The sequence below is a fragment of the Lysinibacillus sp. FSL M8-0355 genome (genome assembly GCF_038008985.1).
GTDB classification, from domain to species: domain Bacteria; phylum Bacillota; class Bacilli; order Bacillales_A; family Planococcaceae; genus Lysinibacillus; species Lysinibacillus fusiformis_D.
Window position 1 is genome coordinate 2,249,188 of sequence record NZ_JBBPAI010000001.1, and the last position, 461,373, is coordinate 2,710,560.

Annotated in this window: 428 protein-coding genes, 20 pseudogenes, 9 riboswitches and 4 other annotated features (2 of these 461 cut by a window edge); of the genes and pseudogenes, 248 read left to right on the forward strand and 200 right to left on the reverse strand. The window is 36.8% G+C overall.

The window, feature by feature from the left end; translation table 11 throughout:
* The 5 genes from MKY46_RS11020 to tnpA all read left to right on the forward strand — a co-directional run.
* Window positions 1-484 carry the 3' portion of a GDSL-type esterase/lipase family protein gene (locus MKY46_RS11020; protein WP_230593921.1) on the forward strand. Its footprint begins 446 nt before the window's first position, so only the last 484 of its 930 coding nucleotides appear in the window; its start codon lies beyond the left edge, outside the window; the stop codon is at window positions 482-484.
* A 4-nt stretch (window positions 485-488) separates the two neighbouring features.
* Entirely contained in the window at window positions 489-1,070 is a 582-nt protein-coding gene (locus MKY46_RS11025) for a YpmS family protein (RefSeq protein WP_036126152.1), read from the forward strand.
* A 12-nt stretch (window positions 1,071-1,082) separates the two neighbouring features.
* On the forward strand, window positions 1,083-1,616 hold the full coding sequence (gene msrA, locus MKY46_RS11030) for a peptide-methionine (S)-S-oxide reductase MsrA (protein ID WP_058843200.1): 534 nt from the start codon (window positions 1,083-1,085) through the stop codon (window positions 1,614-1,616).
* Window positions 1,609-2,037: a peptide-methionine (R)-S-oxide reductase MsrB gene (gene msrB / locus MKY46_RS11035; protein WP_340834182.1), complete on the forward strand. Its 429-nt coding sequence runs from the start codon at window positions 1,609-1,611 to the stop codon at window positions 2,035-2,037. The genes msrA (MKY46_RS11030) and msrB overlap by 8 nt, the downstream gene beginning before the upstream one ends.
* A gap of 168 nt (window positions 2,038-2,205) precedes the next feature.
* A complete protein-coding gene (gene tnpA, locus MKY46_RS11040) occupies window positions 2,206-2,679 on the forward strand; it encodes an IS200/IS605 family transposase (protein WP_036129052.1) in 474 nt (157 codons plus the stop codon).
* Between the two features lie 699 nt (window positions 2,680-3,378).
* Here the strand turns inward: tnpA and MKY46_RS11045 are convergent.
* The gene (locus tag MKY46_RS11045; RefSeq protein ID WP_036126144.1) at window positions 3,379-5,220 is read right to left on the reverse strand and encodes a methyl-accepting chemotaxis protein; all 1,842 of its coding nucleotides are present in this window, start codon (window positions 5,218-5,220) and stop codon (window positions 3,379-3,381) included.
* Between the two features lie 251 nt (window positions 5,221-5,471).
* On the opposite strand from MKY46_RS11045, the gene MKY46_RS11050 reads away from it, so the two are divergent.
* The gene (locus MKY46_RS11050) at window positions 5,472-5,684 is read left to right on the forward strand and encodes a YozE family protein (RefSeq protein ID WP_036126142.1); all 213 of its coding nucleotides are present in this window, start codon (window positions 5,472-5,474) and stop codon (window positions 5,682-5,684) included.
* Window positions 5,685-5,897: 213 nt separating this feature from the next.
* Window positions 5,898-6,605, forward strand: a complete 708-nt coding sequence (deoD, locus tag MKY46_RS11055; RefSeq protein ID WP_036126140.1) for a purine-nucleoside phosphorylase — start codon at window positions 5,898-5,900, stop codon at window positions 6,603-6,605.
* Window positions 6,606-7,026: 421 nt separating this feature from the next.
* On the opposite strand, the gene MKY46_RS11060 is transcribed toward deoD, so the two are convergent.
* The 3 genes and pseudogenes from MKY46_RS11060 to MKY46_RS11070 form a co-directional block, all read right to left on the reverse strand.
* Window positions 7,027-7,266 (reverse strand): hypothetical protein, encoded by a 240-nt coding sequence (locus MKY46_RS11060; RefSeq protein ID WP_036126137.1) that lies wholly within the window; start codon window positions 7,264-7,266, stop codon window positions 7,027-7,029.
* A 311-nt stretch (window positions 7,267-7,577) separates the two neighbouring features.
* Window positions 7,578-7,805, reverse strand: coding sequence for a hypothetical protein (locus tag MKY46_RS11065; protein WP_036126135.1), 228 nt, complete (start codon window positions 7,803-7,805; stop codon window positions 7,578-7,580).
* Window positions 7,806-8,234: 429 nt separating this feature from the next.
* Window positions 8,235-9,194, reverse strand: a pseudogene (locus tag MKY46_RS11070) (beta-propeller fold lactonase family protein); the annotation flags it as partial.
* 476 nt (window positions 9,195-9,670) lie between these two features.
* Between MKY46_RS11070 and MKY46_RS11075 the strand changes: the two are divergent.
* The 5 genes from MKY46_RS11075 to MKY46_RS11095 all read left to right on the forward strand — a co-directional run bounded on the left by MKY46_RS11075 (window position 9,671) and on the right by MKY46_RS11095 (window position 15,313).
* Window positions 9,671-11,269 (forward strand): AraC family transcriptional regulator, encoded by a 1,599-nt coding sequence (locus MKY46_RS11075; RefSeq protein ID WP_036126134.1) that lies wholly within the window; start codon window positions 9,671-9,673, stop codon window positions 11,267-11,269.
* A gap of 118 nt (window positions 11,270-11,387) precedes the next feature.
* The gene (locus MKY46_RS11080; protein WP_340834186.1) at window positions 11,388-12,356 is read left to right on the forward strand and encodes an ABC transporter substrate-binding protein; all 969 of its coding nucleotides are present in this window, start codon (window positions 11,388-11,390) and stop codon (window positions 12,354-12,356) included.
* 545 nt (window positions 12,357-12,901) lie between these two features.
* On the forward strand, window positions 12,902-13,324 hold the full coding sequence (locus tag MKY46_RS11085; protein WP_036126132.1) for a GNAT family N-acetyltransferase: 423 nt from the start codon (window positions 12,902-12,904) through the stop codon (window positions 13,322-13,324).
* 65 nt (window positions 13,325-13,389) lie between these two features.
* A complete protein-coding gene (locus tag MKY46_RS11090; protein ID WP_036126129.1) occupies window positions 13,390-14,043 on the forward strand; it encodes a DUF2306 domain-containing protein in 654 nt (217 codons plus the stop codon).
* Between the two features lie 232 nt (window positions 14,044-14,275).
* Window positions 14,276-15,313: a serine hydrolase domain-containing protein gene (locus tag MKY46_RS11095; protein WP_036126125.1), complete on the forward strand. Its 1,038-nt coding sequence runs from the start codon at window positions 14,276-14,278 to the stop codon at window positions 15,311-15,313.
* 436 nt (window positions 15,314-15,749) lie between these two features.
* Here the strand turns inward: MKY46_RS11095 and MKY46_RS11100 are convergent, their stop codons facing one another.
* The gene (locus MKY46_RS11100) at window positions 15,750-16,055 is read right to left on the reverse strand and encodes a hypothetical protein (protein ID WP_036126124.1); all 306 of its coding nucleotides are present in this window, start codon (window positions 16,053-16,055) and stop codon (window positions 15,750-15,752) included.
* 212 nt (window positions 16,056-16,267) lie between these two features.
* Here MKY46_RS11100 and MKY46_RS11105 point away from each other — a divergent pair, with 212 nt between their 5' ends.
* Window positions 16,268-16,792: a GNAT family N-acetyltransferase gene (locus MKY46_RS11105; protein ID WP_340834193.1), complete on the forward strand. Its 525-nt coding sequence runs from the start codon at window positions 16,268-16,270 to the stop codon at window positions 16,790-16,792.
* Window positions 16,793-16,820: 28 nt separating this feature from the next.
* Here MKY46_RS11105 and MKY46_RS11110 read toward each other — a convergent pair whose 3' ends face one another.
* Window positions 16,821-17,990, reverse strand: coding sequence for a Ger(x)C family spore germination protein (locus MKY46_RS11110; RefSeq protein WP_340834195.1), 1,170 nt, complete (start codon window positions 17,988-17,990; stop codon window positions 16,821-16,823).
* Window positions 17,991-18,135: 145 nt separating this feature from the next.
* Here MKY46_RS11110 and MKY46_RS11115 point away from each other — a divergent pair, with 145 nt between their 5' ends.
* The gene (locus MKY46_RS11115; RefSeq protein WP_036126117.1) at window positions 18,136-18,930 is read left to right on the forward strand and encodes a PhzF family phenazine biosynthesis protein; all 795 of its coding nucleotides are present in this window, start codon (window positions 18,136-18,138) and stop codon (window positions 18,928-18,930) included.
* A gap of 326 nt (window positions 18,931-19,256) precedes the next feature.
* On the opposite strand, the gene MKY46_RS11120 is transcribed toward MKY46_RS11115, so the two are convergent.
* A complete protein-coding gene (locus tag MKY46_RS11120) occupies window positions 19,257-20,633 on the reverse strand; it encodes an MATE family efflux transporter (protein WP_340834197.1) in 1,377 nt (458 codons plus the stop codon).
* A gap of 20 nt (window positions 20,634-20,653) precedes the next feature.
* Complete coding sequence (locus MKY46_RS11125) at window positions 20,654-21,133, reverse strand: DUF6530 family protein (RefSeq protein WP_036126112.1); 480 nt, start codon at window positions 21,131-21,133, stop codon at window positions 20,654-20,656.
* 289 nt (window positions 21,134-21,422) lie between these two features.
* On the opposite strand from MKY46_RS11125, the gene MKY46_RS11130 reads away from it, so the two are divergent.
* The 4 genes from MKY46_RS11130 (at window position 21,423) to MKY46_RS11145 (ending at window position 24,333) form a co-directional block, all read left to right on the forward strand.
* Window positions 21,423-21,725, forward strand: a complete 303-nt coding sequence (locus MKY46_RS11130) for a hypothetical protein (RefSeq protein WP_139149525.1) — start codon at window positions 21,423-21,425, stop codon at window positions 21,723-21,725.
* A gap of 933 nt (window positions 21,726-22,658) precedes the next feature.
* A complete protein-coding gene (locus tag MKY46_RS11135) occupies window positions 22,659-23,096 on the forward strand; it encodes a hypothetical protein (RefSeq protein ID WP_036126107.1) in 438 nt (145 codons plus the stop codon).
* A gap of 88 nt (window positions 23,097-23,184) precedes the next feature.
* Window positions 23,185-23,700 carry a matrixin family metalloprotease gene (locus tag MKY46_RS11140; RefSeq protein ID WP_340834201.1) on the forward strand — a complete coding sequence of 172 codons (516 nt, stop codon included), beginning with the start codon at window positions 23,185-23,187 and terminating at the stop codon, window positions 23,698-23,700.
* A gap of 51 nt (window positions 23,701-23,751) precedes the next feature.
* Complete coding sequence (locus tag MKY46_RS11145; RefSeq protein WP_271913336.1) at window positions 23,752-24,333, forward strand: hypothetical protein; 582 nt, start codon at window positions 23,752-23,754, stop codon at window positions 24,331-24,333.
* A 100-nt stretch (window positions 24,334-24,433) separates the two neighbouring features.
* Here MKY46_RS11145 and MKY46_RS11150 read toward each other — a convergent pair.
* A pseudogene (locus MKY46_RS11150) lies at window positions 24,434-25,781 on the reverse strand (IS3 family transposase).
* Window positions 25,782-26,125: 344 nt separating this feature from the next.
* On the opposite strand from MKY46_RS11150, the gene MKY46_RS11155 reads away from it, so the two are divergent.
* Complete coding sequence (locus tag MKY46_RS11155) at window positions 26,126-29,209, forward strand: hybrid sensor histidine kinase/response regulator (RefSeq protein ID WP_340834204.1); 3,084 nt, start codon at window positions 26,126-26,128, stop codon at window positions 29,207-29,209.
* A gap of 27 nt (window positions 29,210-29,236) precedes the next feature.
* Here MKY46_RS11155 and MKY46_RS11160 read toward each other — a convergent pair whose 3' ends face one another.
* Complete coding sequence (locus MKY46_RS11160) at window positions 29,237-30,118, reverse strand: DMT family transporter (RefSeq protein ID WP_419185192.1); 882 nt, start codon at window positions 30,116-30,118, stop codon at window positions 29,237-29,239.
* A 204-nt stretch (window positions 30,119-30,322) separates the two neighbouring features.
* Between MKY46_RS11160 and MKY46_RS11165 the strand changes: the two genes are divergently transcribed.
* Window positions 30,323-30,817 (forward strand): Lrp/AsnC family transcriptional regulator, encoded by a 495-nt coding sequence (locus tag MKY46_RS11165; RefSeq protein ID WP_036126093.1) that lies wholly within the window; start codon window positions 30,323-30,325, stop codon window positions 30,815-30,817.
* Between the two features lie 134 nt (window positions 30,818-30,951).
* Here MKY46_RS11165 and MKY46_RS11170 read toward each other — a convergent pair whose 3' ends face one another.
* Together MKY46_RS11170 and MKY46_RS11175 are read right to left on the reverse strand one after the other, a co-directional pair.
* The gene (locus MKY46_RS11170; RefSeq protein WP_170829867.1) at window positions 30,952-31,125 is read right to left on the reverse strand and encodes a hypothetical protein; all 174 of its coding nucleotides are present in this window, start codon (window positions 31,123-31,125) and stop codon (window positions 30,952-30,954) included.
* Between the two features lie 84 nt (window positions 31,126-31,209).
* Window positions 31,210-32,052, reverse strand: a complete 843-nt coding sequence (locus tag MKY46_RS11175) for a copper amine oxidase N-terminal domain-containing protein (RefSeq protein ID WP_340834206.1) — start codon at window positions 32,050-32,052, stop codon at window positions 31,210-31,212.
* A 134-nt stretch (window positions 32,053-32,186) separates the two neighbouring features.
* On the opposite strand from MKY46_RS11175, the gene MKY46_RS11180 reads away from it, so the two are divergent.
* From MKY46_RS11180 to MKY46_RS11190, 3 genes and pseudogenes are all read left to right on the forward strand, one after another.
* Entirely contained in the window at window positions 32,187-32,351 is a 165-nt protein-coding gene (locus MKY46_RS11180; protein WP_170829866.1) for a hypothetical protein, read from the forward strand.
* A gap of 183 nt (window positions 32,352-32,534) precedes the next feature.
* Window positions 32,535-32,765, forward strand: a pseudogene (locus MKY46_RS11185) (GNAT family N-acetyltransferase); the annotation flags it as partial.
* 5 nt (window positions 32,766-32,770) lie between these two features.
* Entirely contained in the window at window positions 32,771-33,709 is a 939-nt protein-coding gene (locus MKY46_RS11190; protein ID WP_036126083.1) for a DUF2268 domain-containing putative Zn-dependent protease, read from the forward strand.
* A 23-nt stretch (window positions 33,710-33,732) separates the two neighbouring features.
* Here the strand turns inward: MKY46_RS11190 and MKY46_RS11195 are convergent, their stop codons facing one another.
* Together MKY46_RS11195 and MKY46_RS11200 are read right to left on the reverse strand one after the other, a co-directional pair.
* Complete coding sequence (locus MKY46_RS11195; RefSeq protein ID WP_036126081.1) at window positions 33,733-34,212, reverse strand: DinB family protein; 480 nt, start codon at window positions 34,210-34,212, stop codon at window positions 33,733-33,735.
* An 89-nt stretch (window positions 34,213-34,301) separates the two neighbouring features.
* Window positions 34,302-34,919, reverse strand: a complete 618-nt coding sequence (locus MKY46_RS11200) for a LysE family translocator (RefSeq protein ID WP_340834209.1) — start codon at window positions 34,917-34,919, stop codon at window positions 34,302-34,304.
* A 148-nt stretch (window positions 34,920-35,067) separates the two neighbouring features.
* Here MKY46_RS11200 and MKY46_RS11205 point away from each other — a divergent pair, with 148 nt between their 5' ends.
* The 3 genes from MKY46_RS11205 to MKY46_RS11215 all read left to right on the forward strand — a co-directional run bounded on the left by MKY46_RS11205 (window position 35,068) and on the right by MKY46_RS11215 (window position 36,937).
* Window positions 35,068-35,307 carry a DUF3953 domain-containing protein gene (locus MKY46_RS11205; RefSeq protein ID WP_036126077.1) on the forward strand — a complete coding sequence of 80 codons (240 nt, stop codon included), beginning with the start codon at window positions 35,068-35,070 and terminating at the stop codon, window positions 35,305-35,307.
* Between the two features lie 72 nt (window positions 35,308-35,379).
* Window positions 35,380-35,805, forward strand: a complete 426-nt coding sequence (fabZ, locus tag MKY46_RS11210) for a 3-hydroxyacyl-ACP dehydratase FabZ (protein ID WP_036126075.1) — start codon at window positions 35,380-35,382, stop codon at window positions 35,803-35,805.
* A 388-nt stretch (window positions 35,806-36,193) separates the two neighbouring features.
* Window positions 36,194-36,937: a polysaccharide deacetylase family protein gene (locus tag MKY46_RS11215; protein ID WP_036126074.1), complete on the forward strand. Its 744-nt coding sequence runs from the start codon at window positions 36,194-36,196 to the stop codon at window positions 36,935-36,937.
* A gap of 42 nt (window positions 36,938-36,979) precedes the next feature.
* Here the strand turns inward: MKY46_RS11215 and MKY46_RS11220 are convergent, their stop codons facing one another.
* Complete coding sequence (locus tag MKY46_RS11220; RefSeq protein WP_036126072.1) at window positions 36,980-37,246, reverse strand: hypothetical protein; 267 nt, start codon at window positions 37,244-37,246, stop codon at window positions 36,980-36,982.
* A gap of 669 nt (window positions 37,247-37,915) precedes the next feature.
* On the opposite strand from MKY46_RS11220, the gene MKY46_RS11225 reads away from it, so the two are divergent.
* The 7 genes from MKY46_RS11225 to MKY46_RS11255 all read left to right on the forward strand — a co-directional run bounded on the left by MKY46_RS11225 (window position 37,916) and on the right by MKY46_RS11255 (window position 48,381).
* Entirely contained in the window at window positions 37,916-39,430 is a 1,515-nt protein-coding gene (locus MKY46_RS11225; protein WP_036126069.1) for a lmo1851 family serine protease, read from the forward strand.
* Window positions 39,431-39,498: 68 nt separating this feature from the next.
* Window positions 39,499-40,401: a CobW family GTP-binding protein gene (locus MKY46_RS11230; RefSeq protein WP_058844442.1), complete on the forward strand. Its 903-nt coding sequence runs from the start codon at window positions 39,499-39,501 to the stop codon at window positions 40,399-40,401.
* Between the two features lie 444 nt (window positions 40,402-40,845).
* Entirely contained in the window at window positions 40,846-41,532 is a 687-nt protein-coding gene (locus MKY46_RS11235; protein WP_036126066.1) for a CAP domain-containing protein, read from the forward strand.
* A gap of 251 nt (window positions 41,533-41,783) precedes the next feature.
* The gene (locus MKY46_RS11240) at window positions 41,784-44,738 is read left to right on the forward strand and encodes an EAL domain-containing protein (protein WP_340834212.1); all 2,955 of its coding nucleotides are present in this window, start codon (window positions 41,784-41,786) and stop codon (window positions 44,736-44,738) included.
* 118 nt (window positions 44,739-44,856) lie between these two features.
* Window positions 44,857-46,290, forward strand: coding sequence for a spore germination protein (locus tag MKY46_RS11245; RefSeq protein WP_340834215.1), 1,434 nt, complete (start codon window positions 44,857-44,859; stop codon window positions 46,288-46,290).
* A complete protein-coding gene (locus MKY46_RS11250; protein WP_340834217.1) occupies window positions 46,287-47,315 on the forward strand; it encodes a GerAB/ArcD/ProY family transporter in 1,029 nt (342 codons plus the stop codon). Before MKY46_RS11245 ends, MKY46_RS11250 begins: the two co-directional genes overlap by 4 nt.
* The gene (locus tag MKY46_RS11255) at window positions 47,305-48,381 is read left to right on the forward strand and encodes a Ger(x)C family spore germination protein (protein WP_036126053.1); all 1,077 of its coding nucleotides are present in this window, start codon (window positions 47,305-47,307) and stop codon (window positions 48,379-48,381) included. The genes MKY46_RS11250 and MKY46_RS11255 overlap by 11 nt, the downstream gene beginning before the upstream one ends.
* A gap of 42 nt (window positions 48,382-48,423) precedes the next feature.
* On the opposite strand, the gene MKY46_RS11260 is transcribed toward MKY46_RS11255, so the two are convergent.
* The gene (locus MKY46_RS11260) at window positions 48,424-49,770 is read right to left on the reverse strand and encodes an MATE family efflux transporter (RefSeq protein WP_036126051.1); all 1,347 of its coding nucleotides are present in this window, start codon (window positions 49,768-49,770) and stop codon (window positions 48,424-48,426) included.
* Window positions 49,771-49,942: 172 nt separating this feature from the next.
* Here MKY46_RS11260 and MKY46_RS11265 point away from each other — a divergent pair, with 172 nt between their 5' ends.
* Window positions 49,943-51,019, forward strand: coding sequence for an undecaprenyldiphospho-muramoylpentapeptide beta-N-acetylglucosaminyltransferase (locus tag MKY46_RS11265; RefSeq protein ID WP_036126049.1), 1,077 nt, complete (start codon window positions 49,943-49,945; stop codon window positions 51,017-51,019).
* An 81-nt stretch (window positions 51,020-51,100) separates the two neighbouring features.
* On the opposite strand, the gene MKY46_RS11270 is transcribed toward MKY46_RS11265, so the two are convergent.
* The gene (locus MKY46_RS11270) at window positions 51,101-51,649 is read right to left on the reverse strand and encodes a GNAT family N-acetyltransferase (protein ID WP_036126046.1); all 549 of its coding nucleotides are present in this window, start codon (window positions 51,647-51,649) and stop codon (window positions 51,101-51,103) included.
* A 541-nt stretch (window positions 51,650-52,190) separates the two neighbouring features.
* Here MKY46_RS11270 and MKY46_RS11275 point away from each other — a divergent pair.
* The 9 genes from MKY46_RS11275 to MKY46_RS11315 all read left to right on the forward strand — a co-directional run bounded on the left by MKY46_RS11275 (window position 52,191) and on the right by MKY46_RS11315 (window position 64,407).
* A complete protein-coding gene (locus MKY46_RS11275; RefSeq protein WP_036126045.1) occupies window positions 52,191-54,218 on the forward strand; it encodes a diguanylate cyclase domain-containing protein in 2,028 nt (675 codons plus the stop codon).
* A gap of 113 nt (window positions 54,219-54,331) precedes the next feature.
* Entirely contained in the window at window positions 54,332-55,006 is a 675-nt protein-coding gene (locus tag MKY46_RS11280) for a response regulator transcription factor (protein ID WP_058844437.1), read from the forward strand.
* Complete coding sequence (locus MKY46_RS11285; protein WP_036126039.1) at window positions 55,003-56,388, forward strand: HAMP domain-containing sensor histidine kinase; 1,386 nt, start codon at window positions 55,003-55,005, stop codon at window positions 56,386-56,388. Before MKY46_RS11280 ends, MKY46_RS11285 begins: the two co-directional genes overlap by 4 nt.
* A 232-nt stretch (window positions 56,389-56,620) precedes the next feature.
* Window positions 56,621-59,446 (forward strand): 2-oxoglutarate dehydrogenase E1 component, encoded by a 2,826-nt coding sequence (locus MKY46_RS11290; RefSeq protein WP_271913357.1) that lies wholly within the window; start codon window positions 56,621-56,623, stop codon window positions 59,444-59,446.
* Window positions 59,447-59,540: 94 nt separating this feature from the next.
* The gene (odhB, locus tag MKY46_RS11295) at window positions 59,541-60,800 is read left to right on the forward strand and encodes a 2-oxoglutarate dehydrogenase complex dihydrolipoyllysine-residue succinyltransferase (RefSeq protein ID WP_249645685.1); all 1,260 of its coding nucleotides are present in this window, start codon (window positions 59,541-59,543) and stop codon (window positions 60,798-60,800) included.
* Window positions 60,801-61,142: 342 nt separating this feature from the next.
* Window positions 61,143-61,329, forward strand: a riboswitch (Lysine riboswitch).
* Window positions 61,330-61,447: 118 nt separating this feature from the next.
* The gene (locus MKY46_RS11300; RefSeq protein WP_036126033.1) at window positions 61,448-62,305 is read left to right on the forward strand and encodes a transporter substrate-binding domain-containing protein; all 858 of its coding nucleotides are present in this window, start codon (window positions 61,448-61,450) and stop codon (window positions 62,303-62,305) included.
* 170 nt (window positions 62,306-62,475) lie between these two features.
* Window positions 62,476-63,201 carry an amino acid ABC transporter permease gene (locus MKY46_RS11305; RefSeq protein WP_036126030.1) on the forward strand — a complete coding sequence of 242 codons (726 nt, stop codon included), beginning with the start codon at window positions 62,476-62,478 and terminating at the stop codon, window positions 63,199-63,201.
* A 12-nt stretch (window positions 63,202-63,213) separates the two neighbouring features.
* A complete protein-coding gene (locus MKY46_RS11310; protein ID WP_036126028.1) occupies window positions 63,214-63,945 on the forward strand; it encodes an amino acid ABC transporter ATP-binding protein in 732 nt (243 codons plus the stop codon).
* Between the two features lie 264 nt (window positions 63,946-64,209).
* Window positions 64,210-64,407 (forward strand): DUF6501 family protein, encoded by a 198-nt coding sequence (locus MKY46_RS11315; protein ID WP_036126026.1) that lies wholly within the window; start codon window positions 64,210-64,212, stop codon window positions 64,405-64,407.
* 47 nt (window positions 64,408-64,454) lie between these two features.
* On the opposite strand, the gene MKY46_RS11320 is transcribed toward MKY46_RS11315, so the two are convergent.
* The gene (locus MKY46_RS11320; RefSeq protein WP_058844434.1) at window positions 64,455-65,522 is read right to left on the reverse strand and encodes a toxic anion resistance protein; all 1,068 of its coding nucleotides are present in this window, start codon (window positions 65,520-65,522) and stop codon (window positions 64,455-64,457) included.
* Window positions 65,519-66,169, reverse strand: a complete 651-nt coding sequence (locus MKY46_RS11325) for a 5-bromo-4-chloroindolyl phosphate hydrolysis family protein (protein WP_036126015.1) — start codon at window positions 66,167-66,169, stop codon at window positions 65,519-65,521. Before MKY46_RS11325 ends, MKY46_RS11320 begins: the two co-directional genes overlap by 4 nt.
* 407 nt (window positions 66,170-66,576) lie before the next feature.
* Here MKY46_RS11325 and MKY46_RS11330 point away from each other — a divergent pair, with 407 nt between their 5' ends.
* Together MKY46_RS11330 and MKY46_RS11335 are read left to right on the forward strand one after the other, a co-directional pair.
* Entirely contained in the window at window positions 66,577-66,723 is a 147-nt protein-coding gene (locus tag MKY46_RS11330; RefSeq protein WP_231745069.1) for a hypothetical protein, read from the forward strand.
* A gap of 170 nt (window positions 66,724-66,893) precedes the next feature.
* Window positions 66,894-67,415 carry a hypothetical protein gene (locus MKY46_RS11335; protein ID WP_058844433.1) on the forward strand — a complete coding sequence of 174 codons (522 nt, stop codon included), beginning with the start codon at window positions 66,894-66,896 and terminating at the stop codon, window positions 67,413-67,415.
* Window positions 67,416-67,567: 152 nt separating this feature from the next.
* Here the strand turns inward: MKY46_RS11335 and MKY46_RS11340 are convergent, their stop codons facing one another.
* Together MKY46_RS11340 and MKY46_RS11345 are read right to left on the reverse strand one after the other, a co-directional pair.
* Complete coding sequence (locus MKY46_RS11340; RefSeq protein ID WP_036126007.1) at window positions 67,568-67,849, reverse strand: acylphosphatase; 282 nt, start codon at window positions 67,847-67,849, stop codon at window positions 67,568-67,570.
* A 45-nt stretch (window positions 67,850-67,894) separates the two neighbouring features.
* Window positions 67,895-69,622: a methyl-accepting chemotaxis protein gene (locus MKY46_RS11345; protein WP_036126005.1), complete on the reverse strand. Its 1,728-nt coding sequence runs from the start codon at window positions 69,620-69,622 to the stop codon at window positions 67,895-67,897.
* 88 nt (window positions 69,623-69,710) lie between these two features.
* On the opposite strand from MKY46_RS11345, the gene MKY46_RS11350 reads away from it, so the two are divergent.
* From MKY46_RS11350 to MKY46_RS11360, 3 genes are all read left to right on the forward strand, one after another.
* Window positions 69,711-70,031, forward strand: coding sequence for a DUF1033 family protein (locus MKY46_RS11350; RefSeq protein ID WP_230593917.1), 321 nt, complete (start codon window positions 69,711-69,713; stop codon window positions 70,029-70,031).
* Window positions 70,032-70,252: 221 nt separating this feature from the next.
* Window positions 70,253-70,453, forward strand: a complete 201-nt coding sequence (locus MKY46_RS11355; RefSeq protein WP_004230088.1) for a cold-shock protein — start codon at window positions 70,253-70,255, stop codon at window positions 70,451-70,453.
* Between the two features lie 712 nt (window positions 70,454-71,165).
* Complete coding sequence (locus MKY46_RS11360) at window positions 71,166-71,657, forward strand: YkvA family protein (protein ID WP_271913390.1); 492 nt, start codon at window positions 71,166-71,168, stop codon at window positions 71,655-71,657.
* Between the two features lie 52 nt (window positions 71,658-71,709).
* Here the strand turns inward: MKY46_RS11360 and MKY46_RS11365 are convergent, their stop codons facing one another.
* Both MKY46_RS11365 and MKY46_RS11370 read right to left on the reverse strand, forming a co-directional pair.
* Window positions 71,710-72,534: a S1 family peptidase gene (locus MKY46_RS11365; RefSeq protein ID WP_089933597.1), complete on the reverse strand. Its 825-nt coding sequence runs from the start codon at window positions 72,532-72,534 to the stop codon at window positions 71,710-71,712.
* 58 nt (window positions 72,535-72,592) lie between these two features.
* Entirely contained in the window at window positions 72,593-73,219 is a 627-nt protein-coding gene (locus MKY46_RS11370) for a hypothetical protein (protein WP_089933593.1), read from the reverse strand.
* A gap of 169 nt (window positions 73,220-73,388) precedes the next feature.
* Between MKY46_RS11370 and MKY46_RS11375 the strand changes: the two genes are divergently transcribed.
* The 3 genes from MKY46_RS11375 to fabF all read left to right on the forward strand — a co-directional run bounded on the left by MKY46_RS11375 (window position 73,389) and on the right by fabF (window position 75,761).
* The gene (locus tag MKY46_RS11375; RefSeq protein ID WP_036125994.1) at window positions 73,389-73,859 is read left to right on the forward strand and encodes a DinB family protein; all 471 of its coding nucleotides are present in this window, start codon (window positions 73,389-73,391) and stop codon (window positions 73,857-73,859) included.
* An 81-nt stretch (window positions 73,860-73,940) separates the two neighbouring features.
* The gene (locus MKY46_RS11380) at window positions 73,941-74,498 is read left to right on the forward strand and encodes a TetR/AcrR family transcriptional regulator (protein ID WP_036125992.1); all 558 of its coding nucleotides are present in this window, start codon (window positions 73,941-73,943) and stop codon (window positions 74,496-74,498) included.
* A 27-nt stretch (window positions 74,499-74,525) separates the two neighbouring features.
* Complete coding sequence (fabF, locus tag MKY46_RS11385; protein WP_036125990.1) at window positions 74,526-75,761, forward strand: beta-ketoacyl-ACP synthase II; 1,236 nt, start codon at window positions 74,526-74,528, stop codon at window positions 75,759-75,761.
* A gap of 456 nt (window positions 75,762-76,217) precedes the next feature.
* Here the strand turns inward: fabF and MKY46_RS11390 are convergent, their stop codons facing one another.
* Complete coding sequence (locus tag MKY46_RS11390; protein ID WP_036125988.1) at window positions 76,218-77,822, reverse strand: ABC-F family ATP-binding cassette domain-containing protein; 1,605 nt, start codon at window positions 77,820-77,822, stop codon at window positions 76,218-76,220.
* 261 nt (window positions 77,823-78,083) lie between these two features.
* On the opposite strand from MKY46_RS11390, the gene MKY46_RS11395 reads away from it, so the two are divergent.
* Both MKY46_RS11395 and MKY46_RS11400 read left to right on the forward strand, forming a co-directional pair.
* A complete protein-coding gene (locus MKY46_RS11395; protein WP_340834225.1) occupies window positions 78,084-79,079 on the forward strand; it encodes a tyrosine-type recombinase/integrase in 996 nt (331 codons plus the stop codon).
* A gap of 214 nt (window positions 79,080-79,293) precedes the next feature.
* Window positions 79,294-80,424: an AlbA family DNA-binding domain-containing protein gene (locus MKY46_RS11400; protein ID WP_340834227.1), complete on the forward strand. Its 1,131-nt coding sequence runs from the start codon at window positions 79,294-79,296 to the stop codon at window positions 80,422-80,424.
* Between the two features lie 565 nt (window positions 80,425-80,989).
* On the opposite strand, the gene MKY46_RS11405 is transcribed toward MKY46_RS11400, so the two are convergent.
* Entirely contained in the window at window positions 80,990-81,346 is a 357-nt protein-coding gene (locus tag MKY46_RS11405; RefSeq protein WP_340834229.1) for a helix-turn-helix domain-containing protein, read from the reverse strand.
* 331 nt (window positions 81,347-81,677) lie between these two features.
* Here MKY46_RS11405 and MKY46_RS11410 point away from each other — a divergent pair, with 331 nt between their 5' ends.
* The 47 genes from MKY46_RS11410 to MKY46_RS11640 all read left to right on the forward strand — a co-directional run bounded on the left by MKY46_RS11410 (window position 81,678) and on the right by MKY46_RS11640 (window position 117,459).
* Window positions 81,678-82,568, forward strand: coding sequence for a hypothetical protein (locus tag MKY46_RS11410; protein WP_340834231.1), 891 nt, complete (start codon window positions 81,678-81,680; stop codon window positions 82,566-82,568).
* The gene (locus tag MKY46_RS11415) at window positions 82,565-82,702 is read left to right on the forward strand and encodes a hypothetical protein (RefSeq protein WP_340834235.1); all 138 of its coding nucleotides are present in this window, start codon (window positions 82,565-82,567) and stop codon (window positions 82,700-82,702) included. Before MKY46_RS11410 ends, MKY46_RS11415 begins: the two co-directional genes overlap by 4 nt.
* A gap of 478 nt (window positions 82,703-83,180) precedes the next feature.
* Window positions 83,181-84,656: a DEAD/DEAH box helicase family protein gene (locus MKY46_RS11420; protein WP_340834237.1), complete on the forward strand. Its 1,476-nt coding sequence runs from the start codon at window positions 83,181-83,183 to the stop codon at window positions 84,654-84,656.
* A gap of 263 nt (window positions 84,657-84,919) precedes the next feature.
* Window positions 84,920-85,054, forward strand: coding sequence for a hypothetical protein (locus tag MKY46_RS11425; protein ID WP_340834240.1), 135 nt, complete (start codon window positions 84,920-84,922; stop codon window positions 85,052-85,054).
* A 19-nt stretch (window positions 85,055-85,073) separates the two neighbouring features.
* A complete protein-coding gene (locus MKY46_RS11430) occupies window positions 85,074-85,673 on the forward strand; it encodes a hypothetical protein (protein ID WP_340834241.1) in 600 nt (199 codons plus the stop codon).
* A 39-nt stretch (window positions 85,674-85,712) separates the two neighbouring features.
* Window positions 85,713-88,592, forward strand: coding sequence for a hypothetical protein (locus tag MKY46_RS11435; protein ID WP_340834245.1), 2,880 nt, complete (start codon window positions 85,713-85,715; stop codon window positions 88,590-88,592).
* Between the two features lie 423 nt (window positions 88,593-89,015).
* Window positions 89,016-89,201 carry a hypothetical protein gene (locus MKY46_RS11440; protein WP_340834247.1) on the forward strand — a complete coding sequence of 62 codons (186 nt, stop codon included), beginning with the start codon at window positions 89,016-89,018 and terminating at the stop codon, window positions 89,199-89,201.
* Window positions 89,202-89,203: 2 nt separating this feature from the next.
* Entirely contained in the window at window positions 89,204-89,713 is a 510-nt protein-coding gene (locus MKY46_RS11445; RefSeq protein WP_340834248.1) for a hypothetical protein, read from the forward strand.
* A gap of 61 nt (window positions 89,714-89,774) precedes the next feature.
* Window positions 89,775-90,740, forward strand: coding sequence for a hypothetical protein (locus MKY46_RS11450; protein WP_340834250.1), 966 nt, complete (start codon window positions 89,775-89,777; stop codon window positions 90,738-90,740).
* Window positions 90,741-90,787: 47 nt separating this feature from the next.
* Window positions 90,788-91,045, forward strand: coding sequence for a hypothetical protein (locus MKY46_RS11455; RefSeq protein WP_340834252.1), 258 nt, complete (start codon window positions 90,788-90,790; stop codon window positions 91,043-91,045).
* Entirely contained in the window at window positions 91,045-91,269 is a 225-nt protein-coding gene (locus MKY46_RS11460) for a hypothetical protein (protein ID WP_340834254.1), read from the forward strand. Before MKY46_RS11455 ends, MKY46_RS11460 begins: the two co-directional genes overlap by 1 nt.
* On the forward strand, window positions 91,259-91,546 hold the full coding sequence (locus MKY46_RS11465) for a hypothetical protein (protein ID WP_340834256.1): 288 nt from the start codon (window positions 91,259-91,261) through the stop codon (window positions 91,544-91,546). Before MKY46_RS11460 ends, MKY46_RS11465 begins: the two co-directional genes overlap by 11 nt.
* Before the next feature lie 34 nt (window positions 91,547-91,580).
* Complete coding sequence (locus MKY46_RS11470; protein ID WP_340834258.1) at window positions 91,581-91,850, forward strand: hypothetical protein; 270 nt, start codon at window positions 91,581-91,583, stop codon at window positions 91,848-91,850.
* Window positions 91,843-92,115, forward strand: a complete 273-nt coding sequence (locus tag MKY46_RS11475) for a hypothetical protein (protein WP_340834261.1) — start codon at window positions 91,843-91,845, stop codon at window positions 92,113-92,115. Before MKY46_RS11470 ends, MKY46_RS11475 begins: the two co-directional genes overlap by 8 nt.
* Window positions 92,116-92,211: 96 nt before the next feature.
* A complete protein-coding gene (locus MKY46_RS11480; protein WP_340834263.1) occupies window positions 92,212-92,691 on the forward strand; it encodes a hypothetical protein in 480 nt (159 codons plus the stop codon).
* A 63-nt stretch (window positions 92,692-92,754) separates the two neighbouring features.
* Window positions 92,755-92,940 carry a hypothetical protein gene (locus MKY46_RS11485; protein ID WP_340834266.1) on the forward strand — a complete coding sequence of 62 codons (186 nt, stop codon included), beginning with the start codon at window positions 92,755-92,757 and terminating at the stop codon, window positions 92,938-92,940.
* Window positions 92,941-92,999: 59 nt separating this feature from the next.
* Window positions 93,000-93,263 (forward strand): hypothetical protein, encoded by a 264-nt coding sequence (locus tag MKY46_RS11490; protein WP_340834270.1) that lies wholly within the window; start codon window positions 93,000-93,002, stop codon window positions 93,261-93,263.
* 5 nt (window positions 93,264-93,268) lie between these two features.
* Window positions 93,269-93,502, forward strand: coding sequence for a hypothetical protein (locus MKY46_RS11495; protein WP_340834271.1), 234 nt, complete (start codon window positions 93,269-93,271; stop codon window positions 93,500-93,502).
* The gene (locus tag MKY46_RS11500) at window positions 93,499-93,717 is read left to right on the forward strand and encodes a hypothetical protein (protein ID WP_340834273.1); all 219 of its coding nucleotides are present in this window, start codon (window positions 93,499-93,501) and stop codon (window positions 93,715-93,717) included. Before MKY46_RS11495 ends, MKY46_RS11500 begins: the two co-directional genes overlap by 4 nt.
* A gap of 16 nt (window positions 93,718-93,733) precedes the next feature.
* Window positions 93,734-93,868 (forward strand): hypothetical protein, encoded by a 135-nt coding sequence (locus tag MKY46_RS11505; protein WP_340834274.1) that lies wholly within the window; start codon window positions 93,734-93,736, stop codon window positions 93,866-93,868.
* Window positions 93,869-94,023: 155 nt separating this feature from the next.
* Entirely contained in the window at window positions 94,024-94,503 is a 480-nt protein-coding gene (locus MKY46_RS11510; protein ID WP_340834276.1) for a terminase small subunit, read from the forward strand.
* Between the two features lie 132 nt (window positions 94,504-94,635).
* Window positions 94,636-95,535: a tyrosine-type recombinase/integrase gene (locus MKY46_RS11515; protein WP_340834277.1), complete on the forward strand. Its 900-nt coding sequence runs from the start codon at window positions 94,636-94,638 to the stop codon at window positions 95,533-95,535.
* Between the two features lie 111 nt (window positions 95,536-95,646).
* Window positions 95,647-97,143, forward strand: coding sequence for a phage terminase large subunit (terL, locus tag MKY46_RS11520; RefSeq protein ID WP_340834278.1), 1,497 nt, complete (start codon window positions 95,647-95,649; stop codon window positions 97,141-97,143).
* 11 nt (window positions 97,144-97,154) lie between these two features.
* Window positions 97,155-98,615: a phage portal protein gene (locus MKY46_RS11525; RefSeq protein WP_340834279.1), complete on the forward strand. Its 1,461-nt coding sequence runs from the start codon at window positions 97,155-97,157 to the stop codon at window positions 98,613-98,615.
* Window positions 98,602-99,519, forward strand: coding sequence for a phage head morphogenesis protein (locus MKY46_RS11530; RefSeq protein ID WP_340834281.1), 918 nt, complete (start codon window positions 98,602-98,604; stop codon window positions 99,517-99,519). Before MKY46_RS11525 ends, MKY46_RS11530 begins: the two co-directional genes overlap by 14 nt.
* A 64-nt stretch (window positions 99,520-99,583) precedes the next feature.
* Complete coding sequence (locus MKY46_RS11535) at window positions 99,584-100,186, forward strand: capsid assembly scaffolding protein Gp46 family protein (RefSeq protein ID WP_340834282.1); 603 nt, start codon at window positions 99,584-99,586, stop codon at window positions 100,184-100,186.
* A 119-nt stretch (window positions 100,187-100,305) separates the two neighbouring features.
* Window positions 100,306-101,115: a N4-gp56 family major capsid protein gene (locus tag MKY46_RS11540; RefSeq protein ID WP_340834283.1), complete on the forward strand. Its 810-nt coding sequence runs from the start codon at window positions 100,306-100,308 to the stop codon at window positions 101,113-101,115.
* A 98-nt stretch (window positions 101,116-101,213) separates the two neighbouring features.
* Window positions 101,214-101,348, forward strand: coding sequence for a hypothetical protein (locus MKY46_RS11545; protein WP_340834284.1), 135 nt, complete (start codon window positions 101,214-101,216; stop codon window positions 101,346-101,348).
* A complete protein-coding gene (locus MKY46_RS11550) occupies window positions 101,345-101,701 on the forward strand; it encodes a phage head-tail connector protein (RefSeq protein ID WP_340834285.1) in 357 nt (118 codons plus the stop codon). Before MKY46_RS11545 ends, MKY46_RS11550 begins: the two co-directional genes overlap by 4 nt.
* A gap of 6 nt (window positions 101,702-101,707) precedes the next feature.
* On the forward strand, window positions 101,708-102,031 hold the full coding sequence (locus MKY46_RS11555; RefSeq protein ID WP_340834288.1) for a hypothetical protein: 324 nt from the start codon (window positions 101,708-101,710) through the stop codon (window positions 102,029-102,031).
* An 11-nt stretch (window positions 102,032-102,042) separates the two neighbouring features.
* The gene (locus MKY46_RS11560) at window positions 102,043-102,468 is read left to right on the forward strand and encodes a hypothetical protein (RefSeq protein ID WP_340834289.1); all 426 of its coding nucleotides are present in this window, start codon (window positions 102,043-102,045) and stop codon (window positions 102,466-102,468) included.
* A complete protein-coding gene (locus MKY46_RS11565; protein WP_340834291.1) occupies window positions 102,465-102,806 on the forward strand; it encodes an HK97-gp10 family putative phage morphogenesis protein in 342 nt (113 codons plus the stop codon). The genes MKY46_RS11560 and MKY46_RS11565 overlap by 4 nt, the downstream gene beginning before the upstream one ends.
* Window positions 102,807-102,810: 4 nt before the next feature.
* Window positions 102,811-103,194, forward strand: a complete 384-nt coding sequence (locus MKY46_RS11570; protein WP_340834293.1) for a hypothetical protein — start codon at window positions 102,811-102,813, stop codon at window positions 103,192-103,194.
* 20 nt (window positions 103,195-103,214) lie between these two features.
* A complete protein-coding gene (locus tag MKY46_RS11575) occupies window positions 103,215-103,832 on the forward strand; it encodes a hypothetical protein (protein WP_340834294.1) in 618 nt (205 codons plus the stop codon).
* Window positions 103,833-103,903: 71 nt separating this feature from the next.
* Complete coding sequence (locus MKY46_RS11580; RefSeq protein ID WP_340834296.1) at window positions 103,904-104,242, forward strand: hypothetical protein; 339 nt, start codon at window positions 103,904-103,906, stop codon at window positions 104,240-104,242.
* Window positions 104,243-104,271: 29 nt separating this feature from the next.
* Window positions 104,272-104,613 carry a hypothetical protein gene (locus MKY46_RS11585; protein ID WP_340834298.1) on the forward strand — a complete coding sequence of 114 codons (342 nt, stop codon included), beginning with the start codon at window positions 104,272-104,274 and terminating at the stop codon, window positions 104,611-104,613.
* A 9-nt stretch (window positions 104,614-104,622) separates the two neighbouring features.
* Window positions 104,623-107,370 (forward strand): phage tail tape measure protein, encoded by a 2,748-nt coding sequence (locus tag MKY46_RS11590; protein WP_340835661.1) that lies wholly within the window; start codon window positions 104,623-104,625, stop codon window positions 107,368-107,370.
* 14 nt (window positions 107,371-107,384) lie between these two features.
* Entirely contained in the window at window positions 107,385-108,242 is an 858-nt protein-coding gene (locus tag MKY46_RS11595; protein WP_340834299.1) for a phage tail domain-containing protein, read from the forward strand.
* 65 nt (window positions 108,243-108,307) lie between these two features.
* Entirely contained in the window at window positions 108,308-109,282 is a 975-nt protein-coding gene (locus tag MKY46_RS11600) for a hypothetical protein (protein WP_340834301.1), read from the forward strand.
* A gap of 1 nt (window position 109,283) precedes the next feature.
* Window positions 109,284-110,867 (forward strand): DUF6273 domain-containing protein, encoded by a 1,584-nt coding sequence (locus tag MKY46_RS11605; RefSeq protein ID WP_340834303.1) that lies wholly within the window; start codon window positions 109,284-109,286, stop codon window positions 110,865-110,867.
* Window positions 110,868-110,878: 11 nt separating this feature from the next.
* Window positions 110,879-111,655 (forward strand): hypothetical protein, encoded by a 777-nt coding sequence (locus tag MKY46_RS11610; RefSeq protein ID WP_340834304.1) that lies wholly within the window; start codon window positions 110,879-110,881, stop codon window positions 111,653-111,655.
* 1 nt (window position 111,656) lies between these two features.
* The gene (locus MKY46_RS11615; RefSeq protein WP_340834305.1) at window positions 111,657-112,757 is read left to right on the forward strand and encodes a siphovirus ReqiPepy6 Gp37-like family protein; all 1,101 of its coding nucleotides are present in this window, start codon (window positions 111,657-111,659) and stop codon (window positions 112,755-112,757) included.
* A 73-nt stretch (window positions 112,758-112,830) separates the two neighbouring features.
* Complete coding sequence (locus MKY46_RS11620) at window positions 112,831-113,061, forward strand: hypothetical protein (protein WP_340834307.1); 231 nt, start codon at window positions 112,831-112,833, stop codon at window positions 113,059-113,061.
* Window positions 113,062-113,075: 14 nt separating this feature from the next.
* A complete protein-coding gene (locus MKY46_RS11625) occupies window positions 113,076-113,468 on the forward strand; it encodes a hypothetical protein (RefSeq protein ID WP_340834310.1) in 393 nt (130 codons plus the stop codon).
* 36 nt (window positions 113,469-113,504) lie between these two features.
* On the forward strand, window positions 113,505-113,669 hold the full coding sequence (locus MKY46_RS11630) for a hypothetical protein (RefSeq protein ID WP_340834312.1): 165 nt from the start codon (window positions 113,505-113,507) through the stop codon (window positions 113,667-113,669).
* Window positions 113,670-113,816: 147 nt separating this feature from the next.
* Window positions 113,817-114,653, forward strand: coding sequence for a copper amine oxidase N-terminal domain-containing protein (locus tag MKY46_RS11635; protein WP_340834315.1), 837 nt, complete (start codon window positions 113,817-113,819; stop codon window positions 114,651-114,653).
* Between the two features lie 919 nt (window positions 114,654-115,572).
* Complete coding sequence (locus MKY46_RS11640) at window positions 115,573-117,459, forward strand: FAD-dependent oxidoreductase (protein WP_036125984.1); 1,887 nt, start codon at window positions 115,573-115,575, stop codon at window positions 117,457-117,459.
* Window positions 117,460-117,625: 166 nt separating this feature from the next.
* Here the strand turns inward: MKY46_RS11640 and MKY46_RS11645 are convergent, their stop codons facing one another.
* A complete protein-coding gene (locus MKY46_RS11645; RefSeq protein WP_036126019.1) occupies window positions 117,626-118,816 on the reverse strand; it encodes an MFS transporter in 1,191 nt (396 codons plus the stop codon).
* A 138-nt stretch (window positions 118,817-118,954) separates the two neighbouring features.
* Window positions 118,955-119,254, reverse strand: a complete 300-nt coding sequence (locus MKY46_RS11650) for an ArsR/SmtB family transcription factor (RefSeq protein ID WP_036125983.1) — start codon at window positions 119,252-119,254, stop codon at window positions 118,955-118,957.
* A gap of 113 nt (window positions 119,255-119,367) precedes the next feature.
* Window positions 119,368-119,586: a binding site (T-box leader), on the forward strand.
* A 44-nt stretch (window positions 119,587-119,630) separates the two neighbouring features.
* Between MKY46_RS11650 and argS the strand changes: the two genes are divergently transcribed.
* From argS to recQ, 4 genes are all read left to right on the forward strand, one after another.
* Entirely contained in the window at window positions 119,631-121,304 is a 1,674-nt protein-coding gene (gene argS / locus MKY46_RS11655) for an arginine--tRNA ligase (protein ID WP_089933581.1), read from the forward strand.
* Window positions 121,305-121,455: 151 nt separating this feature from the next.
* The gene (locus MKY46_RS11660; RefSeq protein ID WP_340834317.1) at window positions 121,456-122,649 is read left to right on the forward strand and encodes an MFS transporter; all 1,194 of its coding nucleotides are present in this window, start codon (window positions 121,456-121,458) and stop codon (window positions 122,647-122,649) included.
* Window positions 122,650-122,886: 237 nt separating this feature from the next.
* The gene (locus MKY46_RS11665; RefSeq protein WP_036125975.1) at window positions 122,887-123,990 is read left to right on the forward strand and encodes a hypothetical protein; all 1,104 of its coding nucleotides are present in this window, start codon (window positions 122,887-122,889) and stop codon (window positions 123,988-123,990) included.
* A 7-nt stretch (window positions 123,991-123,997) separates the two neighbouring features.
* Window positions 123,998-125,770 carry a DNA helicase RecQ gene (recQ, locus tag MKY46_RS11670; RefSeq protein WP_036125973.1) on the forward strand — a complete coding sequence of 591 codons (1,773 nt, stop codon included), beginning with the start codon at window positions 123,998-124,000 and terminating at the stop codon, window positions 125,768-125,770.
* 54 nt (window positions 125,771-125,824) lie between these two features.
* Here recQ and msrA (MKY46_RS11675) read toward each other — a convergent pair whose 3' ends face one another.
* On the reverse strand, window positions 125,825-126,346 hold the full coding sequence (gene msrA / locus MKY46_RS11675) for a peptide-methionine (S)-S-oxide reductase MsrA (protein ID WP_082673741.1): 522 nt from the start codon (window positions 126,344-126,346) through the stop codon (window positions 125,825-125,827).
* A gap of 174 nt (window positions 126,347-126,520) precedes the next feature.
* On the opposite strand from msrA (MKY46_RS11675), the gene MKY46_RS11680 reads away from it, so the two are divergent.
* The 3 genes from MKY46_RS11680 (at window position 126,521) to MKY46_RS11690 (ending at window position 129,192) form a co-directional block, all read left to right on the forward strand.
* A complete protein-coding gene (locus MKY46_RS11680) occupies window positions 126,521-127,471 on the forward strand; it encodes an LCP family protein (RefSeq protein WP_036126458.1) in 951 nt (316 codons plus the stop codon).
* 64 nt (window positions 127,472-127,535) lie between these two features.
* Entirely contained in the window at window positions 127,536-128,735 is a 1,200-nt protein-coding gene (locus MKY46_RS11685) for an AI-2E family transporter (RefSeq protein ID WP_141904389.1), read from the forward strand.
* Between the two features lie 91 nt (window positions 128,736-128,826).
* The gene (locus MKY46_RS11690) at window positions 128,827-129,192 is read left to right on the forward strand and encodes a cupin domain-containing protein (RefSeq protein ID WP_036126449.1); all 366 of its coding nucleotides are present in this window, start codon (window positions 128,827-128,829) and stop codon (window positions 129,190-129,192) included.
* A 71-nt stretch (window positions 129,193-129,263) separates the two neighbouring features.
* Here the strand turns inward: MKY46_RS11690 and MKY46_RS11695 are convergent, their stop codons facing one another.
* Window positions 129,264-130,439 carry an aminotransferase class I/II-fold pyridoxal phosphate-dependent enzyme gene (locus tag MKY46_RS11695; protein ID WP_340834320.1) on the reverse strand — a complete coding sequence of 392 codons (1,176 nt, stop codon included), beginning with the start codon at window positions 130,437-130,439 and terminating at the stop codon, window positions 129,264-129,266.
* Between the two features lie 824 nt (window positions 130,440-131,263).
* Between MKY46_RS11695 and MKY46_RS11700 the strand changes: the two genes are divergently transcribed.
* The gene (locus tag MKY46_RS11700; protein ID WP_340834323.1) at window positions 131,264-132,079 is read left to right on the forward strand and encodes an ATP-binding protein; all 816 of its coding nucleotides are present in this window, start codon (window positions 131,264-131,266) and stop codon (window positions 132,077-132,079) included.
* Window positions 132,080-132,123: 44 nt separating this feature from the next.
* Here MKY46_RS11700 and MKY46_RS11705 read toward each other — a convergent pair whose 3' ends face one another.
* Complete coding sequence (locus MKY46_RS11705; protein WP_340834325.1) at window positions 132,124-132,918, reverse strand: enoyl-CoA hydratase/isomerase family protein; 795 nt, start codon at window positions 132,916-132,918, stop codon at window positions 132,124-132,126.
* 365 nt (window positions 132,919-133,283) lie between these two features.
* Here MKY46_RS11705 and MKY46_RS11710 point away from each other — a divergent pair, with 365 nt between their 5' ends.
* Window positions 133,284-134,159 (forward strand): tyrosine-type recombinase/integrase, encoded by an 876-nt coding sequence (locus MKY46_RS11710; RefSeq protein ID WP_036126431.1) that lies wholly within the window; start codon window positions 133,284-133,286, stop codon window positions 134,157-134,159.
* 43 nt (window positions 134,160-134,202) lie between these two features.
* Here the strand turns inward: MKY46_RS11710 and MKY46_RS11715 are convergent, their stop codons facing one another.
* The 3 genes from MKY46_RS11715 to MKY46_RS11725 all read right to left on the reverse strand — a co-directional run bounded on the left by MKY46_RS11715 (window position 134,203) and on the right by MKY46_RS11725 (window position 137,528).
* Window positions 134,203-135,057 carry a transglutaminase family protein gene (locus MKY46_RS11715; protein ID WP_036126429.1) on the reverse strand — a complete coding sequence of 285 codons (855 nt, stop codon included), beginning with the start codon at window positions 135,055-135,057 and terminating at the stop codon, window positions 134,203-134,205.
* A gap of 61 nt (window positions 135,058-135,118) precedes the next feature.
* Entirely contained in the window at window positions 135,119-136,084 is a 966-nt protein-coding gene (locus MKY46_RS11720) for an alpha-E domain-containing protein (RefSeq protein WP_340834327.1), read from the reverse strand.
* The gene (locus tag MKY46_RS11725) at window positions 136,038-137,528 is read right to left on the reverse strand and encodes a circularly permuted type 2 ATP-grasp protein (RefSeq protein ID WP_271913415.1); all 1,491 of its coding nucleotides are present in this window, start codon (window positions 137,526-137,528) and stop codon (window positions 136,038-136,040) included. The genes MKY46_RS11720 and MKY46_RS11725 overlap by 47 nt, the downstream gene beginning before the upstream one ends.
* Before the next feature lie 76 nt (window positions 137,529-137,604).
* Here MKY46_RS11725 and MKY46_RS11730 point away from each other — a divergent pair, with 76 nt between their 5' ends.
* The 7 genes from MKY46_RS11730 to proS all read left to right on the forward strand — a co-directional run bounded on the left by MKY46_RS11730 (window position 137,605) and on the right by proS (window position 144,692).
* A complete protein-coding gene (locus MKY46_RS11730) occupies window positions 137,605-138,018 on the forward strand; it encodes a hypothetical protein (RefSeq protein ID WP_340808994.1) in 414 nt (137 codons plus the stop codon).
* Between the two features lie 487 nt (window positions 138,019-138,505).
* Window positions 138,506-139,468, forward strand: a complete 963-nt coding sequence (locus tag MKY46_RS11735; RefSeq protein WP_036126422.1) for a tyrosine recombinase XerC — start codon at window positions 138,506-138,508, stop codon at window positions 139,466-139,468.
* 54 nt (window positions 139,469-139,522) lie between these two features.
* Entirely contained in the window at window positions 139,523-140,020 is a 498-nt protein-coding gene (locus MKY46_RS11740) for a DinB family protein (protein WP_374703116.1), read from the forward strand.
* Window positions 140,021-140,195: 175 nt separating this feature from the next.
* Entirely contained in the window at window positions 140,196-140,345 is a 150-nt protein-coding gene (locus MKY46_RS11745; RefSeq protein WP_036126419.1) for a hypothetical protein, read from the forward strand.
* A 217-nt stretch (window positions 140,346-140,562) separates the two neighbouring features.
* Window positions 140,563-140,733, forward strand: a complete 171-nt coding sequence (locus MKY46_RS11750; RefSeq protein WP_036126417.1) for a hypothetical protein — start codon at window positions 140,563-140,565, stop codon at window positions 140,731-140,733.
* A gap of 391 nt (window positions 140,734-141,124) precedes the next feature.
* On the forward strand, window positions 141,125-142,831 hold the full coding sequence (locus MKY46_RS11755; RefSeq protein WP_271913421.1) for a putative bifunctional diguanylate cyclase/phosphodiesterase: 1,707 nt from the start codon (window positions 141,125-141,127) through the stop codon (window positions 142,829-142,831).
* A gap of 69 nt (window positions 142,832-142,900) precedes the next feature.
* Window positions 142,901-143,120 (forward strand) — a binding site (T-box leader).
* A gap of 135 nt (window positions 143,121-143,255) precedes the next feature.
* Window positions 143,256-144,692 (forward strand): proline--tRNA ligase, encoded by a 1,437-nt coding sequence (proS, locus tag MKY46_RS11760; protein ID WP_058844416.1) that lies wholly within the window; start codon window positions 143,256-143,258, stop codon window positions 144,690-144,692.
* Between the two features lie 27 nt (window positions 144,693-144,719).
* Here proS and MKY46_RS11765 read toward each other — a convergent pair whose 3' ends face one another.
* Window positions 144,720-145,148 (reverse strand): NUDIX hydrolase, encoded by a 429-nt coding sequence (locus MKY46_RS11765; protein WP_340834329.1) that lies wholly within the window; start codon window positions 145,146-145,148, stop codon window positions 144,720-144,722.
* Between the two features lie 176 nt (window positions 145,149-145,324).
* On the opposite strand from MKY46_RS11765, the gene MKY46_RS11770 reads away from it, so the two are divergent.
* The 5 genes from MKY46_RS11770 (at window position 145,325) to MKY46_RS11790 (ending at window position 151,709) form a co-directional block, all read left to right on the forward strand.
* Complete coding sequence (locus MKY46_RS11770) at window positions 145,325-146,011, forward strand: Dph6-related ATP pyrophosphatase (protein ID WP_036126409.1); 687 nt, start codon at window positions 145,325-145,327, stop codon at window positions 146,009-146,011.
* Between the two features lie 575 nt (window positions 146,012-146,586).
* On the forward strand, window positions 146,587-146,913 hold the full coding sequence (locus tag MKY46_RS11775; protein ID WP_080717129.1) for an ArsR/SmtB family transcription factor: 327 nt from the start codon (window positions 146,587-146,589) through the stop codon (window positions 146,911-146,913).
* Complete coding sequence (locus MKY46_RS11780; protein ID WP_036126406.1) at window positions 146,910-147,320, forward strand: SRPBCC family protein; 411 nt, start codon at window positions 146,910-146,912, stop codon at window positions 147,318-147,320. Before MKY46_RS11775 ends, MKY46_RS11780 begins: the two co-directional genes overlap by 4 nt.
* Before the next feature lie 104 nt (window positions 147,321-147,424).
* The gene (locus tag MKY46_RS11785; RefSeq protein ID WP_101966648.1) at window positions 147,425-150,592 is read left to right on the forward strand and encodes an ATP-binding cassette domain-containing protein; all 3,168 of its coding nucleotides are present in this window, start codon (window positions 147,425-147,427) and stop codon (window positions 150,590-150,592) included.
* 163 nt (window positions 150,593-150,755) lie between these two features.
* Window positions 150,756-151,709 carry a nucleoside hydrolase gene (locus tag MKY46_RS11790; protein ID WP_058844414.1) on the forward strand — a complete coding sequence of 318 codons (954 nt, stop codon included), beginning with the start codon at window positions 150,756-150,758 and terminating at the stop codon, window positions 151,707-151,709.
* A 1-nt stretch (window position 151,710) separates the two neighbouring features.
* Here MKY46_RS11790 and MKY46_RS11795 read toward each other — a convergent pair whose 3' ends face one another.
* The 3 genes from MKY46_RS11795 to MKY46_RS11805 are packed head-to-tail and all read right to left on the reverse strand — an operon-like array spanning window position 151,711 to window position 155,480.
* On the reverse strand, window positions 151,711-152,835 hold the full coding sequence (locus MKY46_RS11795; protein ID WP_036126396.1) for a Ger(x)C family spore germination protein: 1,125 nt from the start codon (window positions 152,833-152,835) through the stop codon (window positions 151,711-151,713).
* A complete protein-coding gene (locus tag MKY46_RS11800) occupies window positions 152,822-153,943 on the reverse strand; it encodes a GerAB/ArcD/ProY family transporter (RefSeq protein WP_340834331.1) in 1,122 nt (373 codons plus the stop codon). The genes MKY46_RS11795 and MKY46_RS11800 overlap by 14 nt, the downstream gene beginning before the upstream one ends.
* Before the next feature lie 16 nt (window positions 153,944-153,959).
* On the reverse strand, window positions 153,960-155,480 hold the full coding sequence (locus MKY46_RS11805; RefSeq protein ID WP_058844413.1) for a spore germination protein: 1,521 nt from the start codon (window positions 155,478-155,480) through the stop codon (window positions 153,960-153,962).
* A gap of 463 nt (window positions 155,481-155,943) precedes the next feature.
* Here MKY46_RS11805 and MKY46_RS11810 point away from each other — a divergent pair, with 463 nt between their 5' ends.
* From MKY46_RS11810 to MKY46_RS11825, 5 genes and pseudogenes are all read left to right on the forward strand, one after another.
* On the forward strand, window positions 155,944-156,828 hold the full coding sequence (locus tag MKY46_RS11810) for a GNAT family N-acetyltransferase (protein ID WP_340834332.1): 885 nt from the start codon (window positions 155,944-155,946) through the stop codon (window positions 156,826-156,828).
* Between the two features lie 174 nt (window positions 156,829-157,002).
* Complete coding sequence (locus MKY46_RS11815) at window positions 157,003-157,545, forward strand: glycoside hydrolase family 73 protein (RefSeq protein ID WP_058844411.1); 543 nt, start codon at window positions 157,003-157,005, stop codon at window positions 157,543-157,545.
* A 12-nt stretch (window positions 157,546-157,557) separates the two neighbouring features.
* Window positions 157,558-157,903 (forward strand): annotated as a pseudogene (locus tag MKY46_RS23800) (response regulator transcription factor); the annotation flags it as partial.
* A gap of 80 nt (window positions 157,904-157,983) precedes the next feature.
* Window positions 157,984-158,196, forward strand: a pseudogene (locus MKY46_RS23805) (winged helix-turn-helix domain-containing protein); the annotation flags it as partial.
* Entirely contained in the window at window positions 158,193-159,533 is a 1,341-nt protein-coding gene (locus MKY46_RS11825) for a sensor histidine kinase (protein ID WP_058844410.1), read from the forward strand. The pseudogene MKY46_RS23805 and the gene MKY46_RS11825, both read left to right, overlap by 4 nt.
* Window positions 159,534-159,951: 418 nt before the next feature.
* On the opposite strand, the gene MKY46_RS11830 is transcribed toward MKY46_RS11825, so the two are convergent.
* Complete coding sequence (locus MKY46_RS11830) at window positions 159,952-161,154, reverse strand: MFS transporter (protein WP_340834335.1); 1,203 nt, start codon at window positions 161,152-161,154, stop codon at window positions 159,952-159,954.
* A gap of 142 nt (window positions 161,155-161,296) precedes the next feature.
* Between MKY46_RS11830 and MKY46_RS11835 the strand changes: the two genes are divergently transcribed.
* Complete coding sequence (locus tag MKY46_RS11835) at window positions 161,297-161,851, forward strand: helix-turn-helix domain-containing protein (protein WP_036126370.1); 555 nt, start codon at window positions 161,297-161,299, stop codon at window positions 161,849-161,851.
* 556 nt (window positions 161,852-162,407) lie between these two features.
* Window positions 162,408-163,937 (forward strand): DHA2 family efflux MFS transporter permease subunit, encoded by a 1,530-nt coding sequence (locus MKY46_RS11840; RefSeq protein ID WP_036126369.1) that lies wholly within the window; start codon window positions 162,408-162,410, stop codon window positions 163,935-163,937.
* Window positions 163,938-164,453: 516 nt separating this feature from the next.
* On the opposite strand, the gene MKY46_RS11845 is transcribed toward MKY46_RS11840, so the two are convergent.
* Window positions 164,454-165,368 carry a C40 family peptidase gene (locus MKY46_RS11845; protein WP_340834337.1) on the reverse strand — a complete coding sequence of 305 codons (915 nt, stop codon included), beginning with the start codon at window positions 165,366-165,368 and terminating at the stop codon, window positions 164,454-164,456.
* Between the two features lie 581 nt (window positions 165,369-165,949).
* Here MKY46_RS11845 and MKY46_RS11850 point away from each other — a divergent pair.
* Window positions 165,950-166,117, forward strand: coding sequence for a hypothetical protein (locus MKY46_RS11850; RefSeq protein WP_340834339.1), 168 nt, complete (start codon window positions 165,950-165,952; stop codon window positions 166,115-166,117).
* 5 nt (window positions 166,118-166,122) lie between these two features.
* The gene (locus tag MKY46_RS11855; protein WP_340834340.1) at window positions 166,123-166,341 is read left to right on the forward strand and encodes a hypothetical protein; all 219 of its coding nucleotides are present in this window, start codon (window positions 166,123-166,125) and stop codon (window positions 166,339-166,341) included.
* A gap of 66 nt (window positions 166,342-166,407) precedes the next feature.
* Here MKY46_RS11855 and MKY46_RS11860 read toward each other — a convergent pair whose 3' ends face one another.
* Window positions 166,408-167,025: a YczE/YyaS/YitT family protein gene (locus MKY46_RS11860; RefSeq protein WP_036126364.1), complete on the reverse strand. Its 618-nt coding sequence runs from the start codon at window positions 167,023-167,025 to the stop codon at window positions 166,408-166,410.
* 124 nt (window positions 167,026-167,149) lie between these two features.
* Between MKY46_RS11860 and MKY46_RS11865 the strand changes: the two genes are divergently transcribed.
* Window positions 167,150-167,668, forward strand: coding sequence for a GNAT family N-acetyltransferase (locus tag MKY46_RS11865; protein WP_036126362.1), 519 nt, complete (start codon window positions 167,150-167,152; stop codon window positions 167,666-167,668).
* Between the two features lie 48 nt (window positions 167,669-167,716).
* Here MKY46_RS11865 and MKY46_RS11870 read toward each other — a convergent pair whose 3' ends face one another.
* Window positions 167,717-168,334, reverse strand: coding sequence for an FMN-binding negative transcriptional regulator (locus MKY46_RS11870; RefSeq protein WP_101966656.1), 618 nt, complete (start codon window positions 168,332-168,334; stop codon window positions 167,717-167,719).
* 168 nt (window positions 168,335-168,502) lie between these two features.
* On the opposite strand from MKY46_RS11870, the gene pdxR (MKY46_RS11875) reads away from it, so the two are divergent.
* Window positions 168,503-169,918 carry a MocR-like pyridoxine biosynthesis transcription factor PdxR gene (gene pdxR / locus MKY46_RS11875; RefSeq protein ID WP_340834341.1) on the forward strand — a complete coding sequence of 472 codons (1,416 nt, stop codon included), beginning with the start codon at window positions 168,503-168,505 and terminating at the stop codon, window positions 169,916-169,918.
* A gap of 60 nt (window positions 169,919-169,978) precedes the next feature.
* Window positions 169,979-170,068 (forward strand): annotated as a pseudogene (locus tag MKY46_RS23810) (DUF2935 domain-containing protein); the annotation flags it as partial.
* 83 nt (window positions 170,069-170,151) lie between these two features.
* Here the strand turns inward: MKY46_RS23810 and MKY46_RS11880 are convergent.
* The 3 genes from MKY46_RS11880 to MKY46_RS11890 all read right to left on the reverse strand — a co-directional run bounded on the left by MKY46_RS11880 (window position 170,152) and on the right by MKY46_RS11890 (window position 173,128).
* On the reverse strand, window positions 170,152-170,517 hold the full coding sequence (locus MKY46_RS11880) for a hypothetical protein (protein ID WP_036126354.1): 366 nt from the start codon (window positions 170,515-170,517) through the stop codon (window positions 170,152-170,154).
* A 229-nt stretch (window positions 170,518-170,746) separates the two neighbouring features.
* On the reverse strand, window positions 170,747-171,484 hold the full coding sequence (locus MKY46_RS11885) for a DUF3888 domain-containing protein (protein ID WP_089933568.1): 738 nt from the start codon (window positions 171,482-171,484) through the stop codon (window positions 170,747-170,749).
* Between the two features lie 162 nt (window positions 171,485-171,646).
* Complete coding sequence (locus tag MKY46_RS11890; protein WP_330493312.1) at window positions 171,647-173,128, reverse strand: Lsa family ABC-F type ribosomal protection protein; 1,482 nt, start codon at window positions 173,126-173,128, stop codon at window positions 171,647-171,649.
* 555 nt (window positions 173,129-173,683) lie between these two features.
* A riboswitch (cobalamin riboswitch) is annotated at window positions 173,684-173,862 on the forward strand.
* Window positions 173,863-174,041: 179 nt separating this feature from the next.
* On the opposite strand from MKY46_RS11890, the gene metE reads away from it, so the two are divergent.
* The 9 genes from metE to MKY46_RS11935 all read left to right on the forward strand — a co-directional run bounded on the left by metE (window position 174,042) and on the right by MKY46_RS11935 (window position 183,492).
* A complete protein-coding gene (gene metE, locus MKY46_RS11895; RefSeq protein ID WP_330493311.1) occupies window positions 174,042-176,339 on the forward strand; it encodes a 5-methyltetrahydropteroyltriglutamate--homocysteine S-methyltransferase in 2,298 nt (765 codons plus the stop codon).
* A gap of 170 nt (window positions 176,340-176,509) precedes the next feature.
* A riboswitch (cobalamin riboswitch) is annotated at window positions 176,510-176,702 on the forward strand.
* A gap of 389 nt (window positions 176,703-177,091) precedes the next feature.
* Window positions 177,092-178,705 carry a nickel ABC transporter substrate-binding protein gene (nikA, locus tag MKY46_RS11900; protein WP_330493310.1) on the forward strand — a complete coding sequence of 538 codons (1,614 nt, stop codon included), beginning with the start codon at window positions 177,092-177,094 and terminating at the stop codon, window positions 178,703-178,705.
* Between the two features lie 70 nt (window positions 178,706-178,775).
* Window positions 178,776-179,729: a nickel ABC transporter permease gene (nikB, locus tag MKY46_RS11905; RefSeq protein WP_330493309.1), complete on the forward strand. Its 954-nt coding sequence runs from the start codon at window positions 178,776-178,778 to the stop codon at window positions 179,727-179,729.
* Window position 179,730: 1 nt separating this feature from the next.
* Complete coding sequence (locus tag MKY46_RS11910) at window positions 179,731-180,543, forward strand: ABC transporter permease subunit (RefSeq protein WP_036126340.1); 813 nt, start codon at window positions 179,731-179,733, stop codon at window positions 180,541-180,543.
* A gap of 11 nt (window positions 180,544-180,554) precedes the next feature.
* Window positions 180,555-181,328 carry an ABC transporter ATP-binding protein gene (locus MKY46_RS11915; protein WP_036126337.1) on the forward strand — a complete coding sequence of 258 codons (774 nt, stop codon included), beginning with the start codon at window positions 180,555-180,557 and terminating at the stop codon, window positions 181,326-181,328.
* A 10-nt stretch (window positions 181,329-181,338) separates the two neighbouring features.
* Complete coding sequence (locus tag MKY46_RS11920) at window positions 181,339-182,139, forward strand: ABC transporter ATP-binding protein (protein WP_340834343.1); 801 nt, start codon at window positions 181,339-181,341, stop codon at window positions 182,137-182,139.
* A gap of 272 nt (window positions 182,140-182,411) precedes the next feature.
* The gene (locus MKY46_RS11925; RefSeq protein ID WP_141904351.1) at window positions 182,412-182,777 is read left to right on the forward strand and encodes a DUF2089 domain-containing protein; all 366 of its coding nucleotides are present in this window, start codon (window positions 182,412-182,414) and stop codon (window positions 182,775-182,777) included.
* Between the two features lie 13 nt (window positions 182,778-182,790).
* Window positions 182,791-183,177, forward strand: a complete 387-nt coding sequence (locus tag MKY46_RS11930) for an SHOCT-like domain-containing protein (RefSeq protein WP_036126329.1) — start codon at window positions 182,791-182,793, stop codon at window positions 183,175-183,177.
* A gap of 9 nt (window positions 183,178-183,186) precedes the next feature.
* Window positions 183,187-183,492, forward strand: coding sequence for a hypothetical protein (locus MKY46_RS11935; protein WP_340834344.1), 306 nt, complete (start codon window positions 183,187-183,189; stop codon window positions 183,490-183,492).
* A gap of 55 nt (window positions 183,493-183,547) precedes the next feature.
* Here MKY46_RS11935 and MKY46_RS11940 read toward each other — a convergent pair.
* Window positions 183,548-184,033: pseudogene (locus MKY46_RS11940) on the reverse strand (NUDIX hydrolase).
* Between the two features lie 247 nt (window positions 184,034-184,280).
* A riboswitch (cobalamin riboswitch) is annotated at window positions 184,281-184,475 on the forward strand.
* A 193-nt stretch (window positions 184,476-184,668) separates the two neighbouring features.
* On the opposite strand from MKY46_RS11940, the gene mmgD reads away from it, so the two are divergent.
* The 22 genes from mmgD (at window position 184,669) to MKY46_RS12050 (ending at window position 208,896) form a co-directional block, all read left to right on the forward strand.
* Entirely contained in the window at window positions 184,669-185,790 is a 1,122-nt protein-coding gene (gene mmgD, locus MKY46_RS11945; RefSeq protein WP_036126326.1) for a citrate synthase, read from the forward strand.
* Between the two features lie 98 nt (window positions 185,791-185,888).
* Window positions 185,889-187,322 carry a 2-methylcitrate dehydratase gene (gene prpD, locus MKY46_RS11950; protein WP_036126323.1) on the forward strand — a complete coding sequence of 478 codons (1,434 nt, stop codon included), beginning with the start codon at window positions 185,889-185,891 and terminating at the stop codon, window positions 187,320-187,322.
* A 174-nt stretch (window positions 187,323-187,496) separates the two neighbouring features.
* Complete coding sequence (gene prpB, locus MKY46_RS11955) at window positions 187,497-188,411, forward strand: methylisocitrate lyase (RefSeq protein WP_036126321.1); 915 nt, start codon at window positions 187,497-187,499, stop codon at window positions 188,409-188,411.
* Window positions 188,412-188,455: 44 nt separating this feature from the next.
* A complete protein-coding gene (locus MKY46_RS11960; protein ID WP_036126319.1) occupies window positions 188,456-190,123 on the forward strand; it encodes an acyl-CoA dehydrogenase family protein in 1,668 nt (555 codons plus the stop codon).
* A gap of 16 nt (window positions 190,124-190,139) precedes the next feature.
* Window positions 190,140-190,925 (forward strand): enoyl-CoA hydratase-related protein, encoded by a 786-nt coding sequence (locus MKY46_RS11965; RefSeq protein WP_036126315.1) that lies wholly within the window; start codon window positions 190,140-190,142, stop codon window positions 190,923-190,925.
* 14 nt (window positions 190,926-190,939) lie between these two features.
* On the forward strand, window positions 190,940-192,004 hold the full coding sequence (locus MKY46_RS11970; protein WP_036126313.1) for an enoyl-CoA hydratase/isomerase family protein: 1,065 nt from the start codon (window positions 190,940-190,942) through the stop codon (window positions 192,002-192,004).
* A gap of 135 nt (window positions 192,005-192,139) precedes the next feature.
* Window positions 192,140-192,327, forward strand: a riboswitch (cobalamin riboswitch).
* A gap of 200 nt (window positions 192,328-192,527) precedes the next feature.
* Entirely contained in the window at window positions 192,528-192,728 is a 201-nt protein-coding gene (locus tag MKY46_RS11975) for a hypothetical protein (protein WP_036126310.1), read from the forward strand.
* 75 nt (window positions 192,729-192,803) lie between these two features.
* Window positions 192,804-193,424: a hypothetical protein gene (locus MKY46_RS11980; RefSeq protein ID WP_139149524.1), complete on the forward strand. Its 621-nt coding sequence runs from the start codon at window positions 192,804-192,806 to the stop codon at window positions 193,422-193,424.
* 283 nt (window positions 193,425-193,707) lie between these two features.
* A riboswitch (cobalamin riboswitch) is annotated at window positions 193,708-193,885 on the forward strand.
* Window positions 193,886-193,999: 114 nt separating this feature from the next.
* The gene (locus MKY46_RS11985) at window positions 194,000-194,224 is read left to right on the forward strand and encodes a glutaredoxin family protein (protein WP_036126306.1); all 225 of its coding nucleotides are present in this window, start codon (window positions 194,000-194,002) and stop codon (window positions 194,222-194,224) included.
* Complete coding sequence (gene nrdI / locus MKY46_RS11990; RefSeq protein WP_036126304.1) at window positions 194,221-194,580, forward strand: class Ib ribonucleoside-diphosphate reductase assembly flavoprotein NrdI; 360 nt, start codon at window positions 194,221-194,223, stop codon at window positions 194,578-194,580. The genes MKY46_RS11985 and nrdI overlap by 4 nt, the downstream gene beginning before the upstream one ends.
* Window positions 194,577-196,670 carry a class 1b ribonucleoside-diphosphate reductase subunit alpha gene (gene nrdE / locus MKY46_RS11995; RefSeq protein WP_058844404.1) on the forward strand — a complete coding sequence of 698 codons (2,094 nt, stop codon included), beginning with the start codon at window positions 194,577-194,579 and terminating at the stop codon, window positions 196,668-196,670. Before nrdI ends, nrdE begins: the two co-directional genes overlap by 4 nt.
* Complete coding sequence (gene nrdF, locus MKY46_RS12000) at window positions 196,658-197,626, forward strand: class 1b ribonucleoside-diphosphate reductase subunit beta (protein WP_036126298.1); 969 nt, start codon at window positions 196,658-196,660, stop codon at window positions 197,624-197,626. The genes nrdE and nrdF overlap by 13 nt, the downstream gene beginning before the upstream one ends.
* 11 nt (window positions 197,627-197,637) lie before the next feature.
* Window positions 197,638-198,075, forward strand: a complete 438-nt coding sequence (gene dut / locus MKY46_RS12005; RefSeq protein ID WP_330493306.1) for a dUTP diphosphatase — start codon at window positions 197,638-197,640, stop codon at window positions 198,073-198,075.
* Between the two features lie 380 nt (window positions 198,076-198,455).
* Entirely contained in the window at window positions 198,456-199,913 is a 1,458-nt protein-coding gene (locus MKY46_RS12010; protein ID WP_058844403.1) for a M1 family metallopeptidase, read from the forward strand.
* A gap of 202 nt (window positions 199,914-200,115) precedes the next feature.
* Complete coding sequence (locus tag MKY46_RS12015) at window positions 200,116-200,790, forward strand: copper amine oxidase N-terminal domain-containing protein (RefSeq protein WP_330493305.1); 675 nt, start codon at window positions 200,116-200,118, stop codon at window positions 200,788-200,790.
* 524 nt (window positions 200,791-201,314) lie between these two features.
* Window positions 201,315-202,439 (forward strand): ABC transporter, encoded by a 1,125-nt coding sequence (locus MKY46_RS12020; protein ID WP_271913474.1) that lies wholly within the window; start codon window positions 201,315-201,317, stop codon window positions 202,437-202,439.
* Window positions 202,440-202,455: 16 nt separating this feature from the next.
* Entirely contained in the window at window positions 202,456-203,667 is a 1,212-nt protein-coding gene (locus tag MKY46_RS12025) for an ABC transporter permease (protein WP_330493304.1), read from the forward strand.
* 11 nt (window positions 203,668-203,678) lie between these two features.
* Window positions 203,679-204,605, forward strand: a complete 927-nt coding sequence (locus MKY46_RS12030; RefSeq protein ID WP_058844400.1) for an ABC transporter ATP-binding protein — start codon at window positions 203,679-203,681, stop codon at window positions 204,603-204,605.
* 258 nt (window positions 204,606-204,863) lie between these two features.
* Window positions 204,864-205,370 (forward strand): MepB family protein, encoded by a 507-nt coding sequence (locus tag MKY46_RS12035; RefSeq protein WP_340834345.1) that lies wholly within the window; start codon window positions 204,864-204,866, stop codon window positions 205,368-205,370.
* Between the two features lie 262 nt (window positions 205,371-205,632).
* On the forward strand, window positions 205,633-206,229 hold the full coding sequence (locus MKY46_RS12040) for a hypothetical protein (protein ID WP_340834347.1): 597 nt from the start codon (window positions 205,633-205,635) through the stop codon (window positions 206,227-206,229).
* A gap of 193 nt (window positions 206,230-206,422) precedes the next feature.
* Window positions 206,423-207,034 carry a hypothetical protein gene (locus tag MKY46_RS12045; protein ID WP_089933555.1) on the forward strand — a complete coding sequence of 204 codons (612 nt, stop codon included), beginning with the start codon at window positions 206,423-206,425 and terminating at the stop codon, window positions 207,032-207,034.
* Between the two features lie 401 nt (window positions 207,035-207,435).
* The gene (locus MKY46_RS12050) at window positions 207,436-208,896 is read left to right on the forward strand and encodes a serine hydrolase domain-containing protein (protein ID WP_340834348.1); all 1,461 of its coding nucleotides are present in this window, start codon (window positions 207,436-207,438) and stop codon (window positions 208,894-208,896) included.
* 158 nt (window positions 208,897-209,054) lie between these two features.
* On the opposite strand, the pseudogene MKY46_RS12055 reads toward MKY46_RS12050, so the two are convergent.
* The 3 pseudogenes from MKY46_RS12055 to MKY46_RS12065 form a co-directional block, all read right to left on the reverse strand.
* Window positions 209,055-209,294, reverse strand: a pseudogene (locus tag MKY46_RS12055) (DUF6262 family protein); the annotation flags it as partial.
* A gap of 1 nt (window position 209,295) precedes the next feature.
* Window positions 209,296-209,589, reverse strand: a pseudogene (locus MKY46_RS12060) (site-specific integrase); the annotation flags it as partial.
* 728 nt (window positions 209,590-210,317) lie between these two features.
* Window positions 210,318-211,579: pseudogene (locus tag MKY46_RS12065) on the reverse strand (IS1182 family transposase); the annotation flags it as partial.
* A gap of 599 nt (window positions 211,580-212,178) precedes the next feature.
* Between MKY46_RS12065 and MKY46_RS12070 the strand changes: the two are divergent.
* The 3 genes and pseudogenes from MKY46_RS12070 (at window position 212,179) to MKY46_RS12080 (ending at window position 214,516) form a co-directional block, all read left to right on the forward strand.
* A pseudogene (locus MKY46_RS12070) lies at window positions 212,179-212,716 on the forward strand (FadR/GntR family transcriptional regulator).
* A 21-nt stretch (window positions 212,717-212,737) separates the two neighbouring features.
* Window positions 212,738-213,586 (forward strand): acetyl-CoA carboxylase, carboxyltransferase subunit beta, encoded by an 849-nt coding sequence (gene accD / locus MKY46_RS12075; RefSeq protein ID WP_340834350.1) that lies wholly within the window; start codon window positions 212,738-212,740, stop codon window positions 213,584-213,586.
* Window positions 213,579-214,516: pseudogene (locus tag MKY46_RS12080) on the forward strand (acetyl-CoA carboxylase carboxyltransferase subunit alpha). The gene accD and the pseudogene MKY46_RS12080 overlap by 8 nt, the downstream one beginning before the upstream one ends.
* 1,076 nt (window positions 214,517-215,592) lie before the next feature.
* Here MKY46_RS12080 and MKY46_RS12085 read toward each other — a convergent pair.
* From MKY46_RS12085 to MKY46_RS12110, 6 genes are all read right to left on the reverse strand, one after another.
* Window positions 215,593-215,838 (reverse strand): hypothetical protein, encoded by a 246-nt coding sequence (locus MKY46_RS12085; protein ID WP_051891720.1) that lies wholly within the window; start codon window positions 215,836-215,838, stop codon window positions 215,593-215,595.
* A gap of 182 nt (window positions 215,839-216,020) precedes the next feature.
* Window positions 216,021-216,422, reverse strand: coding sequence for an iron-sulfur cluster assembly scaffold protein (locus MKY46_RS12090; protein ID WP_051891719.1), 402 nt, complete (start codon window positions 216,420-216,422; stop codon window positions 216,021-216,023).
* Window positions 216,423-216,431: 9 nt separating this feature from the next.
* Window positions 216,432-217,226 (reverse strand): class I SAM-dependent methyltransferase, encoded by a 795-nt coding sequence (locus MKY46_RS12095; protein ID WP_036126264.1) that lies wholly within the window; start codon window positions 217,224-217,226, stop codon window positions 216,432-216,434.
* A complete protein-coding gene (locus MKY46_RS12100; protein ID WP_080717125.1) occupies window positions 217,192-218,427 on the reverse strand; it encodes an MFS transporter in 1,236 nt (411 codons plus the stop codon). The genes MKY46_RS12095 and MKY46_RS12100 overlap by 35 nt, the downstream gene beginning before the upstream one ends.
* A 33-nt stretch (window positions 218,428-218,460) precedes the next feature.
* On the reverse strand, window positions 218,461-219,753 hold the full coding sequence (locus MKY46_RS12105; protein WP_036126259.1) for a hypothetical protein: 1,293 nt from the start codon (window positions 219,751-219,753) through the stop codon (window positions 218,461-218,463).
* Between the two features lie 83 nt (window positions 219,754-219,836).
* Window positions 219,837-220,025 carry a hypothetical protein gene (locus tag MKY46_RS12110; RefSeq protein WP_036126258.1) on the reverse strand — a complete coding sequence of 63 codons (189 nt, stop codon included), beginning with the start codon at window positions 220,023-220,025 and terminating at the stop codon, window positions 219,837-219,839.
* A 320-nt stretch (window positions 220,026-220,345) separates the two neighbouring features.
* Here MKY46_RS12110 and MKY46_RS12115 point away from each other — a divergent pair, with 320 nt between their 5' ends.
* Both MKY46_RS12115 and MKY46_RS12120 read left to right on the forward strand, forming a co-directional pair.
* Window positions 220,346-220,549: a helix-turn-helix domain-containing protein gene (locus MKY46_RS12115; RefSeq protein WP_051891718.1), complete on the forward strand. Its 204-nt coding sequence runs from the start codon at window positions 220,346-220,348 to the stop codon at window positions 220,547-220,549.
* Window positions 220,550-220,551: 2 nt separating this feature from the next.
* Window positions 220,552-221,217, forward strand: coding sequence for an Rgg family transcriptional regulator (locus MKY46_RS12120; protein ID WP_036126255.1), 666 nt, complete (start codon window positions 220,552-220,554; stop codon window positions 221,215-221,217).
* Window positions 221,218-222,780: 1,563 nt separating this feature from the next.
* Here the strand turns inward: MKY46_RS12120 and MKY46_RS12125 are convergent.
* Window positions 222,781-223,313: pseudogene (locus tag MKY46_RS12125) on the reverse strand (flavoprotein); the annotation flags it as partial.
* A gap of 310 nt (window positions 223,314-223,623) precedes the next feature.
* Here MKY46_RS12125 and MKY46_RS12130 point away from each other — a divergent pair.
* A complete protein-coding gene (locus tag MKY46_RS12130) occupies window positions 223,624-223,770 on the forward strand; it encodes a YrzI family small protein (RefSeq protein WP_340834354.1) in 147 nt (48 codons plus the stop codon).
* 593 nt (window positions 223,771-224,363) lie between these two features.
* Complete coding sequence (locus MKY46_RS12135; RefSeq protein ID WP_036126241.1) at window positions 224,364-224,792, forward strand: HEAT repeat domain-containing protein; 429 nt, start codon at window positions 224,364-224,366, stop codon at window positions 224,790-224,792.
* Window positions 224,793-225,484: 692 nt separating this feature from the next.
* On the opposite strand, the gene MKY46_RS12140 is transcribed toward MKY46_RS12135, so the two are convergent.
* Entirely contained in the window at window positions 225,485-226,846 is a 1,362-nt protein-coding gene (locus MKY46_RS12140; RefSeq protein ID WP_036126239.1) for an amino acid permease, read from the reverse strand.
* 78 nt (window positions 226,847-226,924) lie between these two features.
* Window positions 226,925-227,176, reverse strand: a binding site (T-box leader).
* A gap of 211 nt (window positions 227,177-227,387) precedes the next feature.
* On the opposite strand from MKY46_RS12140, the gene MKY46_RS12145 reads away from it, so the two are divergent.
* Window positions 227,388-227,663 (forward strand): YqhV family protein, encoded by a 276-nt coding sequence (locus tag MKY46_RS12145; RefSeq protein WP_340834355.1) that lies wholly within the window; start codon window positions 227,388-227,390, stop codon window positions 227,661-227,663.
* 1,246 nt (window positions 227,664-228,909) lie between these two features.
* Complete coding sequence (locus MKY46_RS12150) at window positions 228,910-229,788, forward strand: epsilon-toxin family protein (protein ID WP_036126233.1); 879 nt, start codon at window positions 228,910-228,912, stop codon at window positions 229,786-229,788.
* A gap of 100 nt (window positions 229,789-229,888) precedes the next feature.
* Here the strand turns inward: MKY46_RS12150 and MKY46_RS12155 are convergent, their stop codons facing one another.
* From MKY46_RS12155 to MKY46_RS12165, 3 genes are all read right to left on the reverse strand, one after another.
* The gene (locus MKY46_RS12155) at window positions 229,889-230,887 is read right to left on the reverse strand and encodes an HAAS signaling domain-containing protein (protein WP_340812696.1); all 999 of its coding nucleotides are present in this window, start codon (window positions 230,885-230,887) and stop codon (window positions 229,889-229,891) included.
* Window positions 230,874-231,224, reverse strand: coding sequence for a PadR family transcriptional regulator (locus tag MKY46_RS12160; RefSeq protein WP_036126229.1), 351 nt, complete (start codon window positions 231,222-231,224; stop codon window positions 230,874-230,876). The genes MKY46_RS12155 and MKY46_RS12160 overlap by 14 nt, the downstream gene beginning before the upstream one ends.
* 385 nt (window positions 231,225-231,609) lie before the next feature.
* Entirely contained in the window at window positions 231,610-233,691 is a 2,082-nt protein-coding gene (locus MKY46_RS12165; RefSeq protein WP_340834357.1) for a serine hydrolase domain-containing protein, read from the reverse strand.
* A 574-nt stretch (window positions 233,692-234,265) separates the two neighbouring features.
* Here MKY46_RS12165 and MKY46_RS12170 point away from each other — a divergent pair.
* Together MKY46_RS12170 and MKY46_RS12175 are read left to right on the forward strand one after the other, a co-directional pair.
* Window positions 234,266-234,787: a YwhD family protein gene (locus tag MKY46_RS12170; protein ID WP_271913491.1), complete on the forward strand. Its 522-nt coding sequence runs from the start codon at window positions 234,266-234,268 to the stop codon at window positions 234,785-234,787.
* Entirely contained in the window at window positions 234,787-235,023 is a 237-nt protein-coding gene (locus MKY46_RS12175) for a DUF362 domain-containing protein (protein ID WP_036126223.1), read from the forward strand. Before MKY46_RS12170 ends, MKY46_RS12175 begins: the two co-directional genes overlap by 1 nt.
* A 251-nt stretch (window positions 235,024-235,274) precedes the next feature.
* On the opposite strand, the gene MKY46_RS12180 is transcribed toward MKY46_RS12175, so the two are convergent.
* The 4 genes from MKY46_RS12180 to MKY46_RS12195 all read right to left on the reverse strand — a co-directional run bounded on the left by MKY46_RS12180 (window position 235,275) and on the right by MKY46_RS12195 (window position 238,080).
* Window positions 235,275-236,093: an SPL family radical SAM protein gene (locus MKY46_RS12180; RefSeq protein ID WP_271913493.1), complete on the reverse strand. Its 819-nt coding sequence runs from the start codon at window positions 236,091-236,093 to the stop codon at window positions 235,275-235,277.
* 29 nt (window positions 236,094-236,122) lie between these two features.
* On the reverse strand, window positions 236,123-236,656 hold the full coding sequence (gene adaB, locus MKY46_RS12185; protein WP_271913495.1) for a methylated-DNA--[protein]-cysteine S-methyltransferase: 534 nt from the start codon (window positions 236,654-236,656) through the stop codon (window positions 236,123-236,125).
* Complete coding sequence (locus MKY46_RS12190) at window positions 236,640-237,278, reverse strand: bifunctional transcriptional activator/DNA repair enzyme AdaA (protein ID WP_271913498.1); 639 nt, start codon at window positions 237,276-237,278, stop codon at window positions 236,640-236,642. Before MKY46_RS12190 ends, adaB begins: the two co-directional genes overlap by 17 nt.
* 88 nt (window positions 237,279-237,366) lie before the next feature.
* Window positions 237,367-238,080 carry a 2OG-Fe(II) oxygenase gene (locus MKY46_RS12195; RefSeq protein WP_271913499.1) on the reverse strand — a complete coding sequence of 238 codons (714 nt, stop codon included), beginning with the start codon at window positions 238,078-238,080 and terminating at the stop codon, window positions 237,367-237,369.
* Window positions 238,081-238,174: 94 nt separating this feature from the next.
* Here MKY46_RS12195 and MKY46_RS12200 point away from each other — a divergent pair.
* The 4 genes and pseudogenes from MKY46_RS12200 to MKY46_RS12215 form a co-directional block, all read left to right on the forward strand.
* Window positions 238,175-238,276: pseudogene (locus MKY46_RS12200) on the forward strand (hypothetical protein); the annotation flags it as partial.
* Between the two features lie 177 nt (window positions 238,277-238,453).
* Window positions 238,454-239,119: a hypothetical protein gene (locus MKY46_RS12205; RefSeq protein ID WP_036126212.1), complete on the forward strand. Its 666-nt coding sequence runs from the start codon at window positions 238,454-238,456 to the stop codon at window positions 239,117-239,119.
* 31 nt (window positions 239,120-239,150) lie between these two features.
* A complete protein-coding gene (locus MKY46_RS12210) occupies window positions 239,151-239,684 on the forward strand; it encodes a hypothetical protein (RefSeq protein WP_036126209.1) in 534 nt (177 codons plus the stop codon).
* Between the two features lie 543 nt (window positions 239,685-240,227).
* Window positions 240,228-241,139, forward strand: coding sequence for a DNA glycosylase (locus tag MKY46_RS12215; protein ID WP_271913500.1), 912 nt, complete (start codon window positions 240,228-240,230; stop codon window positions 241,137-241,139).
* Window positions 241,140-241,296: 157 nt separating this feature from the next.
* Here the strand turns inward: MKY46_RS12215 and MKY46_RS12220 are convergent, their stop codons facing one another.
* Genes MKY46_RS12220 through MKY46_RS12235 form a run of 4 tightly spaced genes read right to left on the reverse strand, consistent with a single transcriptional unit; the run spans window position 241,297 to window position 245,532 of the window.
* On the reverse strand, window positions 241,297-242,784 hold the full coding sequence (locus tag MKY46_RS12220; RefSeq protein ID WP_036126203.1) for a sodium:solute symporter family protein: 1,488 nt from the start codon (window positions 242,782-242,784) through the stop codon (window positions 241,297-241,299).
* Window position 242,785: 1 nt separating this feature from the next.
* A complete protein-coding gene (locus MKY46_RS12225) occupies window positions 242,786-242,992 on the reverse strand; it encodes a DUF3311 domain-containing protein (protein ID WP_036126201.1) in 207 nt (68 codons plus the stop codon).
* A gap of 30 nt (window positions 242,993-243,022) precedes the next feature.
* Window positions 243,023-244,312: an amidohydrolase gene (locus MKY46_RS12230; RefSeq protein WP_051891715.1), complete on the reverse strand. Its 1,290-nt coding sequence runs from the start codon at window positions 244,310-244,312 to the stop codon at window positions 243,023-243,025.
* Window positions 244,313-244,341: 29 nt separating this feature from the next.
* Complete coding sequence (locus MKY46_RS12235; RefSeq protein ID WP_036126200.1) at window positions 244,342-245,532, reverse strand: MalY/PatB family protein; 1,191 nt, start codon at window positions 245,530-245,532, stop codon at window positions 244,342-244,344.
* A 256-nt stretch (window positions 245,533-245,788) separates the two neighbouring features.
* Between MKY46_RS12235 and MKY46_RS12240 the strand changes: the two genes are divergently transcribed.
* Entirely contained in the window at window positions 245,789-246,256 is a 468-nt protein-coding gene (locus tag MKY46_RS12240) for a MarR family transcriptional regulator (RefSeq protein WP_036126198.1), read from the forward strand.
* Between the two features lie 111 nt (window positions 246,257-246,367).
* Here MKY46_RS12240 and MKY46_RS12245 read toward each other — a convergent pair.
* From MKY46_RS12245 to MKY46_RS12270, 6 genes and pseudogenes are all read right to left on the reverse strand, one after another.
* Window positions 246,368-246,830: pseudogene (locus tag MKY46_RS12245) on the reverse strand (Type 1 glutamine amidotransferase-like domain-containing protein); the annotation flags it as partial.
* A gap of 750 nt (window positions 246,831-247,580) precedes the next feature.
* Window positions 247,581-247,790, reverse strand: coding sequence for a hypothetical protein (locus MKY46_RS12250; RefSeq protein WP_230593923.1), 210 nt, complete (start codon window positions 247,788-247,790; stop codon window positions 247,581-247,583).
* A 187-nt stretch (window positions 247,791-247,977) separates the two neighbouring features.
* Window positions 247,978-249,417, reverse strand: coding sequence for a MocR-like pyridoxine biosynthesis transcription factor PdxR (pdxR, locus tag MKY46_RS12255; protein ID WP_036126195.1), 1,440 nt, complete (start codon window positions 249,415-249,417; stop codon window positions 247,978-247,980).
* Window positions 249,418-249,550: 133 nt separating this feature from the next.
* On the reverse strand, window positions 249,551-250,843 hold the full coding sequence (hemL, locus tag MKY46_RS12260; protein WP_340835668.1) for a glutamate-1-semialdehyde 2,1-aminomutase: 1,293 nt from the start codon (window positions 250,841-250,843) through the stop codon (window positions 249,551-249,553).
* Window positions 250,844-251,025: 182 nt separating this feature from the next.
* Entirely contained in the window at window positions 251,026-251,568 is a 543-nt protein-coding gene (locus MKY46_RS12265) for a pyridoxamine 5'-phosphate oxidase family protein (protein WP_340834359.1), read from the reverse strand.
* 395 nt (window positions 251,569-251,963) lie between these two features.
* Window positions 251,964-255,077, reverse strand: coding sequence for an MMPL family transporter (locus MKY46_RS12270; protein WP_340834361.1), 3,114 nt, complete (start codon window positions 255,075-255,077; stop codon window positions 251,964-251,966).
* A gap of 227 nt (window positions 255,078-255,304) precedes the next feature.
* Between MKY46_RS12270 and MKY46_RS12275 the strand changes: the two genes are divergently transcribed.
* Window positions 255,305-255,886 (forward strand): TetR/AcrR family transcriptional regulator, encoded by a 582-nt coding sequence (locus MKY46_RS12275; protein WP_036126188.1) that lies wholly within the window; start codon window positions 255,305-255,307, stop codon window positions 255,884-255,886.
* A 378-nt stretch (window positions 255,887-256,264) separates the two neighbouring features.
* Here the strand turns inward: MKY46_RS12275 and MKY46_RS12280 are convergent, their stop codons facing one another.
* The 3 genes from MKY46_RS12280 to MKY46_RS12290 all read right to left on the reverse strand — a co-directional run bounded on the left by MKY46_RS12280 (window position 256,265) and on the right by MKY46_RS12290 (window position 258,409).
* Window positions 256,265-257,263: an NADP-dependent oxidoreductase gene (locus tag MKY46_RS12280; RefSeq protein ID WP_340834362.1), complete on the reverse strand. Its 999-nt coding sequence runs from the start codon at window positions 257,261-257,263 to the stop codon at window positions 256,265-256,267.
* A 31-nt stretch (window positions 257,264-257,294) separates the two neighbouring features.
* Window positions 257,295-257,639, reverse strand: a complete 345-nt coding sequence (locus tag MKY46_RS12285; protein ID WP_036126183.1) for an ArsR/SmtB family transcription factor — start codon at window positions 257,637-257,639, stop codon at window positions 257,295-257,297.
* Window positions 257,640-257,812: 173 nt separating this feature from the next.
* Window positions 257,813-258,409 carry an SCO family protein gene (locus MKY46_RS12290; RefSeq protein WP_036126181.1) on the reverse strand — a complete coding sequence of 199 codons (597 nt, stop codon included), beginning with the start codon at window positions 258,407-258,409 and terminating at the stop codon, window positions 257,813-257,815.
* A 584-nt stretch (window positions 258,410-258,993) separates the two neighbouring features.
* Here MKY46_RS12290 and MKY46_RS12295 point away from each other — a divergent pair.
* The 5 genes from MKY46_RS12295 (at window position 258,994) to MKY46_RS12315 (ending at window position 263,529) form a co-directional block, all read left to right on the forward strand.
* Window positions 258,994-259,329, forward strand: a complete 336-nt coding sequence (locus MKY46_RS12295) for a DUF485 domain-containing protein (RefSeq protein ID WP_058843543.1) — start codon at window positions 258,994-258,996, stop codon at window positions 259,327-259,329.
* Complete coding sequence (locus MKY46_RS12300) at window positions 259,330-260,883, forward strand: solute symporter family protein (RefSeq protein WP_101966697.1); 1,554 nt, start codon at window positions 259,330-259,332, stop codon at window positions 260,881-260,883. It abuts the gene before it with no gap.
* 481 nt (window positions 260,884-261,364) lie between these two features.
* Entirely contained in the window at window positions 261,365-261,703 is a 339-nt protein-coding gene (locus tag MKY46_RS12305) for a DUF485 domain-containing protein (RefSeq protein WP_036125957.1), read from the forward strand.
* 8 nt (window positions 261,704-261,711) lie between these two features.
* Window positions 261,712-263,256 carry a solute symporter family protein gene (locus MKY46_RS12310; RefSeq protein ID WP_058843561.1) on the forward strand — a complete coding sequence of 515 codons (1,545 nt, stop codon included), beginning with the start codon at window positions 261,712-261,714 and terminating at the stop codon, window positions 263,254-263,256.
* A 96-nt stretch (window positions 263,257-263,352) separates the two neighbouring features.
* On the forward strand, window positions 263,353-263,529 hold the full coding sequence (locus MKY46_RS12315) for a hypothetical protein (RefSeq protein ID WP_170829828.1): 177 nt from the start codon (window positions 263,353-263,355) through the stop codon (window positions 263,527-263,529).
* A 23-nt stretch (window positions 263,530-263,552) separates the two neighbouring features.
* Here MKY46_RS12315 and MKY46_RS12320 read toward each other — a convergent pair whose 3' ends face one another.
* The 7 genes from MKY46_RS12320 to parE form a co-directional block, all read right to left on the reverse strand.
* Window positions 263,553-264,302, reverse strand: a complete 750-nt coding sequence (locus tag MKY46_RS12320; RefSeq protein WP_141905741.1) for a TatD family hydrolase — start codon at window positions 264,300-264,302, stop codon at window positions 263,553-263,555.
* Window positions 264,292-265,041, reverse strand: coding sequence for an ABC transporter ATP-binding protein (locus MKY46_RS12325; protein ID WP_340834363.1), 750 nt, complete (start codon window positions 265,039-265,041; stop codon window positions 264,292-264,294). Before MKY46_RS12325 ends, MKY46_RS12320 begins: the two co-directional genes overlap by 11 nt.
* On the reverse strand, window positions 265,016-265,789 hold the full coding sequence (locus tag MKY46_RS12330; protein ID WP_271909947.1) for an ABC transporter permease: 774 nt from the start codon (window positions 265,787-265,789) through the stop codon (window positions 265,016-265,018). Before MKY46_RS12330 ends, MKY46_RS12325 begins: the two co-directional genes overlap by 26 nt.
* Window positions 265,789-266,079, reverse strand: a complete 291-nt coding sequence (locus tag MKY46_RS12335) for a thiamine-binding protein (RefSeq protein WP_036125941.1) — start codon at window positions 266,077-266,079, stop codon at window positions 265,789-265,791. The genes MKY46_RS12330 and MKY46_RS12335 overlap by 1 nt, the downstream gene beginning before the upstream one ends.
* A gap of 1 nt (window position 266,080) precedes the next feature.
* Window positions 266,081-267,076, reverse strand: coding sequence for an ABC transporter substrate-binding protein (locus tag MKY46_RS12340; RefSeq protein WP_340834365.1), 996 nt, complete (start codon window positions 267,074-267,076; stop codon window positions 266,081-266,083).
* Between the two features lie 153 nt (window positions 267,077-267,229).
* Window positions 267,230-267,340: riboswitch (TPP riboswitch) on the reverse strand.
* A 119-nt stretch (window positions 267,341-267,459) separates the two neighbouring features.
* Window positions 267,460-269,898, reverse strand: coding sequence for a DNA topoisomerase IV subunit A (gene parC, locus MKY46_RS12345; protein ID WP_340834367.1), 2,439 nt, complete (start codon window positions 269,896-269,898; stop codon window positions 267,460-267,462).
* A complete protein-coding gene (gene parE, locus MKY46_RS12350) occupies window positions 269,895-271,871 on the reverse strand; it encodes a DNA topoisomerase IV subunit B (RefSeq protein WP_036117619.1) in 1,977 nt (658 codons plus the stop codon). Before parE ends, parC begins: the two co-directional genes overlap by 4 nt.
* Before the next feature lie 559 nt (window positions 271,872-272,430).
* Here parE and plsY point away from each other — a divergent pair.
* From plsY to MKY46_RS12380, 6 genes are all read left to right on the forward strand, one after another.
* Window positions 272,431-273,033, forward strand: coding sequence for a glycerol-3-phosphate 1-O-acyltransferase PlsY (plsY, locus tag MKY46_RS12355; RefSeq protein ID WP_036117616.1), 603 nt, complete (start codon window positions 272,431-272,433; stop codon window positions 273,031-273,033).
* 19 nt (window positions 273,034-273,052) lie between these two features.
* Window positions 273,053-273,343, forward strand: a complete 291-nt coding sequence (locus tag MKY46_RS12360; protein ID WP_036117611.1) for a HesB/YadR/YfhF family protein — start codon at window positions 273,053-273,055, stop codon at window positions 273,341-273,343.
* A gap of 152 nt (window positions 273,344-273,495) precedes the next feature.
* Window positions 273,496-275,037 (forward strand): spore germination protein, encoded by a 1,542-nt coding sequence (locus tag MKY46_RS12365; protein ID WP_036117608.1) that lies wholly within the window; start codon window positions 273,496-273,498, stop codon window positions 275,035-275,037.
* Window positions 275,038-275,062: 25 nt separating this feature from the next.
* Window positions 275,063-276,262, forward strand: a complete 1,200-nt coding sequence (locus MKY46_RS12370) for a Ger(x)C family spore germination protein (protein ID WP_340834368.1) — start codon at window positions 275,063-275,065, stop codon at window positions 276,260-276,262.
* A 4-nt stretch (window positions 276,263-276,266) separates the two neighbouring features.
* A complete protein-coding gene (locus MKY46_RS12375; protein WP_036117602.1) occupies window positions 276,267-276,500 on the forward strand; it encodes a hypothetical protein in 234 nt (77 codons plus the stop codon).
* Between the two features lie 30 nt (window positions 276,501-276,530).
* A complete protein-coding gene (locus tag MKY46_RS12380; protein WP_089932808.1) occupies window positions 276,531-277,679 on the forward strand; it encodes a GerAB/ArcD/ProY family transporter in 1,149 nt (382 codons plus the stop codon).
* 40 nt (window positions 277,680-277,719) lie between these two features.
* Here MKY46_RS12380 and metA read toward each other — a convergent pair whose 3' ends face one another.
* The gene (gene metA / locus MKY46_RS12385; RefSeq protein WP_036117598.1) at window positions 277,720-278,655 is read right to left on the reverse strand and encodes a homoserine O-acetyltransferase MetA; all 936 of its coding nucleotides are present in this window, start codon (window positions 278,653-278,655) and stop codon (window positions 277,720-277,722) included.
* Between the two features lie 109 nt (window positions 278,656-278,764).
* Window positions 278,765-278,875, reverse strand: a riboswitch (SAM riboswitch).
* 149 nt (window positions 278,876-279,024) lie between these two features.
* Here metA and MKY46_RS12390 point away from each other — a divergent pair.
* Window positions 279,025-279,450 carry a nucleotide excision repair endonuclease gene (locus MKY46_RS12390; RefSeq protein ID WP_170829836.1) on the forward strand — a complete coding sequence of 142 codons (426 nt, stop codon included), beginning with the start codon at window positions 279,025-279,027 and terminating at the stop codon, window positions 279,448-279,450.
* Between the two features lie 52 nt (window positions 279,451-279,502).
* Here the strand turns inward: MKY46_RS12390 and MKY46_RS12395 are convergent, their stop codons facing one another.
* Together MKY46_RS12395 and MKY46_RS12400 are read right to left on the reverse strand one after the other, a co-directional pair.
* On the reverse strand, window positions 279,503-279,889 hold the full coding sequence (locus MKY46_RS12395) for a hypothetical protein (protein WP_330493291.1): 387 nt from the start codon (window positions 279,887-279,889) through the stop codon (window positions 279,503-279,505).
* A 21-nt stretch (window positions 279,890-279,910) separates the two neighbouring features.
* A complete protein-coding gene (locus tag MKY46_RS12400; protein WP_089932801.1) occupies window positions 279,911-280,693 on the reverse strand; it encodes a TrmB family transcriptional regulator in 783 nt (260 codons plus the stop codon).
* A 126-nt stretch (window positions 280,694-280,819) separates the two neighbouring features.
* On the opposite strand from MKY46_RS12400, the gene MKY46_RS12405 reads away from it, so the two are divergent.
* Complete coding sequence (locus tag MKY46_RS12405; RefSeq protein WP_089932798.1) at window positions 280,820-281,590, forward strand: TSUP family transporter; 771 nt, start codon at window positions 280,820-280,822, stop codon at window positions 281,588-281,590.
* Between the two features lie 42 nt (window positions 281,591-281,632).
* On the opposite strand, the gene panF is transcribed toward MKY46_RS12405, so the two are convergent.
* The 15 genes from panF to MKY46_RS12480 all read right to left on the reverse strand — a co-directional run bounded on the left by panF (window position 281,633) and on the right by MKY46_RS12480 (window position 298,406).
* Entirely contained in the window at window positions 281,633-283,078 is a 1,446-nt protein-coding gene (gene panF, locus MKY46_RS12410; protein ID WP_141905757.1) for a sodium/pantothenate symporter, read from the reverse strand.
* Window positions 283,078-283,341 (reverse strand): YhdT family protein, encoded by a 264-nt coding sequence (locus tag MKY46_RS12415; RefSeq protein WP_330493289.1) that lies wholly within the window; start codon window positions 283,339-283,341, stop codon window positions 283,078-283,080. Before MKY46_RS12415 ends, panF begins: the two co-directional genes overlap by 1 nt.
* A 311-nt stretch (window positions 283,342-283,652) precedes the next feature.
* Window positions 283,653-284,195, reverse strand: a complete 543-nt coding sequence (locus tag MKY46_RS12420; RefSeq protein WP_330493288.1) for a short-chain dehydrogenase — start codon at window positions 284,193-284,195, stop codon at window positions 283,653-283,655.
* Window positions 284,196-284,243: 48 nt separating this feature from the next.
* Entirely contained in the window at window positions 284,244-285,716 is a 1,473-nt protein-coding gene (locus MKY46_RS12425) for a class I adenylate-forming enzyme family protein (protein WP_036117579.1), read from the reverse strand.
* A 13-nt stretch (window positions 285,717-285,729) separates the two neighbouring features.
* Complete coding sequence (fabG, locus tag MKY46_RS12430) at window positions 285,730-286,461, reverse strand: 3-oxoacyl-ACP reductase FabG (protein WP_101966704.1); 732 nt, start codon at window positions 286,459-286,461, stop codon at window positions 285,730-285,732.
* Window positions 286,445-287,356 (reverse strand): intracellular short-chain-length polyhydroxyalkanoate depolymerase, encoded by a 912-nt coding sequence (gene phaZ / locus MKY46_RS12435; protein WP_340834370.1) that lies wholly within the window; start codon window positions 287,354-287,356, stop codon window positions 286,445-286,447. Before phaZ ends, fabG begins: the two co-directional genes overlap by 17 nt.
* 12 nt (window positions 287,357-287,368) lie before the next feature.
* Window positions 287,369-288,373 (reverse strand): 3-oxoacyl-ACP synthase, encoded by a 1,005-nt coding sequence (locus tag MKY46_RS12440; protein WP_058843535.1) that lies wholly within the window; start codon window positions 288,371-288,373, stop codon window positions 287,369-287,371.
* The gene (locus tag MKY46_RS12445) at window positions 288,370-289,386 is read right to left on the reverse strand and encodes a branched-chain amino acid ABC transporter permease (protein WP_340834371.1); all 1,017 of its coding nucleotides are present in this window, start codon (window positions 289,384-289,386) and stop codon (window positions 288,370-288,372) included. Before MKY46_RS12445 ends, MKY46_RS12440 begins: the two co-directional genes overlap by 4 nt.
* Window positions 289,383-290,255: a branched-chain amino acid ABC transporter permease gene (locus tag MKY46_RS12450; protein WP_058843533.1), complete on the reverse strand. Its 873-nt coding sequence runs from the start codon at window positions 290,253-290,255 to the stop codon at window positions 289,383-289,385. Before MKY46_RS12450 ends, MKY46_RS12445 begins: the two co-directional genes overlap by 4 nt.
* 15 nt (window positions 290,256-290,270) lie before the next feature.
* Window positions 290,271-290,978 carry an ABC transporter ATP-binding protein gene (locus MKY46_RS12455; protein WP_058843532.1) on the reverse strand — a complete coding sequence of 236 codons (708 nt, stop codon included), beginning with the start codon at window positions 290,976-290,978 and terminating at the stop codon, window positions 290,271-290,273.
* Complete coding sequence (locus MKY46_RS12460; protein WP_058843531.1) at window positions 290,953-291,729, reverse strand: ABC transporter ATP-binding protein; 777 nt, start codon at window positions 291,727-291,729, stop codon at window positions 290,953-290,955. Before MKY46_RS12460 ends, MKY46_RS12455 begins: the two co-directional genes overlap by 26 nt.
* A gap of 61 nt (window positions 291,730-291,790) precedes the next feature.
* Window positions 291,791-293,029 carry a substrate-binding domain-containing protein gene (locus MKY46_RS12465; protein ID WP_036117673.1) on the reverse strand — a complete coding sequence of 413 codons (1,239 nt, stop codon included), beginning with the start codon at window positions 293,027-293,029 and terminating at the stop codon, window positions 291,791-291,793.
* Between the two features lie 297 nt (window positions 293,030-293,326).
* Window positions 293,327-293,860 carry a GNAT family N-acetyltransferase gene (locus tag MKY46_RS12470; RefSeq protein WP_340834372.1) on the reverse strand — a complete coding sequence of 178 codons (534 nt, stop codon included), beginning with the start codon at window positions 293,858-293,860 and terminating at the stop codon, window positions 293,327-293,329.
* A 217-nt stretch (window positions 293,861-294,077) separates the two neighbouring features.
* Entirely contained in the window at window positions 294,078-297,263 is a 3,186-nt protein-coding gene (locus MKY46_RS12475) for a BTAD domain-containing putative transcriptional regulator (protein ID WP_340834373.1), read from the reverse strand.
* Between the two features lie 162 nt (window positions 297,264-297,425).
* Window positions 297,426-298,406, reverse strand: a complete 981-nt coding sequence (locus MKY46_RS12480; RefSeq protein ID WP_036117665.1) for a diaminopimelate dehydrogenase — start codon at window positions 298,404-298,406, stop codon at window positions 297,426-297,428.
* Between the two features lie 283 nt (window positions 298,407-298,689).
* Between MKY46_RS12480 and MKY46_RS12485 the strand changes: the two genes are divergently transcribed.
* Window positions 298,690-299,007 carry a hypothetical protein gene (locus MKY46_RS12485; RefSeq protein WP_036117662.1) on the forward strand — a complete coding sequence of 106 codons (318 nt, stop codon included), beginning with the start codon at window positions 298,690-298,692 and terminating at the stop codon, window positions 299,005-299,007.
* A gap of 80 nt (window positions 299,008-299,087) precedes the next feature.
* Here the strand turns inward: MKY46_RS12485 and yeiL are convergent, their stop codons facing one another.
* Window positions 299,088-299,750, reverse strand: a complete 663-nt coding sequence (gene yeiL, locus MKY46_RS12490; RefSeq protein ID WP_036117659.1) for a transcriptional regulator YeiL — start codon at window positions 299,748-299,750, stop codon at window positions 299,088-299,090.
* A gap of 97 nt (window positions 299,751-299,847) precedes the next feature.
* Between yeiL and MKY46_RS12495 the strand changes: the two genes are divergently transcribed.
* From MKY46_RS12495 to MKY46_RS12510, 4 genes are all read left to right on the forward strand, one after another.
* Window positions 299,848-300,999 carry an MFS transporter gene (locus MKY46_RS12495; protein ID WP_036117657.1) on the forward strand — a complete coding sequence of 384 codons (1,152 nt, stop codon included), beginning with the start codon at window positions 299,848-299,850 and terminating at the stop codon, window positions 300,997-300,999.
* 327 nt (window positions 301,000-301,326) lie between these two features.
* Window positions 301,327-301,707, forward strand: coding sequence for a DUF7668 domain-containing protein (locus MKY46_RS12500; RefSeq protein ID WP_340834375.1), 381 nt, complete (start codon window positions 301,327-301,329; stop codon window positions 301,705-301,707).
* 24 nt (window positions 301,708-301,731) lie between these two features.
* Complete coding sequence (locus MKY46_RS12505; RefSeq protein ID WP_036117651.1) at window positions 301,732-302,040, forward strand: hypothetical protein; 309 nt, start codon at window positions 301,732-301,734, stop codon at window positions 302,038-302,040.
* A gap of 366 nt (window positions 302,041-302,406) precedes the next feature.
* Window positions 302,407-302,916, forward strand: coding sequence for a DinB family protein (locus MKY46_RS12510; protein WP_058843526.1), 510 nt, complete (start codon window positions 302,407-302,409; stop codon window positions 302,914-302,916).
* A gap of 209 nt (window positions 302,917-303,125) precedes the next feature.
* Here MKY46_RS12510 and MKY46_RS12515 read toward each other — a convergent pair whose 3' ends face one another.
* Together MKY46_RS12515 and MKY46_RS12520 are read right to left on the reverse strand one after the other, a co-directional pair.
* Entirely contained in the window at window positions 303,126-303,413 is a 288-nt protein-coding gene (locus tag MKY46_RS12515) for a hypothetical protein (RefSeq protein WP_338651254.1), read from the reverse strand.
* A gap of 156 nt (window positions 303,414-303,569) precedes the next feature.
* Entirely contained in the window at window positions 303,570-304,097 is a 528-nt protein-coding gene (locus MKY46_RS12520) for a GrpB family protein (protein ID WP_340834377.1), read from the reverse strand.
* A gap of 376 nt (window positions 304,098-304,473) precedes the next feature.
* Between MKY46_RS12520 and MKY46_RS12525 the strand changes: the two genes are divergently transcribed.
* Window positions 304,474-304,944 carry a DUF2975 domain-containing protein gene (locus tag MKY46_RS12525; protein ID WP_036117640.1) on the forward strand — a complete coding sequence of 157 codons (471 nt, stop codon included), beginning with the start codon at window positions 304,474-304,476 and terminating at the stop codon, window positions 304,942-304,944.
* A 202-nt stretch (window positions 304,945-305,146) separates the two neighbouring features.
* Here the strand turns inward: MKY46_RS12525 and MKY46_RS12530 are convergent, their stop codons facing one another.
* The gene (locus tag MKY46_RS12530) at window positions 305,147-306,331 is read right to left on the reverse strand and encodes an oxalate decarboxylase family bicupin (protein WP_340834379.1); all 1,185 of its coding nucleotides are present in this window, start codon (window positions 306,329-306,331) and stop codon (window positions 305,147-305,149) included.
* 225 nt (window positions 306,332-306,556) lie between these two features.
* The gene (locus MKY46_RS12535; RefSeq protein WP_340834381.1) at window positions 306,557-307,990 is read right to left on the reverse strand and encodes an aminotransferase-like domain-containing protein; all 1,434 of its coding nucleotides are present in this window, start codon (window positions 307,988-307,990) and stop codon (window positions 306,557-306,559) included.
* A 111-nt stretch (window positions 307,991-308,101) separates the two neighbouring features.
* Between MKY46_RS12535 and MKY46_RS12540 the strand changes: the two genes are divergently transcribed.
* A complete protein-coding gene (locus MKY46_RS12540) occupies window positions 308,102-308,704 on the forward strand; it encodes a LysE/ArgO family amino acid transporter (protein ID WP_271909964.1) in 603 nt (200 codons plus the stop codon).
* Between the two features lie 598 nt (window positions 308,705-309,302).
* On the opposite strand, the gene ileS is transcribed toward MKY46_RS12540, so the two are convergent.
* From ileS to MKY46_RS12565, 5 genes are all read right to left on the reverse strand, one after another.
* A complete protein-coding gene (gene ileS, locus MKY46_RS12545; protein WP_340834382.1) occupies window positions 309,303-312,395 on the reverse strand; it encodes an isoleucine--tRNA ligase in 3,093 nt (1,030 codons plus the stop codon).
* Between the two features lie 60 nt (window positions 312,396-312,455).
* Window positions 312,456-312,694 (reverse strand) — a binding site (T-box leader).
* Between the two features lie 249 nt (window positions 312,695-312,943).
* On the reverse strand, window positions 312,944-313,120 hold the full coding sequence (locus tag MKY46_RS12550) for a DUF2785 domain-containing protein (RefSeq protein ID WP_231744999.1): 177 nt from the start codon (window positions 313,118-313,120) through the stop codon (window positions 312,944-312,946).
* A gap of 258 nt (window positions 313,121-313,378) precedes the next feature.
* Window positions 313,379-313,519 carry a hypothetical protein gene (locus MKY46_RS12555; protein ID WP_231744998.1) on the reverse strand — a complete coding sequence of 47 codons (141 nt, stop codon included), beginning with the start codon at window positions 313,517-313,519 and terminating at the stop codon, window positions 313,379-313,381.
* A gap of 54 nt (window positions 313,520-313,573) precedes the next feature.
* Window positions 313,574-314,221: a hypothetical protein gene (locus MKY46_RS12560; RefSeq protein WP_340834384.1), complete on the reverse strand. Its 648-nt coding sequence runs from the start codon at window positions 314,219-314,221 to the stop codon at window positions 313,574-313,576.
* 698 nt (window positions 314,222-314,919) lie between these two features.
* Window positions 314,920-315,363, reverse strand: a complete 444-nt coding sequence (locus MKY46_RS12565; protein WP_036120896.1) for an Lrp/AsnC family transcriptional regulator — start codon at window positions 315,361-315,363, stop codon at window positions 314,920-314,922.
* A 141-nt stretch (window positions 315,364-315,504) separates the two neighbouring features.
* On the opposite strand from MKY46_RS12565, the gene MKY46_RS12570 reads away from it, so the two are divergent.
* Window positions 315,505-316,089, forward strand: a complete 585-nt coding sequence (locus MKY46_RS12570) for a DJ-1/PfpI family protein (RefSeq protein ID WP_036120893.1) — start codon at window positions 315,505-315,507, stop codon at window positions 316,087-316,089.
* Window positions 316,090-316,370: 281 nt separating this feature from the next.
* Here MKY46_RS12570 and MKY46_RS12575 read toward each other — a convergent pair whose 3' ends face one another.
* Window positions 316,371-317,861, reverse strand: coding sequence for an S-layer homology domain-containing protein (locus MKY46_RS12575; protein WP_340834385.1), 1,491 nt, complete (start codon window positions 317,859-317,861; stop codon window positions 316,371-316,373).
* A gap of 191 nt (window positions 317,862-318,052) precedes the next feature.
* Window positions 318,053-320,758 carry an aconitate hydratase AcnA gene (acnA, locus tag MKY46_RS12580; protein ID WP_340834388.1) on the reverse strand — a complete coding sequence of 902 codons (2,706 nt, stop codon included), beginning with the start codon at window positions 320,756-320,758 and terminating at the stop codon, window positions 318,053-318,055.
* 656 nt (window positions 320,759-321,414) lie between these two features.
* On the opposite strand from acnA, the gene MKY46_RS12585 reads away from it, so the two are divergent.
* Entirely contained in the window at window positions 321,415-321,618 is a 204-nt protein-coding gene (locus tag MKY46_RS12585) for a hypothetical protein (protein ID WP_058843690.1), read from the forward strand.
* A gap of 106 nt (window positions 321,619-321,724) precedes the next feature.
* Here MKY46_RS12585 and MKY46_RS12590 read toward each other — a convergent pair whose 3' ends face one another.
* The 7 genes from MKY46_RS12590 to MKY46_RS12620 form a co-directional block, all read right to left on the reverse strand.
* Entirely contained in the window at window positions 321,725-322,147 is a 423-nt protein-coding gene (locus MKY46_RS12590; protein WP_036116903.1) for a hypothetical protein, read from the reverse strand.
* A gap of 9 nt (window positions 322,148-322,156) precedes the next feature.
* Window positions 322,157-322,813 (reverse strand): DUF4258 domain-containing protein, encoded by a 657-nt coding sequence (locus MKY46_RS12595; RefSeq protein WP_058843689.1) that lies wholly within the window; start codon window positions 322,811-322,813, stop codon window positions 322,157-322,159.
* A gap of 400 nt (window positions 322,814-323,213) precedes the next feature.
* Window positions 323,214-323,768, reverse strand: a complete 555-nt coding sequence (locus MKY46_RS12600) for a M15 family metallopeptidase (protein WP_036116908.1) — start codon at window positions 323,766-323,768, stop codon at window positions 323,214-323,216.
* A 2-nt stretch (window positions 323,769-323,770) separates the two neighbouring features.
* On the reverse strand, window positions 323,771-324,136 hold the full coding sequence (locus MKY46_RS12605) for a phage tail tube protein (RefSeq protein ID WP_170829827.1): 366 nt from the start codon (window positions 324,134-324,136) through the stop codon (window positions 323,771-323,773).
* A gap of 253 nt (window positions 324,137-324,389) precedes the next feature.
* Window positions 324,390-325,157, reverse strand: coding sequence for a hypothetical protein (locus tag MKY46_RS12610; protein ID WP_058843688.1), 768 nt, complete (start codon window positions 325,155-325,157; stop codon window positions 324,390-324,392).
* 66 nt (window positions 325,158-325,223) lie between these two features.
* Window positions 325,224-325,460, reverse strand: coding sequence for a hypothetical protein (locus MKY46_RS12615; protein ID WP_036116996.1), 237 nt, complete (start codon window positions 325,458-325,460; stop codon window positions 325,224-325,226).
* A gap of 1,098 nt (window positions 325,461-326,558) precedes the next feature.
* Window positions 326,559-327,410: a LysR family transcriptional regulator gene (locus MKY46_RS12620; protein ID WP_036116998.1), complete on the reverse strand. Its 852-nt coding sequence runs from the start codon at window positions 327,408-327,410 to the stop codon at window positions 326,559-326,561.
* A 185-nt stretch (window positions 327,411-327,595) separates the two neighbouring features.
* Here MKY46_RS12620 and MKY46_RS12625 point away from each other — a divergent pair, with 185 nt between their 5' ends.
* The 4 genes from MKY46_RS12625 (at window position 327,596) to MKY46_RS12640 (ending at window position 329,280) form a co-directional block, all read left to right on the forward strand.
* Entirely contained in the window at window positions 327,596-328,513 is a 918-nt protein-coding gene (locus MKY46_RS12625) for a DMT family transporter (protein WP_283778197.1), read from the forward strand.
* Window positions 328,514-328,536: 23 nt separating this feature from the next.
* Window positions 328,537-328,671 (forward strand): YrzO family protein, encoded by a 135-nt coding sequence (locus MKY46_RS12630; protein WP_080717008.1) that lies wholly within the window; start codon window positions 328,537-328,539, stop codon window positions 328,669-328,671.
* Between the two features lie 230 nt (window positions 328,672-328,901).
* Entirely contained in the window at window positions 328,902-329,024 is a 123-nt protein-coding gene (locus MKY46_RS12635) for a hypothetical protein (protein WP_256375530.1), read from the forward strand.
* Window positions 329,025-329,163: 139 nt separating this feature from the next.
* Window positions 329,164-329,280, forward strand: a complete 117-nt coding sequence (locus tag MKY46_RS12640) for a YjcZ family sporulation protein (RefSeq protein WP_080717009.1) — start codon at window positions 329,164-329,166, stop codon at window positions 329,278-329,280.
* Between the two features lie 1,015 nt (window positions 329,281-330,295).
* Here MKY46_RS12640 and MKY46_RS12645 read toward each other — a convergent pair.
* From MKY46_RS12645 to MKY46_RS12665, 5 genes and pseudogenes are all read right to left on the reverse strand, one after another.
* The gene (locus MKY46_RS12645) at window positions 330,296-331,171 is read right to left on the reverse strand and encodes a cation diffusion facilitator family transporter (RefSeq protein WP_101966709.1); all 876 of its coding nucleotides are present in this window, start codon (window positions 331,169-331,171) and stop codon (window positions 330,296-330,298) included.
* A 355-nt stretch (window positions 331,172-331,526) separates the two neighbouring features.
* A pseudogene (locus tag MKY46_RS12650) lies at window positions 331,527-332,273 on the reverse strand (SDR family oxidoreductase).
* 235 nt (window positions 332,274-332,508) lie between these two features.
* A complete protein-coding gene (locus tag MKY46_RS12655; RefSeq protein WP_058843683.1) occupies window positions 332,509-333,165 on the reverse strand; it encodes a hypothetical protein in 657 nt (218 codons plus the stop codon).
* Between the two features lie 46 nt (window positions 333,166-333,211).
* Window positions 333,212-333,685 carry a GNAT family N-acetyltransferase gene (locus tag MKY46_RS12660; RefSeq protein WP_036117011.1) on the reverse strand — a complete coding sequence of 158 codons (474 nt, stop codon included), beginning with the start codon at window positions 333,683-333,685 and terminating at the stop codon, window positions 333,212-333,214.
* A gap of 330 nt (window positions 333,686-334,015) precedes the next feature.
* Window positions 334,016-335,491, reverse strand: coding sequence for a methyl-accepting chemotaxis protein (locus tag MKY46_RS12665; protein WP_036117013.1), 1,476 nt, complete (start codon window positions 335,489-335,491; stop codon window positions 334,016-334,018).
* Window positions 335,492-335,628: 137 nt separating this feature from the next.
* Here MKY46_RS12665 and MKY46_RS12670 point away from each other — a divergent pair, with 137 nt between their 5' ends.
* On the forward strand, window positions 335,629-336,591 hold the full coding sequence (locus tag MKY46_RS12670) for an MBL fold metallo-hydrolase (RefSeq protein ID WP_340834390.1): 963 nt from the start codon (window positions 335,629-335,631) through the stop codon (window positions 336,589-336,591).
* Window positions 336,592-336,827: 236 nt separating this feature from the next.
* Here MKY46_RS12670 and MKY46_RS12675 read toward each other — a convergent pair whose 3' ends face one another.
* A complete protein-coding gene (locus tag MKY46_RS12675; protein WP_058843682.1) occupies window positions 336,828-338,645 on the reverse strand; it encodes a DNA ligase D in 1,818 nt (605 codons plus the stop codon).
* 107 nt (window positions 338,646-338,752) lie between these two features.
* Between MKY46_RS12675 and ku the strand changes: the two genes are divergently transcribed.
* On the forward strand, window positions 338,753-339,574 hold the full coding sequence (gene ku / locus MKY46_RS12680; protein ID WP_058843681.1) for a non-homologous end joining protein Ku: 822 nt from the start codon (window positions 338,753-338,755) through the stop codon (window positions 339,572-339,574).
* A 30-nt stretch (window positions 339,575-339,604) separates the two neighbouring features.
* On the opposite strand, the gene MKY46_RS12685 is transcribed toward ku, so the two are convergent.
* Both MKY46_RS12685 and MKY46_RS12690 read right to left on the reverse strand, forming a co-directional pair.
* A complete protein-coding gene (locus MKY46_RS12685) occupies window positions 339,605-340,126 on the reverse strand; it encodes an AAA family ATPase (protein ID WP_058843680.1) in 522 nt (173 codons plus the stop codon).
* Between the two features lie 175 nt (window positions 340,127-340,301).
* Window positions 340,302-340,832, reverse strand: coding sequence for a dihydrofolate reductase family protein (locus tag MKY46_RS12690; RefSeq protein WP_036117023.1), 531 nt, complete (start codon window positions 340,830-340,832; stop codon window positions 340,302-340,304).
* Between the two features lie 100 nt (window positions 340,833-340,932).
* Between MKY46_RS12690 and MKY46_RS12695 the strand changes: the two are divergent.
* The 3 genes and pseudogenes from MKY46_RS12695 to MKY46_RS12705 all read left to right on the forward strand — a co-directional run bounded on the left by MKY46_RS12695 (window position 340,933) and on the right by MKY46_RS12705 (window position 344,326).
* Window positions 340,933-341,882 (forward strand): annotated as a pseudogene (locus MKY46_RS12695) (helix-turn-helix transcriptional regulator).
* Window positions 341,883-341,979: 97 nt separating this feature from the next.
* Entirely contained in the window at window positions 341,980-343,020 is a 1,041-nt protein-coding gene (locus tag MKY46_RS12700) for a DUF418 domain-containing protein (RefSeq protein ID WP_058843678.1), read from the forward strand.
* A gap of 442 nt (window positions 343,021-343,462) precedes the next feature.
* Entirely contained in the window at window positions 343,463-344,326 is an 864-nt protein-coding gene (locus MKY46_RS12705; protein WP_058843677.1) for a PhzF family phenazine biosynthesis protein, read from the forward strand.
* 161 nt (window positions 344,327-344,487) lie between these two features.
* Here the strand turns inward: MKY46_RS12705 and MKY46_RS12710 are convergent, their stop codons facing one another.
* Window positions 344,488-345,342, reverse strand: a complete 855-nt coding sequence (locus tag MKY46_RS12710) for a hypothetical protein (protein ID WP_036117030.1) — start codon at window positions 345,340-345,342, stop codon at window positions 344,488-344,490.
* Window positions 345,343-346,170: 828 nt separating this feature from the next.
* Here MKY46_RS12710 and MKY46_RS12715 point away from each other — a divergent pair.
* Together MKY46_RS12715 and MKY46_RS12720 are read left to right on the forward strand one after the other, a co-directional pair.
* Window positions 346,171-346,416 carry a hypothetical protein gene (locus tag MKY46_RS12715; RefSeq protein ID WP_036117032.1) on the forward strand — a complete coding sequence of 82 codons (246 nt, stop codon included), beginning with the start codon at window positions 346,171-346,173 and terminating at the stop codon, window positions 346,414-346,416.
* A gap of 321 nt (window positions 346,417-346,737) precedes the next feature.
* Complete coding sequence (locus tag MKY46_RS12720; RefSeq protein ID WP_330493489.1) at window positions 346,738-348,087, forward strand: IS1182-like element ISBsp5 family transposase; 1,350 nt, start codon at window positions 346,738-346,740, stop codon at window positions 348,085-348,087.
* Window positions 348,088-348,253: 166 nt separating this feature from the next.
* On the opposite strand, the gene MKY46_RS12725 is transcribed toward MKY46_RS12720, so the two are convergent.
* Together MKY46_RS12725 and MKY46_RS12730 are read right to left on the reverse strand one after the other, a co-directional pair.
* Complete coding sequence (locus tag MKY46_RS12725) at window positions 348,254-348,646, reverse strand: RidA family protein (RefSeq protein WP_340834394.1); 393 nt, start codon at window positions 348,644-348,646, stop codon at window positions 348,254-348,256.
* A 680-nt stretch (window positions 348,647-349,326) separates the two neighbouring features.
* Window positions 349,327-350,340, reverse strand: a complete 1,014-nt coding sequence (locus tag MKY46_RS12730) for an alpha/beta fold hydrolase (RefSeq protein ID WP_340834395.1) — start codon at window positions 350,338-350,340, stop codon at window positions 349,327-349,329.
* 129 nt (window positions 350,341-350,469) lie between these two features.
* On the opposite strand from MKY46_RS12730, the gene MKY46_RS12735 reads away from it, so the two are divergent.
* Window positions 350,470-351,354, forward strand: coding sequence for a LysR family transcriptional regulator (locus MKY46_RS12735; RefSeq protein ID WP_340834398.1), 885 nt, complete (start codon window positions 350,470-350,472; stop codon window positions 351,352-351,354).
* 201 nt (window positions 351,355-351,555) lie between these two features.
* Here the strand turns inward: MKY46_RS12735 and MKY46_RS12740 are convergent, their stop codons facing one another.
* The 8 genes from MKY46_RS12740 to MKY46_RS12775 form a co-directional block, all read right to left on the reverse strand.
* Window positions 351,556-352,113, reverse strand: a complete 558-nt coding sequence (locus MKY46_RS12740; protein ID WP_340835671.1) for a GNAT family N-acetyltransferase — start codon at window positions 352,111-352,113, stop codon at window positions 351,556-351,558.
* 160 nt (window positions 352,114-352,273) lie between these two features.
* Entirely contained in the window at window positions 352,274-352,555 is a 282-nt protein-coding gene (locus MKY46_RS12745) for a hypothetical protein (RefSeq protein WP_036117048.1), read from the reverse strand.
* A 238-nt stretch (window positions 352,556-352,793) separates the two neighbouring features.
* Window positions 352,794-352,979 carry a hypothetical protein gene (locus MKY46_RS12750; RefSeq protein ID WP_058843670.1) on the reverse strand — a complete coding sequence of 62 codons (186 nt, stop codon included), beginning with the start codon at window positions 352,977-352,979 and terminating at the stop codon, window positions 352,794-352,796.
* 545 nt (window positions 352,980-353,524) lie between these two features.
* The gene (locus tag MKY46_RS12755; protein WP_036117053.1) at window positions 353,525-354,730 is read right to left on the reverse strand and encodes an EAL-associated domain-containing protein; all 1,206 of its coding nucleotides are present in this window, start codon (window positions 354,728-354,730) and stop codon (window positions 353,525-353,527) included.
* A 536-nt stretch (window positions 354,731-355,266) separates the two neighbouring features.
* Window positions 355,267-356,370, reverse strand: coding sequence for a hypothetical protein (locus MKY46_RS12760; RefSeq protein WP_058843669.1), 1,104 nt, complete (start codon window positions 356,368-356,370; stop codon window positions 355,267-355,269).
* 14 nt (window positions 356,371-356,384) lie between these two features.
* The gene (locus tag MKY46_RS12765) at window positions 356,385-357,701 is read right to left on the reverse strand and encodes an SPFH domain-containing protein (RefSeq protein ID WP_340834400.1); all 1,317 of its coding nucleotides are present in this window, start codon (window positions 357,699-357,701) and stop codon (window positions 356,385-356,387) included.
* Between the two features lie 162 nt (window positions 357,702-357,863).
* Window positions 357,864-358,238: a DUF423 domain-containing protein gene (locus tag MKY46_RS12770; protein ID WP_340834402.1), complete on the reverse strand. Its 375-nt coding sequence runs from the start codon at window positions 358,236-358,238 to the stop codon at window positions 357,864-357,866.
* Between the two features lie 11 nt (window positions 358,239-358,249).
* Complete coding sequence (locus MKY46_RS12775) at window positions 358,250-358,675, reverse strand: acyl-CoA thioesterase (protein ID WP_089932714.1); 426 nt, start codon at window positions 358,673-358,675, stop codon at window positions 358,250-358,252.
* Between the two features lie 796 nt (window positions 358,676-359,471).
* Here MKY46_RS12775 and MKY46_RS12780 point away from each other — a divergent pair.
* A complete protein-coding gene (locus MKY46_RS12780) occupies window positions 359,472-359,723 on the forward strand; it encodes a hypothetical protein (protein ID WP_340834403.1) in 252 nt (83 codons plus the stop codon).
* A 520-nt stretch (window positions 359,724-360,243) separates the two neighbouring features.
* A complete protein-coding gene (locus tag MKY46_RS12785) occupies window positions 360,244-360,870 on the forward strand; it encodes a DUF4352 domain-containing protein (RefSeq protein WP_036117064.1) in 627 nt (208 codons plus the stop codon).
* An 804-nt stretch (window positions 360,871-361,674) separates the two neighbouring features.
* Here the strand turns inward: MKY46_RS12785 and MKY46_RS12790 are convergent.
* Complete coding sequence (locus MKY46_RS12790; protein ID WP_340809106.1) at window positions 361,675-361,908, reverse strand: DUF3953 domain-containing protein; 234 nt, start codon at window positions 361,906-361,908, stop codon at window positions 361,675-361,677.
* A 451-nt stretch (window positions 361,909-362,359) separates the two neighbouring features.
* Here MKY46_RS12790 and MKY46_RS12795 point away from each other — a divergent pair, with 451 nt between their 5' ends.
* Entirely contained in the window at window positions 362,360-362,875 is a 516-nt protein-coding gene (locus MKY46_RS12795) for a hypothetical protein (protein ID WP_340834404.1), read from the forward strand.
* A gap of 312 nt (window positions 362,876-363,187) precedes the next feature.
* Here the strand turns inward: MKY46_RS12795 and MKY46_RS12800 are convergent, their stop codons facing one another.
* The 4 genes from MKY46_RS12800 to MKY46_RS12810 form a co-directional block, all read right to left on the reverse strand.
* Window positions 363,188-363,532, reverse strand: coding sequence for an N-acetylmuramoyl-L-alanine amidase (locus tag MKY46_RS12800; protein WP_308302777.1), 345 nt, complete (start codon window positions 363,530-363,532; stop codon window positions 363,188-363,190).
* Between the two features lie 36 nt (window positions 363,533-363,568).
* On the reverse strand, window positions 363,569-363,772 hold the full coding sequence (locus MKY46_RS23815) for a phage holin family protein (protein WP_139149515.1): 204 nt from the start codon (window positions 363,770-363,772) through the stop codon (window positions 363,569-363,571).
* Between the two features lie 366 nt (window positions 363,773-364,138).
* A complete protein-coding gene (locus MKY46_RS12805; RefSeq protein WP_340835674.1) occupies window positions 364,139-364,672 on the reverse strand; it encodes a ClbS/DfsB family four-helix bundle protein in 534 nt (177 codons plus the stop codon).
* A 183-nt stretch (window positions 364,673-364,855) separates the two neighbouring features.
* Window positions 364,856-365,575 carry a hypothetical protein gene (locus MKY46_RS12810; RefSeq protein ID WP_340834406.1) on the reverse strand — a complete coding sequence of 240 codons (720 nt, stop codon included), beginning with the start codon at window positions 365,573-365,575 and terminating at the stop codon, window positions 364,856-364,858.
* Between the two features lie 398 nt (window positions 365,576-365,973).
* Between MKY46_RS12810 and MKY46_RS12815 the strand changes: the two genes are divergently transcribed.
* Together MKY46_RS12815 and MKY46_RS12820 are read left to right on the forward strand one after the other, a co-directional pair.
* Window positions 365,974-366,777, forward strand: coding sequence for a MerR family transcriptional regulator (locus MKY46_RS12815; protein ID WP_340834408.1), 804 nt, complete (start codon window positions 365,974-365,976; stop codon window positions 366,775-366,777).
* A 17-nt stretch (window positions 366,778-366,794) separates the two neighbouring features.
* Window positions 366,795-367,439 (forward strand): methyltransferase family protein, encoded by a 645-nt coding sequence (locus MKY46_RS12820; RefSeq protein ID WP_058843659.1) that lies wholly within the window; start codon window positions 366,795-366,797, stop codon window positions 367,437-367,439.
* Window positions 367,440-367,981: 542 nt separating this feature from the next.
* Here the strand turns inward: MKY46_RS12820 and MKY46_RS12825 are convergent.
* A complete protein-coding gene (locus tag MKY46_RS12825) occupies window positions 367,982-368,857 on the reverse strand; it encodes a phosphotransferase family protein (protein ID WP_340834410.1) in 876 nt (291 codons plus the stop codon).
* A 102-nt stretch (window positions 368,858-368,959) separates the two neighbouring features.
* Window positions 368,960-369,181, reverse strand: coding sequence for a hypothetical protein (locus tag MKY46_RS12830; protein WP_340834412.1), 222 nt, complete (start codon window positions 369,179-369,181; stop codon window positions 368,960-368,962).
* 458 nt (window positions 369,182-369,639) lie between these two features.
* Between MKY46_RS12830 and MKY46_RS12835 the strand changes: the two genes are divergently transcribed.
* A complete protein-coding gene (locus MKY46_RS12835) occupies window positions 369,640-369,975 on the forward strand; it encodes a helix-turn-helix domain-containing protein (protein ID WP_036117079.1) in 336 nt (111 codons plus the stop codon).
* A 194-nt stretch (window positions 369,976-370,169) separates the two neighbouring features.
* Here the strand turns inward: MKY46_RS12835 and MKY46_RS12840 are convergent, their stop codons facing one another.
* From MKY46_RS12840 to MKY46_RS12865, 6 genes and pseudogenes are all read right to left on the reverse strand, one after another.
* Window positions 370,170-370,790 carry a DUF998 domain-containing protein gene (locus MKY46_RS12840; protein ID WP_058843657.1) on the reverse strand — a complete coding sequence of 207 codons (621 nt, stop codon included), beginning with the start codon at window positions 370,788-370,790 and terminating at the stop codon, window positions 370,170-370,172.
* Window positions 370,791-371,217: 427 nt separating this feature from the next.
* Window positions 371,218-371,586, reverse strand: a complete 369-nt coding sequence (locus MKY46_RS12845; RefSeq protein WP_036117082.1) for a hypothetical protein — start codon at window positions 371,584-371,586, stop codon at window positions 371,218-371,220.
* Window positions 371,587-371,842: 256 nt separating this feature from the next.
* Window positions 371,843-372,322 carry a GNAT family N-acetyltransferase gene (locus MKY46_RS12850; protein ID WP_340809112.1) on the reverse strand — a complete coding sequence of 160 codons (480 nt, stop codon included), beginning with the start codon at window positions 372,320-372,322 and terminating at the stop codon, window positions 371,843-371,845.
* 580 nt (window positions 372,323-372,902) lie between these two features.
* Window positions 372,903-373,103 carry a cold-shock protein gene (locus MKY46_RS12855; RefSeq protein WP_004225195.1) on the reverse strand — a complete coding sequence of 67 codons (201 nt, stop codon included), beginning with the start codon at window positions 373,101-373,103 and terminating at the stop codon, window positions 372,903-372,905.
* Window positions 373,104-373,377: 274 nt separating this feature from the next.
* Window positions 373,378-373,491, reverse strand: a pseudogene (locus tag MKY46_RS12860) (short-chain dehydrogenase); the annotation flags it as partial.
* A gap of 40 nt (window positions 373,492-373,531) precedes the next feature.
* Window positions 373,532-374,254 (reverse strand): SDR family NAD(P)-dependent oxidoreductase, encoded by a 723-nt coding sequence (locus MKY46_RS12865; protein ID WP_058843655.1) that lies wholly within the window; start codon window positions 374,252-374,254, stop codon window positions 373,532-373,534.
* Between the two features lie 296 nt (window positions 374,255-374,550).
* On the opposite strand from MKY46_RS12865, the gene MKY46_RS12870 reads away from it, so the two are divergent.
* The 3 genes from MKY46_RS12870 (at window position 374,551) to MKY46_RS12880 (ending at window position 378,762) form a co-directional block, all read left to right on the forward strand.
* Window positions 374,551-375,972 carry a VanZ family protein gene (locus tag MKY46_RS12870; protein ID WP_340834415.1) on the forward strand — a complete coding sequence of 474 codons (1,422 nt, stop codon included), beginning with the start codon at window positions 374,551-374,553 and terminating at the stop codon, window positions 375,970-375,972.
* Window positions 375,973-376,101: 129 nt separating this feature from the next.
* A complete protein-coding gene (locus MKY46_RS12875; RefSeq protein ID WP_036117092.1) occupies window positions 376,102-376,614 on the forward strand; it encodes a hypothetical protein in 513 nt (170 codons plus the stop codon).
* Between the two features lie 984 nt (window positions 376,615-377,598).
* Window positions 377,599-378,762 (forward strand): Ger(x)C family spore germination protein, encoded by a 1,164-nt coding sequence (locus MKY46_RS12880; RefSeq protein ID WP_036117094.1) that lies wholly within the window; start codon window positions 377,599-377,601, stop codon window positions 378,760-378,762.
* Window positions 378,763-379,586: 824 nt separating this feature from the next.
* Here the strand turns inward: MKY46_RS12880 and MKY46_RS12885 are convergent.
* Window positions 379,587-379,910 (reverse strand): hypothetical protein, encoded by a 324-nt coding sequence (locus MKY46_RS12885; protein ID WP_340834418.1) that lies wholly within the window; start codon window positions 379,908-379,910, stop codon window positions 379,587-379,589.
* 662 nt (window positions 379,911-380,572) lie between these two features.
* Between MKY46_RS12885 and MKY46_RS12890 the strand changes: the two genes are divergently transcribed.
* The 4 genes from MKY46_RS12890 to MKY46_RS12905 all read left to right on the forward strand — a co-directional run bounded on the left by MKY46_RS12890 (window position 380,573) and on the right by MKY46_RS12905 (window position 384,109).
* The gene (locus tag MKY46_RS12890; protein WP_155273165.1) at window positions 380,573-381,766 is read left to right on the forward strand and encodes a Ger(x)C family spore germination protein; all 1,194 of its coding nucleotides are present in this window, start codon (window positions 380,573-380,575) and stop codon (window positions 381,764-381,766) included.
* Between the two features lie 306 nt (window positions 381,767-382,072).
* Window positions 382,073-382,939 carry an AraC family transcriptional regulator gene (locus tag MKY46_RS12895; protein WP_089932693.1) on the forward strand — a complete coding sequence of 289 codons (867 nt, stop codon included), beginning with the start codon at window positions 382,073-382,075 and terminating at the stop codon, window positions 382,937-382,939.
* Window positions 382,940-382,954: 15 nt separating this feature from the next.
* Window positions 382,955-383,536: a GNAT family N-acetyltransferase gene (locus MKY46_RS12900; protein WP_036117099.1), complete on the forward strand. Its 582-nt coding sequence runs from the start codon at window positions 382,955-382,957 to the stop codon at window positions 383,534-383,536.
* Window positions 383,537-383,677: 141 nt separating this feature from the next.
* Window positions 383,678-384,109: a hypothetical protein gene (locus MKY46_RS12905; protein ID WP_340834420.1), complete on the forward strand. Its 432-nt coding sequence runs from the start codon at window positions 383,678-383,680 to the stop codon at window positions 384,107-384,109.
* 97 nt (window positions 384,110-384,206) lie between these two features.
* On the opposite strand, the gene MKY46_RS12910 is transcribed toward MKY46_RS12905, so the two are convergent.
* Window positions 384,207-385,052 carry an alpha/beta fold hydrolase gene (locus MKY46_RS12910; protein WP_036117103.1) on the reverse strand — a complete coding sequence of 282 codons (846 nt, stop codon included), beginning with the start codon at window positions 385,050-385,052 and terminating at the stop codon, window positions 384,207-384,209.
* A gap of 152 nt (window positions 385,053-385,204) precedes the next feature.
* Here MKY46_RS12910 and MKY46_RS23820 point away from each other — a divergent pair.
* Together MKY46_RS23820 and MKY46_RS12915 are read left to right on the forward strand one after the other, a co-directional pair.
* Window positions 385,205-385,610: pseudogene (locus tag MKY46_RS23820) on the forward strand (SMI1/KNR4 family protein).
* Window positions 385,611-385,643: 33 nt separating this feature from the next.
* A complete protein-coding gene (locus MKY46_RS12915) occupies window positions 385,644-386,129 on the forward strand; it encodes a tetratricopeptide repeat protein (protein ID WP_340834422.1) in 486 nt (161 codons plus the stop codon).
* 35 nt (window positions 386,130-386,164) lie between these two features.
* Here the strand turns inward: MKY46_RS12915 and MKY46_RS12920 are convergent, their stop codons facing one another.
* The 5 genes from MKY46_RS12920 to MKY46_RS12940 form a co-directional block, all read right to left on the reverse strand.
* Entirely contained in the window at window positions 386,165-386,383 is a 219-nt protein-coding gene (locus MKY46_RS12920) for a DUF3955 domain-containing protein (protein WP_340834425.1), read from the reverse strand.
* 350 nt (window positions 386,384-386,733) lie between these two features.
* Window positions 386,734-387,777, reverse strand: a complete 1,044-nt coding sequence (locus MKY46_RS12925) for a phosphotransferase family protein (protein WP_340834428.1) — start codon at window positions 387,775-387,777, stop codon at window positions 386,734-386,736.
* Between the two features lie 12 nt (window positions 387,778-387,789).
* Complete coding sequence (locus tag MKY46_RS12930) at window positions 387,790-388,566, reverse strand: SDR family oxidoreductase (protein ID WP_036117118.1); 777 nt, start codon at window positions 388,564-388,566, stop codon at window positions 387,790-387,792.
* A complete protein-coding gene (locus tag MKY46_RS12935) occupies window positions 388,563-389,798 on the reverse strand; it encodes an acyl-CoA dehydrogenase family protein (protein WP_340834429.1) in 1,236 nt (411 codons plus the stop codon). The genes MKY46_RS12930 and MKY46_RS12935 overlap by 4 nt, the downstream gene beginning before the upstream one ends.
* A 673-nt stretch (window positions 389,799-390,471) precedes the next feature.
* On the reverse strand, window positions 390,472-391,365 hold the full coding sequence (locus MKY46_RS12940; protein ID WP_101966727.1) for a LysR family transcriptional regulator: 894 nt from the start codon (window positions 391,363-391,365) through the stop codon (window positions 390,472-390,474).
* 140 nt (window positions 391,366-391,505) lie between these two features.
* Between MKY46_RS12940 and hutG the strand changes: the two genes are divergently transcribed.
* On the forward strand, window positions 391,506-392,471 hold the full coding sequence (gene hutG / locus MKY46_RS12945; RefSeq protein ID WP_340834431.1) for a formimidoylglutamase: 966 nt from the start codon (window positions 391,506-391,508) through the stop codon (window positions 392,469-392,471).
* Window positions 392,468-393,652 (forward strand): sodium/glutamate symporter, encoded by a 1,185-nt coding sequence (gltS, locus tag MKY46_RS12950; protein WP_058843652.1) that lies wholly within the window; start codon window positions 392,468-392,470, stop codon window positions 393,650-393,652. The genes hutG and gltS overlap by 4 nt, the downstream gene beginning before the upstream one ends.
* A gap of 51 nt (window positions 393,653-393,703) precedes the next feature.
* Here the strand turns inward: gltS and MKY46_RS12955 are convergent, their stop codons facing one another.
* The 3 genes from MKY46_RS12955 to MKY46_RS12965 all read right to left on the reverse strand — a co-directional run bounded on the left by MKY46_RS12955 (window position 393,704) and on the right by MKY46_RS12965 (window position 398,488).
* The gene (locus MKY46_RS12955; RefSeq protein WP_101966729.1) at window positions 393,704-394,966 is read right to left on the reverse strand and encodes a polysaccharide deacetylase family protein; all 1,263 of its coding nucleotides are present in this window, start codon (window positions 394,964-394,966) and stop codon (window positions 393,704-393,706) included.
* Window positions 394,967-395,440: 474 nt separating this feature from the next.
* Window positions 395,441-396,277 carry a D-alanyl-D-alanine carboxypeptidase family protein gene (locus MKY46_RS12960; RefSeq protein ID WP_036117134.1) on the reverse strand — a complete coding sequence of 279 codons (837 nt, stop codon included), beginning with the start codon at window positions 396,275-396,277 and terminating at the stop codon, window positions 395,441-395,443.
* Between the two features lie 522 nt (window positions 396,278-396,799).
* Complete coding sequence (locus tag MKY46_RS12965) at window positions 396,800-398,488, reverse strand: AAA family ATPase (RefSeq protein WP_340834432.1); 1,689 nt, start codon at window positions 398,486-398,488, stop codon at window positions 396,800-396,802.
* 93 nt (window positions 398,489-398,581) lie between these two features.
* Between MKY46_RS12965 and MKY46_RS12970 the strand changes: the two genes are divergently transcribed.
* A complete protein-coding gene (locus tag MKY46_RS12970) occupies window positions 398,582-399,013 on the forward strand; it encodes a hypothetical protein (RefSeq protein ID WP_036117138.1) in 432 nt (143 codons plus the stop codon).
* 33 nt (window positions 399,014-399,046) lie between these two features.
* Here the strand turns inward: MKY46_RS12970 and MKY46_RS12975 are convergent, their stop codons facing one another.
* The 4 genes from MKY46_RS12975 to MKY46_RS12990 form a co-directional block, all read right to left on the reverse strand.
* A complete protein-coding gene (locus MKY46_RS12975) occupies window positions 399,047-399,973 on the reverse strand; it encodes a helix-turn-helix transcriptional regulator (RefSeq protein WP_082673695.1) in 927 nt (308 codons plus the stop codon).
* A 707-nt stretch (window positions 399,974-400,680) separates the two neighbouring features.
* Complete coding sequence (locus MKY46_RS12980; RefSeq protein WP_036117142.1) at window positions 400,681-400,995, reverse strand: YbjQ family protein; 315 nt, start codon at window positions 400,993-400,995, stop codon at window positions 400,681-400,683.
* A gap of 2 nt (window positions 400,996-400,997) precedes the next feature.
* The gene (locus tag MKY46_RS12985; protein WP_058843648.1) at window positions 400,998-401,486 is read right to left on the reverse strand and encodes a nucleoside 2-deoxyribosyltransferase; all 489 of its coding nucleotides are present in this window, start codon (window positions 401,484-401,486) and stop codon (window positions 400,998-401,000) included.
* Between the two features lie 12 nt (window positions 401,487-401,498).
* On the reverse strand, window positions 401,499-401,933 hold the full coding sequence (locus tag MKY46_RS12990; RefSeq protein WP_058843647.1) for a GNAT family N-acetyltransferase: 435 nt from the start codon (window positions 401,931-401,933) through the stop codon (window positions 401,499-401,501).
* 192 nt (window positions 401,934-402,125) lie between these two features.
* Between MKY46_RS12990 and MKY46_RS12995 the strand changes: the two genes are divergently transcribed.
* Entirely contained in the window at window positions 402,126-403,292 is a 1,167-nt protein-coding gene (locus tag MKY46_RS12995; protein ID WP_058843646.1) for an immunity 26/phosphotriesterase HocA family protein, read from the forward strand.
* A gap of 113 nt (window positions 403,293-403,405) precedes the next feature.
* Window positions 403,406-404,440: a YdcF family protein gene (locus tag MKY46_RS13000; protein WP_058843645.1), complete on the forward strand. Its 1,035-nt coding sequence runs from the start codon at window positions 403,406-403,408 to the stop codon at window positions 404,438-404,440.
* Between the two features lie 61 nt (window positions 404,441-404,501).
* On the opposite strand, the gene MKY46_RS13005 is transcribed toward MKY46_RS13000, so the two are convergent.
* The 8 genes from MKY46_RS13005 to MKY46_RS13040 all read right to left on the reverse strand — a co-directional run bounded on the left by MKY46_RS13005 (window position 404,502) and on the right by MKY46_RS13040 (window position 412,070).
* Window positions 404,502-404,969, reverse strand: coding sequence for a hypothetical protein (locus tag MKY46_RS13005; protein WP_036116918.1), 468 nt, complete (start codon window positions 404,967-404,969; stop codon window positions 404,502-404,504).
* 19 nt (window positions 404,970-404,988) lie between these two features.
* Window positions 404,989-405,456, reverse strand: a complete 468-nt coding sequence (locus MKY46_RS13010) for a DUF4259 domain-containing protein (RefSeq protein ID WP_036116920.1) — start codon at window positions 405,454-405,456, stop codon at window positions 404,989-404,991.
* Between the two features lie 223 nt (window positions 405,457-405,679).
* Window positions 405,680-406,480 carry a hypothetical protein gene (locus MKY46_RS13015; protein WP_036116923.1) on the reverse strand — a complete coding sequence of 267 codons (801 nt, stop codon included), beginning with the start codon at window positions 406,478-406,480 and terminating at the stop codon, window positions 405,680-405,682.
* 13 nt (window positions 406,481-406,493) lie between these two features.
* Window positions 406,494-407,198 carry a DUF4274 domain-containing protein gene (locus MKY46_RS13020; RefSeq protein WP_036116926.1) on the reverse strand — a complete coding sequence of 235 codons (705 nt, stop codon included), beginning with the start codon at window positions 407,196-407,198 and terminating at the stop codon, window positions 406,494-406,496.
* Between the two features lie 15 nt (window positions 407,199-407,213).
* Entirely contained in the window at window positions 407,214-408,875 is a 1,662-nt protein-coding gene (locus tag MKY46_RS13025; RefSeq protein WP_340834434.1) for a DUF6138 family protein, read from the reverse strand.
* Window positions 408,876-408,943: 68 nt separating this feature from the next.
* Window positions 408,944-410,005: a suppressor of fused domain protein gene (locus tag MKY46_RS13030; RefSeq protein ID WP_036116930.1), complete on the reverse strand. Its 1,062-nt coding sequence runs from the start codon at window positions 410,003-410,005 to the stop codon at window positions 408,944-408,946.
* A gap of 277 nt (window positions 410,006-410,282) precedes the next feature.
* On the reverse strand, window positions 410,283-410,831 hold the full coding sequence (locus tag MKY46_RS13035) for a hypothetical protein (RefSeq protein ID WP_036116978.1): 549 nt from the start codon (window positions 410,829-410,831) through the stop codon (window positions 410,283-410,285).
* Window positions 410,832-411,620: 789 nt separating this feature from the next.
* On the reverse strand, window positions 411,621-412,070 hold the full coding sequence (locus MKY46_RS13040) for a hypothetical protein (RefSeq protein WP_089932674.1): 450 nt from the start codon (window positions 412,068-412,070) through the stop codon (window positions 411,621-411,623).
* Window positions 412,071-412,318: 248 nt separating this feature from the next.
* Here MKY46_RS13040 and MKY46_RS13045 point away from each other — a divergent pair, with 248 nt between their 5' ends.
* Both MKY46_RS13045 and MKY46_RS13050 read left to right on the forward strand, forming a co-directional pair.
* Window positions 412,319-412,780: a MarR family transcriptional regulator gene (locus MKY46_RS13045; protein WP_340834436.1), complete on the forward strand. Its 462-nt coding sequence runs from the start codon at window positions 412,319-412,321 to the stop codon at window positions 412,778-412,780.
* A gap of 21 nt (window positions 412,781-412,801) precedes the next feature.
* Window positions 412,802-413,983: an MFS transporter gene (locus MKY46_RS13050; protein ID WP_058843642.1), complete on the forward strand. Its 1,182-nt coding sequence runs from the start codon at window positions 412,802-412,804 to the stop codon at window positions 413,981-413,983.
* 337 nt (window positions 413,984-414,320) lie between these two features.
* Here MKY46_RS13050 and MKY46_RS13055 read toward each other — a convergent pair whose 3' ends face one another.
* Complete coding sequence (locus tag MKY46_RS13055; RefSeq protein WP_036116942.1) at window positions 414,321-416,093, reverse strand: oleate hydratase; 1,773 nt, start codon at window positions 416,091-416,093, stop codon at window positions 414,321-414,323.
* A 1,147-nt stretch (window positions 416,094-417,240) separates the two neighbouring features.
* The gene (locus MKY46_RS13060) at window positions 417,241-417,714 is read right to left on the reverse strand and encodes a peptide-methionine (S)-S-oxide reductase (RefSeq protein WP_036116946.1); all 474 of its coding nucleotides are present in this window, start codon (window positions 417,712-417,714) and stop codon (window positions 417,241-417,243) included.
* A 760-nt stretch (window positions 417,715-418,474) separates the two neighbouring features.
* On the opposite strand from MKY46_RS13060, the gene MKY46_RS13065 reads away from it, so the two are divergent.
* Window positions 418,475-418,693 carry a hypothetical protein gene (locus MKY46_RS13065; protein ID WP_340834437.1) on the forward strand — a complete coding sequence of 73 codons (219 nt, stop codon included), beginning with the start codon at window positions 418,475-418,477 and terminating at the stop codon, window positions 418,691-418,693.
* Window positions 418,694-419,412: 719 nt separating this feature from the next.
* Window positions 419,413-419,889: a GNAT family N-acetyltransferase gene (locus MKY46_RS13070; protein WP_271910103.1), complete on the forward strand. Its 477-nt coding sequence runs from the start codon at window positions 419,413-419,415 to the stop codon at window positions 419,887-419,889.
* A 214-nt stretch (window positions 419,890-420,103) separates the two neighbouring features.
* Here the strand turns inward: MKY46_RS13070 and MKY46_RS13075 are convergent, their stop codons facing one another.
* Window positions 420,104-420,367 (reverse strand): hypothetical protein, encoded by a 264-nt coding sequence (locus tag MKY46_RS13075; RefSeq protein WP_170829824.1) that lies wholly within the window; start codon window positions 420,365-420,367, stop codon window positions 420,104-420,106.
* 563 nt (window positions 420,368-420,930) lie between these two features.
* On the opposite strand from MKY46_RS13075, the pseudogene MKY46_RS13080 reads away from it, so the two are divergent.
* A pseudogene (locus MKY46_RS13080) lies at window positions 420,931-421,521 on the forward strand (phosphotransferase enzyme family protein); the annotation flags it as partial.
* Between the two features lie 163 nt (window positions 421,522-421,684).
* Here MKY46_RS13080 and MKY46_RS13085 read toward each other — a convergent pair.
* The 6 genes from MKY46_RS13085 to MKY46_RS13110 all read right to left on the reverse strand — a co-directional run bounded on the left by MKY46_RS13085 (window position 421,685) and on the right by MKY46_RS13110 (window position 428,549).
* Entirely contained in the window at window positions 421,685-422,035 is a 351-nt protein-coding gene (locus MKY46_RS13085) for a hypothetical protein (protein WP_036116956.1), read from the reverse strand.
* Window positions 422,028-422,360, reverse strand: a complete 333-nt coding sequence (locus MKY46_RS13090) for a YolD-like family protein (protein WP_089932669.1) — start codon at window positions 422,358-422,360, stop codon at window positions 422,028-422,030. The genes MKY46_RS13085 and MKY46_RS13090 overlap by 8 nt, the downstream gene beginning before the upstream one ends.
* 13 nt (window positions 422,361-422,373) lie before the next feature.
* Window positions 422,374-423,633 carry a Y-family DNA polymerase gene (locus MKY46_RS13095; protein ID WP_036129128.1) on the reverse strand — a complete coding sequence of 420 codons (1,260 nt, stop codon included), beginning with the start codon at window positions 423,631-423,633 and terminating at the stop codon, window positions 422,374-422,376.
* Window positions 423,630-423,851 carry a transcriptional regulator gene (locus MKY46_RS13100; protein ID WP_036129126.1) on the reverse strand — a complete coding sequence of 74 codons (222 nt, stop codon included), beginning with the start codon at window positions 423,849-423,851 and terminating at the stop codon, window positions 423,630-423,632. The genes MKY46_RS13095 and MKY46_RS13100 overlap by 4 nt, the downstream gene beginning before the upstream one ends.
* A gap of 520 nt (window positions 423,852-424,371) precedes the next feature.
* Window positions 424,372-424,587 (reverse strand): hypothetical protein, encoded by a 216-nt coding sequence (locus MKY46_RS13105; RefSeq protein ID WP_340834441.1) that lies wholly within the window; start codon window positions 424,585-424,587, stop codon window positions 424,372-424,374.
* A gap of 32 nt (window positions 424,588-424,619) precedes the next feature.
* Entirely contained in the window at window positions 424,620-428,549 is a 3,930-nt protein-coding gene (locus tag MKY46_RS13110; protein WP_340834443.1) for a S8 family serine peptidase, read from the reverse strand.
* 1,039 nt (window positions 428,550-429,588) lie between these two features.
* Here MKY46_RS13110 and MKY46_RS13115 point away from each other — a divergent pair.
* Both MKY46_RS13115 and MKY46_RS13120 read left to right on the forward strand, forming a co-directional pair.
* On the forward strand, window positions 429,589-430,251 hold the full coding sequence (locus tag MKY46_RS13115; protein WP_271913582.1) for a cupin domain-containing protein: 663 nt from the start codon (window positions 429,589-429,591) through the stop codon (window positions 430,249-430,251).
* Window positions 430,252-430,346: 95 nt separating this feature from the next.
* Complete coding sequence (locus MKY46_RS13120) at window positions 430,347-430,823, forward strand: DUF3231 family protein (RefSeq protein ID WP_058844181.1); 477 nt, start codon at window positions 430,347-430,349, stop codon at window positions 430,821-430,823.
* 45 nt (window positions 430,824-430,868) lie between these two features.
* On the opposite strand, the gene MKY46_RS13125 is transcribed toward MKY46_RS13120, so the two are convergent.
* Together MKY46_RS13125 and MKY46_RS13130 are read right to left on the reverse strand one after the other, a co-directional pair.
* Complete coding sequence (locus tag MKY46_RS13125; protein ID WP_058844180.1) at window positions 430,869-433,475, reverse strand: cation-translocating P-type ATPase; 2,607 nt, start codon at window positions 433,473-433,475, stop codon at window positions 430,869-430,871.
* Window positions 433,476-433,706: 231 nt separating this feature from the next.
* Window positions 433,707-434,897 carry an MFS transporter gene (locus tag MKY46_RS13130; protein ID WP_271910109.1) on the reverse strand — a complete coding sequence of 397 codons (1,191 nt, stop codon included), beginning with the start codon at window positions 434,895-434,897 and terminating at the stop codon, window positions 433,707-433,709.
* A 74-nt stretch (window positions 434,898-434,971) separates the two neighbouring features.
* A riboswitch (purine riboswitch) is annotated at window positions 434,972-435,071 on the reverse strand.
* Between the two features lie 160 nt (window positions 435,072-435,231).
* Between MKY46_RS13130 and MKY46_RS13135 the strand changes: the two genes are divergently transcribed.
* A complete protein-coding gene (locus tag MKY46_RS13135; protein WP_036129108.1) occupies window positions 435,232-435,435 on the forward strand; it encodes a hypothetical protein in 204 nt (67 codons plus the stop codon).
* Window positions 435,436-435,469: 34 nt separating this feature from the next.
* On the opposite strand, the gene lepB is transcribed toward MKY46_RS13135, so the two are convergent.
* The 3 genes from lepB to MKY46_RS13150 form a co-directional block, all read right to left on the reverse strand.
* On the reverse strand, window positions 435,470-436,030 hold the full coding sequence (gene lepB / locus MKY46_RS13140; RefSeq protein WP_036129105.1) for a signal peptidase I: 561 nt from the start codon (window positions 436,028-436,030) through the stop codon (window positions 435,470-435,472).
* A 233-nt stretch (window positions 436,031-436,263) separates the two neighbouring features.
* Window positions 436,264-436,374, reverse strand: a complete 111-nt coding sequence (locus MKY46_RS13145; protein ID WP_036129103.1) for a hypothetical protein — start codon at window positions 436,372-436,374, stop codon at window positions 436,264-436,266.
* Between the two features lie 323 nt (window positions 436,375-436,697).
* A complete protein-coding gene (locus MKY46_RS13150) occupies window positions 436,698-437,639 on the reverse strand; it encodes an LCP family glycopolymer transferase (RefSeq protein WP_340811365.1) in 942 nt (313 codons plus the stop codon).
* A 296-nt stretch (window positions 437,640-437,935) separates the two neighbouring features.
* On the opposite strand from MKY46_RS13150, the gene MKY46_RS13155 reads away from it, so the two are divergent.
* Both MKY46_RS13155 and MKY46_RS13160 read left to right on the forward strand, forming a co-directional pair.
* Window positions 437,936-439,024 carry a M24 family metallopeptidase gene (locus MKY46_RS13155; protein ID WP_340811366.1) on the forward strand — a complete coding sequence of 363 codons (1,089 nt, stop codon included), beginning with the start codon at window positions 437,936-437,938 and terminating at the stop codon, window positions 439,022-439,024.
* Between the two features lie 14 nt (window positions 439,025-439,038).
* Entirely contained in the window at window positions 439,039-440,241 is a 1,203-nt protein-coding gene (locus MKY46_RS13160) for an aminotransferase class V-fold PLP-dependent enzyme (protein WP_340834448.1), read from the forward strand.
* A 23-nt stretch (window positions 440,242-440,264) separates the two neighbouring features.
* Here the strand turns inward: MKY46_RS13160 and MKY46_RS13165 are convergent, their stop codons facing one another.
* The 5 genes from MKY46_RS13165 to MKY46_RS13185 form a co-directional block, all read right to left on the reverse strand.
* Complete coding sequence (locus MKY46_RS13165) at window positions 440,265-441,038, reverse strand: IclR family transcriptional regulator (protein WP_340809139.1); 774 nt, start codon at window positions 441,036-441,038, stop codon at window positions 440,265-440,267.
* A gap of 623 nt (window positions 441,039-441,661) precedes the next feature.
* The gene (locus tag MKY46_RS13170) at window positions 441,662-442,096 is read right to left on the reverse strand and encodes a MarR family winged helix-turn-helix transcriptional regulator (RefSeq protein ID WP_036120548.1); all 435 of its coding nucleotides are present in this window, start codon (window positions 442,094-442,096) and stop codon (window positions 441,662-441,664) included.
* A gap of 25 nt (window positions 442,097-442,121) precedes the next feature.
* Window positions 442,122-442,877 carry an SDR family NAD(P)-dependent oxidoreductase gene (locus tag MKY46_RS13175; RefSeq protein WP_340834451.1) on the reverse strand — a complete coding sequence of 252 codons (756 nt, stop codon included), beginning with the start codon at window positions 442,875-442,877 and terminating at the stop codon, window positions 442,122-442,124.
* Between the two features lie 369 nt (window positions 442,878-443,246).
* Complete coding sequence (locus MKY46_RS13180; RefSeq protein ID WP_036120553.1) at window positions 443,247-444,980, reverse strand: ABC transporter ATP-binding protein; 1,734 nt, start codon at window positions 444,978-444,980, stop codon at window positions 443,247-443,249.
* Window positions 444,977-446,719 (reverse strand): ABC transporter ATP-binding protein, encoded by a 1,743-nt coding sequence (locus MKY46_RS13185; protein ID WP_036120555.1) that lies wholly within the window; start codon window positions 446,717-446,719, stop codon window positions 444,977-444,979. The genes MKY46_RS13180 and MKY46_RS13185 overlap by 4 nt, the downstream gene beginning before the upstream one ends.
* A 719-nt stretch (window positions 446,720-447,438) precedes the next feature.
* On the opposite strand from MKY46_RS13185, the gene crcB (MKY46_RS13190) reads away from it, so the two are divergent.
* From crcB (MKY46_RS13190) to MKY46_RS13200, 3 genes are read left to right on the forward strand one after another with little or no spacing between them, the layout of a single operon-like run.
* On the forward strand, window positions 447,439-447,801 hold the full coding sequence (gene crcB, locus MKY46_RS13190) for a fluoride efflux transporter CrcB (protein WP_036120558.1): 363 nt from the start codon (window positions 447,439-447,441) through the stop codon (window positions 447,799-447,801).
* Window positions 447,798-448,127, forward strand: a complete 330-nt coding sequence (gene crcB / locus MKY46_RS13195) for a fluoride efflux transporter CrcB (protein WP_036120561.1) — start codon at window positions 447,798-447,800, stop codon at window positions 448,125-448,127. The genes crcB (MKY46_RS13190) and crcB (MKY46_RS13195) overlap by 4 nt, the downstream gene beginning before the upstream one ends.
* 14 nt (window positions 448,128-448,141) lie before the next feature.
* Window positions 448,142-448,489 (forward strand): hypothetical protein, encoded by a 348-nt coding sequence (locus MKY46_RS13200; RefSeq protein ID WP_340809142.1) that lies wholly within the window; start codon window positions 448,142-448,144, stop codon window positions 448,487-448,489.
* A gap of 327 nt (window positions 448,490-448,816) precedes the next feature.
* On the opposite strand, the gene MKY46_RS13205 is transcribed toward MKY46_RS13200, so the two are convergent.
* The 7 genes in view from MKY46_RS13205 to MKY46_RS13235 are tightly spaced (at most 41 nt apart) and all read right to left on the reverse strand, a layout consistent with a single transcriptional unit that may run on beyond the window.
* On the reverse strand, window positions 448,817-449,572 hold the full coding sequence (locus MKY46_RS13205; protein ID WP_340834452.1) for a class I SAM-dependent methyltransferase: 756 nt from the start codon (window positions 449,570-449,572) through the stop codon (window positions 448,817-448,819).
* Window positions 449,573-449,586: 14 nt separating this feature from the next.
* Entirely contained in the window at window positions 449,587-450,975 is a 1,389-nt protein-coding gene (ablA, locus tag MKY46_RS13210) for a lysine 2,3-aminomutase (protein ID WP_330493258.1), read from the reverse strand.
* A complete protein-coding gene (locus MKY46_RS13215; protein WP_058844597.1) occupies window positions 450,965-451,753 on the reverse strand; it encodes a thioesterase II family protein in 789 nt (262 codons plus the stop codon). Before MKY46_RS13215 ends, ablA begins: the two co-directional genes overlap by 11 nt.
* A 2-nt stretch (window positions 451,754-451,755) precedes the next feature.
* Window positions 451,756-454,953, reverse strand: a complete 3,198-nt coding sequence (locus MKY46_RS13220; RefSeq protein ID WP_340834455.1) for an AMP-binding protein — start codon at window positions 454,951-454,953, stop codon at window positions 451,756-451,758.
* Window positions 454,954-454,975: 22 nt separating this feature from the next.
* Complete coding sequence (locus tag MKY46_RS13225) at window positions 454,976-459,832, reverse strand: amino acid adenylation domain-containing protein (RefSeq protein ID WP_340834458.1); 4,857 nt, start codon at window positions 459,830-459,832, stop codon at window positions 454,976-454,978.
* A 22-nt stretch (window positions 459,833-459,854) separates the two neighbouring features.
* A complete protein-coding gene (gene fabD, locus MKY46_RS13230; protein ID WP_340834460.1) occupies window positions 459,855-461,108 on the reverse strand; it encodes an ACP S-malonyltransferase in 1,254 nt (417 codons plus the stop codon).
* Between the two features lie 41 nt (window positions 461,109-461,149).
* Window positions 461,150-461,373, reverse strand: the 3' portion of a protein-coding gene (locus MKY46_RS13235) for a beta-ketoacyl synthase N-terminal-like domain-containing protein (protein WP_340834462.1). The gene runs 3,625 nt beyond the window's last position; 224 of the gene's 3,849 nt are visible here — the last part of the coding sequence; the start codon falls outside the window, past its right edge; it ends in the stop codon at window positions 461,150-461,152.

Sequence of the window (461,373 nt, forward strand, 5' to 3'; positions counted from 1 at the left end):
TTATGATGAAGAGTTGCAAGAAGCACAGCTTATTTCCTTAACAATGGGTGGCAATGATGTCATGAAGGTCGTCAAGCAGGATTTATTTAACTTGAAGCGGGACGCTTTTGATAAGGAGCTGCGAGCATATAAAGAACGTTACAGCAAAATCGTAGAAGGCATTCGTGCAAAAAATCCGACAGTGCCCATACTACTCATTGGTTTTTATAATCCATTTTCAATTGTAACCAATGAGGCGAATGAATTTGATACAATTATCACAGAATGGAATAATGTGATTGAAGAAGTAGCAAGCAAGGATTCCAATGCTTGCTATGTATCAGTAGAAGATTTATTTGATTCAAATGAAGAGCTCGTCTATCATACAGATTTTTTCCACCCGAACGCAAAGGGATATGAAAAAATGACAGAGCGTATATTAGCAGCAATGGAGCAGTGTGGTATGGAAAAAAAGATTAACAAGGCAATAGGCTTCGAGGAGTGACAAAATGAATAAATGGAAAGTCGCGTTTTTCGCCTTAGCAGGCACAGTGCTTTTTGCAATCCTCCTCGTCGTTTTTTTAGCAACTAGACCAGTGGATGGCGTCAACGTTGCGAAGAGTTCAGCAGGTGAAAGTGAAAGCAAAGGGAATGTACTCGTTGTGCAAACAACAACAAAGGAATTAGAATCGATATCGAAAAAGTATTTAAAGGATGCAGCGAAGGGCTCACCTTTACCGCTTGATTTTACAATTGGTAATGATATTCAATTACGAAGCACCCTAACGGCATTTTATACGGAAGTTCCGATTTCCATGAATTTTGAACCGATTGTAGATGACAAAGGCAATATTATTTTAAAGCAGACGAGAATGAATGTTGGACTACTGAAAATTCCACCAGAAACGACTATGAAAATTATGCGCGATTCGGTGGAATTTCCTTCATGGATTACGGTGCATCCGAATGAAGCGGAAATTTATATCGATTTATCCCGCATCAACATCGCTTCAGGATCACGTGTCCGTGCCAAAGAATTAGACTTACCAAATGATAAAATTCTATTGGAAATTATTGTTCCTGGTGAATAAGGAGTGAAAACAATGGCAAAGCAATACGCAACCTTTGCAGGGGGCTGTTTTTGGTGCATGGTCAAGCCCTTTGACGAAACACCTGGCATTGTCTCAGTGCTATCAGGCTATACAGGTGGACATGTTGTCAATCCTACCTATGAACAGGTATGCTCTGAAACGACAGGTCATGTAGAAGCTGTACAAATCGTTTTTGATGATGAATTATATAGCTACGAGCAATTACTAGCGATTTTTTGGACATTGATTGATCCAACTGATGCAGGGGGTCAATTTTTTGACCGTGGAGAGTCTTACACAACGGCCATTTTCTATCATGATGAGGAACAACGTGAGTTAGCAGAACGCTCGAAGGCAGATTTAGCAGCGTCTGGGAAATTTGATAAACCAATCATGGTAAAAATCCTGCCAGCCAGCACCTTTTATCCGGCTGAGGATTATCACCAGCATTATTATAAGAAAAATCCAATGCACTATGAGCGCTATTCGATTGGATCCGGTCGCAGAGCGTTCCAGGAGCATCACTGGGGGAATAAACATGAGTAAAGAACAACGTTTAAAAGAATTAACAGATATGCAATATTACGTCACACAGGAAAATGGCACTGAGCCCCCATTCCGCAATGAATACGATGATCATTTTGCAGAAGGCATCTATGTAGATATTGTTTCTGGGAAACCATTATTCAGCTCACTCGATAAATATAACTCAGGCTGTGGGTGGCCAGCTTTCACCAAGCCGATTGAAAAAGAGCAAGTAACCGAGTTTTTCGATACATCCCACGGCATGCGTCGTGTGGAGGTGCGCAGTAAAGAAGCGGATTCCCATCTAGGACATGTCTTCCCAGACGGTCCAAGTGAGCAAGGAGGCTTGCGCTACTGCATTAACTCAGCAGCGCTCCGATTCGTCCCCAAAGAAGATTTAGAAAAAGAAGGCTATGGCGAGTATCAATCGTTATTTAAATAATCCAATCCTAGCAAGGTAGCTCTTGCTAGGATTTTTTTGTGTGCTTTGAAAACCCCCTGCTATGCAGGGGGTTCCGGAAAGCTTTTAGCTATGGACAATAAAAAAACTCCAAACGTACAATAAAGTCAGGTCTAGTCAACCGACTTCGTACGAAAGGAGCCACCATAAATGGATAATAAAAGTTTAGCACATACAACGTGGAATTGTAAGTATCATATCGTCTTTGCGCCAAAGTATAGAAGGCAGATTATTTATGGTCAAATTAAAGCAGATGTTGGAAGAATATTGCGCCAATTATGTGAAAGAAAAGATGTAGAAATCATAGAGGCAACAGCCTGTCCTGACCACATTCATATGTTGGTAAGTATTCCACCGAAATTGAGTGTATCTGCGTTCATGGGTTATTTAAAAGGGAAGAGTAGTCTAATGATTTTCGACCGACATGCGAATTTAAAGTATAAATACGGTAATCGTCAATTCTGGTGTCGAGGATACTATGTGGACACAGTCGGCCGAAATAAGAAAAAGATACAAGAGTATATAAAAAATCAATTACAAGAAGATATCCTGCAAGATCAAATGACGATGAAAGAATTCATTGACCCATTCACAGGAGAAGAAATCAAGAGAAAGAAAAAATAAGTAAGCCGCTTTAGCGGTTTGTGTGAAAACGGAGTGCGGTTGGCAGACCATTCAGAATGTCTTTAGACATGGGCCAGTACCCCAGCGTTTCACGCGCAGAGCAAACCACCAGTTATACTGGTGGTTCTGATTGTTTTGTAACCTTAAGGTGATGAATTTACTGATGAGAAGGAACTTGCAAAGTGGAAGGGAGACTTTGCAGATTGAAGGATAGAACTCATAGATCGATGGATAGAAGCAGCAAAGTAGAGGATAGAACTCATAGATCGATGGATAGAAGCAATAAAGTGGAGGAAAGCCCAGCAAAATGAGAGGAGAGTCAGCAGAGTGGAGGAGAAAACGCTTAGATTGGTGGATAGAACCAGCAAAGTAGAGGATAGAACTCATAGATCGATGGATAGAGGCAATAAAGTGGAGGATAGAACTCATAGATCGATGGATAGAAGCAATAAAGTGGAGGATAGCTCAGCAAAATGAGGGGAGAGTCAGCAGAGTGAAGGATAAAACGCTCAGATTGGTGGATAGAACCAGCAAAGTAGAGGATAGAACTCATAGATCGATGGATAGAAGCAAAACGAAGGAAAGCCCACCATTTCAACAGAGAATCCTTTATTTGAATGATCGAATCTTCAAATTGAAAGGATAGCCCCTCAAAATGCAGGAGGAACCAGCAAAATGCTGGATCCTCCTTCGAGTGACTTATACTTTAAATTCGCTCACTAGGTTACGTAAGCTATCTGCTTGTTGGGCGAGCTCGGTGGCTGCTGCGTTGATTTCCTGCATGGATGCGGAGCCCTGTGTTGCGGCTGCTGCTGAGGTTACCGTGTTGGCTGCTGATTGCTCGGCATAGGCATTGACATGCACGAAGTCACTTGCTACTGCATTGCTAGAGTCAAGTGTAGTCGCAATTTTATCTACCATAGCTGCGATAATCGTCGTTGTTTCCTCTGTATGCGTTAAAATATTGGCTAAGGATTGGTTCGTTTCATTTGTTACTTCCACGCCTCGGATAACAGTTGTCACTCCTTCATGATTTTGGGCAATGATTGACGTAACTTCCTGCTGGATGGACGTCACAATCGTTGTTACTTCTTTCGCTGCGCTTTGTGATTGCTCTGCAAGCTTGCGAACTTCATCTGCTACAACTGCGAAGCCTCGTCCATGTTCGCCAGCGCGTGCCGCTTCAATGGCCGCGTTTAATGCGAGAAGATTTGTTTGCTCAGAAATGGCTGTGATGGTGCCGATAATCGATGTGATGTCGGCAGATTTACGACCTAATGCTTCGACCGTGGACGTTGTGGAAGCCATCGTTTCTTCAATGGATTGCATAACAAGCGAGGATTGTTCCACAGAGCGGCTGCCTTCATCTGCTGCTTGCTGCATAGCGACAGAGGCACGATGGACGGCACTTGCTTGTTCATTTAATTGATGCACGGCATGCTCTAAGTCGCTCATCTTTTGCTGGGCACTATTCATACTTGAAATCGTATTGTCACTATCACTGGCAATATCAGCTGTGGCATCAGCAATATCCTGAATCGTTCGTGCATTTTCATCAGCTAACGACATCAGCTCCTGGCTACTGCTTGATACATGATCCGCTAATTCACTGACACGGCGAATTAAATTAGAAATTGACTCGATTAATGTATTCGTCGAGGCCGCAATGATTGAAAATTCATCACGATTACGTACTTTTACACGTCTCGTCAAATCGCCTCCTGCCTGTGCAATATCAAGGATGGAGTCATTAATAGCCTGTGTATTTCGTTTAAGTGATTTAAAGAGCATATAACCAAAAATGATGATTGCTAAAAAGCCAACAATTGACACGATAAAGAACGTAGTAATGGAAAGATTGACCTGTTGATTAAGCTTGTCTAATTTGGTTTTATTCGACTCGTCCATGACCACATTAATAGATTCAATATTGTTATCGATATGCGTTTTCATCGTTTCCCCGGTGGCACCCATCATGAGCTTACGGGCTTGTTCAAGTCCGAGTTCGTCGCGCATCGTCATGACTTTGTCTGAATAATCTAGGTAATTTTTATAATATTGCTCAATGGCCTGCATATGACTTAGCTCTACTTGTCGTTCTTGAAATTGTTCTTTTAAGGCAGACAGCTTTTTGTTAATAGTATCAATTTTCATATGATAAGAAGTAGAATAAATACCATTCCCTGTAATTAAATAGGATTGTTCTAAATTTGTTAGTCGAGCAATTTCATACGCAAGCTGATTGACAGTTAACTGCTCTTGGACGTTTTTCTTCGTAAAGTCTTCCATTTGCTGCTGCAAATTTTGTATATTGACATAAGACAATATACCCATGATGCCGTTAATCACAATAAGCAGTGCAAACATAATAAGCACTTTGCCCCGAATTAAATGGTAAAAACGTTGTCGTTTTACTTTAATAGGAGGGGGATTGTTCCCGGGTTCTTCTTTTGTAGCAGCTTGCCTTTTCCTCAAAAAGCTAAGCATAAAGAGAGACGGGCGTTTTTTCGCTGTATTACGAGTTTTTTGAGTTTTTTTCATCGCCATCACCTTCCTATTTTTTTCAATAATCGATTTCAATTTTATCTTATTTTACTAGATATTTCTATTATTATTTCTAAAAATTTAAATTTTTCAGATAAAATATACCGTGACTAAAGTCAGTATTGTCCGAGAAAATAGTTCTAAAAGCATGAATAGGTAAAATATCTTAGTGGTGGGAATTATGACGAAAGCTATTTTTTTTGATACACTAGCGAAAAGCCATTGTTTTAAAAAGGGGAAATTGTTTCATGAAAAAAAGTTTTTATTTGTATGTATTAACATTCCGAGGAGGTGATTGGTCAGACCCTAAAGTTCGCTTTGCAGAGGAAATGTTTCAGGAGCATAATTTTCCAAAACAGAGCACAGACTTTCATGAGCTGTCCGACTATATTGAATCCTACGCTACGGAAAACTTAACAATCGAAACATTCGATACTTTATGGGCGCTTTATGAGGAATAAGCTTGCTTGTATGAAAAGATCGATGATGCTTCGGCGAATTGGCGTCCAGATTTTTCGGGCAAAAGAGTAGAAGTTAACCTAAGCGCTTTATGTTCTGAACTGCGTTGCTGAATCAAGATAAATATTTTTAGTTGCTAGACGTCTAGCATTGCGTAAATGACAGAAACACAGTATTATTTATAGTGATAACTGACAGAAAAGAGGGATTGTAGTATGAGTATTCATATTAATGCAAAAAAAGGTGAAATCGCTGACACAATTTTACTTCCAGGAGATCCATTGCGTGCAAAATACATTGCAGAAACATTTTTAGAAGATGTAATTTGCTACAATGAAGTACGTAATATGTTTGGTTATACAGGTACGTATAAAGGTAAACGTATTTCTGTACAAGGAACAGGTATGGGTGTGCCATCTATTTCTATCTATGCAACAGAATTAATGCAAGAATATGATGTGCAAAAATTAATTCGTGTAGGTACTTGTGGTGCAATTCAAAAGGATGTGAAAGTGCGTGACGTCATTTTAGCGCAAGGCGCAACATCAGACACACGTATGAACCAAATCATTTGGGGTGGTGCTATCGACTTCGCACCAATCGCTGACTTTGACTTATTATTAAAAGCTTACAACGCAGGTAAAGAGGCTGGTCTTAACTTACAAGTAGGGAATATCTTCACAGCAGATTTATTCTACTCAGACGAGCACCAAAACGAAAAACTAGCACAATATGGTGTGCTAGCTGTAGAAATGGAATCAGCAGCCCTTTACACATTAGCTGCCAAATTCGGCCGTAAAGCACTTGCAGTTCTAACAGTAAGTGATCATATTATCACAGGCGAAGTAACAACTTCTGAAGAACGTCAAACAACGTTCAATGACATGATCGTGGTAGCGTTAGACGCAGCGATTCAAGACTAAGCTTACCAAGGGTTTATTGAATTGGACTAAATTTCAAAGGATTAACCTTTAAAGACTTATATGAATGGCCTATTAGGTGACTGAGTAAATCAGAGCCTAATGGGCTTTTTAAATCGAAGTGATTTGAGGAAGCATTACATAAGGACTTGTCTGTAACGACTGCTATTTTAATTTTTGGATAGGTTGAAAGTCACTTCTGATTACACTTTCATTTTTATCGCTTTAATAATTAGTAAAATTCCTAAAATACATAAACTCCCAGATAAAGCATGAAGGATTATATTCCATCCTTCACTGACATTCTGGAAATATTTGATAGATAAAGCTACACCATATAAGCATAATAATATACCCCAAATTCCTCTAAACAATTTCATATAATTCCTTCATCCTTCTTTAATTTTTAATAATGGCTATTACTTTAATTACTCTTATTTTGATTCGTACTAAAAATACTGATAAACGATACTACGCACAGCAGGAACAGTAAAAATAATCTTAACCAATCCATGGAATGCCAAAATTCTCCACCACTAACAATAGAAGGACTTGTACCATACTCATCAACATAAATACCTAAATTCCAAAATAATTTAAGCGAAATAAGTAATGAGAAAAAACTTAGTAAAAATACAGCGATTGATAAAATCGGTTTCTTCATTTTAAATCCCCTTTTGAATAAAATTATTAACTAAATACCACCTAATTTTACCATAAATAACCGTTGTATCAATAAGCTGGTGTGCTTCTTCTTTTTCAAGTGCCACAGAACAGCATTGAGCGAATCGAGATACATTAAGATGGATAATTAGTTACGTAATTTGCTCTCTGCTGTTACATTAAAACCTTGCATTAATGGCTTTATTGGATTGACACAGCAAGCGGTTTATGGACTGATATGTGAGAGAGCCTGTGCGAGCATAACAAAAGGACTTGCCATTAGCAAGTCCTGTTTAAATAATAGAAAACTCATTATTGTAGACCAAATTCTTCTTTCATGCCTAATGTACCGTTATAAAAAATTAATTGAGCAGAACCGCCACTAACTCCTTCATACCAATAGGTCTCTGTTGTAGCATTGGGTGTAGTCATATCTCCTCCAAATTCACCTATACCTAAAATGGATTCTACTTCCTCGAGAGACATTCCCTTCACAGTTGCCTTAACTGCGTTCACGATAAGATTTTGTGCTATTTCCACCCAAAATTGATTGGCTTCATCCAGTGCAGACTCTAAATAAAACTCGGATTCAAGTTCAGCAACAGCAACTTCTTCTTTATTAACAGCCTCTATTTTTTAAAAAAACCTATCAAAGAACCCCATTAATTGCACACCCTCTAATTTTATTGATAAATGATTTTAGTCATTCTGCTTATTTGCTAAATAAACATTTTGTCTATTATAGATGGTAACATAGAGGAACATAAAATAGTATATAAATGGTAAAAACGAATGAGACTTACTACTATTTCAAAACTAGATGAGCATTCAACGTTTTAGCATTCGCTCATTACATCATGATATAGGCAACCAACTCTAGACGACCATTTGATTAAGATGGTCGTCTAGAGTCGGTTGCTTTTTCTTTAATTTGACTTGCTACTTCTTGTTCGCCAAGGGTGTCAAAAGCTAGTTGCAGATGGTGCCCGTTTTTATACCAGTAGGACCGTTAAATCCAGGGATTGTAGCAATGACCATATTGGTCGCTATATCGATAACAGATACTGTATTGTCCACTTGGTTCGTGACATAGGCAAATGTTCCATCAGGCAAAATCGTCACTTGGTCAGGAGATGATCCTACAGGAATTGTAGCAATCACCGTATTAGTAGCTATATTGATAACCGAAACCGTATTGCTACCTTTATTGACAACGTAAATAAGTGTTCCATCTGGTGTAATGGCTGTTCCTACAGGTCCTGTGCCGACAGGGATTGTAGCAACTACTGTATTGGTTACAGCATTAATGACGGATACAGTGTTGCTATTTTCATTTGTCACGTAAGCAAATTGTCCACTCAATGTGAAAACAATGGACCTTGGGCGAATGCCGACAGGGATTGTAGCGACCACCGTATTCGTAGCTGTATTGATAACAGATACTGAATTTGAATTTTCGTTTGCAATATAAGCAAACGCGCCATTTGGAGTAAAAGCAATGCCTTGAGGCTGGAGCCCTACTGGGATAGTTGCGGTTACAGTATTAGTGGCTGTATTGATGACAGATACCGTGTTAGATCCATGATTGGATACATAAGCAAGTGTTCCATTCGGTGAAATGGCGACACCTAAAGGATTAACCCCTACTGGAATGGTAGCGATTGGTGTGTTTGTGGCAGTACTAAAGACCGTAACATTATCCGAGAAGAGCGCTGGAACATAACCAAATGCTCCGTTTGGTGTAATCGCTACTTCGAGAGGAGCAGATCCTACGGGTATGTTTGCGACTATCGTATTTGTCGCCGTATCAATCACAGATACTCTATTATCAGGCAATACTAGCTGACCAGCGTCTGTCACATATACGAGATAGTTACAACTTGGTGGTATCGGTAAAAATGGTGGTTTACATTTACAACGACAACAAGGACAGCAACAACGACAATGACAATTTGGATTTGATTTTAGCTTGAATTTTTTTAAAGATTGATGTTTTTTCTCCACACGAACACCCTTCCTAACATATAGTGATACTATATGCGTACAGAATTGGGCTTATTGTACGTTCACCTAATTCAAATACTTCTGAAAAATGTGGTGGTTGTATAGGATGGTTTGATGAAAGTGATAAAGATAAACTTCCAAAATCAGCATTTTGCCTATTAGGTGAAGGGATTTCTTTCAGTATAATGGCCTTGTATTTCCTTCTAGCAGTATGCCCATCCATGGTGTCACCTTATTATTAATAACTGGTTTTGTTGAAAAATTCCAAATATCAGGAATATACCATATATAAGCAAAGCTGATTGATTTTAAAAGCCTTTTGGATTTTTTATGGTAGATTATAGTTTAGTTGTTTTAAAATAATATTCAACACTATATATGACAGGGGAGGGTCTAGGAAAATGCTAACATATGAGCTTCTGGATTTAAGACTTCTAGCGGACGAGGGAACACTGAGTCCCGCTACGCTGACAGGGTTATTTCCAATGATTATCATTCCTACACAACCGATAGTTATTCGAACAGGGCAACGTACTTGTCGTATAGGAAAAGGGCAATTCGTCTTGCTTTTGTACCCGGAGAAGGACAGCCATATCGTCCCGAGCACTAGCGAAGGATTTATGCCTGTTTACAGCATCTCGTTTAATAGTTATCGATTGGCTAAACGTGAGAAAGAAGCGTTATTATATGTGATTGATACAGCCCATTTGCCTGCGCATGGGCAGGTCATGGAATTTCCTCGATATGCGGTAGGGCTGCTGAAAAATTTGATAGGGCAGTTTTCTCAAACGCAGAAACTAAATGCTGCCCCTAAGCTCCATTTGCTTCTGCACGAGTTCCTCGATACGATTTTTGAAAGAAAGAGTATTGATAACAGTTTTGTGACGAACGATCAAGCTATTCAGCAGGCTGTTACATATATCAAACAACATTTTGAAGCACCGCTAACACGTTCTTTTATGGCCAACATGACAGGCTTTAACGAAAGCTATTTCTCCTCGCTGTTTAAGAAGGAAACAGGGTGGAGCTTTGCTGAGTATGTGAATCAAATTCGGGTTGACCAAGCGAAGCTTATGCTACTTGGAACAAATGACAAATTGCAGGATATTGCGTTGAAAACAGGATTTGCAGACGGCTCGTATTTGGGAAAAACTTTCACCAAGTATGTTCATCTTTCACCTAGTAGCTTTCGCAAGAGGAAGCAGAGCAACCGTATCGTTAGTATACAATTTCTTGGGGCATTACTCGCATTGGGAATTCAGCCTCTCGCTACAACACGAGAGCTGCTTCAATCATCCCAGCTATTGCACAGACGATTGCCGAACATAGTAGAGATAGAATCTTTTGACCAAATAGAAGTGATACATCAACTAGCCCCGGAGTTAATCGTGGCACCAACCTATTTTTATAACTACCCTGAAGTAATGAAAGCACTCGAACAAATTGCTCCTGTTCTGACGATTCCATGGGGACAGTTAGACAAGCTTGAAGAGGTGCGACTGCTTGGGACACTCCTTGGGCGAACACAAGAGGCTGAAGATTGGATTGCGCAGCTACAGCAGTCCGCCATAGAGGCAAGAAAAGTCATCACACCATTTCTTCAGTCAGGCTCAACAGCAGGTATCTTTGAATTAAGTCACGATAACTTATGGCTGATCCCTTATCTATCGGTGCGCTCCGCCTACACTTTATACCAGCTATTAGGACTACGAGCTCCTCAGACCATTCAACAGGAGGTACTTCAACCTGGTAAACATCTGAAAGTTAAAGAGCAGGATTTGCCCCTGTATGCGGCCAATCATATGTTTTTAATCGTACCTACTGATGATACAGAATCTTTCCGCACCAAACTGATGCAGCGTTCCGTGTGGCAACAGTTAGTGTATGAACAAGGCTGCCAATTACACTTACTTAAGCTTAATGAATTTTGGTTTGATGATGGTCTGTCTTTGGAGATTCAACTTGATGTAATAGTAAAATTGTTCACTAATCAAAGTTAAATCCAACAATTTTCCCTATGCAACATCCAATTTATAGGCGTTGTCCTTGTATAAGACTGCCTCTATAATGAATATATCATCGCGAATGATAATCATTATCAAACAAGGAGGTACAATCTTGTACTTACATAAGGTGTTAAAATCAATAGTATTTCTTGCTTTACTCGCTATACTGACGGCTTGTGGCAATGCCAATGACAGCGCCGATTCCAATACTAATAAGGACATTTCCAAAACAGCTGAAACAACAGAATCAGCTACAAAAATAATCAAAACACAACGTGGTGATATTGAAATACCACGTCAAGCAAAGCGGATTGTAACAGACGGCTATTTACCAGAGTTACTTGTGTTAGGTATCAAGCCAATCGGCTCTACCCAATGGGATTTGGAGAACAAAGTAATTCAAGATCAGATTGATGGCATTGAAACCACTGGGGAAAGATCATTGGAGACAATCGTTCAGCTGAAACCGGATTTAATCATCACTTGGGTGGGTGATGAAAAGATTCTTCAGCAGTATGAGAAAATCGCACCTACGCTTGCGCTCCCTTATAGCTCTTCAGGTGATATTTATGAAATAATGCGTCTTTTGGGCGATGCTTTGGACAAAAAAGATGGAGCCGAGCAATGGATTAAGCATTTAGATAAGACCGCAGAGGAAGCACGAGCACAGCTTGCGAACATTATTAAACCCGACGATACTTTTGCACTTATGGGCGTTTTTGTAGTAGATAAAGGATTTTATATTTATGGTGACGGAGGCTATAGGGGTGGTGAAGCCATCTACAAACATCTTCAATTAAAGCCACCAGCGAAACAACAGAAGGAAATGATTGGGAAAGAGTCCTATCGACAAGTTTCGTACGAAGTCATTCCTGAATATGCTGGCGATTATATTTTCATCGATCAGGGAGATTTAATCTCAGAAGTATGGGGTGAGAGTGAGGGACTTTGGAAGTCACTAGACGCCGTGAAGAATGACCGAGTGTTCAAGCTGGACCCAGATTTATTCTGGGGCAATGATCCAATATCATTAGAGCTGCAAATCAAAGAAGTAGTAAAAATGTTAACTAATAAACAATGAGAATGACATACATCATTAAAGGCCGCTCGTGATGAGTGGTCTTTATTGTTGTTAGATAAAAAATAAATATACATTTATTTGTAAAAAAAATGAAGCTTTACGGTACAATGAAAAGAGGCTTACTAATAGCAACTCTTTTGGCAGTAAGTGCAATCTTTATTTATTGTAATAAATTATTTTATCCTCCTTTGCCAATCGACTCCCTCACATCAAAGGAAGCCATACAAAAATTAAATACATTTCCCTTTGATTTAGTGGCGCTCTTCGATGATAAGAATGTAACTTGGTACATCCCAGCAAAAATAAGAATGACAAACAATAGGTCCATCATACACCTTCTTTCTATTTTTACGATCATTGTAACAGGTATTTAGTAGTTAGATGGAGGTGCTTTTAATGGAGAGAGACGGTTGGTCAGGAGCTGAATTCATTAGATAAACAACGGTTTCGTATAGATAAAATAGGTGACTATTAAAATGGTAGAACATGATAGTAATTGACACATTATTCAATGACTACTGATAGAAATAGAGAGGTAGCGTTTTATGAAACAAATTCAATCAAGCAATATCCAACCCGAAGTGAAAGTACTATTATCCTATGCCACTTCAGACAAGAAAGTAGCTAGAGAGTACCAATTATATATGGAAAGTCCAGAAAGAGAGTTATATGGCTATAGCATCGAGCAAGACATGGTGGGGTGTATCGGAATCGCAAAGAGGGATGGAAATCACTGTGAAATTAAACATCTTGCTGTATCACCAACGAATCGTGGAAAAGGGATTGGACGTGAGATGATTCGATATTTGAAAGAACACTATTCATTTTCTACGATTTATGCAGAAACGGACGAAGAAGCAGTCCATTTTTATAAAAATATTGGGTTTCACATTACAAGCTTAGGTGAAAAATACCCAGGTGTGGAGCGTTTTGCCTGCCTTTACAACTGCACTACTAATAGTCTGTAACGGCTATTTTTATGTCAGAGCGTAGTCAATTGCAATGTTAGGTTTCAAAAGAAAGGAGCTACAGAATGAGAAAAAAATGGTGGTTTATTGTAAGTGGCTTGGCGATAATGATAGCGGGCTATTCGGTCGTTCAATATATCGTATTCCATGCACAACAGGCTGGGTTTGTTCAATTAAAGCTCATGCTTAGCGCTACATTGAATTCCTTTTGGTATAGTATGCTTTACATTCATATCATTTTTGGTGTATTAGCCCTCGTAATCGGCCCTTTTACATTGTCCTCCACCTTAAGAGAGAAAAATATGAAACGTCATAAACGATTAGGTAGCATCTACATGGTTAGTATTTTGTTCGGTGGTGTGGCAGGACTTTATTTAGCATTTCACGCAACTGGGGGATGGGTAGCACAGCTAGGCTTCGCTTTATTATCTATAGGCTGGCTCATCACAATGTTTCAAGCACTAGCTAACATTAAAAAAAGAAACATCCAAGGACATCAAAAATGGATGCTAAGAAATTATGCTTTAACCTTTGCGGCAGTGACATTGCGAATCTACCTCCCCTTATTTACTGTATTATTTGGCTTTGAAAATTTCCAGTATAGTTATGCCGTCATCGCGTGGTTGTGTTGGGTGCCAAATTTATTCGTGATGGAATGGTATATTCAGCGCAAGCTTCATATTTTTATAGACAATCGACATGTAACAAAGACGACTTGATTTGCAATAGATTAAAGAGAGTGTAAAGCATAGTGAATTCAATAATCACTAGTAATAATTTCTGTGCTTGTAAAGATAGGATACCAGCAATTGACCCTTTAACCATTCCTCAGTATGCACAGCCTTCTCCTCATAATTATGCGAATATTCTCGACAAGGTAACAGTAGTAGAGTATTGTTTTAGTAAGAGAAGTTATTATTTAGTTAATTTGGATAAATAAGGGGAATGACTATGCATACAAAATTGCAAAATGTTATAGTGGACATACAACAGAATCTTGATTTTTCGGGAACAATTCTAGTGGAAAATCAAGAGAAGGCTGCCTTAGTCAATCAAAGCTTTGGCTATGCAAATCGCTCGGAGCAAATTGAAAATAACACAAAAACGCGTTTTGGTATTGCATCTGGCTGTAAACTTTTTACTGCAATTGCTATTTGTCAGCTTATCGAAAAAGGAAAGCTTTCTTTGGATAGTAAACTAAGTGACTGTTTAAACCATCATTTTAAGCATTTGGATGAGCAGATTACTATTGAACATCTGCTAACGCATACTTCAGGAATTGCAGATTATTTTGATGAGGAAGAAATGGAGAATTTTGAAGAATTATGGGTTGAAAATCCAATGTATCAACTTCGAACATTGCGTGATTTCTTACCTTTATTTCAGGATCGGCCGATGAAATATAGAGTAGGGGAGAGATTTCATTACAACAATGCCGGGTATATTTTATTAGGCTTAGTTATTGAGCATATTTCTGGTATGAACTTTTCTGACTACATTCAAAAAAATGTATTTGATCCAGCGAATATGAAGGAATCGGGCTATTTCTCGTTAGATTCTCTACCATCTAATACCGCAATAGGATACATAGATAACCCGGATGGTACATGGAAAACAAATATCTACTCCTTACCTGTAAAAGGAGGTTCGGATGGAGGAGCATTTGTAACAGCGAGGGATATGTCAAGGCTGTGGCATGCGCTGATGAACTTTGACCTTTTAAGTGAAGCTGTCACAACACAACTGCTAACGCATCATGTTGAGATGAATGAAAGTGATAGTTACGGGTATGGTGTATGGATTAAGAAAAACAGTGACCAATCTATTTTAAAATATCATGTGATGGGATATGATCCAGGTGTGTGCTTCCATTCAGCTTATTATCCTGACTGCTCAACCAAAGTAGTTGTCTGTTCAAATAAATCGAGTGGAGCTATGAACATCATGAAGGGCATAGAAGCAGCATTATTATCAGCTCAACCCTTATAAAATAAATAGAGCCTATGTGGAAACGGCTCTAATGTTTAATAGCATTGGTCGAATATCGCCCTTGTGTGTATGTGCCTTTTCTTCTCATTACCTATGAAGCTATTGACTGCTTGCGAGTGTATAACTAATACTCCAAACAATTAATATAAAGGTTATTATGACAATCCTCGATTCAGTCGTTGTCGTGTATTGTCCCTTACTGAATTTTTTGAGTAGCTTAATAAGGTAATAGCTAAACAAAAAAGCGTAGAGGGGCATTAAATAAAAATTACTAAAGAAAAAAAACATTTCCATAGCTGAACAACCTTTCTTATCCTTATTAAAAATCAAAGGATTATTGTGCAAACTGATTAAAAAGGAGCTACTTTAATAAGTAGCCCCAAATTTGTTAATATTAGTATATTATTTTGTCTCTATTCCTGCAATCGCTACATTCTTATGGAGTGCTATGTTTCTGTTTTTTGATTTTCTTTTGTTTGTAGGTAATATAAGATGTTTTCAATGAAGCGTAACTACCAATGGCTGCGTAGCCATAAAACCAGCCCATAAAAAGCCCAGCAAGAAGGTTATGACGATGGCTGATGAAAATGGAAATGAATAAGCCGACGATTAATGCAATGGTCGGAACCCAAAAAGGTTTGATATGACCCAATTTCTTAATTAGTTGCGTAACAATCATCACGACAGGGACTGCAATGACGGCATCCCAAAAATTTGTATGTATTAGCGGAAAATGCTCCATAACTCTCACCTCAAGTAGACTGACTTAGAACTTATTGTGGACATGAAGTAAGATTTTATGCAAAAGGAGATGAGGAGCGCTTGTAGGAATAGGCAAGCAAAAGAACATGATAATTAGCTTTGTCCTTTTAAGTGTCATCAAATGGAAATAGAGATTGAAATAGTTCGTCGAAAAAAATTTGTTTAACAAATCCATGATTAAAGAGGTATGCTATGTTTCCTATATTACAAACTGAACGATTAGTATTAAGAGAATTAGGGAGTCCTGATGCACAAGCTCTCCTTGATTGCTTTTCGAATCCTGAAGTTTTACGTCATTATGGACAACAACCTTTAACGAGCTTAGTACAGGTGCAACAAATCATTAAAAATTTTGCCAACAATTTTACCGAAAAACGTGGTATTAAATGGGGCATTGCATTAAAGGGACAAGAAGGGATTATTGGTACAATCGGCTTTCAAGAGTGGTCAATAGAGCATCGAAGAGCGGAAATCAGCTACGCACTTTTTCCTGACTATTGGGGAAAGGGCTATGCTCAGGAAGCTGTGAAAAGAGCCATTTCCTATGGTTTTGAAGAGATGGATTTAGTACGAATTGGTGCCATTGTTTTTAAAGAAAATGAAGCTTCTCAGCTACTATTGCAAAAAATAGGTTTCGAACAAGAAGGATTATTAAAAAAATATATGCATCAAAACAATATGCCACATGATACATATATGTATTCACTCATAAAATAAAAATTTTTTTAAGACCAGATTCCCTAAGTTAGGGCTTCCGGTCTTTTTTTATAGTTTCTGTGAATGTTTTGCGACCTGGATTAATTTTAGCTACTTCCACATGAATTTTACTGATAGAATCCTCTGTTAATGGAATTTTTCCATCCTTTTCTAACCTTTTCCATGCTTTGACGTTGTCCCGATAAAGAGACTCTGATAATCGATAGATATCAACATCTAATTTTAAGCCTTCATTGAAGGTTTCATGGATTTCCTTTTTCACCTGTGTGATTATATGTTTTTCCAGCTCTTTTTCCGTTGTTTTTCCTTTAAAGCCATTAATGGTCGCATTGATTTTTAATTCGACTTCAAATGAAACATCTTCCTTTTTGACATGTGGTTTCACAGCGACATGAATTTTTTCAATACTCACGGTTAATTCTTCCTGACCATTTGTTTTTAATTGGAAGGTAATTTCACCGCGATTTGTATAGTTATGCATCCATTGATTACCTCTTGCTGCATTGTCTTGCAAAAATCCTTTAAAGCCATCTTTTGATAGGACACCAACCCCTGAAAAATAAGTTTCTTCTGTTCGATCCTCATCTGTTTGCCAATCTTCTTTAATGGACACATATGGGATGGTCACTTCATGGCTTGGTTCATTTAAACCAATGACGATATCTCTTATATTTTTGGGTTCAACAAAGGTTTCTTGTTCAGTTGGGTTAATCGGGTTACTTAATTTTGATGAGGACAAAGAATTTCTTAAGATGGGTGTGACAAGCAGCACTTCATCTACCGGATTTTTTGTACAGTACACCCAAATCTGGTACCTTGTATCGCGAAAACGTATCAATGTATCAATGACTGGAATAAAATGTTCATTTTCCATGGCCCGCTCTGAAAAGAGAAGAAACCTCATATGACCCCAAAATATTTCCTGATCGGAGGAGCGATACAATTTGTAAATCGCTTCTTCTACTGTTTTGCCAGTGGCACGACCCACCTCCGCAGGAGCCACATCTGCACTGGGCTGAATCGATTTCGCAACATCGGCAAAATTAATCACCTGTAAATAGACAACATATTCATCGTTTTCATAGTCTACACCTACTGCATTAATATAGTACATTCTCTGTGGTTCAGTAATATCCCAGCATCCAGCGAGTAAGGTCGTCAATCCAATAATCATTAAAATTTTGAAATATGGTTTCATCGTTTCTCCACTCAAAAGCTCTACCATTGTATTTTATAATGTTAGCTTAGACAAAAGGTGGTTATTTTATAAAATGATTATTTGTTTGAGTGTGTATATTCAGCACTTGCTTGTTTGCGTTATGATGAGAGAAGAGGTGAATAAGATGACGACTATTTCCTATTCTATAATAAATACCTTTACAACAGAGCTATATAAAGGGAATCCAGCAGCAATATGTCTTGTAGATGCAGATGTTTCTGAAGAGACGATGCAAAAAATTGCACAGGAGGTACCTGTCCCGACAACAGTCTTTATTGAAAACAAACAGCTTGATTTTTCGATAAGATGGTTTACCCCAGAGACAGAAATCCCGATTTGTGGTCATGGCACCCTTGCTAGTGCTTTTTTGCTTTGGCAGCAGGGGATCGTGCCTAAGCATCAGACCATCACATTTCAATCAACAAATGGCCCTTTGCAGGCAAGATGGCAACAGGAGCGAGTGGAAATTGCCATCAAAACGTATCCAATTGATGAAATAGTGTGTCCTCCAGCATTGGAAGACTGGTTAGGAAGTAAACCGATCTATGTAGGGAGTACCGAATTGGATTATATCGTGGAACTAAGCAATGAAGACCTTATTGCACATTTCGAGCCAGATTTTTCTGCGATGGAACAATTTCCTGTTAGGGGGATATGTGTGACCAGTAAGTCGAGGGAAGAGGGCATTGATATAGTATCCCGCTTTTTTTCTCCAGCACAAGGAATTGACGAAGATCATGTTAATGGGTCTAGTCATGGCGCACTTGGGCCATACTGGTGTGAAAAACTATTGAAAAACCAGCTAGTAAGCAAGCAACTTTCCAAACGGGGCGGTATTTTATACGTAACACCCCAACGCGAAACAGTAGCGATAGCGGGTTCAGCCGTTCTCGTGTTGAATGGAAGATTAAGCATTTAAAAGCCGCTTAGATAAGAGAGATGAATGAAAGTTTACAAAAGGATTGTTATTTGCATCCTATTCATAAATACCAACGCCTTTTTGATGTTTGTCAATTTTTATCAACTGACGATGGTTTGCACTATTTGCAGGAAAGAACTAAAAAAATTTTAAATTGGTTGTAACTTTTCGCAATGCTATACGACTACTCTATTAGTAGAATACAAAAAACTAAAGCAAAATAGTAACATTCACTTTTCACAAAATGACCAGGGCTCAATTTCTGAGTGCCTGGTTATTTTGTTGGATACAAAAAGGACATGCATTTTTTGCATGTCCCGTGTCATTTATTCGCTAAGCATCGCTTTTAATGTTCGCTTTTGCCAGCCTAGCTTGAAGTAGGCATATTGCATAATGAAATGGACGCAGAAGGTAATTGGATAGGCTAACCAAACACCGTTTAATGCGAGTGACGTATGGTGGGACAAGAAGTACGCTAATGGCACTTGCACGACCCAAATTGTTATGACTAAGAAGATGGTCGGCCATAGTACGACACCAGTGGCACGCATCGTAGCGGAAACGGTTTGCGTATGTCCAAATATTAAATAGCTCCAAAAGGCGGTATATAAATAATTTTTGGCAATGAGCACAGTATCATGTGAATCGATAAAGAAAGCCAAAATTGGCTCTGCAAATAGATACATGATGAGAATGATTGCGCCACCTAAAAGATAGTTAATACGCACACCCATTTGACGAATTTTTTTAATCATTTCTGTAGAATTCGCTCCTAAAGCCTGTGCTACGAAAACGGATGTAGCAATAGCAATACTCATCGCAGGCACTTGTGCATAGCTAGCTACCTGATTGACAACGCCATAAGCAGCAGTGGCATCAGATCCATAGGCATTGACAAAACCAATAACGGCAATTTCTGCAACTGAGATGGCAACCATACTAATACTTGATGGAATCGCTAGTTTTAATAATGATGTTAAAATATCTTTCTTTAATTTAAAATGCTGTAAGATGGATTTATCAAAACGTAGTAAATGCTTTGTTTTATGCAAATAAGCTAATAATAAAATCATGGTCACTAAGTTTGATAACACAGAAGCATAGGCAGCACCATTTAAACCAAACGCGGGTAATCCGAACCAGCCGAATACCAGCGGTGGGAGGAAGGCAATATTTAACACCACACTAATCACTAAAAAGAGAAAGGGTGTTTTCGAATCACCGACGCCGCGCATAAAGGTTGTATACACTAAATACCAAAACATAATGGGTAATGTGAAAAATAAAATTTGTGCATAGCTAATACTCATGTCTAAAATATTTGCTGGTGTTTGCATAAAGCGTAAAATCCATTCAATGAAAAAGCCGCCAAAGAGCGCCACGATAATCGATAAAATCGTAGTAAAGGCAAGGGTTACCCCAACTACCTCTTTCATCTTTTCATGATGACCAGCCCCAAACGTTTGCCCAACTAAAATAGAGCTTCCCGAACCTATGCCAATTGCGAAGGCCATTAAAAAGAAGAAAAACGGGAAAAATGCGGAAATGGCAGCGAGTGCATCGACACCTAAATTGCGCCCGACGATAAACATCGCAAATACTTGGCCAACAGATTGCAGTACATTCGCTAGCATCACCGGGATTAAGAAATTAAAAAAGGCCTTTCGTAGTTTTTTATCATCCTGTAACATTTGTTCATTCATCGTTAAAATCCTCTTGAGTTTTAATAACCCATTTCTTTTAAGATTCGTGATAGTGAGCGAAGGCGTTCACCGATTAGCTCACCATCATTATTTAATGCTTGCTGAAAAAGCTGAATATCCTCTTTAATTTGTTCATTTTCTGTGCATACTTCCACAGTCATAGCATCACCTTGTAAGCCTACTCGATTAATAACAGGGTTTGCTTCATCATATAAGTGCTCGTAGCGGTATGCATCCTTAAAATAAAGTTGTGTCTCACATACTAGAATAGCGAGGTCAAGCACACGATGGAGGGGTAGTTCTTCCGACTGACGTGACCATTTGCCACCTGTATGTCGCCAAACCTTTGCAGAAATATCAACCTTTCCTCGATCATTCCATTGTGCCAACCCAAGTGAAAGCCCTTGTGTATCAGTTTGATAAGCTGTACGCCCATCGATATTGGCATAGTTTTCAGCAACGATTACAGGTTTATGTTTTAAATGTGTTGGAATTTTCATTGTTAAGCACTCCTTGTTATTTGAATTTAGTAATTTAGTAAATTACTGCTTTAGTAAATTTAGCATTCACCTAAACAGAAGTCAATCGAAATGGCAGTGTAACTTTTTCTGCTAGGCTAAGTCTAATATGTAAGATGATGGAAAGGGTGATGTGATGAAGGGCTATCTGCGGAAGTTTTTGTTTTGTATAGTATGTCTCGTAATAATACCTGTGAACACTGTCGCAACAACTTGGGTCTATCCTTTCGTAGTTTGGGATGGTTATATATATGAGGTAACGGAGGAGAAAGTGCACGCAGTTGAGAATGAAATAGGAAAGGTAACGAAGTATTCAGATATGGAGCAACATGGAGGCAATTTTTCAAATGCATATCCAAAAGGAACCAAGTACTTTGCGATAAAGGGAACCGATACAAAGGTCGCCATCGCGGTACAAGTTGACAAAGGAGCATACCTTAAAGCGGTGAATGATGGAGAATATACGTATCAACGTAAAGCAAACATTGCCTTATATCTTTATAAAGCATTAGGAATCCTCGCCCTGTTCATCGTTATTTATCTATTGTTCACGAGTTTACGCAAGAAGCGTTAAGCAGCAAATTCGTACTTTATGTAGGGATGTTGCTTCTCTATACAAGAAAACGATTATTGCTACTTTGCTTGTTTTTTGCGGTATCGTATTTTTGAAGGAGTTTAACTTTAAACGGTTCAAAGAATAACAGAAGTATGATAAACGTGAAGGGTTAATTTTTTTCAAAATTCCTTCAAAAACCTGTAACCTTTGCAAAGCTGACACGACTACTGTAATAGTAGAATACAAAAACTAAAGCAAACTAGTAAGTTTCACTTTTCACAAAAAGACCAGGACTCTGTTTTTCGAGAGTTTCTGGTCTTTTTGTGTGCTGGAAATAACACCGTTTTATAGTTTATGTTCTTAAAAAAGTTTAGGGAGGTGGTTAGTGCATTTAAACGAAATTAAACAACTTTATTATGCATTTTCAGTATCACCTAAGTGATACACCTGTAAGATAAATTTAATCCCAAATCCGTATTCTTGAAAATCTTGTCATTCTTAAGTAATCCAGCTTTGGACCGTATGTACTGATCACGATATACGACACTTAGAAAAATTCCCCTTAATCTTCTTCTATACCGAGAATGTGGCGTCTAAAATCTTTTTTCTAATTTTCGTTTACAATTCTAGTTCTAACATTATTCAGAATTGCTACCCCAACAGCTAAAACTGTAGCAGCAGTACTTAATCTACCAATAATCTTTTCATCATTTTCCTTTAGGTCATTAAAAGAATCAATAAGCCCGTTCATATCAACATTTTTCCATAGTATGAATATCCATGAAGCAGAAATAACTAAATTACCAAATCACAAACCTTATCTCGTTCAGTCGGCTCCTTGCTTCTTCATATGCATTTAAATTACAAAAAAATAATTATATGGTAAAATAAGTTGATAAACGGAATATAAGACTTTTTCTTAATTTCAGAATACTAGTTTGGAGGGTTTATATGAAAGGCATAAAGATAAGTATAATTACTTTATTTATTATCGTATTTGTGTTGATTATCATGTTACTTAATGCTGGTCCCCCTAAGCCAATTGTATTGTCAGGAAATAATAAGATAACAATAGTACAAGGTTCTTATTGTTGGAAAAAAATAACTGGCACTGAATGTGTTGATAAAATTTCACCACCAGAAATTCTTGATAATAATAAAATTGTCCCTTTTTCAGTATCCCCTCAAAGTAAAATAAAAATCAATTTTAAGAAACAACCTGAAAAAGTAGAAGTTGAGAAATGGATGAATAACGATGAAAGCGAAAAAGTAATAGTGGAAGATAATAGTATTTCTGTACCGAACGAAAAAGGCAAGTATATATATATTATCTCTGGAAGATGGGACAAAGGGAGTTCTTCTTATATCTTTAGTATAAAAGTAAAATGATACCAAATTACCCTTTGTATTGTATTTTAATGTTTATAATTTATGTGTGTAAGTTCCATAAATGTAAAAACAAAGGGGAGTTGGTAAAATGAAGTGGAAATTTAAAGGCTTTTTAATTATGCTATTACTTTGTGTTGTATCTCTACCAATTACAGCTGATGCTTATCAATTACTAGGATTTAAAAAGAAGGATAATTTAGATTTGTATTACAATATTAGTCAAGAGCTAATTGATATGGGTTATAAGCAAGATATTCTAAGAGGATTTACTGCGTGGCATTCAGCTAATAAAGTTAAGTTTACTAAAGAGGTCTCGGTTAGTGGAAATGTTAATGTTGATTATGTAAATAGTAATTATGGTGATGCATATGCTACTCATCGTAATGGTTCCTCTACTTTATCAAACATAACAATGTATAAATCATGGAAGGGATTAGATCAAACTCGTAGAAGGGAAACTGCAGTTCATGAAGTAGGGCATGCTTTAGGTCTTGATCACACTCAAACAAAGAATAATTCCATATCTGTTATGAGGACAAAGGGTTTTAATGATAAAGACTGGCCGTTACAAGACGACATTGATGGTATAAAAGCTTTGTATTAATTACATACGGCTATTACTCACACAAAAATTGTCGACAAAGGGGCAGGTAGTATGAAAAATAGAAAGTTTCAAGTGTTTAGCTTTTTTTTAGTGTGTTTTTGTTTAATATTCTTTATAAGCATTAAAGATAATAAAAAAATAGAGACTATTAATTTTGAAGGTAAAACTCTAGGTTTTGATAATTTAGAAGAGATGGAAGAAGCATCACCTGTAATTGTTCTTGGTACAAAAACAAAAGAAAATGATACTGAAGTTTTTAGATCAGACATTAATAACGATGTAATTGGTGGATATACTAAATCAAGTTTTTTAATTTCAGAAGTTTATAAAAATAACGATAATAAAGAAGATATAAAAACAAATTCTCAAATTACTGTGTCAGAAATGGCTTTTTATGATAAAGAAACAAATGCTATGTATACTGTGAATGATTATGAGAACATGGAGTTTGATAAAGAATATTTACTATTTTTGGTTCCAGTAGATGATGGTATGTATGCCCCTAGAGGTGTAACTACTGGTAAAGTGCCAATGTTTGGATCTAACTCTTCTCTTAATTCTTTAAATACTGTAGATAGTGATAATTCTGATCTAGCCATTATGAGAGATGCACAGCTTAAGTATAAAAAATAATAAAATTTCGTGGTCTACTAAAATGTAGCGTATTTATATCATTTAAAAATAAGCAGCCTATGAGTGAAGTGACCCCTAAAAGTTAGACACGGTTATTTCATTAGGCAGCGGTTAGGGCATGGGTTCGATATTGTATCGGACTCATGCCTTTTAATTTTGCCTTAATCCTTTTTGTATTGTAATACGTTATATACTTTTCTAATTCAGTTTTAAAATGGTCTACACTTTCAAATTTTTTGAAGTATAAAAACTCAGACTTCATAATCCCGAAGAAATTCTTCATTACAGAGTTGTCGTAACAGTTTTCTTTACGAGACATACTTTGGAGAATACCCCTTGATTGAAACGCATGACAATATTGCTTCATTTGATAGTGCCAGCCTTGATCTGAATACATGAGAAGCTGATGGTCTTCTGGTAGACGCTCTAAAGCTTTATCTAACATCTCTGAAACAAGTGAATAAGTTGGTCTAGAGCCAATTGTGTACGTAATAATTTCACCATTAAATAAATCTAAAACAGGTGATAAATATAATTTTTCGCCGAATAATTTAAACTCCGTAATATCGGTTACCCATTTTTCATTCGGTGGGTCCGCTGTAAATTGGCGGTCTAAATGATTAGGCGCAATTTTACCGACTGTTCCTTTATAGGATTTATATTTTTTCATACGCACAAGGCACTTTAATCCAAGTTCTTTCATGATGCGTTGGATCTTCTTGTGATTCACGTTCTTACCACGATTAGCTAGCTCATCACGAATACGACGATAGCCATAACGTCCTTCATGTTCATCGTAAATTGAATTGATTTCTACTTTTAAATCGGCATCTGGATCTATTCGGTTCATTTTCTTTACTAAATCATAATACGTGCTACGTGGAATACCAGCGAGTTTCACAAGCGCCTTCACCGAATATTTATGCCTTAACTCAAAGACTACTTTTACTTTGTCTTGTTTCATGATTTTTCCTTGTTTTGAACTAAGGCATTCAACTTTTTTTAATACTCGTTTTCCATTTCAAGTTGTTTAATACGTGCTTCTAGTGCCTCGACAGATCCTTCAGCCAGGATTGTTTCGTCGATTGTTTTTTCATCGATGGACGCCCCTTTTGTCTTGATTCAAGGGCATCTAAACCGCCAACCTCCATTTGTTTTTGCCAAGTATACACTATTGTATAACTTGAGATTTTAAAAAGAGCTGCGGTATCCATTAATGACGCACCAGATTGAACCATGTAATTTAATACGTCTAGTTTAAATGGTACAGAATAATTTGTATAGGTATTCCTAAACCCTTCATCTCCATGTAATTCATATAACTTTAACCAATATTGAAATTGTGCTCTTGTTACTCCCATCTGTTTTGCATACTCTTGTTGAGAAAAAATCTTTGAATTAAAGCCTTGAATAATCTTTAACTTTATCTCGCTCGTAAATTTAGTCATAAAAAAACTACACCTCCAATTGTTAAATGCTGTGTCTAACAATTGGGGTGCAGTTCATTCCTTATCGGAGTAGCTGCTTTTTTATGGCAAAAAGTTCTAAAAACCCGACTTTACTTACAGGCATTGGATAGAAAGGGTTGTGGAAGTATATGAAATGTTTTGGCGAAATGGCTCAACCAAATCAGAGCCCGTTGTTCGATTAGGACTATATTAAGAATTTGTTCAGAATTTGTAGAGATGTGCTTGGTAGAATTGGAAGGTTGTAAGATCATTACTCGATCAAGACCTAGGAGGTGGCGTTCGCAAAGGAGAAATACTATGTTGCCCTTTGACGAGATTCACTTATGAAAAAGAAAAAAATAGCGATCATTATTCTCTTATTTTTTATTTTGTTAACGAGCACACGCATATTGTGGTTGCATTTATTTACTCAGCCAGACCAACCCTACGCAGAAAAAGGGCAAATCGATGTACGGGATTTTGATTTTCAACAGAATGCTTTGACACTGGATGGTGAATGGACATTTTATTCTTCTCACTGGTTGATGGATAGTAATCAACCACCTTTTCCCCCCACGTACATACAGGTTCCAGATGGTTGGGACCAAATTTTTCAAGAAGGTAAGCTGACGCCATATGGCTATGGCTCCTATCATTTGAATATAAAGGTTAATCCAGAAGAAACAAAAACATTTAGCATAAGGGTGCCTAGCATTCGTAGTGCAGCAGAAATATATGTAAATGATCGTTTAGTTGCGAAGGCTGGTGAGCTAGGTGAAAATCGAGCGCAAACGATGGCCAAAAATGTTCCATTTACAGCTTCTTTTGACACAAAGGGCCAAAGTGAAATCGACATTGTTGTGCAAGTGGCTAACTTTCAAGATCCTCGTAATGGGGGAATTGTGCGGTCTATAAAATTTGGATATGAAGATGTTATCTATCGCGAAACACAATTGTCTATTACCATGCAGCTATTAGTGGCAGTCGTTTTACTTTTACATGCCCTTTACTCGATCATCCTATATTTAGTTGGAAATAAGGAAAGACCTTTACTGTTCTTTTCACTCTTAACCGTCAGTATCATGTTTTATTATCTATTAGGGAGTGACGATAAGCTTCTTTCATTTTGGTTTCCAATCAATTATGATTGGGGGTTTATATTGGTTCACCTTTCGATGATTGGCATTGGCTATTCCCTGCTACAATGTATCGATTCATGGCTACCGCGCCATTTTCACCGTTATCAGCAGGGATTTGCCCTTGTATGTGCCTGTGCAGCTGTGTTGGCTATTGTACTACCAACACGATATGTAGTGTCGATACAAAGTGTTTATATTGTCATTTTAGGCGTTCCCATTGTGATCACCATGATGATGATGCTAGGAAAGGCGCTCAAAGATATCCGTCAGCATGTTTTTCTACTTTTAGCAATCCTTGCATTTATCAATAGTATTCTTTGGGATATCTTGCTACTGATTTCAGGAATCAAGGTGATTTCATATCCCTTTGATTTGATAATGACCATTGCTTGTTTAGCGACATTGTGGTTTAAAGATTACGCAAAAGTGCATGCGGATACAAAAGACCTTGCCCAAAAATTGCAAGAGACAGATAAACTAAAGGATGAATTTCTGGCAAGCACCTCCCATGAATTACGCAATCCTCTTCATAGTATTATCAATATGTCCAAGGCTGTTTTAGAGCGTGAGTCTCATGCACTTAGTCATAAAAGCGTCCATGATTTAGAAACGGTGCTGTCTGTTGGGCAACGAATGTCGCATTTATTGAACGATTTACTTGATGTGATGAGCCTAAAGGATAATACACAAAAATTGCATCTGACCACGGTTTCCATTCATACCATCGTGGCTGGCGTCTTCGATATGCTACGTTTTATGATTGAAGGAAAGCCGGTTCAGTTTGTTCAGCAAATTCCAGCAGACTTTCAAAAAGTATTGGCAGATGAAAATCGGGTAATCCAAATTATTTTTAATTTGGTACATAATGCCATGAAATTTACTAATGAAGGTACTATTACGATTTCGGGCTATACCGAGGCTAGCATGGCGAAGATTGTGGTGGCAGATACGGGCATTGGCATAGATGAGGAAACCATGCAGCGATTATTTGAGCCATATGAGCAAGGTACTGTCAGTAAGACGATAGTAGAGGGCGGATTTGGGCTAGGGCTTAGTATTTGTAAGCGACTGGTTGAACTACAAAGGGGAACATTGGACGTACAATCAGTGGTGGGACAAGGCACCACCTTTACCTTCACATTACCACTATCTGACGAAGCGGAAGCTCAAGAGGTAACGCTTGTACAGCAGGCTCATCAAAAACAGGAAAGCCCTGAGGTACAGCAAGATGGAATGAACGATGTAGGAGATGCGTGGAATCAACCACGAATTTTAGTAGTGGATGATGAGCCCATCAATTTAAGAGTGGTGGAAACCCTCTTGGCGAATGAGCAGTATGATGTCGTCACGGTGACAAGTGGTTTGCAGGCACTTGAATATATACGGTCCCAGGAATGGGATTTAGTGATTTCAGACGTAATGATGCCGAAAATGAATGGCTATGAATTAGTACGAATCATCCGTAAGCAATTCTTCATGACGGATTTACCCGTACTATTACTAACTGCACGTAGTCAGCCACATGATATTGAAAATGGCTTTTCAGCAGGGGCCAATGATTATGTCGTCAAGCCTGTTGATGCCTTAGAGCTTCGATCTCGCGTTGAGGCATTAACAAAGGTGAAGCGATCTATTCAAGAACGACATCGTATGGAGGCAGCGTGGCTTCAGGCACAAATCGAGCCCCATTTTCTCTTTAATACATTAAATGCTATCTTAACGTTAAGTGAATTGGACAGTGAGCGGACAGCTAAATTAGTAGAGGCATTAAGTGATTTTTTAAGAGAATCCTATAATTTTCAAAACGTAGAAGCGCTTGTTCCATTAGAAAATGAACTTCGGTTAATTCAAGCCTACCTCTATATTCAGCAGGAACGTTTTGGTGAACGTATTCGCGTCGTATGGGACTTAGATACAGCGACGAATGTATGGATTCCATCGCTAACCATTCAACCGCTAGTTGAAAATGCATTAAAGCATGGTATTTTAAAGCGTGTTGAAGGGGGAACTGTTCACATTCGTATCATTAATTGTGGTACTCATATCGAAATTAGTGTCTCAGATGATGGCGTTGGTATGGACGAAGAGCAATTGGCGAAGCTACTACAGCCGAACAAACGTCCATCCAGAAGTATTGGCTTATCGAATACCCATAGACGTCTGCAACAGCATTACGGTCAAGGCTTACACATAACAAGCAAGCTGCATGAAGGAACTGCTGTTTCATTTGTTGTATTACCAAAGAAAACAACTAATCAATTAGATGCCTTCTCCCACAGCGAATACTGAGAGGGGGAAGGCATCTTGCATCTTATGTTAATGACAAACTTGATTCTGTGGCATTTTGGTTTTAAAGTGCGTAAATAAATAACAGCCCATAATAACGATCAGTCCTCCAATGCCTTGTAGCCAACTCAGCTTTTCCCCGATAAAGAAAAACGCAAGCAGGGCAGTGAAAATTGGATTGAAGTTTAGGAAAATGCCAGAGGTTGTGGCTCCTAATTGCTGTACGCCTATATTCCAAAAGACCATACAAACGACAGTAGAGATAATCCCTGTATACAGAAGAGAAAGGATGAAAGATGGATTGATATTAGAGAAGGTGAATTCCGTACTGGTGAACGGGACAAGAGTAAGAACACCGAACACTCCCGCATACAATGTGGCCATTAATGGAGAGGTTGTTTTCATAGCCCACTTACTACAAACCGAGTAAAGTCCCCAGACACAAACCGCAGCTACCATCCATAAATCCCCTGTATTCAATTGAAAATCCAGTAACTGCTGCAAATCTCCTTTCGAAAGGACGAGAACCACCCCCATGAAAGAAAGAGTCATAGCCAAAAGCTGCAAGCCATTTATTTTTTCTTTGAGAAAAGCAAATGAAAAAAGGGCTATGGACATCGTATTCATCGTTGAAATAAGCCCTGCATTCGTGGATGTTGTTCGCTCCAACGCTAAAAATTGAAAAATATTAAACAAGGCGACACCTGTAATACCCATGAACAATAACGGCACAAGAGCTGCTTTTGCAGGGACTAGCTTCTTTTCTTTCCACCAGACTAATGGGATAAGGACAATCACCGCAATGAACCATCTTGCCATCGTTAAAGTCATCGGAGAGGCATGCGCCACAAGCGTCTTGGCCACAACAAAATTGCCTCCCCAAAGTAAGCTTGTGACGAGCATTAAGCCCATATAAAATTTGACCAAGGTATGTAACCCTCCTATGATTTTATGTATATTAAGAATCATAGCATTATTGAGGTTTTGGCTGTATAATATTTTGTATAATTGTACTAATTTGAAATAATTAAAATAAATTTAATAAATTTCAGAAGAATATTCTGAAATAGAGTCTAATATGTACTTGCCGAATAACAATCAAAAGGAGAGATAACAATGGAGGAGATTAAAAATAAAGCATTAGACAGTGTGGATCTTCAAATTTTAGCGATTTTGCAGAGAGAGGTGCAACTTAGTAATGCAGAATTGGCTAGACGAGTAAACTTGTCTCCACCAGCAACTCATACAAGGGTCAAACGCCTTGAAACAGAAGGATATATCGATCAGCAAGTGGCTATTTTAAATCAAGAAAAGCTAGGATTTGATTTACTGTGCTATGTCTTTATGAGCACTAATATTCACCAAGCGAAGGAAATCGAGGAATTGGAGGACAGCTTAAAAACGATGACCGAAATCATGGAATGTCATTGTTTAACAGGTGCATATGATTATTTGTTAAAGGTTGTCATTCGAGATCGCAAAGAATTAGATCAATTCATCCGCAAATTAAATAAGCTAGGGGTTTCTAGAATTCAAACGAACTTATCCTTGAGGGAAATTAAATATTCTACTGTGTTACCTATAGAAGAAAACAGCAAGTGTGAGTTTTAGGCTCAAACTTGCTGTTTTTTTAGTTTTCAGGATGACCTATTAAAGGTTTTCTACGATACTTGTGGCATACTTTTTCAGGTTAGACAACGATAGAATTTTATAGAAGCGTGTTTGGATGCTCTCTACTTTTCTCGTTATTCATCCTTTGCTGGGAGTTGGTCATATCCCAAAGTATTCAGGTTTTCTTGTGGCTGCGCATTGACGGTTTGTTCTTTAGCTTCCGCTTCTTCGCTAGGCGGAGCTTCTTCCGCAGAACAGGCAGCTAAGAGGGAAAATAGCACGCAACTTAATAACAGTAGCTTCTGCATGAGGCAAACCTCCATATATTCGATGTTGATATGAATATTTTGTCCATTTTCATGCAGAATATGTTGAACATCGCTTACAAAAAATTATGCTACTGTATTACTAATAATGGTACTAAAGCCATTAGTGGCAGCATTGTTTATAAGCTGTTTTATAGATTGAACTGCTTGATCTGTGAAAATATACCAGCTATCTTCAAACACATCATGCAGTAGATGATGGGGATGACCTTGTAATAGTTCATCAGGGAATGCAGTATTTAATGAATAAATATCAAATTGTTTGACTGTGTTCGTATCATCGCTCATAAAACGATATTGCCCACGTTTAGAATAGGAACCAGGTATGTCTAAATTAATTTGCCATGAATATTCTTTAGGTGCCTCTACTTTGTTTCCTTTTTGCTGGAAAACTTGATAAAGCGCTTTATGATAAGCATTGCCTTTAATGTCTTGAATAACACCACCCATTGTCATTTGATATTCATAGCGGAGGGCTTTTATTTTTTTATTGTCAAGTAGTAGTGGTTCAGAAGTGATACTGACTGTACCTTGATTGTATTGGACCTGACTGCCAAATGTTTCCGCAATAAAGCGAATCGGTACATAGGTACGATTATTTTTCATGTATGGCTGTACATCCAATTGCTCTGTTTTGTCATTTTTAATGACAGTCTTGTTGTTGAGATTTAATACAATCAATGTTTTATTCATGGCAAGGGTAATTTGTGAATCCTTCCAATGCACTTGCGCACCTAGATTTTCACTGATCACACGCAATGGCACCATGATTCGATTGCTTCTTTGCTCGGGTGCTGTATCAGATTTTACTATTACGTCATCTATTTTAATTTGTGTAGTGGCAGCATCAGCCGGAAAAGCCACAAAAAACATAGATGTTAACAATAGTCCAGTGAAGACTTTTTTCATGGTAGTCAACCTCCTATATTCGAGTTTTTAGCATCTTCAATATTTTACCATAGTTATTGGCTATTGGTCGCTAATTTTTTACAGCTATATTCCGTAATTGTTCTCGAATACTAACGGTGAAGGGAGGTTTTTAAATGAAATTATTGACCTGGGGTATTGTTGGTGCAGCACTGTTTGCTGCCATGAAAGGTTATGGGAAATCAAATCAAGGACAGAAGGATAGCTCTCAACAAACGACGACGCCTGTACAATTAGTCGCCAATGCGAATCCACTGACAGCCAATACACCGAAACAGTAAAACGAAGAGAAGCTTATAGATTACTTTGATCTATAGGCTTTCTATAATTTTACATAAATATCATATCATTGGTATAATAGATTGGGAGAAAAGGGGTGTATAGATGCTTGATTTTACAAACTATCATGACGATTTAGAAGAAATTCTGCAATTATTTAACGAAACCGTACATACTTTTATGTCCATAAGGATTTTCAAAGACAGGGGATTGCAGCAGCCTTAGTAGATTTACTAGAAGCGGACGCAAAAAAGCTTGGTCTTACCCATATCTACACAGATGCTAGTCTTACAGCGAGACCCTTCTTTGAACGAAAAGGAGACCAAATCATTCAAAGACAAACTGTCGAGCGTCAAGGCATATCGTTCATGAATGTTAGCATGGGTAAATTATTTATTGATGAAAAGGACGGATGAAAAGGATGCATTATGTAAAGGGTTTTGTCGTATTAATGATGCTATGCTTCGTGTTTAGTGCCTGTGCACAAACAGAAAAGCCTTCCCATAAAAAACCAGATATTGAAAGTATCACGGTTTCATTCGAACATCCAGAAACGAAGCAACCATTTAAAATAGTTCATGCTTTTGAACTTTTTCAAAACTATACGGAAAAGGTAGAAAGTAATCCAGATCGTTCACCATTGGACATCTATCGAGAAGAGGTCATTGATCCCGTTTATAGTGCATGTTTTGAGAATGGTGAATATATAAACATGGCTGAGACGGTGTTAAATATCACGACCAAACAATTGAAAGAAAATCAATTATTAAGCGAAAAAATTGATAGGGAAGCAACAGAAAAGAGTATTAAGGAAGGTCTGTTCAAATCTTCTGAACTCCTTCCCACTAAAAATGAAATGACGGTATGTGTTTTTCCAGCCACAGATGTAAACGCGAATATGGTAACGATTGGTGCAGGTAAAATAACAGCCCTCTATAATAAATATTATACAAATGAATTTATTAGGGCTGTAATTGCCCATGAATATCATCATAGTGTTGCAACTGAAAAACGCCCGCGTAATGAGGGGACAGTGCTAGATCATCTCATATTTGAAGGAAGGGCAGTGATGTTTGAAAAATTAGTTTATCCTGATTTAAATTTTACGCGAATAGATTTGGATTACAACAAAGTTTATTGGTCTGATGTTGCAGCGGATTTGGAAAAGCATAACTTGATTCGTGCCCTAGAAATAATTAGAGGTGGAAATGGTCTACCCTTTAGTTATGGCTACAGCGAAGGCTATAAAATGGTTAAATCTTTTCTCGATTTGCATCCCAATGTATCGATAGAGGAGTGGACTGCCTTAAGTCCGAAAGAAATTTTTGAAAAAGGAAAGTATCTCGAAAATTATCAATAAACAAATAAGCAACAGACCCTGTATTAAACTCGGTCTGTTACTTCGTTTAGGCATCGATGAATGGTGACAATTGCTTGTAAATGCATACCTTCATGAAAGATGGTACGTAGGAGTACTTGTTCAATGGTCTGCATACCCATGTCGATAGGTGGGAATTTCTCAGCCAATCGATGACCGTATCGTTCCTTTATCTGTGAAGGCTGCTGAGCCAAGTACTTTTTTAACTCCTCGAATGTGGGCGTTTTTTCGTCAAAATGCTTAGGCGACGTACCAAAGCTAAACCATTTCATGAGAGCTACTAATGCTGTATCCTTTTCTTTTGTTAACGCCTCTAGCCATAAATATTGATCGAGATAAAGATGGCCCATATTCCAGCGAATATTATTATGAAAACCAGCTGGAATGATATTTGCCTTTTCTTCTGACACATGCTCTAGCAAATGGAGTAACTCGCTACGGTAATGTGCTAACTGCTGAAATAAATTTTCTTGACGTTCATTCAAGTTCACCCCTCCTTTTTAGTATGTATTGGCTAAAATTCTCCATTTTCCTGCAAAAAAAAGAAGAACACTCTTTTGTGTTCCTCTCCAGATTATCTACTTTGTGTCTGTAGTGCTAAACGGACACCGAGACCGATATAGACAAAGCCGACAGTTTTTTCAAGCCAACGTGAGCTACCACTTGTTTTCGTAAAGATTTTTTCACCAATGAAGCTTGTAATAATTGCTAGTAGTATTGTATACAAAGCACTCATCACAACAAAGGTGATGCCTAGTGTTAGCAATTGGCTTGTGACAGATTGCTCGTTGTGCTGTACAAATTGTGGTAAGAAGGCAAGGAAAAATAAAGCTGTCTTCGGATTTAAAATTTCTGCTAAAAAGCCTTGGCGGAATGATGTACTAGCAGGGCTTTGTTCCACAGTTGGTTGTTCAATTTTTTTTGGTTTTGTGAGGAGCATCTGAATACCTAAATAAACAAGGTAGGCCACCCCAATATATTTCACTACCTCAAAGGCTGTGGCTGATTTCATCAAAATAGCAGAAAGACCTAAAACAGCCGATAACGTATGAACTAAATCTCCAAGACCGATGCCTAAAGCGGTATAAATACCATTCTTTTTGCCACTTTTTAATGTTTGTGTAATCGTGATAATAACAGCAGGACCTGGGATTAAAAATAATAAAAGTACTATTGCGATAAAAGATAACATGCGAAACCTTCCTATTCTAATAAACTAATCAATCTAAGGTGAATGCATGGAATATTATATTCCAGCGACTATAGGGCTGTCGATAAAGAAATATTGAAAAAGGAATGAAAAAAAATTCAGAAAATAATTTAGTGAGGAGATGATCGGCATGAAATGGTCCTATTGTCTACAACTATTCATATTTATCCCAATTGTGGTGACGAGTATGTATGGTCTTATTACAAAAGATTTTTCGTTCTTACCAGTTACTTTCATGTTATTAGGTTGTACATTTTTACTCATTGGTATGAGAGCGTGGCAAAGAGCCAAACGATCTGCCATTAGTATTCTTTCTTTTGGTACGGCCATTTTTCTATTTGTCATTGTCAGACAGTCATTTTTTGACTAACTTCATTTTTATTACTAAGTACTAATATTTAGTGTTAGAATAAGGTTATAAAAATGCTGTGGAGGAATCAATATGTTAACAAGTCAACAATTGCAAGAAATATTACCACATCGCTATCCGTTTCTTTTAGTAGATCGTATTTTGGAATTAGAGGAGGGGAAGCGTGCAGTCGGATTGAAAAATGTGACAATCCATGAGGAGTTCTTTCAGGGACATTTTCCACATTATCCTGTCATGCCAGGTGTGCTCATTGTGGAAGCGTTAGCGCAAGTCAGTGCAGTCATTATGCTGACAAAGGCAGGGAATGAGGGGCGGTTAGGCTTGCTTGCGGGCATTGATCATTGTCGCTTTAAAAAACAAGTTAAGCCTGGTGATCAGCTACGGCTTGAGGTAGTAATCAACCGTGTGAAAGGGACAGTCGGTAAAGGAAGTGGGGTTGCCACAGTGAATGGAGAAATCGTTTGTGAAACAGACCTTGTTTTTGCTTTTGGCCAGTAAAAGGAGGTCCTTTTATAAATGATAGTTTCATGCATAGTGTTTTTGTCTTGACTTTGCTTGATGACGTACTACATACCCATCTTATCCTCATGATTCAACTGAAGACTCCCTTCTCTATAGGGGCAATGAATACTTTTTGGCGGGTGAGCGCCACGTGGTAATAATGGTGAAAGCATGTCACAGGATGTAACGATCGGCAAAAGTGAAGCGTCTGCGACAAATACACCATGGTGTGATTGAATGTTGTGGACAAGCTTCAACAAAAAAATTATAGGAGCCTGGAAAACATACGTCATGATAAATTTTAATGAAATAAAGCTAAACATAAGCATTTTTTTATGAAATCCACAAATAATAAAGTACGAAAATTATTTGGGGACGTGAAAATGTGAAAAAATTTTTACTGTTTTTACTACCACTTTGTTTGATCACGGTGTCGTTTTTTTATGTCAAAGTAAGTTCTTCTGAAAATAAAGGGAGAAAGTATTATGAAGAAGCAGGACAAATTCTTTGGGAAATCCAAACAGAGGAAAAAATCATTGCCTTAACGTTTGATGATGGTCCACATCGTACCTATACAGCGGATGTTCTTGATGTATTAGAGAAATACAATGCGAAAGCTACTTTTTTTATTGTTGGTCAAAATGCAGAAAAAAATCCTGAATTGATAGCAAGAATGTATGAAGAAGGGCATGAATTGGCCAATCATACCTTTACACACCCTTTAAAAACAAATGTACCTAATTTAATGAAGGAAATTCAACAAACAGATGAGGTAATTGCAGGAATTACGGGCTATCAGCCAACCTTATTTCGCCCCGTTGAAGGGCAATATACCGATGCCATGATAGAGGCGATTGCCAAAAAAGGCTATAAAGTCGTGATGTGGTCTTGGCATTTGGATACGCTCGATTGGAAGAATCCTGGGGTCAATCGCATCGTTAATACGGTTTTAAAAGGCGTAAAGGCTGGCAATATCGTGCTGTTTCATGATGGTGGCGGAAACCGAGCCCAAACCGTCAAAGCATTGGAGCAAATATTGCCAGAGCTTGAAAAGCAGGGCTACCAGTTTGTGACGGTTTCTGAATTGATGGAACTACAAAGGACTCATCAGAAGATAAAAAAACAGTAGTGTGGTAGGTATTTGGCTTCCACACTACTCTTTATGTAAAGGTTATTTTAACATTTTTTTGATTTGCTTTAGTTCAGCAATTAAATAATCGATTTGTTTCTGCATGTTATCGACTTTGGCTGTTTGATCACCATTATTTGTTGGAGAAGAATCGTTCTTCGCATTTTGTAGTGCCTCTAGGGCTAGACCAGCTGCGATGGTCTGAATGCCATCCCCTAAAGTTGAAATGGCTGTGCCGATATAGGCTAACTTTGCAATATAAATATCCATTGAATCATTGTTCTGGTTCTGTTTATTATTTCTTCCCATTTTCCTGCCTCCTTACAATTGTCATTACTTGCATCATATGCGACAACAATGGAAAAGGCGATTCACGAGGCATTTGAATGATTCGCTAAAATGGTAATGTTAGCTCAGCAAAATTATTGGGGGAAAATAGCATGGGCAAATGTAGAGCTTGTTGAAATGGATAGTGCGTTGCTAGAGGGAATGGGCAGGAGCGATTAGCAAACTTTCAATCTTCCTATGTAGACGTTGCGACGGAAACATTCAAATGGCTGCACGAAAGTTAGGATTGTAGCCTAAGTTGATTGAGCTTCAAGAGATACTGCTTTCCTTCCGTCGATTAACTGTTCATATGGTCTATAAAAAAGGTGAAAAAGAATGAATAGTTGCTAAGGAGCTGCAACTTTTTTCGTCACTTGTACGTTATATTCTTATAGCATTTCTATGATTCTTTGAGTTTTTGGTTGACTGCAACTAGGAAATGAGTAAAATTAAAAGGCAGTACCATTATATACCTAAACTTAACAGTATGATGAGTAAATAGGTGCTAGGATGCTAGATAGGATGAAGCATGATAGGTTAAGGTTTGTCATGAAGTTTTGGCAGTCTTTTTCTTTTCGTCTTCTGGATAACCTGTTAAGATGGTAGTAGTGTGACAACAAGTTAGTGTATATGAGAGTGGTGACAATCAAGATGGATGAACAGAAAAATGAAAGTACAGAACAGCAGCAGGAGCCGACTCCAGCAGAAGTAAAGCCGGCAGGACAATTTATACAACTGAAACCGTTTAAATTTATCATGCTAATGTTCTTTACAATCCTTATTACGGCAGGGTTAACGATTTTTGCGTTAACGTTTGGTGATAAGAAAGTAGTAGAAGTGAAAGTTCCGACTGAACGTGAGGAATTTACAAAATTATATGAAGCATTTGATTTACTGAAAAATAACTATTACCAAGATATTGATGATGAAAAAGTAGTCGATGGTGCTATTAATGGTATGTTCGATGCATTAGGCGATCCTTATTCTGACTTCATGGTAAAGGAAGAAGCAGATCAATTTAATTCTGGTTTATCTTCTAGCTTCCAAGGAATTGGAGCGGAAATCCAAGAGCGTAATGGTTATATTACAGTTGTGTCACCTATCAAAAATTCTCCTGCAGAAAAGGCAGGCTTATTACCAAAAGATATCATCTTAACGGTTGATGGGAAAAGCATTCAAGGCTTGAGTGCAACAGAAGCGGTTGCTTTAATTCGCGGTGAGAAAGGAACACCAGTGAAATTAACGGTGAAACGCGGTGAAAACACAGAGGCTATTCACATGACCATTGTTCGTGATGAAATCCCAGTAGAAACAGTTTATGGGGAAATGCTCGATGGCAATATTGCCCATATTCAAATTACATCATTTAGTGAACAAACAACGAAAGAGCTTGAAAAAATCCTTGCTGAGTATGAAGGCAAAGGAATGAAAGGCATTGTTTTAGATTTACGTCAAAATCCTGGTGGCTATTTAACGGCTGCTGTCGATATTTCTAATTTCTTTGTACCAGAAGGAAAAGCGATTGTTCAGGTACAAGAAAAAGATGCAGAGCCTCAGATTACTAATGCCATTGCAGGTAAAAAATATAACCTACCAATTACAGTACTTGTCGATAGTGGTAGTGCCTCTGCCTCTGAGATTTTAGCAGGTGCATTAAAAGAATCTGTAGGTGCCAAAGTTGTAGGTGAAACATCCTTCGGTAAAGGGACTGTCCAAAATGTAACACCATTAAAAGACGGCTCTAATCTGAAATTTACAACAGGTAAATGGTTAACACCGAATGGGAACTGGATTAACGAAAAAGGCATTGAACCTGATGTCAAAGTTGGTTATCCATCGTATGCTACTTTACCTTACTTGAATGCCTCTTTAGAAATGAAGACAGGCTTACAGTCGGACTCTGTAAAAGCAGCGGAGGAGATGCTTCAAGTGCTAGGGTATGAGCCTGGTGAAATAGATGGTATTTTCGATGACAATACTGCACGTGCTGTAGAAAAACTACAAGCAGCGAATAACCTTGAAGAAACAGGTATTTTAACAGGCAATACAACGTATGCGTTAATGGATGCTTTACGTGCAAAAATGAAAGCCGATGATCCTCAGTTATTAAAAGCGAAAGAGCTTCTTTCAGGAACAGCCGAAAAAACAGAGGACACAACAAACTAACAATGTAGCTGTCGCAACGGTCGTCTTTCACGGCATTTGCGACAGCTTTTTTTATAGGAGGAAAAATGATGAAAGATGTATACCTATTTAGTGGCTTTTTAGGGAGTGGCAAAACATCCATGCTTACAGATGTCATTCGCCAATTAAAAGAAAAGAATCTAAAGCCTGCCGTTATTATGAATGAGCTAGGAAAGCTGCCATTTGACTCACAGGCAGTGGAGAAAGATATCCCGCTGAAGGAGATGCTGGAGGGCTGTATTTGCTGTTCAGGTGCTGAAAAAACGGAGGCACAAATTCAATCTCTTCTATTAGATAGTGATTTTGATGTATTAATTATTGAAACAACGGGAGCTGCTCATCCTGTAGAAGCATTAGATGCTGTGTATTCACCACTTTTTGCAGATCAGTTAAATGTCAAAGGCATTATCACAGTGGCTGATTCCAAGCTCTGGCTGCACCGTGATACGTTAACACCGCAAGTACGCTCTTTATTTATGGAGCAAATTCGACATGCGCACTTATTATTAGCAAATAAAACAGATTTATTAACAGAGGCAGAGCAAGGACAAGTGGTCTACGAACTCCAAGGCTTAAATCCACATGCCTTTATTTTGCAAACAACGAATGGGCGAGTCCCACTTCACTTACTTGAAGGCTTAAAGGCAACGGCACAGGTTGATAAAGCTGACATTGTCAAAGCGCCAATAGCCTCCATGCAGCTTGGCTCACGCTTAGTGGAATTCACAGATAGCGAATTTACACAGGAGCAATTTGAAGATTGGATTCGTACATTACCAGAAACGATTTATCGTATGAAGGGCTATGTGCCGATTGAGGGCATTAAAAATCCGATGCTGTTTCAATATGCTTATGGAATGGTCCAATGGCTCCCTGAGTATATCAAAATGCCAGCAAAACTTGTCATTATTGGAGAAAATGTCAGTTCTTTACCTATCATTGGGGGACAATGAATAAATTTGATAATCTGCGAAATGTTGCATATGTACGTCATATGTAGCTTTACGCAGGTTATTTTATTTTTATGTAAATGAATTGTAATGCCTTTGTAACACAACTGTAATATTGAATAGCAATAAACACGCGACACTAGCTATCTCTAGGTCTATTCCATAATTGAAGGTAAGAAAATAGGCTGAGAATCTAGTGCATAAAACCATCATTTTTTATTCATTTTAGATGCGTATTTTCGAAAATAGTAACGAGTTTAAGAGGGGTGTCAACCCTCTTTCAAACGTAAGTATTTCATAGATTGGCGAAAACTAGTAAAAAATAGTGCAAAAAAAACGCGATTTTTCGCGCATTTCTTTCTTCGTTGGAGACGTTAGCAAATGTTGGTAAGATTTTTATGAAAATCATCCTTTACGATTAGTTGCAGAGAAGGAGGAATTGCAAACATGAAAAAAACACTCACTGCAATTTGTGCAACAATTCTTTTAGCAGCTCCAATTCAAATAGCTTCAGCTGCTGCTAATACAACAGAAGGGGATTCTGTACAGCAATCAACGAACTGTAAAGTTTATTATTATAAATGGTCAAACAATCATAAGTGGAATATCAAATTACCACAGGCATCTACACCATCTAAAGAGGTGCCAACAACAAATAATAATACACAACCAACGCCAAATAATAATCAATCATCACAAAACGAAAAACCAGCAACACCACCAGCTACTTCAACACCATCAACAACAACTTCAGATGTGAACGCATTTGAACAGGAAGTAGTAAAATTAACAAACGCTGAGCGTACAAAAGCTGGTTTATCACCACTTCAAACAGATGCGAAATTAATGGCTGCAGCTCGTGAAAAATCACAAGATATGCAAACAAACAAGTATTTCTCACATACAAGTCCAACATTCGGTTCACCATTTGATCGTATGAAAGCTTTAGGCATCACTTATAAAGGTGCTGGAGAAAACATTGCTCAAGGTCAACGTTCACCACAAGAAGTAGTACAAGCGTGGATGGACTCACCAGGTCACCGTGCGAACATTTTAAATGGTAAATTTACGCACATCGGTGTAGGTTACGTGAAATCAGGTAACTACTGGACACAACAATTTATTCAAAAATAATCACTGCTTACACAAAAGATACCTGATAAGTCTCTAATGGCTTATCGGGTATCTTTTTTTATTTGCAAAAGTTAAATGCTAATGGACTGTTTAATTATTGAGCAAATCACAGGCTTCATCACTCATACATCAACCTTTATCGTCCAACTTTTAAATTTTATCGTCTAACCATCAAAATGATAGTTTTTAAACTATGTTTTTGGGGAATTACTAAGTTAGTAGTAGGTAAAAAGTAGGGAAGGGTGAGGTTGATGAAAAAGCCGAATTTATTAAAGCAATTTTTTGCAAGAGAAGAAAGTACACAGGCGATAGCGCTGGCTACAGTTCAAGATCATCGTTTATTCTCATATGCCATGTCCTTTGCGAAGTATCACCCTGATATGATGATTGTCTTTGCAGCGGATGGAGAAATTATTTATGTAAATCAAGAGGCACTCTATCAACTATTACACTATCGACCAAGCCATGCAGAGGATTTTAAGCGAATTTTGACGGTCCCTGATTATAAGCGGCTAAAAAGAGCATTCAACCAAACATTGCGGGGGAAATCGGTCAAAATTGATATAGAAAGGCTACAGCATCAAGGTCAACAGCTAAGCCTTGTACTAACATTTATACCGATTAAAAATGGTGAGGATCAGGCAGAGGGGCTTTATTTAATTATTGAAGATATGTCTACCTATTCTGCGATGAAGCATCAATTATTGCTTCATGAAAAGCATTTAAATTATGCTCAGCATATTGCCGCAGTAGGGAGCTGGGAATACTTTATTCAGCACGACAAGCTGTATTGCTCCGATAATTTTTATCAAATTTTTGGCTTTAGCCGTTCAGAAAACGACGGTATTGATCGAGCTTTCCAATTCATCCATCCAGATGACCATGAAAAGACCTACGATGCATTTAACAATGCCCGAAAAGGCATCAACTTGAATAGTGAATTTCGAATATATCATGGTGAAACTCATGATTTGCGTTATGTACAAGCAGCGGCAGAAGTAACTTGGAAGGATAATAAGCCCTTTAAGATGGTTGGGGTTGTAAAGGATCAGACAGCTTTTAAACTGCTTGAGCAGGCATTAAATGATACACTCGCCAACTATCATTATATTTTTAATCATTTAGATGCGGGGATTTGGATGCGAGATTCCATTCGAGGAACAATGCTTTTTGCCTCAAAAGGGCTAGAGGGAATTTTAGGCATTCCACTAGCGAAGCTTTACGAAGACGCCGAAGTATGGATTAACATGATTCACCCTGCACATCGCGAGGAGGTACTAGCGTACACCGATTATCTTGCTATCGGCAAGAGCTACCAAGTGATTTATCGTATTTTTACAGGTGAAAACCAAACAAAATGGTTGCTTGAGCAAATTGTACCGAGACTCGATGAGAAGGGAGAAGTAAATCAAATTTTTGGCTTAGTAACGGATATTACAAAGGAGGTTGAACGAGAAAAGAAGCTCAATTATTTAGTGTACTATGATGAATTGACAGGCTTACCAAATCAATTGAGCTTGCATGATAAAGTGGACACGCTCTGTTCGGCAGGCGAGCCATTTGCCCTTCTCTATATTTCCATTAATCGTTTTCATGTGCTAAATAATGCATTAGGTTCACAAATCGGTGATGAGCTTCTTCGAGTGGTGACCCAGCATTTTGCCAAGCTTCTCGATGATACTAGTTACTTGGCACGCCTAGACCATCAGCATTTTATTTTGGTAATGAAAAAATATGTGAGTAAACAGCATATTTACGCATTGGCTAATCGTTTACTGAAAATCTTTGATACCGCTCTGACGATTAAAGACTATCAATTGCATCTCTCTGCTAGCATTGGCATTGTTTTTTATCCTGAGGAAGGTAGAAAGAGAAATATCTTATTAGAAAATGCTTACTCTGCTTTGTGCTATGCGAAGCAACAAGGGCGCAATCGCTTTCATATTTATGCCTTTACAGAAGATATTACTTCCTATAAGCAATATGTGCTAGATCGTGATATGCGTCAAGCGATGTTAAATGAAGAGTTTGAGCTATATTTTCAGCCATTGGTAGAGCCACAAAAAGGCAATATTTATGGGGCAGAGGCGTTAATTCGTTGGCATCATAAAGAATGGGGGCTTGTGTCACCTGGTGAATTTATCCCTTTAGCGGAAGAAAATCATATGATCCATATTATTACAGATTGGGTCATTAAAAAAGCATGTGCTTTCTTGCAGAAATGGAAGCAAGATGGGCATGTACTGCGTACGATTAACATCAAAATTTCACCTATTCGTTTGATGAAAAGGGGCTTTGTCCCATTTCTTCAAGAGCAATTGCAGCTCAATGAAATCCCTGCTCATTATTTACAATTAGAAATTACAGAAAGGACCATTTTAAAAAATAGTGCAAGTGTTATGACGGTATTAAAGGAGTTGCAAGAACTTGGTGTCAAAATTGCTATTGGTGATTTTGGAACAGGCTATTCATCGTTAGAATCATTGCGCACGTTTCAGCCAACAACGCTTCATATCTATGAGGCGTTTATTCGGCAAATTCGCCATGATCATCCTATTGAAAATGGGCTTATCTCAACAACGATCTATTTAGCAAAAATGCTAGGTATTCAAGTAGTGGCAAAAGGGGTCGAAAGCTATGATCAATATATTTTTTTAAAGCAGCATGAATGTCATTATCTACAAGGTAGCATCTATTCAAAAGCAGTTCCTGCGAAGGCTTTTGAAAAAATGCTAGCTAAAGGCTTCTTAGAACCGCCGAAAGCGATTGTCCATCACAAGCCAGCTGTGGAGCGTCGCAAGTATTTTCGCTTTCATTTCCCAGCCTATGTGAAGGGCTCTATGACCATTATTGAAATGAACCAGCAAAAGCTTGCTATCGGTCATACGCCAATCGTGATTGAAAATATTAGCTTAGGGGGAATGAAGATTCGCTCTACACTGAAGCTACCAATCAATCAAACGATGAAGTTTCAATTTAACTTTGTGTTGATGAACCAGTCATTTACTATAGAAGGTACATTTAGATGGACATTAGAGGAAAAGTATCAAATTTATTCATACGGAGTAGCCTTCAATCTAACGCAGGAAAATGAGGGGAAATTAGCGCCTATCATCAATCGTATGACAGCTTTGCATAATCAGCATGAAAAAATAGAGGGGACGCCCTTTATCTATGAAGATATTGAAGCTTATTTTAAAAAATAATCCATTTAAAGATGCCCCTCTGTTTTAACGGGCATCTTTTTTATGGCTATGAATCCCACTATGCAAGCGTTTGAAAATGGCGAAAAATGTTTATACTCTCCAATAGAGGGGGCGTTTTATGGATAAAGTGGAGTATATGATGAAAAGCCTACAAAAAGCATTCTACCATTCCTCGGATTTGACAGTCAGACAAGTAGATTGGCATGAAGGGGATACGGCTATTTTATGCTTTTACGCTTCTCTAGTTGATGCGAAGGAAGTACAAAAAGTACTGGATACCATTTATGCCCGTTTAGATACAGATAAACCTTTTTGGAGTGAAACGTTAATTACGACATTGCAAGATTTTTCCTTACCGCAAGCGATTGAAAGAGTCTGTCAAGGGGAAACGATCGTGATATTGCCTGAAAGGGGAGAGATGCTGACACTTAGCATCATAAATGAGGTGCGTCGAAATCTCGAAGAGCCGATCAACGAACATATTCTTCGAGGCTCGCATGAGGGCTTGATTGAGCGTGCAGACACCAATTTAGCTTTGATACGAAAGCGAGTGAATAATCCCGCACTTGTCGTAAAATCTTTTTCGATTGGCCATCAAACGAAAACAAAGGCCTATTATCTGTATATGGATGGGGTCATACAGCCTGAGACCTTACAGGAGGTTGAAAAGCGGATTGCAGCGATTCAGATCGACTATTTTTATAGTATTGGTCAATTAAGCGATGCGTTAGAGGATTCGGTGTTATCGCCCTTTCCACAATTGTTAAATACAGAGCATCCAGATCGTGTAGTAGCCAATTTAGTGGAGGGCAAGGTCGTGGTCATGACAAATATTTCACCATCTGCCTTAATTGGTCCCGTGACCTTTTTCTCTTTCTATCAAACACCCGATGATTATAATGGTCGGGTTGTTGTTGGCTCCTTTTATAAAATCGTCCGCTTACTGTCGTTTATAACCGCGTTTTTTTTACCAGCTTTTTATATTGCAGTAGTTAGCTTTCATTTTGAGGTACTGCCACTAGAACTAAGTAATCAAGTGAAAAACGATGTGAATGAAATCCCTTATCGACCACTAATCGAAGCGCTCATTCTTGAAATTATTATGGAGCTTATTCGAGAATCGAGTATACGTTTGCCGCAATCTGTAGGGCAAACAATTGGAATCGTTGGGGGGCTAGTAATAGGAGATGCCATCGTTAATGCAGGGTTAGTGTCTAATTTAATGGTCATTGTCGTTGCCTTAACGGCTATTTCAAGCTATGTCGTTCCATCCGTTGAATTGAATAGTACCATACGTATGTTACGCTTTCCGTTTATGGTCCTAGCCTCATTGTTTGGGTTTTTAGGGATTGTCATAGGGGTTGTTATTTTACTCATTCATCTAATCAGTTTAACTTCTATTAAACAGCCGTATTTTTCACCCATCGTACCTTTTCAGCCAAAAGCGGTGTATAAAATTTTTTTACGCTGGCCATTCATTAAACCGACTGTGCAAGTTACTTCCTTTGACCCACCAGAGGATGAACAGCTAAAAAATGAGGATACGCCATGAAGTTTTCGCTATCTAAGGCTCAATTTTTTTTAGTACTATTTATTATTCAAACAGGTGTCGTCTATATTGCCTTCCAAACCCCTTTAATCATTTACAGTCAACATAATGCTTGGCTCGTTTTTATTTTAGCAAGTGTCATTCATTATGGTCTGTTGCTCCTGTTTGAACGCTATTATGCCTACTTTTATTTAAATCGATTTTTTCGCTGGGTCTATCAGCTTTATTGGATTTTATTAGCGGCTGTACTGATTGCCTATATGGGATATGTTTTGGCCACATGGGTATTACCACAAACCCCTGAATGGCTCGTTGTTGTACTGATTGTCGCACTATCCTTGTATGCCAACCTAGTAAGACCAGAAACGGTCATTAACATCGGTGTCATGCTCATACCAATCATTTTCCTTTTTGTGCTTTTTTTAATGCTGGCGATTCCCGATTTAACATGGAGTAATCTATTTCCTATTGAATGGAATCATATGAGACAAATCATGGGGGGCTTGATTCATAGTACCTATGCTTTTTTTGGCATTGAAATGTACCTTCTTTATCGACCATTTCTAAAACAAGATACACAGGTGAAAGGGCGGCCTTTATTCATCTACCAACTGGTCATTTTTGTATTTTATTTGATTTCCGTGCTTTTTACGCAAATGTTCTTTGCCTTAGATGAAATCAAGTTGATCCCAGAGCCGATTATGTATATTTTAAAATCACAGGAAGTGACATTTGTTAAACGACTTGATATTTTCTTCGTCTATATTTGGCTATCATGGTCTATTGTCACGGTCATGATTTTTGGTCTGTCCTTTCGAGTGCTGTATCTTTCAAAAAAAAGGAAGCATCCGAAATGGAGTATTATTATCTACCATCTTTTACTGGCAATACTACCGCTCTTTATGATGCAATTTCAGCGCATTGAGTTTATTAAAAATTCTTTGCACTATGTATTATTCTTTTTTACTTTTCTACTACCGCTCATCATTATCTGTTGGAATAAATGGAGGGGAAAACGTGTATCGTAAAGGGAGTATAATCATCTTATCTATAGTGCTTTTAGCGGGATGTTGGGATGAACGTCTTTATAAAAATGCGTCTGTCGTAACACTCGTTGGTGTGGAAGGCTATGTTGGGGAGTACAAAGGCTATTATGCTTATCCGAATACAACAGCACAGCAAAATGAAGTGATTGAAGCGGAAGGGATTTCACCGAAAGATGTACGCAATAACGCCAATTTGAAAGTCGAGCAAACGCTTGATCTATCGGAGCTATCAACGCTCCTAATAGCGGATCAAACAGTGAGAGAGCCCATTTATGATATCTTGGATATTTATTTTCGCGATCCTCAAAATCCGATATCCATCAAAGTGGCGATAACAGAAGGGGATGTCAAACCATACGTCGACTTAACGAAGGATTTAGCTGGAAGCGCAGGCGTTTATTATGAACGCTTTATCGAAAGTACAGAGGAAAATACCTTTTTTCCGAAATTAGATTTACAAACGATTGGCTCGATGTTATTTGAACAAACAATCGATATCACGCTACCGTATATTCGGCTAGGTGAGGATAAAAAGCACGTTGTTGCGGCTGGTTTAGCTTTATTTTCAGGTCAAACCTTTACGGGCACAGTATTAACGCCAAAACAATCCCTCATCATGCTCATTTTAATGAATCAAACTAATAAGCAAGCACGTATGAGTTATATGTGGAAGCATGACGGGAAAGAAATGCCGATTACGGCAGATGTTATCCATGTGAAGCGTAAATGGATAGTGGATGAGGAACTGAGGCGAATAACGATGGATTACCAACTCGAGGTCGGAATTGAAGAATTCGCCCAAGATCATTTGTATAAAGAAACCATTTTTAAGGATGTTCAACAATTGATTCAAAAGCATTTGCAGGCGGAGTTTGAGGAGGTCTTACGTATACTTCAAAATCAAAAGTCTGATACATTAGGAATTGGTCGCTATATTCGTGCCTATCACCCGAAGATGTTTAAGGACGACTGGCATACGGAATATACATCCTTACAGCTCGTGCCGTCTGTTCAAGTGAAAATCATTCGTACAGGTGTATTACGCTAAAAAATCGCCTTTCTCAAGAGGGAGAAAAGCGATTTTTTGTCGTTAGACGGTAACTCTTTTTTGAACAATTAGCAGACGGATAAGCAGGGTGATTGCGCCCATTGTTAAACCAGCAACAAGTCCAATCCAATATCCAAATGGACCAAAATCAGTATGCGTAGCAAGGATATAGCCCACGGGCAAGCCAATGATCCAATACGAGATAATTGCCATCATAAATGTGATCATAACATCCTTATAGCCACGTAATGCCCCTTGTACGGGTGCTTGAATCGCATCCGAGAGCTGAAAAATGGCTGCATAAACTAAAAATTGTACAGCATACTCAAGTACTATAGGATCTGTTGAATACATATGAGCTACAGGCTCACGTAAAATAAATAAGATACAAGCAGAAATAAAACTAAATAAAATGGCTGTGCCGACACATAGATAACTATAAATACGAGCATCCCGCATGCGACCAGCACCAATTTCAAAGCCTACTAATATGGTAACACCCATGGAAATACTAAGCGGCACCATATAGAGCAGGGAGGTGAAATTTAAGGCAATTTGATGAGCAGCAATAATTTCTGTACTAAAATTACTCATCATCATGGTAACGGCAGAAAAAATGCTTGTTTCTGCAAATAAGGAGATGCCAATTGGCACACCAATCAGTAAAATTTCCTTCCATCGAAGCCATTCCAGCTTCGGCCAATGGTGGAACAAACGGAAACGTTCGAACGGTACTCGTTTGGCGATAATCCATACAGTAATCAAGAAAATGAGCCAGTACGTAATTGCTGTTGCGACACCTGCACCAATCCCGCCAAGCTCTGGTGCGCCGAATTTACCGAAAATAAAAATGTAGTTAAGGACGATATTAATCGGCGTTGTCAATAATGTAATAATCATTGTGACACGTGTCTGCCCAAGGGCATCAATGAAACAACGCATGACAAAAAATAAGAATAAAGGTAAAAGACCAGCACACATCGCATAGATGTAGCCTTTTGCAATGCTATGTACAGCAGATTCTAAATTCATCTTGCTAAGTATCCAATCGATGCCAAAAAAGAGCCCTGTGAAGATGATGATTGCCAGTAAAATGGCTACATAAATGCCTTGCTGAACTGCCTTTTTGGCATCCATCTCTTGTTTCGCTCCGACTAGCTGTGAGACAATCGGTGTAATGGCAAGGAGAATACCCGACAGTCCTGTATAAATCGGCATCCAAATGGAGGAGCCAATCGAGACACCTGCTAAATCGGCTGTCCCATAGCGACTGGACATTAAAATATCAAAAAATGAAATAAGATAAATGGCTACTTGTGTTACTAAGATGGGAACAATCATTTTTAAAAGTAGTGCATATTTTTCCTTAATTGTGGATGTTTGGTACATATTTGATACTTCCTTCGTGAACATAATGAACAAGTATAGCATATGTAAAGAGAGAAAAGCTTGAAATTTTCGTGCTTCATCTATATCTTTTCTTCAGCATATAGTAAAATAGAACACTGTAAACAAAAAGTAGTGCGGACTACAATGGTTTTTAAGGAATAGGAGAATTAATGTGAAACAACAAACTATCATTTTAACCGGTGGTGGGACAGCTGGCCATGTATCGTTAAATCAAGCGATACTCCCGTCTTTACTTGAACTTGGTTATGATGTCCACTATATTGGTTCAGAACAAGGTATTGAAAAAGAATTAATAGGCGAGGCTTTCCCCGATGTTCCATTTTATGGCATTGCGAGTGGTAAATTGCGTCGTTATTTCTCAATGAAAAATTTTACAGACCCATTTAAAGTGCTTGCTGGAATGATGCAGGCTTTTCGTATTATTAAAAAAGTAAAGCCACAGGTTGTCTTTTCAAAGGGTGGCTTTGTTTCAGTACCTGTTGTTATGGCAGCAAAACTGGCAGGTGTGCCTGTTGTTATACATGAATCTGATGTGACACCTGGTCTTGCCAATAAAATTGCCCTGCCTTTTGCCTCTCATGTGTTCACGATTTTTGAAGAAACACTAAAGCATTTACCACAAGAAAAGGCAACTTGCACAGGCTCCATTATTCGTCCGGAGTTGTTTGAGGGCGAACGGGCAAAAGGGTTATCATTCTGTGGCTTTTCAACATTAAAGCCTGTTTTACTAGTGATGGGCGGAAGTTTAGGCTCTGTTGTTCTAAATGAGGCATTGCGTCAAAACTTACCAGAGCTTTTAAAGCAATTTCATATTATTCATTTGTGTGGGAAAGGGAACTATGACCAAGCACTAGAGACAATGCCTGGCTACAAGCAATTTGAGTATGTGACAACAGAGTTACCTGATCTATTGCATGCAGCAGATTTTATCGTGTCACGAGCAGGCTCTAACTCCATTTTCGAATTTTTGGCACTACACAAGCCGATGCTATTAGTGCCGCTATCCGCACAAAAAAGTCGTGGGGATCAAATTTTAAATGCCAACTTGTTTAAAAAACAGGGCTATGCGGAAGTGCTGCAGGAAGAAGAATTAACAAAGGAATCTTTTATGAAGTCGGTTCATACATTAACAGAGTGTAAGGCAGAAATGGTCGAGAAGATGTCCAAAACGCAAAAACCAAAAACACCAGACGAAATGGCAACATTAATTTTGCACTACAAAAAATAAAGGCTCTTTGAAAAAAGAAAAGAAGCTATGAGGCAGGTCAAAGATGACAAAACCTTATAGCTTCTTATTATATATGACACATTACATGGCTTGCTCTTCGCCTTCTTGCATTTGATGTGCTGTTATTAAGTAGAATAAATCTTTTTGAATTTTGAATAAATTAAATTGAGCTTCACCGCTATTGACCTGTGCTAATAAAGTCGGATGACTTTCATTGGCACTCACCACATAAGGTAGCTTTAATGCGGCACGCTGTGATTTTAAATTTTCAACTCGTATACGGAGAAATACCGTATGGAAATTATAATCAAAAAATAACTCATTCAAAAATAGCATTTTTGCCTTTTGATTATAGCCTTTACCCTGGTAAGGGAGTCCAATCCACGTTCCTAAAAAGCCTGCACCGTCCTCCACATCGTGAATACTAATGGTGCCGATTGGTTGACCCCAATCATCAGTAATGGTCCTCGAGATAGCGAGTCCTCTCGCTTCCTCTTCAATCAGTTGTTTTGTCATAAACCAATACTCATCAGCGGATGTGGCTTTCTGACGGACAAAAGGGAATACAGAAGGGTGTGATAATAGCTCATAAAGCTCTGTACATTCATGCAGGTCTCGATGTTTAAGCATACGAAACGCCTCCTTTACTAGGGTAGTTAAAACAATTCCGTTGAAGCATAAAGAAGAAAACTAAAATTCGTACTGGAATTAAAACCCAAAGAACTAGACGTTATAACTATGATATTCCATAATCTCCCGCTGTCTTACTGATTTCGACCATACCGAAAAAAGGCTAGTTTTTTAAATATAATATAACACGAAAGCTGTTTGATGCAATCATTTTGCTCGAAAAAAACAAAATTTGAGTTTAGTAGTCAGTAAATTCTGACAAAAGAAGAGGTGTTGGCGAAAATATTGTTGTTTTTTAGCATTAAGTCTATCCTATCAATTTTATCTAATATTAATCATTTATACACTTCTTTAGTAGGATTTAAATGTTTCTACAATAGGTAATATATCAAAAAATATCCTAAAAAGGATATAATTTATCTTATTCTGTAAGGGTAATTTTTGATTTTTATGTTATAATAGTAGTATTATATAAAATCGAACAAAACATACATACTAGCATTTTTATCATGATTGCAATGGCTTTTCTGGAGGTGACAGCATGGAGTATCTTTTAAGCGAAGATTTTTTTAATTCATTATTTATTGGCAAAGATTTTGCTTTTCTCATGAAAAAAGTAGAGGATGATTATCAATATATTCGCTTAAACCAAGCAGCTCGTGACCTGTTATCAAATGAGGCGATTGGAAAAATGATTTCAAGCGTTACCTCAGAGCGCATTTTTTCGATCATTCAGAAAAACTACGATCAAGCGATTAGGGAGCATAATCAGGTTGACTATGTAGATTATGCGTATTTTCAGTCGGAGGTTCATAAATACGAAACGTCTGTCAGACCGTTGAAATATAATAATGAAGACTATATATTAGCCATCACAAAGGAAATCCTCTATGATCGCAATATTGAGGATAAATTTTTATTTATGCGGTCCATGTTTGACCATGCCTTTTTCTCCACGGTCATTTTATCGGCCGAAGGTATGGTATACGAAGTGAATTCTTGCTTTATGGAAGATTTCCAATTAGATAATGAAACTGTCAAGCAAAAATTGTTTGTTGATTTACCGATCATCCCGAAAGAAGAGGTTGAACACATTGAAGCTTGTTTACAAAAAGCAGCGAGAGGGGAAAACCTTGATAAAAAGCTGATCAAGCTGTTTACGTCAGAAGGTCAGGAGCGCATGTATTTAATGTCCCTATCGCCTGTAATGCAGGATGATAATTCGTTTGCTATCTTTCTAATCATGCAGGATTTTACTCAATTTACTTTACAAAAAGCAGAATTACGTTCGAAGTCTCATGGTTTAGAAGTTTTTAAGTCTGCCTTAAATTCAGCTACAGCCATTGCTGTATTGGACCATAAAGGCTATATTACGGAAGCAAGCGATATGTTTTTACAGGCTTCTGGCTACACTGCGGAGGAATTAATAGGTCAGCCCTATTCATTAATGGAGCCAAGGTTCAATGCGCAAAACTTTTTACAATTAATCGAAGGCAAGCTGGATACAATGGAGATTTGGCGAGGAGAACTGTGCTATCGCACAAAATATCATGCCGATTATTGGGTGGAGGCAACCATTGTGCCGTTAAAAAATGAGTTCGGTAAAATCGAACAAATTTTAACCATTAACTATAATATTACAGATAAGAAAAAAATGTTCACAGAATTAAAAAATATTGAACGTACTTTCCGACTCATTACGGAAAATACAAATGATTTAATCGTGATTACGAATGAAGATGGCATTATTCTTTATGCGTCTCCATCCTATGGGATTTATTTAGGGTATGAAAATGAAGAGCTACTTGGGCAGTTTTACAGTGATATTTTAGATCAAGAAAGTAAAAACGAATGGCAAACATTTTTAAACAATTTTACAGGTCAGCCAGAAACACAGTTTGAGCTTTTACTAAAGGCGAAGGACGGTACACCGATTTGGACAGAGGGCAATGTCACGGTTGTACATGACCCTGAACGTGAAAAGGTTTCACAAATTATGATGGTGTCTCGAGAAATTACTCATCGCAAAGAAAGAGAAAATGATTTGCTCTATTTAGCCTATCATGATGCGTTAACACAGCTACCTAATCGACGTTATTTACAAAAAGAGTTTCCGAAAATACTGGCAAAAGCAGCTGAAAATCAAACCTGTGTCGCCATGCTCTATCTAGATGGCGATGATTTTAAAGAAGTCAACGATCGTTTTGGTCATGACACAGGGGATGCGTTTATTCAGCGCTTTGGTAATGCCTTAAATCAAACGGTTCGCAGTCATGACATGGTCATTCGAATTGGTGGCGATGAATTTATCGTCATCCTAACAGGTTTAACAAGAGAAGCTGATAAAAGGCATGACCAAATTATGCATATTATTCGTCGAATCCGCGATGAACTAGCAGAAGGCTGGATGATTGAAGACCATCATTTTACTCCTACAGCCTCAATCGGTATTGCCTATTATCCAGATCATGCACAAACTTTGGATGAGTTAATGGATTTAGCCGACCGAGCTTTATATCGATCAAAAGAGTTGGGAAAAAATAATCTTTCCATTTCGGGAATACAATAAAAAAGTCTGTCCACAAGGTTTCCCTTGTGAGACAGACTTTTTGTTTGATGTTATGCTAGAACGTGAGAGGGATAAATATCCTATATCGTTATTTTAGAATAGAAGGTGATACAATGCCTAAGAAGATATTGTTGGTAGAAGATGAGAAGCATATTGCGCGTTTTGTTGAACTAGAATTACAGCATGAGGGCTATGAGGTGAAAACAGCCTTTGATGGACGGGATGGACTGGCTTTGGCCACTACGGAAAATTTTGATGTTCTCTTATTGGATGTGATGCTGCCAGGCATTAATGGCATTGAAATTTGCCGCCGTATCCGAACGCAGTCACAGGTGCCAATTATTTTATTAACGGCGAGAGATGCTGTAATGGACCGTGTAGCGGGCTTAGATGCAGGAGCCGATGACTATATCGTCAAGCCTTTTGCTATTGAAGAGCTGCTTGCTAGAATACGGACGATTTTACGTCGTGTCACACCAGAGCCTACTAGCAGCGAATCTTTATGTTTACGAGATATTGAAATAGATGTGGCAGCCTATGAAGTTTTTGTTCAAGGGAATAAACTTGACCTAACAAAGACAGAATATGATTTACTAAAACTATTAATCGAGCACAAAAATAGAGTGTGTACGAGGGAGCATATTTTAACGTCAGTTTGGGGCTATGATACGGATATCGAGACCAATGTAGTAGACGTTTATATCAGACATTTACGCACAAAGCTCCCTGGTGATATGAACGCTTATATAGAAACTGTTCGTGGTGTTGGGTATGTGATGCGTGAATGAATAAATTAAAAAATTATGTACGTCACCAATCTTTACAGAAAAAATGGATGCTGACATCAAGTAGTGTCATCTTTATTAGCTTTACAATTATTTGTATAGTCGTTTATCTTTCGCTTCATACATGGCTCTTAAACGATGAGGAAGGTAAGGTCAAACGTACAAGTGACGATATTATCTCCTTTTTAGAATCACAAGGTCCTAATGTTACCATTCAGCAAATACAACAAAATACAGGTTTGCTCAAATCCATTGCCGATCGCGATGAAACGGTCAGAATATTTAATAGAGATGGAGTGGATATTTTACGTATCAATGATACTTCAGCTGCTGCACCGCTACAATCGATGCAAGAAGTTCTGGAAATGACCATCGATAAGAAGGATGTACTCGTCATCAATGAACCGATACGGATCGGCTTTTTTCAAGGCTATATCCAAGTTATTCATCCTTTGACTAGCTTTCAATCCCTTATGCATTACCTTCTGACAGCGATGCTAATAGCGGGGATAGGGGCATTGATACTATCAGGCTCCATTGGCTATTATTTGGCCAATTATTTAATGAAGCCATTACATGAATTGCGTGCATCCATGAAGACGGTGGTAGACCAAGGATTTAATCAGCCTATCCAGCTAACCTATACATCACAGGATGAGATTGGTGATCTGTTAAAAATGTACAATGCGATGATGAATGAGCTGCAAATTTCCTTTACCCAGCAGCAACAATTTGTCGCAGATGCTTCCCATGAACTGCGAACACCGATTCAAGCCATTGAAGGGCATCTCTCCTTGTTAAAAAGATGGGGCAAAGATGATCCAGCCATTTTAGAAGAATCCATTGATACTTCACTAACGGAAATTGCTCGGATGCGTAAAATGATTGAGGAATTATTAGAGCTTGCACGACGTGAGGAAAAAGATGAGGCAAGTGAGGCAAATGCACTAGTAGTAATAGAAGCCGTCATGGAGGAGCTACAGCTTGTCCATCCACAAGCACGAATATCGCTGTCGAAAAATGGCGAAATCGGTCCGTTATTTATTACCGAAAATGCACTAAGTCAAATCGTTCGTAATATAATAGAGAATGCAATTCGTTATTGTGAAAAAATTCCTGAGATTGAAATTTCTCTTACAACTGCTGGAAAAATTGCATGTTTAGAAATTGCTGATAATGGTATAGGAATAGCAGAAGAGAATATGCCGTTTATCTTTGATCGATTTTATCGAGTGGATGAAGCAAGAAATCGTCAAATTGGTGGAACTGGCTTAGGACTTAGCATTTCGAAGATGTTACTTGAAAAATACAATGCGACAGTAGAAGTCAAGAGTGAGGTTAATATTGGAACCGTTTTCTCGCTAAGAATACCGCTAAAATATTAAGAAAAATTCACGCTTTATTTCATTATTCTATCCTTTGCGAAAAAAATTGCTTAATTTGCTAAAAAGAGTTGTATTTTTTGTGAAGAGTAGTAAGATTGAGATGGAAAAAACGTTCTTTAAAATATGGAAAAGTAGTGTGAAACTTTCTTTTAAAGAACGGCTAAATATTATATAATTAATTGTAATTTAATTAATGGAACTGCCGAAAGGCAAAATTTGGAGGTCATTTTTCATGTCGAACAACGTTACAACTGTAAGTTCTCCATGGTCAGCTTTCTCTGGTCCTAACCTAGGATATGTGATGGAGCAATACGACTTATTCTTACAGTCTCCTGAAGAAGTAGAACCGGAGTTAGTTTCTTTATTCCAACAATTTGGTGCACCAGTAGTAGTAGAAGGTGAAGTAGCTGTAGTTAGTCATACAGCAGCGGCTCCTGCTGGCGATTACAAAAAAGTGTTAGCCGCTGTGAAATTAGCAGACGCAATCCGTTCACACGGTCATTTAGCGGCAGATATTTATCCTCTGAAAAACCGTGAACTACAAACAGCTCAAATTGAAGAAAGCGCGTTCAACTTAAGCGCTGCGGATTTAGCTGAAATTCCTGCAGCAATCTTCTTCAAAGATGTGCCAGCAAACGTGAAAAATGGTAAGGATGCAATCGACTATCTAAAAGCTGTTTATACAGATAAAGTGGCATTTGAATACGGTCACGTAGTAGCTACAGAAGAACGTGATTGGATTCAAGCGCAAATTGAATCAGGCTTATTTAAACAAGCATTATCTTCTGAAGAGAAGAAAGCCTTATTAGATCGTTTAACTCGCGTTGAAAATTTCGAAAAATTTATTCATAAAACTTTTGTAGGGCAAAAGCGTTTCTCTGGTGAGGGCTTAGATACGCAAATCGTTCTATTTGATGAAATCGTTAAAACAGCAGAAGCCAAAAATGTAGAAAATGTACGTATTGGTATGGCACACCGTGGTCGTTTAAATGTTTTAACACACATCTTAAACAAACCTTATGACATGATGTTCTCTGACTTTGCACATGTTTCAAATGAGTTATTTATGCCTGAGCATGGCCGCCTTGAAATTACAAAAGGTTGGACAGGTGATGTGAAATACCATATGGGTGCTTCTTACAACCGTGAATCGGGTATGAATGTTAAATTGGCTTACAACCCATCTCACTTAGAAGTTGGCAATCCAGTTGTACTTGGAGCTACTCGTGCAACACAAGATGATACGTCTAAACCAGGCCAAGCGGTACACGACCGTACTAAAGGCTTAGGTATTTTAGTGCACGGTGATGCTGCATTCCCAGGTCAAGGGATTGTGACTGAGGTTTTAAACTTTGCTAAAACAGAAGGCTTTACAACAGGTGGTACAATCCACATTATCGCGAACAATATGATCGGTTTCACAACTGAGCATTATGATTCTCGTTCTTCTGTGTACTCTTCTGACCCAGCAAAAGGTTACGAGGTACCAGTAATCCATGTCAACGCAGATAGCCCAGAGGCAGTAGCGCAAGTGGGTCGTTTTGCTGCTAACTACCGTCAAAAATTCGGCAAAGATATTATTGTAGACTTAGTTGGTTACCGTCGCCATGGTCATAATGAAACAGATGACCCAACTGTGACAAACCCAGAAACATACAAATTGGTTTCTAAACATGAAACAGTGCGTGCTTTATATGGAGCACAATTAGTGGCTGAAGGTCTTCTATCTGCTGAAGATGTAGCTGCCTTAGATACAGCAATCTATGCAGAAATGCAAGCAGCCTATGACCATGTAAGAGAAATGGCAGATAAAGATGATCATCAGCATTTAGAAATGCCAGCAGAATTAAAAGTAGAGTTCCCACAAATTGATACAGCAGTTGGTGCGGAACGTTTAGAAAAAATCAATGAAGAGCTTTTAGTGTTTGAAGAAAACTTCGAGCCACAGAAAAAGCTTGGCAAAATTTTAGAAAAACGTCGTGATGCCTATGCATCAGCAAAAATTGACTGGGGCCATGCAGAAACGTTAGCATATGCGACAATTATCCAAGACGGCACACCAGTACGTTTTACAGGTCAAGATGCTCAACGTGGTACATTCTCTCAACGTCACTTAGTACTTCACGATAAAAACAATGGGAATGTCTTCACACCGCTTCATCATATTTCTGGTGCGAGTGCATCCTTCTCAGTACACAACTCTCCACTGACTGAAGCGGGAGTAGTAGGCTTTGAGTATGGTTACAACCTAGAAAATAGTCATGTTTTAACAGTGTGGGAAGCACAATTCGGTGACTTTGCGAACATGGCACAAGTGATGTTTGATAACTTTATTTCAGGGGCACGCTCTAAATGGGGCCAAAAATCTGGATTAGTGATCCTTTTACCACATGGTTATGAAGGTCAAGGTCCAGAGCACTCTTCAAGCCGTATGGAACGCTATTTACAAATGTCAGCTGAAAACAACTGGTTTGTAGCGAACTGTTCAAATGCAGGTAACTACTATCATTTATTACGCCGTCAAGCAGCGTTATTAGGTACAGAAGGGGTACGTCCACTTGTAGTCGTATCACCAAAATCACTATTACGTCACCCATTAGCGGCGGCGAATGCTGAACAATTGGCAAATGGTTCATTCCAAGAAGTGATTGAACAACCAGGTTTAGGCGCTAAACCAGAAGCTGTAGAGCGTATCGTTTTAGGAACTGGTAAAGTGATGATCGACTTAGCGGATCGCGTAAAAGACGGAGAAGGCTTCGATCATTTACACATTATTCGTGTAGAACAACTTTACCCATTCCCAAAAGAGCAAGTTGCTGGTATTATTGCTAAGTATCCAAATGTGAAAGAAATTGTTTGGGTACAAGAAGAACCTAAAAACCAAGGCTCATGGAATTATGCATTAGAAACATTATATGAACTTTCAGAAGGTAAAAAACTTCGCTATGTAGGTCGTCCTGCAATGAGCTCAACTTCTGAAGGGGATGCAGATTCTCATAAAGCAGCACAAGCAGCATTAATTGAAGCGGCAGTTGCTGAGCCAGTGAAGGTTAAATAATCACATATAAATTTTTGAAAAAACCGGGCTACTTGCCCTCAAGCAGTAGCCCTTTTATGTGCGTCATGCACGTTAATCAAAGGAGGAAATGAAAGTGGCTGAAATTAAAGTCCCTGAATTAGCAGAATCGATTACAGAAGGTAGTATCGCACAGTGGGTAAAAAAAGTGGGCGATCGCGTTGAAAAAGGTGAATTCATCGTTGAACTTGAAACAGATAAAGTAAACGCTGAAATCATTTCTGAAGAAGCAGGTGTATTAACACAAATTTTAGCTGAAGAAGGCGATACTGTACTAGTTGGTCAAGTTATCGCAGTAGTAGAAGCAGGCGAAGGCGCAGCACCTGCACCTGCAGCGGCTCCAGCTGAAGCAGCTCCGGCTCCAGCAGCGCCACAAGCAGCATCTGCACCAGTAGCAGCGGCTCCAGTTGTAGAAGAAACTTCTGGTGAGCGAGTAATCGCCTCTCCAGCAGCACGTCGTCTTGCTCGTGAAAAAGGTATCAACCTTGCAGCAGTATCTCCAGTAGATCCACAAGGACGTGTACGTGTACAAGATGTAGCAGCTCATGGTACAGCTCCAGCTGTAGCACCAGTAGCAGCACCTACATCAGTAGCAACTTCAGGTGGCCCAGTAGTATTTACACCAGCAGCTAATTCTGACCGTGTAACAGTTGAAAAAATGAGCCGTCGTCGCCAAACAATTGCTAAACGTTTATTAGAAGTGAAACAATCAACAGCAATGTTAACAACATTTAACGAAATTGACATGACAAATATCATGGCACTTCGTAAACGTAAACAAGAAGAGTTTGTAAAAGCAAATGACATCAAACTTGGTTTCATGTCATTCTTCACAAAAGCTGTTGTTGCGGCACTAAAAAAATACCCATACGTAAACGCTCAAATCTCTGGTGATGAAATTCATTTAAATAACTTCTTTGATATCGGTATTGCTGTATCAACTGAAGAAGGTTTAGTTGTACCAGTTGTACGCGATGCAAACAGCAAAAACTTTGCAGAAATCGAAAAAGATATCGCTAACTTAGCGACAAAAGCTCGTGATAAAAAATTAGGCTTAAATGACATGGCTGGTGGATCATTCACAATTACAAATGGTGGTGTATTCGGTTCATTAATGTCAACTCCTATTATGAACGGTACGCAAGCTGGTATTTTAGGTATGCACTCAATTGTTAACCGTCCAGTTGCAGTAAATGGTGAAGTTCAAATCCGTCCAATGATGTATGTAGCACTTTCTTACGATCACCGTATAATCGATGGAAAAGATTCTGTAGGATTCTTAAAAACAGTTAAAGAATTAATCGAAAATCCTGAAGATTTACTATTAAATTCATAATGCGATTCAACCCTGCGAACAATGTTCAGCAGGGTTTTTTTATGCATGACGAAAGATTTTGACCGATTCTATGTTTGAAAGAGTACTAATGTTATATCGTTTAGAGGAGCAAAAAAGACATAAACACAACTTTTCTCACATAGAGCACATACTCTATAATAAAAATTTGTTTTAATTTTCAGAAATATCGATAGAAGCTTAACGATTTAAAATGAATAGAGAACGAACAATATCCTAATATTGTCATTAGTCAGAAAAATGTTAAAACTGTCTTGACGAGTGTACTAGTTTTATAGTAGTATCTAAATATCAATTAAATAAACAAACCTCACTAACATTTACCAGTGAGGTAGAGGCGCGGTATTTATTAGTTCATTGTTGAGTTCAAGCAAGCGAAGACGCAATGAAGAAGGAAATATCGCCGAAGTATAAAAGGAGCTCGTACTTTTATGCTGGGTCTGCAGTGAATAAGTGCAGGACTGTCCTAGTAAATGGATTTCCAGATTTACTAGGTTGTGCTATCTCGGAAAATGGAAATTATAGTGAGGATTTGGGCAACTGTCATACAAGGTAAGACCTAAGTTCAATATACTTAGGTCTTTTTTATTACAGTTGTCTTATTTTTTTACAGAAAAGGGGAGTTTTTTATGAAAAGAAAATGGTTGTTAGTAATGATCTCTATCATGACAGCAATTGTGCTAGCTGCATGTGGCACTAGCGACAAAAAGGATGGCGGTTCAGGTGATGCTGGTGCTGACAAGGAAGCAAGTGGCGGTGAATTCCGAATCGGAATGGAGGCTGGCTATCCACCATTTAACTGGACACAGCAAGGTGATGCTAATGGTGCAGTGAAAATTGCTGATAATGCAGAGTATGCAGGCGGCTACGATGTCCAAATGGCAAAAAAAATTGCTGAAGGCTTAGGCAAAGAGCTAGTCATTGTCAAAATGGAATGGGACGGATTAGTACCAGCGCTACAATCTAACAAAATTGATGCGATTATCGCGGGTATGTCACCAACTGAAGAGCGTAAGAAAACGATTGATTTTACAGAAAACTACTATACTTCTGATTTCGTTATGGTTATTAAGAAAGGTAGCAAGTATGAAAATGCAAAATCGATTCAAGATTTCTCTGGTGCTAAAATTACTTCACAATTAAATACATCGAACTACAACGTTATTGATCAAATTAACGGTGTAGAAAAACAAACAGCAATGGAAAGCTTCCCCGCAATGCGTGTCGCTTTAGAGGCTGGCAAAATTGATGGCTATGTAGCAGAACGTCCAGAAGGTATTTCCGCTGCTGCTGCCAACGATAAGTTCACATATGTCGCATTTGAAGAAGGCTTTGATACGGATCTTTCCAATACTTCGATTGCTGTAGGCTTACGTAAAGACGATGCAAACCGTGAAAAAATCAACGAAATCCTAAAAGGTATTTCGGAAGACGATCGTCAAGCGATTATGGAAGAAGCGATTTCTCAACAACCAGCAGCACAATAATGACAAGGCACGGGCTAGTTGCTGGTCCGTGCATGATCATTTCATCATTATCAAAATGAGAACCTCTCTACATAATGATAATGTCCTAGCGTAACAAATCATAGAATAGTAGAAATAGCTAGGACACGAAGGAAATAAGCAAGCAACATGACATTGTTAGGAGGAACATCATGAGTCTTGAATGGATACTTTCAATTATTGAAAACAACTGGCAAATGTTTTTACGAGGTGCGTATTATACGTTACTGATTTCGATTATTAGTACAATTATTGGTGCATTCATCGGATTTTTCATTGGAATTATGCATACGATTCCAGTTCGTAAAAAAGGTTTAAAATTTTATAGCTTAAAGCTTATTAATTTTATCCTGACATGCTATGTTGAATTTTTCCGTGGTACACCAATGATTGTACAGGCTATGGTAGTCTACTACGGACTAGATATCGCATTTGGTATCGATATGCATTTTATTACAGCAGGTATTTTAGTCGTTTCCCTTAACACAGGGGCCTATATGGCAGAAATTGTTCGAGGTGGTATTGTCTCGATTGATAATGGTCAATACGAGGCAGCGTCGGCAATTGGTATGAATCACTTCCAAATCATGCTGCATGTTGTTTTACCACAAGTAGCACGCAATGTCTTGCCGGCGACAGGTAACCAATTAATTATGAATATTAAAGATACAGCCGTATTAAATGTCATTGGGGTAACGGAATTATTCTTCCAAACAAAATCAATTTCAGGTAACAACTTCCGTTATTTTGAATCATTCTTTGTTGCATGTATTCTTTATTTTATCATGACATTTACCGCATCTCGCATCCTTCTCTATGTTGAAAAACGTCTAGATGGACCTGATGCCTATCAAAAAGAACAAAAAGAAGCTGTATAGGGGGACGCACAAATGGCAGTGATTAAGATTGAACATTTAAGTAAATCATTTGGACGTAACCAAGTGTTAAAAGATGTAAATTTCCAAGTAGAAAAAGGCGAAGTCGTTTGTTTAATTGGCTCTTCTGGTTCTGGTAAATCAACATTACTTCGTTGCATCAATTTATTAGAAACGCCAAGTGGTGGTCAAATTATTTATAAAGGGGAAGACATTTTAGATGATAAGCACAATATTCAAGAATATCGTACACATCTAGGAATGGTATTCCAGCAATTCAATTTATTTAACAATCACAATGTGTTAAACAATTGCACAGTGGGCCAAATCAAAGTATTGAAGCGATCAAAGAAAGAAGCAGAAGAAACGGCGCTTAAATATTTGAATATCGTTGGTATGGATCAATATGTGAACGCCAAGCCTCGTCAGCTTTCAGGGGGGCAAAAGCAGCGTGTGGCTATCGCTCGAGCATTGTCAATGAATCCAGATGTCATGCTATTTGATGAACCGACATCGGCATTAGACCCAGAAATGGTCGGTGAGGTATTAAAGGTGATGCGACAGTTAGCCACTGAGGGGAATACAATGTTAATCGTGACACATGAGATGGAGTTTGCCAAAGAGGTGGCAGATCGTGTCGTCTTTATGGATAAAGGCATCATTGTCGAGGAAGGCCCGCCATCACAAGTATTAGTAAACCCTCAGCATGAACGGACAAAAGAATTTTTAAAGCGGACATTAAAATAAGCATAGAAAAAGTGAGTCCGATTTATTGGACTCACTTATTTTCTAGAATTCCATTCTGCATAAAGAACAAAGCAGATTGCAAATGCTACAGCAATAATAAAAAACCATTGCGGTACACCACCAAAACTCATCATAACACCTCAAATAGTCATTTTTTTTGGATAGAATAGCTATAGTCTTTCTTTTTTCTCCACAAAAGCCCAAAAATATTATAAAATAAGCAATAGACATTAGCTTCGGCTAGTAAAGAGAGGTAGAGAGAATATGTTACATTTAAAATGGAAAGATGCGCCAACACTACGAACGATAACTTGCAAACATACAAATGCATCAAAATACTTAGTGTCCAATGTATTAACAGTAGGGAAAGAATATGAAGTAAAAAATGAAACAGAAGAGTTCATTTTTATCATCGATAATACAGGTAATGTCGGTGGCTACTATAAAGATTATTTTGAATAACATAAAACAGGGTGGTTCAGATTATATGCTGAGCCACCCCTTTTTTGTTAATCGCGCTGATAGCCTCTGGCACCTGCCACATCTTGTAGCTGTTGTTTTTCTTGTTCAGTTGCTGTATGCAGGGCAAACACATCTTTAATCGCGGTTTGCAGTTCTCGCTGCGTTTCTTTAAATTTCGAAACCTGTTGTTCAAACGATGGACTAGAGAAGCGATCATGTGCCTGAGCTAATCGTTCTTCTAGCTGTGCATAGTGATGATCCATATGCATAGAAAGCATCATCGCCAGCTGATTTTTCCAAAGAGGAATCAAAGTGACAATCGAAAATTCAATTTTTTCCGCTAACGTTTGATTCGCCTGTTGAATCATGCGTATTTGAGGAGCCGTTTGCAGCGCTACTTGCTGTGATACTTGTAAATCATAAATACGTTGATCCAACCTTTCAATTTGTGCGGCAAAGTCATTGAGCTGCTGAATAGCAAGCGGTTGTTTCGTTGCTTGAACACTCGTTATTTGTGTGGGTAACTCAACCTCAATGGCTTGCTGTTTTTTCATTTGACCTGCTGCAATAGCAGTAGCCAGCTCCTCAAAAAATCCACGATTATGAGCATAAAGCGCTTCTAAGTTTTCGACATCCTTGATCAACTGAAGCTGTGCACGCTCTAGCTGAACGCCAATACGTTCCACCTGAATACTAATACGCTCAAATTCTGTTAATGTTTGCTTCACAGTCGGCTCTGTTTTTCCAAAGATTTTTTTGAAAAAGGTTTGTTTCTTTGGTTCTAAAGCCGTCGGGTCTATTCGATCTAACGTGTGCATTAAGGAATCAAGCATTTGACCGATTTTTGAGACGTCCTTTTGCTTCACTTGCGCAAGCATGCGATCAGCAAATTGAGACAGAGCTCGCTGTGAATCTTGCCCAAGGGACAGCAATGATTCAAAATCTGTCAAATCAATTTGACTAGCATAAAGTAAGGCACGACTTTGTGCAAGAGGCGATAGCGTTTCATAAGTCGCCATCGCCTCATTTTGTGGAGTTGTTTCTAAATAGGATTGGACCAGTGGAGAAAGCCCTGGTATGGTATTCAGTTGAAATGCGTGTTCATTTGCTGTCATTTATCGTCCCCTCGCCAATCCAATTGTTCTCTACGTCTAAGATTGGAACGATTTGCAAATTCAATCTCCATTTGTAGGGTATCAATATCATTAGCAAGCGCGTCCTTTAAATCAATTTGAATCGTATCATTTAAATCAGTTAGCGTTTCACGTGTTTTTGATAATGTTAATTGAATTTCTTTATCCTTCACAGGCTGCTTCGAAAGCATTGTATACTTATCCGTTAATTCCACAGCAGAAGGTAAGTGTGCATAGAAAAAGGGCTCTACATTATAAAATTTTCGTGGGTCTGTCTTCACAATTTTGACGATATTTTTAGAAATACGCGTCATTTCAAGTAATTGTTTAAACGCAGATACAGAACGTACGCGTAAATAGTTTTGACTTAATGTTTGAATATGCTTATTAGCTGCTGATAATTGTGTTTCAATATGCTTGAATTCTTCTTTTGTAATACCTGCTATTTGCATGACTTTCTTTTTTTGTCTATGTTTCAGCAACGCTGTACTCGTCGCATAGGAACCCGCAAACAGTAAACCACCAAGGAAGAATCCAGGATTTGCCGCAATTGCTGCGATAGAAACGGTCGTAAGCGAAATAAGAAAGCTGGCAGAATGTCTAGAAAAAAACTGTCCGACACTAAGCATTGTTTCATCCTCCTTGCTTTTCAATATGTCTATCTTCTTATACGAAATAATCGACATAAAGTTTCATTGAAAAATGATCCCTTACATAAATTTTACTGCTATTTGTTAACTTTCTCAATGATAATACATAGAATAAGTGAATTGTTTCTCCAAATGCGTCGATTTTGTCCTCCTAATGAACGATTGTGGCATTGGCATGAGCGATTCAACGGTCATCTCCCCATATCAGTACTAATAACCATTCAAGCGTTAACTAAAACAGTAGCATCCATTCATAAATAGGATGACCCAACCCCAAAAACATTATGAATGGGAACAAAATGATAGGTCTTAGCTCAAGGGCACGTCTTTTTTTAATTGAAACTTTACCCAAATAAATTCGTAAAATAGTTAAAGGGGGAAAGAGCATGACAAAAATTTATATGATGTCGATTACTAAAAATATAGATGAACAAGTATGGGAGCAAAAGGTGATAGAAAAGATCTTTGAGAAAAAATCAAAGCTAAAAGCGTATTTATGCAAAGAGGGATATTTGAAGGAATCCAAAAATTAATATGTGAAAATCAATGAAGCATCTATCTATGTTGCGACGATTCAAAAAATAAAAATTAAATAATCGTCAGAAGTCTGAACGTGGCTTTTTGTTGCCTTTTATAGTTCTTACAATAATGCGGTGTAGTATTAATTTAATAGAAGTAGGAAGAAAGGTATGGAGATTATTTGATGAAGAAAGATATTCAAGAGTTGCTTGATGATCACAATTTATTTGCGAGACAAATTGCTAATGTAAGGTTATCGAATTTATCATTTGATGTATATGAATTTAGAGATAACTATGTTATGCAAGTCGATTTAATATTTGCAGAAAAAAGTCAATTTGATACTATTCAAGAGGCATTTTCAGCGATCTTTAAAAAGGAATTGTTTGATGGAGAGGAGTGGGAAGTTAATGATGACCCAGACCCTTCAGATGAACAATGGATAACGGCGTTAGAAATGGGCTGGATTAATGAGTATTACCCCAAAAAATACAGTTATATGGAGTTAGTGAACAAAGATGATTTTATCAGTAGATTTAAAAATGAGTTAGCATACCTTAATGCTCAAGAGGCCATTGTAAAAGAACTTTTAACTAGATTGAATAATGTCGAAATTATTCAAATAAAAAAGGGACATACATATGATTATATATTTGGAAAATCTGATAGTCATTATTTTTTATTTGAATGGGGAATATATGATTAGTATGTTGTTGACTATTACGAACATTAAATAACGCTCAAATGAAAAGATGTTCCTAGTTTTGGGGAATGTTTCATATCAATGTATGGCGAAAAGGGAATGCTTTCTTTACTCTTTTTGACGTCCCGTATAACAGTACAAAAAAAAGAGCCAGACTAAACAATGTCTGACTCCATACGTACGTATCCTTTTAACTCATCGTACAATTCTAATGAAAATGAATTGGAATCAGCTTGAGGGCTGACGCCTTTTTGGACAAAAAGGAGGAATTCATTAAGCGCTTTTTCAGAGCCTTCTACTTCCACTTCAATTTGCTCTGCGTCATTCAATCGGCAGTAGCCTTTTAACCCTAATTCAATAGCTTTTTGTTTGATGAAAAAACGGTAGCCTGTGCCGTAAACATCACCAAAAAATTTGATACTTGCTCGTTTGTTCAAGGGAATACCTCCTAGCTAATGGGGGAGAGGGATGAGCCTCTCCGTTTATTGCATGACACGTTCTTTTTCTAAATAAGCAATTAAGTTATTAATATAATAAAGAACATGCTTAGATGCCTCATCTACTTCCTTTAAATGGACATCGGCTTGCTCGATATGGCCAGCTTTATGGGCTTCTGCAGCAAGCTTCGCTGATTCATGGACACGTAAATGATAGCCATCCAACTCATGATAGTCCTGTAAATGGCCGAAACGTTCTACTGTCCGTGGCGCTGTGTACCATTTGCCAAGTCGGCAATCTCGATGAGAAGAAACATCGCTTGGTTCCACTTTTTCTAGGCCAAGGAACATATTATAAATGCGCCATTTCCATAAAATATGATCAGCCTTCGATAATTGTAAAAGAGCAATAGATGAAAGCTGCACATTATTGTTGGCAATAATATCATTACGGAAACGGTTAATTTCTTTCCCTAATAAATGAATGTCACTGGATGTATTATGGCTATAATCACGAATATCTTCCTGCAAACTTGAAATTTCAATCATTCTCGCAGAGACTTCATCAATTGCAGCTGCTTGTTGTTGTGAAATGGCTGCTGTATTTGTAACATCTAAATTAATGCCTTCAATCGCATGCACAATGGCATTTAATAATGGTAATGAATCTTTTGCCTCGACAGTAGCTTCTTTAATGATGGCTGTCGTTTCTGTAATGGAATGAGACACATCATTGGAATAACTCTTTAAATGATGAACATTCGCAGATACTTCGCTTAGAGCAGAGACCGTGTTTTCAGCTAGCTTTCGTACTTCTTGTGCTACGACCGCAAAGCCTTTTCCATGTTCACCTGCACGTGCGGCTTCGATGGAGGCATTGAGAGCAAGTAAATTCGTCTGATCTGCAATTTGGTTGATTAACGTGACAACCTGCTCAATATCATTTACCCGCTTTTGCAATTCTGAAAATGATTCTACGATAGAAGTAAACGTTTCTTCCGTTTTAAAAATTTCTGATAAGGCATGCTCAATCGCATTTTTCCCTTGCGTTGCATGGTCAACAGATTCAGTCGTTTTCTCAGATATATGAGAAGACATACGCGCTACCTCATTAATAGAAGCGGCAATCTGTTCTGTTGCAGCAGTGGAGGATTGAATTTCCTCATTTTGTTTATCTAAGCTAAAGACCAAATCTTTCATGTACATAATTTTGGCATTAACATCCATTAAAGAGGATACTTCGCCCACTACATTTTCAATAATGCGTTCCGTCAAGACTTCCACTAATAATTCTTGATCGACATTGACAGCGGATTGGAATGATTTCATAAATTGAAATGCCTTATTCGGCTTGATACCAAAATTGTGTAAAATATATGTCGTAATATAGAATGCGAATTGATTAAATACGACAATTAGTTTACCAGGCTCATATTGATGCTTGCGAAATAGATTGAAAAATTTGACAGTTTCGTCTACATAATTATCATCACGTGTTGCTAAGAAAAATTGTGTTAAGTATTGATTGATATTTTCTTCACTAATGGTTAATTGAGAGGTAGGGGATATCTCGCTTAAATAATGATGAAAAATGGCATTCATGGAGGGGGTAATATCTTTTAGCTTTTGATAGAGTGTCCTCAAATGCTCCTCATCCTGTGAATGAAAATGGTTGAATGCCAGTGTTTGATGGAATCGGCCTGTTGCATGCAAATCCGTACCACGTTTTAGAAGTTCTTCTAACTCTGCTTTAGGTCGAATACTTGAAAACATAAAAATTCCTCCCAAAAAGTATGTATAATAAGGTAATAATAGCATAATTCAGGTGGTTTTAATAGACATTTCAGATGTGTTTGCTAAAATGAAATTATCTAATGACAGCAAGGAATGGGCAAATATGTATACAATTATTTACATGAAAGCGGACTACGAGCCTTGGTGGAAATTTGAAGGCTGGGAAGCTTTTATTCAAACACAAGATACATTTGAAACGAAGGAGCTTTTTGAAAGTGCATTACAGCAAAAATTAGCACACTTTCGTTCCTCTTATGACAATGAAATGACGAAAGAAGGGCAGTATTGGGCTTTTTGGTCTGATGACGAAAGCTTCTATTGTGAGGCTTGTGATGACGATGCACAAGTTTATCATGGCATTATTGCTTGTAAAATCGGAGAGTTGTAAAAAGATTTTGAAATAAAGTAAAAAAACAATTTCTTTATTTGACAAAATTATGAATGGCGGTTATACTTAGGTTAACAATTTAATTGCTTCACCGGAAACATGAATTCACATATTACAAAAAGTGATCGCGTTAGTTCGGTACTCTTTGTAATATGTGAATTTTTTTCATTCCTTGAAGAAATTACATATTGTTCACTTTTATTTTTTGGAGGTTTTCTTAAATGAAACAAGGTACAGTAAAATGGTTTAACTCAGAAAAAGGTTTTGGATTCATCGAAGTTGAAGGTGAAAACGACGTATTCGTACACTTCTCAGCTATCCAAGGCGAAGGTTTCAAAACACTTGACGAAGGTCAAAAAGTGGAATTCGAAGTTGTAGATGGCAACCGCGGACCACAAGCTGCTAACGTAACTAAACTTTAATTCTCAGTAATTAAAAAATACTTTCGTTAAACCCAGACATCCTATGCAAATAGGGTGTCTTTTTTTGTAGCATTTAAAAGTTTAAGGGATTACAAATCATTATTTAGGTTATATATAGAGTAGTGGATAGAATGAGCAAAGTGAAGGATAGCCCGCAAAATTGGAGAGCATCTGAGCAAAGCGGTGGATAGGATAGCAAAAGTAGCGGATAGACTGCGTAAAGCGAAGGATAGCTTTATGAAAGTAGTGGATAGAATCTGTAAAGTGAAGGATAACTCGCAAAAATGGAGAGCATCCGAGCAAAGCGGTGGATAGAATAGCAAAAGTAGCGGATAGACTGCGTAAAGCGAAGGATAGCTTTATGAAAGTAGTGGATAGAATCTTCAAAGCAAAGGATAGCTCGCAAAAATGGAGAGCATCTGAGCAAAGCGGTGGATAGAATAGCAAAAGTAGCGGATAGACTGCGTAAAGCGAAGGATAGCTTTATGAAAGTAGCGGATAGAATCTTCAAAGCAAAGGATAGCTCGCAAAAATGGAGAGCATCTGAGCAAAGCGGTGGATAGGATAGCAAAAGTAGCGGATAGACCACACAAAGCGAAGGATAGCCTGCAAAATTGAAGGGCAACCGTGCTAAGTAGAGAAAAGACTGCACTTAATAGTAGCGAATACCATGGAAAAAATTCTAGATTGTTTGTAATAATGAAGGAGGTAGATGGATTTGCAGAATGTAGAAAAATTGCCTGAGGAACAGGAGCAGCAAGATTTTTATCAGAAGTTGCGTATGAAATTAGTAGCTTTTCTTGGATCGAAGAAGGGGAAAAAGAATAAATTTACGCCTTATTTAATGTTTGTGCCTGATTTATTTCATTTATTAATTAAAACAGTAACCGATGCGGGTGTAGATAAGAAAAGTCGAGCTTTAATAGGGGCTTCTATTGCGTATTTTGTGCTGCCGATTGATCTGATGCCAGAGGGATTATTAGGCTTTGGTGGCTACTTAGATGATGTGGTGCTGGCGACTTTTGTGATCAATACGATCATTAATAAATTGGGGCCGGAAGTAGTGGAAAAGCATTGGACAGGGGACGATAAGCTGTTACATGTGCTACAAAAAGTTGCAGAAGTGAGTGATGAGGTAGTCAGTAAGATCCCTGTGAAATCACCAATCGCTCAGTTTGTGAAGCAAGAAAGTAAGGATAAATAATAATATTATGTAAACTCTATTCCCCCAAAAAATGAACCTGCTTACCACAGGTTCATTTTTTATGTTGCGCTTCTAATAAATGATGGAGCTGTTGAACGGGTACGAACAGGCCGACACGACCAATCGGCTCATGTTTCATCGTCGCAAAGATAATGCCAATGACCTTCCCCTGTTGGTCGATTACAGGGCTACCACTATTCCCCCGATAAACCGGGGCTTTCAGCATCATAACGGGCTCCTGCCAATCCTCTAATTGAATGGATTCTAGTAGTGTCCCTTCATTCGCAATACCTGTAAAGGCGAGAGGGTTACCAATAAAATAAATATGTTCATCCGCAGAAAAAGGTGGATCTTCTGCTAGTGGGAGATAGGGGAGTTGCTCGGCCTCCACTTGTACTAGAGCTAAATCTACTGCTGGATAACTTTCGATTAACGTTGCCTCCATCAATCCCTCGTCTGGAAATACAACAGATAATGAAGTGGCATCTTCTACTACGTGGGCATTGGTGACAATAAGCCCGTCAGGAGAAATGGCAAAACCAGTGCCTTTGCTAGAGCCAGTCGAGATTTCAACGACTGCCTTTTTATAGGTTTGTATATCCTCTTGTGCCGAGAGTCGGGTTGAAACTTTGATGAATTCAATCGCTGGAATGGAATAAATTTGAAAAACTAAGGCGAATGTATTGAAAAATAGGACCATTGCCATGCCCCACACCATCCAACGCACAAGAGGTTTTTGTTTTTTGGGCTTTTTTCCATGAAGCCGTTCTTCTCGTTCTCGTGCTAATGCTTTTTGTTGTTCTTCGAGTACGAGCTCAATGAATTCTTCTTCCGTCAATTCTTCTTGCTTGGATGTTGCATTATGTATGTCACTCATATAAGACCCCCTAAGCTAAAATAACAGGTGCCCAAGCTGGACGCCTGTTATCATCAAACTATTCTATTTTTTGCAAGGTGGATGTTACAACAAATGGTTCATCTTGATCTGTCTCCATCGTATCCTCTATGCGAATTAGGCCTATATCTTTCACAAAATATTTGGTCGTCGTCATTTGATCTTTAGAGCGGGTTAGCTGGATCACATCTTGATAAATGTTTGTTCCTGTATCAACAGTGGCGGTCGTTGATTGAATGGTCCAGCCTTGAAAACTTGTCCCAACTTGTAATGGCTTTTGAAGAATTGTTTCCAGTACAGGATAAGAAGCTGCCTCTGCTGCACTTGGCAAACTTGGATTGCTGTCAACTGGTTCCCGATAGACAAGATCAATATTTGTATCCGTTATGCGATAGATTTTTAAGAGAGTCACACCACCATTATCCTCTATTTGTGCAATATGCTGTGGATCGAGATAGGTTGTACGCAGTGTGAAGCTAGCAAACTCATTTCCTTCTCCTTGAAAATAGGCCGTAGACCCATCAGCTGGAAAATAGGAGAGAAGCGATGTTTGTTTCTGCTCAACAGGCTGTTTGTCCTCCGCAGTTGGCGTGGGCTCTACTTTTCCTTCTTCATTACAACCAGTGAGTAAAAATGCAAGAGAAAATACTAGGACAAAGTGTCTCATAGGCATACTCCTTCGCTATTTTCTTTCATTATACGTGAATGCGAGACGTTATACGAGTGATATGAGGTTAATATAAATAATTATATTATGTAAACTATAATCAGAAACTTGTCTCCCATGGGAAAATTAACTATGATAGAAATGAAGTTGAAGAGTGGGGGGCAAAGATATGTATAGACAAATTGATGATTTTTTACAGGAATGGTCGAATGCATCTAAAGGAACACTGCAAGTATTACAGGCTCTAACAGATGATAAGCTAAATCAAAATATTGTGGAGGGCCACAGTACACTTGGCTGGCTAGGCTGGCATTTAGTTGGGGCTGCAGGCTATTTTAGTTATCTGGCAGGCTTAAAGGTGCCAATGATTCGACAAGAAGATCCCGTACCAACGACAGCTGCTGACATTGTGACAGCCTATGAAAATATTGCCAACGGTATTAAAGAGGAAGTGGCAAAGCTTTCTAACGAAGATTTACTAGAGGTAGTCAATGGCTTTACAGCGCCAATGCCAAAAGGGGCTTTATTACGTGTATTGATCGACCATCAAACACATCATCGTGGACAAATGACGGTTCTGCTACGTCAAGCTGGTTTACCAGTACCTGGTGTGATGGGACCAACAAAAGAAATGCAATAATTATTCAAGCGGCAGATAAATCATTTATCTGCTGTATTTCTAAAAATTGACACTTACCTACTAGTAAGTTAGTATAAAACCATGACAAATAGAAAAACGCAAATTATAGAATTATCATTGAAGCATATTCAGGAAAAAGGTTTCACATCATTTAGTTATGACCATTTAGCTAAAGAGCTTGGCGTTACGAAGGCAAGTATTCATTATCATTTTGAAAAGAAAGGAGACTTAGGGGTTGCGGTTTGCGAAAGGATTCAACAAGGGCTAAAAGGGACGTATAAAACGATTCAAGATTCCGCTATACCAGTGGAGGAAAAACCTTTTGCTTTTATTTTGCAACGAGTAAAATGCCTAGAAAAAGAGGGTGTTTGTCCTATTTCAGCTTTACAGGCAGATTATCAAGAATTACCACAACGGATGCAAGACAAGCTACAACAGCTTAGTCAAATGGAAATCGATGTTTTTATAGCCCTATTGAAGGAAGCCAAACAACAGGGTGCACTCCAAGCGACGGATGATTTAGAGTCTCTAGCCATATTGCTTATTTCTAGTACAAAGGGTGCGTTACAATATAAACGCGTTTTAGGAGAAGCCTTTTTTGTAAAAATGCTGGAGCAATTAAAGGCGTTATTAAAATAATTTTCTAAATAAGAAGGAGAGATGTGCATGGTACGAAGAGTCGTTGTGACTGGATATGGTGTTGTATCTCCATTAGGGAATACAGTTTCAGCCCTATGGGAGAATATAAAAACTGGGAAATCAGGAATTCAAAAAATTCAAGGAGAGCAATTCAGCGGTATTAATACGCAAATTGCAGGGACGATTACAGATTTTGACGCAACACAGTATATGGATAAAAAAGAAATCAGTAAGTATGATTTATTTGTGCAATATGCAGTTGCCGCTTCTCAACAAGCTTTAGAGCAAGCCAATTTAAATATGGAGCAGATCGATAAGGAGCGTCTAGGTGTTTATGTTGGCTCAGGCATTGGTGGTATTGAGACGATTTTAGAGAATCATCAGGCAATGCTCGATAATGGGCCTAGAAGGGTGTCCCCATTCATGGTGCCAATGATGATTAGCAATATGGCCGCGGGAATACTAGCGATACAAACGGGCTTTAAAGGGCCAAGCTTTTCACCTGTCTCAGCCTGTGCAACAGGAAACCAAGCGATTGGAGAAGCCTTCTTAGCTATACGACATGGCTATGCGGATGGCATTTTAGCAGGTGGAGCAGAGGCGCCCATCAATCCACTTAGCTTTGCAGGTTTCTCACGAATGAAAGCAATGTCCACCAGAAATGATGAGCCAGCAAAAGCAAGCCGTCCCTTCGACAGTGAGCGAGATGGCTTTGTCATGTCAGAAGGAGCTGGCATCGTATTCTTAGAGGAATATGAACATGCCAAACAAAGGGGCGCAACGATTCTTGGTGAGATTGTAGGCTATGGTGTCACAACAGATGCTTACCACATTACAGCACCTGATTATACGGGCGCTGCCAATGCGATGAAATTAGCCTTAAAAATGGGCGATATAGATGTATCCACTGTCGATTACATTAATGCGCATGGTACTAGTACACCAGAGGGCGATAAATCCGAAACAAAGGCAATTAAAAGTGTCTTTGGTGAACATGCCTATCACTTAAAGGTGAGCTCTACAAAATCGATGACAGGGCATCTCTTTGGAGCGGCTGGGGGCATCGAAGCCATTATTACATTGAAAAGTATAATGGAAGGCATCATTCCGCCAACCATTAATTACGAAACACCAGATCCAGAGTGTGATTTAAACTATGTGCCGAACAAGGCACTGCAACAACCTGTCAATATTGCGTTATCCAATGGTTTTGGCTTTGGCGGTCATAATGCCGTACTAGCGTTTAAAAAGGTGGAGGAATAAAAATCGAGTAATCGTTGATGAAAAGAATGGTAGGAGCATCCAGCTTCTTACCATTCTTTTATTTTTGCCCCTCCTAAGAAATCGTTTCATTCAATAAGCCGTGATAATAATAAATCAATCAAAAGCTATATTATGGTAATTGGAAGAGGTAGAGAATTATCAGCAGAACAAGCAAATCTCCATGTTGTGGGGGAGTGGTTGTATCAGGGGCTTTTCAAGGTTTTGATCAAAACTAGTTATTATCACCTAAACAAAAAATTCTTTCAATCTTTCTTAATCAAATGTCCTTTACCACTGCCTCTAATGCTGTTTTATTTCCGTGGACATCCGAAATAATTGCAATTTTGCCCCTCCAAAATCATCTTTTGTATCTTAATAGCATTCTATAAATTATGACAGCATCCGCTACACAAAAAAATCCTCTACCTAATGCTGGTAGAGGATTTTTGGTGGAAATTAGCTTAAGCCTTGGCTGTCTTTCCACTCTAAGAATTCATCATATGTTAATTGTTTATCTAAAATTGAGCCGTCTTCACGGATTTCGATGACACGGTTGGCGATTGTTTGGATAAACTGATGGTCATGTGATGTGAAAATCATGGCACCTTTGAAACGAATTAAGCCTTCGTTCAGTGCTTGAATGGATTCAAGGTCAAGGTGGTTCGTTGGTTCATCAAGTAAAATCACGTTTGCTGTCGCAAGCATCATTTTTGATAACATACAACGAACTTTTTCGCCTCCTGATAGAACAGCAGGGGATTTTTTCACTTCTTCACCAGAGAATAGCATACGTCCTAAGAATCCACGTAGGAAGCTTTCTGTTTCATCGTCTGGAGAATATTGACGTAGCCATTCCACTAATGTTTTCTCAGAACCTTCAAAGTACTTGTCATGATCGTTTTCGAAGTAGCTTTGAGATGTTGTGACACCCCATTTAAATGATCCAGCATCTGCTTCTTTTTCTTCCATTAAGATATCAAGAAGGGCTGTTTTCGCCATTGGGCTACCAAGTAAAACGATTTTGTCTTCTTTGTTCATAGAGAAGCGAATGTCTTTGAATAATGTTGCGCCTTCATGACTTGCTGTCAAATCTTCTACTGTCAGTACATCATTACCGATTTCACGACCGATTTGGAAGTTGATAAATGGATATTTACGGCTTGATGGCTTAATATCATCGAGCTCAATTTTATCCAGCATTTTTTTACGAGATGTTGCTTGTTTTGATTTAGAAGCATTCGCAGAGAAGCGTGCGATAAACGCTTGTAATTCTTTAATTTTTTCTTCTTTTTTCGAATTTTGATCTTGCGCCATTTTTTGCGCTAATTGAGAAGATTCATACCAAAAATCATAGTTACCTACGTATAATTGGATTTTAGAGAAGTCCAAATCCGCAATATGTGTACATACTTTGTTTAAGAAGTGACGGTCATGGGATACTACGATGACTGTATTTTCAAAGTTAATCAGGAATTCCTCTAACCATTGAATCGCCTTTAAGTCAAGGTGGTTGGTAGGCTCATCGAGTAAAAGGACATCAGGCTGACCAAATAGTGCCTGTGCAAGTAAAACTTTGACTTTGTCAGAACCTTCAAGATCGCCCATTAGCATGTAATGAAGATCATCTGAGATACCTAAACCGTTTAATAATGTTGCAGCTTCTGATTCAGCTTCCCAACCGTTTAGCTCGGCAAATTCACCTTCTAGCTCAGCTGCACGCATGCCATCTTCATCTGAGAAGTCTTCCTTCGCATAGATAGCGTCTTTTTCTGTTTTTACGTCATAGAGGCGTTTATTCCCCATAATAACTGTGTCGAGCACTGTATGCTCATCGTATTCAAAGTGGTTTTGTTTTAGGACAGATAAACGTTCGTCCTTGCCCATGGATACGTTACCTTCTTGGGCTTCAATTTCACCAGAAAGGATTTTTAAAAATGTTGATTTACCAGCACCATTTGCCCCAATTAAACCGTAGCAATTTCCTGGTGTGAATTTTATATTTACGTCTTCAAATAGTTTACGATCGCCATAGCGAAGACCTACATTACTAACTTGAATCATGCAAGTTCCTCCTTTTTTCACAATGGCTCTAGTATAGCATGAAATATGTTCCATAGTCTATAAACATTATTAAATCAAGGTTTGGCGTATTACGGATGTATGGAATGAGTGAAATAGGTGTGGGAAATAATGTGAAATTTGATTTGTATAAATATTTCCATTTATATTTAAACGTTTCTAGGGAAAAGAACTGGGAAGTAAATAAAATAATTTTATCCCAAATTTGTTACCTTCTTTATTTTATTGAAGGGAAGAGGTTAAATGTCTAGAAAGGTAAAAGAATTAAGAATGGAAGATTTAGTTTTTAAGCCAACTTTACAACCTAAGAAATCTGAGAAAAAGAATGTAGTACAAAAATCTGACTCTTTATCTATATTCAAGGCTATTGAAATTGTAAATCGACAAATGCAATTACAAGGATTAAGGCATAAAACTTTGCTAACCTATAACCAGGCGATGCAAAAATATGTAGAATTTCTAAATATTGAGACGGTGGATGATATTAATAAAGAAGGATTCATGAATTGGTTGGAATCACTTAATCATTTAGATAAGACAACTCAAGCTAACAGATTTAGGTTTGTATCGGCAATTTTAACTAGGTTTTATGATAACGGTTGGCTAAAAGGTCAAGGGAAGTTTTGGAAGGATATTAAAATTAAAGTTGATAAAAAAGTTAAAAAAGCAGCAGATGAGAAGGAACTAGAAATATTATTATCGCTGATTGATACTACTTCATGGATTGGTTGGAGAGATGTAACTGTTTTAGTTTTACTTTATAGGACAGGTATACGTATCCATACATTAACAAGTCTAAAAGAGGAGCATATCAATTTTAATGAAAAGATGCTAGTGCTTTCAGGAGACATCATGAAGAATGGACAAGTATTGAAAATTCCCTTAGATGATGAACTGTTAATGTTGCTCGAACGTTTAATTAAACAAAATCACGAGGTGAGGAAACGTTATAAGGAAAAGAACGATTATATTTTTATCTCAAAAAGTGGAAAGCCGACTTTGAATGATTATTCACATAATAATGCTATTTCAAAACGAATAAACGCTTACTCAAAAAAATATGGGCTTTCAATATCACCGCATAAAATACGTAGATTATATGCAACTAATCTTGTACGTAAAAAAGTACCTTTAGCAATAATATCGAAGGCACTTGGTCATAGTTCATATGAAGTAACTCAACGGTATATTGAAATTGATGCAGATGAAGTTGCTGATACTTTACGTAAATATTTATGATGTTTAACAAATATGAAAAGAGATTTAACTATTTACTGTAGCTGAGTCTCTATAAAATAAAAACAAAACACTAAGGTGAGTAACTGCATATGCTACTCACCTTATGTTATAAGTTAAAGCTTAAATGCAACTTTATGAAAATCCTGAATTATTGTATGATAGATAGAATCTATATAATGTATAAAATTATAAAAAAGGTGAGGTAAAAAGAAGGATGCGCCAATTAATTCAAAAGTTAATATCACTGAAACAAGAAGGATCTTATTGGGACTTTAAAAAAGAATGGTATACCAGTGAGAAGAAATCTGACTTACTACACGATATTATTTGTATGGCAAATAATTTGGATAACAGGGACGCTTATATAATCATTGGAATAGATGAAGAAAATAAATATAAAGTAAATAGTGTTGTCAATGATGAGAATAGAAAAAACACACAAATGCTCGTAGATTTTTTAAGAGATAAAAAGTTTTCTGGAGGAATAAGACCGATTGTTTATGTTGAAACAATCTTCGTCAATGACGGTGAGATTGATGTAATTGTGATAAAAAATACTTTTAATACACCTTATTACTTAAGCGAGAAATATCAAGGGGTATTCGCAAACAATATTTACACTAGGGTAATGGATACAAATACCCCAAAAGAAAAGTCAGCAGATATTCATCACGTAGAATACTTATGGAAGAAAAGATTTCGTTTGATTTCTACTCCTTTGGAAAGAGTTAAATACTACTTGGAAAAGTCAGACGATTGGATTTATTCATCTCCTGATGTTTCTACAAAGAAATACTATAAGTACTTTCCTGAGTTCACAATCGAACATGATTATGATGACTACAGGAATGGATATGAATTCTATTTATTCAACCAAACAGATTCAAATCCTTCTTGGTGTAATATAAATCTTTATTACCATCAAACGTTATTGTTTTCTACTGGTGGAGCATCTTTAGATGGTGGAAGATATTTCACTTCTACACCTTCTACAGACGGTATTTCATTAACAGATTATCATGGATGGGATATTTCCTTTAAATATTTTATTAAAGATTCTTTAGAATACTCTATTCATCAATTTTATTATAAACCTGATGGGGATGAAGCTTCATCATCACACAGACGATTTATGGAATGCATGTTGGTTTTTGATTCTGAAGATGAAAAAGAAGAGTTCAAAAGCTACGTTGTATCAGTTTGGGAAGACCATCCTATGCATTCACATGATATATGGACACCCTATATTCCAGAAATAAAAGGACTTAGAACTGAGGTATTTAAAGAGCAGTATAGAAACGTTCAAATATTGAGAAATATATTTGAAGAATTTAAGGTATTATAGTCTGACAACGTAGAGTGAAGTACTTATTTATAACACATACTTAATATTTTATGTTTTACATGGAAAAATAAAATATTAGAATTTCAGTAGAAACTTTAAGTATGCATTGAATGAAAAAAATGATTACATAAAGTAGAGGAAAATCTAAATAATCGTTGAGTAATATTGGTTACTGCTACATCAATTGGTGACGATGATAACGGATATAGTATGGCTTCGACATTCATTATAACATTCAATAGCTATAGGTGAGTTAACAGAAAAACTTACCTAATTATAAAAGGGAATGCTTTACTTCCCTTTTTCTTATAGAATAATAGACACTCTTAATAAAACCTTGAATGTTGGTTTAGCAGCAAACAAGGGTTATTAGTATTTTTATCATCGGTTAAGTTAATCCACTGAAGATGCCACTTTCTTTAGGCTAAACATTTATGTACATGTTACGAGAACGTGTGACAAACTACCAATCGTTTGGAGTGGGGCAAAAATAGGCTAAGCAGAAGGATTTTTCCGTATACTTATAGCCCATTTTTGATTAAAAGAGAGTAAAGTGAAACTAGCATCAGTTGAACTTTTTCTTAGCCAATTGTTTTGCTAAGAGCAGCGAATTTTCTAAGGAAGCTATTAATAGTTCTTTATCTTCCTCATCTAGTTCATTTAAAATCTCCTTCAATTTTTTGTCAGCAATACTTTTATCGTTAGCCTCCAAAGTAAAATAATTTTTTTGATTACTACGTCCTAGAAGATAATCAGTCGATACATTAAAGTGATCAGCTACCCTCTCTAAGTTTTCTGCTTTAGGAGAAGAATTGTCCCAACGACGAATTTGACCATTAGAGATTCCTATTCTCCTTTCTACTTCTGCAAAATTAGTGCTTTTTTCATCACACAGATTTTTAATTCGCTCCACTAAACTCATTTATATCAACCTTTCTAGGGCTTACAAAAGACAGTGCTGACTTTTTCGCTATTAATTTGTTGACAAATAGCTTTTATGCTAGTAAACTGTGTTTATAAGCTAACTTATTTGCTAAAAATATGTATAAAAAATACGACCTAATATAATACATCTTATGTTGGAGAACGGAATAAATGCAATGTTTCTAGGCTTTTTTAAAGTCTTATTTAGCTATGTCTTTATAATAGCATTTAAGTTATTTTAGGTCAATTGATTTTAGCGAAATAGCTAATTTATCTTCTCATAAATTTTAATTATTACTATTAAATAACACACACAAAGGAGAGTATATATGAGCAGTCAATATAGCGTTTTACATTCTAATTATCGAGGAAAAAAAAAATTTAATGTTTTGGTATCAGCGCAAATTTTAGTTGAATCCGATTTTAACGAATATAAAGGAAATAAATTATTAGATCGTAATGCGTATATAAAATATGGAGATGAGTTTAATAGGTTAATGGTACAGCTAGATGGGGTTGAAAACTTATTAGATGTTAAAGAGACTACTTATTCAGTGCTAAATAAGAATTATAATATCGGAGTAATTGATGTACTACTTGCTTTTGATATTTTTGCTAATAACGAAAATGAAGCTGCTGAAAAGATGGGAAGAACCTTAGAAGGGGATATAGCAATCAGCAACTTTACATTAATTGATGCTGATACATCAAGAATGGATTTTGATTGTGAAGTCTTATCGTATCAATTTGATGAAGCATATCTAATTAAGGAGATCACTCACTATGATGAAGCACCAAAAAAATATGAACAACTTGCTTCATTAAAAGTAATTGTGAAAGGCGATATACCCGAAGTACCAGAATGTTTTGGGGAGTGGGGTGTTCCGTACAAATCGGATGACTTATCAAATGATTATATTTACAAGTTTGAAGGCTTTTATTTGACAATTAACGGTTTAAAAAATATTGATTATAGACTAATCCCAGTATCATTTAAAGTGTTAGAGAAAGGTTTAATGGAATTTACTTTTGCTTTTTATTTTAAAATTTACGGTTATAGTCCTGATCATACAAGTGACGTTTTTGAAGAGTATTTTTCCTCTGACAATATTAGAATAAGTGATTTCACATTCATGGACGATGAACATTTTATCACTACAGAATTAGAAGTTGTAAAAATAGTTGAATCGTCAGTCGAAGAGTTGGCGGTAGCATTATGAACGAAGAAATTAAAGAACTCGAAGAATACTACTCTAGTCATTTAAAAATCGAAAATAAAGAAGAATTTGAAAAGGCTATAAGCGATTTATACAGCGAGTTGCGATCACTGGATGCTTATAACCTTCTCATTTAAATTGAATTTTTCTTCCTCACCGTCGGCAAAACGAAAGAAGAATAGTCGCACATAACAATGAGGGGTTAACACCCCTCTCTAGTATAGTATCACGATCCATTACTTTATGCAAAAAAAGGTAGAGTTAAAAAAATTTTGACCTCCACTAGCTACTTACTGAAATTACTATTATTATTTGAATGAGTTTAAGTTTAACTAATCATAAAAAAAATGTTTTTAGGCTCGACTGTCACTTCTCCAACTTTTACATTATAATATTAATAAGTATCCGAAAATCGATTAAACACAAATAAACACATACAAACTACTTGTAAATGTGTCGATTTTATTCTACCTATATTTAAAATGGAGGTGTTTTTATATGTTTAGATTAAGATGTACTTAGTATAACATCAGAAATAATAGATGTAAATAGGTAACGGTGTATATTCAGAAATGCTTCTATAAATGTAATAGAAAAGGAGAGATGGGGGAAACGTTGAGAATTTCAGAGTTAATTACAGTGGAGAAAATAAATAAGTGGAAGTTAGGAGCCATTATTACTATCGATGCACAGACAGGAAAAGGTAAAAGCTATTTTGTAAAAAATATACTTTACGCAATTGCAAAGAGGGATAAAAAGAAAATCCTATTTCTTGTACATCGAAAAACGGTAGATGAACAATTTGTTAAAGAATTAAAAAGAGATAAAAAGTTAGATGTAATTGAAGTAAGGACTTATCAGCATATTGACTCTAAATACAGGGCACATCAAAAGTTTGATTTCTCTGACTATCAATATATCATTTGTGACGAATTCCATTATCATACAAGTGACTCAGCTTTCAATGAATTTACGGATTTATCGTTAAATGCCATTTTGAAGGAAAAGGATAAAACTAGAATTTTTATGTCGGCTACAGGTAGGGATGTTACTCAATACATCAATAATCATATGAAACTGGAAAGTATCAATTATCAAATACCACACGATTATTCACATATCAAAAAGTTAGAATTTTATAAAAGGAAAGAATCTGTACACGATTACATAACTAGTATTATTGCCAGTGATAAAAAAGGATTAGTCTTTGTTAGATCTGCAAAAGAAGCATATGATCTTCATCTCATGTATAAAGAATATTCAATGTTCCTGTGTGGGGAGTCTAATAAACTGTATAAACATGTAGATAAAAATAAAGTAGATTCAATGCTTGAAAATGAACGATTTGAAGATAAGCTTCTGATTACCACTCTTACATTGGAAGCAGGAGTAAATCTTAGAATGGCAGACTTAACTGAAATTGTATGTGATGTTGGATATGATGTTGGAATTTTACTTCAAGCTTTTGGTCGAAAACGAATCGAAATGAAAACGGATTATATAAACCTATACATAAAAGCTGTAACGAATAATCGGTTGGGAGGAATTAAGTCTCAACTCATAATAGAAAATCAGATTGCAATGAATTTTTGTCTTACTACTGATACTGAATTTGCAAAGGCTAATTATCGTAAGAAACTAAGTCCGATGATTTATGATGAACCAACTAAAAATGGGATAGAAAAAAGGTTAAATATGGTGAGATGGTTCAAGGTTCAAAAGGATTTAGAATTGATAGAAAAAATGCTTGAATTGAAAAATAATAATCTTGGTTACTGCCTATACGTATCCAAATTATTAGGAATTCCTTACACAATTAAAGAAGAAGGTGAAGTGTTGTCAGAGTTGGAAATTTATTTAGAATCTCTAGTTGGAAAAATGTTATTTGCTGATGAAAGATGGGATTTGATTAAAAAGATTGGATTGAAAGATAAAAATAGCAAACTCCAAAAAGGTTTAAAGACCATAAATTCATATTTAAATGAAAATAACATCAATTATCAAATAACATCTCATGTAGATAAAAGAAGAAAGTTATCTAATGGGGATATTAATGATAATAGAGATAAAACTTATTGGACTATAAATTGAATGTTGGGGTAAATTTCATACGAAAGGCTCTATATAAGCATTACACATATTTTTTACCCCAAATAAGATAAATACATATACGACAGATTAATTGTTCAATGCGAACGGATAGTGAGTATTTAATAATTAATATGGCGAAGGCAATAGTTTTTAGTTGTTAGTAGAGCAAATTTGCGAATAGCAAGTTTAGCGATACTTACTACTTAAAAGTGTTGACTATCTTTTGACCTTAGATTTTCACCAATACAGAAAGGAGAGCATATATGAATAAAAAGTTAGAAGATACTACATTGATAGAAATCAAGCGATTAGCAAGTAAACCATTCAGTAATCCTCAGAAGCAAAGGTTAGAAATAGTCGAATTAATTAATAAAGTTTTAAATATAAAAAATACATAAAAAGGGATGGTAAATATTTATGACAAATGTAATCAAATTTAAAAAACGTACTAAAACTAAGCAGGAAATTTACTCTAATGCAATGGATAGAGTGTGTGACGAGTTGAGTAAAAAAGATTTAAATAGTGGACGTAGCGAGGTACGTGACATTCTAGCAAAAGTAGCCTACTACGGTGTTATGACTGTAAATAGTTGTGATCCATACAAATTAACCTACAAAGAATTACAACGCCAATTTCAAGTTGCTGAGTTGTCTAAGAGTGCATTATCACTATTATCGTACAAAGAAATTCAACAATACTTCCCGATCGAGAAGGAGTATAACGGTGAACGATGGGAAGTTAAAGATTACTTTTACACAATAAATGAAGTAAATAAATATAATCCAGATGACCATATCTTAGACAATATTGATAATTTATTGTGGGATTACATGAATGTACATCTGTTTGAGTTTCAAGCAAATTTAATGACGATTATGAGCCAAACAATGCGAATGCAAGGGAAGAAAGGTATTGCAGAGCAAGTATTTGAGGATATGGGAATTGATACTTATACGATGAAACCGGATGGTGAATTAGTTCGGAATGAACGTAAGCCGAATTTACGATTAGTGTAAAAATAAATATAAAAAATACATAAACAAAGGAGAAATTACATGTCAAGTAAAGAAAACAAAGGTATACACATTCGCACTATACAAGCATCAAAGGCATTTGAACATTCGGAGAGAGGGGAGTATATAAAAGCTGATTACACTGGTATGATGCCTTACTCATTACTATCCATGAAATTAGATACTATGCGTGAATTTAAAAAACGTACAGTCATTCTTGAAGGAACAAAAAAGAATCCAATAAAATGGAAATATTTAAGTGACGATTTAATAAATGTTAAATTTGATAATAAATCATTAAGTTTAGAAGATACAAAGGAAAAGTTTAAAAAAGATATTGAAAGTCTTAAAAAAAGTATCGCTATATTAAAAATTAAAGAAAAGCTAGAAGATGAAGAAGTGAAATTATTAAAAAGGTTGCATTCTGTCTTAGAACGAAAAGAGAAACGTTTGGCAGAGATTAACAAAGTACCTGTCGATAACAAAGAATGGAAAGAAATGTCCACTGGTGCATTACGTACATACTTATATGAAAAAGGATTTAAATTAGATGATGTAAATTTTGTGCAGTTTGCTAGATCATCATCTAAGAGTCGTAAAGGCGAGGTACTTTTTATCAAAAAGACTTTGCTTGAAACAATTCAAAAATGGACTCGTTTAGGTTTTGAATTTGAAGAAAAAGCACCTTTAGATTTAGTTTCATTACGTGCTTACGAAAGCCTTATTTCTAGCGGTATACAGTCAACCGTCAATATTGATGTTAATAGTATTTTATTAGTTGAAGATTTGCAATCTACTTTCGAAATTGAAAATCCTATAAAAGTAATCCGTACAGGGGCAGATGGAAAACTTAAAGTTGATATTGAAAAACCAAAAGAAAAAGACACTTTTACAATTACAAATGATATTTTTGACGGTGAATCACTAATGGATTATAAAACGTTCTTTGAAGGTAAGGATTACTCCTTTATGTTATTACGGAATCACATGTTTAAGAGTGCAGGATTTAGTTTTGACATTCAACAATTCATGCGTGATAACTGTCCAGAAGGGGAAGAATTTGAAAAATGGAAAGTAAAAGACATGTACGGGAAGTCAATACTTGCAAAAGATGTCAAAATAATAACGACTCCGAATAGTTGTAAATTTTTAAAGTTTGCATATTTGATGACTGATAATAAGTCATATACAGGATTTAAAAAATTACCATCAAAGGAGCAGAAAAAAGCTGAAAAGGCTATTTATAATACTTGGAAGAAAAAAGCAGGTAAAATCTTTGGAGTATGTAAATATGAAAAAGAATCAATTCATACATTTGATAATGATTTTGAGGACTCTGTTCATCGGCTGTCATATCAAATTGTGAATACTCTTATCGCAGATGAAAATGGAATGAAGGAATTAGCGCAGGAAGAAGTAGATTATATAGCTAAATTAAATACTGACAATGAAGCGTTTATTACATATTTAGAAAGAACAAGTAATGATAATAATTCAAATAACTTATATGTTGAGTTATATAGACACAATGAAGAGTTTCAGAATACAAGTATGTTTAAAGATTTCAAATACACATCACTTAATAGCTATAAAAAGAAGATTAAACGAGGTTCAATACATATCAGTGGTGCAGATTACAGTATTATGTGTTCAAATCCATTGGAATTAGCTAAATGGTCGATAGGTCAGTTTGATATTAAAAATTCAGAACCTATTACATTAAAAGGAGATCAAGTATATACAAAATTATGTCCTTTTGGAGATGAGATTTCAGCTTTCCGTAATCCTCATTCATCAACATCATGTATTTATAACTGCACTAATACATACAACAATTTAATTTACAAATACATGGAAAATATATCTAAGAACATAATTATTGTTAATGCTATAGGGACGTTACTTCAAGAAACCACAGGAGGCAGCGACTTCGATTCTGATTCGTTGTTGATTTCTAACAATAAAGCGTTATTACAATTAACAAATGATTCTGAAGGAATGTATGCTACTGTAGTAAGTGGAATTACTCAAAAGCAAGCTAACAGTTATACTTATTCACCAGAAGATATGGCACGTGCTGATGAAAAGATTAGTATAAGTGGGCGATTAATTGGGGAAGTCGCTAATTTGGGACAATTGGCTTTTTCAATTCATCAACATTTGAAAATTAAAGGTGAAGAAAAAAAGGCTAATAAAGTTCTAGCACAAGTTGATAAAATTTGTAGCCTACAGACTTGTGTGATTGATATGGCAAAAAAAGAATTTGATGTTAAAATTCAATCTGAAATTAGTTCTGTTCGAAATGAGTTAAATAAATACATACAAGAATTAAAAAAATTCAAGCTAAATAAAAATGTTATTCATATTAAGTATATTGGAAAAATATCAACTAAATCAAAATTGAGACAAGTTATATCAATTACTAAGCCGAAATTCTTTGAATATGTTGAAGCGAAGAAAATAACAAAAGAAAGAAAATCAAAAAGAAATCGTAAAGTAAAGGTTAAGTACGATTATTTTAATACACCGATGGACTATCTACAAAAAATCATTGACGATACTAAATCAACAACTTCAACACGCACAATAGAACTCAAAAAAATAATGAATCCAGAGATTAAGCGTAGTGAAGCTAATCGAAATCAGTTACCAGAGTTAAAGGCATTAGCTAAAGAAGTTGATTCTTATTTCATTGAATTGAACCTTAAAAACATAGAAAAGGACGAATTGATGAGCAACGCAACTAAAGCTACCGCCAAATTCAAAAAGAAGCTATCCAAGCTAAAGATCAATGCCGAGACTATTTATGTACTAATTGATGACATGTACAATAATAAGAGAACGGAAAAATCCTCTAAAATGATTAATCTTTTATTATACACTCATAGAGAAGAATTTTGCAAGGTTTTTTGTAAAAAATAGGCGAAATTTTAACAGATTTTTTAAAAGTATACCCTCAAACCCTTATGCATCAACGGTTTGAGGGTTTTGTTATTCTTGACTTATAGTAGAAGAAATGAATTATTTCAATCTACTAGAACTAATTCTGAATTTTTCATACACATATGTTATTATTCTCCCTTCTCCTTTTAATTTTTAATATGTAAAAAATAAAATCATTTCTGAACGCCTTATCGCTTTTTGTAAATGATCTCCTCTTTTTTACATGTAGAGACTCTTAATAGAGTCTCTAATCCCTTTTTAATTCAATTAATTGTTTGAAGTTGCCATTAAATTTCTTCTAAACAGTTCTGATTTTTTGAGACTCCGAATCGAGTCTCTCTTTTTTCATTTAATTAATTCATTTAATAAATTTACAAAATACAATAACAGGAGATGATAAAAGTGTCACAAGATGAACGAAACGAGTTGTATCTCGAAATGAGAAAAAAAAGAATAAAAGGTAAAGTGGCTGCGAAAGCAATTGAAATATCACCATCATTATTGAGTCAATATTTTAATCACAGAGCCAACATGAATATTGAAAATGTAAATAACTTAAAAAAATATATCGAAGAATATGAGGGATAAGGATGAGTGTATATACTATTTTTAATAAAATGTACAAACATGCAATTGAAGATGAAAATTTATTGAGGTATTTATTTTATGTTCCACAACATAAAGATGATGATGTGACTTTGGTGACGGCTGAGCGAGCTAATCTAGTGGGTAATTTTGATGTCATTAATCAAATTGTTAAAATGCGTAAACGAAACGAAGACGATTTATCTATTGATGACTCTAAATGCGTTTTGTATATGTACTTAGACAATTTTGAAAATGCAACTACTGGTACTAATAATGCTATTGACCCTTACAGTTTTTTACAATCGGTTAATATTGATGTATATGTGCATCGTGATTATCAAAATACATCTTATAACTTAGCGAGAGTTGTTGATCGAGTAATAGCATTATTTAATCAAAAACACGTAGGTGGAATTGGGAACGTTACTTTTGCGGGAAGTGGGAAGTTGGATGATGTCGAAGGCTTTGAAGGAATGCAAATTAAATTCAAAAACAGATATACAACTAGATAATTTGCGTATTTCTACTACTTTATCATAACATAAAAACTAACTATAAGCAAGGGGAAATAATATGGTGAAATCATTAAGGGATATTAATGAAATTGTTTTGGAAAATATGAATGTAATAGTAATTGACGTTGAAAAAGATGACAGCGACAAGATGATTAGGAATAAGGTTATTACTGCTTTAGTTAATGCATACGCATTTTATACAGTGGGCGAAGCTGATGAAGTTGAATTTAGTTATTTCAAAAATCAATTATCGTATTATATTAAACTTTTCTTTAATGAAAATAATTCATTTGAAGATATTGTTCAAAGAAAAGAAATAAAAATACAAGGCATTTCAAATAAAATCGTTTTTACAGATAAAAGAACATCTTCATTTGATATTAGCGCAAGGGTAATCGAAATTAACGAGGATTATTGTGATTTTTCTTTACCATCTGCAAAAAGACTATTTGCTTCAAAAATTGGAAGTATGCTTTTGAGCATGACGCAACATTATAGTCGAGTTGGAGATGTGATTAAAAACTCTGGAAATAAGTATGGAATTGCAATGTACAATTTAATGTCAACTATTGTAAATAATAATATTGATAAATTGATGTTTGGGGAGCAGCGTGATAAGTACATCAGTATTTTGGATGTCGGGAACTCAAAATATAAGCTTTCTTTTGAAAATGAACTTGAAAGTGAAAGTGAAAAGGATGATGGGGATAAAGTTTATGGACGTTGTATAACGTACAATGAAAATAAATATAGCCCAGATAATAAAATCTTACTTAAAAAAGATATGTCTACAGACTTTACTTTCCAAGTATTTATTCACGAATTATTCCATGCAGTCATAAATGAAAATGAAATTGATTTCGCTGAAATTTACAGACGGTATGAAAAAACTGGAACGAATTATGATGAAATGAATACGGTCATTGAGGAAGAAGTTGTAAGTAAGATGTCTGCAACCTTGTCTTCTGTATTTTTACGAAATAAAGAGACATTCGACCTATTTTTCCCTATTATCTATATCTAGTAATGATGATAAAAGCGAAACTAAAAAGAAAGAGGATGGATAAATGAATGAAATTTGTTTGGAACGATAAATGTGAAAACAGTAAAGAAGGATTCGCTGAAGCAGTTGTAAGCAACAATAGTAATGAAGGGTTTGAAAAGTGTAGTCTTTACGTAGATAAACCATGTCGAATCATTGTGAATGGTTCTATGATTGAAGATATCACATCAAGCTTCGTTATTACTGCTGTATCATTTGGCGAGAAGATAAAAAGTATTGTAATACGTGATAGTAACGTTAATTTTAATTGGGAAGGAGTTTATTGATGTTAAAAACTTATACAGATAATTATATGAATGTATTAAAAAATACATATAAGAGTATGGACGAATTAAAAGATGAACAACTACATGCAAAAGTAGATACAGGATTTTTAAATATTAAAGAGGTTAAAACTTCGTTAGCTAATGAAATTTCAAAGCATTACGGCATAAGTAAAGCAGAAGCAGCTAAACTGCTGAAAGTAGAGGAATTAAAAAGTGAAGGGTAATGGTAGAGGGTATTGGTCAACTAATAATGATATTCTAGGTACTTGTATTGCTGATTTTAATGAGGTTATTCCATCTAAAATTCACGACCACGAATATCCGAAGTTTTATAAATTTAAACTTATATGTCAATTTAATTGTAAAATCTTGATTAACAATAAATTTGAAGTCTGGATAAGCAATAATGAATTTGAAATGGATGAAGGGGATTTACCTATTACCTCATTGAAAATTTTAAATACTGGTGGATGGTATCAAGCGTATGGAGCGTATATGTAATGCACCGTTGTAGCATTAAAAAGGGGATTCAACAATGACAAGAGGAAATCATTTAGAAAAAGCGAGTATTCTTGAACAATTAGAAGATTATGTGTGTGACAATAATCAGGATAATAGAGTCGTATCTGTTGAGATTGATAAGCATATTGAAAAAATTATTGACTCAAAATTTGTAGTTACAAATATCACAATTAGAGCAATGAAAGACGATATTGCACATACATTAGATCCCTTAAAATGGCGAGATGGAAACTTAATTGGACATCTCACAAGGGAATTAGAAAAGGTGAATACTCATGGTTAAATTGAATGTGGATGAGATAGTAAAGCGAATTAAAAAGGGTAAGTCTATTCAATTAAAATTCGGTGTACTTCATGAAGCAATTAATAAGGTGCAAATTGGTTGTGCTTTGATTGATCCTTGGGAGTACGAATGGATTTTAGATGAATATGAGAAAGATATGATATTGTTTTTCTTAGCAGGATATGAGCAAGGTTATGAAAGGGTAAGTGATTACTTTGAATACCTTGCGATAAAATGTTTTATTAATGATAAAAACATAAACTAATACTTAAACGTAAACATGTATGTGTACATATAAGTAATACCGAACATAATAAAGAATACATATAACATAGTGGATAAAAGGGGAGATTAATTTAAGATGAATAATAAAAAGGAATTAGTAAAACAATATGAGGAAGCTTCAGATTATCTGTGGACGTTTGTTAATACAGTTGATGAACATTCAGCATATATGCAACAGTATAAAAATGATTACAAATCATTAATGGACAAATTAGATGATTATTTAGATGCCATTTTAAAGTTACATTGTAAAGTGTTTAAAATTGATGACTATCAAAATATCTATACTGATAACATTTCGGTTTGTTGCAATAATTATTATGATGATCCAATTTTTCCAGTTCCTTTTGTTGAGATATTTAGTTATCTAATTAAAGAAAAGTTTGATAATGTCGATTTGAAAGATTTTTGTCTTGTGTTATTTGGAGAAGAATTTGAGCACATAACAGACGGAAAACAGAAAGAATCGATTTATATGTCAGAAGCATATCGATCAGCATTGAATAGTGCTCGTGAACAGGTAGAAAAAAGTCTTGAAGATGAAAATGCTAAATAAAAATACATGATTAGGGAGGGTTAAATTTGACCTTCCCTCTTATTTTATAAAGGAGTTACCAAATTGGGATTATTCGAATTTTTAACAATCGTATTTTTAGCATTAAAGGTAATGGGTATCATTTCATGGTCTTGGTGGATAGTATTTATTCCTGCATACATAACAACAACTGTTTATGTTATTTGGATCAGTACATCATTAGCTAAAATGTATAAAATGAATAAGGTTATTAAAAATCTGATGAAGTAAGTGATTAGGTTATGATATTGTTTGATTATTTTAACTTAATGAAAGAAGGGTAGATTAGGATGAATACTGATGAAAAATTAAATAAACGTTTTGGGAGATTTTATATTTCAAACGAGTTACTTTTTGATAATTACCAACTCGTTAATTGTATATTGAGTCTTGTAGTGGTAGTTGAGTGTACTCACCATTTTTACAGCAATCAATTTGAGTATATTGCTATTTCTCCATTATTTGATGTAGTGGAAGATGGATGCAAATACAACGAATATAAAGTATTGATAACAGATGATAAAATCAGATTTGAAAAATTAGAAGGACGTTGAAAGGGATGGAATGGGAAATGAAATACGGTATAAGTGAAGTAGTAGATTATCTTCATGATGTATTCGGTATTGAAGAGTCTGAGATTTACGATGGAATTAATAAAGCGTGTGAACATGGATTAAATAAGAATGGTGAATTACTTGATTCATTAATGGAATACAGTACATATTTTATAAAGTCTAAGTTAAGTTTCAATGAAATGATTGAAGTAATGATTACAAAGGAGGTAGTAGAATGAGTCTGAATAAAAACAGTCTAATTCTTATTGAACTTATTTCTGATTTAGCAAAGGAATATGATATTAGGAAAATGAATATAGAGAGTTACAAAAATAAACCATTACATATTGCTTTACATGAATTAATTAGTATTGAAGATGAAGAAAAGTTAATTGAAACTGGATTGATTCTATTTGGAAGTACATTTGTTGATTTAATTGTTACTGAGTTGTAGAAAGGATAATTACATAATGCAACCATTAAATTTAATGTATCGTGGTGTACTTTTGGGTACAGTTCAAAGACAAGGTGATTCAATCATTATTAAAAATTCTAAAGGTATGACAGTTTCTACAAAACTCATAGGTGAATTATTAAAACATTAAGGGTATTGCTAATGCGTTGCCTTTTTATTATGCGAAAAGGAGGGAGTATGGATATGAAATATATGGTTGATAAATATGGAAATGTAACAGTGGTTCAAGATGAACTAGTGTTAAAAAAGTAATACGTTAAATAAATGATTAGGTGGTGATATTCAATGGAAGAAAAAGAGTTGCAAAATGAGATTGCAAAGGTGAGGAATGAATTAAATTTTAAGCAACTTCGTTTTTGTGATGCCTATTTAAATAATGGAGGAAATGCAACCCAAGCATATAGGGAAGCAGGCTACAATTGTTCTAGTGATGCCAGTTATACAACCCAAGCGAGTCGGCTGTTAAAGAAGGCTTATATTCAAAAATACATAAACCTTTGTAATCAATTAAACAGTATCTATTGTTCACTTGATCGTGCTGATGTAATTAGAAAGTTAGAACATATTATTACTGTTTCTGAATTTCCGATTGGTCAACAATTAGAAGCAATGAAAATGCTCAATCAGATGAACGGTTGGAATGCTCCAGAAAAATCTGAAGTTGTCGTTAATACTGATGATAAATTAAAGCGATTATCTGAAATGACTACTGAAGAAAAAATGGAGTTGTTACATAAATTTGAAAACGATAGAATTGAACATTAATTACTCAAGTACCAAAAAACTACCTTTTAGGTATATGAGAAAGTGACTTTTCAAGTACATAAAATATTTGCTTTTTGGTACTTGAAAGTGTATTGTTAATCTAACAAGTATTTCCATTGGGAGGTTAACAATATGACTAATGTTGTACCATTAAACAAAGCGATTCATGAAAAACAAATGAATGAGATAGTTGAGCAAGCTAATTTAAAAAAGTTACAGGATTATAAAGGTGAATTTAATCTATATGTAAAATGGGCTAAGGCTTCATCTTATCCAGTGGATTCATTTGAAACTGTTGAAAAGTATTTACTTGAACAGGTGCAAGTGAAGAGGGTTAAGTTGAATACTTTTAACCGTAAACATGCAGCATTAAAATTTTACCTTGAATATCAGTACGATTTAAAACAAACAGATAAACAAACTACGAATACAAAAGCAATGAGAGCGTTATATAAGACTGGTGAATACATGAAGTTGGCAAGTGTTCAAGCTAAGACTAAAGCCGAAAATAAAGATGAAGTATTAGGCATGATTGATAAATACGATACGAAAGAAAAGAGCGATATTCGTAAACGTGCCATACTACTTGTTAATCTTATTACTGCTAACCGTCCTAGTGAAATGGTAACTATGAAGGTATCTGATTTCAATTTAGATAATAATGAAGTATTGATTTCCCTTCATAAGCAAGGAGTACCACATAAGAAACGATTAACAATTGAATGTGTAAATGCAGTTAAAAAGTATATTAAAATGTTTGATTTGAATTCAAATGATTATTTTGTAGGCAAAGCAGATAAGCATGGTAATTATTCAAGTGCTGAATTAGATGCAAATGTTTATAATAAACATGTTAAACGATGGTTAAACGGTTTAGCTCCTTATTCGTTACGTAAAACGCAAATCACAAACATGTATAAAAATGGTGCTGATATTCCTGTAATAGCAAAGCAAACAGGTCATTCAAGTAAAGAGACAATTACAAAACACTACATCGATGTATACGCTAATGATGTGGATCAATTCTTATAATTTTTGAAGTCGTGCATATCGCATGGCTTTTTTATTTTGCAATAAATTAGGACTACCAACAACAAACTATTAATTAGGGTGCTGCTGAAAGGACTATAAAGGAGTATGCTAATGAATTTAGACCATTTAACTGAAGAAGAGTTAAATATGTATTTGCTATTAAAGCGAGAAAAGATAATTGAAGATGCACAGAATGATTTTTATGAGTTCTGCAAAGTTTTATATCCTAATTTTTATAAGCCAAATCGTACCTTCTTGAAAACCATCTGTAACACTTTACAGGACTTCATAGAAGATGAGCTTATTAATCCTACAACTAATGAGCCTTATCAAAATTTAACACTCAATGTTCCTCCTCGGCACGGTAAGTCATTCACAATTAAGAACCTTGAAATGTGGCTACTAGGTAAGAATAATAAGCGACAGATTATAACCGTATCATATTCACGAGATTTAGCTGATTTATTCGCACAACAAGTACGAGATGGAATTGATGTTGAAGCCAGCGATGATCTTAATATTACATATGCAGATATATTTCCAGATACTAAATTAAAGTATGGAGATTCATCAAAAAGAAAATGGTCATTAGAAGGTAGTGAAAGACCAAATTATTATGCAACTTCTATTGGTTCTGCAATTACTGGGATGGGCGCAACTGTAGGAGTAATTGACGATCCAACAAAGGATGATTCAGAAGCCTTTAATGAAGACGCATTAGAAAAGATATTGAACTGGTATGATAACACCTTTGCTTCCCGAATAGAAAAAGGTGGTAAAACTATTTTAATTATGACTAGGTGGAGTACCAATGATTTAACAGGTCGATTACTTGAACGTGAGAGTTCTGATTGGTACGAATTAAAATTAGCAGCTTGTTTGAATGAAGAAACTGGTGAAATGTTATGCGATGAAATATTTGATTTTAAGATGTATCAAAAGCGTAAAAGAACAATGTCACCGGAAATTTTTATGAGTAATTACCAACAAGAGCCAATCAAATTGACAGGGAGACTTTACACGCATTTTAAAACGTATAAAAAGATCCCTGTCAATGAATACGATAAACCTTTATTCACCAAAATAATAGGATTTGTTGATTATGCAGATAAAGGTAAAGACTGGACTTGTTGTGTAATCAGTGGAGTATTTAATAATGAATTATACATACTCGATGTTCTCTATTCTCAAGAGTCATCGGATAAAACAGAGTATATGTTGGCTGAAATTATACATAAAAATGAAGCGAATGAGGTTACTTTTGAAGGTAATGCAGCAGGCTCAGTAATTGCTCGTAATGTTGAAAAGATATTGCGTTCCCAATTCAATAATCATTTAACAACTATTAAAACGTTTCATCAATCTAAAAATAAGGAATCACGAATATTATCTATGTCCTCGACTGTAGAGCGATTAGTGTACTTCCCTTCAAATTGGAATGAACGATGGAATAAGTTTTATTTAGCATTGATTTCATTTCAACGTATCTTTAAAAATAACAAACATGATGATGCACCAGATGCATTGACTGGAATAGTTGAATTAATTGAAAGTGGTGGTAAACCAATTAGAGCAGTTAAATCAATATTTTCATACTTCAATAAATAAGAGGTGATAAATTGAATACAAAAATACAAAATAAGATTTTACGTAAATTGAAAAAAGGAATTCCAATCAACTCAGAAATGATTGATGAATTACTACAGGATCATAAAAGTAAAATTACAGATGTCGATAGGCTTTGGAATCGATACTTAGGTGATGCGCCAATTAAAAAGAGGGAAATGCCAGAATACGCACTATCTAATGAAAAAATAACTAATGATTTCTTCTCGTTGATTGTAAATAATAAGACTGGTTTCTTTTCGGGAGTACCCATTAATTATACGATAGATAAAAATTCATATGGTGAAATTGATGGTGAAATATCTGAAATAGCATCATTGAAACATAAATCACACAGCAATGTATTAACTGAGTTTTTACTACGTAACAACATGCCAGATCTCGATGCTGAGATGACGAAAATTGTTAGTGTATGTGGTGATGGTGTTCGTAAATATTATACTGATAAACAAGGTTATACAAGAGTCGTAAATCTTAAAATGAATCAGGTAATCGTACTTCTGAACGAACATAAAGAAGTCGAATATGCTTTACGATTTTTTAAGGATTACAACGATGATGATGAGTTAGTTACATATGTGGAGTTTTATGACGAATTTGGAATTACATACTTTGTAGAGAACACAGGTAAGGATAAGGACAAAATCAAATACATTCTTGATGCAGATTATAGTGATAATCCTGTTCAGCATGTATTTGATTTTTGTCCTTTTGTTTATTTCCAAAATAATGAGGAATCAATGTCCGATGGGGAAAGAGTGTTTCCACTGATCGATGCCTATAACACAGTCTTATCAAACAATAATAATGAGTTAAATGGTTTTTCAATGTCTTTGTTACTGTTTAAAAGTAAAAATGGAATTGATGATAAAGTAGTTAAATCAATGATAGATTTAGGTGCATTAGATTTAGATCCCGAAGACGTTGTTGAATATTTAACTAAAACACTTGATGCCACGTTTAGCGATTCCTTTCTTGATCGTGTTGAACAAAATATATTCCAGTTTTCGGAGTCGGTCAATTTCAATGACGAAAAATTTAACAATCTTTCGGGCATTGCTTTGAAGCATAAACTACAGGCACTAAGCAATAAATGTATCGCCTTGGAAGCTAAATTTAAACGTTCATTAACCGAGCAGTTTAAAATCATCACAAGTGGATGGAAGAAAATTGGTATTGATATTGATTATCTTGATATTTACTTTACATTCAAACGTAACCTTCCACCCGACCTGGAATATGAGGCGAATTGGGCAAGTAAGATGCAAGAGACATTATCTCATAAATCTGTCCTTGACCTTATGACAAGCGTAGATAATTCGGAGTACGAATTACTTGAATGGGGAAAAGAACAGCAATCATCTTATGTACAACTAACTAATCCTAATACACCAGTAGAGGAATTATATAATGTTAGAAATTTAGAAGAAGGTAATGCAGATGAATCAAAGTAGATATAAAGAATTTATCAAAATGATTCGTACCATTCAAAATGAAAACGAACGTAGAATAGATAAGTTGTATCTGAATGAATTGGATGCGTTACGTCAACAAATTTCCAAAATGTATGAAGATTACGGTGAAGACGGTTCAGTTACTTTAGAAGGTGTAGAAAAGTATGGCTATTTGAAGTCATTAGAGGATTCATTTGTAGAGCGTATTAAAGTTCTTTCAAGGCAACAGGAACTGATTACGAAAGAAGCTATTACAACCTCATTTACTGAATCATATTATTATAGAGGATTTGCAATTGAATCTGTTGCAGCTATGAGTATCTTTACATTACTTTCTCCACAGGTGGCTAATTCCTTTGTCTTCAATGACTTATTAGCCGTTAAGTGGAATGAGTCGATTAATGATGATAATAATGCATTAATTAAAAGTATTAAAAGTACAATTAGAACTGCTCTAGTGCAAGGTGACGATTACAGAAAAACTATTGATAATGTGAAAGAACGTATTAATGTAGGTAAAAATAAAGCATTACAAATCATACAAGAAGAGACACATCGAGCTAGTGAAGATGCTAATTTAAAGGTAATGCAGGATGCTAAAGATAAGGGTGTCATCATGAAGAAAAGATGGATTTCTACTTTAGATAGTCGCACCAGAAAAACCCATCAACATTTGGATGGTCAGACGATTGAAGTCGATGAATATTTCATTTCAAAAGGTGGTCGTAAAGCACAAGCACCAAAGAAATTTGGTGATCCGAAAGAAGATATTAATTGTAGATGTACTACTATTGCTGTCTTTGAAGGATTAGAGCCAGAAGTGCGTAAAGCAAGAGATACACAAAATAAAGGTGAAATTATTAAGTATAAGAATTACAACGAATGGAAACAAAGATTAAAATAATATACGTATAAGTATTCCTAAATCGTTTACATATATGTGTACATAAAAAGGAGATATAATTATTGTGATTAAACCATATAAAGATTTATTAAAATTAGACTTACAATATTTCGCAGAAGAAACACAAACTACTGAAACGGGTACAGAAAGTGAGCAACAGGAAGAAACTAAAACACTCACAATGGAAGATGTGCAAAAACTAATACAATCCGAGACAGATAAAATTCGTACTGAATACAGTAAGAAGTTGAAAGATAAAGACAAAGAATTAGAAAAGTTTAAAGTCGATAAAATGTCTGAAGAAGAATTAAAGGCACATGAGATTGAGCAAATTAAATTGGAAAACGAAGCATTAAAACAAGAAAAGTTAGGCTTCTTTGTTCAATCAGAGTTAGCTAAACAATCAATCGCACTTGAAGCAGCAGAACTTATTATCGGTAACGATGAGGAAGATATTGTTAAGAAGGTATCTGTATTAAAGCAAATCATTGATAATGCAGTAACAGTTAAAGCGAGTGAATTGTACCGTGAAAAAGGTACAGAACATAAGCAAGGTACAGATAAAGTAGGTAGTATGTCAAAAGCAGAGTTCAATGCTCTTAGCTTAAAGGAACGAACAGAATTATTTGATACGAACCCAACTTTATACAATGAGTTACGTAAATAACTAACCGAATTTAAGAATAGGTCGTGAACCTGTTCTTTTTATTTTGTCTTGTTTTGGATTTTAAGACATTAAAGATAAAAATACTAAAAACAAAAAAAGAAATGGAGTGCATATTGAATATGACACAAACAAAATTAGCAAATCAAATCAATCCACAGGTGATGGCTGACATGCTTTCAGCTCAATTACCATCTAAACTGAAGTTCGCACCTTTTGCGGAAATTGATCAAACTTTAGTCGGACAAGCAGGGGATGCCATTACAATCCCTTCTTTCGTTTATATCGGTGAGGCTGAAGATGTGGCAGAGGGAGTAGCAGTTACACCTACACAATTAACTACTGCTTCAAAAGAAGTACGAGTTAAAAAGGCAGTAAAGGCTGTGGAATTAACAGATGAAGCAATGTTATCAGCACATGGGAATCCTGTTGATGAAACATACTCACAATTAGAAAAATCATTAGCAGATAAGGTGGACTCTGATTGTGTGAAGGCTCTTGAAGGAGCGACATTAGTGCATACAGCAGGTACAGCAATTTCTTACGATGCAATTGTTGATGCTATTGATAAATTCGCAGAAGAAGATGATGAGGTAAAAGTGTTATTTATTCACCCGAATCAAAAAGCGACAATCCGTAAAAGCCCAGAATACATCAAAGGTGTCGAAAAGGCATTTATGACTGGTGTTATTGGTGAAATTGCAGGAGCACAAGTTGTAGCTTCTAGTAAAGTTCCATTCGATTCTGTTGGCAATACGTACACTAACTTCATTATTAAAGAAGGTGCATTAGGTATCTACCTTAAACGTGATGCAAATGTGGAGAAGGATCGTGATGTTCTAGCAGGATTAGATGTGTTAGTAGCTAATCAACATTACGTAGCTGCTCTTAAAAATGAATCAAAAGCAGTAAAATTAATTACAACTAAATAATACTTATTAGTAAAACTTAAACATTTATGTATACATAATAATTAAATTGAAGGGGTAGAAATATCCCTTCTTTTTATTTTTAAAACGGAGGTGTAATTATGTTATTGAATAGACATCGTAAAAAGAATGTTGAAAAAGTAACAGAACAGGATTCTAAGAAACCTAAAACTGTTCCTAAGAAGAATCCAGAAGCACAAAAACAAGTTAAGAAAACTGAAGAGAGTGATAAATGATGACTGAATCATATTTTTCCTCTTTAACAGTTAAATCCTTTTTAAATATTAAAGGTAGCGAGAAAGATGAACAAATCAATATGCTTATCCCTTCAACTGTCAAATTCGTAGAAAATAAAACAGGATTACAGTTAGATTTATCAAATTTAGATGATGGATTAGCTTTCATCATCTCTAAAATTATTGAATATTTTATGACTAAGGCAGGTTTAACAAGCTACAGCTTATCAAGGGAATCAAGTTCATTTTCAGACGAAATCCCTGCATATTTATTGTCGTTACTTGAGCCTTACATTGTAGATGGTCATGGAAATAATTCCAGTAAACCAATTAGATTTATTTCGTTGAGGTGATTCATTATGAACGATTCATTTGAAATTTATCGAGCTAAAGAAACATTAATTAAGGGTAGAACTCATTATGATTACAATAAACATTGTAATGTGAGTGGAGTAATTGATTTGCTTTCTGGTGGTGTTAATTTAAAGGCAATGAAGATGGTTGAAGAATCTACACACATTTTAATCTGTGGTGTAGATGACATTCAAATAGGCGATTACGTGACTTGTAACGGTAATACAAAACGAGTATATGAAGTTACATTTGTTGATAATCCCATGAATCGAAACCATCACCTTGAGGTTGAATTGAAATTTCTACCAGATCAAGAAATAGAAGAATAGAAGGTGAAAGAATGTCAGAAGTACAAGAATTGGCATACATCGATCTTCGTCAATACATAGTGGATAATTGGAATCAAGTACGGTTACTTAATAATTTGGGAGAAGAAGTATTCGTTAAGCCCATCCCTAGTGGGACTCGAATTAGATGGACTCACACAACAACACGAACACAAGTTGTTATTGGGACGGATTTAAGTGGTAATCCCATTTTAGGATATATCAATGTACAGACTAATCCTAAGATGCAATTGCGTATTCAAGTATATGGGAGTGAATTGACTCTCCCTACTAATATTGCATCGGTTGAGTTAGTTAATCCTAATAGCCATGATACGTCAGCACGTATCAAAGAAAGCTTAGATACTGTTGCGAACTTTACTACAGCACAGGATATTTTAACTTACACATTAAACCTTGATATGGGTGATGTTTTATGAGTATCACAGTTACAGTAGAAAGCAATTTAGATGCTATTCTTGATGAACTAGATGCTAAAAAAGCAATTGTGCTTGAGGCATGGGGGCAACTCGGTCAATCTGAAGCTAAAGTACGTGCAGCAGTCGATACAGGTGACTTACGCAGATCGATTCAATATGATGTGAAACTTTCAGAGGACAAAGTGGATATAGGATGTAATAAAGAATTAGGTGAACATGCTCCGTATGTTGAATTTGGAACATCTAAAACTGAAGCACAACCATTTTTAGCGCCTTCCTTACAAGAAAACACTCGTAAATTTAAACAAATTGCAGAAGGTATTTTTGGAGGTGGATGATTAAATGGGGAGTATGACATCTAAATACGATTTCATCATGAATAAGTTATCAAACATTGCGCCTGTTTACACTGTTCAAGCATCATCAACAGCCAAGTTTCCATATATCATTGTCGATTTTACAACTCAAAATGAATTAGATTGTCTCAAAGATGAGTTGTTTCTAGATGTAGATGTATGGCATAAAGCAACCTCTAAAAATGATGTCTTTATGGAGACAGAAGATTTAGCAGATAAAGCTGAAAGCTGTCTAAAGTATCTACGTGACTCTGATTCCGAGCATGGTTATGTGATTAATCAAATTAATCGTATTCGAGTTCCAGACGAAGATAAGACAACGCAACATAGGAAATTAAAATTTTATGTTAAAGCGTACAATCGCTATTAACAAATTGGAGGAATACATAAATGACATTAAATACACGTAATTATTCAAATAAAATTGTAGATCGCATCATGTTGGATGCAGGGGCTATTTATTTGAATACAAAATTAGAAAACGGTGAATTTACAGGTACAGAGTTAGGTGCCACGCAGGGCGGTAATGAATTTTCTATTGAAACAGAAATTCGCCAAATTGGAGTTGATGGTGTAAAAGGTCGAGCAAAGGGATTAAATGTACTCGAATCAGCAAATCCAAAACTGAAAGTAAATTTACTTGAAATCACAGCTCGTAATTTAGCTATGGCAATTGCAGGAAGTAATTTAGATACAACTTCAGATGAAGCTTATGACATTCTAACAGGTAGTGACTCAATCAAATTAGAAGAATATCTAGATAACATTGCTTTCGTAGGTCGATTAGGAACTACTGGTGGAAATAAACCTGTTATCATTGTAATTGAAAACGTTCTTCAATTAGATCCAGTTTCTATCAAAACAACTGATAAAGGTGAAGTAGTATTAGCACTAAACTTTACTGGTCACTATTCAGAGCAACAGATTCTAAATGGTACTCAACCATATAAAATCTACTATCCGAAAGAAAAGGTAGTAACAACTCCACCTGAAACAGAATCACCTTGATCACCTAGCCTAGATATCCTCTAGGCTTTTTATATAGAATAAAATTAAAAAATATGAAAAGAGGAATTATTATGGCTGAAAATAAAGTAACTGTACGTGGATGGGAATTAGATGATTTCTTTGACTTACTAGAAATCTACGACAAGCTAGATATTACTTTTGATACAAATGCATTTAAAGGGATGGATAATAAAGCAATTCAGAATTATATGGTTAATCAAGCTTTACGTAAATTACCTAAAGTTCGCACAGAAGTATATACATTAATTGCTTCCCTTACTGGTTCAACAGTTGAGGACACTAAAAAGAAGGGAATTAAATTCCTTATGGATTTATTTACTGAATTACTTAAGGATATTAATTTTACTGAAGCCTTATCAGAGGTTTTTACTCAAGAACCAATCGAATAGAAATTCCTGATAAATACGATGTCAAGCATGTGCTATATAAAAATTATGGTAGCAATGCTGATAGGATTATTAAAGGTCGTTTTCGTGAGGTTTTTATCTACTACAATAAGGCAATCGAAGAAAAAGAAGATGACAGGCTTTATCATTTATGGACTAATTTAGTTCCACATATGACTAGAGAAAGCTTTGTTCCTTTTAACCAATATAAGCGAAATATATTTAATAAACCTTCCGATAAGTCAAATTCAAATAGCAATTCAATGAGTAACATTATTGAAAGCAATAAATCTGAAGAAGAGATATTACAAGATGCTAAAAATATTTTGAATATGAGTATTGGAAAGGTACACCAGATTGAGGTGAAAGTTTAATTGAATTTAATGAGTCTAGTTATGTCTGTAGTGTTACGAGATGAGGAAGCAAGAAACTCTTTAAATGAATTACAGAACCAAGCGCAACATGCAGGAAATAAATTTAAAGATGTCGGTGCTAACATGGCTAAAATCGGAGCAGGTGTAGCTTTAGGTGTTGGTGCAATTGGTGGTGCCATGATGACTATTGCTACTGATGCAGATAATGCTAACCGTAAAATCCAAGCTACGTTAGGATCAACAGCAGAAGAAACAAAAGCAGTAGCAGACCAAGCTAGAGCCGTATGGAAAGCAGGTTTCACCGGATCAATGGAAGAAGCGTCTGATGCGGTATTAGCGGTTAAGCAACACATGTCAGAACTAAATGATGCTGACTTATCTAAAATTACACAACAAGCTATGTCTATTTCTCAAACGTTCGATGAGGATGTTGGGGCTATTTCACGTTCGGCTGACATGCTAATGAAACAATTTGGTATTTCATCTGAAGAAGCAATGGATAAAATCACATGGGGATTCCAGAACAATCTAAACTATTCTGGTGAATTTCTAGATAGCTTATCCGAATACTCGGTATATGCGAATGAGTTCGGTATGAATGTTGATCAGATGATGTCCATGCTTCAAACTGGCTATGAAAATGGCGCATTCCAATTAGATAAAGTGGGCGACTCAATTAAGGAAAGTTTCCTACGATTATCTGATATGGGTAAAGGCGAACAAGAAGCAATTAAAGCATTAGGATTAAGTGCTGATACTATAATGTCTCAAATTAACGCAGGTGGTGAATCTGCTAGTAAGGCATATGAGCAAGTAAACATGGCTTTAGCAAGTACAAAAGATGAGACAGAACGTAACGCTTTGATGGTTGCATTGTACGGTACACAGGCTGAAGATGTTGGTATGAAGGTAATCGAAGCTATGGGTGGCGCAAGTAACTCAATAGGGGATACGACAGGTAAAGCACAAGCGTTAAATGATACATTTAGTCAATCACCTGCTCAACAAATGGCGGCACAATGGAATACAATGAAGGATTCTTTGGTTCCATTAGCTACTGAAATGATGAAATTAGGTATGGAGATATTACCCTATATTTCATCTGGAATTGAAAAACTGACTGGCTTTATGTCTGGAATGTCACCAGAAACAACTAAGACGGTAGTTGCTGTAGGGGCAGTTGTAGGTGCGATAGGCGGATTATTACTTGTATTATCACCTGTAATTGGAGCAATCGGTTCAATCATTCCGTTATTCGCAGGAGCAGGTGCAGGAGCAGGGATTTTTGCAGGAGCATTGGCTGTTTTGACAGGTCCAGTAGGAATAACTATTGCCGCAATAGTAGGTATAGGGACGGCTGTAGGGTTGGTTGCTAAAGATCTTAGTGAGTCTTCAATTGAAGTGGAATCATGGAAAGATAAAGTGTCTGAATCAACTGCAAAAGCATTAGGTAGCTTTATGGATTTATCGGATGAGGCAACGACTTCATTAAATCAGTTATCTTGGTCTGGACAAGCAGTAACTCAAGAAATGGCTACTAAGATGACTGAAATCTATAGTCAGATGGGCGATCAAGTTTTAAATGAAATGAAAGCTGATCATGCAAAAGAATTAGAAACAATGACTCAACACTTTGCTAATACGTCATCTTTAAGTCAAGCCGAAGAAACTGCTATTTTACAACGTGTTCAAACTCATAATGCTGAACGTGAAAAGGCGACTAAAGCAGGAACGGATAGAATTAAAGAGATATTTGCTAATGCAGCAGCAGAGAATAGAGCAATTACAGAGAATGAACAAAAAGAAATAAATTCAATTCAAGATACAATGAAAAATAATGCTATTAAGCATATGACTGAAAGTGAAGCAGAGCAAAAAGTAATTCTTGAAAATCTTAAAAATGAAGCGTCTAAAATTACAGCAGAACAAGCAGCAGAAGTTGTTCAAAACTCGTTAAAACAAAAAGATGATGTTGTAAAAGAAGCTAACGAACAGTATGACAAAACTGTTGAATGGGCTATTAGACAACGTGACGAAACAGGTACAATGTCGGCTGAAGAAGCTCAAAAAGTCATAGATGATGCCAAACACAAACGTGACGAATCGATAAGAAATGCAGAAGAAATACATGAAAAAGTAGTTGGTGAAGCGAAATCGCAAGCTGAAGAACATGTTCAAAATGTCGATTGGGAAACAGGTGAAGTTCTCAGTAAGTGGCAGGTTTACAAAAATAACGTGTCATCTGAATGGGAAGCCATGTGGAAGGACATTGATAAGTGGTGGGGCGATATGTCTGACTCTATTACCGATAGTATTGATGGTGCGGTTAAATGGGTTGGTGACGGAATCGATAAAATCAAAGGCTTTTTTACAAACTTAGAATTGAAGCTTCCAGAAATCAAACTTCCTAAATTACCTAAAATTGAACTAACTACTACGACTAAGACTATTTTCGGTAAAGATATTGATGTACCTTCTATCAAATGGAATGCTAAGGGTGCAATCTTCAAAAGTCCTACCATTTTTAATACAGCCAATCAAGGTCTACAAGGGGTAGGGGAAGCAGGGGCAGAAGCAGTTGCACCGATTGACACATTAGTGGGATATGTTAAAACAGCCGTAAATGATGTAATAGGTCAAAAAGGTAAAAGAGACATTCACATAGAACAAAATTTCTACGTCAATGGTGATTTGAATGAAGTCGAAGTAGAACGTAGAACAAAGAAATCATTAGAGCAAATGGGCTTTGCTTACTAAGGAGGGGTGATATATTGCAAATTGTAACTTTCATGAATGAATTAAATGAAATGATTGATTTTGATATTAATTCTTCATTTATCTTGAGTAAAATTGATGGAACTGGTAGCGTAGCTGCTAATCATCGTACTTCTAACATCCCTTCTACACATGGTTCGCAGCGTACATTGTCCACTTTAAATCCTCGATATTTAACGCTTCATGGCTCTCTTATTGCATCAAATAGAAGTGAATTGGCTTTACTTAAAGAACAATTATGTGAGGTCTTTAATCCTTCTTTGAAAGATGGAAAGCTTAGATATGATGCAGGTGCAGGTATTAAATTTGTCTATGCTATTGCTGAAGAAATGCCTATTTTCAGTGGGTACATAGGTAACTCTGTTAATTTTATCATTAATTTAGTTGCTAATAATCCATTTTGGCATGATATAGAGTTTTATGAACATACATTTACTACTCCTTATCAATCACTATTTACATTTCCTCAATCCACACCTACACAAATGGGATTACATACTGATACTCAAACATTTTTTAATAAAGGTAATGAGCGTACACCTTTAATTTTAGAATTTGAAGGTGGAATTAAAAATGTGAAGTTTATTAATAAAACAAATGGTGAATGGATCGAATTTAGGAAAAAGTTGAATAGTAATGAAAAATTAATTATTAATTCAACAACCGGACAAAAAGAAGTAAGTATTACTAATACAAAAGGTGAACAAAAACAGGGTTATGGATTATTAACCTTTGACTGTTCTACTTATATACATCTTGAAAAGGGAAACAACGTGATTCAATTTATAGGTGAAACCGATTCTAAAAAAGGGTTAGTTAAATTGAAGTGGGAAACAAATTATTTAGGAGTATGAGTATTATTTATAAGTATTAGTAAAATGTATACATATATGTTTACTTAATTATAAGGAGGTTTATTATGGCTGAAATATCAAGTTTCTTTGATTCATCTGAATACCATGTACGTAAGTATTCGGCTGAAGATTTTAGTGAGGTTTTTTCTACTTTCCTATCAACAGGTTTAGTACATACAAATAACAATCCAATGCTTTATATTGAGCAAGATGTTGAAGATAATTTAAAGGTTGTATTATCAAAAGGAATAGCAATGATTGAAGGTCATATGTATAAAAATACTGACAATTTATTCTTCAATATTAAGCCATTGGAAAATTCATTTTCACGTATTGATCGCTTAGTAATTCGATGTGATGAAAGACCAGAAGTGAAATCAATTAATGCATTTATTGTTGAGGGATTACCTTCTGTTAATCCTGCTCCACCAACTATTACACGTTCAGACGGTGTTTACGAATTGTCGTTATGTCAAATTGTCGTAAATACAAACAACACACTGAATATCATTGATGAACGTTTAGATGATTCTGTATGTGGATTGTCTCACTCTCGTTTTAGCATTCCAATGGATAAGATGATTGAGGACTTTGCTATTTTTAAAGATCAGTTAAACATGCAATATAATGATTGGATTCAAAACGTTGAGCAAGGATTAGATGTGCCAGATTTGCGTAAAGACTTTGAATTACTAAAACGAAATTATACTGAATTAATCATGCAACGAAATCTTGAAGGGAAAGTAGGTGCAGGGGAGCGAGGGTTCTTTTATGATAATTTAGCCGATAACAAGAAGATTGATGTAACTAATACTACTGCTGTTGTTGATACGGATAACATGAGTATTAATTTAAATCCATCTTCTTTAAATGGTCACGTAACATGGAAAACGCATCCAGTAGGATTCGTAGCTAGTAAAATTGAACACTTCCATACACGACCAATCGGACAGTTATTAGAAGTGGTTGAAACTGCTTATGGTGGCTCAAATCAAATTAAAGTTAAAAATATTAAGGTTACGTTAACGGAGGTGATTTAGTTTGAATGTACAATGTATTAAAGATTTACCAATAGGCTCTAAGATTAAAATGGGTAAATTTCAATCCCATAAAAATGACTATCCTATGTCATGGCGAGTCGTATCAACGAACCATTATGAATTAGATAACAACTATCCCTTAAATGCAGTTACTGTTATTGCTGATAAAATAATATATACGATGTCATACGATGCTAAAGAGCCAGATAACGCAAATGAGCAACGAGCAAAGGCGGGGAATAACCGTTATCGCTTATCTAATATTCGTCAATGGTTAAATTCTGATTTGGGAGATGGACATTGGTTTGAACCTCAAAATATTGCAGGAGCAAATCATTATAACGATAGAGACACTCCACCTTCAAAGGAATTTATTAAAAATGAATGGAGGCATGAGCCTTACGACAATTTGAGGGGCTTTGCAACAATGTTTCGTGAGCATGAATTGAATTCGATTCTACCCACGAAAGTCAAAGTAGGGATAAATGAGACATATGATTACTCCCCAACTATCAATGAATTAGAGCGATACGATTTATTAAATGATAAATTCTTTCTCCCTTCTGTCACTGAATTGGGGTATGGGGGTAATACTTATAATACAGTAGATGGAAAAAGCATTTCTGAAGGTGCGGCAATTCCTTATTTTGAAACAGAAGAGAATCGCAAATCAGCTATGCTTAAAGAGTATTTTGTTAATTCGAAATATAATACTGTTCATTCTGATCATACTCATGACTCATTAAATTACTCATACATGACTCGATCCTCTAAATTGGATTCAACTACTCAATTTTATTTAAGTAACGATAAATTAGTAGTTGCAGCACAGCCATTTAATAACTATTGTTTACGTCCGATGTGCAATATCGATGGTGAAACATTAATTACTCTTAATCCAGACGACGAAGGGTATTACACAATTGTTGCAGATGTTCCTCCATTGATCGAAGTGAAAAAGGTTGATGTATTAGACGTACATTTCAAAGTGCATGACATGAAGGGTATACCATTATGCGTTGAAGCATATTTCAATGGGACATTATTAGATACTTTTACAGCTAATTTAAGCAACACTTTAATTACAACTATTCCTTATGGTGCTATTAAATCAACCCAAAATGAATTGATATTTATAACAAAAGACGATGCTAATTTAGAAGGTAATCAAACTTTCAAATTGGATTTTAAAGGCGACTTAGTAAAAGTAGGGGATAAAATCAATGGTAAAAATGAAACATTTGATGTAATCGGTGTAACTGATAACAATGACGGCACATCATCATTAATCGTTGACCGTAATTTAAAGTATCGTATCGAGAATGGTCGCAGCGTTGAGTTGTTAACTTTTAATTATCAACCTAAAGTCCATTTTACAGAGAATTATCATTCAATTCCGACTTATCGAGACATGACATTTAATGAATTATCCATTGAATCAGATGGAATTGTTAGAGAAAAATGGTCATTTGAAGGTGACGGAGTATATAGTAAAACGAAAATTGATATTAAACGTAAATCGGCACATGATCAGATTTTATTGAAATCAATTGCACAAAACTTTAAATTTAAAGATGAGATGTGAGGTGAGTTAAATTGGTAAACTACACGCACACTTCAGATATAAAATTGCCCAATATAGTTGCTTCTGGTGTTTTTGAGTTATCTTTAAAATTTACTATGTCTGATTCATCTACTGTCAAACTAAGCCCAATTAGAGTACACAGTAAAGTTGAGTTTTTTGAAGGTGAAATACTACCTTTAACTGTCACTATGTTAGATGATTTTCATTTAAAGTTGTCATTTAGTCCATCGATGTATAGAGCTAAATTTATTTTAAACGATGTAGACATGAGTGAGATGAGTATTAATGATGCTGAATGCATTTATTATTTAAATCCTGCCATTTTAAAAGAAGGAGATAATATATTACGTATCATTGTTGAGGATAACGAGAGCTTAGAACATTTGAAAGCCTTTAAGGTACATAAAAAACTATCAGATGCAGCACTTAATGCTAATTCAACCATTCATGTTAAAGGTAAAAAATACAAAGTAATAGATGCATTAGGAGAAGTAGTAACATTAGATCAACCATTATTATCCGATGTTGATATATCATCATTTGTTGATATACCAAAATTTAAAACAGTTCCCTATGCGAACCTATCCTTTTACAAAGAAGAAAAAGCAATGTTACCAATGAGTTTTGTTAAATCGGTATTTAAGGACGGATTAGTTGAGGAAATGTATGAAATGGATAACGTTCTGGGGGATGTGCTACATACAAAAATTGAAGTAGTTAGAGATAATTTAGTTGATTCAGTTGACATTAATAATATTCAATATGCTTTAAAGCCTGACGAGGTGTAATATGAAAGTAAAAATTAACGTTTTAAATCATGATTTAAGTCGATTAACTGTAATAGATGAATACGAATCCCTATTTTTTGAACGTAAATATAATGACGTAGGGGAGTTTATTTTAACTTTAAATTTAGCATCCAATCAAGCTCATTTGCTTGGTATGGGTGCTTTTATTATGGTTGGATCAGATGAACGTAAAATAGGGGTTATTGGGAACATAACGATGCAAGATAATGAAGATGGAACAAGTTTGATTATAGTCAAAGGTAAAACATTGGGCATCATTTTAAATTGGAGAGAGATTATTCCTCGTGAAAATGAATCCTCAATTACTTATACAGGTAATGTGGAAAGCGTACTATATTATTACGTGAATAATCACTGCATTAATCCGTTTGATACTTCTCGTAAATTCCCAATATTAAAAGCTTCTAAGGATAATAAAACAGGTAGCGTTATTCGCTGGGTATCGAAGCAAGGAAGGTTACTCGATGAGATAAAAATAATCTCAGAAATCTATCAATATGGTTGGCAAATTAAAGCAGCTATTGATAGCGGTGAATTAATTTATGATGTCTACAAAGGTAGAAATCTAACCATAGACAATGAAGAAGGTAATAGTCCTGTAATATTTTCTAAAAAATTCGAGAATATTTTCAGAATGGAATACATACAAGATAATAATGATGAACGAACATTTGCTTATACTTTATCAGATAATTCAGGAGTAGGTCGTAAATTATATGAATCTAGTAGAGTAAGTGGATTTGACCGAAAAGAGATCACATTACAAGTTGCTTCACAAGAAGATAACGAGTATATAGATGTACCCGAAAGATCGGACGCTTTACTAAAAGAATATAGCAATATTAAAACGGTAGATGCTGAAATACGTGATTGCAAAATGTTTAAGTTTGAACAAGATTATGATCTTGGTGATGAGGTAACAGTTTGTAATGAGACTTGGAATATGAAAGAAAACATGCGTATTATCAGTATTGCAGAGACATACGACAACAATGGAAGTACTATAAATGCACGTTTTGGAAGTAGAATCTTAAGTATTATCGATAAGTTAAAACGTGAAAATAGAGTATATGAAATATAATACATAGCCCACAAACGTGGGTATGTTTCAGTTTAATTAATTCAATATTATCACTAGTTGGAAGGATGGATGTGTGAGCAGGAAAATAAAGATTCATAATACAGATGTTGAAGTAGAGTTAACTGGTACTGAAAAAGAGTTTTACGAATCAGCACTAAAAAGAGCAGAAGAAAGTGGACAAGTACTTAGAGCAAAATTAACTGAACAGGGAACAATCTACTATACATCAGGAGAGCCCAATTTAGATATACTAGCTAAGTTCCTTTACGAAGAAATGAAAAAGAGAGGGTACTTTAAAAAATAAAAAGGATGATTATTATGGAGGATAAGGTGTATTGGAAATGTGATTATACGTACGAAGAAAAAGGCGAAGTCAAGACTACTGAATATAAGTCACCTAAGCAATATGATAAATCATCCAATATAGATATGATTGCTAATATCTTAGCGAAAGAGATAAAAAATGAAACAGGTCGTATCGTTAAAAGTTTCATTAGGTTAGTCAAAAGCCCAGTGGTGGGTAAAAAGATAAATCAGGTTGGAGACATTAAAGTTAGAAATGGAGTAAGTCTTGGTGAAATTGTTTACAATGTGGCTACGACAGAAGAAGAATTAAAAGAAGTAGAGAAAAATAGAAAGAATTTAGAAGATTTAATGGTTAATATGTTCCTTCATTATTATAAATCTAAAAGAGATAATAAAAACCTATAAGGTTCATTTATGTAGTTTAGGGAAGGATGATATTTAATGGGTAAGGTAGTTACTGAAGAAGAATTTATTGAATGGAGTTTAAAATTAGCGCCACCTAATTCAAAAGTACAAAGATACGAGAAAGATGGACGCACATATTTATATATTGGAGAGCCTAATTTAGATTTGTTTGCTAGATTGTTATTAAAACACATTAAATGACATTGAAAAGAGGTTATTCTTAATAGATAGCTTCTTTTTGTTTCCTTCTTAGATAAATCAATTGTTACATGATCATAAAAATTATTCTCTCCTTTAATGTATTTAACTGGTATAATTGTACTAATAATGTATGAGGGGGAGAATTAATTGAAAAAGTTAAGATTTATAATTCCATTGTTGTTTTGTTTGTTATTAGGATTAGGTATTAATAACGCTAATGCATCAGAAGGAATATCAATTTACATAAACGGTGAGAAACAATCGTTTAGTAATCAAGCAGTAATAGAAAACGGTAGTACATTAGTTCCTTTAAGAGGTATTTTTGAGTCACTTGGTGCTAATGTCCAGTGGAATCAATCTACTCAAACAATTGTCGCTTCAAAAGGTAATACAAAGGTATGGCTAAAAATAGGTTCGAAAAATGCTAAAGTAAATGATAATGCTATAAATTTATCAGTTCCAGCACAAGTTAAGAGTGGAAAAACACTTGTTCCACTTAGATTTATTAGTGAGTCATTAGGGGCAAATGTTCAATGGAATCAAAACACTCAAACGGTAACAATTACTGGAGATTCAAATAATGAAAAAACGGAAAAAGAAAAAGTAGAAATCCCTACTTTAAAGTTAGGTGAAACTTATTCAGATAATCAAATAGAAGTTACAATTAAAAAAGTTGAGTATGTCCAAGAAAAATATTATAAAGGCTACAATGTATATTTCTCAGTTAAAAATAAATCAAAAGAAACTTTAGATAGTATGGGTGGATTACAATTTAAAATTAATGAATCTAAATATCAAAAAGAAATAAATAACAACAGTATTATTATACATTTTGGTTCAAGCAGATATATTTACGAAGGTGAAAGTAAGGATGGGTATTATGAATATATCATTGATAGAGATGTGAAAATCGAAGAAATAACATACCATATGATGGATGACGGGGTTTTGAAGGAATCTAAAGCAAAGTGGATCGTTGAATAAATAATTAGGTCACCTTTTGATAGGTGGCTTTTTTAATTGTCTTCCTTTTCGATTAAGCACTTGATGAAAAATAGGTGAGTAGTGTATAGTTTTAGTTAAAGAAGGTAATAGAATTTTATTCTTACTTTTTCATGTACCTAAAACGTTTTAAATATAGCTTTAAACCACGATTCATCTACATTTCTTCGTAAAATGGTTTAAGTAAATAAAGGTTTTGGAATTTTATATTTACGTCTTCAAATAGTTTACGATCGCCATAGCGAAGACCTACATTACTAACTTGAATCATGCAAGTTCCTCCTTTTTTCACAATGGCTCTAGTATAGCATGAAATATGTTCCATAGTCTATAAACATTATTAAATCAAGGTTTGGCGTTCTTTCAATAGTTTTTGTTAAACAAAAACTGAATAAAGATACATTTTTAAAATTTTTCTTGCTGTAACTTTCTTTTAGGATGAGACGTCTACATTGTAGTGTGATTAACTGTTTTTGCAAAAGAATAGAAAAATGACATCATTTACCACATGGATATTGTTTGCTTCTTCACAAAGCTATCAACTAAAATAATGCTGATTGTTTACATTCAAGGAAACAACGTCCTGATCATCACTGGTGTGTAGGCACGTCATCCCCGATTTGATTGCTAGCCGATCGTTCCTTTCAATCATCCTAGTTTTCGCAACTAGCATTGTCTAACAGATGGACAAAAAACATCCAATCCTCAAAAAATGATTACATTCATGAGTTTAGGTGAATCCTTTCAAACCAAAGAATTCCGTAGATGAGGCGTTTTAGTTAGCTTTACAGACATGCTTTCATATGGATGCACAGAAAATAGGACATTCAGCTCTTCCAAGAGGCGGAAATGATGATAAAATAAACATGTTTGTGGAAATATTAGTTATCGGAGGTACTTTATGGGTAAGGGCTTATTATGGACAGCCACTTGTGTAATAGTAGTTTTACTTGGGTTTGGAAGCTACTATTTTATAAAAGAAATGACGAACTCTATGGCATACAATAAATTAGTGGATGAGTATAAAAAGCCAGAGCCAATCAAAAATATAGAGACAGAGTATGATGTCATTGTCATTGGTGGTGAACCTGAGGGAGTAGCTGCGGCAGTGGCTGCGGCACGAAATGGTGCTAAAACTTTATTGGTAGAAAAACGACAAGAGTTAGGTGGATTATTTACATACGGTATGTTGAATTTCCTTGATATTCCGCGTGATGGTCGTAACAACTCAATTAGTGAAGGTATTTTTAAGGAATGGCATGAGCTGGTGACAGGGAAAGATGCGTTTGGCATTGTTGGTGCTAAGGCTGCCTTTAAAAAACTGATCGATGAAGAACCTAATTTAACCTTGTCGGTGCAAACCGAGGTCGTGAAAGCGAATGTTCATCAACAACAATTAACGTCAGTGGAATTAAAAAATGAGTACGGTACATATGTAGTGACAGGGAAATCATTTATAGATGCCACGCAGGATGCTGATTTTGCGGCCATGTCCAACGTTCCTTTCTTTGTGGGAGGAGAAGATATTGGCATAAAAGATAAACGCATGGCTGTGACATTAATGTTGCATTTGAAAAATGTCGATTGGGATGAAGTAAAAAAAGCGGCTAAATCCGATGTGTTTGGCGGTGCTAATTTGAATCATACCGTGATGTGGGGCTTTACAAAGCTCCATGATGAATACAAGCCTTTGCAAGAGGGTACACGATTAAGAGGGTTAAACTTAGCTCGTGTAGATGATGAATATTTTATTAATGCATTACAGATTTTTGGTATTGATGGCTTAAATGACAATTCGAAACAAGCTGCTATTGTCGCAGGAAAGAAAGAAACGTTACACATTCTAGAATATTTACAAGCGAATTTTCCAGGGTTTGAAAAGGCTGAAATTATTAGCTATCCAGAGGAACTTTATGTAAGAGAAACGAGACATATTTGGGCGGAATATCAATTAACGATGGCTGACCTGTGGAAAAATAGTGACCAATGGGATAGCATTGGGATTGCTTCTTATCCAGTCGATGTGCAAGCACAAACGCCGCATGATTATGGGTATGTCATTGCAGCGCCAAAGCAGTATGCTATTCCTTTCCGTTCATTAGTACCGAAGGACATTGATGGCTTATTGGTGGTTGGACGCTCTGCAGGGTATTCATCACTGGCGGCAGGTAGTGCGCGCATTGTTCCGACAGGGATGGTGACAGGTGAAGCGGCCGGGACTGCGGCTGCACTAGTCATGAAAGAGGATGTAACCTTTAGAGATATGAGCAAGGATAAACAGTTAATTGCTACGTTAAGAAAACAGCTCGACAAACAGGGAGCATATGTTGATTCATTTTCTATGGAGTACCCATATCAAGGGAAATGGTATGATGAAGCTATTCAAACACTCATTAACTATGGCCTAGTGGTGGGTGGTTATGATAATGATTTAAAAGTGGACAGCCAGGCGACAAAAATAAAGTTTGCTAAAATGTTAAAAGAGAGTATGCTACGAGCTGGTGGAGAAAGTGCAGCAGGTATGAGTGATCAGCTCGAAATTGTCATCAATAAAGTTTATAATAATGGCGAAGAAGCCATTGAACGTGATGAGATGGCTCAATATTTGGCTGACGTCCTCATTGGTGAATCCAATGCGACTAGCTGGGATACATTAAAGGAAAAAGGAATTGTCACTGAAAAAGTAGCAAAGAAAATTTCAGACAATAAGAAATTAAAATTAAAAGAGATGTACGCCATCATGGCTGATGTCATTCATTATGTAGAAAAGAAGCATTCCTCTTCTTGAGGAATGTTTCAGACTGTAGACAAGCTCGAAAAATTTGAGCGTTTGCCTACAGTTTTTTTATTTTACAATAATATAAAGCCGTTGATTTCCACTATGGGCAGCCTCACTCAGTCAGAGATCTCCTTTTGTTTCAAGCAACCTTTACATATAGTGTTAAACGGAAGTATTAAATTTGATCCTTTTGATTTAATCTATAGCTCATGAATGTTAACACTGAGGCTATGAGCGCTAAGATTCCACCAGCCCACGAAAGTTTGTCTAGACTGCCAGAAGCTACGACAAATCCTCCTATTGCAGAACCTAATGCAATCCCCACATTAACAGCAACAGGGGTTAATGAGGATGCAAAGTCTTTTGCAGAGGGAGAATATCTTTCAGCTAAATCCATGAAGTAGAGTTGGACAGTTGCATTAACAGCATATAGCATGACAGCCATTAACATAATAGTCAGTAGCCCTAACCACATAGAGGACATCGTAAAATACAGAGTAAATAAGATAATGGCCTGAATAATGAACGTATAGCGCAATCTACCTAAACCGTTATGCTGAGCAATCTTGCCAGCTAAAAGATTACTAAAGATTGAAAAGAAGCCATAGATTAAGAGAACAATACCTATGTATTTCGTTTCAATACCAAGTTTTTGTTGTAAAATGGGCGTAATAAAAGTATAGATTGTGTATGTTCCAGCAATCGTAAAAACAGGAATGAAGAATGCTAGAATGATTTTAGGTTGCTTAAATAAACTTAATTGCTCTGATAGTGAACTTTTTGTTGCTTTGATATTTCGAGGTAGCACAAACATGCTGATGATAAAGGCAATCCCGCCTAAAGCTGCCGTTAACCAAAATGTCATGTGCCAATTACTCCATTGTCCAACCATTGTTCCTAGAGGTACACCCATGACGTTGGCAATGGTAAAGCCCACAAATATGAAAGCAATGATAGAGGATCTTTTTTCTTTTGGCATACTATCATTCGCTATGGACATGGCTAATGCTGTAAGTACGCCGCTGACAACAGCCGTAACAACTCTGGAAGTTATTAAAATACCATAGGAACTAGAGAGGGCACTTACAATATTTCCAAGTATAAAGAGGGAAATCAATACTAACATGAGTGGATATTTTGCAAATCTACTAACAAAACCGGTTAAGATGGGTGTACCAATCGCATAGGCGATAGCAAATCCAGAAATCAAGGAACCAGCTGTGGCAATTGGTATACTTAAATCTGTAGAGACCTCCGTTAATAATCCTACAATAACAAATTCACTTGTTCCCATGACAAACGTTAATAAGGTTAATGTGAAGGCTAAAATTTTATGTTTATTGCTAAATGCATTTTCTTTATTCATAATCAAAAAACATCACTCCTTTATATCAATATATCGAGAAATTTCGATGTATTGTGCAAATGTATACGAAACCTAATAACTGTAACGTATCTATTTATCGTGAATAATCGATATGGCATTTTAAACAGAAACCCAATTTTAATCATTTTGGGTATCTGATACAAGAAACGAGGCAATTTGATGAATCGTTTCTTCTTTTAATTTATAATATGTCCATTGACCATGACGAAAAGATTCGAGAAGTCCAGCCTTTTGCATCATATTTAAGTAGTGAGAAACGGTTGATTGAGAAGTTTTAGCTTTCTCCTGAATATCACCAACACATACGCCTCCTTCGATACTCACTTTTGGGAAATGTTCCTCAGGTTCCTTCAGCCACTGTAAGATGTTTAGCCTAGTCTCGTTTGATAACGCTTTGAAAATTTCAATTGGTTCCATATCGCAATAATATATCGAATTATCTCGATATGTCAATTGCTAAGTACCAACATTATATTTAAAAAATGGTTGACGCCAATAAGGAAGTCCTGTAATATATGTCAAAATCATAGAAAAATTCGATGAAGAAGAGAGTAATTGATGGACAACTGGCAAGCGAGTTAGGGTTGGTGTGAGCCTAATGCAGAACCCATGAATGAAGCGCACTTTGGAGAAGATTCTCGAACAAGTAGTAGAGAATAGCGGGGCGTCACCTCGTTAACAATGGAAAGTGGTCATATTAAATGGCAACTAGAGTGGTACCACGGGATTATGATGCTCTCGTCTCTAATTTTAGAGACGGGGGCTTTTTTATTTGGACAGGAGGAGGATCAAGATGAATAAAAAAATCGCTGAAAGTATGGCAGAAGTAGTAAATCATCAATTAACAGCAGATGATATTGCGTCATTATTAGAAAAACCAAAAAGCTCGGAGCTAGGGGACGTGGCATTTCCTTGTTTTACCTTAGCAAAAAGATGGAAAAAGTCACCACAAACTATTGCAGCGGATATAGCAAGTCAATTAAACAATGACAATATCCAGCGTGTGCAAGCTGTTGGAGGCTATGTCAATATTTTTCTAGATCAACAAAAAGTGACGCAACAAGTGCTAAGCAACATCATGCAAGCAAAACAATCATATGGAACTAATCAAACGGGGATGGGAGCTGTCGTCCTAGATTTTTCATCTCCTAATATTGCGAAGCCATTCTCGATGGGGCATTTACGTTCAACAGTCATTGGGAATGCTTTAGCCAATATGGCAGAAAAAAATGGTTATCAAGCGATTCGCATCAATCATTTAGGGGACTGGGGTACACAGTTCGGTAAGCTTATTGTGGCTTATCAATATTGGGGTGATAAGCAAGCCATTACAGCGTCACCAATTGAGGAGCTATTAAAGATTTATGTGCAGTTTCATGAAGAGGCAGAGCAAGACCCAGCACTGATTGAACAGGCACGTGCCGCCTTTAAAGCGTTGGAGGATGGCGATGCAGAGGCACTGGCATTATGGCAATGGTTCCGAGATGTATCATTAGTAGAATTTCAATCAATATACGAGTTGCTAGGAATTCACTTTGATGCTTTTACAGGAGAAGCCTTTTACAATGACAAAATGATGCCTGTTGTGACAGAACTACAAGAAAAAGGGCTCCTAGTGGAATCAGATGGGGCGTATGTTGTGGAGATGGAGGAAATGCCCCCATGCTTAATGACGAAAACAGATGGAGCCACGCTTTATGCGACACGCGATTTAGCTGCTGCCCTGTATCGCCAACAGCATTACCAGCCAGAAAAGATTTTCTACGTTGTTGGCAATGAGCAATCCCTCCATTTTAAACAACTTTTTCAAGTCATCGAAAAAATGGGCTATGCTTGGGCCAAAAATCTACAGCACGTCCCATTTGGGATGATGCTCAAGGATGGCAAAAAAATGTCGACCCGTAAAGGCAAAGTGGTGTTATTAGCAGATGTGCTAGCAGAGGCCATTGCGACGGCGAAGCGTAATATCGAAGAGAAAAATCCCCATCTTCCTAACAAGGAGCGAGTAGCCCAGCAAGTTGGGGTTGGCGCAGTTATATTTAATGATTTGAAATACCATCGCCTCAATGATATTGAATTTTCGATCGAGCAAATGATGAATTTTGAAGGTGAAACAGGTCCTTATGTACAGTATACGTATGCCCGTCTTTGCTCCATTTTAGAAAAAGCAAACGCCCCAGCTGAAGTGATGACCTTCCAGCCATTAGGAGAGCAGGCTTGGCCAATTGTTTTATTACTGGAGCAGTTTCCGAAAGTGGTAGCTACGTCTTTTGATCAGGCTGACCCGTCCCAAATAGCGAAATATGCCTTACAATTGGCCCGTTTATTGAATAAATATTATGCCCAACAGAAAATATTAGCGGATGATGAATATCAAGCGTCACGTCTAGCACTTTGTTCATGTGTTGCGATTGTCTTAAAAGAATCATTCGCCTTATTGGGCATTGAATTACCTGAAAATATGTGACATCTACTGAATCAAGATAAAAAACAGCCATTTTCAAGAAACTGTCCCAAGATTGACCGTCTATCGAAAACATGGTAAAAGGAGAGAGGAATAAATAAACAAACTCTTTCAGCAATGAATGTTGAGTGGCAGTAGAGAGGATATTGAACAAATGGCAAAAAAACAATGGACCCTTTCACTTATACTAGTGGTCATCAGTATATTTTTTGTTGCACTCAATATGAGACCTGCAGTAACAGGGATTGGCCCACTTTATAATGTACTGATGACATCCTTACATGTCTCCAATACAAGTATGAGTTTTCTGACATCCATCCCCGTTTTTTGTATGGGTTTATTTGCACCTTTGGCTGTACCGCTTCAGCGAAAGGTTGGCACGAAATCCGCCATAACATTTTTAGTGGCTATTCTCGTCCTTGCCAATGGACTACGCCTTTTACAAGAAAGCTACGCTTTGCTCATTGTGACAAGCTTTGCAGCAGGCTTAGCTATTGCGATGATTGGTCCTATTTTAAATGCCTTTATTAAGAAAAAGTTTCCACAGCGTTTTACGACTGTGATTGGCATTTATTCCTTCGGCATTGGCGTAGGTGCTACATTAAGTGCGGCCTTAACGGTGACATTTTATCAAATTTTCGGCAATAGCTGGACCGTCGCTCTGGGGATATGGGCTCTACTTGCATTAGGGGCGCTAGTTATTTGGTTATGGGCCATACCATCACAGCAAAATGAACAAGTTCTAAAGATAACGACGACTGAATATGCTCGTAATCCTTGGACATCTGGACGTGCTTGGGCGATCTTACTGTACTTTGGCTTACAAACCTCGCTGTTTTTTTCGATGATGGCGTGGCTTACACCGCTGTTGCAGGATAAAGGCTTATCACTAGAGACAGCAAGTGCTATGCTGACGTTTATGTCTATTGTGCAAATGATCGGCAATATTGCAGTGCCGATGCTCATGGAAAAATGGTCAAGTCGAATGGCATGGATATTGGTACTAGGCTTTGTAGGATTAATTGGTTTCACGCTATTATGGCTTACGTCAGGTGCCTATTTATGGCTTGCTGTTTTATTAATCGGCATTGTTCTAAGTGGTCTATTTCCAATTGGCTTATTGTTACCGCTGGATGAAGCCAAAAATGATCTGGAGGCTAATAGCTGGTCATCCATGGTGCTATCAGGTGGCTTTATGCTGAGTGCGATTATTCCCATTATGATCGGGGTTTGCTATGATATCACAGGTAATCATACATGGACTTATATCATCTTTTTACTGTTGATGGTGGGCATTATCGTATCGACAGGACTGTTAAGAAAAAAAATAATCGAAGAAGACATGTGAAGCAATGCGCATGTCTTTTTTAGTGAAAATTATTTTTAGGTCCAGTTATCCTCCAATCCTCATAACAAATTTCGTATTTCATAAATAATAATAGGTAGAATGAAATATATTTAGCGGTGTTGTCGCATTTCCCTAACATTGTTATAGAAATAATAATATTATGTAAACTTGAAACATCACAAATCCTTGATTATGATAGATAATAGAGAATGATGAATAGAAAGTTTTGGTGAAGGTATGTATAAAAAAATGCTCGTGTTAGGAGCGACAGCTTTCCTCGTTACAGGCTGTGACAGTCAAATAGGCACAGGCTGGTTTCAAAGTAAAAATGCGGAGGTTCAAACAGAGGGGGCAGTGACCAAGCAAGAGGAAAAAATTGTCCCAGAGGTCAAAGTCATCGGAGAGTATGGTGTTGGAGCAGGTATTATTATCAAGCAGCAGGAGGATCAGCTGTATATTTTAACAAATGGTGCATTAGTTGCTTCCAAACCGACGGCCCTTGTTCAGTTTGGTCAGGACAAGCTAATGGCAGCAAACGTACATGTCATGTCAACAGCTCATAATCTAGCACTTCTGCAAGTAACGTATAAAGCGAATGTGCATGTGCCAAAAACGTATGAAGGTGAGCTGAATCAGCTAGCCGTTTATGTGAATGGCTTGCCCTACACAATTCAGAAGTATCAAGATAAGGTAGCGGCCTATTATATAGATGTGAAACAAGCTATGCCTTTAGGAAGTCCTGTGATGGAGGCTGAAAATGGAGCCATTGTTGGACTATATTTTAATCGTCAACAGCAAGGAGAGTCCCAGCCATACATATTGCCGATGAAGGAAATCCAATCATTCGTGGATAAATGGATTGAGGATGGCATGAAAGCCAGTGTACGATTGTCCCAATCCAAAAATTTATATCCCTATATAGAACAAGGTGACAAAGAAGCTGTACAGCAAGCAATCGAGCAATATGGTGAGAATGTGTTTGCGTATAATACAGATGAAATCAAGCTGTTTTTAGATACGTTCCATAAGCATTTAAAGGCGGCTGTGGCCATTCAGGATGCGAGTGTCATGAAACCAATTGTCGGAACAGAGGATTTACAAGAGACCTTGAATAGCATGGTTGCTTATTATGCTTCCAAACAAGCTAAGATCCATTTCTCTAATACCGATATTCAAGCTATTCGTATAGAAGGCCAGCATCTTATTCTACGTGCTAAAACGGAATATGTTTTGACGAATGCTGCAGGGCAGGAGGCACTTGCCCATTCCATCATACTGTATGAAATCGAAAAAAATGAACAGGGCGAGTACATGCTACTTCGTCTAACAAACGAGGAGTGAACTTTGCATGGAGCAAGCAAGACAAATGCTACAGCATCATTTTGGCTATGAAGCCTTTCGCCAAGGACAAGCCCAAATTATAGAACAAACATTACGAGGGCAGTCGAGCCTGTGTGTCATGCCAACTGGTGGCGGGAAATCCATTTGCTATCAAATTCCTGCATTAATGCTAGATGGGTTAACTATTGTCATTTCCCCCCTTATATCTCTGATGCAAGATCAGGTGGAGGCTTTACGTGCGGCGAACATTCCTGCCGCCTATATTAACAGTACGTTGTCGGCACAGGAAGTAGATGAAACGATGCAACTAGCGAGCGCAGGCTATTTAAAACTTCTCTATATTGCGCCTGAGCGATTGGAAAGTGTATCCTTTCTGCAAGCACTATCCTATTTACCTGTGCCGTTAATAGCGGTAGATGAGGCACACTGTATCTCACAATGGGGGCATGACTTTAGACCAAGCTATCGCTCCATTCAAAAGCTGTTTACACTATGGTCACAAAAGCCCGCGGTTTTAGCGCTGACAGCCACTGCGACACCAGCTGTCTGTGATGATATTCGCCAATTACTAACGATTGATGAGCAAGCGACAGTCATGACAGGCTTTTCACGTGAAAATTTGGCGCTGTCCGTACTAATTGGTGAAAACAAAGAACGTTATGTAAAAAATTATGTACAACAAAATAAACAGGAAGTCGGCATTATTTACGCAGCCACTCGAAAAGCAGTAGACGCGATTTATGACATGCTGAGTCGCTCTGGTGAAGCGGTTGCGAAATATCATGCGGGTCTGTCAGAGGACTTGCGAATAGCTGAGCAGGAGCGGTTTTTAAAAGATGAAGCACGTATTATGGTAGCAACGAATGCTTTTGGTATGGGGATTGATAAAAGTAATGTGCGCTTTGTGTTGCATTATCAAATGCCTCGTAATATGGAGAGTTATTACCAAGAAGCGGGTCGTGCAGGACGTGATGGTCTGCCGAGTGCCTGTATTTTATTATATGCTTCTGGGGACGTCCAAACACAGCGTTTTCTAATTGAACAAACACAGGATGAAGCACGTATAGCCCAAGAATTAGCCAAGCTCCAAACGATGGTCGATTATTGCCATACAGAGGGCTGCTTACAAAATGCGATTTTATCCTATTTTGCTGAAGAGCCAGAGGAGCCTTGTGGGCGTTGTAGTAATTGCAATGATGGGCGAGCAGTGACAGACGTGACTGAGGATGCACAAAAGGTGTTAGCCTGTGTGGTACGCATGGGACAAAAATTCGGCAAGACCATGGTGGCTCAGGTGTTGATTGGCTCCAAAAATCAAAAAATAACGGAATTTGGCTTTGCACGTTTATCGACCTATGGCATCTTAAAAGGAAAATATGCCTCAAAGGATGTTTCGAACTTTATTGAATTTTTAATTGCGGAAGGTTTACTTGCTGTGAAGCATGGGACATTCCCAACTATATATGTATCAGCGAATGGCAAGGAAGTACTGCTTGGCAATCGACAGGTTATGCGCAAGGAAGCTGTAGCAGTGAAGAAGCTGGTGGACAACGATCCTTTATTCGAACATTTACGCGTATTGCGCAAAGAGATTGCAGATGAAGAAAAGGTGCCACCATTTGTAGTGTTCTCTGACAAAACATTGCGTGATTTATGTGATAAGAAGCCAGCCGTACTGGAGGATTTACGACAGGTGAGCGGTATTGGTGAGGTGAAATTTGACAAGTACGGTAAGCGATTCTTTGACGCATTACAATCGTTTTTAGAAGCTTCCGTGTAATAGTGCTTATTACGTAGAAAGAGGTGTCTCTCCATTGTGAGGCACCTCTTTTCATTATTGTTCCCAGTGCTTTGTTATGAATGTATCACGGCCAGAAATGGCACGATCTTGCTGATAGTGTTCCGTCTCTTTTTTATAATAATCTTGGTGATAGTCTTCTGCTGGATAGAAGCGTTCAGCATCGCGAATTTTGGTTACAATAGGTTTATCAAAGCGTCCACTATTGGCAAGCTTTTCTTTTGAGGCCTCTGCGATTTGCTTTTGCTCATCTGTGTAGGTAAAAATAGCTGTTGTATAGGATTCTCCACGATCATGGAACTGTCCATAAGCATCCGTTGGGTCAATTTGCATCCAGTAAATATCCAGGAGCTGCTCATAACTAAAAATAGCAGGATCGAATTCAATTTCGACCACTTCTAAATGGCCCGAAGACCCTTCCTTAACATCTTCATAGGTTGGGTTTTCTAAATGGCCGCCCATATAGCCAGAAGTCACTTTATGTATACCGTCCCACTCGACGAATGGCTTTACCATGCACCAAAAACATCCGCCAGCAAATGTAGCTTTTTCGATCATTTACATCATCCTTTCTTTTGTGAAAATATTATAGCATTGTTTTGCTCGAAACTGAGTAATTAGGTGTAAAATAATGATGAGATAGAAAAACATGGAATAGCTGATTGCCAAAATGAAACTTTCTAGCTAATCAATCGTTACATTAACTATATCAAAATAGAGGAGTTAGTTGTTATGGAAGAGCAAGATTATACGAGACGCTCCCAACGTCCTAAAAAACGTAAATTACGTAAAGGGAGAGCAATTTTTACACTATTATTACTGTGTATCATTGTCATCGTCGGATATGCTGTCATGCAATATCGCAGCGGGCTTGAGCTGGCGAATGATACGAAAGTAGCGCAGGAGGATTTTTCTGGAGATACAATCAAAGGGGATATTGAGAACTATTTAATTTTAGGAGTCGATACACGCGGCGAGGAAAAATCTCGTACAGATACGATGATGGTATTATCCTGGAATAAAGCAAACAATGATATTAAGCTTGTGTCCTTTATGCGTGATATTTACGCAGATATCCCAGGCTATCAATCCTATAAACTTAATACAGCTTACTACCTAGACGGTGTACAGCTATTAAAGGATACATTGACAAATATGTTTGGCTTACCGATTCATCATTATGCCCTAATTGATTTTAAAAACTTTGAATCATTAGTGGACATTTTAGCGCCAAATGGTGTGGAAATGGATGTAGAAAAGGATATGTCTGAAAATATTGGGGTAGAGTTAAAGCAAGGTGTTCATCATTTAAATGGACAGGAGCTATTAGGCTATGCTCGTTTCCGTCACGATGCTGAAGGAGATTTCGGTCGTGTTGCCCGTCAGCAAAAAGTCATTGAGGCTTTAAAAACAGAGCTATTAACGCCTACGAATATGTTAAATTTACCAAAATTTGTTGGAGCTGCACAGGGCTATATAACAACCGATTATTCATCTGCTGAGGAAATGCAGCAAGTGCTTAAATTGCTATCTAAAGGCAAGGTCAACATTGAAAAAGCAACGATTCCCATCGAAGGCAGCTATCAATTCCAAAACTTTAGTCATGCGGGCGATTCCATCGTCATTGATGTGGAGCAAAACAAAGCCTTTTTAAGTGAATTTTTAGGTATTTCACTGGAGTGATGTTTCGCAAAAACCAACATTATCCTGTAATATAAAGGTAGAGCATTTGGATTGGGGTGGATATATGGAAAAAGAAAGACCAAAAGAGCGTTCAAGCCTACTAGCAACCAAGTTTATTCGTTTTTTAGGTGGTAGAAACCTATTATTTATGCTGGTGATTTTATTACTAGTTGCATGTGTTATTTTTATGTTTAATCAGGTTTCCTTTATCTTTACCCCGTTACAAGTATTATTTGAAGTAGTGATTTTACCAGGGGTACTAGCCGTCATAGGCTACTATTTATTGCGTCCATTGTTGGCGATCTTGGTCAGATGGCGAATCCCAAGAATTTGGGGGATTTTAATACTATACATTGCGGTTATTGGTGTCATTACACTACTCGTTGTGTTGGTTTATCCATTTTTACGCGACCAGTTCACGAACTTAGCACAGGAATTCCCAGAGTATTTCATGAAGTTTACACAAAATATCGTTGCATTCTTGAACAATTCACGTTTTAACGATTATTTAGATAAAATTAATTTTGATTACAATGAAGTGGTTAAAAACTTCACTACAGATATGGTGAAAACTGTAAGGGAAACAGCTGCAAATGTAGCGCAAGGTGTGGCCACAGGTATTACGGGCTTCCTTTCAACCTTAACAGGTATTGTGCTATCACTTGTAACGGTGCCATTCATTTTATTTTACTTATTAAAAGAGGGCGAAAAATTACCGAAATTTATGCTGAAAGTGTGCCCACCACGTATGCGTAAAGAAGTCACTGAAATTTTCCATGACATGGACAAGCAAATTAGTTCATACATACAGGGGCAAATTTTAGTATCTATGTGTATTGGAGCAATGGTGACCATTGGCTTTTTAATCATTGGCATGAAATATGCTTTATTGCTTGGATTCCTAGCGATGATTACAAGTGTAGTTCCTTATTTGGGGCCAGTCATTGCCATTACACCAGCCGTTATTATTGCCCTTGTCACATCTCCATTGATGTTGATTAAGCTGGCGATTGTATGGACGATTGTTCAATTAATCGAAGGAAAATTCATTTCTCCTCAAATCATGGGGAAATCACTCAGTATTCACCCAATTACGATCATTTTCGTCTTATTAACGGCAGGCTCATTATTCGGTGTTCCTGGTGTTATTTTAGGGATTCCAGGCTATGCGATCTTTAAGGTGCTGGTGACCCATTTATTCAAGCTCTTTAAACAGCGTTACAACCGTTACGAAGATGATGTTCATCAAAAATATGATGTGTGATAAAAACAGCTACTGCCGTTTGACAGTAGCTGTTTTTTTAATGTGTGTTATCCTTATTAGTAGATTCATCAAAAGGATGGGGGAAAAGGGCATGACATACATACCGATTAATTTTCAAGAAAAATTAACTAAGTTTCAAGAGCATTGGTCTCCGAAAGTGATTGCTGAAATGAATGATTATCAATTTAAATTAGTTAAAGTACAAGGGGATTTTGTTTGGCATAAACATGATGATACGGATGAAGTGTTTATCGTCATTGAAGGGCAGCTAATCATCGAATTCAGAGATGGAGAAGTGCGTTTAAATGAAGGAGAGATGTTTGTCGTACCACGCCATGTTGAACATAAACCTTATGCGGCTTCTGAGTGTAAAATTCTACTTGTAGAGCCGATGGGGGTTGTCAATACAGGCGAAGCACCATCAGAGCTAACTGCTGAAAATGATGTGTGGATTTAACATTCCTGAATAGTCATAGTAAAACCCTTCTAACAGACAAGGTTAGAAGGGTTTATTATTTTTCAAAAGCACTAGCTTTGTGCCAGTAATTGCACTTGTGCTAAGCGATCAACAGCTTCTTGAAGAAGTTCCTTTGGTTGCACCAATGCTAAACGTAAATAGCCTTGTCCAGCCGTACCAAATACGGTGCCAGGAACGGTTACAACGCCAACTTGTTCAATTAATTGAAAGGCTAGTTCTGTACAGTCCATATCGAACGGATATTTTGCCCATACGAACATTCCACCATCAGATGGTGCGGCTTCCCAGCCTAATGCTTGTAAGCCGTTCATCAGGGTTTTATGACGTTCTGAGAATGTGGCACGTAAGCTTTCCGTAATTTCTTCTGCGTTATCAAGTGCGACGACAGCTGCATCTTGAATAGGCTCAAAAATACCGAAGTCTAAATTTGATTTTAATTGCTTAATAACGGCGATCATTTCAGCATTTCCTGCGATATAGGCAATACGCGTTCCTGCAAGACTAAAGCTTTTGGAGAGGGAGTTAATCTCCATGCCGACTTCTTTTGCACCTGGTGCTGCAAGGAAACTAATCGGACCGTCACCTGTAAAATAAAACTCGGAGTATGCCGCATCATGAAGGACGATAATATTATATTTTTTGGCAAAGGCAATGACTTTTTCAAAATACGCTAAGGACGGCATCGCTGGTACAGGATTCCCTGGTAAGTTTAAAATCAATAGCTTTGCTCTCTCAGCAATTTCTTCTGGGACAGCGTCTAAGTCAGGTAAATAACCATTATCGGCCGTTTGAGGCATGTAATAAGGTGTTGCCCCTGCTAAGTGAATTCCTGCATCATAGGCAACATAGGCTGGGTTTGTGGATAACACGATGTCTCCTGGGTCACAAAAGGCTATCGGTAAATGGACAAGGCCTTCTTGAGAGCCAATAGTTTGAATAATTTCCGTAGTGGGATCTAAATCGACATGGCTACGACGCTTATAGTAGCGACTAACGGCTTCATAAAAACGCTGTGTGCCTGTCAGTGTGTAGCCGTAAGATTCAGCTAACCCTGCGCGATAAGAAAGATGCTCACGTATTTTGGCATGTGGAGGAAGATCAGGGCTTCCTAAGCTTAAGTCAATCAAGGTCATGCCCTTTGCTTGCTGCTCACGGGCAAAATTTTTCAAATCTCCGAAAATTGCTGGTGTAAATAATGACATTTTTTTAGATGGTACGATTTTCAAAACTAGTACACTCCTTATCGTTGTATAAAGTGCAACGTCAATCCGTAGATGATTCTCTTGTCTACGCTAATTGTTTGTTTGCACAAATCGGGCTTTAACAGACCATTGTTTGCTTACGGGCCTGTTTATGCGAGATAACAGAATAGTAGTACACATTTTATCATACTAAAGCACAGAAATGGGCAGATATTCTGAAAAAAGAAAATATTTATATAATGTAGAGGATGTGTGCATAGGCTAGCGAAAATAGATTGTCTGATGTTGGGATAAGCGACTATAAATACCTTCAAAGAGAAAATTGTATTATACTGAGTATAAAGTTTTTCAGGTGGGGAGAGCATGCATCTTAACGATTGAATAGCTGACTCAGTAGTGAACGATATGTTGCAAGATTTCACTATTGTCTGCGCCGTAACAGAAACAACCTCCTTTTACAAGATTGGACATAGACTTTGCTTACAGCTATACATACTGAATAGTATTAAAGGATAGCCATCGTATTGATGTTCCCCTATTATTGACAGTGGCAATGCTGGATGAGTAGGGGCAAAACAAACTGCCTATGCAAGTGTACGACGAGGCAGTCTTTACAAAACATGATGAATCGTTCAGCATTACGATTTTCAATTGTCTATAGCCAAGATAGGGAGGTATTAAAAAAGCTATATGCCAGCGGACTAGCGGGCATTGTATGTAAAAACCTACGCAGCTGCTGACTATGATACTATGCGGAATACCATAGTTGCGGCATGCACACTATTTCGAAGCATGTATGAATGATACTATCTGATACGCAAACCATTTAGTAAGGGAGGGAGAGGGCAGTGAAGGTATATTCGTTAAGTGGACCAAGCGGCACAGGCAAAAGTACGAGTGCCCTTGCCTTTGCTCATAAATTAGGAGTGGAGGCTATCATTGATGATGGTCTTCTCATTGTCAATGGAATAAGAGTTGCTGGCATTTCTGCCAAATTCGAAAAAAATACAATTACCGCTGTACGACGTGCCATTTTTACGGAACAGGAACATCGAGAGGCTGTCAAAAAAGCGTTAGCAAGTTATAAGGTGCAGTCCATTTTACTGATTGGGACATCCACTAAAATGACGAATAGTATTGCTAAGCAGCTAGATCTTGGACCCATTGAACATTATTACGATGTGGAGGATGTTCGTTCCTTTAAGGAAATTCAAAAAGCTCGTTTTATTCGTCAAACGCAGGGCAAGCATGTGATGCCAATTCCTTATCGACAAGTGGAGCAAAACTTTTTTAAACGATTGGTACAAAAGGGCATGGAGATTTTTTCATCAAAACGCGAAAAAATCGGGGAAACAACGATAGTGCGACCTGATTTTCAACGGGAGTACATTGAAATTAGCAAGCATGTTTATGTTCAGCTACTGACGTATTGCTGTAGTCAACAAGCAATTGTACAAAAGGTGGAACAGGCCCAATTTTTGTTAGGAGATCAGGCTCAAGCTATTCTGACCATACAAGTAAAGCTACCGATAGATTATCCATTAGCAGCGCGTTTACTAGAGCTACAGCAGGCGGTGCAGAAGGCGTTTTATTTACAATTTGGCTATGAATTAGATGCGATTCATGTTCATGTCAAGACGGCTATACAAAAGAAAAAGTCGTGAAAAACAGGTACTCCCAACGCACTTTGCGACGAGAGTACCTGTTTTTATTTTGGTTGACGGCTGAACTGTGGATGACGTTTTTCCACAAAGGCACGACAGCCTTCGGCGAAATCGCTGCCTACAAACGGTGAAGAGCCTTGCCATAATGTCGGCACACTATCGAGACATTCTTGAACGGATTGCTTCACAGCAAGCAAGGACTCTGGTGACATGCCTGCCACAAGCTTGCCCATGCGAATCATATATTTATTTACATCCTTTTCGGCTACTAAGTAGTTAAGCATCCCAAGCTTGAAGGCTTCCTCCGCTTTAAACATGCGTCCTGTAAAGACTAAGTCCTTTGTGGTCGCAGGGCCAACGAGCTGTACTAAACGTTGCGCAAATTTATTGTTTATGGTGATGCCTAATTTTCCGACAGGAATGCCGAGCTTGGCTTTGTCTGAGCCAATGCGGATATCACAAGCTAATGCCAATTCTAAACCAGCGCCCATCGCAGGCCCGTTGATGACGCCGATTGTTGGAATCGGAAGGCGCTCAATTGTGGAAATGGTTTTTTCCATATGTACAAACGCCTCCTCGGCTTGTTCAAGTGAGATGGCATTGAATTCTTTAATATCAGAGCCTGCGGTAAAGCTTTGACCAGAGCCTCGTAAAATGAGTACTTTATTTTTCGGATTGTCTAATACTTGTAGGGCAATCTTTGCTAATTGATCCCACATGTTTGCGGTTAACGCATTTTTTGCCTGTGGTCGGTGAATCGTAATTATCGCTAGTCCAGCTGTTTCTTGATAAATGATTTTTGCATCTTCTGCTTCCAATCGTGTCGTCTTTACTTGCATAGTGGAAAGCCTCCTACGTATTAATGTCTATCTTTATTATATAACACAATCAACTATAAACACGAAATGATATGAATTTTCACATAAAATTGCGTTGTTATACAAGAATGTAGGGAATAGTTAGCATTTATTGTTCTATAACAGGGGAGCGGAATTTACTATTGTAAGAAAGCAAAAGATATGAGAAACTACTGTAGGAACATACGTTTCTTATGCACGTAAGGGGCATTTGAAGACTGGAAGCGGCTTGTGTATCGATATTACAGATTATCCGACACTAAACTATTATAAAATGAATTGAAAAACACGCACCCAAAATATAGTAAAATAAAATGACATGACGCACAGCAAACAAGGAGGGCTATATGGTCACACTCAAGGAAGCATGGAATAGTTACATCTTACTGCTGCAATCATTGAAAAAAAGTGCTGCCACAAAAAAGCAGTACAACATAGATGGACAGCAATTTTTAACGTTCGCCCATGAACACCAATACTTGTATGTGGATCATCAATTAAAAAATCTATTACAGCTTTATTGTGACTATCTCAAGGAAACCTACTGCAATATCAATACATTTAACCATAAAATAGCGACATTGAGAGGCTTTGTAGACTTTATTTTTTTACGAGAATGGGTGACACCTTTTGATTATCAGCCCATTTTACAGCCGAAAAAAAGGCAAAAAGAGGTGCTGCAAGTACTGACCAATACGCAGATTATGCAAATTGCCAACGTTTGGCCAACCTATTTTCAATATGCAAAAACAGAGGAGCATGCTTGGCTGGCTAGACGCAATGGCTGTATAGTCCAAATGTTGATGGAAACAGGTTGTAAGCCTGCAGAGCTTGTGCGAATGAAATGGACTCATTTTAACGAAGAAAAGGCAACCCTTTTTATTGCGAATCGAAATGGCCGTCGAGAAATAAAATGTTCTCCTGTACTAATGGACATGCTAGCTCAGTATAAACTAGCGACAACAGTTTTACATGGACAAGAGGTAGGGGAATGGGTTTGGGTAAGTGAGGCAAGTATTGTGAAGCCAATTTCAACGAAGACGGTGGAGCGTATTTTTCAAACGATGTCACAAGATATAGGAAAAAACATAAGAGCAACCGATTTGCGATATACCGTTATGCAACGGGCTTTTCAGCAGGAAAAAACGCTGGAGCATATCCAACAAGAAATGGGCTATGTGAGGAAATGGGTGCTGACAGAAAGACAGCAACGCTTCGAATAAAAGCGTGCAGTAATCGCGATTTATCACCATTACTGCACGCCTATTATAAATGATTCAATGCTTTGACACTCACTTTGACCGTTAAATCATGCTTGCCTCCACTATAAACACCTTCAACAGGGCTAATATCACTATAATCGCGACCTATACATAAAATAATATGATTTTCTAAAACTTCTACATTATTTGTTGGATCAAGACCAATCCAGCCAATACCTGGTATCATGACTTCCACCCAGGCATGTGTAGCACTATCACCAATGAGCGCTGAATTTTCATCCACATATAAGTAACCACTGACATACCGAGCGGGAATGCCTTTAGCTCGCAAAACAGCTAGCATGACATGGGTGAAATCTTGACAAACACCCCGTTTTAATGCAAATGCCTCACTTGCTGTTGTCGTTACAACTGTCGCTGTAGGATCATACTCAAAGCTAGCATATAAATATTGCATTAAATTAAGTGAAAAGAGCACTGGATTTTCAGCATGACCAATCGCATGATAAACTTCCTCTAATTGCTGATCGGTCATAAAAGTAAAATGAGTTGCTTTTAAATACGGTAAATAATGCTCATAAAATAGCTGTGAATGGAAAATGGTCTGCATTTCGGGCGAATATTGAATACGATGAATAAATGGTGCACGCTGAATACTAACAATCGAAGATGTATGAATTTCGAGTATTTGATGCTGCTCCGGTATATAAAAAGAACCAACTGTATTACCCCAAATATCCGTATGCTCACGGGTCAATGAGGAGGGCGTAATGGCAATTCGATACGATAATAATCGCTGCCGCTCATCACTGCGAGGCTTTAAACGAATCGTATTCAAGCTTTGATCGACTTCAGACTCATATTGAAAAATATTGGTATGCTGAATTTCAAATTTCATCGTGTCCGCTTCCTTCTGCTTACTGACTTGCCTGTTGAAAGGGAGCTGTGGTGGGTTCCTTTCAAGGTTGTATGCTGGGTTCATATAAATGATAAACTGTCGAAAAGGTATCACTAAAAGCTATACATTGCGACAGTCTTTCCTCCATTATAGTCATCGTTTCTTCAAGAGTCATTTGCCAAAAATCAAGATGATTGATTGCTAAGATGAGGCTACGAATGTTTGTATGCTGTGTTAAAAATCTTGAGGATAAAGAATCATGTTCAATCGCCGTAATAGCTTCCTCTATTTTCTTTAGACAAAACATCACAGAACATGGGAAATGCTCATCCTGTACTAAATAGCGAATAACCGCAAGTAAATTCGTCTGGCAATGTTTCCGCATATAAGACTCTCTTGCTGCTGTAAGCGCCAATAAAAAGCTACCATCATCCTCTAACAGGGATAGGCCCGACAGCTTCTGTTGTTCCACTATACTTAACGTCATCCGCAACGTTTTTTCTGCTCGTTCAAGCCATTTGCCAACCTGCATGAAATAAAAGGGAAGATCACGATCCATCGTGCTCTCGATTAACCCGTTCTCCATCCATAGAGTTTTTCTTACTTCCTGTAAAAATGCTTGAAGTTCAATAAGTGGGATTGGGCGTTCTCTTGTCAGTATGGCCTGTTGCTTCGTTAAATAAAAGGTATTTTGTATTTCCCATAGCTCAGTTGGTATACTATCACGCGTAACCCGTGCATTTTCTCGTATGGCACGTAATGTAACGTGGAGGGCATTGCCGTTTTTCTCGGAAAAAAGTAGATAGTCAATCAATGGGTTGACACGTATGGCTGAGTAATTCGCTAAATATTCCTCCTTAGAGGCACAAATAGCTAAGACAGCCTCCCAATGATCAAGATAAGCATGTTCTTGCCCCGATTGCTCCAACATATTCAACAGCTGTACCTGTAATATATGTGCATTTGATTGTGTGCGTTCACTATACCGTGCCATCCAGTATAGCGCGTCGGCTACTCGACTTAGCATGCTGCAACTCCTCCTTTAGTATCCACGTATCCTTAGCACCACCGCCTTGTGAGGAATTTACGACAAGTGATCCTTCTTGTAGTGCCACTCGAGATAAACCGCCAGGCAACACGTAATAATCATCACCCTTCGTGACATAAACTCGTAAATCGACATGACAAGGATAAAATCGTCCATTTTGAAAGGCAGGAGCTCTAGACAATTTAATCGTTGGTTGTGCAATATATTGAAATGGCTGCTTGCTAATTTTTTGCTTAAACAAAGCAATTTCTTCCTCACTTGCATGCGGGCCAATCAACATATCATAGCCGCCAGAGGCACTCACATTCTTAATGACTAGCTCTTGAATATGTTCTAGCACCCATGCTCGTTGCTTATCATCTCCTAAATGATAGGTTTTCACATTCGGTAAAATAGGCTCCTCCTGCAAGTAATACCGAATCATCTCTGGTACATAGGCATACATTGCTTTATCATCAGCAACCCCGTTGCCAACAGCATTTAAGATGGCGACATGCCCCGCTTGATAGGCAGCCATTAAATGAGGAACACCCAATAAAGAATCTTCACGAAAGACAACAGGATCTAAAAAATCATCATCAATACGACGATAAATAATATCTATTTGCTGCAGACCATAAATAGTTTTCATATATACTTTCAAATCCTGTACCACTAAATCACGACCCTCTACGAGCTGTATATTTAAATGCTGGGCTAAAAAGACATGATCGTAATAAGCTGAATTGTACATGCCAGCTGTTAGTAGCACAGCTTTAGGCTCTCTCTCTGCTTGCATGGAAGGTGGGCGGTGCACAAGAAGTGCTTTTTTCATATAAGCGATGTGTTTATCAAGTGGTTGGATGGTATGCTTAGAGAAAAATTCAGGATACACTTCCTTCATGACATCACGATTTTCAAAGACATAGGAAATGCCAGAAGGGTTGCGTAAATTATCTTCCAATACATGATAATCACCCTTTTCATCCCGTATTAAATCAATGCCTGCTAAAAATATATGATTCGCAATCGGTACTTGGAAACCCATCATTGTTGCTGTAAAATACGGATTATTTTCAACAAGCTGTCTTGGAATAAAACCGTCTCGAATAATCCTTTGTTGCCCATAAACATCCTGCAAAAATAAATTGAGGGCTTGCACACGCTGTTTGACGCCTGCCTCAATCATGGCCCACTTCGTTTGAGGAATAATAATGGGGACACAATCAAAGGGCATTGTACGCTCAGTTCCATCTTGCGCTCCATAGACCGTAAAGGTAATTCCTTGTCTGAGAAAGCTTGCTTGTGCTTGTCGATACTTTTCTTCAAGTTGCTCCTGAGAAAAAAAGGATAGCTTATGATGAAAAGATTGATAATGAGGCTTCGGCTGATTGCCATCAAACATTTCATCAAAAAACAGACTAGAATCATATAAATTCATCATATGGATCGCCTCCGAATTCAAGTAGTAGTGAAAACATGTTACACTGTGAATAAATACATATAAGGAGCTAACAATCATGACCATCATTAATTTAATGCAAGCTTATGAATTAGATAAACTATCTAAATTAAATTTTTCAGAAGAAGAGATCTTAGGCGCTTTACGTACGGGGGATGTATCAGCTTGGCAAGAACAAGTACCAAACTATGAATTTAATGAGACAATGGCTCTTTATAAAGAAGGGGAACAACAATTCTTAGAAGCGTACCATGGCCATTATCGAATCAAGTATGTAACATTGCCAGGCATCCAACGTTTATTGCAACTTCGCTTTCAATTAGAAGAAGGGAAGGATTACCAACTGTTAGAAACAGGTATCCAGCATTTAACGTGTAATGAGGAGACAGTCGCAAGACTTCAGCAAATGTTATCGACAAACTGGTCACTAACAAAACAGGCAGACGGTGCTTATTCAGTTTTTGTAAAATAATACCATTCGCATTGTGAGACGAATCGACATGGGTAGTGACCCATCTTCTATTTTTTCAAAGCTTCTCACAGGGTAAGCAAATTGCGACTCCTCGTAATGGCTGCTGACTCTTTGTTTTCAAGTAAATAAACAATGCTCAAGCTACCAAGTAGAAGTTACTTGATATTAATCACTCCGATATTGCCATAAGACATAGCCCTTTTTGACGGTTTAGTAGAAGGTGGGCAAGACAAGCATTTAAGCTGAATCAAGATGAAGTATACTAGATTTTAATATTCATTTAACGTGAACTTTATGACTATTTTCCTGCAACTGTCACAAAAGATTTAAAAGGAAATCCTCTTTTTTAAAAAAGGGGATTTTTTTATTGCTTAAAAAGAACATTTGTTCTATATCGTGAAAAAGGGTATTTTTTTCAATAAAGTTCCCAAATTTATATTTGGGAACGTTTTTTCATGGTAAAATAGAGCAAATAGAGGTGATTAGCATGCAAAATACCAAGCAACCGAAATTCATGAAGGATTTTCTAGTTTATTTAACGACCATCAAAGGAAAATCACAGCGCACAAGAAAAGAATATGAATATGACCTAACCTTATTTTTCCGTTTCCATAAAGCAATCCAGGAGGATCTGGATATAGAAAATTTAGTAGCCATTGATATTGCCACTATTACAATAGAAGAAATTCGTGATATTACATTAGAGGATCTTTATTACTTTATGGAGTACTGTGAGGTACAGCGAGGAAATTCTGCTGCTTCGAGGGCACGAAAAGTGGCGACATTAAAATCCTTTTTCAAGTACTTGAAAGGAAAACGTCGACTTATTGAGGAAAATCCAGCAGAAGAATTAGAAACACCAAAAATTGGCCGAAAAAGACCAATTTATATGAATCTTCAAGAGGCTACTCAATTTATTGATGGAATACCAACAAATCAGGCATCACCAAGAAATTACTGTATGATGATGTTTTTCTTAAATTTAGGAATACGTGTGACGGAGCTTTGCCAGCTCAATAAAACATCTATTCAAGGACGTTATTTAACGGTTGTCGGGAAGGGCAATAAGGAGCGTACTGTCTACTTAAACGATAGCTGTTTGCAGGCACTCGCAGATTATGAAAATAGTGGGAAAACGCCTTATAAGGGGGACGGGGATGAGCCTCTTTTCGTCTCACAAAAAGGAACACGCTTTACGCGCCAAACTGTTGCCAAAATCGTGAAACGTATTAATCAACAATCAGGTCTTCAAAAGGAACGACTTACACCACATAAGTTGCGTCATACATCTGCGACTATGATGTATAAAGCAGGTGCAGATATTCGGAGCTTACAGCATATCTTAGGACATTCAAGTGTAGCGACGACTCAAATTTATACGCATATAGAGGACGAGCAGCTACAACATGTTTTAGAAAATAATCCCTTTAATATTGTGCGCGAGAGATGATTTTTACCCCTCTCTGTCGAATATAGTAGTATGCCAAATGAAGGGGGTTAACTTATGATGTTAGTAGCAAAAGAACAATTCGACGCAACAAGGGCGCAATTACTTCAAACGATTCAAAACTTAGACAATACAAGCTTTAATGACAAACCAGATGCACAAAGCTGGAGTGTAGCACAAATCTGTCATCATCTTGTGTTAGTAGAGGAAGCAGCCAAAAAAGCCATTACATGGGGATTACAAGCCCAGGAACAATCATCACCTGCAAGAAAAAATGTTCAGCTTGTTGTTTTGGATAGAACAAAAAAATTTCAAGCACCAACTATTGTGGAGCCAATAGATCAGCCTTTTACCGTTCAGGAGATGCTAGATTTACTAGCCACAACAAGAATGAATTTTCTCGCTTTTTTACAAACAATTGAAGAACCTGAAATTTTAACAAAATATGCTGTGAAGCACCCAGCCTTAGGTACATTGCCACTCGATCAATGGATTGAAATGGTTTATTTACACGAGCAGCGTCATATCGAGCAAATACAAGAAATAATGAAATAAACATATGGCAAGTAAGTATAGAGGGATTTGAGCACACAAGTGTGAGCCAAATTCCTTTTATTGTTATATGCTTTTTCTATCATAACCTCTTGACGTGCTACATAATCTGTTATATATTAAATAAAAATAATAACAACTGTTATAAAACAGTTTTCAAATCAAGGAGGAATTTTTAATGACAAAGTATCGAGACGGCTATGAATTTTATTGTGAAATGTGTGAGCGTTATGGGTTAGAGCCAATTTCTTTCCGCTATTATGTATTACAGTTATCACAGCAACAACTGTCTGCTTATAACATGCAAGCAAAACAATTAGGCATTTAAAGGACGTGGTTATGACGGAAGCCGACGTGAATATTTTATGAAAAGCCCAGCCATACTAAATACAATGGTTCGGGCTTTTGTGATTTTTAAAAGAAATTTCAGATAATTTATTGACAAGCATTACACTCTGTTATATGTTTTTAGAAAATAATAATGCTGTTATATAACAAAAATAAAAAAACACATTTAGTAGCAACCATGAAAGGAAGTTAGAAGGGTGACAGATTATCGAGAGGGTTATGAATTTTACCGCCAAGTATGTGAGGAGCACGGACTAGAGCCTATTAATTTTCACTATTATATTTTAAATTTATCACAAGAGCAGTTACATGCATATAACCAATATGCAAAATCATCAGATGAGTCAATCGAATATGAGGTTTCTTAACTTGTAAAATACCTTATTACTTCTGTGGGTTCGTAAGGTATTTTTGCTTTCACAAAAAATTTACATAGCTACATTCTCTTTATCTAGCATAATTGAAATTTGTATTTAATAGATAAATAGCCTAAAGAAAGCACTTTCAATAGTACAAAAGTATCAAAAAACTTTACAATTAGGTAAATTTAGGGTGTTTATAACCGCTATTTTTTGGCTATTTTCTCATAAAACATCAAATAGGGCTTTAGATGTTTTTGATATTTGGGTTGAATTAACTGCTTTTCTAAGACTATAATATAATTACATAAAAAAGGGCGATATACCACAACTTTATACCTCGCTGTAAGATAAAGCAAAAGTACCAAACCCTTCATATTTTAATGAACGGAGAATGAAAATGATGAATATCACGCCTAATAGCATTAATCAAATGAACTATAGTCTAAAAGAATTACAAGATATCTTTTCCGCCATGAATAGTTCCATCATTGTAGCGATTACCGATCGTACCGGGAAAATTACGTTTGTTAATGATCATTTTTGCAAAATTTCGAAGTATACGCGTGAAGAATTATTAGGTCAAGATCACCGTTTACTTAACTCAGGCTTCCATCCTAAATCTTTCTTTAGAGAGATGTGGAGAACAATAGGTAATGGTGATATGTGGAATGGCGAGGTGTGCAATCGTGCGAAAGATGGCAGTTTATATTGGGTAAAGACAACGATTTTCCCATTCCTTGATGAAAAGGGAAAGCCTTATCAATATATCGCCATTCGCGTCGATATTACAGCGCAAAAGGACATAAAAAAAATTACCCATATTGCCTATCACGATGAATTAACAGGACTGCCAAATCGTCGTAAACTAGAACAGCGTTTAGAAAATGAATTCCATCAATCTCGACGTACAGGAGATAAATTTGCGTTATTTTTCATTGATGTGAATCGATTCAAACACATTAACGACGGGCTTGGTCATATTATCGGCGATATGTTTTTAGTGGAAATGTCGAATCGTCTACGAAATGTTGATTATACATCTAATTCATTCTATCGCCACAATAGTGATGAATTTGTCATGATTTTAAATGACGTCAGTCGCATTGACGAAATGGCCAAAGAAATCATTAATGTCTTCAATGAAAGTTTCATCGTCGATACCTATGAATTTTATGCAAGCATCAGTATCGGCATTAGTATATTCCCAGATCATGCAAACTCTGTAGAAGAATTATTGAAAAATGCGGATATTGCCATGTATGCAGCAAAATCTACGCGTGGAAATCAGTACCGTTTATACCGTGACAATATGGATGAAGCCAACGATAAATGGCTTCTATTAGAAACAAAATTACACCAAGCATTAAAACAGGACCGCTTAGAATTACATTACCAGCCTAAAATTGATTTAAAAACAGATACGGTCATTGGCATGGAAGCCTTGCTACGCTGGTATGATCCTGAATTAGGTCATATTCCACCAGATCGTTTTATTCCATTTGCAGAAGAATGTGGGCTTATTAATGATATCGGTGTTTGGGTATTACATAAAGCCTGTGCTCAAGCTCGTTTTTGGAATGAAGCACATAATTTAACATTGCGCGTAGCCGTCAATATTTCTCCGATTCATATTAGTACAAGTAGCTTTGTGGACATGGTGTGTGAAGTCATTGCAGAAACAGGCATTGACCCACACTTATTAGAAATTGAAATTACGGAAATGAGTATGCTTGATTATACGGAAGATTTAATTGATACCATCAAGCAATTACGGGCATTGGGCATTACGATTTCATTAGACGATTTCGGGACAGGCTATTCATCGTTAAACTACTTAAAAAAATTCCCTGTGGATGTCCTTAAAATTGACCGTGCCTTTGTCCGTGACATTGTGCCTGAAAAATCAGGGATTGCGATGATTTCAGCTATGATTTCCTTAGCACATGCTTTAAATCTTCAAGTAGTTGCTGAAGGTGTCGAGGAAGAAGCTGAATTGAACGTACTTCGTGAGCATGGCTGTGAGTATGTGCAGGGTTATTATTTCAGTAAGCCATTGTCTGTAGATGATTTTACAGATTTAATCGTTAATTCTGTGACAAAATAGACCAGTTATGAATTGCTATTCCTGAATGATTTTGCTAAAGTAGGATAAAGCCAAACAGTTCAGACAATATTCAATTTGATGATGTGGCCAAGTAAGTAAGAATTGTGAGACAGAAAATATAGCAATTGCTGAGAGCTATATCACCGCTTCTTTACTGAACACCTACCACGGAGATGTTATGCAAACATAACCGAGTCGTTTTCGTTACCAAACGTGAGAGGGTTTTAAGTTCTACTTAAAGCTAAATCAAGGTGGTACCACGTCTATCCAGCACAAAGACGTCCTTATTCAGAGGACAGCTTTGTGCTTTTTTCATTCAGCTTGATAGTAACAGCTCGCTGAAACAAGCTAAACGCCCTGGTAGATGGCACTGTTTTTCTTACACCAAGGCAACAATGATTTAACAAAAATTGGAGGAGATCACATGTCAAAACAATTAGAAGATTTTTCGAAATGGTATATTGAGACTATCCAAAAAGCCGATTTAATGGATTATACACCTGTTCGTGGCTGTATTGCCTTTAAACCTGATGGCTATGAGATTTGGGAGCATATTCAAGAGGAAATGGATCGTCGCTTTAAAGAGACAGGGCATCGTAATGCTTATTTCCCAATGCTTATTCCTGAATCTTTCTTCCAAAAAGAAAAGGATCATATCGAAGGATTCTCACCTGAGCTACCTTGGGTAACAGAGGCAGCAGGGGAACAATTAGAAGAACGTCTGGCACTACGTCCAACGTCTGAAACGATGATTGGCCATCTTTACTCCAATTGGATTAAAAGCTACCGTGACCTACCCGTTTTGATTAATCAATGGGCAAACGTCTTCCGTTGGGAAAAGAAAACTCTTCCTTTTATTCGCACATCTGAATTTTTATGGCAAGAAGGACATACAGCGCACGTCGATGAAGAGGATGCTCGTCAAGAAACGATGCAAATGCTTGAAATCTATAAAGAAGTTGTAGAACAAGTACTAGCAATTCCAGTCTATGACGGACAAAAAACACCTTCTGAACGTTTTGCAGGTGCTGTCGATACGTATTCGATTGAGGCGATGATGAAAAATGGCAAGGCTGTGCAAGCTGGTACATCTCATTATTTAGGTACGAAATTTGCAGAAGCCTTTAACATTAAGTATTTAAATAAAGCGAACCAGCATGAGTATGTACACACAACATCTTGGGGTACATCTACGCGCTTAATCGGCTCGGTAATTATGGTGCATGGTGATGAGCAGGGGCTTGTTTTACCTCCTCGCATCGCGCCAACTCAAGTTGTTTTAATTCCAGTGGGACCATGGAAAAAGAACCCTCAAATTATGGAGCATTTAGATGAAATTTTTGTCGCTTTAAAAGCGAAGGGCATTCGCGTACGCCTTGACGATTCGGACCAATCACCAGGCTTTAAGTTCAATGAATGGGAGCTAAAAGGGGTGCCAGTTCGCATTGAATTAGGACCTCGTGATCTTGACAACAATCAAGCTTTACTTAAAGCCCGTGATGAAGAGGAAAAACGAACAATTGATTTAGCTACGATTATCACAGCCATTGAAGAAGAATTAACAACCATGCAAGCGCGCTTACTCGAAAAAGCACGTCAGTTCCGTGAAGCAAACACACATACAATGATTGATTCATTACCACAATTACAACAGCATATTGAAGCAGCCAAAGCAAACGGTACAATTCCTGGCTGGGTACTAGCTGGTTGGTGTGGAGAAGATGCATGCGAGGAAAAAGTGAAGGAAGAAACAAAATATACATCTCGTAATATGCCGTTTAATCCACCAACAACAAAAACAACATGTATTGGCTGTGGAAATGAAGCTAAACATACGGTTTGGTTTGCACAAGCCTATTAATAACGACTACAACAGCCTCCTATTTAATTAGGAGGCTGTTGTTATGAGGTGGTGATCGATTACATCCTTTGCTTTCGGGAAGTAGTCCAATTTTAAGCTTTCGCCATCCCTCATAGTGAGCCATCCATCTGTCTGATCTGCTAAAAAGACTGCCGTTACGCCGAATACCTCATCCCCATTAGGATATTTAAAATAGTCCTGATAACCTGATAATATCGTTAAAAACTGAAGATTGTTTGCATGCAATTCTGTCTCTTCATACAGCTCTCGTTTCGCTGTTTCTTCAAGGGTTTCCCCTGGCTCCATTACTCCTCCAGGTAATCCCCACATTTCGATATCAGCACGAAATTGAAGGAGCACTTCTTTCGTCTGATTTAAGACAATTACTGTAGAACCTACTAAAATAACAGGCATTGTCCCAACTAGTTGTCTTAATTTGATAACATAATCACTCATAGCGCCCCTCCAACATAGTTAGCCAAATTTTTATTCTACTTATGATAAAATGAAGGGGTGTTATATCTTGAAAATTTCCTGAAGAAATGGGGATATAGCGATTAAAAATGATGCTACTATGACTCAATTTTTTGATAAGGATGCTAACAGACTATTTTTGACAAGGAGATAAGGGAATGACAGATACAACAGGCTGGAAACAGAATGCACAAGATCGTCCATTTATTGCCTCATTTAGTGGTGGAAAGGACAGTACTTTAGCTTTATATAAAGCATCCCAGGTAGGTCAGGCTGTAGGACTGCTTGTGATGCTAGAGGAGGAAGGGAAACGTTCGAGGTCACACGGCATGCCACCTGAGCTTATCCAGGCGCAGGCTGACTCGATCGGATTGCCTGTCTTTACGGCTGCAGCTAGTTGGGCAGACTACGAAAGTGTCTTTATGCACCTTTTAGAAAAGGCAAAACAGCAGGGGGCAGAAGTGTTAGTGACAGGTGACTTAGATATGCCTGCACATGGCTGCTGGCATGATAAGGTCACAAAAAATGCTGGGTTACAGCTAGGCATGCCATTATGGGAAATGGACCATCGCGAAGCAGTCGATGAATTTATTAACTTAGGATTTATCACGATGATTGTCACGGTCAACTTATCCTTAGGCATGACTGAGGATGATTTAGGGCGAATACTTACCCCTGAATATGTATTAGAACTAGAAGCTCGTAAGATTGACCCGTGCGGGGAGGGAGGAGAATTCCATACAACCGTCATTGATGGCCCTCTTTTTCAGCAGCCAATAGCTGTGCGCAAATGTCCAATTATAAGAGATGGAGACTATGCATTTTTACCTTTAGAACTAGCGTAAATCCACAGCCTTTCTTGTGATGATCATGGTTTTTCCTTTTAATGTATATGGTCGTGTGTAATAAAATGATTACAAAGGAAAAATACATTAAATGGGGATGAATTAGTATTAAGTGCTTTGTCAAATCCTTATCGTTTGCCACTCTTCATCAAGAAAAGCAATATGTTAGCTGGCTAGCGCACGAGTTAGGGAAGCTAAATTGATTAATGGTTATCACGAAATTTCTGAAAGTGGCGAAGCATTGAAAAAATACTGAAACAAGTTGATTAGACAAACGAGCGTTTCTTAAATAAACGATTTCGAGTAATAGAGAAAACAATGAGTCAACATATAGGCTTACTACATACTCTGGTTTTTATGGCTCGCATAAAAAATTTAAAGAAATAGATACTAATAAATAATAATGAACGAAAAGTACAAAGGCTCTCACCTCTGTACTTTTTTTGCATTTGGCTGTTTCTTCTTTATAGGTATAGAATCCATCTCATTTTGTCCAAAATAATCATTGACTGGACACTAAATGGTGTCATATAATTAAGACACCATTTAGTGTCCTATTAGAAAGGGTGGTGGTTTTGAATAATAATCATCAAGAGCGTGACGTTTATGTAGCCATTGCTGACCCTACAAGACGAAAGTTGATTCGTTTACTGGCAGAGACAGATGAGTTACCGCTTCACGAATTAACCGCTCAATTTGACATGGGGCGTACCGCTGTTTCGAAACATTTAGCCATCCTGAAAGATGCAGGTCTTGTCGTTGCTCGCAAGGAAGGTAGAGAGACAAGGTATCGGCTGAATGCGGCCCCGTTGAAAGAAATACAGGATTGGGTATCGTTTTATGAAGGATTTTGGAAAGAAAGAATCGCTAAATTACATCTATTATTGGAGGAAAAAAAATGAAACCAGATGTATCATTAGATTTTACATTTACAAGTTCAATCGAGCAGGTTTGGCATGCTTTAACCGATTCAGATACGCTAGCAAAATGGATTTGGAATAATGACTTCCAACCAATCGTTGGGCATAAATTTCAATTTCGTGCTGAACCAAATGAATGGTGGGACGGCATTGTAGACTGTGAGGTACTTGTAGTAGAAGAGCCTCATACATTATCTTACACTTGGACAAGTGCTGGTGAAACAACGACTGTTACATGGACATTAACACAAGATTCAGATGGCACGACTCAGCTTCATCTTGATCAAAGTGGCTTTAGCGAAGAAACAAAAGCTCGTCAAGGGGCAATCGAAGGGGCAACATATGCTTGGACGAATATGAGCACACAGCTTGAAAAAGTACTAGCCTAATACAAATCAAACGATAACAAGGAGAGCGCAATTCCGTAGCAAGAATTGTGTTCTTTCATTTTCACTCAAATTTTTTAATTTTCTAGACATGGAAGGATAACTAAATGAAGATCAATCAACTAATTGCCAACAATATCAACCGTTTAGATGTCGTCTTACCAGAACATCAATCATTGGGTATAGCCGGTTTGTCTGGCTCAGGGAAAACGACATTTTGTCAAACGATTGGGGAAGAATCCAAAAAACGTCTCGTTTCTTTATTACCTAAGGCGGAGTATCAATATTTATTTCCAAACATTATGGAAACGAACTTCAGTGCCATCAAAATGGAGGATATGCCCCTCGTACTTTTTTTAGGAAAATCCTCTATCTCCAGTAACCCACGTTCAACGATTGGTACTCATACGGGTGTTTTTAAAGAAATTCGTAATCGACTGGCGGATGAATTTCAACTTTCTCCAGAGATGTTTTCCTTTAACAATGCATTAGGCTGGTGTCCTGCATGTAAAGGACGTGGCACGACGAAAAATGTAGAATGTAAAAAATGCTCAGGTAAACGCTATAGTCCTGAAGTGGAGCAACATAAAATAGCTTTATGGAATGAATCATACAGTATTTCTGATATTCACAATTTCAGTATCGAAACGATCTATTCCTTATCAAAAGAATTAAATATAAGTGAAGAGAAGCAACATATTCTTCAAAATATTATCCAGATGAATATTGGCTATTTAACATTAAATCGTATTATGGGGACATTGTCGGGCGGAGAATTAACAAGACTTTACTTAGCAGAATTCATGGCTACTAGCGAAAACACGGTCATTATTGTCGACGAAATTTCTGTTGGTCTTGACCATGACACATTACTAAAAATCTTAGAGCAAATCCAACAGTTGGGCACTAAAAACCAAATTTGGCTTATTGATCATTCAGATACGGTGCTAGACATGGCAAATAAGCACCTATTCTTTGGACCAGGGAGTGGGAAATACGGCGGTAAAATCGTGGAAGAATCTCCTCGACCACAGCCTATCTATTCGGAACGAAACCCATCAAAGCCAACATCCTTTTATCAATTCCGAGACTTATATTGCCGCAATATACAAATGGACGAAATAGCCATTCCGCAAAACCGACTTATTACTTTTACTGGGGAGTCTGGCTGTGGGAAATCAACGCTTGTGAATGAATGTATCGCTAAAGATTTTGTCAAACGCTATCCAAAGGACAAACTAGTGATGGTCGGGCAGGATCGGAATCAGTCCATTACTAGTCGATCCACTGTCGCAACTTTCCTCGATATTAAAAAGAAACTAACCAAATATAGCGAGGACATTGATGCTATTTTCCAACGCTCGATTGAAGACATTATTGATGAACTTCCTCATGAAGATATCGCCCATAAACGTTTAAGCTTACTAATTAAACTAGGGCTAGGCTATTTGACACTGGAAAGAAAAACACAATCGCTGTCGACTGGTGAATTCCAATGTGTGCATTTAGTATCGGAGTTATTTGCGAACTCCCGAAATCCACATACACTGTTTATTTTTGATGAGCCTTCTAAAGGATTATCTCAAAACATTTTAAACCAGTTTATTGATAGTGTAAGGGACATCCTTGAGGATGAAGCTATCTCTATCATCATGATTGAGCATAATACCTATATGTTAGAGAGCTCTGATTTCATTGTAGACTTTGGTAAAAGACAGCAGGAGCCTGTGACACATCTTGAGGTAGTTTGTCATGAGGACTATTATAATCAGGTTAACTATACAAAAACGGCTCCATTACAAATCGCGTCTACGCTCGCATCAAGAAATGGTATTCAATACTTAGAAGACCAACCTATAAGCTATTTTAAAAAGGCTGAAAATATTTATAAAGGTGGCATTTTAAAAAGCCTATCTTCAATGGCACGTCTCATTTACGGTGACTACGAATCCAATAAAATAGCGCCTGTTATTGCGATCGACTTGGAAAGACATTTATATAGTCAGTATAGTTTTCTGTATGAAATGGGTGGTCTGATTAATCATATTGTCGCTGCACACCCAACGAATAAGGATACAAGAAGCTTCGATTTCTATAGCCAAGACAATCATTGTCCAAGCTGTTCAGGGAGATTGGAAATTTCCAAATTCGATTTTGATCTAGTCGTACAAGATAAAAACGTGCCATTTTGGGATGGCTTATTACACCCAGATATTATGGAAGTCTTAAAATACTATCAACATGCGAAGCTGGAATTTCTTTTTGAAGAAATTAAAAATGAACTTGGTCAAGACATTAGTAAAAGTTACAATGCTATGACTGAGGAAGAAAAGCATACATTTTTATATGGGTATTGGGATAAGTCCTTTTATGATAAGGCAACAAAATCTTCGAAGAAATGGGAAGGTTTTAACTTTATCATTGGTCGCTATATCGTCATTTCAAAATCCATTATTAAGGAGCAAATGAAGGAAACAAGAGAGATGATGCCTTGCCCAATTTGTCATGGCACTGTGCTTAACCACCAGAAAAAATTACAATTTTGGGACACAGATATTCGTGACTTGATTCGTCAACCTCTTGATGTGGTAATAAAAACTGTAGGGAACTTACCACAACTTGAAAAATTGAAAGCCATTGTAGGGGGTGACATGTCACTTCTACAAGATGTCTCCTTATTGCCAAGAGAAATACAAGTAGCGTTGAAAATGCTGGAATTAGAGCTAGCAAGCTTTGTTGGCTATGAAATGGTCCTACAAAATGCACTTCCATTCTGGGACAAAATCCAAGATTATATAAAGAACATCAGCCTAAAAAACCAAGTAACCATCTGTGATTTTGCCAATATTTACGAGACAAGAGAAAATATCATCGACCAGTATTTTACGAATGGAAAATACAAAAAATTAACGTATGTTTATGAAGCATTTGGCTATAAAAAAATTGTCACTCAAATCAATAAAGTAAAAGCTAGTCATAGTTGTCCATTCTGCAAAGGGAAAAAGGTGCTTTCAGAGGATGGATTGCATGATGGGGTCCATAAATTAACCGTTCCATGTGTCAACTGTGGTGCAAGTGGTATAAACGATGAAGGTCGCCAGCAAATTGTTGATGGCATTGATGTGGAAACGTGGCTAACTGGTACTGTCAGTGATGTAGTAATAGAAGGCTCTCATCTTGAGGCAGTTGCCAATATTCCTATTTTCAATCGCATTCGTGAGCTGAATAAACAGGAAATGATGGCGGTTTATCAGTTCTTACAGCATAATAATTAAAGCCAATATGTTAGAAAGCCCATTTGCACTGAGCAGATGGGCTACTTTCATTTGACTAGAATCACACACTAATTTTTCCAAAAACATTCAAATCTGTATCGTCTTTGAGCTTTTCATCGTACTATAGGAATAGCCAGATTGGCAGGAAAAGGGAGGATATTCATTGGTAAAAAAAGTGCTGTTATTTGGGGATATTGGCATTGATGATACCGTAGCATTAATTTATGCCAGGCTCAATCAGGAAATAGAAATTGTTGGGTTAGTGGCAGACTACGGCAATGTATCGCGAGAAGATGCGGTATCCAATATTTATTATGTCATGAGATTGTTTAACTTCCCTCAAGGGATTCCCGTTATTTTAGGAGCAGAAGTACCTTTAACTGGTGAACAGCCGACTTACTATCCAGAAATACACGGCGAACGGGGATTAGGACCCATTATTCCAAATGATGATCATGAATTAAAAATTGAAAACTTTTTTGAAATCGTCAATATTATAGAAAGATATAAAAATGATGAACTAACAATTGTTAATATTGGGCGATTGACCTCGCTCGCAACAATGTTTATCCTCTACAAAGAGCTTATGAAACATGTCAAGGAATTTTATATTATGGGTGGAGCGTTTTGGGTTCCTGGCAATGTCACAACAGTGGCAGAGGCAAATTTTCATGGTGATCCGTTTGCGGTTAATATCGTGCTTACCTATGCAAAGAATGTCACAATCATTCCCTTGAATGCTACACAAAAGGCGATTGTCACGCCAGGTATGGTAGACTATATTGATTCATTTGGACAAACAAAAATCCTCAAGCCATTAATGGAATACTATACTCGCTTTTATCAAGAACGGGACCCCTCACTTTTAGGGAGCCCTGTGCATGATGCGTTAACGCTGATGGCTATAATGGAGCCTGACATGTTTATATATGAGTCCTATCCCGTAACTGTTGTCGATAAATTAGAAGGCCCTGCAAGAGGGCAAAGCATTGCTGAAACACGGCCTTATGAAAGTATAAACAATGGCGAGAAAAAACATCGTATTGCCTTTGATATCCAATACGAGAAATTTTTCCACCACTTTTTGACGATCATGACAGGGCAACCATTGCAGTAGCTTATTCAAAAACACCGTTCCGTAAAATCACAAAATCAACATGGACATTTACTTTCATATCTTTATACATCTTATGCCATTTTTCTTTAGTGAGTTCAGAATGTCTCACAGAGCTTCGGTATTTTTCACCGAAACCAAAAATATCGGATTCGACTTCCTGACTATGGGCAATCACTCTTGATACTTCCTTCGACAATTTTTTCTCAATCGCTTTTTCTAGTGCCGATACACTTTTTGGGTCACCTTGGTTAATATCTGGGTACACTTCTAATACTCTTGACTTGATTTTGATGTTTAGGTCAAATGTTGGTTTATCCGCATCGATTAATTGTATTTCTCTTTTCGAATGAATTGCATCAAAGGCTACTGTGATTTTGTTGGCTTTTTTTTGAAGGATCTTGGATGGAACATCTTCGTTGTCCAGTATAGTTTCATATAGTCCCACTTTGAATGTGTCTCGAACGATTTTTACGTAAAAGCTATCTTTAACTGGTAGGGTGCTGACCATTTTACTTCCTTTAAAAAGAGCGACACCACTTAACTCCACTAGCTCATCATCTCTTTTTAATATGGGCATAGCTAAATCTTTGCCAATTGAATAATAATCGTGGGCAATTTGATGAAGCGTGGACGAAATCATATATTCCTGCTTGACGTTTTGTTCGATGAGCCTAAAAATATGCTGCCCAATGTCCTCGATATTTTTGTATTCGTATTTCAGTAATGGTGCTGCTTCGCCTTCCACAACTGCCATAAAGATTCCATTGCTGACACTTGCATTTTCTAGATTTGTATCAAGATAATAACGAAGATCATCTTTCGCAAGTTCTTCACCGAACAAAATTACCCTCATTTGACCAACCATGATTTTTTTCGAAAGCTTGCGATTGGCTTCCATTCGATTCCCTTTACTTGTATCGTTTTCCGTTGTTAGAACTTCCACATTGCTTTGGAATTCAGGATTTACTTCACGTATGACGGCTGTCGTTGCAATTTTTTCTTCTTTTCCTATATCGTAGCCGACTAAAGTGGTTAATCCTACTTTATCCAAAATATTCGTTTGGGCACATCCATATAAAAAAACAATCGATAGAAGAACCAACCATTTTCCTTTAAGCTTGTTCATTCTTTTTCACCTTCTTTGATGTGAGGTTCTTCTTCAGTAGGGCGATTGGCCATAGCACAAGAGGGTAGACAAAGATCACAAAAAATGCCACTTGTCCAAACACCGTGTTGATTGTATTGACCTGTGTGCGTGTTTGAATAAGTAATGTTCCAATGAAAACAAAGAACGAAAGTATCCAGACAAAAGTCGTTCCACTTATATTGACTAATCGAATTGCTCCCCGATAGGCCGCCCATAAATACAGACAAAGATTAGGTAAAATAATCAACATCCAAAAACAAACGGCTACAAATTCAAAGCGTTCCATGAAAGGGAAGCTAATAAAGCTAAACAATGTCAAAGTTGCCCAAATTGTTTTCAGTAGTTTGCCTTCACTGTAGTAGGTGATAGACACCAGCATGACGGCTAAATAGATGACCGTTGAAGCTAATAACCCTAAATGGACAGGTTTTCTAACATTTTCCTTGTCTTTCACAAAGGGATAAATCACGTTCAAAATTTCAAAGCCAATGATGGTAAAAGTCATCGAATGGGCACCCTTTAAAATCGAGCGAAAGTCGTTTTCTAAAATAGGAAAGAGACTTTCTGCTGAGGAATACTTCAAAGGGAAGGCTAACATCGGCATAATCCATAACGATAGGATGATACTAAAAAAAGACACCCCAACAATTACTCGAAGCCCACCCGTAAAGGCATAAATAATAATGATTAATAACGTAGCAGATAGAAACCATGTCCCAATACTTGGGAAAATCCATGCTTGTATAACTTCTATATAGTTTCGCAAAACGGAAAAGAATGCTACAGAACAATAGATGACATACATAACATTTAAAAAATTGCCAATCCATTTGCCAAAAATATCGATTTGAATTCCATATAAATCATTGGAGCCATAGATCTCTAAAGTTTTAATCATACAAAATGTGACGATATGTGTAGCAATACCAGCCAGTAGAACTGAAATCCATGCATCTTGTCTTGCATCTTGATAGATAATGCGTTGAAATCCCTGTATACCAACCCCAATTTGTGCACCGTGTACCACAAAAAAAAGCAAATAAGCATTGATCATATCTTTAGGGCTAAGTTGTATAGGTTTTGCCATTTATCTCACCTTCAGTTCAACTTTTTTCCGGTTTTACAGGCTCAGGCTCGAATTTATAATCATCTTTCGGTCTTGTTAAAGCAGGTCTTTTTGCTGTTAAGGGAATAGGCATTCTGATAATACTATCCCGCATTTCCTTCAATCTTGGTGGGTAGAAAGGAGACATATATGGTGCTCCCAAGCTTGTCTGGCGTAACAGATGGATAAGAATAAAACAAAAAGCCAGCATGATGCCGTAAAAACCCCAAAATCCTGCAAGTATAATAATAGGGAAGCGAATAAGACGAACCACATTGCCCATCATATAACTCGGTGAGGTAAATGATGCTAAAGCACTTAGTGCAATAATAATCAGTAAAATATTACTTGTTATACCTGCCTGTACAGCTGCTGTCCCGATAACGATACCGCCAACGATACCAATCGTTTGTCCAATTTTAGTTGGCAATCTGGCTCCAGCTTCTCTCAATAATTCAATGATAATTTCCAGCAGTAAAGCTTCAAATATCGGTGGGAACGGAACCAAAGCCCTCGATTCACTTAATGGTACGAGGAAGGCTTGCGGAATTACCTCGTAATGAAAGGTCAAAGCTGCCACGTAAAAAGGTGTTAAATAAACGGACAAAAAAAAGGCAGTAAGTCGTAATAAACGGAGAAAAGTAGCAATTTGCCATCTTAAATTTTGATCTTCCTGACTTTGGAAAAACTCAGTAAAGGCTTGGGGGCCAATGATGGCCATTGAGCTACCATCTACAAGAACGCCCACCTTGCCATCTAAAACCGCATCACAAAATCTGTCAGGTCTTTCTGTCAGCAGCATCTGTGGGAAGACTGATAATGAATTATCATCAATCATTTCTGCTAGAACCGCACTATCGAGCAATTCATCGATCGTAAGGTCTGTAATTCGCTGGCGTAACGTCTGGACCATTTGATCATTAGCAATCCCATGCATATATAGGAGTGAAACAGACGTATTGGTGCGCGTGCCAACTTTTATTTTTTCATTGCAAAGATTCGGACTTACTATGTAGCGACGAATTAAGGAAATATTCGTTGAAAGACTCTCATTGAAACCAACCTGTGTACCAATTACTTGTGATTCATTTTCAGGAGCTGACAAAGCTCTAGATTCTCGGCTAGCGATATTGGCTAAAATCACTTGTGAGCTACCGTCTACATGAATCACAACAGATCCATTGACCATTGACGCTACAGTTTCCTTTAATAAACTGGCTTGACTTACTTCAGCAATAGAAATAGCCATCACAATGTCCTCTGGTGTTTCATGTGGCTTGTTCTGTAAACAGGCGATAATATCATTATTCAAAGTTTGATCATCAATTAAGTTATCGATATAAATAAGGGTCAAGTTTGGAGGAAGTGATTTAATAATTAAATCAGCTGGATCATTTGTTGCATTTTTGATTGATTGAATAAAATGTTCTGTTGTATGTGCAACCCTCACAAGATTTTCTTTAGGTGCCTCTTTGATGGAAGGTGGCTGTTGTTTATTGAAAGGTAGTTTAAATTTCATGATGAATTGTAGGCTCCCTTCATTGCTAACTTCTTTTATAGAATTGTCTTGAAAGGGGTATTCTATACTTATTTCCTTCATTTTCATCATCAAGTAGACAGTACTTAACAAAAAGTGGTAGTATAATAGTATTCTTAAAAACAGAAGGGAGATCAGCCGTTTATGCTAAAACTAATTATCGCAAATTAAATTCCAATGAATTTAATAAAGGGGCTATTCTATAATTTTTTGTGAATTATAGGGTTTATTTAGTATGGCCCTCTTGCGATAACGAAGAGCAGCATAATCCTGTCTGATCCATGTAAACAGAGATCATTGGTAGTTACTTAAGTGGCTAGCATTATTTTCTGTATATAACAAAGGACTTTATGAGTTTGTTCTCATAAGGTCTTTTTTCTGTTTTTAGGAGGTGAGTATTCCCACAATAATGAGCTAATAAAACATAAAATCGGAGGGAATAGACGTGATAAAATATGAGTTAGTGAGTAATTATCGTCATGATGAAAAATTGAAGGCCAGCTTTAATGATTTAGCCATCGAAACATTCGGCTTAGATTTTAGAGGCTGGTACAACAAAGGCTATTGGAATGATCGATATATTCCGTATTCTTTTGTTCAGGGAGGAAAAGTGATTGCCAATGACTCTATTCATAAAATGTCTGTACTAATAAATGGTCAACAATTAAAAGGGATTCAAATTGGTACGGTGATGACCGATGAAAAGTATCGCCATCAAGGTTTGGCTAAGCAGTTAATGCAGCATATTCTCAAGGAATACGAAGATGCCTGTGATTTTATGTATCTTTTTGCCAATGATACGGTACTAGATTTTTATCCAAAGTTTGGCTTTACACGAATTCATGAAAGCGAATTTAGCTTAGACCTCACGGAAAAGCCTATTCCACGGAGGGAGGATGCCATCGTCCGACAGCTGACAATTGAACAGGATCTAACACTCCTTGAAAACTATGCGAAAAATCGTCATATCCTTTCAAATATTGTAGATGTTGAACAAAACGAGAGTTTATTAATGTTTTATTTCACCCTAGTATTCCAACATGCCATTTACTATTTAGAAGATTTAGCAACCATTGTGTTAATGGAGGAAGAGGACGGGATATTAAATATTTACGATATCATCTCCCAGCAGGCAATCAATGTGGAGGCTGTGTTAGCAAGCATTGTAAAACAAACAACGAAAAAGGTGGTATTTTATTTCACCCCTAACTTTGCGATGGACGACATGACAGCAACCATCACACCAAATGATGACGATGCCTTATTCATCCTATCGAAAAAGCCACTCCTACAAGGTAACTTTATGTTCCCTTTAACATCCCATTGTTAGTCTGGACATGAGTGCTTTTAACAAAAATTCATCAAAGCAAAAATAACATGAATGCTAGCTCGTACCTTCAAAGGTGCGGGCTTTTTTTAGCCATTTATGATATTTTGTCAAATGGCTGTAACATTGTTGTTTTACGATACAAGCATCACATGAATGGAATTGAGGTTAAACACTATGAAAAAAATAATCATCATCTTATTTGCAGTAATGATAAGCTTGTACGTAGCCAAACTATGTGGGCAGGACAATAACGATGAAATGAAATTTGTCGACGACATTGCGCCAATCGCTGTTGCATTACATCAACAAAACGGAGAGATATTGCCTAGTATAACAATCGCGCAGGCTATTTTAGAATCCAATTTTGGACGGAGTGAATTGGCTGTCAATGCCAATAATTTGTTTGGGATAAAGGGACGGTATCAAGGGAAGTCCATCAAAATGCCGACAATCGAATATCAAAACAATAAAAGCTATACAACCGAAGCTGAATTTCGAGCCTATCCTGATTGGAAAAGTGCATTAAAGGACCATCGTCAGCTATTATTAAATGGAACGAGCTGGAATGCCCATCAATATGATGAGGTGCTGAAGGCGACCAATTATCAAGAGGCAGCCTATGCCTTGAAAAAAAGCAATTACTCGACAGACCCTTTATATCCTGAAAAATTAATTGCGATTATCGAACAATATCATTTAGGAAAATATGATCAATAGGAGTTCTATAAAATGAATATACTCATTGCTGATGATGAATTAGATATGTTAAAGATTTTACAAAGCTATTTTCAAAGGGAGGGATTCACAGTCTTTACTGCTACAAACGGGGAGGAAGCACTTGCGATATTTTATCAACAAAAAATTGATTTAGCGATTTTAGATTGGATGATGCCTAAAATAGATGGCATTACAGTTTGTCGTGAGATGAAAAAAACACAAAAAATCAAGGTTTTAATGCTTACAGCAAGGGACACTGGTGAGGATGAATTTCAAGCGCTAGCAGATGGAGCTGATGATTATGTCCATAAACCATTTTATCCAAAGGTACTCATTATGAGGGTGAAAAAATTGCTGCACATAGAGTCTGTCCAGCAACTAAAGGAAGTATCCTTCGATATCGCTAGCAAGCGCGTTTGGCGAGCAGGGACAGAAATTGAGTTAACCAAAACAGAATTCGAGCTGTTACGCGTTTTTAGCCAGAATCGTAGACAAATCTTAACGAGAGATCAGCTCTTAGATTTAGTGTGGGGACTGGAATATGTCGGAGATCCTCGTACCGTCGATACACATATTCGACGATTACGAGAAAAAATAGGAGAGGACATTATCCAAACACATAGAGGTGTTGGCTATAGTACAAGCGAATGAAGCAAAAAATCGGCACTAAATTAACCATTTATATCACATTCGTTGTGATTGTCACGTTTACGATTTCGCTTGTCGTCAGCCAATTTTTTCTGCCTAAATATTATCTCTATCAGTTAAATAAAAAAGTAGCAGACGCTTATGAAACGTATCAGACCAAGGATGAACCTAGCCTAGTGGAACGACAATTTGATGTCACAATCATCACTGTGCCTCTTGAAGGCTCCATCGATAATCTGAACGAAAATTTAAGACTACAGCTGGCGAGAGAACAGATCGCTCTTAATAAATTTTGGGTTTCAGAAGAAGTGCTACAAGACATAGCTGGAGAAAAAATAGTAGGCAAACTGTATGATCAAGGAAAACAAAAATCGAGCTTTCTTGTACATTATGCCAAAGAGGGAAATCAGCTTATAATGATTGGGGCCTCTATGGCTCATTTTACGGATATTGCTTCTTTTATCAATCGCTTTAATTTCGTCTTTTTAATTGCCAGTATTTTAGTAATTATCATGGTGACAGCCCTCTTATCTCGCAAGCTGACCAATCCATTAAATGAGCTACAACAAGTGGCACAGGAAATTGGCGCACTAAATTTTCAGCAGGCAAACATTCAAACAGGTGATGAAATCGAAGAATTAGCCAAAAGCATTAATAAAATGAGTCAAACACTGGAATCAGCCCAACAGCAATTAACGCAACGCAATCTGGATTTGAAGCAATTTATGGTAGGCTTAACACATGAGCTAAAGACGCCTCTTGCCTTAATCAACGTATATGCAAGTGGAATGGAAGATGGGATGGATGATGGAACCTATTTAACCGTTATTCATCAGCAAATAGATCGAATGGAAAAAATCATCACAGATATGCTTTATTTCGCTAGAACTGAAGAAAACGATTCGAAAGTATCCAGCTTTGATGTTATTCAGCTACTGCAACAAATCATTCATAGCTATCAGCCGCTGCAGGGAGATAAACAAATTTTTCTTCAATCAGAACTAACCGAATTCATGCTAAACACCGAGCAAGAGAAAGTCCATTTTATTGTAGAGAATTTGATCAGTAATGCTGTCAAATATACCTCTGGTCGTGACATATTCATCTGCTTCGATTCACATGGTAGGCTAGAAATTACGAATGATACTACACTGCCAGATATCTCTAAAATATGGCAGCCATTTTATGTAGGGGAAAGCTCTCGAAACAAGCATATTTCAGGAACTGGTCTCGGTCTCGCCACAGTGAAAAGTCTTGCTGAACAATTAGGCTACACGACTAAATCCACATTAGCCGATGGGAAAATCACCTTTACAATTAATTTTTGGCAGAGGGGATAGTGCCTTACTCTTTACAATGATGTAGATGGGGACTATTTCCTCCAATAGAGGAGCTAGACAATGTTTTCCACGAGGATTTTCTTTACATGTAGAGGTATTTGCAACAGAGTAAAGTGGGGCAGCCATTATCTATGCTGATTGAAACTCAACAAATCAATAAAAGTGATATCTTTTAGCAAAAATGAAGGTGTTCATCCCTCATTTTATCGATGGCTGTTGTGACTAATACTTCTTCACATTGAAAATAAGAACGTATTCTTCTCCTAATGATGTGCTATTTTATTCATTACTACTTACTAGTAAGAAAGACAAAAAGCCACTTAAGATTGGAGTAAAGCCAGCGTCACTCTTAGGGGATTAGCATCATCTTTCAACATGAAAAAGGGGAGGTCACATGAAGTGACCCCCCTTTTGTCTATTAGGAAAGTATACGCATAGTTGAATCGGTTTTTGTTCTCACTTTTAACGTTAGCAGCATGAGAACAAACATTACCACTAATAGGGCGAAAAGGGCAACGTCAAATGTATTAGTGACATCTTTTATGACCCCAACAAGCATCGGAATAATTCCACTAATAATATAGCCACCAAATTGAATCATGGCTGTCCATTCGCTTGCAGCTTTTGGTGTAGTCGTTGCATCTAAAGGCAGAATCATAGCTAATGGGAATAAACCACCAGCACCTATCCCCGTTAATGCGGCACAGAGAATTGGAGAAGTCCCGCCAATTATTAATAATAGGATGCCGATAAAGGAGCTGAAAGCACATAGTAGCATCCAAGGTTTTCTCTTCACACTATTATTAATGATAATTGGAATAATAAAGCTACAAATCATTTGCATAACAGAAAAAATAGTAACCGTTGTTGCGGCATATGCATCACTATAACCCATGTCCTGTACTTTTGGCGCAAGCCATGTTGCCAAGGAATAATAAACACCCGATTGTAAACCAAACATCACCATCAAAAGCCAAACATAACGATTTCCCCAAGGTAGTCGGCTTTTTTGACTGACAGCTTGCTCTACTATGTTTTGTGATTGATGTGATTTTTTTATAATAGGAATCCAAACGATGATTCCTACTAGTGCAAACAAAGACCAGATCGCTAAAGCGATGTTCCAAGATTGGTGAAAAGCATGCATAACAGGCACAACTAAGCCAGCACTTAAAGATGCACCAATCCCCATGCCAGCTGAATAAACACCAATCATCGAGGATGAGGATTTAGGAAAATGCTTTTTAATATAACCAGAAATTAGTGGACCTGTAATGGCAATGCCTATTCCGCTAAAGACAGCTGTCAATAATAAAAGAAAAGGGAAAGTCGCTACTAAACGTAATGCAGTTGATACGCCAATTAATAAAATCGATAACGCAATCGTCAGCTCAATGCCCCACCGTGCACTTAACTTTCCAGCCAGTGGTGCAAAAAGCCCCATACAAAAAACGGGTAAAGCCGTTAGTAAACTGACGACAACACTCGACAACTGTAAATCGGCCTGGATATTTTTCAGCACGGGTGAGATGGATGTAATGGAAGCTCGTAGATTCATAGAGAGTATGAATAAAGAAAAAACGCTCCAAATAATATATAGATTTTTTGATTTTGCTATCATTGAAAGCACACCTCTTTTTGTCAATATAGATGATTATTTGATATACTATAATTAACTTTTTATTTTAAAAATAAACTATAATTTATCGACTTGTATACTATAATATACTTAATATACAAAGTCAATGAAAGGGGTGCGCATAATGAATGAGGAAAATATTGACTTATCTGGTCAAGTCGGGGTTAATCTAAGAGAAATTCGAAAAAACAAAAGGATGAGTTTAGAGGAGCTAGCGAATGTCAGCAATGTTAGTAAATTGACATTAGGGAAAATTGAAAGAGGGGAAACAAATCCAACCGTCAATATCCTGTGGAAAATATGTAGAGGACTCAATATTCCACTCGTTTCTTTATTAACATTTGAAGAACATACAGAAGTCCATCGATTCGGCTCGGAGTATCAATTTGCAGGGCATAATAACGACTGGTTTGTCGAACCATTATTTAAAACACATGGATCAGAGTGGTATAGAGGCTGTATCGAGCCAAATAGTAAGTACAGTGAATGTCACTTAGCAGGGTCTGAAGAAATTGTACTTGTGTTAAATGGACAATTAGAGCTGAAGGTCGGAGAAAAATGCCATCAGTTAAACCAATGGGATGTCATTAAATTTAAAGGTGAAGAACTTCACACTTACATCAATCGCTCAAATGAAAAAGTACATTTAATGCTGTCGTTAACGTATACAACGCCCTAATTATCCCACAAAAGCTAGGCAGAAACCTGACTCTAAAAAGGTTGATGTAAAAAATAGAAAGAACCCACTTTTAATAAAAAGGTTATACAAATACACAATAAGTATCATTAATTTTCTCAGTTATACCTGTTCTAAAGCAACCCCTTATCAGTATCGCCACAACCATTTACGAATGAACGGGGAAGGCTTAATAAAAATATAATGAAAAAAGTCGCATTCCTATAGTTTAGGAATCGACTTTTTTGTGAAAATAATTTATGTAAACACATTGAAATAAAGCATGTCTTATGATAAATTTATATAGATAGACGTTGTATATTTATTATACAGCGCATTATCCCTATTTTAATTATATAATACATTCTATTCTTCGTCAACACTTTTAATAGTCTTTTTTTGAGGGGTGGTTTTGATGAAATCAACAGGGGCAAAACAGCAGATTGGGGGAAAAATGAACGAAGCAGTTCAAATCTTTTAAGGACTTAAAGGTAATCGAAAGGCTTCCTAAACATGTGAATGAAATTGAAAAAGATAAAGAAAGTAGGACTGATACTATATGTCAGAGAAAACCATTTCAGTTGAGACAAAAACGCCATACGGCATGATTGCCATTTTATTTATTGGGGCATTTGTTGCTATATTAAATGAAACCTTACTAAACATTGCGCTTCCAGCCATTATGATTGAATTCGATGTGAATGCAACGGCAGTACAGTGGCTTTCAACAGGTTATATGTTAATTAACGGTATTTTAATTCCCGCCAGCGCGTTCTTCATTCAACGCTTTACGGATAAAAAATTATTTATTACCGCGATGGCCTTGTTCACATTGGGTACATTTTTAGCTAGTATTGCACCTGCATTTGGTGTGTTACTAGGGGCGCGAATGATTCAAGCTGCAGGATCAGCGATTATGATGCCTCTATTAATGAATGTTATGCTGACTGCATTTCCGGTCGAAAAACGAGGCGCTGCAATGGGGATGTTCGGTCTCGTAATGATTACAGCTCCAGCTATTGGACCGACTCTTTCGGGGTGGCTAATTGAGCATTACAGTTGGAGAATGTTATTTGATCTTGTACTACCAATTGCCATTCTAACATTAATTTTCGCAGCCTTTAAATTAAAGAATGTGACGCCACAACGTCCTATTAAGCTCGATGTAATTTCACTTATTTTATCAAGTATTGGATTTGGTGGCTTGCTTTATGGCTTTAGTTCTGCTGGAGAAAAAGGATGGGATAATGCCCTTGTATACGGAACGATCATTATTGGAACGCTCGCTTTAATTACCTTTATCCTTCGTCAGCTACGACTGGAGGAACCAATGCTTGAGTTTCGTATTTTCAAATATCCAATGTTTGCCTTATCATCAGCCATCTCCATTGTCATTTCGGTGGCAATGTTTTCAGCTATGATTTTAATGCCGATTTACGTTCAAACAATCCGTGGTATTTCACCAATGGATTCAGGTCTACTCATGCTACCTGGTGCGATTGTGATGGGGATCATGTCACCTATTACAGGGAAGCTTTTTGATAAATATGGGGCAAGAAGCTTGGCCGTATTTGGCTTGATTATCACCATTGTGACGACGTATTACTTTAGCAAAATTAGTATGGATACGGCTTATTCTACACTAGTGGTGCTGTATACATTACGTATGTTTGGGATGTCCATGGTAATGATGCCAGTAATGACAAATGGTTTGAATCAGCTACCAGCGCATAATAATCCACATGGAACAGCGATGAACAACACATTACAACAAGTTTCAGGCGCAATAGGTTCAGCAGTATTGATTACGATTATGAACAATAAAACAACTGTCAAAGCAGAGGAATTAGCTGCAAGTGCGATGAACAATATGAGTGCTAATGCAACTCAAACAACGTCACAGTCTGCTGCGGAATTAAAGCAACAATTGATGAACGAAGCCATGCTACATGGTATAACTTATACATTCTTCCTGTCAACATTGATTGCAGCGATTGCACTCGTCCTTGCCTTCTTTATTAAGCGAGTTAAACCTAGTCATGAAAATCATGCTAGTGGGGAAGTTAATGAAAAAATAGTGGAAGAATAAATAAACGGGCGTTGCTAAGCTTAAGCAACGCCCATTTTTATTTGGATAAAGGGGATTTATAAAAAATTATCGATACAACTCAATAATTTGGCCGGCTATCTATTCAGAGCTAAAATGAATCCCATCTTTGAGCAACTCCTAGTACAGAAGAAGCAAGAATATCCATTGATAATGTTATTTCTTTAGGATTCGCAAACTCTCTCTATCACGATCAAGTCCGTTAACATCATATAAACTTTTCTTTTGAAGCAAGGGTGTCAATCTGCAAAGTCAGCGTTATTTTTACCGACAAATCGTTGGAAATATCGTACACTACTTGTTTTAATAGATCGTTCATATCTATAAAATGCAAATAAAAAGTGGCTCGATTTAGCTCGGTACGTTCGGCTAATATAGCGTTTATCTTAATCTATTTATATAATTTTGATGTGAATATAATTAGTGCGGCTTTGGAGGTGGGGAGCTACAGAACAAAAAGGCGTCTCATCCATAGATGAAACACCTCTTTGAAGTTAGTTATTGAGCTAATCGTTGGATAAAAGCATCTAATTGTACGAGTGTAACATTGTCATTCACCCCAAATACATTGTCACCTTTACCAACTGTAACTTTATTGGAAGCGAGGATGGATACATAATTGTTTGCCCAATGCGCACTTGGAACATCGACAAATTGTTCTGCCGCTCCTTGTTGTTTTAAATGAAATGCTTCCACTAAAACTTTCGATAATTGACCGCGTGTCATAGGAGAACCTGGATTGAATTTGCCATTTTCATCCCCCGTAAAAACGCCGATTTTTTTAAGTGCCTCAGCAGCACCCGCATATTTAGACGATGGTTTTACATCAGGAAAACTTGAATTGGTGCTACTAGTATCTAATTGTAATTGCTTAGCCAGTTTAAGAGCTACTTCTCCACGTGAAGCATAAACGCTAAAGTCGATTTCAGCATCTTTTACTTCTCCAAACTCATTTTCAGTGAAGTTCGCCACGCGTTTTGCCCCTACGTAACGAGATCCCCAGTAATAAGGGTCATTGATGTTATCAATTTTAACACCAGAACTTGTAGTAGCTGAAATAAAACTGCTGTCACCTATGTATATGCCGACATGGGAGATACCACTTCCCGAAGTATTAAAAAATACTAGGTCACCAGTCTTCAATTGATCTTTAGCAATCGAAGTACCTTGCTGATATTGAGCTTTGGATGTACGTTCTAGTGAAATCCCTAGCTTTGAAAAAACAATTTGTGTAAATGCAGAGCAATCCACACCTGTCTTAATATTTGTGCCCCCGTATTGATAAGGTACACCTATATATGCTTTTGCTGTATTTGTTATATCTGCTATTGTTGCCGCTTTCGCTTCATGAACACCTATGCCTGTGAAGAACATAAATGAGGCGAAAATGGGTAGTAACCATTTTTTCTTCAATTAAATCTTACTCCTTTCAAAAAACTTTCGCTTTTGAACTAAAGTAAGAATAGCATGAAAAAGACAAGCGTTATTTTTCAATAATATTACCGATTACCCCTAAACAGCTAAATTGAAACCTTAATTTTAACTGTGTAAAACTTCTGCAATAATCACGGGTAATTTTACCAAAAATATATGAAATTATTGGATGTGTAGGGATATAAGTGCTATTTTATATATTTCATCTATATTAAAAAACCAAAAACCATTGAACAAAATATAAAAACATAGAATTATGACAAATGATTTGGGAAGAATTAGTCGATAATCAAGAGGTGAAAATTCCATTCAAAGAGAGGGACATCATTTTAACAGGAAATGAAATTAACCTGTGAACCTCATTACTTAATAACCTGATAGGAGGGATTCTATTGCAGCAGATTTTTAATAAGTTAATAAAACAGAACATCAAGCCATTCCTTTCGATGCTTGGCTACAACAAGAAAAGTTTGAATTTCTATAAAACAACCGACAATCTTAACTATATGTACAATTTCTAAAAATCCGCTGGTAATACAGCTAATAATGTCATGTTTTATATGAATTGCGGTATTTATGCAACCGAGTTGGCACACATTCAATCGAAAGAGATTCTGACAGCACCAAAAGAAGCAGAATGTCACTTCCGAGCAAGAATTGAATCAATTGTCGAAGGTACATTTAATCTCGATTTTCCATCCATCCTACTACGAATATGGATGGTCTAAGAAAAATGCTACTTCGTGGGATGAAAGAGGCTCATCATTTCTTTGAATCGATGACTAATGCCAGATCCATTATAAACTATTACACGTCTGGCCCATTTCTACATTTAAATGATGTAACAGCAGCTAAGCGTTATTATCATGAATGGCAGAAAAAGGATGGAACTGAACAGCGATGGGCCATTTTCGAAAAAAATATAAGGCTATCTTCAATCAATTTGGAGTGAAACTTGATGAAGAGTAGCTATCACAAAACTAGAACTCCTTCTTCATCGAGTAGCTGGTTTTCTATTTTAGCTTTTATTTTGATCATTTACAGTCGTATTCAGTAGAGTATCTAGTATTCTTCCAGTAATGGGCATAAAGAAATGCAGGATAAAGCCACCTAAGCAAACCGTTAATAATGTACCGACACCGATTGGTCCTTTACACAACATCGCCAACACTAAGAAAAAGAGGTAAATAACCGTTCTTGAGAAAAAAATCGATTTGTTTGTTAGCTCTTTTATAATTAAGGTTAGTCGGTCTACAGGAATTGGCGCAAAATTTGTATGTAAATAGGTTGCCGTTCCTAATCCTGTCACAACTAGCCCTATGCCAAAATAAACCACCTGATTATACCATAGTATTGCTAAATCATTTAATAGCAGTAACCACATATCAATTCCTATACCTGTGATAAATGCTGTGATCAGCCCTACTATTTCAGGCTTTTGTCTAGCTAATATGGAGTTACTACCGACTAATAGGATAGCCAAAATGATTTCCCAGCTTCCTACAGTTAGACCTACATGATTAGACAATCCGACTAAAACCGCATCAAAAGGGGAAGTCCCAAGGTTGGAATGAATTGTTAGAGAAATACCTAGCGTTAAAATGAAAATGCCTACTACATAAAAGATATATTTCAAACGAAAGCCCTCTTTTCATTTTTATTGCAAATACAATAAAATTACGTTAAATTGACTATATACTCTTTTTGTTGCATTTGCAATATAAAATCTAGAAAGAGTTCACGATAAGGGAGTGGAAGCAATGACCGTTAAATTAGAGGAATGTAGTCTAGCAAACTTAAAAAAGCTTCAAGAAATAAGCATCGAAACATTCAATGACACGTTTAAAGACCAAAACTCGCCTGATAATATGAAAGCTTATTTAGAGCGTGCATTTCATGATCATCAGCTAGAGCAGGAATTGACCAATGTCGATTCAGCCTTCTATTTTATCTATGATGATGAAGAAGTAGCTGGCTATTTAAAAGTAAATGTCAATGAGGCACAATCCGAACAAATGGGGGATGAGTCACTCGAGGTGGAGAGAATTTATATTCGACATAAATTTCAAGGCAAAGGGCTCGGTAAATACCTCATCAATAAAGCAATGGAAATAGCTATTGCACACAACAAAATAAGCATTTGGCTAGGCGTTTGGGAGAAAAATGACCATGCTATCGGTTTTTATAAGAAACTTGGCTTTGTTCAAACAGGTGCTCATTCTTTTTATATGGGGGATGAAGAACAAATGGATCTCATCATGACCAAAACGCTCGAATAAAGTGATAATGGCAGAAACGTTGATAAAACAACATTTCTGCCATTTTTATTAGTCATTTCTATTTTTCTTCATGGCATCTGCCAATGCATCAGCTTGAGGTTGTTGTTCTTTATAAAGCTCGCTAATAATATTGGCATAATCATTAGCATTACGATTTTGGCTTAATTTATAGGCAGCCTGCACTTCGTCTATCTTTATTTTAAATCCTTTAATCCCTTTTATTTCTTGCTGTAAAAGCTCAGGCGATAGTTTATCCCACAAAACAGAGTTTTCACGGAATTTCTCATATTTTTCTAGTAAGCTAGTCAAATCTTGCTCTAACTCTTTTCCGTTCATAAGGCTTGCTTTTCCGTATATATGGACAGCTTGATAATTCCAAGTTGGCACATTTTCATGCTCATACCAAGAGGAAGAAATATAGGCATGAGGCCCATTAAATATGACGAGAAGGTCATTCACGTCCTCAAAGGTCTTCCATAAAGGATTTCCATAAGCTAAATGACCTGTCAGGTAATAGTCATCCTGAATTTTATTCAGCAGTACAGGGATATGGGCTGCTATTGGTTTACCTTTTCTAATTGAAACAATTGTCGCAAAGGCATTGTTTTGAATAAAATCTTTGATTTCTTCAAAATCTGTTATTTTGTAGTACTTTGGAACATACATGCAAACCTCTCCTTATCTCATCAAATCATTGTGAGCTTTTTGAATAAACAAACTATTGTGATTACACGTCTTTACATTTTCCCCTCTACAATGTAGATTTTATTATAATCAATCACTGGTACCTCTTAAAAGTGCCAGTAAAGCTATTTTCAAAGGAGCCAATAAGCCATGCTCGAAATGACACCTAACTTGCATAATGAAGAACCACTTTATCTTCAGTTATATAGCTATATAAAAGCTGAAATTCAAAATGGAAATATTTTAGCTCAAACCAAATTGCCGTCTCAGCGCAGCTTAGCTAAACATTTACAGATTAGTCGCAACACGGTTGATGCAGCTTACCAGCAGCTCCTTGCAGAGGGCTATGTAATTGGTAAAGAACGAGAGGGGCTTTATGTTGTAGAACTCGAAAGGGGCTATTTTCAAACAAGTTCTAATCATTTTGAGCCGCAGTTAGCAACTCCGCAAGAACAACAACTACCTTCAATTAGGTACAACTTTAATTATGGAGATATCAATTTAAAAGATTTCCCCTATAAAATATGGCGTACATTAACACTGCAAAGCCTGAATGAAGAGCAGGCTCATCTGCTTTTATATGGAGATCCGCAAGGGGAGCTTGAATTAAGGAATTACATTGCAAGCTATCTTTATGAAGCAAGAGGGGTACAATGCCAAGGAGACCAAATTGTCATTGGTGCAGGTTTGCAATTTCTAATGGGCATCGTATGTCATTTAATTGGAAGAAATGAGCTTTTTGCTATGGAAGATCCAGGGTATTATCGCGTTCGTTACTTGTTTAAGGATCATGGTATAAAGGTGAAACCTATCCCTCTCGACGAACATGGCATTCATATCAGCCAGTTAAGAAATAGTAGGGTCAAGGCTGTTTATGTCACCCCTTCCCATCAATTCCCCATCGGAACGGTCATGCCGATTTCAAGAAGACTAGCATTATTAGAATGGGCCAAGGATGAAAATGCTTATATTATTGAGGATGATTATGATGGGGAGTTTCGATATGCAGGTAAACCTATACCTGCTCTACAAGGATTAGATTCGAATGACCGCGTCATCTATATGGGCACTTTTTCAAAATCATTGATTCCTTCCATCAAGCTAAGCTATATGGTTTTACCAAGGGAATTAACCCTTTTATTTAATAACAACAACTACTATGTTCAAACTGTATCGAGACTTCATCAGCATACCTTACAGTTATTTATGGAAAGTGGGCATTGGGAGAGACATTTGAATAAAACACGAAATGGCTATAAAAGAAGATATGAGGCTTTACTAAAGTCCATTCATCAAATATTAGGGGATAACGTGAAAATACATGGGGCTAGTAGTGGCTTACATATTCTACTCGAACCAAATAATAAAATGTCTGAAGAAGAACTAATTGAAACAGCAAAACGGGCAGGTGTAAAAGTATACCCAACCTCTATTTTTTACGCCAATCCTTCCGTCATACGGCACGCAAAAGTTTTGCTTGGATTTGCAAATTTAGAGGTAGAAGAGATTGACAAGGGAATTAAGCTATTAAAACATGCTTGGTTTGATAGCCCCAGCATGTTGTGACTGTCTTTGAAAGCTCTATTTCTATAGATCAGTGGAAGTGGAGAGGGACTTATGCACGTAACAGCAAAAGTTGTGTTAAATCATATTATTGCGGAATCAGCATATTTTATTGGCATTGCACAAACCATCTTATTTCAACAGAAATGCTAAGACTTGGCGAGTTAAAAAATGGAGTTTGGTAGAAGAAACTCTTACCAAATTCCATTTTTCATAACGCTATCTTTGTCACAATATTAACTATTCGGAATTTTCTCTTTATACTTTAAGGAAAGAAGGCTTAAAGAATAATTCTTAAGTGTATCTGTGTTAATAAAATCATTTAGAATACCTTCAATGGAACTACAATGCTGATTAATTAAATTGATTTCTTCTATATAATTTGAATCAATCGAAGCTTCTCTTAACGTTTTAAACACTACTTTCTGTTCATTAAACAAATAGACCAATTCAAACCTAGCATTCAGTATCAAAATAGTAATCTCTGGAAAAACAATTCGATCTTTTAAAACTTCAAGAATGCAATCGACAGACTTTACGCCTTCTATCGCATGCAAAGATGAAAAAACACCATGTAATAATTCTTCAAAATCAACCTTCATTTAAATCCTCCATCAATCATAAATCCTTTCTGATCATAACACTTTCTCAGAAAAATTTTAATGCTTAATATTTTCCTTCAATAATGTGGAATGGACTCATGCAAACGATAAAGATAATAAAGATTTAGCATTAAGGAGTTCCCACAAATGGGATGATAGAAAAAATGTTAATTATAAAATTATTTAACAAAAGAAGAAGAATCGGAAAAATTAAATTTCCCATTCTTCTTTATATATACCAGGGTAATTGATGCTGCATTTTCTTACCTGGCTTACTTGCTTTATTTATTACGGTCCATGTGCCGTCTTTCTTTTGCAGCTGATAGCTTACATTGGTCCCATCTGCCCTTTTAAAGAGCATATAGCCTGTATTGTCTTTGATAAAGGTGACAGGGTCAACTACATTTTTATAGGGTATCTTTCGCTCAGGAAATAAAATATTGTTTGCTATTTCATCTGCAATCGTAGCAAGAGGCTTCATTTCATTATTTATTTCAGCCTTGTATTGCAATTGATTGTATCGATAGGAAATGAACGAGGCTAAATTCAAATTAAAGCTCTGCTGTATGTCTGAAAGTGTTGTGCGATAGAATGCATCTATTGCTTTTTCTACATTATCTGCCTCATGTTTATAGTGAAGGGTGTTCACATCAGTTGGACTGATTTCAAACGTAATGATTTCCTTGCTATATGGTGGGGAATGGGCATGTTCAAAAGTAGTAACTTGAACGTTAACCCTAAAGCTAAACTGACTTTCCCTAATAACGTTCAAAATGTTCGCATCATACAAGCCATACTGCTTAGGATAGCCGTAGTAATGGTCAATTTCCTTTTCTATAAATGGATTAAGGATTGTTATCAATGTATCAGTGATGAGTTTCTCATCAGCTTGTTCGCTTTGTGCATAAATCTTACTGGGCATAATCAAAATAGTGACTATAGTCATTAAAGTAGCGATTTTTTTCATGGGATTGCTAGCCTTTCTATAAAATATTCCTTTATAGTGTGCGTCGATCACAGAAAATTATTAAACGTTTTATAGTTAAAGATAAAAATAATAAAGGTGTCACTTGGTTTCATTAAAAAGAAGAATCCATTTTGAAAATGGACTCTTCTCTATATGATTCCTTTATGACAAAGATATTGTTTTCGTTGCCACGGTTTGTTGAAAGGCTTGGTCATGCTCCACAAAAATCATTGTAGGATTAAAACTTTGAATAAGCTCTTCAATCTGCATGCGCGAATAAATATCAATAAAATTTAAGGGTTCATCCCAAATATAGAGATGTGCTTTTTCACACAAACTTTTGGCAATCAACAGCTTTTTCTTTTGCCCACCTGAATAATGTGAGATGTCTTTATCAAATTGAATCCGCTCAAAGTCCATCTTCCGCAGAATAGATTTAAATAACGTCTCATCTATAGCATGCTCTTCAATAAAATCCGATAACGATCCCTTCAAATGAGCAGTATCCTGTTGAACATAGGAGATAATAAGGCCAGCAGCTAAATGTATAGAGCCTGTATGCTGTATAGGCTTGCCAAGAAGCAGCTGTAGGATACTACTTTTTCCGCTTCCATTTTTGCCATCGAGAACAATACGATCACCTTGCGTCACTTTGAAGCTAATAGGCTGATTCACAAAGTTGTCATCATACTGAATTGATACATCCGTTACAACAACCATGTCTTTTGATGGAAATGCTAATGGTTGTACTTTTAAAGATTCCGTTTTTTCAACATTTTTTAGCAGTTTTGATTTTTCATCAATCGCTTTTTGCTGCCTAGATTCCAAGTTCTTTGCTCGCTTCATCATCTTGGCTGCTTTATGTCCAACAAAGCCTTTATCCAGCTTAGAACCCGAATTCGTAGTTCCATTTTTGGAAGCCTCCACTTGATTAGACCAACCTACCGAACGCTTGGAAGACTGCGTTAAACGGTCAATATCTTTTTGCAGACGTTGATTAGTTGCTTCTTCATGTTCCTGCTGTCGATCAAAATTTAACTTCCAAGTTGAGTAGTTACCACTTTGAACATCAATATTGGCTCTATTGATCGATAAAATATGATCAACACAGCCATCTAAAAAGGCTCTGTCATGCGAAATTAAAATAAATCCTTTTTTCTTGCGTAGATAATTAGAGACCGTCTTTCGTGCATCCGTATCGAGATGATTGGTTGGCTCATCAATTAATAGAAACTGTCCCTCTGTTAAAAAGAGCGCTGCAAGCAACACCTTTGTTTGCTCTCCATTAGATAATGTTTGAAAAGGGCGATACATGACCTCAGCATCGACATCTAGATAGGCTATTTCACGAATATATTCCCAATCTTCTGCCAGAGGGCAAATTTCTTCAAAAATTTCGTACGTATATTTATTTGGGTCTGAAACAGGATAGGGGAAATAAGTAAATTCTACTGAAGAAATGATGTTCCCACTATACTCATAATTCCCTAATAGCAAATTAAAAAATGTTGTCTTCCCACGACCATTCCTACCGATAAATCCAATTTTCCAATCTGTATTAATCTGAAAGTTGACACCCTCAAAAATATAATCAAAGCTGCTTGGGTAAGAAAACGTTAAGTCTTGTACTTGTATCATTGACATGATAATTCCTCCTTTGTATAGCAAATCATTTTTCTTTTATACAAAGTCGGTACATCCATCTATGCTAAATTTCTCCGTATAAGTTGATGGATGCTAACGACTTATACGGAGCATCACATGCGTCACAATAGGTTCAGAATCGCTCATTTTTTTCTCTCCTTTATTAGGTAGATGAAAGATACAGAATAAACTATGAGAGCAAGAAAAAATCCCCCCAATTGGATATTGGAAGGATTAGTCTCTCACTGAATAAACTTTATTTGCCAATGACATCATGACAAATAAACGCAAACTGATTGTTAAAAATGGATAGACTAATCCTATATTTTGTCGTTTGAAGTGATTCATTTCAAATAAAAATATAGATTAGTTCATCATTGTCCATTCATCAGTCCTCTCATAATTGTATTTTTATAGTAACAAATTTTTTTATGGAATACAATGTAGCCTTATCTTCTTAAACCAATCCCTACAATAATTATAGAAATAATTTAGATAATCGTATAAAAATTATTTCTACTATTCTGAAAGATATGTTATAGTAGGAGCATAATTGAATAATGTGTAAGAATTGGTGCCAAATGAAAGTTTGGCTTAAAAGGGAAGTCGGTGCAAATCCGACGCTGTCCCGCAACTGTTATTCGGAGCAAATCACAAAGGCCACTGGGAAACCGGGAAGGCTGTGAGGCGTGTTGATGAGAAGCCAGGAGACCTGCCAATTTCTAGTACACACCAAATACCTACGTGGAAATAGGTGGTGAAAAGTGACCAAATCGGCACTGTGCGATAACAAATGATTTATGCGAAAGTAGATACTTTTTTCGTATTGTTTTAGCATTAAAAATTTCAACTAGCAGCCATTCTCCTCCTTGGAAAATGGCTTTTTATTTTTTTCTGAAAAGGAGATATAAAAATGACCTATACAAGCACACTCATTGGTTACCCGTATATCGGGGAAGATCGCGAATGGAAAAAAGCATTAGAAGCATTTTGGCGCAACGAGCTTTCTGAAGAGGATTTTGAGGATAGTTTAAAAAAAATCCGTTTAGCTAGAATTGACAAGCAGCTACAGCTTGGCATCGACATGGTGACAGTTGGCGATTTTACGTATTACGATAGAATGTTAGATACAGCATTAATGTTTGGTCTCATCCCAAAACGCTTTAACTGGCAGGGAGGGAAAGTAGATTTATCTACCTACTACAGCGTAGCAAGAGGGAATAAAACAGCTGTAGCTAGTGAGATGACAAAATGGTTTAATACAAACTATCACTATATTGTTCCTGAATACGAGGGACAGGCCTTGAAACTAACAGAAAATAAAGTGTTGGCCGATTTCTTAGAGGCGAAAGAAACGTACGGTATTATTGCAAAGCCAACATTGATTGGTCCCTATACATTCTGCAAGTTAACAAAAGGCTATAGCAAATTCACACAGGTTGAATACTTATTAGCTCTAATACCGCTCTATACACAAGTATTAAAAGAATTAGTAGATGCAGGTGCAAATTGGATTCAACTAGAAGAGCCATCACTTGTCACAACCCTTGATCCAGCAGACATCAAGCTTGTGCAAGAGATTTACGACCAGTTAGCCGTCGCCGTTCCAGAAGCGAAAATCATGCTGCAAACTTATTTTGAAGCATTATGCGGCTATGAAACATTGATTACATTGCCTGTAGAAGGATTTGGCCTAGACTTTGTTCATGGCTATAAAGGAAATATGGCGTCACTTCGTCAATATGGTTTCCCTCAGGACAAAGTATTGGCAGTCGGGGTTGTTAATGGACGTGATATTTGGCGTTCCAACTTAGCGGAGGTCAATGCTACAATTCAGGCAATTGAGCATTTAAGTAATGCGGCAGAGCTATGGATTCAACCGTCCAGCAGTCTACAACATGTACCAATCACAACTGCTCTTGAAAATGAGATTGACCCTGTTCTGAAGCATGCTTTAGCCTTCGCAGATGAAAAGATTGTAGAAATCACGGAGCTAACTAAATGTAGACGAGATACAGAGGGTATCTTACAGCATAATTTTTCTGAAAGTATGAAGGCAATTGAGGCTCTAAAAAACCATCCAATCCGTCAAAACAAGTTGATCCATCAAGCAGTTCAAACTGTGACAACGCAAGATTTTGAACGACATAGTGAATTTGCTCAGCGTCAAAAGATGCAGCAGCAAGCGTTAGCGTTACCGCTATTCCCAACAACAACAATCGGAAGCTTCCCACAATCTGATGAGGTGAAAAGGAATCGTAATGCTTGGCGTAAAAAACAATTATCGAATGAAGCCTACGAGGCATTTATAGAGCAGGAAACAAAACGCTGGATTACGATACAAGAGGAACTAGATATCGATGTACTCGTTCACGGTGAATTTGAGCGTACAGACATGGTCGAATACTTTGGTGAAAAGCTAACTGGCTTTGCCTTTACAAAAAAAGCATGGGTCGTTTCCTATGGCTCACGCTGTGTCAAGCCACCGATCATTTATGGAGATGTTGCGTGGTCTTCAGCGATAACTGTAAAAGAGTCAGCCTATGCTCAAAGCTTAACAAAGCGCTTTGTAAAAGGTATGCTGACAGGACCAGTGACGATATTAAATTGGTCCTTTGTACGAGACGATCTGTCACGTAAAGATGTCGCTTATCAAATTGCATTAGCACTTCGCAAAGAGGTTGAGGCACTCGAAAACGCAGGTATTTCAATTATTCAAGTGGATGAGCCAGCTCTAAGAGAAGGTTTACCGCTACGAAAAGAAGAATGGGGAGCTTACTTAGAATGGGCTGTTAATTCCTTTAAGCTGGCTACAGCTAGTGTCAAAGATGAAACACAAATCCATACACATATGTGCTACTGCGAATTTAACGATTTCATCGAACCGATTAGTGCACTTGATGCAGACGTGATTTCCATTGAAACATCAAGAAGTCACGGGGAGCTCATTACATCACTGCAAGGGCAACCTTATCAAAAGGGCATTGGCTTAGGCGTTTATGATATTCATAGTCCTCGTGTGCCAAGCAATGAAGAAATGCTAACTATTATGAGAGATAGTTTACAGGTGTTAGATCCCCATCAATTTTGGGTGAACCCAGATTGTGGTTTAAAAACAAGAAAAGAAACTGAAACTGTTGCAGCTTTGGCTAATATGGTTGCTGCAACGAAAACATTACGCCAGGAAGTACAACAATCTATCTCGAGATAACGACATCATTTTATAAATCTACTACAACCACTACATCTTCTCTCCGAAATACAACAAAGACCAGGAAAAAATGGACCTGGTCTTTTGTTGTTTCATTCTTTTAAGATTTTTATTATATTCAGAAAATAAAATTGACGTGAACAATCGAGCATGTTATGTTTATAACGAATTTCATAGCGATCATTACAAGTTTGAGTGAAAAAGACTTTCATTCAATTAAAAGGAAAATGGGTGTAAATCCCATGCTGTCCCGCAGCTGTAAATGAGGAGTTTTGTTTCAAATACCACTAAGTGATTACTTGGGAAGGTGAAGCAAAATCATGATTCATGAGCCAGAATGCCTGCTTGTAAGGAGATTCATTGATGATCTACGAAAGATAGGGAGATGGATGGAGGCTTACTCATTGTAAGTTTTTCTGTCCTTATTCTTTTTTAGAATAAGGTTTTTTTTAGTTTGATTCAGCAAATGTTTTTGTAGTAGCACATACAGAAGACTTCTTTTTCTATAGAAGAAGATAAATAGTCAATGGCTGTTTAAATGCCCTCTGAACGTCAAAAAGCACCACGTCCTGTGGCAATGTCGGTGTGCCTAAAGCCTCTAGCGGATATCACAAACTTTGAAAAGGTGTCAGCACAATGCAAATCAACTTCTACTCGTTAGCTCGAAAAATTTGAACGCATTGTTGATACCTTCTTTCCATCTATCTATAACTAGATTCATTTGTACCACGAATAGAGATAGGAGACAGAAAATGAGATTGACTAAGTATGTACTTCCCTTCATCCTTGTGTTAACTTTCAGCTTACTTGCTGGTTGTACAAGCACAGATCAAGAAAAGGGAGAGACAGGAACACAGCAAACAAATGAAAAAATGATAACAATTGGGTGGCCATTAGATGTCGGCCCATTGAACCCCCATACATATTTACCCAATCAAATGACCGCACAAGCGATGGTCTATGAATCCTTGGTGGAGTATAACGACGATGGAACTGTTAGCCCAAAGCTAGCAGAAAGCTGGGACATATCAGAAGATAAAACGACTTATACTTTTCATTTAAGAAAAGATGTTAAGTATTCAGACGGAACTGCGTTTAATGCAGATAATGTGATTCGTAATTTCAATGCAGTATTAGCGGATCGGGAAATGCATTCTTGGATGGGTATGGTCAACCATATGAAAGAGGTTGTGAAAGTGGATGATTTTACAATTCGCTTGCAATTAGATGAACCTTATTATCCTGTCTTAAACGAGCTTGCCTTTGTAAGACCATTCCGTTTTTTAGGGGATAATGGATTCCCAGCCGGAGATGCGACACAAGATTCGATCAAGGCACCTATTGGAACAGGTCCATGGGTATTAACCGAGTACAAAAAAGATGAATATGCTTTATTTAGTCGCAACGAAAACTATTGGGGAGAAAAGCCTCTCGTAAAACAAATTAAAGTTAAAATTATCCCAGATTCAGAATCGATTTCATTAGCATTTGAAAACGAGGAATTAGATTTAATTTATGGTCGTGGCATCATTAGTTTAGATAACTATACGTATTTAAAAGATAGCAGTAAATACAAAACCGCTACCTCTGAGCCTTTGTCTACGAAAGCGTTACTCTTCAATACTCAGTCGGGTCCGTTAGCCGAATTAAAGGTTCGTCAGGCCATTCAATATGCTATCAATAAGGAACAAATGGTTGACAGTATTACACATGGTACAGAACAAGTGGCTAACACATTATTTTGGGATGCCATTCCTTATGCCAATATAGAGTTAGCGCCAATCTTATATAATCCTGAAAAAGCGCAGCAACTACTAGATGAGGCAGGGTGGACGTTACAGAAGGGCGAAAAAATTCGTTCGAAAAACGGGCAACCATTATCATTAGATTTAATCTACATCGCAACAGATGCAATCCAAAAGCCAATGGCGGAATTAATGCAAGGTGAACTAGCAAAAATAGGGGTACAGTTGAATTTAGAAGGTGCAGATGTGATGGTCGGTCTTCAAAAATTAATGGATGATCAGGTGGATATTAATTTCTGGCGTACAAACGGACCACCAACCGACCCACATAGCTTTGCAAATGAGTCAGCTACGCCAAATGCTAGTGGTGTTTATGAGGCAAAATTAGGCTTATCTAACGCTACAGACATCGATACGAAAATCCATCAATTATTAGTGGGAACAGATGAAGAGGAACGAGTGCAGCTTTACACGGATATTTTATCCATATTCCATGATCAAGCACTTTTCTATCCTATCTCTTACGAAACAAATAATGTAATTTATCAACCATATATGAAGGATTTTGCTCCACGTGCATCTGAATATGATATTCCCTATGCACAAATGGATAAAGAGTAATAAAAAAGAGAGAGTATGTCTTGCACAGACAGCTCTCTCTTTATCATAGGAGTGAGTAGGAAGTGACAGCATGTATGAATCGACATGGATGTTTTGTTTAAAAAGAATTTTGACTTTGCCGTTTGTCTTACTAGGAGTTTCCATCCTAACCTTTGTATTTATTCGTTTTGTACCGATAGAGCCTGCTGAGGTCATCCTACGATTGGCAAGAGTTGCTCCAACCGAGGAAGCTGTTCAGGCATTACGCGAAGAACTAGGGACGGACAAACCTTTCGTTCTTCAATATTTGCTATGGGGAAAAGGCGTTTTACAGCTAGATTTTGGTACATCCTTTGTGAGTAAATTACCAGTAGCACATGAGCTATTCGCGAAATTACCTGCAACAATTGAATTAGCTCTTGCCGCATTTGTCCTCATTTTAGTATTCAGTATACCATTAGGGATTATGAGTGCATTGTCTAAGTATGCCATCATCGATAAAATCATTAGATTCTTTAGCATATTGAGCGTATCCATTCCAACATTTTGGTTAGGTTTCCTACTGCTCTATCTATTTAGCTTAAAATTAGGGCTCTTTCCGACAAACGGAAAGGGCACACTCGCTCATTTAGTTTTACCAGCCTTCGCACTAGCTTTGCCAACCATTGGTCTGTTCATCCAGTTTATTCGTTCCACTATCCAGGAAGAATTACATCAGCAATATGTTCAATATGCGCAGCTAAGAGGATTAAAAAATTCTGTAATCCTCATACGTCATGTGTTACGAAATGCTGCCATACCTTTGACTTCCTTATTAGGTATGACGCTCGGTAGTTTACTAGGTGGAGCTGTAATTGTGGAGCAAGTTTTTAGTTGGCCAGGACTCGGTAGGTATTTAATCGAATCCATTACGAACAGGGATTACCCCGTTGTACAATGCTATGTATTGATTATTGCTGTGATCTATGTGTTGACCAATCTATGCACAGATGTATCGCATCGTCTATTGGACCCTCATCTGATGATGAAGGACAGGAGAGATTGACATGAAGCGATTACGAAAAAGAAGAGATCCTATTCTAGGGTTATTTAGCTTATCCCTCCTTGTAATCATTGTCTTACTGGGATTGTTTGCACCCATTTTAATGCCACATGATCCGTTAGCTGTCGATATAACTAAGAAATTTTTAGCCCCTTCCTGGGATTACCCATTCGGTACAGATCACTTAGGAAGATGCGTCTTTTCTCGCATGCTTTTAGGTATTCGCTATTCATTAGGATCCGCACTCTTCATTCAAGTCGTTGCTATTGTTTTAGCTGTCCTACTTGGTGCCTTTGTAGCGTTGAAAAGAGGTATAATCGATGTGGTATTTATTCGAATATGTGATGTTTTATTAGCTTTTCCGACACTGGTACTTGCATTTGGACTTTTAGGTGTATTAGGCCCTAGCTTAAAAAATGTTTTAATAGCCCTTATTTTTACACAGCTTATTTATTACTCCAGAATGGTTCGAAGTTTATGTATTGGGATGAATGAAAAAGACTTTATTCAAGCTGCTAGGATTACTGGCACTACAGGCATTAAATTAATCATTCGCCATTATATCCCTAACATACTGCCAGCTATTGTCACGATTGTGGCGTTAGATATCGGGAAAGTCATTTTAGAAATCGCTGGCTTTTCCTTTATAGGTCTGGGCGTGCAGTCGCCGATTCCAGAATGGGGCATGATGGTAAATGAAGGGAAACAATATATCCGTCAGCATCCCGATTTAATGCTTTATCCTGGGCTTGCCATTGTCCTAGTGGTGTTATTCTTTAATCATTTAGCCAATCGTTTAAAGAAGTTTGATTCGTGAAGGGGGAAGTTATGGAGAAGGTTTTAGAAGTGAAAGATTTAAACGTCAAAATTGGGGAGAAAAATGTATTATCCACTATCAATCTGACAGCCTATAAAGGGCGTGTCTTAGGAATCATAGGAGAAAGTGGTAGTGGCAAGACCATGCTTTGCCATGCCATCATGCAAACATTACCATCTATCGCACAGGTGACACAAGGGGAGGTTCTTTATCAGCAGGAAAATTTAATGAATGTTTCAGCTACTCAATTAAGAGCATATCGTGGGCGGCATCTTTCGATGATTTTGCAAAATCCATCCGCTGCCTTCGATCGTATCCAAACGATTGAAGGCCATTTCAGAGAAACATTAAAGGCACACTTTAAGCTGACCAAAAAAGAAATGAGACAAATAGCTCTTGATGCCTTACATAAAGTGCATTTACCAAATCCAGAGCAGCTTTTACATTATTATCCTTTTCAGTTGAGTGGTGGCATGCTACAGCGAGTGATGATTGCCTTATCATTGGCGCTACAAGCCTCCCTCTATATTGCTGATGAACCAACGACAGCTCTTGATACGATCAATCAAAAACAAGTATTAACACTATTTGATCGTATTCGCGTAGAAACAGAAGCTGCCATACTTCTTGTTACACATGATTTAGGTGTTATTGCTGAACTAGCTGACGATGTGGCTGTTATGTATCAAGGAAAAATCATTGAGCAAACGAATGTCTATGATTTCTTTGATGCACCTCAGCATGCCTATACAAAGAAACTATTACAAGCAAGAATGCTATTTTAGAGGTGAAAAAATGACGCTGCTAGACGTGAAAAATATTGATATGCATTACGCTCAAAGACCATTTCTATTCCAGCGTAAGCAGGAAGTTCCCGTATTACAGAAGGTGTCATTCTCACTTCAGGAGGGGGAATGTCTAGGAATAGTCGGTCAAAGTGGTTCAGGAAAAAGCACATTAGGTCGTATTATTTTAGGAATCGAACGACCAACAAACGGGGAGTTGCTCTTTCAAGGTGTCAATTTATACGAAGCACCAAGCAAGCATAAAAAAAGAATACGTAGAGATTTACAGGCAGTTTTTCAAAATAGCTATCATTCATTTAATCCGAAGCAGACGATTTTTGAAATACTCGAAGAACCGTTTCTGAATTTCGAGGATTTTAGTAAAACAGAGCGACAACATAAAGTAAGGGAATTACTAGACTGTGTAGAGTTAGAGAGGGCAATGGCTCAATACTATCCTTCGCAGCTTAGTGGGGGGCAACAGCAACGAGTCAACATCGCTAGAGCTCTTGCGCTAAAGCCAAAATTAATTGTCTTAGATGAAGCGATTAGCAGTCTTGATATGATTTTACAGAAGAAGATTATACAGTTACTACAAACACTTCAAAAAGAGCGACAGCTTGCTTACATTTTCATTTCGCATGATTTACAGGCAACACGTTTTATGTCAGACCGTATCCTTGTCATGCAACATGGTCGGCTAGTGGAGGAGATTGGCAAGGATGGAGCATATGAGCATCCTGCTTCACAACAATTATATCATGCTATTTTGCCTTCACACCCGCGAGAAAGAAAACATAAAACGAAATGATCATAATATAGAAAACACGTATACAATGGTCATGGAGGTATGGGCTGGTAATGATAGAGGCCAGTTGGATTACCTCATTTGCTCCAAACATTAGTAAGAGTCATCTATTAAAGAAACGCCATTTTGCATTAGAATGGTGTTTTTCTTTTTATTAATAATATTAATCAGGTAATTAACTTTATTGATATTTTCATTGAATAAATTAATTTTATTATTTACTTTTTTAAATTATTTGGTATATAATCAATTTAACTTAAAGGAAGGAGTTCACTATGGCTTATCAAGTAATCACAAATTGTCCTGTCTGCAGTAAAACATTAAAAATTACGAAGTTACAGTGTTCTCATTGTCAAACGACGATTGAAAATGAGTTTGAATTGTCGAAGCTAGCATCCTTATCACAGGATCAGCTTCATTTTGTGGAAGTATTTTTAACATGTCGAGGGAATATTAAGGAAGTAGAAAAGGAACTGGGCATTTCGTACCCAACTGTGCGAGGCAAGCTAAATGACATTATCTCATCCCTTGGCTATGTCCAAAAGAAGAAAAATGAAGTAGACGAGAAAAAAATTGTAAGCATGTTGGAAAATGGCGAAATCACAACTGATGAGGCCATAAAGCTCTTAAAAGACGAATAGGGAGGAATGCTACATGAAAGAGGAAATTACTAAAGTGTTAACCATGATTCAAGAGGGGAAAATTGATGCTGATAAAGGGTCAGAGCTGATTCAAGTGTTACAAGAGAAAGAGGAGTCAGGTAATAAATTTCTGGAAAAAACGAAGTATTTAGATAAAACGTTAAAGGTTCGTGTGGTGTCCACTGAAAATGATAATGTCACTGTGAATTTGCCTATAAAACTTGTCAAGGCTGTGTTAATGGCTGGACACAGTATCGCTGCGAGTATTCCGCAATCGGAAAAATACGTGAAAGATATCGATATCAATCTTCTTCTTGAAGCCATCGAAAATGAATTAGATGGACAAATTGTGGACATAAAATCGGCAAACGGAGATACCGTTTCAGTTTTCATTGAGTAGAGGCGACTTATGATGCATGTAAAAGTGAAAGCAAAAGACGTTCGCTTTACCGTTCCTGTTCCATATGCTGTGCTAACCATTGTTCTTTCCATTTTGACTTCAAAATGGATTCAGCAAAGTGTCAACAAATGGATTCAGCAAAGTGTCAACAAATGGACAAAGGCATACTTCGACAGAAAAAAAATCGACTTTTCCTTTCCATTCATTGACAAAGAAATGCTCAAGCCTATTATCAAGGAACTACAAAATTATAAAGGGCTCGTGCTAGTAGATGTCAAGGCACAAGACGGTACAGAGGTTAAGGTTAGACTGTAATAGCCTAATAGTTAAGATGAGAGCATGTTTTCATAAAAAGCATGCTCTTTGTTATTTAAAGAGAATCCTTTGCAAAAGAACTATCTAAATTCCACAATTTGTCCTCTAGATTGTCTAAGCGTGTTTTTGTTCTTTTCTCAAGATAATCTGGTAGCTCATTTTTACTGAAATAGGTAAGATTCAAACTCTCACCATCCCTCATCTCTAGTATACCACTGACATTTTTCGCACTATAAAGATGAATAACTGTATAGATTTCATCCCCATTTGGATATTGAAAATAATAATCTGGCCCTGAAAAAACACCAATCAAGTCCAATTCATTCGCTACCAGTCCTGTTTCTTCATGAAGTTCACGAGTAGCAGTTTCTTCTAGCGTTTCATTCAGTTCCATTGAGCCACCAGGTAATCCCCAATCCAACGTATCTTAACGATGTTGAAAGAGAATTTTCTTATCATCGTTGACTACAAGAATTGTCGCCCCGATACTGATAATCGGTCTACTACCGATGTGTTTCCTTAATTCTGAAATATAGCCCATATGTGCTCCTCCTCTATATTATAAAAAATCTATTCGCCTTTTTATTATAAAGACCTCTATTTTACTTATAACCCTTGAAAATGGATTTATTGGTATAGATGAACAATCTTTTTTTGTACAAAATAATGCTCAAAAATGCAGAATAGTCAATCAAAAATGAAAAATAGCTTTTTATAATCAGTCTTTTCTGAATTTTACCTATATTGATTGTTTTGAAAACTCTATGTTAAGGTAAATAGACAAATTGAATATGCTAAATTTTGGTGGTTCAAATGGGGTTCATTCCATTTGATTAAAAGGGAAGTTGGTGAGAGTCCAACACTGTCCCGCAACTGTATTTAGGAGCTCGATAACAAGGCCACTGTTTTGTTTGTCAAAATGGGAAGGTGTTATTGAAGTGTTGATTATAAGTCAGGAGACCTGCCACAAAATAAGCATCAATTGACCTACGAGGATAGGGAGGTGTTAGCTACTGCATGATTTTTGTGAATTCCTGTAAATTCACTGTTATTTGGTCTGTCATGCTTTTGTAGATTAACAACTTCTAAAAAGGGGTAGAAGTTGTTTTTTTGTTGTTCTTTCGCGTTGGAATGATAACGCTTACAAGAATAATTAAACAAAGGGGCTGTCATTGAATGGAGTTAACTTATTCACCAGGTCTTGATGGGGTCATTGCTGCTGAAACAAAATTATCTTTTTTAGACACTGTAGGAAGTCAAATTGTTATTCGAGGCTACGACTTGATTGAATTATCACAAAGATATTCGTATTTAGACATTGTCTACTTGCTACTGCATGGCGAAATTCCTACTGCCGAGCAACAGGCTGACTTACAGGACAAATTAAAAGCACATTATCAGGTTCCGCAAGAGATCTTCCAAATCTTCAAGCTCTTGCCTAATGAAACACATGCGATGGATGGACTGAGAACTGGAATTTCTGTTTTAGCAGGCTTTGATCAGCACATCAATGATCGTTCTACTGAAATGAACTTGACGCGAGCTTATAGACTTTTAGGCGGTATGCCTAACATCGTAGCCAATAGCTATCGTGTCTTAAACGGACAAGATGTTGTGGAGCCAGATAGTCAGCTTTCCTATAGCGCCAATTTTTATTACATGATTACTGGTAGAAAACCAACGGCGTTAGAAGAAGAAATTTTTGATCAGTCTCTCGTTTTATATAGTGAGCATGAGATGCCAAATTCAACGTTTACGGCTCGTGTTATTGCCTCTACACAATCTGATTTGTACGGTGCTTTAACTGGAGCTGTCGCATCATTGAAAGGAAATTTACATGGAGGGGCCAACGAGGCAGTCATGTACATGCTTCTAGAAGCCAAAACAGTAGCAGGCTTTGAAGCCTTGCTGAAAAATAAACTGCAAAATAAAGAAAAGATTATGGGCTTTGGTCACCGTGTTTATATGAAAAAGATGGACCCAAGAGCACAAATTATGAAAGAGGCATTGCATAAATTATGTTTGGCACAAGGGGATGATCGCTTATATCACATGTGTGAAGCTGGTGAGAAGGTGATGGCACAAGAAAAGAGCTTGTACCCAAATTTAGATTATTATGCAGCACCAGTATACTACATGCTTGGCTTGCCAATTGAAATCTATACACCTATCTTTTTTGGCTCACGAACAATTGGCTTATGTGCTCACGTCATTGAGCAGCATGACAATAACCGATTATTTAGACCTCGTGTCCATTATATTGGCGAGCGTCATAACCTTGAAGAATTGTCGGTATAATCAAGTTTTAACAACTCGCCATAGAGCTGATGGGCATTCTGACCAATGCCTATCAGCATACTAGTATATCAAATTCATGCCTTGAAAGGAAGATATAGATGATTAAAACAAATGACATATCTAAGACAGATCAATTACTTACAGATATTGCGGATTACGTAGTAAATACAACTATTACAAGTGAAGAAGCATACGAAACGGCACGCTATGTATTATTAGATACATTAGGGTGTGGCATTTTGGCCTTACAATATCCTGAATGCACGAAACTTCTTGGCCCAGTAGTACCAGGCACAGTCGTTCCCAATGGTACACGAGTTCCAGGCACTTCCTATGTTCTTGATCCTGTAAAAGGTGCCTTTAATATCGGTTGTATGATTCGTTGGCTGGATTACAACGACACTTGGCTTGCGGCTGAATGGGGACATCCTTCCGATAATTTAGGGGGCATATTAGCTGTGGCTGATTATTTGAGTCGCGTGCGTGTTGCTGAAGGGAAAGAGCCACTTAAAATGAAAGACGTATTAGAAATGATGATACAGGCCCATGAAATACAAGGTATTCTCGCATTAGAAAATAGCTTAAATCGTGTTGGGTTAGACCATGTACTGTTTGTCAAAATTGCGACAACAGCTGTTGTGACAAAGGCATTAGGTGGCACTCGTCAGGAAATTGTCAACGCCTTATCAAATGCTTGGATTGATAATTCGAGCCTACGAACATATCGCCATGCACCGAATACGGGTTCTAGAAAATCATGGGCTGCTGGTGATGCAACAAGCAGGGCAGTACACTTAGCCATGATGGCTGTGAAAGGCGAAATGGGCTATGCAACGGCCTTATCTGCACCTGGCTGGGGCTTCCAAGATGTTCTCTTTAATAAGCAAGAATTAAAGCTTGCTAGACCACTAGCATCTTATGTGATGGAAAATGTTCTATTTAAAGTTTCTTATCCAGCTGAATTCCATGCACAAACAGCTGCCGAATGTGCCGTTCATTTACACAATGAAGTGAAAAATCGTTTACAGGACATTGAACGCATTCAAATTACGACCCATGAATCCGCTATACGAATTATCGATAAGGAAGGACCTCTTAATAACCCAGCTGATCGTGATCACTGTCTTCAATACATTACAGCAATAGGGCTTATCTATGGTGATATTACAGCAGACCACTATGAAGATGAAGTGGCTGCAGATCCACGTATCGATAATTTAAGAAATAAAATGGTGGTTGTGGAAAAACCCCAATATACAATTGATTACCTAGATCCTGAGAAACGTTCGATTGCCAATGCTGTTCAAGTTTATTACAAAGATGGCACATCATCTGAGCTTATTGAATGTGAATATCCTTTAGGACACCGTTTCCGTCGTGAGGAAGCATTCCCTCAAATCATCGATAAGTTCCAGCAAAACATTAGCACCCATTATTCTCAAAAACAACACAGCAAGATTAATGAAGTTTGTGCTGATCAAGCACTTCTTGAAAATAGTGCTGTTCATGAATTCGTTAATTTATTTGTTTAACTTCTTTCAGGAAATTAAAGCCTCTGGCGAATGTCACGAATCGGGAAGGAGTTAATAAAGGATGTTAGCCTAAAATCCTCCCATCCTTGAGATAACGGCTAACTGACCTGCATCACAGCCGCTTTCGGACGTAAATATGCCGAGGCATCATTGATTATTAGGAGGTTTTTATAGATGGCGTGGATTGTAAATGAAGCAATAGCACAAAAACAATTGGCTGAACAATTTCGAACACTCATTACTCGTTCAACGATTTTACAAATCCCAGGAGCTCATGATGCAATGGCTGGCTTAATGGCTAAAAAAGTTGGCTTTGAGGCATTATATCTTTCTGGCGCTGCCTACACTGCCAGTAGAGGCTTACCTGATTTAGGCATGATTTATTCAAATGAAGTTGCACAGCGTGCGAGCGAAATTATTCGTGCGACTAATTTACCGTTGCTAGTGGATATCGATACTGGCTTTGGTGGTGTCTTAAATGTTGCCCGCACAGCTCGTGAAATGGTAGAGGCTGGAGTAGCTGCTGTACAGCTAGAGGATCAAAATCTTCCCAAAAAATGTGGTCATTTGAATGGGAAAACACTCGTTGCTCAAGAGGAAATGATACAAAAAATAAAAATGATTAAACAAATAGCTCCTACGTTAGTAATTGTTGCCCGCACGGATGCAAGGTCTGTAGAAGGTTTAGAGCAGGCTATTTTAAGAGCTAAAGCTTATGTAGCAGCTGGGGCAGATGCCATTTTTCCAGAGGCTCTCCAAACAGAAAAAGAATTTAAACATTTTGCCAGTGAGCTAGATGCTCCGTTATTAGCCAATATGACTGAATTTGGACAAACACCGTATTATACAGCTAAGGAATTTGAAAAGATGGGCTATTCGATGGTTATATATCCCGTTACATCGATGAGAGTAGCAGCCAAAGCCTATGAGCAAGTGTTTGGCTTAATAAAAAAGACAGGGACTCAAAAAGAAGCTATTGAGGATATGCAAACAAGAAGTGAATTATATGAAACCATTTCCTATTACAAATTTGAAGATTTAGATAGTGAACTGGCGAAAACCATCTTACCTAAAGAGGAAATAAAGTAGGAGAAAAGTTTACTTTTCTCCTCTTTCTTTCAAGGAGGACTAGCATGGATACATTAGAAAACAAAATGACCATTTTTACACCTGAGGACTTTCAGGAGGAGGAAGGGCTCATAGCAAAAACCGCAGAGCTGTTCATCAAACAAGATGTCGCTACTAATATGGCAGCTATTGAGCAGCATCAATATGACATCACTCGTCGGTTATTTCAAAAAGCTGGTGATCTTGGTTTACTAGCCATCGAAATACCCGAGGCCTATGGAGGGCTAGAACTTAATAAAAAAATTTCCGGGTTAGTTGCAGAAAGGATGGGCTATGGCAGCTCATTCAGTGTATCTTACAATATTCACGCAGGAGTCGGCACATTGCCCTATGTCTATTTTGGCGATGCGTCCCAAAAGCTGAAATACCTACCAAAGCTAGCTTCAGGTGAATGGATTGGCGCTTACGCTCTGACGGAGCCAGACGCAGGCTCAGATGCACTACATCCCAAAACAAATGCCATTTTAAACGAGGACGGCTCTGCATGGGTAATAAATGGTGAAAAGCAATGGATTACCAATGCACAGCTAGCAAATCTCTTTGTTGTTTTTGCGAAAACGAGTGAAGGCATGACTGCATTCATTGTAGAACGTACATTTAGCGGTGTATCTATTGGACAAGAAGAGGAGAAAATGGGCATTAAAGGCTCCTCGACTGCTACGCTTATTTTACAGGATGTTGTCGTGCCGAGGGAAAATGTTCTTGGCGAGGTTGGAAAAGGCCATAAAGTAGCGATGAATATATTGAACATGGCACGCTTAAAGCTAGCTTTCTCCAACATCGGCACTTCCAAACAGGCACTTCAGTTAGCTGTAACGTATGGTAGGGAACGGAAGCAATTTCACCAGCCAATCGTTCATTTTACCATGATACAGGAAAAACTTGCGGATATGGCAACCTCCATCTATGGGGCGGAAAGTGCTGCATACAGGACAGCAGGAGAAATAGATGATGCGATGGAAGTTACGGATAAAGAGTCAATGGTTCAAAAAATAGCTGATTTCGCTCTGGAATGCGCACTCAATAAAGTCAATTGCTCAGAAGTGCTTGGGAAAATTGTAGATGAAGCTGTACAAATCCATGGTGGCTATGGCTATATGCAAGACTACGAGGTTGAACGCTTATATCGTGACGCTAGAATTAGCCGTATTTTTGAAGGAACAAATGAAATCAACCGTTTAACAATGGCGAAGCTACTATATAAGAAGTATTCACAAGCAACATCTACCGAAAATGCTCCAGTAGCATATCAACCAGCAGAAAAGAATCAGCAATACATCCGTCTTGCCAAGTACTTAATGCAAATAGCCATCGCTGTCATTGCTGACGCACAGATTCAATTGGAGCAAGAGCAGGAATATATGCGTCTGCTAGCTGATATAGCAAAAGATATTTATGTTATGGAAGCTTCTTTACTGCGGACGGAAAAGAACGCATGTGACAATATGAAGCATTTGATGACAGATATTCTTTGTCAGGAAGGCTATCGTAAAATAGAAAAAAGGACAATCGACATTATTTGTGCTGCTGAAACAAATGAACAAAAGCGAAAAACAAGGTTAGATCATATTCAGCGCTTAAACATCCCACTCCATCAGAATCTCTTTATGAAAAAGCGAGAGATTGCAAGAGGGATCATCAACAATCCAAAATCGATCAGTTCATTATCATAAACAGGAGGGAAAAATCATGGTTGATACATTTGCCAATGTTAGTAAAGAAGATTCCATCACGCTTATTCATTTAAATCATCCACCAGCAAATACGTTGTCATCAGCTTCTATTGAACATCTTCGTGTCATTTTTAAAGAATTAGCTGAGGATGAAGAGACGAGAGCCATCATTGTGACCGGCTCTGGACGATTTTTTGCTGCGGGAGCAGATATAAAGGAATTTGTTGCTGCCTTTGGGCAACAGGATAGAGCATTACAAATGGCTGAAGCAGGCCAAGCGCTATGTGATGAAATTGAAGCCATGAAAAAGCCTGTTATTGCTGCTATTAATGGGCCAGCCCTTGGAGGAGGACTAGAGCTAGCGTTAGGCTGTCATTTCAGGATTGCTTCAAGTAATGCCATTGTTGGTTTACCAGAATTAAAGCTTGGCTTACTGCCGACATTCGGAGGCACTCAACGACTGAGCAGAATAACAACGCAAGCAAAGGCTCTACAATTAATTTTAACAAGCAAGCAATTAAGTGCTGATGAAGCACTACAACTAGGTATTATTCAAGTGGTGACGGAGCCAGATGAGCTTCTGCCAACTGCCAAAGCCCTTGCTCAGTCTTTTGTTGAGGGCAAAAGTATGACAAGTGTATCCCGTACAATTGAATGTATAATTCAAGGTGGGAAGGATCATCTCCAAAAAGGGCTGGAATTAGAACGAACACGCTTTGCTGAGTTATTTTTAACAGCGGATGCTAGAGAAGGCGTTCAAGCATTTATTGACAAAAGACAGCCCAACTTTAAACATTTGTAAGGGAGGAAACTACTATGACAAATGAAGTAATATTTTCCGTCAGTGAGGGTGGCGCAGCAAGCATTACGCTGAATCGTCCTCAAGCTTTAAACTCACTTTCTATAGAAATGCTAAAGCCCATTGGTGAGAAACTAAAGGAATGGCAGGCGAATGATCAAATACACTTGATAATTCTAAGAGGTGCTGGCGAAAAGGGCTTTTGTGCTGGGGGTGATATTAAAACACTCTATAAAGCTCGCTCCAGTCAGGAAGCTTTCCAAAATGCCGAAATCTTTTTTGAGGAAGAATATCACATAGATAGGGCAATCTATCACTACCCAAAGCCTATCATTGCTTGCCTTGATGGCATTGTCATGGGAGGTGGGGTTGGTTTAACGTATGGGGCTAGCCACCGAATTGTGACAGAGCGAACAAAATGGGCTATGCCAGAAATGAATATTGGCTTCTTTCCTGATGTTGGAGCTGCCTATTTTCTAAATAAAGCGCCTGGCTATGTAGGATATTACTTAGCTTTAACTGCTTCGATCATCCAAGCTGCAGATGTTCTCTTTGCTAATGGTGCAGATAGCTATATGACGAGCGATCATTTACACGCATTCCTCACACGCATTGAACAAACGAACTGGCATACAGTGGAAACTAGCACAGCTCTAAAGCAATTAATAGAGGACTATTCAAGTACACCAACAGCAAACAGTGAGCTTGCCAGCCTTCAAAATGAAATCGATCAACATTTCTCAAAACATACAGTGGAGAAGATAGTCGAATCCTTAGACAATGACCCAAGCAAATTTGCACAAGAAACAAAGCAGTTGCTTCTATCTAAATCTCCATCATCCTTAAAAATTACATTAAAGCAGCTGATAGATGCTCAACATAAAACGGTAGAAGAATGCTTTGCGACTGATTTAATCTTGGCAAAAAACTTTTTAAATCATGAGGATTTCTATGAAGGGGTTAGGTCTGTCGTCATTGATAAGGATCGAAATCCTCAGTATATCTATCAAACATTCGCTGATTTTACAGATGATATACTTGAAAAATTCTTTCAAGACAGTAGTGAAACCGTAAAGAAGTAAGAACAATGACATCTTCGCTCAATAAATGCTGAAACCATCTACTTGTTAAGAGGTAGGTGGTTTCTTAAGTGTTGTTCTGTAGATTTTCATAGGGTTTTGTCAGAGAACGTAGAATGATATGTTATACTATAAAAAACGGAATAAAAGGATAAAGGTACAAATTCAATAGAATTTGTTTAAAAGGGAAGAACGGTGAAAAGCCGTCGCTGTCCCGCAACTGTAATTGGGAGCACATTTTAAAAACCACTGTTATGTATGTAATGGGAAGGGAAAAATGTGTGATGATCATAAGCCAGGAGACCTGCCTTTATCTAGTACAGCCAAAACCTACGCGGATAGGGGGTGTTGAGTGTGACGAATTACCTTCATCATACTCATAGTGCGACAACCAAAAAAAGAGTCTCTATTCAATATAGACGACTTATTTTATATTGGTTGAAGAACTATGAAGTATGTCAGTCATAGCTAGCATCTTCCCATTAGGGCAAGATGTTTTTTTTATGAATAAATAGGGGTGAACAAGATGACATCACATTCAATTTCATTTTATATAAATCAGTTAAAGCAGCAAATTATGAACAACCTTTCTGGTGAGCATATTAGGCCATTACAGCTTTATATTAGGAAGTTAATAGAAGAAAACCCAAATGATTATACATCTATTAATGATGCCTATTTAACGATCAAGCATGAATTAGTCGAGACATGTCATGATAGTAGATAAAAAATCTGAAGTGAAGTGAATAATTAAATGGAATGCAAAATGAACAAATCTGAAGACATAATGGACAACATAGATATGAATCAAAAAGTTTTATATAGAAAATTGGATCATTTTGAAATGGAAAGAGGCTTGGTATTAGAAAGTTTAGACATTTTTCTAAGATGGAATCAACAAACACAATACCTTTCTGAAGACAAGCTTCAAAAGCTTTGGATGAAACTGGTAAGGAAGTATAAATTCTCTCTCGATGAATGGGAAAGAACTGCTGGTCATACAAATATCCATGCTTATCTAGTGAAGGAGCAAGGACATGGGTTACAAAAGTTGATGCGCTTTTACAAAGATCGCCACGGCATAAAATGGTTGGAAAATGCATTTCATTATGGAATGTCATTACTCATTGAAGTTGGAAAAATGCCTGGATTAGAAATGTTTTTCCTAACAAATTTAATATGTTACAGATGGGAAAAGGATTATTTAGAGGATGCAGATGTTCAACAGTTTTTTTGTCATTCAATAAATGGTAAAGTGAAGGAGGTCTATGAAAGTTTCAGGGCTTTCGATCAAGAACAGAATCTGTTAACCGCAACTACTCTCTATAAACTTTTATCAAAATATAATCCTCATTTTCAAGTGAATTCGGCAGCAACGCCTGAATTTTATAAGGAATTGTCCTTATTTGTCGAAATCGAGTAATCCATACGTTCGACATGTCAAACAGTCTATTATTCTTTAGAATATAGGCTGTTTCTATGTGAAATACGCTATTATATTTAATGCTCATAGATCCGTAGTAACAGAAAATCTCGTACATAGTTTAGATACACAATGAATTAAGATATAAATAATAGATGGAGAAATTCCTTCGAAAGTTATGATTAAAAATAATGAATAATCAAAAAATAAAGAAGTTTAGAATCTAGATTTACTTTTTATATGAAGGATGGTACACTTAAAACTATTGAACAACAACTATATATTGTGTTCGTTTTATATAGGTGCTACTATATGTAGTTTAAAAGGGAAGTTCGGCACAATTCCGACGCTGTCCCCGCAACTGTGAAGCTGACAATGATTACAACCACTGTGCATTCGCATGGGAAGGGAATCAGAGGATGAAGCAAAGCCAGGAGACCTGCCTCTATAAAACAATTAATCATTTCTTCGGGGATTAAGAAATGGGAACGTCAGTATTTTTGGTATGGTAACGTTTCCATTTAGCTATCTCTCTAGAGGAGATAGCTTTTTATTATATGAAAAGAGGGATTTCTATGAAACTTTATACGAAAACAATCTGTCCAAAATGCCTTTGGGTAAAATCTGAATTACAACGTGCAGGACTTGAGGCAGAAATCGTCAACATTGATCACGATGAACAAGCTAAACAAACAATAATCGATGCAGGTTTTTTAAGTGTGCCTGTTTTAGAAATGAATAATACATTTATAGGAGATGTTAAGGACATAGTTTCTCATATTGAGATGATTGTTCTATGATCGTTTACGCAAGTCGTACAGGAAATGTCCGGAATATTGTTTCCAAATTAAGGGCAGAGTCTGTTGAGCTCTCTGAGGAATTACAATTGAATAAGCCTTATCTTTTAATTACTTATACTGATGGCTTAGGCGATATCCCTGCAAAAGTGGAACGTTTTTTAGAAAAAAACAGAGATTTTTGTAAAGGTGTAGTTGCCAGTGGGAATAGTAACTTTGGGCACAACGCATTTGGGGCTGCTGGCGAGAAAATCGCTGCTACCTATCATGTACCCTTAGTAAGAAAATTAGATTTACGAGGCAATCAAACAGATTATGAAGCCATACAAACGTTTTATGAAACGAGGGTAATAAGATGAAAACCTATTTAAAGCTAAATAATGACGTACTGAATCGTTATAGTTCAACTGGGCTACTTGAATTAGAAAAGGATCGTGAAGCTACACGCCGCTACTTTTTAGAGTATGTCAACGTGCGTTTACGTTACTTTATTGATATTGAAGAAAAAATCCGTTATTTAGTTGATGAGGGCTACTACGAGAAAGCATTTATCGACATGTATGAAATGGAATTTATTAAGAAGCTGTACAAAAAAGCATATGATTATAATTTCCGCTTCCCATCCTTTATGAGTGCAAGTAAATTTTACGATAGCTATGCTATGAAAAGCCGTGATGGAGAAGAGATTTTAGAAAAATATGAGGACCGTATTGTCATTATCGCCTTGTATTTAGCACAAGGGAATACGGTGCTAGCAGAACGTTCTGTCGAGGCAATGATGGAAGCTTATCAGCCTGCTACACCAACAGCATTAAATAGTGGTAAAAAAGCACGTGGTGAATTAGTGAGCTGCTTTAAATTATCGATGGATGATTCCATGAATAGTATTGCTGAAAATATTGGTTATTGCTTAGAGCTATCAAGACTTGGCGGTGGGGTTGGAGTTAACTTAACTGATTTACGCCCTTTAGGTGACCCTATTAAAGAGATTCTAAATCGTGCCAGTGGTGTCATCCCAGTTGCTAAACTGTTAGAAAATTCTTTCAGTTATTCCAATCAACTAGGGCAGCGAAATGGCTCTGGTGTTGTCTATTTAAATATTTTCCATGCAGACATTGAAAATTTTATTTCATCTAAAAAACCGAATGCCGATGATAAAATTCGCCTCGCAACATTATCAACAGGAATAATTATACCAAGTATTTTCTTCGAACTTATGAAACGTGATAAAGATATTGTCTTGTTCAGCCCATATGATATTTTCAAAGAATATGGCAAACGCATGTCTGAGATTTCCATTTCAGATATGTACTATGAGCTACTTGATAACCCTAAAATTCGTAAAATTAAACGTTTGAATGCACGTAGGCTGTATACAGAAGTGAAAAAAGCACAATTTGAATCGGGCTATCCGTTTGAAATTTTTGATGATAATGTCAATGAAGTGCATCCTTTAAAAAACATCGGTCGCGTAAAAATGTCCAATCTATGTACCGAAATCCTGCAAGTTCAAGAAACAAGCATTATTACAGATCAAGATCAACCGAATGACTATGGATTAGATGTATCCTGTAACTTAGGATCGATTGATATTCATGCAGCAAGTAAGGTCAATGATTTCGAAGCCTTAATCGATACGGCTATGCACCTATTAACAAATGTGTCGCAAATGACGCACATTAAAAATGTACCGTCTGTTGCAAAAGCCAATCAATTAATGCATTCAGTAGGGCTTGGTTGTATGAACCTCCACGGCCATCTTGTGACGGAGGGCATTTTATATGGCTCTAAAGAGTCGATTGCTTTCATGGATCGTTTTATGGAAGCGATGAACTTTTATTCACTCAAATCATCGATGGAAATGGCTAAAGAAAAAGCTGCAACTTTTTATCGATTTGAGGACAGTGATTATGCATCAGGTAGCTACTTTGACCAATATGTCAATAAAATCGACGAAGAACTATCACCTGTTGTGTTAAAAGCACTTGGCAATATTCCAATCATTACGAAAAACATGTGGGAAACGCTTAAGCAAGATGTGATGCAATATGGTCTATTCCATTCCTATCGTTTGGCTATTGCACCAACTGGCAGTATTTCCTACATACGTAGCTGTACGGCTTCTATTGCGCCATGTACTGAGCGTGTAGAGGTTCGTGACTATGCAGATAGTAGAACGATTTATCCAATGCCTCATTTAACAAATGATAACAGTCATTTATATGTAGAGGCATATGATGTTAATCCGTATGATTTAATTGATTTGTACGCTGCTTCTCAAAAACACGTTGACCAAGGTATTTCCATGACGCTTTATGTGACAGATAATTGGACAACTGAACAATTAGCTAAAGTATACATTTATGCATGGGTAAAGGGCATTAAGTCCGTTTACTATGTTCGTCAACGATTACAAAGCTTAGAGGAGTGTGTAGCATGTCAAATATAATTTATGAGGCGGTCAATTGGAATAAGGCAACGAGTGAACTTGCCCAAATATTTTGGGACCAGCAATGGAAGCAAATTTGGTTTCCTGAGGAAATTGCGGTCAGTAAAGATATCAAACAGTGGAAAAGCTTTGAGCATCAAGACACGTATAAAAAAGTGTTCGCGGGATTAACGTTACTGGATACAGTTCAGACCAATATAGGGATGAATCGTGTGGCCGCTTATACAGACGATTTACAAGAGAAGGCTGTCCTAACCGTTTTTGATGCATTTGAGGCAATCCACGCCAAATCCTATTCTTATATTTTTACAACGCTTTGTACAAACGAAGAAATAGATGAGTTATTTGAATGGGTCAAAAAAAATGAGTTTCTACAATATAAGGCCAATAAAATTGCGGATATTTATAATAGTATCGAAGAAAACGATCCAGAAAGCTTATGGAAAGCGATGTTCTCCTCCGTTATGCTCGAATCTTTCCTTTTCTATTCTGGCTTTTTCTACCCGCTGTACTTAGGAGGACAAGGCTTCCTACGAAACAGTGCTGAGATTATTTCACTTATTTTACGCGACGAATCCATCCATGGTGTCGCAGTTGGATTTTTTGCTCAAAATCTATTCAAGCAATTTTCAAAAGAAAAACAAGAAGAGCTCAATTTATGGGGCTATGAGCTATTATTAGATTTATATCAAAATGAAATGAAATATACGGATGATATTTATGCGGAAACAGGATTATCACCTGAAGTGAGAGCCTATGTACGATATAATGCTAATAAAGCCTTAATGAATGTTGGTTTTGAAGCAATGTTTCCAGAAGAAGAAGTCAATCCGATTGTGATGAACGGTATTCGTAATGAAGGCTCCACATATGATTTCTTTTCACAAAAGGGAGCTACCTATGCTAAAGCAAAAGTAGCGCCAATTACAGATGACACATTTAATTTTAATCGTTAGGATGGAGAACAATGAACGTAGAAGTAAAAATCAAAAGAGTACACGCGGATGCAATACTACCAATGCAAGCCAATCCTGGTGATGCGGGCATGGATCTCTACTCCATTGAAGCAGTAGAAATACCAGCAGGCGTAGCCAAACTTATTAAAACAGGTATACAGATTGAATTACCTAAAGGAACGGAAGCCCAAATTCGACCAAGAAGTGGACTAGCATTAAAGCATAGTGTAACCGTACTGAATAGCCCAGGCACAATTGATGAAGGCTACAGAGGGGAAATCGGCGTTATTTTAATCAACCACGGCCAAGAACCGTTTATCGTCGAAAAATCTATGCGTATCGCCCAAATGGTCATTCAATTTGTCCCATCCATTCAATTAGTAGAAGTAGATGAATTATCACAAACGATCCGAGGAACATCTGGATTTGGAGCAAGTGGTACTAAATAGAATTGATTAGTTTAAAAAGATGACAAAGAAATCCTGTGTGTATATACATGCAGGATTTTTTTGTTGTCAGTAAGGATAGTCTGTTTAAAGCTTAGCAGAACTACACATGAAAGCAATGGACATTAAAAAAGATGACGTCGGTTACTTACCAAAGTCATCCCATTACGGCATAATCAACAACTACATCTAAAAATATAAACAGCTTTTAATTTTCATCTGTCTACCTAATAGGCAGCATATCACCACGAATATGTGCTCTTCTTTCTTTGTTCATCTTAGTAATTAACTAGATTCCAGATGAAAGATCGAAAGTATATGGTTTAAATTGGGATAATAATATAAAATTTATATATATACCATTTTTATTGTAGCTAATAGTGTTGGGATTGGGGGCGGAAGTTATAAAGAAGAAATTATGGAGTACAGGTTTATTACTAGTATGTATTTTTCTCGTTGCTTGTGAGTTCAATCAACAGGAAGGGAAAGAAGCGTCTACTATTGCTCAAAAGGTGAATACAGAAGAATTTATACCAAAGGCGATAAGCCCTGGTAATTTTAGTGAATACGATATGGCACTTAAGATGGATAATGACGGGAAATTTCAGCTAGAATCAACCGTTGTCGTTAAAAACCTCTCTACCGATGATTGGGAACAATTGATATTTTATTTTATACCTAATATGTTTACAAAAGCTGTCTCACCCGAACTGGAGCATCCATCTACCATTGCGTTCCATAACATTACCATTGATGGAAAAACGGCAGCTTACACCCTTGAAAAAGATACACTCAACATTCAGCTTCAAGAAAAATTGAAACCTCATCAAGAAATGAAAGTTTATTTTTCCTATGAGTTCACTCTGCCTGAAGAGGGCTTAAGATTTACGAAGAGTAATGGTAATTATCATTTAGCTCAATTTTATCCGATGCTTGCCACATATAGAAACCATCAATGGAACAAAGAAGATTATCGTTTTAGAGGAGAGACGTATCATACTACATTCAGCAATTTCAAATTAACCTATGACATTCCTCAGAAGTACACGTTGGTGTCTTCATTTGATCAAGAGGCATTTCCAAGCCCAAACAAAGGGTTACTTGAAGTTGAGAACGTGAAGGAAATATTTGTTGCTCTAGTAAAAGATCCAATACTAGTGGAAAAAGACGAAGACATCGCCATTAGAGTATTTGGATTTGAGGAAAATAAAAAGGAACTATATCAAGAAATAGCAGACGAGGCTTCAGCTGTCATAAATTATTTTGAAGAAATAATGGGGCCGTATCCTCTCAAACAACTAGATATTATCATAGATGGAATGGGCATGGAGTACCCAGGAATTGTAACAGCCCATACGATTTACAACAGTGGTCCTAGTAGTTCTGAGCAGATTAAAAGTACAGTGGTTCATGAAATTGCTCATCAATGGTTTTACGGGGTCATTACCAATGATCCTTTTCATCATGCCTGGTTAGATGAAGGCTTCACGGTATTTGCTACAAATCTATTCAACTTTAAAAAATTGAATCTGAGCAAACCCTATACGATTTACAGCATTGATCCAGACCTAGTGCTTCCAGTCAATTTACCACTTGATCAATACCAATCTGATATGAGTGCATATGTCTATGGAAAATCGCCTGCAATGCTCTTGAATTTATTTGATGATAATGAAGAAATCAAAGACATTGAACAATTTTTAAAAAGTTATTATCAATTTTATAACTATAAAGAAATCGATTCCACAGAATTCGCGCGATTCACAAAATACTATTTTGATTTAAAGGACGATTCTATATTTGAGGGATGGTTAGATCTAGATAACATTAAAAATGAATGATTTAGCAATAGGTTCTCCACGAAAGAAAAGGGATATTGTGCAAGCAGTATCTCTTTTTTTATGTTCAAAATATATCAGCTTCACGATCAGGATTTAACCACCTTTTAGAGAAAAAAACATAAATTGAAAATTAAGTATTCTCTTAACGCTAATAATAAACTATACTTACAATTAATTATAATTATAGAACAGGAGAATTGTCATGCTAAAACGGTTATTTTTTGTAAGTTTTGTATTTTATCTATGCTCTTTGATTTATGTAGAGGATAATAGCTATGTCCATGCAATTAACAAAGATGTAGTATTTTTTGATAGTGGTACTGCTATAAATGGTAGGACGATGTTACCGATGAGAAATATATTTGAATCATTAGATGCAACTGTTGCCTGGGATTCCTCAACCCAAACCATAACAGCAAGTAAAGGGAATACAACTATTCAATTAAAGGTTAATTCGTATAAAGCAATTGTTAATGGGAAGGAGACTTTTCTAGACAACCCACCTACAATTATGAACTCAACTACAATGGTACCCGTAAGGTTTGTTAGTGAGTCTTTAAAACTACCTGTTGAATGGGATTCAACACTAAGAGTAGTTAATATAATCACAGAAGGGAAAAATATTTTTATTTATGTTAATGATCCTACAATAAATACAGATAAGAATTCTAAAATTAATAACTATAATCAATTGGTTGATTTACATAATAACCTTTTATTTGTACTACAAAATTTGGAATATGAAAAATCGTTGTATCCTAATTATTCACAAGATTACCGTAATATATTAGAGAAACAGTTAACATTGTCTAAGCTAAAATTAAAGGTAATGCAAAGAATGGAAGTAATATTAACGGAAATTATAAGACAAGGATAGACAGACAATTATTCAATCAAACTGATCCTCAACCGACATAAAAGAATGAAGGGTTGAGCATTTGGCTTTGTTATTAGATATGTAATAAAGCGTTAGAAGTTTATAAGGGGAAACTAACTCTCCATTCGCTGGCTATGAATTTTAACGCTGGTTTGTTAGATTGAAGTGTGATAAGAATTCATTTTTGATTAACCATTTCTTCAAAATGGACTCAATAAAGAACATAGACTTATCAATGATTTGAGTGAAGAATGCAGCTCTTTCTTAGTCATTGATTCAACTTAAAGTAAGAACTAATTATTAGCGAATATTACATTGGAAAGGCTACTTTAATATAAAATCCATGAAACTTTTTGACCATTTGAGGACTGTAAATAACAGTCCTCTTCTTTTTGTCGCTTACACGCGTACCAGACTTGAATAATGGTAAGAAGTTTTAAAAGTTAAAAAAATTTAAAAATTGAAAAAATATCCACAATATCTTATCATAGTAATGTAAAAGCTTACATTGAGAAGGGAGGCGGATGCCGGTGTTACGTGCATTAAAAGTAGGACTAGTAATTGAGCGAGCCAATCGGAAAAATTTAGTTGCGTTAGTCGCTGTTGCCATTATCGTTTTCGGCTTTATGTTTTATTTAAAGGCACAGGCCGTTGGTAATCAAATCGTTGAAAAAAAGGGTGACTATTATTCCATCCAGGCTGTACTGTCAAAATTTCAAGTGAAAGATGCTTCAGAATCAGGGGATGGCAGCGATTTATATAAAAATTTAACTAAACAAAAAAGCAAAATTGCTTTACAAATAGCAACATTAACAATGGATAGACAATCTATGTATTATGAGGCTTCACTTCAACTCGCTAAATTAAGGCAAGAGGCATTCGAATTAGAAGGATACGAAAATATTGCCGAGTTGTTACCCTCTAAATTACAAAATTCGATGGACTACCTTTATTTTAAATGGATGATAGATGAGGGAAAGGATACACGATCTGATCTATTTCAATACATACCGTTTTTATTATTTTTATTTAGTCACGTAGGTGCAGGCTGGTACATATTTATTAGCTTCCATACGAGTTCTATTTTACTGGATGACTTTGAGCATCCTAGTTTAATTCAAGGCTTTCCTGTGCGGTTTGATACCTATATTTTATCTAAATGTCTTATTTCTTTGTTATCCATAGTGACTAGTATTTTACTCATTTTTATTTGCGCAAGTCCGTTATGGATACTAAATGGACTTGGTAACCCACTAGAGCCTGTCGGGATTTATCTAGGAAATGCCACATTAATATCTACGCTTCAATATATCGCCATAAGTGTTGGCTATATGTTCGTCATTTCAATTTTTGTCATGCTGTTGTCGATTATTTTAAATGTGCTACTGAAAAATATGTATTTAACACTATTTGTACACTTTATTGTATTCTTTTTACCGATGATTTTTCCATCTCTTATTAGTTTATTCCCCTATAATCCTTTTAATTTCATGAATTTTAATGATATTTTACGAGGGGTACCGGTAGATTTAGCAGAGCCTGTTGCTATTACGATGAATCTAGGCTTAATCATCCTATGTTTAAGTATTATTTTAATGTTGTTTGTAATTAAAACATTCTTCTCAACAGGAAAAATCAATAGGGCATAGGGGAGGGAAAATAAGCATGTGGAGTTATTTTAAATTTGAATTCAAGCAATTTTTTTTGAATAAGAAAAACTTAGCAATCTACTTTTTACTTGCTTTTGCAACCTTTTTTTATGTATTTAAAATAGCACCAGCTTACGATCCGATTGAAAGTGTAGACTCTGAGGAGATTGAGGCGCGCTATTTAACACGTCAGGAATTTTTAGATCATATGGAAGGAAGAAAACTACATGGTCTGCATCCTGCCGTTATTTTTGCTATTGAAATATTTAGCCAGATTAACCCTATAGATAAAGCAAGATTAGATGCATTAGAAAAGGGCAATTTAAAAAAATATGCAGATTTAACGCGTGATTGGTACTACTTTACCAATGCGATTACCTATAAAAGTGATTCATTTTCATATAACTCAAAGTATTTTATAAAAAATAATGAGTATGCAGAAGATGATGCCTTTTATGCTTATTTAGAGCATGCAGTCCGTTATGATGCATATTCGAAAGCAGATTATGAATTATCAACGGAAATATTTGAACAACGCACGGCACTACAAACGCTCGAACGCTTATTAAAGGGTATACTGCCCATTATATTGATTGTCTGTGTGCTACTTTTAGCAATTGATATGGTTGCCAAAGATAGACGCCATCCATCCATTTTGAAGGGGTTTCCGATTAATGATTGGAAAAAGCTCCTGGTGAAAATGGTCGTTGTGCTACTAGGTAGTGCCGTATTATTTATACCGCTTATTGTTGGCTTCTTTATTGTAGGACTACAATCTGGCTTTGGGAATTTCCATTTGCCCTCTCCAGTATATGCGCCGCATCTCGACTGGCGTATGGAAGGTAAATTTGAAATGATGACTTTAGGTACGTTTTTAGGACAATCGCTGGCTTTACTTTTTACCTGGTTCATCGTCATCATCAGCATTGTACTATTATGCAGTATGCTATTCCGCAATGAGATGGTCAATTTCGCTGTTGGCATACTCCTTATTTTTGGTGAAAATTTTTATTTCAGCCGTTACGTTGGCTTTTTCTGGGACGTTCAAAATTATCCAACATCCTATATTCAAGTCGGACAAATTATTTCAAAACAGCGGAATTTTTATTATATGAATGATCATTTAAATTTTACTTTAGGATTACAGTTATTACTTGGACTAGCTGCCATTGTCATTTTTTTCATCATACTGACGGCATCGAACAGGCGATATAAGCTAATTAAATAGGGGTGGTAAAGATGATTGATATTCAAAATATTACCGTGCGATTTGGAGAAATGAACGTGTTAAATAATATTTCCATGGCCTTTGAGCAAGGGCAAATGATTGGGCTTGTTGCACCAAATGGAACGGGAAAATCTACATTTATGAATGTGTTGATGAATTATGTGAAACCGTTGAATGGCAAGATCGTTTTTAAAGATGGCCTATGTTACTCAACTAAACAAAATGAAGTGAAAATCCATACATTCGTGTCAATGATGCCAGACCAAAGTGACTTGTATAATCATTTAAGTGGGCGAGAGCATTTAAAAATGTTTGCTACGATGTGGAAATCGGATTTAAAACTGATTGACGAAACAATCGAAGCATTAAATATGGGGCATTATGTGAATAAAAAGACAGGTACCTATTCTCTTGGGATGCGCCAACGTCTATGCTTTGCCATGCAAATTGTTACAAATACAGACATTATGATGATGGACGAAGTGATGAACGGGCTTGATCCAAATAATGTGGAAATTATTTCGAAAATATTATTAAAGAAAAAGGCGGAAGGGAAAATTATTATCATTGCCTCCCATTTACTTGATAATTTAGAGAAATATGCAGACCGAATTTTCTTATTTAACGAGGGAAAACTAATAGATACCAATCAAATAATCGAAGATTTTAGTCAAGCGCATATTAAAACGATTCGCATAAAAAATATGGAAAGTAATACGAAAAAACAGCTTCATGAGCTATATCCAAATATCAAACTTCAAACACTGACAAATGACATGACACTCATCCATTTACCAAGTTCTGAAGCCAGTTTATTAAGTTCACTTACATCTTTTTTAGTTGAGAGAAACGTAGTAGATTTTGCTTTTGGGAAAGTTACATTAAATGATTTGTATGCAATGTATTATCACGAAGAAAGCAATGTGACAGCTAGTTAAAGAGGAACAATCACTTTTATTGTTAAATTAGTTCTTGCCGTAAAATATAATGTTTATTTACGGAGCAGCTTTTGACTTACTCTAGTTTCCAAAAACATAGTATTTACTACCTTTTCAGTTAAGATTACATCCTCAGATAATTATTTATTGTTTGGTCATCATTGTTAAAATAATGTGAGACATATGATTGAAAAATTACGGTGACAGGTCCACAGGTGATATACTGGTATATCTTAGTATAAGAAAAGGGGTAAAACTATGAATAAATTTAATAAGACATTAGCATATATAAATGAATTACTTTATGAACCTAATAATTTAACAATAAAAGATATCCATGAAGAAACTCAAAACTCAGATTATGGGGCTGGGCTATTTCAGTTAAATTCTAAATCGGTTAGATTTAGAGTCGCAAAAATAACACCTAATAAGATAGGACAGTTTGTTTCCTTTTGGGAAAAGGATGAAACTAATAAAAACCAAGCATTCTCATATGATAATGCCACTGATTTATTGGTAATAAACACTTTTAATGATAATGGTGATTTTGGCCAATTTGTTTTTCCAAAAGAAGTTCTTTTAAAACAAAACATCCTTAAAACCGTTAATACAAAGGGTAAAATGGCAATTAGAGTTTATCCTAGTTGGGATACTCCCACTAGTCAACAAGCGCTAGCAACACAAAAATGGCAATTACCCTATTTTATTAAAATTGACGATGCTAGTAGTTCAATACATGAGCTATTAAAACTATACTCCAACTAATTTTCTTAAACAAATGAATAAGCAACAGATTTATTACAGAAATTGCGCTATTCATATTTACTGAACAGTTGGAGGGAAGCAATAAATAAGGTATCAACTACTGATTACGATTATCAAGATTTTGAAAAGGATCTATTTAAAATAAGAGCCTTTCTACGATAAGCAAACACAGGGACGATTATTCAATTAACGCAGTCTCTTCTTATATTACCAGGGCAGTTTAGTTATTCTTTAATATTACGTGAAGCAAGGATGTGAGTGCATGTTTCAAGATGGATTTCCCAAACATTTAAATGAGGATGTGACGACAGTGGTTGGAATGATTCCTCATAAAACTTATAATCATGTCACGATTGCTGTGTCTGAGGATACTATCCACTATTTTCAAAATAATACCGTGATTAGATTTCCTTATCGTACCTACTACATTGATAGTTCAGATGCAGTTATAGAAAAACTAAGTCTACAACAAAAAATGATTTTGCATTGTATATATTCAAGAAGTTGTGATGGATTTGTACGTCAAAAGCATTTTTATTCGTTGCTACAGATGGATTACGAAGACTGGGCTATTCCTTACATCGTCAAAATATGTGATGAATATGTCGTAGAGATAATAGAATTAGCCTATGATATTTTAAAAGAGCAGGATACAGAACGGATTAAGAGATTTTGTCTTGAAAATATTGTGCCATTTTGCAAAAGCTATAATCGAATGATTAGCTATTGGAACGAATTTTACCGATATAGATACAATCATTTTCAAACATACATTGGCAGGAAGTTATTTAGAGATTGTTTTGGTTACTCTAAATCAATGGAGCGCAGGGCAAAGAGAATTGTGGAGCACTTAACCTAAAGTAACTGGGGCTTTAATTGAATAGGACTCATTTCATTTTACGAACGGGCCAGATTGTTGAGGAACATTTTCAACAAAATTGATATTATTGTTGAACTATCGAGTAAGGTTGTGAAGATTATTACTTAAACTAACGGCTCAGGATAGTTAAAGTATATTTAGGGCACGTTACTTCAAAAAAGGAGTAATCTAAATGAAAAACCCATTCTTAATTAGTTCATTTGTGTTTATATTTTTGTTCAGCTTTTCTATGTATTTAGGAAGTCCAGTTTATTCACAAACTACACCTTCAGATAAAAATGAGTATTTACATCCTGCAAATAAGGAAAAAGTTATTGATGAAACTGTAGATGAATTTTATCTGGCATTAAGAGACCTAAAATATCCTATACATCAGGAGGTTTTTCAAAGATATAAGCAGAAGTCAAAGCAACAGCAAAGGCATTTGGATACTGCTCTTTTTAAAGAAATGCCTGATGCATCTGTAAATGTTAGAAAAAAAATATTGTTCAATGAGGTAGAAAAATTAAATTATATTACTTTTGATGGAAATATTCTTCGTACCTACCCTAATATAGATATTAACTACCATCAGACCGTTAGCCCCGATAGGCAAGTTTATTTCTTTTATTCCTTTAAAGACACTGAAAAAGAATTTAAAGGTAATTATGCAATTTATGATGTGGAAACAAAAGAAATGGTGACAGGTGGAAGTACTTATATGCCAAAGCTCAATCTTACAATGAACACTTATGATAAAGAAAGTTTAGAGAAAGTTGCAAAAGGGATGTATTCGTCTAGTTGAACTAACGGTAGCGATAGTGCAACTTCCTATAAGCAATTTTAGACATACTTTAGTTATTTCATTAAAGGCGCAATTCTGCAGCAAGAATTGTGCTTTGTGTAGAATTGAAATAAAGTTGCGATGTTTTAAAAAAAGATACGATGTTTATAAATTATCAAGACCTAATTTTAAAAAAGATAGAAAAATTAAACATACTAACATTAGTAGTACAAACCAGGGCCATGGTTTGTGCTACTAATGTTAGTATGTTTCTTCTTTTACTAAAGCACCCGTTAGTTTAAGTGTAACTCTTCACAATTACTTGATATTATATAGTTAAGTAGAAATATAAATTAGAATTTAGTTTATAGTTATAAAAATAAGTTTTTTATACTCTTATAATTCTTCAAAAAGGAGAGTTTATGAAAAAGACTATTGTTTTTGTATTAACGATACTTATATTATTCTCGGGATTCGCAACACAAAGTTATGCGTTGTCAGATTCGAAATCTGTGGCAATACAAGCGTTGCTAGATGATGCCTCTCGTACATCAGGTGTGCCTGGAATGTCAATCTCAATACTTGCTAATGATGAAGTGTTCTACTTTTCTTCTGGGTATGCAGATCTTGAAAAGGGGTTGTCTGCAAGTGAAAATACACTCTATGAGTTGGCCTCGGTGAGTAAAGCTTTTACTGGTATGGGGATTCTGCTATTGGAAGAGCAAGGGCTGCTATCAATGACTGACCCTATCCAAAAATATTTACCTTGGTTTACGTTAAAGTATCAAGGTAAACCTGTTGATATGCAAAGCCTTACACTAAATAACTTCCTTCACCATACCAGCGGCTTAACAAATATTAGACATACTCAAAATATTCCACAAGGCAATACGCCTGATATGTTGCAAAAGACTGTGGAAACGCTGGTAGATGCTGAATTGGCGTTCTCTCCCGGTGAACAATATAACTATGGAACCGTTAATTATGACGTATTGGGTTTGGTTATTGAGATTGTATCACGACAAAGCTATGAAGACTTTATGAGGGAACAGGTATTTCTACCCTTAGGTCTTCACCAGACGTATGTTTATAAAGAAGATGCTCAAGCCACTGGACAGTTAGCACAGGGCTACCGTTCTTCCTTTTTCATAACAACTCCATTTAACGCTCCGGATTATGCTGGGAATAAACCTGCCGGCTATATCATTTCTAATACAAAAGATATGGCGCGTTGGATGGGCATACAGATGGGTATCGTGCAGGACATACCCGAAATATTTCACATGGTTATCGAAAAATCACATAGGGGTGATATGTCTGTTTCGGCTGTCAACGATATGTATTATGCGGCAGGTTGGTCGGTAAACGCCGAACAAACGTTTATAGAACACACTGGGGGTAATCCGAATTTTAGAACCGAAGTAGCCATACTGCCAAATGAACGAACAGCCATCTGCTTACTGAGCAACGGCGCAAATACCAATATAAACCTGGTACTAAAAGTTAAAGATATATTAGACGGCAATCTAACTCAGTCATATGAGATAAGCGGCACACAGCTTTTGGACATCATTTTGTCGTCTACCACAATTATTCTTTGCCTATTGGCCGTTCTGTTATTTCTCTTAGGATTAAGAAAAAGGAAAACGAATGAGCAGCAGCCAATTACAAAAAAGAGAACAATCGTAACAATTATTTTCCTAATCGCTACGATTGCCCAGTGTATAATGTTTTTTGCCTTCGATTGGTCAACGATACTTATTTGGCAAACATATAGTGTTCTTACAGCTTTGATTTCGTCAACATTATTAACAGCAAGCATTACTTGGTATATACTCACCGATAAGATGCCTCGCTCCGAAAATAAGTATAATGTTAAGTAATTAAATTCCACTTTATCAATATTCTTAATTAAAAAAACATAAGACACCTCGGTGTCTTCTTTAATGTCATCGACACTTCTCCTAGTTAATCCCACTTGCTATTTCTTCCACTAACCTGCTCCGTTAGTTGAACAAGAAGGGGAGAATAACGTTCTCCCTCATAACTTATTATAAACTTCTGCGTAAGCAACTTTCAGTTGTTCCCTTAATTGCTTGTTTTCTCCTTCTAACTTTAGATTTTTTCTTTTTAGAGATGCAATGAGGGCATCTTTATTGTTTTCGTTCATTTCTCGTTTCACTTGTTTTGGTGTAGGTACTTGTGATTGCTGATTTCGTAATGTTTCAATTCTCGAACGAAAGTCCTTATTGTTATATAAGGTTGCTTTTGAAACATCAGCTTGCTTTCTTTTGTTGAAGGGGAGTAACATTTGAACTTTGATAAGGGCTTCCTAACCATCCCACAAAATCAGCTAAATCCTCTAATCGAATAAACTTGTAATCTTTCTCCTTTTCTTCTAAATAGGTATAAAAATGTTTTAAGGAATAGCAATATGTTTTTTGCGTATTTGGACTTTTTCCTGTCTTATCTAAATACTTTAATTATTTCATGACAAGAAGAACAGGGAAGCCATTCCGATCAATTAACATATACCGTTTTGCATTATTTTCTAAAATAACCTCTTGGATACGAATTTTACCCACCGCCTATTGAACATTAGTTTCTAATAAATCGAATGACCGTTCTTAACCATATATTAGACTATTTATACTAGATATTATATATAGAGTTAAGTAGTTTATTATAATAAAAAATAGAGAATAAATGTTCATATATTGAACATATTATTCTCTATTAATTAAAGTCTATTTAATAAAATAAAGTCGCGACGATTATAAAAAAGTTACGATTAAGAACTCAGGTATTGGCTCAGTGGGCCACGTCCGGACGATGCTAGGTACGTGCTTTCCTTGTAGGTCGCCGTTTACATGCTTCAGGATGAGTTTGGAACGGTATCTGTAACCTTATTCCCGCAATTTTTCATCTTGTTCAAGAGTTGTTACTAGAAGATGAATTGCTTTACATTGAGAGAACGCTTGAAAAGCGCTTTGGTAGACCTCAAGTGAAAATAAAACATGCACAAACGACGAAAAGAATATGAAATTGAAGGGAATTTTAGAAACTGCATAAATTTTTATGCAGTTTCAGACTGTAGACAAAAGCCCATCGAGAAGTTCACTCTCGATGGGCTTTTGTCATTTTTCTTCCTATTTTATTTTTAACATTTGGTAATATACTACCAAATTCAACATACTCTTCGAGCTTAGTTGCTCTCTTAAGCTACTTGCCACGTCCAAGTAGCCAGTTTCTTCAAATTCATGGCAGCAAAAGTAAGCATCGCCTGCATGGACAATTTTTTTAGACCTCTTAAGTTTGTCCATCGCATACCATGCTTTTCTTTTGCATCGGCAAAGACACGCTCAATCGTTTCTTTGCGCTTTGCATAAATTTGTTTGATGTCATAAGAATGGCGTAAATGTTCAGCTTCCTCCACATATGACTCCAAATATGGCGTTGAATGAGTTTTTGATGATGCTTACTTTCTGTACATTGGGAAAGGCTTGGACACTTCGCACAAATCAAAGGATTCGATTTATATTGGCGATATCCTTCCTTCGTCGTTGTCGCATACTTCAATATCTGCCCTTGTGGGCAAAGATAACAATTATAGTGCTCGTCATATGTATACTCGTGCTTTCGGAAGAATCCATCTTTCGTTTTGGGACGTGTATACGGAAGAACAGGCAACATTTGATTCTCTAACAAAAAGTTCGTAATCGCTGGTGTTTTATAGGCTGCATCTGCCGCAACAGCGATTGGTTTTTGAACGTTTTGAATGACCCTTTCCACAAGTGGCTGCAATACATGGCTATCATGCACATTTCCCAGAGTCACAATGGCACCTAAGACAGAGCCTTTTTCGTCTGTGGCTGCATGAAAGGAATATGCAAACTGCTTCGTACGTTCATCCTTCACGTAATAGCCACTTTCAGGATCTGTCGTGCTTTCCTTTATTTCTTTCCATTCTTCCTTTTCAAATTTCTCCGGGGGAAAGGGATTTTTTCCGTGTTCTTCACGATCCATATTTAACTCTAATTGAAGTTTTCCTTCATAAGCCCGTGTTTCTTTTCGCACGACCTTTTTATCATACTTCCGTTTATTGGCACTCGCTTTCACATGCGTGGAATCGATAAATAAATGGTCTGCATGGAGGAGTCCTTGATGCATAATCTCTTTTAAAATACGATAGAATATCTGTTCAAATATATCAGTGTCTTGAAAGCGACGGACATAATTTTTACCGAAGGTAGAGAAATGCGGGACTTCTGTATGGAAACCAAATCCTAAAAACCAACGATACGCCATATTCGTTTCAATTTCTTTGATCGCTTGACGCATGGAGCGAATGCCAAAAACATATTGAATAAACGTCATTTTAAAGAGAACAACAGGATCAATACTTGGACGCCCATTAGGTGAATAGAGATGTTCTACTAAAGGATAGATAAATGAAAAGTCAATAGCAGCCTCTAGTTTTCGCACTAAATGATCGTTGGGAACTAATTGATCAATCGTTAACATTTCTAATTGTTCACGTTCATTGGTTTGATTCTTCGTCATCATGGTTGATCACCTCAAAAGTTTACTTTTTATCAATAAATGAATAAGGAATTCTTTATGTAGAAGTTGATTGGATCGAAGGGCGGCGACTCCTGCGGGAAAAGCGGGAAAGTCGAGATCCTGGACTGAGCGAAGCGAGGGAAGCAGCTCGACCCCGCCCGCGGAAAGCGTCCGCCCGTAGTGGAAATCAACGGCTTTACTTTATTTCATTGTAAAAGAAAAAAGACTGTAGGCAAACTCAAAATTCATCGAGTTTGTCTACAGTCTGAAACTGCATAAATTTTTATGCAGTTTTTTCTTTACTTTCAAATAATTATTTTGTAAGATAAAGCCAACTTCAAAAGTGGCCAGACCACTTTTGAATTCATTCAGTAAGAGACGCCATCATCTGAAGGTGGTGGATTTTGTTTCTTTTTAGTAGGTACCCAAACACCTACTGAATGAAGATAAAGCCTTTGGATGCATTGTTTATCTGCGCGAAAGGAAAGCGACAGCAATAATTATTCCAAGGCAAATAGATTGACCGAGGAGTTGATCGTATGGATAAAAAAACTGAACAAAAGAAAGTGTTTTTAGATATCGTCCAATAATTACGACAACTTATTAAAATAGAAAAAACACAGGCTGGTGAAAAGTCACCTTCCGAAAGAGTCTTTTCAGAACGTCTAGGTGTCAGGCGATCCTCTGAGAGAGAGGCATTGCGAAGTTTAGAGTTATTAGGTCTTATTGAAACGAGACATGGGGAAGGTATGTTTCTAGCTTCTACATAAAAGCATCAGCTCGTAGAAATATTGTCAATGTTTATATTAGAAGACATGAAAAGGAAGCCATTCGCATTATAAGTTGTACAGAAACTCTGCGAACACTACCAGTGTGGGGCAGTTTTTTTGTAAAGCTAGAGATAGAAAGTACGATTAATTGTCGGGATGTTTTACGAGAAATAATCATCACGTCAGGAAATCGTCTTTCACTAAAAGTCTAGTTTCAGTTAGCAGTTTATGCTGATGACCGTTTAAATCGAAACTCAACAGAAGAAGAAAAATTATCATTCAAACTATGTTGAAATCGATGCAGCTTGGCTATAAAAAAGAAGCATTAAAAGCTTACCAACAGTGGATGAATGCTGAACAAGGCATTTAGACAACAAAGGGGGAGTAAAACATGGTAATACGTAGCTTATTTAGTAAAAAGAAAGAGGACGGACAGGAAAAGGGATTTCCAGAAGGACTTATGACAAAATGTCCAGAATGCCGTCACATTCAGTTAACAAAGGAATTAGAAAAAAATCATAAAGTGTGTACAAAATGCGGCCATCATTTCAAAATGACTGCACAGGAGCGCGTAGCATATTTCTTAGATGAAGGTTCATTTGTTTCAATGGATGATCATTTACAAACAAGTAATCCACTTAATTTCCCTGATTATGTAGAAAAAATTTCAGTGGCTAAACAACAAACGGGATTAAGCGAAGCTGTACTAACTGGGTTAGGAACTCTTGATGGAGAAGAAATTGTTGTAGCCATTATGGATTCTCATTTCCGTATGGGCTCAATGGGCTCCGTTGTAGGAGAAAAAATCACACGTGCCGTTGAAAAAGCTATTGAATTACGTGTACCGGTTATTATCTTTACTGCTAGTGGTGGAGCGCGCATGCAAGAAGGTATTCTATCATTAATGCAAATGGTAAAAACGAGTGTGGCATTAAAACGTCATAGTGAAGAAGGACTATTATTTATTTCGATCATGACGCACCCTACATACGGTGGCGTTTCAGCAAGCTTTGCTTCTGTTGGAGATATTAATATTGCTGAACCACAAGCATTGATTGGCTTTGCTGGTCGCCGTGTCATTGAAGAAACATTAAGAGAAAAATTACCAAATGATTTCCAAAAATCAGAGTTTTTACTAGCACATGGTCAGCTTGATGCAGTTTTCCATAGGAAGGATTTACGAAACCAAGTAGCAATACTTGTAAAAATGCATACAAAAGGCGGTGTGCAACATGTCTAAAAATTTAGCTTTTGAAGAACCAGTAGTACAATTACGAGAAAAAATTGATGAATTAAAAACGATTGCTACAGAGGCAAATGTAGACATGACAGGCGAAATCGAAAAGCTTGAAACACGTCTAACACAGCTAGAACAATCTATTTATGCCAATATGAAGCCATGGGATCGTGTACAGGTTGCTAGACATCCAGAACGACCAACAACTTTACAATATATAGAAGCTATGTGTGAAAACTTTATTGAGTTACATGGAGATCGTATATTCTTGGAGGAATTGCTCTCTTTGAAGGACAGCCCGTAACAATTGTTGGACATCAGCGCGGAAAATCAACTAAAGAAAATATTAGACGAAATTTTGGTATGCCACACCCTGAAGGATATCGTAAGGCATTACGCTTAATGAAGCAAGCTGAGAAATTTAAGCGCCCAATTATTTGTTTTATTGATACAAAAGGAGCCTATCCGGGTAAGGCAGCCGAGGAACGCGGCCCAAGTGAAGCCATTGCTAGAACTCTCTCTGAAATGGCGATTCTAACAGTACCAGTTATTAGTATTGTTATTGGGGAAGGCGGAAGTGGAGGTGCCATTGCATTAGGGGTAGCTAATCGCGTCTTTATGTTAGAGAACTCAACGTATTCGGTTATCTCGCCTGAAGGGGCTGCATCGATCTTATGGCGAGATGGTAGCCTAGGGAAGCAAGCTGCAGAAGCAATGCGGATAACAGCACCTGACTTAAAAGAGCTTGACGTTATTGATGGAATAATCCCTGAAATAACGGGTGGAGCACACCGCAATGTTGTGAAGCAAGCATTTTATATAAAAGAATGTATAAGCGTCACACTAAAAGCATTGAATTCCCTAAATGGCGAACAATTAATTGAAGATCGCTATGAGAAATTCAGAAAGATTGGACAATATACAGAAGCTTAAATTCATTTTTAGGTTTTTGGACATGTGAATTTGTTCGTAAAGAGAGAAAAATTGTTTCTTAAATAAATTAATATCCCAATGATGGAAGAAAAAAGAGTTGTATTTTGTAATATAGTTTGAGAAAAATAATTTCGCATTTAAATAAAACCCACGCATTTTGATAAAAGTTTGATCAAAATGCGTGGGTTTCTTCTATAAAAAATCAACGTTTGCAACAAACTTTTAATCAAACTTTATTCCAAACCAACATGAGCTAATATCGATTCTATTTAGAAAATCGTGAATTATTTTCAAAAGTTTAGACTTTGATGTCTATGTACAAGCCATTTCGTCTCACTATTATTAGTATACTTTTCAATGAAACATAACTTCCTATAATTTATATTATGTAAACTAAAATTATTTGGCGTGGAGGAGGGCCTTGATTCATCAACTACCCATAATTGTATATGGACATGAACTTGCAGACACTTTGGACATGAACTTCCGGACAGTTTATTTTTTGGACAGGGATTGTCTGGACATTCTTGTCCTTTTTACATCAAATCCGGACATTCTTGTCTTTATTTTTGGACAAGAACCTTTAGATAAATTACTAAAGATTACTTATCTAATTCCATTTTGAGTGTACAGAAGTTCTTGTCCACGTACACAACTTAATCTTAAAGTCCATATACACTAAGTTGTACCCTTAACAACTAAGATGTACCCTATGCAACCTAATCTTACTCCAAACAACTAAGATATACCCTAAGGGTTTAAAAATCTTCTTTATCTAAATAAAAGAACTGAGCGAAAAATAACGCTCAGTTCTTTTGCAAATATTCACTCGATGCCTTTTGTCGAAATCCGAGGGCAAATCCCCTTTTTAACACAACGTTTTCACTTTAATTCGTTCTCAAAGCGCTTTCGTATTACTAGAGCCCAGACAGTGAATACCGCTAAAACAAATGCTGAGGCGACAGCAATCTGCAACTTTGAGATTTGAACAATAGCACGACTGAAATTATTAAAACGGATCCAGTAAAACCCATTCCAAAAATCAAAAACGCTAAAACCTTGTTCATCGAATCACCTCATAGATAATTAAAACAAGCTACTGCTCCAGAAATAGTACCAGCACCAAGAACTGCATATGCACCAATACATGCAGCACATATCACTGCAGTCACTGGTGTCGGTGCTACACACGAACCGCCACACGCAACCGCATAAGCCAGCGTACCACCAATACCCATGGCTACTACAAGACAAGCTGCCACTTCGCTTACACCCTTGGTTGACATAGAGGGCTCTTCTGCAAGCAATTCTTCATCCGTCATATAAGCAATCCCAATATCCTCAGAATTAACAAGCGATGTTAACCATGATTTTAAATATTCATCACACTGCTCGCTCTCTATTTCTTTTATAATACTTCTTCTTTTATAATACTTCGACTTATGATACTAGACCTCAAGTTAAGTAAATCCATATATACGCCGACTTTTCAGTTAAAACTATCTTATAATTCTTTATAAATACTTGGTTTAAGCATGTTCAATTCGTGAACTATACACATTACTGTATTTAATGCCAAAGTAGAACATTTAGGTCGACTATTGATAATTTTGGAACCAAGAATCTCTTCTAGAAATCCTTTGCCATACTCTTTAATTTCATCTATAGATTTTCGATTAATTTCTTCTAATAATATCGAAGCGCAAGCGCGTGATAATGTACACCCAAAAGCTTCAAACGAAAAAACTAACTTTTGATCAACATATTTATAATAAATTAAAACAGCATCGTTACAACCAGGGTTACTTGATTCATATATAGCTGCATTTTCTAATTTTCCGTAATTCCGAGGTTTTCTAGCATGCTCTAAAATCAAGTTTTGAATAAATCTATCATTTAAAATCAAATACGCCACCTACTTTTGAGCAACTAATTGTAATCGTCTAAAATTATTATTAAAACGAACATTGCTAATAGAAAAATCTCCAAACAATTTTTTAACGACAAAACCGCTATTTTCTAGCATAGCAATCATTTCAGATATAGAATACATTCTAATGCTATGAGTATTCTCTCTTTCCCCTTTTTCATCAATGACTTTCATAGTTGTATTTCTTCTACTGTTGATATAATCAAATTGATGCGATATACAATAAGTCTTATTTTCAATTGCTACCCAATCTCTATAACTAAAATTTTTCAACATATTATCTCTATTTGGTATATCTATAATAAGAGTACCATTTTCATTTAGTAGCGAAAAAATTTTAGATAGTAATTCTTGATTTTCTAAATCAGAAAAATAACCAAAAGAAGTTTGCATTAAGAGACAGCAATCATATTTTTTATTTGTTGTAAAACTTCTTGCATCACTTGTTATATAATCAACATGACTTTCACTAGAACTCTCTGCAATTTTTATCGTGTTTGGATCTATATCCACACCGGTAACAATATAACCTTCTTCACTTAATCTATTTGCGTGTCTTCCAATTCCGCAAAATAAATCTAACACAGAAGAAGATTTTGATTCTTCCAATATTGATTTAATGAAAGATAGCTCATTTTCTGTAACTTCTATTGATGAACAAGAATAATACACAAGATTCCAATAATCTTCATTGAAATATTCTTTATACCAATTTTCTTTTATCATGTTGGTATTTAAATTAAATTTAGGAATTGAACATACGATTGGTTGATTTGTCATTTTCTTCAACCTTTCTTTTGGTAAGATAATTTATGGAAATTGCAATAGCTAACACTGCAGATAGACCTATTAATAATTTCGGACTAAAATACATAATCAATATTGATGTCAGACTTGTAACTGAAATATTGCAGAGTCTCGCTATTGCATCTCCAGCTGTGATTGCTCTACCTATATACATTGAATCAGCTAATGATTGACCAAGTAAAGAAATGCCAGTTCTACCGATAATCAATCCAAAACCTATAAAAAAGCTTCCTAAAACAATTAAGTATATATTTTCAAAAATCCATAAAATGAAACCAATAGCAAAGACTATACCAGCATAAATTAATAGCTTTTCAAAATTATTTGAAATTCTCTTTTTATTCTTCTTAACGACGATACCTCCAATTAATGCACCTGTACCTTGAATTGAATTAACTAAACCTAGCAAAATTGGAAATGTTAATGTGAATTTAAAAATTGGCTGATTTACAATGCTAGCTAAATATGAATAATTGACTATTACATAAATTGCCAAAGCACTAGTTAAGAATATTCTATTTATATTCAATCTTAATAGGGGCTTGTTTTTATACAAGTATACCCATCCTGAAGTGATTTTTCGCCAAAATTTCTCCGGAGTAGAATCGCTAACTGGTGTATCTTTTGGTATCTTCATTATAAAAAAAGTTGAAATAATAAAAGCAGTTAAGTTTATTACAAATGATATACTTGGTGTAAGAATCGCAATTAATATTCCTGCAATTGTTGGACCAATTAAACTAATTAAAGATAAATAGCTTTGAACAGAGGAAACTATTTCTAGTCTTTCGTCCTTATCAAATTGAGATTGAATATACCCTTCTCTTGAAGGATGAAAAACAGAATTGCAACAAGAAATAAGAAATACAATTATATATACAAGCCAAAAATTTTCTTTAGAAATAAAAAACAATGGAGTAATTAAAAATACACGAAGTATATCACAAATTAACATTAAATGTTTTTTCGGAAACTTATCTATAAACCATCCAGCTACTAATCCCATTGTAAAAGTAGCTAAAGCACTAATTGATACTACCCATGCTGCTTGTACAGGCGAACCAGTAATTTGAAAGGCTAAACTTGCTAACGCAATCATTAAAAACACTTCACCGACGGATGCTGCAACTTGTGAAATTAATATATTTCTATATATACGTATATTTACTCTTATAACATCTTCACCGCCATGAAAAAATCGTGTTTATTACAATCTGATAAAATTGTGCTCTTCTAAAATCTGACATAAACCACATAAACCAACATCCTTATATTCTCGCTCTATAATTTCATACTCCGGTTGATATGAGATTGAATACGTTCCTGTGCAATTTTCACATTGCTTATATTCATTTGGTACCAAATGCTTTAATGTTGTTTTTTGGGAATTCAGCAATTGAAGGCCTGCACCTGGTAGAATTGTCTCGATAGTGTCTGCAATTAAATAATATATATCTCTTGATAACGAACCACGTTCAAATTCTGAAGGACTTTCTTGGCGATTATGACTTGGCGTTATCGCTTCTAAATACAAAGTTAACTCTTTTTTTGAAATCGGCCATAAAGGATAAATAATATCGAAGTCTCCAAATTTTCGATTAAATGGACCATTGAACGGAAACCCTACAAAAATACATTTAATTATTGTAGACATCAAATCTTCCTTCATTAGTCCATATGAAAGCTTTTTAAAACCTTGTTCTCTTGCTGCTTTCTCAACCGCCGATCTCATAATAATATGTGTGCCAGCAATTGAATACGATTTATTGTAATCATATTTTATAAAATCAAGTACTTCGTTAGGGTCTTTTTTTAATCTAAACTGCTCTTTGACTTGATCATTTGTAATAAGATTATGTTCAAAATTGAACCTTTCAGCAATTTCTTGAGCGAACCTTGTCTCTTTTGGTTTCGAGAATGTATTTACATGGAATGAACTCATTGTATGATCTGGAAAATGTTCTCTATTTCGACTTAAAAAATATCCTAAAGATAAACTATCTCTACCTCCAGACATTGCAAGAGCTATTCTGTCATTTTTTTCAATTAAACGATTCATCATTATTCCATCAACGAAAACTTGATCAAGATATGAAACAAACTCTTCTTTATTAAATGATGTTTGTGTTGCAGTATAATCACCATCGTAATCATTGTGCAGGAATAGTCTTTTTGTGTAGTAAGCATCTTCTGTTACTTTAATTTTTCCTGAAATTAATTTTGTATCCCATAATCTTAGTAAAGATAAAAAATCAGGGAGATGATAAGCCCTTACCATTTCTACAACATACTCAGAACTTTCTTGTATTCTTTCTTGCCAATCGTCAATAATACTTCCATCTTTTTTTACAATTACAGCATCGATTGGAATATGATTTTTATTTAAAAATAATGAAATCGGTTCATCTATTACGCCTTCAATATTGAATCTTCTATCTAATCTATCTTTAAATTCGATAGGTTTTAGTTTAACAATAGATTTTGTTCCAACACTCTTCATAACTAAACTCCTCCCAAATTGTAAAAGTAGCCTAAGTACGAAAAAACTTAAGCTACTTATTACAATATATGTCTTTGGTAAAACTATAAGTGCATTACATGGTTTTCAGAAAAATTACAATTTGTTTCTTCATGCACCATTCTTTGTTCAAACATTTCCATAACTTCAACTAACGTTAAGGCTTTCGTATTTGGTGAAACATGTAGAACAGGAGAAATTACAGAGTTTGAATTTGAAAACTCATGGATTTTTAATACAGCTGTTGTACCCAATCTTATCACCCCCTTTCGTTAAAACAATAAGTGGAATGTTCAATAAATAAGCGGATCATTTAATTTAAAACAATTTACTTTTAGGGTAAAGCAACCAAAAAATATATGAACCTTAAGATATATTCTCTCTTAAAGAATTAAATGATTGTAATGTCTACTCCAATTACAACTAAAATTCCTAATGCTAATAATATTAACCTTTTTAATGTTCTATATTTCATATTTTTACCCCCTTATATTTACCATAAATATACTATATAATAGGTTTTAATACACATAAATTGTAATATATTATAATTATTTATAAGGGATGGTATATGATGGGTTATAATATTGGACAGTCATTCAGATTGATTAGAGAAGGACGCGGCTATTCGTTAAAAAAAATGTCTCAGAACATTGTCTCTTTTTCTTGTTTGAGCAAGTTTGAAAAAGGTGACTCAGACATTTCACTTGATTCTTTTATTAAACTTGTTGATCGTTTAAATATTGATGTAGAAGAAATTTTTTTTTTAATGACATAGAAGTGAATCCCTATAAAAAATTTATTAATACACTTTCATATTGGTATATTGCAAAAGATTTAGACTCACTACATGAAATGAGAAAATCCGAATCAAACCTTTTTTTAGAAACAAAAAATGAGTATCATAAATGTAATGCAATAATTATTGCGGCTCTCATAAAAAATTTAGACGCTTCTTTTGAAATTTTGGATTATGAAAAAGAGTTTATTACAGGGTATATTATGAAATGTGAAATATGGACAAGTTACGAAATTTCTATATTTGGCAACACTATTGAAATACTTAATAGTTATACCATATCTACTATCGTCAAAGAATTAGAGACATATATGAACACAAAAAAAGTTACTCAAAAAAATTTTAAAAACATAATTAATCTCTTTCTAAATGCTTGTATCATCTTTATTCGCAGAGAAGATTTTACCTACGCAGAAAACACTCTAAACATAGTAAAAAAATATCTTCAGCCATTTTTATTTTTTGAAAAAACTAGAAGTCTATACGTTGAAGGATTAATTCTAATGGCGAATCAAGAAATCAAACGCGGTTTAGAATTAGTAAACGATAGCATTTATATTATGAGTAAACTAGAACCAAAGTTTGCGGAAGAACATGAAATTGAATTAAAAAAATTTAATTTACAATTTGGCGTTAATATTGAATAAATCTTAAAATAACCAAAATCCTAATATGTTTACGGACCTGAAAAATGAGACAAATAAATACCTTTCCTTGAAAAATGGGTATTGTACCTATCAAATCAACGTGGTGGTGTTTTTATATTGGTACAAATACCTATATTTCAACCAAATATTTCTGTAAGAAGGCGAAGTTGAACGATGATGCGTTCATTTATATATGTTTTTATATCAAGTAAAACCATTTGACCGTTTTTTATCGCTGTAGTATTATTCTGTTTTTAAGATTACTCGTATATCGATTTTAGTGAGAGTTAACTGGAAATCCAACCAATTGACTCAATCTAGGGAATTTATGTATTTGGAGAATCTGTATTTTGAAGTTCCTTATAATTTTCATGTGAACGATAACTCTCCTTTTTTACGATAATGGGATGACTTTGTACAGATAATAATTATTGTTTAATACGATATCTGGAGGTTTTATACTTGCAACTACATGCAGCCATTCATGAATTTGTTTTGTCTATTGAGATTGAAAACGGTTACGAGTTATGAATACGATTTATAGCTCTTCTTAACCTTTTTAACGGACCATGGCTGTTCAACCTGTTTAAATGAGATTACCAAGACCCAAGTACGTCGCTTTATCCAATATCTATTAGGATCATTAAAACAAAAACCTCGTTCGGTCAACCGAAAAATCTCTTTCTTAAAATCGTTCGCCAACTATTGTTTAATTGAACGATACCTTGCTAATGATTTTACGCTCGGGATTGAATCGCCAAAGACCGATGATAAACTGCCTGTCTATATGACATTAACGGATCTAAAGCAGCTATTTGACTATTTAGAACGCGCCAAATCACGTTTTTCGATGCAGAATGAGATAATGTTTAAATTGTTAGCAACAACAGGTTTGAGGCGTTCTGAGCTCGTTTCATTTAATTGAACTCTTTTCTACATCAATTAATAAAGACTTTGGTGTTGCTTTATAAAGAAGTTTGTTTTAAAATATCTTACAACTTTATTTTAAGGCAATTAGATGACGGCGTTTAAGGCAGTCAGTTTAAAAAGGGTTGATTGTCCAACTATCAAAAGAAGGATAAAAAAACAAGAGCAGCACAACGTAATGATATTGTGTCTGCTCTTGTTTTATGAGTAGTTTCCTTTAACATGGTTTATTCGCATGAGAGGACATCTTTTATATTTAAAAACTTTACATTAGTGGCCACATTTTATATTCCCGACTCTTTGGAATTCCCGTTTTAAAATCAACAATATATGTATTTATTCTTAACGAATTTGTTTAATGATTTTGTAAAAACTAGCTAAGTTCATCACTCTTATGAATAATTTTAATAAATATAGGACAAATCTACATTAAACGATAATTAGTTTTTTTTAAACGAACAATCCCCTTTTGAACGATAATTTATAGGAACTATCCGATAATTAGAAAGCTGTAACTCAGGTATTTATATTATGTAAACTAAAATTATTTGGCGTGGAGGAGGGCTTAGACACGTCAACTACCCATAAGCTGTTGTATATATGGACAAAACTGTGTCTCCCCTTTAGTGAATTTGTTTAATTGGCAAGATTTATACTGCATATACTGTTTAAGGTAACTCCAATTCCACACGTTTTGAAGCTTCTTCATTATCTGATAAATAAACTGTTATTGAACGAACTTGTTCGTAGCCAGTTGCCATTAAAAATGTTGGTGCGTCCGTATCTTTTAGCTCCGACTATTATATAGAAGTCCTTTTCTGGTTGGCGCAGAATTTCTTCTCCATGCACTCTTACTGTGCCACAACTATGCTTCACCACCATAGGCTTCTGCTACAAATTTTTTACGCATAATCCACACTAGCTTTGTTGCAGGATTCTCTGCTTTGTAATTCAGCGAGTGCCAATAATGTATTACTAGCCGAATGACCACCACCAATAACTGCAATTTACTTATTGACATATCTCTTAGTCTTCTTATTAATGTATAGGATACCAAATTCAATGTGATCTGCTAATGCTTTTTCATTTTATAGCCATCCCCCTGTAGAATTTGCTGGGTTTGGATTTCCCCATGCACCCGTTGCTCTCGCTTCAATAATCAGGAAATCTTAGTAAAAGATGTTTACAAACAACTTAAAGAAAGGTATACTTACAAAGTAATCAAAAAATTCTTAAGGAGGTCGAATGAAATGATCGTTATCGTTAAATTAATGTCATTGGTAGCTACAACTTCAGTAAAAATGAAAATCACACATTCGACCAGATCGGAATGGATCGCTTAAGTTTTTTTGTAATTAAGCATACCCATACCGCAGGGAGAAGTGTGCCCCTGCGGTATTTTTGTGCCTTTTTTCACCGTAGAGGAGTCTCTCTACGGTTTTTTTCATTTTTCATGGTAATTTAAGGAGGTGATAATAAATGATATTAAACTTTTTTGCTCTCACGATAACTATTACAAAACGTAAGATCTCTCGTGAGCAAGCACTTCATAATGAAAATGTGAAAAAAATCTTTGAAGAGAACCAAAGAAAAATTGAAAATTATATTCGTATTCGTCAATATTAATTTTGTTAATTAAAAAACATGGAAGGTGGGAATTGAAATGATTTATATGATCAAAAGACGTCATGCAGTTTTATGGCTGGAGAAAGACACAACCACCAGATGAAGTAATATAAAGTGACAATATAGCTATTTAATTTTATAGTCTCAGTAAAGCAACCCGTTCTAATCTAGAACGGGTTGCTTTAGGAGGCACTTTTTAAGCGATGTTTTATACATACAACTTGATGTAATTTAAGAAAATGCTGAATTACAATGTTAGGGAAATTCTAATTCTAAAAAGCGTAATTCCTCGATACTAAAATTGAACTTGGCATTTTTTATCTTAATTCCATTATTCCGTTAGCCATCCATGTAGCGCAAAAACAGCGCCCCATTGTGGAAGATCCTAAGCAGATGTCTTCTTAAATTAAAGCCCTCGTTAGTTTAAGATAGTACATAATTATAATAAGGTTCACCTTAATGTAGTTAGTTTCCATTATAATATATATCCTTACCAGCGATTTATCGCTATTTTCATTAAGACAACGTATAATAAGAGAAGCAGAAGAAAAAGAATTCATTTTTCCTCTAGTTAAAAAAAGAGGTGCAATTATTTGAAACAGTTTGAAACAGCATTACCTGAGCAGTATGAAACATTAAAAAAACAGGCAAATTATACGTCTAGCTGGCGAGAGCGTTTAGACGCAGTCGAAAAGTTATCGGCTTATCAACATGACAAAATCATAGATTTATTAATAAATCGTATGCAACATGATACTGTCTACAAGGTGCAAGTAGCAGCCTATGAAGCACTTGCGGCGCTTGGCGAAGACGTAGAGAAGCCATCACCTGCACGTTTTGATATTATTAAAGGAACAGACAAAATTTTCCTGCGGGTTAAAAAGAGCTTGCCGAAGGATCATACAGTGGCAGACTTTGCGGATAAACTAAAACGTATGCGTTTAGATGTCTTTGATGCGTATGAAGGCGATAAAGGTGTACAATTTATGAACTGGTTAGAGGAACGTTGGGCAAAATTGTAATCAGTAGTTTTGCGATTTATGAAGGAAAGTCATTCTCTCCACTTGTGGAGGGAATGACTTTTTCTTATCTTACGCTGCGGTTCATCGAAACTAATATTAACTTGTATTACTTCTTTTCTTTGATCATCTATCTTTATTGTTTAATGATAAAACAAACACCTTAACGATTTTCTTTAAATATGTTACTCAAGAAAATGGCCCGATTGTAAAGTAACAAGTTAAACAACATTCTTCAAGAAAAAGATGGTTGCCTACCCTACCCAACTTGAAGTCGTTGCTAGTTCAAAAAATGTTGGCAGATGACATTTAAAATTGTCTTAGAAATTAATCAAATAGCCTCCATTTTTAGAGAGCTATTATTTATCAATATATTAAAAAAGGGTAACCTATCACCCATAGAACCCTTCCAATTTCTTTTTACAATCATTTTATTCAGATAACACACTCTGTATAATTACTATCGTAGCCCTTTCCATAAAAAGCTGTATAAACAATATTCAAAGGAAAATCCAAGAAATGTTGGTTTAACAGCATTTCTTGGATTTCGGTTTCTTTCCAAACTTTCATTTGATATTGTTATTAAACGTTTACTAGTGGATAAAAATTATTAATCTTGAGATAGGTGTAACCAATCAAGCAAACTAAAAGGACTGTCTCCGTTGAAGAAGTATCATTTAAATGCAATGATTCAACTACTTTTTAATATTTATTACTTTATATCCAATAAATAAGATTAAAAACCAAACTGGAGCGACATATAGGGCAACCCGCATATCTGGAATAAACGCCATTAACACAATAACCATTAATAAGAATGCAATGGCAATGTACGTAGAAAATGGATAAAGCGGAATTTTGAATTTCAGTTCAGCTACTTCCTCTTTCGTTTTTGACTTTCTAAATTTCAATTGTGCTAATAAAATAATCATCCAGCTTGTAATGACTGCAACTGTCGCAACAGCAGAAATATAGATGAACACTTTTTCAGGTACTACATAGTTTAAGACAACCGCCATTAATAATACGGCTGAAGAAAATAAAACGCCTCTATGCGGACTACCGTTTTTGCTTACTGTTTTAAAATATTTCGGGCCATTTTTTTGTACCGATAAGTTGTGTAGCATACGCCCTGAACCGTATAAACCACTATTAAATGCAGACATTGCTGCTGTAATAACAACAAAGTTAATAATGTGAGCCGCAGCAGGGATGCCGACATAATCGAAAATTTGAACGAACGGGCTACCTTCTGAACCAACTTCGTTCCAAGGATAAATAACCATCATAACGCCTAATGCACCAATATAGAAAATTAAAATACGCCAAACGATGTTGTTAATAGCTGAAGGAATGGATTTGCTAGGATTTTTAGCTTCTCCTGCAGAAATACCAACTAATTCAACCCCACCAAATGAGAACATAACCAATACTAGTGACATTAAAATACCATGGAAACCGTTTGGCATGAAGCCACCGTGTGCCCATAAATTATCGAAGCCAATTGCTTCACCATGGTTGCCAACACCGAAGAAAATAATGGCTAATCCTAGAACGATCATACCGATAATCGCAACAACTTTAATCATCGCAAACCAGAATTCAAATTCTCCGTAAGCTTTTACATTTGCTAGGTTTACAAGCGTCATAATAACAAGGACTACAAGAGCAGTTACCCATTGTGGAATATCAGGGAACCAGTAGTTAATGTATACACCGACTACTGTTAATTCTGCCATGCCAACGACAATCCACATGAACCAATACGTCCAACCAGATAAGAACCCCGCAAAGCGTCCTAAATATTTATTCGCGTACGTACTGAACGAGCCTGATACTGGTTCCTCTACTGCCATTTCTCCTAATGCACGCATAATTGTGAAAATAACTAATCCACCAATTAAATAAGCTAGTAGAATAGATGGTCCAGCCATTTGAATTGTTGAACTAGAGCCATAAAATAAACCGACCCCAATTGATCCACCAAGTGCAATTAATTGCATGTGACGAGTACTTAATCCGCGCTTTAGCTGTGAATCTTGATGATTATCTTTCATAATGTCTTACTCCTAATACGTTTAGATTTTCAAATACTTGCTCAAAAAAGGAATAAAAAAACGCCCTTTTGGATTAACCAAAAGGACGATTCAACTCGTGTTACCACCTTTAATTTATAAGCAATTCACATTACTTACCTTAAGAAGTACGGTCATTTGACGATACTCTCGCACATGATTACGGGTGCTTACCGACGTAGCCTACTTAGAATAATCTTTTCGGTACGCAGCTCCAAGATGAATTCCCAATCGTTTTACATGCACCTCTCATCAACCGGTAACTTTCTGTTCGTAAAAATAATTGATACTATTTCTTTTCATAGCCTTTGCTCTATACAAATATTTTTGAATTATTTTTCATTTTACACAAAAAAAATATTTTGTCAATAAAATTTTTCAATTAAAGCTATAAAGCATAATATAACAAGAATATTTGATATGAATCATACATATATTGATTTTAATATTTCATTAAAACAGAAGTCTATTATGATCCTAAGAAGGATTTATAATATATGCGAGAATTATCTATAAAGATAGGATGATGTCAATTATTGAAAAATCGGTTCTTGCTATGGTTATTTTACGTGTATTGTCTGGAAGTATTGAAGTAAGTGCTGGCTTATTGATGCTAAAGTTGAATAATTTAGAAAAAGCATTCTATATTAATACAATGCTTGCATTGGTTGGTCCAACAGCTTTAATCGTAACGACAGCAATTGCACTATTTGGACTAGCTGATAAAATTCCTGTGACGAGAATCATTTGCTTATTTACGGGAATAACACTTATTATTATTAGCTCACATATTAAGTAATATAGACATTCCGCGTTCTAATGCTAATTAAACTCTTTCTTACAAACATCACATTTATGAGGCATACCTTTTCGCCCTTTTTAAACAATATCTTTTAGATTATTTAGTTTGCTGTAGCGTGTGACGACGCTGCGTTTTTTTTTATGTATAAGTAACCACTACCTGCACAAATTTATATTAAGTGTATCGCACGCACTTATTCGGTTGTGGCGTTGGTTGACCGCCACAACCTCCCTCATTCAGGGTCACCGTAACTCAGTGACCCTTTTCTAATTTCTATTGTCAGATTGTTTAGTAACATTACACTGCATCAGGCAGTTTTCTACTTGAATAAAGAATGCATCTATAAAGCTATTTCTTTCGGCTTAACATCGATCAACAATATTTCTTGACCTCTACCCATGTTGATAAATTCTTTGTTTTTGTCAGTTGTACTCTGCATCTTTCCTAGTCCCAAAATCCACTTAAATTATTGATTGCCAGTAAATTAAACTTCTGCGATACAATCCCTGACCTCTACCTCTTATATACACAAAACTCTTCTAGTACTTCTTTTCTTGTTTTGGCTTAGGTTAGATTTTGTCTGACAATTGAAAGTGCTATTAATTGTTACGTTGAATATTTAATTCATCTTAAGGAGAATCTAGATTAAATGATAATTATTATGTAAACTAAAGTTATTTTGCAGTGAGAAGAGTCTTGCTTACAATCAAATTCTCTTATGTACATGACATCTGTATATTGTAAATGGACAAGAACTTTCGGACAAATTTATAAGCAATGCTCATCTAGTATTTTGAGTGTCAGACAATTAAAATTCAACATATTTTGTCATTACCCATGAGTATGTCCTATAAAGGTTCATCCCCTGATAATGCCACTATTTCATTTGTAATTTCTTATATGTTTTATACATTTTTTGTGACAAAAAATGAGTCTCGTGGTTTCTTAAAAGTATAAAACATAGTACCAAACTCCCGTTTTACATATTTTTTTATAATTTCTATATAAATATATAAGTGTAAATATGCTTGATTTAGATGTATTTAGCTACATTAATAGCATATTTGCTTAGTTATGTGATTGATATTATTATCTTCGTGAAAGGAAAAAACTTCAAAGGAGAAGATATGGTGAGAGGAAAAAACAGCACTTACTGTAGCATCATCTAGCGTAGGGCAAATTAATCATTATAAAATTGGACGCTTCAAGAATTAAAAAATGAGATATTGGAGAGTGAAGAAAAATGAAAAGTAACAAGATAATTTTGTGTGCTATGATGACAAGCTTTTTGTTTGTAACCGGTAATATATATACAGCAAAGGCTACTGAAATTCCTGAAAATACCCATAATATTATTAAACAACAAGGTGTATCAATCGAAGATATTGATAAAAAAATTGATAATATGATAGCTAGTATCCCACCACTTTTTGGCTTTTTACCATATAATCGTTTTCCTTATATGTTTGGAGAAAGTGTTGATGTTTCGGGGATAAATATAGAGAACACTAATGTTACTAGTGTCGTTCCGCTGTTTATTGGTTCAAATACATTTGAAAATAGAACTGATCGACTAATAACCTATAATACTAGCTCTTTTAGTAAATCAATTACAGATTCAACAACTACTCAAACCCTACACGGTTTTAAGACAGCCTTTGAAGCATCAGGTAAAGTTGGAATTCCCTTAGTAACTGAAGGGCAAATTAAAACGACGCTTGAGTATAATTTTTCTAATACTGATTCTACCACAAAAAGTGTGACTACAACTTACACAGCAACTCCACAACCTATTCCAGTACCACCATATACAAAAACTAGAACAGATGTATACTTAAATCAGGTATCTATCTCTGGAAATGTTGAAATTTATGCAGATGCTATTACAGGTATAAAAGCTGAATCTTCTGGGACAGTAATTTCAATTGGTGCTGGTCTTGATTTAGCTAGTAACACTTATGGGCTAATTAGATCTCCAAAAGACCCAGATCGAGTACGGGCAATAGGGAGTGGGAAATTTAACTTAATTCATGGGGCAGATTTTTTTGCCATAACATATGACATAACATATGGGGAAGCATCTGCAAGAATAATAGACGTCAGAGAATTTTCTTTAAAATAATATTAAACTTTACTTAAAGATGGGATTCCTATGGCATCCCACCTTTTTTAAGTAGTTCTATTTTGGAATAACTAACTACTCTTTTATAAACAAAAATGAATTAACGGATTCGAGCCTTACGGAATCCATCGAAGATACTGAGTGTTGCAGATAAAATGAATACGATGATGACGCCGACGACTATCCATATTTCCAATTGCTTAGTTGTTATGGTAAATAATTTACTCATGTACGTTATAAATTCTTGGTTCATTAAATTTGGATTGCTTAAGATAACAATGAATACAACGGTTGCGAAAAGCTCAACAATAGTATTAAAGATTGCCATTTTTTTCGTCCATTGTCCTTTCAATAATTTGTAGAGAGCTAACCCAATTTCGAGAGCGATGACAGCGATAACAATTGGCCAATAACGAAGTAAAACATCCTGATTGAAAGCTGGCATTACGAAGTTGAGGCCATCACCACCGCCTTCATATATACCTACAAGGTGATTTGCATAAAAATAAAGAGTTGCCCAAATCGCCGTCCACATTAAATAGCCAAATACTTCAAGCTTCGTAATCGCTTTTTTCTTTGGAATATAAATAATATTTTTCAAATCTTCAGGGGTCCATTTTGTTAGGTTTGCTGACAACGGATGCTGATCTTTTCCTTTATCTGTTCGTTCAATAATGACGAATACGAGTGTTAGCCAGAAAAAGACATGTATTCCTACTTCGATGATTCTCCATATTCCTTCACCCATAATCGTGAGGACGGCATTAATAATCACTTCTTCCCCACCAAAACCAATAAAGTATTCGGCAATAATCGAAATTAACGCAATGACAGCGGCAATTGGGACAATCATTTTTAATAACGATAAATATACATCAAAATAGCGTGGACCAATTAAATGCATTGGTTGATCTCGATAACCACTCGCTAATGCTGCTGGGTTCCCTAATTTTTCAAGTACATCCTTTACATCATCCTCACTGTAATCGTCAGGTAGCATATCCTCAATGGTTGATCGTAACTCAAGTGCGATATCCTCACGATTTTTTTCAGGCAGCCTCCGAGTGACCTCTTGAATATAAATCTCAGTCAGATTCATCTTGATCATCATCTCCTTGTAATAACTCATAAAGTTCTTTTGAATTGTTAATCCATTCTCTTTTTAATTGCAAAAATACCTCTAATCCATAGTCACTTAATACATAATACTTACGCGGTCTACTCTCTGATGTATCCCAGCTGCTCGTCACTAACTCTTGTTTTTCTAAACGGCGAAGCAATGGATATAAGGTACTTTGATCGATGTTAATGCCCGCTTCCTCTAATAATTGAACAAGTGAATACCCATACTGGGGTGTTCGTAATTGACTTAAAACGGCTAATGTCAGCGTTCCTCTCCTAAGTTCTGTCGTTAATGAATTCAGTAACGTACTCATTCACTCACCTCAATTCCACTTACTATATGACATACACTGTATAACTTATACTATGTATCGTACACTATTATTGTTACAACAACAAGCAAATTCAAATACCCTTGTAAGAAATAACATGAAAATGATTTAAAAGAGTGCATAAAAACAATGTTTATATTCTTTGTTAAGAAAACTAAAAAAGCCCAATTTCTCTGAATTGTAGGAGAGAAATTGGGCTTTGACTGCTACACAAAACTTGCCGAACTGTTGCATAAGATAGTCGAGCTTAGTTTAAAATGATCAGTCTTTATATAAAATTATAGAAATGATAGATAAATAGCATACGTGATTCGGATCGTCCTGGCTTCATCTAGTCAATATTAAACATTTTTGTGGAAGTCCATAGTTAGTTCAGTGTGATAGCAAACTCCGAGTTCGGCGCACCAGCAAATACAACAGTTCCATTCTTCGGTAGCTTTACTTTGTTATTGCCGCTTACAACGGTAAAATTCACGCATACGCCCTTCTCATCATAAACCGCAAACGAACTGTTCGATGACAATTCCACGTTCATTGTTTTCCCAGCTATCGCTTGTGGGATCGTAAACCATTTCGCATGTCCTTTTGCTTGCAAAGTTACTTTGGATGACTGCCCTGTATAAAGCGGTTTTACGTTAGTTCCACTTACGTATAAAAATCCGGACATTTCCATATATTCATTCCCGCCTTCCGTATAGAAACGAGTCTCTGTCATATCACGGCCATTCATCACTGGGATTTGAAGCTGATGCGCCGACATGTTTGGACCTATAATTTTTCTGCCCTCCCAATAGCCCGCTAGGTCTTCCTGACGATTAATTTGTTTGGTAAGCAGCATTGGTACGAGATATTGAGCAGAACTATATTTTTCGTTCACAAGATAGAACTTCACGCCCTCCCGTTTCTTCCATGCAGCAGCAGTCTCCTTCGATAGTACATTGTCTTCAAGCTTCTCAGCTAAATATTGAGTCATCGCAACTTGCCCAAAACCTGGTGCTGTTTGATAGGTGCTCTCTTTTAAATAAGTACGTCCGTTCTTCTCAGTGACAAAGTTGAGCTTGGATGTACCCTCCTCATTAATAAAGCTTCCGTCCGCAGTATATACATACTTTTCTTCGGGATTAAGGGATAAGAACAGTTTTCCGTTCTTCATAATTTCAAGTTTGAAATGACTGAAACTATTCCCATAAAAGCCTGCTTTCTCTACTAGATCTTGAGGCATCTGAGTCGTTACTGGCTTGCCAAAGGATTTGTTTGGCTTAATATCCTTAATTGTGCCCTTCTCTTTAAGTGCAGCAAGCAGTAAGTCAGTCGCCATCAGTTGATTTGTAACACTACTACCGCTGGATGACACCACAGCAGCGGCCATCTTCTGTTCTGGTAGAACGACCAGTGTCGCATGTTGTAATATTGTGTCACCGCCCTTAGCCAAACCCTTTATCCCATATTCACTAAATGGATATAGTTTCACACTATCCCATCCAAGACCATAGTTGAAAATATTATCTCCATCCTCTGGCCACATTCCTTTTTTATATTCCTCTTGCTCCATAGCCTTGACTGCCTTCTCAGAGAGAATCTCTTTTCCCAGTCCCATAAACAATTGTGAGAACCTTACCATATCTTCTGCTGTCGAAAAAATCCCTCCCGAACCAATCAAATTCACTGATTCAATAGGAAGTTGCCCTTGATAGGATGGAAAATAAAGTTCAGCCCGTTTATCGTCTGCCCATTTATCCTGCGATGTTTTCGTATTATTGAGCTCTAGGGGCTCTGTAAAACGTTGATGTAGAAATTCGGTGAAGCTCATACCGCTAACTCTTTCCACCAAAATCTCGGCCAGCGTATAGCCGTCATTACAGTATACTGAGAACGCGCCAGGGTCTGCCTTTAAGCTCTGGTTTGACAACTGCTGTAACAAGGTATCATGGACATAGGTATCATTATCTTTAAATAAAATTGCATTACTATACACAGTTCCTTGTAAGCCGGAGGAATGGTTCAACAGCATACGCGGTGTAATGCGTTTGTATCGTTCATCCTTCATCTTAAAATCAGGAAGATAGTTAACAACAGGAGTATCTAAATCAACTTTTCCTTCATCGACCAATTTCATCATAGCCGCTGCTGTATACACTTTACTGACCGATCCAATTCCATATTGGGTATCTTTGGTTAGAGACTGTTCCCCTTTTAAATTGTCCTTGCCTTTCTGTCCCGACAAAATTAGCTTGCCATTATCAATTAACGCATATTGCACGCTAGCCGTCCCATAGGATTCCGTGAGTAGCGTAGCCTTCTCTGCTGCAATCTTCTCCAGTTTTTGATTAGCTACAACTTGATTAGCTACAACTGTAGTCTTATTGTTAGAAAACGCCATTGCCCCTGTTGGCAGGAACATCGTTAGCGCTAATGTAGCAGCTAATACCCCAGATAGTTTACTTTTCATAACAGAATTTCCTCCTTAGATAAGCAATTGATTTCATCGCTTACGGTTATTTGGACCAAAGAGTTCTCTTTGTTGTCCTTATTAGCAGTATACTTCAATAAAACCAAATTTAGGAAAAATAAAGTAAACAAAAGGTAAAATTTATAGCAACTGCCTTTCATTTATTAAAGGATGAATAACTGTATTATAGTTAATTTACCAGTACATAACATTTCAGACGTTAGTCTGAAGACAAGTAATGAGATAAATTGTATATTTTATTTATACTTTTTAACTATAAAAGTATTAGGAAAAATCCTAGACAACCATTACGTATAGATAAAAAATACTACTAAAACGTTCAAGTACATTTATTTGTACAAAACTATACGTAATGCGTTTGTTCTATTGGCATCAGAAAAATTATCAATCTGTATAAATTAAAGTCCAATGATTTTCTCATGTCGTTTTAGCTTTATGCAAATATTCAGACCGTTGACTAAATTTATCTGTCAATCATTGATGTTTCTAAATTGGGGCATTGTATTAAACATTTATTAATGAAGGGATATAAAAGTGTGTCGAGGTGATTTCTATGAAAAAGAAAATGCATTTTACAATTTTAAGTAACGATTCAACAGACGGAGATGGCGGTTACGGAGTAGGAACCCTTGATTTAAATAATGTAACGTCGATTATTATAGATTGTGAAAAAGAACAGGTGTTTATAGATTTAGAAGCCTTACATGGACGAAGTATAATCGAGAAAAAAGTTCGTTTTTCCTCTGATTTAGCTCATGCTAGTGACGATTATTATCGTTATTGGATAGTTTGGGTAGCTATTCAAATTTCTCAAAATGGTCCTTATTATGCGGGATGTACTGCAAGTGAAGTACGGGTATCAAAAGAAGTACGACGTATTAAACTTGGCTATAAATCTTTGCCAGAACAAGTAAATTATTTAGATAAGGCACTTAAAGGGAAAGTTCTCTTGAAACATGTAGATAGTAATTCAAAAAAACTACTTTATCAGTTTTTATCTGAATTTAATGAAGACTATTGGAAATACTCACCTGAAGAATTAAAACAACAATTGTCTGGATGGGAGGATTTATAATGGCATTTGTAATTACAGAATTATGTAGAGATGAAAAAGCGGCTGTCTGTTTGGATGTCTGTCCAGTAAATTGCATTGTTATGACAGATACCCAATATGTAATTAATCCTGATATTTGTATTGATTGTGGAGCTTGTGAATTAGTTTGTCCAGTAGAAGCTATTTTTTTTGAAGATGAATTGCCTGCTGAATATGATTCAGCAACCCTGCTAGCTCTCAATCATTTTCGAAACTAAAATGGATTAGGATTTTATACTTCATATCATAATAGTGCCGTTTGCCCAAAACACCCTCCAGATTTTTTCCCCTTTACAATATTATGCTAAGCAATTTCCTATCTAAAAAAGGTCGAATTCCTAGACAATAAGAAATCGACTTTTTTATATGGCTATTTACAATACCTGCAAACTAATTGTGGTTCGCTTATTAGGTACAACAATAAGGAAAAATATTAAAAAATGCTGGTTTCCTTTTACCCATCTTAACGCTAGGGTTCAAAACCCTTCTGGCTAATGAAAAGTTCTTCTTCCGAAAAATACTGCCTCATTCGTTTATAAACCATTTGATAGACGGATGGATGATACCATTCTTCCATTTCCAGTTTTCTATATAACGCCTGTAAGTCCATCTTGTGTGTGCGTTTACCACCGCGTCCGTCCCCCATAAAATAATCGTCAATACATACTCGGTTAACCAAGGGACGCAATATTTCTGCAAATCGCTCAGTACTTGGTAGTAAGGGTGCGATGGCAACCTGTGCAGGAATACCAAATTCAGCAAGCTGTTGGAGTGTTTTAAGCCTTGCTGAAATAGGTGGAGCATAGGGCGTAAAATGCTTGCGAATATCTTCCCTATCCGTCTCTATGGTCATACTTACCCGTACTTTATCTTTTAAAAGTTGCAGTAAATCGATATCTCGACTTACAAGTGGGCTTCTAGTCTGTACTAATAGGAAGTCAGGGGGATCTTCTACCATAACTTCAAGTAAAGATCGCGTCACTTTTTCCTTATGCTCTATTGGTTGATACGGATCTGTACTTGATGACATAAAAATGGTTACATTCCCTTTTGCTTTGGCCCGATGGAGTTCCTTTTGTAATACATGCGCAGCTCCGTTTTTAACATCGACCCAATGCCCCCACTCACCTTCCCTGAAAAGAGATACAGGCATTTCGCGAACATAACAATAGGAACAGCCAAATGAACAGCCTGTATAGGGATTTAGTGAATGCGTATAGCCAGACAGAAAGCCAGTTCCTTTATTTAGAATGGTTTTCGGATTTTTATAGAATATTTCATGTTTCATAATGGCCCCCATTCATTGTACAGCAATAATTATTCATTATTTGATGAAGCTCGCTTTTCAAGATCCAGGAGCAATGTCTTCATTTCTAATCCACCCCGATAGCCAGTTAAAAAGCCATTCTTCCCTGTTACGCGATGGCACGGTACCGTAAGTAATACTGGATTAGCCCCAATAGCCGCTCCTACAGCACGAACAGCAGCTGGTTTATTTATAGCATTGGCAATATCGGAATAGGATTTCGTCTGCCCATAAGGAATTTCACAAAGTGCATCCCAGACGGCTTGCTGAAATGGCGTACCTACGTACTCAAATGGAACAGTAAAGGTTTTCCGTTTTCCTTCTAGATACTGAGTAATTTCAACAACATAAGGTGCAAGCATTTCATCATTTTCCACAAGAGTACTTCCTGGAAAGCGTTTTTTTGCCCATTCGACTAATTCCTCGAATGGTTTGTTCTGTGAACCTACAAAGACAAGCCCCTTTGAAGTTGACGCAATATATAATTGCCAATCCTTAAACTTTAGTAAAGACCAATATAGACTTGAATTATTCTTTGTTTCCATTGTACTTCTCCTCCACTTTACTCATTTGACGAAATTGTGCTGGCGTCTGTCCCGTTTTCTTTTTAAATAAAGTAATAAAATAAGGCGTATTAGCCATCCCCACACATAAAGCAATATCTCCAATCGCTTTATTTGACTGAATCAAATACTTTTTAGCTACGTGTACTCTAACTTCCTGTATATATTCAACTGGCGTCATGCCTTTGATCTTTTTAAATGTTCGATGCATATGATACGGACTTCCATGACAAATATTTGCTAACGATTCTAGCGTTAATTTTTCTGTGAAATTTTTATCAATGTATTCCGTAATTACATCCACCCACTCGCTATCAGGCAGATTTTCATTAGTGGGCTTGCAACGTTTACAAGGGCGAAAATTTGCTTGGAGGGCTTGTTCTGCGTTTGAAAAAATGCATACATTTTCTTTTTTTGGAACGCGAGATTTACAGGATGGTTTACAAAATATCCCTGTCGACCTTACAGCGTAGAAAAATTGGTTATTGTACGCTGCATCATTATTTATAATGGCTTGCCACTTTTCCTCTGTTATCATTTCTACTTCATTTATCATTCTAGGATGATGGCTCTCTCGATGTCCGTTATCGATACTATCCGACATTTATCTCACCTCTCCTTACAATATACTCTCTATAAATTCAGAATGGACAATTCTAGGAATAGAATAGCAAGATATTGAAGTTTAATTTTTACTTAGAATCGTGAAAAATGATTCCAAGTCCGTAGCGTTCTCCAGCAGTAACTGTGCTTACTCCGTGACGAACCCTATTTTTGTAATATCCTTTTTTACCTAAAACAGGTCGATGGTGAGTAGGAAAGATTAGCGCACTGCCTTGCTCTAAAGTAATGACATGCCCTCTACTCTGAGCACGCGGAATTTGTTCCACTAATAGAGATTCACCACCACAAAAGTCTTGATCTCGTTGATTTAATAAAAATACTACTTGAAACGGGAAAAATATATCACCATATAAATCTTGATGTAAACAATTAAATCCGCCTGTTTCATACTTTAATAGTAAAGGTGTTGGTCTCGTTTGATTATACTCTTCACAGGTGTTCAAAAAATCTTGAAGTTGTTCTGGATACTGTTCTGTCTTCTTTAAATAGCTCAGCCACCGATTAGCTGTTTTTGCTAATGCCAAATAAAAAGCCTCTCTTAAATGTTGGATGATGTCAGGTAATGGATAAGAAAAATATTTGTACTCCCCATTCCCAAAGCGATATCTCGTCATATTGATTGTCGTTCTGTATGACTCTTCCACACCATACATGTCTATGAAGAATTCACACTCCTCCTTTGTTAAAATCACAGGAAGCTTTGCAAATCCTTGCTCATCTAATTCATGTTGAATGGTCTCCCAATCTAAGCTCTCAACACGTGTTTTTATATGTTGGACCATTTTTATACCCTCCTTTACATTCCTGATAACTAACACTATAACCTCATAAATAGAAAAAAATAAGGAGTTGAGAATGTAAGAGCAAGATAACAAAATCAGTAAAGGCTATGATGTGATTGTTATTACATTACCTACAATTTTCGATATGATTGCAAACCTAGGCGATCTAACAAGGGGGGAAATTTGGACCTTAGTATAGGTAAGCGTAATAAATAATAAAACATCACTGAATCTCTTCTTTAAAAAATACGGAAAAGCATAGATATCTTTATGCACTTTTCTTCAATAAGCAAGAGATGTATTGACAGTATTTTCTATTATATATATATATTTAGGTTGAATAGATTAATCATCAAAAAATGGAGGGATTTTTTTGAGAAAAACATTGATTTATTTTCTAGGATTCGTTTTGTTTTTATCTTTCTTTGGTTCTGAAGTAAAAGCTACGGAAAGGGTTGATAGTAAAACATTAGAGATAATAGATGGAACAACACTTAACTCAAAGGAATTGGAAGACCTACTTAACTCAAATAAAGAGTTTACTGTTGAATTATCAGACCAACAGGTAGCTGAGCAATATGCAAAAATAAAAAGCGTTACAATTCAAGAAGCTTACTCTAAATTAGCTGAATATAACAAACTTGATACCTTTTCTCCCAAGGCAGAGTCCTGTTCATGGTTTGGAACAAATACGGAAATCCCGATTTTCGGAAAAACTTACAGACCCCTCTTACAAGTATATGTACAGATATGTAGCTCAGGCGGCACACCAAAATATATTAATACAAACCAAGCACCGCTTTTACAAGAATTTGTAGCTAATCCAATCTCTTTTTCAGGCACAATCAAAGTGGAACTTCATAATGGACATTTCTTATTCCTAATCAATGGAAATTTTTATAATTCAACTTCAACCACTCATACTGGTACAATAGGAGTTGGAAACATTTTCACTGCATCCTACTCTGTTGCTTCTTCAAGTAGTTTTTATGCATCATTAACAACAGGTCTAACAAAACGTGATGTTTTAGGTTATTAACCCATTTTTTTCCATTATAGGAGGCTGGTCCATGAAAAAAATACTTTCTATTATTATGCTAGCTACTCTTTTGATAATAGTCGGCTGTGATACTAACATATCAAATAACCAAATGTATAATGGGAATGATTTAAAAGTCGGGATTATCGGTCCATTTCCTGATTTTAGTGAGGAAAAAGTTGTCTTTGAAAAAATAACTTTTGATGATTTGAAAGGAAACACACAAAAAGTTTCAGACGACTTAGACGCTGTAATTATAACTAAAGAATTTCTTTCAGAAGCAGATGATGACCAATACGTTACTGTTTATAATGAATTAGAAATTCCGACGTTCTTTATGCAATCAACTAAGGCTCACATTCCTTTTGTCAATGAGGGAGTGGATTATGATACATTTATTGACATCCAACCCTTGAGTTATGCAACTGGTTATTTAAATACCTCAACTGATAAAGAAATCAAGTATGAAACTTGGAGGTATGAGCTTATCGATCATAAAGAGAACAATTCAAACATACAAGAGTTGTATTCAAGAATTTTTAAAACGATTGATTCACTTAAATAGAAAATGTATTCAAAATCATGGTGACATCCAATATCTGCATTCTATATAAATATACGATGCATATAAAGAATTGGTCTTATAATATCCATGTCTAGGATACAATAAAAAGAGATTAAGGAACCTGAAGCTGGTTGGTGCTGCGCCCCGATTGTTAGACACATACTAACAATTGGAGGTGCTGTTTTTCTATGGGAAAATTTAAGCAGCAAAGAAAGAGAAATCGAGAAGTCAACAAATGTAGATCATAAACCCCTTTATTCATAATTTTTTACTTTCAACATGAATATCCACGCTAGGGTTCGTAACTTTTTTCGCTATTGAAAAGTTCATCTTCCGAAAAATACTGTCACATTCGTTTATAAACCATTTGATAGATGGTTGGTACCTTTCCCCATATCGATATCTCGTCATATTAACACTATAACCTGATAAATAAATAGAAAAAAATAAGGAGTTGAGAATATAAGAGCAAGATAACAAAATTAGTAAGGGCTATGATGTGATAAAGTAAAATTACTCTTAATAGGACGAGGAGAATGAAAAGTGACATGGTATGAAGTCAATGATGATATTGTTATTACATTACCTACAATTTTCGACATGAATGCTAACCTAGGTTATTTAACAAGGGAAAAAAATGAATGCATGTACGAAATAGAGAACAATATTATGACAAAAGTTATAACAATTGGGAAAATTCAATCCTTAGTACAAATAAGCATAATCAATAATAAACAAATGGTGATTCAATTCCTAAATGATTCTAAACCTATTGAAAAGTGGAAGCGGCAAGAAATTGTAACATATATTCATGAATGGTTTGATCTCGATAATGATTTAACGTCATTTTATGAAATGGCAAAAGCAGACCCATTACTTAAAATACCTGTCCAAAAATTTTATGGATTACGAGTAATCGGCATTCCCGACTTATTTGAAGCTTTATGCTGGGGAGTTTTAGGCCAACAAATTAACTTAGCCTTCGCGTACACCTTAAAGAGGCAATTTGTAGAAAAATTTGGCGATTTCATTGAATGGAATGGTAAAAAATATTGGGTGTTCCCTTCATACGAACGAATTGCACAATTAACCCCTGCTGACCTAGCAAATATTAAAATGACGGTGAAAAAAAGTGAATATATCATTGGCATTGCGAAATTAATGGCAAGTGGAGAATTATCGAGGGAAAAATTAATGGAAATGGACTTTAAAGATGCTGAAAAAAGCTTAATGAAAATACGAGGAATCGGCCCTTGGACAGCCAATTATGTTTTAATGCGCTGCCTGAGGTTCCAAACAGCCTTTCCAATCGATGATGTAGGACTTATTAATTCGATAAAACTATTACAAAATATGAATCGAAAGCCGACAAAAGATGAAATCATGCAATTATTGATACCTTGGAAAAACTGGGAATCCTACGCAACCTTTTATTTATGGCGTGTCCTTTACTAAATAAGTTTAAGATGAGAACAATTATAAAGAGCATGCTTTGAAACAAATGAATCAAAACATGCTCTTTTCAACTATTCTTTGCGAGCTTTCATCTAATCACAGGCTCTATTATAAATGTAAATCTATCCTACAATTCATCAATAATATCAATGTGTTACTATGGTAAACTCTCCACGATTTCCTCGTTGGAAGCCCCATCATGCTTTATGAAAAGTTTTCTTGTAAATGCACTAACTGCTAAACTCACTACAATATTAACGCCTAATGCAAGGAACCCAATGTTGATATCTTGTATAAATGTTGGCCAATTCGGGAAAAGGGTACTTAGATTTGCGCCTGTAGCGGCTTGCCAACCTACAATCATAACGCCAACAATTATCCCAGCGAACACACCTTGTAACGACAGTGGATTTTTTTTCATGAAACTACAAACAACAGCAGGTGCAAATTGTGTAACTAATCCATATCCCATTAAGAATAATAGAGTTATAGCACCACCACCACTAAAAGTAAAATAAAGGGCAATTAGGGCAACCAATGGAACCGTATAACGAGCAATAATACCAATTTGTCGATCCGTAATTTGAGGACGAAACGGCTTTATTATATTTTTTGCAAAAAGTGTAGCTGCAGACATCAAAATTAATGAGCCTGGAACAATTGCCGTTAACAGCCCTGCTGCTCCAATAAAGCCTACTATTACTGGGCTAAACGTTTGTGTGGAAATTTTGAATAATGCTAAATCAACATCGCCTCCCGATAAATTCGGGACTTGTAGAATAGCTGCTGCTCCGGTAAATAGGACAAATAATATAAATAATGCATAGATAGGTAGAATAATCGCATTTCTTCTTAGGGCATTTCCACTTTTAGCTGAAAAAGTAGCAACAAAGGTGTGGGGCCACATGTAAAATCCTAATGATGTCAGCATCATTGTTGAAACATACCAAGACGCACTTAAACCTGAGTCTGGAAGCGTTAAGAACCCTGGATTTGTGGCTTCAATAGCTTCCCACATTGGTTGAATACCACCATAATAATGAAATGGTAAGTAGATTCCTAGAAATAAAACAACACCAAGTATAAGGAAGTCTTTAATGACTGCTGTCCAAGCTGAGCCATGAATACCTGAAACCATAACATAGACAATCATCGCAATGGTTCCAATCCAAATCGTGATTTTGGAGTCAATGGCTCCATAAGAAGCTTCAGAAACAATAATGCCAAGACCTTTCAATTGAATGATTAAATAAGGAATTAAAGCCGCCAAACCGACTATTGCTACAACCATTCCAAGCGCTTTACTTTTATATGCCTTCTCAAAAAAATCAGATTGAGAAAGTAAATTATGTTTCTTTCCATAGCTCCATATTTTTGGCGTTAACCAGTAAGCAATGACATAGTTCAGCATCATGATGTTGTAGAATGCTGCTCCACCTTTTCCATACATCCAACCACTTATCCCTAAAAATGCACTTGTAGTATAAATTTCTCCGGCCATTAGCAAGAAAATGAAAATAGAGCCAAAACCCCGACCGCCAACACTCCATTGCTCTAGGCTCATATCCTTCCCTCTACTCGCCATAATGCCTAAAATTAATGCAATTCCTAAAAACACAGCAATAATACCAATAGATATTGTCATGTTACTCCACCTCTGCTTTTACGTCTGGATTTAAGCGATGTACTAAAAGCATGATACCTGTCCCTAATAAAATCCAAAGAACCATCCAAAATAACAAAAGCGGAAGTCCCAAGATATAAGGTTCGGTACTTTTAATAAAGGGAACTCCCAAAGGCATTCCAAAGTATGCAATGAATGATAGTAAATAACAAAGTCTTTTTCGAGTCATTTTATCTATCTCCTTCTTTTATAAGATGGCCTATTGTTTTATTAATTGGGCAAATCCATTATCAATAAACAAGCTTTTGACATCCCTTTTGTCAGCCGCAAATACGATTTGATGTTCATTATTTAGAAAATCAATGGTGTATTGTACAGTGGAAGCTACACCTAGCTTGAGAGCATCTTCATCTAGATCGAAGAAATCATTATGATGCTCTGCCCCAACCCCTTTTTCAAGATTTTTTATTCCAACGAAGGCAAATACACCTGGAAAGTATTTTTCATAAAACGCAAAGGATTCTGAGCCCATCCATGCTGGTGAAGAATATAACGTATTTACACCTAATGCCTTTTCTACAGCAAGTGATGCTATGTGTGCGCAATCGTTTTGGTTGTAAACAAATAAATCCGATTCAATGGGCTCTGTAATAAATTCATATGTGCAACGATGTAGGTCGCAAACTTTTTCTAGGATTCGTTTAAATTCGCTTGCAGCATGTGAACCTTGATCATCATCTAAATATCTGGCAGTTCCTGAGAATTGTAAGCTTTCTGGAATGATATTTACGGCAGAACCGGAATGAATCATGCCAATAGAATAGGTAATGGTTTTAAAAGGATCTAAAGTATTTATTCTCATAGCTTTTAAATTGCTGTAAAAATCTGTAAAGCAATCTAATGGAGCCACCGATAAATCTGGTCTGGAGCCATGTCCACTTTTTCCTTTCAATAGCACATTAAAACTAAAGGAAGCAGCCATTCTTGGTCCTGGTTCAACAGATATTTTCCCTGTTGGAATATCAGATTTTAAATGGATGCCCCAAATGCCGTCAGCCCCTAATTCATATAAGCGTGTTAAAAGATTGTAAATGCCTCCGCCCATTTCTTCTCCTTGCTCAAAAGCAAGAAGTACTTTTCCTTTTACCTTATCTTTATGTTGAACCAAAATCTTCGCTGCCCCTAGAAGCATTGCTGTATGTCCATCATGACCACAAGTATGAGCAGCTTGACTAGTACTAGAAACGACTATTTTTTTCATTTTTAAATTATTTTCGTTTTCTTTCATCGGAAGTGCGTCTAAATCAGCTCTAAGTATCAATGTTTTCCCTGGTTGTTCCCCATGAATAAATCCAATAATTCCACCATTCGGGACGATCTCGTAATCAATGCCCATTTTAGTTAATTCCTCTGTAACTACTTTAATAGTCCGTATTTCCTGTAACCCAATCTCCGGATGCTTGTGAAGATCTCTTCTTATATTAATGACATAGCCTTCGATTTCTTCTGCAGCCTTTAAAGCATTAAGTTCAAACTCGATTGTTGTCATTTTATACACCCCTATTTTAATGGATTATTCTATTCCAAATCCTGAAATTCAACAGCAATCCGTTCAAGTGCTTGCTTTATAAGTGGTCTTGGCGAAGGGACACAAATTCTTTGAAAACCTTCCCCTTCTTTTCCGAACATCCATCCATCTTCTAGTAGAACATTCGCTTTATTATAGATACGATGATGAATCTCTTGATCGGAAAGACCATATCCATTAAAGTCCATCCACATCACATATGTGCCGTCTGGAATTCTTACTTTAACTGTAGGCATGTTTTCAGCTAAAAAGCTTTTTACAAACTCCATTGTGCCGTCAATATATTGCGTAACTTGTTCCAACCATTCATCTCCCTCGTTATAGACGGCTATAAGAGCTGCAATGGTAAACGGTGACGGTAACTGCATCCCCATTATGTCATTAAAGGTTTTTCTGCGTTCGGGGTTGGAAATGATGACATTTGTACAATGAAGACCCGCAACATTAAATGTTTTGTTAATGGCTGTACAAGTGACAATATGATCAGTATTTTCTACAACCTTACAGATTGGTGTAAATCTTTTATTTTTCCTAATTAAGTCACCGTGGATTTCATCTGCCACAATGATTACATTATGTTCCTCGCAAATTTTTGAAAGCCTTTTCAATTCTTTATTGGTGAATATATTTCCAGTTGGATTATGTGGATTACAAAGAATAAACATGGTTGTGTTTTTATCCTTTGCTTTCTCTTCAAAATCTACGAAATCAATTGAAAAAGATCCATCTGATTCACATTTCATTGCGTTATTTTGAACAATTCTACCATTACGCTCTATCGCAGTAGTGAACGGTGGATAAACTGGCCGTTGTATAATGATTCCTTCCCCAGGCTTAGTAAATGCTTGTACAGCTATATTCAAAGCATGAACCGTTCCAGGACTATATACGATTTCCTCTCTTTTGATCACCCAATCATGCCTTTTTTTAAACCAATGCTGAATGGATTCAAAGTACTCATTCGGAAAAATAGAATACCCAAAGATTCGATGATCAACCGTTTGATGAAGTGCATCTATCAAAGGCTGCATGACGGGTAAATCCATATCAGCTGTAAATAATGGAATCGTTTCATAATCATATCTTTCTGTATAACCGATGTCTTTAATTAATTCTTCCCCGTCCCACTTTAACGAATAAGTACGACGTCGACTAATTATTTCATCAAAATCATATATCATTCTTTCTCTCATCCCCCTTCCTCGTCATTGCTCGAAAATACGTTTTTTCCGTACCTGAGCAATTATTTTCATCAGTTTAGCACCTTAACTGTAAAATCGTCAATAAGAAAATAGAATTTTCCAAAAATTAAAATTGGGATGTTTGATCCCCTTCACAAAAATTGATTGGTTGTTGAAGCTTCATGATTAATTGAAGGAAATTATTTATGAATATGTTAAAATAAAGGGATGTTTGTTTACTAAGGGGGAATGATCTGTGGAGAAAGAAGAAATCTTTTATGAGCTAATGGAGACACTTTTTGAAACATCTCGATCCATTAGTACCTATGAAAGTATCCCGAGAAAGTACGGTACGGAAGATGAACTATATATGATAGAGGCTCACACACTCAATTTAATAGGTGATAAAATCAAAACAAATACTACTGAAATTGCAGAAATCACACACCGTACAAAAAGTGCAGTTTCTCAAATGATGGATAAATTAATAAAAAAAGAATTAGCATTTAAATATAGAAATCCTGACAATTATCGAGAATTAACGATTGAATTGACACCAAAAGGTCAACTGGTATATGAATATCATAAAAAACTCGATAAAGAAGAGTTTGGCAATTACTTAAAGGATTTAGAAAGATTCACCATTGAAGATTTTCAGAAAATCATTACACTTCTTAACCTAATTAATGAGCGAACAAAAAGTACACTTCATGAAAAAGCCTAAACCTTTTGTTGCCAAGGTATGATCAAATTGATACTTTTAAAAAAGAAAAGAGCGTGTTTTGGAAAAAAGATTGATTCAAACACGCTCTTCCAGTCTAGCCATTCACCACAGCTAGAGCGTCTCATCCAATTTCTGAATTTTGGAGTGGGAAATTAAATAGACATTGCCTAAAATGTCGATGTTGCCTCTCTTTACACGTACAGCGCAATCTTTGTTCGACGTATAAATATCTATTTCTTTCGATAAAGTTTATTTTCAAGATCAAAATGCGACAGGACGGAAAAATTGTCAAGACCGATCCCTTCGTATAAAAAGCTTTTTTCAACTGGATAACCAAAGTTTTTCGAGCATAACCATTTAGCGGACGTATTGATTGTTCCTGCGCTTGACCCATTACAACAGCTGTGCTTTTTTTAATCAAATCCGTCAATTCATAGTCTATCAAAAACTCATTCTGTTTAAGAGTATCTCCACCTAACAAGAAAATAGCTGACGCATTTTGAAGTATGGTTTGGGCATCTTCCTTCTGTACGTGATAATTAATTAAATGATAGTCATCGAACATAATACCTGATAGATGTCTATGATTTCATTTTTAAATATAAAATTCAGTTTTTCAGCCTCTTCCAGAAACAGTTGAATCCATTGCTCATCGTACAAACTGACTACTAGTTTTCGTAAAGTATTTCCTCCTAATCATTTCATTAACAAAGCTTTATCTATAATGTTCGTTTTTTACGCAAAAGTAAAAGTATCCAGCCAGTGGATGATTCGCATTTCACCGTTAAAAACACGAACGATTAATTAATTCTCGAATATTAACATACGTTTTTATTCTCTTTACGGATTTTCACCAATAATTACTCCCAACTATATATCTCACTCTACATACCTTATTGATTAAATAGAGTCAACCAAAACAGCATTGTACGTGTTCACGATTTTAAAGGTTAGCTTAAGAATGAGTTTTTAAAAAGTGTATAAATGGTTGTTCGATTAGATCGGATTTCCGCGAGCAAATATATAAACTTTGCTGAATATCTGCTTGCTGAACAGACACTTTCTCTTTTATTATTTTACTGGCATTGTTAATTGGGGAATTGCTATTCCTGTTTCAATTGGCTATATTGTTGGCTCTTTCTTAGGCTTAAAGATTATTCCGTACATCCAAACAAGATGGGTTCAAATTATATTACCAATCATTTTTTGTTCTTAATTGGTCAGGTCGTTTCGGATTTAATAAAATAAATCACCCTTATTACTAAGATACCAAGTGATAACAACATACAGTTTAATAATTTAATATGATTTTAAAAAGGGTATGTTAAGAAGCGATTGCTCTTATTGAACAATCGCCTCTTCCCCTTACCTGTATGTATTGGAAAAATGAAACACTATAATGAATCATCCATTTATCTTGTTTTATTGCCTCAGCAATTTTTTTGATTAATTCTTCAAGTTCTGCTGATTGATATTCGACATTGGCTTCACTCACCATATTTAAAAATTGTCTATGAAAGCTCGGTGGTGTCAAGGTTATTCCCCAATAGACGAGACTTTTAAACGGTCTATTTGTGTTGTGGGCGAATGTTTCAACGTGATGTATTTTTTACTAAAAACCTTAGAAAGTTATACAAGAAATGATTCCAAACTCGTGAATGTATGGCATAGTATCACTCCACCCCATTTCTATAATAATTTCCTTTATGACCCGCTAATGATTACGTTTCTTGCAAGAGGATTTTTGCGAGACGAAAAATACCTTCCTCAATTGCTAACTCATCCATTTTAGCAAATCCGAGTACCCATCCTTTTCGATTATTTTCTAAGCAATACTTACTAAGTGGATAAACACGTATCCCCTTTTCGAGTGCGAGGCTCGTCATTGCTTCTTCATCAAACGATTCTTCCGCTTCAAGAAGCATATGCAAGCCCGTTTCAATGCCACTTAGCTTGAAACGTTCCGCTAGTCCTGACGCTATGATTGCCTTCGTCATAGCTTCATGTCTACGTCGATAGACATTTCTTGCTCTCCTCATGTGACGCATAAAATGACCGTGCTCAATAAAATGAGCAAGTGTTAATTGCTCCATAATTGGGAGATGTCGATAAGTTAATTGTTGTACTTGCGCAAGTTGGCGAATGGCATCTTTTGGACCAATGACAGCCGAAATTCGTATGCCAGGAGCAACCATTTTAGAAAAACTCATCATATATAATGTGTTTTGGGGTTGTTGGCTAAACAAGGTAGGAAGCGGGCCACCCCGATACCTAAATTCACCATCATAATCATCTTCTACAATCCAAAATTGATCTTTCACAGATTTTTGCAGCAATTGTTGTCGGCGTGGCTCAGACATAATGACACCAACTGCACATTGGTGAGAAGGTGTAACAAAAACGAGCTTGGTTTGTGGATGAATAGAATCCACTTGTATTCCGTACTCGTCAACAGGCACAGCAATAACATTCATGCGCCGATATTTCATGGTCATCCAGGCAGCAGGAAATCCAGGATCTTCAACAGAAACTGTTTCTCCTTCCTTTAAAAGAGCTTGGGCAATCAGATCGATGCTATGCTGTGCGCCAGAGGTTAAGATGATTTGGTCAATATCTACATGTACACCTCTTTCAAATGTCAGGTAACGTTGAATCTGTTCACGTAGCGGTGTAAAACCGTAGGCATCGCCATAACCCCAATGGGTCAGATCTGTTTCTGCTGAAGCCTGTAAAAAAGATTGTCGCCAATTTTTTCGGAAATGCTCGTCCAAATACGGCTCATGGGGGCAAAAATCGATTGCAACGTTTTGATTTGCTTTACCTCTAAACCAACTGTTTAACTCATCAACTGCCGCGTTTAATAAAGGTAATACTGGCGTAGATGGTCCCTGAAGAATGACCTCTTCTGACGAGTTCTTTTTATATCCCCATTCACTTACCCTTGTTCCACCACGCCAATTTGTCACGGTATATCCACGACTAAATAATTCCTCATAAACAATTTGTATAGTTGAGCGTGAAACACCTACTAATAAGGCGAGTTCTCGGGATGGAGGAAGCAACTCCCCTGGTGGCCATTTTCCTGTTGTAATATGATGAATAGCTTGGTCAAGTAACTGCTGCCATATAGGATTTTTATCGTCTCGGTTAACTTTTAACATTCAATTCACTTCCAATTAGAATAAAGATTGTTAAATTAAGTGAAAATTAATAGTTTCGTACAGTCAATCATTATTATACTATCAAATCGATAATTTTATAGGAATAGGATGGTTTTAGTATACTTTGCTTCATCTAAACAAATGCTATTATTCTTTTAAATGCTACTTCTGCAGCATGAATCGTTCTATCAATATCATGTATGGAATGGGCAGTCGATATAAATATGCTTTCATATTGAGACGGAGGTAAAAGTATACCCTGTTTAAGCACTTCCCTATAAAAACGACAAAACATCTCGGAATCTATTTTTTGAGCATCATCAAAATCTTGTAAAGGATGATCGATGAATGCGTATCCAATCATTGTCCCAGCTTTTGTTGTTTTAAGGGGAATATTATAGTTATGAGCTACTTTGGATAAGCCTTGAATAAGCCTATTAGATAACTTTTCTATATACTCGTAACTGTCAAGATTTAATTTATTTATTGTCGTATACCCCGCTACCATCGCTATTGGATTACCTGATAAGGTTCCAGCCTGATAAATATTCCCTTCAGGAGCGATTTGATTCATAATCTCTTTTCTTCCACCATATGCGCCAACAGGCATCCCCCCACCAATGATCTTACCTAAACAAGTTAAGTCTGGTTTTATGTTATAAAGCCCCTGAGCAGAATGATAATCTATCCGAAAGCCAGTCATGACCTCATCAAGTATAAATAGCCCACCATATTTTGTAGTGAAAGAGCGTATCGCTTGAAGAAATTCAGGATTAGCTGGTATTCCTCCCATATTGCCTGCAAATGGTTCTACTATAACGGCTGCAATTTGTGAGCCATATTTATCAAATATTTTCTTCAAGACTTCGATATTGTTATAGGGAATGGATATTGTATTTTTAGTTATCTCTAAAGGTACACCTAGACTATCAGGAAGACCTAATGTAGCAATTCCTGAACCTGCCTTTACTAATAGATGATCACTGTGTCCATGATAGTTTCCATCAAATTTCACAATCATGTTTTTGCCAGTAAAGCCTCTAGCTAGTCTAATGGCGCTCATTGTCGCTTCTGTACCTGAGTTAACCATTCGAATCTTCTCTATGGAAGGAATACGAGTAGTTATTAATTCAGCTAGCTTATTTTCTTGTAAAGTTGGCAATCCAAAACTTGTCCCACTATGAATGGCTTCAAGAAGTGCACCTAAAACCTCCTTATCTGCATGTCCATGAATTAATGGTCCCCAGGAAAGAACATAATCTATATAGCTATTGCCATCAATATCATAGATTTTCGAGCCTTTCCCATGGCTAATAAAAATGGGCTCCATCCCAACTGATTGAAATGCTCTTACTGGGCTGTTTACGCCACCAGGCATAAGCTTTTTTGCTATTTCAAAGGCTTCTATTGATTTCATCGTATTTATTTTAAAAACCGCCTTTCTTATTGAACGATCTTAGCATAACGTATTACGGATTGATAAAAAACATCCAAAAATGCGAATTTTAACAGTCCATAAAGTAGGTACACTAAAAAACCACTAACCCTAGATGACTAGGGTTAGTGGTGCTTACAGTGATTTGATTTACCAAATTCTGAAAACCAGTACTATGTATGTGGGATTTTTTCAATATTGAACATTTCCCCTAGTGCAATTGGATTTTCTTTCGCGGTAATATGTTGCGGAACAATTCGGTAAACTTGAACCGGCCCTCCGAAAACGGCTGATCGATATTTGTCCACATGTTGCTGGGATAAGGGACGATTATAGTAACCAGGTACATATTTATTTATCATTTCTTGCAACATATGTGTCGCTTCATTTAGATCGACGATAGGTTGAGCCTTACCAAAAACCATGACACTCATATAAGCGGTGTCCGTTTTAGCGGGTACTGGATTAGTAATCGTTCCATATTCTTCGCAAACTGTAAAGCAGACCTCTGGATTCTCTTCCATCACTTGATTTCGTCTCCCGCCAGTGGCTCCATGGAAATAAAGCACCCCATTTGTCCACACAAAATTAAGTGGGATAACATATGGCAAATGACCGTCAACCATACCTAGATGCCCAATGCGAGCTTGCTGCAAAAATATATCTATTTTGTTCTTGTCCAACACTTCTCTTACTTTGTAACGTACCTTAACCATGGTTATCACTCCTACTTGTAGTATGATGTGATTTTATCAGCCTTTGGATTGAATAAAAACGTCCATAATTATAGCAATCAAGCAATCCATTTTTAGAGGAGCGTTAAATTTTAAAAATTATGATTAACTATTAGCTGGTATAGTTCAAAGTTTTATTATGTGAAAAAAGAAATGAGAGAGAAATAATGCTCAGTGCCATTGTTTCATATTAGTCATATTTAGTTACAGAAAAATTCTTTATTCAAAAAAGTGAAATGGAGTTTGCTCTCTATTTCACTTTTGTATCATTTAATTAACTAAATAGGTCTCCACTTCCCTTCCCCGTCAGCACCAGAAAAAAGCTGTCTGAAATGGCAGCTTTTTTTCTGGTGTAACTATGGTTTTTTATAAGTTATCTATTGCTTCCTTTCCTTTCTTCCAATATTGCGAATTCGCCCCACCCCGCTTAACAAAGCAGGAATTAGAATTGGCAACATGACAAAAGTAAGTAGAACAAGCCCTAGAATAACCGTTATGGCTATTTCAATAAGCGTTATGACACCTGAAGGCATTAATGCCGCAAATGTACCTCCAAGAATGATCGCTGCTGATATCACCACACCTCCAATATGACGTGTGGCATCGATAATAGTTTTTGTCGAATTCCCCTCCAGCTCTCTATAACGCATCATCAAGAAGATACTGTAGTCTACTCCTAATGCAACAATCATGATGAAACTAAAGAATGGTACATTCCACGCTAGTTCACTCATATTGAGAAATTTAGCGCTTATAATGCTACTCATACCTATGGCAGTATAGTACGTTATGATTAAAGAGGCTAAAATAAAAATTGGTTTTAGGAAAGAACGAGTAATAATGATCAGAATGATACCAATGCCTATTAGCATGATGGCTGCTGTTCGAGTGAAATCCCCACTCGCAATTTCTTCAAGATCCACATTTTGCGATGTTCTTCCACCGATTGCTACCTTCGCATCACGAAACTCACTACTTTTAATGATCGCTTGTAGCTCTTGCTCAATTTGGTCAACAATTATCATGGCTTCCTTTGAATAAGGATTCACATCTAAAATGATGCCCATCTGAGTTATTTTCCGATTATCGGACATATACATGTTCAATGATTTTTGGAACTCATCACTCACTAAAACATCCTTTGGCATATATAACTTTTCAGAAGCCTCTGATTCACTAAGACCTGTTAAATAGTCTTGCACATCTGTTAAACCTGTGCTGACGTCTTGTAAACCTTTTGTGCTTGCTGATAATCCTGATTGTAAGGTTGCCATTTTATCAGCTAAATCCGTTAGTGCTGTTTGCAGTTGCTTTTGTCCCTCGTTAATCGTCATTAATCCTGATTCAAGGGAGGGTACTTGGCTTGCGATTTGGTTAGACCCCTTTGCTGCAGATTGCAAACCATGCGTTAAGCTAGAAGATGCTTCATATAGTTGATTCACACCTGCTTGTAATTGGGAGAAGCTACTGTTCACTTTGGCAAGTGAAGCATTTACTTCCCTAAATGATGTCATGGCCCCTTCGAATTGAGCTGTCACTGTGTGTAATTTCTCTGATAATTGCTCTAATTGCTGCCTTTCAGTTGATGCAATGCTAAGCGTCGTTTGCACATTCATATCATTAGCTAACTCTGGTTTTGACTGTACGAGTGCATGCATTGCACTTTCAATTTGTCTATATCCTTTTTCTGCACTTTCAATCCCTTGCCCAATGCTAGTGAAATTCGTACTAAATGAGGACAAACCTTTTTCAAGTTCCGTATAACCATTTAATAATTGTGACATCGAAATGGATAAAGTGTTCGTATTTTCTTTTACAGAAGCTAAACCATTTTCTAGTTCTTGGACGCCATTTGCTCCTGCACTTACGCCGTTTGTTAATTGATCAATAGCAGTCCCTAAACTCGAAACACCTTTTGTCATTTCATCTGTTCCTTGAATTAATGCCTGAACATTTTGAGCAGCATTTGTATCTGTTTGTTGGAATTGTTGCTCAGCTGAAGACAAACCATTACTAATCCTACCTACACCTTCATTCGCATCACCTAAGCCACTCTTTATTTGTTTAGATTGCTCCGTGATGTATAGGTCATCCATTTTTTCTCCAATTGGTCGTGTAGCTGTTAATACTTTAGATACACCGTCAATCTGCGAAATCTTTTCAGCTATTTCATCTAATGCTTGTAATGATCTTGCATTATCCAGTGCTTCATTTGACTGTAAGGCAAGTGTAGTAGGTGATGAAAAACCTGCTGGGAAATGCGCTTCAATCACATTAATCCCTTGCTTTGAAGCATAACGATCATCGATTTCCAACAAATCATTATAGCTTAGAGAATGACTAGAATTCATGATAAAAGGAACGCACAAAATCGCTGTAAAGACTAGTGCAACGAAAGGTCTTAAAACAGATAGCCTCGCTAAAAATCCCCATATTTTACTGTCATTATGACCAGTAAAAATTTTCGCTGGCCAGAACATCTTTTTCCCCAGTAAAGCCATAAAAAAAGGATTTAAGGTCAATAAAACCAATAAGAGTACAGCTACGCCAATTGCTACAGCTGAACTTGCTCGGTATAACCCGAATTCCGCCAAATAAAGAGCCATAAATCCAATAAACACCGCAAGCGCACTATACAGAACCGTTTTTCCAGCTGTTTTATATGTGCTGCGCACTGCTTTCCAACGATCTTCCTGCTTCACCAGTTCTTCCTTAAATCGAGTGAAGAGTAAGATATTATAATCTGTGCCGATACCGAATAAAATAACAACTAAAAATACTTGAGTAAAATTCGAAAATGGGTAATTAAACTGATCTACTAAGTGTGCAATGATTCCTAGTGACACTACGTAAGCTACTCCAACCGATAAAAGAGAGACGAATGGCACTATTGGTGATCGGAAAACAAGAATGAGCACAGCGATAATAAAGATAATCGCTATTATTTCTGTTTTCTTAATCCCCTCTTGTGTGGATTGAACGAAATCTTCCATTACCAGACTGTTTCCTGTTAGATAGGTATCTACATTTTTACTATCTATAATTTTAGTAAGCTCCTTCGTTATCTCAGAAATTTCTCTATTATTCTGCTCAACAGAAAGCTGAGCTAGAATGGTAGTTCCATCTTCAGAAATGAGCTGTTTTTTCGTTTGCTCATTATCTAAATGAGTCATAATCTCCTTCATACCAAGCTGAGTTTGTTCTTTTTTTAATTCTTTAATGATTTTTCCTACTTCTTCTTTTTGTTCCTTTGTTAATGCTTGATCATTCCCACTATTGAAGACAGCAATAATTTGATACCTTTCCCCACTGTCATTATCCATTTGATTAAGCAGATCTTCTGCAATGTTGCTTTGAGCACTTTCGGGAATAGTAATTTGCCCTTTTTCTCTAACCAATTGATCTAAATTAGGCATCGTCACGACTATAAGGACTGTCATGACTATCCATAAAACGAACGATGCTACTCGCCAATTCATGATTTTTTTCATCATCATTTCTCTCACTTTCACTTTACTAAATTAATAATTATCTAGAGAATGCTAGCCTCTAGATAAACGATTATAAAATCATACAAGTGTATACTTTTATTCGTAAATCAAGTATACTTAGCCTCAGAAAACGGGACAATGTTCAATTTTCGTCTATATGTACAACTTTGAACATTGACATATCAATGTGTTCAACTTTAGAAAAATATTTTAGGAGTGCAAAAAAAATGAGTGGGAAAGCAGAATACAAAAGCGCAATTCGCTCAAGAAAAATGATTAGGCACGCATTTGTAGAATTAGTGCTGGAGAAGGATTTAGAAAAGATCACCGTAAAAAATATTGTTGAACGAGCTGAAGTAAGTAGAGGAACATTCTATGCTCATTACTCGGATATTTTGGCGGTTATTGAGGAAATTGAAAATGAACTAATGGGCAAAATGGTAGAGTTTCTGAATGATTTTAAAGCGGTCGAAATCATTCAAAATCCGATGCCTTTCTTTTTAAAAATGGTGGACTTTTTACAACAAGATATTGAATTTTACCGAAAGTTAATCTTTGTACAGGGGGCCTCTTGCTTTGTCGTGAAATTAAAAGACATTCTGATCGAGAAAATCATTAGTTTTCAAGAAACTATTCATCCCAGTCAAGAACGTCAAGAATTTGTATTACGTGTCCATTTCTTAGTAGGTGGGCTAATGTCGATGTATCAAGATTGGTTAGCAGGAAAATTCGATTGTTCATTAGAAGAACTCACAAAGTCCATCAGTCGAATGATGATACAAGGGCTACAATCTTATACGTTCAAATAAAGTGCTATTTACTGCAAAAAAGAAGCTGCAATCACAGCTTCTTTCATATTTACCTCTATACATCAGCTAGCTTTTGGCCATAAGCACTTGCATAAATTGCTTAATGAATTTGAGCTTGTAAGAGGAAAATCTATTTATGCCAAAATATTCAATGTAAATTCAGCGAAAAAACAACGAAGGAATCATCAAGATCGAAATATCATTTTCTAGCATAGGCATTTTTGGAAGCATGTGCCAACACCATTATATTTCCTTCACCATGTTCATATTAAGCGTGGTCACTCCGAAAACTAGTTAAATTGGCCATTAAATAAGAAGGAAACACCCCTCTATACATTTAATAATTTAGATCAATAGCAACCAAGATAGCTTAGATGACTACTTGATTTTCACAATTATCTTCCCCTTTGCCCTCCCAGACTCAGCATATTCCATCGCTTTTTGAGCTTCTTCAAATGTAAAAGTTCGATCAATGACGGGTTTGATTTTACCAGATTCAATATAGTCCGCAATTATACGTAATTGATCACCGCTTGGCTTCATAAATAAAAAGGAATATTGCGCATGATGCTTCTTTTCAAGTGCAGTCAGTTTATAACTTGCTGCTGAAAATAATAAGGTTTTGAAAAATCCTGAACCATTTTCTTTAGCAAAACGGGCATTTGGCATACCAGAAACAGAAACAATTTTCCCTCCATTTTTGATGATCTCGAAAGATTTTTCAAGCGTCTCACCCCCAAGTGTATCAAAGACGGCATCATAATTTCCCAATATCTCTTCAAACTTCTCTGTCTTGTAATTGATCACTTCGTCTGCACCAAGAGATGTGACTAAGTTTGCACCAGCTTCACTAGCAGTTGTTGCTACTGTAGCACCCATTACTTTAGCCAGTTGAATAGCAAAAGTACCTACACCACCAGACCCTGCATGAATTAAAATCTTTTGTCCTTTTTGTAAGTGCATGATGTCATGTAATGCTTGATATGAAGTCAACCCAACGAGAGGGATGGATGCAGCTTCCTCAAAGCTCAAGTTTTTAGGTTTTAGGGCTATATCATCTTCATGTATTGCGATAAATTCGGCAAAAGTACCGATTTTACTTTTACGTGGACGTGCATATATTTCATCGCCCACTTTAAAACGAGTTACTTTTGTGCCAACCTTTACCACAACTCCCGAAAAATCATTTCCAAGGATTAGAGGCATTTTATATTGTATTAACAACTTCACTTTTCCATCGCGTATTTTAAAATCAATAGGATTAATACTAGCGGCATGAATTTCTGCAAGTATCTCATATTCACCAATTTCAGGTGTAGGTATTTCTGCTAACTGCATCGGGGCTTTGCCATATTGATTGATAACCATTGCTTTCATCGTTTATTCCTCCAAATAACTTATCGTATTCTCAATAAAATTCCTTTAATAGCGTCTCAATATCCGTAACAAGTGTTTTTAGTAAACCTAATTTTGTGCGTATATCTATATAATAAAAGTTTTTTGTCCCTTCTTTACGCATTAAAATAACACCGGCATCACGTAAAATTTTAAGGTGATGTGACACAGCAGGTCTAGACAGATGGGTTTGTTCTGTGATTTCGCCTACACGTAATCCTGTTTGACAATCCGTAGCCATTAACACAAGTAAAATAGATTGACGTGTTTCATCACCAATGGCCAATAGTACCTTTTGACAGTTGATAAAATTTTCTTTAATGGTGTGTAGTTGGTCCTGTTTAGTCATGTAAATAATCCCTCCTTTAATTAGTTGAATAGTTTAAGTTATTGAACCATCCTATGGATACAACCATAAAGTACAATGCTATTCTGTGCAATATTGAGAAAGAAAATCGAGACGAATCCAATCTTTGGAGGTGAATTCTTTCTCGACAACAAAAAAACACAGAAGTCACATGGACCTCTGTGTTATTTGCTTTCCTTAATGAGTGCCTTCATATCTCCAACAATAGTTTCAACTGGTACGTTTGTCGCGCCATCATAGTCTTTTACAACTGTGCCGTCTGCGTTCACTAAATAATAGCTCGACATATGTATGACTTGGTCTGAGTTTGGATCATTTTTGACTAATGAATTGAATGATTTACGTGCAAATTGTTCGATAAATTTTTGTTGATAGCCCGTTAATAGCTGCCATTTGCTTTCATCGACAACATTATACGTATTTAAATAGTTCGTTAATACCTCAGGCTTATCCACCTCTGGATCTACACTAAATGCGACAATTTGATAATCCTCAAGGCCTTCATCCTGTAGTGCTTGCTGGACCTCTGTCATATTAAATGTCATTGGCGGACAGATCGTCGTACAGTTTGTAAAAATAAACATTGCTAGCCAAGGCTTACCTTTTAAATCATCTAGGCTCACTTGTTCATTTTTTTGATTCATTACATTGAAATCTTGGACCTCAATGTTTACAGATGGCTCAAATTTGTAGCTTCCGCAAGCAGCTAAAATGCTGCTGAATGCTAGAACTAAAACGAGCAGTATACTTTTCTTTTTCATTTGCGGTACCACTTCCCTTCATTTCATCATCTTATTTTATTCATTCTAGAAGCCAAATACAAGATAATGGACTTACACCCAGATTGCTATTTGTATAACATGTGAACATTAACTGATTCTGGTATTTCATTACACTACATCTTCCAAATGACACATCCTTTTCAAAATTTTTTTGAAAGCTTTTTTTTATTATTTTCGTTATTTCCCAAGAGAAAGAACGGTTGTTATATAACAAACTATTTCTACCTTTTACACTTCTCTGGGTTTTAATAGAAGAATAATAAAATACAGAAAATTCTCTTTTGTGAATATATTTTCTCCTACATTCAACTTTATCAGCAACAAACTATTTCAATAATATTATTTCACTCGAAATTCTCGTTCTCTTTAATACCATTTTATTCTATTAAACACTTAATATTTCTATGTTATTTCTACGCAACTAAACTGACTAAAAATTATAAAAACTCAAAATTTAGTATTGCATTATAAGAATATCCCCCATAAAATAAGTGAATATAACGACGAAAGAAAAAGAAATATGTCGTTTAAAACAGAAATATATAACTTTAGGGGGAATAATAATGGCGAATGTTTCTAGTGAAAAACAGGCTCAATCAATTGATTATCATGCAATTGAGGCAATGGAATCGTTTAATACCTTTGTGAAAAAGAAAAATACCTTTCTTTTCTCGATTACAGCAGTGTTTCTAATTCTTTATATTTTGCTTCCGATCCTTGCCTTCCAACCTGTACTACAACAAAAATTATTCGGAAATATTACGGGTGTATGGGTATATTCTGCAGGGTTATTTATCATGACCATTGTGCTCTGTACAGTATATGTAAAAAAAGCTGCTTCATTCGATAAAGCTGCGGCTGCTGTGCTAGCCGAGTATCATGCGAAAGGTGGTAACTAAATGAATATTGTATCTGTAGGTTTCTTTTTAGCCATTGTTGGATTAACACTTGTCGTTACCTATATTGCAGCAAAACGCACTTCCTCGGCTGCTGATTTTTACACAGCCGGTGGTGGATTAAAGGGGTGGCAAAACGGCTTTGCGATTGCTGGTGACTATTTATCAGCAGCTGCCTTTCTTGGGGTGTCTGGTGCGATTGCCTTAACTGGTTTTGATGGTTTCTTCTTCTCTGTTGGCTATGTTGTAGCAAATTTAGTGCTTCTTTATGTCATTGCTGAGCCTATGCGTAATTTGGGGCGTTACACATTAGCAGATATGTTAACGGCTCGTTTTAATGAAAAACGAATTCGTGGCGTGGCTGCATCAGGCACGATTATTATTGTAATTCTTTATATGATTGCACAGCTTGTAGGTGCTGGTGCATTAATTAAACTACTATTTGGAATTGAATATTGGATTGCTGTGTTAATTGTCGGCGTTATGATGACAACGTATGTATTGTTCGGCGGCATGACAGCAACTTCATGGGTACAAATTATTAAAGCAAGCTTGTTATTATTTGGGACAGGTCTATTAGCGGTATTAGTGTTAATGAAATTTGATTTCTCTCTTATGAAAATGTTTGACACAATTGCAATGGATCATGGGGAAGAATTCCTTGTGCCTGGGATTAAATACACAAGCACAATCGACTCCGTTTCGATGATGATGGCTTTAGTTTTAGGAACATCAGGTTTACCACATATTTTAATGCGTTTCTTTACTGTAAAAGATGCCAAGACAGCACGTTCTTCTATTTCTTGGACAACTTGGATTACAGCTATTTTCTTTTCATTAACGATCTTCTTAGGGTTCGGTGCGCTAAACTTTGTTGGATTAGATCAAATTCTTGCTGAAAGTAAGGCTGGTAATACGGCTGCCCCACTTCTAGCGCATTATTTAGGCGGAGATGTCTTGATGGCATTTATTGGCGCCGTAGCCTTCGCGACGATTTTAGCTGTTGTGTCAGGCTTAGTGTTAACGGGGGCTTCTGCTATTTCTCATGATATTTATGGAGAAATCATAAAAGGAGGGAAATTAACTGAAAAGCAACAGGTTGTAGCTGCACGTACAGGCTCTATTTCGATTGCGATTGTGTCTATTATTCTTGCATTGTTTGCCCAAAGCTTAAATGTTTCGTTCCTAGTATCCTTTGCCTTTTGTATCGGTGCCTCAGCCAACCTACCTGTGATCCTTTATACAATCTATTGGAAGAAATTTAATTCCACAGGAGCTGTAACAGCTATGGTAACGGGTTTAGTGTCCTGTTTAATTTTAGGCGCAATGGGACCGAATGTCTGGAGCCCCGTTGAAGGTGCAGCCATCTTTGTTGGTCAACCGCTTGTACCACTTGCTGTTCCTGCGATTATTACGATTCCATTAGGCTTTATTGCTGGGTACCTTGGTACAGTTTTGACAGCTAGCAAAGTACCACAGGAAGAAGCTGAACGTATTTATCAAGAAATTCGTGTGAAAGCGAATACAGGCGTATCTGTTTCTGATATTTCTCATTAATATTTATTCACCTCTTGCATAATGAATCCCAATTCAAAAAATGCAAAAAAATAGGCAAAAAATTCGATTTTTCATCGAGTTTTTCGCCTTTTTTGTTATTCAATATCTACTAATTTATTTATTGAACAATACTATTTCTCTTCCAAAAAACAGAAAAAATCCAATTCCCACTAGGTAAATGGTGTTTAATTTTAATTGAAAAAACAAGATTTTCTTGTAAATTTACCCTTCTATTTTTGTCAAGAATCTAGATTTCCCTTTGCTTTATTTATTTATCTGAATTTTCTAAAACCCCCTATATTCTTGAGTTTGTGCCATTTTTTCTCTCTCGGGACTATTTTCTGAAAAATTTTTTTTGCATAATTTTTCTGAAATGTATTGCAATTTTGTGAACTGTTTCATAAAATGAAAATGTGAATTCACTAAACTAGCAAAATCAAGTCTTGAGGTAGAAAAAATATACACAAAATGGGGAATGTTAATGGCGAACAATCAGGCAAAAAAAGGTATCGTGATTGACTATGATGCAATTGCAAACCAAGAATCATTTAAATCTCTTGTACGCAGAAAAAATTCTTTTCTTTGGTCTATAACTGTCATATTTTTATTGGCATACATGTTGTTACCAATTCTGACATCGTACACGACAATTCTACATCAAAAGGCATTTGGGGAAATTACTTGGGTGTGGATCTATGCAGCGGGGCTATTCATCATGACATGGGGGTTATGTCATTTATATGTAGCTAAGGCAAACAACTTTGATAGAGAAGCAAAAGCGATTATCGCTGAATACGAAAACGGAGGTGGCCGCCGATGAGTAACGGAATGAGTTTTACAGCCATATTCTTCTTCGTAGCCATAGTTGGTTTAACATTAGTTATTACATGGTGGGCATCTAAACGTACATCTTCCGCAAGTGATTTCTACACGGCAGGTGGTGGCTTAACAGGTTGGCAAAATGGACTAGCTATCGCTGGAGACTATTTATCAGCAGCCTCTTTCCTAGGTATCGCTGGTGCAGTCGCATTATTTGGATTTGATGGATTCTTCTTCTCTATTGGTTATTTAGTAGCTTACTTAGTGGTGTTATACATCGTTGCTGAGCCATTACGTAACCTTGGGAAATTTACATTAGCTGACATGATTACAGCTCGCTTCAATAATGCAAAAGTTCGTGGAACAGCTGCTTTAAGCACGATTACAATTGTTTTATTCTACATGATTGCACAACTAGTTGGTGCAGGAGCACTTATTCAATTACTTTTAGGAATCGACTACTGGATTGCCGTGTTAATCGTAGGTTTCATGATGACAACATACGTATTATTCGGTGGTATGACAGCGACATCTTGGGTGCAAATCATCAAAGCTTGTCTGTTAATGCTTGGTACAGTGATTATTTCGTTCTTAGTATTAAAAGAGTTCGGCTTCAGTATCTCGACAATGTTTACAGAAATGACAACAGCTACTGATAGTGGTGCTGCTTATTTAAATCCAGGTCTAAAATACACAAATGGACTTGATACAATCTCTATGTTAATTGCCTTAGTATTGGGTACTGCGGGTCTTCCACATATTTTAATGCGTTTCTTTACAGTAAAAGACGCAAAAACAGCTCGTTCATCGGTTATTTGGGCTACTTGGATCGTAGGTATTTTCTACGTTCTAACAATTTTCTTAGGTTTCGGTGCAGCAGCATTTGTTGGGAAAGAAGATATTATCGCTGCAAACGCTGCTGGTAACATGGCTGCCCCACTGCTTGCAGAAGCACTTGGTGGAGACATCCTATTCTCATTCGTTTGTGCGGTAGCCTTCGCAACAATCCTAGCGGTAGTAGCAGGCCTTGTACTTTCAGGTGCATCTGCCCTATCTCATGATATTTATGGACAAATTATCAAAAAGGGTAAAATTACAGAAAAAGAGCAAGTTCTTGCAGCTCGCATTGGTTCCATTACAATCGCTGTTATTTCTATCCTATTAGCACTTGGCGCACAAACATTAAACGTTGCATTCTTAGTATCTCTAGCATTCTGTATTGCGGGATCTGCTAACCTTCCAGTTATTATCTATACAATTTATTGGAAACGCTTTAATACAGCTGGTGCTGTAACGGCGATGTTAACAGGTTTAATTTCTGCATTAGTGTTAGTTGCTATTTCACCAAACGTATGGAATCCAGTTGAAGGTAAGGCGATTTTCGTTGGTGAACCATTAATCATGTTAACGAACCCAGCCTTAATCTCTGTACCACTTGGTTTCCTTGGTGGTTTCATCGGTACATTACTTTCTAAAGAAACGGATGACGCGAAGTATCGTGAAGTTGACGTTAAAGCAAACACAGGTATTTCTGTACAGGACGTATCTCACTAATCACTCAACACCCTCGTAAGCATCTCGCTTACGAGGTTTTACTTTTTCTTCCCTATTCGCTACTATAGAATGAGAAAAAGATTGGAGGTTATGCTCATGTCACAATCGAGGGCTAAAAAGAAACGGATGCATGTTAAACGAACTGTCGGCAAGGATGTTGAAAAAAACCGTCAATCTATATCCTTCAGTACACACGAGCGCATAACAAAAACAAAGAATGAGAAACTCGATCATGATTTCACAAAACATAAAAAGCAGTATAAGGACGACTAACGTTCCCTATACTGCTTTTTCTTTTAAAGCCGATAGAAGGCATTGGTGTTTTGCGTGATAATTTGAGCCACTTCCTGTGTCGACAACCCCTTGATGGACGCTATGACCTCAATGGTCGAATGCATCATCCACGGAGATGTACGCTTATTTGTAAACGGTCCTTCAAAAGGCCAAGGACCATCCGTTTCCACCATCATTAGTTCAATGGGATAAGCTTGTATCAACTGTTGAATTTCTTGTTCATACAAACAATCAGGGGTGATCGAAATAAAATAGCCATGCTGAATCATGCGTTTCACCACAGCCTCATCCCCTTTAAACCAATGAAAATGTGCTTGGCGAAGCTGATGTTTGTCAAGTAAATCACAAACGATGCTAGCATCCTCATAGACAGCGTGTAACACTATTGGCTTATCCAATTCCTTTGCCAAGACTATAAAACGCTCTAATAGAGCCACATAAAGTCGGTCATCTATCGTTTGCTGTTGTCTTAAATAATAAGGTAAACCGACCTCACCAACAGCTACCATATGTTCTTTATGTGAACGGATCCAATCAAATAATGCCTCCTCATCGCTTGGATTTGGTAAAGGCTGTTCCGGATGAAAGCCAAAAGCGGCTTTCACTGGCTGATAGTTATTCGATAAATGCAATGTTCTTTTACAGGACGACAACTGCATGCTAACCGCAATCACCGTCTCTACCTCTTCAAGTAAGGCTGGAATTTCCTCATCTCGATACTGATCCAAATGAATATGAGCATCAATCAACAAACATATCACCCTTTTCCTCCTGTAAATACATAAATAATTGTTGCTTTAACGCTGTGAATGCTGCAGAATGTCGAATTTCCTCTTTCCGAGGTCTCTCAAACGGCACGATGATTTCCTTTTTAACCGTCGCAGGACGTTTGCTTAAAACAAGGATCCGATCCGCTAAAAAGAGTGCTTCCTCAATACTATGCGTGACAAATAGTATTGATTTACGATAGGCTTCCCAGATGGATAATAGCCACGCTTGCATTTCCAGTCTGGTGAATTCATCCAGCGCAGAAAATGGTTCATCTAAGCATAAAATCGGCTTATCACTGACCATCGCACGTATAAAAGATACACGCTGTTGCATGCCGCCTGACAATTCGTTTGGATAAGCATGGATAAATGAACCAAGCCCCACCTTTTCAAGCCACTCTATAGCACGTTCAGCATTTGGTTGATGCTGTAATTCCTCTACGAGTGTGACATTCTCTAAAATCGTGCGCCAAGGTAGTAGACAAGGCTGCTGAGGCATATAACCAATCGTTCCTCTTTTTCGCTGAATCTCCTCTTCATTTAATAAAATGGCCCCTTGATCAATCGTAGAAACGCCACCAATTAATTGAAAAAGGGTACTCTTACCACTGCCAGAGGGACCAACAATGGCCACAAACTCTCCATCTTTAACGTCAAAGGATACATCTTCAAGAACTTGCAGGGTATCAAAGGATTTAGCGATGTTTTGAATGCTGAGCATGATAGCCTCTCCCCTTCACCATGAATTTTTCAAGTAAGCGAATACTGCTAAACAACAGTAAGCTTAATAAAACAATCGCAAAAATGGCTACGAATACACGATCAGTGCGGAACGAGGACTGTGCTAAGGTCATATAAACGCCTATTCCTTTTTTTGCACCAAGCCACTCCGCAATAACAGCGCCCATCACACTATACGTCGCAGCAATTTTTACACCTGAAAAAATCGTTGGGTATGCATGAGGCCATTCAAGCTTCCAAAAAGTTTGCGCCTTTGTAGCACCAACCATGGCAAAATAATGCTTTAATTCAGGTGCTGTTTGCCGAAATCCGTCCATTGCCGCAATAACAATGGGGAAAAAGCACACGAGGCAAATAATGATGAGCTTTGGTAATAAACCAAAGCCAAACCAAATAATGAGCAATGGTGCTAAGACAAGAATAGGGATATTTTGCGACATAATTAAAATCGGATAAAACAACTCCCGAATAAATGTAAATCGATGCAAGACAATCGCCACCATTAATCCACAGGCAATGCCAATGGCAAGTCCTAATAAAGCTAATTGCATCGTAGCCCAAGCATGTGGTAAAAAGGTTTGATAGGCTTTAAAAGCTTCCAACAAAATACTACTTGGTGCAGGTAATAACCAATGAGGAACTTCAGCCACATGCACAATGAGCTCCCACACGAATAAGAGGAAGGCGATAAAAATAATCGTCCTTCCCTTTTGCAAAGCTTGTTTCATTACTGGTATTTCTCCGTTAATGTATCCATTGTTATACCAGTTGGCTGATATAATATTTTCACTTGTGTAATGACATTGATAGCACCAAGCTCAATCATCTTGTCATTCATTTTTTCAATGATTTGCAGCAACATTGACAGCTCACCTTCCATCGTCGTTTCCAACGGATGTACCTCATATTTCACACCAGCAGCATCTATCACAGCAATCGCCGCATCGACATACGGTATAACATCCTCAAATTTCTCTGTTTTTGGAATGATTTGAACACTGATTAATGAATTCGCCATCTTATTTGGTCTCCTTTTTAGGTAAGAAATCGTTTGTAAAGGCTTGTTTCGCATTAAATTCGCCCTCTAACACGTTGTTGCTAGACATCCATTTTGCATAGTTTTCCCATACAGAAAGCTTTTGCTCTCCCCATTGCTTGGCATCATCCTGATATTTATCGGCTAGCCATTCCTGACTTTTATGCACTAACGCTTGATCTAAATCGGGAGCCGCTTCTATTAAAATATCAGCCGCCTCACTTGGATGCGCTATGGCGTATTCATAGCCCTTCGATGCAGCCGCCACAAACGCTTTAACTAGGTCAGGATTGTCCTGGATCATTTTTTCATTTGTAGCTAGAACAGGTGTATAATAGTCCAGCTGATCACTATAATCTGTTAAGTACAGCATATTAATCTTTTCACCCCGTAGCTCAGCTTCAATACCTGTCCACGCGTAATAAATCCAAGCAAAATCAATATCCTTTTGCATCATCGTGAAAAAATCTAAATCTCCTGCATTGACGATATCTAGTTTATGAATGTCTGCCTTTTCTGTTTGCATCAATGATTGTAAGACAGCTTGCTCTAGTGGAGCCCCCCAACCGCCATAGGTTTTACCTTCGAAATCCTTTGGTGATGTAATACCTTTTGATGCAATAGAAGCAAAGCCAGATGTATTATGTTGAATAATAGCGGCAATGGAGACAAGAGGCACATCTTGCACACGAGCCTGTGTAATCCCTTCCTGATAGCTCACACCAAACTCTGCCTTGCCAGAAGCAACAAGCTGATCGGCTCCTGCCTCCCCAGGCATAATAATGTCAACATCTAAGCCCTGCTCCTCAAAATAACCGAGTTTTTTTGCGACATACAGCCCTGTATGATTTGTATTTGGTGTCCAATCTAAGACCACTGATACTTTTTTCAGCTGATCAGTAGCCTGCTTGTCCTCCTTGTCACTACAGCCCACTAACGTTAAAAGTGCAGCCACTAGAATAAATAACCATTTTTTCATGCGAAGTCCTCCTAGTTGATAATGTGAAAGTGTTCATGATTGAATGTTGTCACCAGAAAGAAAGCGTATGCGTTTGGCAAGATATTGCTTGAAAACATAAAAAAACGCCTAGGATTCCTCCCAGACGTATTGCAATCAATCTTCAAAACTTTGCTTTTTTGAATAGATGTTCCCTACGCTGGTACGAGCCAAATCAGGTTCAAAGGGTCAGCGTCTATCGGACACAATCTCAGCTAGCAACTACTAGCCCCCCTACATTCTTGTGCTATGAACTTTTCGTTGATTATTATACCCATAGTTACGCTAAAATGACAAGATGCTATTTTTGACTAACGACTGCTCTCGTAAAAAAACCCAGCACTCCTAAGAGACTGGGCTTATCATTAGCTTAGTTTCTGTTCTTTTTTAGCCGTTAAAACATGGGAAATAGCCCCATCTGTTGCAATATCCACTTTAAACGAACCGTTGGAATGGCGATCAGCACGCGTCAATGTTTGGACATCAATGAGCTCTTGTACACCTTTTTCCGTTTCAATCACTATTTGCTCCTCATTCGTTGCTTGAATAACTGCCACAATACGGTGAGGATTTGCTTTTAATTCTGTTAATACTTTTAGACCACGTTTTGCACGACTTGCCACTTCAACTTCTGCAACATTCATTTTCTTCACGGCTCCACGCTGTGTGACGATTACCACATATTGTGTAGCATCAGGCTGTAGCACATTGACACCGACTAAGGCTTCTCCATCCTTTAACGTGATGCCTTTGACACCGCCTGTTTTCACTCCTGTAACTGGCAATTCCTCCAGTGGGAAACGAATCGCATAGGCTGTATCCGTTGTTAACATCAGTTCCACATCATCTGTCACAAACGATGCATAGATCATCGCATCGCCCGCTTTGACATTCATTGTTTTTATTGGCTTCGAATAACGCGTCACCGCATAATCTGCCAGTGGGGAGCGTTTAATTTGACCATCTTTTGTAGCTGTTAAAATATACGTATTTGGCTGTTCGAATGTTTCAAAGCCATACACTGCAATAATAGACTCATCTTCCCCTGTTGGCACAATACTTGAAATATGCTGTCCAAGATCCTTCCAGCGAATATCAGGTAGCTCATGAACAGGCTGGTAAATATAATTGCCTCGATTTGTGAACAGTAACAGATGATGCTGTGTATTTAAGGTTGCTTCATACAATAAGTAATCCGAATCCTTCATCGCAAAATCCTGACCATTGGAAGCGGCATGTGAACGTGTGGATGTACGTTTAATATAGCCATCCTTTGTCACCGTCACCACAACCTCTTCACTTGGCACAAGGACATCTAGCGTAATTTTAATTTCTTCTATTTCCTGCTCAATTTTCGAGCGACGTGGCTCTGTGAAGCGTTTCTTAATCTCTAGTAACTCTTGTTTAATGACACGTACAAGCTTGGCTTCACTTTGTAAAATTCCTTCTAGCTTCGCAATCAACTTATTTAACTCGTCTTGTTCTTGACGAAGCTCTGTGATGTCTGTATTCGTTAAACGATATAATTGTAAGCTAACGATCGCCTCGGCTTGTACCTCTGTAAAATCAAACTTCGCTTGTAAATTAAGCTTCGCATCCTTCTTATCGTTAGAAGAACGGATTGTCGCAATCACTTCATCTAAAATGGAGAGTGCTTTAATTAACCCTTCTACAATATGAGAACGATCCTTTGCCTTTTGTAAATCATAAATCGAACGGTTCGTCACCACTTCTTTTTGATGCGCAATATAGGCATCTAGCAATAATGGCAATGTCATCATCGTTGGACGACGATTATGAATAGCAATCATATTAAAATTATAAGCTACCTGTAAATCTGTTGTTTTAAATAGGTATTGTAAGATTCCTTTTCCCGGAACATCCTTTTTCAGCTCAATCACAACACGTAAGCCTGTACGGTCTGATTCATCTCGGATTTCCGCAATACCCTCTAAACGTTTATCTACACGTTGCTCATCAATTTTTTTCACAAGATTCGCTTTATTCACATCATATGGTAATTCCGTGATGACAATTTGCTCTTTGCCACCCTTGATCGGTTCTACTACGGCTTGCGCACGGACAATGATTTTACCTCGACCTGTTTCATAAGCCTTTTTGATGCCATCTACCCCTTGGATAATCCCACCTGTTGGGAAATCCGGCCCTTTAATCACAGTCATCAATTCATCTACTGTCACGTGCGGCTTGTCTAAGCGCATTAACACAGCATCCAGCACTTCATCTAGCGCATGCGGGGGAATATCTGTCGCATAGCCAGCCGAAATCCCTGTAGAGCCATTGACTAGTAAGTTTGGAAAACGTGCAGGTAAAACAGTTGGTTCCATATCTTGATCATCAAAGTTTGGTACAAACTCGACCGTTTTCTTGCCAATATCTCGTAACATTTCACCAGCAATAGCAGACAGTCTCGCCTCTGTATAACGCATCGCAGCTGGAGGATCACCATCAACCGAACCATTGTTACCATGCATCTCAATAAGCATATGACGTGCCTTCCAGTCCTGACTCATACGTACCATTGCTTCATAAACAGAGCTATCACCGTGCGGATGGTAATTACCGATTACGTTCCCGACAGTTTTTGCGGATTTTCGAAATGGTTTATCCTGTATATTGCCTTCTGTAAACATTGCATATAAAATACGACGCTGTACTGGTTTAAGACCGTCACGTGCATCAGGCAACGCGCGGTCTTGAATAATATATTTACTATAGCGACCAAAACGATCACCCATCACTTCTTCTAGCGGTAAATCTTGAAACTTTTCTGTACTACTCATGCTTGGTCCTCCTCTTGTTGGATGAATTCATTTTCTAAAATATTTGAATCATCCTCCATACCGAAGTCAACATTGGCTTCGATCCATTTACGACGCGGTTCTACTTTATCACCCATTAACGTCGTGACACGTCTCTCTGCACGTGCACCATCCTCGATTGTGACACGAATTAATGTCCGTGTCTCAGGGTTCATTGTCGTATCCCATAGCTGGTCAGCATTCATCTCACCAAGACCTTTATAGCGCTGCAATATGTAACCCTTTCCAACTTTCTGGATGGCCTTTTGTAAATCGTTTTCTGTCCAAGCATATTCAATCACTTCTTTTTTACCAGTACCTTTTGATACCTTATAAAGTGGTGGTAAAGCGATATAGACTTTGCCTCCTTCAATGAGTGGACGCATATAACGATAGAAGAACGTTAAGAGCAAGACTTGAATATGTGCCCCGTCCGTATCCGCATCGGTCATAATCACTACTTTATCGTAGGCTGAATCCTCCACAGCAAAATCCGTGCCAACACCTGCTCCAATCGCATGGATAATCGTTGAAATTTCTTCGTTTTTCATAATGTCCTGTAGCTTGGCTTTTTCTGTGTTGATGACCTTACCGCGCAAAGGCAAAATCGCTTGGAATGTACGATCACGACCTTGTTTGGCAGAACCACCCGCAGAATCACCCTCAACTAAATACAACTCATTCTTGGCCGCATTGCGAGACTGAGCTGGTGTTAATTTGCCTGATAGAATCGTACTACCTTTTTTGCTTTTCTTGCCATTCCGAGCGTCCTCACGCGCTTTACGAGCCGCTTCTCTTACTTGTTGCGCACGGATTGCTTTACGTACAAGAGAAGCCGATAACTCTGCATTTTCCTCTAGCACATACAAAATTTGCTCTGACACTACGCTATCTACGGCTGAACGAGCCTCACTTGTACCAAGCTTGCCCTTGGTTTGTCCTTCAAATTGTAATAAATGCTCTGGAATACGAACAGACACGATTGCTGCTAAACCCTCACGAATATCTGTCCCTTCAAGGTTTTTATCTTTGTCCTTTAGCAAGCCGATTTTTCTTGCATATTCATTAAATACACGCGTCAATGCCGCTTTTGCACCCGTTTCATGTGTGCCGCCATCACGAGTACGTACATTATTAACGAATGACAAAATCGTTTCTGAATAACCATCGTTATATTGGAAAGCGAATTCTACTTCAATATCATCTTGTATGCCTTCTACATATTTCACAGGATGAAGAACATCCTTTTCTTCATTCAAATACGCAACGAAAGCTTCAATGCCATTCTCATAAAAGAATACATCTTGTTTGCCTTCCTCGCGCTCATCGATTAATTCAATTTTTAAGCCCTTTAATAAAAAGGCTGATTCACGTAAACGTTCTGCTAACGTATCATAATTGAATTTTGTGACAGAAAAAATCGTTTCGTCTGGTAGGAAATGAACAAGTGTACCTGTTTGCTTCGTTTGCCCAATTTCTTCAAGTGTTGTGACAGGATGTCCACCATGCTCGAAGCGCTGACGATACTTTTTACCATCACGATGAATCGTCACCTCTAAAAATGTTGATAGTGCATTAACTACAGAGGAACCTACACCATGCAAGCCACCACTTGTTTTATAACCACCTTGTCCAAATTTACCACCTGCGTGTAGCACCGTAAAAATAATTTCAGGGGTAGGTTTACCCATTTTATGCATACCTGTTGGCATCCCACGGCCAAAGTCGCGCACACTCATACTTTGATCCTTATGAATTGTGACAATAATATGAGATCCAAAGCCGGCCAGTGCTTCATCCACCGCATTATCTACGATTTCATACACAAGGTGATGAAGTCCACGGCCATCCGTTGAACCGATATACATGCCAGGTCGTTTGCGTACCGCTTCTAATCCTTCTAATACTTGTATAGCGTCATCATTATAAACGCTAGTTGACTGTTTATTCGTCAAAAAATTCCCCTCCAAAAAACAAACGCATGTTCTATTTATGTTCTCATCCTAATAATAATAGCATTTCCTGTCAATAGCTAGCGACAGGTCCATTAAATTTTTAAAATTTGCTCACAGTTTTGATCATCTTTATCAATAGTAAACATCTGCAACAGTTGCTTAAAATTGGTATTTAAGCAGGGCAGACTGCTACTAGTATCCATAAACGTTTGACGCATAGTAGCCGATTTAGTTTCAGCATACATAGAATCTAGTTCAGTGTAAACGCTACAATGTTTATTACGGTTAAACTGGATAAAGTTAGACTTCTATTCTACCAAAGGAATGAAGGATTGACAAAATTGCCTTTTTGCCTATATTTTTATAAAGGCTTTTTTTCACTTTCTAGAATCTCATGTCTGAAAGCCTACCCCTTATTAATAGGTTTTCTTTTGTATTGAATTCAAGGCTCCTAATGAAATCTCCTTCATAACATTGTAGATTAGCAAGAAAAAGTGTAAAATACTTGTTACAAACTATTAGTACCAAGTGATGGACTATGAATGAAAGGAGTCCAGCTATGATCAATGGACTTATTATTTTATGTGCTTATCTAATCGGCTCTATACCTTCTGGATTATGGATAGGTAAAATTTTTTATAATACCGATATTCGTGAACACGGGAGCGGTAATCTTGGTGCAACCAACACATTCCGAACATTAGGGAAAAAAGCAGGTATTGTTGTAACCGTAATGGATGTGCTCAAAGGAACAGCTGCGGTTTTATTAGTAGCACTTCCCGTTTTCTCTGACAGCACACTGCATCCCTTATTACTTGGTCTTGTTGCCGTAATCGGTCATATGTTTCCGATCTTCGCCAATTTCCGTGGTGGAAAAGCAGTGGCAACATCCGCAGGTGTTTTATTAGGCTATTCGTGGCCACTCTTTGTCCTATTATTTATTACCTTTATTGTGACATTAAAAATCACAAAGATCGTCAGCCTAACATCGATGATAGCCGCTTTAGTAGCACTTATCTATGCAATCGTTTATTATTTTGTTACGGGTGACTTTGCATTAGGCATCTTGGTAGCCTTTTTATTTACCTTTATTATTTATCGTCACCGTGCCAATATTACACGTATTAAAAACGGCACTGAGCCAAAGGTAAAATGGCTTTAGGAAGAGAGGAGCATTCGAAATGAACATTGCATTGACAGATGAAGCACTCCAGTGGTTCAAACACGAAATGGAAGTAGAACCAGGTGATACGATTCGTTTTTATGCACGCTATGGTGGCTCTAGTCCTTTTCATGAAGGCTTTTCACTTGGCATGACTCGTGAAGAACCTATTGCTATAGGCGTACAGACAGTGGTTGATGATGTAACCTATTACATTGATGAGAAAGATCTCTGGTTCTTTAACGATCACAACTTACATGTTGACGTTGATGCTAGTAATGATGAATTGCAATATGACTATCGTACATAAAACAGTCTATCCTTTCAGTCCATGAAAGGATAGACTGTTTTTTTATTTGGCTCCATCATGCCAATAGTTAGATTTTCACCCTCACCTCGTTTATCTCTCCAAAAAATTGTCCACTCTATAAATAATGAGCGTATATTTGAGGAGGAAAACACATGTCTATGTCTAACAATATCGATACCTCCCCATCCCATACAAACGATTTGTTGTATACATCCCTAGCTAAAAATAAAAAAATCATTGAACAGGCGCTTGGTCACAGTAATGACATCATCATACGTGAAATCACAATTGGTGAATCTACCCCTCATAACATCGCTATCATTTCGATCGATGGCTTGTCAGATAAAACGACAATCTCCGATTCTGTTATTGATAAGCTTATGGCAAATATCGAGGAAGAACAAGACATTGAAATAACGACCATTAATCAATATGTACGAAACTCCTATTTAACAGTTGGGGATGTGTCGAATATCGAGCATTTCACAACACTCTACAATGCCATTCTCAATGGGGAAACGGTTATTTTATTAGATGGGTTTGCAGAAGGGATTGTGACAAGTACCAGAAGTGCAAAGGATCGAGCCGTTACAGAGCCATCGACTGAATCTGTTATTCGAGGTCCTCGGGAATCCTTTACAGAAACCATACGTACCAATACAGCGCTCATCCGTCGCAAAATAAAAAGCCCGAATCTCTGGATAAAGTCACGAGTTATCGGTGATGTGACACAAACAGATGTAGCGGTTATGTATATAAATGGCATTGCCAGTGACAAAATCGTCGCAGAGGTATTAGCCCGATTAGACCGCATTAATATCGATGGCATACTGGAAAGTGGCTATATAGAGGATTTTATTCAAGACTCTAAAAACTCTATGTTTCCAACAGTTTACAATTCAGAACGTCCAGATGTTATCGCTGGTGAATTATTAGATGGCAAAGTGGCGATTCTAGTTGATGGTACTCCCTTTGTCTTAGTAGTACCAGCGTTATTTACATCCTTTTTGCAATCAGCGGAGGATTATTATCAGCATTGGATGATTAGCTCACTTGTACGCATACTTCGCTTTTTTGGCATCGGTCTGGCATTAGTCGCGCCATCCTTATATGTGGCTATAACTACCTTTCACCAGGAAATGCTGCCAACACCAATGTTAATTAGTATTGCTTCACAAAGAGAAGGCGTTCCCTTCCCCGCAGTTGTGGAGGCACTCATTATGGAGATTGCCTTTGAGGTATTAAGGGAGGCTGGGCTTCGTATGCCTAGAACAATCGGCCCAGCGGTGTCTATTGTCGGTACTTTAGTTATTGGTCAGGCGGCAGTTGATGCGGGTGTGGTATCTGCTGTAATGGTCATTATTGTAGCTTTAACAGCAATTTGTAGTTTTCTTTTCCCTGCCTACGGTTTGTCGAATACGATTCGTGTGTTACGTTTCCCATTAATGATTTTAGCAGCTATGTTTGGTTTATTTGGTGTTATGTTCGGTATTATGGTCATTATTCTCCATTTATGTAGTATTCGTTCATTTGGTGTACCTTATTTAAGTCCATTTGCACCGTTAGTTTTAAAGGATCAAAAGGATGCCTTTCTTTTGTTCCCTCGTAGAAAGTTACTAACACGACCTCGTTTAGTTAATCAAAAAAATATTGTTAGAGGACATAAATATGTCAATGTAAAGGGCAGGAAATAACTACTGGATAAATGAGGAATGGAATATGGCAAAAATAAAAGTGATTTGCTTACTATGTATCCTCACTTTACTGTTAAGTGGCTGCTGGAGTAAGCGTGAATTAAATGAATTAGCCATTGTCGTAGCACTGGGTATTGACAAAATAGACGAAGAATATGAGATTACCGTTCAAATTGTTGATCCAAGTGAAATTTCGATGCGACAGGCTTCCACGCAACGCTCTCCTGTCGTTAGCTATCATTCGAGAGGCGAGACCATCTTTGAGGCAATTCGAAAAATGACAACCAACGCTGCCCGAAAACCGTATTTTGCCCATCTTCAAGTGGTTGTTTTAGGGGAAGATCTAGCAAAAGAAGGAATTAGTGATTCACTTGATTTAATTGTAAGGGACCATGAATTTCGTAAGGATTTCGATGTCATTATGTCTCATGAAGCGACAGCGAAGGAAGTGTTAAATGTACTAACGCCCATTGAAAAGATACCCGCTAATAAAATGTTAAATTCCCTTGATGTCTCTGAAAAAGCTTGGGGCGCCACAATAGCTGTCAATATAGATGAGTTAGTCAATACATTAACGAATAAACATAAAGGGGCATTAATTACTGCTATTGAAGTACATGGTGATAAGAAATTAGGTGTAGATCAAACAAATGTGCAACGAGTTAAAACGCCTGTGCTGTTGCAGTATGCAGGATTAGCGGTCTTTAAAGGGGATAAATATATTGGACTATTGACTGAGGGAGAAAGTAAAAGCGTTAGTTTCCTGAATGATAAAATACAGAGTACGATTGAAATCATAGCCTGCCCAAAGAAAGGAACTCTATCATCTGAAATCACTCAATCCACAACAAAAGTGAAAGGGTCTTTTGATAACGGAAAGCCGAAAATTGATGTCCGTATTCATGTTGAGCAGAACATAGGAGAGGTCGAATGTGATATTGATCTTACAAAAAATAAATCCATTGATTATGTCAATAAAAAAACAGCTAAGGGCATTGATGAACGAATTCAAAAAACATTGGAGAAAATACAACAGCAATATGAGGTTGATGTGTTTGGTTTCGGTGATGCCTTACATCGTGCAGATCCAAAACAGTGGAAAAAAATTAAGGATGAGTGGGCTTCCATCTTTCCAGATTTGGCGGTAGATGTGCAAGTGAAAGTAACGACACAAGGTTTAGGTACGATGCAAAATTCATTATTAAACAAGCCAAAGGAGGAGTAACGAAATGGTGCTAGCTGTAGCCATCTTTATCATTTCAATGATCCTAGCACTTATTTTTATACCAAAACTAAAAAAGCAGCATGATTCAAAAACCATTGTCGTATTTTCTATTTTGCTTCTCATCGGAACGGCTTTGAATATGGGAAATGCGCTAAAAATCCATATTCCAAGCCCATTGGATTTGATTACCTTTATCTTTACACCAATTAAAGATTATATTGTGTCATTAACAAAATAGATAGAAGGATAAAAAATGGAGGGTTGCTCGATGGAAAAAGAGATTATTAGTTCAAGACAATTTACAATCATTACATTCCTCTATTCTATCGGAACGGCAATTTTAATTATCCCTTCTAGTATTACGGGTGCCGCTAAGCAAGATGCATGGATTGCCGCCTGCATTGGAGTTGTCCTTAGCCTGCTGGCCGTTAAATTATTTTTAACACTAGCCAACCAAACACCGTCACTTAATTTTGTAGAGGCAAATGAAAAAATTCTTGGTCGTTTTTTTGGAAAAATCACAGCCAGTTGTTTCCTAATCTTAACCTTTCTATCTGCTGGAGAATTACTCTATTTTATCGGTATTTTTATGAAAACCGAAGTCATGCCGGAGACTCCGACATTAGCATTTGCCTTGATGTTTAGTATTATCATTATGTACGCTGCTTATTTAGGCATTGAGACCTTTGCCCGTTCAGCAGAAATTATTTTTCCAGCATTTGTCTTTATTTTTATTTTTTTTATGGTTTGTATTACGCCTCAAATTCATTTTGAGAACATTCAACCCTTATTAGAAGCAACCAAAACATCTATGCTTTATAGTATTGCACGCTTTATGAGTATCTTTTCCTTTCCATTACTGGTGTTATTAATACTGTATCCTGCTGGTGTCAATGTACAGCCATCTGCACAGAAAGGGTTATATTTTGGGACAATCCTCGGTGGCATCGTCTTAATTACGTTGATTGTGCTATCGATTCTTGTTTTAGGACCTGAGAATACGTCATCTAGAACATTTCCTAGCTATGCCTTAGCGCAAAGAATATCGATAGGGAATTTTTTGCAGCGCATTGAAATCATCATGGCCTTTATGTGGATTTCATCCATTTATATTCGCACATTTATGTATTTCTATACGACTGTTGTCGGTCTTGCGCAAATTTTAAAAATCAAGGATCATCGCCCTCTCATATTACCGATGGGTCTAATTGTCATTGGGCTTTCTCAAATTATTCATCCAGACATTGTACATTCAACCAATTACAATAATGAAATTTGGCCAATCTTTTCTTTTATAATCACCATTTTATTACCGATACTTTTATTGATTGTCGCAGTTATACGAAATCGCAAAACCAAAGCTCAAAGTACCGAAACGCCTAATACAGAAACAACGAATGACAATCAAAAAGTCTAATTTCTTTTATGGTGAGAAAAGAAATTAGACTTTTTATTAATTAAATATGATATTCAATTTCATCTACAAAATCCCATTCGTATGGTGTTTCTTGGTAAACATAGTAGTTCAACCAGTTAGAGAATAATAAATGCGTATGGGCACGCCATGTATTCATTGGCTCCTGTGATGGATCATCATTCGGGAAGTAATTCACAGGAACAGCGATATCTATGCCCTTTGCGACATCACGGCTATATTCATCGGCTAATGTTGTCGCATCATACTCCAGATGCCCTGTAATCATAATGTTTTTATTATCTTTTGATTGGACGATGAACACACCTGCATCCTCTGAATAGGATAATAATCGTAAGTCTGGATGATTGCGAACCTCGTCGATCGAAACAGAAGTATAGCGTGAATGTGGAGCGGTAAATAAATCACTGAAGCCACGTACTAAATCCACTGTTAAATCGGTGATTACATGGGAATAGACACCTGAGCATTTAGCTGAAAGTTCTACCTTTCCTATCCCATAATGATGATACAGTGCCGCCTGTGCCCCCCAACAGATATGTAAAACGGATGTCACATTCTTTTTGGACCAGTCCATAATTTCTGAAATTTCCCGCCAATAGTTAACTTCTTCAAAGGCCATTTTTTCTACAGGTGCTCCCGTAATAATCATCCCGTCATAGCGACGGTGACGAATTTGGTTGAACGTTGTGTAAAATAGCTGTAAATGTGATTTACTGACGTTTTTCGACTCATGTGTGGCCGTATTTAAAAAGGTGATATTTACCTGTAGCGGTGTATTCCCTAATAAACGTAGTAATTGAAGCTCCGTTTTTTCTTTTTCAGGCATTAAATTCAATATTAATATGTTTAACGGACGAATTTGCTGTGTTTTCGCACGGTCCTCTTCCATGACGAAGATTTTTTCCTCACGTAAATGTTCTCCAGCTGGTAAATTTTTCGGAATATTAATTGGCATCTTGCGTTCCCCTCTCTTTGATCACTCTCTTTTAGCAAACCTTGCTGACAAATTAAAAAATCCTCCTCATTCCATACGAGATAGAATGAGAAGGATTTTTTCACGTCCACTCTTATCTCTCAAAGGAAAAATCCTTCGCTGGAATTAGCACCTTTCTAACAATTGTTAGAGGTTGCTGAAGCGTCATCGGGCCAAATCCCTCAGCTTCTCTTGATAAGATTATTTAATTACATCGAATTGTAGCATGAATTAGTTAGAATATCAATAATTCATAGAATATTTTGTGATTCAAATGCATGTTCCTCGTTTATTTGATGTACACTAAGCTTGCTATAAGTAGTGTTTCTACATTTAAAATTTATGGTAAACATGCCGTATTTATGTTACCATATAACTTTAGTAACAGAGAGGAACGTGAATACTTTGATTAAAATTGAATTTCCAAAACCTGATGTAGTCATCCGTCAACGTGAACAAGAAGTAAAACCTGGTGATGTGCCTATCACACCATACTTTGGTTTTATTGACTTCCATAAAATCACACGTGATAAAGGCGGCATTTTTTTATTCTATAATGACAAGAATGAGCTATTATTTGTCGGCAAAGCACGTAAAATTCGTCAACGTATTAAAAAGCATTTCGAGGACAATGTATCTCCGATGAAAAATCATCGTGATGAAGTGTTCAAAATTGAGGTCTATGAAGTAGAAGATCCAATGGAACGTGAAATTTACGAAACATATGCGATTAACACTTTCCGCTCCAAATACAATGTAGAGAAAGTCTTTTATTAAGATATCTTGTAAAGAAACCGAAATCTCATTTAATGGGATTTCGGTTTTTGTCTTATATAGAGGTTACGCGATCTATTGGCGTACTCTCGCCGTTTATTCGCAAATCAATCGTGTATAGCTCAGGATCTTTGGTGATGATTTTATATACATAGGGTTGAGCCACTTTTCGTTGCTCGCTACCTTCTTTCAGTTGGATGACTTGACTATTTTCTTCAGCCGCAATACTTGCCAGCACATTCCCTTTCGAATAATAAACAAGATAATACGTAGAGTCATCTTCATACAATAATTGAATCTTATCATTAGCCTCAATTTTTTGTTGAATATTGTCTGGAACGACAGTTAGCTCATGAATCATTAGTGATTTGGTAGGCGTTTTAGCGTTACATGCTCCTAACATTAATAAGCTCATTAAACCTAGCAACACGAATTTTTTCACGTTACTCCCCTTCCCTTATGACTATTCTAAGAAAAAAGCTTTACGCTCCTTAGCAATCCAGTCTTCTAATTCCTGATCATCACGTTTTACCAATCGATTGATAAGGACGTCATGCCAAACATAATCCTCTAACAAATAAATATGGACAGGGTCATTGGTGATAAAGGCCATTTCTTGCGTAGATGGAGAGTGACCATAAATCATTTCCTGACCATCTACCGATAAAATAAACCAATGTGGTGTAGACGTTTTTTTCGTGTAGTGTGTAGCTCTATGCTGGTCAATCGACTCTAGCTGTTCCCCTACATATAGGGTAATACCATGAATAGGAACATGCTGTGCCACTTCTTGAATATCTCCCCTTAAAGTATCATACATATCTTCCCACATCGATAGAATCACTTTTTTCTTGGCTTTTTTTAAAAGTGACTGGCAATAGTTGATGATCGCCTCCTTGCCCTTTAGCATGACTACTTTTGGCTCCACTTCCTGCACTTTTTCCTCTAATTTTTCTAATTTCGTACTCATGGATGTAAAATTCGATTGCCAGCGCTGCTGCATTTGCTGTAAAAACACAGACACAGGCATAGCCGCATAGGTCGTTTGTTCAGCCGTTTCTTCTTTTAGCACAATTCCCTTTTCTACAAGGACGTTTAAAATATCATAAATTCTTGCGCGTGGTATACCAGAATTTTTACTGACCTGATAGGCACTAACATGACTTTGCTGCACAAGTGCCGTATAGGCCTTTGCTTCATATTCTGTAAAGCCCATGTCTTTCAACTGGGCGATTAATTCCTCCATGTAATCCCTCCATTATCTTTATTATAGGCTACTGTTGTGAAGATTTGCCAATGAAAAAATGAGGGTTTACAGCGTAATTAAAATTAGTTACTATTTCAGTAGTAACTAATTTAAAAGAGGTGTAATATGTTTTTTGAAGTCGATGTACATATTCTTATCCTGTTAATTTCATTTGGATTTCTGGCGGCTTTTGTCGACTCAGTAGTGGGAGGAGGCGGTTTAATTTCATTGCCAGCTTTATTGTTTGCTGGCCTCAATCCAGCCGCTGCTGTTGCAACCAATAAACTTGCCGGGACAATGGGCTCACTGACATCTTCCATTTCCTTTTATCGTTCTGGTCAGCTTGAAATACGATCCGTTCTCAAATATTTCCCGCTTGCCTTTGTCGGCTCCTTATTTGGTGCATGGACCGTGCATTTAATCAATCCAGCATTACTAAAGCCATTAATGCTCGTGATGCTGGCAGCCGTTGCGGTTTATACAATTTTCAAAAAGGATTGGGGCGCTGTCTCTAGCGTAAAAACTCTCTCTAGAACCCACTTACTATTATTTATGGGATTATTATTTGGCATTGGTTTTTATGATGGGTTTCTTGGACCTGGTACAGGCTCTTTTTTAATCTTTAGCTTCTTGTTGATAGGCTTTGATTTTTTAAAGGCGGCAGGAAATGCAAAGTTTTTAAATTTGGCAAGTAACGTGGCAGGCCTTTGTATGTTCGCCTACTTAGGTCAAATCCATTTTGTTTATGGCTTCGTGATGGGCATTGCTCAAATTGGTGGCGCTATGCTTGGTTCCCGAATGGCGATCAAAAAAGGAAGCGGTTTTGTTCGTACGCTCTTTATCGTAGTGACAGTGACATTGCTTGCGAAAAATGCCTATGATTTTATGATTCATTAAACACAAAAACGCCACAGACTTGTATCTGCGGCGTTCTTTGATTTAAATCATGAGTTGCTCATTTTTGAATTTATGACTTGTGGCTAAGCTAACGAGAATAAAAATAATGAAGGATGCAACAATGGGAATCGTAACCGTGTGCATACCAAAGACGGAAGGATAAAAGCGATCAATCATAATATACAAGGACATGCCTGTAATCATGGACGCCATCGCACCATATTTATTGGCTTTTTTCCAATACAATCCTAAAACTACTGTCCAGATAAAGACAGCCTCTAGCCCACCAAAAGCAAATAAATTCAACCACACTAATAAATCGGGTGGGTTGAGCGCAAAGATAATAACAGCTAAGCCAATAACCGTTGTCACAACAAAGCTTGCACGTTTAATCTCTGCATCACTAGCTTGTGGCTTCATGTAATTTAAATAAATATCTTTGACAACCGTGGAGCTGACCAGCATAAGCAGGGCATTGACAGTTGACATGGTAGCAGCCATTGGCGCAGCTAAGACGATCCCCGCTAAAAATGGTGGCAATACCTTTAATGTCAGAAGCGGCATTACTTTATCACCAATCTCAATGCCAGGTAAGACAGGTCGTGCTAATACACCAATTAAATGCATGCCAAACATGATTGTCCCGATGGCAATCGTGCCAATAATGATGGCTAAGTGCATACTTTTAGAATCCTTATAGCTCATGGCACGGACAGCAATTTGCGGAAGCCCTACAACCCCTACACCAATTAAAATCCAAAATGTCGAAACATACAATGGTGTTAAATCTCCTTGCGCTCCAAATGGTGACACAAAATTAGGATTTTCAGCGACAAGTGAGGCCATAATATTATCGATGCCACCACCTGCAATAATAGTGCCGATTAATAGAATAATTGTGCCAACGACCATAATCGAACCTTGCACAGTATCCGTTAAAGCAACAGCTCGGAAACCACCAATAATGACATACACTAGCACTGAAATCGCAAAAATAAATAGTGCCGTTGTGTATTTTAAGCCTGTTAATGACTCAATTAAGCGTGCACCACCTACCCATTGCGCCATCATAGCCGAAAATAGAAAAACAATGATACTAATGGCTGATAAAATGACAATGACATGGCTTTTGTAGCGCTCTCGTAAAAAATCGATTAACGTAATAGCTTGGTAACGACGAGCAATAATAGCAAATTTCTTGCCTAAAATCATCAGTACAAAATAACCTGCAGGCAGCTGTGCCATTGCCAATAACACCCAGCCAAGCCCTTTCGTATAGGCCACACCAGGTCCTCCGATAAAGCTGCTCGCACTGCCGTATGTAGCAATCATTGTCATCGCCAGGATAAAACCACCCATTTCACGACCACCAAGAAAATACTCCTGTAGGAATGAATTAGAGGACCGAATATGCTTATTGGACCAAACACCAATTCCGAAAATAATAATTAAAAATAATAGCAATGGAAATACAACTTGCCAGTGCATTAGCGATCCCCCTCCTCATCATCAAATGGCACCTCTTTGAAGAAGAGCTTCATTACAACCCAGATGAGTAGGATCATAAAGCCTGTCCCTGCAATACAGCTATAGAAAAACCAAGCAGGGAAACCAAAGACATATGAATAATTTTTGGGGTCTCCCGAACCTAATCCATAGGCAAAGCCAAACCAAATCGTAAAGTTGACAAGGACTAGTCCTATCCCAATAAGCGCCTCTCGATGCGCTATTTTAAAGCGTTGATCTTTCACATGCAATCCCCCTAACCTTCTCTATTTTACTGATATGTTGGTCTGATGGGAAGAGATGCGAAAAAATTAGGGTAAGCTTACAAGAAAAATCTGTCTAAGGAAATCAAAAGTAAGAGCCCTAAGATGAACATGCATTCTTCTAAAAGCTTAGTACGCCACTATTTGAATCAAAAACAATGCATTTTTTATGTAAAAATATGGGATATTATTTTACATCCCATATGACATCTAAATGCTTTTCAACACAATCGTTTATGATGATAAAAAATAATAACCTTCGTCACACTAGTTGGACGAAGGTTATTTCCTATTTATAACGGGCGTTGTTCCCAAGGCTGTAGCGTGCCAACGATATTGATAGATCGATCATACTGAATAGCATCGATGACTCCTTGTGAAATTTCCTTATGTGTAAGCCATCTTGACTGACCGTTTTCCATTATGAAACCTGGCTGGACTTGACGATAGTGAGTGATATCAAGTAGATGGATTTTATCTTTGATTTCATTTAGATTAGCGCTACTGCCTAATACATGAAACAGCTTCCATATTCCTGAAATTTCACTAGCTATGCTCTCTAATACAGTTTCAGCATAGGAGTGAATCCAAGCAATGACCAATTCAATGGGTCCATTATGCGCTATCGTTTCTTCTAGCTTCTCTTTTAATAAGGCTATATCAAGATAATCAACTAAAATTGGTGTGCCACGTGATGGATTTGATGATTTACTTATGAAACATTCCATTCGATTGGCATTACGTCCAATTACCGAAACGTCATATCCGTTCTTCACTAACCAAAGGGTTGTGTCAGCTAACATTCCTGTCCCACCAATAACTAATGCGTGTGCCATTCATTTGTTCCTCACTTTTAATTCTTATTTAAGAGAGACTCATCATACTTAGCAGGTGGAATCGACTAGCCTATGCAATGCCTTTTTATCAATTTTACCAACACTTGTTTTCGGTAGTTGGTCTAAAAAAATGATTTGTTTCGGAATCTTATAACATCCTAATTGTTGATGACACAGTTCGTTGAGCTCATCTAAGATAGTCGCTACTTGATGACAACAAACAATAAATGCGGTTACAATCTCACCCCAATAATTGTCTGCTACACCAATCACGGCAACCTCCTGTACGTCCGGATGCTGCAGCATACATTGCTCCACTTCCTGAGGGTAGACATTTTCACCACCGGAGATAATCATCTCTTTTCTACGACCGACGATATAAAAATCACCATCCTCATCCATCATCGCCAAATCACCTGTTTTTAACCAGCCATCTTGTAGGATATTGGCGGTTTCTTGCTTGTTATTCCAATAAAAACGGAACATATGCTTACCTCTTACTAGCAGCTCGCCCACTTCACGAGGTGCACAACTTTGCCCAGCTTGATTAATGATTTTCGCCTCATTAAACTGCATGCTTTTCCCAACAGCCCCTTTTTTCGCGTAAGCATCTTCTCTTGCAATATAAAAATTATTAGGTCCCGCCTCTGTTAAGCCATAGCCCTCCTTAAAGAATAACCCCTTTTTATGAAAGACATCATAAATGGGATGTGGGCATGGGGCACCACCAGATAAAAATACGTTCATCGAGGGGAAATGATTTTCTCGAAAGTATTCCGTAGCAATCATCGCTTGATACATCGTTGGGACAAAAAGGGAAATCGTCGTTTGATATTGATTCGTTGCCCGCAGTGCGGCTTCCGCTTCAAACTTATCGCCAATGATGACGGTTCCTCCCACCATAAGAAGAGGTATGCATAAAGCATTTAAGCCACCTGTATGAAACATCGGCATATAATTTAATGTCCGATCTTTCTCCTGTAAACCCCAGCTAATAATTGTATTGATTGCGTTCCAATTGACCGACTGAAAGGATAGCACAACACCCTTTGGACGACCTGTTGTGCCTCCGGTATAAATCATTAGCCATGGATCATTCAAGTCCACGTCTTGCCTACTTGGTAGCGTTGCCTTCTCGTGCTTGATGAGATGAAGTGGAAACATTTTTTCTACCACCAAAGAACAATGACTCTCTTCTTCATACAAGAGAATGGAAGGGGTCGCATCCTCCAAAATTTGTGTTAATTCCTCTCTACTTAATCGCCAGTTTAATGGCACATAAATAAGCCCTCGTAGCCCACAGGCAAATAGAATAGCAAAAAGTTGGATATGATTTCTCGCAAAAACTGCGACTCTACTGCCTTTTTTTAGCTGCTGACGCTCGAAAAATTGACTCCATTTGCCGATTTCCTCTGATAATTGCTGATAGGTCCATTGCTCCTCTGACGCTAGATTAATCAAGGCGATGTGATGAGGCGTTAAGGCGGCACGTTTTAAAATCCATTCTTGCTCAACAAACATCTTGACACCCCCATCACATCATAATGGCGCCATCTACATGAAGCGTATGGCCATGAACATACGATGCCTCATCAGATGCTAAAAACAAATAGGCATTGGCTATATCCCGTGGGGTTCCTAAACGTTGTAACGGCACGATTGCCCGCATTTGAGCCAAAATATTTTCAGGCATCTTTTTGACCATAGCTGTTTCTGTAAAGCCAGGTGCCACTGCATTGACATTGATGCCTTTACGCCCTAATTCCTTTGCCCATGTTTTGGTCATCCCTACAATGGCAGCTTTCGTCGCTGCATAATTCGTTTGACCAACATTGCCATAGACCCCACTAACCGATGATGTATTAATGATTTTGCCACCTCCAGCTGCCACCATATGGGGAATGACCTCCTGTGTGCAATGAAAAACGCCTGTCAAATTGACATCTAACACCTGCTGAAATTGGTCATCTGTCATCTTTGTTAGCATTGCATCTCTTGTAATACCTGCATTATTCACTAAAATATCAATGCGTCCAGCCTGTTCGATCACTGCTGTCACCAGCTGGTTAACGCTCTCTCTACTTGCCACATCCACCTGTATAAATATAGCGTTTCCGCCTAGTTGTTGAGCTGCGAGATTCCCTGCCTTCTCATCGAAATCAGCGATAAATACCCATGCCCCTTCTTCGATGAAACGCTCGGCAGCCGCATAGCCGATGCCATTGGCTGCACCTGTAATAATGGCTACTTTATTGTTTAAACGCATACTGTCTTCCTCCAATTTCTAAAAAAGCCTCGATTTCAGCTGTTAATTGTGCTAAATCATCCATCAATGGTGAATGTCCACAATCTTTTAAGCTAACAAACTGTGCCGTTTTGCCTAAGTCTTGCAGTAATTCCGCATTCATTTCCTCTGTAATAACTAAGTCACGATCCCCTCTCAGTACTAAAATCGGTATCTGGAGTAGGAGAGCTTCGTGTGACCCTTTTGTCACATCATTGTCAACAGCACTTATATTAAATGTATTGAGTGCATGATACACCTCTGCTAAGTTGCGCTGTGTTAGCATATCCTCTATATATTCTTGGTATTTTTCCTCGTTTGGTTGCTGATGGGTATAAATTAAAGCATTCCATATCGACCGTAAACCTTCGCCGTTTTTTGTGTCATAAAAGCCTTGGATAAGCTTTGTTTTCGATGTATCCACAAGTACATCTTCATAGTTATAGGCTCGCTTAAAGCAGGCTGGATCGCCTGTTCCTAAATCCGTATAAAATGGATAGCCACGTGTAGAAGCAGCAGCCAGTAAGATTAATTGCTGGCAATAACCTGGATAATTAGCTGCAAACTGCATACAAACAGCTCCGCCAGTTGACCAGCCAATCATGTCAAAGCTTTGCAATTGCATCGCATCCACAAATAGCTTAACATCATCACTAAAATCTTTAATGGTATAGATTGGCTGATGATAGGATGAACCTCCAAAGCCTCGTAAATCGATTGCATAGATGGTGTATTTATCATCTAAAGCATCTATCAGCACATCCCAATGCTTAGAGGAAGTCATATTGCCATGAACCAACACTAAAGGATGACTTCCTCCAGCTCTTTTGCGATATGCCATCGTCTCACCATTTGCTAGTTGAATTGTTTGTAACATACCATTTCCCCCTTATCCCCAACGTATTGTGATAGCCCCCCAAACATAGCCAATGCCTGCACTCACTAGTGTCACAAGAGCACCTGCTTGAATACGATTTTGCTCCTGAGCTAGCTGTAAGGACAATATTTGATCGATTTGCCCAATATGTCCATAGTCTTGTAAATAAATAGACTGTTCCTGCTGTAAGCCAAGCTCTGCTAAAATATAATCATGTGCAGACCTTTTCATATGCAGCATCGCTAAATAGTCGAGCTGTTCTTCACTGTATCCACTTTTCGCTAGAGAACGGCGAATAACCTTCAAAAAATGGCTTAATGATTTTTGTTCTAACCTCTCCTTCATCCCAATCGGGTCCAAAACGTCAAGCTGATATAAATTTTCTGTTAAATGGAATGGTGTTAACGGTGTTTTCGTACCTCCAACTGGTACAACTACATCCTCTGAGAAAGAACCATCTGTTATAATTTCCGCCTCTAAAAGCTGATTTTTTTCATAGTTTTTTTGTAGCAATATGGCACCTCCACCAGCCGCCAAATTGTACATAAAGCGCGTTCGTGGATTGCTGTAATCGATAAAATCCACATTGCGATAGCCACCTGCTAAAAGAATGGTATGAATTGTGTCATCTGATGCCATTAAACTTTTCGCTACTTTCAATGCCATGATCGTCGTGCCACAGCGCAATTGCACATCAAATGCCCATGCATTAACCGCACCAAGCTCCTCTTGCATTTTGATGGAGGCTGTCCATAGTGGGTATTCCTTATGCTCTTCACCCATATAGATGATCACATCAATATCTTTCGGGTCCAGATTTGCTTTTTTTATCGCATCCTGTGCTGCCCATATGCCCATTTGCACGGTATGATCATGCTCACCAGGGATTGGCTTTTCATGAATACCCATTTTTTGACGGATAATGTCCTCTGGAATATTTGAAAGAGCCGCAATGTCCTGCGAAGTCATTTTATTTTGAGGTAGATAGATACCTGTACTGACAATACCAACAGTCATTCAAATCGCTCCTTTTCCTGGGGCAGAGCTACGGGCTTTTTTCTTTGCTTTAGCTTTGCTCGCCATTTCCAAAACAGCAGTCTTAGTGAGCCAATAATACCTTTCGGGAAAAAGATAACGGCTAAAATATAGAGAATCCCAAAGAAGATAATCCAACGTTCAAAAATAGGGTAATCTCGTGCTAGCCCTGATAATGCATGCTGTGCATATTCAATCACTGCTGCTCCTAGTAATGGCCCTACTAAAGTGCCGACCCCACCAATAATCGTCATTAATAGCGCATCGAGTGTAATATCCATCGCCATCACACTCGTGTTAACGAAGCGTAAAGAAATCGCATATAAGGAGCCTGCAAAGCTCGCAACAATGCCTGCAACAACGGAGGCAATCACTTTATAGTGCAAGGTATTAAAGCCTAATGATTTCGTCCGTTGTTCATTTTCCCGAACAGCAATTAGTAGTCGACCTGTCGGCGAGTTAACAAAACGGTGGAGCGCTAAAAAGATGACAACTAAGCTTGCTAACACAAAGAAATAGAAGGTCATCCGATCTCTAAAAATATCTGGTGCTCGAAAAGTAAAGCCATCATTGCCATACGTGACAGAGCGCCACTTTTCAGCTACTACTAAAAATAACCCCGAGAAGGCTAGTGTGAGCATCGCAAAAAAATGACTTTTCAAGCGCAAGGTTAATAAACCTACTAAAAAACTAACAAAGCCTGCTATTACCATGCCTATCACGATGGACACCAGAAAGATGAATAGTGTGTTATCCATTTGCTTGAGCATGACCGCTGTCGTGTAAGCGCCAATACCAAAAAACATAGCGTGCCCAAAGGAAACGATTCCTGTATAACCGAGCAAAATATCATAGCTCATCGCCAGTATGCCAAAAATGAAAATTTGTGTCAGTAAAATAAGCAGCGTCCTTGAATCATTGACAAAAGGGAGTACGATAAAAATCGCCAATAACAGGAAAAAAGCGATAGAGCGTAAGGACATTTTCTTGTTCATGATGTTCGCTCCTTTCGCATCGTAAACAGCCCCTGTGGACGGAAAATTAAAACGCTGGCCATTAAAATCATATTGACTGCTAGTGATAGCACAGGCACATAATAAGCCATAAAGCTACCTGCTAGCCCTACTAAAATAGCAGCCAACAATGAGCCTGAAAAACTACCCATTCCGCCAATGACGACGACAATAAATCCTAAAATGGCGTACTCCATGCCCATCTCCGCATAGATGACGCCCGAATACGGAGCCATCAACATTCCACTAAGTGCCGCAAGAGCCGCACCCACCATAAAGACATATAGAAATACACGCTTAATATGAATACCAAGAGCCTGTGCCATTTCCTTATCCTGCACACCAGCTCGAACGATCAACCCAATCTTCGTGCGTTTCAGCATATATTGAAAAACACCAAAAATCACAAACCCTATAACAATAATAAATAGGCGATATTTGATGATAATCACGTCACCAAATTCCCAGCTTCCCGCTAAATAGCTCGGCGTTTTTACGGCCACACCATTTGGACCAAAAACCACCTTGATGAATTCCTGCAAAACGAGCATAAGCCCTAACGTAATTAAAATTTGCTGAATATGATTGCCGTAAACAGGCGTAATAATCAATTTCTCTGTAAGCAGTCCAAGTAACGCACCTGTCACAAGCGCACCTATAATTCCTACGATAAAGCTTTCTGTCCACATATAGGTAAAGATTCCCGCATAGGCTCCCCAAACAAATAATCCACCATGCGCAAAATTCAACACATCCATTAAGCCAAAAATTAACGTCAAACCTGCCGCCAGCAGAAATATCAACATCCCTGTTGCCAAGCCATTAATGAGTAAATTGATGAAAAGCTCCAATGATGGTCACCCCCTTTATCCAATTCCTAAATACTTGCGTTTTAGTTCTTCATTGACAATCAAATCCTCCATCATGCCCGAATTTACTGTTCTGCCATCATCGATCAAAGTATAGGTATCACCAATCCGGCTAGCCATCATAAAGTTTTGTTCAACAAGAACAATGGACGTTTTCTTTTTCATTTCCATAATCGCTTCCATCACCTTCTCCACCACTATGGGCGCAAGCCCCTTGGAAGGCTCGTCAATTAATATTAATTGGCTATCATTGATAAAGGCTCTTGCCATGGACAGCATTTGCTTTTGCCCTCCTGATAAATGCCCGCCAGCCTTTTTCCAAAACTTCTTCAAATCGGGAAACAGCTCCAGCACATATTGCTGTCGTTCTAACGTGGCAGTATCTTCCTTATACATGGCTACCTTCATATTTTCCTCTACCGTTAAATCTGCAAAAATCCCTTGATTTTCAGGCACATAACCTATCCCTAATTTAGCCACCTTGTATGTTGGGCTTTTTTTAATGGAGTGGGAGCGAAAGGCGATTTCGCCATTTGTCGCAGGTGTTAATCCCATAATTGTTTTTAAGGTCGTTGTTTTACCTGCACCATTTCGTCCAAGCAGTACGCTAACCTGTCCCTCCCTCGCTTCAAAATTAACTCCCTGCAAAATGTGATATTGGCCGATATGCGTGTGAACCTCATTTAATGTCAGTAAGGTGGTCATCGTACAGCCCTCCTAAATATGCTTGTTGTACGGTATCATTATTCATAATTTCCACGGGTGAACCATCTGCTAGTAGCTGACCATTAAATAACACCATAATGGAATCCGATAAATCTAAAATCATATCCATTTTATGTTCAATGAGCAGAATGGTTTTATTCCCTTGATTTTTAATGGTCCGAATGACCTCTAAAATCGTAGGTACTTCCTCTAAAGACATACCAGCTGTTGGTTCATCGAGTAGCAGAATTTCCGTATCCAACGCAAGTAGCATGGCAATCTCAAGCTTTCTTTTCTCTCCATGGGATAGCATCGTTGTCAGGGCGTCCCGTTTATTGTCGAGTAAAACGAGTGATAATAGCTCCTCCGCTTTGTCGGTAATCGCCTTATAGCTTTTGTAGTGTCGAAATAGCTGATAACGAATCTTTTCCTTTGACTGCACGGCTAAACGAACATTTTCGAGAACCGTTAAATTTGGAAACACATTCGTGATTTGAAAGGATCGACCCAACCCCATACGTGTTCTTTCGATGGCCGACTTTTGGGCAAGTGATTGCCCTTTAAAATAAACATCACCTGCAGTTGGTTTTAGCTCTCCACTAATCAAATTAAAGAATGTTGTTTTCCCAGCACCGTTCGGCCCTATAATGGACTTTAAATGCTTTTCAGGCATTTGAAAATTAACGCAATCCACCGCCGTATGTCCCCCAAACTGAATCGTTAAATTGTCTGTGTGTAGTATTGGCTCCATCCTCTACTCCCTTCTCCTCTAATAGTTATGTAGAAAGACAGCCATGCTGCCTCTCATTTGTTTAATTCATAACAGGTGGTGCTGTTTCCTCAGGACTTAACTCCCGAATAAGTACGGGTACTGGATAATCCACGCCATCCTGTTGCTCTAAGCGAATCGAATACATCGATTGAAGGGCTTGATGGTCCTCTTCACGGAACGTCATCGTACCTTTTGGTGTCTCAAATGACATCCCCTCCATTATGCCGATCAGCTTGTTGGCATCTGCATCTCCCTCCGATTTTTTCAATGCCTCCATAATGGCAATCGCCGCAGACATGCCGCCAGGTGTAAATAAGTCAGGTACTTCATTGAAACGTTTTTGATGTTCCTCAACTAACCATTTATTGACATCATTTTGCGGTAGCGTGTGGTAATACACCGAAAAACCTTCCATACCAACCAATGGATTCATAAATTGAAGCGCTATAATATCAGGTGCTCCCGTTGAAATTTTAATGCCCTTTTCTTGAATTTTAAGATCTGCGATTTGATTCCATGGTGAATTTGCTCCTGCCCAGACAACGAATAAATAATCAGGCTTAGCATCTAGCACCTTTTGTAAATTAGACGTAAAGTCTGTTGCTGCTGGGTCTGCATACTCCTCTAACACAATGTCAGCACCTAATTTCTCCGCTGCCGTTTTAAACGCATTCACCCCATCCCAGCCAAACGAATAATCTGGGGCAAATGTAGCAATCTTCACACCTTTACCAGCAATAGCCGCCGCGGCTGCATAGGCATCCTGTGATGAATTACGACCTGTACGGAAAATATACTCATTAAACTCAGAACCTGTAATACTGTCAGCCACCGCAGGCTCCACCACCATAATTTTTTCATACTCCTCTGCCAGCGGTAGAACAGCAAGGGTATCACCAGAACTTGAAGAACCTACTAAAAAATCAACCTGGTCATCTTCTAATAGCTTTGTTGCTTTCTGCACGGCCACCTCTGGCTTTGTCTCCGTATCCTCATACACAACCTCGATTTTCTTACCATTGACCTCCATCGTCCCACCAGTCGCATACTCAATCCCTAAATCAAATCCCCGCTGCGTCTGCTTCCCATATGATTCAAGCGCCCCCGTTAACGAAGCAAGCACCCCAATCTTAATCGTGCCTCCTTCCGCCGTCACCGCTTTTGTCTCACCATCGGAGGAATCTGCATCTGTTGCATCATCCTTCGTATCCTCCCCACTACAAGCTACCAACACCACAGCCAACATTACTAAAAGAAACCAATACCACCGCTTCTTCATACTATAACCCCCTTTAAAATAAGCTCCATAGAAAGCGCTTTCTTGCTATGACAACACTATACAAAAGTCCAGTTACAAATTAGTTACAAAAAATGCTTTGCACAAAAGTACAAAGCATTTTTCTGTATCGAGGTTATGGAATTATTTATTAAAAATTTAAAAGTGTTAAAAGATTTATCGCTACGCTACTAATTACATCAGGTAAAAAGAAAGACAAAAACGTTGAATGTACAACATTTTTGTCTTTTGTATTAGGAACTATTTTTTAGTGTTTCAAACTGCATTCTGTAGTACGCTTCATGAAGACCATTCCTGCTTCAATACACTATACAAGAAGGAATCTCGCCAAACACCGTCTTTCATTAACATATTTTCACGTAATATTCCTTCTTTGGTCATTCCAACCTTTTCTAAAACCTTTGATGATCCAATATTTCTTGGGTCACAGGTTGCATAAATACGATGGAGCTTTAATGTGTCAAAACCGAAAGTGATCACTAATTGAGCACTCTGCGTTGCTACTCCCTTCCCCCAATAGTCAGGGTTAACAATATAGCCAATTTCCCCCACCTTATTCGTGAAATCCCTAATCATTATCTCAACCGAACCTATTAAAGTTTCTTGATAAATAATAGCAAAAACATATCTTTCCCTTGGTGTTTGTCTTGCTTCATCGAGTGCATCCTGAATGAATTCTTTTGAATCCTCCTCTGTATTCGGTCCCCATGTTTGATACCTACAAACAATCTCCTGTGAGGCATATTTATGAACATCAATCCAGTCATGTGGCGTGAATTCCCTTAAAAATAATTTTTCATTTGCAAGTATCACTTTAATTCATCTCTCCTTCTACACGATTCAACCATTCACTCATCTTGTTCAATCTGCAAATTGTGGCCAGCCTTTTATTTGTCTGACAAAATGGCATTTAAATATGTTGCTTTTTTTAACTTGTTCATATAGTTCATTTCTACTTATGAGTGGCTCTCCCTACACTACAAATTTGTACCACCCCAATAAGATTCCCTCATTTAAACGACGGAACTGGCTATCCCATAATTAAATCATAGACAGCCATGGTCGACTCCATAGGGGTTGTATTTAATTCGCTCTGTAACTGCTGGACACATTTTTCGTACCATTTGCATGCTAGAGAACGGTTTTGGAGTTGGTAGTAGCTGTACATAAGCAGGCGATAGCCCTCCTCCCATAGTGCATCCTCTCCAATTATTTTCTCTGCATAGTGGATGGCTTTTTTATATTGCTGCTGCCTTGTGGCATTTTGTGCCAAACGTTCTAGAACTTCTATATATAAAAATTGTAGCTTTTCGCGATCTTGAGTAAGCCAGTCGATTTGCTTTTTTTCTGCATATAAGGCGTCTGGATAACTCGCTTCCGCTAACAGTAGCCATTCATCGGACAACTGTGGATCAAATTCCTCCATTCCTAGGTTGTAATAATAGTGAAATCGTTCCACGTCAATTTGGAGAAAGGGAATATTTTGCAACTGATACATATTATTCTTACGTTGAATAAAAAAGCTCTCCTGCCTTGCATGTCGTTGTGGCTCCAACACTTTTAATAATGTATTTAAGACCACTTTAAAATCCCGATCTAAGGACTCGACAGTGCGGTCTGGCCATAATGCCTGCGCTATTTCTTCCTTTGGTGTAAAACGATTGCGATGACAATATAGATACACGAACAATTCCTTCGATTTATCACGTTGCCATTCTTTATCTTCGAGCTTTCTTTGTGCTCGAATTAAACTTAAACTCCCAAAAAGATTGATTTGTATTGCATCATGCGGATAATTGATACTGTCCTCCACTTGAAAATAGCTTCGTAATGTAAGAATGGCTGCATGTTCCACACCTCCTGTTTGGCTAAAATGCAATAGCTCATAGAAAATCATTCGATCACTTGGACCAAGTATCATTTTCCTTTGTAAAAAATAGTCATAGCCATTTGCCAAACATAATTGCGCAAACTGTTGAAAATACGGATGAAATTGGTCTCTATTATTTTCTTGAAACGCGATAACGGATTGATAGAATAGAACATGCATCAAGCCATTGCGATCTCCGCATTCCTGAAATAATTGTTGTGCCTTCCTTACTAATTGCTTCGCTCGTTCTGTTTCTTGCTGGGAGAGAATGATTTTCACTTCCGCTAAAAGAATGAGGCCTGTCATCCAAGCATCTTGTACTTGCTCGGTTTCTCGTAAGCCCAATGCCAAGTATTTCTTAGCCGCTACTATATCTCCTAAATAATGTTTAGCAATCGCTAGCCCCATATAAGGTTCGGCCTTAACTCGAGAAATATTAATGGCATTCAATAAAGTCAACGCTTTTTCATAGGCTTGACATGCCCCTTGATAATCTGGGAAATCCATTAATAGTAGCGCATGTGCTTTTCTGATATAACCAACCGCCTCTATAAAAATAGACTTCTCTCTTAACCCCCTGCGTATCCCATGCTGGGCTGCATACCAAGCTTCCTTTCCTTGTCCTAACAATGCATAGACAAATGCTGCTAGTAGTTCACTTTCACGATGGGTTGCCACAAGCTGAGGTGGCAATTCAAGGCGCTGTGCTAATAATTCCTTCGCCTCTCGTAATTGCCCAGTCCGTAGTAAAACTCGGACATCCACATTCGCTCGTTGCATGACATCCGCTGGCAATGCCACGTCCTCCATAAATAACTGTGCACCCTTGGCCTTCCCTAAGTTCACTAAGTTTTCAGCATATTGCCGTTGAAGTTCTAATAATTCCTCTTTTAGTAAGGGTGTATATTTGGCAAGCTCTAATGCTTTTTCTAAATAAGGCTCTGCTAATGCAGGCTGTATAGTGTCTAAGTAAATATGTGCCAAACCTGCTTGAGATTTTGTCATAAATAGGTGATCCTGCTGCTGCTGTGCGATCATTGCACACTTGTCGTAGGATTGTTTCGCCCTTTCATAATAAGCACGGTAGCGATGGCATTCGCCATCAAAATAATATAATCTATAAAATGTATCTTTTTCTTGTACAGTAAATCGATTGATTTTTTCTAATAACCATTCAAATTGTCCAGCACGTACTAATGGCTCTGCATGACGCTGTAATAGCTCTCCACAAAAATCATGGTCATTCGTTTTAAAGGCATGATAAAGCACAGCTTGAATATTATGCCGTTCCATATAATAGAATGTCGCTTGTTTATGAAGGTCCGTATAGTAACTTGTATGCTGACGCCATTTCATTTCTAAAAACCGACTAAACAAAGCATGGAAGCGGTATAAACCATCTGTTGTCACTGGTTGAATAAATAAATGACGCTGTGATAAAGTATTCAACATTTGTGCCATTTCAAAGCCATAAAAATCTTCCAATAGCTCCGCTGAAAATGTAGGAAAAATAGCTAGTTTTAAAATGGTCTCTTGCTCCGTTGCAGTCATCCTACTATAAACCTCTTCTGACAAATAGGTGAAAAGATCATTCGGAGAAATCATTAGCCAATAATCTAAAGAAACATGATGCCATTGCTCTGCTAACAAGGAAAGACTGATGGCCCAGCCTTCTGTGATCTCCAATATCTTGGCCATTTCAGCATCGGATAAATGCACGTCTACATATTCTTCAAAAAAAACAGCAATTTCCTCAGTTGAAAAGGCCAGCTCGTCCTCGTTGATCACTAGCCACTTCTTTTGCAGCTTTAATTTTCTCATAATATCCCAATTCGGTAATGTTCTAGATGCGATAATAAAATGAATCGCTGGTGGAGCAAATTCAATAACTTTCTCCATAAAATAATTAATTGAAAAGACGTGATCCACTAAATGAAAATCATCAATGACAATTAGAAATGGCTCCTCTATGCTACATAGGCAATTGACAAAAAGCTTATACCAGCGATTCAGCTCCTCCATTTTAGGGAAGCGTGACAATTGATTCCACTCATCGAATGTAGGACCAAAATTCGGCACAGCTCGCTGTATGCTAAAAAAAAGATGTCTTAAAAAGGGTAATAAATTATCATCTTCTTCGGAAATACTATACCAAGAAAATTTATTCGCTTCGTTCGAGAGAAATTGTGTGAGGATGGTCGTTTTACCATACCCTGCACCACTATGAATAAATGTACAAGTATGGTGATGGCTCTTCTTTAATGTCTTCATAAGTGCGGCTCTATTGATACAATGAGTGGATGGACTTGGTGCCATACATTTTGATTGAATAATAATATCTGTCATGTTAACGATAACCTCCAAATTTGTGTAAGGTTACAATAGCTCCATTTTTTCACAAAAATTCAGATTATTAAATTATTGACAGTTTACCATATTTTATCGAATGAATGGCAAAAATAAAAAACCCGATAATCAAATGAATGATAATCGGGTGATTTTCTATGATTATAGTAATTCTTTACGTAATTCAGCAGCTGATTTTGGTGAAAGCAGACTGAATGGAATATCAAATACTGTTTTCGCTCCTTTATCACCAGCTTGACTTAGACGATGCGCAGCACGTGCATAAGCCACTAATATACTAGATGTGAAGTTTGGATTACTTTCAAGTTTTAATGAGAATTCGAGAATTTGTTTATCGTTTGCTCCACTGTCACCACTGCGAATGACAAAACCACCATGTGGCATACCTGTGTGGTTTGCTGTAAATTCATCTTCAGAGATGAAGTTAACTGTTGTGTTATATTCATCGAAATAGTTAGGCATTGTGACAATTTCTTGTTCCACTTTTGCAGCATCTGCACCGTCTTCTAACACAACCCAACATTCACGTGCATGTTTTTCACGTGTTGTTAATTCAGGGTTTTCACCATTACGTACACGTTCTACAGCTTCTTTAATTGGCAATGTGTATTGAACAGCATTTTTAACACCTTCGATACGACGTACTGCATCTGAGTGACCTTGACTTAAACCATCGCCCCAGAATGTATATGTTGTACCAACTGGTAATACGGATTCTCCTAGTAGACGATTTAAGGAGAATAAACCTGGATCCCATCCAACTGAGATAACAGACACTTTACCAGATTTTTGTGCCGCTGCGTCTACAGCATCGAAAAATTCAGGAATTTTCGCATGTGTATCGAAGCTATCAATTGTATTAAACCATTGTGCAAAATGTGGTCCTTGTTCTGGTAAATCCGTTGCAGAGCCACCACATAAAATCATGACATCAATGTCGTTTTGGAATTTTTCGGCGTCATCTACTAAATATACGCTCGCATTGCTTGCTACGTTTACTGTTGAAGGATCACGACGTGTGAACACCGCTACTACTTCCATATCTGGATTTTGTGAAATAGCATACTCCACACCACGTCCTAAATTTCCATATCCTACAATACCTACTCGAATTGCACTCATTAAAATTCCTCCTAACGATTTCGTGACTTTGTGAAAACTTTCACGTTAAATCTAATTACAATAATACTTTGTGTTAGAAAAATTCACAATAGTTTGAGTATGAGTTTTTCAAAAAGAATTTATATCAGTTTTCTATGGTTTTTATCCAAAAACGGTATGAATGCGGTTACAAATTACTAAATATTCCATGAATCTTAAAGTTATTGTAAAAGCCTTGTAAATAACGGCTATTTTTCCAACCAGTCTTGTACAATAAATGTAACGACAAAAGGGGGCATGTTGAATGAAAAGTACTGGTTACTCATCAAGCACGGCATTGGCACAAGGAGAACTACTTGCATTCCATATGACACAAAATAATACGGCGAACAAGCACCTTGAAGCGAAACAAACTGTTCGTAAACCACATGAAAGTCTTTTACCAAACAATCCTTTATGTATCGGTGTTTTACCTTTTGACGTTATGGAAAACACGCTAGACATCACCATCCAAAAAAATAAGGTGCATGAGGTAGACTTCTACCATAGTGGTAAGGACATCGCTCGCTGGTTCATTAAAAAAAGTGAATACAACAAGCCAAACCCAGACTTCTTTATATGAAGTCTGACATGGTACTTCGTAAGCGTTCTGCTAACTTAATCGGGCGCTTCCTTCTAGCACGATCTCCTGCAAGTCCATCGCTATTGTATCTCCTGAGCCAACTGTGCAAGACGCTTTTCATCAATAATATGGTAGCCTGTCTTACGTTTTTCTAATATCTTCTCTTCACAAAACTGTGCCAATACATATAATAAATGGCGATAAGAAACCCCTAAATACTCACAGATTTCCGTATGCTTTTCCTTATAGACACCTTGATCAGCAGATAATTGAATAAAGGCTGCTAAGCGATTCTCAAACGGATATGCTTGATTTTGTGTATATTTAGATGTCATGTTCGTGGCTTTTTCCCCTAGAAACACACAAAGTCTACGTAAAAACAAGGCATCCACAAGTAACTTTTCCTTACATGCCTGTGTAATGGAGTAACAAATTGTCTTGGTAACAGTTTGTATCCCCTTTGTATACCTCGCCTCATTAAGCAATTCAATTTCCCCCATAAAACGAGGAGCTTCCAAATATTCAATTAGTGAAACTTTGCCATTTTTATGCGTCATATAGAGCTTCGCCTTGCCTTCTATCATGTAATACAATGTATCTGGAAAGGAGCCTTCCTGAAAAATCCACTCTCCTTTGTCAAATTGACACACTTCCAGATAAGGATCGATAGCAAATGAGAAAAAATCATCTATCGGATATTTTTCAAGATATTGGGTACGTGCTTCAGCTGTTAGAATATGCATTTTTTACTCTCCCCTCTAAAAAATATGAGATATCTCACATTATTGTAGCGATGAACATGCTATTATTCAACTTAGTTAATGGAGGTACGGTAATTATATGAACAATCAACGATGGCTTTCTCAGAATTTCTTTACATTTTTCATCACCTGGGGCATTTTCTTACCCTACTGGACAGGTTGGCTTGTGGATGCAAAACATCTGACAGTATCGCAGGCAAGTGTTGTAATGGGCTGTGGGCTACTAGCTCGTGCCACGTCCAATCTTTTCTTCTTTCCAACCCTTGCAAAATATGTACACAATAAACGTCTTATTACGATTTTAGCAGTAGGTGCTCTACTAACTGCATTACTTTATATTCCAAGCACTGGCTTTATCGCATTATTAATCGTGACCATTTTATTTAGTGTCTTTTATCCAGCACTATTACCTGCTGTGGAAAGTAGTGCAGCAACGCTTGTCCAGCATGGCAATATTCACTACGGCAAAAGCCGTTCCTATGGTTCCTTCGGGTTTGTGATTGCTGTATTAATTATTAGTATGTTGACGGGCGTTTTCGGCAAAAACATCATCTTTTGGAGCATGATTATTGGGTTGATCGGCATGTTACTTATGCAGCAATTAGCCACTCCAAAGGAATTACTTGTTGTGCCAACAAAAGAACAACGTGCGAAATCATTATCGATGAAGACTTTATGGACTATCAAGGGCTTCCCGATTGTCTTATTTATCGTAATTTTATTACAGGGTGCACATGCCTCTTATTATAGCTATGGTTATATTTATTTAGAAGACTTACAGGTAGACCCATTCTATATGGGCATGATTATTAACATCGCAGTAATTTGCGAAATCCTATACTTTATGAAGGCCGATACATTATTGACGAAGTGGCGTTCATCGTCATTATTACTCTTAGCAGCAAGCGGCTCTTCCCTGCGCTGGTTACTTATCTTTATGTTCCCGAATGTCTGGGTATTTATTGCTTCACAAACCTTGCATGCATTATCCTTTGCACTAGCACATTTCGCTTTTATCCGCTACTTAACGAAAGCTCTACCAAAGGAACAAATTCCAAATGCACAAGGTCTCTATTCCGCATTAGCCATGGGCTTAAGTACAGCAATCCTTACGTTTTTAGGAGGATATTTATACGAAATATCTCCTGGCCTGTCCTTTGCAGCCATGCTTATTTGTACAGTGCCTGCCATCGCTATTTTGCTGCTGACGCGCAAAAAATATCAATATTAACAAACAGCAGGTGAGAATTTCTTTTATTAAAATTATGTGTTTGATTAAAATGTCACACATATTATAGTAGGTAAAAAGAAAAGGATAGATGAACAGGAATTATACCTGCTTACATCTATCCTTTTTGGACAACATATGAACCCATTTACTACTACAACATCTACCACAATACTACAATAAATAATCATTGGCTTCTTCCATGATCGCGCCAGATTGTGGAAGATCGTTATTGAACTAAAGCACTCCGTTAGTTTAAGTGAATTTTCTCACAAATTTATGATATTATACAGTTGAATAGAAAGACAAATTAGAATTTGGAGGTTCACTATGAAAAATGAAGATAAACAATATGCTTTAACTGTTATTACTAATATATTAAAAGTAATGCACAATAAAGAATATGAAAACATTTTAAATTATGTGGATGAATGTGAAGTGGATCATATTGGTGAGTTATTCTATTATGTTCAAGAAACATTAAACTTAAATGGATTTGATTCATTTGATGAATATGGCGCTCCATGTAATTTCCACCCAAAATACGAATATTCACAAATCAACTTCTATGAATTCAATGATAATAGTGGATTTGCTGTTGATTATGCTTTAACTTCAAATTCAAAATTGGCAGATATGTGTTTACAAATGGAGTTTTTATATACGGATGACGGATTAAAAAGTGTTTTTATCACAGTTGACCCACAGTAAAACAATATATTAAAAGGAGAACATATGGAAATATACAATATTAATTTGAATATTCATTATTCTGCTCCACAAGAAGTTTGGGATAAGTTGGAGCGTTTATATAGAGAAATGCCTAACTGGAACAACTTTGTAAACGGCTGTCCACAGTGGTATGGTTCAGATGATAAATTAATAGAAGTAAGTATTGAATCAAGTGGATTACAATTCTATGCTAAGTTACCATCAGAAGAATGGGATGAATGGATTACAATATTTAAGAATAGAGCTACAAAATTATTGGGATATGAAGTTGGCGAACCAGAAGACGGTTTTGAATTTCACTATTATGATTAACCCCACAAATTCCAAGTTGTCCATAAGCTTAATTTGAAAATACATATGACACTTCGGTGTTTTTTATATCATCTCCAATTCTTCCAGTCACACCTAATTGCTATTCAACTAAATGCATCGTTAGCTTAAGTACATTGCTTCACAAACTCAAATCAAGATTAACATAAAGCCCCATTTTTAATTCAATTAAATGGCCCTATTAATGAAAAAGGCACAATTCCTTTTCAAGAATTGCGCCCGATTATTTAATATGTCTTCGAAACAGCGGTAATGAAAATAAATAAATATTATATAAAGGAAATATCCGCTTGAAAGTAGAATATTACCCTACAACCATAATTAACTATTCCGATGAGGAGGATTCATGTGCGTCCACGACCATTATTTATTGAAAATCCAGAGCATGATAGGTATGTTAGTCTTGTGCCAGATGGAGATATTGAAGAAATACTTAATAAGCAACAAGCTAAGACCCTTACCCTCTTAGGCAGCGTATCAGAGGAGTTAGCAAGTAAGACGTACGCACCAGGGAAATGGACTTTAAAAGAAGTGATTGGGCATATGACCGACTCCGAACGTGTGATGTCGTATCGAATACTTGCCATTGCACGAAATGAAATTGCACCACTCCCAGCAATGGATCAGGATCAATACGTTTCTGCGGCAAACTTCAACAAATTATCTTGGGAACAGTTACTAGCTGGTTTAGACACCGTACGCTCCAACACATTAAGCCTGATTTCAACTATTGATGAAGCTGCGTGGGTTCGTAAAGGAACTGTAATGAACAGTCCAGTTTCAGTAGGAACCATTGTATATGGCATTGTCGGGCACGAGTTACACCATATGAAAGTGATTAGCGATAAATACTTATAAATCTCTTTCTATTATTGAAAAAACCTAATTTTTCACTTCATACTGAGAAATTAGGTTTTCTCATAGTTGAACCTTACTTAGCGTTATAAATCCGCATTTTCCTGACGTTATCCCTATTTATACATTATAATTTCTTATTCAATTATATGTCCCTATAATGATCGAGCACTGATCCTTATTACAGAACCGCGCCCGATGGTGGAAGAACTTTATCTACTATATGAAGTCCAAATTCTATACATTTTTTTACAATCTACCTCAATCTTATCTCTATGCATTGTAACATATACATTCATGTATTCCGCCCATTGTGGTATTAGTTCCGTTAAACAATCAATGACCTTTATATCAGGAGTTGCATAACCGATATTTTCTTTTCTCAAAAAGCCATTGGAGAAATCTTGATATAATGAGTCCGTCCATTCATAAACTTCAAACTGAGAATCAAAAATCTGCTCATCTTCTTGATATTGTCCGTTTACCCAGTATATTTCCATAACAATGCCCCCCTAATTAAATGCAGCGTTCCATAACACTTTGTCCTATAAAGATACTTTCCTAGTTTTCCATGAAAGCGCCCGATTGCTGAATAGCAAGACGGTGATTTGTCTTTTGCTTGTTAAAGTAAAGCATACTGTTAGCTTAACAAGAAATTATTTCCTTTTCTCATAGATTCCTTTTACGAATTGTTCCTTATAATCTGTGTATTCATTGATCCCACCATTTTTCTCTTCTACAAATTTCATTTTCAGTTCTCTGTACTCTTCCCTTGCTGTTTCGTTTGAAATTAAGTAGTTCCTAAAAAAGATTAAATTTTTCCAGAGTTCTTTGTTGTATTCTACTAAGTGAATAAAGTGTGTCTTTTCCTCGTAATGATCATCATTAAACTTCGCAAGCACAATTTCATTAGGGCGTTCCACTTTGAGCTTTAAAAAACCAACTTCCTTTAGCCCTTGAAATATCGATTTATCAACATTTTCAATATCATCAACACCAACGACTAAATCCAATATTGGTTTGGCAACGATATTCTTTATGGCTGTGCTACCAATGTGTTCAATTCTATTCTCTTGAATCGGCGTTGCATTTAAAATATCCTGTTTCACCCTAAAAAACTCTTTTTTCCACTCATCACAATGTGCTTCTAACCTTACCTCATCTCGTTTTAACCCTAATCTCATTTAGTCACCTCATTTTCAATATAGTTAACTAATTCGTTCGATGATTTCTTTATCCTTCTTAAACTCAACTGCAGTGTTAGTTTAAATACACTACTTCACAAGCTAAACTGAATTCTAATGTAATTTTGCCGAATTTCTTTACCATTTTAATCGCCCTTTAGATGATGAAAGACGCATTCCCAACTTTAACAATTGCGCCCTATTGTTCAGTTACTTCATCATAAAACTTACCATAACGGAAGTACGATTCCCACATGATTTTTAAATAATCATTTGAATAACAACAATAATATAATAAAAAACGAAATAAATATATTGATAAACGATAATAAATAGACTAATATCATATTATCATTAAATCGGTGAGGTGCTTCAAATGAATGTTAAACTAAGTTCAACTTTTTTCTTAAAGATCATTGCTTTTCTTATTGGAATTGCGGTACTTGCTGTGTGTATCTATTGGTTACCTCAAGCAGCTTTACGAGATGCCAAAGTGCGTCCAGGAGATTACTCGATATATCCATTGTTAATATGTGCCTATGGAGTATGCATTACGTTTTCTGTTGCATTGTATCAAGCCTATAAACTATTGAGTTATATCAATATAAACAATGCTTTTTCTGAGCTATCCCTTAATTCCTTACAGATTATAAAAAAATGCGCTTTGACAATTATTTTCTTCATTTTGTTTTTAATAGTTTACTTAAGGGTTTCTGCTATGTTCACGGGTGAAGACGCAGCAGGTCCGATAGCACTTGGTCTAATAGGGATTTTAGTAACAGCTATCATCGCTGCCATTATAGACGTACTTCAAAAACCCATAAAAAATATCCTAGAAAATATGTAGGTGTTTCATAATAACCATTTTTATAAAACTCCCTTCGTTGTTGTAGTAATAAATGAGGTCTACTAAATAAAAAAGTACACCACTACTATATAAGTGATGTACCAACTATCCTATAATGTGTGACATTAAAGATAAGTTACTGTTTTAAAATAAAAACATGCGTTCACTTATCTTTAATTTTACAAAGTATTCACCTGCATTCTTATTTTGGATAATACGAAAAACCAGGGTATTTCACCACTGGCCATTTTTCCTTTCTAAGAGCCTGTAGCAACTCAGGGCCAACCTGCAAATTACTTTGCACCAATTCTGTTGGCGTTAAGGCCATCCATTGATTCAAAGATACATCCTGGAATCGGTTACTTTTAAACATTTCTAAAAACCATAATGGCTCTGTGCCAGTATTTTCAACATAATGCCCCGTCGCAAACGGCACATACCCAACATCACCTGCACGATAATCAAATGTTCGTGCTGTTCCATTCCCTGTGAAAACAGTCATTCGCCCTTTTCCTTGTAGATAATATTGCCATTCATCGTTGTTCGGATGCCAATGTAATTCGCGCATCGCCCCAGGCTCAATTTCCACCAGTGCCGCTGCGATATTTTGGGAAATCGGAAAATTAGTTGAATCCACAATACGCACACTGCCACCTGGTGTTTTCAGTGGTGGCTGTGCTAATAAGCGATGCTTAAAAGTTTGTGGAACCTGCCCATAAGGAGACTCCACTTTTTGTGAATTGATGGGACCAGGAACCTGATCCTGATAAATATACACTTGCTCATTCGGAATATGATCAAAAGCACTAATTGGAACCCCAAAATTGGCAGATAGCACATCCTTCGAGGTATGCGCAAACCAATCTGAAATCGACAATGTATTCAGATCTGAGAAATTGCCATCATCAAACACTAATAAAAATTCACAGCCATCCTCTAACCCCTGAATTGAATGAGGAATGCCAGGTGGAAAATACCATAAATCACCTGGTCCTACATCGGCAATAAAATTACAGCCATTTTGATCAACTGCCGTAATCCGAGCATGACCGAGTAGCATATAAGACCACTCCGCCTGCTGATGCCAATGCAGTTCACGCACGCCTCCCGGTGTCAAGCTCATATTTACACCCGCCAATGTCGTAGCAATCGGTAATTCACGAACCGTAATTTCCCGTGACCACCCACCTTGATTTAATGTCATATGCGTGTCTGAAAACGAGAATCGTAGGTTAGGGATCAAACCCGCATCTGTCGTTGGTGGCACCAGCATATCCGGATTTTCTAAATCCCTCATAATATCGCGTGGCCCCTTATCCACCCCTCCAGCTCCATCATTCCGAATAGGCTGAGGCACCTGAAAATAACCCGGCGGCAAATTGTCCAATCGTTCACCTCTTTATCGTAGAAATTTAAAAAATACTTTCATCCTTCTAAATGTATGGGCACACAGCTTGTACTATTCACTTGCTTTTCTGTTGGGCGAGTGCATGAGAATGGCTATTTGGTTACGAGGAATGATTACTTTTTTGACCGCTTTCCTCACATTATGGAGCGGAGGCATCACTCCTCTAAACGTAGAGCAAATTCATTCCCATGAAAACATAATCAGTTACTGTAGCAAAGCCTCCACTACACATTTATGCAAGATTTGGAGGCCTTCCTGCAATTCGTCATATGTTGCATAGGCATAAGATAGACGAATATGATGATGATCTTGTGGGTCATAAATATAGCCAGGATTGATTAATACTTGTTGCTGCAATAGCTTCATAAAGAATTCTTTGTCTATAAGTGGCTCATGAAACTTGAGCCAAATATAAAAGCCTCCCTTTGGTTTGCTCCAAGTAGCAATGTCTTTAAATTTTCCCTGTAAAATTTGCTCAGTGAAATGGGCTCGATCCTGCAAGTGCTGACGTAAAGATGCAAGATGCGATTCATATTTTCCTGATTGTAGCCAATGTAGGACAATTTCTTGTGAGATAGCACTTGAGCCATAGTCCGTTTGCATTTTTATATCGGCTAATCGTTCGATGACGGTGGTTGGACCAATAAGCCAGCCAATGCGTAGCCCAGGGCTTAAGGTTTTGGAGACACTCCCAATATAAAGGACTTGTCCGCTGCTATCCATTGCTTTAATAGGAGGAGAGGTCGCTTCAAAAAGTAATTCATGATAGACATCATCCTCAATAATTGGAATACGTGATGCCTGACAGGCTTCATAGAGCTGCTTTTTTTCCAGAGATGTCCATACTTGGCCCGTTGGATTATGTAAAGTTGGGATAGCGTAAAATACGGCTTGTTTTTTCCGTTTCCTTTGAGACAATGTTTGGGCAAGCTGTTCATCGCGGTGAATGCTCACCATTTGCATCCCTACTGATTGAAATGGATGGACAGAATTTAAATAGGAGGTTGGCTCCTGAAATACAATAGACCCTTGTTCTAGTAAACCAACGGCAATTAACTGCAATGCCTGAAGTGCACCTGAGACAATGCAGACCTGTTGAGGCTCAGCAACGATGCCTCTGTTTCGTACATAGTCACAGATAGCTGCACGAAGGTGATCATTACCCTGTGGTGAGGAATAGCCCAATGCTTTGGGCTGAAAAGATAGCTCCCTTAGTGAAGCTTCTATGGCCTCTGTGGGCAATAAGCTTGGTGCTAGCTCACCCGTTCCTAAACGAATGACATCCTCACGCTGCTCGTATTCATTAATTAATTGGATAGTGTGATAGTTTGGCTTATGGATACTTGTTTCGATATAGGTTTGCCAATTCGGCTGTGTTTGTTGAATTAATGCATGCCATGAATTATGCGTAACGTAAACCCCAGAGCCTATCTTTGATTCAAGGAGACCTATTGCTTTTAATTCCTCTAAAGCCTGTTGAACCGTGCTACGATTGACGCCAAACTGCATGGCTAACTGTCTTTGCGTGGGCAGTTTTGTTCCTGCTACCCAGTCTCCTTGTTCCACCAGTGCTGTTATCCATTGCACAATTTGCTGTTGTAATGAGGTATCTCTTTGTCTATTTGGCTGCCAGTTCATTTATCCATCACCTTTCCTGCTAGAAAATTGGGTGGATAAAAAACCATCCAATTGGTCGTTTTCTTTTAGTTATACCATATCTAAAATGAATAGTGAAAGGAGGGATGATTGTTGGAAGCTTTTCTTCATGGCATCATTTTAGCATTTGGACTCATTTTACCTTTAGGTGTACAAAATGTTTTTGTTTTTTCTCAAGGTGCTACACAACCCAATTTATTACGCGCCCTGCCAGCAAGTGTAACAGCTGCCCTCTGTGATACAATGCTAATTGTGCTTGCGGTATTCGGACTATCCTTAATTGTTTTACAATTTGAGTGGCTACGTATCGCTTTAATGACTGTTGGTATTGTTTTTTTACTTTATATGGGCTATACCATCTGGCGCTCAAATCCGAGCACTACAGAAAAAAGTGAACCACTGCCCATAAAAAAACAAATTCTCTTTGCCCTCTCTGTGTCGTTACTTAATCCACATGCTATATTAGATACAATCGGCGTCATTGGTACGAGCGCATTAAAATATAGTGGTACAGAGCAAATGATTTTCACGGTAGCCTGCGTGCTAATTTCTTGGCTATGGTTTTTCGGTCTCACGTTGACTGGTGCCTCGTTCAAAAAACTCGATAGCTCTGGTAAGTTGATGGGCATCTTGAATAAATGCTCAGCCATCTTTATTTGGGCAACAGCGTGTTATCTCGCAAGTGGCTTACTGTAGCCTACATAGAAAATGCTCAGGATTCCTCCTGAAGCATTTCATGTTGTTGAAAAAAGATGATGTCAACGGCAGAAAAAGCAAATTTGCAAGGTGAGAGGTTGATTTCCGTTCCGTCAGCGCCCTTTCCAGGGGGCGTCCGATGAGCCGCTTCACTCACTTACGCTCGTTCCAGGGTCTCATCTGTGACGCTGGCTCCACTCCAATCAATCATTCTGCAAAGTGTCTTTACTTTTTTTCATAGTAGTATAGCGATCAAATAGCCCATTATCTGTATTCTTAGAAGGGATAAACTTTTATTTTCAATATGGAGAAGTGATGCGTGACAACACCTCTTCATAAAAAGTAGTGAACACCTTCACTTTATTTGAAAACTTTGCTAAAAAGGTAACACTTTTGTGGGGTGGAGTGGAAGGCTACTTGACTCCCATGGGATAGCGAGACAGGCGAACCTCTAAACGGAGCGGTAGCGGAGGAAGCGGCTAGGCGCTCGCCCACAGGAAAGCAAGTAGCCTGCAACGGAAATCCATTTCTCCCTTTCAATTGACTGTTTTGTTTTTCAACACTAAGAAATGCTCAGGATTCCTCCTGAGCATTTCTTTTAGAGTGAGACAAATACCGTGAGCTGTTCATTAAACAATGTTGTTTCAACGGATTTCGCTTTAGACCACGCTTCACCATAATGAATAGCCTTGACTAATACATTCGCTTGTAATATTGCTTCATGCTGTCGGATGATAGAAAGTACCTTTGTACTACCGTTAAAGGCAATCGACACATATTGGGCCACTGGTAGCTGCCATTTTTTCCTTGCGTCTTGAATTGTGCGAATTAATTCTCGCATTTGCCCTTCTTGTAGCAAGCTTTCTGTTAGTTGAACATTCATCAATACACGACATGTGCTATCCTCAGCTAACCTATAATACTCCTTCACAACCGCTTCAGCAACAACATGGGCTGCTAATAATGTTAGCTGTTGTCCTTCCATCACAAAATTAATCGAACCATTATGCTGAAGCTTTTGCTTTTCTTCATTCGTTAATGCCATCACATATTCTTTTACTTGATTAACCTTTGCACCAAATGCAGCTCCAGCAGTTTTAAAATTCAGCTTATATTGGATGCTTTCATAGGCTGAAAAATCATGCGCCCACCTACAGGCTTTGATGTTTAACTCATCTTGAATGAGCTCACTATAGACTTGAAAATCCATCAGGTCTCCTTTTACGGCAACAATGAGTTCACTTAAAGGTTGCTTAACCTTCATTCCCTGACTATTGCGAATGCTGCGTCCAAGTTCCACTACTGTTAAAACCATTGCCATTTCTTGTTCAAGCTTGACATCCACTAATTGTTCGTCACATGCTGGGTAGTTCTCCAGATGAACACTTTTCCCACATAATTGACGGTAGATGTCTTCAGCAATAAATGGCGTAAACGGTGCTACCAATTGACAAATAGATGTAAGCACTTCATAAAGCGTACTAAATGCACCTCGTTTATCTGCTGTCAGTCCATTTGCCCAAAATCTAGCTCGTGAACGGCGAATATACCAATTGCTTAACTCCTCTACCAACTGAGCAATTTCTCGTGTAGCCTGTGTAAATTGATAATCATCCATGAACGTTGTGACAAGTTGGATAGTGTGATGGAGACGAGACAAAATCCAATGATCTAGAGGTGATCGACTCCCTTTATTTGTAGCATCATACGTAAAGCCATCGATATGGGCATACATTGCATAAAATTTAAACGTATTGTCAAGTGTATCCACTAGTTTCGATTTCGCATCTAAGATAATTTTCTTAGAAAAACGCTTCGGATTCCAAGGGGAGCTGTCGACTAAAAATGCCCACCGTAAAGCATCCGCTCCATATTGCTCGATTAATTCAACAGGCTCTAAAGCATTACCTTTACTTTTTGACATCTTCTGCCCATGCTCATCTAAGACATGCCCTAACGATAGAACATTTTTATAAGGTGGCTTGCCTGTAAATAACGTCGATACCGCTAATAAGCTATAGAAAAAGCCTCTTGTTTGGTCGATTCCCTCAATGACGACATCTGCAGGGAACTGCTGACGAAAAGTCGTGACATCTTCAAAAGGATAATGCTGCTGGGCAAATGGCATCGAGCCACTGTCAAACCAAACATCAATAACTTCTGGCGTCCGCTTCATGTCTCCTTGACAGACAGGACATGTACAGACAATGTCATCAATAAATGGTTTATGAAGCTCTAAATTTTCATCGAAAGCCCCTTTAGCTAATTTTCTTAATGCTGCAACACTACTTGGAGCCACCTCATGAGCACACTCCCGACAAACCCAGACATTCAATGGTGTACCCCAGTAACGATTACGGCTAATATTCCAATCCACTAAATTTTCTAGGAAGTTGCCAAATCGACCGTCCTTAATATGACCTGGATACCATGTCACTTGCTGATTATTTTGTAAAAGCTGCTCCTTTAATGCTGACATCTTGATAAACCAGCTATCTGTTGCGTAGTACAGCAAAGGTGAATCACAGCGCCAGCAATGTGGGTAGCTATGCTCATATTTCTCTTTAGCAAATAGAAGTTTTTTTGCCGCTAGCATTTTAATGATATCAACATCACAATCTTTTACAAAGCGTCCGACAAGCTCAGACACAGCTTCTGTATAACAGCCTTTTAAATCAACTACATTGACAAAGGACAAACCATGGTACTGTACTGTTTTATAATCGTCCTCTCCATAGGCTGGAGCAATGTGCACAATTCCTGTTCCACTATGCTCCGTCACGTAATCCGCCATAACGACAACTTGCCCTTTTTCGACCGTTACATAAGAAAATGGTGGTTGATAGGAAACACCCGCAAACTCTTGCCCATCATGCTCACTTAGTACTTCGATAGGCTCTGTAAAAACCTTTTCTACCAGTGATTTAGCGAGGATGTATATGTTATTCTCATGCTTTACACGTACATATTGAAGAGATGGATTCATAGCCAAGGCTACATTAGCAGGTAATGTCCAAGGCGTCGTTGTCCAGCCTAAGAAATATTCGTCGCGATCCCGAAGCTTAAACATCGCTGTAACGGATAAGTCTTTGACATCCTTATACCCCTGTGCTACCTCATGTGAACTTAAGGATGTTTGGCAGCTAGGGCAATAAGGTGAAACACGATGCCCTTTATATAAAAGTTGTTCCTTGTGTACATGGCTTAAAATATGCCACACAGATTCGATATAATCATTGCTTAGTGTCAGATAAGGATTATCCATATCAAGCCAGTAGCCAAGCTGCTCGGTAAAGGTACGCCATTTTTGCTCATAGGTAAAAACGCTCTTTTTACATGCCTGAATAAATCGCTCTACCCCGTAATTCTCAATTTCCTGCTTCCCAGAGATGCCTAATGCCTTTTCTACTCCTAATTCCACAGGCAATCCATGTGTATCCCAGCCTGCTTTTCGTTCAACGAGATAGCCTTGCATCGTTTTATAGCGTGCCACAACATCTTTAATTGTTCTGCCAAAAGCATGACCAACATGTGGTAAACCATTCGCTGTTGGCGGTCCCTCGTAAAATACAAAGGGCTGCTGTCCAGCACGATTGTTGATGGACTTTGCCAAGGTTCCTTCTTGCGCCCACAACGCACGAATCCTTGTTTCTCGTTCAACCACTGTTTCCTTCTTTTGTTCTTCCTGCATATGAGTTCCTCCTATACAATCCATTTTGTATAAAAGGCATACAAAAAACCCCGTCCCAAGGAAAGGGACGGGGTTAACCGCGAATACCACCCTAATTCTATTGACACAATGGTCAATAGCGCTCAGCAACGTACAATCATACGTGTTCTTTTTAACGGTAGACACCCGGATTGGCTTACTCTATTCAGCCAATCTTCTCAGAGAGGATTTTCATGTAACACCTGCACACCGACTTCCACCAAATGTCGGCTCTCTGTAGAACAAAATGAAACACTACTCTTTCTCATCAACGAATTTGTATGCTTTTATTGTCACTCATCGTAACAAATTACCAATTGTCTGTCAACAGTGGACAACCTTAAAAAATTTCGTTGAGACAAGTGACAATACTTTGATGGAGAGTCATATATTAAGATTGCGGATTGGTTTGAATAAAGCTCTTCAGCAATATTTTGACATTAAATAGCCCGATATAAAAGTTTACTTCATCCAATTGCCCCTTTAATGTGGCTACTGTTGACAGTGTTTGCTGCAATATTTGGATGATTTCATTTTTCCAACATAGCGAAAATCAGGACTAACAACCTTTCCTCCTCATCATGAATAAATACATAAGCAGGTTGTAAATAGAAAAACCAAAGTGCATGTAACATAGCGACATAGGCTGATCCATTCATTTTAGGATTTTTCACTAGTTCATCAATAGCATCCGATACATGTGCCACACTATGTGCCCATCCTTTGCCAGGTACATAGCTTCTTACATCCTTTTCAGATGATATGTAAGTTCATAACTTCGTTTGACAAGCCTCATGCTATCCTTAGATAAAAAAATATCTGTGTAGATCCCTAGCTAAAATAAGTACGAGCAATAAGATTGTAAACGAGTGAGTAAAAAACCCAATCAGATTCCTTTGAATAATAAATGGTTTAAGCTTTAATCCCAAAGTTCAATGAAGCAACGATGATTCAGCAAATTTTTTCTAAAATCCATTCATAAAAGCTGCCCTAAATCCATGTATCTCGTAGCTCACTTCAGTAGAACCGATATGTGCTAGCATGGCATGCAAAACCTGCTGTTGATGCTCTTGCTGCCAAGTAGCCTGACCCTTTTTCAATGCCATTAATCTAGCCTTTAATTCATCTTCCTTCAATACAACTGGCTAATTCCACTTTGCTTATTCATTGTGATACTCCGTACTACTTTCTCGGTATAGCCCATCCAGCTTCCATCCATTATAAAAACGGACATAGGTCAATTCCTTTTGCCAATTATCTAGGTGCACAATCACCTTGCTGCTCCAAGGGAAAGTGGCTGCATAAACCCGACCTCTGCGTACCTCAGCTATGTCATCCGCTACACCAAGAAGTGTAGAAGGTGCATTCGCATTATACATTAAATAATGCTGTCGATCTGAACTGATCTCAAGTTCTTCCATGACCTCCTGATGAAAAACAATCACTTGCTCATTTGCCTGATGAAGTGAATAGATGAGAGCTCCCCCAAATAGCACCATCAATGAAGCCACAATGAGTACATGCTTTTTCTTTAATCCTATGTAAAACGCCCACTGCTTTTCCTTATTGTATAAATGAATATATATTGCTAGACTTATTGGCCATAAAAATAATAACTGCCAACAAAGGACAACCCAAAAAATCTCGCCATCCGAGGCAAAATATCGAATGACATTGTAATTCAACAACCATAAAGGCATCGACCACCGCCATAAGGATTCTTCCTGCGGTATACTTTTTAAATAAATCAGTAGAAGAGGTAAGCTTAGGAAAAAGGCTGTCGCATTATCTAATAGAGCAAATACCAATTCAACACCTCCTGCATAGAAAAATGTTACAACTATTGTATTTTAATCCAATTGTACAGAAAAGGCTAGACATTCTAAAACGTTGAATATCTAGCTTCCTTTTATTGAAGTTCCTCCACTATTTTCATCTCTAGGAAAATCGATGAGAGGTTGAGAGGCATTGTTCCCAATCACCTGGCTATATTGTACTTTGATAGCGTTTTGGGACATCCACTAAAGGAAAACGTGTACCATTGCTATGTTTTTGCACCAATTCATCTACAGATAATTATATCCACCACAGACATTGTTTTAAAAATGACCTCACGCTGCTTGAATAGGAGTGCTAGAATCACATTTTCAATCAAAATGCGTTCGTCTTGCTGTACAAGTATATCCTTCTAGTGGTAGTTTGCTTTGCAAAAAGCTTCTGTTGTACTTGAATTTTGCAATAGGCCCAACTGCGTAAATCTTTGCCTCGATGCTTCGATAAATAAGCCTTTAGTTCGCCACGTTCCTCATAGTTTTGTTGGTTATCATAAAATTTAATTAAGACATCCTGCACGATATCTTCTGCACTTTGTCAATCTCTTCCATAGTAAAAGGCAAGACGAATAAGCCTCTCTGTATGCTGTTCCATTATTCTTTCTAGTTCGTAAATGAGCCCTCTCTTTCCTATAAACGGTGCTCATAGCTTCGAGGTTTGCTTTTTTTGTCATTTATTCTAAATCATTGTCAGCAAACGGGCTAATAACCTTTTTTTCCGTTGAAGATAACACGATATTGGTAGAAGGTGTACCATAGGGCATAGCTGCATCAATAAACTGCTCTAATGTTTCTACTGAATAAGTCGCTAGTTTGACAATATAGCTAATTTCCCCCGCCACTCGATAGCACGCCAAGACATCAGGATGAGCCTTACAAAATGCAGAGAGGCTTTTACAATCAATGGATTTAAATAAAATAATGGCCTCAATAGTGCGCTCCATCTTTTTCAAATTCACCCTTGCATGATACCCTTCAATCACACCTTGTTCCTCCAGCTTTTTGACCCGTTCAATAACAGCGGGAGAAGATAAATGAACAATTGCTGCTAATTCCTTCATCGAGATTTTTGCATTGTGCTGTAATTGCTGTAATATTTGTATATCAATTTGATCCATGGTCCTTCACCTTTCTAAATCAATTATTTTTTCTATAATACCTTTTCAAATAAAGTTTTTTATCCAAAATACATTATACAGCTTCTGTTAACATTCAGCTCTTTTGATTACAATAAAAGCAATAAAGGAGGCAGAATCAATATGAAAAAAATATTATTACTTTTAGCAAATGGCTTCGAGGCCGTGGAAGCCAGTGTTTTTACAGATGTGCTTGGCTGGAATAAATGGGAAGGCGATGAATCAACAGAAGTCATTACAGTCGGGTTACATAAACAATTGCAATGTACATGGAATTTTAGCGTCATTCCTGAAAAATTGCTGCATGAAATTGATTTAAAGGATTTTGATGCTTTAGCAATCCCAGGGGGCTTTGAGGAAGCAGGCTTTTACGAAGATGCCTTTAGCGAGGAATTTCAAACAGTTGTGCGTCATTTTGATGAACAGAAAAAGCCTATTGCAACAATCTGTGTAGCCTCCCTAATATTAGGGCATAGCGGTATTCTACAAAATAAGAAGGCGACAACTTATAATCATCCAACAAGTAAACGATTAGAGCAGCTTCAATCCTATGGTGCAAATGTTGCTAATGAACGAATTGTCTACACAGAGCACATTATTACATCTTCGAACCCAGGCACTGCATTCGATGTCGCATTTGGCTTACTTGAAATGCTAACATCACCTGATAATACATTGAAAGTAAAGGATTTAATGGGCTTTAAATAATTTTATAAAGCTGTCCAAAAGAGTTCATTTTGGACAGCTTCATTATGTACATTTGTTTTCTGATATTGATTGTAATAACTTCACTCCTAACTCTTTACTTCTTGAAACTAATGATATAGTTCTGATTAAGGATCAATATATAGGTGTCAATCACGAACCGCTAAGGCACTGGCTACCAGTTTTGAGTTAGTAAACATCGTTTAAACATGATTTACAGCAGGATAAAAAGCAGGCTTACACCAAATATTATGATGTAACCCTACTTTTTTACTTTATTGCTATTATTTTTCTAATGGTGCTGTTTCTGATGTGTTAAAATCCATTTCCTTCGCGTTGTCTAGCACATCTTTTGGAATCGTAATCGTTGTTACCGCATTGAAATCATGATATTTAATTGTAGTTTGCTGTCTTGTTTTGATCGAATTGCCTTCCACTTTCATCTTTAAGGTCATATCCATAGCAATTTCTTCTACATCAAATGTTTCTTTATTAATCAATAATTTATATGTGAGACTATCAAAGGACATGTTACCTAATTGTGCCTCTAGATCGGCATCCATTCCTAAATTCATTGCGCCAAGCTGCTGCTTCACTAGCTCTGTGAATTTATCCCCAGCACCCTTTAGTGTTAATTCATAACGATTTGCTGTTTCAACTAATGTGAAATCTTCAGCAAATGCTTGTAGCATCTCCAATTGTTCCGTTGCATCTGGCTGTATCCCTGTTTGGCTAAGTACATCCTCAAATAATTGTTTCGGGAACTTTATCCAAGCCTTTTGCTCTGCCTCATACATATACATACCATCTTTAGCCGTCATATACATTTTAATCGGCAAATTAATCGCTTCACCACTTGTTGGATCTGTTAGCGACATTGTACCATCAGCAAAGAATTGCATCGGCTCTGTAACAATTTCCATCTTCATGTTGCCTTTAGAATCCATTTTCATGGTTTCCTTGCCATCGTTTGCCTCCACTGACTGAGAGATGGTCATGGTAGCCTTCATGCTTTTTAGCTCTTTTTGCTTGGCTACTGTTTTAGTAAATACTTCCTCTAACAAAGCACTATTTTTTGTTGTAGTAGACTGTTCTTCCTTTACCTGCTCCCCTTTAGGGTCTTCCCCTTTTTCTTCTGGTATAGGCTGTGTATCCACAGGTAAGTCTAATGCGTTGACGATAAATGTTGCTAACTGACCACGCGTAACATTTTTATCTACACCAAATTCTGTGGCAGAAACCCCCTTCGCAACGCCTGCCTCATACAGTGCTGTTACTGCCTCTGCAAATGGACTATTTTGCTGTACATCAGTAAATGGGCTTTTGCCTTTCGCTGTTAAACCTGCTGCCTCTGCTACCATTATCGCCATTTGACCACGTGTAATCGTGTCATCTGGACGGAATGTATCATCCTCATAGCCTTGTACAACCCCAAGATTTACTAGTGTAACTATCGCCTTATAGTATGGGCTAGATGAGTCAACATCCTTGAAATTCGGATTTTCTACAGTCAAATCCGTTGTTGTTAATTGAAAAGCACTTGCTATCATCTTTGCCGCCTGTCCACGTGTTACGTCCTGTGAGGGCTTAAATGTACCATCTGGAAAACCATGAATAATATCTGCTGCATGTAATGTGGAAATACCGTTAAAATATGCATGATCTTCGCTCACATCTGAAAATGGACTAGCAGCCGAAACAGGTACTACTGCAACAGTTGTAACCGCCATTGCAGCTGTTGCCGCCGTATAAAGCTTATGTTTTTTCTTTGTCATAATTAATCGTCCCCCCATTTATGTAAAATGTAATGCTTACATATTAATTTTATCTAAAGATTTGGGAAAATGCTAGGTTAGTTGGAAATTAAAATATAATTATCCAATATATCCGTCATTTGGTTCGATCTAATTTTTATCCTCCATATAAAAAAACCGACCTCCTAAGAGATCGGTTTTTATGATGATGATTACTCAGCAGCTTTTGCGCGTAGAACCATTTGTAGGATACCACCGTGACGGTAGTAGTCTACTTCTACTTCTGAGTCGAAACGAGCTAAAGCTTGGAAAGTTTTAACTGTGCCGTCTTCAGATTTAGCAGTTACTGTTAAGATTTCACGTGGTTTTACGTTGTCAGTAATGTTAACAGAGATTTCTTCTTTACCAGTTAAGCCTAGTGTCTCAGCAGATTCACCTGGCATAAATTGAAGTGGAAGAACACCCATCATTACTAAGTTAGAACGGTGGATACGCTCGTAAGATTGTGCGATAACAGTTTTCACGCCAAGTAGGAATGTACCTTTCGCAGCCCAGTCACGAGAAGAACCCATACCGTAGTCATTACCAGCAAGTACGACTAAGCCAGTACCTTGCTCTTGGTATTTCATACATGCGTCATAGATATACTCTACTTCGCCTGTTGGCCAGTAAGTAGTGAATCCACCTTCTGTACCAGGAGCCACTTGGTTACGGATACGGATGTTTGCAAATGTACCACGCATCATTACTTCGTGGTTACCACGACGAGAACCGTAAGAGTTGAAGTCACGGATTGCAACACCGTTTTCAATTAAATATTTACCTGCAGGTGTATCTTTACCGATTGCACCAGCTGGAGAAATATGGTCAGTTGTGATTGAGTCACCGAACTTCGCCATAATGCGTAAGCCGTCTAAGCCTTGGATTGCTTCTGGCTCTTTTGCAAGACCTTGGAAGAATGGTGGGTTTTGGATGTAAGTTGATTTATCATCAAATGTGTATAGAGACTCAGTTGATGTTTCAATTGCATTCCATTTTTCGTTCGCTGTGAATACTGTTTCGTATTCTTTTTGGAATAACTCACGGTTAACAACAGTACTTAATACTGCATTAACTTCTTCTGTTGATGGCCAAATATCCGCGAAGAATACTTCATTACCCTCTTTGTCTTTACCGAATGAATCTTTTTGTAGATCGATATCCACTGTACCAGCAAGTGCATAAGCAACAACAAGTGGTGGAGAAGCTAAGTAGTTAGCTTTTACAAGTGGGTGTACACGACCTTCAAAGTTACGGTTACCAGAAAGTACAGAAGTTACGAATAAGTCATTTGCTTTAATTGCATCTTCGATTTCAGGAAGTAATGGACCTGAGTTACCGATACATGTTGTACAACCATAACCTACAGTGTTGAAGCCGATTGTATCAAGGTACGTTTGTAAACCTGAATCTTCAAGGTAACCAGTTACAACTTTAGAACCTGGTGCTAAAGAAGTTTTTACCCATTTAGGCACTGTTAGACCTTTTTCTACAGCTTTTTTCGCCACTAAGCCCGCAGCAATTAATACGTATGGGTTAGATGTATTTGTACAAGAAGTGATCGCTGCAATTGCAACAGCACCTGTTGGAATTTCTACATCGCCTTCAGCGAATTTCGCTACAGAAGTTTTTGCGAATTCATCTTCTGTTAAACCGAAACCTTGTGTACCTTGTGGTGCCACCACTGCTTCTTTGTAACGAGAACGCATTTGAGATAGTGGAATTAAGTCTTGTGGACGTTTTGGACCAGAAAGGTTTGGTTCGATTTCAGCTAAGTTTACTTCTAAAACATCAGTGTAAACTGGCTCTAATGCTGGATCGAAGAACATGTGGTTTGCTTTAAGGTAAGCTTCAACAACCGCGATGTGCTCTTCGTCACGACCAGTTAAACGCATGTAGTTTAATGATTCTTCGTCGATTGCGAAGTAACCACATGTAGCACCATATTCAGGAGCCATGTTTGAGATTGTCGCACGGTCAGCTAGTGGTAATTTAGATACGCCAGGTCCGAAGAACTCAACGAATTTACCAACTACGCCACGTTGACGTAATACTTGTGTTACTTTTAATGCTAAGTCAGTAGCAGTTGTTCCGTTTGGAAGATCGCCAACTAATTTAACACCGATAACTTCTGGAATTGGGAAGTATGAAGGCTGACCAAGCATACCTGCTTCGGCTTCAATACCACCTACGCCCCATCCAAGAACACCGATACCGTTGATCATTGTTGTATGAGAGTCAGTACCTACTACTGAATCTGGGAAAGTTTCGAATGTGCCGTCAGCATTTTCGTTTACGTGTACAACTGGAGCTAAGTACTCTAAGTTTACTTGGTGAACGATACCTGTTGCTGGTGGTACAGCACGGAAGTTATTGTAAGCAGTTTGAGCCCATTTTAAGAAGTTATAACGCTCAGCGTTACGTTCAAACTCAAGGTCCATGTTTGCTTGCAGTGCAGATGCATTACCGTATTTGTCAACTTGTACTGAGTGGTCAATTACAAGGTCAACTGGAATAGCAGGGTTGATTTTGCTTGGGTCGCCGCCCATTTCCTTCATTGCAGAACGAAGTGATGCAAGGTCAACAACTACTGGTACACCAGTAAAGTCTTGTAATACAACGCGAGATGGTTTGAATGGTACTTCTGCTTCAGGGTCAGCACCATTGCCCCATTTTGCTAATTCGTTTACATGTTCTTCTTTAATTACATACGCATCATATTGACGTAAAACAGATTCTAATAACACTTTAATTGAGTAAGGAAGGTTTGAAACTTTTGCAACGCCAGCTTTTTCAATCGCAGCTAAGTCATAGTAATTGTAAGTTTTACCATTCACTTCGAATGATGCACGGCTGTTGTGTAAATTACCTTGTGCCATTTGCGGATCCCCCTAAATATATCTTTTTGAAAAGGCTTTAAAAATGTGTAGCATCTTTTCTCCAATACCCATGATAGCGCATTTATATTCATAAGTAAATTACATTAATATTATCTTTTTTGATAAGCATTACTTATGACCTTGGTTTCTATCCTGATGTTTTTAATTTTTTGATGTGCATAATATCAAGGGTTTGTATTAACGCGGGTTTCTATACCTATCTAACGAAGCATATCAAAATGTATTTAACTGTGGTACAGATTGCGGTACACGAACTTTTTGTAAAAAGTGTACCGCAGGAATAAATAGTAAATAAAAATTCATCCGGACACGTATGAGTAGTAGAAAAAATCAATACAACAACTTTTACTTTTAGATTATTAACTTCTTTATAATTAAACATTAAAGAAATGATGCAACTATTTTAATAACTATATAATATACATATACACATATGACAATACCTTACAATTTGTTTCTTTTTGGATAATCAGTTCTGCTTTAATAAAAAACAAACCAGGTGCACATTTGAGCGTCTGGTACCATTCATATGATTAACCAACAGTTTTTCAACTTGTGTTTTTTAAATGTAAATTGGGGAAAAATTTAGGTACTTCTTTTTAAAGACATCGTACTATATTAAAGAGGAGGATTTAATGAAGAAAAATCCGCAGACTGAGGCGAATAAACGTTGGCAAGCGAAGAATAAAGAACGTGCTAAATATCTTAGTGCACGATCTGGAGCACGTAGCTTTATAAGAGACCACGCCTTAGAGGAAGATTTAGACGAGCTCATGGAATTAATATTAGAACGTAAACAAGTATTATTAGAAATGAAAATAAACCAAGATGGCATGTAGCTGTCTTGGTTTATTTATTTTTGTATTTTATTAAGTAATTAATTTGTGGAAATAAAAAAAACCAGGTACTCATTGTTGAATGAGCGCCTGGCCTTTGCTTTAAATCCTAATCAAATTCTTTTTTTATCTGTAATGCAAATTGTTCAATAGATTTTCTATCTTGATAAATTGTAATACCAATACCGGAACGAGTAGCTCTATGAGAGTTATATTCTCCTGCATCAATCCAAAATTGGAATTGATAAATCTGTTCATCAATTAGGTCACTATTATTCGCTAAAATAGCAAATGAAAAAGATGGATCCGTTGAGTCCCATACTTCTGCTTCCAATAATTCGTCCCAATTATTTAATATCAGCGTATGCAGCATTATAAGATCACTTCGTAAAACCAAAAACTTAAAATCTAAATGATGTTCACCACAATTAAATTTAATCAAAATATTACTGGAAACAGTATCACTCTCTATATTAACCACTTCTAAACTTGTCTTTGATGCATCAAATGATCTATCGTATAAGGTTGCCATAATTAAATCTTACCATCCCCAGTTACTACTAATAAATTTCTTAGCGATTTCCCCACTATCAGGTTTGTAAACCGTTACAACCTCTTTTGAATTCCCTATAAACACTACATTAATATTTTGATCTTTATCATAAATAGCTCTAGCACGTGTATGTTTATCCATGAATTTTTTTCCATTTACAATTGCATCAGCAACTTGTTTGGAAGAAAGTTGACGTGCATTAGCCTGTATAACTGCGTGTGAAGAAAATTTCACTGTTGCTTTTGGAATTTGTTTTACAACTAGTTTAACACATGTAGCTGCAACGAACCATACAATCGGAGCGACCCTCGGAGCAACAATAAATTGTTCAGATTCCAGTGAATTCATAAAAGGAGTTCGTGCAGTGTTAATAGAATCCCAAAAAAAATATTGTCTTTCAACATCGGTAAATGATTCATATAGTTCCTTAAATTCTGGATGCTCATTTATATAATTTTCAGTATCTAAAATGTATTTATTATATTCCTCTGTATCTAGTTGAGGAACTAATAATTCAGTTTCCGAATATAAACTTTCATTTTGATCATTATCTGTGAATTCCATTGCTGAGGCAGCTGATGGAAATACAATGCTAATTAATAAAGTAAATGTTAGTAAAATACTAATAATTTTTGTATGTTTCATGATTTATCCCTTCAAACTTGTATTTGATTCACTAGCAAATCCTTACCTCGAGTTAATTATTATCCTATCATTGGTAACTTCCCCAATTCAATATTATGTTCACGCCACTTTTTTGACGGTGTGAACGCCATTAATTTGGCGCTACTCAAAGGAAATTCGTCAAGTCCGCCAAATCACGCTACTTATTCCCATCTTTTTTTAGTGGTATCGATATTTTTTTAGTGCTATATATACATTTATAGCGTTAACTCCATTTTATGCTTGATATTTTCAATAAAAACAAAAAAATATTGCTAATAACAAGTTCACTAATTTGACTATTGACATATTATTTACATTACTATTCTTATAATATTTTTATGAAATGCCCATTACCGATTAAGGTAACAGGCATTTGCTGTTAAACGCTACGTTGTGCAATGATAATCTTCAATCCTTCAAAATCACCACTTGTCATAGTTCCATTATCGAATTTTTCAAGCCATGACTTATCAATCACCTTTTTGTCTACGGCTTGTTGAATGTAATCACGTACTGCAGCTTTTGCGGTTGTGCTTGTGAATTTCATAGTATCATCCTCCTTTTGTTTTTGTGTATCCTCTACAATGAGTTGTACCTTTATGGCACTACTTGAGGGCACGATTACTTGTCCTTCAAATTTATAACCTGCAGGCATCTTCCATGTTGTAGGAATTTCAAAATGAGGTGCATCATACTGACCTACAGGCCAATAGCCTCCCCTAGTGATTCCTAGTTTTTTAGCTATTGCCCCAACCTTTGAAAGAGTAGAAATATCATATAAATTTCTTGGCGGTGCTACAGCAATATCCCAAGCTCTACGCGATGTATGATTACTATTTCGTGTCCAGGTAACTACTTGCCCTGGTCTTGTTCTACCTTGCTCATATAGATAGTTTTGGCGAGCTTGGCTACGATATTTCTGTGATGAAAACAAAGTCAATACCTGCCTTGTAGCACTCTTGAAAGAGTAGTCGGCAGGCTGTTTGTGCCATCTTCTCCAGTGTCTTTATAACGCTTCAATAATTTACGGAAAATAGATGTATTGAAATAGAATGTGGCACTTTCTGGATACTCTGCACCTGTTGATCTATTCCCTTTAGCTACACGACCCATAATAGGGACTTGTGTTTTGGTTTTGTCCATACGTGCCTCTAGGTTGATTAGCTGTGCAAATAAATAACGTTTTCCTTCAACCCTCACATACGCTTTCCCTTGTGCACCATGAATAGCATCACGAGCATGCATGGTTGTGTCTGCAAAGTACTGAAGATTCAACGGAATCACTGGTTTCTTTTGTTCCAATTTATTGCCCTCCCCTCTGCTACTACCGTTGTGATATAGAGCTGAGATATAGCCCTGTTACGTTTACAACTTCGCTCGTAACAACAGATTTCAGACAACAGTAAAGTTGACGAATTTAATGTTTTGTTAAATGATTCTGTATTAAAATAGAAAAATAACCAGGTACTCATTCGAGCGCCTGGTTTTTTACGATAAGATGATACATTAAACAGTCATATTCAGTTAGTGCAGAGCTCTTAAAAATAAATGTTTCTTATCTCATAGGTTTATCTTGGAACCACCAATCGCCAACATTATCAACAGCAAAATCTATTTTCCAAGGTCCAATTGTTAGCGATGAATTAATATCTTGATAACGAAACTTGTATTGATATTGATTTATAGAACCTGGGTACCCAGTATTAAATTTATCTTTTGTTCTGACCAAATCCGCTTTCCATGTGCCGCTCACCTGTCTTTCTACTATTAGAGCTGTAACACCAATTGCGCCTAATGCTTTTGATACTTTATCAGATACTAATTTATTAGGAAGCTTTACTCCTAACCATGCACCTATAACAATTACACCTGTCATTAAAGTGGCTACATCACTAAATGATGTAGCTACACCTTTAAAAGAAAGACTGGCTGGAGCTACATAAACATAATCAGTAGCATAAACTGACATATCTGAATTTGTATCTGCATTAAAGTCAGGTTCAGTTATCTCAAGATTAATATCTTTACCATTTAAAGTAGCAATACCAGTAGAACTATTATAAATCAAAGTACTTTTTTCATTTCCGTTATTGAGTGAGTTTACTACAAAACCATCGTCAGTATATTCAACATTAATATCAATATTATTTAAAGAATTAACTAGATTAAAATTAAGCGAACTATCCGTAGTTACAGAATCTACTACCCTATACTCTGTTGGAGCAATTTCTGAGGCATATGCATTAGGAATACATACACTGCTACTTGCAAATAACATAGTTGAACAAAGAGCACTAGCAATTATTTTTTTTGAATTTAACATTTCATCACCTCATAATAGTATTTTTGGTACTATTTTACACCAACTTAATTAGGTATTTATGTAAAGTTATAATTTTCCGTCTCCTTTTTTTTCCTTTCTACTATAATAACTTCTAACAATTAAATTAAAGACAAAAGTCATGATTATCAAATATGCTGGAACTCCCCAATGACCTGTCGTAAATCTATCATAAAACCCCCAAACTAGGACGGATGTAAATAAAAAGACTACTGTTAGTCTTTCTGATTTTGGATAGATTTTATATTTATGCTTTTTTTCCACATCTTTAATATTGTTATTCATTTTTTCGTCACCCCTTTAAATTTTCTTATTAGTATTATATTCTCCAATTAGGGAAAAAATCCCTCTTTCATTTGTTTCTTAGTACTTGGATTCTTGTAGAAAAGCTTCACCCCGTGGATTTGCAACTAGTTATTCATTTATGCATTTTTAATTCAAATGGGGACATACTCATTCAACAAAGGTAGCCCTTCATGTAATACATTTTGTAAGACTACGAATTGAGCTGAAACTCCCCCACCCCTTTGATATCATAGAGTAAATATTTAATAAATACACATACCGATGATGGCTATAGACCCTTTTCAGAAGGGGCATATCAATTAAATTGGAAAGAGCCCAATACATTGGTCATAAGGTACGCGTTTGATTATACGTCTCTACACAGGTAGTTTCACTAAAATATAATTAGTACTTTTGAAGTTTGCACTAGAACTATGCTAGTAAAGGGTCACTACTCGCAGCGTGACCCTTTATTATTTTCTAACCCCACCATGAAACCCATTTAATGTACAATTTCTTTCAAAAACGATGCCGTTCATGCAATAATTCGATTTCATTATTAATTTTCATTCACATAGCCTGTTTTATCCTCAAAATGTGAAGTAACATAAAAGCTCTTAAATCGGAGAATATATTCAGTCCTTTGGGATGAATAATAAAAAAATTTGTAACATTAACATTCGTAACACCAATCATTTCAACTCGTTATCACGTTGATATAACTATTTTTTATCTACGGGGCTTGAAAATGGAAATTTATATGCGTTTAGAATTGTTTGTACAAAATTTGAAAAGGTCTATTGACTTTTATAAAAATACAATTCAATTAGAGTTATATCCACAAAATGAGACTAGCTTTAAATAGAAAAACCTTAATGTACTTTTAACGCAATAAAATATTCTTTCAAAGGACCATTATTTCAGCAATATTAATACCTGGCGAAAAGGATATACGCGCTCTTTATATTTATTCTTTCCCAATTGCTCCTGTATCTTTTAAATCTTGCCATTCACTTTGGATTCAATGCCCTTAAAATCGCTAATACTCTAAGGACACTATTTAAATCAGTATCGGGACGTCAAAACAAACCGTGAAAGTTATTGGTGCTCAACAATTTTTTTCAAAAAATATTCCATCGATTTTGTCATATATGCATCTTTCCGTCGTATAAAGACGGTTGAAATAATGCCGTATTTATCTGGGATTGGATGACAATAAACCTTGCCTGTAGTAGAAAGATGTTCAACAGTTGATCGCGGAACAATCGTAACTCCTAGACCAATTGCAACACTTTTTAAAATGGTTTCTAATATGTTAAATTCAATGATCCTTTTAGGGAGCAAGCCCTCGTCTTTAAGCCACTGCTCTAGCTTCGCTCGATAACCGCAACCTTGATTTGACATAAGAATTGGTGTAGTCATAAATTCCTCTATATGAAAAGTTTTTTTGGGGGTTATAAGAACGAGTTCTTCATTACATACATCATATTGTTCTAAAAGTGGATGTTTAATGGGCCCGGTAATAAAAGCCCCGTCTAATTGGTGATCTGTTACTTCTTTAATAAGTTCTTCAGTTAAACCAGCTTGCAGTGTTAAATCGACATTGGGACACTCTTTGTAATAAGAAGCAAGAATATTTGGCAATATATTCACCGTTTCAACTGTACCAATTTTTAAAGTACCTGCTGGTGAATCACTATCTAAAAATACTTGTTTCAATTCTTCGACATCCTGCAAAATTTTATTAACATATACTAGCATTTTTCTTCCTTCTGCATTTAATGTCATCCCCTTTTTATGGCGGTAAAAAAGCGATGTTTTGAGCTCCTTTTCTAATAGCTTTATACGCGCAGTTACATTAGATTGAACATAATTTAATTCCTTTGCTGCATGGCTCACACTTCCGTGATTTGCGACGCTCTTAAAAATCAACAAGTCTCGTAGTTCCATTAAGTGCTCCTCTTGTAAAATATCATTTTAAATGATGTTATTAATCGTTTTCAATCATTATACATGATGCATATTCTTTTTTATAATGGCTATTGCGGAATTTAAAAAGAATTGGGATATACGGAGTGATAAATGTGAAAAATGTTCAATTATTAAAAGGCGCAGTGGCATGTTTAATAGCAAGTATGTCATGGGGAGCAATGTTTCCAGTCGCGGATCATGCTTTGGCCTACATAGATCCATTCTATTTTTCAACTATACGATATGGAGCAGTAGCTATTATACTAGTCATTTTCTTATGGATAAAAGAAGGAAGACAGGCATTTCGTTTTGAAGGAAAAGGAAAGCTGCTAGTCTTCTACGGAACGATGGCTTTTACTGTATATAATGTGCTAATTTTCTATGGCCAAATGTTAATGGGAAAATCAGGTATTATGGTAGCTTCTATTATGGAGGCGCTCATGCCGATGATTTCAATTGGCGTTTTATGGGGATTTAAACATGTGAAACCGAAGAAATACATGATGATCAGTATGGCTATTGCTTTTATTGGTGCAATTTTTGTCATTACAAAAGGTGATATAAGCTTCTTACTTACACTTAAGCATAATCTGTTTTCACTCGCATTTATCCTCATTGGTGTTGTTGGATGGGTGATTTATACGATGGGTGGAGCATCATTTAGTGATTGGTCTACCCTTCGCTATTCAACATTGACATGTGTTTTTGGAACAATTGTAACAGGTTTCTTAACAGTGTTATTTACAATCCAAGGGCATGTGTCTATGCCAAACATAGGAACGATTTCTGTAGTTAAGTATGATTTATTATTTATGATGATATTACCAGGTTTTGTGGCATTACTTAGTTGGAACTATGGCGTAAAAATTTTATCGTCCGTAAATGCAATTTTATTCATTAACTTCGTCCCAATCACAACATTAGTCATTATGATGATCCAAGGATATAAAATAACAATTTTTGATGTTGCAGGGACATTGCTTGTTATTATCGCCCTCATGCGAAACAATGTATATCAGCGTAAAGAAGAAAACGAGCATCAGAAGAATTTACTAAAGGAACAGTTGAGTAAGGTTATTTGATTTAAACGTTTGGAGGTTTTTATATGTATGAAAGTTTATTATTCTTCTTTGCTGCTGCAATTGGCTTAGAGCTTGCTGCAATTAATCGAAATGGTCGTAAAAAAATAGAACAGCAGGCTGAAATGATACAGCTATTAAAAGATGTACTTAGAAAATAATTAAGTTTAATAAAGGCATTATTAAGAATAGTGATTACTATGTATCTTCAATGTGTTATAGTGCGTATCTGACTAAGCCATCGACGGGCATAAACCAATTCGAGCTGTGGCGTATACAAACGCTGCGGCTTTTTCTTTATTCATCGCCTTTAAACTATTTGAAACCTTTGCCAGTTTCATCCGTAAATTAATGCAGACAGTTTTCCTTTATCATTATTAGGAGGTTTCCGATGAATACTTTTGCTTTAATAGCTTTTCTATTTGCAGCAGCTTCTTTTGCCTTTGCTTCATCAGCTGATGCTAAGATTAAAAAGCTAGAAAAACGTATCGAAGAACTTGAAAAACACAAGTAATTACTTTAATACATAAATAGGTTAATAGAGTGATTAAATTATTTTTTTACGAAAGGAAGGAATGATTAATTAGATGAATAGCATCTCTCCTATCTATAACTCTACATATTCTAGATTATAGAAGGGGGGGAGATTTAATATGGGAAATGAAGTTTATCATACAGACTATGGCAAACATGATAATTTATCATTTGCACTAATCGTTGTCCTATTTATTCTTTTAATTATTGTTGGCGCTCGTTTTATGCATAAGTAACACCTTTATTATTGGCTACATCCATAAACGCCTTCTTTAAGCTACCATAATCTAATGCTATCTAACATCCTTCTACACACTTATTATGATCAAAGGGTCTTCCCCCACCCCAGTGACCCTTTTATTAATTTCTTTTCTTCACCTGCATATATTGTCACAACTCGTTTACTGAACACTTCTTTCAACTATTTCCTTATCTCATTCCTATAGGCTTAACTTCCCTTTTGTCAGCACTGGCTTAGATAATACTTTCACTGTATTCAGCTTCCATGCATAACAACCACCCTTTAAATCACCAAAGTGCAGTTCATCGACCTCTAATTACTTCTGAATTCAATGACCATTTAACTGATTTAGAAGTTAAATGACAACACCCATTGGTAAATTTACATTTCCAATTCCATGCTTTTGAAGCGCTTTTTTAATTGGAGGGACATTCACAATATCCTATGTCCATTGTTTTACCAGCTTGGATAGCAATTGGATCAAGGTGTTGCCCTACTACATGTTTCAATTTTTTCTCACCAAGAGTGATTAAGCTCACTCAAGGTTGCTTAATTGTGGTAGCCTTCATCAGACAATCCCCTTCTAAAGCAAGCTCAACTGCTCATATATTTTTTGACAGGTATGTCTCCAACATGCTATGCACTGTTTCTACCATTTCAAGCAGAACGAACAACTACTTCTGCTACTCCAAAGTGTTCTAACAGCTCTTTACACTACATTAACCTTCATCATTTCGACAGTCTTTTATTTAAAAGATATCCATTAGCTTATGAATATCATTTAGACTGTCTCCAAAACAACATGCTACTACGCAAAAGAATGAAGAGTAAGATATCAAAAGAAAAAACTGTGACAAACATTGTATTTGCCACAGTCTAAAAGCCGCGAATTGAATTGTAGGTGCTATTATAAAATTTTATCCTTACAAATTTAATTATTATTGAATTGGACAGGAATGTACCAAAATTCCTCAAACTTGATGAATGTTCATCGTAACTGCTATACCCGACTATGCTTCCTTGGGTTCAACATGTACATGCACTTCATAAACGCCTTGTTCTTCAACCATATTTTTTTCAACAACAGACGCGACATCGTGAGCTTCCGTTATATCTAAGTTTGCATCTACAAGAATGACGACGTCTATCACCTCGTTGTTACCATAATTTCTTCCTCTGATTTCTTTTAGCCCTTTGACTCCCTCTATTTTTAAAATAATATCTTTGTATGTTTGAAGAATTTTCTCATCAAATCCATCAGAAAGTTCATGAGAAGCTTCTTTAAAGATGTCCCAAGCTGTTTTACAAATGATGAAACCTACCACTATAGCAGTTACCGTATCCAACCAAGGCATATGTAGTTGTGATCCTAAAATCCCTACAGCAGTGCCAATACTTACCCAAGCGTCTGACAAATTATCTTTAGCGGCAGCCATGACTGCTTTACTGTTTATCTTGTCAGCCAATTTTTTATTGTAACGATAGACAGCATACATAACCACTGCTGATCCTAACCCAACATAGGCTGCGATCATATCTGGAGATTCTTTTCCACCTTGAAAAATGGACGTAAAAGCACCCACTAATACTTGAATACCAACTGCCATCATAATAAATGAAGCTACCATCGATGCAATGGTTTCACTTTTCCAATGACCGTATCGATGATCATGGTCTGCAGGTTTTTGAGAAAGCTTTAGCCCTATAAGTACTGCAATAGAAGCAATAATATCGGTCGTATTATTTAGCCCATCTGCCTTCAAAGCTTCTGAACCCGTCATGTATCCCATTACAACTTTTATAATGGACAAAACTATATAGGCAATAATACTGATGATTGCACCACGCTCACCTAATTTAAGATTATTATATCTTTCTGCTTCCAATTCACTTACCTCCCACTTACGTACATTTTTATAATAACAACTCAACATCGAGTGGGTCTACAGCAACCTTTTTGCCTTACGATACATAAGTAGGAGGAGTATAAAAGTGTTGATTATGGGAAAAAATACAGCCTTGAGGAAGAAGCTTAGTCACTGGTTAAAAACCTAAAAATTATTATTTTAAACGAATAAAATAATATAGAATCTGTTCTTTAAGATTTTTTCCTCCAACGAACACACCTTACAAAACTTGGTCATTTCCATATTTGGGAGTGACCCTTTTTATGTTAGGTCATTTGTTGACATACAAAGAGCCTGCCCCAATGCCTAAGCAAGACTCTTAATCTCAACTTTTCTATCCTCGCAAAAACCCACCTTCTGAATGAATGATTTGTCCAGTTATCCATGTAGCCTCTTCACTTGCAAGAAAGCTAATGGTTTTCGCCACGTCATCAGGCGTACCAATCCGACCCAGTGGAAATTTCGGTAACAGATGGGTTCTAATGCCGTCATTCATCCAAGTAGAATCTGTTGGCCCTGGATTGACAGCATTTACGGTAATATCTAAGGGAGCGAGTTCTTGAGCTAAGGACCTTGTAAACGCTGAAATAGCTCCTTTCGTCGAGACATAGGCTAATTCCCCAACCATCGGACCTAAATCCTGACCTGATGTCATATTAATAATTCTGCCTGCTTTTAAATTGGCCTTTTTCCATAGTCGGGCAAATTCAACAGAAAGAAGAAAGGTTGACCTCATATTGACTGCGTAATGTTGGTCGAGTGTTAGCGCATCTAACTTTAAATAGCCATCTTGTGCTGAATGAGCTGCATTATTTACTAGAATGGAAGGTACGCCTAGTTTTTCAACAACCTTCTGACATATCGTTTATGCTGCCAGTGGATTTGATAAATCAATCGTCATATCTTCACAAGAGACCCTCATACTCTCTATCTCCATTTGGAATTCATCAATCCAAGCAGGATCAGCTTGCCAGTGTGTGAAAAAAATATTTACCCCATCCGCAGCCAATCTTCTGCAAATAGCTGTACCAATATCTCTTGGATGACTTGCACCTGTAACGATAGCTATTTTATTCATCATTCTTAACCTCCATTTTATAGGATATAGAGGTGTTCGTTGATATAAAAAAGGAGCATAACCAAACTGGTCTGCTCAGTCTTTAGTATTAACGTACAACCTCACCCTAAATAGGCTCTCCTCTCTATATAAGAGGGATGTGCTACTATTTATTTCATAGATTGTTTATGCCAGAGTTTTTCTATACAGCTCTTTCCTAATCAATGATCTGCATTTAAAAAACTTTTGTCATAACCCTTTAATCTAAAATTTTGATATTATTTTGAACATCGATAGAAAATTGCTCTACATCATAATGATGTTTCTTAATCATGTCTTCCGCTAGCTGATAAACCTGCTTTTGTATCATGTTATTTTTCTCTTGTGTTAAATTAATCCTTATCTGAATTTCCTCAGATGTAATACTATGATCGATACTGAAGATGCCATAATTTTGGTCAATCATTTCTTCAAATAGATTGGCGAGGACATCATTATAGCTTAGTCGCGTTGAGCTAGGCTCTGCTGGTTCGTAAAGATTTTTTAACGTTAATTGAAAAAAAACGGGATTTAAATTATTTTCTTTCAACACATTCAACATAATTTCTTCTATTTTTTGTTTGGTGCTAGTATCAGCCTTGTCTGGTAATGACACGAGAAGTTCGATTTTGTCATTAGGCAGAACCCCGTAATCTAATTGAAAGCTATAATTTTCTTTGCGCAAGGCATGGGAAATCTCACTGATTAAAAATTGATATTGCTGAATATAACCCAATAATTCATTATTGCTGGGCTGTGGCACTGAAACATTGGATTTTTCAGCATATTGAATAGGTGCATTCGCTAAAAGGAAAAATCCACTACAAACAATAACAGCTAGTAGAAACCATAACGTAAATACCTTTTTGATAAACATTTATAGCCCCCTTATTCGGGACTATATGCAAGTTCTGTAAAGCTAATTACGGTAGAATCTTATAAAACAACACACGATCTTGATTTTCGCCACCGTAATTGCTGTGGACGGACACCTTATCCATCTCTTTGTCACCCTTTTCCATTCTAAAGCCCATATTCGTATGAAAGGCTATCGAAATTTCGTTTATAGGTGACGTGACACATTTCACAATATTTCGATGATATTGCTTCACTACATGAAAGAATACGTCGTATAACCTTTTTGCAATATTCTGTTTTCTGTAATCAGGATGGACCCCAACAAAATGGATAAATGCTTCATTTGAGTTGGCCTGCGATAAAAACCCTACAAGAAAGCCAATAATTTCGCCATCCTTTTCCATAATTAGGCTAGTATTCGTAAAATGATCAAAAAATAATTTGGGCAGCTTATCTGACATATTCCTATCTCCCCACCACTCATTAATCAATGGAGATAAAATATAGTAATCTGAACTTTTTAAGCTACGAATGTTCATGGAATCCCTCCTCTATTTTCAACTCATCCTGTAACATTTGGCAACGGATCAGGTGCTACTGCAATTAAATAAAACGTTACAATCACCCTGGCAAACACGCTACCAATACGTATGAATTTGATTTACAAATCAGATAACGTTGGCGTTTCTTTGTAGCGCCAACGTTCAAAAAATAAAACTTTCTTCTGGATCATATAAGCACCATATACAATAACCTAAACAGGTATGGATAAAACAATGCTGATGAATAACATCTATATACCCTCCATCTACAATGTTAAATCATATTCTCATTTTACCCTACCATTTATTTCAATTTCAATGATTCAATCAAACCTTTGCCATCACTAATGATTTTAACGTATCACTTAACGTCTGAATGCGATTGGTCGTATCGGTCATCCTCACCAGTAGCTGATTTTCATCTTCCACTGAATGTAAAATATCGCCAGTGGACTCAGCATTTTGCTCAGTCATTTTATTAAGTCTTTCAATTTGCACTTGGATTGTCTCGAACTGTGAAATCGCACTGCTTAATTCATGCATTCCCCTAGTTAAATCTGTATTGGTTTGAGCAAATGAATCCTTCAAGACATTTAAGAAATGACTGACTTCCTGCAACAATTGTTCCCCATGCTGTAACGCTTTCTCACCATCGTCAGAACGTTGATGTGCTGCTGTTGATTTTTCAAACAAGGTTTTCGTCACATTTGTAATACTTACGGTAATCGCCGCGCTTTCCTCTGCTAGCTTGCGTACCTCATCTGCCACTACGGCAAATCCTTTACCATGCTCCCCTGCTCTGGCCGCCTCTATGGCCGCGTTCAATGCCAATAAATTGGTCTGCTCTGCAATATGTGTAATTCCCTTTAATAGGCTATCTACCGTTTGCAAGCTGTGCTGTAGCTCATTTACAGTTTCTGCAGTTGAGCTCATCGCATCACTCATCACGCTCATCTGGGCCATCGCCTCCTGCATTTTGTTCCAACCTGCCAAAACCTCCTGCTGCAGCTCAGTTGATTTTCCTACAGTATCCTTTGATATGGTCAAAGTTTCATTCACGAAATGGACGGAATCGCCCATTGTGCCATGAATCACTTGCAGACTAGAGGCTTCCTGCTGAATACTTGCCGAAATAGCCTCTGTCGCTAGCAATATTTGTTTACTAGAGCCTGAAATCCTTTGCATCGTTTGCTGGAATTGCGTGACATGCTCATCCAAGGCCTGACTGCTTTTTTCGATTTCAAGAAAGGTATTTTGTAACTGATTGAAGGATGCTTGTACCTCATTTTGCTGCGCCTTTGCATGTTCAATCAGCTCATTCCCCCATTTGGCCAGCAAATAAAAGACAATAATCACGCCATTCATAATCGCTAGAAGTGTTACAAAGACGATGATATCATCAAATGGGCCCAACAAGGATGACGAGTTGACCATATATAAAATGAAAAAGCTAAGATTTGTTAGAATACCAAAGAAGACAATTAATTCTTTTTTAAAATACAAGGCAATAATGGCCACCGTGCATAGTAAAATATAATGCTTATTTAATGAAAAGCTATCAAGCAAAAATAGTGTGAAAACAACACTTGATGGAATTAAGCCAAAGATAAAACCTTTGACATACGTTTTGATGGGTAATAAATAATTACAAACTGCCAATGAAATGACAGCAAGCCCAATAAATAAAAAATGTATTCCTTTCGATAGAATCATTGGTCCGCAAATTAAAATGGCTAATATTGAGATGATAGCCAAATTGACACGGTGGACTTTCCGTGTGTCGTAACGAATTTTATTCTCCATTTTTATCCCCCTAAAAAATGAATGGACATTCAGTTTAATTTTCTATTATTATATAGTATAACTACTACTTTTTGTAGCTAAATATTGCATTCGAAAGCATATTTTAGTCATTTTTGAAATAAAAGGGGGAAATACATTTGACTAATGTCCAACAAATCGCACCAAATTTCTATTGTATTGACACACATGATTTAAATCGTGAGCAGCGAACGAGCTCCTATTTATTAATGGATGAAAAAATTGCCTTGATCGAAACTTCTGCAAGCCCTTCCGTTCCTTATATTATGGCAGGATTAAAGGAATTAAATATTGCATTAGAGGATATTCACTATGTAATCGTGACACATATCCATTTAGATCATGCTGGCGGCGCAGGTTTATTTTTACAAAGCTGTCCTAATGCCAAATTAGTAGTCCATCCACGAGGGGCGGCTCACATGATTGATCCAAGTCGCCTTATTTCCAGTGCAAAGAGCGTTTATGGTGCTGAATTTGATAAACTCTTTGATCCAATTGTGCCTATCGATGCTACGCGAATTATTGAGGTTAGCCATGAACAGCGTCTATCTTTAGGACAACATCATTTAACGTTCTTTCATACAGAAGGTCATGCTAAACATCATGTTTCAATGCTTTATTCTGCTACAAATGGCTTGTTTGTCGGGGATACAACAGGCGTTCGTTACCCAGAAATGGATGGTGAAGCGATTGATTTAATCATTCCGTCGACTTCTCCAAACCAGTACGACCCAGAAACAATGGAGCTATCTCTTCAATTGTATGAAAAGCTCCATGCAAGTGAACTATATTTCGGCCATTACGGTGCGTATAAAAATCCAACAGAGGCTTATCGTCAGGTGCGCTATTGGACGCCTCTCTTTCTAGCAGAGGGCAGAAACGCACAAGCGGCATCAAGTGACTTCCAGCAGCAAGTTCGCTATCTAGATGATCGCTTAAAGGCTCTTTTATTCAGCTATTTACAGGAAAACGACATTCCCACAGATCATCCAGTCTATCAAACAATCCCGTTCGATACGATTGTGTCATCAATGGGCATACTGGACTACTTAGAAAAAGTAAATACCCAGGCGTCACGCTAACAGTAAAAAGAGGTGTCTCTAGTGATTTTGGAGACACCTCTTTTCGGGGCCACAAGGAAACTTGCGAAACGCTTAGCTTCTCCACTTGCATCCCTATAAAGGGGACTGCTGCTAATGTAGTCAAAACTAGCCTGTTTTTCAGTAGGATTGCTTTTTTCCTACTAGCTGATGCTTGCTTATTCTTTTTACTAGGTTTAGAAGGGCCATGTATTCACCTAGATAAATTTGAAAAGGAATCATTCTTTTAAACGATCCAAAGCAGCTTGAAAATCCTGTTGCTCCCCCACCTCACGAAATGATTGAAAGGGGTTACTCCCTTTTTTCATACGTTCCATGACAGCAGGAATCGTGAAGAACTCTGGTGATAGACTCTCATGAACTTCCCCCCAATGCAGAGGTGTTGCGACTAAGCCCTGTACATTGCCACGAGTGGAATAGGGAGCAATAATGGTTTTACCCTCAGCATGCTGTAAATAATCTAAATATAATTTTTCATGACGATTCTTTTTTAAACGCTCCATTGTATATAAATTCGGTTTTTGCTGACATAAAAAACGACAAACAAATTCAGTAAACACACGCACCTCTTCATAGCTAAAAGTATTTTCGGGTAATGGAATATAAAGCTGTAAGCCTTTCCCGCCCGATGTTTTGACAAAAGATTGTAGATTAAAAAAGTCAATAATGTCCTTTAAATCAAGTGCACCTGTAATAGCTAATGAAAAATGCTGTGCTGAGGGAGGATCCAAATCGAAAACAATTTCTGTTGGATAAATGGAATGCTGTGTCTGAAATGGAATGTGCAGCTCTATAGCCAGTTGATTTCCTAACCACAAAAGGGTTTCCATATTGTTACATATTATAGTATCAATATGATCCATCACCGTCGTTGCCACAAAATCAGGCAGTTTTTCTGGTCTACTTTTTTGATAAAAGCTTTCTCCTGGAACACCATGTGGAAATCGTATTAATGTTAGTGGACGATCCTTTAGAAAAGGTAATAAATAGGGCGCGATGCTTTGTAAATAGGATAAATAATAATCCTTTGTTATACCCATTTCAGGCCACACTGGTTTCTCTGGATGGGTAATGGGTACTGATTCGGGGATTGGAAAAAGCTGCCGCTGCATATGCTGCCATTGACAATCTTCTGGTGATAGCTCTAATCGGAAAGCATGAAATCTAGGCTCTCGAAGCTTACTGCCGTCGAAATCTATACATGCGATATCGACACAAATAGAAGGCTCTAACTGCCATAGTCCTTTATGGCGCTGCCCATTTGCCTGAAAGAATGCGACAAGTGTTTGCTGTTCTTCTTCAGCCATGCCATGCTTAAATGTAACGACTTCTCGTATTTGTCCCTCATCATAAATTGAGCCATGAAAATAGCCATTGACCTGATCATACTGCGTTACTATGACCGTCACATAACGCCAATTTTTAATTTTTAACCAATGACTAGAACGGGTGTTATCCAGCCATTTACTTGTTTTCTTCTTCGCCACCATGCCCTCACCATTGTAAACCTTGATGGCTTGCCATACATTCTCTCTGTCCTCATCACCTTGGATCATTTGTATAGACCTTGGATCCTCATAGTCGACGCTTGGCAGTTTTAATCTTGTTGCAAGCTTGGACAATTGCTCTTTACGTGTTTTTAAATAGCGGTTTTGCAGTGACACCCCTTTGAAAACTAGCACGTCAAACACAAGATAGCGAAAAGGAAAAGCTTTTGCATGTGTCTCAATGGCATCTTGATTTTGCATTCTCCCTCTTTTTTGAACAATGGCAAATTCGCTTTTGTATTGATTGCGTAAATAAACTAACTCCCCATCTAAGGTTAATGGTAAAAATGCTTGAATGGACGCATGTATTTGCTGACAAAAAGCCAAAATTTCAGGAAACAAGTGGTTTAAATTTCGACCATTACGGCTAATGAGCAGCGGCTCTTCATCCCAAACTAATATACAGCGAAAACCGTCATATTTCGTTTCAAATAACCATTCACCGCCACTAGGAATATCATTTGTTTCCGTTAAAAGCATTGGTTTCATTTCACCATACCTACTTTGCTTTTTATTTTCAGTGTTTGATGATTTCAATTTAAGATACATAAAAAGCATCAAAATATATCATAGTAAGAAAAACGAGGTGACAAACAATGCATACAGTGTGGAAAGGCAGTATTTCCTTTGGACTGGTTAATATCCCTGTGAAACTACATGCCGCTACTGAAAATAAAGATGTTAAATTGCGACAGCTTCACAAGGAGTGCCATACGCCGATTAGCTACAAAAAGGTTTGCGAGGGCTGTAACCAAGAAGTAAAAGATGAAGAGATCGTCAAAGCTTATGAATATGCCAAAAATAAATTTGTCGTGTTGGATCAAGAGGATTTAGAAAACTTGCGTAAGGAAAATGAAGATAAAGCTGTGGAAATTATTGATTTTGTGCAATTAACTGAAATTGACCCCATTTATTTTGAGCGCACTTATTTCCTCTCTCCTGATGCAACCGGAGCTAAGGCCTATTCCTTATTACTTAAAACATTAGAGCAATCAGGAAAAATTGGCATTGCTAAAATTATTATTCGATCTAAGGAACAGCTTGCCATCGTGCGCGTTTATCAAAATGCCCTCGTGATGGAAACCATTCACTATCCAGATGAAGTGAGAAGTGTTGGGGATGTTCCAAATATTCCAAGTGAACAGGATGTTGTACCAAAGGAGCTTGAAACAGCTCTATTGCTGGTAGACCAATTGACGACTACATTCAACCCTGAAAAATATACGGACGATTACCGCAATGCTTTACTAGAATTAATCGAGGAAAAGAAAGGTACGAATACGATAGCGACCAGTGATAAACAACGTCCAATTCCTGATAATGTCACAGATTTAATGACAGCACTACAGGCTTCCTTAGATAAAACAAAAAAGCCAGCTACAAGAAAGCGTACTACACGCACAAAGAAAAATGCTTAAAAAAAGCGTATCCTTTTATCGGGATACGCTTTAGAATTGTTGAAGGAAGTGATCCAAATCCTTTTTATGCTGAACTACTAAAATTTTATTTAACAGATCGCTTTGTTGTTTAAAAAATTTAGGTTTCCCCTTCTGCTCAAAGCGTTTATTCCAACGAAACATTTTAAAGAAAATCGAAAATGTTGGCTGATAATGGGCTTTTTCGATACCGATTTTTTGTTTCATAAACCGCTTCATAATACGGAAGACACGAATAGGATAAGGCGTATTGAGAAAGATGATGCAATCAGCTTGTTGGAAGCTTTCAACAACCCACTCCTCTTGATGAATTCCTTCAATAATCCAAATGTTCGTTTGGAGAATGCTTTGTAAGTGCTCCTTTTTTTCTTCATCTGTTCGCCTAATATCCCCTGAATACTTTCGAATCCATGCCACATTATCTAATTCATAAAAAGGAATCTGATAGGTTTTAGATAATTCCCTCGCTAATGTCGTTTTCCCACTGCCAACAGATCCAATAATATGTATTCTTTGTGGAAATCCTATCGTCACCGAATCATCTCCCATCTTATGTATCTTTGTAGAAATATTCCCTTTATTATACAATAATTTCAACAATGGTAAAGAGGAGGTTCCTATTTCTTACCTCCATTTAGAAAGAGACTTTATCATCATATTTGATACAGTCGAATGTAAATTCTCGCATCTTCGGATAAAGAGGCTCGATTTAAGCCTCTTTTCTCACCTGATAATGCATTTGCACCATTTGACCATATCGCTTTGTCTCCAGTAGCCTTAAATTTTCGAACGGACGTGGAGATTTAAACAAAGATATCCCTGCACCTAGCAAATGGGGAGTAATGGTAATAATCCATTCATCAATTAACTGTTCCTGTAAAAAGGCGTCTAGAATCCCCGCACCACCAACCATCCAAATTTTTGCACCTTGTTGTTCTTTTAATTGCTTAGTAAATGCGACAACATCCTCTTGAACAAACGTCACATGTTTATCTTTCCCAGATTGAGATGTTGTAAACACATAGCACCTTTTATCAGGATATGGGAACGTATCGCTATGCGCTAAAATATAATCGTATGTTCGTTTGCCCATAATAACAGTATCAATAGTTTGATACATATCGGAGTAGCCATTATCTCCTTCCCCTTCTGTTTCTTCAAGCCACTGTAAATCATCATTTTCCTTGGCAATAAATCCATCTACACTTAATCCGATAAATACCACTATTTCTCGTGACATCTCGTCAACTCCTGTTCTTTTGAAAATCTCTTGTACAATCTCTATACTAGATATAAAACATGACAACTATTGGCATGATTAAATAAAAAGGTGAAAAAATATGTCCAAAGCCAAACGATTAATTGATATTTTGTTATTTGTCAGTGCTAAAAAGAAATTTACAGCGCAGGAAATTGCCGACACATTCAATATTTCGGTGCGAACGGTGCATCGTTACCTTTAGATTTAAGTGACATGGGGCTACCTATCTATGCGGAGCAGGGCAGACATGGCGGCTATACAGTATTGTCAAATGCGATTCTCCCCCCTATCTTATTTACTGAGGAAGAAGCGGTCTCTATTTTCTTTGCGTTCCAATCTTTGCATTATTATCGTGACTTACCTTTTAATACCGAAATGAAGTCTGTTTCTCAAAAGCTTTATGATTCCTTACAGAAGGAGGCCAAGAAAAAGGTGGATACGCTGCAATCCTATATGGCCTTTTGGAATCCTAAAAGGGCCATTACAACACCACTCTTAACAGACGTTTTAGAGGCAATCATCAAGCAATCACAATTGCATATCCAATATGAATCAAAGTCTGGTATCACTTCAAAGCATGTCCAGCCTATTGGTGTGTACGCTCATGATGGCTTATGGTATATGCCTGCGTTACTATTATCAAACGAAAAAATTTTACTCTTTCGTGTTGATCGTATCCATGCCATTGAAGCCAGCGATGAAAGCCATAAGACGACTATGAATTTGCAGCAATGGCTCGAAAGTGCCTATGAACCTCAACATCCTATTCGCTTATATGTAGAATTATCAAGTGAAGGGGTTCGTCAATGTTTAAGTGAGCCACATCTTGAAAAAGCTGTTGTCCTACTTAGTGATGGTACAGGCTATATTGATACGATAATCGATCAAGGTGAACTTCAATTTAATAGCTCCCTTTTCTTTCGCCTCGGTCCACATGCGATTGTCAAAGAACCCCAAGCATTAATTCAACTATTGCGTCAGCATGCACACGAGCTATTAGAGATATATCCAGAGCCAAATGAAAGCTAATCTGTTAGATGACAATTTCGTCAGATTCGTGTAACCTTCATCGTTACTACTTTTTAGTAAACTATCTTATACTTGGCTTTGAAGGAGGAGATGACCGTTGCAACCAACCGACAACAACAAACGAATTGATACATTAGATTATTTAAGAGGATTCGCTCTACTTGGCATTATTTTAGTTAATATTCCCGCATTAATGTGGATTGAACCCCCTACATTAACGAGCGATATCGCCTATAGTCGCTTTTTAACTCTTTTTATAGAGGGTAAATTTTTCATCATTTTTTCATTTTTATTTGGTATAGGATTCTATCTTTTTATTTCTCGTGCCCTTGCAAGAAATGAAAAAGCTTATTCCTTATTTAGTCGCAGACTTTTGATGTTATTACTTATGGGGATTGTCCATTTCTATTTCCAACCAGGTGAAGCCTTAACGGTCTATGCCATTTTTGGCTTTGTAGCCTTGCCATTTTATAAAATACGCAAACAATTCAATCTAATCATTGGATTAATCCTATTAGCTATTACTGCTTATTGGGGCCTTAAAATTTTGATGCCCTTTCCACTTATTTTGCTAGGTCTAACTGCTGGTCAATATCGCTTATTTGAAAATATCTCAATTCATCGAAATAAAATCATACTAGTAACGATTGTTATGGGCTGTATAAGTATTGCTAGCTGGATTTATCAATGGCAGTATGTCCCTGATGCAATCGATACGATGGATCAGCTGTCTAAGGATCAGCTAGACGTCCATATTACAAATATCGAGCAATTTGCATTAATCGGATTACAGTTTAGCCCATTCGCTTCGGCATTTTACATGGGGACAATCATTCTATTACTACAAAACTCTTTATTTCAACAACTGTTATCACCATTAAAGGCATATGGACGAATGGCCTTAACCAATTACTTGGGGCAAACCGCACTTATTCTAGTAATCGGTCATGCCTTCCAACTCATTGGACAGCTTCGTTACATTGAGTCTTTGTGGATTTGTCTAGGTATTTATGTTTGTCAATTGCTCTTTAGCAAGCTATGGTTACATTTTTTCCGCTTTGGCCCTATGGAATGGCTGTGGCGAATGGGTACCTATTGGACAGCCCCTCCCCTACGCCAAAGCAAAAAAGGGCACTAATTATTTATCGTCAATGATAAACACCTATCAGTAGTGGATTAAACGTCATATATTGGTAATGTACCCTACTCGCTTTCCATCTTTGCTCATATCTTCAGCAAGAAACACATCCCCATTTTATTTGGTCACTTATTGCATACATACGATTACGGTCAGAAATATGCAGATGTGACTAATTTAAAAACAGCGTAAGCCCAGTGCTGACGCTGTTTTTTTATTTTTATAAAATAGCTATTAAGAACCGAAAGTAAACATTTGGGACACTTTATAGGAAACAAAAGAAAATAAATCTAGTGACTCAAACTGTAGATAAACTATTTCTGGAGAGTTCAGATGCTAAAAATAGTTTGTCTCTTGCTTTATAGCAAATTTATCCAACATCATTTATACCTAGTGCTTTCTATGCTACAATTTACTATAAGTGAGGAAAGAAGGGTGTCTTATGAAAATATCTGTTTATGTTGCAAGTGCATTTAGCAAGGATCATAAAGGCGGAAATAAAGCAGGAGTGGTATTTATTGAGAATACATTGACCACTACTCAAAAAATGGCAATAGCCAAACAACTGGGCTATGCGGAAACCGCATTTATATCAGAATCTGAAATTGCTGATTATAAATTTGAGTATTTTACACCAAAAGAAGAAGTTGATTTATGTGGTCATGCCACAATTGGCTCTTTCGCGATACTGATGCATTTAAATAAACTTTTCAGGAATAGCTATACGATTGAAACGAACAGCGGTGTCCTTACTATTACCATAAAAGATGACATCATATTTATGGAACAAAACAAACCGAAATTCTATGATATTGTATCTCCAAACGAGTTCATCGACTGTTTTGACATTAAAGATATAGACAATAAATACCCAATTCAAATTGTCTCCACAGGCTTAAAAGATATTTTAATTCCTATAAAAAGCGAAACACGATTACATGCACTGCAACCTAATTTTGAAAAAATTAAAACAATCAGCAAGTATTATAATGTTGTCGGGATGCATCTATATACTTTTAATGACAATCGAATTATATGCAGAAATTTTGCTCCACTATACGACATCAATGAAGAAGCAGCGACTGGAACTTCAAACGGTGCATTAGCTTGCTACCTTTATGAAAAGCACTACTTGCAAAAAGAAGTCTATGTATTTGAACAAGGGTATTCTTTACACTCACCTTCTGAAATATTAGTTAAATTAGCAACCAATAGCAAGAATGAAATAGAAAAAGTTTATGTTGGCGGCAAAGGCTATTATTGTGAAACTAAGTGTTTAAATGTAGAAAATATTGAGTGTAACTAAAAAACACCGAATAAAAAGGTTGAGAAAATAATTTCTCAACCTCAGACTGTAGACAAAGTATCTGATTATTCGATGCTTTGTCTTTTCTTCTTAGTAAAATGCAATCAAATATACCGCTAAAAAATAGTTGTTCGTCATTCTTATAATCCTTGGACTAACATCTATATACGCGTTAATGCGCCATTAGGCTTTGGTAACTCTTGGGCTGTTATTTGATTCATTTTACAAAAATGTTTAAAAAATTGTTGTGCCAGCTCTCGTTCATCTGTGTCACTTTTTAATGAAACTATATCAAGCAAAATTTGAGCCATCCATAAATTTTCAAAATAACGATATTTACCTGTATTCCATGTCATTTTTTCAGGGAATTTTTCATTGATATAATAGTGCCAGAAAAGCAGCTGATCCGATTCCTGTTCTGTAAGTTGAATTCTGTATTTTGAATGAGCTGGAATATATCCATCTTCACAAAGCTTGCCGACAAAGTTTTCATTCACCATATAGACACCTAAGATACGTCTGTCTTTTTCAAGCATGCTGGAATCTTTTGCTGTTAAGAGGACAGCGCTATTTTGGTGCAAACGGCTCGGTTTGTTTGGCTTTCCTTTGTTATTACCACTTTTTAATATGCCCGAAAAAACTTTCCACTCTGAAAAAGAACTATCCTGTTCTTCTGTGTCACACCAAAAAACCATTTGTGATGCGGGATGAAGTTTATGGTTATGCATAAGTTTTTCATGTTCCAAACGAAGTACCAGTTTTTTTCTTTGTAGTATTTTTTCCTCTTCCTTCTTCCATTCTTCCTCTTTTCGCTCAATTTCCTTTTTTTGTATAATCTCTTCAAGTAACTTAGCATCACTTTTATCATGTATTTTTAGGTGCTTTCCAAATACATCAGGGAAAACAAACCTTTTATTTTCCGATCCGAAATGTATTTCAATACTAGAATCATTATGCTTAACTATACTACCTATGCCAAAACGCTTGTGTGTAACTTTCTTATTGATTAGATTCATTATTCTAGTCCTCCTTAAGGAATAAAAACTCGGTTACTATTAGATAGTAAATTAATCATTTTATTCAACTAACTTCCTTTAAAGCACACATAACTGTTTTGATTTTTTCTTCGGCTTAAAAAAGGATATTAAAAAAACGTACCCAAATTCTATCTGTAAAAAAGGACATCTGAATTCGAAATACGATTTTAAAAAAGTAATTGTAAGACTATTATAACATTTTTTTAAAAAATTACAAATTTATTATTGACATCATATTTTACCATAAGGTAAAATGATTATTTATTCTTTGAATTACCTTGAAATAGCTATGTAATAAAAGCCTCCAAAAATCGCAAAATTTCTGGAAAACACCTCTTTAAATAACCACTTGATTATTGGTGCTAAACATAGGAGGGCTTCATGAAATCAATGATGTTCCCTATAAAGAGACTCCACTGTTGCAAAAGTTATTTGTAAGGGTTTGGTTATAACAAGCTTCTCACCTTCCTCTGCTTTAGATAGCAGCTTATTTAATTGTGGTCGGTCTGCTTTCGCTCCAGTGAATTTCTCTTTGTTAATAACCGTTACCCTTCACTCTCCACTACTATTCAAAACCCGTGATTTTATAAAGATGCACTTTCCTTTATACGATTTGCTGACAGGATCAACAGCCACTCCAATCAGAGCTAAAAAACGAGCCCAGTGTTATATTGTTGTAGGTGGTTTTCTATTGCCTCTTTGCCAACATCAGTAACCTTTTAGGCTATGTATGCCAAATGATTTTTCACCTGTCACTTATCCTAAACATATAATGCAAATAATACCCTTTTTTGTAGGGAGGATTTTATGAAAAATAACAAGGGCTATAGGAATAGCGAGGGGATCGAATCAGTTAGCCAAGCAGCTAAGCTGGCGGTCATTGCAGGAGCCATTACAACACTCGGTGACGCAATAGCGACTATTGCGGCTGGTCTTGCTTTAGAGGATGAGTTGAAGGAAAATGAAAGCAATAGCAATGATATTGACAAACTACAAAAGCAAATTGACGAATTAAATTATGAATTGAAGCAATTAAAAAGGATGTTACGTTAGAACAGTATTTATACAAAAAACGACAATATCTTTTGGATATTGTCGTTTCAGACTGTAGACAAACTCAATGAATTTTGAGTTTGCCTACAGTCTTTTTTCTTTTACAATAAAATAAAGTAAAAAAGTAAAGCCGTTGATTTCCACTACGGGCGGACGCTTTCCGCGGGCGGGGTCGAGCTGCTTCCCTCGCTTCGCTCAGTCCAGGATCTCGACTTTCCCGCTTTTCCCGCAGGAGTCGCCGCCCTTCGTTCCAATCAACTTCTACATAAAGAATTCCTTATTCATCTATTGATAAAAAGTAAACTTTTGAGGTGATCAACCATGATGACGAAAAATCATACCAATGAACGTGAACAATTAGAAATGTTAACGATTGATCAATTAGTTCCCAACGATCATTTAGTGAGAAAACTGGAGGCTGCTATTGATTTTTCATTTATCTATCCTTTAGTAGAACATCTCTATTCACCTAATGGGCGTCCAAGTATTGATCCTGTTGTTCTCTTTAAAATGACGTTTATTCAATATGTTTTTGGCATTCGCTCCATGCGTCAAACGATCAAAGAAATTGAAACGAATATGGCGTATCGTTGGTTTTTAGGATTTGGCTTCCATACAGAAGTCCCGCATTTCTCTACCTTCGGTAAAAATTATGTCCGTCGCTTTCATGACACCGATATATTTGAACAGATTTTCTATCGTATATTAAAAGAGATTATGCATCAGGGACTCCTCCATGCAGACCATCTATTTATTGATTCTACGCATGTGAAAGCGAGTGCCAATAAACGGAAGTATGATAAAAAGGTCGTGCGAAAAGAAACACGGGCTTATGAAGAGAAGCTTCAATTAGAGTTAAATATGGATCGTGAAGAACACGGAAAAAAGCCCTTTCCCCCGGAGAAGTTTGAAAAGGAAGAATGGAAAGAAATAAAGGAAAGCACGACAGATCCTGAAAGTGGCTATTACGTGAAGGATGAACGTACGAAGCAGTTTGCATATTCCTTTCATGCAGCCACAGACGAAAAAGGCTTTGTCTTAGGTGCCATTGTGACTCCGGGAAATGTGCACGATAGCCATGTATTACAGCCACTTGTTGAAAGGGTCATTCAAAATGTTCAAAAACCATTAGCTGTTGCAGCAGATGCAGCCTATAAAACACCAGCGATTACGAACTTTTTGTTAGAAAATCAAATGTTGCCTGTTCTTCCGTATACACGTCCTAAAACGAAAGATGGATTCTTCCGAAAGCACGAGTATACATATGACGAGCACTATAATTGTTATCTTTGCCCACAAGGGCAGATATTGAAGTATGCGACAACGACGAAGGAAGGATATCGCCAATATAAATCGAATCCTTTGATTTGTGCGAAGTGTCCAAGCCTTTCCCAATGTACAGAAAGTAAGCATCATCAAAAACTCATTCAACGCCATATTTGGGAGTCGTATGTGGAGGAAGCTGAACATTTACGCCATTCCTATGACATCAAACAAATTTATGCAAAGCGCAAAGAAACGATTGAGCGTGTCTTTGCCGATGCAAAAGAAAAGCATGGTATGCGATGGACAACCTTAAGAGGTCTAAAAAAATTGTCCATGCAGGCGATGCTTACTTTTGCTGCCATGAATTTGAAGAAACTGGCTACTTGGACGTGGCAAGTAGCTTAAGAGAGCAACTAAGCTCGAAGAGTATGTTGAATTTGGTAGTATATTACCAAATGTTAAAAATAAAATAGGAAGAAAAATGACAAAAACCATCGAGAGTGAACTTCTCGATGGGCTTTTGTCTACAGTCTGAAACGACAATATCTTTTGGATATTGTCGTTTTTTAGGCTATTTAGCAGCCCAAAGATCAATCTCTATTTTAATATCTGGTAGCCCTAAAGCCGTAACATAAGCAACAGTCATAGAGGGATAGGAATCACCAAACATGGCTTTCCATTGCTGATCGAAATAAGCCCAATCAATCTCCTCTGTTGCCCAAATGTTAGCCTTGACTACATGACTAGCATCCAATTCCTCAGCTGCTAAAATCGTTTCTATATTATTAAATGTATTGGTTATTTGTTCCTCGAATCCTTGAGGCAATTGATCATCTTGACCGATACCTATTTGTCCTGAAAATGCATACATTGTTGCATCTTTCGGGATGATTGTTACATGGCTATATTTTCCGACTGGGTAAGGCACCTGCATTGGATTTTTACGCACTATTTTTACTGGCATCTTCCATACTCCTTTAGGTTCTTATTTTTCTAAAAAAGGGCAAACTTATCCCTTGTTCAACGATTTTAGAAAAAAACAGCCGTGGAGAACCCTATACCCATGCTTAAAAAACGAATAGATCTTTTTTTCATGTAAATTCTCCTCCTGTTCCCTAAAGTTATTTTCACTTTACCATTTCTATCCTAGCTAATCAAGGAAGCGTAGAGACGATTTATGAGTTTCTTTATTATTATTTCTCAGGCAATTAACTATATAACCATAACGAATACAGCATATAAATAATAGTGTAAAGCGAAATTAGCCTTACACCTCCGAATTTGTTACCAGGGTCACACCATCCCAAGTGACTCTTCTCATCTTAAAAAACTAGGCTCTCCTAATCGGAGCACCTAGTTTTTTTGTTCCTATGCGTGTTCATTACTAAAATAGCATAGCATCCTCAACAAATTCTGAACAGACTATCTAAAATTGTTATATTCATAAATGCCATAATGGTTCTATACTGCACTTCATTTAATTTTTAACTTACCTATTACTGGATAGGCATAGATAGTCACTTCTTTTTTGGAGGGTGTTTTTCGAATTAGGTTCTATTAAAGGTGAATTGATTTTATACGTTTAGCCCTCTTCGCAATATGAATGCCAAATAAAAATTCACTTTTACTCCATACATAAATTTGCTATACCAATTGTAAAAACTGTTTCAATTGGTTGTCTATCTCAAGAGAATCCTGTTCGTTTTGTCCAATTCCGAAGCAATGTCCCCACTTAGATTCGATTGGTCGATAAACTGCATTAGGCATGTGCTTTACTTCATAAGTATTATCCTCTGGCGGAAAAAAAAGATCGGTCGACCCTGGCATAACAAGGGCTTGAGCAGTGATACAGTTTAACGCTTTTTCAAAATTTCTGTTGTCTTGAGGATTAGCACTTATATCTCCGTTAATACCTGTTCGTAGCATGGCAATCAAGTCGTTTGCATCAAAGGAAAGAAACACTTTATCCCAATAATCTTCTAGATATGCCTTTAATGTTGTGTACCCTTCTTCTTGATAGAGCTGTTCTAAATAGTAGGCTTGAGAAAATCCCCATGGCGCATAGGCACGTCCCATCGCAGCAAGTCCTGCTGTAGGCTGATTAGTGTAGAAGCCTCGCTTCCAGTTGGCGTCTGCTTGCAATGCTGTGATAAGGCTCTCAAAAACAACTTGTGCATGTGGTCTGGTCTTTGCTGTTCCGCCAAACGGTGCAATCCGTTCGACCATCTCAGGATAACTTCTTCCCCATTGAAAGGTTTGCAGCGCACCGAGTGACCATCCAACGACTAGAGCAATTTTCTTAATACCAAATTTTTCAGTTATGAGTCGATGTTGTAACCGAACATTATCATAGATCGTTACAAGTGGAAAATTACCTTTATCCATAGGAGCCTGTGTATTGCTTGGAGAGGAGGATAATCCATTCCCAAACATATTAGGCACGATTATAAAATATTTGTCTGGATCAAGTGCTTTGCCAGAACCAATCAACCACTCATTATCCGTATGCTGGCCAGCAAACCAAGTGGGATAAACAATCACATTTGATTTTGCAGTATTTAAAGTTCCATAGGTTTTATAAGCAAGAAAAGCTTGAGGCAATTTTTGTCCCGATTGTAGCAAGACATCTCCAAGTGAATAAATTTCGTAATCTTTCATAATTCAAATCCCCTTTTATAAAATTTTGCGTGTAGCTTGATTTTTACTCTACGATACTGTTACCATCAAATCAACGAAACGTTTTTGAATATAACGTTCATTTTTTTTGAATTAAGAGGTGCTGTATCAATGGAAATCCGTCAGCTTAAAACATTTTGGACGCTTGCTTCCACTCGCAGTTTTAGTCGCACTGCCGAAGTGTTGAACTATGTTCCGTCTACTGTAACCATGCAAATCAAGGCGTTAGAAGAAGAATTGGGCGTCAGGTTATTGGATCGCTTGGGCAAGAGTGTCGTATTAACAGATGCTGGCCACCAGTTATTGCCCTATGCTACCAAAATATTAAACGATATAGAGGAAGCCCGTTGTGTCTCCAGTCAGAACGGAGAATTAACTGGCACAATTATCATTGGTGCAGACGAAGTACTCTGTACATACCGTTTACCAGCATTACTCAGAGATTATCGTCAACAATATCCCCATGTTCGTCTGCTTTTTAAACCTTTGTCTGGTCAAAATTTGAAACAAAGTCTAAGAGAAGGAGATGTTGATGTGGTCTTTATGCTAGATGAACCTATCGTATCATCAGATCTTCATACAGAAATTTTATTGGACGAACCGTTTCTTATGGTCGTTTCCCCCGACCATCCATTAGCTTCTCGTGCTACATTAAGCATAGAAGATTTTAATAGAGAGCATATTCTATTAAGTGAAAAAGGTTGCTCTTATCGGACTTTCTTTTATCGTACTTTGGTAAAGAATGGGGCAGACAGCTTGACCGAACTTGAGTTTAATAGTGTAGAAGCCATTAAACAATGTACAATGGCGGGACTCGGTATTGCCTTATTACCAGAAATGGCGCTAAAGGGAGAAATGGAGCGAGGTGAGCTGATCCCTCTACCTTGGGATTTATCTGAAATACAATTTGCCACTCAAATGTTGTGGCATCAAGAAAAATGGATTTCTCCATCGATAAAAGCCTTTACAGATTTAGCAAGAAATTTACTACAGTAATATTCTTAGGAGGAAGGGGCGGATTCAGAAGTTAATGATACTGAATCGACCTTTTTCTAAAGAAAGGAAACAGACTCAAATTAGTGCACAACGGACTTAAAAAATGTGACTACAACATCAAATTAAGGCTGCTTGAGGCTATGTTCAAAGCAATAGAAAAAGCCACCTCCCATTACGGGACATGACTTCTTCCTAAATCTCTTAATATTCACTTTTCAATATTGAAAAAATGGCAAGATCAACATACTTCCCTTTTTCAAGTTCGTGTTGTCTCAAAACACCCTCTTGACTAAAATTTAATTTTTCCAACAATCTTATAGATGAATTGTTTTCTGGCTCTATTTTCGCTTCAATTTTATTTATTGCCATCGACGTAAAAGCAAAATGTATGATCTTACTTAAAGCCTCTTGCATAATACCCTTTCCCCAGTGTTCAGGTTTTAAATCGTAGCCGATTTCTATGCGGTTATGTTCTTTCTCATAATTCAAATAACCACAAGTGCCAATCACTTTTTTGGTCTTAGCTTCTTCAATTACCCATCTTAAGCCAGTTTGTTCTTTGAAAATTTTATCATACCAGTTTAATTCATGTAATGCATCATCAACTGAAGCAAATAATGTTAATGGCAAATACTTGACCACTTTTTCATCAGAATAAAGTGCAAAAATATCTTTGCAATCATCAACTATACCTTTTCGTAAGATGAAGCGTTCCGTTTCCAATTTAGGAAAATCTTTAAATTCGAAATTTATACTCATCATAACTCCTTTTTTCACCATCATTAGCATTATTCATAAATAAATAGTAACACATTATATTCAGAAAATTATCATAACTATTCAATTTGTACATGCAACTCTTTTTATCATTACAAAAACAAAAGCCACATCTATTGGATGTGACTCAATAATTGATTATTTATAACAAAGTTCGAGACTTAGCACTATTGCCAGATACAATAAATTTATCTGTTTCTTCGTCAAAAGCTATAGTGAAACTAAATTCATTCATTAAGCTTCCTGTATAATCACTAAGACTTAGTGTAGGACTAACCCAAAACACAACTTCATTTCCATCAACCTTCCAGCCGCTCTCAAAGCCTTTGTGCTTATCTTCAAGACGCTTTCCGATAGTTTGTCCGTTATTACTAATGGTATTTTTCACTAAATCAATAAATTTATTTTGCGTTTTTATTTCCATTTAATTCCTCCATTCATACTAATAATAGCTTTAATAGTATTATATGGTTATGAATATCAAATTAAAACATTTTTGATGCCTAATCTCTAAAAAAAAGCAAAGGAAGCTCTCTCTGACACAATTAATATTTCTTTCTAAAATTAAAGAGCATCATTCCTTATTTGAATGATGCTCCACTAAATTAAACTAAGGATTTCCCCTTATTTTCCCAACCATTTGTTAGTAGTACCATGAATTATTATAATCGCTCTAAATCCTGGTATTCTTTCATGTAAGGACCTTCTTCTGCAACAAATGAATGATACAATGCCTTTACTGCGAAGTTTTTCTCTAAACCCATTTCAGATTTTAGCTTTTTTAATTCATCATGCAACGCTCGATGTTCATTGATAAGCTTTAGCATTGTTGTTTTATTATATTTCATTACATCCGTCCTTTTTGTTTATAACTTGAATAATAACTTTAAAATAGTTAAATTCAGGGGAATTATGTGGAACTGCAAAATCCTCGGGCATCTGATGAAGTTCTATTATTTTTTGACGTATATCTGGCCATTTAAATGCTTTATCAATAAACGTTTTAAATTTTTTTCATGTCAAAGCTCGGGTTATTTGTTGAAGCTATATTACACCATTATCACTCATAATCGCAAGAACAACTTTAAAGATGCAACAGATACTTTAGTACAACATTACTTTATCACGAATATTTCATTTTCTACACTTCCCATTAATACATCACCTATTTTCACTTGATCTGACCATTTAAAATGACATAGGATATATTTCCACATAAAAAGCCTCCATCCTAAGATGAAAGCTTTGTAAGTTAACAAAAGTCTATGGCATAAATTCATGAAAACCTTCCGTAAAGGTTAAGTTCAATTCGGATAAATCACTTTAATCTTCAACTTTGGGGTACAATCATAAGTTACGCCCCATAACCCTTGATAGGTAAGCATTTCTAGGCTTACCTAAAAATACTGTGCTCATAAAGATAGTCATAGGAAAGGTCAACAAACAAATATTCATGTTCGTTGATGGCGATGGAGAATGTTCTAGTAATTTCCCCTGTTTCAATATCACGGTATAATTCTGAGATTTCCCCACTTTGATCATTCCGCATTTTAATAATTGTTTGGAGGAAGTATGGGCGCCAGCTCCAGTTTTTATTAATGGCTCTTGGCTGTACTTCCCAGTTACCATCAATTCGCATAATATTAGGTGTTAATTGGAAACCATCCTCATTACATATATAGAGTCGGAAAGAGTAATTATCCAATAACTCGGCAAGATATTCTAGCTGGGATACATTGTCGCTCGTTGGTTTCACACGGTGAACAATTGCCTCTAATTCCTCTCTTAATTTTTTCAACTGCACATATTGCGCCTCTAGCATTTTTTTTTCAGAAGTAATGAATTGCTGGCATTCCTTTTTAAAGCGTTCCTTTAATACATCTTTATCGACAAAGGTCATTGCTGGATTCGCTAGGTACGGACCTTGATAAAATCTACCGCCGTTTTTCCAGGCAAATTGTAGCTGGTACACCGTTTCGATATCTTCAAATAAAAGATTGGCACCAATTTTATAGGCAAGGCTACCAATAGCGGAAATCATGTCCGATTGAGCTGACCAAGAATCATAATTTAAATCACGTGTATTAACCTTTAAAATATGAGGTGCCAATAAAGCAATATGCTCTAAATGACTTTCTGCTCCAACTTCCTGCACAGCGGTTTTCACCCCAAAAGTCGTAAAATAACGCAGGGCGTGGTGTAATTTATTTATATCTCCTAAAAAACGGTGCTCTGATACAACCAGTACGATACGGCGTAAATCCTCTTCAGCTATATATTGTTGGATAATATTAAAATGACTTTCACCAAAATCTTGCATTAGTAAATTTGGATTACTTGGAATGTAAATATCTATATCAGATGCAATCTCATCAATTTTGGCTAATGCCGCATGTAAAATTTTATGCTCCATATCAATTCGATATTCTTCTGGAATATCTTCATTATTGACGAAATCCTTTAAATTAATTTGTTGCCCTTCAATTTGGAGATGTCCGGAAATTTCGTAGGCAATCACCGTATGCGCGTCTGCGCTAAATATCGGTTGATAATACCCATGTATTTGATCTAAATTTGTTAACACTTCAATTGCGTCCATCATCGAAACCTCCATTATGAATAACTTCTTATTGTTATTCAAAAATAACATTATATAGTGCATTAATAGCTTAAAAAATGCTCTCTGACTGTATAATAAGTGGTTTAAAGTAAAATCGCAACTTCACTTATCATAATTAATGGAAAATCTAACCTAAATTTTTGCCTTTTCTTCGCTTTAACCAGTGTTTGATTTTCACCATTTCTAACGACTTTCAGACAGAATAGGTTGCTTTCTCTACTATCTGATCATTTTTAAACCAGTAAAACATTTTTTCAAGGCTGTACTCTCACTATAACGTATGCAGCATACCGCGGAAACAGCCATGACAACACATGATAATAACCCTATCTATACTAAATAAATCAGTCATTTACCCAGCAATTCAGGACAATTTTATGTTATTTCAACCTTCAATACTTATTGTAAAAAAATCTATGTCCAATAGCCCATCTGCTCGAAAAATCTAAACAGTCTGTCGCCCAGAAGTCAGGGATGAAAAAAAGCAGCATTCCAAATTGGAGTGCTGCTCATCATTATTCAGACAGGAAGAAATACCAAATGATTGCTAGTACCATTAACGATAACAGAACAGCTATGGTTACGCGAAGTGGTGAAATTGGCGCATTGCCGCCTACTCGCCCTGTTTGTCCGTTCACCATAAAGCGATAAATCTTTTCCTTATAGCGGAAGGAGGATAGCCAAATCGGTAACATTAAATATTTGTATGTAATATCATCATGATTTGTGGAAAAGCGTAAATTTGATACTACATCCGCACGATTTTCCCAACGAATTTTGGACGTAATTTGTGCATGGAGATGATCATGGATTTCATTTTTTGCTTGGCTCCATCCATCCTGCAAGCCAATACTGTAACGCTCTGATAAAAATCCAGCTACATATTCTGGTTTATAGGCTTTATTATTTAAAAGATTAAAAGGTTCAATCTTGCGCATCATGTCGCGATCATATCGGGTCGTTGCACTGACTAAGTGATCATCGATAAACTCCTGATAAAAGCCACTTGTTGAATACCAATCGGTTTCCGTGTGCGTTTTCCCATCTTTATCAGTAACTGTTCGATGACGTCCATATCTAGCAGAATACCTAGAGCTTGTTTTGGAGTCAAATGTCCAATATGGAAGATATACTCCTTTAAAAGCATCGGGTCTTGCACTAGTTTTAGCAGCTTTCGGTGTAAACCATCTGCCTTTAATCCATTTTTGAAAATGTTCTCCTGCTTGCTTATCTGTTACTTCAAAAGCACATACCCCATTCGGTGCAAGTGTATTTTCAGCGCTAGCCTCCATAACCTGATTGGAACCACAATAAGGGCAACTATCTGCAACCTGCAGAGCATCATATATCGTTTCAGCAGCACAGGCTTTACAAATGACCGTTTTTTTCTCCACGCCCCAATTGAAATTTCCACGTTCTTCTGCGTTGAAGAAGTCCATTTCCTGGGCAACTTTTTGTTCCTCCTGATCAGGCGTTGCTATTTCAGTCTCAAAGCCACAATACGGACAAGTCAGTTTACCCGTGGAAGGATTAAATTCAATTGATGCGCTACATGACGGACATTCCGCATCAAAGTCAAGCTGCACTTGTTTGACATTTTCAACATCTTGCGTTGACATCAGTCTTCATCTCCTTACTTGACGTCATTCTCATCAAAAACATCGCCACATTCTGGACAGAATTTAGGCGGATTCACTGGGTCCTCTGGTGTCCATCCACATTTATCACATACATAAAGTAAAGCGCCAGCTGGTTTTTTTGCCCCACACTCACTACAGAATTTACCTTTATTGACCGCACCACAAGTACATGCCCAGCCTTCTTCCGCTGGTTTTGCCGCACCACACTCTGAACAGAATTTCCCCGTGTTTTCATGACCACATGCACAAGTCCATGTATCAGTTGCTTTCGTTGCTTGATTTTGCATCGCAGCTTGCTTATTTTGCTCATTTATTTGATAAAGCTGACTAGCATTGACGCCACCAGCTTGTGCGGCCATATTCATGCCCATAAATCCTGCCATCGCACCGCCCTCATTGTTAGCAGCTGCAATCATAGCCTCTGCCTGCGCACCCGTTAAATGGGCAGCTGCCATGCCTGGATCACGCATAACGGCACTACGTTGTAGCTGTTTAATCATGGCTTCATCTTCATCAGAAGCCTTGAGCGTACTGATACCAAATGACACAACAGCCAAGCCATGTGTTGCAAGCCATTTTTCTGATAATACCTTATTGAGTGCATCTGCTAAAGCAACTGTATGAGCAGGTATTTCACTATAACGAACGCCACTTGCTGAAATTTGCGCGAAAGCAGGCTGTAATGCTGTCATTAATTCCGATTTTAACTGGCTATCAATTGCTACTCTTGTGAATTCATGCTCTACATTGCCACAAACATTTGTATAGAATAATAATGGATCAATAATTTTATATGAATATTCCCCGTGACAGCGAATTGCAATGTCAATATCTAAACCAATATTGCGATCGATGACACGGAATGGAATGGGTGCAGGTGTTCCATATTTGTTCCCTACAATTTCCTTCTTATTAAAATAGTAAACTCGCTGATCCTTCGCAGGCTCTCCTCCAAAAGTGAAACGCTTGCCTATTTGCTTAAACGTTTCCAGAATACCTTGCGACAAATCTGAATCAAACATTATCGATGGTTCTGTTGACGTATCATAAACATATTCTCCAGCCTCTGAAGAAAATTCAACAACTTTCCCCTGCTCAACAATCATCATACATTGCCCTTCATTGATGGCAATAATCGAGCCATTGCTAATGATATTGTCATTGCCTTTATTTGAACCTCGTTTAGAAGTACGTTTCACACCCTTTGTTACAAGAACATCTGCAGATAATGCCTCACAATAGAAATACTCACGCCATTGATCCTCTAAGACGCCTGTTAATGCCCCAACTCCTGCTTTTAATAAACCCATAATTTTTCCCACCTTCATATTAATGTTTAGCTTATTTTATCATCTATCAATACTATGTAATACGCAAAATCAGACAAATTGTTTCATTTTCTTCGTATAATTAAAAAAACGAGCAGCCTCTATGAAATGAATCATAAGAGCTGTCTCGTTACATTTTCTTTATTAGGATAAGGCAGCTATTATAACAAGCACCCATGCGACGATAAATAAGATTCCGCCAATTGGTGTAATCGCCCCTAGCTTTTTCACACCTGTCACGGCAAGCACATATAAGCTACCAGAAAAGAAAACAATCCCTGTAAACATCAAATATACTGCCCAAGAAAGCAGACTAGAGCTTCCTAAAAGTGCCTCATTAGAGAGAATACCTAGCCCCATAATCCCTAAAGCATGATACATCTGATATTGCACAGCCGTTTCCCAAATCGCTGCATAATGCGGTGAAGCAAACTTATCCTTCAGTGCATGTGCCCCGAAAGCACCTAAAATAACACCAAGACCTGCCAAAATCGCACCTAACACTAAAAACATTTCCATCTGTTGCTCTCCTATTTTGCCTCAACAGCAATTTCTTTATATTTGGCATCCCAAGCAGGATCAATTTTACTTAAAGAGACCGGGCGCAATGTATCCTTATGCGCAAGAATATGTACGGATTGAGCTGTGGCTGCCACCGTGCCATCCTCATGTAAAATTTCATAGCCATAGGTTGTTCGTAAACGATCATGCTTCTCCAACCAAGTACGCACTGTCGCTACTTGTCCATAATGCATGGCTGCCTTATACGAAATCGATAAATCCATTACTGGCGAAACATAGCCATCTTTTTCTAAAGCAGCATACTCAAAACCTACATCATTTACCAGCTGCGAACGCCCAATCTCCAACCAAATGATATAGTTTGCATGGTACACCACGCCCATTTGGTCGGTCTCCGCATATCGAATCTCAATCTGTTTTTCACTCACAAACATTTTCTTCACCTCGTCCTACATTATAGCGTAAAAGTATTGATTTGGTGGGGTTTTTGCTCTATGGAAATTGGAACGTTGAAAAATAGAGGGAAGCATTTCTTAAATATCTAAAATATATATGGATTTTTCTAATATGAAATATAATTCATATAAACACTGGGGTACCTCTTTATGATTAATAAATAAACATGCACGAGCAGTTACACTAATCTGTATTTACACACAGTAGGTTACTCATTTCATTCAAATAAGTGACCTATTTATTATTTATAACGTACTGACAACATCAAACAGGATTGATATAGTTTTCTTTTATTACCAACATTCTATATGGAAAGACGAAGTTAATTTGAATATACAAGAACAAATAAGAGTTTATTTATAGCCAGCTGGTAAACAGGTTATTTCGTTTGTTGAAGAAGATATAAATATTTTGTCAACTCATATTGAGCATGATGAACAGATAATATCTGCGACAACCGCTTCAAAAAAGTTAACTTATTTTTTATTCTTGTTAACTACTAAAAGATTGCTTACATTGGAAAAAGATAAAAAAGGAAAATTATTTGTTTCTTACGATGTAATTGCTATTAGTAACTAAATCGTCAACAGAAAAATATTAGCTGTAGAAGTTGATTTCACCTATTTAAAGAATGAGATTAAACTCAAACTAACTAATGATAATGCAACCAAACCTTTCGCGAATGAATTTGAAAATATCTTCAGCATTCCAGAAAAAACAATACCTCAAAAGAAAGAAAAAGCACCTAAAGCAATCAAGCTAAACATGACCATCTTGAATGGAAAAGAACAGATAAAAGAAAGTGGTTTTAATTACGTTTTACAACAAACTAAACACGGTTATATAGATATTGTTGTAGACTTCAAAGAACCAAAAACTTTCAAATTAATTAAATGGGAACGTGTAGAAAATGTCCAAAAGAGTACTTCAAGTATAGTTGGCTGGACAGTAATCGGAAGTAAATTCGGTAATGCGGGAGCTATAGCTGGAGCAATGGGAGCTAATATCGGGAATATAAATCGGTAGCTACCCTATTTTTAAAACGAGAAAACGGAGAGAAAGTGCCTTTAGAGATGGTGATGGATTAGCTTGTGATAAATAACAAAAGAAAGTCACTCATTATTTTAAATGGGTGACTTCTTATCTTGTTTATATAAAACTGTTCTGTTCTTGGCCACTTTAGTTTCAGTTCCATGATACTTTTAAAATCTTATCCCCTGTTTGTGAAACAGTTAAATTAAAATCAGTATTTCCTTTATTAATTGCCATAAATAATTTCCTCCTTGTGTTGTTTAATTGGTACATCTCAATAATAGGCATCCCACGATGTTCAAAACTCTGTAAAATATACATAATTATTCTAGTAAATATCTATCAAAACTCTATATAAACAAATAAAAAACCAGGTACTCTGTTGAGCACCTGGCTATTTCTTTGAGTGATTTACTAAGCTTGAACCATATTCTAGTATAATAAGTTTACATAACATGGTAATATTGATATAATTTAATAGTACTAACAACATATACAAAGGAGACTATTTTACATGAAAAAACCTTTCTACAAAAAATGGTGGTTTATTTTAATTGTTGCCATCATTGTAATCGGCGCCATTGGTAATATGGCAGGAGGCAATGATACAACAAAGGAGAAGGATTCTAAAGATAAAGTTGAGACTTCTGCAAAAGCGCCAGAAAATAAAGATTCATCAAAAGATGATGAAAAAGCTAAAGAAAAAGAAGAGATTGCCGTAATTGATACTCCTTTAGAAGTTGGAGATGCAGTGTTTACTCTAAATGGAGTTAGTTTAACAGATCAAGTAGGGCCTTCTGTATTACCTACAAAAGCAAGTGGTACATATGTTGTGTTAGATGTTACTTACAAAAACAATGGAAATAAAGCTGTAACAATTGATGCTAGTTTCTTCAAATTAAAACGTGGTGAAAAAACATATGAATCCGATAGTGTTGCTAGCATGTCAGCAAACCAAGGTGAAGATGGTAACATTCAAAATAGCTTCTTCTTACAAGAAGTAAATCCTGACATGGAGATTAAAGGTAAAGTTGTATTTGACCTTGCTCCAGAAGTAGCAGAAGCAACTGATTTACAACTGCAAGTACAAACGGGTATTTTCGGTACTGAAACAGGTATGATTAATCTAAGACATTATTAAAGTCACTCAAATGAGTGACTTTTTTTAGTTCATATTTAGCTTTTATCTACAATTCTTCCACTAGCAGTCCATTCGTACTCACTTTCACCAGACATTATATGTCGTAATTTTAATAATTGTTCAATTACTATATCTAAACTCTCAACTTTATTAAAACCAAGTATAACAGGAGCATCATTTAAATTTAATATTTTAGTAGCTTCTAATTTCGTTCAAACAGGTTCTAGGTCAATTTTAGTAAACTGAATAGCTCCAGAATCTCCCTCCTTAACCCTCAAACAAGAGTGCTTTTCTATAAAAATTATAGAATATCTTTTGATATTATTACGCGATTACCTTACAATATTTTTTGTTATTTTTTGTTTACTTCTGAAATTCAGTTAACATTAAATAGTCCATTAATTATATCTGTAATACTATAAAAATAATTGCAGACATAGTTAAAGAGCAGAGCATAACATATTGGATATTGGTGGGTTCATAAGTTGATAAAAAATACCTGCTACCAATCATTGATTATTGGCTAACCACACATCGGCGTATTGTTCTAGCTCTTGTATGTTGTTTAATGCCATCTTTCCTCATCCTTTCGAATACATAATAAAAAGCCTCCATCCTAAGATGAAAGCTTTGACATTGTGATAACCCTATTGTCGAGAGCTCATTTGCGACTCGTGGTAGAACACACCACATTATTTTGTAGCAAATTGTATTGGGTGCTTTTCCGGGCATTTTGTTGCTGTAGTAAGTTTAACTGAAATAAATGGAAAGTGGAGGAAGTTCATTTATAAACCATTCCTTTATTTATCTCCATATGAAACTTTGAATTGATGTATATGTTGAAAAGAAAAATACTCCTATTAGAAACAAACCATAAGCTTTTCTCTTACTTTGAAATTCTCTAATTCCTAAGGTTAACATAGATAAACCCAAAAAGAATATCATTAGGAAATTCAGCTGGTAATCACGTGTAATAAGTCCATAAGTTGAAAGAGATATTGCTATGATAGCAAAGGCAATTGGTAAAATTTTCAGCATAACCTTCTACACCTCTTTAAATTTCATATTTATTTATCATACTACAAAAAAGAGTAAATGTAAATAAATGTAAATTAATTACCTTTTATATTAATTAATAAACCTAATCTCTTAAAAATATAGATCGACCGTGTATGTCATGCTCCGACAAGTTTGCTCAGCGCTGATCGGTCCTCTATCTGTTTTTCCCTAATATTTAGGTTTTGATAAATACCAAGGGAGGAAAACCTTACCTCACCGACCTACCTCCGATTGTACATTATTATTTTCAACTCCCCTAATGTCGAGGAGATTTATGGAAATAAAAAAAGACTAGTACTCATGTGAGCGCCTGAACTTGATTAATAACTTGCTGTTGATAATTATGTTGGTTATTTGATGGGTATTAATTCAAATCATTTTAAGAGATTAGAATATAATACTAAACAAACTATAAAGGAGGAATCTAGAAATGTTTAGTAGGCATACACAAACGAGCTGTTGTCAAAGTGAAGCGAACTACTTCCCTAAAATTGTTGCTACTCCTGGCTCCGTTGCACCTGTCACTCCTGGCGTATTAGGTTATGGGTCCCTGCGAGGAGACACATTAGATTTTTTATCGCCTGTATCGACACCCGTTACATTTGAGCAAGTGGGCCCTTTATCTAATGTAACTGTCAGCCCATCTGGAAATGAATTAGTAGTGCAAAACAATGGCGTATATCAAATTACTATTTCAATAAATGCGCAAGCAACAGCATTACCCGATCCAGATCAACCGTATTTCACTGTCAGCATTACCGTAAATGGACTACCTATTTTTTTAGAAGGAATAGCTATTTTTAATGTACTAAATAGAAGTAGTTCAAGCTACATTGTCCAAGCTACTTTATCTGCCGGAGACTTAGTAGGAGTAAGTGCCTCGTCGGATTCTCTAGTCGCTGGTTACGCCAGTCGTTCTTTAACCGTTATTCAAATAGGTGGTTAAAAAACATTAAGGTAATTGACCTTTGCTGTTAAACACTACGATGTGCAATGTTAATTCCCTTCAAAATCACTGCTGGTAAGTGTACCAACAGCGAATTTATCTAGATGTGACTTATCGTTGGGCTTTTTATCTACTGCGATTTTAGTTAGCTTGTTTGTGAATTGCATTATGTCATCATCCTTTTCTGTTGGTATTTCAGATTTCTGCTGGCTTCATCGATGCCTTAATTCATTTCAAAAAACGATTCCAACGATCTTCATTTAAAATTCATTGCGGACAATACGTGCCGTTCCAACCCTGGTGCTTCTTCACTTACTTAATACCCCAACCGAATTGTTTTAAATGTTTCGCAATGTGTTGAACAGCGTTTTCCTCTGCAACTCGATAACGTAATCCACTACTTTTGCTGTGACAAATTTTGATATCAATAGAAAGCCAGTTTCCTTTCTTTATCGCATTAGGATCAGTACTACCCCCACAATGCCAAACATTTCGATTAAAAGGTATAGCCTGAATGCTTTCTTTATCATCCACAGTAACATGATAAGACACCTGATTGTTGTTGCTAATCCTATATGAAATCTCATTAGCTGTGTGGCCTTGTTGCGTATAGTGATAAATTGAGGCGCCATTGTGTATGGTGCCTTGATTGGATATTTGTTTATTGGTAGCAAGGACTGCTTAAAGCATATGTCATTTCGCTTTTTTCTTCTTTGTATTGAATATCTCTAATGCTCTCTTAACTGGTACATACATATTCACACCGAGTTTTGCTGAAATTTCGCCTAAGCTAACTAGTTCGTTTAAGATAAACATTACTACAACAGCATCTGGAATAATCTGTCCAATTGTAAATCCTTGATCTTGCAGTACTAAATAGATGAGATTAGCTACGATTCAAACCAACATCATGCTTTTTTTGATGATGCCTTGATACCGACGCTTACTGTTAATCGTTCCCCAGTTAGCTGCCATTCCAGATAAAATCGATTGCATTTAAAATAAAATGTACTGTCATAAACCTCAGCCGCCTACTGTGCTAAGTAAACTTAAATGTTTGTTCCATTTATCTACAATCTTTGCCCTTTTTGAAAGTAAAAAGCCATGAGGCAAATCGAGAATATTGTGTACCTTTGCCCATCTCCATTAATAATCATAGCGCATAATAAAAGCCCTCCATGTTTGTGGAAGGCTAAAGAATATCCATACCGCCTGTTACTAATCAATATGTACAAAAGAACATCACTTCTTTTTCAAAAATATTTAAAGGTTAATCTTCTTCCATTTACGAATTTTGGTTCTAAAGTTTGTAAATGGAGCAACTGAATTAATGTGAACCCATTTCCAAACAGGCCAATTAGCTTGTGTTTTTGCCCATCGTCTTTGGTCAACTTCAAATAATTCCTTCTCAGATAGAATATTTAACCACTCACATAAATTAGTGACCGCTTCATCAAGCATTGATTGTTGTTCTTTCAAAGAGTACGCTCCATATTGTTCATAAAAAGAATTGTACAATCCACCTAGATTATTCCACTTATAGCCTTCTGCTGGCGTGTGTACTTCTTCTCCCTGTTGTTCTTTTTGCTCCCAGTGAAGCAAAAGATTTATCCATCCAAGTTGATAAGAAAGGTTTTCAGATGGAGTTTTATCCACTTCCTCAATCCGTTTGTTTTTCAAGACTTCTGGTATATCATTAAATTCTGCAATATATTTTTTATACTTGTCGTTAATCGTACTAATCAATTCTTCCTTGTTTGCATACTGCCTCTCTTTACTCCCCTCTCTTCCATTTATTAGTTCAGCAAAATTGAATGATTTCCTTCTAAAAAATGAAATTTAAAATAATGCTTACCTATCTGTTTGAGTGGCAGATAATGACAGTACACTCAATTATGTTGTGTTTATTCAATGATAGCCCCACTATATTCACAAAATTAGTGATCATTGGTCTACAATCTATAATTGCTAATTCGCTCTTTAAAGACTTGTAAATCTTCTTTCGTTATTGGAGAGATTGTAATAATTTGAATTAAATAAATTTGCATTAGGTTCATTCGTGACTTCCATAGATATATATTTTATTTCACCATTCTTTTCATAAGCAAAAATTAAATACTTCTCTATGATTGTGCTCGTTTTTTCCTTTGCCTCTCCACCAATTATAGCACCTAATGAACCAAAAAGATTATTCCCTGCTATAGCTTTACCAGCATTACTTACCCAACTTTTTTGAATTTCAACATCTGTTTTTATTAGAATATCAATCACTTTATTTATATTTAATTCAATTGTGGCTTGACTTCTTTCAAACACGATTTTATCTTTGCATCTGTAAACAAATATCTCAGCACCTTCGGCAACTGGTAATCCAGCCATATGTTTTACTTTAATACATAGATCTGCATTGAATAGCTGTTGTCGAGATTTAGAACCAAGTACTTTACTCTCTGCCTCGAACTGTTGTTTCTTTTTCGCAGCTTCTCTTTGTTTACGTGCTTCTATAGCTTCAGCGCTATAGGCTCGTTTATAAAGTTTAATTAGAAATCCCTCAAATAAAACAATAAGTACCAATAAAATGATAGAAACTAGATAGTCAGCACCTTCATATCCTTTGCTATTTAAAAACATGTTAGTTAAGCCGTACAAGAAATAAAATCCAACTAATGCAATAGCTATTAGATGAAGAACTTTTTTCACCAATATCCCTCCTCCTATATAAATATACATATATAATGAATGGGATTCTATTACAATTTTTTAATTACTACTTTTATCGACTCATGCACCGTATTATCATGGCTAAAGCTTTTCAGTGCCAATAGCTTTTGACTATAAACTTGTGGTATGTGGTGGTGGGAGAATCATAGATATTTTAATAAAGAAACTCATCTTAGGTTCAAACTATTTAATGCTAGAATGCTTAGGCCAACCTGGCTAGGCTCTTAGATTTCTTATTAACTTCTAAAATATTTTTTCGATGCAGTCATGTTGCCCATGTTGAATGCCAAAAACTTTAAGAAAGCTTAGTTTATTGATTTGACCCTCCCCTTACAGGATGCTTTATATTTAAAGTAATTTATAAGGAGGTGATTGTTATGCTGACCATTGGTGAATTTTCGAAAATATCTCATCTTACACTGAAAACGCTTCGCTACTACGATGAAATCGGACTTTTAAAGCCTGCTTTTGTTGATGCTAGAAATAACTATCGTTATTACAATGTTCCTCAATTAGAAACTGCTTTATCCATCTCGCGATTGAAAAACTATTTATTTTCTTTAGAAGAAATCAAATTTATTTTAACTAATTGGGATGATACCGAACTTCTTAGTTCTAAATTGAAAACAAAACAAGAAATTCTTACACAACAACTTACATTTTATGCTTCATTGTTAAATGAATTAAAACTTGATATTCATGAGCTTGATAAAAAGGGAAGGTTCATGGGCTATTTAAATGAGATTGAGATTAAACTTGTGGATCACTTACCATATGATATCTTATCTCAGCGAAAGACAATAAATACCGATGATTTTCTAAAACACTTTAATGAGTTGTTTAGTAAAATTATGTTCAATAATTTATTACCTAGTGCAAAACCACTTGCTATTTTCCATAGTGCCGAATATGAACCTGATAATTATGATGTAGAAATGGCCATACCACTTACAACCGCCACGAATGAAACAAGATTATTTAATCCTGGTCTTTGTGCAATGGCTACGCTTATTGGTTCTTATGATAAACTACCTTCCATCCATACAAAACTACATGTTTGGATAACCGAACATAACTATAAACTAAATGGTGCACCGTTCGAAGTTTATCAAACAGATCCCTATAGTACACAAGAGGATAATAATATCACAGACGTATTTTTTCCTATTAAATATAAATAACAAAGGAGTGCCTTACTTTGTACGGTATAAATAATTCTACGATAAAAGAAAAAATCTTCATTTTAGTTGCTGAGATTATCTATTTAGTTATTGCATATTATTTACTTTTCAATACATATGGAAAATCTGCCATTTCTCTAGGGCTTTATATTGCTTTAATTATTACAGCTTTGCGATTAACAGCTATGATGTTTATTTGGTTACCTAGAGGTATTGCAATGCAGGAAGCTATCATGAACAGTATAGCTTTTGGGATTTATTATTTGGGCTTTCCCATTTTAATGATTACGAGCAAACAGGATCCAAACATAACAATGCTAATTGTAGGCTGGCTATTATTTTTAGGAGGAAGTATATTAAACACAGTTTCAGAATTACTTAGAAAACCTTTCAAAGACAATCCTGAAAACAAAGGTAAGCTCTATACGGGAGGTTTATTTAAATATGCGATTCATATTAATTACCTCGGAGACTGCCTTTGGGTACTAGGCTTAGCACTAATCTCTAACAATATTTATAGTTTGCTTATCCCTCTTAGTTTATTCTTCGTATTTGTTTTTGGCTATATCCCAAAATCAGATAATTACTTACAAAATAAGTACGGAGAACAATTTACAATATATAAACAAAAAACTAAAAAGCTAATCCCTTTCATTTGGTAAATAAAAAAAATCAGGTTCACCTATTATAGGGTGATCTCAGACTGTCGACTTAAGGAATCGAAAAGTTCACCCTCGATTCCTTTTATCTTCTTTCATTATGTTTAAATATGATAATATACCACCCAATAAAACAGACTCTTCAAGCAAAAGAACTCTTTTAAACAACTTGCCTAGCCAATTTCTTTAAATTCATGGCAGCAAAAATAAGCATCGCCTACCTGGACAATTTATTAAGACCTCTTAAGCTTGTCCATCATATTCCACACTTTTCCTTTGCATCCACAAAGACACGCTCAATACTTTCTTTATTGGATGTCATAGGAAAAGGGCGTACATTTCGAACATGTGGTTGAGCGATAAAATAAATGGCTTGATCACAAACTTAGCATTAACTTCTCGTGCTATAAATTTGTAATAAACCTTAATATGAGAACAATAAAGAGCGTGTTTTGAAAATAAAAACTGTCCAAAACACGCTCTTACTATATGTAGAAGTTTGAAGCCCATGTTGTACTAAAGCACCTATTAGTTGAGCAAGTAATCTATCTATAATCTTTAATGCCATCTTCAAAAGCCTGTCTATCTCCATTCTCAATCCCATGCAATGCCTCTTGTAAAGCAAATGTACTTTTATAAAATTTAACTCGTTCAAATATTTCATCACCGTTAGGATATAGGTTAATACACATATCCAAAAAATCCTCGCCATAGCTAGAGAGTATTCCAGCAAAGTCATACGCTGGATCTCCTAAACCCGAACCCCCAAAGTCTATTATCCCTGAAATCATACTTGTTTCTGGATTCCATAATATGTTAGATACTCCAAAATCTCCGTGTATAAGTGTTATATCTAAATTTGAGAATGCCTTCCCTTTTAGAAACGTTTCAAAAGATTGTGAAATTTCCTTTTGAGCGTCGCTTCTGATAAAAGGAAATACATTATTTTGAATCTTATCATACAGGCTATACATCTCTTCAAGTGGGTTACGAACCTTTAGTTTCAAATCTCGACTTGCTTTTTCCCCTGAAATAGAGTGGAGTTCTACAAGAAAAGAAACAAGTTGTTTGGCCAACCCCTTAACCAATTCAACACTATTAACACCTGTTAAGCTCTCCTTCCACAAAGGAACACCATCTATTAGGTTATAGCCGGTGAAGACTTTACCTGGTTTTAACTCTTCAAAAGACTGATAAATTGGATTCGGAATAGGGGTTGAGATGATACCTTTAATGTATTTTAAAATTTCCGTCTCTCTTCTTAATTGATTGATTCCATTTTTATATTTTGGAAATCTAAACACCAAAGATTTGTTTACAATGAACACATCATTATTCTGTCCAATTTCATTAGGATAAAAGTCTTCAATGGAAAGGTCAGAATAAAGCGACTGAATGGTTTCAATAAAGTTATTATTCATTTAGTAATCCCCCTTTCGATCACTTTCTATTGTGTTGATCCCCAAATGCTTGTTGAACTAATTACCCGTTTGTTTAAGTACATGAAGCGTTCCTAAATGTAATTACCAATACTCATTGTTTTTATGATTTTTTAAATAAACATATTCTTCATTTTTAATTTTTGTCCAATTACTAATAGCATTCAAAACCAGCATAAATATTCCGAATAAAATAAACCCTATCATGTAATGGCCTAAGAAAAATAACACAAACGCTGTAACCAATAATAATATCATGAATACTATGACCAAGGCTTGTAATTTCCCACTTTTCTTATCATTCATACAATCCCCCCTATCAAACCAATTTTTTATTATGATTTATATGGTTTATTTTACCATGTTTTTAATTTTTACACAAAGCCAATTTAGCATACATACTCAACAGCAAGATCACCTCTAAGAACTAACGAGATGATTTTATCGGCTTTATTTCGAAAGCCTTAATTAATTTTTTATATAATACTTATAATTCCTATCAGCATTAATATAATTATATAGAATCACTACCATAGACACAGGATGCTACAAATAACCTATTCTCTAATTTACGATTTAGGAAAAAATACTTTTTAATCCAATCTTTACAAAACAATATATAGAAATATTATAAATGAATGGATATAATTTTTTTAGTAATCCTTTTACTATAAAGAATTACTAAAATTCATTTATTAGACGAGCTAAAATGTCTAATATTAACCACTCTATAAATAGTAGAGATTAATAAAGAGGTGTAGCAATTGGAAAATTACTCAATGAGAATAATACCAAGAATTTTTCTTCGCTATTATGAATTAATAGAAGATGAAATGATTTCTCAAGATGAAAAACAGCTAATTAAATTGGCTTTTACTTTATTAAATAAAAGAATAGAAAAAAATATTAGCCAAGATGAAATGGCTGAGAGAACTGGTCTATCCAAAAGTGTTATTTCGAGAATGGAAACCTTTAGCTCTATTCCATCCTCTTTAACCTTAACTAAATATGCAAGTGAATTAGGTATGGAATTAGTCCTTGTTGATAGAGAGCTTTATAAAATGTGGAATACAAAAAATAAATCGATAATGGAAAAGTGAGTTAATGTTAACCTTTTAAATAGTGAGCACTCCGCAAGTCCCTTACAGAAAGGTTGCAATTTTACTGATTACCATTATTCCTTATAAAATCAATACATCATTAAACATGCCCAGGTACTCATTTAAACTATCCTCAATTGCTAGACACTACCTAACAATTACGGTACGTTAACTGAATATCTGGGCTTTATAATTTATTCTGATGAACTTAATAAAATTGTGAGCACAGTACCCCACAAGAAAATCACACCATAATAAAGTCTTTGTAATAGACCTGCTGGCAATGGAAAGAAAAACAAAAGAATGATAAAGAAAAGAAGAGTTATAAGAACAATTACATTTAAATAGGTCCACCTCTTACCTTTAGTCAATGATTTTGCATAAATCCACAGTCCAAACAAAACAGTAAACATACCTATTTGTGATAATATGGAATGCCAAAATAAATGAACATCTGCAGGTATAAAACCAGATACAATATTTCCTATAGCAAATATAAGAATAAATACTGTTCCTAATTTATTTATTCCATTTCTTTCTAGATACTGAGAAAGATACAACACTCCAACCGAAAATGTTAAACCGTTTACTATAAACAATACATTCATCCAAAAATGATAAGGTGAACAAATTTCATGAGGTGCAATTGAATATGTATACTTCCCACATGATGTTACTCCTAGATCACTCATAGCTTGTTGCATAAAATTATAGGGTACAAGTGCAGTCATAATAAAAATAGGCTCTATCACAAAATATAAAATGGTCACAACCCAACTTACTATTCCTATTTTTTTAGATATATGTAACAATATTTTTCCTCCTTTCTCTATTTATATATTTGATTTCAAAATAAATTACTTCGTTAAACGATAATGAGTTTTAATCCTGCAAAATCTCCATGGATCATTATTCCAAAAGCAAATCTATCTATTCATATCTCATATTTAGCTCCTCTAAATCTATTTATTTCAAATAAAATTCAATAGACTTTTAACGGATTTTGGGTAAACCCCTTATTCATAGTTAGGAAAAGAAACTAGATGATGCTGTACTTTTTCGGAGGTGCTACTTCTTCAACAGCCCCTACTGCATTTGCTGCTCAATGTTACTGGGTAGATAAAGCATAGACATGTGATTGCTTAATAATAAAATTATATTTTGCTTTATCTCCCTACGCCAATATACTAATTGCTTTGCAAAATAAAAGGACATCCCTCTGTGTAAGGAATGTCTAAGTATTTATCTATACAAATCCAACAGATTTAACAGATATCTTTCTAATTCATTGATTGCAAACAATACTTCCTTATGAAGTCTATCTTCAACTACGCTATTATCAGTAAAAACCTCTAAATATTTATTTACTTCTACAAAGAATTTTTCATATTTCTCTAAAAACTCATCAATTGTTTGATCACCAGGTGTTACAGATAAGTAGATAGTTTTGAATAGATTAAAGTCACTATATGCATTACTTAAAAAATAGATTGCCAGTGTTCTATCGCTATTAATATACAATTTTACAAAAGATAGGTTTTGTTTTATTTTATTCAATGCATTGATAAGATTTGTCGTCTGTTTAAGCATATTTGCCGTATTACTATACATCTCATACTCACCTCCATCATAAGCAGCAAATCGGTACATTTCAATATTTTTCCGTAATCCCAGAAACACAGCAACTCTGGGTCGGCCATGTTGTCATTTCTTCGCTAAAAGTTTACCTATGTAGACAATCGTCTGTCTTTCCCTACTATTAAAGTCATGAAAAATATCAAGGGAGGGAAATCTTTTCGCAAACTTTAAAAAATTTAATTCTAAATGTAGAATCAGCTCTGGTGACGATTTTATTTGTGCTCTAACTTTATTTTATTAATTGTCTCATGATGATTTCTTCGCCGATTCGTCCTATTAGTCTCTCATTTGTATCTTCAAATCCTACTTTGAAATATAGTTTTTGTGCTGGTATATTATCTTTGTCTACAACTAAAACAATTTCATCGCAATTAGGGAATTCTGCTTTCACAAACTCAACTAGTAAGGTCATTCCCTGTTTTGCGTAACCTTTTCCTTGCTCTGTATGGTTAATTGATAATGCAGTTAATAACATTGCATTCAAATTAGTAGAGTATTTCTTTACTCTTTCATTTGTATTGAGAAGGAAGAAACCCACTGGTGTATTATCACTTAAAATGACAATACGATACTGTCCTTCATTAATTTCTCCAAATTTGCTTGGAAGGGCAGAAAATTGTTTTTGTTCTTCTGTAAGTACAAAAGAGTTCAATTCTTTCATATATTCACTTGAAAAATGCTTTAATTCAACCCTTTTCCATTTTTCCATAAGATCATTCTCCATTCATTTTTTCTATACTTTACCACTTAATTAGGTTTTGGTCATTCATTTATTTGAAATTTCCGAAATATAATAACGACGTAAAAATTTTCTTATTTAACAGTGGATTGTTTCGCTTGCTGGATTCTGTGATGGGACACGTCTCAGAATATGATATTGCTTAATTTAGAGAAGGTTCAGTACTGGAGAAATGCGAGTATTGTAACATGTTTAAAGAAAACGGCATTGTACGAGATATGAGTACTAATTCAAGATATCTATTCAACCTGAAAAAAAGACGATTTTCCATTTTTATTTCATTAATTATTTATTTTATTCTTTTGTTAATTATCCTGAATTCATAAACTTTTAAGAATTTGTGTGTTTCAACTTTAGAAGAAATAACGAAATTACATAAAAAGGGATTTTTGATTGAAGAGGAGTATTTAGCAGAGGTAAGATAGTTGATAAAAGATAGCTGCTTCACGATTTTAGTTTCGTTTATAAAAAAGACTGCTGACAAACATCAAATTTGAGTTTGTCAGCAGTCTGATACTACTCAATTAAGAGTGGTATGTTTCATTAAAAATTAAAGTTTTACGATGTTAGCAGCTTGTGGTCCGCGTTGACCTTCTTCTACTGTGAATTCAACTTTTTGACCTTCTTCAAGTGATTTGAAACCTTCACCTTGAATAGCTGAGAAGTGAGCGAATACGTCTTGTCCGCCTTCAACTTCGATGAAACCAAAACCTTTTTCTGCGTTAAACCATTTTACTGTACCTTGTGTCATGTAAATGACCTCCATTAATCAAATTAAATAAAATCACATTCATAAAAAAACACATATCACAAAAAGCATCTATCAAAACACGATTACTTTTTGTAATATGTGAATTCATTGCATCTTTTTTTTCGGATGATTCTATTGAATACAATATACCATGTAAAATCACCTTTGTCTAGTCCTAAACTGTTTAAATTTTGGAATATCCATTTTTTCTTGAGGTTAGGCATGAAAAGCAATGTTTTTTCCCCTTATCGGAACTTCACAGTATTATTGCGTTTTATAAACGAAAATCATCAGAAACATTTATTATCCAGCTGCTATCAGTGGAAGCCAGAAACGTTACTGCATCGGCAATATCCTCTATTCGCCCTATTCGATTGCAAATAGAAGATTAACTCCCGCTACAATGCTTTCTGAGCAACAGGCGATCATCAAGCATTCAAATCCGTTATTGCAGGAATAGTAATTTCCTTTACACATGAAACAGGTGATAAATGGATGACACATTGCACAATTGATACAATATCTTGTACAGGAATACGAGTCCCTTCATATAAATGAATTGCTTTCTCTGCCCCTTCTTCATAAGGTACTTCTGCTGCTAGCTCCCCTGGGTTAATACATGTGACAGAAATTTTATCTTTTCTTAAATGTTCACGAAGGGCATTTGTAATGCCACGTAAGCCGAATTTAGATGTAACAAATGAAACTTGTGCATTGTTCGTGTGATCTAAGCCTGCTGTTGAGCCAATTAAAATCACTTTTCCATTTTCCGCCTGTCTTAAATTTGGTAAAAGTGCTTGAATATATGTAATTGTAGAAGTTACATTTATATTGATTATGTTTGAAATATCTACGACCTCATCCAAATCAAATGTATAGTCATCCTCAAATCCACGCTTTTCCCATACGCCAACATTGTAAATTAATACATCGAAAGGAATGTCTTTTACCTTCTCTTTTAAAGTTGGAATTGATTGCTGATTGGACAAATCAATAGCGAGCCAATGACGATTGACACCATCGTTGAGATTTAAGCTTTTAGGTCGAGAACGTGACACGATCCATACAGAGTCTCCCATGACGGGTAAACCTTTGACAAATGCATCACCCAGTCCTTGACTCGCTCCAAATATAATGAAATTCTTACTCATTCCACCATCTCCTTACCAGTTATTGCTATTCATTATAATAATTACAGAGTTATACAGCAATGAAAGTGGTTTATTGCTATGACAAACGTAATTTGACTTCTGCCTTTTTTGCTCTTATATTAACGACGCCACACTAGGGGATTAAAATCAGCACCCTAAGCCTGTATAGCTGATGCAAAATCTTAAGAAATCTTCATAAATATTCTCAATAATTATTAATAATTTCCATTTACAATAAGGAAAGTCGACAATATTACATCAAGAAAAGCTAAATCATCAGTTAGGAGCGTTTTAAATTGGGCGTAACAGAAATTATCAATAACATTCAATCTTTAATGCTGCCAGTAATGATTATTATTGGTGTTGAGTTTTTACTCATTGCATTCTATTATTTCTTTTATAATAAAAAGGAACCATCCGTTCGGAAACGAAACCACGTAAAAAAACTTATGCTTGGAGCACTCTTCATCGGCTATATTGTTTTTGTTTGTGAGTTAACAATTATTGGCCGAGGCTCTTCTCATTTTCTGCAGATGAATCTCCAACCATTTAGTGGTTATATCGATGCATGGAAAAAATATTCGTTACGAGATCTTCAAAATTGTATTTTTAATATTTTAATGTTTGTACCATTAGGCGTTTTCTTGCCCCTGCTTTTCCCTAAATTTAAACTATTCAAGTGGCTTTTTCTCGTAGTCGTCAGTGCTACATTATCCATTGAAACATATCAAACACTTACAGGAGCGGGAATTTTCGAGCTTGATGACTTAATCAACAACTCAATTGGTGGGATTATCGGATACCAGTTATATAGACTTGTGGCTTCCATTGTTCAGCATAAAAAAGTAAAAATAAAAAGTCTAATTGGCAATCTGGCCATCCCACTCATAATGGGTTTGATTTTTGTTGGGATGATGATTGTCTACAACCAACAAGAGTTTGGTCATCTTGCAATAAATGCCTATACAAAATCGAATATGTCAGGTGTTGATGTCTCCACTTCATTGGACTTAAGTACAGCACCCACAGTTGCCCCCGTGTATAAGAAAATAATGAAGAATGACGAAGTTGAAACCTTGCTGCAAAAAAAACTAGGTTTATCCGTAACGAGTACAACGGAAAATAGAGGGGATCGCGAAATTTTATTGGCAGACAACGCAGGTAATCCTTATACATTATTTATCAGTTCACAGGGCAATTGGTCATTAACAGAGAATCTGTATACACCTGACCAAACTACAGCAGCAGGACAAGATTCTGTTAACAAGGCGAAGGCAATAATGGACGAACTTGCTCTCCTCCCTCAAGAGGCAGAGTTTACTGTATGGGAGAATGGTGAATTAGAATGGACACTTCCAGATCGCGCTAATATCAACAAAGATTATTGGCTTGGGGAAGTAAGTCTTGGGCTGAAACCAGATGGCGATGTATATTCCTTATCATCTAATCTACGTAACCATCAATTTATAAAGGAAGTAAACATCTTATCCCCTGCTGAGATATATGAACGTATTAAGAATGGCGAATTTCCGCAAATAAAATATAATGCACTCGTAACAGACGAAGAACTTACAATAAAAAAAGGCGATCAACTGTCTATAGAATTAATAGAGCTTACGCATATGTATGATACAAAAGGCTTCTATCAGCCTGTTTACAATGTTTCTGGAACATTGAATGGCAAAAGCTGGTTCACCTTGATTCAGGCAAGAAAATAGCTTTTTATATTCTCCAAACATGAGAAAAGCCCAGGCTCGAATATGAGTAACTGGGCTTTAGGTGTTCGTCCAATTACTGAATTAAGTGTCGAATATACTACCTTTAGTAAATAAAAAGGAGGGTAGTTAATGTCTTATAAACATATAAATATGGGCTGTTGTCAAAAAGAAACAAACTCTTTCCCCAAAATTATTGCTATTCCTGGTCCTGTTCCCACACCCAATATTGGTGTCTTAAGTTATGGATCCATAAGAGGTGACTCCTTAGAAATTATATCCCCTATTGCGGCACCTATTCCATTTCAGCAAGTGGGCCCTTTATCTAATGTAACAGTAAGTCCATCTGGAAATGAATTAGTAGTGCAAAGCAATGGCGTCTATCAAATTGCGATATCGATAAATGCTCAAACGACAGTAGAACCTGATCCATTACAATCCTATTTTACAGTTAGTATTACCGTCAACGGACAACCCATTTTTCTAGATGGTCTCGCTATTTTTAATGTGTTAAATAGAAGCAGTTCTACCTATGTTGTTCAAGCTTCATTATCCGCAGGCGATCTAGTAGGAGTAAGTGCCTCATCGGCCAATCCAATCGCTAACTACGCGAATCGTTCCTTGTCCATTATTCAATTGAGTTAATTGGAGCGTTCATAATATCTATTGAATTTTTCAAATAGCCATAACTTAACTGGGTTACAACAGCTGCGATACCATAGGAATTTAGCTCTCATATCTACCTTTTTAGAGATGGGAGCTATTTTTAGGGAGGCTTAACTTTTTATACTTTGTGTTTTATGTATACTATGTTTGTAGTGTATAAAAAATTTGTACTAGCTGAGGATCTTTCTGAAAAATGCTGCAAAAAGTTCAGGAAAAACGAATGTTCCTCTGCGATAATGTGTCGTGAAGTTACCGAAAATATCATCTTACACTATCCATGCATTCCAATGCTTATTCAGACAGTATTAATAATCAGTTTCATGGAAGAACCAGAGGACATACTAATATATTCTTGCAATGTAGGATAAACTAATGGAGACCCATGTTTTTAATCATATTAATAGAGAATAAATAAGTAAACGATGTGTGTTAATGCGACTTACATTAACACATTCTCTTTTATTGTACCGCGCTATAAGTTATTTACTCCGTTCGTGAGAATCCACTCCTCTTCGCGAGTATTTCACCCCTCTCCGCGAGTATTTCACCCCTCTCCGCGAGTATTTCACTCCTCTCCGCGAGTATTTCACTCCTCTTCGCGAGTATTTCACCCCTCTTCGCGAGTATTTCACCCCTCTCCGCGAGTATTTCACTCCTCTCCGCGAGTATTTCACTCCTCTCCGCGAGTATTTCACTCCTCTTCGCGAGTATTTCACTCCTCTCCGCGAGTATTTCACTCCTCTCCGCGAGTATTTCACTCCTCTCCGCGAGTATTTCACTTCTCTCCGCGAGTATTTCACTTCTCTCCGCGAGTATTTCACTTCTCTCCGCGAGTATTTCACTTCTCTTCGCGAATATTCATATCCGTCATAGCCTATTCTCTATTCAACATTCATACTTATAAATCCTTATATTTTTGTCAAAACTATTTGATAACTAACCAAATATAAAAGTAGGGACATGATGACAAAAAAACATATCGTATTTCTCCTATTCATTTTAACGTCTGCCTTTTTTATGACCGGTTGTTGGGATGTGACGGAGCCTCAAAGAATGTATTATGTCAATGCCGTTGGGGTAGATTATGAGGATAATCAGTACAAGGTTTATCTACAAATTATTAATTTTGCTGATGTAGCGAAATCCGATCAGCCTAGTGGCAATGTTGCACCTGCTGAAGTAGGCTTTGCTGAAGGTAAAACCGTGGAAGAAGCAATTTATAAATTGTATCGTTCCTCTGACCAGGAGATTTTTTGGGGGCATATGAGGTATTTGCTCTTTACAGAACGAGCCATGGAAAATGAACGAAGTATCCCTGTGATTGATACGTTCATTCGTTTTCGAGAGACTCGTTATCATATTTGGGTCTACAGTACAACGGACCCTATTAAAGATGTCATGCTTATCACACCGATTTTAAGAAATTCTCTGACTTCTTCAAAATTAAGTAATCCTGTCAATACAACGCAACAAGAATCCTTTATTGAGCCTCAAAACTTAAGAAATTTAATTATTGGTTTAAATGAACCGAGCCATGAGGTCAGTATCCCCTACGTGTCCATCATGAAAGATTGGGAAACGATGGATGAAGAAGTTGAAGAAACAACGTTCTCAGGTGTAGGAATTCTCTCAAAGGATGGCTTTAAAGGCTTTATTAAGAATTCTGCAGCAAAAGGCAATCAATGGATGCATAATGAAACTAGTCGCGGAGAGGTCACCTTTAAATTAGAAGGTGGCGAAAGAGATTATCTAACCGCTGATTTAGATAAATTAGATGTCAAAGTGAAGCCTGTCATTAAGAATAACCAAGTGACATTTGATATTACGATTCATTTGCGTGCTACCTTGAATGGATTTAAGGGAAAAATAAACTCTGATGAGGTGAGAGCCAATATTATAAAAGAAGTAAAAAAACAAATATTGACAACCTATGAGGAAGGTTTAAAGTTGGACGTTGATATTTATCGTTTTTCAGAGTATCTCTATCGCTCCAACGTCAAGACGTGGAAAAAGTTAGAGAAAGATGGAAAAATCCCTTTAACAAAGGATTCCATTGGGGACATAACGATCCAAGTAACAAAAATAAACCCGGGTCGTAAAACGTATGAAGAAACCATTGAAGAATAAGACCCCTATACTTGTCAATCAAAACATAGCTGCCAGCAGACAATATATATGATGGAAAGCTGTATAGCCTGTTTTAGAATGATCGGAGGCATCATATGTTCTGACGGATTGATTTGTTGTCTGTATGCTTACTACAAATTAAAAATCTCAGCTAATATGAATAGTTGACCCTAAAACAAAAAACCAGGTGCTCATCTTTGAGGAGCATCTGGTTTTATTGTGAAAGTGAATCTTACTAATTTGCTTAGTTTTGATTCGTTATAATACTACGATAAGTTGGAGCACTGAACAAGTTAAAATATTTTCCAATAAACTTTTAAGGGAATTTAATGGTTTTTCGAGAAAATAAATTGCCCTTTCAAATTTTATAGTGTTCATTCTATAAAATACTTTGCAGAGCAAGTAAACAAAAGGACCGGTCACTCTCCACGAGTGCTGGTCCTCTCATATTGTTGAAAAAGATGATATTTCACTAAAATTCTATTGCTTGTTTTTCAACACGATGAATTCTTGCTCACTATACAAATATCAAAAAGGACTAGATCCCTACATCCTCATGTGGGTCCTAGCCTTTTTAGTGAAAGTGAATCTTACTAATTTTGCTTAGCTTTTGATTCAATTAAGAATACGTCTAAATTCCATAAAGGTTTCATTTTTTCGTTAAAAATAGATAATGCTACACAAAAAGACCAGGAAAACACGAAAAATGTGCTCCTGGTCCCTTTGTGAAAAGTGAATGTTACTAGTTTGCTTTAGTTTTTGTATTCTACTAATGAGTTAGACGAGTGATATTTTAAAAAAGTTACATCTATTTTAAAAAGTTTTTATTCCACCAATTTTACAGCAAAATCAAACATGCCCTCCGCACCATCTATCGTAATAATGGACATAGAATACATTCCTTCTGGCATAGTATAGCTTCCTTTTTCCAGTATTGCCGTATGTGCTTTTCCAGCTGCTAATGTCCCTTGAGCCCATAGCTTGCCATCTGAGTCAATCATTTTCCAACTAAATTGTTGTGTGCCTTTATTTTTCACACTGTATTGAATGCCTAGCTTGTCTGGTGAATGGTTACTATAAAAGGTGTCATGAAACTCACCATTTCCAGTTGTTCCATCCACATAATTTATAGGAAGCCTATGGTACACTGCCACTTCCTTCTTTTGGGGTTGAACAGCATTTTTCATAATTCTTAATTTTCTCTCTATTTCCCAGGCAATTAACTACATCGATATAGAGAATCAGTATACTATAGTAGTGTAAAGCTAATTAGCCTTACACCTCCAAGACTTGTTACTAGGGTCACTGTTCATGCAGTGACCCGCTTATGATTGATAAACCCCTAAAGGATTTCCATCTTTTGTTTTTCCCTCCCCTCCTAGAGCATTGACTTTCACATCATGCTCCACTAAAAATTGATAGGTCCCTTCGATTTTATGCAACATGAAATTAAAATATTTACCGACCCCAAAATGTATCTCTGGAAAACGTAATGGCTAGTGTTCCTTCGCTTTTACTAAACAAATGACGGTGTTTTTCATGACAGCTGCCCCGTCCTATATAGAAGCTTAAAAGCAATATGTCCTCATACCATTTTGCCGATAATTTGGGTTCGAGATAAAAATAGCTTCTACACCTATTACTACTTCCTTCATTGCCATTTCCTCCATTTCCCCGCTTTTATACATACAGGTTCCCTTTCCATACTTTACTTTCCTCCAAAAAGAATCTCGTCGATATCGATTATTTTGCATGGCTTTTGCTTATCCTTAATAGTATCGGAAATGACTTAGCCCTTTTCCTAGAGGAGGTGCCCATCATCAAACACACACTATTTTTCATCCTACTGCTTAGCGTGATTCTTTTGCTAGGTGGCTGTTGGAATAAACGAGAGTTAAATGAATTAGCCATTGTTACGGCTGTTGGGGTCGATAAATCAGACGAGCTTGTTGAAATCTCCGTTCAAATCGTTAACCCTAGTCAAGTAGCCTCGAACAAAGCAACCAGCTTTCAAGTTCCTGTTTTCACCTATCACGCAAAGGGAAAATCCTTATTTGATGCCATTCGAAAATTAACAACGCTAACGCCAAGGAAGCCTTATTATGCACATGCTCAGATCATTATTATTGGAGAGGAAATGGCTAAAGAAGGAATGAATAGCATTTTGGATTTATTTCAAAGAGATGCTGAGGGTCGGAGCGAATTTAACATTATCGTTACCCAAGAATCGACTGCACAAGAAATTTTAAGTGTTTTAACACCGCTAGAGGATGTTCCTGCCAGTAAAATGTTTAAATCCTTAAAGGTTTCAGAAGCTGCATGGGGAACGACAGAATCTGTAATTTTAGATGATTTAGTCCAATCTTTAGGTGGTATTGATCATAGTGCCGTATTACCTTCTATTCAAATACTCGGAGATGCGGATATTGGAAAATCTATTAGCAATATAGAAAAAATTGAGAGCCCTGTACAATTACAATATGGTGGAATGGCCGTTTTTAAAAATTATAAGCTAATTGGCTTTTTAACCGAACAAGAAAGCAGAGATTATAATTTTTTAAACAATCATATAAAAAGTACGTTTGAAAATATTGCCTGCCCTGAGCAAGGAAAAATATCGACAGAAATTATCAACTCTTCAACAAAAGTGACGGGCCATTTTCAAAATGACAGCCCTTCCATTACGATTCAACTTGATATTGACCAAAACATAGCTGAGGTAGGTTGTCATCTGGATTTAACGAAACCTGAAACTATCGATACATTAAATAAAGAGACGAGTAGACAAATTAAAGAGAGCTTAGAACGCACGCTTCATACGATCCAACAAACCTATCAAGCCGACATTTTAAAATTTAGTGAAGTGCTACACCGAGAGGACTACCATGCATGGAATCGAATAAAAAAAGACTGGCCAACCCTTTATCCCGAGCTAACTGTTCGTATTAAGGTCGATGTTCATACAAAAGGAATCGGGACTGCTACAAAATTAAAACTAAATTAAGCAACCAAAAATGACCAGACTCTTTTTCAGAGTGCTGGTCATTTCCATTAACAGCCGCTTCAAATGTAATGAGTGACGTTTCTTGATTAGGTTGTTTTAAGATACGTGTAATTCGCTGAACATATTATGCCAAAGAAAAATGGGAACATAGAGCTAACTATCATTATCTTGTAAATTTGAATTGAACGTTTAATTCAATATTTCTATTGATTTCATGTTGATGACCATTTAATGTACAAATTAGCACAAATTATCAAAAAATACTTTCGCTGAAACAGTACTATTAAGTCGAGAAAGGATGATGGTATGGATTATTTTGAAAGAATACAAAACGCCATAGAGTTTATTGAGGACAATCTACAGGAAAAGTTAACGATCACAGCTATTTCTTCCCAATCTTACTTTTCTGCATTTCATTTCCAACGACTTTTTCAAGCTATTACAGGATTTTCGGTACAGCAGTATATTCGCAACAGAAGGCTTTCTGAAGCGGCCTCTCTATTAGTAACTACTCCCAAGAACATACTGGAAATTGCGATCAACTTTCAATATGGTTCTCAAGAGGCGTTTACACGAGCATTCGTTCAATATTTTGGCGTCACACCTGCTAAGTACCGAAAAGGAGCCAACTCCATACCACTTCTAACCAAAATGAACTTTTTGGATTATAAACTGGAAGGAGAACTCCCTATGCAGCGACCAGAAATACTTCAATTACCTAAAAAATGTATCACTGGCTATGAATACAAAACGTCCTTACAAAACGATCAGTATTATGCAGACATCCCAAGCTTTTATTTAGATTTTGGCCAACAGCAGTATTATGAGCGAATCTCACATAAGGTAGCCCCTAATATGGCATATGGCATTTCTACAGGTTTTCAAGAGGATGGTCAATTTTCCTTTATTGTAGGAGAGGAAGTTCATTGCTTTGAGGAGCAATTAGAGAAAGGCTTCGTTCACCTTGAAATTCCTGCTGGTAAATATGCGGAATTCACATTGAATAGCACTGCGGAAGGAATTCAAAATACAAGACGTTACATTTACGGAGTATGGCTACCAAACTCTAATTATGAGCGAGATGCAGGCCCTGATTTTGAAATAACCGATGTCATGCAATCTATCTATCCACATGATATGAAGATGACAATATACATTCCCATTAAAGAATAAAAAGGAGCAACATCAATGATTATTGAAAAAGTATTTAAACAATTCCCAATCTTACATTCAACAACTTTGGAATTAAAAAAAATAGAAGAATCCCATTTACAAGAATTATTTGCCATTTATGATAATGACAAAGTATTTGAGTACTGCGGAATCATCCCAAAACACAACTTACAAACTGTTCAAAAAATGATTGCTCATTTTGAACGAGATTATTCGAAGAAAAGCAGAATTAAATGGGGTATTTTCGAAAAATCACAAAGTGAAAAACTAGTAGGTATTATCGAAGCAATGGACTTTAATCAAAAAGTAGATATGGTAACAATTGGTTACTATTTAGCTGAGACATCTTGGGGCAAAGGCATCGCTACAGAGGCAGTCGAAATCATTGTGAAATTTTTATTAGAGGATGTAAATGTTAATCGAATTCAAGCTGAGGTCATGCCGTTAAATGAGCCTTCGAAAAAAGTCCTGCTAAAAAATGGCTTTTTAAAAGAGGGTCTATTGAGACAAGCTTCATTATGGTCTGGTAAAGGAGTTGTCGATTTAGAAATATATAGTTTATTACAAGGCGATTGCAAACATGATCTGCAAAGCTAGACTCTACTTGTGAGTCTAGTCTTTTCTTTTATTCTACAAACAATTGGACATTTTACCATCTCCCAAATGCTCTTTGACATAGATTAGAAATAGGTGCCTCGTGCTAGCAAGACATTCAAACCATAAAGGAGCGTTTAAGGAATGGATGAAAACAGATCTTTAAAACGAATGAATTGGGAGTTTAATAATTATCATAAGTTTGCTAAATGCTATTGTGCCTCAAAGAATTTTTGCTCAGGTTACTATTCTGACATCGATCATCATGTGGATGAGGAAGAGTCATATACAATCAAATACTATAATAGCCCCCAATATGAAAAAACATATAAGAAGAAGGAGCAAGCCAAAAAGCAGTGTGACAGTTGTATTTGCCATCATTTAGAATATTTTAAACCTGGAACTTTAGTCGATGTATACCTCTCGAACGGCTGTCAATTTTTAAGTATTTACTTTATCTATCTTGATTCGCAAAGTTGCTGTGGGTATTTCCTTCAAATAGATGATCAAGCCGTTCCTGTGATGATTGACTGTCGACAAATTGATGCGATACGCAAAGCTTGTTCTGCAAGCTAATACTTTGGCTCTTCCCTTTTGGGAGTAGCCTTTTTTATGGTTAAAGAAAGGAAAAAGGCTGGTTATTTGCTATAAAAGCATCACCAGCCAAAAATAACTATCCTTCGTTTATCCATGCAATTAATTGTTCATCAAAATATTCAGGTTCTTCCAGCATAGGATTATGACCACTTTTTTCAAAAATAACTTTCTTTACATGAGGAGTACACTCCATTGCATCCCATAATGATACAGGCGCAACTAGATAATCATACCTACCTAGACCGACAAAAATCGGCATGTTTAAGTGATGTATTTGCTGTAAAAGGTTCTGCTCAGCAAAAGCTACACCCCAAAGATAATCAATGATTTCCATATTCGGATACACGCCATCCCATGTAGAGGTAGCGTTGAATGTGTAATCATAAAAGCTATGTGCACCCATCCGAATACACATATGAACAAAACGTCGTTCAGGTTCTCTCTTTAGATCCTGTTCCAATAAAGCAATATCCTGCTGAAATTGATGTTTACGCTTCGCACTTGCATATGCCTCAAAATAAGACAAACTTTGTTGCTGTCTCTTTTGGCTGTTCGTTGTTGCTGTATTTAATAGGATCATTTTTTGAACATGCTGAGGGTAGGCTTTGGCATACGCCACCGCCATAAATGCATGCCCCGAATGCCCTGCAATAATTAAGTCATCTAGCTTTAGGATTTGTCTTGCATGCTCTATATCCTCCACTATTTTATCCAATGTATAATCAGCTTGTTTAAATGCACGAGTTGGCTTGCCAAATCCTCGATGATCTAAAAAAATAAGCTGAAAATGTTGGGAAAAGTTTTCAGAGAACAAACGCGGATAATAAACACTGCTACCCACCACCAAAATCGGCTGACCTTGCCCTTTTATACAATAATTTAATTCAAATCCATCACAAATTATTTTTTGATAAGTCATCATCTTAATCCTCTTTTCTTGTTTTGTTTAATCACTTCCTTTCCTCTTGATGTTCCCGTGTTTTTTCCATTGAACGCTCTAGCATTCTATCACCTCATGAATGTTACTATGACATAAACAATACCATTCCTACAGGTTTCTAGCAATTCGAGATCATGTATAATAAACAAAAGGATCAGCATTCCTTAGTAGGCACTCCAGCTAGCCAAGAAGATCAGCAGCAACCTCATGTACAATTTCATGCTGATTATGTAACATTCATTGAAATATTTGGGGGTGCCTATGCTGGAATAGCAGTTCATGCTTTTTCTAATGGCTCTAGTATTGGAAACGAAACCGTTGTCGATTTAACTAACCCTGGATTTTCGTCACCAATACAAAGATGTTCTATCTCCAAACATTCTAGACACTAGCTATGTCTTTTCAATGGATGGTGAGGGCAATCCCATTTTTATCGATTCATCAGGTAAGGTTTTCATTTGTTATCATGATTCGGGAGAAATGAGGCTATTAGTAGATTCATTCGAATTGTTGATTGAAGATTATTTTCGCGAATGGTAATTTATTATAAAATATAACGAGAGGGTTAATAATATGGATAAACAAATAGCACATCTTATCACATTGAGAAAAAACGGACAGCTTGAGGAAGCAAATCAATTGATGGTGGGACTAGTCAAGGAACATCCTGAAAATGCTTACTATCAATTTCAATGTGCCTGGACCTTTGATTCTTTAGGAAAAGAAAAGGAGGCAGTCCCCCATTATGAAAAAGCGATTAAATTAGGACTGGAACCAGATGTTTTAATAGATGCTTATCTTGGTTTAGGTAGCACTTATCGGACATTAGGGCAATATGAGCAAGCCGAACAAATCTTTATACAAGCCATTCACGAATTCCCTGAAGCCGAGCATGTCAAGGTCTTCTATGCCATGACACTTTACAATCTTGGCGACCATGTAAAATCGATGGAGACATTACTTCAGACATTATTACGCACAACCAATCATCAGGGCATTCAAGATTATAAAAAAGCTATTCACTATTACAGTGATAAACTTGATCAAATATGGTCGTAAAAAAACAGGCTCCTATTTAGGGCCTGTTTTTAGCATTATTTTGCGATGTTCATATTTTTTATTTTTGAAAAAAGGGCCATAAATAAGAATGTCAGTATACCACTAAAGAAAAATAGATAGCTTAATGGAATGAAAAAGAAATTCTTCTCCACGATCGTTCCATCCGCTAATATTTCATCACCAATAATCCCCTTTATAAATAAACATAAAACCCCAAGTACCATTGGAATTGTAGCTAGTAAATATTTTTTCATTGTTGCTTCCTCCATCTATTTGTTTAAATTTGTATTTGATCAATTATCAAACACCTATTCACTATTGTTATAATAGCTTTATACACATTCTAAGTCAACAATTATTTATCGATAAACAATAAAATATTGTTGTTTTATATAAAATCCTTTTTTTCGCAAAAAGAAGGCATATGTGATAAAATAAGAACATACATTCCATCTCTCTTAATTTTTTTACGTGTGTTGTTTTGGCTATTAAGAAGGGTTGGTGCGAGTAGCTATAAATAATTATATTTTATAATGTCGGATAATCTGTTATTGAGAGCAATAAAAAAACAGTTACTTAGTAAAAAGTAACCGTTTTTTAGAATTTATATCGATTTAGAAGCCTGTTGTATGAGTGCAGCGACCATTTTATCCAACTGAGCAAAGCGGTCGTCCTGTGTTTGCCCCTTAGCATAACGATAATAAATTTGCTGACAAATAACGGCTAATTTGAAATAAGCAAATGTACAGTAATAATGAATAGTCGAAATATCTCGCCCACTTTTCTCCGCATATCGTTCAATAAACTGTTGTCGCGTATAAAATCCTGGTAAAATGGTTACTGGTGGTTCTCCCAGTGCATATAACAACATTTTCGGGTCATCCGCATGCATCCAGTAGCTCATTGCTACACCGACATCGGCTAAAGGGTCCCCTACCGTCGTCATTTCCCAATCAAAAAGGCCAATCATTTCGGCATAGTCCTCAGAAAACATCGCATTATTCAATTTATAGTCATAATGAATAATGGTTGCCTCATTATTGGAAGGAATATTATTTTTTAACCACTCTGTCAAAATAGCTACTTCCGCATGTTCTGCTGTTTTGGCCTTTTCATAGCGCTCTATCCAGCCATGAACTTGTCGTTCCATAAATCCATCAGGCTTCACCATATCCTTTAACGCTGTGTCTTGGTAGGGAATGGCATGAAGCGCCACTAAAGAGTCTACCATCATTTCGGACAACTGACGGGCTAGCTCCTCTGTTGGCTCTGTCCCATTTGGAAAATGCGTATCGAGGACAATACCTTTTTTGCGCTCCATTAAAAAGAAGTCGCTACCAATAACATCTCGATCCTCTACATAGGCATATGGCTTTGGAACCGCTGTTAAAAACGGATGCAATGCTGATAAAATTGTAAATTCACGCTTCATATCATGTGCTTTCTTGGCTACTGGTCCAAGCGGTGGACGACGAAGAACGACTTCGAAATCAGCTATTTTTAAACAATACGTTAAATTGGAATGCCCTGCACTAAATTGCGAAATTTCAAGTTCACCCTGTGGTAGCTCAGGAAAATAGCTTGCCAGAAAGGCATGTAATTTGTCCACATCTAAACGCTCACTTGCCCTTACTTGCATCGTATCCATTTTATTCCCTCCCTAAATGATAGAGCTCATGCCCCCATCTACAACAATGACATCACCTGTTACATAGTCTGAAGCTGGTGCTGCTAAAAATAACGCCACACCTTTCAAATCATTTTCTGAGCCTAAACGTTTTAACGGTGTAACGTCCATCAAATAGTCCTGTCCTCGTTCAATTAAAACATTGGACATTTTCGTTGGGAAAAATCCAGGTGCTATCGCATTGACATTGACACCGTGTGGTCCCCATTTAACAGCTAAATCCTTCGTTAAGGTTATAACGGCTCCTTTACTCGCATTATAGGCAATGGTATCCATAAAGGCGGGAAGTGTGCCCCCAAGTCCTGCGATGGAAGCAATATTAATAATTTTGCCGCTTTTCTGCTCCAGCATAATTTTGCCCACTGCTTGGCTCATCAAAAAGGTCCCGTTGACATTGACATCAAATACTTTTTGCCAGGCTTCGTAGGGCATATCAATGGCAGGTGTCCCCCATGAAGCACCACTATTATTGACTAAAATATCTATTTTACCGAATGTAGTAATCGTTTTAGCCACCACATTAGCAATATCCTCTGGTTTTGTGACATCACAGGCTAGTGCTAATGTTTGAACACCTAGCTTTTCAAGTGCTATGGCAATCTCCTCACACGCTTCCACTTTTCTTGAGCATAAGACGACATTGGCCCCAGCCTCTGCAAATCCTTGAGCAATTTGCGCTCCGAGTCCCCGTCCCCCACCTGTCACTATCGCTGTTTTACCTTTTAAGCTAAATAACTCTAGGACCGTCATTTCATCAGCTCCTCTTGTTTTTTCGCATGCTTTTTCAATTCTAATTTAGCAATGGTATTACGATGTACTTCATCAGGACCATCTGCTAAACGTAATGTTCGTGAGTTTGCCCATTGTGCAGCAAGCGTCGTATCTGACCCAACACCAGCCGCACCAAATGCTTGGATGGCTCGGTCAATAACCCTTAGTGCCATATTTGGTGCCACTACCTTAATCATAGCAATTTCAGCTTTAGCCTCTTTATTGCCCACTGTATCCATCATATAGGCCGCTTTCAATGTTAAAAGTCTTGCTTGCTCAATATCCATACGAGATTCAGCAATACGCTCACGCATTACTCCTTGATCTGCCAACGGTCGATGAAACGCCTGTCGCTCCTGAACACGCACACACATTTCCTCCAATGCGCGCTCCGCAGCACCGATGAGACGCATACAGTGATGAATTCTTCCCGGTCCTAGTCGACCTTGAGCAATGGCAAACCCTTTTCCTTCTCCCCATAAAATATTGTCCACTGGTACACGTACATTGGTAAAGGTAACTTCACCATGTCCTTCTGGTGCATGATCGTAGCCAAAAGCAGTCAGCATACGCTCTACTTTTACCCCTGGTGTATCCATCGGTACGAGAATCATAGACTGTTGCTCATGGATAGGGGCATTTGTATCCTTATGTTTACCCATAAAAATGGCCACTTTACAGCGAGGATCCCCAGCACCTGTCGTCCACCATTTATGGCCATTTAAAATGTATTCATCGCCATCTCGCTCAATGCTCGCCTCTATATTGGTAGCATCACTAGATGCAACAGCGGGCTCCGTCATCGCAAAGCATGACCGTATTTCTCCTCGTAACAATGGTTCAAGCCATTGCTTTTTTTGTTGTGCTGAGCCATAACGTACAAGCACTTCCATATTTCCAGTATCTGGTGCATTACAATTAAACACTTCTGGTGCCAGTAGTGAACGTCCCATAATTTCACATAAAGGGGCGTATTCTAAATTGCTTAATCCTGCTCCATATTCACTATCTGGCAAAAATAAATTCCACAATCCCGCCTGTTGTGCCTTCTGTTTCAATTCCTCCATAATGGGTGGAATCGCTCCCCAACGATCCTCCATAGCCTCTACCTGCGCTGCATAAACAGCCTCATTTGGATAAATGTATTGCTCCATAAAATTCGTTAGCTTGTCCTGTAACTTCACAACTTTTTCACTATAAGAAAAATTCATTGGAAGATACCCCCTTTGCTTGAACTTTAAAAATGAATGAAAATTCATTTTCATCGTGTTGAAAAACAAAACCATCCATAGCATTTTTGTGAAAGGTGAAAATGGATTTCCGTTGCAGGCTACTTGCTTTCCTGTCGGCGAGCGCCGAGCCGCTTCCGCTCCGTTTAGAGGCTCGCCTGTCTCACTATCCCCCTTCCACTCCAATTCATATAAATGTTTCTTTTTAGCAAGGTTTTCAACTAAAGTGAAGTTATTCACTACCCTTTATGGAGATGTGTTGTCACTTACCACTTCTTCACATTGAAAATAAAGGGCTATTTTGTTCACTACGGCTCGTATGAAAGAGAAGGAAAAGACACTTTTACCACATGGTTGATTGGAGTGGAGCTAGCGTCACTAACGTCACAGGTGAGACCCTAGAGAGAATGCAGTGAGTGAAGCGGCTCATCGGACGCACGCTGGAAAGGACGCTGGCGGAACGGAAATCAACCCTTCGCCTTGCCAAAAAGTCTTTTTCTGCTATTGCCATAATCTTATTTCAACAACATAAAATGAATGAATATTCATTTTCATTCTTACATTAAATGTTACCGCTATTTTTCTAGTAAAGCAATGTTCTATTATGAATTTTCTAATAAAACAGAAAAAATATGTCTTAAGGATTGCTTGCAAGTTATAGCATCTTATTTTCAAAAGAATGCAAAATATCTTTCAATAATTGTCGGATAGCCAATGGTAAATGACGATTTTTTAAAGATACTAAATAAACATTGCGACTTAAATTTGCACCTTCAATCTCTTTTTTTACAATGGTTTTGGCTGTTGGTCCTTGCAAATAGTTTTCAGGTAATATCGTTATCCCTAACTGTTCACGCACTAGTGAGACAGCCGTTTCAAAACGTTCGATTTCAAATTGTATGTTGATGTTTTTCCCAGCCTTTTCAAACATCGTTAAAATATCGTGTCTTGTTTGAAAGCCCTCGGTACTAATAATAAATGGCTCTTCACTAATATCCGAGATGGTTAAAGTCTCTTTCCTGGCTAACGGATGGTGTAAGGGTAACACTGCAACCAACCTCTCTTCATATAAGGTTTGGACTTCCAACTCTGGATCATCCATTAACTGATTCGTTATGATTAAATGGGTTTTATAGCTTTTTAACGATTTCTTCACACGTTTACTGCCTAAAATATCGACTAAATGAATCTTCATTTGTGGATAATCCTTTTTATAGTTAGCGATTACTTTAGGCAACCAATGCTTGATCGATTCCATAACACCAATGGTGATGTCCCTCGTGCCATGAACAATGACTTCATCCATTTCAATTTTCAATACTTCCATATTTTTCACAATAACTTTTGCCCGTTCAAAAAGTAGCTCTCCAGCTTCTGTTAATTGCAGATTTCTAGTATTTCTCTCCAATAAGGGGGAACCAATCTCTTGTTCTAATTTTTTGATAGCATTACTTAAGGAAGGCTGCGAAATATGCAGTCTTTCTGCGGCTTTCGAGAAATTTCTTTGTTCTGAAACAGCAATAAAATAGTGTAGTTGTTTAATATCCACTTATATAATCCTCCTTCATTTATAGTTAAAAGCTATAAGTTAATATTAATTATATATTAGTAATTATAATTATGTGAATATATAATGAATTACAACAATACTTTTTCTACAATAATTTTAACAATGGGGTGAATAGGATTATGTACACACTGACAGATCAAAAACAATGGAAAGGCCGTATAGATTCAACGACAAATACAAGCAGTTTTCGTTTACATCAACAAGTAAAAAGATTGGCGATTAATGATGTAAGCGCTTCAGATAAGAAAAGGGCTGCACTCGTTGGTTTTATTTGCGATGAAGGGGTACGTCGAAATCAAGGTCGTCTAGGAGCAGCCAATGGACCGAACGCACTACGGGAAGGACTAGCTAGTTTACCGTGGACATTTGAAGATGATCAACAAATCATTGATGTTGGCAACATCGTTTGTCTTAATCATAATTTAGAGGAAGCGCAGCGTGAGCTTGGTGAAATTGTCGGAACAGTATTGCAAAAAAAATGTCCATGTATTGTGCTTGGCGGCGGTCATGAAACACTTTATGGCCATTATTTAGGTGTTCGCTCAGCATTATCAAAGGATGCTAAAATCGGCATTATTAATATAGATGCTCATTTTGATTTACGACCATACGATGAACAGTCTTCTTCTGGTACTATGTTCCGTCAAATTTTAGAACAGGATCCATATGCTGATTATTTTGTTGTCGGTATTCAACGCTATGGCAATACAAGAGAACTATTCGAAAAAGCGGATGAATTACAGGTAAAGTATGTGTTTGAAGATCACATGACAGTAGCCAACCAACAGCAATTATTGGATGAGCTACAACACTATATGGATCAACATGATTATGTTCTTTTAACCTTATGTATGGATGTCTTGAATGCAGCGTTTGCTCCAGGTGTAAGTGCACCTTCACCGTTTGGGCTTGACCCATCAACGGTACGCACGATCCTACAAAAAGTCACTGCACATCCTCATACACATTCATTTGATGTTTGTGAGGTCAATCCGTTATTAGATGAAAATGGACGAACGGTTAAATTAGGTGCTTATTTTGTGTATGAAGCACTGAACAACTTACTTAGGGGGCAAGGCTCATGATCGAAATTAATCAAATAACAACGGTGTTTTTAGCCGTCGCACTCTTTGCATTGGGAAGCTTTCTTATTAATAAAATCGGATTTTTAAAGCGATTTTGTATTCCAGCTCCGGTGGTAGGTGGTTTATTGTTCGCTGCTCTCGCTACCATCTTAAAAACAACTGGTGTTCTAGAAATATCGCTCGATACGTCCTTGCAAAGCTTATTTATGATTACGTTCTTCACAACGATTGGCTTAGGGGCAAGCTTTAAGTTAGTAAGACTCGGAGGAAAATTATTAGTTATTTATTGGCTAGCCTGTGGCTTCCTTGCTTTAATGCAAAATGTCATTGGGGTATCACTTGCCTCCCTCATGGGGATTCATCCTTTAATCGGAATGATGGCTGGTGCTGTTTCCATGGAAGGTGGTCATGGGGCTGCTGCCGCATTTGGACAAACATTAGAAGATTTGGGCATTTCCTCAGCCATGACGATTGGGGCTGCTGCCGCAACTTGTGGTCTAGTTGCTGGTGGATTAATTGGTGGTCCGATTGTCAAATATTTAGTCGGTAAATACAATTTAACACCTGATGAACAAGAAGCTGAAGCAGTCGAATATGAAAATAAACACGAACAAATTACATCTGACTCGTTCTTTACACAAGTCTTATTGATTACGTTCAGCATGGCTGTCGGCACATATGTTGGGACATTATTCTCAGAAGCAACAGGCTTCGTCCTACCAGGCTATGTAGGCGCAATGTTTGTGGCTGTATTAGTACGTAATATTATGGATAAAGTTAAACCTCAAGCAATTAATATGAAAAGCATTTCATTAATTGGGGATGTAACATTAGGCGTGTTCCTTTCAATGGCATTAATGAGTATCAAATTATGGGAAATTGCTGATTTAGCGCTACCATTATTCATCATCGTTTTTGTGCAAGTATTCTTTATTGTCGTATTTAGTATCTTCGTTTTGTTTAAGCTACTCGGCAAAAACTACGATGCAGCTGTGATGGTAGCTGGTTTTGCAGGACATGGTTTAGGGGCAACACCAAATGCCATGGCAAATATGTCAGCTGTTGTGCAACGCTTCGGACCTTCTCAAAAAGCCTTTCTTGTTGTACCAATTGTCGGCGCCTTTTTAATCGACGTGTTTGGGATTCCTATTATTATTACAACCATTAATTTATTTAAATAAAAGGAGCTGTGCAGTGGTCTCTAGAAGACAATTGCACAGCTTTTCTATTATTTATTGTAATATCTCACTCACTGTAACAAATTCATAGCCTTGTTTCTGTAAATAAAGAATGACATTTTCTAAACCATTCGCTGTCGTTTGATGAATATCATGCATTAAAATGATACTGCCATCTTTTACAGAGGCTTTCACATACGCTAAAATTTTATCCGCATTATGATGTTTCCAATCTAGTGTATCAATCGACCATAAAATCGAAGGGATCGTCATGAACGAGCGCACTTGATCATTTGTCGCCCCATACGGTGGACGGAAAACGGTTGGGTATTGGCCAATGGCTGTATAAATCGCATTACTTGTGCCATTGACTTCTTGTTTAACCTCTGCTATGGATAAAGCCGTTAATTTTTTGTGATTCAAGGTATGGTTGCCAATTTCATGCCCAGCCTCATAGACTTGCTTGACGATAGCAGCATTTCTTGACACATTTTTCCCTACCATAAAGAATGTAGCCTTCGCATCGTATTTATTTAAAGTCGCCAATATTTGCGGTGTTACCTTGGCGTTAGGCCCATCATCAAATGTTAAAGCTACACGTTTTTTAGCACCCTTCACTACTGGCACACCTTTATTATACACTTTATTATCGGTTAGCTGAATATTGGCTAGCTCAGAAGCTTTGACATACCCTTTTTGGTCGCCCGCTTCTACATAGGCCCAGCCTGCAAGCGTTATGTAATACTGGACAGCTGTATTATTGGCAAGTGTACCAAGAACTTCTCCATGTGGGCTAGCAGTTAAACGTAATTCAGCACCAGCCACAGCGTTGATTCGTTTCTTCGTTGGAACAGGTTTTTTTAAAGCATTTGTTGCCACATATCCTATATCCTGCCCATATTGGACGAAAGACCAGCCTCCAGGTGCTGTGCCATACACATAAATCATGCGTCCTTCATAAAGCGATCCTGCCTGCTGTGCATTTTGGCTTGGCGCAGTAAATAGCGTCGCACCACCCTTTTGAATGACTAAATAGCCGACAGACTTCAACTTGACTAAAACATCAGATGGCACAAAGCCTGCCTGCTCTGGCGTTTGAATATGTGTCCACCCTTTGCTTGCTTGCGTCACTGTGACAAAGTGTCCCTTCGCCAATTCCCCCATCTCATTGCTAGTTTTGGAAGGCTTTTCATAAATGACCGTATCCTTCATCACTTTTTGAATTACCACTGGCCCTTCAGCACTTGCTGACAATTGCCCAGCAAATAAACACATCATCAATGTCAACACGATTGCATAGGGTAAAAATTTTGTCATTGTTCTTCACCGTCCTTAGATGTCTTCCCATGTCGTTTGCTAAAAAAATGCTAAGAATTAACTATCATTATAGAGTAACCATTCAGACCAGAAAATAGTAGTAATCGACTAGATTCCATCTTCCAAGACCCTTCACATCTGTATAATATTAACCTTACTACATTTCTCCTTCCCTTTTTTCTATAAAACTATGCGTAAATTATGATAATGACATGTTGAGCCCTCCTTTTTGTGGAGTGATTGAGTGGCTCGCTCCTATTTTGGAGCGAATTCCCCAGAGCTTCCCCAACCATGAGGGCATCTTCCCCGCATCAATAAGCAAAGGGCTACAAAAAGTAATCGTTTTGCTTGATCCAGGAGAGACTTCCCTCAAAAATGGATTATCTAGCACCATCGCAAAACAAGAAATGTCTTCCTTTCAAATAAGACGTTGGAAACGATGAAAAAGTTGAGATGTTTTCATCTTTTTTCCACTTACAGGGCATCATAGGCAGTTAAAGCATCTTCGATATGAGGGGGTGGCGTCCAAACATAGGTCGGGGCATTGGTTGTAATGAAAAGAAATGATTTTCCTTCTTTTTCGATAATGGACGCCAGACAGAGCCCTGCTTCTGGTGTATATCCTGTTTTCCCTCCTAGTATGGGGCCATCTACACTAGGCACTTTTGTAAACAACGAGTTTGTGATAATTAATTCATTAGGCACATGGGTTGTATAGCTTTTCGAGGTAAATATTTGATAAAAGATAGGGTTTTCTAACGCATAGCGTAGAAGCTTACTGATATCCCGCACGCTAGATACATGTGCCTCATCATGTAGGCCACTGGTATTAACAAAATATGTATCATGCATGCCTAATTCCTGCGCCTTGTTATTCATCAAAGTGACAAATTTGTCCTCACTGCCTGCGATAGCATCTGCAAGAGTTCCTGTTGCATCGGCACCTGAGGCAAGGAGTGTGCCATATAATAAATCCTCCATTGTAACAAAGTCTCCTGCTTGAAAGCCTGCCATCGAAGCATTTTGGGCCGTATAGTTGGCAATCGTTTGTGGTTCTACAATTGTTTGTCTTTGTAAATCCTCTGTCATCTCTATGGCAACGATGGCTGTCATAATCTTGGTTAAGGAAGCTGGATAAATAATAGCATCTGCATTTTTTTCGTATAATACTTCGCCTTGTTCATTGAGCAATAAAGCATTATGACTATGTAATGATGGCAGTTCTAGCTGAGCGCGTTCATATATTTTGTTTGTATAATAAAATAAGAAAACCACGATACAAATACAACAACATAACATCCATTTTTTCATAAAAAAACGCCTCCTACACATTATAATAGGTGGCATTTCTGAATATTCCTTGAGAACAATGTGATGAACTCAAATATCTTTATATGTACTAATCATCTTCGATATTAGAACAAATTCTTGAGATTTCTTTATTGGTTGACTTGAATAATACATCTTGAGTGCCTTTTTTTATTAAGTCCTGCATAGACACCCTGTAAAATTCGCCCAGTCAGACCATGCGAGACAATAATCACTTTTGGGAATTGTTGAATCCCGTCAAGCCAAGATGTTAGTCTGCGCACAACAGTCTCATCACTTCTCCATCCGGTGCACGAAAATACCAATTAAAGGCATCCGTGTTCGTTAACGATAGCGTATATTTTGTATTATATTACCATATCAAGCATAACTCATTAACTTTTATTGTTTTTATGGACATTTATATGATTATTTACTGTAACATGAATCGTTATTATCCGTGGTAAAATACAAGCACACACTAAAATAATGGCAAACCATTTTTTCATTCGTCTACTCCTTATCTTAAAAAGTGTTATCAAATAGCTTTTCTGATAGGCCCTGTAAAATATCTTGCTCCTCAAAAGTCATCAATTCTTCTTTCGAGATTGTTGCCTGTTGAATCAATCGGTTTGATTGGATCGTCACCAATTTTTCAAACAGGTTTCGAATATAGCGACCATTCGAGAAATTAGGAATTGTTTCAATTGGCATTTGGCGTAGCTGCACTTTCATATGTTGGGCAAATGCTTCTCCGAATTGATAATCATTCGTTTGACAAAGCATAGCAAAAATAGCAAAGAGTTCATCGGTGCTAAAATTATCGAACTGGACAAAATGATTAAAGCGAGATTTAAAGCCTGGATTCGCTTGTAAAAACTCCTCCATAAGCTCTGTATACCCAGCAACGATAATTACTAAGTCATCACGTAGATCCTCCATTGCTTTTAATAAACTGTCAATCGCTTCCTTACCAAATGCATCCTGTTTATCATGAATTAATGAGTAGGCTTCATCAATAAAGAGAACCCCACCCTTTGCTTTGTTAACAACTTCCTGAACCTTGAGTGCTGTTTGCCCTACATATCCAGCGACCAATCCTGCGCGATCTGTTTCAACAAAATGTCCGCTTGATAACACGCCAAGATGCTTGTAGATTTGGCCAATAATGCGTGCCACTGTTGTTTTACCTGTCCCTGGATTGCCTGAGAAAACAAGATGATACGTAATTGGAAAGCTTGTTAATCCATGATCGACACGCAGGCTTTGGATTTTAATGAAGTTTATTAAATTATGTAATTCTTTTTTTACGTTCGGCAATCCTACAAGACTGTCCAATTGCTTTTGTAGTTTAGTAATCTCCTGTTCGATTTCAGGTGTAATGCGCAATCGTTCATCATTGATAAATTCACCACTGTAAATGATTTTGCCATCTTCATTAAAATAATCGCCTCGTCCATGTTTTTTGCCATGAACCAATTCCCCTCTATAGGAAGCCTGTCCATTGGCATAATAAAGCGTTCCATGCCCTGTCATCTTATCTTCTTTAAACTGTCCTTCCGCTTCCAGCATACCCTGCCTAGAAAAAACTTTCCCTTTGCCATGTTTCAGATCTTCAAAGAAATGACCCTCATAGTGGCATGTTGTGACACCACGGGCAAGCTCTTCAGCCGTTGGTGATTCTGTCGGATAATAGAGCTTACCAGCCCCTTGCATATGATGCCAAATAAAATCACCCTCATATTGTAAAAACCCATTTGGATAATACTGCTTGCCTTTTCCTTTTTTCATGCCATGTACAAAATCACCCTCATACTGAGGCTGATTTAAATGAGGATATTGTGCCCGCAATGCTTGATAAGGAGCCGTCACATCCTCTTCATAATATAAGATGCCATAGCCATCCATTAAATCATTGCGAAAATGACCCTCATAATGCTTTTGACCATCCTTATATAAAATGCCGTGACCCTGTTTTTTATTTTGAATGAATTCTCCCTGATAAATAAGTTGCCCTTTTAAATACATGATGCCATTGCCTTGCTTCATATGATTGACGAATTCCCCCTCGAATAAGAGCTCGCCATCTTGATCAAAAAGCATGCCTTTCCCATCATAGATATCATGGCCAAAATCATTTTTTTTGACGCCGCCTCGATACATAATAGTTCTATCTGGATAAAATAGTTCTTTTTCTGCATAATTATATGTCATTTTATTGCCTTCCTTTATCATTTCAGTATATGCTCAATTATAGCGTGGAAAAGAATACATATGTGCGAATTTTTAGAATTTAAGGAGACGAGTATGAAAAAAAGATACAAACTACTTCTAGGCATTTTACTACCATTACTTATTCTGTATATCTCAACAATGCTACTAACAAGGGACACCGATTTTACAACAGAGGTAACAGAGCGTCTCGATTTGAAGGAAATTCATGAAATTGAAGTCATTCGTTCTTCGGATGAAAAAACGATCATGCTTACAAATAAAGCAGAAATCGACCAAATAATGCAGCCATTAAAAGACCTGCCATTAAAAAAAGTATGGTTTGCTAAATCCGATTTTAAAGAAGCTTATTGGCTGACGTTATCGATCAATGATGACAGGGAAATCGGCTTACGTATAGATGATAATCACCATTTATTCGTTTATTTATATGAAGAAAATTATATGAAAGATTACAAGCTCAATCATGATGTCGATTTGACATTCATTGAACAACTTTTTCAGTAATAGTAAAACCCGTGCTTAAAATTGCGCGGGTTTTTAAATACAATGATAATTTTGCTGCATTGCCTGTATAGTTTCTATCATCTCTTCTCTCAGCTCGATTGGCTCCAATATCTCTAGATCTGCTCCCTGACTTAAAAACCACCTATTGATGTCGTTTCCAAACACATTTGCTTCAAATAAGTAGGCATGATCATTTTGCGATACGAGCTTGGCTGTCGGAAATCGATTGAAAACAGTTTGGGGGTACTTTCCTCTATAGAGAAATCGTATAGGCTCACTAACATCAATCAATGGCTGATCCTTGTGGAGCTCACCTATTTGAAATGTTTTATCCTGTTCACGAAGATGCTGAATACGATCCATTCGGTAAACAGTTGGACTATCTTGATTATCTGCTAGAACATAAAAATAGGGTGCTGAAAAGATCACAGCTAGAGGCTTTACCATCTTTTCAGTCGAGATACATTCTCCCTCAGCTACATAATCAATTGTCATGACCTTGTTCTTTTGAATGGCTTCTGAAATGCTCCAAATGAATGGTACTAAGGATTGGTTATGTTGTACATCTACCTCTACCGATTTTTCCTTTAATAGTATTTGAGCATCCTGATCTGCTGCCACAATAGAAATAAGCTTCTCCAACAGTTCATTCATCTCAGTCTTACTAAATGCTCTTGATTGAATTAGTATTTTAATAATAACTAATACTTGTTCTTTAGATAAACGATTATGATCTGTTTGTATTAGTTTATATACTTTTTCTGTACGAACATATTGTAAGCGGCAATTGAGTTTAGCCTTTCTCAGATATGTACGAATTTCGTCGATATCCCGTTGTATGGTTTTTTCACCAACCTGATGTGTCAATGCTTCCTGCTTCTTGTTGATTCCTTGGCCATCCATCAATCGATCAAATATCGAAAGAACACGATAGCCTTTGCTTTGTTGTGAATCTACCATATATCCCACTCTTTCTTCTATCATGCCCAACAGATTCTAAGTTGGGCATCATTAACCTTTACTACCATAACCATTATACCTTATCTGCATAATAGGTATTATACGCATCTTATGATAAAACATCATTAAAGCAGCACAATAGACTGTATTTTTAACATAATTAACTAAAATTTTACAATAAATTCGATAAACGCAGCATTTTCGCAATAAAATAAAGTAAAGCCGTTGATTTCCGCTACAGGCGCAGTCAAGCTATTTCCCTCCGCTTCGCTTTCACACAGAAAACGTCCTCTCAGTCCAGAATCTCAACTTCCGCTTCTCCCGCAGGAGTCAGCGCTCTTCATTCCATCAGCTTCTACATAAAGAACTCCAACTACATATGTTGATGAAAAGCAAGCGTTTGAGGTGACCAAGCCTACCAAAATGTACAGAAAGTAAGAACTCATTCAACTTCCTATTTGGGGATTCTATGTGAAGGAAGCTGAACATTTACGATAGTTCAATAACATCAAACAAATCAAAGAAACCATTAAGCATGGTTTTACGGATGCGATGGGTAACTTTAAGAAGTCTAAAAAAATGTTCATGCACGCGCTCTTTTGGTAATAGTTTACCAAATATTGAATATGAAAGAGAGAAAAAAATGACAAAAGCCATCGAGAGCATATCAAACTTCTCGATGGCTTCTATCCCCCAGTCTGAAACTGTTATTTAAATCTCACAGCCGTTCCATATACCAACACTTCTGATGTGCCATCCATTACAGATGAAGTCGCATAACGGACACCTACAATGGCATCTGCTCCCATTTGTTGGGCTTCCTCTATCATTGCCTGTGTGGCGATTTCGCGAGAACGCACAAGCATCTCAGCATACTCTTTCATCTCGCCACCCACAATATTACGAAGACCAGCTATCATGTCTCGACCGATGTTTCTTGATTGAACAGAATTTCCTCGCACTAGTCCTAAAGTGTCGATAATGTCTTTTCCTGCTATCACGTCTGATGTAGCTAACAGCATGATTATGCCTCCTCGTTGTTCAATTTTTGTACGGCTTCCACAGCCTCTTCAATGGAAGACGTTATAACGCCATTACGTTTAATTAACCCCACAACAAATAGATTACGGTAAACGAACTGATTCTCTAGCCCATCTCGGATTAGCGCCTCTATTTTTTGCATATTGTCTCGTCCTTGCTGACGAACATCTGTCAGTACACCAATAATAGGACGATTCAGCATAGAGAACGCACCAATTTCAGCGGCCACACCTGAATCAATTTCAACCCCATCCAATACAGCTATCAATACATCACTATTTTGCAGCATTTCTAAATCTGCTTGAGCAATGGCTAAGCTATCTGCATAGGCTGATTTATCATTGATAGCATCGTTTTCCTGTGGTACGTATAAAGCGATGTCTGGCACGGCCTCCCGAATAGCTGCTGCCAATTGCTCATTGACGAAGCGATCTCCTAAAGAAAATAATCCGTTTGCTAAATATGCTTTCATGTTTAAAACTCCTTAATCGAATGTTTTTTCAAATATAATTTTATGTCTTCCTTTTTCATCAAGAAATGTTGAAACGATATCAAAGCCATGTTTGAGATTGGTAATGAGCATGGCTTTGCGTGTATTTCTACCATATGTACGAACTTTTTGAAATCCTACTTCCTGAATAGCCGCATGCTGCGCCTTCATTAATTGACTAGCAATACCTCGCCCCCGCATTGTCACATGAACACCACCCAACCAACTATAAAAAACGCCATCTGGATGTGGATAGCCCAGTTTAAAGCCGAATAGCGCCTCATCTTCAACTGCCAATAAACAAAGAAGACCTTCTTTCTTTTCTAGCTTTTCGACTGGCAGTTTGGCACCGTCAAAGACGTGAGCATGAATTTCCTGTAATGGCTCAAGCCAAGCATAGGGTATGCCTTCAATCGTCAAAATATGCATGTTCATCACCTCTGTCTGTCATTATAACAGTTCTATAGCCTGATGAAAAAGGCGGCCTTCTGCTCCGAAAGCAATCGTTGCTATCACATAAAAGCAACTATTTTAACCATTTTTCACCCATCCTATTTTCGTCATCCGTCAAATTCAGTATACTTGACCCACATAACAAACATACGTAAGGAGGAAGTCTTATTGACATTATTTACTAGTTGGCTAACAAATTCACTACGCCCTTATTTCGGTCTACATATGCTAGAAAATCATTGGGACACACATCAAATTCGAGAAGATTACTTTATTTGCTTCGAGGGGGATGTGATTAAAAAAAGAATTTTCGTTAATGAGCATAGCTACCAGGAAGCTGATGTGGACATTTTAACACGTAATCGTGAAATGATTGTCCCACAAACCGCACGTGGAAAGGAAAAGAAATTAAATTACACAACGATTTCTGCCGTGAAAGCAACAGGTGTTATTTTTTCTGCTGGTCTAGGCAATGAACACCAGCCATCAAGCTATATTACAGCTCGCAATGCAAAAACATATTATCAGCTTCCGCTTACAGGTTTTGAGCATTTAACGACTAAGTCGGCGATCATGGATTGGCTACTGCAATTTCCGACTCAGCTTCCTACAGATTACGCAGACAAGCTAAAAAAGCTGACAAAGATGAAAAGTTTACGTTATAAGGCTGTACCAGGCGATATTTTTCGTGTAGAGATTGATCTATTCGTCAACGGCTATGTGCTGGTTATTGGCGATTTACGGCAAATGCAAAAAGATCAGTTATTTGCAGAAGATAGTATTTGGCATAATGTGATGACTATGCCTTTATTTATTCGTCCCTATCTGTTGACCACGACAGAGCGTTTGCCTTCTCTTGAGGAAATTACCGCTGCTCCATTAGCTTCCCAAACACAAATCGTCATGGACGACTATTTTATGAGGGGCTGCTATGAAAAACTTGGTCATAAAACGTTAACAGAAGACGATATTTTATTCCCTCTAGGTTACGGACAGACTCTCCACTATGGGAAGGAGCCTCGTTACCGTCTTTCATGGGGCACAGGAACGATTAGCAAGCCAGCATCTATCACTACATTTCAAACAGGCAATCGTTTTACAAACCACGGTGTCTCTGCAGGCGTTGCAACTGATTGGTTGAAATCAGAGGAAGAAAATGTATCTAGATCACTGGCTCATCCGTACTATCATAAAGAACATCAACAGGCATTCGCTGAATTTGGCTTACCAGCAGATATTACTTATGATGAATTTAATCGTCAAACTGGCGGATTAACGCGTCATGAATATCTTCATTATCTCCATAAATCCGAAAATCGCTCACACAAAAAATAGAGGGAGTATCGTCAGGCTCCCTCTTGTCATTTTGTCGATGGTTGATTTCGCCCAATTATGACTTATAATATAAAGATATCATCAACCACTCCATCACTAGAGGTGCATTTTGTATGTATTTTGGCATTATTCCACTCATTCTTTTTGTCATTTTTCTCATTTCTTATTTAAAAGACCCAAGAAAAATGATCAATGGACTATTATTTAATCTATTTATTTGTTCTTTTCTGTTATTCTGCGTCATCGCATCTTTAGCATCTGACCATTACTTTTTAAGGCTCATTGTTATTATCCCTTTTATTGCCCTATTTATCTTGATTCCTTTTGGCATTCTTGCCTTAATGTTTGGTTTATTTTTAAATGCGAGAGTATTGATGAAGCGAGAAGGTCGACGTTTGGCCAATTCTTTAACATTACTGGTCGCCATAGGCATATTGCTATTTATCCTCTTACCGATTATCTATCCAGCGAGTGTGTTTTCAATCCACCTCCAACCGATCTTTGGTGGGATCTCGCTGATCACGTTTTATTTCTTTATCCATTTATCTAATTTTTTGTCCGCCTATTTTCTTTATCAATTCAATCGACCAAAGCTGAATCAAGATTTTATCATCGTGCTAGGAAGTGGCTTGATCAATGACAAAGTACCGCCGCTGTTAGCTAGTAGAATTCAAAAAGCAATGGATTTCTACCATAAGCAAGCGGCTGTTACTACGCCACCAACCATTATTTTCTCTGGTGGACAAGGTCCTGACGAGAATCTACCTGAAGCTGAAGCAATGCAACGATATGCGATTGAAAAAGGCATTCCAATTGAGCATACTTTACAGGAGAACAGCTCTGTCAATACCTATCAAAATATGTTATTTTCTAAACAACTGATGGATGATCGGAAACAAGGTAAGGACTATAACAGTATTTTTACGACGAATAACTTCCACCTATTTCGCGCTGGTATTTATGCAAGACTTGCGGGCTTGAATAGTCAAGGCATAGGATCAAAGACAGCCTTTTATTATTGGCCAAATGCTATGATTCGTGAGTATGTGGCGATTGTTGTGATGGGACGAAAACGACATATGAAAATGATTGGACCTATTGTTGGCATTTCCATCATCTTATCTTTATTTAGTTTTTTCTTTGTATAATGTCTTTCATATGGATTCGCGCACTCTCTATAGGAAGTGTCACGAATCCTTTTATGATTGGTCACACCATATAGTTCTTCATTTTTTGCTCAAATACCGTCTCGTAGTAGTATTTACGAGGATAGCTTTGTTCCTGCAGTACCTGATAGAGAATAGATTGACCTTCCTCGTAGCGAATGCCCTCATCACAATTGTCAAATAGTTTCCGAGATAACTGTCTTACTAGACAAACATCCTTCGCTGCCACCCTCCAGCCAAATCGAATTAAATCCTGCTGATCTAGTGGATCACGATAAGTATCAAGTACAATACAGGCATGCGGCAGATGCTTATTAGCAAATACTAAAACATGCCCTGTATGAATGGACTGATCAAAAAAACGTTCGTAAATTTCTTTTATTGGCACTTGGATATTAAGCACATCCATAATGGCTTGCAACGTTGGCTGAGGAATATAATGATCATTTTCCTCATCTGGATAGTCAAGCAATTCCATGATGGAAGCCATTATCCAAAAATCATAGGTCACTTCCAATGACCTCCCTTTTTTATTGCTGCAAACAGCTGATTTCTTGTTCAATCCTTTGTATAAGATAGGCTAGATTCGACTGCCATTCTAGCCAACTCTCGGACTCTCTCCATAGTTCTGTCATTTCTCTCCCTCCATGCTGATCAGGCTTTTCATCTTGAATGTCCTTTAGATACTGTAAAATAAATGTCAAAGAGTCTTCATTTGCTGTCCAGTGCACTTGTACATTCTTACTTTCGTAACCATAGATTTGACCTGTATCAAGATATTGGCAATAAAGCTCTGCCAGTGCCATAGCGCTAATATCGTAGAAAAAATCGATATCCTCAAAGTTGTCTCCAAAAAAGCCTTTATTTTTCATCATCTGGACAATGCTCCACAAGGTAATCTGACTCGATTCTTTGTGATGCTTCATAAAATCTTGTAAAAAGCCCACTACATCCAAACCTTCGTCACTTTCCAATGCTTTGTATCCCCATGCACCCATTTCCCTACACTTCTCCCTTCATCTATCTAATTAAAGCTTTTCGCAACCATTTGTATTTAAAATTAGCACACCATCAGCGCACATTACTAGGGGGCGTCTCCCAATGAACATGTCAACAGCAAACGATCAAATTAGAAGCATGCTAGAGCTCGTTCCATATGGTTGCGCTATCAGGATTGTCTAACAGAATATTGTCTTATGAGTTGGCGTAGCTAGTCCAAATTTACAGATAGGAGCCAAAGTAAAACTGCATCTTATCTTGCGAATAGCCATCTTGTCCTCTCCAGGTAGCCATTGACATAAAATCCGTTCCACGTCCACGCTCCTTGCGATAATCATCCTGTGATACTAGTAAACCAGCATAGCCCCAGATTTCCATCACAGCATCTCGTTCATATTGATTGGACTTAAATACATCCTTCCAGCGCTTCTCAAGCTGTCTAGCTGCATCCGTCTCATTACAGGATTCTATTGCCGCTATCATCTGTTTTACTATCATTATATCTTCCTCACACACCGTAAACGTCTCTTGTTCTTTCACTAAACATTCTAAATCTAGCAAACAATATAAGAGCCAATTGAGACGAACACCTCCCCACTTCATTCGTTCAAAATTAAGCACATTTAAATCTTCATTTACATATTCTTCATTTGACATGATTTTCTGCTCATTACAGTACCCACAGCCACTATAGGATACTAATGTAACAGGTCGCTCATGATACGTGTGGATTAGTAGGTCATGGGTAAGAGCCCAGCTGGATAAGGCACTGCGCAAATATACTTTACGCGTCGATAAGCTATGCAAAAATGCTGTCACCACAAGCTCCTTTGTTACACCTTCTTCATGAAGATGTCGTAACCTCTGTACACATTCATCATGAGTAATGGTTAATCGGTCAAACATCAAGCCCTTACTTTTGGCATACTGAAAATCTTCTTCTGTATAAGTATATCCGCCTGACCGCCATCTACCTGATTGCCAATAGGTTTGCATTAAAATTTTTTTTGCTTTCTGATCCATTGCACATTCCTCACTATCTATCACAGAATTTCAACTTTTCCTGTAGTATTTCTGCCATCTCTTTCCATGGTCGTTTCCAATAGGAGCTCGCTAGTTCTTCTTCTGTTTGTTCTAGCCAATACTCGCCTTCCATCAGTTCAAACATGTCCATCATGGTTATAGGTGCACATACTGGATTGGCTAACGCTGCAAGCATGGGCTCTGGTCCATCATCCCAATTATAGCCATTCACAATGGCATGCAAAATGACAGCTGATGACACCTTACTTATTTCATGGCACATTGTATCAAGGGATTCCTCATATAAAATGGACTCCACTTGCAGCTGTTCTGCTGCCTGCAAGGTCAGTCGAATGGCTCCAGGCGTATCCAGCAATAAATCCGCAATCCCTCTATGGTCTCTTGCTGCATACCAAGCTGTAGCGGTAATCCCCTCAGGCGCCTGTAAATCTACACCCTCAGCAAGTAGTAATGAAAGTACCTCTGCTTGCTTAAATTTTACAGCCTTTTTAAGCGCCGTATCACCTAGCTTATCTCGTACCTCTAAATCAATATTTTGTGCCAATAGCAGCTTGATTGCTTCAAGTGGCATTCGATTTGTTAGGAAAAGCATTAACGGCGTTCTCCCACGTACATCCCGCTCATTGACATCCAGCTTGCTTACCGCCTCTCGCACGCGCTCAATATCCTTAGTTTTACACACCTTCGCCCATTCCATTTAACTGCCCTCCTTTCATAAATCCATCCATTGCAATAATTTCTGCAGCTCATTTTTCATCGGTGCTTCTTCTTGCTTTAGACGTTGTGCGATCTTCTTGGAACTACCAAATATTCGATATAAAACAAATGCACGCTGGTAGTCTTCTTTTTTCTCCAGTTCTTGCACAAGTGCCGTAAGTAAGTCTAATCCCTTGATGTCCATGCCCTTTAATGGCTTAGCCGATTCACTCCCACCTAATAGAATAGCTACGAACACAGGCATCCCCTCCACTGATAGGCCGTGTACCTCCTGAAAAGCCTCCGCATAAGCATCCTGTACAGATTGATGCTCTGTATCCACTAGTGCCATATAATGTTCAACGAGCGGGAAATAAGCCTTACTATAAAGACCTAAGCCAAAGACCCCATAGGTGCCAGGCATCGCTGATTTTTCGCTCGGCTCGACATCTTGATACCATGCAAATTCCTCCATAGCAATCTGTGCATAATTCGCTACTAACGGAAAAAGGCTAGGATATTCAAGGCAATTGGCAAAAAACTGATGGAGCTTTGACTTGGCTAACTTTTTAACAGGAAGGTAATTTTTCACTTTACTCTTGAAGGTTAGCTTATAGCCCTTTGGAAAACCTTCCTGCAACAGTTGAATGATATAATGAAGCGCTTCACGATAAGCCGCTTCCTCTTCAACTATTACTCGTATATCAATTGTTTGTAAAACATCATTTGCTTGCCCTTGGAACATCTCACGCTTCCGCATACTTTCAAAACGACCGCTTCCTTTTTGCAAATAATCAACAGCTTGCTGTGAGCCCAGCTGTTTGGCAAGCTCAAGATACTCTAAACGGGTAGCTGGCTCTTTTTGACCAATTTTCAATGCTACATAAAGAAAGAAATTTAGCCTTTCCTGCTCCAGTTGCTGTACCATATCCTCAGTTTTCAGCACCCACTCTTGGATATAATCCCCTGTTTGTTCAAAATAGTACGGTAAAAATTGTTTCTCTGCCCAGTGCTTAAACGCCATTGTATAATAATAAACCCATTGGTCTAGACGCTCTTTATTGGCACGATGTTTTACTTCTAGTTGACAAATAAGTGGTTCGATTTCACTGGCTGACTGATGAAAAAAATGCGGATTGACTAAATACTGTGCAAAGAAAAATTCATCATGATCACTTGGTCGTATAGGTAGCTCAGCCATTACCTTTGTTTCAATAAATGTGGCCAGCTGCTCTTTCACTAACGCTAGCTTATGATCATGGAGAAGCTTTTTCTGATAGCTAAGCATCGTCCCGTCATGCTCAAATTCAAGGACTACTTGAAAATGGTAATCAAAAAATCGGAAACCATATTGCTCGGATTGAAACAACGTCTCCATTTTTGTACAGAGAGCCGAAAAAAGCTCCTCTATCTGATTTACTTTGGTAAACTCCTGTATGTATGGACCTGCTTCTACCCTATAGGCACTATCACTCCAACTAAATGGCTCATAGACATCAATAAAGATATTGCCATTAGGACTTTTCCCTTTTTTCCAGGCAACTTTTAAATAATGAAAGACACCTGCTTGTAATTTACTTTGTTCTTTTAAGTCCATTATCCGTTTACTTTCTTGTTGATAAACAGCTGTGAGTTGTTCCCACACAGCTGCTAGAAAATGTTCTACACACTGTTGCAATGTCTCACCCTCCCTTTCTACTTTTAGAGAAAAATCTCCCGCTAAAAAGCCTTAGCGAGAGATCAATCTTATCCGATTGTTTTCACAACCGCTCCTTCTTGATTTTTAATATGTGTTTTCAAAATTTGAAAGCTTACACCTGCTAAAGAAGACACAGTGAATTGGCTTTCTTGTGGCACTAGCTTTTGACTTAATTCTTCTACCGCTGCCCTGTTCAATGAAATGGTAATTTCCTGTCCATCCTCACGATAGCCAACTTGGGAATCCGCTTTAAATTGGATTGTTATTTGTTGTCCGACTAAGCTTAGGTTTTTATCTTTTAAAATACGCCCACGTAGTAATTTACTAATGACCTCTGCCTGTTTCGCCCCGAGTTGAATAACATTGGACTGTTTGTTAAACCAACCTTTTTTCCCAATCTCCCAAGCGAGCTGGTCTACAAAAAGAAAACCCGTATTGGAGCCATCTTCCTCCATTCCGTGCTCAACTGCTGCGACAACTTCTTGATTTTGCAGGAGAGAATTACGTGTTAAATCCGTAATATAGCTTGGTATTTGCTCAATACCAGCCTCTAGCACCCCAAGTGTATTCCACGTCTGCATCGCTTCTAGCTCATCCTCTGAAATACCAACCATTTGAATAAACTCCATTTTTCCATTTGGTGTATTTATTTCAGCAAGCTGTGGATCATATGTGAAGGCGAGTGCGGTTAATTGCGTGTCAGCATCAAGACAGATGGGTCCATTTGCATCTAAATAATCCCCTGCTCTAAAAACATTGCCACTATTAAAGACATATCTGCCCATATTTTGCAGTAAATTTAAAGCCCAAGCAGGTGGCTCCTCTTCATTCTCGTTGCGTACTAAGCGAAATGTCAGCTCAAATCCATACCCACTATATTCTTGATTGTCAAATTCTTTTTCATATAATTCCGAGAAACCATATGTAACAAAATGCCAATGCGGAATCGGGGTTTCACTTTTATAGGCACTTATCCCATCTAAAGGATCTTGTCCTCCTAGCGAGTAGGGAATCATGGTTCCGTAATGCATTGGCTCCTGCTCACTATACACCTGTCTTAATGCCTGATCAATCGCATCCCAACCAACTGCTGTTAGTTCTTCACTCATCTATATATCCTCCTTGCTGATGATTCAATCGTTACACATACGTACCTAGTATTTATGATAGCAATTTTATGGTAGTACTTTAACAGGAATAGGACTTATTTTCAGCTTTCCAGCAATTAGGTGTATGGTCATCCTATATGAGGTAAATATTACTAATAAAAAATCAGCAGGCAATCTTCTATTTTACGAAAAAATAAAATGGAAGATTGCCTACCTGATTCAATATATTGATATTAATACGTAATGAAAGGCATTTATAGATTGGAGTATGTCTTCGTTAGCCATACAGCATAACTGGCTCACGAGTAGCTTGTAAATAGTCTGCTAGTTTTCCAGCAAACACTTTTTCTAAATATGGTAATTGTGCTAGGCAATGAGGCGTCATTAATGCTGGATTTTGATAGATTTTTAGACCACCCACTTTTAATAGCGTCGCTACAAATTGGGAACAAAAATAAGCACGCTCACGTCTCACTTCCTTTTGCATCACCACACCAAAAAGACCGATAAAATTATATTTATAGCGATCCCGATTCCAATACATATAGCGCACAATTTTCATCATCTCTAAATATTGATAATGGGATATCCGACAACGATAAATGACACAATCGGCAGACTCAAATAGGCCTCTTTCTGCATCCTCTCGTAAAAAGCCCCCACTTAACGGATTGTTTAATTGCCTTCGACCAAAGCTATACATCTCAGAAAGCCCCTCATCAAAGGCTATGGATGCATGATTCATCTCTTTGCCCGTATACATGCCTATCGCTTTCGATAGTAATGTCCCTGTTTTAGTTAATACTATGTAAATCGTATGTGCCATATCTTCACCTACTCCAATATTCTCTCTCCTACTACCAATACGTTTTAAATCTTCAAATGGTTTCGTGAATTTCCTTTTTTTAATAAGTATACACAACGAATCTTAAATATTTCCTTAGTAGAACCTGAAGTTTTTCTTAAGATTTAGTTTTATGGGGGTGTATTTAGAATTGAATAGGTACGTTGAAATCAAGATTTCTATGATTTTTTTACTACCTTTATTTATATGAATTTAATTGTATTCTTATGTGGGGTATATTTGGAATCTGGAGACTTAATGCGGTTGCGATTTCCTCTAAGTTGAGTTCATCTCCCTTACATAGAATGTTCGTTCGCACATACGATAGAATATGTATTAGCAAGATAAAATTTATGGAATTAATTAAACCAGGTACTCAATTTAACGAGAACCTGGTTTTTTAATATTTTCATATTTAAATTTAAAATACATATGTAGAATAACAGAAATTATTAATCCTGCTCCGCAAACTATGTAATTGAATGTAGATGATAATGAAAAGGTTTTTGAAACTATAAAAAAAACTACAAAATATAGTAATATAAAAATTGAAGCTATTTGCCTACCAGTACTCATAAAAATCACTTCCTAAAATTAATATCGTTCAAATTTCTAAATTAAAATTGAAATTTTTTTTCGTAAAATGACTATTCTTATCTTTTCCATAGTTAATTTTATAGATTTTGTATAAAACGGCTTTTGAATCTATTATTTTATTTTGATGAATCAGTTGAAAGGTCCAGGTACCTTCTAATAAATTAGGCGTAATTTTTAATCCTGCATAATAAATTCGTTCACCATTTTTTTATTCCTCATTAAGCACTCACAGTCCACAAAATGCAATTTTCCTTCTGGGTTAATTATTTGAAAAATAACCGCAGAGTCCTCGGTTATATTTTTTAAGTTTGCCGTATAACAAATTGCTGAATCTAAGGTTGAAAATACTTTTGTTTTATTTATTACTTCAAAAGTGTTATTATTCAAATCTTTTCCTGTACTCGAATTGTTTACAACCACTTTATTTATTGGCTGGGTTAATAAGTCTTCAATATACGAAAAATTCATCTCATCAATAACATGAATACGATAGCAGTTAGGATCACAAACCCAAAATTGATCATTAATAATAAAAGAAAAGTATTCAACCTTACTTAATATTGAATTTTGATATGTAGGAATTAACCAAAGTAGACCATTTTCACTAACTAATTCTAAAGTCACTCAGATGCAGTGAACCATAAAGTTGAACTATAACTACAATGAATTTCTTCATTTTATTTTAGTTGACTGCACTACATCCAAGTTTCACTAGGCATAGCTACGGTCAAATCGCTAATATCAACCTTATTATTAACTGATTAACTATTAAATAACCTCGTTAAATACACCTGTTGACATAAATAAAAATAAAATATAAAATTGAAATTGTTAACCAGTTAACTAAAATAAAATAAGGCTAGGTGACACAAATGGAGAAAAAAAATGATGTTATAGAAGCTTTGCAACGATTAATTACAGAAAGAGAATCGGCTGACAGAAGAAGAAAAGGAATGAAAGTCAGTCAGGAGGAAGCAATTGTTTCAGATTGGACATTGACACAATTACACATTGTTGCAGCAATTAAAGAGAAAGGAAAGGCGAATAACATCACACTCTCAGAAACTTTAAATGTTTCGAAACCAGCGATTACAAAAGCAGTAAAAAAGCTATTAGAGCATAATATCCTTAAAAAAATGCAGCAAGAAGATAATAAAAAGGAAGTATATTATATGCTAACAAAATCAGGGGAGATGCTTGCGCTTATCCACCATCAATTACATGAGCAGGCAAAAAATCGTTACTTAAGTATCCTTAATGATTTTAACACTTCGGAATTAGAGACAATTATTCGATTTTTAAACGCTATTACCGAAAACATGAAGTCACATTAAAGCTGTAAAAGGAGAATGTATATGTCTCGACTAGCTCAAACGAAAATACTTGCATTGTATTTGTTAAGTATAAGCAGTTTCTTCGCTTCTTTAAATCAAAATATTTATACGCCTGTCATTCCACTCATTCGGGATTCATTTAGCGTATCTATTAATTGGGTGAATTTCACTGTCAGTAGCTTTATTTTTATCATAGCCATGGTTCAAATTTTTTTAGGTGCAGTAATAGATACCCAAAATCAAAAACGGTTGTTGATCTTTAGTTTCTTGTTAATTAGTATCTCAACCATCGTCTGTGCATTTACAACCAACTTTTTAGTATTTATGGTCTTTAGGGTTGTTCAAGCCATTGGAGCTGGTGTTATTCCCTTGGTTACGATAAATATGATTTCACACTTATTTGATGGTGAAGCAAGGGGGAGCGCAATGGGGACGTATCAAATACTACTTTCCCTGGCCCCAGCAGTTTCTCCAATAGTAGGTGGAATATTAGGCGAATATTATGGCTACCAAGGTATTTTTTTATGTCTATTTCTTATTGCAACCCTATTACTTGTGTTTATTATGCTGGCATTTCCTAACAACGGAAAAAGAAATAACGGTCAAGAAAATGCTAGTAGCTTTATCCAAATCTATCGAGCCATTTTTTTGAATCGTGTCGGTTTAATGACGATGACGGTAAGCTTTTTTGTCTTCTTTATTTACTTTGTCATTCTAGTATTTTTACCGATCTTGCTCCACGATCATTATCATATATCGTTACAAAACATTGGATTATTATACTTACCTTTAACTGTTAGTATGATTTTGGGGAGTGTTATCTTTAAAAAAATACAGAAGAAAGTGACGTTGAAAAAGCTATTTATCACTGTTTTATTTTTCCTCCCGTTGTTAATTATAGCTTTTGGTTTCCTACATACTCAATCAATTATCGTATTAAGTACCCTGTTATTTGTGTATGGCTTAGCAATTGGATTTGCCCCTCCACTATTTTCAACGATTATAAGTAATGAATATAGCGAATATAGAGGAGCTGCCTTAGGACTGTTTAATTTTATTCGCTATTCAGGTATGGCAATCGGTGGTATGTTTTCTGGATTAAGTCTTGTTCTGCCAAGTACCCTCCTCTTTGTTTTTTTGGGTGTTTTATTTTTTCTTATTTCGCTATTTCAGTATTCTAGTTTAAAGCATTGTACTATGTAATAAATATGGTTGCTAGTAGGTTGAGCTATCTTCAAAAATTGGCCGCTTCCCCCATAATTATTATGGTATAATAAACCAATAAGGAGGTTTTCATACAATTATGGAATTATTACTCGGCATTATCCCTGTTTTTCTGCTATTATTTTTTTATCTTGTCCCAGTTGTTTTCATTGTTTGGTTCTTACTTAAATTTATTAACTTACAAAAGGAACAAACTGAAATATTAAGAAATATTTCCGATAAGCTAAATAATTAAAAAAATAATAGACAAAGTCCGAATTTCGACTTTGTCTATTATTTTTTTGTGCTGATTCAAATTGTTAGGATGAGCTATTTTTTATATCAATTTACTTTCTTTTAGTAAATCATAAATGATTGTATCCTTTGTTTTATGAATACCTAATTTACCGATTTGTTTTAAGATAAATGGCGCATCTATATCTGTCAATTTTTTACCATCTAGTAAGCGAGCCGTTGACGCTAATAACGTACGAATATCAAAGGCAGAAGCAAATACTTCAGGAACCCCTCGGTCAATTGCTAATAATTGATAAACCGCCTCCATTGCTGTTCTTACTGAATATTCTGTTGTGAATACGGTATCTCTTTCAGTTTCACTAAAATTCCCTATAAAGGCTAGGTTTACAGATCCTTTTGGGACAACTAACGGACGATCGCCTATTGCTCTCGGCATAAAGTAAGATGTGATATATGGCATATAGCATGGGATTGTCTGACAAGAATTTTGCGCTAAATCTGGAATATCCTCAACAGGTACACCCATATGGTACAACCACTCTTGTGCTATCTCACTGCCACTACATTCCGTAATACTTTTTTTAATAAAATCCCCTGGCTTATTAGATAGTAAACCATAAATCCAAACAACTAATTGATCTTTTGGTTGATTTTTAAAATGAGGTTGTCGATTCAATGTATAGCTTAGCATCCAATTCGAATCTTTTGCTGTTACAATACCACCCGTAACGACCTTCCCCGCATATGGATCTCTTTTACTAATCTTTTCAATATAAGGTGCTACTCGATCATCTAATGTAGTGAGTGTTGCTGAAACAAACCAACTTTCTTTCGGCAAATTATCACAGAATTTTTCTGGTCTTCCAAACGCAGCATCTTGGGCAGCGATGTTTTTCCAAAGAGACCAGCTTCCTCCTAAGTCAGTTGTTTCAGGGGCTGGTGTGTTATTGTCTCCATACGTTGTACTTTCCGTAATACTACCATTTGTCACAAAAACCAATTCATTTTCGGTTAGCTCTATATTTTTTTTCTCACCATTTTGCTTTAACACTAATGTATGAGCTACCTTTTTATCTCCAACATTGTCAATTAGAACATTTTCGACAACCGTATTATATTGGAAATCAACATTATGTTTTTCTAAATAGTTGATCATCGGAAGTACTAGGGATTCATACTGGTTATACTTTGTAAATTTCAGTGCAGATAAATCTGGTAATCCACCAATATGATGGATAAAGCGCATAATGTAACGACGCATTTCCATAGCAGAATGCCATTTTTCAAAGGCAAACATCGTGGACCAATACAGCCAAAAATTCGATTCAAAAAATTCATCAGAGAAAACATCTGTAATTTTTTTATCCTCTAGCTTCTCTTCAGGCGTAAAGAATAATTTAATCATTTCTTCAGACGATTGATCGGATAATGTGAACTTTCCGTCATCCTCTAATCTTTGTCCTCGATTCTCCATTAATCTACATTTTGAATAATTAGGATCTTCTTTATTTAACCAATAAAATTCATCTAAAACCGAAGCATTTTCTATTTCTAATGATGGAATGGAACGGAATAAATCCCATAAGCATTCAAAGTGATCTTCCATTTCTCGACCACCACGAATAATAAACCCTCTTGTCGGATTTAAAATTCCGTCAAGACTACCGCCTGAAATATCTAACTCTTCAAGAATATGAATATTCTCACCTTTCATTTGGCCATCACGAATTAAAAAACATGCGGCTGAAAGTGAGGCAAGCCCCGAACCAATCAGATAGGCTGATTTTTCATCGACACCCTCGGGTTTTTTCGGACGTGCGAAAGCTTCATAATTACCATTACTGTAATACATAATATCGCCTCCATAATTATTATTCCAATATAGAATAACACTCATTGGCACCTAAATGGGAAAAAGAAAGATAAATTAACAAAAAATTCAAATTCGATAGCATGTCTCCTAAATGGATGCTCGTATCATTTGACATCACATCTTCTTGTATTTTTATAAATCATTTCAAAAAACCCTTTTTTAAAAAGGAATTATACAGTATCTACAAATTACATAGCTCCATCTCGATAAAGCATTTATACACTGTTCCATGCTCATTCATTATGCTATACCAGTGGGATAATTATACAATTTTCCGGTTGTTAAATTTGCATAATTATTATATTAAAAAATCTTTTTATAACTAAAAACACCTATTCACTGATCATTCTTTTTTCGAATCTCTCATTATCTCGTTTAAAATGACCTGTAATAGCTAATAATAATGGGACTTCTTTGATTTTAGCCTGCTACTTTCACTGACGCTACAATTTACATACATTACAAATAGAGGTGTTTAAATTGACTACATTCGGAAAATCTATATATATCACATTCATTATCGTTGTATTTTTATTATCAACAGGATGGGATTATTTTAAAAATGGGCATTGGGCGTTGCTTGAAAATCTTTTCTATTCGTTATGGGTGGCAAGCTTCTTATTCCTGACATCATTTATACTTAGAAATAAAAAAAATGACACAAAAAACCAAAGCTGATGGCGTTATTTAATAGGTTACCCATTAAACATCACTCATGATATTGGCATGAGTGATTTTTTGATAAATCTATCTAGATGGATAACTCCAAGAAGCACATTGAATAAATGATAAATCTTGAAAACGTTTTGCTAAATTTGTTTGGAGGACGATGTTCAAAAACAAGTGTATATTGTTAATATCTAAATTAAGTACTTCTAATCTGCCTCTTTAGCACAAGAAGCAAGTGTACTAATTGAACAATTGCTACCCGTTAGTTTAAGCAAATTTTATATTTCTCTTGAAAGAATTTTCCACCAAAGCATATAGAGTATGCCTGCAATACCAAAAATAATAATAGAACTAATCATGCTTAAATTATATTCATTTATAAAACGGGCATATATTATTTAACGTGCACTATTAGTTTAAAAGAAAAAAAAGAGCTGCCGATGCAACTCAATGTTCTTCAATACTTATACTTATTTAATATTTCTTTTGGAATATGACAATAATCATTTGGACATCTAGCTAACCTATCTTGATGTTCTTCTGCACTTCTTACATAGTTTGTAAGAGGTAATACTTCAACAACTATAAGATCGTAATCATTTCTCTCATCAAGAAACGCCTTCGCCTCTTGTAAGTGTTCAGGCTTTTCACTATATACTCCCGTTCTGTATTTCTCGCCAATATCCTGTCCTTGTTGATTCAAACTGTATGGATCAATGATTTCAAAAAAATATCCCATTAATTCCCTGATTGTGACAATGGTCGGATCAAATTCCGTTTTTACACATTCGGCGTACCCATCATAATCACCCTCCAGTGTATGACCTGTGCCATTAGCTCTTCCTGCTTCTGTAAACGTAACTCCAGGTAAAGTTTTTATAAAAGCTTGTACTCCCCATAAACATCCACCTGCAAAATATACTATCTCCATACTGACTCTCCTTTTTATTTAAAAAAATTCATTTCAAGTTATATAGGAAGAACAAATGTAATTACTAAGTCTATTACACATTAAAATAATGACAAATTTTATTATGTCACATTATGGTCCGATTGTTGAACACAAGTCAAGCAACGCTCTTTAACTAACTGCGTCGTTAGTAAAAAAGCGTCTCTGTGTATGGTGGGAGATTATTAGACCAGCTATGGTAGGAGGCTGGTCGCGATTAACCTTTTTTACTTACAGTAATCATCAAAAGACATCATTACTTTAAAGAAAATTTTTCGTTTTTTCTAATTTACACACAGTGGTAATGTTTATAACCGTTTACACATACATTAATGGCGGGATAGCACCTTTAACATCGCCCCCAAGATGTTTTTGTACAATGCTATCCCTTTTGTATGCAATAAAGAATAGATCAACATATCACTACATTCTTCAGTAACACGGTTGCATTCATATTGTCTTAAATGGCCTTCTTCTTATAAAGTTGAATTTTATCAGTAACTTCCTTGCTGCTTTGTTTTCTTCTGTGAATAGTTTTTATCTTTACTTAAAAGAACCCCCTCTTGCTTTTTTATGTAAATCAATATTCCCACTGAAAATCAGAAACCCAATTATAACTCCTATTCCTTTAGGATAATGGCAATTTAACAAATAACAGAGGCTACGATTTAATGAAAGTCACTTTATAGGCAAGAACCTCTAGCCACCACCTTCATATATTATAATGAAAGGAGTGGCTATTGTGCCTTGGCAACATAAAATTGCTTACTTAATCGGTCAGCCTGTCGGTGTTTCTTTGACAAATGGTCAAGGTACTTCAGGTGTCCTCTGTGGTGTTTCAGATGGGAAACTACTTGTCCTTGAATATTTGTATCAAAGTCAATTCGCCTTAAAGCAATATGATTTTCATGTGATTCAAGATGTCAACGCCTTTCCCCCTTGTCAGCAGCCGTTATACTAAAAAACATCCGTCTAGGATGTTTTTTAGCTTCTATTCCTTTATAGAAGGCTAAGGAAACAACTCCCGCAGCCTTCTCTTAGGTTTTTCTAGCTTTTTTATATGGACTTATAATTAAAAGCTAGTGTCTGAGATAGATAACTATCTTCAACAACTAGCTCAGGCATACTAATAGTAATGTAAAGTTCTTTCAACTTTACGTTATACTCCTTTATGGTACTTGAGGTCACTTTCGTCCAAGTGACCTCCTTTTACACCTACCCTTTTGTTTGTTTCATCCTTTTACCCTATCAAACGGAATCATTGGCACATCGATACGACAAATTCGTTTTTGTAGGAAGGAGGGAAACAATGGGAATTAATTTAAACTTTTGGTCATTTATTTTTTCTTTAGGTTGTACCCTACTATTTTTTCTATCAGGCACATTGAAAAACTTTTTTGACACCTACCTTCATGTTCATCCATTGACATTGACACTACTTTTGTCCATTGTCTGTTTCTATCTTAGCCTTATGGGCATGAAAGATGTAAGAAATTTAACGACCTTGCTTCGGGGAATATTGACAATGGTTATCACACTTATTTTGATTATTAGTATTTCTTTCATTTTATTTTTCGGTCACTTATTAAGTTAAAAAGTCCCAACTTGCGTTATTTTTATACAAGCCTCCTTGACGAACATTTGTTCTATAGTTAAAATAATAAAAAAGGAGGCTTTTTTATGCAAACAACAACGAGCATTGAATTAGTACATTTCTCTGAAGACTATGTGGAGCAATTAAACAGCTTTGAACTACCTGAAGAACAACACCAGTTTACAGCCCTTCCAAAAGAAATTACGATCGAAAAGGTTGGACAATATCCTATTGTCATTTTAAGTAATCATGTGCCAGTTGGTTTTTTTGTTCTTCATGCAACGGATAGAGTAAAAGAATATTCCAGTAATCCCCAAGCAATGTTACTAACCGCTTTGTCTATCGATTATCAACAGCAAGGTAAAGGTTATGCTAAAAAGGCCATGTTTGCACTAGCTGATTTTGTCAAACAGGAATTTAAAGAATGTAACGAAGTGGTGTTAGTTGTCAATCATAAAAACACGGCTGCCCAGCATCTATATGCCAAAGTTGGCTTTGTGGACCACGGAGAAAGAAGAATAGGCCCTATTGGTGAGCAAATCGTTATGAACTTGCCGCTTTGAAGTAAACGTCACTCATTTGCATTGTTCAAATGAGTGACGTTGCTATTTTTACGGTCCTTTCCTTATAGAACTAACACTTCATCACAAATAATGTCTATAAAAGCCTAATCATGTGTAATGACAAAAACAAATTTATTTTGATTTGCCATGTGCTACACCCATTTTTGCCCCATCTAACCCGCTAGTAGGCTCATCCCGTGGTACAATTTGTGCATCAGCTACAGAATACTGCTGCTAGTGATGCAGGGTGTCTGTCCTTTAGTGGGACAAGCAAAAAATTTTCTAGTGCTTCGATCGCCTTGTTGCTTAGAGTCTCTGTTACTTGCCGGCCTAACATGATTTCATTCCCAACACTTGCCACATAAAGTGGATAATCTGGGTCCTGCATGACAAAATAGGTTAGCTTACTTCGCTTTGATGGTGATAACACTTTATCCTTTAAAAGAATTTGTCCTTTTTGCTGTCTGTATAGCCTCACTAATACCTTACAAAGCGTGGTTTTCCCTGCTCCATTTGAATGGTGCCTCCCCATTGTCCATAATTAGCCTGCTTCCGTATAGTTAACATAATATCGTTATGTTGTACGAATGCATGTGTGATGGTTTGTTGTAATTTTTCAAGCTCCCATTCAGCGCATTGCGACTATAAGAGAGGCCCAAGCTAACAGTCCACCCTACTCTGTTGGATGTCGCATCACGTCCCCACATATTTCTAACAGCACAACCGCAATGTATTTTTATGTGTGATAATCCTTCATCAGCATCTGGTCCTTCCCAAGGCTTAGCCCGCATTGCTCACTAATGGCTCACCCAATGTAGAAAACAATGCCTCATGCATGATAATAGTATTAATTCCCCAAAGCGCTTTGCTAATTTCGTTCCATCTGCATGGGCTACCCCCAACTGTTTGGATGCCCATTGTATTTAAATCGGCTTCTATATGTTTGTAATTTAGTTAAATAACAGAGATTTTCCATATGGTATAATCAGGGAATATACAGTGTTTTTTATCATAATGACAATTTTGACAATGTCTAATGCACAAATTGGTCGTTTACATCGCCTATCAAAAACATTTGAAAATATAGAGACCGTTAAATACATTAACGATTGGTATGAGAATGAAGAATATGCTTTTCTGAAATATATCCCTAAAGAAGAAAATATAATTAGAGAAATTGCAGATGAGGTTTTATCCTCAATAAAGGATATTCCGAAAAAACAGTCAGATTATGGTTTGATACACGGTGATTTATGGTTAGAAAACATATTGGTAGATAGTCATAATAATTTTACGATGATTGATTTTCAAGATTGCGAAAAAAACTTCTATATATTTGATTTAGCTGTTCCAATCTATAGTGCGATGGAATATTCATTTGTAGGAAACAGTAATATTGTTGACTATGGTCGTTCTATATCTAACGCAATAATTGAAGGGTATCAGGAAGAAAATTCTATATCATCAGAGATGTTAGAAAAACTCCCTCTATTTATAAAATTAAAGGAAATTTTTGAATACAGTTTAATGCATATGTATTGGGACATAGAAAAATTAACTGAAGAACAAATACGAATAATGAACCATTTCAGGATAAGAATTGAGCATAAACACTCCCTTCTGAAAATTTAGGTGAATTTTGTCTATTCAACTAACAGAGCTTTAGTTGAATAAGGCTCATTTAATTAATCAAATAAAAATCTCATACTTAACTCCATTTTGATCAATATTTTTTCAAAATGGAGTGTTTTTACGTTTGCTGATAAATGAAGGAAAAATTTTCTTTAATCAATCTTTATTTTAAAGCTACATGTATATGATGCATCAACAATTTTTCCACCTGTGATTTCAGAGCTTGATTTGCATAACGAAGTACTACATCATTACCTGCAGTGGCAACTTGTACGTCACTAAAGTATTCATCTACTAGTTGCCAGCCTACTACTCGTATACGTTTTTGTGCAAGTTCTCCTTTGAGGTGAAAATATTCCTGTCTTAGATCCTTTAGCAATGAATCCATCATTGGAAGAAATACCGTTTTCATTTTAAACTGCTCCAATCTACAGTAGTCAACCTGTAATGATTTAACTGCTAGCTCTAACAAAAGATATTTATGCAGTAACTGTCTTTCGTTGGCTTTAATCATAATAATCAGCATCCAGTTGAGCTGATTGAATACTTTGAATTGGAATACGTTTCGTTATAAGTAGTGTTTCAAGTATGAGTTCATTAGTATTAATCGATTTAATTATTCCAGTCCATTGTGTGATTTTGTAGTCCTCCCACACTTCTAATTTTATGTGCAATTGCTGATTAAAAGCTTGATCAATTGCTTTTTGTAGTTCTTCCAGTTCCCACTCAGTCAATTCTCTTGGCTGTTCTGGATGCGCTTGTTTATACTCTCTAAGAAGCTCTAAATGCTCCGGCAACATCATCGACGCCCATTTAATATGACCTCTGTCTTGTATCATTAATAAATCACTCCTATGCCAAATGACCACCAACTAAGCGATCGCGCTTAATAGCCGTCCCAGCTTTTGTGAAAGAAACTGCTCTTAATATTGAAGTAGCTCCAAACCTGTTGCGTATTGCATCCATTGTAGGACCGATTATTTGACGCTGTGGCTTACGATCATCGAATAAATCTAATTGGATACTATGCTCTCTTTCCAGGTTGGATATTCGGACAGCTATTTGCCGAGTTGGTTCACCTGTAAAATATTTATCCAGTAATTCAATACAAGTTTTATACATCACAAGTGTTTCGCTTGTCGGTACTGCAATTGTTTTAGATCGATGGAATCCTTTGGTCATAGCGTTTCGACTATAAGAAAGACCAATACTAATTGTACGACCAACATAACCTGCATCCCGCGTTCGCTTCATTACGTCCTCACACATTTCAAGAAGTACTACAGAGATTTCTTTACGTGTATGGTAATCCCTCATCAACATTTGGCCCTTCCCAAAACTTAACGCTCCGTTTGTTATTAACGGCTCCCCTAATTTGGATAGATCTATTCCCCATGCATGGTAATAGAGTTGATTGCCCATTACACCAAAGCGCTTTTCTAATTCTTTTAAATCTGTATTAGCCAAACCACCGACTGTTTGTATCCCCATAGCATTTAGATTTGCTTCCATCTGTTTACCGATCCCCCACATTTCAGAAAGGGGTTGAACTGGCCATAATTTTTTTGGAATATCTTCATATGTCCATTTAGCAAAACCTGTTTTCTTTGCTTCAAGGTCTAAAGCTAATTTGGCTATTAACATATTTGGTCCCATACCTACTGCACTAGGTATATTAAATTGGTCAAGAATAGCTCTTTGTATTTCCTTAGCCGTTTCCTCAGGTGAACCCCAAAGCTTTTCAGTGCCAGTTAAATCAACAAAACTTTCGTCCACACTATACACATGTATCGCATCAACTGGTACATAATTAGAGATTAATTTAGTAATCGTCATCGACATTTGAATAAAGAAACTCATTTTAGGCTCAAACAATCTAATGTCAGGATGTTTTGGTATCTCATAACGTCTACTTCCAGTTTTGATTTTAAATTTCTCTTTCATCAATGGTGATGCCGCAAGCACTACGCTACCTGGTTGGTCAAAATTTGCTACTACGGCAACTGGCGTTTTTAAAACATCTAGCCCATGTAACATCGCCACGATACTGGCATAAAAGCATCTCATATCGATACACATAATTGGTCTATTGGGCATACCCTCATAATTCATATAACTTCACGTCCCTTACTAACAAAAGGAATAACAGCTAGAACATTCCTAATCAAAAAAGTACGTTTTGCATGTCTTGTAAAACAAAACGCCTGGAATGAATCACCAACAATTTTAATGACTTTTACACGCCTTTTTGTTATGGAGCCATCTTTTGCTATATACATCATATTCACTAATTGTTTATGCTGCATAGCTTTAATCAGTTGTTCTCTCATCTTAGTTTCCTCCCATTGCCTCTCGTAATTTTTTGAAATGATTGTTATTTATTATTAGCACAATGATTTTCCCTTTTACCTATATTACGTAGGAACATTTGTTTGTATACATAATAGAACGAATGTTCTTACCTTGGCAATGTTCAATTTTTGGAAAAAGACCAAGTACTCAAATTTATCCCTGTCAAGTAGAAAGTTGTAAAAAACTAAGCAGCCATCTAGCATTGATATTCTATCAGTGCCAGTGAGCCCTTTTTGGAAATGTTGTATCATCTGTGATTAGGGAATAGGTAAAAAAATCTTGATCAAGAAGTGAACTATGAATGGGAGAAATAAAGAGGAACTGATTTATATCAAATATGGCAAGAAAATTCGAAAGAATATGTCACAGTTAGTTTAGTAGGAGATAATTTTTTTAAAGGAACTTCTTTATAAATAGTAAAAAGAGAAATTGCGAGGTGCAATTTCTCTTTTTACTTGAACTGAAATTAACTATAAATCATCCACGGTGACTTCATTATTATATGATTGCCATTTCCATTTCCGTTTCCGTTTCCGTTTCCATTTCCGTTTCCATTTCCGTTTCCATTTCCGTTTCCATTTCCGTTTCCATTTCCGTTTCCATTTCCATTTCCGTTTCCATTACCGTTTCCGTTTCCGTTTCCGTTTCCATTTCCATTTCCGTTTCCGTTTCCATTTCCGTTTCCATTTCCGTTTCCGTTTCCAATCCATCCATTTCCGTTTCCGTCCGTTTCCATTACGTTTCCATTACCGTTTCCGTTTCCATACCGTTTCCGTTTCCATTTCCGTTTCCGTTTCCGTTTCCGTTTCCATTTCCATTTCCGTTTCCGTTTTTCCGTTTCCATTACCGTTTCCATTTCCGTTTCCATTTCCGTTTCCATTTCCGTTTCCATTTCCGTTTCCATTACCGTTTCCGTTTCCATTTCCATTTCCGTTTCCATTACCGTTTCCGTTTTCCGTTTCCGTTTCCATTTCCGTTTCCATTACCGTTTCCGTTTCCGTTTCCATTTCCGTTTTACCGTTTCCGTTTCCATTACCGTTTCCGTTTCCATTACCGTTTCCGTTTCCGTTTCCGTTGTCATCACCTTGCTTTACAAACACACCAAATGTTAGTGTGTGCTCACCATACGTTACCGTAATCGTCGTATTACCTTGACCTTTTCCTTTTACCACCCCTGCTTTTACAGTAGCTATTTTATCATTCGCTACTTCATAGGTTGCAAGCTTTGTAACATCTTTTTCTGTTGTTTTCCCATCAAAAGTAGTTACTTCAGTAATCTTCACGGCAACTTCCTTACCTATACTAGTTTCAACCTGAGATTGGTCAATTTCTAGTGTTACTACTTCTACAACAGGTGCTTTAACTGTAACATTTACAGTAACTTTATTATCACCATATGAAATAGTAATAGTAGTCGTGCCCTCACCTACTGCAGTGACTAATCCATTTGCTACTGTTGCAATGTTTTCATCTCCAACCACATAAGTAGCTTTTGTAGTTACATCTTCCTCTGTTGCATCACCTTTTGCAGGCGTTGACGTTTCTGTTACCGTCAGTTGTGCAGTTTCTCCAGCTTTTAGGTCTAGCTCAGTTGGATTTACAGAAAGTGCTGTTACTACTTCATTTTCATATATCTTTGCTTCACCAACATTTCCGGCAGCGTCAGTAATTTTTACTGATACAGCATTAGTTTCTGCTGTTACTGGGAATGTAAAGCTACCGTCTTGATTTAATTCAAAAGGAACTGGTGCTTGTACTTCACCATTTATCGTCGAAATATAGGAAGCTTTTAATTTATCATTTAAATTATAATTTAAATCATATAAATCTAACTCTTCATTGTAGTCGATATACTTATCTGTTACCTGTCCTGTAGCGACACCATTAGCTACTGAACCTGTAATTTCTGGTTTAGTTGTTTTCACAACAATTGGCCCAACATAATCGGAAACTGCTCCTGATGCTGCAAGACCAGTGAAGTCAATTGTATACAGGCCATCTGGAATCGTTGTGGCAGGTTCTGATCCCCATGGTTTGTACTGCCCACCAACATTTAGCGTATAAGAGCCTTTTCCTAGCGCAGTACCTGCATGTAGATAACCAATGTAGCCGTCTTCGTATTCTCCACCTTCAGGATTCATAATATCCCAAAGCTCGATATAGTTAGTTGTTACGTCTCCAGTTAATGTGAATGAAAGTACAGCTGAATCTTTCACTCCATCGCCGTTAAAGGATAGGTCTGTTTCTGTAATCTTATAATCTTTAATTTCCGTTACTGCCTCGCCACCTAAGTCAGCTGCAAATGGTAATGAAATTTCTGTAGATCCTCCATTGATATAAATATACCCTAATATTTCAGAGCCATTTGGTGCCGTAGCTTGTGAAGCAGTTAATGTAATATTTAACACTTGCTCACCAACTAGATTAAATGTCGGCTGATCTACTGTAACAGTTGCATCACCAAATGTTTTTGTCACATCAATCGATACGTTATAATTGCCGCCGTTCCCTTTAATATCTTTTACTAAAACTTGTTTCGTTACAGAAATATCCTGATCTTTCAATGATTGTGGACCGAAAGTAACTGTCCCTTTCAAGTTTTCTGTAACTGCACCCGTACCATCCAAAATTGCGCTATCAAGTGCATAGGCAAGAATTTCTGGATGAGCTGCTGCATAAGCATTTACACGCCCTGCACCCTGAGAAAACACATCGTATTTTGTTGTATCTAAAACCTGTGCTGTATTAGAAAGCGCCACTTTTACATCGAACGCGTTCCAACTAGGATTTGCTTGTTTAACTAATGCAACAATACCTGCAATATGCGGTGTTGCCATAGATGTTCCTGTTTTACGACCATAAGCTTCCCCATAATCTGCATCAGGGAAATCTTTTTTATACATTGGAATCGTTGACATAATATTTGTTCCAGGTGCACTTACATCTGGTTTAATATCAAAGTTTGGTGTAGATGGTCCGCGCGAACTGGAAGAGTTTACCTCATCCCCCAGTGTCTTTGTGGAAGCGAATTTACTAAAACTTACTTTTCCAGTTCCGCCTGCTAATGCAGCGCGAATTGCATTACCATCCGTTTGAGACATGTCGAATGTTGGCAGAAATTCAAATGAATCACCAAGGAATGTGCCTGAAATGTCCGGTGCATTTGTTCCGCCAGCAAAGTTATGAATTATTGTTGCGACAGCTCCATTTGCCTTTGCATTCGCAATTTTATCAACAAATGCGATACCGCCACGGGAAATCAATGCCACTTTCCCTTCTACATCAATTCCTTCAAAGTCTTTTACTTCTCCGTTTCCAGGAACAGCAACTAGGTCAAATTCTCCTTGAAGCTGTTTTGCTACATCTTTCCCAAAAGTCGTTCCCATTAATGGAAGCTGTTTTGTTAAGTTGTAATTGCCAACTGTAACATTCACTTCCCCGTTATACATTGTTTCAGGATTTGTTGTGTTACCAACAGCAATGCCTAAACGAGCTGTTGCAGGAGTACCCATTGTTCCGCGATTTGGACCAGAGTTTCCTGTTGCAACTACTCCGATTGTTCCAGCCATCATTGCATTATTAATAGCAAAAGAACCAGCATCCGTTTCAGAATTGGCTCCCCCGCCAAGTGAAAGGTTGATAACGTCCATTTTTTCTTTTACAGCAGTTTCAATTGCTTTAACAATACCAGATGTAGCTCCACTTCCGTATGCTCCAAGAACACGGTAAGCATAAAGGTCTACTTTTGGCGCAATTCCTTTAATACCAAATTCGTTAGCGCCGATTGCTGCAATTGTTCCAGCAACATGTGTACCATGAGAAGTATAGAACGAGCTTCCTTTTTCATTAAATTCAGGTGTCCCGACTGGACGCTCTGAAGGTAATGTTTCCGATGCATCGTTATCTGCTCGAGGCTTCGTGTAAGTAGAAGAATTTGGAATAAAGTTTTTTCCGCCTTTATAAATTCCAGCGAATTCAGGGTGATCTGCATCAATACCAGTATCTAATACTGCTACTTTTATTCCTTGTCCTTCAATTCCTTCCTTCCAAAGCTGTTCGATACCAAGGAAAGAATTACTTGTATTCATTTGAGCTTCTACTGAATCTTTCTTCATAAGTTCCGATGATTTCATCGTATTATCTTCTGATGCGTAAACAATTGCATCAGGTTCAATTAATGTAATTCCATCAACTGTAAGCAGTTTTGGGAGATCCTTTGCCTTCACAGTTGCTGCAAAACCGTTTAAAACAGTATCAAATGTGTAACCTTGAGTCATCTCCACATTTTTAATAGCTAACTCTTTTTTAACTTCTGCTTGTTGTACTTTTACATTGGAACGAACTTCTTTTGCTTGGGCATTAGAGAATTTTCGGCCTTTGACTTCACTTATTCCTTGCTCTAATGCAACAGGCTTTTCGGATAAATGAACGATGACTGCAACCTTTTGATTGCCTGATACATTTTCTAAGCTTTCATGGAGGGTTGGACCATCTTTAGACAAGCTTAGCTGTTCAGCAATAGCCGCCTTTAGTTGAATTATACTTTCACTTTGACTATCTTGCTTGAATGGTTTCGATTCTTCAGCACTAGCACTCGACAATGGAACTAATAGAGAAAGCACCATAACGAAAACTAGAATACTACTTAAAAACTTCATAAACTTAAAATTTTTCAAATCTCATTTCCTCCTCTTCCTTTAATTGTCACACTTTTCAGTTTAGTGTGATATTTCCAATTTATCACAATGGAACTAATTCGAGAATCGGAATATTTAAATATTCTGAAATATTGATAATTTGTATCAATTTATGAAAAATAGATTAAATCTATTTTCCTAGTAATTGTATAAAAAAACAGAACTTTCAAACCATAAATAACTCACAGTAATTCATAATTTTTCCAATTAACCCCATCAAGGCATCAGTGGCAGATACAGTCAGTGATGTAGTTGCTTATAGAAAATTAGGAGGGCTGTAAAAGGAGGGATTGGAAGGGTCGGTTTATATGTAATCTAGGAAATTAAAATAGCCAGCGACTGTTTTAAAAAGGCCGCCTGCTAATAGATTGTGGATCAAGTGCATCAGTTTTACAGTAATAAGAACGGTATTTTGTTTATCTAGATTCCTTCTATGCCCTATAAGAGCAGTGTAAATTTCATGATTGGATAGGTGAATCATAGAAGAGGTGTATAGGTAAAAAAAGAGCAGTTATAATATCCATAGAATACTATAACTACTCCATATAAAAACATTCCACATCAATATAAAAAATATCTTTTATGACCTTAGACTCTCGCTGTAAAATGGGCAGCATGGCTAAAATATTGTTTATAGGAAACGTACACCCCTCTTGCCTTGTAAAGTAAAAGATTCACCTGTTATGTTGATGATTTTTACACACCTTTTTGTAATGGCACCTGATTTCTCTATCTACATCATATGGACGATTTGGTGACGCTACCGATTCTTTCCTGTTGAACGCCCCTTTACAGCTCTGCATATGCCTTTTACACATTTACAATACTTTATATAAAAAGAACAAATATCTACTTTTCTTTACACGTACATACATTCTTAATTAGAGGTGGTAATTTTAGCTAATTTTTAAAAAGATACGTTCCGTAGCTGCTCTCTAGGCATCTGTGTAAGCCTATATGCTGTTGAAACATAATCTATGATGATGAATATCCCACTTTCATGAGAAAGGATGTAAGTATTAGCTCAAATATCGACTATACCTCTCCCTCTACAGAATTCACTTTTGATGTTAATAAAAGTACGCTTTTTAAAAAGGATTCACAAAATTACATTAATATTCTTAGTGTGGAACAATTAAATACAGTAGAAAATACATCTTTACTCGATATTTTTTTGAGTAAAGAAAATATCGTTGAGCCACACTACCATCAAAATGCCGCTGAGCTCGTCTATTGTATCGCTGGGGCAGCGACGGTTTCCATCTTGAATCCCTTTACAAAGAAAATACAAAACTATCCCATTAGACCTGGGCAAGTTGCCAATATACCGCAGGGCTGGTGGCATTATGAAATAGCAACAGAAGATAATACTCATTTACTTGCGATTTTTGATGCACCAACGCCAGAGGTCATTTTAGGTTCCGATATCTTGAAATTTACACCAGCAAATATTATGGCGCATACGTATTGTTTAGATGAAGAACAATGGAAGAAAACAATTGCACCGATTGTTCCATCCACTTATATCGGACCACCAAAAGGCTGTCATCGTGTCCAGTCAGCAACCGATCAAACTCCGTCAAAACAAACAATGCCGCAGCACTACATGAAGCCATGTCCATACCCTTATCCATATCGCTACCCTAATCCTCACATGTCTCCTTATGGCACCTATTATTAAAGGCTCGTTAGTAAACTTTTATTGTAAAAGATGAATAGAATGTCATTTCCTGTCCATCCTAATCTTAGATAAACTAAGAGTTAGGAAGTGCCATAATGATAAAGGACAATCTAGCATCGTTACAATTTAAGGAAATTTTCAAGCTTTGGTCACAGCTTGGTGTCAATCAAAGCTATATTGCTTCAAGCCATGCCTTTTTTAAGCATACACGTGATAAACATTTAAAAATCATGATCTTGGAGTTTATTCAATGTTTAAAAGAGGAAAATAAGCAGTTGACATTATTATTAAAGGAAAATGGCATGTTGGCACCCACTACAGCAATCGAGTACAGTAAGATGAAACTAACGGATCTTCGTGGAAAATCGGCTATTAATGATGGCGAAATTAGTGCTATTTTATCCATGAATATTGCCTCATCTTTAATTGCTGTAAGCCAAGCACTGGATTTGTCAGTAAAAAAGCTCCACTTAACTAAATATGGTGAACTTCATATGCGTTATGCACTATTAGGGGCAAAATTGATTGACCTCAGTAAGCGTAAAGGTTGGATAGTAGCACCTCAAAGCTAAAAAGAAGCATCCGTTTTATCTAACGGAAGCTTCTTTTTTGACCTACTATCGATTTCTCACGAACAGTAGCTTATACCATTGGTTCACTAGGAATGGTAATACCGATAAGCTATAAATAAAGCCTAGCTGAGCTGTCGTTAATGGAGCTACCTCAAAAACTGTTGTGAGCATTGGCATAAACAAGACAATGTGTAAGCTAAATACACCGATGATAAAGGCAAGCCAAGTATATTTATTCGAAAATACGCCAATAGCAAAGATTGATTGTTTGGATCTGGAGTTAAAGCCATGCACTAATCTTGATAGGCATAATGTGGTAAAGGCCATTGTGCTGGCTGTTAACGTATCACCTGTCGATAAACCGATTTGAAACGCAATAATGGTGGAAATGGCGATTAATATACCTTCAAGCACTACTTGTGTTGTAAAGGCTTTATTTAATAAAGGAGTATGGATATTTCTAGGCTTGTCCTTCATTGTTTTCTTATTATTTGGCTCTAAACCGATTGCGATTGCTGGTAGACTATCTGTCAATAGGTTAATGAATAATAGATGCACAGGTGCAAAAGGAACAGGTAAGCCTAAAACAGTGGCATATAACACGACAAAAATAGCACCCGCATTTCCTGATAATAAAAACAGAATCGCATTTTTAATATTCGTATAGATGCTACGACCATTGGCAATTGCCTTGACAATCGTCGAAAAATTATCATCAGTTAAAATCATGGACGAGGCATCTTTCGCAACCTCTGTGCCTGTCACGCCCATTGCTACACCAATATCGGCTTGTTTCAGGGCTGGCCCATCATTGACACCATCCCCTGTCATGGCGACAACATGCCCTTTATCCTGCCAGGCTTTGACAATTCGAATTTTTTGTGCTGGTGTAACACGAGCATACACAGAATAATCATGTATTTTTTCTTGTAGCTCTTGATCGGTTAAACCTTCGAGTGCATGTCCTTCTATAGCTTCTGCTGGATTTTGTAAAATACCAATTTGTTGAGCGATAGCTGTTGCTGTAATTTTATGGTCCCCTGTAATCATGACGGGCTTAATACCTGCTTTTATACAGCTTTCCACAGCCTCTTTCGACTCTTTTCTTGGAGGGTCCATCATCGCTACTAAGCCAACAAAGATTAAATCTCGTTCAGCTCTTGTATCGACTTTTTGTAGAGGCAATACCTCCTTATAAGCAATAGCTAACACCCTTAAACCATTCATAGAAAAATCACGATTCACTGCTTCAATTTTCTGGCGATGCTGCGCAGTCATCTCAAAAATACCAGTTGTTGTTTTGATTCGTGTCACTTTTGGTAAAAGTACATCTAAAGCCCCTTTAGTAATCATGATAGGTTGCTTGTCCATCTGATTAACAGTACTCATGAGCTTTCTCGCTGAATCAAATGGAATTTCAGCCAGTCGAGGATATTGCTCGCGAACTGTCAATTCATCTAAACCATATTGTTTCCCTAATTTCACGAGGGCAATTTCTGTAGGGTCACCAATTTCTTTTTGCTCACGCTCGACAGCGTCACTACATAGAAGCGCTTTTACCATCAGCTCTTTTTCCACTGGGTTCGTTGGATTCAGCCAATCGTGTGGAATCTTTTTCTGGTCGACGAAAACTTCCTGTACGACCATTTTATTTTCGGTTAAGGTACCCGTTTTATCAGAGCAAATAACCGATACACTTCCTAAGCTTTCAACAGCATAAAGCTTGCGGATGATCGCATTTTCCTTCGCCATTTTCTGGGTGCCAAAAGCTAATACAATGGTCACAATGGAGCTCAATGCCTCTGGGATCGCTGCAACAGCAAGGGATACAGCAAACATAAAGGATTCCACTAAGGCCCTTCCTCGAATAAGGTCAATCGTAAAAATAGCTAAACAAATTAGGGTAATGCCTAGTGCTAATTTTTCACCGAATTGATCAAGACTAATTTGTAATGGTGTTTTCTTCTCCTTGGCCGTATCGAGTAAATTCGCAATTTTTCCGATTTCGGTCTGCATCCCGATCGCAGTAACCATCACGATGCCACGTCCATTAGTCACAAAGCTTCCTGAATACACCATATTTTTCTTATCCGCAATCGTTACATTATTTTTCCGAATAGGGTCCGTACTTTTTGCTACAGCAATCGATTCGCCTGTGAGCGAGCTTTCATTGATGTGTAAATTATGGCTTTCCAGTAGCCTGCCATCCGCATTGATGTAGTCGCCTGCCTCCAACATCAGAAGATCGCCTACCACAATTTCTTCAGAAGAAATCTCCACTAGTTGATGATTACGCATGACTTTGGCAATCGGAGAGGTCAATGCTTTCAGATTATCTAGTGACTGCTCTGCCTTCACATGCTGCACCGTGCCTAAAATAGCATTTAAAATGACCACGATCATAATCACAATGGTGCTTCCCACTTCTCCTAGTAGAAAGGAAACGAAGGCCGCAACGAGTAAAATAATGACCAATAAATCTTTAAATTGACCCATGAAAACAGCCCATGTACTTGTTCTTTTCCCTTCCTCTAATACATTATAGCCATAGATTTGTTGTCTTTTTTTGACGTCATCATCGGTCAAGCCTTGTGTGGTGACGTTCAATATTTTCATGACTTCAGCAGATGATTGTTGATGATATTCAGTCATTGGGTTCTCCTTCCATTTACAAGATTTGAAGGTTTCCTTTAAAAAGTAGTATTTACACTTAAATCTCAAACTCCTCAAGTCTGTAAATTCATTAACTACAACAATCTATTCCATAGAGAATTGGAGTATGCTAAGAAACCATAGAGAATTTAATTTTTGAAACGATTCGAAAATAGATTCAAAAAAAGGTATTGGGACGGCTTTCCCAATACCTTACAGGCAGTTGTTCTATTACGAGTTATGATGTGCTGATGAATAATCTACGTGCTGCTCCTGACCAAGAGGTGCTCTTTTAATAGAGAAGATGGCACAAGCTAATGCACCGAGAACTAGAATCGTACCAAAGCTTGCTAAGTGCATAACGGACCCTGTCCAAGCAAACATAGCGCCTCCTACTGCTGATCCGATGGAGATCCCGATTTGCAGGGCAGCTGTATTTAAGCTTTGCTGAATATCAGATGATTGAGGATCTGCCTGAATTAAATAATTTTGTAATGGTGGTGTCAAAGCCCAGCTCAACGCCCCCCATAAAACCGTAAATACTAAAAACAGTGGCAGGGCAATAACTGTATAAGGAATAGTAAATAACACAATGGCAAAGGCAGAGACGATTAAAATAATAGCCTTGCTTGTGCCAATTTTATCACTCACCCAGCCTCCTATAGCGTTCCCGCTAACAGAGGCAATACCGAAAATTAAGTAGCAAATACTAATCCATGAGGCACTCAGATCAAATGCTTCTACTAAAAATGGTGTTAAATAAGCGTAGAGCATGTAATGACCCGCTAACATAAACAGCGTAGTTAACTGTGCTGTTAGGATTTTCAAATTCGCCAATGATTTGATTTGTGCCTTCAGTGGCACTACTTCTCCGATTGGCATTTTTTCAAGCAATAAGGCAATTAAAACCATTGAAATCGTTGACAGGATACTAATACCTAAAAATACAGCACGCCAGCCAAACGCTTCTGTAATAAAAATACCCATTGGCACACCGATTACAAGCGCGGAACTTACGCCCATAAAAACAAGCCCTAATGCTTTGGCACGGTGGCGGGGCTCTACGATTTTAGTAGTAATCGTTAATGATAATACGATGACTAACGCTGTACTCATCGCTGTGAAAATACGAGCAATTAGCACAATGATGAACGTTGTACTAAAGAAGGTCATTAGATTCCCTAACGTGAAAATAAATAAAGAAATAAGGAATAAGCGCTTCCGTTCCACCTTGGCTGTCAAGGATAGTAGGACTGGCGCAGAAATCGCATAAACCAGTGCAAAAATTGTGATTAATTGTCCTGCTGTTGCTAATGATACATGTAAATCCTCTGCAATATTTGGCAGGATTCCACCAACAATTAATTCAACTAACCCTACTGCGAAGGTTGTCACTGCAAGAATATAAACTCTCCAATTCATCGTAATCTCCCTTTCATTACACTTCCATTTTTGTAGGAGATTCTTTTAAAGCATAATAAAAAAATCCTGACTACAAAAATGAAGCAAAGTTTTGTAGTCAGGATTTTATGGTTCCTGGTAGAGACCCTCAATCCATATTATTGAGGTTATACAGATCAAATATTTACTTTAGCTATAGTAGCACATCAAAATTTCATTGACAATAGATTTTTTTCATAGAATGAACGCCATCATAAAACCGTGGAATCGAGAGAAAATTTTGAATTTCTGCTTATATTTCGACGAATTTGACCATACATATTAACATACAATAACTATTTTAAGAGGTGATTGTTTGCGCATAGTAGGATTTGTTTGCTATTTTTTAATACTATTTTATGGCGTAGAATTAGTAGTAGAAGAGTTCACGATTGAAGAACCAGCAATCCATTCTCCAGCAAAAAGTAGGCCGTCACCCATTAAAGAAACCGTTGAAAACTCAAGAATTTGTGTCTATTATCCCACGTATAAAAGCTGTACAGATTTACCCCAAAATTAAAAAGAGGCTACTCAAGGGAGTGACCTCTTTTTCATCATTTTGAACCAATATGAAAATGGCTAAATGGATATAGTATTAATTTTGATTCACCGTAAACTGCATCCTCGGAAATTAAACCATAATGGCGACTATCACTACTTTTTAGGCGATTGTCACCAAGCACAAAAAACATTCCCTTTGGCACTTCTTGTTCATTCACTAATTGTTCCAACGTAAAGTTTTCCGTAATGCGTAATTGATTAGGATCCTCTGTTTGGCGATTGACATAATCTTCTTTGTACGCTTTGCCATTGACATACAATACATCATCTTTCATTTCGACTTTATCTCCTGGAAGACCAATTACACGTTTAATATATAACTCATCCTCTACAGGTGATTGGAAAACAATTTGATCGAAACGTTCGATTTTACTTGTTTTACTTACAATAATAATATCCTTATCATGATACGTCGGATACATCGATGCTCCCTGCACTTTGATCGGCGCAAATAAAAATTGCTTACAGCCAAAAACGACAACTGCTGTAATGACAATAATTTTAATGTAGGATAGTATTTCTTTTTTAAAATTAGATGTTTTTTCCTCTTGCATGCTCATTCCCCGATACTGTTTTTTTATATAGTATAACATTTTCTCTATACTATTGACGAATGAATCACATAAATAGTTTCCAATTTATCGACTAAGCTTTCGTATAATTGCGTCCAGATTTTTTCATGCTGACGAGTAAAAATGAACCTGTGATACCTGCTGAAATAACATAAAAAATAGACAAGGCTACAAGGTAGCATTGTCTAAAAATGAACGTTTTAGTTGTTTGGTCATTATGAATGGTTAGATAGTGTAGTAGAGTGACGCTGCTCGTTTAATAAATCTGCTGCTAATACGATACCCACTGGTAATGCAAATGCTAATAAAATTGTGCCTATAATCATCACAATCACTCCTTTAACCATTTCTAATGTCAGTATACACTTAATTTTCTGATATTTCAAGAAATATTGGAAAATGATTGATGAAGCCATAAAAAAATCATTCAACTAGGCATGCGCCCTACCTGAATGATTTTTTATCTCTTACATAAACAATTTTAAACACAATACTTGTAGGCCTCTTATCGCTGATTGGACTGGATTTTTTCGCACTTTACGTTTAGGTACATAGCTTTGCATGCAATGATTCAGTGCTGTATACCTAAGCACCTGGGTCCTCCCATTCATTCATCTCCCTCCCTTCATGGCCCAAAGTTGTAGCTAACTTACTTACTTTTTTGTAAATGATTTTTTAAATCTATTTGTATTTCTTCAAGCTCTGTCTCATTCGGAATGTAGTACCAAATATGGTTAATCCTTTGACCATCCCCCTCGTCAAATGACAACTGTTCAATATCTGCATCCATCTTTTTATAAAGACCTTGCAGCTGAATAAGATCCTTGACAGAAAAGTTCATACGCACATTATCACCTAGAACATTCAGCATATCTGTTGCTTTTAATAACGTAGATGGTGTAGAAGCTTTTTTCATTACAGCTTCAATAATTTGGCGCTGACGAATTTGGCGACCAAAATCACCGCGCGGATCTTCGTAACGAATACGTGAAAAAATCAGTGCCTCATTACCGTCTAACGTAATTTCTCCCTCTGGGAAATGATATTCATCAAAAGTTAAATCCATATCATTATTGATGGTTACGCCCCCAAGCGTGTCAATAATTTGTAGAAAACCCTCCATATTAATAAACACATAATAATCAATAGGTATATTTAGAAAATTTTCCACTGTATCTACAGCCATCGGAACGCCACCAAAGGCATAGGCATGATTAATTTTATCAACGGTATCATGACCAATAATTTCTGTACGTGTATCACGGGGAATACTAAGCATTTTCATTGTCTGTTTTTCAGGATTCACAGTAATCACAATCATAGTATCGGAACGGCCGCTATCATCTTTTCGTTCATCGACCCCAAGCATGAGAACCGAGAATGGTTCTTTTTTGATCACTGTTTTTTCTTCGAGTTGTGCAGCATCCGTTGTTTGAATAAGTGGTGTATTTATTTTATTCATAGTTTTTTGGATGGTAAAGTAAGCAGCACCTATAAAAATTAAAAATATTGCTAGTAGGCTACCGACTATCCACAGCCATAATTTTTTCTTGCTCTTTTTCTCTTTTGAGCGTTTCATATTTTTTTCCATACATTAGTCCTTTCTTGCTTAACAATTTTGCCCCTCTTTTTGACGTATTAAGTTGGAAAAAAGTTTATCTAGTCTACTTATATGCATAATGGACGAAAAAAAGACGTACACTAGTATTTACTAAATTAACAGCATACTATTCCCTCATTTGTAAATTCCCTTCCTATTAGAGCCACCTATTAGGCTGACATCCACTTTATTTATTGAAAATTCATTATTATTAATATATAATCTTAAGATACACTGTATCTATAATAGAAACAATTAATATAACTTATTTTAGGAGGAATGACCCTATGTTTCAAAATAGAAGAGAGAAACTAGTTTCCTATATGCAGCAACAGCAAATTGATGTGGCGATCCTTGTACCTGGGTCGAATATGTCTTATTTTACAGGTCTCCAGTTAAAGCAAAGTGAGCGCTTAACGTTAGTGGCTATCACGGCTAACAATCAATTATATTTTCTAGTACCACAAGTAGAACTAACAAAAGTTGATACGGAGTGTGCGAATGCTATCGTATCTTATTCAGATGAAGAGGGACCGACACAGGCCATCTGGCAATTTAAAAAAGAGCTGGGAGCGTCGCAAACACTTGGTGTGGAATTTGACACGATGCACGTAAAGGAACAAAAAGCAATCGAACACCTTACATATAACAATTTATGTGACATCGGTGAATCCATTCGTGAACTCCGTATGAAAAAAGAGCATCATGAAATAGCCTTGATGCGACAGGCTGTACAAATTGCAGAAGAAAGTCTTGAAGCAACATTGCCAACGATACGAGCTGGTGTTTCAGAAATGGAAGTCGCTGCACAATTAGAATATGAAATGAGACGACGTGGTTCAGAGGGAACACCTTTTGGAACCATTGTGGCATCAGGTTACCGAGGAGCGCTTCCCCACGGCAGAGCAAGCATGAAAAAAATAGAGACAGGCGAATTGATCGTCATAGACTTTGGGGCCATTTATAAGGGCTATGTGGCAGATATGACTAGAACGGTAGCTTTAGGGGAGATTTCTCCAACTTTAAAAACGATTTACAGCATTGTTAAACAAGCCAATGAAACGGCAATAGAAGCGATCAAACCAGGCATGACAGCACATGACATTGATGCTATAGCAAGAGGCATTATTCACGCCGCAGGCTATGGTGACAATTTCACACACCGACTTGGCCATGGTATTGGTTTAAGTGCACATGAGGAACCTTATATCATGCAGCGTAATCAGCTAGTATTAAAACCTGGTATGGCATTTACAGTGGAGCCAGGTATCTACGTTCAGGATGTCGGCGGTGTTCGTATCGAGGATAATTTAATTGTTACAGAAAATGGTTATAAGAATTTAATGACCTATCCGAAAGAATTAATCATTTTATAAGGCTGGTGCGCACAATGTTAAATATGATGAAAATACAAAAAGATATGCCGCTACTAGAGCACTATATTTATTTAAACACGGCTGCTGCTTCTGCCATGCCCCAGCCAGTAGTGGATGTAATGGCTAGCTATCTTCAAAAACAAGCGAGTATTGGTCCCTACTTCCCCTCTTTTCGTCAAGAAATATATGCACAGGTAGAGCGTATACGAGAGAAAAGCGCATTATTTATCGGCGCCAAAAAAGAAGAAATTGCCTTTGTGCCAAACGGTTCAATGGCTATTAATTATATAGCAGGGGGCTTGCAATGGGAACAAGGTGATGAGGTCATTGTGCTCGATACAGAAATGTTAAGTAACTATGTGCCTTGGCTTGCCCTTCAGCAACAAGGTGTTCAGTTAAAAGTTTTGAAAACTAATGCGGAGTATCTAGTAGATTTACAAGAGCTGGAGCAACTCATCACGCCACACACAAAATTGATTGCCTTTGCCCATATGTCCAATGCTGCTGGTGCACTCCAGCCCGCCAAGGAAATTTGTCAGCTGGCACAGCAACACCATGTATTAACATTGATTAATGCCAATCAAACTGTTGGTTTAACACCGATACATGTTGCAGAGCTTGGCTGTGACTTTTTAGTTGCCTGTGGCCGAAAATGGTTGCGCGGCCCTGAGGGTTCAGGTATTTTATATGTGCGCCAAGCGCTTATCCCAGCACTCACACCTATTATGATTGGCTGGGGTAGTACCCAGTGGGATTATCAAAACGATGAGTATTCTTTTTTAGAAACAGCGAAACGTTTTGAGCCAGGCTGTCCAATCATCCCAAGTATTTTGGGATTGGGAGCAGCGATTGACTATGCCAACGCTATTGGTATTCACTCTATTTATGAAAGAGTACAACAATTAACAAACTATTTAGTGGAACAGCTCTCAACCATCCCAGGTATTGTGTTATATGGTCCACAAAATAGTGCACATCGATTATCCATTACGCCGTTTAATATAGAAGGGATTTCTCCAGATGAGCTAACGAATGAATTAGCAGAACGTGGGGTCATTATTGAGGCTGGCACATTTATGGCCAATACCATTATGGAACGTAATCAGATTAGTCAAATGGCTCGTTTTTCCCCACATTATTTTAATACGTTTGAAGAAATAGACACGGCTGTATCGTTCATGAAGGAAATCAGAGCAAAGGCCCAAGATAGATATTAACTATCTTGAGCCTTGTTTCAAGCTTATTCATGATATAGCTTAAAGCTATACTGATCGAAATAACGTTGAATATTCATCGCTCCATATTGAAGAATATTCACCATTTCAGGTAACTTTTCCTCTGTTGGTTTACGATAAATAGGTCCTGCAATCGTTAAAGAAGCAATTACTTCTTTTTTGCTGTTAAAAAGAGGTACACCAAGCCCAAAAACAGAATGAGCATATTCCCCCGTCGAGAAGCACCAGCCTTGTTGTTGAATTTTTTCTAAATCGGCTATTATTTCTTCGGGGTCAGTAATCGTTTCTGGGGTTAATCTTTTCATACCATGCTCCATAATCTCCTTCTTCCGATCCTCAGGTAGATAGGCCATGATGACTTTACAAGAAGCCCCAATATGTAGTGGTGTTCGTGTGCCCATTGACACCGAAAACTTAATTGTTTGAGAGCCTTCAGCTATTTCCACTGTGACGCCATCTTTGCCATCTAGCCATGTTAGAAATACCGACTCTTTAATGGTTTCTGCAAGATTTTTCATAATTGGCAAAACAAAATCAGAAAGATTTAATTTATCTTTCACCATCTGACCATACTCTAAAAAACGAAGCCCTAATTCATATTTTTTTGTCTCAGGATTTTGAATCAGAAATCCATGACTCTCGAATGTAACTAAAATTCGATAAATAATAGAATGACTAATATTCATCTCCTTTGCTAATTCACGCACACCCCATGTAGGATTTTCTTTATTAAAATATTTTAAAACCTCCAATGAGTTATCCAATGTTTTTAATGTCATTTCACACCTCGATTGTCTCTATAATAGAACCGTATCTTGATTATAAAATGAAGCTGGACAATTTTCAATAAATTCAACTATTTTACAATTAGATTTTAAACAAAATATTGAGTTCGGGGGCCCTATCTGTTTAGAGTGATTCTATTCGGGCAAAAGGTGCGCTCTATCCTTCGGTTTGGATATCCTATCCGTTCAAAGCCATTCTATCGGGCAAAAGGTGCGCTCTATCCACTAGTTTTCCTGTTCTATCCTTCACATATTGAGTTCTATCCTTCACTTTGAGTATCCTATCCGTTCAAAGCCATTCTATCAGGCAAAAGGTGCGCTCTATCCACTAGTTTTCCCGTTTTATCCTTCACATATTGAGTTCTATCCTTCAGTTTGAGTATTCTATCCGTTCAAAGCCATTCTATCGGGCAAAAGGTGCGCTCTATCCACTAGTTTTCCTGTTCTATCCTTCACATATTGAGTTCTATCCTTCACATATTGAGTTCTATCCTTCAGTTTGAGTATCCTATCCGTTCAAAGCCATAGACTTCTACCACCTATGACATTAATATAAATATCCAGCAAAAAAATCAACTCACCTCTATAAAATTTCTTAGAGGCGAGTTGATAATTAGCTAGTCATTTTTCTGTTGAATTCCCTGTACTAATTTCTCTTGAATCAGCAAATATTGGGCAATTTCCTTGTCATCTAATACTTCAAAAAGCTGTACAAAGACCTCTTTCCCGATGGATTGAGCCTTCGCCAAAGCTACTTTCCCCTCTTCCGTAATTTGCAAGCGAATGGTGCGACGGTCAGATGGATCATAAAGTCTTTCCGCTAATCCAAGCTTAACCAATTTTTCTGCAATGCTTGTCATAGCACCTTTCGTATAGCCAATGGTTTCAGCTAATTCTGCTTGTTTTTGAGGGCCTTTAACATGTAGCTCGTTTAACACTAAAATCGGTGAAATTCCTAAAGGATATGGAAACGCTTTTGTAAAGCGTATAATATTGGCATTATTCACCTGTTCAATCATATGAATGAGTTTAAAAATATTTGTCTGTTTCAAAAAAATCCTCCTCGAACGCCGAGAACTAATGAAGCATTAGTGAACCTCCATCCACCATAATCGTTTGACCCGTGATGTATTGGGAATCGTCAGAAGCTAAGAAAACAGCTACTCGACCGATATCTTGCTCAATATCACCAAAACGACCAAGTGGAATTTTACTTCTAACCGCTTCATAATATTCTGGTTGTGCTTTTGCCCATGCCTGTACACCTGGTGAATCCGCAAGTGGACTAATGATATTGACATTGATACCAAAACGTCCCCATTCATTTGCGGCAACACGAGAAATACCGCGGATTGCTTCCTTAGCTGCGGCATAAGTTGCCTGTGTCTCATGGCCTTGAATACCTGCCCCAGATGCAAAGTTAATAATATTGCCCTTCGTTTCTTTTAAATGTGGGAGTGCTGCTTGCATTAAATAGAAGGTTGGATAAAAACCTGTCCCAAACGATAAATCAAGATCTGCCTGTGTTGTTTCTTCTATTGTAACTTGTTTCGCAGCATGAGCGTTATTAACTAGCACATCTAGTTTACCGTATTTTTCTACGACTGTATCAATAATTTTTGGTAATTGATCGCGTTCCATTAAATTCGCCTGCAAAAACATAGATTTTGGTGAGATTTCTTGCAATTCTTTTGCCATTACCTCACCCGCCTCTGCATTTAAATCAACAATTGTAACGACAGCCCCTTCCTTTGCCATTGCTTTTGCCATCCCACTACCGATACCGCCTGCTCCCCCAGTAATGATAACCACTTTGTCTTGTAGTTTACCCATCGCTAACACATCTCCTTTTCTTTCATTCCTAAATAGTTTAACATTAAACTATTTAATTTTAAACTAAATTGCTTTACCTTTATCCGTCACTACTATCACTTTATAATCATTCAACTAGCTATTATTTTTTGTTAAACGAATAAAAAGAAAAGCCTATTTTGGAGAAAGGTTAATCCAAAATAGGCTTTTCAAAATTCAATTAACCCTGTCTGCATTCAACGCCGACTATCCAATAAAATTTTTATTGTAAAACCATTTAAATGCTTTTTAAGTTATCTATTTTCAATCAGATATTACGACACTTTTAATGTATGTATATCCTTGTAATGACAAAGCCCCACTTTTATGAAGTGGGGCTTTCCATAGATTTTACTGTAAGGAATTCGCTTGCATTTGATACATTTTGTTATAAATACCGCCAAGTGCTAGCAGTTCATCATGCGTGCCATTCTCTATAATTTGTCCTCGATCAAGTACAAGGATACGATCGGCATTTTTAATCGTAGACAGTCGATGGGCAATAATAAATGTTGTTCGTCCTTTTTTCAGGACATCCATTGCATGCTGAATAATTTCTTCCGTTTCCGTATCAATATTCGATGTCGCTTCATCTAAAATTAAAATCGCTGGATCGAAGGCAAGTGCCCGCGCAAACGAAATCAGCTGACGTTGCCCTGAAGATAACGTACTACCCTTCTCAATCACTGGCTCATCATAACCATTAGGTAAGTTCGATAAAACCCGTTCGCCTCCTACAGCATTTAAAGAAGCTTCTATTTTTTCGGATGATATATTAGGGTTGTTTAAGCCGACATTTGAAGCAATCGTACCTGTAAATAAGTAAGGATCCTGTAGCACTATTCCCATATGTTCACGCATCGTTTGACGAGGAACAGAGGTGATATCAATGCCATCAATGGTAATTTTGCCTTTTGATGGGTCATAGAAGCGGAATAACAAGTTCATAATGGAACTTTTTCCAGAGCCCGTATGACCAACTAAGGCAATCGTTTCACCTTGATGTGCCTCAAATGATAGGTTTTTCAGCACGTATTCATTGTCTTTATAAGCAAAGGAAACATCCTCGAAAACGACATTGCCTTTATATCGTTGGAGGCTTTTTTCAGAGACAGGCTCACCGTCTGTATCTAGCACCTCGAAAACACGTTTCCCAGCAATTAGAGAACGCTCAAGCTGAGAAAATTGGTTCACGATGTTCGTAATTGGATTAAATAGCTTTGTTAAATAATCGACAAACGCATACAAAGTACCCGCTGAAACCACTTGGGTTGCTGTAAATGATTGCGTACCAAAATAGAAAATAAAGACCGTAAACATAATTAGTCTTAACGTATTCACAAGGTTAAAGGATGTGGCTGAATCGAGCACTAATAGCTTACGTTCGTATGCATAATGCTCATTATTCATGTCATCAAATTCCTTCGTCATTTGCTGCTCACGACGGAATGCCTGAATAATGGTCATGCCTTGAATGGATTCATTAATCATGGCATTAATGTCAGCGATTTTTGTACGAATGACATCATTATACTTTGAGGCAAATTTTCGATACAAAATCATCCATACGTAAACAATAGGAATCATCGTTAAAGCTAGCATTGCCATTTTCCAGTTTAAAATAAAGAGTGCGATATATACACCAATGATGGAAATAAAGCTCGTAACAAAATTGGATAGCACCTGTACATATAAATTACGCACCGCTTCTGTATCATTTGTTACACGCGCAACAATTTTACCTGCTGGTAAATTATCGAAATACTGAATTGGTAAAGTTTGAATATGCTCAAAAACATCCTTACGTAATTTTTGAATGACGCGGTTTGCACCAATTTGTAAATAGATATACATAAAATAGCGTAATATAGCCGTTGCAATGGCTAACAGTAAATAAACGAGTAGTAGCCATGTAATCGGTTTGATTTCAATATGACCAATTGTCATGTAATTATCAATAATATGCTTAGCAATAAATGGCCCAACAAGCTCCGTAAATACGGCGATTGTAAGGAAGAATAAGCCTAGTAATATCGGCTTTTTAAAATGCATCGCATAGCGTGTTAAACGTTGACTCGTACTCATGAGGCACCCCCTTCTAGCTGCTGACGGTCAAATTGCTCTTTATACCATCCTTGTTGCGAAAGAAGTTCCTCATGTGTTCCCTGCTCTACGATTTGTCCATCATCCAACACGATGATAACATCCGCATGCTGAATACCAGATAGGCGATGCGTAGTAATAATCGTCGTTTTCCCATGACGTTCACGCTGAATATTTTCAATAATTCTTGCCTCTGTCTTGGCATCGACAGCCGAAAGCGAATCATCAAGCATTAAAATTTCAGGATCTTTAATCAGTGCACGAGCAATAGATACACGTTGTTTTTGACCGCCTGAAAGAGATACACCTTTTTCCCCAACAAGTGTTTCAAGGCCCATTGGTAAATTTTCTAAATCTTTTTCAAAATATGCGGCACGAATCGCCTGCTGTAATTCAGCTTGTGTCGCATCTTCTTTCCCAAATAATATATTTTCACGAATAGTACGTGAGAATAGCACATGATCTTGCGGCACATAGCCTATCCAATCAAGAATCTGCTCCTTGGTTTGAGAGGTGATGTCGATACCGTCAATGGAAAGCTGCCCCTGTCCGATTGGATACTCTCGCAATAATTGGCGAAGGAAGGTTGTTTTTCCCGCACCCGTCTTGCCGACAATGCCCAGCGTTTGACCTTTTTTCAGGGCAAGTGAAATTTGCTGTAAGTTTTTCACCTGACTCATTGGATATTGGAATGTTAAAGCATCAAAACCAATTGCATTAGGTGTCGCAATCATTTGTGGATTCGGAATATTTTGAACATCTGCATCATAGTTCAATGTTTCCTGCACACGATCCAGTGAGGCATTCCCTTGCTGCATAACATTGATGAGCTCTCCAATCGCAAAGATTGGCCAAACCGCTAATCCTAAATACACATTAAATGTGACCAGTTGCCCAACCGTCATTGCCTCTATCGCCACTAAATGAGCCCCGTAACCGAGTGCTACAACATAGCTAATACCTGTTCCGACTTTCGTAATCGGGCCGAATAATGCATTAATTTTAGCTGTATGAATATTTTTGGCATACACAATCTCACTCATATCCGCAAAATTAGCCTCATCCTTTTTTTCCTGCACATAGGCGCGCACCACTCGAACTCCTGCAACAGATTCCAGTACACTATCGTTCAGCTCACCAAAAGCGTCTTGAGCCTTCATATAGCGTTCATGAACAATTTTACCTAAATATTGTATGAGGATGGCCATAATAGGAACTGGTAACATCGCAAAAAATGTGAGCTTCCATGAAATCATATAGCCCATCGCAAAAATGATAAAGCCCATATAAATCGTTGAATCAATCAACGTCATAATGCCAAAACCAGCTGTCATGGATACGGCATTTAAGTCATTTGTTGCTCGTGCCATTAAATCCCCTGTACGGTTTTTCTCATAAAACGTTGGGGTCATGCGTAAAAAATGCTGCATTAAATTTCGACGTAATATTTTCTCAAGGTTTATAGCTCCTTCAAATAGTCGGAATTGCCACACAAAATTTAATAGATAGCCCCCAATAATAATCCCAATAAAAATGAATACATATTTTGTTAAAATAGCTGGTGTCATTTCTCCTGCAGTCAATAAATCGATAATGGAGCCTAATAAATATGGAGGAATGACCTCTAATCCACTGGCAATCATGAGTACCACAATGGCAACCGTATATTGCTTCCAGTATTTTTTAAAGAACCAGCCTAATTTACTTAACACATCAAACATACATTATAACCTTCTTTCTTCCATGCTGTTGTGGATGACTACCCACTTTCTAGAAATTCCTTTTTGAAAATCATTCGTTGTACTGTGTTTCTCATATACATACACTCCTTTTTAGTATTCACTACAACCTTTTTGGCATGAAAAAAGACACATACCCTAAAAAGAGCATGTGTCTCTTATAAAAGGCAGGATTGAACCCATACCTTTTTATGCAATCTTAAATAAGCGTTAGGCATGGACAATGTATGTAACTGTAATTGAATTTGATACTAATAAAATTAACATTGTCATGCCCTCCCTTGGTTTATTTGTTATAGTGTTCTTGAAGATTATCACACTATAGAAATATTTGTCAACTATCACCCTGTTATTTTTTTATCATTTTCAGGAAATAGTTAGTGCTTTAAAGCGTTGAATTATTGAAAAGAACCAAAAGGAAAGCATAGGCATAAGTGGTTGATTGACTTTAACATTACAGTAAATGTTAGGTCGCTTATATTGACCAAAAGGATGAAATGAACAAAAAGGGTAAAGAGAAAGAAAGTTCCTTCACAAGATTCAAGCACTCAAGGCTCGTTTCTTTTACAAAGCTATTGGTCATAACAAAATGATTATTACACGAAATCATTTTATAGGAAGGCTAACAGAAGAAATATTTCTAAAATTTTCATCTCATGATACACTTTCAATATAGTCATTTTTAGTAAGGGGTCTTTACGTTGAAGACATTTTTAGCAGTTAGCATCGGCGGATTTTTTGGCGCAATCAGTCGATATGGTCTTAATCTGATTTGGCCAAGCACAAACGGTTTCCCTTATACAACACTTTGTATAAATATAGTTGGATGCTTTTGCTTAGCATGGCTTTTCACCACTTTTATAAAACGCACACCGATTGTAGTAGGACTTGGGACTGGCTTTTGTGGTGCTTTTACTACTTTTTCGACATTTTCCTTAGAGACACTGCTCCTCCTTGAAAATAATGAGTGGCTACAGGCTGTACTTTATGTTGCCGTAAGTGTTTTAGGAGGACTAACAGGTGCATGGCTGGGGATACGACTTGCAAGGGGGCGCATGGTATGATTTTGGTCGGGATTGGGGGAATTTTTGGCGCTTTGTCAAGATTCTATTTAGGAAAATTACTTGTACATCCATATCCATGGGCAACTTTTATCATTAATTGTACAGGCTCCTTTGCACTTGGTTTTTTATTCGCCCTGCATGTCGGTGACTGGTTGTGGCAATTGATAGGCATAGGCTTTTTAGGAGCCTACACGACATTCTCTACGTTTGGGTTTGAAACACTACAGCTTATAGAGCAACAAAAATGGAGACAAGCCATTAGCTATATTGCCAGTACCTTGCTAGTTGGAATTCTATTTGCTGCTATCGGTTATCTTGTTGTGTAAAGAGGTGATATGTATTGACACAACCATCAAATGAGCAACTCCAAGAACTTGAAGCTGAAATAGAACAAATACTCTATTCACTTATTGAGCTAGAATTAGAAGAAAATTATGCCGCAATGAATACACAATTTGCCTATTTACTAGCAAAGATTCAGGCAGCACAGCTAATTGATTACAAGCTGGATGTCCTTGTAGAACCTCAAGCTTATACAACGGAAACTTGTATTCTGCTACAAAGCTTAATAGAAGCTAAGACGAGGACAAATAAAAGGCATAGATTATTAACACACCGTATGATTTTAAAAATATGGTTACGTAAAAATCAACGATTCATGAGGGAATTTTTACCTCAAATGTTTTAGGCGCCTCCTAGTTTTATAAGGGCGCCTCTTTTAAATGTATACGTTCTTTTCCAAATAAAGTTGTCTGTTGTAAAATATCTAAATTAATATAGATGTTTTTCCTTCTATCATCATGGGCAATTTTGATTGACGGGATATACCTCAAGGCTCGCCCCACCGCATGCTGTTGCCCTTAACCTACTGAAAATAGGAAGTCCCTACTACTTTCAGCAGAAAAGGAAAAAGTTCGATTTGGAAAACGAATCGTTCTCCAATCGAACTTTTAAGGGCTTTAAGAACAACCTCTTTTTATGTTGAGGTTCTATAATTTAAAGTCGTTATTAACTGCTATTTTTTTATAGCTTCATACGTAAATACCTCTGAACCATTTGTTGGATATTTATTATACTCATAATCCGCAGAAATCGTAACATCTTTAAATCCAATATCTTGTAAAATTGCTCGAAACTCTTCTACTCCATACCATTTTAATGGGAAAACTTCTAACTCAGTGTCAATTAGTTTCGTATTTTGCCATTTCTGATATTTATTGTGAGTAATAGTAAATTGATTAATGTAGTCCACATCTACCAATACTTCTTCCAACGTTATAGAGTCGCTTTCTTGATTCTTTAATATTCTAGTTGAAACATAACCCTTCTCAAACGACTCAGGAAGAAAAGTATCTACTATTAAACGGCCTCCATCCTCTAGGTGATCATAAAAACACTTTAAGGCTTTTAAAGAATCTTCTCTTTGATGCAATAATAGGAATGAGCCAGTCGGAATAATAATCGCCTCATATTTTTGTTCCAAAGAAAAATTGCACATATTTAATGAATATAGATTTGGTGAAAGCTCTCTTTCTGCACAATTTTTTTTGCATAATTGTAACATGTCATCAGAAAGGTCAAAACCTTCAATATTTAGCCCTTTATGCAATAAAGGTATTAAGATACGCCCATTACCAACAGCAGGCTCTAATATCTTTCCCTTAACGCCTTCTAACCTTTCTGAATAATACTCTACATCGCCAAATGTTTTACCAATATATTTATCTATATCATATAATTCTGTAGATAAACTACCATAAAAACTTACCATCTCTAGTCTCCTATCTAGCATTTATTTATTTTCTGTGCTTGTACTATTTTCTTTTGTTTTAAAAGATCTCTATTTTCTCTTTTATCCTTTAATGTCTCTGCCCCCTCTTCTTTATATCTTTCTCTTAATTTATATCGCGGAAGATTTGTAGGTACTAAGCTTTTCGAAGGTTCAGCCTCTAAAAGCTTTGAAACGCCTGTTGATTCGTATGATTTTAAATCATACACTTCAGAGAAATAACTATCGGCTGTATCTGACTCATAGTGCTTTATCTCTGGATAAGAAGAAATAACGCCTTCATAATTTCTTAAAACGACTTTCTCAGGACTGTGAGAAAGTATATAATTTGGCTGTAAAGCTATCTTCCCACCTCCGTTTGGTGCGTCTACTACGAATGTTGGTACAGCATAACCAGAAGTATGTCCTCTTAAAGATTCAATTATTTCCAATCCTTTAGAAATAGGCGCTCTAAAATGGCTAATCCCTTCAGACAGATCACACTGATAAATATAGTATGGTCTAACCCGGATTTTAACTAAATCATGTACTAATTTTTTCATTATTGGCACGCTATCATTTATGCCTGTCAGAATAACAGATTGATTCCCAACTGGAACCCCCGCATTGACCAATTTCTCACAGGCTTCTTTCGCTTCATCGGTTAATTCTATCGATGTATTGAAGTGTGTATTTAGCCATACAGGATGATATTTCTTTAAAATCGTACACAAATCATCCGTTATTCTTTGAGGAAATACTACTGGTGCTCTAGTACCAATTCGAATGATTTCAACATGCGGTATGTCTCTTAAACTGCTTAAAATATATTCGAGAATTTTGTCATTAATTAATAAGGCATCTCCGCCCGATAATAAAACATCTCTGACTTCTTTATTATTCCTAATATAATCAATAGCTCTATCAAGCTGCTTTTTAGGTACTGCCATCCCCACCTGTCCAGAAAACCTTCTTCTTGTACAATATCTACAATACATGGAGCATTGATTGGTTACCAAGAACAATACTCTATCAGGATACCTATGAGTTATACCTGGTACAGGAGAATCTTCATCTTCATCCAACGGATCTTCTAGATCATAGTGACTCTTCATAATTTCAGCAGATAATGGAACAGATTGCATGCGTATTGGACATCGTACATCATCTGGATTCATTAAAGATGCATAATAAGGAGTTATATTCAAAGGTATTGTTTGTAGAGAAATTTTCACTCCTTCTTCTTCTTCAGCAGTTAAGTTGACAACTTTCTTTAAATCATCTAACGTTTTAATAGTGTTCGTTAATTGCCAATGCCAGTCATCCCATTGCTCTTGGGTAATATCTTTCCAGAGTTCAATTTCCCTATAATGTCTTCTTTCACCTGGTTTAAGTTTAGTCTGCATGAATCACCTCTCCTTTGATGTTGGTATAAATAGTCATGAGTTCCTTTGTCAATTCTTTCGCAGGCTCCTCATTCTCACTTAAGTAAAAATGACCACCATTAAAATACTTACACTTATAGTCATTGAGCGTCATTTTCTCCCATAGTTTCACTTCCTCATCAGGAACTGCTGAATCTTGTGCACCTAGCCAAAGTTCCATTGGATAGTTGATAAATGCTTTGTCATCGAATTTAAATGTATCAAGTAAATGAAAATCTCTGCCTGTAACATCAACGATTGAATTGAACAGCTTCGAGTCAGACTCAAGCTCATTTGGCACTCCACCTAGCCTTCTAATATCTGCTATGACACTTTCCCTCGTTCGCCTTGTAAACGGAGCTTCAGGATGCGTCGCATTATTAGATACAGTTATAGGGGACCTAGCAGCTGAAATAATTAATTTTTGAATATATTGACTTTTATCATCCAGTAAACTTGATAAAGCATAGACAAATAGTCCACCTAAACTATGACCAAATAAAACGGCTGGGCGATCAATATAATGAAATACTGTTTTAAAAAGATATTCTTTTGCCTCACAAAATGTTGATAGAAACGGTAAATCATTAGTCATTCCTCTACCAGGTAATTCGAACAAACATACTTCTATATCTTCAGATAAATCTCTCACTAAAGGAACCATCGAAAGTGCCGAACCTCCAGCATGATGAAAACATAGCAATTTTAATTTTGCATGTGGATTTGGGTTATATACTAGATATCCTTTTTCTTGTTTCATCTTCACAATCTATGACCACCTATTATTTTCATAGCTTCCTCCACTGAAAGCTCGCCTTGTTTCACTTTTTCCAGTACTTCAATTTTGCTGTAAGATGGAACAGTACTTTCTTGGATAGGCACAGCTTCTTTTCTAGCCGTAATTTCTTCTACAAACCGATTAATCGTTGGATATCTGAAAAGATCACCAACTACAAACTCATACGAAGGCAACACTTTTCTAAGTAAGTTATATAATTTCAGTACAATTAAAGAATGGCCACCTTGATCGAATAGGCTACGATTCAACTGTACCTTTTTTCCTAAAACTACTTCCCATGTCTCTCTTACAATATCAACCATATCTCCTGACATTGAGATAGTCGATGTATCGGTTAACTGATTAAGTAATTCTTCAGCTTGTTTCCTTAGCAAAACTCTATCAATCTTGCCATTCGTATTGCGGGGTAGCCTTTCTAAAGGAACAATAATATTCGGAATAGCAAAATCCGGAAGTATCTTAGAGATACTACTATTAATGGTCTCAATACTTTGGTCTGTTCCACTTATAAAGGCAATTAAAGTATTTTCACCGTTATTACTTGGAAGACAGATAACAAAACATTCCATACCTGGTTGAAGGGATAATAACGCGTTCTCTACTTCTCCTAATTCTAATCGATAGCCTCGAATTTTTACTTGCTGATCAATGCGCCCATAAAATTCAATCACTCCATTAGCGTTCAACCTAACTAAATCACCAGTCCGGAAGTAGTTAACATCATTCAGAGTATAACTATTTGAGGTAACTAAACCCTCCTCGGTTACATAGCCTTTTGTTACTTGTTTCCCTCCAATGTGTAGTTCACCTATCATGCCAGGGGCTACCGAATTACCTGATTTATCAACAATTCTCACTATTGTTCCTGGTAATGGTTTACCTATTGGACAAAGTCCGGATTTAGAACTGTCATGATTGTTATTACATGTATAAACTAGAGACTCAATTGTACATTCACTTAGACCATAACCATTGTAAAAATTGACGCCGTCCCAAAGCATGTCACATATTTCATTCTTTTCTTCAAGTCTGAACGTATCAGCACCTACCACTATCGTTTTTAAATCTTTTAAGATAATATTTACCTCATTTAAATAGTGAATAAATTCCCTTACTAAAACAGGTGTTGACTCCAAAAACGAAATTTTATATTTAGCTGCCATTTCTGCTAAATATGCCATATCAATTCTTTTATCTTCCTCGCAAACGAACAAGCAGCCATTCGTTGACCATGCCTTCAGCAAATCACCTAAAAAAACATCGGATGTCCAACTCCCTAGTTGAAGAACATGTTGTTCACTAGAAAGGTCATAAAATTGTTTCCAGCTTTGGATTAGTTGTAACAACCCTTCTGCTTTCAATGAAACAATTTTAGGTTCCCCTGTACTACCAGAAGTAGAAATATAATATGCCACATCTTCCGAATTAAATCTGTAAGCCTCGCTCATCATTTCTTTCTCATCCATACTACGTTCAATAATGGTTGGAATGTTATCTAGGAATAATGATGTTTTTGGCTGCAATATGTCTAATGTACGTTTAGTTCTTGCTTCAGGTATACTCGTATCAATAGCACACCATGCCGCACCTATTGTCCAAGCAGCAAAAATACCGATTGCTGTTTCAATACTTTTCTTTCCTACCAGTGCAACTGTATCCCCGCTCTGTACTCCTTCTTCGAGCAGTTGATTTGCCACAATATTGCTATATCTTTTCACATCACGGTAACTTAAATTTCTTTGACCATCTGAAATGGCTAAGGAGTCATCCCTATGGTCTCCTAAAATGGATTGAATTGAAAAATTTTCAGACGTAGTAGAAAATTCTGTCGTCAAAACATTTTTTAAATATAGCTCTTCGCCTTGTGTTAAGTTAATATTTTGGACCAACATATTATTATAGTTATCTATATTTTCAAATATATACTCAAGTGAATCTAGAAGTCTTAGAAGCTCCGTTTTCTCATAACGTTGTTGATCCCAACCTAATCGTAAGCATATGGAGTCTTGCGTAATATCAAATGTTACCGATAATGGATCAGAGCTTGTTCCATATTGGTGAACCAAATCACCATTCTTTTTATTATTTAAAGTTCCCTTGAAATTTTGGAAAATGACAGAGGTTTTAAAGATTTCTGTATCTCCAGACACCCCACCAAACTGTAATAATTTAGAATACGGAACTCCGCTGTTTTCAGAAACATCTTGCAGATGATCCATTGTCTGTAGACATACTTCTTTTAATGTTAGTTCATCTTCTATATCTATTTTGACTGGTAATGTGTTTATAAGCATTCCATTCATATCACTCGACTCTATTAATTGATATGGCCTTAATGCAAAAGTAGATCCTACGTATAGCTTATTCGTATGTTGATATCGATTGATTAACACGCCCCATATTGTTAAAGCAATACTTGAAGTTGTAACTCTATTCTTTATGCTATAGGCATGAAGATTTTCTGCCGCTCTCTTGCTTAACTCTTTATCGATATACATGAATAATGGCTTTTGAGTAATATGTTGTGACTTTTCTATAGCTAATGTTTCGGCTTCAGCTAAATCACTTAATACATTTCCCCAATATTTTTCCAGTCCTTTTTGATACATTGGATCACTAATATAATGTAAATAAGGTTCTATATCTGGACGAATAGCTAATGAAGTGACATCCTTATTTAACAGCTTAAAGAAATCTTCAAGTGTTTGAGCAATTGACCAACCATCCATAATGATATGATGATGCACCCATACTAATAAGTTTTTAGATGGTTTCCAGTTTTGAATAAGATAAAATTGTTGCGTCTTATTCAGCATCGTTTGCTGTAGCGTACCAATCTCACTTTTAAACCAATTCTCTATATTCATAAATTCATCTTGAACCCTTAAATAATTAACCTCTACTACATTGATGTCTTCTACATTGTTTTGAATAATTTGGATTGGTTCTATCTCTTGCTGCCACTCAAATTTTGTTCTTAATGCTGGGTTGGCTTTGGCAGTATTTAACCAAGCATCTTGAATCTCTTGGAATGTAAATGAATTAGGAATTTCATAAGATAAAATTTGCCAATATGCATCTGATGTTGGGTCCTTTAACGTTTCCATTAACATAACTAGCTGCAATGGTGTTAACGCGAGTTTCTTATCATTTTGTAGCATTCTATACTAACCTCCTTCCATATTATTTAAGTATGAGAGACATTTCTGATACCGTCGGGTGCTTCAAAAAGTCTTTCGGAGTAATGTCAATACCATTGGTACGCAATTTAGATACTATTTGAAGAGATTTAATGGAATCTCCACCGATTTCAAAAAAGTTATCATCAATACCTATTTCATTAACCTTTAGTACTTCAGCCCATATTTCTACAATTGATTTTTCCAGTTCAGTTGTTGGCTCCCTGAAATTATTTTGAGCACCATCGGAAAGGTATTGTGAAGCTTCTAAGCTAAGTAGTTTTCTGTCTCTTTTTCCGCTAGATGTTAATGGTAATCTATCTAACTCAACGAACATTGATGGGATATACGTTGCCGGTAAATCTTTAGAGACAGCTTTTTTCAAGTCATTTCTACTTAGACTATCTTTTAAATTTAAAGTGTAGAAGCAAACTAAACATGGTTTGTTATTTTGATCATTCCCTAATACTACCGCTACATCATTAACTTGTGGTTGCTGTATTACACATGCTTCAATTTCTTCTATCTCAATCCTTACACCGTTTACCTTAACTTGTGAATCCTTTCTTCCTAGAAAATCTAAACTGCCATTCGCTGAAATTTTTACCAAATCACCAGATTTGTAAAAGGTTTTACCATTTCGCTCTACAAAAGCTTTACTTGTTTCTATTTCATCCTTGAAATAACCTTTTGCTAAAGAAGGCCCTCCAATCATTAATTCACCTGGAAAACCTTTTGGAACTGGTAGCCCAGCTTCATCGACAACTTCTATTTCTACATAAGGTAATGGAAAACCAATATTATAGTGATCTTTTGTTACCTGTTGAACAGTAACTTCAATCCCTGCCTCAGTTGGACCATATAAATTGAATGCTTCGACTTGTGGTAACAACTCATTTATTTTTTTAGCTAATGGAGCTGGCAGAGCTTCCCCACTTAAATGAAGATATTTTAATGGTAAATTGTAATCTTTTTGAGAGTCCATTTCATTGAGCATTAATTGCAACACAGAAGGGACAAAATGACACAAGTCAATTGACTTATCACTAATAAAATTCAATAAACCTAAAGGATCCCGATGCAAGTCTTTAGGAGCAACAACTAACGTAGCACCTGTACAAAGGGTATAAAATATTTCCCAAACAGATACATCAAATGTATATGGCGTTTTAAACAATGTTTTATTACCAGGTTTAATCTTATTTTGGTTTTTTTGCCATTCAATGCGTAAAGAAGCCCCTAAATGTGGACATACTACACCTTTCGGCTCACCCGTCGATCCAGAAGTAAACATAAGATATGCTGGATCATGGACAGAGACACTCCTCATTGCTTTTACATTATTTTTAAAGCTATTTTTTTCTAAAGTATTTACAATTTCCCATTCTCCATAGGGTATTTCATCTATTGTATTTACCATTAAAACTTTTGGATTTAATCTCGCTAATAATTTCTGTGTTCTTGCTATAGGATGCTCCGTATCTAAAGGAACGTATACTGCGCCTGCCTTCAGAACACCTAGTATTACTGCGATGACATCAATTCCCCTGTCCATATAAATAGGCACATAATCGCCTTTTGCAATACCCATTGATAGCAGTAATGAAGCATATTTTTCTGCTTCTTGATTGAGTTGTTCATATGTTAAAGCTCTATCCAGCTCTTGAATGGCAATATAATCCTTATATTTTCTCGCTGCCTCTTCAAATTGACAGTGTAGTGGCTTAGCCTTTTGTATTAGTCCTCCATTATCGTTAGCGGATATAATGGAACCTTTTGTAAATGCAGAACTCCACAAATTATCTGGTTCATTAATTAATGAAGCAAGTAATCTAAAATAATTCTTCACCAACAATTGAATCTCTACTTCTGTGAAATGAGCAAATGAATATTCTATATGTCCTTTTACTTCTCCGTTCTCCACATTGAAGAAACAACTTAAAGGAAATCTTGATCCACCAGTATCTTGCTCGATAAAACTTGTGTTGATATTCTTTAAATCCATTTCAAGATTCACTTTAAGACTGAATGTATTATTTACTACATCAAAATACTCTCTTTTATCAATGTTAGCCGCAATATCAACAATAGAGAAATCTCCATGAGCAATATTTTCATGTACAGTGTTACTGATTTCATGCAGGAGCTCTTTAAAGGAGGCATTTTTATTTAATGAAAGCGTTAAAGGAACTAAATTAACAAACATGCCAACATCATTTAAATTTTCATTTGTCCTACCATGATAAGGAACTCCTATCGTTATTGTGTCCTGCATACAATATTTTGTTAAATTTAGTGCCCAAGCAGTTAGTAATATTGTAAACTGACTCAATTTCATCTCCTGCGAAAATTGATCAATTTTTTTACCTAGCTCTCTAGTGCTTTCAATCTCAAAAATCTTTCCAATTCTTATATATTCTTCGGATTTCTCTCGAATAGGCAGTTGAGCGAGTTTAAATGTCTTAGATTGCTCAACCCAAAAATCCTTTAAATTTTGATCCTTTGATTTATTAACCAATTTATTTATATTATTATATAAATTTTCAGAACTACTTGATTTGATGTCATCTCTAGTAATTTCCTCATTATAAACTTTAGCTATATTTTGAAGTATATTTTTTAAAGATAAGCCATCACATACAATATGATGAGAGACAAGTACAAAAACGGCTCCAGCATTCTCTGTATGAATGACTGCCCCTCTAAACAATACATCGCTCTCTAACTGGAAAGGTTGATTATAAATTGTCTTTGCAAGTGAGCGTGCCTCCTCCATATTTTTCACCTGTAAGATTTGAATGTGATGATCCACGTGCTCTGCTATCTCATCTATATTTCTAATTTTTTGTTCAATTCCATAGGAGGCATTTTCTCTAAAATTCACAAAAAAGGCAGCATTTTTCTTAATGTTATGCACAAAGGCACTATAAAACTTACGTTCATCGAAAAGACCGTTAATATGAAAAGTAGCACCTACATTATAAAATGGATTTCCTTCATTTGTTTTCCATAAATACCAAAGCCCTTTCTGCATACTCGTTGCAGGGAACCACTCGTTTTTATTATATACAGTAGGTTCATTGTTTGTTGATAGGGCTGGTAAAGTAGAAAGAATATCCAATAAATTACATGGTTTTCTCTGTTGCTGTACTTGCCATGGTAAACAATCAACATGAAACGCTTTTGACACTTTCACAGCAATTTCTGCCGCATCTAAGGAATTTCCTCCAACTTCAAACAAATCTGTTTGTGATGAGCATTTTAAGTCTAAGGTAGAAGAAAAAATATCAATAATCTTCTGCAAAGACTCACTTATATTCGTTGAAGATTCACTTAATTGTTTTCTGTTGAAATAGTCAATATGCTGTTTGTTCAACAATTCTCGATCTATTTTCCCGTTTCTAGTCAACGGTAAATGTTTATGAAAAATAAGTTGAACTGGTATCATATTGTTAGGCAGCTTGTCTTTTAAATAGCTAAATAATTCGAGTTCTGAAATAGAGGATTCCTCTTCTAATACAATGGATGCTGTCAATAGCGTATTTGAAGCTATATGTATTGGTAATGCTATAGCTTGACTTACTCTATTATGTTTTTGAAGAGTACTCTCTATATCCCCTAATTCAATTCTCACTCCATTAATGCTTAATTGAAAATCTTCCCTACCATGGAAATGGAACTTCCCTTGAAGATCTCTGCTGACGACATCCCCAGTGTTGTAGGCTCTTACATTTTCACCGTCAATGTCTAACTGTTTAAATTTTTCATTTGTCTCATGCGGCAAATTAATATATTCTCTTGCTAATCCCTCACCAGATATCCATAATGTTCCTTTTCTATCAACTTCATGAATGATTTGTAAATTTCGATCTAAAATAAAACACTTTACATAAGGTAAAGCAGAGCCTATATGAGGTAGCTTTTTCGCCTTACCATCCGCTCTCTCCACAATTCCAGAAGTACTTACAACAGTCCCTTCACTTGGTCCATAATTGTTTACTACATGAAAAGGTAAATCTTTTGAAGGGTACTTTGTTAGTTTATCTCCCCCTACCAAAAGATATTTTAAAGCTACATGACTATGATCCCAGTCGAGTTCCATTAGTCGCTCTGCAATTGGCGTAGATACAAATGAATGCGTTACTTGATGCTTTATCCAAGTATTTTTTAATAGCTCTGGGTTCAGTCTTTCATCTTTTGTCGTCATATAAATAGATGCTCTTGAAGCTATTGCCCCCCAAATCTCCCATATGGAAGCGTCGAATCCAGGTGAAGAGGTTAAAGATACTATTGAATCTTTTGTCACATCAAACGTTTTTGTATGCCAATCGATTAATCGATTTAAAGATTGCCACTCAACGACTACACCCTTAGGTTTGCCTGTAGTACCTGATGTAAAGATAATATAAGCAGCTGATTTTACAGAAAAATGAATATTTATGTTAATTTCCTTATGATCCAAGTTAAAATGTTGAAGAGCATCATCAAGCTTAAAAGTGATCTGATCTTGAAAAGCATTTGCCTTATAAATATCCTGATGCGTAATTATTATGCTAGGTTTGATATCGTCAATGATGTTGTCGATTCTGTCCTTTGGTGTCTCTGGATCGATACAAACAATAACTCCACCAGCAATAAATGTGGATAAATGTGCAACAAGAAGAGCTGGTGACCTTCTAAGAACAATCAAAACATTTTGTTCAGCACCCGGTTTAATCCCCTTCTCTTGCATTGCGGTTGCTAATTTAAACGCTTTATTAGCCAGTTGTTTTAAACTGTATTTATTTTGATTGAACCATAAGCTTTGTTCGTCATAGTAATTGATTTCTTCACTAAAAAAACTTTCATAGAAATTTGACATTCTATTACCCCAATCTAACAAATTATTTAGAAGCATTAATTTTTAGATATTTAGAATATAAATTTGGATTTGCGATTGATAATTTTAGAAATTCCAGTGTTTCATTTTTAGGAAACCCTTTATGCATTAAAATGGAAAAAAATTGTTGAGATAAACTTGCAACTCTGTGAGATTCCACTGTCATTTGTTTGCTCTCTTTCATCTCTTTTAATTCCTGTTTAATGATCTGATAGGGAGAATGGATTTCTTTCTCAAAGTCCTGCTTATCGATTTTCTCTTTAAAAGGAGTCCCAATAATAACTCTTAAACACGCTTGTAAAAAGTGGATAGTTTCTTCTATTTTGAATGTATTTTCATTAAGATTATTTAAAATAGAATGGATGCCATTTTTCTCGTTAACAGGTATTGCCCGATAGTCAGGATATTCCATCTTCATAATATCCGTTAGAATCGTTTTAGGACCCATCTCAATAAATGTGCCAACGTCTTTATTAATGAGTACGTCCATAACTTTTGGCCATCTCACACTTTCCGTAAGTTGTCTACTTAATTGATCTGCTATTTCGTCAGCCCTACTATATAGTTGACCTGAAGCACAGGAAAATATAGGATATCGACAATCATTCATCTGTGTTTGTTGCAGAGCTGCTTGAAATCTTTTTTCTGCTGGCTTCATGAGTCTACTATGAGCAGGAACACTAACAGGTAATATCTTTGTAACCGCTCCCTTTTTCTGTAACTCAATGGAGGCCTGCTCCAATGCATTTTTATGACCACTTAGTACGATTTGATTTGTCGAATTAAAGTTTGCAACAGTTACATGATTATTGTCAGTATCTATTCTTTGACATACTGCCTCCACTTCTTCTCCAATAAGTCCAAAACAAACAACCATACCGCCATCTTGAGTACATTCACTCATAGCAGTTGCACGAAGCTTTACTAATTCAACTGCCTTGGCAAAAGGGATTCCGTCGGCAGCAACTACTGCCGACAGTTCACCTAGACTATGTCCAGTTAAATAGAGTTTTTTTACATCATTATTTTTTTTAAATATCTCCCAGCAGGCAATGCTATAAACTAGAATTGCAGGCTGAACTATTACCGTATTACGAAGTTCTCCATTTTTATTTTCACATGCTTTCAATAAATCATAGCCTAATATATCGCTAGCCTCATTATACAGATCACGAGCTATTTGATAATTTTTGTATAATTCTTGTCCCATAGAATCGTATTGTGAACCTTGACCTGGAAATACAATTGCAGTGTTCAAACGATATCCCTCCCAATGTTAATAGTCATTTTCCTTTCAACTCAATGCTTATTCAATAGTAGAGATAATGCCTCTTCTGATGAAATGTCATCACTTTCAAATGCCTCAAGAATATCGCTTAATTCATCTTTGGCATTATAAAAATGATCGCAGTATACAATTTGGTCTTGGAATGTAGGATTACTATATAAATCAGAGATTTCAAATTTTAAATCAATGAATTTATTTTTAAATAAATGAACAAATCTTAAAGCACTTAAAGAAC

Bases quoted from the DNA above. Each gene is read 5' to 3' on its own strand.
- MKY46_RS11025 (WP_036126152.1), top strand. From the start codon at position 489: ATGAATAAATGGAAAGTCGCGTTTTTCGCCTTAGCAGGCACAGTGCTT.
- msrA (WP_058843200.1), top strand. From the start codon at position 1,083: ATGGCAAAGCAATACGCAACCTTTGCAGGGGGCTGTTTTTGGTGCATG.
- msrB (WP_340834182.1), top strand. From the start codon at position 1,609: ATGAGTAAAGAACAACGTTTAAAAGAATTAACAGATATGCAATATTAC.
- tnpA (WP_036129052.1), top strand. From the start codon at position 2,206: ATGGATAATAAAAGTTTAGCACATACAACGTGGAATTGTAAGTATCAT.
- MKY46_RS11045 (WP_036126144.1), bottom strand. From the start codon at position 5,220: ATGAAAAAAACTCAAAAAACTCGTAATACAGCGAAAAAACGCCCGTCT.
- MKY46_RS11050 (WP_036126142.1), top strand. From the start codon at position 5,472: ATGAAAAAAAGTTTTTATTTGTATGTATTAACATTCCGAGGAGGTGAT.
- deoD (WP_036126140.1), top strand. From the start codon at position 5,898: ATGAGTATTCATATTAATGCAAAAAAAGGTGAAATCGCTGACACAATT.
- MKY46_RS11060 (WP_036126137.1), bottom strand. From the start codon at position 7,266: ATGAAGAAACCGATTTTATCAATCGCTGTATTTTTACTAAGTTTTTTC.
- MKY46_RS11075 (WP_036126134.1), top strand. From the start codon at position 9,671: ATGCTAACATATGAGCTTCTGGATTTAAGACTTCTAGCGGACGAGGGA.
- MKY46_RS11085 (WP_036126132.1), top strand. From the start codon at position 12,902: ATGAAACAAATTCAATCAAGCAATATCCAACCCGAAGTGAAAGTACTA.
- MKY46_RS11090 (WP_036126129.1), top strand. From the start codon at position 13,390: ATGAGAAAAAAATGGTGGTTTATTGTAAGTGGCTTGGCGATAATGATA.
- MKY46_RS11095 (WP_036126125.1), top strand. From the start codon at position 14,276: ATGCATACAAAATTGCAAAATGTTATAGTGGACATACAACAGAATCTT.
- MKY46_RS11100 (WP_036126124.1), bottom strand. From the start codon at position 16,055: ATGGAGCATTTTCCGCTAATACATACAAATTTTTGGGATGCCGTCATT.
- MKY46_RS11105 (WP_340834193.1), top strand. From the start codon at position 16,268: ATGTTTCCTATATTACAAACTGAACGATTAGTATTAAGAGAATTAGGG.
- MKY46_RS11110 (WP_340834195.1), bottom strand. From the start codon at position 17,990: ATGAAACCATATTTCAAAATTTTAATGATTATTGGATTGACGACCTTA.
- MKY46_RS11115 (WP_036126117.1), top strand. From the start codon at position 18,136: ATGACGACTATTTCCTATTCTATAATAAATACCTTTACAACAGAGCTA.
- MKY46_RS11120 (WP_340834197.1), bottom strand. From the start codon at position 20,633: ATGAATGAACAAATGTTACAGGATGATAAAAAACTACGAAAGGCCTTT.
- MKY46_RS11125 (WP_036126112.1), bottom strand. From the start codon at position 21,133: ATGAAAATTCCAACACATTTAAAACATAAACCTGTAATCGTTGCTGAA.
- MKY46_RS11135 (WP_036126107.1), top strand. From the start codon at position 22,659: ATGAAAGGCATAAAGATAAGTATAATTACTTTATTTATTATCGTATTT.
- MKY46_RS11140 (WP_340834201.1), top strand. From the start codon at position 23,185: ATGAAGTGGAAATTTAAAGGCTTTTTAATTATGCTATTACTTTGTGTT.
- MKY46_RS11145 (WP_271913336.1), top strand. From the start codon at position 23,752: ATGAAAAATAGAAAGTTTCAAGTGTTTAGCTTTTTTTTAGTGTGTTTT.
- MKY46_RS11155 (WP_340834204.1), top strand. From the start codon at position 26,126: ATGAAAAAGAAAAAAATAGCGATCATTATTCTCTTATTTTTTATTTTG.
- MKY46_RS11160 (WP_419185192.1), bottom strand. From the start codon at position 30,118: ATGGGCTTAATGCTCGTCACAAGCTTACTTTGGGGAGGCAATTTTGTT.
- MKY46_RS11165 (WP_036126093.1), top strand. From the start codon at position 30,323: ATGGAGGAGATTAAAAATAAAGCATTAGACAGTGTGGATCTTCAAATT.
- MKY46_RS11170 (WP_170829867.1), bottom strand. From the start codon at position 31,125: ATGCAGAAGCTACTGTTATTAAGTTGCGTGCTATTTTCCCTCTTAGCT.
- MKY46_RS11175 (WP_340834206.1), bottom strand. From the start codon at position 32,052: ATGAAAAAAGTCTTCACTGGACTATTGTTAACATCTATGTTTTTTGTG.
- MKY46_RS11180 (WP_170829866.1), top strand. From the start codon at position 32,187: ATGAAATTATTGACCTGGGGTATTGTTGGTGCAGCACTGTTTGCTGCC.
- MKY46_RS11190 (WP_036126083.1), top strand. From the start codon at position 32,771: ATGCATTATGTAAAGGGTTTTGTCGTATTAATGATGCTATGCTTCGTG.
- MKY46_RS11200 (WP_340834209.1), bottom strand. From the start codon at position 34,919: ATGTTATCTTTTATCGCAATAGTACTTTTATTATTTTTAATCCCAGGT.
- MKY46_RS11205 (WP_036126077.1), top strand. From the start codon at position 35,068: ATGAAATGGTCCTATTGTCTACAACTATTCATATTTATCCCAATTGTG.
- fabZ (WP_036126075.1), top strand. From the start codon at position 35,380: ATGTTAACAAGTCAACAATTGCAAGAAATATTACCACATCGCTATCCG.
- MKY46_RS11220 (WP_036126072.1), bottom strand. From the start codon at position 37,246: ATGGGAAGAAATAATAAACAGAACCAGAACAATGATTCAATGGATATT.
- MKY46_RS11225 (WP_036126069.1), top strand. From the start codon at position 37,916: ATGGATGAACAGAAAAATGAAAGTACAGAACAGCAGCAGGAGCCGACT.
- MKY46_RS11230 (WP_058844442.1), top strand. From the start codon at position 39,499: ATGAAAGATGTATACCTATTTAGTGGCTTTTTAGGGAGTGGCAAAACA.
- MKY46_RS11235 (WP_036126066.1), top strand. From the start codon at position 40,846: ATGAAAAAAACACTCACTGCAATTTGTGCAACAATTCTTTTAGCAGCT.
- MKY46_RS11240 (WP_340834212.1), top strand. From the start codon at position 41,784: ATGAAAAAGCCGAATTTATTAAAGCAATTTTTTGCAAGAGAAGAAAGT.
- MKY46_RS11245 (WP_340834215.1), top strand. From the start codon at position 44,857: ATGGATAAAGTGGAGTATATGATGAAAAGCCTACAAAAAGCATTCTAC.
- MKY46_RS11250 (WP_340834217.1), top strand. From the start codon at position 46,287: ATGAAGTTTTCGCTATCTAAGGCTCAATTTTTTTTAGTACTATTTATT.
- MKY46_RS11260 (WP_036126051.1), bottom strand. From the start codon at position 49,770: ATGTACCAAACATCCACAATTAAGGAAAAATATGCACTACTTTTAAAA.
- MKY46_RS11270 (WP_036126046.1), bottom strand. From the start codon at position 51,649: ATGCTTAAACATCGAGACCTGCATGAATGTACAGAGCTTTATGAGCTA.
- MKY46_RS11275 (WP_036126045.1), top strand. From the start codon at position 52,191: ATGGAGTATCTTTTAAGCGAAGATTTTTTTAATTCATTATTTATTGGC.
- MKY46_RS11280 (WP_058844437.1), top strand. From the start codon at position 54,332: ATGCCTAAGAAGATATTGTTGGTAGAAGATGAGAAGCATATTGCGCGT.
- MKY46_RS11285 (WP_036126039.1), top strand. From the start codon at position 55,003: ATGAATAAATTAAAAAATTATGTACGTCACCAATCTTTACAGAAAAAA.
- MKY46_RS11290 (WP_271913357.1), top strand. From the start codon at position 56,621: ATGTCGAACAACGTTACAACTGTAAGTTCTCCATGGTCAGCTTTCTCT.
- MKY46_RS11300 (WP_036126033.1), top strand. From the start codon at position 61,448: ATGAAAAGAAAATGGTTGTTAGTAATGATCTCTATCATGACAGCAATT.
- MKY46_RS11305 (WP_036126030.1), top strand. From the start codon at position 62,476: ATGAGTCTTGAATGGATACTTTCAATTATTGAAAACAACTGGCAAATG.
- MKY46_RS11310 (WP_036126028.1), top strand. From the start codon at position 63,214: ATGGCAGTGATTAAGATTGAACATTTAAGTAAATCATTTGGACGTAAC.
- MKY46_RS11315 (WP_036126026.1), top strand. From the start codon at position 64,210: ATGTTACATTTAAAATGGAAAGATGCGCCAACACTACGAACGATAACT.
- MKY46_RS11320 (WP_058844434.1), bottom strand. From the start codon at position 65,522: ATGACAGCAAATGAACACGCATTTCAACTGAATACCATACCAGGGCTT.
- MKY46_RS11325 (WP_036126015.1), bottom strand. From the start codon at position 66,169: ATGCTTAGTGTCGGACAGTTTTTTTCTAGACATTCTGCCAGCTTTCTT.
- MKY46_RS11330 (WP_231745069.1), top strand. From the start codon at position 66,577: ATGACAAAAATTTATATGATGTCGATTACTAAAAATATAGATGAACAA.
- MKY46_RS11335 (WP_058844433.1), top strand. From the start codon at position 66,894: ATGAAGAAAGATATTCAAGAGTTGCTTGATGATCACAATTTATTTGCG.
- MKY46_RS11345 (WP_036126005.1), bottom strand. From the start codon at position 69,622: ATGTTTTCAAGTATTCGACCTAAAGCAGAGTTAGAAGAACTTCTAAAA.
- MKY46_RS11350 (WP_230593917.1), top strand. From the start codon at position 69,711: ATGAAATTATCTAATGACAGCAAGGAATGGGCAAATATGTATACAATT.
- MKY46_RS11355 (WP_004230088.1), top strand. From the start codon at position 70,253: ATGAAACAAGGTACAGTAAAATGGTTTAACTCAGAAAAAGGTTTTGGA.
- MKY46_RS11360 (WP_271913390.1), top strand. From the start codon at position 71,166: ATGGATTTGCAGAATGTAGAAAAATTGCCTGAGGAACAGGAGCAGCAA.
- MKY46_RS11365 (WP_089933597.1), bottom strand. From the start codon at position 72,534: ATGAGTGACATACATAATGCAACATCCAAGCAAGAAGAATTGACGGAA.
- MKY46_RS11370 (WP_089933593.1), bottom strand. From the start codon at position 73,219: ATGAGACACTTTGTCCTAGTATTTTCTCTTGCATTTTTACTCACTGGT.
- MKY46_RS11375 (WP_036125994.1), top strand. From the start codon at position 73,389: ATGTATAGACAAATTGATGATTTTTTACAGGAATGGTCGAATGCATCT.
- MKY46_RS11380 (WP_036125992.1), top strand. From the start codon at position 73,941: ATGACAAATAGAAAAACGCAAATTATAGAATTATCATTGAAGCATATT.
- fabF (WP_036125990.1), top strand. From the start codon at position 74,526: ATGGTACGAAGAGTCGTTGTGACTGGATATGGTGTTGTATCTCCATTA.
- MKY46_RS11390 (WP_036125988.1), bottom strand. From the start codon at position 77,822: ATGATTCAAGTTAGTAATGTAGGTCTTCGCTATGGCGATCGTAAACTA.
- MKY46_RS11395 (WP_340834225.1), top strand. From the start codon at position 78,084: ATGTCTAGAAAGGTAAAAGAATTAAGAATGGAAGATTTAGTTTTTAAG.
- MKY46_RS11400 (WP_340834227.1), top strand. From the start codon at position 79,294: ATGCGCCAATTAATTCAAAAGTTAATATCACTGAAACAAGAAGGATCT.
- MKY46_RS11405 (WP_340834229.1), bottom strand. From the start codon at position 81,346: ATGAGTTTAGTGGAGCGAATTAAAAATCTGTGTGATGAAAAAAGCACT.
- MKY46_RS11410 (WP_340834231.1), top strand. From the start codon at position 81,678: ATGAGCAGTCAATATAGCGTTTTACATTCTAATTATCGAGGAAAAAAA.
- MKY46_RS11415 (WP_340834235.1), top strand. From the start codon at position 82,565: ATGAACGAAGAAATTAAAGAACTCGAAGAATACTACTCTAGTCATTTA.
- MKY46_RS11425 (WP_340834240.1), top strand. From the start codon at position 84,920: ATGAATAAAAAGTTAGAAGATACTACATTGATAGAAATCAAGCGATTA.
- MKY46_RS11430 (WP_340834241.1), top strand. From the start codon at position 85,074: ATGACAAATGTAATCAAATTTAAAAAACGTACTAAAACTAAGCAGGAA.
- MKY46_RS11435 (WP_340834245.1), top strand. From the start codon at position 85,713: ATGTCAAGTAAAGAAAACAAAGGTATACACATTCGCACTATACAAGCA.
- MKY46_RS11445 (WP_340834248.1), top strand. From the start codon at position 89,204: ATGAGTGTATATACTATTTTTAATAAAATGTACAAACATGCAATTGAA.
- MKY46_RS11450 (WP_340834250.1), top strand. From the start codon at position 89,775: ATGGTGAAATCATTAAGGGATATTAATGAAATTGTTTTGGAAAATATG.
- MKY46_RS11455 (WP_340834252.1), top strand. From the start codon at position 90,788: ATGAAATTTGTTTGGAACGATAAATGTGAAAACAGTAAAGAAGGATTC.
- MKY46_RS11460 (WP_340834254.1), top strand. From the start codon at position 91,045: ATGTTAAAAACTTATACAGATAATTATATGAATGTATTAAAAAATACA.
- MKY46_RS11470 (WP_340834258.1), top strand. From the start codon at position 91,581: ATGACAAGAGGAAATCATTTAGAAAAAGCGAGTATTCTTGAACAATTA.
- MKY46_RS11475 (WP_340834261.1), top strand. From the start codon at position 91,843: ATGGTTAAATTGAATGTGGATGAGATAGTAAAGCGAATTAAAAAGGGT.
- MKY46_RS11480 (WP_340834263.1), top strand. From the start codon at position 92,212: ATGAATAATAAAAAGGAATTAGTAAAACAATATGAGGAAGCTTCAGAT.
- MKY46_RS11490 (WP_340834270.1), top strand. From the start codon at position 93,000: ATGAATACTGATGAAAAATTAAATAAACGTTTTGGGAGATTTTATATT.
- MKY46_RS11495 (WP_340834271.1), top strand. From the start codon at position 93,269: ATGGAATGGGAAATGAAATACGGTATAAGTGAAGTAGTAGATTATCTT.
- MKY46_RS11500 (WP_340834273.1), top strand. From the start codon at position 93,499: ATGAGTCTGAATAAAAACAGTCTAATTCTTATTGAACTTATTTCTGAT.
- MKY46_RS11505 (WP_340834274.1), top strand. From the start codon at position 93,734: ATGCAACCATTAAATTTAATGTATCGTGGTGTACTTTTGGGTACAGTT.
- MKY46_RS11510 (WP_340834276.1), top strand. From the start codon at position 94,024: ATGGAAGAAAAAGAGTTGCAAAATGAGATTGCAAAGGTGAGGAATGAA.
- MKY46_RS11515 (WP_340834277.1), top strand. From the start codon at position 94,636: ATGACTAATGTTGTACCATTAAACAAAGCGATTCATGAAAAACAAATG.
- terL (WP_340834278.1), top strand. From the start codon at position 95,647: ATGAATTTAGACCATTTAACTGAAGAAGAGTTAAATATGTATTTGCTA.
- MKY46_RS11530 (WP_340834281.1), top strand. From the start codon at position 98,602: ATGAATCAAAGTAGATATAAAGAATTTATCAAAATGATTCGTACCATT.
- MKY46_RS11540 (WP_340834283.1), top strand. From the start codon at position 100,306: ATGACACAAACAAAATTAGCAAATCAAATCAATCCACAGGTGATGGCT.
- MKY46_RS11545 (WP_340834284.1), top strand. From the start codon at position 101,214: ATGTTATTGAATAGACATCGTAAAAAGAATGTTGAAAAAGTAACAGAA.
- MKY46_RS11550 (WP_340834285.1), top strand. From the start codon at position 101,345: ATGATGACTGAATCATATTTTTCCTCTTTAACAGTTAAATCCTTTTTA.
- MKY46_RS11555 (WP_340834288.1), top strand. From the start codon at position 101,708: ATGAACGATTCATTTGAAATTTATCGAGCTAAAGAAACATTAATTAAG.
- MKY46_RS11560 (WP_340834289.1), top strand. From the start codon at position 102,043: ATGTCAGAAGTACAAGAATTGGCATACATCGATCTTCGTCAATACATA.
- MKY46_RS11565 (WP_340834291.1), top strand. From the start codon at position 102,465: ATGAGTATCACAGTTACAGTAGAAAGCAATTTAGATGCTATTCTTGAT.
- MKY46_RS11570 (WP_340834293.1), top strand. From the start codon at position 102,811: ATGGGGAGTATGACATCTAAATACGATTTCATCATGAATAAGTTATCA.
- MKY46_RS11575 (WP_340834294.1), top strand. From the start codon at position 103,215: ATGACATTAAATACACGTAATTATTCAAATAAAATTGTAGATCGCATC.
- MKY46_RS11580 (WP_340834296.1), top strand. From the start codon at position 103,904: ATGGCTGAAAATAAAGTAACTGTACGTGGATGGGAATTAGATGATTTC.
- MKY46_RS11590 (WP_340835661.1), top strand. From the start codon at position 104,623: ATGAGTCTAGTTATGTCTGTAGTGTTACGAGATGAGGAAGCAAGAAAC.
- MKY46_RS11600 (WP_340834301.1), top strand. From the start codon at position 108,308: ATGGCTGAAATATCAAGTTTCTTTGATTCATCTGAATACCATGTACGT.
- MKY46_RS11615 (WP_340834305.1), top strand. From the start codon at position 111,657: ATGAAAGTAAAAATTAACGTTTTAAATCATGATTTAAGTCGATTAACT.
- MKY46_RS11625 (WP_340834310.1), top strand. From the start codon at position 113,076: ATGGAGGATAAGGTGTATTGGAAATGTGATTATACGTACGAAGAAAAA.
- MKY46_RS11630 (WP_340834312.1), top strand. From the start codon at position 113,505: ATGGGTAAGGTAGTTACTGAAGAAGAATTTATTGAATGGAGTTTAAAA.
- MKY46_RS11640 (WP_036125984.1), top strand. From the start codon at position 115,573: ATGGGTAAGGGCTTATTATGGACAGCCACTTGTGTAATAGTAGTTTTA.
- MKY46_RS11645 (WP_036126019.1), bottom strand. From the start codon at position 118,816: ATGAATAAAGAAAATGCATTTAGCAATAAACATAAAATTTTAGCCTTC.
- MKY46_RS11650 (WP_036125983.1), bottom strand. From the start codon at position 119,254: ATGGAACCAATTGAAATTTTCAAAGCGTTATCAAACGAGACTAGGCTA.
- argS (WP_089933581.1), top strand. From the start codon at position 119,631: ATGAATAAAAAAATCGCTGAAAGTATGGCAGAAGTAGTAAATCATCAA.
- MKY46_RS11660 (WP_340834317.1), top strand. From the start codon at position 121,456: ATGGCAAAAAAACAATGGACCCTTTCACTTATACTAGTGGTCATCAGT.
- MKY46_RS11665 (WP_036125975.1), top strand. From the start codon at position 122,887: ATGTATAAAAAAATGCTCGTGTTAGGAGCGACAGCTTTCCTCGTTACA.
- recQ (WP_036125973.1), top strand. From the start codon at position 123,998: ATGGAGCAAGCAAGACAAATGCTACAGCATCATTTTGGCTATGAAGCC.
- msrA (WP_082673741.1), bottom strand. From the start codon at position 126,346: ATGATCGAAAAAGCTACATTTGCTGGCGGATGTTTTTGGTGCATGGTA.
- MKY46_RS11680 (WP_036126458.1), top strand. From the start codon at position 126,521: ATGGAAGAGCAAGATTATACGAGACGCTCCCAACGTCCTAAAAAACGT.
- MKY46_RS11685 (WP_141904389.1), top strand. From the start codon at position 127,536: ATGGAAAAAGAAAGACCAAAAGAGCGTTCAAGCCTACTAGCAACCAAG.
- MKY46_RS11690 (WP_036126449.1), top strand. From the start codon at position 128,827: ATGACATACATACCGATTAATTTTCAAGAAAAATTAACTAAGTTTCAA.
- MKY46_RS11705 (WP_340834325.1), bottom strand. From the start codon at position 132,918: ATGCAAGTAAAGACGACACGATTGGAAGCAGAAGATGCAAAAATCATT.
- MKY46_RS11710 (WP_036126431.1), top strand. From the start codon at position 133,284: ATGGTCACACTCAAGGAAGCATGGAATAGTTACATCTTACTGCTGCAA.
- MKY46_RS11715 (WP_036126429.1), bottom strand. From the start codon at position 135,057: ATGAAATTTGAAATTCAGCATACCAATATTTTTCAATATGAGTCTGAA.
- MKY46_RS11720 (WP_340834327.1), bottom strand. From the start codon at position 136,084: ATGCTAAGTCGAGTAGCCGACGCGCTATACTGGATGGCACGGTATAGT.
- MKY46_RS11725 (WP_271913415.1), bottom strand. From the start codon at position 137,528: ATGATGAATTTATATGATTCTAGTCTGTTTTTTGATGAAATGTTTGAT.
- MKY46_RS11730 (WP_340808994.1), top strand. From the start codon at position 137,605: ATGACCATCATTAATTTAATGCAAGCTTATGAATTAGATAAACTATCT.
- MKY46_RS11735 (WP_036126422.1), top strand. From the start codon at position 138,506: ATGCAAAATACCAAGCAACCGAAATTCATGAAGGATTTTCTAGTTTAT.
- MKY46_RS11740 (WP_374703116.1), top strand. From the start codon at position 139,523: ATGATGTTAGTAGCAAAAGAACAATTCGACGCAACAAGGGCGCAATTA.
- MKY46_RS11745 (WP_036126419.1), top strand. From the start codon at position 140,196: ATGACAAAGTATCGAGACGGCTATGAATTTTATTGTGAAATGTGTGAG.
- MKY46_RS11755 (WP_271913421.1), top strand. From the start codon at position 141,125: ATGATGAATATCACGCCTAATAGCATTAATCAAATGAACTATAGTCTA.
- proS (WP_058844416.1), top strand. From the start codon at position 143,256: ATGTCAAAACAATTAGAAGATTTTTCGAAATGGTATATTGAGACTATC.
- MKY46_RS11765 (WP_340834329.1), bottom strand. From the start codon at position 145,148: ATGAGTGATTATGTTATCAAATTAAGACAACTAGTTGGGACAATGCCT.
- MKY46_RS11770 (WP_036126409.1), top strand. From the start codon at position 145,325: ATGACAGATACAACAGGCTGGAAACAGAATGCACAAGATCGTCCATTT.
- MKY46_RS11780 (WP_036126406.1), top strand. From the start codon at position 146,910: ATGAAACCAGATGTATCATTAGATTTTACATTTACAAGTTCAATCGAG.
- MKY46_RS11785 (WP_101966648.1), top strand. From the start codon at position 147,425: ATGAAGATCAATCAACTAATTGCCAACAATATCAACCGTTTAGATGTC.
- MKY46_RS11795 (WP_036126396.1), bottom strand. From the start codon at position 152,835: ATGAACAAGCTTAAAGGAAAATGGTTGGTTCTTCTATCGATTGTTTTT.
- MKY46_RS11800 (WP_340834331.1), bottom strand. From the start codon at position 153,943: ATGGCAAAACCTATACAACTTAGCCCTAAAGATATGATCAATGCTTAT.
- MKY46_RS11805 (WP_058844413.1), bottom strand. From the start codon at position 155,480: ATGAAATTTAAACTACCTTTCAATAAACAACAGCCACCTTCCATCAAA.
- MKY46_RS11815 (WP_058844411.1), top strand. From the start codon at position 157,003: ATGAAAAAAATAATCATCATCTTATTTGCAGTAATGATAAGCTTGTAC.
- MKY46_RS11825 (WP_058844410.1), top strand. From the start codon at position 158,193: ATGAAGCAAAAAATCGGCACTAAATTAACCATTTATATCACATTCGTT.
- MKY46_RS11830 (WP_340834335.1), bottom strand. From the start codon at position 161,154: ATGATAGCAAAATCAAAAAATCTATATATTATTTGGAGCGTTTTTTCT.
- MKY46_RS11835 (WP_036126370.1), top strand. From the start codon at position 161,297: ATGAATGAGGAAAATATTGACTTATCTGGTCAAGTCGGGGTTAATCTA.
- MKY46_RS11840 (WP_036126369.1), top strand. From the start codon at position 162,408: ATGTCAGAGAAAACCATTTCAGTTGAGACAAAAACGCCATACGGCATG.
- MKY46_RS11850 (WP_340834339.1), top strand. From the start codon at position 165,950: ATGAATTGCGGTATTTATGCAACCGAGTTGGCACACATTCAATCGAAA.
- MKY46_RS11855 (WP_340834340.1), top strand. From the start codon at position 166,123: ATGCTACTTCGTGGGATGAAAGAGGCTCATCATTTCTTTGAATCGATG.
- MKY46_RS11865 (WP_036126362.1), top strand. From the start codon at position 167,150: ATGACCGTTAAATTAGAGGAATGTAGTCTAGCAAACTTAAAAAAGCTT.
- MKY46_RS11870 (WP_101966656.1), bottom strand. From the start codon at position 168,334: ATGTATGTTCCAAAGTACTACAAAATAACAGATTTTGAAGAAATCAAA.
- pdxR (WP_340834341.1), top strand. From the start codon at position 168,503: ATGCTCGAAATGACACCTAACTTGCATAATGAAGAACCACTTTATCTT.
- MKY46_RS11880 (WP_036126354.1), bottom strand. From the start codon at position 170,517: ATGAAGGTTGATTTTGAAGAATTATTACATGGTGTTTTTTCATCTTTG.
- MKY46_RS11885 (WP_089933568.1), bottom strand. From the start codon at position 171,484: ATGAAAAAAATCGCTACTTTAATGACTATAGTCACTATTTTGATTATG.
- MKY46_RS11890 (WP_330493312.1), bottom strand. From the start codon at position 173,128: ATGTCAATGATACAAGTACAAGACTTAACGTTTTCTTACCCAAGCAGC.
- metE (WP_330493311.1), top strand. From the start codon at position 174,042: ATGACCTATACAAGCACACTCATTGGTTACCCGTATATCGGGGAAGAT.
- nikA (WP_330493310.1), top strand. From the start codon at position 177,092: ATGAGATTGACTAAGTATGTACTTCCCTTCATCCTTGTGTTAACTTTC.
- nikB (WP_330493309.1), top strand. From the start codon at position 178,776: ATGTATGAATCGACATGGATGTTTTGTTTAAAAAGAATTTTGACTTTG.
- MKY46_RS11910 (WP_036126340.1), top strand. From the start codon at position 179,731: ATGAAGCGATTACGAAAAAGAAGAGATCCTATTCTAGGGTTATTTAGC.
- MKY46_RS11915 (WP_036126337.1), top strand. From the start codon at position 180,555: ATGGAGAAGGTTTTAGAAGTGAAAGATTTAAACGTCAAAATTGGGGAG.
- MKY46_RS11920 (WP_340834343.1), top strand. From the start codon at position 181,339: ATGACGCTGCTAGACGTGAAAAATATTGATATGCATTACGCTCAAAGA.
- MKY46_RS11925 (WP_141904351.1), top strand. From the start codon at position 182,412: ATGGCTTATCAAGTAATCACAAATTGTCCTGTCTGCAGTAAAACATTA.
- MKY46_RS11930 (WP_036126329.1), top strand. From the start codon at position 182,791: ATGAAAGAGGAAATTACTAAAGTGTTAACCATGATTCAAGAGGGGAAA.
- MKY46_RS11935 (WP_340834344.1), top strand. From the start codon at position 183,187: ATGATGCATGTAAAAGTGAAAGCAAAAGACGTTCGCTTTACCGTTCCT.
- mmgD (WP_036126326.1), top strand. From the start codon at position 184,669: ATGGAGTTAACTTATTCACCAGGTCTTGATGGGGTCATTGCTGCTGAA.
- prpD (WP_036126323.1), top strand. From the start codon at position 185,889: ATGATTAAAACAAATGACATATCTAAGACAGATCAATTACTTACAGAT.
- prpB (WP_036126321.1), top strand. From the start codon at position 187,497: ATGGCGTGGATTGTAAATGAAGCAATAGCACAAAAACAATTGGCTGAA.
- MKY46_RS11960 (WP_036126319.1), top strand. From the start codon at position 188,456: ATGGATACATTAGAAAACAAAATGACCATTTTTACACCTGAGGACTTT.
- MKY46_RS11965 (WP_036126315.1), top strand. From the start codon at position 190,140: ATGGTTGATACATTTGCCAATGTTAGTAAAGAAGATTCCATCACGCTT.
- MKY46_RS11970 (WP_036126313.1), top strand. From the start codon at position 190,940: ATGACAAATGAAGTAATATTTTCCGTCAGTGAGGGTGGCGCAGCAAGC.
- MKY46_RS11975 (WP_036126310.1), top strand. From the start codon at position 192,528: ATGACATCACATTCAATTTCATTTTATATAAATCAGTTAAAGCAGCAA.
- MKY46_RS11980 (WP_139149524.1), top strand. From the start codon at position 192,804: ATGAATCAAAAAGTTTTATATAGAAAATTGGATCATTTTGAAATGGAA.
- MKY46_RS11985 (WP_036126306.1), top strand. From the start codon at position 194,000: ATGAAACTTTATACGAAAACAATCTGTCCAAAATGCCTTTGGGTAAAA.
- nrdI (WP_036126304.1), top strand. From the start codon at position 194,221: ATGATCGTTTACGCAAGTCGTACAGGAAATGTCCGGAATATTGTTTCC.
- nrdE (WP_058844404.1), top strand. From the start codon at position 194,577: ATGAAAACCTATTTAAAGCTAAATAATGACGTACTGAATCGTTATAGT.
- nrdF (WP_036126298.1), top strand. From the start codon at position 196,658: ATGTCAAATATAATTTATGAGGCGGTCAATTGGAATAAGGCAACGAGT.
- dut (WP_330493306.1), top strand. From the start codon at position 197,638: ATGAACGTAGAAGTAAAAATCAAAAGAGTACACGCGGATGCAATACTA.
- MKY46_RS12015 (WP_330493305.1), top strand. From the start codon at position 200,116: ATGCTAAAACGGTTATTTTTTGTAAGTTTTGTATTTTATCTATGCTCT.
- MKY46_RS12020 (WP_271913474.1), top strand. From the start codon at position 201,315: ATGCCGGTGTTACGTGCATTAAAAGTAGGACTAGTAATTGAGCGAGCC.
- MKY46_RS12025 (WP_330493304.1), top strand. From the start codon at position 202,456: ATGTGGAGTTATTTTAAATTTGAATTCAAGCAATTTTTTTTGAATAAG.
- MKY46_RS12030 (WP_058844400.1), top strand. From the start codon at position 203,679: ATGATTGATATTCAAAATATTACCGTGCGATTTGGAGAAATGAACGTG.
- MKY46_RS12035 (WP_340834345.1), top strand. From the start codon at position 204,864: ATGAATAAATTTAATAAGACATTAGCATATATAAATGAATTACTTTAT.
- MKY46_RS12040 (WP_340834347.1), top strand. From the start codon at position 205,633: ATGTTTCAAGATGGATTTCCCAAACATTTAAATGAGGATGTGACGACA.
- MKY46_RS12045 (WP_089933555.1), top strand. From the start codon at position 206,423: ATGAAAAACCCATTCTTAATTAGTTCATTTGTGTTTATATTTTTGTTC.
- MKY46_RS12050 (WP_340834348.1), top strand. From the start codon at position 207,436: ATGAAAAAGACTATTGTTTTTGTATTAACGATACTTATATTATTCTCG.
- accD (WP_340834350.1), top strand. From the start codon at position 212,738: ATGGTAATACGTAGCTTATTTAGTAAAAAGAAAGAGGACGGACAGGAA.
- MKY46_RS12085 (WP_051891720.1), bottom strand. From the start codon at position 215,838: ATGACGGATGAAGAATTGCTTGCAGAAGAGCCCTCTATGTCAACCAAG.
- MKY46_RS12095 (WP_036126264.1), bottom strand. From the start codon at position 217,226: ATGACAAATCAACCAATCGTATGTTCAATTCCTAAATTTAATTTAAAT.
- MKY46_RS12105 (WP_036126259.1), bottom strand. From the start codon at position 219,753: ATGAAGAGTGTTGGAACAAAATCTATTGTTAAACTAAAACCTATCGAA.
- MKY46_RS12115 (WP_051891718.1), top strand. From the start codon at position 220,346: ATGGGTTATAATATTGGACAGTCATTCAGATTGATTAGAGAAGGACGC.
- MKY46_RS12130 (WP_340834354.1), top strand. From the start codon at position 223,624: ATGATATTAAACTTTTTTGCTCTCACGATAACTATTACAAAACGTAAG.
- MKY46_RS12140 (WP_036126239.1), bottom strand. From the start codon at position 226,846: ATGAAAGATAATCATCAAGATTCACAGCTAAAGCGCGGATTAAGTACT.
- MKY46_RS12145 (WP_340834355.1), top strand. From the start codon at position 227,388: ATGATGTCAATTATTGAAAAATCGGTTCTTGCTATGGTTATTTTACGT.
- MKY46_RS12150 (WP_036126233.1), top strand. From the start codon at position 228,910: ATGAAAAGTAACAAGATAATTTTGTGTGCTATGATGACAAGCTTTTTG.
- MKY46_RS12155 (WP_340812696.1), bottom strand. From the start codon at position 230,887: ATGAATCTGACTGAGATTTATATTCAAGAGGTCACTCGGAGGCTGCCT.
- MKY46_RS12160 (WP_036126229.1), bottom strand. From the start codon at position 231,224: ATGAGTACGTTACTGAATTCATTAACGACAGAACTTAGGAGAGGAACG.
- MKY46_RS12165 (WP_340834357.1), bottom strand. From the start codon at position 233,691: ATGAAAAGTAAACTATCTGGGGTATTAGCTGCTACATTAGCGCTAACG.
- MKY46_RS12170 (WP_271913491.1), top strand. From the start codon at position 234,266: ATGAAAAAGAAAATGCATTTTACAATTTTAAGTAACGATTCAACAGAC.
- MKY46_RS12175 (WP_036126223.1), top strand. From the start codon at position 234,787: ATGGCATTTGTAATTACAGAATTATGTAGAGATGAAAAAGCGGCTGTC.
- MKY46_RS12180 (WP_271913493.1), bottom strand. From the start codon at position 236,093: ATGAAACATGAAATATTCTATAAAAATCCGAAAACCATTCTAAATAAA.
- adaB (WP_271913495.1), bottom strand. From the start codon at position 236,656: ATGGAAACAAAGAATAATTCAAGTCTATATTGGTCTTTACTAAAGTTT.
- MKY46_RS12190 (WP_271913498.1), bottom strand. From the start codon at position 237,278: ATGTCGGATAGTATCGATAACGGACATCGAGAGAGCCATCATCCTAGA.
- MKY46_RS12195 (WP_271913499.1), bottom strand. From the start codon at position 238,080: ATGGTCCAACATATAAAAACACGTGTTGAGAGCTTAGATTGGGAGACC.
- MKY46_RS12210 (WP_036126209.1), top strand. From the start codon at position 239,151: ATGAAAAAAATACTTTCTATTATTATGCTAGCTACTCTTTTGATAATA.
- MKY46_RS12220 (WP_036126203.1), bottom strand. From the start codon at position 242,784: ATGACAATATCTATTGGTATTATTGCTGTGTTTTTAGGAATTGCATTA.
- MKY46_RS12225 (WP_036126201.1), bottom strand. From the start codon at position 242,992: ATGACTCGAAAAAGACTTTGTTATTTACTATCATTCATTGCATACTTT.
- MKY46_RS12230 (WP_051891715.1), bottom strand. From the start codon at position 244,312: ATGACAACAATCGAGTTTGAACTTAATGCTTTAAAGGCTGCAGAAGAA.
- MKY46_RS12235 (WP_036126200.1), bottom strand. From the start codon at position 245,532: ATGATATATGATTTTGATGAAATAATTAGTCGACGTCGTACTTATTCG.
- pdxR (WP_036126195.1), bottom strand. From the start codon at position 249,417: ATGTTAAAAGTTAACCGAGACGATAAAAATCCTATATGGCAGCAGTTA.
- MKY46_RS12265 (WP_340834359.1), bottom strand. From the start codon at position 251,568: ATGGTTAAGGTACGTTACAAAGTAAGAGAAGTGTTGGACAAGAACAAA.
- MKY46_RS12270 (WP_340834361.1), bottom strand. From the start codon at position 255,077: ATGAAAAAAATCATGAATTGGCGAGTAGCATCGTTCGTTTTATGGATA.
- MKY46_RS12275 (WP_036126188.1), top strand. From the start codon at position 255,305: ATGAGTGGGAAAGCAGAATACAAAAGCGCAATTCGCTCAAGAAAAATG.
- MKY46_RS12280 (WP_340834362.1), bottom strand. From the start codon at position 257,263: ATGAAAGCAATGGTTATCAATCAATATGGCAAAGCCCCGATGCAGTTA.
- MKY46_RS12290 (WP_036126181.1), bottom strand. From the start codon at position 258,409: ATGAAAAAGAAAAGTATACTGCTCGTTTTAGTTCTAGCATTCAGCAGC.
- MKY46_RS12295 (WP_058843543.1), top strand. From the start codon at position 258,994: ATGGCGAATGTTTCTAGTGAAAAACAGGCTCAATCAATTGATTATCAT.
- MKY46_RS12300 (WP_101966697.1), top strand. From the start codon at position 259,330: ATGAATATTGTATCTGTAGGTTTCTTTTTAGCCATTGTTGGATTAACA.
- MKY46_RS12305 (WP_036125957.1), top strand. From the start codon at position 261,365: ATGGCGAACAATCAGGCAAAAAAAGGTATCGTGATTGACTATGATGCA.
- MKY46_RS12310 (WP_058843561.1), top strand. From the start codon at position 261,712: ATGAGTTTTACAGCCATATTCTTCTTCGTAGCCATAGTTGGTTTAACA.
- MKY46_RS12315 (WP_170829828.1), top strand. From the start codon at position 263,353: ATGTCACAATCGAGGGCTAAAAAGAAACGGATGCATGTTAAACGAACT.
- MKY46_RS12325 (WP_340834363.1), bottom strand. From the start codon at position 265,041: ATGCTCAGCATTCAAAACATCGCTAAATCCTTTGATACCCTGCAAGTT.
- MKY46_RS12330 (WP_271909947.1), bottom strand. From the start codon at position 265,789: ATGAAACAAGCTTTGCAAAAGGGAAGGACGATTATTTTTATCGCCTTC.
- MKY46_RS12335 (WP_036125941.1), bottom strand. From the start codon at position 266,079: ATGGCGAATTCATTAATCAGTGTTCAAATCATTCCAAAAACAGAGAAA.
- MKY46_RS12340 (WP_340834365.1), bottom strand. From the start codon at position 267,076: ATGAAAAAATGGTTATTTATTCTAGTGGCTGCACTTTTAACGTTAGTG.
- parC (WP_340834367.1), bottom strand. From the start codon at position 269,898: ATGAGTAGTACAGAAAAGTTTCAAGATTTACCGCTAGAAGAAGTGATG.
- plsY (WP_036117616.1), top strand. From the start codon at position 272,431: ATGATCAATGGACTTATTATTTTATGTGCTTATCTAATCGGCTCTATA.
- MKY46_RS12360 (WP_036117611.1), top strand. From the start codon at position 273,053: ATGAACATTGCATTGACAGATGAAGCACTCCAGTGGTTCAAACACGAA.
- MKY46_RS12365 (WP_036117608.1), top strand. From the start codon at position 273,496: ATGTCTATGTCTAACAATATCGATACCTCCCCATCCCATACAAACGAT.
- MKY46_RS12370 (WP_340834368.1), top strand. From the start codon at position 275,063: ATGGCAAAAATAAAAGTGATTTGCTTACTATGTATCCTCACTTTACTG.
- MKY46_RS12375 (WP_036117602.1), top strand. From the start codon at position 276,267: ATGGTGCTAGCTGTAGCCATCTTTATCATTTCAATGATCCTAGCACTT.
- MKY46_RS12380 (WP_089932808.1), top strand. From the start codon at position 276,531: ATGGAAAAAGAGATTATTAGTTCAAGACAATTTACAATCATTACATTC.
- metA (WP_036117598.1), bottom strand. From the start codon at position 278,655: ATGCCAATTAATATTCCGAAAAATTTACCAGCTGGAGAACATTTACGT.
- MKY46_RS12390 (WP_170829836.1), top strand. From the start codon at position 279,025: ATGCCGTATTTATGTTACCATATAACTTTAGTAACAGAGAGGAACGTG.
- MKY46_RS12400 (WP_089932801.1), bottom strand. From the start codon at position 280,693: ATGGAGGAATTAATCGCCCAGTTGAAAGACATGGGCTTTACAGAATAT.
- MKY46_RS12405 (WP_089932798.1), top strand. From the start codon at position 280,820: ATGTTTTTTGAAGTCGATGTACATATTCTTATCCTGTTAATTTCATTT.
- panF (WP_141905757.1), bottom strand. From the start codon at position 283,078: ATGCACTGGCAAGTTGTATTTCCATTGCTATTATTTTTAATTATTATT.
- MKY46_RS12420 (WP_330493288.1), bottom strand. From the start codon at position 284,195: ATGGCACACGCATTAGTTATTGGTGGGACAGGAATGTTAGCTGACACA.
- MKY46_RS12425 (WP_036117579.1), bottom strand. From the start codon at position 285,716: ATGTTTGTTGAGCAAGAATGGATTTTAAAACGTGCCGCCTTAACGCCT.
- fabG (WP_101966704.1), bottom strand. From the start codon at position 286,461: ATGCGTTTAAACAATAAAGTAGCCATTATTACAGGTGCAGCCAATGGC.
- phaZ (WP_340834370.1), bottom strand. From the start codon at position 287,356: ATGTTACAAACAATTCAACTAGCAAATGGTGAGACGATGGCATATCGC.
- MKY46_RS12440 (WP_058843535.1), bottom strand. From the start codon at position 288,373: ATGACTGTTGGTATTGTCAGTACAGGTATCTATCTACCTCAAAATAAA.
- MKY46_RS12445 (WP_340834371.1), bottom strand. From the start codon at position 289,386: ATGAACAAGAAAATGTCCTTACGCTCTATCGCTTTTTTCCTGTTATTG.
- MKY46_RS12455 (WP_058843532.1), bottom strand. From the start codon at position 290,978: ATGACCACCTTACTGACATTAAATGAGGTTCACACGCATATCGGCCAA.
- MKY46_RS12460 (WP_058843531.1), bottom strand. From the start codon at position 291,729: ATGGAGCCAATACTACACACAGACAATTTAACGATTCAGTTTGGGGGA.
- MKY46_RS12465 (WP_036117673.1), bottom strand. From the start codon at position 293,029: ATGAAGAAGCGGTGGTATTGGTTTCTTTTAGTAATGTTGGCTGTGGTG.
- MKY46_RS12475 (WP_340834373.1), bottom strand. From the start codon at position 297,263: ATGACAGATATTATTATTCAATCAAAATGTATGGCACCAAGTCCATCC.
- MKY46_RS12480 (WP_036117665.1), bottom strand. From the start codon at position 298,406: ATGAGTGCAATTCGAGTAGGTATTGTAGGATATGGAAATTTAGGACGT.
- MKY46_RS12485 (WP_036117662.1), top strand. From the start codon at position 298,690: ATGAAAAGTACTGGTTACTCATCAAGCACGGCATTGGCACAAGGAGAA.
- yeiL (WP_036117659.1), bottom strand. From the start codon at position 299,750: ATGCATATTCTAACAGCTGAAGCACGTACCCAATATCTTGAAAAATAT.
- MKY46_RS12495 (WP_036117657.1), top strand. From the start codon at position 299,848: ATGAACAATCAACGATGGCTTTCTCAGAATTTCTTTACATTTTTCATC.
- MKY46_RS12500 (WP_340834375.1), top strand. From the start codon at position 301,327: ATGAAAAATGAAGATAAACAATATGCTTTAACTGTTATTACTAATATA.
- MKY46_RS12505 (WP_036117651.1), top strand. From the start codon at position 301,732: ATGGAAATATACAATATTAATTTGAATATTCATTATTCTGCTCCACAA.
- MKY46_RS12515 (WP_338651254.1), bottom strand. From the start codon at position 303,413: ATGGAAATATACTGGGTAAACGGACAATATCAAGAAGATGAGCAGATT.
- MKY46_RS12520 (WP_340834377.1), bottom strand. From the start codon at position 304,097: ATGAGATTAGGGTTAAAACGAGATGAGGTAAGGTTAGAAGCACATTGT.
- MKY46_RS12525 (WP_036117640.1), top strand. From the start codon at position 304,474: ATGAATGTTAAACTAAGTTCAACTTTTTTCTTAAAGATCATTGCTTTT.
- MKY46_RS12535 (WP_340834381.1), bottom strand. From the start codon at position 307,990: ATGAACTGGCAGCCAAATAGACAAAGAGATACCTCATTACAACAGCAA.
- ileS (WP_340834382.1), bottom strand. From the start codon at position 312,395: ATGCAGGAAGAACAAAAGAAGGAAACAGTGGTTGAACGAGAAACAAGG.
- MKY46_RS12555 (WP_231744998.1), bottom strand. From the start codon at position 313,519: ATGGCATTGAAAAAGGGTCAGGCTACTTGGCAGCAAGAGCATCAACAG.
- MKY46_RS12565 (WP_036120896.1), bottom strand. From the start codon at position 315,363: ATGGATCAAATTGATATACAAATATTACAGCAATTACAGCACAATGCA.
- MKY46_RS12570 (WP_036120893.1), top strand. From the start codon at position 315,505: ATGAAAAAAATATTATTACTTTTAGCAAATGGCTTCGAGGCCGTGGAA.
- MKY46_RS12575 (WP_340834385.1), bottom strand. From the start codon at position 317,861: ATGACAAAGAAAAAACATAAGCTTTATACGGCGGCAACAGCTGCAATG.
- acnA (WP_340834388.1), bottom strand. From the start codon at position 320,758: ATGGCACAAGGTAATTTACACAACAGCCGTGCATCATTCGAAGTGAAT.
- MKY46_RS12585 (WP_058843690.1), top strand. From the start codon at position 321,415: ATGAAGAAAAATCCGCAGACTGAGGCGAATAAACGTTGGCAAGCGAAG.
- MKY46_RS12590 (WP_036116903.1), bottom strand. From the start codon at position 322,147: ATGGCAACCTTATACGATAGATCATTTGATGCATCAAAGACAAGTTTA.
- MKY46_RS12595 (WP_058843689.1), bottom strand. From the start codon at position 322,813: ATGAAACATACAAAAATTATTAGTATTTTACTAACATTTACTTTATTA.
- MKY46_RS12610 (WP_058843688.1), bottom strand. From the start codon at position 325,157: ATGTTAAATTCAAAAAAAATAATTGCTAGTGCTCTTTGTTCAACTATG.
- MKY46_RS12615 (WP_036116996.1), bottom strand. From the start codon at position 325,460: ATGAATAACAATATTAAAGATGTGGAAAAAAAGCATAAATATAAAATC.
- MKY46_RS12620 (WP_036116998.1), bottom strand. From the start codon at position 327,410: ATGGAACTACGAGACTTGTTGATTTTTAAGAGCGTCGCAAATCACGGA.
- MKY46_RS12625 (WP_283778197.1), top strand. From the start codon at position 327,596: ATGTCATGGGGAGCAATGTTTCCAGTCGCGGATCATGCTTTGGCCTAC.
- MKY46_RS12630 (WP_080717008.1), top strand. From the start codon at position 328,537: ATGTATGAAAGTTTATTATTCTTCTTTGCTGCTGCAATTGGCTTAGAG.
- MKY46_RS12635 (WP_256375530.1), top strand. From the start codon at position 328,902: ATGAATACTTTTGCTTTAATAGCTTTTCTATTTGCAGCAGCTTCTTTT.
- MKY46_RS12640 (WP_080717009.1), top strand. From the start codon at position 329,164: ATGGGAAATGAAGTTTATCATACAGACTATGGCAAACATGATAATTTA.
- MKY46_RS12655 (WP_058843683.1), bottom strand. From the start codon at position 333,165: ATGTTTATCAAAAAGGTATTTACGTTATGGTTTCTACTAGCTGTTATT.
- MKY46_RS12660 (WP_036117011.1), bottom strand. From the start codon at position 333,685: ATGAACATTCGTAGCTTAAAAAGTTCAGATTACTATATTTTATCTCCA.
- MKY46_RS12665 (WP_036117013.1), bottom strand. From the start codon at position 335,491: ATGGAGAATAAAATTCGTTACGACACACGGAAAGTCCACCGTGTCAAT.
- MKY46_RS12675 (WP_058843682.1), bottom strand. From the start codon at position 338,645: ATGAAACCAATGCTTTTAACGGAAACAAATGATATTCCTAGTGGCGGT.
- ku (WP_058843681.1), top strand. From the start codon at position 338,753: ATGCATACAGTGTGGAAAGGCAGTATTTCCTTTGGACTGGTTAATATC.
- MKY46_RS12690 (WP_036117023.1), bottom strand. From the start codon at position 340,832: ATGTCACGAGAAATAGTGGTATTTATCGGATTAAGTGTAGATGGATTT.
- MKY46_RS12705 (WP_058843677.1), top strand. From the start codon at position 343,463: ATGAAAATATCTGTTTATGTTGCAAGTGCATTTAGCAAGGATCATAAA.
- MKY46_RS12710 (WP_036117030.1), bottom strand. From the start codon at position 345,342: ATGAATCTAATCAATAAGAAAGTTACACACAAGCGTTTTGGCATAGGT.
- MKY46_RS12715 (WP_036117032.1), top strand. From the start codon at position 346,171: ATGAAAAATAACAAGGGCTATAGGAATAGCGAGGGGATCGAATCAGTT.
- MKY46_RS12720 (WP_330493489.1), top strand. From the start codon at position 346,738: ATGATGACGAAAAATCATACCAATGAACGTGAACAATTAGAAATGTTA.
- MKY46_RS12725 (WP_340834394.1), bottom strand. From the start codon at position 348,646: ATGCCAGTAAAAATAGTGCGTAAAAATCCAATGCAGGTGCCTTACCCA.
- MKY46_RS12730 (WP_340834395.1), bottom strand. From the start codon at position 350,340: ATGAAAGATTACGAAATTTATTCACTTGGAGATGTCTTGCTACAATCG.
- MKY46_RS12735 (WP_340834398.1), top strand. From the start codon at position 350,470: ATGGAAATCCGTCAGCTTAAAACATTTTGGACGCTTGCTTCCACTCGC.
- MKY46_RS12740 (WP_340835671.1), bottom strand. From the start codon at position 352,113: ATGAGTATAAATTTCGAATTTAAAGATTTTCCTAAATTGGAAACGGAA.
- MKY46_RS12745 (WP_036117048.1), bottom strand. From the start codon at position 352,555: ATGGAAATAAAAACGCAAAATAAATTTATTGATTTAGTGAAAAATACC.
- MKY46_RS12750 (WP_058843670.1), bottom strand. From the start codon at position 352,979: ATGAAATATAATAAAACAACAATGCTAAAGCTTATCAATGAACATCGA.
- MKY46_RS12755 (WP_036117053.1), bottom strand. From the start codon at position 354,730: ATGGACGCAATTGAAGTGTTAACAAATTTAGATCAAATACATGGGTAT.
- MKY46_RS12760 (WP_058843669.1), bottom strand. From the start codon at position 356,370: ATGTCAACGCAAGATGTTGAAAATGTCAAACAAGTGCAGCTTGACTTT.
- MKY46_RS12765 (WP_340834400.1), bottom strand. From the start codon at position 357,701: ATGGGTTTATTAAAAGCAGGAGTTGGGGCATTAACAGGCGTCTTAGAG.
- MKY46_RS12770 (WP_340834402.1), bottom strand. From the start codon at position 358,238: ATGGAAATGTTTTTAGTGTTAGGTGCGATTTTGGCAGGTCTTGGTGTT.
- MKY46_RS12775 (WP_089932714.1), bottom strand. From the start codon at position 358,675: ATGTTTGTGAGTGAAAAACAGATTGAGATTCGATATGCGGAGACCGAC.
- MKY46_RS12785 (WP_036117064.1), top strand. From the start codon at position 360,244: ATGAAAAAACCTTTCTACAAAAAATGGTGGTTTATTTTAATTGTTGCC.
- MKY46_RS12790 (WP_340809106.1), bottom strand. From the start codon at position 361,908: ATGCTGAAAATTTTACCAATTGCCTTTGCTATCATAGCAATATCTCTT.
- MKY46_RS12795 (WP_340834404.1), top strand. From the start codon at position 362,360: ATGTTTAGTAGGCATACACAAACGAGCTGTTGTCAAAGTGAAGCGAAC.
- MKY46_RS12815 (WP_340834408.1), top strand. From the start codon at position 365,974: ATGCTGACCATTGGTGAATTTTCGAAAATATCTCATCTTACACTGAAA.
- MKY46_RS12825 (WP_340834410.1), bottom strand. From the start codon at position 368,857: ATGAATAATAACTTTATTGAAACCATTCAGTCGCTTTATTCTGACCTT.
- MKY46_RS12830 (WP_340834412.1), bottom strand. From the start codon at position 369,181: ATGAATGATAAGAAAAGTGGGAAATTACAAGCCTTGGTCATAGTATTC.
- MKY46_RS12845 (WP_036117082.1), bottom strand. From the start codon at position 371,586: ATGTATAGTAATACGGCAAATATGCTTAAACAGACGACAAATCTTATC.
- MKY46_RS12850 (WP_340809112.1), bottom strand. From the start codon at position 372,322: ATGGAAAAATGGAAAAGGGTTGAATTAAAGCATTTTTCAAGTGAATAT.
- MKY46_RS12855 (WP_004225195.1), bottom strand. From the start codon at position 373,103: ATGACACAAGGTACAGTAAAATGGTTTAACGCAGAAAAAGGTTTTGGT.
- MKY46_RS12865 (WP_058843655.1), bottom strand. From the start codon at position 374,254: ATGAGTAAGAATTTCATTATATTTGGAGCGAGTCAAGGACTGGGTGAT.
- MKY46_RS12875 (WP_036117092.1), top strand. From the start codon at position 376,102: ATGTCTTATAAACATATAAATATGGGCTGTTGTCAAAAAGAAACAAAC.
- MKY46_RS12880 (WP_036117094.1), top strand. From the start codon at position 377,599: ATGACAAAAAAACATATCGTATTTCTCCTATTCATTTTAACGTCTGCC.
- MKY46_RS12895 (WP_089932693.1), top strand. From the start codon at position 382,073: ATGGATTATTTTGAAAGAATACAAAACGCCATAGAGTTTATTGAGGAC.
- MKY46_RS12900 (WP_036117099.1), top strand. From the start codon at position 382,955: ATGATTATTGAAAAAGTATTTAAACAATTCCCAATCTTACATTCAACA.
- MKY46_RS12905 (WP_340834420.1), top strand. From the start codon at position 383,678: ATGGATGAAAACAGATCTTTAAAACGAATGAATTGGGAGTTTAATAAT.
- MKY46_RS12910 (WP_036117103.1), bottom strand. From the start codon at position 385,052: ATGATGACTTATCAAAAAATAATTTGTGATGGATTTGAATTAAATTAT.
- MKY46_RS12915 (WP_340834422.1), top strand. From the start codon at position 385,644: ATGGATAAACAAATAGCACATCTTATCACATTGAGAAAAAACGGACAG.
- MKY46_RS12920 (WP_340834425.1), bottom strand. From the start codon at position 386,383: ATGAAAAAATATTTACTAGCTACAATTCCAATGGTACTTGGGGTTTTA.
- MKY46_RS12925 (WP_340834428.1), bottom strand. From the start codon at position 387,777: ATGGATACGATGCAAGTAAGGGCAAGTGAGCGTTTAGATGTGGACAAA.
- MKY46_RS12930 (WP_036117118.1), bottom strand. From the start codon at position 388,566: ATGACGGTCCTAGAGTTATTTAGCTTAAAAGGTAAAACAGCGATAGTG.
- MKY46_RS12935 (WP_340834429.1), bottom strand. From the start codon at position 389,798: ATGAATTTTTCTTATAGTGAAAAAGTTGTGAAGTTACAGGACAAGCTA.
- hutG (WP_340834431.1), top strand. From the start codon at position 391,506: ATGTACACACTGACAGATCAAAAACAATGGAAAGGCCGTATAGATTCA.
- gltS (WP_058843652.1), top strand. From the start codon at position 392,468: ATGATCGAAATTAATCAAATAACAACGGTGTTTTTAGCCGTCGCACTC.
- MKY46_RS12955 (WP_101966729.1), bottom strand. From the start codon at position 394,966: ATGACAAAATTTTTACCCTATGCAATCGTGTTGACATTGATGATGTGT.
- MKY46_RS12960 (WP_036117134.1), bottom strand. From the start codon at position 396,277: ATGAAAAAATGGATGTTATGTTGTTGTATTTGTATCGTGGTTTTCTTA.
- MKY46_RS12965 (WP_340834432.1), bottom strand. From the start codon at position 398,488: ATGACATATAATTATGCAGAAAAAGAACTATTTTATCCAGATAGAACT.
- MKY46_RS12970 (WP_036117138.1), top strand. From the start codon at position 398,582: ATGAAAAAAAGATACAAACTACTTCTAGGCATTTTACTACCATTACTT.
- MKY46_RS12975 (WP_082673695.1), bottom strand. From the start codon at position 399,973: ATGGTAGATTCACAACAAAGCAAAGGCTATCGTGTTCTTTCGATATTT.
- MKY46_RS12980 (WP_036117142.1), bottom strand. From the start codon at position 400,995: ATGCTGTTAGCTACATCAGACGTGATAGCAGGAAAAGACATTATCGAC.
- MKY46_RS12985 (WP_058843648.1), bottom strand. From the start codon at position 401,486: ATGAAAGCATATTTAGCAAACGGATTATTTTCTTTAGGAGATCGCTTC.
- MKY46_RS12990 (WP_058843647.1), bottom strand. From the start codon at position 401,933: ATGCATATTTTGACGATTGAAGGCATACCCTATGCTTGGCTTGAGCCA.
- MKY46_RS13000 (WP_058843645.1), top strand. From the start codon at position 403,406: ATGTATTTTGGCATTATTCCACTCATTCTTTTTGTCATTTTTCTCATT.
- MKY46_RS13010 (WP_036116920.1), bottom strand. From the start codon at position 405,456: ATGGGTGCATGGGGATACAAAGCATTGGAAAGTGACGAAGGTTTGGAT.
- MKY46_RS13015 (WP_036116923.1), bottom strand. From the start codon at position 406,480: ATGGATCAGAAAGCAAAAAAAATTTTAATGCAAACCTATTGGCAATCA.
- MKY46_RS13020 (WP_036116926.1), bottom strand. From the start codon at position 407,198: ATGGAATGGGCGAAGGTGTGTAAAACTAAGGATATTGAGCGCGTGCGA.
- MKY46_RS13030 (WP_036116930.1), bottom strand. From the start codon at position 410,005: ATGAGTGAAGAACTAACAGCAGTTGGTTGGGATGCGATTGATCAGGCA.
- MKY46_RS13035 (WP_036116978.1), bottom strand. From the start codon at position 410,831: ATGGCACATACGATTTACATAGTATTAACTAAAACAGGGACATTACTA.
- MKY46_RS13045 (WP_340834436.1), top strand. From the start codon at position 412,319: ATGGAGAAAAAAAATGATGTTATAGAAGCTTTGCAACGATTAATTACA.
- MKY46_RS13050 (WP_058843642.1), top strand. From the start codon at position 412,802: ATGTCTCGACTAGCTCAAACGAAAATACTTGCATTGTATTTGTTAAGT.
- MKY46_RS13055 (WP_036116942.1), bottom strand. From the start codon at position 416,093: ATGTATTACAGTAATGGTAATTATGAAGCTTTCGCACGTCCGAAAAAA.
- MKY46_RS13060 (WP_036116946.1), bottom strand. From the start codon at position 417,714: ATGGAGATAGTATATTTTGCAGGTGGATGTTTATGGGGAGTACAAGCT.
- MKY46_RS13070 (WP_271910103.1), top strand. From the start codon at position 419,413: ATGCAAACAACAACGAGCATTGAATTAGTACATTTCTCTGAAGACTAT.
- MKY46_RS13085 (WP_036116956.1), bottom strand. From the start codon at position 422,035: ATGATTAAAGCCAACGAAAGACAGTTACTGCATAAATATCTTTTGTTA.
- MKY46_RS13090 (WP_089932669.1), bottom strand. From the start codon at position 422,360: ATGATACAAGACAGAGGTCATATTAAATGGGCGTCGATGATGTTGCCG.
- MKY46_RS13095 (WP_036129128.1), bottom strand. From the start codon at position 423,633: ATGAATTATGAGGGTATGCCCAATAGACCAATTATGTGTATCGATATG.
- MKY46_RS13100 (WP_036129126.1), bottom strand. From the start codon at position 423,851: ATGAGAGAACAACTGATTAAAGCTATGCAGCATAAACAATTAGTGAAT.
- MKY46_RS13105 (WP_340834441.1), bottom strand. From the start codon at position 424,587: ATGGATGGATTGGAAACGGAAACGGAAATGGAAACGGAAATGGAAACG.
- MKY46_RS13120 (WP_058844181.1), top strand. From the start codon at position 430,347: ATGATAAAGGACAATCTAGCATCGTTACAATTTAAGGAAATTTTCAAG.
- MKY46_RS13125 (WP_058844180.1), bottom strand. From the start codon at position 433,475: ATGACTGAATATCATCAACAATCATCTGCTGAAGTCATGAAAATATTG.
- MKY46_RS13130 (WP_271910109.1), bottom strand. From the start codon at position 434,897: ATGAATTGGAGAGTTTATATTCTTGCAGTGACAACCTTCGCAGTAGGG.
- lepB (WP_036129105.1), bottom strand. From the start codon at position 436,030: ATGCAAGAGGAAAAAACATCTAATTTTAAAAAAGAAATACTATCCTAC.
- MKY46_RS13145 (WP_036129103.1), bottom strand. From the start codon at position 436,374: ATGATTATAGGCACAATTTTATTAGCATTTGCATTACCAGTGGGTATC.
- MKY46_RS13150 (WP_340811365.1), bottom strand. From the start codon at position 437,639: ATGGAAAAAAATATGAAACGCTCAAAAGAGAAAAAGAGCAAGAAAAAA.
- MKY46_RS13155 (WP_340811366.1), top strand. From the start codon at position 437,936: ATGTTTCAAAATAGAAGAGAGAAACTAGTTTCCTATATGCAGCAACAG.
- MKY46_RS13160 (WP_340834448.1), top strand. From the start codon at position 439,039: ATGTTAAATATGATGAAAATACAAAAAGATATGCCGCTACTAGAGCAC.
- MKY46_RS13165 (WP_340809139.1), bottom strand. From the start codon at position 441,038: ATGACATTAAAAACATTGGATAACTCATTGGAGGTTTTAAAATATTTT.
- MKY46_RS13175 (WP_340834451.1), bottom strand. From the start codon at position 442,877: ATGGGTAAACTACAAGACAAAGTGGTTATCATTACTGGGGGAGCAGGC.
- MKY46_RS13180 (WP_036120553.1), bottom strand. From the start codon at position 444,980: ATGAGTACGAGTCAACGTTTAACACGCTATGCGATGCATTTTAAAAAG.
- MKY46_RS13185 (WP_036120555.1), bottom strand. From the start codon at position 446,719: ATGTTTGATGTGTTAAGTAAATTAGGCTGGTTCTTTAAAAAATACTGG.
- crcB (WP_036120561.1), top strand. From the start codon at position 447,798: ATGATTTTGGTCGGGATTGGGGGAATTTTTGGCGCTTTGTCAAGATTC.
- MKY46_RS13205 (WP_340834452.1), bottom strand. From the start codon at position 449,572: ATGGTAAGTTTTTATGGTAGTTTATCTACAGAATTATATGATATAGAT.
- ablA (WP_330493258.1), bottom strand. From the start codon at position 450,975: ATGCAGACTAAACTTAAACCAGGTGAAAGAAGACATTATAGGGAAATT.
- MKY46_RS13215 (WP_058844597.1), bottom strand. From the start codon at position 451,753: ATGAAACAAGAAAAAGGATATCTAGTATATAACCCAAATCCACATGCA.
- MKY46_RS13220 (WP_340834455.1), bottom strand. From the start codon at position 454,953: ATGCTACAAAATGATAAGAAACTCGCGTTAACACCATTGCAGCTAGTT.
- MKY46_RS13225 (WP_340834458.1), bottom strand. From the start codon at position 459,832: ATGTCAAATTTCTATGAAAGTTTTTTTAGTGAAGAAATCAATTACTAT.